At 65.7% G+C, this 451,716-nt stretch carries 445 protein-coding genes, 8 tRNA genes and 2 pseudogenes (2 of these 455 running past the window's edge); 245 read left to right on the top strand and 210 right to left on the bottom strand.

Features of this window, described 5'->3' with window-relative positions; all coding sequences use genetic code 11:
* Positions 1–452 carry the end of a glucose-6-phosphate isomerase gene (gene pgi / locus ASE90_RS03530; protein ID WP_235531636.1) on the top strand. The gene continues 1,057 nt to the left of window position 1, outside the view, so only the last 452 of its 1,509 coding nucleotides appear in the window; its start codon lies off the left edge, out of view; its stop codon occupies positions 450–452.
* Complete coding sequence (gorA, locus tag ASE90_RS03525) at positions 449–1,798, top strand: glutathione-disulfide reductase (protein ID WP_055995992.1); 1,350 nt, start codon at positions 449–451, stop codon at positions 1,796–1,798. The genes pgi and gorA overlap by 4 nt, the downstream gene beginning before the upstream one ends.
* A gap of 181 nt (positions 1,799–1,979) precedes the next feature.
* Here the strand turns inward: gorA and ASE90_RS03520 are convergent, their stop codons facing one another.
* A complete protein-coding gene (locus ASE90_RS03520; protein WP_055995991.1) occupies positions 1,980–3,245 on the bottom strand; it encodes a dicarboxylate/amino acid:cation symporter in 1,266 nt (421 codons plus the stop codon).
* Positions 3,246–3,316: 71 nt separating this feature from the next.
* Between ASE90_RS03520 and glmM the strand changes: the two genes are divergently transcribed.
* The 7 genes from glmM to ASE90_RS03490 all read left to right on the top strand — a co-directional run bounded on the left by glmM (position 3,317) and on the right by ASE90_RS03490 (position 11,515).
* A complete protein-coding gene (glmM, locus tag ASE90_RS03515; RefSeq protein ID WP_055995989.1) occupies positions 3,317–4,660 on the top strand; it encodes a phosphoglucosamine mutase in 1,344 nt (447 codons plus the stop codon).
* Positions 4,660–4,836: a DUF1272 domain-containing protein gene (locus ASE90_RS18910; RefSeq protein ID WP_082449364.1), complete on the top strand. Its 177-nt coding sequence runs from the start codon at positions 4,660–4,662 to the stop codon at positions 4,834–4,836. Before glmM ends, ASE90_RS18910 begins: the two co-directional genes overlap by 1 nt.
* Before the next feature lie 168 nt (positions 4,837–5,004).
* The gene (gene thiD, locus ASE90_RS03510; protein ID WP_055995986.1) at positions 5,005–6,159 is read left to right on the top strand and encodes a bifunctional hydroxymethylpyrimidine kinase/phosphomethylpyrimidine kinase; all 1,155 of its coding nucleotides are present in this window, start codon (positions 5,005–5,007) and stop codon (positions 6,157–6,159) included.
* Positions 6,152–6,745 carry a ribonuclease HII gene (locus tag ASE90_RS03505; protein ID WP_055995984.1) on the top strand — a complete coding sequence of 198 codons (594 nt, stop codon included), beginning with the start codon at positions 6,152–6,154 and terminating at the stop codon, positions 6,743–6,745. The genes thiD and ASE90_RS03505 overlap by 8 nt, the downstream gene beginning before the upstream one ends.
* 207 nt (positions 6,746–6,952) lie before the next feature.
* Entirely contained in the window at positions 6,953–8,068 is a 1,116-nt protein-coding gene (locus ASE90_RS03500) for a site-specific DNA-methyltransferase (RefSeq protein WP_055997209.1), read from the top strand.
* Positions 8,044–9,144, top strand: a complete 1,101-nt coding sequence (gene folP / locus ASE90_RS03495; protein WP_235531635.1) for a dihydropteroate synthase — start codon at positions 8,044–8,046, stop codon at positions 9,142–9,144. Before ASE90_RS03500 ends, folP begins: the two co-directional genes overlap by 25 nt.
* A gap of 22 nt (positions 9,145–9,166) precedes the next feature.
* Positions 9,167–11,515 carry a hypothetical protein gene (locus ASE90_RS03490; RefSeq protein ID WP_055995978.1) on the top strand — a complete coding sequence of 783 codons (2,349 nt, stop codon included), beginning with the start codon at positions 9,167–9,169 and terminating at the stop codon, positions 11,513–11,515.
* 31 nt (positions 11,516–11,546) lie between these two features.
* Here ASE90_RS03490 and ASE90_RS03485 read toward each other — a convergent pair.
* A tRNA-Pro gene (locus tag ASE90_RS03485) sits at positions 11,547–11,623 on the bottom strand.
* Positions 11,624–11,782: 159 nt separating this feature from the next.
* Here ASE90_RS03485 and yajC point away from each other — a divergent pair.
* The 4 genes from yajC to ASE90_RS03465 are packed head-to-tail and all read left to right on the top strand — an operon-like array spanning position 11,783 to position 15,056.
* Positions 11,783–12,127, top strand: coding sequence for a preprotein translocase subunit YajC (yajC, locus tag ASE90_RS03480; RefSeq protein ID WP_055995974.1), 345 nt, complete (start codon positions 11,783–11,785; stop codon positions 12,125–12,127).
* A complete protein-coding gene (gene secD, locus ASE90_RS03475) occupies positions 12,127–13,719 on the top strand; it encodes a protein translocase subunit SecD (protein WP_055995971.1) in 1,593 nt (530 codons plus the stop codon). Before yajC ends, secD begins: the two co-directional genes overlap by 1 nt.
* A gap of 12 nt (positions 13,720–13,731) precedes the next feature.
* Positions 13,732–14,688, top strand: coding sequence for a protein translocase subunit SecF (secF, locus tag ASE90_RS03470; protein WP_055995968.1), 957 nt, complete (start codon positions 13,732–13,734; stop codon positions 14,686–14,688).
* Positions 14,685–15,056: an MTH938/NDUFAF3 family protein gene (locus tag ASE90_RS03465; RefSeq protein ID WP_055995964.1), complete on the top strand. Its 372-nt coding sequence runs from the start codon at positions 14,685–14,687 to the stop codon at positions 15,054–15,056. The genes secF and ASE90_RS03465 overlap by 4 nt, the downstream gene beginning before the upstream one ends.
* Here ASE90_RS03465 and ASE90_RS03460 read toward each other — a convergent pair.
* The 4 genes from ASE90_RS03460 to thpR all read right to left on the bottom strand — a co-directional run bounded on the left by ASE90_RS03460 (position 15,044) and on the right by thpR (position 17,809).
* Complete coding sequence (locus tag ASE90_RS03460; RefSeq protein WP_055995960.1) at positions 15,044–16,213, bottom strand: glycosyltransferase; 1,170 nt, start codon at positions 16,211–16,213, stop codon at positions 15,044–15,046. The two genes, ASE90_RS03465 and ASE90_RS03460, sit on opposite strands and share 13 nt — an antisense overlap.
* 94 nt (positions 16,214–16,307) lie before the next feature.
* Positions 16,308–16,733 carry an OsmC family protein gene (locus ASE90_RS03455; RefSeq protein WP_055995957.1) on the bottom strand — a complete coding sequence of 142 codons (426 nt, stop codon included), beginning with the start codon at positions 16,731–16,733 and terminating at the stop codon, positions 16,308–16,310.
* An 80-nt stretch (positions 16,734–16,813) separates the two neighbouring features.
* Positions 16,814–17,146: a glycine zipper 2TM domain-containing protein gene (locus ASE90_RS03450; protein ID WP_055995954.1), complete on the bottom strand. Its 333-nt coding sequence runs from the start codon at positions 17,144–17,146 to the stop codon at positions 16,814–16,816.
* 111 nt (positions 17,147–17,257) lie between these two features.
* A complete protein-coding gene (gene thpR / locus ASE90_RS03445; RefSeq protein WP_055995951.1) occupies positions 17,258–17,809 on the bottom strand; it encodes an RNA 2',3'-cyclic phosphodiesterase in 552 nt (183 codons plus the stop codon).
* Positions 17,810–17,925: 116 nt separating this feature from the next.
* Here thpR and ASE90_RS03440 point away from each other — a divergent pair, with 116 nt between their 5' ends.
* The 6 genes from ASE90_RS03440 (at position 17,926) to ASE90_RS03415 (ending at position 23,356) form a co-directional block, all read left to right on the top strand.
* Entirely contained in the window at positions 17,926–18,666 is a 741-nt protein-coding gene (locus ASE90_RS03440) for a Bax inhibitor-1/YccA family protein (protein ID WP_055995948.1), read from the top strand.
* Between the two features lie 111 nt (positions 18,667–18,777).
* A complete protein-coding gene (locus tag ASE90_RS03435) occupies positions 18,778–19,089 on the top strand; it encodes a hypothetical protein (RefSeq protein WP_055995946.1) in 312 nt (103 codons plus the stop codon).
* A gap of 74 nt (positions 19,090–19,163) precedes the next feature.
* On the top strand, positions 19,164–19,775 hold the full coding sequence (locus tag ASE90_RS03430) for a hypothetical protein (RefSeq protein WP_055995943.1): 612 nt from the start codon (positions 19,164–19,166) through the stop codon (positions 19,773–19,775).
* Between the two features lie 63 nt (positions 19,776–19,838).
* Positions 19,839–20,723, top strand: coding sequence for a hypothetical protein (locus ASE90_RS03425; protein ID WP_055995940.1), 885 nt, complete (start codon positions 19,839–19,841; stop codon positions 20,721–20,723).
* Positions 20,693–21,142, top strand: coding sequence for a GNAT family acetyltransferase (locus tag ASE90_RS03420; protein WP_055995937.1), 450 nt, complete (start codon positions 20,693–20,695; stop codon positions 21,140–21,142). Before ASE90_RS03425 ends, ASE90_RS03420 begins: the two co-directional genes overlap by 31 nt.
* A 78-nt stretch (positions 21,143–21,220) precedes the next feature.
* Positions 21,221–23,356 (top strand): TonB-dependent siderophore receptor, encoded by a 2,136-nt coding sequence (locus ASE90_RS03415; RefSeq protein ID WP_055995934.1) that lies wholly within the window; start codon positions 21,221–21,223, stop codon positions 23,354–23,356.
* A 190-nt stretch (positions 23,357–23,546) separates the two neighbouring features.
* Here ASE90_RS03415 and ASE90_RS03410 read toward each other — a convergent pair whose 3' ends face one another.
* The gene (locus ASE90_RS03410) at positions 23,547–24,365 is read right to left on the bottom strand and encodes a ferredoxin--NADP reductase (protein WP_055995931.1); all 819 of its coding nucleotides are present in this window, start codon (positions 24,363–24,365) and stop codon (positions 23,547–23,549) included.
* Between the two features lie 9 nt (positions 24,366–24,374).
* The gene (locus ASE90_RS03405; RefSeq protein WP_055995928.1) at positions 24,375–24,803 is read right to left on the bottom strand and encodes a hypothetical protein; all 429 of its coding nucleotides are present in this window, start codon (positions 24,801–24,803) and stop codon (positions 24,375–24,377) included.
* Positions 24,804–24,995: 192 nt separating this feature from the next.
* Between ASE90_RS03405 and ASE90_RS03400 the strand changes: the two genes are divergently transcribed.
* Positions 24,996–26,744, top strand: coding sequence for a methyl-accepting chemotaxis protein (locus ASE90_RS03400; protein WP_055995924.1), 1,749 nt, complete (start codon positions 24,996–24,998; stop codon positions 26,742–26,744).
* A 22-nt stretch (positions 26,745–26,766) separates the two neighbouring features.
* Here the strand turns inward: ASE90_RS03400 and ASE90_RS20105 are convergent, their stop codons facing one another.
* On the bottom strand, positions 26,767–27,096 hold the full coding sequence (locus ASE90_RS20105; RefSeq protein ID WP_162235040.1) for a hypothetical protein: 330 nt from the start codon (positions 27,094–27,096) through the stop codon (positions 26,767–26,769).
* 94 nt (positions 27,097–27,190) lie between these two features.
* On the opposite strand from ASE90_RS20105, the gene ASE90_RS03395 reads away from it, so the two are divergent.
* The 7 genes from ASE90_RS03395 to ASE90_RS03365 all read left to right on the top strand — a co-directional run bounded on the left by ASE90_RS03395 (position 27,191) and on the right by ASE90_RS03365 (position 33,038).
* Positions 27,191–27,547, top strand: a complete 357-nt coding sequence (locus ASE90_RS03395; protein WP_055995921.1) for an ArsC family reductase — start codon at positions 27,191–27,193, stop codon at positions 27,545–27,547.
* A gap of 67 nt (positions 27,548–27,614) precedes the next feature.
* On the top strand, positions 27,615–28,055 hold the full coding sequence (locus ASE90_RS03390; protein WP_055995918.1) for a hypothetical protein: 441 nt from the start codon (positions 27,615–27,617) through the stop codon (positions 28,053–28,055).
* A gap of 24 nt (positions 28,056–28,079) precedes the next feature.
* Positions 28,080–28,940, top strand: a complete 861-nt coding sequence (gene panB, locus ASE90_RS03385; protein ID WP_055995914.1) for a 3-methyl-2-oxobutanoate hydroxymethyltransferase — start codon at positions 28,080–28,082, stop codon at positions 28,938–28,940.
* Between the two features lie 264 nt (positions 28,941–29,204).
* Positions 29,205–29,909 (top strand): tetratricopeptide repeat protein, encoded by a 705-nt coding sequence (locus ASE90_RS03380; RefSeq protein ID WP_055995911.1) that lies wholly within the window; start codon positions 29,205–29,207, stop codon positions 29,907–29,909.
* Positions 29,910–29,937: 28 nt separating this feature from the next.
* Positions 29,938–31,269, top strand: a complete 1,332-nt coding sequence (locus ASE90_RS03375) for a PQQ-like beta-propeller repeat protein (RefSeq protein WP_055995908.1) — start codon at positions 29,938–29,940, stop codon at positions 31,267–31,269.
* 201 nt (positions 31,270–31,470) lie between these two features.
* On the top strand, positions 31,471–32,844 hold the full coding sequence (der, locus tag ASE90_RS03370; RefSeq protein WP_055995905.1) for a ribosome biogenesis GTPase Der: 1,374 nt from the start codon (positions 31,471–31,473) through the stop codon (positions 32,842–32,844).
* Between the two features lie 20 nt (positions 32,845–32,864).
* Entirely contained in the window at positions 32,865–33,038 is a 174-nt protein-coding gene (locus ASE90_RS03365) for a hypothetical protein (protein ID WP_082449524.1), read from the top strand.
* 275 nt (positions 33,039–33,313) lie between these two features.
* Here the strand turns inward: ASE90_RS03365 and ASE90_RS03360 are convergent, their stop codons facing one another.
* Positions 33,314–34,084, bottom strand: a complete 771-nt coding sequence (locus ASE90_RS03360; protein ID WP_055995899.1) for a glycosyltransferase family 2 protein — start codon at positions 34,082–34,084, stop codon at positions 33,314–33,316.
* Positions 34,081–35,136, bottom strand: a complete 1,056-nt coding sequence (locus tag ASE90_RS03355) for a glycosyltransferase (protein ID WP_055995896.1) — start codon at positions 35,134–35,136, stop codon at positions 34,081–34,083. Before ASE90_RS03355 ends, ASE90_RS03360 begins: the two co-directional genes overlap by 4 nt.
* A 77-nt stretch (positions 35,137–35,213) precedes the next feature.
* Here ASE90_RS03355 and ASE90_RS03350 point away from each other — a divergent pair, with 77 nt between their 5' ends.
* Both ASE90_RS03350 and ASE90_RS03345 read left to right on the top strand, forming a co-directional pair.
* Positions 35,214–35,990, top strand: a complete 777-nt coding sequence (locus ASE90_RS03350; protein WP_055995893.1) for a glycosyltransferase family A protein — start codon at positions 35,214–35,216, stop codon at positions 35,988–35,990.
* Entirely contained in the window at positions 35,987–36,985 is a 999-nt protein-coding gene (locus tag ASE90_RS03345) for a hypothetical protein (RefSeq protein ID WP_055995890.1), read from the top strand. The genes ASE90_RS03350 and ASE90_RS03345 overlap by 4 nt, the downstream gene beginning before the upstream one ends.
* A gap of 3 nt (positions 36,986–36,988) precedes the next feature.
* Here ASE90_RS03345 and ASE90_RS03340 read toward each other — a convergent pair whose 3' ends face one another.
* Positions 36,989–37,444, bottom strand: a complete 456-nt coding sequence (locus tag ASE90_RS03340; protein ID WP_156361399.1) for a hypothetical protein — start codon at positions 37,442–37,444, stop codon at positions 36,989–36,991.
* Positions 37,445–37,522: 78 nt separating this feature from the next.
* Positions 37,523–37,678: a hypothetical protein gene (locus ASE90_RS19500; protein WP_156361398.1), complete on the bottom strand. Its 156-nt coding sequence runs from the start codon at positions 37,676–37,678 to the stop codon at positions 37,523–37,525.
* A gap of 185 nt (positions 37,679–37,863) precedes the next feature.
* Here ASE90_RS19500 and ASE90_RS03335 point away from each other — a divergent pair, with 185 nt between their 5' ends.
* Complete coding sequence (locus ASE90_RS03335; RefSeq protein WP_055995883.1) at positions 37,864–40,728, top strand: M16 family metallopeptidase; 2,865 nt, start codon at positions 37,864–37,866, stop codon at positions 40,726–40,728.
* An 11-nt stretch (positions 40,729–40,739) separates the two neighbouring features.
* Positions 40,740–41,042 carry a hypothetical protein gene (locus tag ASE90_RS03330; RefSeq protein ID WP_055995881.1) on the top strand — a complete coding sequence of 101 codons (303 nt, stop codon included), beginning with the start codon at positions 40,740–40,742 and terminating at the stop codon, positions 41,040–41,042.
* A 299-nt stretch (positions 41,043–41,341) separates the two neighbouring features.
* On the opposite strand, the gene ASE90_RS03325 is transcribed toward ASE90_RS03330, so the two are convergent.
* Entirely contained in the window at positions 41,342–42,652 is a 1,311-nt protein-coding gene (locus tag ASE90_RS03325) for an NAD(P)/FAD-dependent oxidoreductase (RefSeq protein WP_082449520.1), read from the bottom strand.
* Positions 42,653–42,968: 316 nt separating this feature from the next.
* Here ASE90_RS03325 and ASE90_RS03320 point away from each other — a divergent pair, with 316 nt between their 5' ends.
* On the top strand, positions 42,969–43,607 hold the full coding sequence (locus ASE90_RS03320) for an outer membrane protein (RefSeq protein ID WP_055995878.1): 639 nt from the start codon (positions 42,969–42,971) through the stop codon (positions 43,605–43,607).
* Positions 43,608–43,756: 149 nt separating this feature from the next.
* Entirely contained in the window at positions 43,757–44,347 is a 591-nt protein-coding gene (locus tag ASE90_RS19495) for a hypothetical protein (RefSeq protein WP_156361397.1), read from the top strand.
* Between the two features lie 56 nt (positions 44,348–44,403).
* Here ASE90_RS19495 and ASE90_RS03310 read toward each other — a convergent pair whose 3' ends face one another.
* Positions 44,404–44,712, bottom strand: a complete 309-nt coding sequence (locus ASE90_RS03310) for a hypothetical protein (RefSeq protein ID WP_055995871.1) — start codon at positions 44,710–44,712, stop codon at positions 44,404–44,406.
* Between the two features lie 249 nt (positions 44,713–44,961).
* On the opposite strand from ASE90_RS03310, the gene ASE90_RS03305 reads away from it, so the two are divergent.
* Positions 44,962–45,225, top strand: coding sequence for an HNH endonuclease (locus tag ASE90_RS03305; protein ID WP_055997206.1), 264 nt, complete (start codon positions 44,962–44,964; stop codon positions 45,223–45,225).
* Positions 45,226–45,613: 388 nt separating this feature from the next.
* Here the strand turns inward: ASE90_RS03305 and ASE90_RS03300 are convergent, their stop codons facing one another.
* Positions 45,614–46,663, bottom strand: coding sequence for a ribonucleotide-diphosphate reductase subunit beta (locus tag ASE90_RS03300; protein WP_055995868.1), 1,050 nt, complete (start codon positions 46,661–46,663; stop codon positions 45,614–45,616).
* A 131-nt stretch (positions 46,664–46,794) separates the two neighbouring features.
* Positions 46,795–46,995: a hypothetical protein gene (locus ASE90_RS03295; RefSeq protein ID WP_055995865.1), complete on the bottom strand. Its 201-nt coding sequence runs from the start codon at positions 46,993–46,995 to the stop codon at positions 46,795–46,797.
* A gap of 53 nt (positions 46,996–47,048) precedes the next feature.
* Between ASE90_RS03295 and ASE90_RS03290 the strand changes: the two genes are divergently transcribed.
* Positions 47,049–47,324, top strand: coding sequence for a DUF2171 domain-containing protein (locus ASE90_RS03290; protein ID WP_055995862.1), 276 nt, complete (start codon positions 47,049–47,051; stop codon positions 47,322–47,324).
* A 148-nt stretch (positions 47,325–47,472) separates the two neighbouring features.
* Here the strand turns inward: ASE90_RS03290 and ASE90_RS03285 are convergent, their stop codons facing one another.
* The 3 genes from ASE90_RS03285 to ASE90_RS03275 form a co-directional block, all read right to left on the bottom strand.
* Positions 47,473–49,371 (bottom strand): ribonucleoside-diphosphate reductase subunit alpha, encoded by a 1,899-nt coding sequence (locus ASE90_RS03285; protein WP_055995859.1) that lies wholly within the window; start codon positions 49,369–49,371, stop codon positions 47,473–47,475.
* Between the two features lie 336 nt (positions 49,372–49,707).
* Entirely contained in the window at positions 49,708–50,115 is a 408-nt protein-coding gene (locus ASE90_RS03280; protein ID WP_055995856.1) for a DUF4345 domain-containing protein, read from the bottom strand.
* Positions 50,112–50,573: a DUF2721 domain-containing protein gene (locus tag ASE90_RS03275; protein WP_055997203.1), complete on the bottom strand. Its 462-nt coding sequence runs from the start codon at positions 50,571–50,573 to the stop codon at positions 50,112–50,114. The genes ASE90_RS03280 and ASE90_RS03275 overlap by 4 nt, the downstream gene beginning before the upstream one ends.
* A gap of 90 nt (positions 50,574–50,663) precedes the next feature.
* On the opposite strand from ASE90_RS03275, the gene ASE90_RS03270 reads away from it, so the two are divergent.
* The gene (locus tag ASE90_RS03270; RefSeq protein WP_055997201.1) at positions 50,664–51,755 is read left to right on the top strand and encodes a GNAT family N-acetyltransferase; all 1,092 of its coding nucleotides are present in this window, start codon (positions 50,664–50,666) and stop codon (positions 51,753–51,755) included.
* A gap of 84 nt (positions 51,756–51,839) precedes the next feature.
* Positions 51,840–55,097, top strand: coding sequence for a PAS domain-containing protein (locus tag ASE90_RS03265; RefSeq protein ID WP_055995853.1), 3,258 nt, complete (start codon positions 51,840–51,842; stop codon positions 55,095–55,097).
* Between the two features lie 241 nt (positions 55,098–55,338).
* On the opposite strand, the gene ASE90_RS03260 is transcribed toward ASE90_RS03265, so the two are convergent.
* Entirely contained in the window at positions 55,339–55,962 is a 624-nt protein-coding gene (locus tag ASE90_RS03260; protein WP_055995850.1) for a response regulator, read from the bottom strand.
* 56 nt (positions 55,963–56,018) lie between these two features.
* Entirely contained in the window at positions 56,019–56,651 is a 633-nt protein-coding gene (locus tag ASE90_RS03255) for an isochorismatase family protein (RefSeq protein WP_055995847.1), read from the bottom strand.
* Positions 56,652–56,708: 57 nt separating this feature from the next.
* On the opposite strand from ASE90_RS03255, the gene ASE90_RS03250 reads away from it, so the two are divergent.
* Both ASE90_RS03250 and pncB read left to right on the top strand, forming a co-directional pair.
* Positions 56,709–57,398: an NrtR DNA-binding winged helix domain-containing protein gene (locus ASE90_RS03250; protein ID WP_055995844.1), complete on the top strand. Its 690-nt coding sequence runs from the start codon at positions 56,709–56,711 to the stop codon at positions 57,396–57,398.
* 3 nt (positions 57,399–57,401) lie between these two features.
* Complete coding sequence (gene pncB / locus ASE90_RS03245; RefSeq protein ID WP_055995842.1) at positions 57,402–58,706, top strand: nicotinate phosphoribosyltransferase; 1,305 nt, start codon at positions 57,402–57,404, stop codon at positions 58,704–58,706.
* Here pncB and trmB read toward each other — a convergent pair.
* Positions 58,703–59,383, bottom strand: coding sequence for a tRNA (guanosine(46)-N7)-methyltransferase TrmB (trmB, locus tag ASE90_RS03240; RefSeq protein ID WP_055995839.1), 681 nt, complete (start codon positions 59,381–59,383; stop codon positions 58,703–58,705). The genes pncB and trmB overlap by 4 nt on opposite strands.
* Before the next feature lie 71 nt (positions 59,384–59,454).
* Here trmB and ASE90_RS03235 point away from each other — a divergent pair, with 71 nt between their 5' ends.
* The gene (locus ASE90_RS03235; protein ID WP_055995837.1) at positions 59,455–60,036 is read left to right on the top strand and encodes a phosphatase PAP2 family protein; all 582 of its coding nucleotides are present in this window, start codon (positions 59,455–59,457) and stop codon (positions 60,034–60,036) included.
* A 593-nt stretch (positions 60,037–60,629) separates the two neighbouring features.
* Here ASE90_RS03235 and ASE90_RS03230 read toward each other — a convergent pair.
* The 3 genes from ASE90_RS03230 to lnt all read right to left on the bottom strand — a co-directional run bounded on the left by ASE90_RS03230 (position 60,630) and on the right by lnt (position 64,687).
* On the bottom strand, positions 60,630–61,727 hold the full coding sequence (locus ASE90_RS03230) for a hypothetical protein (RefSeq protein ID WP_055995833.1): 1,098 nt from the start codon (positions 61,725–61,727) through the stop codon (positions 60,630–60,632).
* Positions 61,728–61,828: 101 nt separating this feature from the next.
* The gene (gene metK / locus ASE90_RS03225) at positions 61,829–63,040 is read right to left on the bottom strand and encodes a methionine adenosyltransferase (protein WP_055995830.1); all 1,212 of its coding nucleotides are present in this window, start codon (positions 63,038–63,040) and stop codon (positions 61,829–61,831) included.
* A 75-nt stretch (positions 63,041–63,115) separates the two neighbouring features.
* Positions 63,116–64,687, bottom strand: a complete 1,572-nt coding sequence (gene lnt, locus ASE90_RS03220) for an apolipoprotein N-acyltransferase (protein WP_055997198.1) — start codon at positions 64,685–64,687, stop codon at positions 63,116–63,118.
* 218 nt (positions 64,688–64,905) lie between these two features.
* On the opposite strand from lnt, the gene ASE90_RS03215 reads away from it, so the two are divergent.
* Both ASE90_RS03215 and ASE90_RS03210 read left to right on the top strand, forming a co-directional pair.
* The gene (locus ASE90_RS03215; RefSeq protein WP_055995827.1) at positions 64,906–65,238 is read left to right on the top strand and encodes an SMR family transporter; all 333 of its coding nucleotides are present in this window, start codon (positions 64,906–64,908) and stop codon (positions 65,236–65,238) included.
* Between the two features lie 24 nt (positions 65,239–65,262).
* Positions 65,263–65,565, top strand: coding sequence for a polyhydroxyalkanoic acid system family protein (locus ASE90_RS03210; protein ID WP_055995825.1), 303 nt, complete (start codon positions 65,263–65,265; stop codon positions 65,563–65,565).
* 14 nt (positions 65,566–65,579) lie between these two features.
* Here the strand turns inward: ASE90_RS03210 and ASE90_RS03205 are convergent, their stop codons facing one another.
* The 15 genes from ASE90_RS03205 to ASE90_RS03140 form a co-directional block, all read right to left on the bottom strand.
* A complete protein-coding gene (locus ASE90_RS03205) occupies positions 65,580–66,920 on the bottom strand; it encodes a PQQ-dependent sugar dehydrogenase (RefSeq protein WP_055995822.1) in 1,341 nt (446 codons plus the stop codon).
* 262 nt (positions 66,921–67,182) lie between these two features.
* Positions 67,183–68,091 (bottom strand): hemolysin family protein, encoded by a 909-nt coding sequence (locus tag ASE90_RS03200; RefSeq protein ID WP_055995820.1) that lies wholly within the window; start codon positions 68,089–68,091, stop codon positions 67,183–67,185.
* 10 nt (positions 68,092–68,101) lie between these two features.
* Complete coding sequence (ybeY, locus tag ASE90_RS03195) at positions 68,102–68,614, bottom strand: rRNA maturation RNase YbeY (protein WP_055995817.1); 513 nt, start codon at positions 68,612–68,614, stop codon at positions 68,102–68,104.
* Positions 68,611–69,006, bottom strand: coding sequence for a type II toxin-antitoxin system VapC family toxin (locus ASE90_RS03190; protein WP_055995814.1), 396 nt, complete (start codon positions 69,004–69,006; stop codon positions 68,611–68,613). Before ASE90_RS03190 ends, ybeY begins: the two co-directional genes overlap by 4 nt.
* On the bottom strand, positions 69,003–69,260 hold the full coding sequence (locus ASE90_RS18905; protein ID WP_082449356.1) for a type II toxin-antitoxin system VapB family antitoxin: 258 nt from the start codon (positions 69,258–69,260) through the stop codon (positions 69,003–69,005). The genes ASE90_RS03190 and ASE90_RS18905 overlap by 4 nt, the downstream gene beginning before the upstream one ends.
* Positions 69,261–69,311: 51 nt before the next feature.
* On the bottom strand, positions 69,312–70,313 hold the full coding sequence (locus ASE90_RS03185) for a PhoH family protein (RefSeq protein WP_055995811.1): 1,002 nt from the start codon (positions 70,311–70,313) through the stop codon (positions 69,312–69,314).
* A 255-nt stretch (positions 70,314–70,568) separates the two neighbouring features.
* Positions 70,569–71,627 carry an NAD(P)-dependent alcohol dehydrogenase gene (locus ASE90_RS03180; protein ID WP_055995808.1) on the bottom strand — a complete coding sequence of 353 codons (1,059 nt, stop codon included), beginning with the start codon at positions 71,625–71,627 and terminating at the stop codon, positions 70,569–70,571.
* 88 nt (positions 71,628–71,715) lie between these two features.
* A complete protein-coding gene (locus ASE90_RS03175; RefSeq protein ID WP_235531634.1) occupies positions 71,716–72,279 on the bottom strand; it encodes a hemerythrin domain-containing protein in 564 nt (187 codons plus the stop codon).
* Positions 72,276–73,586 carry a tRNA (N6-isopentenyl adenosine(37)-C2)-methylthiotransferase MiaB gene (miaB, locus tag ASE90_RS03170; RefSeq protein WP_082449353.1) on the bottom strand — a complete coding sequence of 437 codons (1,311 nt, stop codon included), beginning with the start codon at positions 73,584–73,586 and terminating at the stop codon, positions 72,276–72,278. Before miaB ends, ASE90_RS03175 begins: the two co-directional genes overlap by 4 nt.
* Positions 73,587–73,860: 274 nt before the next feature.
* On the bottom strand, positions 73,861–75,555 hold the full coding sequence (locus tag ASE90_RS03165; protein ID WP_055995802.1) for a long-chain-fatty-acid--CoA ligase: 1,695 nt from the start codon (positions 75,553–75,555) through the stop codon (positions 73,861–73,863).
* Between the two features lie 65 nt (positions 75,556–75,620).
* Positions 75,621–77,306 carry a sensor domain-containing diguanylate cyclase gene (locus tag ASE90_RS03160; protein WP_055995799.1) on the bottom strand — a complete coding sequence of 562 codons (1,686 nt, stop codon included), beginning with the start codon at positions 77,304–77,306 and terminating at the stop codon, positions 75,621–75,623.
* A gap of 66 nt (positions 77,307–77,372) precedes the next feature.
* Positions 77,373–77,669, bottom strand: a complete 297-nt coding sequence (locus ASE90_RS03155; protein WP_055995796.1) for a hypothetical protein — start codon at positions 77,667–77,669, stop codon at positions 77,373–77,375.
* Between the two features lie 95 nt (positions 77,670–77,764).
* A complete protein-coding gene (locus ASE90_RS03150) occupies positions 77,765–78,607 on the bottom strand; it encodes a S1/P1 nuclease (protein ID WP_055995794.1) in 843 nt (280 codons plus the stop codon).
* A 43-nt stretch (positions 78,608–78,650) separates the two neighbouring features.
* On the bottom strand, positions 78,651–79,589 hold the full coding sequence (locus tag ASE90_RS03145) for an isoaspartyl peptidase/L-asparaginase family protein (RefSeq protein ID WP_055995791.1): 939 nt from the start codon (positions 79,587–79,589) through the stop codon (positions 78,651–78,653).
* 33 nt (positions 79,590–79,622) lie between these two features.
* The gene (locus ASE90_RS03140; RefSeq protein WP_055995788.1) at positions 79,623–80,789 is read right to left on the bottom strand and encodes an acyltransferase family protein; all 1,167 of its coding nucleotides are present in this window, start codon (positions 80,787–80,789) and stop codon (positions 79,623–79,625) included.
* Between the two features lie 103 nt (positions 80,790–80,892).
* On the opposite strand from ASE90_RS03140, the gene ispG reads away from it, so the two are divergent.
* Complete coding sequence (ispG, locus tag ASE90_RS03135; RefSeq protein ID WP_055995785.1) at positions 80,893–82,017, top strand: flavodoxin-dependent (E)-4-hydroxy-3-methylbut-2-enyl-diphosphate synthase; 1,125 nt, start codon at positions 80,893–80,895, stop codon at positions 82,015–82,017.
* A 155-nt stretch (positions 82,018–82,172) separates the two neighbouring features.
* Here ispG and ASE90_RS03130 read toward each other — a convergent pair whose 3' ends face one another.
* Both ASE90_RS03130 and ASE90_RS19490 read right to left on the bottom strand, forming a co-directional pair.
* Positions 82,173–82,811, bottom strand: a complete 639-nt coding sequence (locus tag ASE90_RS03130) for a DUF1345 domain-containing protein (RefSeq protein ID WP_055995781.1) — start codon at positions 82,809–82,811, stop codon at positions 82,173–82,175.
* 81 nt (positions 82,812–82,892) lie between these two features.
* Positions 82,893–83,033 (bottom strand): hypothetical protein, encoded by a 141-nt coding sequence (locus ASE90_RS19490; RefSeq protein ID WP_156361396.1) that lies wholly within the window; start codon positions 83,031–83,033, stop codon positions 82,893–82,895.
* A 106-nt stretch (positions 83,034–83,139) separates the two neighbouring features.
* On the opposite strand from ASE90_RS19490, the gene ASE90_RS03125 reads away from it, so the two are divergent.
* Entirely contained in the window at positions 83,140–84,033 is an 894-nt protein-coding gene (locus tag ASE90_RS03125; RefSeq protein WP_055995778.1) for a DMT family transporter, read from the top strand.
* A complete protein-coding gene (locus ASE90_RS03120; RefSeq protein ID WP_055995776.1) occupies positions 84,030–84,398 on the top strand; it encodes a TfoX/Sxy family protein in 369 nt (122 codons plus the stop codon). Before ASE90_RS03125 ends, ASE90_RS03120 begins: the two co-directional genes overlap by 4 nt.
* Positions 84,399–84,458: 60 nt before the next feature.
* Here ASE90_RS03120 and ppa read toward each other — a convergent pair whose 3' ends face one another.
* A complete protein-coding gene (gene ppa / locus ASE90_RS03115; protein ID WP_055995774.1) occupies positions 84,459–85,034 on the bottom strand; it encodes an inorganic diphosphatase in 576 nt (191 codons plus the stop codon).
* 139 nt (positions 85,035–85,173) lie between these two features.
* Entirely contained in the window at positions 85,174–87,105 is a 1,932-nt protein-coding gene (locus ASE90_RS03110) for a M61 family metallopeptidase (RefSeq protein WP_082449351.1), read from the bottom strand.
* 72 nt (positions 87,106–87,177) lie between these two features.
* Here ASE90_RS03110 and ASE90_RS03105 point away from each other — a divergent pair, with 72 nt between their 5' ends.
* Positions 87,178–88,509, top strand: a complete 1,332-nt coding sequence (locus tag ASE90_RS03105) for a methyltransferase family protein (RefSeq protein WP_055997192.1) — start codon at positions 87,178–87,180, stop codon at positions 88,507–88,509.
* On the opposite strand, the gene ASE90_RS03100 is transcribed toward ASE90_RS03105, so the two are convergent.
* The 5 genes from ASE90_RS03100 to ASE90_RS03080 all read right to left on the bottom strand — a co-directional run bounded on the left by ASE90_RS03100 (position 88,487) and on the right by ASE90_RS03080 (position 93,792).
* Complete coding sequence (locus ASE90_RS03100) at positions 88,487–90,883, bottom strand: TonB-dependent receptor (RefSeq protein WP_055995768.1); 2,397 nt, start codon at positions 90,881–90,883, stop codon at positions 88,487–88,489. The genes ASE90_RS03105 and ASE90_RS03100 overlap by 23 nt on opposite strands.
* Before the next feature lie 125 nt (positions 90,884–91,008).
* Entirely contained in the window at positions 91,009–92,382 is a 1,374-nt protein-coding gene (locus tag ASE90_RS03095) for a glutamate--cysteine ligase (RefSeq protein ID WP_055997189.1), read from the bottom strand.
* A 67-nt stretch (positions 92,383–92,449) separates the two neighbouring features.
* Complete coding sequence (locus ASE90_RS03090) at positions 92,450–93,193, bottom strand: 16S rRNA (uracil(1498)-N(3))-methyltransferase (protein ID WP_055995765.1); 744 nt, start codon at positions 93,191–93,193, stop codon at positions 92,450–92,452.
* 9 nt (positions 93,194–93,202) lie between these two features.
* Positions 93,203–93,517 (bottom strand): DMT family transporter, encoded by a 315-nt coding sequence (locus tag ASE90_RS03085; protein ID WP_055995762.1) that lies wholly within the window; start codon positions 93,515–93,517, stop codon positions 93,203–93,205.
* Entirely contained in the window at positions 93,517–93,792 is a 276-nt protein-coding gene (locus tag ASE90_RS03080; RefSeq protein ID WP_055995758.1) for a hypothetical protein, read from the bottom strand. Before ASE90_RS03080 ends, ASE90_RS03085 begins: the two co-directional genes overlap by 1 nt.
* Positions 93,793–93,926: 134 nt before the next feature.
* On the opposite strand from ASE90_RS03080, the gene ASE90_RS03075 reads away from it, so the two are divergent.
* From ASE90_RS03075 to ASE90_RS03050, 6 genes are all read left to right on the top strand, one after another.
* On the top strand, positions 93,927–94,133 hold the full coding sequence (locus tag ASE90_RS03075; RefSeq protein WP_055995755.1) for a hypothetical protein: 207 nt from the start codon (positions 93,927–93,929) through the stop codon (positions 94,131–94,133).
* A gap of 96 nt (positions 94,134–94,229) precedes the next feature.
* Entirely contained in the window at positions 94,230–95,159 is a 930-nt protein-coding gene (ubiA, locus tag ASE90_RS03070; RefSeq protein ID WP_055995752.1) for a 4-hydroxybenzoate octaprenyltransferase, read from the top strand.
* Positions 95,160–95,197: 38 nt separating this feature from the next.
* Positions 95,198–96,544, top strand: a complete 1,347-nt coding sequence (locus ASE90_RS03065; RefSeq protein WP_055995749.1) for a TldD/PmbA family protein — start codon at positions 95,198–95,200, stop codon at positions 96,542–96,544.
* The gene (locus ASE90_RS03060; RefSeq protein WP_055995746.1) at positions 96,537–97,322 is read left to right on the top strand and encodes a 3'(2'),5'-bisphosphate nucleotidase CysQ; all 786 of its coding nucleotides are present in this window, start codon (positions 96,537–96,539) and stop codon (positions 97,320–97,322) included. The genes ASE90_RS03065 and ASE90_RS03060 overlap by 8 nt, the downstream gene beginning before the upstream one ends.
* A 50-nt stretch (positions 97,323–97,372) precedes the next feature.
* The gene (locus ASE90_RS03055; protein ID WP_055997188.1) at positions 97,373–98,107 is read left to right on the top strand and encodes a TonB family protein; all 735 of its coding nucleotides are present in this window, start codon (positions 97,373–97,375) and stop codon (positions 98,105–98,107) included.
* Between the two features lie 247 nt (positions 98,108–98,354).
* Entirely contained in the window at positions 98,355–98,816 is a 462-nt protein-coding gene (locus ASE90_RS03050; protein ID WP_156361394.1) for a hypothetical protein, read from the top strand.
* A gap of 27 nt (positions 98,817–98,843) precedes the next feature.
* Here ASE90_RS03050 and ASE90_RS03045 read toward each other — a convergent pair whose 3' ends face one another.
* The gene (locus ASE90_RS03045) at positions 98,844–99,545 is read right to left on the bottom strand and encodes a hypothetical protein (protein ID WP_055995740.1); all 702 of its coding nucleotides are present in this window, start codon (positions 99,543–99,545) and stop codon (positions 98,844–98,846) included.
* A gap of 4 nt (positions 99,546–99,549) precedes the next feature.
* A complete protein-coding gene (locus ASE90_RS03040; protein ID WP_055995737.1) occupies positions 99,550–100,743 on the bottom strand; it encodes a toxic anion resistance protein in 1,194 nt (397 codons plus the stop codon).
* 141 nt (positions 100,744–100,884) lie between these two features.
* On the opposite strand from ASE90_RS03040, the gene ASE90_RS03035 reads away from it, so the two are divergent.
* Positions 100,885–102,123 (top strand): alpha-galactosidase, encoded by a 1,239-nt coding sequence (locus tag ASE90_RS03035; protein ID WP_235530453.1) that lies wholly within the window; start codon positions 100,885–100,887, stop codon positions 102,121–102,123.
* 393 nt (positions 102,124–102,516) lie between these two features.
* Complete coding sequence (gene typA, locus ASE90_RS03030; RefSeq protein ID WP_055995729.1) at positions 102,517–104,361, top strand: translational GTPase TypA; 1,845 nt, start codon at positions 102,517–102,519, stop codon at positions 104,359–104,361.
* Positions 104,362–104,526: 165 nt separating this feature from the next.
* On the opposite strand, the gene ASE90_RS03025 is transcribed toward typA, so the two are convergent.
* Together ASE90_RS03025 and chrA are read right to left on the bottom strand one after the other, a co-directional pair.
* Positions 104,527–105,291 carry a hypothetical protein gene (locus ASE90_RS03025; RefSeq protein ID WP_235531633.1) on the bottom strand — a complete coding sequence of 255 codons (765 nt, stop codon included), beginning with the start codon at positions 105,289–105,291 and terminating at the stop codon, positions 104,527–104,529.
* Between the two features lie 86 nt (positions 105,292–105,377).
* Complete coding sequence (gene chrA / locus ASE90_RS03020; RefSeq protein ID WP_055995726.1) at positions 105,378–106,556, bottom strand: chromate efflux transporter; 1,179 nt, start codon at positions 106,554–106,556, stop codon at positions 105,378–105,380.
* 256 nt (positions 106,557–106,812) lie between these two features.
* Here chrA and polA point away from each other — a divergent pair, with 256 nt between their 5' ends.
* A complete protein-coding gene (polA, locus tag ASE90_RS03015) occupies positions 106,813–109,572 on the top strand; it encodes a DNA polymerase I (protein ID WP_055995723.1) in 2,760 nt (919 codons plus the stop codon).
* A 129-nt stretch (positions 109,573–109,701) separates the two neighbouring features.
* Complete coding sequence (locus tag ASE90_RS03010) at positions 109,702–111,228, top strand: lipopolysaccharide biosynthesis protein (protein WP_055995720.1); 1,527 nt, start codon at positions 109,702–109,704, stop codon at positions 111,226–111,228.
* A gap of 250 nt (positions 111,229–111,478) precedes the next feature.
* On the opposite strand, the gene ASE90_RS03005 is transcribed toward ASE90_RS03010, so the two are convergent.
* The 3 genes from ASE90_RS03005 to ASE90_RS02995 form a co-directional block, all read right to left on the bottom strand.
* On the bottom strand, positions 111,479–112,930 hold the full coding sequence (locus tag ASE90_RS03005; RefSeq protein WP_055995717.1) for an AMP nucleosidase: 1,452 nt from the start codon (positions 112,928–112,930) through the stop codon (positions 111,479–111,481).
* 71 nt (positions 112,931–113,001) lie between these two features.
* Positions 113,002–113,316 carry a hypothetical protein gene (locus ASE90_RS03000; protein ID WP_055995714.1) on the bottom strand — a complete coding sequence of 105 codons (315 nt, stop codon included), beginning with the start codon at positions 113,314–113,316 and terminating at the stop codon, positions 113,002–113,004.
* A 256-nt stretch (positions 113,317–113,572) separates the two neighbouring features.
* Entirely contained in the window at positions 113,573–114,055 is a 483-nt protein-coding gene (locus tag ASE90_RS02995) for a peroxiredoxin (protein ID WP_055997183.1), read from the bottom strand.
* A gap of 114 nt (positions 114,056–114,169) precedes the next feature.
* On the opposite strand from ASE90_RS02995, the gene ASE90_RS02990 reads away from it, so the two are divergent.
* From ASE90_RS02990 to ASE90_RS02940, 11 genes are all read left to right on the top strand, one after another.
* Positions 114,170–114,730 (top strand): YqgE/AlgH family protein, encoded by a 561-nt coding sequence (locus ASE90_RS02990; protein ID WP_055995711.1) that lies wholly within the window; start codon positions 114,170–114,172, stop codon positions 114,728–114,730.
* Positions 114,731–114,919: 189 nt separating this feature from the next.
* A complete protein-coding gene (ahcY, locus tag ASE90_RS02985; protein ID WP_055995708.1) occupies positions 114,920–116,329 on the top strand; it encodes an adenosylhomocysteinase in 1,410 nt (469 codons plus the stop codon).
* Positions 116,330–116,537: 208 nt separating this feature from the next.
* Positions 116,538–119,537: a TonB-dependent receptor plug domain-containing protein gene (locus tag ASE90_RS02980; protein ID WP_235531632.1), complete on the top strand. Its 3,000-nt coding sequence runs from the start codon at positions 116,538–116,540 to the stop codon at positions 119,535–119,537.
* 156 nt (positions 119,538–119,693) lie between these two features.
* The gene (locus ASE90_RS02975; protein WP_055995705.1) at positions 119,694–122,027 is read left to right on the top strand and encodes a sensor histidine kinase; all 2,334 of its coding nucleotides are present in this window, start codon (positions 119,694–119,696) and stop codon (positions 122,025–122,027) included.
* Positions 122,027–122,470, top strand: coding sequence for a tRNA (adenosine(37)-N6)-threonylcarbamoyltransferase complex ATPase subunit type 1 TsaE (tsaE, locus tag ASE90_RS02970; protein WP_082449509.1), 444 nt, complete (start codon positions 122,027–122,029; stop codon positions 122,468–122,470). The genes ASE90_RS02975 and tsaE overlap by 1 nt, the downstream gene beginning before the upstream one ends.
* A complete protein-coding gene (locus ASE90_RS02965) occupies positions 122,467–123,426 on the top strand; it encodes an aminoglycoside phosphotransferase family protein (protein WP_055997175.1) in 960 nt (319 codons plus the stop codon). The genes tsaE and ASE90_RS02965 overlap by 4 nt, the downstream gene beginning before the upstream one ends.
* The gene (locus tag ASE90_RS02960; protein ID WP_055995702.1) at positions 123,423–124,178 is read left to right on the top strand and encodes a nucleotidyltransferase family protein; all 756 of its coding nucleotides are present in this window, start codon (positions 123,423–123,425) and stop codon (positions 124,176–124,178) included. Before ASE90_RS02965 ends, ASE90_RS02960 begins: the two co-directional genes overlap by 4 nt.
* On the top strand, positions 124,171–127,257 hold the full coding sequence (gene addB / locus ASE90_RS02955; protein ID WP_082449347.1) for a double-strand break repair protein AddB: 3,087 nt from the start codon (positions 124,171–124,173) through the stop codon (positions 127,255–127,257). Before ASE90_RS02960 ends, addB begins: the two co-directional genes overlap by 8 nt.
* A complete protein-coding gene (gene addA, locus ASE90_RS02950; RefSeq protein WP_055995699.1) occupies positions 127,244–130,669 on the top strand; it encodes a double-strand break repair helicase AddA in 3,426 nt (1,141 codons plus the stop codon). Before addB ends, addA begins: the two co-directional genes overlap by 14 nt.
* A 46-nt stretch (positions 130,670–130,715) precedes the next feature.
* Positions 130,716–131,039, top strand: coding sequence for a thioredoxin (gene trxA, locus ASE90_RS02945; RefSeq protein ID WP_055995696.1), 324 nt, complete (start codon positions 130,716–130,718; stop codon positions 131,037–131,039).
* Between the two features lie 106 nt (positions 131,040–131,145).
* Positions 131,146–131,469, top strand: a complete 324-nt coding sequence (locus ASE90_RS02940) for a hypothetical protein (RefSeq protein WP_156361393.1) — start codon at positions 131,146–131,148, stop codon at positions 131,467–131,469.
* A 15-nt stretch (positions 131,470–131,484) separates the two neighbouring features.
* Here the strand turns inward: ASE90_RS02940 and argJ are convergent, their stop codons facing one another.
* Positions 131,485–132,711 carry a bifunctional glutamate N-acetyltransferase/amino-acid acetyltransferase ArgJ gene (argJ, locus tag ASE90_RS02935; RefSeq protein ID WP_055995690.1) on the bottom strand — a complete coding sequence of 409 codons (1,227 nt, stop codon included), beginning with the start codon at positions 132,709–132,711 and terminating at the stop codon, positions 131,485–131,487.
* Between the two features lie 110 nt (positions 132,712–132,821).
* On the opposite strand from argJ, the gene ASE90_RS02930 reads away from it, so the two are divergent.
* The 3 genes from ASE90_RS02930 to secA all read left to right on the top strand — a co-directional run bounded on the left by ASE90_RS02930 (position 132,822) and on the right by secA (position 136,763).
* Positions 132,822–133,574, top strand: coding sequence for an energy transducer TonB (locus ASE90_RS02930; RefSeq protein ID WP_055995686.1), 753 nt, complete (start codon positions 132,822–132,824; stop codon positions 133,572–133,574).
* A 102-nt stretch (positions 133,575–133,676) separates the two neighbouring features.
* Positions 133,677–133,925 (top strand): hypothetical protein, encoded by a 249-nt coding sequence (locus ASE90_RS02925; protein ID WP_055995683.1) that lies wholly within the window; start codon positions 133,677–133,679, stop codon positions 133,923–133,925.
* A 90-nt stretch (positions 133,926–134,015) separates the two neighbouring features.
* Positions 134,016–136,763: a preprotein translocase subunit SecA gene (gene secA, locus ASE90_RS02920; RefSeq protein WP_055995680.1), complete on the top strand. Its 2,748-nt coding sequence runs from the start codon at positions 134,016–134,018 to the stop codon at positions 136,761–136,763.
* 197 nt (positions 136,764–136,960) lie between these two features.
* Here secA and ASE90_RS02915 read toward each other — a convergent pair whose 3' ends face one another.
* The 4 genes from ASE90_RS02915 to moaA all read right to left on the bottom strand — a co-directional run bounded on the left by ASE90_RS02915 (position 136,961) and on the right by moaA (position 140,039).
* A complete protein-coding gene (locus tag ASE90_RS02915) occupies positions 136,961–137,620 on the bottom strand; it encodes a CC0125/CC1285 family lipoprotein (protein WP_055995677.1) in 660 nt (219 codons plus the stop codon).
* A gap of 223 nt (positions 137,621–137,843) precedes the next feature.
* Positions 137,844–137,918, bottom strand: a tRNA-Asn gene (locus ASE90_RS02910).
* Between the two features lie 358 nt (positions 137,919–138,276).
* A complete protein-coding gene (locus tag ASE90_RS02905; protein ID WP_055995674.1) occupies positions 138,277–139,044 on the bottom strand; it encodes an NAD kinase in 768 nt (255 codons plus the stop codon).
* Complete coding sequence (moaA, locus tag ASE90_RS02900; RefSeq protein WP_055995671.1) at positions 139,041–140,039, bottom strand: GTP 3',8-cyclase MoaA; 999 nt, start codon at positions 140,037–140,039, stop codon at positions 139,041–139,043. The genes ASE90_RS02905 and moaA overlap by 4 nt, the downstream gene beginning before the upstream one ends.
* A 228-nt stretch (positions 140,040–140,267) precedes the next feature.
* Between moaA and ASE90_RS02895 the strand changes: the two genes are divergently transcribed.
* Positions 140,268–142,241: an EAL domain-containing protein gene (locus ASE90_RS02895; protein ID WP_200910768.1), complete on the top strand. Its 1,974-nt coding sequence runs from the start codon at positions 140,268–140,270 to the stop codon at positions 142,239–142,241.
* On the opposite strand, the gene ASE90_RS02890 is transcribed toward ASE90_RS02895, so the two are convergent.
* Both ASE90_RS02890 and alr read right to left on the bottom strand, forming a co-directional pair.
* Positions 142,235–143,485, bottom strand: coding sequence for a D-amino acid dehydrogenase (locus ASE90_RS02890; RefSeq protein ID WP_055995665.1), 1,251 nt, complete (start codon positions 143,483–143,485; stop codon positions 142,235–142,237). The genes ASE90_RS02895 and ASE90_RS02890 overlap by 7 nt on opposite strands.
* On the bottom strand, positions 143,473–144,585 hold the full coding sequence (gene alr, locus ASE90_RS02885) for an alanine racemase (protein ID WP_055995662.1): 1,113 nt from the start codon (positions 144,583–144,585) through the stop codon (positions 143,473–143,475). Before alr ends, ASE90_RS02890 begins: the two co-directional genes overlap by 13 nt.
* A 121-nt stretch (positions 144,586–144,706) precedes the next feature.
* Between alr and ASE90_RS02880 the strand changes: the two genes are divergently transcribed.
* Positions 144,707–145,159: an Lrp/AsnC family transcriptional regulator gene (locus tag ASE90_RS02880; RefSeq protein ID WP_055995659.1), complete on the top strand. Its 453-nt coding sequence runs from the start codon at positions 144,707–144,709 to the stop codon at positions 145,157–145,159.
* A 347-nt stretch (positions 145,160–145,506) separates the two neighbouring features.
* Here ASE90_RS02880 and ASE90_RS02875 read toward each other — a convergent pair whose 3' ends face one another.
* Positions 145,507–146,037, bottom strand: a complete 531-nt coding sequence (locus tag ASE90_RS02875) for an alpha/beta hydrolase (RefSeq protein WP_055995656.1) — start codon at positions 146,035–146,037, stop codon at positions 145,507–145,509.
* Positions 146,038–146,184: 147 nt separating this feature from the next.
* A complete protein-coding gene (locus ASE90_RS02870) occupies positions 146,185–146,664 on the bottom strand; it encodes an Lrp/AsnC ligand binding domain-containing protein (protein WP_055997169.1) in 480 nt (159 codons plus the stop codon).
* A 232-nt stretch (positions 146,665–146,896) separates the two neighbouring features.
* Between ASE90_RS02870 and putA the strand changes: the two genes are divergently transcribed.
* The gene (putA, locus tag ASE90_RS02865) at positions 146,897–149,992 is read left to right on the top strand and encodes a bifunctional proline dehydrogenase/L-glutamate gamma-semialdehyde dehydrogenase PutA (RefSeq protein ID WP_055995653.1); all 3,096 of its coding nucleotides are present in this window, start codon (positions 146,897–146,899) and stop codon (positions 149,990–149,992) included.
* Here the strand turns inward: putA and ASE90_RS02860 are convergent.
* Positions 149,978–151,783 (bottom strand): aminopeptidase P family protein, encoded by a 1,806-nt coding sequence (locus tag ASE90_RS02860; RefSeq protein WP_055995650.1) that lies wholly within the window; start codon positions 151,781–151,783, stop codon positions 149,978–149,980. The genes putA and ASE90_RS02860 overlap by 15 nt on opposite strands.
* An 85-nt stretch (positions 151,784–151,868) precedes the next feature.
* Between ASE90_RS02860 and ASE90_RS02855 the strand changes: the two genes are divergently transcribed.
* Entirely contained in the window at positions 151,869–153,926 is a 2,058-nt protein-coding gene (locus tag ASE90_RS02855; RefSeq protein WP_055995647.1) for a S9 family peptidase, read from the top strand.
* A gap of 77 nt (positions 153,927–154,003) precedes the next feature.
* On the opposite strand, the gene ASE90_RS02850 is transcribed toward ASE90_RS02855, so the two are convergent.
* The 6 genes from ASE90_RS02850 to ASE90_RS02825 form a co-directional block, all read right to left on the bottom strand.
* Entirely contained in the window at positions 154,004–155,062 is a 1,059-nt protein-coding gene (locus tag ASE90_RS02850) for a 5-(carboxyamino)imidazole ribonucleotide synthase (protein WP_055995644.1), read from the bottom strand.
* Entirely contained in the window at positions 155,059–155,544 is a 486-nt protein-coding gene (purE, locus tag ASE90_RS02845) for a 5-(carboxyamino)imidazole ribonucleotide mutase (RefSeq protein ID WP_055995641.1), read from the bottom strand. The genes ASE90_RS02850 and purE overlap by 4 nt, the downstream gene beginning before the upstream one ends.
* A gap of 388 nt (positions 155,545–155,932) precedes the next feature.
* A complete protein-coding gene (gene gpmA / locus ASE90_RS02840) occupies positions 155,933–156,619 on the bottom strand; it encodes a 2,3-diphosphoglycerate-dependent phosphoglycerate mutase (protein ID WP_055995638.1) in 687 nt (228 codons plus the stop codon).
* A 36-nt stretch (positions 156,620–156,655) separates the two neighbouring features.
* Positions 156,656–157,111, bottom strand: a complete 456-nt coding sequence (locus tag ASE90_RS02835; RefSeq protein WP_055995635.1) for a GNAT family N-acetyltransferase — start codon at positions 157,109–157,111, stop codon at positions 156,656–156,658.
* A complete protein-coding gene (locus tag ASE90_RS02830) occupies positions 157,108–158,220 on the bottom strand; it encodes a M14-type cytosolic carboxypeptidase (RefSeq protein ID WP_055995632.1) in 1,113 nt (370 codons plus the stop codon). The genes ASE90_RS02835 and ASE90_RS02830 overlap by 4 nt, the downstream gene beginning before the upstream one ends.
* The gene (locus ASE90_RS02825) at positions 158,217–158,831 is read right to left on the bottom strand and encodes a DUF4136 domain-containing protein (RefSeq protein WP_055995629.1); all 615 of its coding nucleotides are present in this window, start codon (positions 158,829–158,831) and stop codon (positions 158,217–158,219) included. The genes ASE90_RS02830 and ASE90_RS02825 overlap by 4 nt, the downstream gene beginning before the upstream one ends.
* Positions 158,832–159,021: 190 nt before the next feature.
* On the opposite strand from ASE90_RS02825, the gene ykgO reads away from it, so the two are divergent.
* Positions 159,022–159,147 (top strand): type B 50S ribosomal protein L36, encoded by a 126-nt coding sequence (gene ykgO / locus ASE90_RS02820; protein WP_055755695.1) that lies wholly within the window; start codon positions 159,022–159,024, stop codon positions 159,145–159,147.
* 241 nt (positions 159,148–159,388) lie between these two features.
* Here the strand turns inward: ykgO and ASE90_RS02815 are convergent, their stop codons facing one another.
* From ASE90_RS02815 to ASE90_RS02805, 3 genes are all read right to left on the bottom strand, one after another.
* On the bottom strand, positions 159,389–159,805 hold the full coding sequence (locus ASE90_RS02815; RefSeq protein WP_055995626.1) for a hypothetical protein: 417 nt from the start codon (positions 159,803–159,805) through the stop codon (positions 159,389–159,391).
* The gene (locus ASE90_RS02810) at positions 159,802–160,590 is read right to left on the bottom strand and encodes an arginyltransferase (RefSeq protein WP_055995623.1); all 789 of its coding nucleotides are present in this window, start codon (positions 160,588–160,590) and stop codon (positions 159,802–159,804) included. Before ASE90_RS02810 ends, ASE90_RS02815 begins: the two co-directional genes overlap by 4 nt.
* 128 nt (positions 160,591–160,718) lie before the next feature.
* Positions 160,719–161,960 carry a threonine ammonia-lyase gene (locus ASE90_RS02805; protein WP_055995620.1) on the bottom strand — a complete coding sequence of 414 codons (1,242 nt, stop codon included), beginning with the start codon at positions 161,958–161,960 and terminating at the stop codon, positions 160,719–160,721.
* Positions 161,961–162,053: 93 nt separating this feature from the next.
* Between ASE90_RS02805 and ASE90_RS02800 the strand changes: the two genes are divergently transcribed.
* The 4 genes from ASE90_RS02800 to ASE90_RS02785 all read left to right on the top strand — a co-directional run bounded on the left by ASE90_RS02800 (position 162,054) and on the right by ASE90_RS02785 (position 166,586).
* Positions 162,054–163,028 (top strand): SDR family oxidoreductase, encoded by a 975-nt coding sequence (locus ASE90_RS02800; RefSeq protein ID WP_055995617.1) that lies wholly within the window; start codon positions 162,054–162,056, stop codon positions 163,026–163,028.
* 215 nt (positions 163,029–163,243) lie between these two features.
* Entirely contained in the window at positions 163,244–164,110 is an 867-nt protein-coding gene (locus ASE90_RS02795; RefSeq protein WP_055995614.1) for an NAD(P)-dependent oxidoreductase, read from the top strand.
* Positions 164,107–165,780, top strand: a complete 1,674-nt coding sequence (locus tag ASE90_RS02790; RefSeq protein WP_055995611.1) for an amidohydrolase — start codon at positions 164,107–164,109, stop codon at positions 165,778–165,780. Before ASE90_RS02795 ends, ASE90_RS02790 begins: the two co-directional genes overlap by 4 nt.
* A gap of 152 nt (positions 165,781–165,932) precedes the next feature.
* Positions 165,933–166,586 carry a L,D-transpeptidase family protein gene (locus ASE90_RS02785; RefSeq protein ID WP_235531631.1) on the top strand — a complete coding sequence of 218 codons (654 nt, stop codon included), beginning with the start codon at positions 165,933–165,935 and terminating at the stop codon, positions 166,584–166,586.
* 289 nt (positions 166,587–166,875) lie between these two features.
* Here ASE90_RS02785 and ctrA read toward each other — a convergent pair whose 3' ends face one another.
* Entirely contained in the window at positions 166,876–167,577 is a 702-nt protein-coding gene (ctrA, locus tag ASE90_RS02780; protein ID WP_055995608.1) for a response regulator transcription factor CtrA, read from the bottom strand.
* Between the two features lie 152 nt (positions 167,578–167,729).
* Positions 167,730–168,632, bottom strand: a complete 903-nt coding sequence (locus ASE90_RS02775; protein WP_055995605.1) for a LysR family transcriptional regulator — start codon at positions 168,630–168,632, stop codon at positions 167,730–167,732.
* 92 nt (positions 168,633–168,724) lie between these two features.
* Between ASE90_RS02775 and ASE90_RS02770 the strand changes: the two genes are divergently transcribed.
* From ASE90_RS02770 to ASE90_RS02760, 3 genes are all read left to right on the top strand, one after another.
* A complete protein-coding gene (locus ASE90_RS02770) occupies positions 168,725–169,423 on the top strand; it encodes a pirin family protein (protein ID WP_055995602.1) in 699 nt (232 codons plus the stop codon).
* A gap of 28 nt (positions 169,424–169,451) precedes the next feature.
* On the top strand, positions 169,452–170,054 hold the full coding sequence (gene wrbA, locus ASE90_RS02765) for an NAD(P)H:quinone oxidoreductase (RefSeq protein WP_055995599.1): 603 nt from the start codon (positions 169,452–169,454) through the stop codon (positions 170,052–170,054).
* A 141-nt stretch (positions 170,055–170,195) separates the two neighbouring features.
* Positions 170,196–171,191: a glycoside hydrolase family 43 protein gene (locus tag ASE90_RS02760; protein WP_235531630.1), complete on the top strand. Its 996-nt coding sequence runs from the start codon at positions 170,196–170,198 to the stop codon at positions 171,189–171,191.
* A gap of 138 nt (positions 171,192–171,329) precedes the next feature.
* Here the strand turns inward: ASE90_RS02760 and ASE90_RS02755 are convergent, their stop codons facing one another.
* The gene (locus tag ASE90_RS02755; protein WP_162235039.1) at positions 171,330–172,109 is read right to left on the bottom strand and encodes a M15 family metallopeptidase; all 780 of its coding nucleotides are present in this window, start codon (positions 172,107–172,109) and stop codon (positions 171,330–171,332) included.
* Positions 172,110–172,183: 74 nt separating this feature from the next.
* Between ASE90_RS02755 and ASE90_RS02750 the strand changes: the two genes are divergently transcribed.
* From ASE90_RS02750 to ASE90_RS02735, 4 genes are all read left to right on the top strand, one after another.
* Positions 172,184–172,837, top strand: a complete 654-nt coding sequence (locus tag ASE90_RS02750) for an RluA family pseudouridine synthase (RefSeq protein WP_055995590.1) — start codon at positions 172,184–172,186, stop codon at positions 172,835–172,837.
* The gene (arfB, locus tag ASE90_RS02745) at positions 172,838–173,263 is read left to right on the top strand and encodes an alternative ribosome rescue aminoacyl-tRNA hydrolase ArfB (RefSeq protein WP_055995587.1); all 426 of its coding nucleotides are present in this window, start codon (positions 172,838–172,840) and stop codon (positions 173,261–173,263) included.
* Positions 173,264–173,440: 177 nt separating this feature from the next.
* Positions 173,441–173,923 (top strand): GAF domain-containing protein, encoded by a 483-nt coding sequence (locus ASE90_RS02740; protein ID WP_055995584.1) that lies wholly within the window; start codon positions 173,441–173,443, stop codon positions 173,921–173,923.
* A gap of 103 nt (positions 173,924–174,026) precedes the next feature.
* The gene (locus tag ASE90_RS02735; RefSeq protein ID WP_055995580.1) at positions 174,027–175,103 is read left to right on the top strand and encodes an RcnB family protein; all 1,077 of its coding nucleotides are present in this window, start codon (positions 174,027–174,029) and stop codon (positions 175,101–175,103) included.
* Between the two features lie 7 nt (positions 175,104–175,110).
* Here ASE90_RS02735 and ASE90_RS02730 read toward each other — a convergent pair whose 3' ends face one another.
* Complete coding sequence (locus tag ASE90_RS02730) at positions 175,111–176,400, bottom strand: M20/M25/M40 family metallo-hydrolase (protein WP_156361392.1); 1,290 nt, start codon at positions 176,398–176,400, stop codon at positions 175,111–175,113.
* A gap of 408 nt (positions 176,401–176,808) precedes the next feature.
* Positions 176,809–177,264 carry a universal stress protein gene (locus ASE90_RS02725; protein ID WP_055997160.1) on the bottom strand — a complete coding sequence of 152 codons (456 nt, stop codon included), beginning with the start codon at positions 177,262–177,264 and terminating at the stop codon, positions 176,809–176,811.
* Positions 177,265–177,392: 128 nt separating this feature from the next.
* On the opposite strand from ASE90_RS02725, the gene ASE90_RS02720 reads away from it, so the two are divergent.
* The 5 genes from ASE90_RS02720 (at position 177,393) to ASE90_RS02700 (ending at position 182,280) form a co-directional block, all read left to right on the top strand.
* Positions 177,393–178,751: a pyruvate dehydrogenase complex dihydrolipoamide acetyltransferase gene (locus ASE90_RS02720; protein ID WP_055995577.1), complete on the top strand. Its 1,359-nt coding sequence runs from the start codon at positions 177,393–177,395 to the stop codon at positions 178,749–178,751.
* Positions 178,752–178,976, top strand: a complete 225-nt coding sequence (locus ASE90_RS02715) for a hypothetical protein (protein ID WP_055995574.1) — start codon at positions 178,752–178,754, stop codon at positions 178,974–178,976. It begins immediately after the preceding gene.
* Entirely contained in the window at positions 178,963–179,352 is a 390-nt protein-coding gene (locus ASE90_RS02710; RefSeq protein ID WP_055995571.1) for an acyl-CoA thioesterase, read from the top strand. The genes ASE90_RS02715 and ASE90_RS02710 overlap by 14 nt, the downstream gene beginning before the upstream one ends.
* Before the next feature lie 66 nt (positions 179,353–179,418).
* Positions 179,419–180,831: a dihydrolipoyl dehydrogenase gene (gene lpdA, locus ASE90_RS02705; protein WP_055995569.1), complete on the top strand. Its 1,413-nt coding sequence runs from the start codon at positions 179,419–179,421 to the stop codon at positions 180,829–180,831.
* Positions 180,832–180,897: 66 nt separating this feature from the next.
* Entirely contained in the window at positions 180,898–182,280 is a 1,383-nt protein-coding gene (locus ASE90_RS02700; protein WP_055995566.1) for a porin, read from the top strand.
* A gap of 229 nt (positions 182,281–182,509) precedes the next feature.
* On the opposite strand, the gene ASE90_RS02695 is transcribed toward ASE90_RS02700, so the two are convergent.
* The 3 genes from ASE90_RS02695 to ASE90_RS02685 form a co-directional block, all read right to left on the bottom strand.
* Positions 182,510–183,028: a DUF5946 family protein gene (locus ASE90_RS02695; RefSeq protein ID WP_156361391.1), complete on the bottom strand. Its 519-nt coding sequence runs from the start codon at positions 183,026–183,028 to the stop codon at positions 182,510–182,512.
* A 178-nt stretch (positions 183,029–183,206) separates the two neighbouring features.
* Positions 183,207–186,665, bottom strand: a complete 3,459-nt coding sequence (mfd, locus tag ASE90_RS02690; protein WP_055995560.1) for a transcription-repair coupling factor — start codon at positions 186,663–186,665, stop codon at positions 183,207–183,209.
* 124 nt (positions 186,666–186,789) lie between these two features.
* Positions 186,790–187,056: a succinate dehydrogenase assembly factor 2 gene (locus tag ASE90_RS02685; RefSeq protein ID WP_055995557.1), complete on the bottom strand. Its 267-nt coding sequence runs from the start codon at positions 187,054–187,056 to the stop codon at positions 186,790–186,792.
* A gap of 70 nt (positions 187,057–187,126) precedes the next feature.
* On the opposite strand from ASE90_RS02685, the gene recG reads away from it, so the two are divergent.
* A complete protein-coding gene (gene recG / locus ASE90_RS02680; RefSeq protein ID WP_055995554.1) occupies positions 187,127–189,187 on the top strand; it encodes an ATP-dependent DNA helicase RecG in 2,061 nt (686 codons plus the stop codon).
* Between the two features lie 288 nt (positions 189,188–189,475).
* Positions 189,476–189,916, top strand: a complete 441-nt coding sequence (locus tag ASE90_RS02675; RefSeq protein ID WP_055995551.1) for a DMT family transporter — start codon at positions 189,476–189,478, stop codon at positions 189,914–189,916.
* Between the two features lie 60 nt (positions 189,917–189,976).
* Here the strand turns inward: ASE90_RS02675 and tyrS are convergent, their stop codons facing one another.
* Positions 189,977–191,203 carry a tyrosine--tRNA ligase gene (gene tyrS / locus ASE90_RS02670; RefSeq protein ID WP_055997157.1) on the bottom strand — a complete coding sequence of 409 codons (1,227 nt, stop codon included), beginning with the start codon at positions 191,201–191,203 and terminating at the stop codon, positions 189,977–189,979.
* Positions 191,204–191,316: 113 nt separating this feature from the next.
* On the opposite strand from tyrS, the gene ASE90_RS02665 reads away from it, so the two are divergent.
* The 5 genes from ASE90_RS02665 to ASE90_RS02645 all read left to right on the top strand — a co-directional run bounded on the left by ASE90_RS02665 (position 191,317) and on the right by ASE90_RS02645 (position 196,949).
* Positions 191,317–192,438, top strand: a complete 1,122-nt coding sequence (locus ASE90_RS02665) for an anhydro-N-acetylmuramic acid kinase (RefSeq protein ID WP_082449507.1) — start codon at positions 191,317–191,319, stop codon at positions 192,436–192,438.
* Between the two features lie 9 nt (positions 192,439–192,447).
* Positions 192,448–193,620, top strand: a complete 1,173-nt coding sequence (locus tag ASE90_RS02660) for a hypothetical protein (protein WP_055995548.1) — start codon at positions 192,448–192,450, stop codon at positions 193,618–193,620.
* Positions 193,621–193,655: 35 nt separating this feature from the next.
* Positions 193,656–194,750, top strand: a complete 1,095-nt coding sequence (locus ASE90_RS02655; protein WP_055995545.1) for a DUF2336 domain-containing protein — start codon at positions 193,656–193,658, stop codon at positions 194,748–194,750.
* Positions 194,751–194,755: 5 nt separating this feature from the next.
* The gene (locus ASE90_RS02650) at positions 194,756–196,141 is read left to right on the top strand and encodes a sensor histidine kinase (RefSeq protein WP_055997151.1); all 1,386 of its coding nucleotides are present in this window, start codon (positions 194,756–194,758) and stop codon (positions 196,139–196,141) included.
* A 199-nt stretch (positions 196,142–196,340) separates the two neighbouring features.
* Positions 196,341–196,949, top strand: a complete 609-nt coding sequence (locus tag ASE90_RS02645) for a TetR/AcrR family transcriptional regulator (RefSeq protein ID WP_055995542.1) — start codon at positions 196,341–196,343, stop codon at positions 196,947–196,949.
* On the opposite strand, the gene ASE90_RS02640 is transcribed toward ASE90_RS02645, so the two are convergent.
* The 14 genes and pseudogenes from ASE90_RS02640 to gltX form a co-directional block, all read right to left on the bottom strand.
* On the bottom strand, positions 196,926–197,504 hold the full coding sequence (locus tag ASE90_RS02640) for a biliverdin-producing heme oxygenase (RefSeq protein WP_055995539.1): 579 nt from the start codon (positions 197,502–197,504) through the stop codon (positions 196,926–196,928). The genes ASE90_RS02645 and ASE90_RS02640 overlap by 24 nt on opposite strands.
* A gap of 82 nt (positions 197,505–197,586) precedes the next feature.
* Positions 197,587–199,278: a hypothetical protein gene (locus tag ASE90_RS02635; protein ID WP_055995536.1), complete on the bottom strand. Its 1,692-nt coding sequence runs from the start codon at positions 199,276–199,278 to the stop codon at positions 197,587–197,589.
* Between the two features lie 45 nt (positions 199,279–199,323).
* Positions 199,324–200,400 carry a protein-glutamate methylesterase/protein-glutamine glutaminase gene (locus ASE90_RS02630; protein ID WP_055995533.1) on the bottom strand — a complete coding sequence of 359 codons (1,077 nt, stop codon included), beginning with the start codon at positions 200,398–200,400 and terminating at the stop codon, positions 199,324–199,326.
* Positions 200,401–200,402: 2 nt separating this feature from the next.
* Positions 200,403–201,251, bottom strand: a complete 849-nt coding sequence (locus tag ASE90_RS02625) for a CheR family methyltransferase (RefSeq protein WP_055995530.1) — start codon at positions 201,249–201,251, stop codon at positions 200,403–200,405.
* Positions 201,252–201,330: 79 nt separating this feature from the next.
* Complete coding sequence (locus tag ASE90_RS02620; RefSeq protein ID WP_235531629.1) at positions 201,331–203,262, bottom strand: methyl-accepting chemotaxis protein; 1,932 nt, start codon at positions 203,260–203,262, stop codon at positions 201,331–201,333.
* An 88-nt stretch (positions 203,263–203,350) separates the two neighbouring features.
* On the bottom strand, positions 203,351–203,830 hold the full coding sequence (locus tag ASE90_RS02615) for a chemotaxis protein CheW (protein WP_055995527.1): 480 nt from the start codon (positions 203,828–203,830) through the stop codon (positions 203,351–203,353).
* Positions 203,827–205,681, bottom strand: a pseudogene (locus ASE90_RS02610) (methyl-accepting chemotaxis protein). Before ASE90_RS02610 ends, ASE90_RS02615 begins: the two are co-directional and overlap by 4 nt.
* Before the next feature lie 37 nt (positions 205,682–205,718).
* Entirely contained in the window at positions 205,719–206,243 is a 525-nt protein-coding gene (locus ASE90_RS02605; RefSeq protein ID WP_055995524.1) for a chemotaxis protein CheW, read from the bottom strand.
* A complete protein-coding gene (locus ASE90_RS02600) occupies positions 206,230–208,218 on the bottom strand; it encodes a chemotaxis protein CheA (RefSeq protein WP_055995521.1) in 1,989 nt (662 codons plus the stop codon). The genes ASE90_RS02605 and ASE90_RS02600 overlap by 14 nt, the downstream gene beginning before the upstream one ends.
* On the bottom strand, positions 208,215–208,583 hold the full coding sequence (locus ASE90_RS02595) for a response regulator (RefSeq protein ID WP_055995518.1): 369 nt from the start codon (positions 208,581–208,583) through the stop codon (positions 208,215–208,217). Before ASE90_RS02595 ends, ASE90_RS02600 begins: the two co-directional genes overlap by 4 nt.
* Positions 208,580–208,924: an STAS domain-containing protein gene (locus tag ASE90_RS02590; protein ID WP_235531628.1), complete on the bottom strand. Its 345-nt coding sequence runs from the start codon at positions 208,922–208,924 to the stop codon at positions 208,580–208,582. The genes ASE90_RS02595 and ASE90_RS02590 overlap by 4 nt, the downstream gene beginning before the upstream one ends.
* A gap of 238 nt (positions 208,925–209,162) precedes the next feature.
* Positions 209,163–209,369: a hypothetical protein gene (locus tag ASE90_RS02585; RefSeq protein ID WP_235530463.1), complete on the bottom strand. Its 207-nt coding sequence runs from the start codon at positions 209,367–209,369 to the stop codon at positions 209,163–209,165.
* A gap of 1 nt (position 209,370) precedes the next feature.
* On the bottom strand, positions 209,371–210,654 hold the full coding sequence (locus ASE90_RS02580) for a citrate synthase (protein ID WP_055995513.1): 1,284 nt from the start codon (positions 210,652–210,654) through the stop codon (positions 209,371–209,373).
* An 18-nt stretch (positions 210,655–210,672) separates the two neighbouring features.
* Positions 210,673–212,103 carry a glutamate--tRNA ligase gene (gltX, locus tag ASE90_RS02575; protein ID WP_055995510.1) on the bottom strand — a complete coding sequence of 477 codons (1,431 nt, stop codon included), beginning with the start codon at positions 212,101–212,103 and terminating at the stop codon, positions 210,673–210,675.
* Between the two features lie 64 nt (positions 212,104–212,167).
* On the opposite strand from gltX, the gene ASE90_RS02570 reads away from it, so the two are divergent.
* Positions 212,168–214,333: a ComEC/Rec2 family competence protein gene (locus tag ASE90_RS02570; protein WP_235531627.1), complete on the top strand. Its 2,166-nt coding sequence runs from the start codon at positions 212,168–212,170 to the stop codon at positions 214,331–214,333.
* On the opposite strand, the gene ASE90_RS02565 is transcribed toward ASE90_RS02570, so the two are convergent.
* From ASE90_RS02565 to ASE90_RS02545, 5 genes are all read right to left on the bottom strand, one after another.
* Positions 214,279–214,464, bottom strand: a complete 186-nt coding sequence (locus tag ASE90_RS02565; protein WP_156361390.1) for a hypothetical protein — start codon at positions 214,462–214,464, stop codon at positions 214,279–214,281. The genes ASE90_RS02570 and ASE90_RS02565 overlap by 55 nt on opposite strands.
* A 38-nt stretch (positions 214,465–214,502) precedes the next feature.
* Positions 214,503–215,057: a dCTP deaminase gene (dcd, locus tag ASE90_RS02560; RefSeq protein ID WP_055995505.1), complete on the bottom strand. Its 555-nt coding sequence runs from the start codon at positions 215,055–215,057 to the stop codon at positions 214,503–214,505.
* Positions 215,058–215,141: 84 nt separating this feature from the next.
* On the bottom strand, positions 215,142–215,588 hold the full coding sequence (locus ASE90_RS02555) for a cytidine deaminase (protein WP_055995501.1): 447 nt from the start codon (positions 215,586–215,588) through the stop codon (positions 215,142–215,144).
* Positions 215,585–216,253 (bottom strand): GH25 family lysozyme, encoded by a 669-nt coding sequence (locus tag ASE90_RS02550; RefSeq protein ID WP_055995498.1) that lies wholly within the window; start codon positions 216,251–216,253, stop codon positions 215,585–215,587. The genes ASE90_RS02555 and ASE90_RS02550 overlap by 4 nt, the downstream gene beginning before the upstream one ends.
* A complete protein-coding gene (locus ASE90_RS02545; RefSeq protein ID WP_055995495.1) occupies positions 216,253–216,735 on the bottom strand; it encodes a UPF0262 family protein in 483 nt (160 codons plus the stop codon). The genes ASE90_RS02550 and ASE90_RS02545 overlap by 1 nt, the downstream gene beginning before the upstream one ends.
* Before the next feature lie 91 nt (positions 216,736–216,826).
* On the opposite strand from ASE90_RS02545, the gene ASE90_RS02540 reads away from it, so the two are divergent.
* The gene (locus ASE90_RS02540) at positions 216,827–218,338 is read left to right on the top strand and encodes a replicative DNA helicase (protein WP_055995492.1); all 1,512 of its coding nucleotides are present in this window, start codon (positions 216,827–216,829) and stop codon (positions 218,336–218,338) included.
* 74 nt (positions 218,339–218,412) lie between these two features.
* On the opposite strand, the gene ASE90_RS02535 is transcribed toward ASE90_RS02540, so the two are convergent.
* Positions 218,413–221,814 carry a TonB-dependent receptor gene (locus ASE90_RS02535; RefSeq protein ID WP_055995488.1) on the bottom strand — a complete coding sequence of 1,134 codons (3,402 nt, stop codon included), beginning with the start codon at positions 221,812–221,814 and terminating at the stop codon, positions 218,413–218,415.
* A 357-nt stretch (positions 221,815–222,171) separates the two neighbouring features.
* On the opposite strand from ASE90_RS02535, the gene ASE90_RS02530 reads away from it, so the two are divergent.
* The 4 genes from ASE90_RS02530 to ASE90_RS02515 are packed head-to-tail and all read left to right on the top strand — an operon-like array spanning position 222,172 to position 228,151.
* The gene (locus tag ASE90_RS02530) at positions 222,172–223,692 is read left to right on the top strand and encodes a tryptophan halogenase family protein (RefSeq protein ID WP_268794999.1); all 1,521 of its coding nucleotides are present in this window, start codon (positions 222,172–222,174) and stop codon (positions 223,690–223,692) included.
* A 45-nt stretch (positions 223,693–223,737) separates the two neighbouring features.
* On the top strand, positions 223,738–225,132 hold the full coding sequence (locus ASE90_RS02525; RefSeq protein WP_055995485.1) for a tryptophan 7-halogenase: 1,395 nt from the start codon (positions 223,738–223,740) through the stop codon (positions 225,130–225,132).
* Positions 225,129–226,643: a tryptophan halogenase family protein gene (locus tag ASE90_RS02520; RefSeq protein WP_055995482.1), complete on the top strand. Its 1,515-nt coding sequence runs from the start codon at positions 225,129–225,131 to the stop codon at positions 226,641–226,643. The genes ASE90_RS02525 and ASE90_RS02520 overlap by 4 nt, the downstream gene beginning before the upstream one ends.
* Positions 226,640–228,151: a tryptophan halogenase family protein gene (locus tag ASE90_RS02515; protein ID WP_055995480.1), complete on the top strand. Its 1,512-nt coding sequence runs from the start codon at positions 226,640–226,642 to the stop codon at positions 228,149–228,151. The genes ASE90_RS02520 and ASE90_RS02515 overlap by 4 nt, the downstream gene beginning before the upstream one ends.
* Here the strand turns inward: ASE90_RS02515 and ASE90_RS02510 are convergent.
* The gene (locus tag ASE90_RS02510) at positions 228,148–229,164 is read right to left on the bottom strand and encodes a cupin-like domain-containing protein (RefSeq protein WP_055995477.1); all 1,017 of its coding nucleotides are present in this window, start codon (positions 229,162–229,164) and stop codon (positions 228,148–228,150) included. The genes ASE90_RS02515 and ASE90_RS02510 overlap by 4 nt on opposite strands.
* Before the next feature lie 187 nt (positions 229,165–229,351).
* Here ASE90_RS02510 and ASE90_RS02505 point away from each other — a divergent pair, with 187 nt between their 5' ends.
* The 9 genes from ASE90_RS02505 to ASE90_RS02465 are packed head-to-tail and all read left to right on the top strand — an operon-like array spanning position 229,352 to position 238,009.
* Positions 229,352–230,575 carry an MFS transporter gene (locus tag ASE90_RS02505; protein ID WP_235530465.1) on the top strand — a complete coding sequence of 408 codons (1,224 nt, stop codon included), beginning with the start codon at positions 229,352–229,354 and terminating at the stop codon, positions 230,573–230,575.
* Positions 230,572–231,630: a sugar phosphate isomerase/epimerase family protein gene (locus ASE90_RS02500; protein WP_055995474.1), complete on the top strand. Its 1,059-nt coding sequence runs from the start codon at positions 230,572–230,574 to the stop codon at positions 231,628–231,630. Before ASE90_RS02505 ends, ASE90_RS02500 begins: the two co-directional genes overlap by 4 nt.
* The gene (locus tag ASE90_RS02495) at positions 231,627–232,769 is read left to right on the top strand and encodes a Gfo/Idh/MocA family protein (protein WP_055995471.1); all 1,143 of its coding nucleotides are present in this window, start codon (positions 231,627–231,629) and stop codon (positions 232,767–232,769) included. Before ASE90_RS02500 ends, ASE90_RS02495 begins: the two co-directional genes overlap by 4 nt.
* Before the next feature lie 2 nt (positions 232,770–232,771).
* Positions 232,772–233,149 (top strand): c-type cytochrome, encoded by a 378-nt coding sequence (locus tag ASE90_RS02490; RefSeq protein ID WP_156347510.1) that lies wholly within the window; start codon positions 232,772–232,774, stop codon positions 233,147–233,149.
* The gene (locus ASE90_RS02485; RefSeq protein WP_235531626.1) at positions 233,146–234,069 is read left to right on the top strand and encodes a hydroxypyruvate isomerase family protein; all 924 of its coding nucleotides are present in this window, start codon (positions 233,146–233,148) and stop codon (positions 234,067–234,069) included. Before ASE90_RS02490 ends, ASE90_RS02485 begins: the two co-directional genes overlap by 4 nt.
* A 13-nt stretch (positions 234,070–234,082) precedes the next feature.
* A complete protein-coding gene (locus ASE90_RS02480; protein ID WP_055997128.1) occupies positions 234,083–234,913 on the top strand; it encodes a DUF1080 domain-containing protein in 831 nt (276 codons plus the stop codon).
* Positions 234,910–235,479, top strand: a complete 570-nt coding sequence (locus tag ASE90_RS02475; protein WP_055995468.1) for a gluconate 2-dehydrogenase subunit 3 family protein — start codon at positions 234,910–234,912, stop codon at positions 235,477–235,479. Before ASE90_RS02480 ends, ASE90_RS02475 begins: the two co-directional genes overlap by 4 nt.
* Positions 235,476–236,309, top strand: coding sequence for a sugar phosphate isomerase/epimerase family protein (locus ASE90_RS02470; RefSeq protein WP_055995465.1), 834 nt, complete (start codon positions 235,476–235,478; stop codon positions 236,307–236,309). The genes ASE90_RS02475 and ASE90_RS02470 overlap by 4 nt, the downstream gene beginning before the upstream one ends.
* Positions 236,310–236,332: 23 nt before the next feature.
* A complete protein-coding gene (locus ASE90_RS02465; RefSeq protein ID WP_055995462.1) occupies positions 236,333–238,009 on the top strand; it encodes a GMC family oxidoreductase in 1,677 nt (558 codons plus the stop codon).
* Positions 238,010–238,232: 223 nt separating this feature from the next.
* Here the strand turns inward: ASE90_RS02465 and ASE90_RS02460 are convergent, their stop codons facing one another.
* The 9 genes from ASE90_RS02460 to ASE90_RS02420 all read right to left on the bottom strand — a co-directional run bounded on the left by ASE90_RS02460 (position 238,233) and on the right by ASE90_RS02420 (position 246,248).
* The gene (locus tag ASE90_RS02460) at positions 238,233–238,706 is read right to left on the bottom strand and encodes a hypothetical protein (protein ID WP_055995459.1); all 474 of its coding nucleotides are present in this window, start codon (positions 238,704–238,706) and stop codon (positions 238,233–238,235) included.
* A 42-nt stretch (positions 238,707–238,748) separates the two neighbouring features.
* Entirely contained in the window at positions 238,749–239,534 is a 786-nt protein-coding gene (locus tag ASE90_RS02455) for a phosphoadenylyl-sulfate reductase (protein ID WP_055995456.1), read from the bottom strand.
* Positions 239,527–239,952 carry a DUF934 domain-containing protein gene (locus tag ASE90_RS02450; RefSeq protein ID WP_055995453.1) on the bottom strand — a complete coding sequence of 142 codons (426 nt, stop codon included), beginning with the start codon at positions 239,950–239,952 and terminating at the stop codon, positions 239,527–239,529. Before ASE90_RS02450 ends, ASE90_RS02455 begins: the two co-directional genes overlap by 8 nt.
* The gene (locus ASE90_RS02445; RefSeq protein ID WP_055995450.1) at positions 239,949–240,356 is read right to left on the bottom strand and encodes a Rid family hydrolase; all 408 of its coding nucleotides are present in this window, start codon (positions 240,354–240,356) and stop codon (positions 239,949–239,951) included. The genes ASE90_RS02450 and ASE90_RS02445 overlap by 4 nt, the downstream gene beginning before the upstream one ends.
* Positions 240,349–241,983: a nitrite/sulfite reductase gene (locus tag ASE90_RS02440; protein WP_055995447.1), complete on the bottom strand. Its 1,635-nt coding sequence runs from the start codon at positions 241,981–241,983 to the stop codon at positions 240,349–240,351. The genes ASE90_RS02445 and ASE90_RS02440 overlap by 8 nt, the downstream gene beginning before the upstream one ends.
* Before the next feature lie 206 nt (positions 241,984–242,189).
* Positions 242,190–242,486, bottom strand: coding sequence for a DUF2849 domain-containing protein (locus ASE90_RS02435; protein WP_055995444.1), 297 nt, complete (start codon positions 242,484–242,486; stop codon positions 242,190–242,192).
* Entirely contained in the window at positions 242,483–243,271 is a 789-nt protein-coding gene (cobA, locus tag ASE90_RS02430; RefSeq protein WP_055995441.1) for a uroporphyrinogen-III C-methyltransferase, read from the bottom strand. Before cobA ends, ASE90_RS02435 begins: the two co-directional genes overlap by 4 nt.
* 77 nt (positions 243,272–243,348) lie before the next feature.
* Entirely contained in the window at positions 243,349–244,758 is a 1,410-nt protein-coding gene (gene astD, locus ASE90_RS02425) for a succinylglutamate-semialdehyde dehydrogenase (protein WP_055995439.1), read from the bottom strand.
* A gap of 86 nt (positions 244,759–244,844) precedes the next feature.
* A complete protein-coding gene (locus ASE90_RS02420) occupies positions 244,845–246,248 on the bottom strand; it encodes a protein adenylyltransferase SelO family protein (protein WP_055995436.1) in 1,404 nt (467 codons plus the stop codon).
* Between the two features lie 18 nt (positions 246,249–246,266).
* Between ASE90_RS02420 and ASE90_RS02415 the strand changes: the two genes are divergently transcribed.
* The 5 genes from ASE90_RS02415 (at position 246,267) to ASE90_RS02395 (ending at position 250,647) form a co-directional block, all read left to right on the top strand.
* A complete protein-coding gene (locus tag ASE90_RS02415) occupies positions 246,267–247,145 on the top strand; it encodes an alpha/beta fold hydrolase (RefSeq protein ID WP_055995434.1) in 879 nt (292 codons plus the stop codon).
* The gene (locus ASE90_RS02410; protein WP_055995431.1) at positions 247,142–248,278 is read left to right on the top strand and encodes a glycosyltransferase; all 1,137 of its coding nucleotides are present in this window, start codon (positions 247,142–247,144) and stop codon (positions 248,276–248,278) included. The genes ASE90_RS02415 and ASE90_RS02410 overlap by 4 nt, the downstream gene beginning before the upstream one ends.
* A 176-nt stretch (positions 248,279–248,454) precedes the next feature.
* The gene (locus ASE90_RS19485) at positions 248,455–248,655 is read left to right on the top strand and encodes a hypothetical protein (RefSeq protein WP_156361388.1); all 201 of its coding nucleotides are present in this window, start codon (positions 248,455–248,457) and stop codon (positions 248,653–248,655) included.
* 127 nt (positions 248,656–248,782) lie between these two features.
* The gene (locus tag ASE90_RS02400) at positions 248,783–250,186 is read left to right on the top strand and encodes an NAD(P)H-dependent flavin oxidoreductase (protein ID WP_055997125.1); all 1,404 of its coding nucleotides are present in this window, start codon (positions 248,783–248,785) and stop codon (positions 250,184–250,186) included.
* Positions 250,186–250,647: a hypothetical protein gene (locus ASE90_RS02395; protein ID WP_055995425.1), complete on the top strand. Its 462-nt coding sequence runs from the start codon at positions 250,186–250,188 to the stop codon at positions 250,645–250,647. Before ASE90_RS02400 ends, ASE90_RS02395 begins: the two co-directional genes overlap by 1 nt.
* A 35-nt stretch (positions 250,648–250,682) precedes the next feature.
* On the opposite strand, the gene ASE90_RS02390 is transcribed toward ASE90_RS02395, so the two are convergent.
* Positions 250,683–250,877: a hypothetical protein gene (locus ASE90_RS02390; protein WP_055995422.1), complete on the bottom strand. Its 195-nt coding sequence runs from the start codon at positions 250,875–250,877 to the stop codon at positions 250,683–250,685.
* Between the two features lie 127 nt (positions 250,878–251,004).
* On the opposite strand from ASE90_RS02390, the gene ASE90_RS02385 reads away from it, so the two are divergent.
* Positions 251,005–251,685 carry a glutamine amidotransferase-related protein gene (locus tag ASE90_RS02385; protein WP_055995419.1) on the top strand — a complete coding sequence of 227 codons (681 nt, stop codon included), beginning with the start codon at positions 251,005–251,007 and terminating at the stop codon, positions 251,683–251,685.
* A 183-nt stretch (positions 251,686–251,868) separates the two neighbouring features.
* On the opposite strand, the gene ASE90_RS19480 is transcribed toward ASE90_RS02385, so the two are convergent.
* The 3 genes from ASE90_RS19480 to ASE90_RS02375 form a co-directional block, all read right to left on the bottom strand.
* The gene (locus ASE90_RS19480; protein WP_156361387.1) at positions 251,869–252,606 is read right to left on the bottom strand and encodes a hypothetical protein; all 738 of its coding nucleotides are present in this window, start codon (positions 252,604–252,606) and stop codon (positions 251,869–251,871) included.
* Between the two features lie 333 nt (positions 252,607–252,939).
* A complete protein-coding gene (locus ASE90_RS02380) occupies positions 252,940–253,170 on the bottom strand; it encodes a hypothetical protein (RefSeq protein ID WP_055995416.1) in 231 nt (76 codons plus the stop codon).
* Between the two features lie 64 nt (positions 253,171–253,234).
* Positions 253,235–254,236 (bottom strand): 2-hydroxyacid dehydrogenase, encoded by a 1,002-nt coding sequence (locus ASE90_RS02375; protein WP_055995413.1) that lies wholly within the window; start codon positions 254,234–254,236, stop codon positions 253,235–253,237.
* A 98-nt stretch (positions 254,237–254,334) separates the two neighbouring features.
* Here ASE90_RS02375 and ASE90_RS02370 point away from each other — a divergent pair, with 98 nt between their 5' ends.
* The 5 genes from ASE90_RS02370 to ASE90_RS20910 all read left to right on the top strand — a co-directional run bounded on the left by ASE90_RS02370 (position 254,335) and on the right by ASE90_RS20910 (position 260,560).
* A complete protein-coding gene (locus ASE90_RS02370; RefSeq protein ID WP_055995410.1) occupies positions 254,335–254,817 on the top strand; it encodes an SH3 domain-containing protein in 483 nt (160 codons plus the stop codon).
* Between the two features lie 221 nt (positions 254,818–255,038).
* Complete coding sequence (locus tag ASE90_RS02365; protein WP_055995407.1) at positions 255,039–257,258, top strand: DPP IV N-terminal domain-containing protein; 2,220 nt, start codon at positions 255,039–255,041, stop codon at positions 257,256–257,258.
* Between the two features lie 75 nt (positions 257,259–257,333).
* Positions 257,334–258,695 (top strand): DUF418 domain-containing protein, encoded by a 1,362-nt coding sequence (locus ASE90_RS02360; protein ID WP_055995404.1) that lies wholly within the window; start codon positions 257,334–257,336, stop codon positions 258,693–258,695.
* Positions 258,696–258,754: 59 nt separating this feature from the next.
* The gene (locus tag ASE90_RS02355; protein WP_055995401.1) at positions 258,755–259,780 is read left to right on the top strand and encodes an aspartate-semialdehyde dehydrogenase; all 1,026 of its coding nucleotides are present in this window, start codon (positions 258,755–258,757) and stop codon (positions 259,778–259,780) included.
* Positions 259,781–259,861: 81 nt separating this feature from the next.
* Complete coding sequence (locus ASE90_RS20910; RefSeq protein ID WP_055995398.1) at positions 259,862–260,560, top strand: methyl-accepting chemotaxis protein; 699 nt, start codon at positions 259,862–259,864, stop codon at positions 260,558–260,560.
* A gap of 24 nt (positions 260,561–260,584) precedes the next feature.
* On the opposite strand, the gene ASE90_RS02345 is transcribed toward ASE90_RS20910, so the two are convergent.
* Positions 260,585–261,190 carry a YitT family protein gene (locus ASE90_RS02345; RefSeq protein WP_055995395.1) on the bottom strand — a complete coding sequence of 202 codons (606 nt, stop codon included), beginning with the start codon at positions 261,188–261,190 and terminating at the stop codon, positions 260,585–260,587.
* Between the two features lie 178 nt (positions 261,191–261,368).
* Here ASE90_RS02345 and ASE90_RS02340 point away from each other — a divergent pair, with 178 nt between their 5' ends.
* Both ASE90_RS02340 and ASE90_RS02335 read left to right on the top strand, forming a co-directional pair.
* Positions 261,369–261,806, top strand: coding sequence for a GFA family protein (locus ASE90_RS02340; protein WP_055995393.1), 438 nt, complete (start codon positions 261,369–261,371; stop codon positions 261,804–261,806).
* Entirely contained in the window at positions 261,793–262,551 is a 759-nt protein-coding gene (locus tag ASE90_RS02335; RefSeq protein ID WP_235531625.1) for an alpha/beta fold hydrolase, read from the top strand. The genes ASE90_RS02340 and ASE90_RS02335 overlap by 14 nt, the downstream gene beginning before the upstream one ends.
* 136 nt (positions 262,552–262,687) lie before the next feature.
* Here ASE90_RS02335 and ASE90_RS02330 read toward each other — a convergent pair whose 3' ends face one another.
* The gene (locus ASE90_RS02330) at positions 262,688–263,356 is read right to left on the bottom strand and encodes a glutathione S-transferase family protein (RefSeq protein ID WP_200910766.1); all 669 of its coding nucleotides are present in this window, start codon (positions 263,354–263,356) and stop codon (positions 262,688–262,690) included.
* A 76-nt stretch (positions 263,357–263,432) separates the two neighbouring features.
* Here ASE90_RS02330 and ASE90_RS02325 point away from each other — a divergent pair, with 76 nt between their 5' ends.
* Positions 263,433–264,050 (top strand): exopolysaccharide biosynthesis protein, encoded by a 618-nt coding sequence (locus ASE90_RS02325; RefSeq protein ID WP_055995387.1) that lies wholly within the window; start codon positions 263,433–263,435, stop codon positions 264,048–264,050.
* Between the two features lie 40 nt (positions 264,051–264,090).
* Here the strand turns inward: ASE90_RS02325 and yihA are convergent, their stop codons facing one another.
* The 6 genes from yihA to ASE90_RS02295 form a co-directional block, all read right to left on the bottom strand.
* Positions 264,091–264,759 (bottom strand): ribosome biogenesis GTP-binding protein YihA/YsxC, encoded by a 669-nt coding sequence (gene yihA / locus ASE90_RS02320; RefSeq protein WP_055995385.1) that lies wholly within the window; start codon positions 264,757–264,759, stop codon positions 264,091–264,093.
* Positions 264,756–266,453 (bottom strand): membrane protein insertase YidC, encoded by a 1,698-nt coding sequence (gene yidC, locus ASE90_RS02315; RefSeq protein ID WP_055995382.1) that lies wholly within the window; start codon positions 266,451–266,453, stop codon positions 264,756–264,758. The genes yihA and yidC overlap by 4 nt, the downstream gene beginning before the upstream one ends.
* Positions 266,454–266,469: 16 nt before the next feature.
* Positions 266,470–266,682, bottom strand: coding sequence for a membrane protein insertion efficiency factor YidD (yidD, locus tag ASE90_RS02310; protein ID WP_055997119.1), 213 nt, complete (start codon positions 266,680–266,682; stop codon positions 266,470–266,472).
* 29 nt (positions 266,683–266,711) lie between these two features.
* The gene (rnpA, locus tag ASE90_RS02305; protein ID WP_055995379.1) at positions 266,712–267,044 is read right to left on the bottom strand and encodes a ribonuclease P protein component; all 333 of its coding nucleotides are present in this window, start codon (positions 267,042–267,044) and stop codon (positions 266,712–266,714) included.
* A gap of 5 nt (positions 267,045–267,049) precedes the next feature.
* Positions 267,050–267,184 (bottom strand): 50S ribosomal protein L34, encoded by a 135-nt coding sequence (rpmH, locus tag ASE90_RS02300; protein ID WP_055760361.1) that lies wholly within the window; start codon positions 267,182–267,184, stop codon positions 267,050–267,052.
* A gap of 73 nt (positions 267,185–267,257) precedes the next feature.
* Complete coding sequence (locus ASE90_RS02295) at positions 267,258–267,539, bottom strand: hypothetical protein (RefSeq protein WP_055995376.1); 282 nt, start codon at positions 267,537–267,539, stop codon at positions 267,258–267,260.
* A 113-nt stretch (positions 267,540–267,652) separates the two neighbouring features.
* Between ASE90_RS02295 and ASE90_RS02290 the strand changes: the two genes are divergently transcribed.
* From ASE90_RS02290 to ASE90_RS02275, 4 genes are all read left to right on the top strand, one after another.
* Entirely contained in the window at positions 267,653–269,158 is a 1,506-nt protein-coding gene (locus ASE90_RS02290; protein ID WP_055995373.1) for a YifB family Mg chelatase-like AAA ATPase, read from the top strand.
* A gap of 58 nt (positions 269,159–269,216) precedes the next feature.
* Positions 269,217–269,609: a DUF805 domain-containing protein gene (locus ASE90_RS02285; protein WP_055995369.1), complete on the top strand. Its 393-nt coding sequence runs from the start codon at positions 269,217–269,219 to the stop codon at positions 269,607–269,609.
* A 42-nt stretch (positions 269,610–269,651) separates the two neighbouring features.
* Positions 269,652–269,736: transfer RNA gene (locus ASE90_RS02280), tRNA-Leu, on the top strand.
* A 62-nt stretch (positions 269,737–269,798) separates the two neighbouring features.
* On the top strand, positions 269,799–270,161 hold the full coding sequence (locus tag ASE90_RS02275; RefSeq protein ID WP_162233663.1) for a PilZ domain-containing protein: 363 nt from the start codon (positions 269,799–269,801) through the stop codon (positions 270,159–270,161).
* A gap of 22 nt (positions 270,162–270,183) precedes the next feature.
* Here the strand turns inward: ASE90_RS02275 and ASE90_RS02270 are convergent, their stop codons facing one another.
* The 4 genes from ASE90_RS02270 to ASE90_RS02255 all read right to left on the bottom strand — a co-directional run bounded on the left by ASE90_RS02270 (position 270,184) and on the right by ASE90_RS02255 (position 276,622).
* The gene (locus tag ASE90_RS02270) at positions 270,184–271,659 is read right to left on the bottom strand and encodes a tryptophan halogenase family protein (RefSeq protein WP_055995363.1); all 1,476 of its coding nucleotides are present in this window, start codon (positions 271,657–271,659) and stop codon (positions 270,184–270,186) included.
* Positions 271,656–272,675, bottom strand: coding sequence for a cupin-like domain-containing protein (locus ASE90_RS02265; protein WP_055995360.1), 1,020 nt, complete (start codon positions 272,673–272,675; stop codon positions 271,656–271,658). Before ASE90_RS02265 ends, ASE90_RS02270 begins: the two co-directional genes overlap by 4 nt.
* Positions 272,672–273,373 (bottom strand): SapC family protein, encoded by a 702-nt coding sequence (locus ASE90_RS02260; protein ID WP_055995357.1) that lies wholly within the window; start codon positions 273,371–273,373, stop codon positions 272,672–272,674. Before ASE90_RS02260 ends, ASE90_RS02265 begins: the two co-directional genes overlap by 4 nt.
* Before the next feature lie 102 nt (positions 273,374–273,475).
* On the bottom strand, positions 273,476–276,622 hold the full coding sequence (locus ASE90_RS02255) for a TonB-dependent receptor (protein WP_055995355.1): 3,147 nt from the start codon (positions 276,620–276,622) through the stop codon (positions 273,476–273,478).
* A gap of 293 nt (positions 276,623–276,915) precedes the next feature.
* Between ASE90_RS02255 and ASE90_RS02250 the strand changes: the two genes are divergently transcribed.
* From ASE90_RS02250 to ASE90_RS02205, 10 genes are read left to right on the top strand one after another with little or no spacing between them, the layout of a single operon-like run.
* Positions 276,916–278,391 (top strand): methyl-accepting chemotaxis protein, encoded by a 1,476-nt coding sequence (locus ASE90_RS02250; protein WP_055995352.1) that lies wholly within the window; start codon positions 276,916–276,918, stop codon positions 278,389–278,391.
* A 41-nt stretch (positions 278,392–278,432) separates the two neighbouring features.
* Positions 278,433–278,696: an STAS domain-containing protein gene (locus tag ASE90_RS02245; RefSeq protein WP_235531624.1), complete on the top strand. Its 264-nt coding sequence runs from the start codon at positions 278,433–278,435 to the stop codon at positions 278,694–278,696.
* Between the two features lie 15 nt (positions 278,697–278,711).
* The gene (locus ASE90_RS02240; RefSeq protein WP_055995346.1) at positions 278,712–280,895 is read left to right on the top strand and encodes a chemotaxis protein CheA; all 2,184 of its coding nucleotides are present in this window, start codon (positions 278,712–278,714) and stop codon (positions 280,893–280,895) included.
* Positions 280,892–281,755 (top strand): CheR family methyltransferase, encoded by an 864-nt coding sequence (locus tag ASE90_RS02235; RefSeq protein ID WP_055995343.1) that lies wholly within the window; start codon positions 280,892–280,894, stop codon positions 281,753–281,755. Before ASE90_RS02240 ends, ASE90_RS02235 begins: the two co-directional genes overlap by 4 nt.
* Positions 281,752–282,780, top strand: a complete 1,029-nt coding sequence (locus tag ASE90_RS02230; protein ID WP_055995340.1) for a protein-glutamate methylesterase/protein-glutamine glutaminase — start codon at positions 281,752–281,754, stop codon at positions 282,778–282,780. The genes ASE90_RS02235 and ASE90_RS02230 overlap by 4 nt, the downstream gene beginning before the upstream one ends.
* Positions 282,777–283,325, top strand: coding sequence for a chemotaxis protein CheD (locus ASE90_RS02225; RefSeq protein ID WP_414888775.1), 549 nt, complete (start codon positions 282,777–282,779; stop codon positions 283,323–283,325). The genes ASE90_RS02230 and ASE90_RS02225 overlap by 4 nt, the downstream gene beginning before the upstream one ends.
* Before the next feature lie 29 nt (positions 283,326–283,354).
* Entirely contained in the window at positions 283,355–283,717 is a 363-nt protein-coding gene (locus ASE90_RS02220) for a response regulator (protein WP_055995337.1), read from the top strand.
* A 26-nt stretch (positions 283,718–283,743) separates the two neighbouring features.
* Complete coding sequence (locus tag ASE90_RS02215) at positions 283,744–284,181, top strand: chemotaxis protein CheW (RefSeq protein ID WP_055995334.1); 438 nt, start codon at positions 283,744–283,746, stop codon at positions 284,179–284,181.
* 33 nt (positions 284,182–284,214) lie between these two features.
* A complete protein-coding gene (locus tag ASE90_RS02210) occupies positions 284,215–285,219 on the top strand; it encodes a chemotaxis protein CheB (RefSeq protein ID WP_235531623.1) in 1,005 nt (334 codons plus the stop codon).
* A gap of 8 nt (positions 285,220–285,227) precedes the next feature.
* Complete coding sequence (locus ASE90_RS02205) at positions 285,228–285,494, top strand: hypothetical protein (RefSeq protein WP_156357825.1); 267 nt, start codon at positions 285,228–285,230, stop codon at positions 285,492–285,494.
* A gap of 22 nt (positions 285,495–285,516) precedes the next feature.
* On the opposite strand, the gene ASE90_RS02200 is transcribed toward ASE90_RS02205, so the two are convergent.
* Positions 285,517–285,720: a hypothetical protein gene (locus ASE90_RS02200; RefSeq protein WP_235531622.1), complete on the bottom strand. Its 204-nt coding sequence runs from the start codon at positions 285,718–285,720 to the stop codon at positions 285,517–285,519.
* A gap of 2 nt (positions 285,721–285,722) precedes the next feature.
* Positions 285,723–285,878, bottom strand: a complete 156-nt coding sequence (locus ASE90_RS19475; protein ID WP_156361384.1) for a hypothetical protein — start codon at positions 285,876–285,878, stop codon at positions 285,723–285,725.
* 228 nt (positions 285,879–286,106) lie between these two features.
* Between ASE90_RS19475 and ASE90_RS02195 the strand changes: the two genes are divergently transcribed.
* Entirely contained in the window at positions 286,107–287,618 is a 1,512-nt protein-coding gene (locus ASE90_RS02195) for a sensor histidine kinase (protein ID WP_055995324.1), read from the top strand.
* Entirely contained in the window at positions 287,615–288,295 is a 681-nt protein-coding gene (locus ASE90_RS02190; RefSeq protein WP_055995321.1) for a response regulator transcription factor, read from the top strand. Before ASE90_RS02195 ends, ASE90_RS02190 begins: the two co-directional genes overlap by 4 nt.
* Before the next feature lie 32 nt (positions 288,296–288,327).
* On the opposite strand, the gene ASE90_RS02185 is transcribed toward ASE90_RS02190, so the two are convergent.
* The 4 genes from ASE90_RS02185 to ASE90_RS02170 form a co-directional block, all read right to left on the bottom strand.
* Positions 288,328–288,401 (bottom strand) — tRNA-Thr (locus tag ASE90_RS02185).
* A 90-nt stretch (positions 288,402–288,491) separates the two neighbouring features.
* A complete protein-coding gene (locus tag ASE90_RS02180; RefSeq protein ID WP_235531621.1) occupies positions 288,492–289,373 on the bottom strand; it encodes a hypothetical protein in 882 nt (293 codons plus the stop codon).
* Positions 289,355–289,699 carry a hypothetical protein gene (locus ASE90_RS02175; RefSeq protein ID WP_055995315.1) on the bottom strand — a complete coding sequence of 115 codons (345 nt, stop codon included), beginning with the start codon at positions 289,697–289,699 and terminating at the stop codon, positions 289,355–289,357. Before ASE90_RS02175 ends, ASE90_RS02180 begins: the two co-directional genes overlap by 19 nt.
* Positions 289,696–291,000, bottom strand: coding sequence for a replication-associated recombination protein A (locus tag ASE90_RS02170; RefSeq protein ID WP_055995311.1), 1,305 nt, complete (start codon positions 290,998–291,000; stop codon positions 289,696–289,698). The genes ASE90_RS02175 and ASE90_RS02170 overlap by 4 nt, the downstream gene beginning before the upstream one ends.
* A 97-nt stretch (positions 291,001–291,097) precedes the next feature.
* Here ASE90_RS02170 and ASE90_RS02165 point away from each other — a divergent pair, with 97 nt between their 5' ends.
* The 7 genes from ASE90_RS02165 (at position 291,098) to ASE90_RS02135 (ending at position 295,682) form a co-directional block, all read left to right on the top strand.
* Positions 291,098–291,640 carry a PadR family transcriptional regulator gene (locus ASE90_RS02165; protein ID WP_055997113.1) on the top strand — a complete coding sequence of 181 codons (543 nt, stop codon included), beginning with the start codon at positions 291,098–291,100 and terminating at the stop codon, positions 291,638–291,640.
* A complete protein-coding gene (locus ASE90_RS02160; protein ID WP_055995308.1) occupies positions 291,637–291,954 on the top strand; it encodes a DUF2218 domain-containing protein in 318 nt (105 codons plus the stop codon). Before ASE90_RS02165 ends, ASE90_RS02160 begins: the two co-directional genes overlap by 4 nt.
* 31 nt (positions 291,955–291,985) lie before the next feature.
* Positions 291,986–292,252, top strand: coding sequence for a UvrB/UvrC motif-containing protein (locus tag ASE90_RS02155; RefSeq protein ID WP_055995305.1), 267 nt, complete (start codon positions 291,986–291,988; stop codon positions 292,250–292,252).
* A 101-nt stretch (positions 292,253–292,353) separates the two neighbouring features.
* Positions 292,354–292,734 carry a MerC domain-containing protein gene (locus tag ASE90_RS02150; RefSeq protein ID WP_055997110.1) on the top strand — a complete coding sequence of 127 codons (381 nt, stop codon included), beginning with the start codon at positions 292,354–292,356 and terminating at the stop codon, positions 292,732–292,734.
* Between the two features lie 40 nt (positions 292,735–292,774).
* Positions 292,775–293,245 carry a Fur family transcriptional regulator gene (locus ASE90_RS02145; RefSeq protein WP_055995302.1) on the top strand — a complete coding sequence of 157 codons (471 nt, stop codon included), beginning with the start codon at positions 292,775–292,777 and terminating at the stop codon, positions 293,243–293,245.
* Between the two features lie 86 nt (positions 293,246–293,331).
* Positions 293,332–295,254 carry a 1-deoxy-D-xylulose-5-phosphate synthase gene (gene dxs, locus ASE90_RS02140; protein ID WP_055997107.1) on the top strand — a complete coding sequence of 641 codons (1,923 nt, stop codon included), beginning with the start codon at positions 293,332–293,334 and terminating at the stop codon, positions 295,252–295,254.
* Positions 295,251–295,682 (top strand): hypothetical protein, encoded by a 432-nt coding sequence (locus tag ASE90_RS02135; RefSeq protein WP_055995299.1) that lies wholly within the window; start codon positions 295,251–295,253, stop codon positions 295,680–295,682. The genes dxs and ASE90_RS02135 overlap by 4 nt, the downstream gene beginning before the upstream one ends.
* 64 nt (positions 295,683–295,746) lie before the next feature.
* Here ASE90_RS02135 and ASE90_RS02130 read toward each other — a convergent pair whose 3' ends face one another.
* A complete protein-coding gene (locus ASE90_RS02130; RefSeq protein WP_055995296.1) occupies positions 295,747–296,415 on the bottom strand; it encodes an RBBP9/YdeN family alpha/beta hydrolase in 669 nt (222 codons plus the stop codon).
* Between the two features lie 177 nt (positions 296,416–296,592).
* Between ASE90_RS02130 and ASE90_RS02125 the strand changes: the two genes are divergently transcribed.
* The 6 genes from ASE90_RS02125 to bla all read left to right on the top strand — a co-directional run bounded on the left by ASE90_RS02125 (position 296,593) and on the right by bla (position 300,527).
* On the top strand, positions 296,593–297,381 hold the full coding sequence (locus ASE90_RS02125) for a TlyA family RNA methyltransferase (protein WP_055995293.1): 789 nt from the start codon (positions 296,593–296,595) through the stop codon (positions 297,379–297,381).
* A gap of 39 nt (positions 297,382–297,420) precedes the next feature.
* Positions 297,421–297,975 carry a TspO/MBR family protein gene (locus ASE90_RS02120; protein ID WP_055995290.1) on the top strand — a complete coding sequence of 185 codons (555 nt, stop codon included), beginning with the start codon at positions 297,421–297,423 and terminating at the stop codon, positions 297,973–297,975.
* 42 nt (positions 297,976–298,017) lie between these two features.
* The gene (locus tag ASE90_RS02115) at positions 298,018–298,314 is read left to right on the top strand and encodes an accessory factor UbiK family protein (RefSeq protein ID WP_055995287.1); all 297 of its coding nucleotides are present in this window, start codon (positions 298,018–298,020) and stop codon (positions 298,312–298,314) included.
* Positions 298,315–298,375: 61 nt separating this feature from the next.
* The gene (locus ASE90_RS02110; protein WP_055995284.1) at positions 298,376–298,876 is read left to right on the top strand and encodes a YbjN domain-containing protein; all 501 of its coding nucleotides are present in this window, start codon (positions 298,376–298,378) and stop codon (positions 298,874–298,876) included.
* Complete coding sequence (gene proC, locus ASE90_RS02105) at positions 298,873–299,676, top strand: pyrroline-5-carboxylate reductase (protein WP_055995282.1); 804 nt, start codon at positions 298,873–298,875, stop codon at positions 299,674–299,676. The genes ASE90_RS02110 and proC overlap by 4 nt, the downstream gene beginning before the upstream one ends.
* Positions 299,673–300,527, top strand: coding sequence for a subclass B3 metallo-beta-lactamase (bla, locus tag ASE90_RS02100; protein WP_055995279.1), 855 nt, complete (start codon positions 299,673–299,675; stop codon positions 300,525–300,527). Before proC ends, bla begins: the two co-directional genes overlap by 4 nt.
* Before the next feature lies 1 nt (position 300,528).
* Here bla and ASE90_RS02095 read toward each other — a convergent pair whose 3' ends face one another.
* Positions 300,529–301,032 carry a MarR family winged helix-turn-helix transcriptional regulator gene (locus tag ASE90_RS02095; RefSeq protein ID WP_055997103.1) on the bottom strand — a complete coding sequence of 168 codons (504 nt, stop codon included), beginning with the start codon at positions 301,030–301,032 and terminating at the stop codon, positions 300,529–300,531.
* A gap of 58 nt (positions 301,033–301,090) precedes the next feature.
* Between ASE90_RS02095 and ASE90_RS02090 the strand changes: the two genes are divergently transcribed.
* Positions 301,091–302,179 (top strand): branched-chain amino acid aminotransferase, encoded by a 1,089-nt coding sequence (locus ASE90_RS02090; protein ID WP_055995276.1) that lies wholly within the window; start codon positions 301,091–301,093, stop codon positions 302,177–302,179.
* 149 nt (positions 302,180–302,328) lie between these two features.
* Here ASE90_RS02090 and ASE90_RS02085 read toward each other — a convergent pair whose 3' ends face one another.
* The 4 genes from ASE90_RS02085 to ASE90_RS02070 form a co-directional block, all read right to left on the bottom strand.
* Positions 302,329–303,507: an acetyl-CoA C-acyltransferase gene (locus ASE90_RS02085; protein ID WP_055995273.1), complete on the bottom strand. Its 1,179-nt coding sequence runs from the start codon at positions 303,505–303,507 to the stop codon at positions 302,329–302,331.
* A gap of 13 nt (positions 303,508–303,520) precedes the next feature.
* Positions 303,521–303,976, bottom strand: a complete 456-nt coding sequence (locus ASE90_RS02080; protein ID WP_082449503.1) for a MaoC family dehydratase — start codon at positions 303,974–303,976, stop codon at positions 303,521–303,523.
* A gap of 122 nt (positions 303,977–304,098) precedes the next feature.
* Entirely contained in the window at positions 304,099–305,250 is a 1,152-nt protein-coding gene (locus ASE90_RS02075; protein ID WP_082449313.1) for a mechanosensitive ion channel family protein, read from the bottom strand.
* Between the two features lie 9 nt (positions 305,251–305,259).
* Positions 305,260–306,288, bottom strand: coding sequence for a DNA topoisomerase IB (locus tag ASE90_RS02070; RefSeq protein WP_055995267.1), 1,029 nt, complete (start codon positions 306,286–306,288; stop codon positions 305,260–305,262).
* 105 nt (positions 306,289–306,393) lie between these two features.
* Between ASE90_RS02070 and ASE90_RS02065 the strand changes: the two genes are divergently transcribed.
* A complete protein-coding gene (locus tag ASE90_RS02065) occupies positions 306,394–306,948 on the top strand; it encodes a type 1 glutamine amidotransferase domain-containing protein (protein ID WP_055995264.1) in 555 nt (184 codons plus the stop codon).
* 189 nt (positions 306,949–307,137) lie between these two features.
* Here the strand turns inward: ASE90_RS02065 and ASE90_RS02060 are convergent, their stop codons facing one another.
* The 7 genes from ASE90_RS02060 to ASE90_RS02035 all read right to left on the bottom strand — a co-directional run bounded on the left by ASE90_RS02060 (position 307,138) and on the right by ASE90_RS02035 (position 313,723).
* A complete protein-coding gene (locus ASE90_RS02060; protein ID WP_055995261.1) occupies positions 307,138–308,196 on the bottom strand; it encodes an acyltransferase family protein in 1,059 nt (352 codons plus the stop codon).
* Positions 308,193–309,548 (bottom strand): DUF5935 domain-containing protein, encoded by a 1,356-nt coding sequence (locus ASE90_RS02055; protein WP_055995259.1) that lies wholly within the window; start codon positions 309,546–309,548, stop codon positions 308,193–308,195. Before ASE90_RS02055 ends, ASE90_RS02060 begins: the two co-directional genes overlap by 4 nt.
* Positions 309,541–309,681, bottom strand: coding sequence for a hypothetical protein (locus ASE90_RS20250; RefSeq protein ID WP_200910765.1), 141 nt, complete (start codon positions 309,679–309,681; stop codon positions 309,541–309,543). Before ASE90_RS20250 ends, ASE90_RS02055 begins: the two co-directional genes overlap by 8 nt.
* Positions 309,682–309,817: 136 nt before the next feature.
* On the bottom strand, positions 309,818–311,602 hold the full coding sequence (locus ASE90_RS02050) for a cation:proton antiporter (protein ID WP_055995256.1): 1,785 nt from the start codon (positions 311,600–311,602) through the stop codon (positions 309,818–309,820).
* A complete protein-coding gene (locus ASE90_RS02045; RefSeq protein WP_055995253.1) occupies positions 311,602–312,036 on the bottom strand; it encodes an iron-sulfur cluster assembly scaffold protein in 435 nt (144 codons plus the stop codon). Before ASE90_RS02045 ends, ASE90_RS02050 begins: the two co-directional genes overlap by 1 nt.
* Positions 312,037–312,085: 49 nt before the next feature.
* Positions 312,086–312,607, bottom strand: a complete 522-nt coding sequence (locus ASE90_RS02040) for a CvpA family protein (protein WP_055995251.1) — start codon at positions 312,605–312,607, stop codon at positions 312,086–312,088.
* A 648-nt stretch (positions 312,608–313,255) separates the two neighbouring features.
* Positions 313,256–313,723, bottom strand: a complete 468-nt coding sequence (locus tag ASE90_RS02035) for an Lrp/AsnC family transcriptional regulator (RefSeq protein WP_055995248.1) — start codon at positions 313,721–313,723, stop codon at positions 313,256–313,258.
* A gap of 178 nt (positions 313,724–313,901) precedes the next feature.
* Here ASE90_RS02035 and ASE90_RS02030 point away from each other — a divergent pair, with 178 nt between their 5' ends.
* Genes ASE90_RS02030 through ASE90_RS02020 form a run of 3 tightly spaced genes read left to right on the top strand, consistent with a single transcriptional unit; the run spans position 313,902 to position 317,108 of the window.
* Positions 313,902–315,581, top strand: coding sequence for a sensor histidine kinase (locus ASE90_RS02030; RefSeq protein WP_055995245.1), 1,680 nt, complete (start codon positions 313,902–313,904; stop codon positions 315,579–315,581).
* A complete protein-coding gene (locus ASE90_RS02025; RefSeq protein ID WP_055995242.1) occupies positions 315,581–316,567 on the top strand; it encodes a polysaccharide deacetylase family protein in 987 nt (328 codons plus the stop codon). The genes ASE90_RS02030 and ASE90_RS02025 overlap by 1 nt, the downstream gene beginning before the upstream one ends.
* A 46-nt stretch (positions 316,568–316,613) precedes the next feature.
* Entirely contained in the window at positions 316,614–317,108 is a 495-nt protein-coding gene (locus tag ASE90_RS02020; RefSeq protein ID WP_055997097.1) for a nucleoside deaminase, read from the top strand.
* Between the two features lie 244 nt (positions 317,109–317,352).
* Here the strand turns inward: ASE90_RS02020 and rplA are convergent, their stop codons facing one another.
* Both rplA and rplK read right to left on the bottom strand, forming a co-directional pair.
* Positions 317,353–318,051: a 50S ribosomal protein L1 gene (rplA, locus tag ASE90_RS02015; RefSeq protein ID WP_055995239.1), complete on the bottom strand. Its 699-nt coding sequence runs from the start codon at positions 318,049–318,051 to the stop codon at positions 317,353–317,355.
* A gap of 4 nt (positions 318,052–318,055) precedes the next feature.
* On the bottom strand, positions 318,056–318,493 hold the full coding sequence (rplK, locus tag ASE90_RS02010) for a 50S ribosomal protein L11 (protein ID WP_055995235.1): 438 nt from the start codon (positions 318,491–318,493) through the stop codon (positions 318,056–318,058).
* 157 nt (positions 318,494–318,650) lie between these two features.
* Between rplK and ASE90_RS02005 the strand changes: the two genes are divergently transcribed.
* A complete protein-coding gene (locus tag ASE90_RS02005; protein ID WP_055995232.1) occupies positions 318,651–319,490 on the top strand; it encodes a hypothetical protein in 840 nt (279 codons plus the stop codon).
* 203 nt (positions 319,491–319,693) lie between these two features.
* A complete protein-coding gene (locus ASE90_RS02000; RefSeq protein WP_055995229.1) occupies positions 319,694–320,185 on the top strand; it encodes a hypothetical protein in 492 nt (163 codons plus the stop codon).
* Between the two features lie 39 nt (positions 320,186–320,224).
* Here the strand turns inward: ASE90_RS02000 and ASE90_RS18900 are convergent, their stop codons facing one another.
* The 7 genes from ASE90_RS18900 to ASE90_RS01970 form a co-directional block, all read right to left on the bottom strand.
* Complete coding sequence (locus ASE90_RS18900) at positions 320,225–321,709, bottom strand: ATP-dependent nuclease (RefSeq protein ID WP_156361382.1); 1,485 nt, start codon at positions 321,707–321,709, stop codon at positions 320,225–320,227.
* A 205-nt stretch (positions 321,710–321,914) separates the two neighbouring features.
* Positions 321,915–322,454 (bottom strand): transcription termination/antitermination protein NusG, encoded by a 540-nt coding sequence (gene nusG / locus ASE90_RS01995; RefSeq protein WP_055995227.1) that lies wholly within the window; start codon positions 322,452–322,454, stop codon positions 321,915–321,917.
* A gap of 44 nt (positions 322,455–322,498) precedes the next feature.
* Positions 322,499–322,696 (bottom strand): preprotein translocase subunit SecE, encoded by a 198-nt coding sequence (secE, locus tag ASE90_RS01990; protein ID WP_055995225.1) that lies wholly within the window; start codon positions 322,694–322,696, stop codon positions 322,499–322,501.
* A gap of 333 nt (positions 322,697–323,029) precedes the next feature.
* Positions 323,030–323,692, bottom strand: coding sequence for an outer membrane beta-barrel protein (locus ASE90_RS01985; RefSeq protein ID WP_055995222.1), 663 nt, complete (start codon positions 323,690–323,692; stop codon positions 323,030–323,032).
* Between the two features lie 91 nt (positions 323,693–323,783).
* Positions 323,784–324,371, bottom strand: coding sequence for a YqaA family protein (locus ASE90_RS01980; RefSeq protein WP_235531620.1), 588 nt, complete (start codon positions 324,369–324,371; stop codon positions 323,784–323,786).
* Positions 324,372–324,398: 27 nt separating this feature from the next.
* Positions 324,399–324,474: transfer RNA gene (locus ASE90_RS01975), tRNA-Trp, on the bottom strand.
* Between the two features lie 103 nt (positions 324,475–324,577).
* Positions 324,578–326,332, bottom strand: coding sequence for a fatty acyl-AMP ligase (locus ASE90_RS01970; RefSeq protein WP_055995221.1), 1,755 nt, complete (start codon positions 326,330–326,332; stop codon positions 324,578–324,580).
* Between the two features lie 126 nt (positions 326,333–326,458).
* Between ASE90_RS01970 and ASE90_RS01965 the strand changes: the two genes are divergently transcribed.
* The 5 genes and pseudogenes from ASE90_RS01965 to ASE90_RS19470 form a co-directional block, all read left to right on the top strand.
* A complete protein-coding gene (locus tag ASE90_RS01965; protein ID WP_156361381.1) occupies positions 326,459–326,989 on the top strand; it encodes a regulatory protein RecX in 531 nt (176 codons plus the stop codon).
* 130 nt (positions 326,990–327,119) lie between these two features.
* The gene (locus ASE90_RS01960) at positions 327,120–327,641 is read left to right on the top strand and encodes a cold-shock protein (RefSeq protein ID WP_055995215.1); all 522 of its coding nucleotides are present in this window, start codon (positions 327,120–327,122) and stop codon (positions 327,639–327,641) included.
* A 4-nt stretch (positions 327,642–327,645) separates the two neighbouring features.
* On the top strand, positions 327,646–328,137 hold the full coding sequence (locus ASE90_RS01955) for a DUF192 domain-containing protein (protein WP_235531619.1): 492 nt from the start codon (positions 327,646–327,648) through the stop codon (positions 328,135–328,137).
* A gap of 45 nt (positions 328,138–328,182) precedes the next feature.
* Positions 328,183–328,575, top strand: a complete 393-nt coding sequence (locus ASE90_RS01950; protein ID WP_055995212.1) for an NADH:ubiquinone oxidoreductase subunit NDUFA12 — start codon at positions 328,183–328,185, stop codon at positions 328,573–328,575.
* Between the two features lie 215 nt (positions 328,576–328,790).
* Positions 328,791–329,024 (top strand): annotated as a pseudogene (locus ASE90_RS19470) (DUF2155 domain-containing protein); the annotation flags it as partial.
* A 35-nt stretch (positions 329,025–329,059) separates the two neighbouring features.
* Here ASE90_RS19470 and aat read toward each other — a convergent pair.
* The 10 genes from aat to ASE90_RS01900 form a co-directional block, all read right to left on the bottom strand.
* A complete protein-coding gene (gene aat / locus ASE90_RS01940) occupies positions 329,060–329,800 on the bottom strand; it encodes a leucyl/phenylalanyl-tRNA--protein transferase (protein WP_055995207.1) in 741 nt (246 codons plus the stop codon).
* Between the two features lie 48 nt (positions 329,801–329,848).
* Positions 329,849–330,898, bottom strand: a complete 1,050-nt coding sequence (locus tag ASE90_RS01935) for a c-type cytochrome (RefSeq protein ID WP_055995203.1) — start codon at positions 330,896–330,898, stop codon at positions 329,849–329,851.
* The gene (locus ASE90_RS01930; RefSeq protein ID WP_055995200.1) at positions 330,895–331,488 is read right to left on the bottom strand and encodes a cytochrome c oxidase assembly protein; all 594 of its coding nucleotides are present in this window, start codon (positions 331,486–331,488) and stop codon (positions 330,895–330,897) included. Before ASE90_RS01930 ends, ASE90_RS01935 begins: the two co-directional genes overlap by 4 nt.
* Positions 331,485–331,865: a hypothetical protein gene (locus tag ASE90_RS01925; protein ID WP_055995197.1), complete on the bottom strand. Its 381-nt coding sequence runs from the start codon at positions 331,863–331,865 to the stop codon at positions 331,485–331,487. The genes ASE90_RS01930 and ASE90_RS01925 overlap by 4 nt, the downstream gene beginning before the upstream one ends.
* Positions 331,862–334,387: a cytochrome c oxidase subunit I gene (gene ctaD / locus ASE90_RS01920; protein WP_055995194.1), complete on the bottom strand. Its 2,526-nt coding sequence runs from the start codon at positions 334,385–334,387 to the stop codon at positions 331,862–331,864. The genes ASE90_RS01925 and ctaD overlap by 4 nt, the downstream gene beginning before the upstream one ends.
* Positions 334,384–335,358 carry a cytochrome c oxidase subunit II gene (gene coxB / locus ASE90_RS01915; RefSeq protein WP_055995191.1) on the bottom strand — a complete coding sequence of 325 codons (975 nt, stop codon included), beginning with the start codon at positions 335,356–335,358 and terminating at the stop codon, positions 334,384–334,386. The genes ctaD and coxB overlap by 4 nt, the downstream gene beginning before the upstream one ends.
* 147 nt (positions 335,359–335,505) lie before the next feature.
* Complete coding sequence (locus ASE90_RS20820; protein WP_268794998.1) at positions 335,506–335,628, bottom strand: hypothetical protein; 123 nt, start codon at positions 335,626–335,628, stop codon at positions 335,506–335,508.
* A 69-nt stretch (positions 335,629–335,697) separates the two neighbouring features.
* Positions 335,698–337,095 carry a glucoamylase family protein gene (locus ASE90_RS01910; protein WP_055995188.1) on the bottom strand — a complete coding sequence of 466 codons (1,398 nt, stop codon included), beginning with the start codon at positions 337,093–337,095 and terminating at the stop codon, positions 335,698–335,700.
* Positions 337,096–337,165: 70 nt separating this feature from the next.
* Entirely contained in the window at positions 337,166–340,129 is a 2,964-nt protein-coding gene (locus ASE90_RS01905) for a TonB-dependent receptor domain-containing protein (protein WP_055995185.1), read from the bottom strand.
* The gene (locus ASE90_RS01900) at positions 340,126–341,154 is read right to left on the bottom strand and encodes a LacI family DNA-binding transcriptional regulator (protein ID WP_055995182.1); all 1,029 of its coding nucleotides are present in this window, start codon (positions 341,152–341,154) and stop codon (positions 340,126–340,128) included. The genes ASE90_RS01905 and ASE90_RS01900 overlap by 4 nt, the downstream gene beginning before the upstream one ends.
* Before the next feature lie 169 nt (positions 341,155–341,323).
* On the opposite strand from ASE90_RS01900, the gene ASE90_RS01895 reads away from it, so the two are divergent.
* Positions 341,324–343,609: a glycoside hydrolase family 3 N-terminal domain-containing protein gene (locus ASE90_RS01895; protein WP_055995179.1), complete on the top strand. Its 2,286-nt coding sequence runs from the start codon at positions 341,324–341,326 to the stop codon at positions 343,607–343,609.
* A gap of 176 nt (positions 343,610–343,785) precedes the next feature.
* Positions 343,786–344,025, top strand: coding sequence for a hypothetical protein (locus ASE90_RS01890; RefSeq protein WP_055995176.1), 240 nt, complete (start codon positions 343,786–343,788; stop codon positions 344,023–344,025).
* Here ASE90_RS01890 and ASE90_RS01885 read toward each other — a convergent pair.
* Together ASE90_RS01885 and ASE90_RS01880 are read right to left on the bottom strand one after the other, a co-directional pair.
* A complete protein-coding gene (locus tag ASE90_RS01885) occupies positions 343,962–344,780 on the bottom strand; it encodes an IclR family transcriptional regulator (protein WP_055995173.1) in 819 nt (272 codons plus the stop codon). The genes ASE90_RS01890 and ASE90_RS01885 overlap by 64 nt on opposite strands.
* A gap of 28 nt (positions 344,781–344,808) precedes the next feature.
* On the bottom strand, positions 344,809–345,684 hold the full coding sequence (locus tag ASE90_RS01880) for an ROK family protein (RefSeq protein ID WP_156361380.1): 876 nt from the start codon (positions 345,682–345,684) through the stop codon (positions 344,809–344,811).
* Between the two features lie 168 nt (positions 345,685–345,852).
* Here ASE90_RS01880 and ASE90_RS01875 point away from each other — a divergent pair, with 168 nt between their 5' ends.
* From ASE90_RS01875 to ASE90_RS01865, 3 genes are all read left to right on the top strand, one after another.
* Positions 345,853–346,878, top strand: coding sequence for a LacI family DNA-binding transcriptional regulator (locus tag ASE90_RS01875; protein WP_055995170.1), 1,026 nt, complete (start codon positions 345,853–345,855; stop codon positions 346,876–346,878).
* 65 nt (positions 346,879–346,943) lie between these two features.
* Positions 346,944–347,019, top strand: a tRNA-Ile gene (locus tag ASE90_RS01870).
* 49 nt (positions 347,020–347,068) lie between these two features.
* A tRNA-Pro gene (locus tag ASE90_RS01865) sits at positions 347,069–347,145 on the top strand.
* A 49-nt stretch (positions 347,146–347,194) separates the two neighbouring features.
* Here ASE90_RS01865 and xerC read toward each other — a convergent pair.
* The 8 genes from xerC to ASE90_RS01830 form a co-directional block, all read right to left on the bottom strand.
* Positions 347,195–348,274, bottom strand: a complete 1,080-nt coding sequence (xerC, locus tag ASE90_RS01860; RefSeq protein WP_055995167.1) for a tyrosine recombinase XerC — start codon at positions 348,272–348,274, stop codon at positions 347,195–347,197.
* Between the two features lie 2 nt (positions 348,275–348,276).
* Entirely contained in the window at positions 348,277–348,540 is a 264-nt protein-coding gene (locus ASE90_RS01855; RefSeq protein ID WP_055995164.1) for a hypothetical protein, read from the bottom strand.
* Complete coding sequence (locus tag ASE90_RS01850; protein ID WP_055995161.1) at positions 348,537–349,007, bottom strand: hypothetical protein; 471 nt, start codon at positions 349,005–349,007, stop codon at positions 348,537–348,539. The genes ASE90_RS01855 and ASE90_RS01850 overlap by 4 nt, the downstream gene beginning before the upstream one ends.
* Positions 349,004–350,245, bottom strand: coding sequence for a phosphoadenosine phosphosulfate reductase family protein (locus tag ASE90_RS01845; protein WP_055995157.1), 1,242 nt, complete (start codon positions 350,243–350,245; stop codon positions 349,004–349,006). Before ASE90_RS01845 ends, ASE90_RS01850 begins: the two co-directional genes overlap by 4 nt.
* Positions 350,246–350,360: 115 nt before the next feature.
* Positions 350,361–350,720, bottom strand: a complete 360-nt coding sequence (locus tag ASE90_RS01840; protein WP_156361379.1) for a hypothetical protein — start codon at positions 350,718–350,720, stop codon at positions 350,361–350,363.
* Positions 350,713–350,856: a hypothetical protein gene (locus tag ASE90_RS19465; RefSeq protein ID WP_156361378.1), complete on the bottom strand. Its 144-nt coding sequence runs from the start codon at positions 350,854–350,856 to the stop codon at positions 350,713–350,715. The genes ASE90_RS01840 and ASE90_RS19465 overlap by 8 nt, the downstream gene beginning before the upstream one ends.
* The gene (locus ASE90_RS01835; protein WP_156361377.1) at positions 350,853–351,131 is read right to left on the bottom strand and encodes a hypothetical protein; all 279 of its coding nucleotides are present in this window, start codon (positions 351,129–351,131) and stop codon (positions 350,853–350,855) included. Before ASE90_RS01835 ends, ASE90_RS19465 begins: the two co-directional genes overlap by 4 nt.
* Positions 351,132–351,484: 353 nt before the next feature.
* Positions 351,485–352,066 carry a LexA family protein gene (locus tag ASE90_RS01830; protein WP_055995147.1) on the bottom strand — a complete coding sequence of 194 codons (582 nt, stop codon included), beginning with the start codon at positions 352,064–352,066 and terminating at the stop codon, positions 351,485–351,487.
* A 6-nt stretch (positions 352,067–352,072) separates the two neighbouring features.
* Here ASE90_RS01830 and ASE90_RS20100 point away from each other — a divergent pair, with 6 nt between their 5' ends.
* The 34 genes from ASE90_RS20100 (at position 352,073) to ASE90_RS01660 (ending at position 384,077) form a co-directional block, all read left to right on the top strand.
* Positions 352,073–352,381 carry a hypothetical protein gene (locus ASE90_RS20100; protein WP_162235038.1) on the top strand — a complete coding sequence of 103 codons (309 nt, stop codon included), beginning with the start codon at positions 352,073–352,075 and terminating at the stop codon, positions 352,379–352,381.
* Positions 352,378–352,767 (top strand): hypothetical protein, encoded by a 390-nt coding sequence (locus ASE90_RS01820; protein ID WP_055995143.1) that lies wholly within the window; start codon positions 352,378–352,380, stop codon positions 352,765–352,767. The genes ASE90_RS20100 and ASE90_RS01820 overlap by 4 nt, the downstream gene beginning before the upstream one ends.
* Positions 352,764–353,240, top strand: a complete 477-nt coding sequence (locus ASE90_RS01815) for a hypothetical protein (protein WP_055995140.1) — start codon at positions 352,764–352,766, stop codon at positions 353,238–353,240. Before ASE90_RS01820 ends, ASE90_RS01815 begins: the two co-directional genes overlap by 4 nt.
* A complete protein-coding gene (locus tag ASE90_RS01810; protein WP_055995137.1) occupies positions 353,240–353,530 on the top strand; it encodes a hypothetical protein in 291 nt (96 codons plus the stop codon). Before ASE90_RS01815 ends, ASE90_RS01810 begins: the two co-directional genes overlap by 1 nt.
* Complete coding sequence (locus tag ASE90_RS01805; RefSeq protein ID WP_055995134.1) at positions 353,527–354,084, top strand: hypothetical protein; 558 nt, start codon at positions 353,527–353,529, stop codon at positions 354,082–354,084. The genes ASE90_RS01810 and ASE90_RS01805 overlap by 4 nt, the downstream gene beginning before the upstream one ends.
* Positions 354,069–354,548, top strand: coding sequence for a hypothetical protein (locus ASE90_RS01800; RefSeq protein ID WP_055995132.1), 480 nt, complete (start codon positions 354,069–354,071; stop codon positions 354,546–354,548). The genes ASE90_RS01805 and ASE90_RS01800 overlap by 16 nt, the downstream gene beginning before the upstream one ends.
* A gap of 311 nt (positions 354,549–354,859) precedes the next feature.
* Positions 354,860–357,877, top strand: a complete 3,018-nt coding sequence (locus ASE90_RS01795) for a phage/plasmid primase, P4 family (protein WP_156361376.1) — start codon at positions 354,860–354,862, stop codon at positions 357,875–357,877.
* A 260-nt stretch (positions 357,878–358,137) separates the two neighbouring features.
* Positions 358,138–358,617 (top strand): DUF6362 family protein, encoded by a 480-nt coding sequence (locus ASE90_RS01790; RefSeq protein ID WP_156361375.1) that lies wholly within the window; start codon positions 358,138–358,140, stop codon positions 358,615–358,617.
* Positions 358,618–358,892: 275 nt separating this feature from the next.
* Positions 358,893–359,504, top strand: a complete 612-nt coding sequence (locus ASE90_RS01785; RefSeq protein ID WP_055995127.1) for a hypothetical protein — start codon at positions 358,893–358,895, stop codon at positions 359,502–359,504.
* A 2-nt stretch (positions 359,505–359,506) separates the two neighbouring features.
* A complete protein-coding gene (locus ASE90_RS01780; protein ID WP_235531618.1) occupies positions 359,507–361,648 on the top strand; it encodes a phage terminase large subunit family protein in 2,142 nt (713 codons plus the stop codon).
* A 3-nt stretch (positions 361,649–361,651) separates the two neighbouring features.
* Complete coding sequence (locus ASE90_RS01775; protein WP_055995123.1) at positions 361,652–361,867, top strand: phage head-tail joining protein; 216 nt, start codon at positions 361,652–361,654, stop codon at positions 361,865–361,867.
* 5 nt (positions 361,868–361,872) lie between these two features.
* Positions 361,873–363,390, top strand: coding sequence for a phage portal protein (locus ASE90_RS01770; protein WP_082449301.1), 1,518 nt, complete (start codon positions 361,873–361,875; stop codon positions 363,388–363,390).
* A gap of 1 nt (position 363,391) precedes the next feature.
* Positions 363,392–365,578 (top strand): ClpP-like prohead protease/major capsid protein fusion protein, encoded by a 2,187-nt coding sequence (locus ASE90_RS01765; protein ID WP_055995120.1) that lies wholly within the window; start codon positions 363,392–363,394, stop codon positions 365,576–365,578.
* A 71-nt stretch (positions 365,579–365,649) separates the two neighbouring features.
* Positions 365,650–365,961 (top strand): hypothetical protein, encoded by a 312-nt coding sequence (locus tag ASE90_RS01760; protein WP_055995117.1) that lies wholly within the window; start codon positions 365,650–365,652, stop codon positions 365,959–365,961.
* A gap of 6 nt (positions 365,962–365,967) precedes the next feature.
* Entirely contained in the window at positions 365,968–366,306 is a 339-nt protein-coding gene (locus ASE90_RS01755) for a DUF2190 family protein (RefSeq protein ID WP_055995114.1), read from the top strand.
* Between the two features lie 16 nt (positions 366,307–366,322).
* Complete coding sequence (locus tag ASE90_RS01750) at positions 366,323–366,625, top strand: hypothetical protein (protein WP_156361374.1); 303 nt, start codon at positions 366,323–366,325, stop codon at positions 366,623–366,625.
* Complete coding sequence (locus tag ASE90_RS01745) at positions 366,622–367,041, top strand: HK97-gp10 family putative phage morphogenesis protein (protein ID WP_055995108.1); 420 nt, start codon at positions 366,622–366,624, stop codon at positions 367,039–367,041. The genes ASE90_RS01750 and ASE90_RS01745 overlap by 4 nt, the downstream gene beginning before the upstream one ends.
* Positions 367,038–367,442, top strand: a complete 405-nt coding sequence (locus tag ASE90_RS01740) for a hypothetical protein (protein ID WP_055995105.1) — start codon at positions 367,038–367,040, stop codon at positions 367,440–367,442. Before ASE90_RS01745 ends, ASE90_RS01740 begins: the two co-directional genes overlap by 4 nt.
* Before the next feature lie 15 nt (positions 367,443–367,457).
* Entirely contained in the window at positions 367,458–367,976 is a 519-nt protein-coding gene (locus tag ASE90_RS01735; RefSeq protein ID WP_055995102.1) for a phage tail tube protein, read from the top strand.
* Complete coding sequence (locus tag ASE90_RS01730; RefSeq protein ID WP_055995099.1) at positions 367,976–368,389, top strand: hypothetical protein; 414 nt, start codon at positions 367,976–367,978, stop codon at positions 368,387–368,389. Before ASE90_RS01735 ends, ASE90_RS01730 begins: the two co-directional genes overlap by 1 nt.
* Positions 368,390–368,463: 74 nt before the next feature.
* On the top strand, positions 368,464–368,718 hold the full coding sequence (locus ASE90_RS01725; protein WP_156361373.1) for a hypothetical protein: 255 nt from the start codon (positions 368,464–368,466) through the stop codon (positions 368,716–368,718).
* A 60-nt stretch (positions 368,719–368,778) separates the two neighbouring features.
* Positions 368,779–372,048: a phage tail tape measure protein gene (locus ASE90_RS01720; RefSeq protein WP_055995093.1), complete on the top strand. Its 3,270-nt coding sequence runs from the start codon at positions 368,779–368,781 to the stop codon at positions 372,046–372,048.
* Positions 372,048–372,641: a hypothetical protein gene (locus ASE90_RS01715; RefSeq protein WP_055995090.1), complete on the top strand. Its 594-nt coding sequence runs from the start codon at positions 372,048–372,050 to the stop codon at positions 372,639–372,641. Before ASE90_RS01720 ends, ASE90_RS01715 begins: the two co-directional genes overlap by 1 nt.
* Complete coding sequence (locus ASE90_RS01710; RefSeq protein ID WP_055995087.1) at positions 372,638–372,823, top strand: hypothetical protein; 186 nt, start codon at positions 372,638–372,640, stop codon at positions 372,821–372,823. The genes ASE90_RS01715 and ASE90_RS01710 overlap by 4 nt, the downstream gene beginning before the upstream one ends.
* Positions 372,823–373,380 carry a hypothetical protein gene (locus tag ASE90_RS01705; protein WP_055995084.1) on the top strand — a complete coding sequence of 186 codons (558 nt, stop codon included), beginning with the start codon at positions 372,823–372,825 and terminating at the stop codon, positions 373,378–373,380. Before ASE90_RS01710 ends, ASE90_RS01705 begins: the two co-directional genes overlap by 1 nt.
* Positions 373,380–373,826, top strand: a complete 447-nt coding sequence (locus ASE90_RS01700; protein WP_235531617.1) for a DUF6950 family protein — start codon at positions 373,380–373,382, stop codon at positions 373,824–373,826. Before ASE90_RS01705 ends, ASE90_RS01700 begins: the two co-directional genes overlap by 1 nt.
* Entirely contained in the window at positions 373,814–378,394 is a 4,581-nt protein-coding gene (locus ASE90_RS01695) for a hypothetical protein (protein ID WP_156361372.1), read from the top strand. Before ASE90_RS01700 ends, ASE90_RS01695 begins: the two co-directional genes overlap by 13 nt.
* On the top strand, positions 378,394–378,996 hold the full coding sequence (locus tag ASE90_RS01690) for a hypothetical protein (RefSeq protein ID WP_055995078.1): 603 nt from the start codon (positions 378,394–378,396) through the stop codon (positions 378,994–378,996). Before ASE90_RS01695 ends, ASE90_RS01690 begins: the two co-directional genes overlap by 1 nt.
* Before the next feature lie 77 nt (positions 378,997–379,073).
* Positions 379,074–379,619: a hypothetical protein gene (locus tag ASE90_RS01685; protein WP_235531616.1), complete on the top strand. Its 546-nt coding sequence runs from the start codon at positions 379,074–379,076 to the stop codon at positions 379,617–379,619.
* A gap of 74 nt (positions 379,620–379,693) precedes the next feature.
* A complete protein-coding gene (locus ASE90_RS01680) occupies positions 379,694–380,023 on the top strand; it encodes a hypothetical protein (RefSeq protein WP_235531615.1) in 330 nt (109 codons plus the stop codon).
* Between the two features lie 40 nt (positions 380,024–380,063).
* Positions 380,064–380,576 carry a TIGR02594 family protein gene (locus tag ASE90_RS01675; RefSeq protein WP_055995072.1) on the top strand — a complete coding sequence of 171 codons (513 nt, stop codon included), beginning with the start codon at positions 380,064–380,066 and terminating at the stop codon, positions 380,574–380,576.
* A complete protein-coding gene (locus ASE90_RS01670) occupies positions 380,573–380,767 on the top strand; it encodes a hypothetical protein (RefSeq protein WP_055995069.1) in 195 nt (64 codons plus the stop codon). Before ASE90_RS01675 ends, ASE90_RS01670 begins: the two co-directional genes overlap by 4 nt.
* Positions 380,767–381,207 carry a hypothetical protein gene (locus ASE90_RS01665; protein ID WP_055995066.1) on the top strand — a complete coding sequence of 147 codons (441 nt, stop codon included), beginning with the start codon at positions 380,767–380,769 and terminating at the stop codon, positions 381,205–381,207. Before ASE90_RS01670 ends, ASE90_RS01665 begins: the two co-directional genes overlap by 1 nt.
* Before the next feature lie 116 nt (positions 381,208–381,323).
* Positions 381,324–384,077, top strand: a complete 2,754-nt coding sequence (locus ASE90_RS01660; RefSeq protein ID WP_156361371.1) for a hypothetical protein — start codon at positions 381,324–381,326, stop codon at positions 384,075–384,077.
* A gap of 393 nt (positions 384,078–384,470) precedes the next feature.
* On the opposite strand, the gene ASE90_RS01655 is transcribed toward ASE90_RS01660, so the two are convergent.
* Entirely contained in the window at positions 384,471–386,438 is a 1,968-nt protein-coding gene (locus ASE90_RS01655) for an acyltransferase family protein (protein ID WP_055995060.1), read from the bottom strand.
* A 528-nt stretch (positions 386,439–386,966) separates the two neighbouring features.
* Here ASE90_RS01655 and ASE90_RS01650 point away from each other — a divergent pair.
* Both ASE90_RS01650 and ASE90_RS01645 read left to right on the top strand, forming a co-directional pair.
* Positions 386,967–388,082: a hypothetical protein gene (locus ASE90_RS01650; RefSeq protein WP_055995057.1), complete on the top strand. Its 1,116-nt coding sequence runs from the start codon at positions 386,967–386,969 to the stop codon at positions 388,080–388,082.
* 116 nt (positions 388,083–388,198) lie between these two features.
* Positions 388,199–389,131: an SOS response-associated peptidase gene (locus ASE90_RS01645; RefSeq protein ID WP_055995055.1), complete on the top strand. Its 933-nt coding sequence runs from the start codon at positions 388,199–388,201 to the stop codon at positions 389,129–389,131.
* Positions 389,132–389,151: 20 nt separating this feature from the next.
* Here ASE90_RS01645 and ASE90_RS01640 read toward each other — a convergent pair whose 3' ends face one another.
* Entirely contained in the window at positions 389,152–389,385 is a 234-nt protein-coding gene (locus ASE90_RS01640) for a hypothetical protein (protein WP_055995051.1), read from the bottom strand.
* Positions 389,386–389,682: 297 nt separating this feature from the next.
* Here ASE90_RS01640 and ASE90_RS01635 point away from each other — a divergent pair, with 297 nt between their 5' ends.
* The gene (locus tag ASE90_RS01635) at positions 389,683–389,883 is read left to right on the top strand and encodes a hypothetical protein (RefSeq protein WP_156361370.1); all 201 of its coding nucleotides are present in this window, start codon (positions 389,683–389,685) and stop codon (positions 389,881–389,883) included.
* A gap of 79 nt (positions 389,884–389,962) precedes the next feature.
* Here ASE90_RS01635 and ASE90_RS18890 read toward each other — a convergent pair whose 3' ends face one another.
* Complete coding sequence (locus ASE90_RS18890) at positions 389,963–390,943, bottom strand: P63C domain-containing protein (protein WP_082449295.1); 981 nt, start codon at positions 390,941–390,943, stop codon at positions 389,963–389,965.
* Positions 390,944–391,272: 329 nt separating this feature from the next.
* On the opposite strand from ASE90_RS18890, the gene ASE90_RS18885 reads away from it, so the two are divergent.
* From ASE90_RS18885 to ASE90_RS01600, 7 genes are all read left to right on the top strand, one after another.
* Positions 391,273–392,127 (top strand): DUF4747 family protein, encoded by an 855-nt coding sequence (locus ASE90_RS18885; protein ID WP_082449293.1) that lies wholly within the window; start codon positions 391,273–391,275, stop codon positions 392,125–392,127.
* On the top strand, positions 392,096–392,611 hold the full coding sequence (locus ASE90_RS01625; RefSeq protein WP_156361369.1) for a hypothetical protein: 516 nt from the start codon (positions 392,096–392,098) through the stop codon (positions 392,609–392,611). The genes ASE90_RS18885 and ASE90_RS01625 overlap by 32 nt, the downstream gene beginning before the upstream one ends.
* A 580-nt stretch (positions 392,612–393,191) precedes the next feature.
* Positions 393,192–393,575 (top strand): hypothetical protein, encoded by a 384-nt coding sequence (locus ASE90_RS01620; protein WP_055995035.1) that lies wholly within the window; start codon positions 393,192–393,194, stop codon positions 393,573–393,575.
* A 98-nt stretch (positions 393,576–393,673) separates the two neighbouring features.
* Positions 393,674–393,898 carry a hypothetical protein gene (locus ASE90_RS01615; protein WP_055995031.1) on the top strand — a complete coding sequence of 75 codons (225 nt, stop codon included), beginning with the start codon at positions 393,674–393,676 and terminating at the stop codon, positions 393,896–393,898.
* A gap of 89 nt (positions 393,899–393,987) precedes the next feature.
* On the top strand, positions 393,988–394,647 hold the full coding sequence (locus ASE90_RS01610; protein WP_235531614.1) for an NAD(P)H-dependent oxidoreductase: 660 nt from the start codon (positions 393,988–393,990) through the stop codon (positions 394,645–394,647).
* A 118-nt stretch (positions 394,648–394,765) separates the two neighbouring features.
* Positions 394,766–395,005: a hypothetical protein gene (locus ASE90_RS01605; protein ID WP_055995028.1), complete on the top strand. Its 240-nt coding sequence runs from the start codon at positions 394,766–394,768 to the stop codon at positions 395,003–395,005.
* A gap of 85 nt (positions 395,006–395,090) precedes the next feature.
* Positions 395,091–395,360, top strand: a complete 270-nt coding sequence (locus ASE90_RS01600) for a hypothetical protein (RefSeq protein ID WP_055995025.1) — start codon at positions 395,091–395,093, stop codon at positions 395,358–395,360.
* 18 nt (positions 395,361–395,378) lie between these two features.
* Here ASE90_RS01600 and ASE90_RS01595 read toward each other — a convergent pair whose 3' ends face one another.
* The 5 genes from ASE90_RS01595 to ASE90_RS19460 all read right to left on the bottom strand — a co-directional run bounded on the left by ASE90_RS01595 (position 395,379) and on the right by ASE90_RS19460 (position 398,751).
* Positions 395,379–395,789, bottom strand: a complete 411-nt coding sequence (locus tag ASE90_RS01595) for a low affinity iron permease family protein (protein ID WP_055995022.1) — start codon at positions 395,787–395,789, stop codon at positions 395,379–395,381.
* Positions 395,782–396,225: a response regulator gene (locus tag ASE90_RS01590; RefSeq protein ID WP_055995019.1), complete on the bottom strand. Its 444-nt coding sequence runs from the start codon at positions 396,223–396,225 to the stop codon at positions 395,782–395,784. The genes ASE90_RS01595 and ASE90_RS01590 overlap by 8 nt, the downstream gene beginning before the upstream one ends.
* A gap of 78 nt (positions 396,226–396,303) precedes the next feature.
* On the bottom strand, positions 396,304–396,936 hold the full coding sequence (locus tag ASE90_RS01585) for a response regulator transcription factor (RefSeq protein WP_055995016.1): 633 nt from the start codon (positions 396,934–396,936) through the stop codon (positions 396,304–396,306).
* A complete protein-coding gene (locus ASE90_RS01580; protein ID WP_235531613.1) occupies positions 396,929–398,482 on the bottom strand; it encodes a PAS domain-containing sensor histidine kinase in 1,554 nt (517 codons plus the stop codon). Before ASE90_RS01580 ends, ASE90_RS01585 begins: the two co-directional genes overlap by 8 nt.
* A 128-nt stretch (positions 398,483–398,610) precedes the next feature.
* Positions 398,611–398,751, bottom strand: coding sequence for a hypothetical protein (locus tag ASE90_RS19460; RefSeq protein ID WP_156361368.1), 141 nt, complete (start codon positions 398,749–398,751; stop codon positions 398,611–398,613).
* A 237-nt stretch (positions 398,752–398,988) separates the two neighbouring features.
* Between ASE90_RS19460 and ASE90_RS01575 the strand changes: the two genes are divergently transcribed.
* The 3 genes from ASE90_RS01575 (at position 398,989) to ASE90_RS01565 (ending at position 401,503) form a co-directional block, all read left to right on the top strand.
* The gene (locus tag ASE90_RS01575) at positions 398,989–399,687 is read left to right on the top strand and encodes a VIT family protein (protein WP_055995013.1); all 699 of its coding nucleotides are present in this window, start codon (positions 398,989–398,991) and stop codon (positions 399,685–399,687) included.
* A gap of 158 nt (positions 399,688–399,845) precedes the next feature.
* A complete protein-coding gene (locus ASE90_RS20950) occupies positions 399,846–400,547 on the top strand; it encodes a hypothetical protein (RefSeq protein WP_414888749.1) in 702 nt (233 codons plus the stop codon).
* A complete protein-coding gene (locus tag ASE90_RS01565; RefSeq protein ID WP_055995007.1) occupies positions 400,544–401,503 on the top strand; it encodes an L-lactate dehydrogenase in 960 nt (319 codons plus the stop codon). The genes ASE90_RS20950 and ASE90_RS01565 overlap by 4 nt, the downstream gene beginning before the upstream one ends.
* Positions 401,504–402,042: 539 nt before the next feature.
* Here ASE90_RS01565 and ASE90_RS01560 read toward each other — a convergent pair.
* The 4 genes from ASE90_RS01560 to rpsF all read right to left on the bottom strand — a co-directional run bounded on the left by ASE90_RS01560 (position 402,043) and on the right by rpsF (position 403,701).
* Positions 402,043–402,117 (bottom strand) — tRNA-Glu (locus ASE90_RS01560).
* A gap of 327 nt (positions 402,118–402,444) precedes the next feature.
* Positions 402,445–403,035 carry a 50S ribosomal protein L9 gene (rplI, locus tag ASE90_RS01555; protein ID WP_055995004.1) on the bottom strand — a complete coding sequence of 197 codons (591 nt, stop codon included), beginning with the start codon at positions 403,033–403,035 and terminating at the stop codon, positions 402,445–402,447.
* Between the two features lie 12 nt (positions 403,036–403,047).
* Positions 403,048–403,272 (bottom strand): 30S ribosomal protein S18, encoded by a 225-nt coding sequence (gene rpsR, locus ASE90_RS01550; RefSeq protein ID WP_010543816.1) that lies wholly within the window; start codon positions 403,270–403,272, stop codon positions 403,048–403,050.
* A gap of 12 nt (positions 403,273–403,284) precedes the next feature.
* A complete protein-coding gene (gene rpsF, locus ASE90_RS01545) occupies positions 403,285–403,701 on the bottom strand; it encodes a 30S ribosomal protein S6 (protein ID WP_055997064.1) in 417 nt (138 codons plus the stop codon).
* A gap of 207 nt (positions 403,702–403,908) precedes the next feature.
* Between rpsF and fabD the strand changes: the two genes are divergently transcribed.
* From fabD to mltG, 7 genes are all read left to right on the top strand, one after another.
* Positions 403,909–404,844, top strand: coding sequence for an ACP S-malonyltransferase (gene fabD, locus ASE90_RS01540; protein ID WP_055997061.1), 936 nt, complete (start codon positions 403,909–403,911; stop codon positions 404,842–404,844).
* 41 nt (positions 404,845–404,885) lie between these two features.
* Positions 404,886–405,314: a GxxExxY protein gene (locus tag ASE90_RS01535; RefSeq protein ID WP_055995001.1), complete on the top strand. Its 429-nt coding sequence runs from the start codon at positions 404,886–404,888 to the stop codon at positions 405,312–405,314.
* A 3-nt stretch (positions 405,315–405,317) separates the two neighbouring features.
* On the top strand, positions 405,318–406,055 hold the full coding sequence (gene fabG, locus ASE90_RS01530) for a 3-oxoacyl-[acyl-carrier-protein] reductase (protein WP_055994998.1): 738 nt from the start codon (positions 405,318–405,320) through the stop codon (positions 406,053–406,055).
* Entirely contained in the window at positions 406,052–406,561 is a 510-nt protein-coding gene (locus ASE90_RS01525; protein WP_156361367.1) for a hypothetical protein, read from the top strand. Before fabG ends, ASE90_RS01525 begins: the two co-directional genes overlap by 4 nt.
* 80 nt (positions 406,562–406,641) lie before the next feature.
* Positions 406,642–406,878 (top strand): acyl carrier protein, encoded by a 237-nt coding sequence (locus ASE90_RS01520; protein ID WP_055760552.1) that lies wholly within the window; start codon positions 406,642–406,644, stop codon positions 406,876–406,878.
* 117 nt (positions 406,879–406,995) lie between these two features.
* Positions 406,996–408,252, top strand: a complete 1,257-nt coding sequence (gene fabF, locus ASE90_RS01515; RefSeq protein WP_055994992.1) for a beta-ketoacyl-ACP synthase II — start codon at positions 406,996–406,998, stop codon at positions 408,250–408,252.
* 4 nt (positions 408,253–408,256) lie between these two features.
* Positions 408,257–409,225 (top strand): endolytic transglycosylase MltG, encoded by a 969-nt coding sequence (gene mltG, locus ASE90_RS01510; RefSeq protein WP_055994989.1) that lies wholly within the window; start codon positions 408,257–408,259, stop codon positions 409,223–409,225.
* Between the two features lie 142 nt (positions 409,226–409,367).
* Here mltG and eda read toward each other — a convergent pair whose 3' ends face one another.
* From eda to ASE90_RS01470, 8 genes are all read right to left on the bottom strand, one after another.
* Entirely contained in the window at positions 409,368–409,976 is a 609-nt protein-coding gene (eda, locus tag ASE90_RS01505; protein ID WP_055994986.1) for a bifunctional 4-hydroxy-2-oxoglutarate aldolase/2-dehydro-3-deoxy-phosphogluconate aldolase, read from the bottom strand.
* Positions 409,973–410,941 carry a glucokinase gene (locus ASE90_RS01500; protein ID WP_055994983.1) on the bottom strand — a complete coding sequence of 323 codons (969 nt, stop codon included), beginning with the start codon at positions 410,939–410,941 and terminating at the stop codon, positions 409,973–409,975. The genes eda and ASE90_RS01500 overlap by 4 nt, the downstream gene beginning before the upstream one ends.
* A 117-nt stretch (positions 410,942–411,058) precedes the next feature.
* Positions 411,059–412,879, bottom strand: a complete 1,821-nt coding sequence (gene edd / locus ASE90_RS01495) for a phosphogluconate dehydratase (protein ID WP_055994980.1) — start codon at positions 412,877–412,879, stop codon at positions 411,059–411,061.
* Entirely contained in the window at positions 412,879–413,583 is a 705-nt protein-coding gene (gene pgl / locus ASE90_RS01490; RefSeq protein ID WP_055994977.1) for a 6-phosphogluconolactonase, read from the bottom strand. The genes edd and pgl overlap by 1 nt, the downstream gene beginning before the upstream one ends.
* Positions 413,584–413,719: 136 nt before the next feature.
* Positions 413,720–415,180: a glucose-6-phosphate dehydrogenase gene (zwf, locus tag ASE90_RS01485; RefSeq protein WP_055994974.1), complete on the bottom strand. Its 1,461-nt coding sequence runs from the start codon at positions 415,178–415,180 to the stop codon at positions 413,720–413,722.
* 131 nt (positions 415,181–415,311) lie between these two features.
* Positions 415,312–416,241: an N-acetyl-gamma-glutamyl-phosphate reductase gene (gene argC, locus ASE90_RS01480; RefSeq protein ID WP_055994971.1), complete on the bottom strand. Its 930-nt coding sequence runs from the start codon at positions 416,239–416,241 to the stop codon at positions 415,312–415,314.
* Entirely contained in the window at positions 416,238–417,107 is an 870-nt protein-coding gene (locus tag ASE90_RS01475) for an NlpC/P60 family protein (RefSeq protein ID WP_055994968.1), read from the bottom strand. The genes argC and ASE90_RS01475 overlap by 4 nt, the downstream gene beginning before the upstream one ends.
* Entirely contained in the window at positions 417,064–417,387 is a 324-nt protein-coding gene (locus tag ASE90_RS01470; RefSeq protein ID WP_055994965.1) for a MarR family transcriptional regulator, read from the bottom strand. The genes ASE90_RS01475 and ASE90_RS01470 overlap by 44 nt, the downstream gene beginning before the upstream one ends.
* 223 nt (positions 417,388–417,610) lie before the next feature.
* On the opposite strand from ASE90_RS01470, the gene secG reads away from it, so the two are divergent.
* Positions 417,611–417,970: a preprotein translocase subunit SecG gene (gene secG / locus ASE90_RS01465; protein WP_055994962.1), complete on the top strand. Its 360-nt coding sequence runs from the start codon at positions 417,611–417,613 to the stop codon at positions 417,968–417,970.
* A 93-nt stretch (positions 417,971–418,063) separates the two neighbouring features.
* Positions 418,064–419,713, top strand: a complete 1,650-nt coding sequence (locus ASE90_RS01460; protein WP_055994959.1) for a CTP synthase — start codon at positions 418,064–418,066, stop codon at positions 419,711–419,713.
* Positions 419,714–419,913: 200 nt separating this feature from the next.
* On the opposite strand, the gene ASE90_RS01455 is transcribed toward ASE90_RS01460, so the two are convergent.
* On the bottom strand, positions 419,914–420,402 hold the full coding sequence (locus tag ASE90_RS01455; RefSeq protein ID WP_055994956.1) for an Hsp20 family protein: 489 nt from the start codon (positions 420,400–420,402) through the stop codon (positions 419,914–419,916).
* Between the two features lie 978 nt (positions 420,403–421,380).
* On the opposite strand from ASE90_RS01455, the gene ASE90_RS01450 reads away from it, so the two are divergent.
* From ASE90_RS01450 to ASE90_RS01440, 3 genes are read left to right on the top strand one after another with little or no spacing between them, the layout of a single operon-like run.
* Positions 421,381–422,631, top strand: coding sequence for a lipoprotein-releasing ABC transporter permease subunit (locus tag ASE90_RS01450; RefSeq protein ID WP_055994953.1), 1,251 nt, complete (start codon positions 421,381–421,383; stop codon positions 422,629–422,631).
* Positions 422,624–423,298 carry an ABC transporter ATP-binding protein gene (locus tag ASE90_RS01445; protein ID WP_055994950.1) on the top strand — a complete coding sequence of 225 codons (675 nt, stop codon included), beginning with the start codon at positions 422,624–422,626 and terminating at the stop codon, positions 423,296–423,298. Before ASE90_RS01450 ends, ASE90_RS01445 begins: the two co-directional genes overlap by 8 nt.
* The gene (locus ASE90_RS01440) at positions 423,295–423,774 is read left to right on the top strand and encodes a glutathione peroxidase (protein ID WP_055994947.1); all 480 of its coding nucleotides are present in this window, start codon (positions 423,295–423,297) and stop codon (positions 423,772–423,774) included. The genes ASE90_RS01445 and ASE90_RS01440 overlap by 4 nt, the downstream gene beginning before the upstream one ends.
* Positions 423,775–423,800: 26 nt before the next feature.
* Here the strand turns inward: ASE90_RS01440 and ASE90_RS01435 are convergent, their stop codons facing one another.
* Positions 423,801–424,343, bottom strand: coding sequence for an HdeD family acid-resistance protein (locus ASE90_RS01435; RefSeq protein WP_055994945.1), 543 nt, complete (start codon positions 424,341–424,343; stop codon positions 423,801–423,803).
* A gap of 96 nt (positions 424,344–424,439) precedes the next feature.
* Between ASE90_RS01435 and dnaE the strand changes: the two genes are divergently transcribed.
* Complete coding sequence (gene dnaE / locus ASE90_RS01430; protein WP_055994943.1) at positions 424,440–428,027, top strand: DNA polymerase III subunit alpha; 3,588 nt, start codon at positions 424,440–424,442, stop codon at positions 428,025–428,027.
* A 47-nt stretch (positions 428,028–428,074) separates the two neighbouring features.
* Positions 428,075–429,655: a long-chain fatty acid--CoA ligase gene (locus ASE90_RS01425; RefSeq protein WP_055994940.1), complete on the top strand. Its 1,581-nt coding sequence runs from the start codon at positions 428,075–428,077 to the stop codon at positions 429,653–429,655.
* Positions 429,656–429,692: 37 nt separating this feature from the next.
* Here ASE90_RS01425 and ASE90_RS01420 read toward each other — a convergent pair whose 3' ends face one another.
* Both ASE90_RS01420 and ASE90_RS01415 read right to left on the bottom strand, forming a co-directional pair.
* A complete protein-coding gene (locus ASE90_RS01420) occupies positions 429,693–430,397 on the bottom strand; it encodes a DMP19 family protein (RefSeq protein ID WP_235531612.1) in 705 nt (234 codons plus the stop codon).
* A gap of 181 nt (positions 430,398–430,578) precedes the next feature.
* A complete protein-coding gene (locus ASE90_RS01415) occupies positions 430,579–431,796 on the bottom strand; it encodes a TetR/AcrR family transcriptional regulator (protein WP_055994934.1) in 1,218 nt (405 codons plus the stop codon).
* Positions 431,797–431,928: 132 nt separating this feature from the next.
* On the opposite strand from ASE90_RS01415, the gene ASE90_RS01410 reads away from it, so the two are divergent.
* The 4 genes from ASE90_RS01410 (at position 431,929) to ASE90_RS01395 (ending at position 436,117) form a co-directional block, all read left to right on the top strand.
* On the top strand, positions 431,929–433,173 hold the full coding sequence (locus tag ASE90_RS01410; protein WP_055997058.1) for an acyl-CoA dehydrogenase family protein: 1,245 nt from the start codon (positions 431,929–431,931) through the stop codon (positions 433,171–433,173).
* Positions 433,163–434,182, top strand: coding sequence for a phosphotransferase family protein (locus ASE90_RS01405; protein ID WP_055994931.1), 1,020 nt, complete (start codon positions 433,163–433,165; stop codon positions 434,180–434,182). The genes ASE90_RS01410 and ASE90_RS01405 overlap by 11 nt, the downstream gene beginning before the upstream one ends.
* A complete protein-coding gene (locus ASE90_RS01400; RefSeq protein ID WP_055994928.1) occupies positions 434,179–434,976 on the top strand; it encodes an SDR family NAD(P)-dependent oxidoreductase in 798 nt (265 codons plus the stop codon). Before ASE90_RS01405 ends, ASE90_RS01400 begins: the two co-directional genes overlap by 4 nt.
* A 61-nt stretch (positions 434,977–435,037) precedes the next feature.
* Complete coding sequence (locus ASE90_RS01395) at positions 435,038–436,117, top strand: catalase family protein (protein ID WP_321163764.1); 1,080 nt, start codon at positions 435,038–435,040, stop codon at positions 436,115–436,117.
* A 63-nt stretch (positions 436,118–436,180) separates the two neighbouring features.
* Here ASE90_RS01395 and ASE90_RS01390 read toward each other — a convergent pair whose 3' ends face one another.
* Genes ASE90_RS01390 through ASE90_RS01375 form a run of 4 tightly spaced genes read right to left on the bottom strand, consistent with a single transcriptional unit; the run spans position 436,181 to position 441,398 of the window.
* Entirely contained in the window at positions 436,181–437,053 is an 873-nt protein-coding gene (locus ASE90_RS01390) for an acyl-CoA thioesterase (RefSeq protein WP_200910764.1), read from the bottom strand.
* Positions 437,053–438,180, bottom strand: a complete 1,128-nt coding sequence (locus ASE90_RS01385) for an acyl-CoA dehydrogenase family protein (protein WP_055994922.1) — start codon at positions 438,178–438,180, stop codon at positions 437,053–437,055. Before ASE90_RS01385 ends, ASE90_RS01390 begins: the two co-directional genes overlap by 1 nt.
* A gap of 18 nt (positions 438,181–438,198) precedes the next feature.
* Positions 438,199–439,377: an acyl-CoA dehydrogenase family protein gene (locus ASE90_RS01380; protein WP_055994919.1), complete on the bottom strand. Its 1,179-nt coding sequence runs from the start codon at positions 439,375–439,377 to the stop codon at positions 438,199–438,201.
* Entirely contained in the window at positions 439,374–441,398 is a 2,025-nt protein-coding gene (locus ASE90_RS01375) for a 3-hydroxyacyl-CoA dehydrogenase NAD-binding domain-containing protein (protein ID WP_156361364.1), read from the bottom strand. Before ASE90_RS01375 ends, ASE90_RS01380 begins: the two co-directional genes overlap by 4 nt.
* 209 nt (positions 441,399–441,607) lie before the next feature.
* Between ASE90_RS01375 and ASE90_RS01370 the strand changes: the two genes are divergently transcribed.
* From ASE90_RS01370 to ASE90_RS01350, 5 genes are all read left to right on the top strand, one after another.
* A complete protein-coding gene (locus ASE90_RS01370; RefSeq protein ID WP_055997052.1) occupies positions 441,608–443,302 on the top strand; it encodes a class I adenylate-forming enzyme family protein in 1,695 nt (564 codons plus the stop codon).
* A gap of 234 nt (positions 443,303–443,536) precedes the next feature.
* Complete coding sequence (locus tag ASE90_RS01365) at positions 443,537–445,393, top strand: ABC-F family ATP-binding cassette domain-containing protein (RefSeq protein ID WP_055994913.1); 1,857 nt, start codon at positions 443,537–443,539, stop codon at positions 445,391–445,393.
* Positions 445,394–445,851: 458 nt separating this feature from the next.
* Positions 445,852–447,492: a DNA polymerase III subunit gamma/tau gene (locus tag ASE90_RS01360; RefSeq protein ID WP_055994910.1), complete on the top strand. Its 1,641-nt coding sequence runs from the start codon at positions 445,852–445,854 to the stop codon at positions 447,490–447,492.
* Positions 447,489–447,812, top strand: coding sequence for a YbaB/EbfC family nucleoid-associated protein (locus ASE90_RS01355; RefSeq protein WP_055994907.1), 324 nt, complete (start codon positions 447,489–447,491; stop codon positions 447,810–447,812). The genes ASE90_RS01360 and ASE90_RS01355 overlap by 4 nt, the downstream gene beginning before the upstream one ends.
* Before the next feature lie 73 nt (positions 447,813–447,885).
* Positions 447,886–448,134 carry a hypothetical protein gene (locus ASE90_RS01350; RefSeq protein ID WP_055994903.1) on the top strand — a complete coding sequence of 83 codons (249 nt, stop codon included), beginning with the start codon at positions 447,886–447,888 and terminating at the stop codon, positions 448,132–448,134.
* 59 nt (positions 448,135–448,193) lie between these two features.
* On the opposite strand, the gene mtgA is transcribed toward ASE90_RS01350, so the two are convergent.
* From mtgA to ASE90_RS01330, 3 genes are all read right to left on the bottom strand, one after another.
* A complete protein-coding gene (gene mtgA, locus ASE90_RS01345; RefSeq protein WP_082449287.1) occupies positions 448,194–448,928 on the bottom strand; it encodes a monofunctional biosynthetic peptidoglycan transglycosylase in 735 nt (244 codons plus the stop codon).
* 339 nt (positions 448,929–449,267) lie between these two features.
* Complete coding sequence (rpoH, locus tag ASE90_RS01335) at positions 449,268–450,173, bottom strand: RNA polymerase sigma factor RpoH (protein ID WP_055994898.1); 906 nt, start codon at positions 450,171–450,173, stop codon at positions 449,268–449,270.
* 52 nt (positions 450,174–450,225) lie between these two features.
* On the bottom strand, positions 450,226–451,179 hold the full coding sequence (locus ASE90_RS01330) for an RluA family pseudouridine synthase (protein WP_055994894.1): 954 nt from the start codon (positions 451,177–451,179) through the stop codon (positions 450,226–450,228).
* Positions 451,180–451,196: 17 nt separating this feature from the next.
* Here ASE90_RS01330 and ASE90_RS01325 point away from each other — a divergent pair, with 17 nt between their 5' ends.
* Both ASE90_RS01325 and ASE90_RS01320 read left to right on the top strand, forming a co-directional pair.
* Positions 451,197–451,691 (top strand): M67 family metallopeptidase, encoded by a 495-nt coding sequence (locus ASE90_RS01325; RefSeq protein WP_082449499.1) that lies wholly within the window; start codon positions 451,197–451,199, stop codon positions 451,689–451,691.
* Positions 451,688–451,716: the 5' portion of a histidine phosphotransferase family protein gene (locus ASE90_RS01320; RefSeq protein WP_055994890.1), read on the top strand. It continues 610 nt past the right edge of the window; 29 of the gene's 639 nt are visible here — the first part of the coding sequence; it begins with the start codon at positions 451,688–451,690; its stop codon lies beyond the right edge, outside the window. The genes ASE90_RS01325 and ASE90_RS01320 overlap by 4 nt, the downstream gene beginning before the upstream one ends.

The raw sequence follows: 451,716 nt of genomic DNA, 5'->3' as shown, positions 1-451,716 counted from the left end.
CGATCACCTGGGGCGGGGTCGGCACCGATGCACAGCATGCGGTGTTCCAGCTGCTGCATCAGGGGACGCGGATCGTCCCCCTCGAATTCGTCGCGGTGGTCGAGGCGGGCGACACGCTCGACCCCGGCCATCACCGGCAGTTGCTGCTGAATGCCTTCGCACAGGGTGCGGCGTTGATGGCGGGCAAGCATAACGACGATCCGGCGCGCGCCTATGCCGGCGACCGGCCGTCGTCGACGATCCTGTTGCAGGATCTCGACGCCCGCACGCTGGGGGCGCTGATCGCGTTCTACGAAGCGCGGACCTTCGTGAACGCGGCGCTGCTCGGCATCAATCCGTTCGACCAGTTCGGCGTCGAGCTGGGCAAGGAAATGGCGAAGGCAGCCGATCGCGGTGGTCAGACGTTCGATGCGTCGACCAACGACCTTCTGGCACGGGCAGGACTTGCATGAGCGATTACGAGTACGATCTTTTCGTCATCGGCGCGGGATCGGGCGGCACCCGCGCCGCCCGCGTGTCGGCGGCGCATGGCGCGAAGGTGGCGGTGGCCGAGGAATATCGCGTCGGCGGCACCTGCGTCATCCGCGGCTGCGTGCCCAAGAAGCTGCTGGTGTACGGCGCGCATTTCGCCGAGGATCTGCGCGATGCGAACGCGTTCGGATGGGACGTGCCGGCGCAGTGCAACTTCAGCTGGCAACGGCTGCGCGACAATGTGCTGAGCGAAGTCGACCGGATCAACGGCGCCTATACGGCCACGCTGGAAAATCACGGCGTCGAGATCATCCATGAGCGCGCGACCGTCACCGGCCCGCATTCGGTGAAGCTGGCGAGCGGGCGCGAAGTGACCGCCGAACGCATCCTGATCGCGGTCGGTGCGCGGCCGGCGGTGCCCGATTGCCCGGGTGCCGAACACGGCATCACGTCGAACGAAGCCTTTCATCTCGACGCGATTCCCAAGCGCATCCTGATCGCGGGCGCGGGCTATATCGCCAACGAATTTGCCGGCGTGTTCCACCAGTTCGGCGCACACGTGACCCTGATCAACCGCACCGACGTGATCCTGCGCGGTTACGACGAATCGATCCGCGACCGGTTGCTGCAAATCTCGATGACCAAGGGGATCGAGTTTCGCTTCCACGCCGCGTTCGAGGGGATCGAGAAGGGCGAGGATGGCTGCCTGACGGTCAGGATGTCGGGCCATGAGCCGGTGACGGTCGACATGGTGATGTTCGCGACCGGGCGCGTGCCCAATACCGACGGGTTGGGGCTGGAGTCGGCGGGCGTCACGCTGGACGACAAGGGCGCGGTGCAGGTCGACGATCATGCGCAATCGACCTGTCCGTCGATCTATGCGGTCGGCGACGTGACCAACCGCGTACAGCTGACCCCGGTCGCCATTCGCGAGGGACAGGCGTTCGCCGACCGGACCTATGGCGGCAAGGACGTGACGATCGACTATGACTGCATCCCGGCGGCGGTGTTCAGTCATCCGCCGATGGCGGGCGTCGGCATGACCGAAGGCGAGGCGAAGTCGAAGCTGGGATCGGTCAAGGTCTATCTATCCGACTTCCGTCCGATGAAGAACGTGCTGGCCGGGCGCAACGAACGCGCGCTGTACAAGATGATCTGCGACGACGTGACCGGGCGGATCGTCGGGCTGCACATGATCGGGCCGGATGCGCCGGAGATCTTGCAGGCGGCGGCAATCGCGGTGAAGGCCGGGCTGACCAAGGATCAGTTCGACCAGACCGTGGCGCTGCACCCGACCATGGCCGAAGAACTGGTGCTGATGAAGTAGGGTAGTGGTGGGCCGTTCCGGCTCGCTGGCGCGAGCGGAACGCCAAATCCTCCCGGCAAGGGGGAGGGGGACCAGCGAAGCTGGTGGAGGGGGGCGTCCACGTAACGCTACCGTTCCGTATGCGGACAACCCCCTCCACCGTCCTGCGGACGGTCCCCCTCCCCGCGGAGCGGGGAGGAACTTAGCCTTCCGCCAGAATCGCATCGGCCTCGGTCATTCGCTCATCCCCGACGCGCTCGCCGATCACCGTCGTCACCGCGACGTTCATCGTGACATTCCCCAGCGTCCGCACGATATCCGGCAATGTCTCCACCGCGACCAGCAGCGCCAGTGGTTCGACCGGCACGCCCATCGCCACCGCGATCGGCGCGATCGAGGAGACGAAGCTGATTTGCCCCGGCAAACTCGCCGCGCCCATCGTGGTGATCGCCCCCGCCGCGATCCCCGCTGCGATCTGTCCGGCGCCCAGCGGTACGCCGAACACATGCGCGACATAGAGCGCGACGCCGAGGTTCATCGCCGGCCCCGTCGCGCGAAACAGTGCCACCGCCATCGGCAGCACCACGCCCGAGGTCGCAACGGGTACGCCGAGGTCGCCCGACCCCTTGAGCATCGCCGGCAATGACGCGAGCGAGCTTTGCGTCGAGATCGCGACGGCCTGTGCCGGGGCGGTGCCTTTCAGGAAACGGCCGATCGACACCCGTCCGCCGAACCGCGCGAGCGGATAGGCAAGCAGCCAGATCGACAGGCCGACCGCCATCAGCACCAGCACATAATGGACCAGCGCCCCGAACGCGGCGGTGCCGGCGCGCGCGCCGACGACATACCCCAGCGCGAACACGCCGATCGGTCCCAGCCACAATACCCAGTTGATGACGATCAGCATCGTGTCGGCGATCGCCTGGAACAACCGGACCAGCACATGGCGATTGTCCTGCGGCAACCGGGTCATCGCGAAGCCGAACACCAGCGTGAACAGGATCAGCGGCAGGAACTGGTCGTTCGCCGCTGCCGATACCGGATTGGTCGGCACGATCGCGACGAGGAAATCGGTGAAGGGCGGGACCTTCGCCGCCGGGGCGGCGGTGCCGAAGGTCGCCCGCAGCGCCTGCGCCGCGGTTTCGCCGAGCGGGAAGAAATAGAGCAGCGACAGCGTGACCAGCGCCCCCAGCGCCGACGATGTCCACAGGATGACGATGAACAGCAGCAACGACCGCGTCGCGATCCGCCCGGCCCGCGCCGCCTCCGCCGTCTGTGCGATGCCGGTGATGAGCAGCGCCACCACCAGCGGCACGATCGTCATGCGCAGCGCGTTCAGCCATGCGGTCCCGATCGGTTCGGCGATGGCGATGCCCGACAGCGCGGTGTCGGGCGATTGCCCGGCCAGTACGATGCCCAGCGCCAGCCCGGCACCCAATCCCGCCAAAATTCGTGTCGCCTGCGACATGCTCGCCCTTTTAACAAAGTGGCGGTAATAGCCGCGCCACGCAAAGGCTCAACCTGAAGGCGTATGGGACGATGGCAAGGAAATATTTCGGTACCGACGGCATACGTGGCCTGACCAACACCAAGCCGATGACCGCCGAGATGGCGATGCGGATCGGCATGGCCGCCGGCGCGCATTTCCGGCGCGGCGATCACCGCCACCGCGTGGTGATCGGCAAGGACACGCGGCTGTCGGGCTATATGCTCGAAAACGCGATGGTCGCGGGCTTCACCTCGGTCGGCATGGACGTGGTGCTGGTCGGGCCGATGCCGACCCCGGCGGTCGCGATGCTGACCCATTCGATGCGCGCCGACATGGGCGTCATGATCTCCGCCAGCCACAACCCGTTCCACGACAATGGCATCAAGCTGTTCGGGCCGGACGGGTACAAGCTGTCGGATGCCGACGAACTGGCGATCGAGGCGTTGATCGACAGCGACGAGATCGAGCTGTCGGCGCCGGGCGATATCGGCCGCGCCAAGCGGATCGAGGACGCGCGCGGCCGCTACATCCACTTCGCCAAGGCGACGTTCCCCGAAAACCTCCGGCTCGACGGGATGAAGCTGGTGCTCGATTGCGCCAATGGTGCGGCGTACAACGTCGCACCTGCTGCCCTGTGGGAATTGGGGGCGGAGGTGATCGCGATCGGCGTGATGCCGGATGGCAAGAACATCAACGACCGCGTCGGATCAACCGCGCCGCAACTGCTTTCCGAAACGGTCGTGGCATCGGGTGCGCAGATCGGCATCGCGCTGGACGGGGATGCCGACCGTCTTATCGTTGTCGATGAAGCGGGCCGAGTGATCGATGGCGACCAGTTGATGGCGACGATCGCCGCCAGCTGGGCACGCGCCGGGCGGCTGAAGGGCGGCGGGCTGGTCGCGACGGTCATGTCGAATCTGGGGCTGGAGCGGCATCTGTCGGCGCAGGGGCTGGGGCTGGTCCGCACCGCGGTCGGCGACCGGCACGTCCTCGAAAAGATGCGGACGTCGGGCTATAATGTCGGCGGCGAACAGTCGGGGCATATCATCCTGTCCGACTATGCGACGACCGGCGACGGGCTGGTCGCGGCGTTGCAGGTGCTGGCCGAAGTGCAACGCGCCGGGGCGCCGGCCAGCGAAGTGCTGCACCGGTTCGACCCGTTGCCGCAATTGCTCAAGAATGTCCGCTTTGCCGGCGGCAAGCCGCTCGACGATCCGCGCGTCAGGGATGTCGTGGCGGGGGTCGAGGCCGAACTGGCCGGGCGCGGGCGGCTGGTGCTGCGGGCTTCGGGGACCGAGCCGGTGATCCGGGTCATGGCCGAGGGTGACGATGCCGGGCATGTCGAACAGGTCGTCGATCGCATCTGCGACGCGGTGCGGCAGGCGGCGGCCTGATGCTGGACATGAAGCCCGCGTGCGAACGCTGCGCCGCGCCGTTGCCGGCCGCAGCGCACGGCGCGTTCATCTGTTCGCGCGAATGCACCTTTTGCGCCGATTGCGCGGACGAACTGGATGAGGTGTGCCCGAACTGCAAAGGCGAGTTGGTCGACCGACCGACGCGCCGCAAATAATCCTCCCCGGCACGGGGAGGGGGACCGTCCGCAGGACGGTGGAGGGGGACGTCGGCACACGGGCCGGTAGCGTTGCGTGGCACGCCCCCTCCACCAGCTTCGCTGGTCCCCCTCCCCGCAGGCGGGGAGGACTTTTAACGGCTCCTTACCGCTGCTAACGCCAACCCCATGACCACACCCCGCATTCTGATCGTCGCCGGCTCCGACTCCGGCGGGGGCGCCGGTATCCAGGCGGATATCAAGACCGCGACGATGCTCGGCTGCCACGCCATGACCGCGATCACTGCGATCACCGCGCAGAACACGCTGGGCGTCGATGCCGTCCATGCCGTCCCGACCGACATGGTCATGGCGCAGATCGATGCGGTGGTCCGCGATATCGGGGTCGATGCGATCAAGATCGGCATGATCGGATCGGCGCGCACTGCCCATGCGCTGGCCGACCGGTTGCGTGACCTGCCCGGCATTCCCGTCGTCTTCGACCCGGTGATGATCGCGACCAGCGGCGCGCGGCTGGCCGACGAAGCCACGGTCGCGGCGTTCGAACGGCTGATGGCGGTGGCGACGGTAGCGACGCCCAACCTGCCCGAACTGAAGGCGCTGGGCGGGGCCGATGCGGTGCAGGGTCACGGCTGCGCGCTGCTGGAAAAGGGCGGGCATGGCGAGGGCGAAGTCGTGATCGACCGCCTGCACCAGCGCAAACCCGGCACCGCGCCGCTGGTCGAATGGTCGGCACCGCGCGTCGACGGCATGGCGACGCACGGCACCGGCTGTACGCTGTCGACCGCCATCGCGTGCGAACTCGCGAAGGAATGGACGCTGGCCGAAGCGATCGGCCGCGCGCGCAGCTTCGTGCGCATCGCCATGCTGGGGGCCGACGAACTGGGGCGCGGGGCGGGGCCGATGGCGCAGCAGGGCGTTCGGCTCGACCTCAACCAGTCGCGCTGGTCGCCGATGCTGAACCAGGTGACGGTGCCCGCCAACGACGTGCCGGTCAGCGAGCATTTCTATCGCCTGCTCGGCCTGAAACCCATCGTTCGCTCCAGCCGCCGCTATGCCCGGTTCGAGACCGAGGGCGGGGCGACCTTCTCCATCGAGATGACCGAGGAACGCAAGGTGCCGGCGGTCTATTTCGAGGTCGGCGATCTCGACGTGATCGTCCATTATCTGCGCGGGCAGGGCGTATCGTTCGCGCAGGAGCCGATCGACCGGCCATGGGGTTGGCGCGAGGCGCGGCTGTTCGATCCGGCGGGTAACGAGGTCTGCCTGTATCAGGCGGGTGAGATGCGGCGTTTTCCGCCATGGCGCATCGCCGATGCCTGACTGGAGCCACGAGGCGCGCCATGTCGGGCCGGTGGCGGGGGTGGACGAAGCGGGTCGCGGCCCGCTGGCCGGACCGGTGGTCGCGGCGGCGGTGGTGCTCGACCGCGATTGCATCCCCGACGGCCTCAACGATTCGAAGCAGTTGAGCGCGAAGCGCCGTGCCGACCTTCACGCCCGGCTGCTCGACTGCGCGACGATCGGCGTCGGCATCGCGACCGTCGAGGAAATCGACCGGTTGAACATCCTGTGGGCAACGATGCTCGCCATGGAACGCGCCGTCGATGCGCTCGGCATGGCGTGTGGTATGGTGCTGGTCGATGGCAATCGCTGTCCCAACTGGTCGCACCCGAGCGTCGCGGTGATCGGCGGCGATGCGATCAGCCTGTCGATCGCGGCGGCGTCGATCGTCGCCAAACAGACCCGCGATGCGGTGATGATAGAGGCGGACGTGCGGCATCCGGGGTACGGATGGGCGTCGAACAAGGGGTACGGGGCGAAGGTGCATCTGGAGGCGCTCCGGACGCTCGGCCCGACGCCGCTGCACCGCCGGAGCTTCGCGCCGGTCGCGCAGGCGATGCTGCTTTAATTCCTCCCGGTGCCGGGGAGGATTTGCGACGAACCGTTTCCTACCACATCTTGAGTCCTGCCGACTCCGGCAGACTCAACATCTGCTCTTCCGCGACTCGATTCGTCGCCGGAACGAATCCGGCACGGGACGAGAGTCAAGCATTCCCTCTTGACCGCGACTCGCCGATTCCCCGAAATGGAGCCGATTCAAGGGGGACTGGCGACGATGGTAGCGACAAAAATCCGGGCAAAGGCCCCCGCGACGGTCACGCTGCCGCTCGACCGTATTCTGATGGACGATTGCATCGACGCGATGCGCTCGCTCCCGGCGAACTCGATCGACTGCATCTTCGCCGATCCGCCCTACAATCTGCAACTGGGCGGCGACCTGCTGCGGCCCGATGGCAGCCAGGTCGATGCGGTCGACGACGATTGGGACAAGTTCGACAGCTTCGCCGCCTATGACAAGTTCAGCCGCGACTGGCTGACCGAGGCGCGTCGTATCCTGAAGCCCGCGGGTACGATCTGGGTCATCGGCAGCTATCATAATATCTACCGCGTCGGATCGATCGTACAGGATCAGGGCTTCTGGATCCTGAACGACATCGTGTGGCGCAAATCGAACCCGATGCCCAATTTCAAGGGCACGCGCTTCACCAACGCGCATGAGACGATGATCTGGGCATCGATGGGTGAGAAGGCGCGCTACACCTTCAACTATCGCCAGATGAAGACGCTGAACGACGAACTGCAGATGCGGTCCGACTGGGAATTTCCGATCTGCGGCGGGCCGGAGCGGCTGCGCAAGGACGGGACCAAGGTCCATCCGACCCAGAAGCCCGAGGCTTTGCTGTACCGCGTGCTGCTGGCATCGACCAATCCCGGCGACGTCGTGCTCGACCCGTTCTTCGGCACCGGCACGACCGGTGCGGTCGCCAAGCGGCTGGGACGGCATTTCATCGGTATCGAGCGCGACGCGACCTATGTCGAGGCGGCGACGGCGCGGATCGAGGCGGCGCTGCCACTCGACGAATCGGCGATCCGGGCAATGCGCGCGCCGACCAGGCCGCCGCGCGTGGCGTTCGGGGTGCTGGTCGAAAACGGCCTGCTGCCCGCCGGGTCGATCGTGACCGATGCGAAGCGCCGGTTCCGCGCGACGGTGCTGGCCGATGGCTCGTTGCTGTCCGATTGCGGTGCGGCCGGGTCGATCCACAAGCTCGGTTCGACGTTGCAACATGCGCCGACGTGCAATGGCTGGACCTTCTGGCATAGCGAGGGGCCGAACGGGCTGACCCCGGTCGATGCGCTGCGCCAGCAATGGCTGCTCGCGACGCAGCCCTGATGTATCTCCGCCCGGTCCGTTTCGTCGACACGCCGGTCGGGTTGCCCGATGGTGGCGCGCTGCGGCTGGCGGGCGGGATGCTGTGGTTCGCCGCCTATGAGGTGCGCGAACGTGGAGGCGCGCGGTCGGTCGTCCCGGTCGAGGCGTTCGAACCATGGGTGGCCAGCCTGTCGCCGGCCAAGGCCGAACGGGCGCGGCTGCTGCACCGACGGATCACCTCGCCCCGTACGCCGCTGATGCTCGGCGACCGCGTGCTGCGCTTCGATCAGCCGCAGGTCATGGTGATCCTGAACGTTACCCCGGACAGTTTTTCCGATGGCGGACGCCATGTCGACGATCCCGCCGGCGCGGCGGCGGTCGGCGTCGCGATGGCGGCGGCGGGGGCGGCGCTGATCGATCTGGGCGGCGAATCGACCCGGCCGGGGGCGGCGACGGTTTGGGAGGGCGATGAGATCGCCCGCGTCGTGCCGGTCGTCGAACGGCTGGCGGCGGCGGGGGTCGCGATCTCGGTCGACACGCGCAAGGCGGCGGTGATGGCGGCGACGCTGGCGGCGGGCGCGCATCTGGTCAACGATGTCGCCGCGCTCGCCTATGATCCGCGCGCGCTGGACGTAGTAGCGGCGAGCGGCTGCCCGGTGGTGCTGATGCATTCGCCCGCCCCGGCACAGGGCCCGCATGGCTGCGGCGGCTATCGCGACCCGCTGCTCGACGTGTTCGACTGGCTGGAGGCGCGGGTCGAGGCGGTCGTCGCCGCCGGAGTCGACCGGGCGAAGATCGTGGTCGATCCCGGCATCGGTTTCGGCAAGGCGCTGTCGGACAATCTGGCGCTGGTGAACGGGCTGGCGCTGTTCCATGGCCTTGGCTGTCCGGTGATGCTGGGTGCCAGTCGCAAGCGGATCATCGGTGCGCTGTCGAACGAGGCACCGGCCGACCAGCGGCTGGGCGGATCGGTCGCGCTGGCGCTGGCCGGGGTCGAGCGCGGCGCGCAGATCGTGCGGGTCCACGACGTGGCGGAAACGGTGCAGGCGATCCGGGTATGGCGCGGCTTGCGCGATGCGGCCTTGGTCGCGCCATAGGGCGTCCGCTATAGGGGCGGGCATGGTTCGCGTTCTCCTGTTGCTCGCCGCGCTCTCGGCGCTGTTCGCCGATACGGCCCATGCCCAGCAGAACGGCTTCGATCTGGCCGGTCCCGACGTGTCGGTCATGGTCCGGCGGGGCGACGTCGAGCTGCCGGTCGCGGCGGTTCCGGCGCTGCGCGGGGGCGATACGCTGACGGCGAAGGCGTTGCTGCCTGCCGATCAATCGGCGCGCTATCTGCTGGTCGTCGCTTTCCTGCGCGGGGCGACCAATCCGCCGCCCAAGGACTGGTTCACGTCGGTCGAGACGTGGAACAAGAAGAAGAACGTCCTGACCGTGACGGTGCCCGAGGGTGCCGAGCAGGTGCTGTTGTTCCTCGCCCCCGAAGCGGGCGGCGGCTTTTCGGCGGTGCGTGGCGCGGTGCGCGGGCGGCCGGGCGTGTTCGTACGCGCGGCGCAGGATCTGTATCAGGCGTCGCTCGACCGGCAGCGGCTGGATGCGTTCGTCGGCGCGATCGGCCGGATCGGTGAGCGTGCGCCCGAACGGCTCGCCACCGCCGCGCCGGTGCTGGCCGATGCGCTGCGGATCAAGCTGAACGCCGATTGCCTGCTGCGCCAGCGCGCGTTGCAGGCGGCGTGCCTGACCCAGCAGCGCGACTCGCTCGTGTTGCAGGCGCAACGCGGCGCGACCCTGACCGAAACGCTGACCGGCACCCCGGTCGACCTTGCGTATCGCGTGGCGGCGACGCGGGAGGGTGGGGCGGGCTATTACAGCCCCTATATCGGGCTGGCGCGCGATCTGGCGCGGCTGTTCGGGGCGTTTCGTACCGCGCAATATCAATATCTTCCCGCATTGGCGCTGGGGCAGGGGCAGGCGATCCACCTGCAATTGAACAGCGCCCCGTCTTTCCAGAATCCGCGATCGGTGCTGGTCGCGCCATTGCCGCCGATCGGCGCCGCACCGCCGCCTTTGTGGCGGTCGAGTGCGCCGGGGGCGCTCTGTCTGGCGAAGCCCGATCTGGTGCTGCCGATCGATGACGCGTCGCTGCTGTTCGCCACCGATTATGCGCGCGATCTGGTGCTGCGCGTCACCGCCGTCGATGGCCGGGTGTCGACACTGCCGCTGACCGCCGATGCCGAGCGTGGCGGGCTGGTGCTGGCCAATGGCGGGTCGCAGGTGGCGGGGCCGGTGACCGAGGCGGTGGTACAGGGACGCTGGGGCTTCGACGCGTTCAGCGGTCCGCGCGTGCCGGCGCAGCTCGACGGTCCCGGTGCGTGGACCGCGCAGCCCGATGCGACAGTGATCGTCGGGCGCGACCATCCGCTGGTGCTGCGCGGCGGGGCGGCGGCATGCGTCGCCGGGCTGACGCTGCGCGATGCGGGTGGGCTCAGTCGCTCGCTGACGTGGAAGTCGGCCGCGCCCGACGTGCTCGACGTGACGCTGCCCCTCGTCAAGACCCGGCCGGGGACGCTGACGCTGACCGTCGTTCGATTCGGCGCGGTCGCCCCCGATCAGATTGCGCTGACCGGTCGCGCCGAGCCGAGCCGGCTCGATCGGTTCACCATCCATGCCGGCGACCGGGACGGCGTGCTGGAGGGGGCACGGCTCGATCAGGTGACGGGACTGACGCTGGGCGGTACGCGCTTCGCGGCGGGTGCGCTGACGCGGGTCGGGGAGGGCGATCGGCTGACGCTGACCGCCGGGCAGGCGGTGACCGAACCGGCGGACGGCGCGGCGGTGCAACTACGCGATGGTCGTACCGCAACGGTGGCCGTAACGGTCGCGCCGGCACGGCCGGTCGCGACGTTGCTCGACCGGCGTGTCGTCTATGCGCCGCCCGCTGGAGCGTTGCCGATCGACCTGCCCGACGGGCTGGTGCCGACCGGTGCGACGCTGACCTTCTCGACCCGCATCGCCGGTGGTCTGAGCGGCGGCGAGGACGGGATCGAGATCGCGAACGGTGACGTCGCCAGGCGGCTGACCATCGCGTCCGGCGCGGTACAGCGGATCGGCGACGATATCGCGGTGGCGACGATCGCGCCGCAAGCGGCGTTCGGCGCGGGCGCGGCGGGATCGCTGCGCTTCCGGGCATGGCGCGGCGGTGCGGCGGGGGCGTGGCAGCCGCTGGGGACGCTGGTCCGCCTGCCGGTGCTGACCGGCATCGCCTGTCGCGAGCGCTGTACGGTGAGCGGGCGCGACCTGTTCGTCGTCGCCGCGATCGGGACGACCCCGGACATGAAGGATGCAACGCCGCTGCCCGCCGGGTTCGTCGGCGGATCGGTCGATGTGCCGGGCACGCAGGACATGCTGACCCTGCGGCTGCACGACGCGCCGGACGCGGTGCTGCGGGTAAAAGTGCCGGCGAAATAAGGGGGAGGGCGAGTGATTCGCCCGAACTCTCTGGTCGGGGCGACAGGATTCGAACCTGCGACCCCCACACCCCCAGTGTGATGCGCTACCAGGCTGCGCTACGCCCCGATCAGAGAGGGCGTGCCTTTAGGCCTGCTTTTCGGCCCATGCAAGCCCGAAGCGTGCGAGCGGGCAAATGTTGCGTGCGACCCGTGCAGATGATAGCTGCCCGCAATTGACAGGATGCCGTGTTCGCGGCGTCCGCTATCTCGGACATTCAGGCCAGCAATGCTCGTACCTTCCGCTTTCGCCCAGTCCGCCGCCGCGCCCGCGGCATCGGGTGGTATCTTCGGCACGCTGATCGGCGTCGCGCCGCTGCTGCTGATCTTCGTCGCCTTCTACTTCCTGTTGATCCGTCCGCAGTCGAAGCGGATGAAGACGCTGCAGGCGTCGATTGCCGCCGTGAAGCGCGGCGACAGCATCGTCACCGCCGGCGGCATCATCGGCAAGGTGACCAAGGTCGAGGACACGTTCGTCGAGGTCGAGATCGCCGCCAACACCCGCGTCCGCGTGGTCAAGGCGACCATCGCCGAAGTCACGCCGCCCGCCGGCGCCAAACCCGCGAACGACTGATGCTCGACTTTCCGCGCTGGAAACGGATCGCCATCTGGGCATCCGTCATCCTGTTGTCGCTGTTCGCCATCCCGAGTCTGCTGCCCGAATCCATGCGGGCGAAGCTGCCTTCATGGTATGCGTCGCAGACGATCAATCTTGGCCTCGATCTGGCGGGAGGCAGCTACATCCTGCTCGAAGCGAAGACCGAAGACGTCGCCGCGACCCAGATCGAGGCGATGCGCGAACGCATTTCGACCGAGATGCGCCGCCAGCCGCGCGTCGCGATCGGCGATATCTCGACGCGGGGCGGGCAGATCAGCTTCATGGTCCGCGACGCGAGCCAGGTCGATGCCGCACGCGAAAAGCTGCTCAGCCTGACCGGCGGCGGCGCGGGCATGACCGGCCAGCGCGAATGGGATATCGAAGTACGCGACACCACGCGCTTCGTGCTGACCCCGACCCAGCCCGGCCTGCGCCTGACCGTCGAGAATGCGATGAAGGACGCGACCGAGGTCGTGCGTCGCCGTATCGACGAACTGGGCACCCGCGAGCCGACGATCATCCAGCAGGGCACCAACCGCATCGTCGTGCAGGTCCCCGGCCTGTCCGATCCGAAGGCGCTGAAGGACCTGCTCGGCAAGACCGCGCGGCTCGAATTCAAGCTGGTCGACCTGACCGCCGATCCGCAGGCGGTTGCCCGTGGACAGGCACCGGCCGGCAGCCAGATCCTGCCCTATCCGGCGCAGGGCGGCGGCATTGCGGTCAAGCGGTCGACGATCATCTCGGGCGATCAGCTCGCCGATGCGCGGCAGACCTATGACCAGAACGGCCAGCCCAACGTCACGATCAATTTCAATTCCGAAGGCGGTCGCCGCTTCGCGAAAGTGACGCAGGAAAATACCGGCAAGCCGTTTGCGATCATCGTCGACAATTCGGTCATTTCCGCGCCCAACATCAACGAACCGATCCTTGGCGGCAGCGCGACGATCAGCGGTGGTTTCACCGTCGACAGCGCCAACCAGCTGTCGATCGCGCTGCGTTCGGGCAAGCTGCCGGTCGACCTGACTGTCGTGCAGGAAAGCACCGTCAGCCCCGAACTGGGGGCCGATTCGATCAAGGCAGGCGTCACCGCCGCGATCATCGCCACCGTCGCGGTCATCGCGTTCATGGTCATGACCTATGGCCGGTTCGGCATCTATTCGACGATCGCCGTCGTGCTGAACATCCTGATGATCCTTGCGGTGATGGCGTTCCTGAAAGCGACGCTCACGCTGCCCGGCATCGCCGGCTTCGTGCTGACCATCGGTACCGCGGTCGACGCGAACGTGCTCATCAACGAACGCATCCGCGAGGAACGGCGGCGCGGGCGTTCGGTGCTCCAGTCGCTCGAACTGGGGTACAAGGAAGCGAGCCGCACGATCTTCGAGGCGAACGTGACCCACGCGATCGCCGGGGGGATCATGCTGATCCTCGGCTCCGGCCCGATTCGCGGCTTCGCGGTCGTGCTGCTGCTCGGCATCGCCAGTTCGGTGTTCACCGCCGTCACCTTCACGCGGATGCTGGTCGCCGGATGGATGCGCCGCAACCGTCCGACCGACATCCATATCTAAGGCCCGGCCGTCATGCGTCTCATCAAGCTGGTCCCCGACAACACCAACATCCGCTTCGTCGCGGTGCGGAAGATCGCGTTCACCGTGACGCTGATCCTCAGCATCCTCGCGGTCGGGCTTGTGTTCGTCCGTGGCCTCAATTTCGGCGTCGACTTCATGGGCGGCGTCGCGATCGAAGAGAAATTCGCCACCCCGCCGGCGATCGACCGGGTACGCGCGACGATCGAACGGCTGGGGGTGGGTGAACCCGCGATCCAGCAATTCGGCGATCCGACGCTCGTGTCGATCCGCCTGCCGGTACCCGAAGGCGACGCGGGCGCGACCGACCGGCTGGTCGAACGCGTGAAGACCGCGCTGTCGACCGAATTCCCCGGCGCGACGTTCAGCAACTACTCGACCGTGTCGGGCAAGGTGTCCGACGAGCTGGTGACCAACGGCGTGCTGGCCGTGTTGCTGGCCATCGTCGGCATCGCGATCTTTTCGTGGTTCCGGTACGAATGGCAGTTCGGCGTGTCGACCGCGGTCGCGATCATTCACGACGTGCTGATGACGCTCGGTTTTTTCGCGCTGACGCAGATGCCGTTCGACCTGACCATCGTCGCGGCGGTGCTGACCATCATCGGCTATTCGATCAACGACAAGATGGTGATCGACGACCGTATCCGCGAAAACATGCGTAAATACCGCAAGATGGGGATGCGCGAGCTGATCGATCTGTCGGTCAACGAAACGTTGCCGCGGACGGTCATGACCTCGCTGACCATCCTGTTGGCGCTGACCGCGCTGATCGTGTTCGGCGGCCATGTGCTGCGTGGCTTCACCGCCGCGATGATCCTCGGCGTGATCGTCGGTACCTATTCGTCGATCTACGTGTCGTCGTCGCTGCTGATCTCGCTGGGGCTACAGCCCGGTGCGCCGGTGGGGGAGGGGACGGTCAAGGAACCGGTCCCGCAAAAGGGCGCGCGGTGAAGCTCGACCGGACCCGCAAGGGCGACGGTCCGGTCGTTTCGGGCCTGACCACCGGCGGGTTCCGGGTCGATGACGGCATCTACCCCGCGCTGCTGATGACGCCGCAGCGCGCCGATCTGTGGGAGCCGCCCGCGTTCGAGGTGCTGAATGCCGATGCGCTGGCGGCGATACTGGCGATCGATCCGGTCCCGGAGTTCCTGCTGCTCGGCACCGGCGCTACCCTGCGCCAGCCGCCGCGCGCGCTGGTTCGCGCGCTCGATGCGCGGGGGTTGGGGATCGAGGCGATGGACAGCCGGGCGGCGGCACGCGCATGGGGCGTGTTGCGCGACGAAGGTCGCTGGATCGCGGCGGCCTTCTACCCCTTCTGATCGACCAGTCCGGCCAGATGGTCGCGTAGCTCCGACGCATTGCGCTCCCAGCTATAGGCATCGACGGTCGCCCGCGTCGTCGCCGGATCAGTGGCCTGCGACAAGATCGCCGCAATCCCTTGCGCGAAAGACGCCGCATCGCGCGCTACGATTCGCCCCGCAGTGGAACGGGTGACCACTTCGCGCGCCGCCCCGGCATCGGGAATAACGATCGGCGTCCCGCTGGCAAGCGCTTCGACCCAGGCATTGGCCAGCCCTTCCGACGACGACGCCAGCGCCATGACGTCCGCTGCCGCCAGCAGGTCGGGCAGCGCGTCGTGCGGCATGGCCCCGCATAGCCGGACCCGGTCGCCGATACCCAGTTCAGCGATACGCGCCGTCAGCGACGCCTGATCGGGACCACCGCCTACGATCCACAAGGCGACGCCGGGTAATGCCGCCACCGCCTCCAGCACGATGCGGTGGCCTTTCCGCGGGATCAGCGCGCCGAGCGATACGACTAGCGCGCCGGTGACCCCCAGTCGCGCCCTCGCCGCCGCCCGATCGAGCGCACCGAACCGGCTGCGGTCGATCCCGGTGCGATGGACCCGAACCGGACGGTCGATCCCGGCGGCGGCGATATCGTCGGCCATCGACTGCGAGACGGCCAGCAAGCCATCGGCACGCTCGCCGGCCGCACGGACCTGCGCCGCGGTCGCCGGGGCATGGCCCCAATGATGGATATCCGCCCCGCGCGCCTTGATCGACACCGGCACGCCATAGCGCCGCCCCAGCGCCACCGCCGCCGGTCCGTCGGGAAAGAAAAACTCGGCATCGATCACATCGAAGCGAAACGTCTCGCGCAGCGCGTCGAGATGCGGGGTCAGGCACCGGACCAGCGCGCCGACATGGAACCGCCCCCGTGTCGCGGGCAGGTTCACAAAACGCGGACGATCGACTGCCAGACCTTTCCAGTCCTCGCGCAACGGCAGGCGCGCGAGCGAACGGTAGCCCGGGTGGAGCGAGAGGGGGAAGGGGGGGATGCCGATCGGGGCGACGACCCGAACCTCGACGTCACCCAGTGCGGCCAGGCCCCGTGTCTGCCGTTCGACGAACACCCCGAAATTGGGCCGGGTGGCATCGGGGAACAGCGTGGCCAGGGTCAGAACGCGCAGCATGTGGCAGCGTCATAGCCGAAAAGGATGAAGGCTTTGCCGCAAATCGGGGCGGCAAGAAAAAGGGCCGGAGCAGCTTGCCCCGGCCCGGTTCGCATCATGCGTTCAGCGTGTGGTCCAGCGTGATCTCGGCATTCAGCAGCTTCGAGATCGGGCAGCCTGCCTTGGCACCGGCCGCGATTTCCTCGAACTTCGCCTGATCGATGCCAGGGACGCTGGCGATCAGGGTCAGTGCCGACTTGGTCACCTTGAACCCGTCGCCATCCTTGTCCAGCGTGACCTTTGCCGTGGTTTCCAGCGTGCCGTCGCTATAGCCGGCACCGGCGAGCGCGAAGCTCAGCGCCATGGTGAAGCAGCTGGCATGGGCGGCAGCGATCAGTTCTTCCGGATTGGTGCCCTTGCCGTCCTCGAACCGGGTGTTGAAGCTATATTGCTGATTGTCGAGTACGCCGGACTGGGTCGAGACATGGCCTTTGCCGTCCTTGCCAAGACCTTCGTAACGGGCGGATGCACTGCGGATCATGCGGGAACCTTTGCGATGGGAAAAGGGGGCAGGCCCGTTGCCGGACCCGCCCCCTCAGAATTCCTCACGCCCGATAAGGTTCAACGGCAGCGGCCACGGCTGCCGCTCCGCTCGATCTCGCGGCCGGCAAGTGCGCCTGCGCCAGCGCCGAGCAGGGTGCCGAGCGTACGGTCGCCACGGCTGTCGATCGTCCGTCCGACCAGCGCGCCGGCCACACCACCGACGACCAGACCGGTGGTGCCATTGGGCTTGCGGCAATAGCGGCGACCGTCACGACCGCGCCATTCGCGATACTTGCCGCGACGCTGCGCCTCGGCCTCGGACTTGCCGACCGAGATGCCATGCTTCGAATAGGTCGCGCCGACGGGAGCCATCAGCGATGCAGCGGCGAGAGCCAACATGATATTGCGCATGGGGGAATGTCCTTTCGTCCATGTCGTTGTCGGCCAGTTTAACGCACCCTTCGCCTGACGGTTTCATGAACGAAACGACAGCTTGCGCCCGTCCCGCGACGGGACGATCCGTCAGCCGCTTGTCACGGGCGGATCAAGTGGATAGCGCGCCACCGCCTCGTACCATGCTCCAGCATTGCCGAGGTGGCTTTCGTACAGGATGAAGTGATCGAACCGCATCGCCGGTGACGCCAGTCCTGCATTCGCGCCGAGGAACGGTTCGGTCGGCCCGCTCGATTTGTTGAGCCGCGCCAGCGTGATGTGGGGCAGGAACGCCCGACTCTCGGGCGACAGGCCGAGACGGACGAGGGCGTGATCGACCTTGCGATGCAGCGCCGTCACCGCGTCGTGCGGCGTCACTCCCGCCCATAGCGCCCGGCCGCGCCGGCCCGCATCGAACTGTCCGACACCCGACAGCGCCAGATCGAACGCCGGTGCGCGAACCGCCTGTAATGCCAGTGCGATATCCTCCGCCACCGGCCGTTCGACGTCGCCGATATAGCGCAGCGTCAGGTGCAGTTGCTCGTCGTTCTGCCACCGCGCCGCCTCGACCCCGTCCTGGATGTCGAACAGCGCGTCGCGCATCTTGGCGGGCGGGCGAAGGGCGATAAACAGACGGTGCATGGCGGATTCTCCCGGTAGCGTAACAAAATGTTGCTCTCCGCGTTTGGCTTGAAATCGCCACGCTGGCGGACGATATTTCGAACAGCCGGCATGAGTGCCGGAAAGAGGAGTTTACAATGGCGAACTGGTCCGATCCCCGGACGTCGGCCGCACCGATCACCCGTACGCGCGACCGTGACATGGCGCGCGACGAAGGGCTGCGGTCCTACATGCTTTCGGTGTATAATTACATGGCGTCGGGCGTGCTGTTGACCGGCATCGTCGCGCTGTTGTTTTCGTGGGGTGGCGACACCTCGCCGGCGGCGGCGGTGTTCTACCAGCCCGGTATCCTGAAATATGCGATCATCTTCTCGCCGCTGATCTTCGTGATGGTGTTGAGCTTCGGCATCAACCGTCTGTCGACCGGTGCGGCACAGGGTCTGTTCTGGGCATTCGCGGCGATCATGGGTCTGTCGATGTCGACGATCTTCCTGCGCTACACCGGAGCGTCGATCGCGCTGACCTTCTTCGCGACCACGGTCTCGTTCCTGTCGCTCAGCCTTTACGGCTATACGACGAAGCGCGACCTGACCGGGTTCGGTACGTTCCTGATCATGGGTCTGGTCGGCCTGATCGTGGCGTCGCTGCTGAACCTGTTCTTCCAGTCGGGCATGATGAGCATGATCATCAGCGCGATTGGCGTGCTGCTGTTCGCGGGGCTGACCGCCTATGATACGCAGCGGATCAAGGGGCTGTATTATCAGGTCGCCGGCACCGATTTCGCTGGCAAGGCCGTGATCATGGGGGCGCTGTCGCTGTACCTCGACTTCGTGAACATGTTCCAGTTCCTGCTGTCGTTCATGGGCAACCGCGACTGATCCGGTCATCGATGACGGCATGAAGGGCCCGGCGGGAAACCGCCGGGTCTTTTCATATGCGGGGAACGCGTCGGGCGATCGTTTCGTTTTTGTCCCGAAGGAGTGAGGGATATGACCAACGACACCATGGGAATCGACGACAAGGCGCTTTCGTCGCTGTCGGTCGCCCCCGACGGCGACGAAAGCGAAGCGCACACCCCGCGGGGTCAGGGCGACGCGGGGGGCGATCACAGCATCGCCGGGCGGATGGAAAGCGATCCCGGCGATAGCGAGGCGCGGCTCGACCGCGGTCTCGACGAATCGATGGACGCGTCGGACCCGCCCGCCTCGACCCAGCCGATCCACAACAACCGCCCCGCACCCTCGTCGGGATACGATCCCGAACAGGAAGCGAAGCTGGCCCGCGACGGCAAGGCCGACTGACCGTACGGTACCGACTGTAAACGACGCGGCGTGTCGGCTGGTGCCGGCACGCCGCGTTCGGTATGCAAGGGGGCATGACGACCAATCGGTGGTTCCGACCCGTGCTGCGGGTCATCGCGGCGCTGCTGCTGGCGGTGCAGGCCGTCGTCCCGGCGCAGGCGGCGGTGACGATCACCTTCTGGTCGCAGGAATTCGGGCAGAGCTTTCCGCATGCGTTCTTTAGCTTTTCGGGCACCCCCGATGCCGGCGGGCCGGCAGCCGATGGCACCTATGGCTTTACTGCCAAGGCGATTACTCCCGCATTGCTGACCGGATCGGTCGGCGGACGGATCGACCGCCCCAAACCATCCTATATCGACCGCAGTAACGCGCATTTCTCGGTCGTGCTGAGCGATGCGCAATATGCCGCCGTCCGGTCGTTGATCGACGAATGGGGCGAAAACGGCGATTCGCACTATAACCTGAACCGCCGCAACTGCGTTCATTTCGTTGCCGAGGCCGCGCGTCGATCGGGGCTGACCGTGATCGAGGACAGGAAACTGATGAAGAAGCCGCGCTCCTTCACCCAATCCCTCGAACGCGCCAATGCCGGACGAGTGACGGTCATCGAATTGCCGGCCAAGGCCTATTTTGCATCGTTCAGGCCGCCGGTCGTGGCGGTCGGATCGGTGCCGTCGCCGCGCTGACCCCTTTCGTCGCAGCGTCAAATACGGCAGTCCTGCCGAACCACGGGTAACGGGAGTAGAGCGATGCGGCGGTGGACCATCGGGATATTGGCGTTGCTGGCGGGATGCGGACAGGCCGATGAACCCGATGCGTCGGTCAATCTGACGCAGGACGACTCGATCCTGCCGATGCCGTCGCCCACCCCCGAAACGCTGGTGACGATCCCGACCCGGTTCGTCGGGATATGGGACAGCGACGGTGCCGCCTGTGCCGCCGATCCCGCCGGGACTAACCGGCTGGTCGTCGCGGCGAACGCGATCACGATGGGCGACCGCGAGCTGCCGGTGCGCGGCATCACCCTCGCCGATGCCGGGGCGGTCGATATCGATATCGTCGGCGACCGTGGTGGCATCACCGAACAGCGCCGCTACCGGCTGGCGCTGGGCAAGGGGGGTACGCTCGACATGATGGCGGACGGTGGACCGGTCCGCCGAGTCCGCTGCGATGCGCCGGCCGGGGCGGAGGCAGCGGCGCGCAACGCGATCGCGCTAAACCTCGCCCCCGACGGCCTGCAAACCGTCGCCGGGGCCAGCAGCCGCGCGCTCCCCTTCGGCAGCCCCAGCGAGATCGTGTTGCGTGTGGTCGAAGCGGCGACCCAGAGCCTGCCCGAACGATCGCGCAACGAGACATGCGGCGAAGGCCCGCTCGACATCGCCACCTATCCGAAGATCGCCGTCTATTTTCAGGAAGGTCGCTTCGTGGGTTGGTCGGCGCGCGGGCGTGGGCTGACGACAATGAGCGGCGTCGGCATCGGCGCGAAGCGGGCGACGGTCGATTCGTCGATCGACGCGCCGGTCGAGGAAACCAGCCTTGGCCGCGAATTCACCAGCGGCGGCCTGTCGGGCACCTATGACGACAGGGACAATGTTAACGCTTTATGGGCGGGCAGCACCTGCACCGCCCGGTGATCGCGCCCGCCATCGCCGACGATGCCGACCGGGTGGTCGCATTGTGGCAGTCGTGCGGGCTGACCCGGCCATGGAACGACCCCCATGCCGATGTCGCGCGGGCGCTGTCGGGTGCGACGTCGACGATCCTGCTCGCCCGCGAGGAAGGCCACACGATCGGGAGCGTCATGGTCGGCCACGACGGGCATCGTGGCTGGCTCTATTATCTCGCGGTCGCGCCCGATCGTCAGGGGCAGGGCATCGGCCGCGCGTTGTTCACCGCTGCGGAGGACTGGCTGCGCGACGCGGGCGCGCCGAAGCTCCAGTTGATGGTCCGCAGCGACAACGACGCGGCGCTCGGCTTTTACCGTGCGATCGGGCTGACGCGGCAGGACGTCGTCGTGCTCGGCCGCTTCCTGACGGCGGACGGACCGACCTGATCGCCAGCTACTGATAGTCACTTGCAAAAGCAGTAGTGGCGGCGTACCCGGCGCGAAACATTCAGGGAATCGCTTCGTATGTCCGCTTTCGCCATCCTCCTCGCCGCCGCCACCGCCGTTCCGGAAGTGCCGCCGACCGAGGAGCCGCAGCGGGGCGACGATATCATCGTCACTGGCACCCGGACCGAGGGCGGCGCCGACTATGCGGTCAAGGCGCAGACCACCGCCACCCGCCTGCCGCTCAGCCAGCGCGGGACGCCGCAATCGGTCAGCGTGGTGACCCGCGCGCAGATCGAGGATTTCCAGCTCAACGATATCAACCAGTTGCTGGCAACGGTTCCCGGCGTGAACGTGCAGGCGCAGGAAACCGACCGCTTCTATTATTCGGCCCGCGGTTTCGACATTCAGACCTTCCAGATCGATGGCGTCGGGCTGCCCTTTGCCTTCGGCATCCAGAACGGCTCGATCGACACCGCGATGTACGACCGGATCGAGGTCGTGCGCGGCGCGCCGGGCCTGTTGTCGTCGACCGGCAATCCGTCGGCGGTCATCAACTTCATCCGCAAGCGCCCGACCCGCGATTTCGCCGCCTCGGCCAGCGCGCAATATGGTTCGTTCGACCATCTGCGGCTCGACGGCGATGTCAGCGTGCCGCTCACCAGCAGCGGCTCGGTCCGGGCGCGGGTGGTCGGCTCTTATTTCGACACCGACAGCCATCTCGACCGCTACGGCCTCCAGCGCTGGACCGGCTATGGCATCGTCGAGGCCGATCTCGGCCCCGACACCGTCATCAGCGCCGGCTACGGCCATCAGAACCACAAGAGCCGCGCGGCGATGTGGGGCGCGTTGCCGCTCTATTACAGCGACGGCAGCCGGATCGATTATGCCCGCTCGACCAACAGCTCGCCCGACTGGTCCAGCTTCAATGTCACCGATCGCCAGATCTTCGGAGACGTGACCCACCGGTTCGGCGACTGGACCGCGAAGCTGTCCGTACAGCGTCGCGCGATCGACGAGGATGACAAGCTGTTCTACGTCTATGGTGCCAATACGGACAACGACATCAATACCGCGCCCGATCGCACCACCGGCCTCGGCATCGTCAGCTATCCCGGCGCCTTCCAGTCCTTTGCGCGCAACCTGACGATCGACGCCAATATCGGCGGCACCGTCTCACTGTTCGGGCGTACCCATGACGTGATGTTCGGCGTGAACCGCTCGGCGCAGCGCTACACGCAGGATTCTGCCTATGACGGCGCGACGATCGGTATCTCGCTGCCGTTGTTCAGCGGCTTCGACGGGTCGTTCCCGGAACCGAACTTCCCAGCGTTCGACCGTAGCCTCGACACGCATACCCGGCGCGAGACCGTCTACGGCCTCGTCCGCCTGAACCCCACCGATGCGCTGAAGGTCATGGTCGGCGGCAATGCCACCCGCGCGTTCAGCGAGGGCGTGTCCTATACCACGCCAACCAATTTCGATCGTGCCCGCTTCCTGCCGTTCGTCGGTGCGACCTATGACCTGACGGGCAATATCAGCGCCTATGCGAGCTTCGCGACGATCTTCAATCCGCAGACGCAGGCGAACGAGCAGCGCCGCCTGATCGACCCGATCGAAGGCGACAATCTGGAGGCTGGTGTGAAGGGCGAATGGTTCGACGGCCGCCTGAATGCCAGCGTAGCCCTGTTCCAGGCACGGCAGAAGAATACGGCGGAGTCCGCAGGTTTCGACGCGACGATCGGTCAGACGCTGTATCGCGGCGTCGATGCCACGTCGCAGGGGATCGAACTGGAGGTCAGCGGACAGGTCGCGCCCGGGCTGCAAGCGACCGGCGGCTTCACCGCCATGCGGGTACGCGGTGAGAATGACGAACCGGTCCGCACCTTCGTGCCGCGCAACACCGCGCGCCTGAACGTCGTGTGGTCGCCGACGATGCTGCCGGCATTGAAGATCGGCGCGTCGGGCCAGTATCAGAGCCGTATGTATCTGGAGCCGGACGGTGTCACCGCCACTACCGGACAACAGGTGCGGATCACGCAGGACGGTTATGCGACGCTCGACCTGATGGCACGCTACGAACTGACCCCGCGCGTGGCACTGAGTGCCAATGTCCGCAACATCAACGATGCGAAGGCGTTGAGCGCGATCAACTTCGATCAGGGCTATTTCATCGCGCCGCGCACGGTGCTCGGCACGGTGCGGATCAGCTACTGAAGCGAGAAGGGGGCGGTGGTGCCGCCCCCTTCTCCTCACCCCGGCTTCCCCGACTACGAACCGTTCGTACCGAGTAGGGGCTGAGCTTGCCGAAGACCCGTATCGAAGTACCTTTGGCGGTCCTTCGATACGCCCCTTCGACCGGCTTAGCGGCTACTCAGGACAAACGGGGTTGCCGGGTAACCCGGCGCTACCCCACGAACGCGCGTTCGATCACATAGTCGCCGGGCTTGGCGTTCGACCCTTCCTCGAACCCGAGACCTTCCAGATATTCCGAAAAGTCGCGGATCATCTCGGTCGATCCGCACAGCATGATGCGGTCCGTCGCCGGGTCGAACGCCTGCGCCCCCCCGATGCGGGCGCTGAACAGCGTGCCATTCTCGACCAGCGCGTCGATGCGGCCCGTGGTGTGGAATTCCTCGCGCGTCACCGTCGGAACATAGGTGAACTGCTGCGCCGCCTGATCCTCGACCAGCGGATCGCCGGCAAGGTTCGCCTCCATCGTCGTGCGGAAGGCGAGGTCGGACACGCGGCGCACCGAATGGACGACGACGATCGACGAATACATCTCATATACGTCGGGGTCGCGGATCAGCGACAGGAACGGGGCAAGGCCGGTACCGGTCGACAGCATGAACAGGCGGCTGCCGGGCTTCAGCGCGTCGGTGACCAGCGTGCCGGTCGGCTTCTTGCCCAGATAGACTTCGTCGCCGGGTACGATCTGTTGCAGCCTGCTGGTCAGCGGGCCGTCCTGCACCTTGATCGACAGGAACTCCAGCTCTTCGGCATAGGCCGGGCTGGCGATCGAATAGGCACGCAGCAACGGCTTGCCGTTGTCGCCGGGCAGGCCGATCATCACGAACTCGCCCGAACGGAAGCGGAAGCTCGGCGGGCGGGTGATCGTGAAGCTGAAGAGATGCTCGTTCCAGTGACGCACCGAACGCACGCGCTCGACGCTGAGCGCGTTGGTGGGTTCGAGGCCGTGGACGACGGCGGTGCGGTCGGTCATCGATAATCCTTACGTCTTGACGCTGGTCCCCGGCGGCAGCCCGATCTGGCCGAGCATCGCCGCTGTCCGGGCCAGCGCGCAAAAGGTTGGTGCGATCGCCCCGTCGGCGACCAGCAGCGAAAGCGTGGTCCGTGCCTTCGCATCGCGACCCGTTACGAGATCGCGCGCCAAGGTCAAGAGAACCGATTCATCATCGGTCACAAGCCCGCATTTACAGTTGATCTGGATCGGTACGCGGGCATGGCCCGACAACTGCGTCATCCACGCGTCGAAATCGCCCAGCGCGTCGAGCGCGCCCGCCTGTGCAAAGCGTGCCGCCAGCAGTGCGGACGGGTTCTGGCACGCACTGCGCGCCGCCACCCAAAGCCGGATCGCTTCGAGCAGGAAGCGGTCGCCGTTCGACAATATCGATACCGGCCGGTCGATCAGATCGTACATAGAGCCTCGCTATTGATACTCATTCGCAGACGCTATCGGCAGGGTTTGCGATCGTCAATGGCTGTCGTGCAGCGGACCGGCACTTTGTCGCAACCGGCCGAAGGGGCGACGCGCGAACGGGATCGGTGACCTGTAAAGAAGATATTCAGCAATTCGGCGCATCGTGCCCCGACGAGGGAAAAGGGCGGTGCAATGAAGTTGAAGGTCCGGGGTCGCGTCAACTTGATCGGTGCAATGGCGGCGATCGGACTTGTCGCGCTGCTGTGTATCAGTCTGTTTCGCATGTCGGCGATCATGCACGCCGATATCGAGCGCAATACACGACAGGTCGTCGAAACCGCGCGGTCGGTCGTCGCCTATTATCATAACGCCGAACTGGCCGGGCGGATGAGCCGTGCCGAGGCACAGCGGGCCGCGCTGTCGACGCTGAAGGACATGCGCTACGAAGGGAAAGAGTATTTCTGGGTCAACGATCTGCATCCGACGATGCTGATGCACCCGACCAAGCCCGAACTCGACAATACCGACCTGACCAACAACCGCGACGCCACCGGCAAGGCACATTTCGTCGAGATGGCGAATGTCGTGAAGGCCCAGGGTGAGGGCTTCGTCCGCTATATGTGGAAGACCCCCGACAAGTCGCATGACGAACCGAAGCTGTCCTATGTCGCCGGGTTCAAGCCATGGGGCTGGGTGATCGGCTCGGGTGTGTATCTCGACAGCGTCAATGCGGCGGTGTGGAGCGCGGCGCTGTATCAGAGCGCCCTTGCGCTGGCCGTGCTGCTGGTCGTCGCCTTCGTCGCCTTCCGCATCGGCCGCTCGATCTCGCAACCGGTCGAGGCACTGTCGGCCCGGATGCGCGCGCTTGCGGCCGGCGACACCGCGACTCCGATTCCCGGCCGCGACCGCATCGATGAGGTGGGCGAAATGGCCGCCGCGCTCGAAACCTTCCGTGACGCGGCGATCGTCGCCGCCGATCGCGAGGCCGAGCAGCAGCGCGTGGTCGCGACGGTCGGATCGGGGCTCGACGCGCTGGCCCATGGCCGGCTCGACACCCGGATCGGCGGCAAATTGTCGGGTACCTTCGCCAAGATCGGCGGCGATTTCGACTCGGCGATGGCGGCGGTTGCCGACGCGATGCGCTCGGTCACGCGCTCGGCGGGCGGCATCCGCACCGGCGCGACCGAGATCAGCAGCGCGTCTGACGACCTGTCGCGCCGCACCGAACAACAGGCGGCAAGCCTTGAGGAAACCGCCGCCGCGCTCGACCAGATCACGGCCACGGTCCGGCGCACGGCAGCGGGGGCGGCACAGGCCAATACGACCATGAGCGCGACTCGCGGCGATGCCGAGGACGGCGTTCGCATCGTGCGCGAGGCGGTGACGGCGATGAGCGGCATCAAGCGCGCGTCGGACGAGATTTCGGAGATCATTTCGGTCATCGACGGCATCGCCTTCCAGACCAATCTGCTCGCCCTCAACGCCGGGGTCGAGGCCGCGCGCGCCGGCGATGCGGGCAAGGGCTTCGCGGTCGTCGCCTCCGAAGTCCGCGCGCTGGCCCAGCGGTCGGCCGACGCCGCCAACGACGTCAAGTCGCGCATCCACGCCAGCGGCAGCCAGGTCGAGATCGGCGTCACGCTGGTCGGGCAGACCGGCAGCGCGCTCGAACGCATCGTCGCGCGCATCGCCGAGATCGCCGATCTGGTCGCGACGATCGCCCGCGGTGCCGACGAACAATCGTCCGGGCTGCAACAGGTCAACATCGCCGTCAGCGAGATGGACGCGGTCACGCAGCAGAACGCCGCCATGGTCGAGGAAGCCACCGCCGCCGCGCGCAGCCTCGCCAGCGAAGCCGAAGCGCTGACCCGCCACGTCGCCCGGTTCAGCGTCGCGGAAACCGCCGGCCGCGACCAGCCCCGCACCCTACGCGCAGTGGCATGATCGACCGCGGCGCGTCGCCAAGCTAGACGCGAACGTCCACCCTTCGAAGAGGCGACCCGTGACCCTGACGCTGTACGGCATCCCCAATTGCGAGCAACCCGGCACGGTTGTAAGCAAAAGCTCGAATGGGTCGAACTACTGAAAGCGACGATTTTTGGTAGTCAGCCGCCTTTCCGCTTCCGGTAGGATTGCGATCTACGCTCGGCGCTGTTGCTTGCGTGAAGGCGCGCACCTTGTCGTTTAATTCGGCGAGCGCCGCTTGGAATGCTTCAGGGCTGTCGTCCGCGGCCGTCACGGAGAACCGGTGTCGCTTGCCGTGGTGATAGACGCCTTGAGACACCGTTGCTGCCATACGGCGACGATAGCACTTTCACGCGAACTTCAGCTATTGGGCAGATGCGAACGTGCTGTCTTTTTCATGTGCGGCTCTAGCAGAGGGATTGCCAGTGGCGTTGACGATATATGGAATTCCGGCCTGCGACACGATGAAGAAGGCGCGCGTCTGGCTCGACGGGCAAGGCATCGCGCATCGGTTCCACGACTATAAGAAGGCCGGCATCGACCGCGCGACGCTCGAAGTCTGGGTCGCGGCGCTGGGGTGGGAAGCGCTGCTCAACCGGTCGGGCACGACGTTCCGCAAGCTGCCCGATGCCGACAAGGCCGATCTGACCGCCGACTGCGCCATCGACCTGATGCTGGCGCAACCGTCGATGATCCGCCGGCCGGTGCTGGTCGCCGACGACTGGATCGAGGTCGGTTTCAAACCCGATCGCTACGCCGGACGATTGCTCTCGGCGGACTGATTGCGCTACGATTGCAGCTGCTCGGGGGCCGATGGCGATACCGCAGCGATTTGCCTGTGGGAGAGACATGGCTGAAACCCTTTTTCGTTTGCCGCCGCTCTGGTTCCGCGTCGTCGCCTTGCTGATGACGTTGTGGGGTGCGGCGGGTGTTTTCGCCTTTTACGGCCATGCGACGACCGGGCCGGCGCAGCTGGCGGCGTTACCCGACTATGAGCGCGGCTTTTTCCTCGCGCTGCCCGACTGGTTCGTCTGGATCTATGCCATCGCCACCTGGGGCGGGTTGCTCGGCGGGATCGCGCTGATGCTCCGGCGGCGGATTGCGAGCCTCTTCCTCGCGCTGTCGCTGCTGGCGGTCGCGGTGCAGTTCGGCTGGGTCTTTGCCGCGACCGACCTGATCGCGGTCAAGGGCGCGGCGGCGGTCGTGCCGTTTCCGCTGGTGATCTTCGCCATCGCGCTGGGCCAGTTGGCGGTTGCGCGCCATGCCGACGCCCGTGGGTGGCTTCGCTAGGGGCGTTCCGCTAGGACGCTGACCATGTCCACGACCTTCACCATCGACACCGCGACCAGCCGCGCGACGCCGACCCCCGCGCCGATGAAGCGGCTGACCATCCCCGCGATCCGCGCCGCCAAGGGCAAGACCCCGCTGGTGATGCTGACCGCCTATACCGTCCGCATGGCGCAGCTGATGGACGCGGGGTGCGACATGCTGCTGGTCGGCGACAGTCTGGGGCAGGTGATCTACGGCCTGCCGTCGACCGTGCCGGTCACGCTCGACATGATGGCGGCGCATGGCGCGGCGGTCGTGCGCGGCAGCTATCACGCGCTGGTCGTGATCGATCTCCCCTTCGGCAGCTATGAAGCCAGTCCGCAACAGGCGTTCGAAAGCGCGGCGATGCTGCTCAAGGCGACCGGCGCGGCGGCGGTGAAGCTGGAAGGCGGCACAGCGATGGCCGACACCGTCGCCTTCCTGTCGCAGCGCGGGATTCCGGTGATGGGCCATGTCGGCCTGACGCCACAGGCGGTGAACCAGCTCGGCGGCTATGGCGCACGCGGCCGCAGTCCGGAGGAAGCGGCGAAGATCGTCGCCGATGCCGTCGCCGTTGCCGAAGCGGGAGCCTTCGCGGTGGTGATCGAGGGGGTGGTCGAACCGATCGCGATCGATATCACCCGCCGCATCGCGGTACCGACGATCGGTATCGGTGCGTCGGCGCAGTGCGACGGGCAGGTGCTGGTTGCCGAGGATATGCTCGGCTTCTTCGAACGCACCCCGCGCTTCGTGAAGACGTTCGACGACATCGCCGGTCGCATCTCGGCGGCGGTGCAGACCTATGCCGCCGACGTCCGCTCGCGCGTCTTTCCGGGACCGGACCAGCTCTACGCGCCGAAGGATTGAGGTCGTCCGCCCGCGTCATCCCCGCGAAGGCGGGGATCCATAGACGCGACGCCAGCGGCTCCTGCCCGGAGGTCGGCGCATATGCATTCCCGCCTGCGCGGGAATGACGATGGTGAAAGCCAACTCCGAACGCCCCGTTCATCCTGCGAACACCCGCCCTCCGCCATGGTCTCCGCCCGGCACGCCCCCTACGACCATTCGCTTTCGTTTCCGCCGACGCTCGGCTAAAGGAGCGCGCTTGACCCATCCCCTGGAGCTGTTCCCTTGGCGTTGACCCCGCAGAACAACGATGCCTTCATCCGCGAAGTCGATGACGAAATGCGTCGCGAGCAGATGAGCGCGATCGGTCGCCGCTACGGCCTGTGGATCATCGTCGCGGTGCTGGCGGCGCTGGCGGCGTTCGGCGGCTGGACCTGGTGGCAGCATCATCAGAACACCCTCGCCGCCGAACAGGGGGAGAAGCTGGCCACCGCGCTCGACGAGATCGCACAGGGCCGCGTTGCGCAAGGGACCGCCGAGGTCGCGAAGCTGACGACGTCCGATCGCGACGCCGTCCGCGCCACCGCGCTGCTGACGCAGGCCGATCTGCTGCTGTCGAAGAACGACCTGAAGGGGGCCGCCGCCGCCTTTGGCAAGGTCGCCGCCGACGACTCGCTGGCACAGCCGTTCCGCGACATGGCGCTGGTCCGCCAGACTGCCGTCGAATATGACAGCCTGCAACCGCAACAGGTCATCGACCGGCTGCGCGGCCTCGCCGACAAGGGCAGCCCGTGGCTCGGCAGCGCGGGCGAAATGGTGGCGGTCGCCTATCTCCGTCAGAACAAGCTGCAACAGGCTGGCCAGACCTTTGCCCTGATCGCGCAGACCGACGGCGTGCCGCAATCGGTGCGCGGGCGGGCGGTGCAGATGGCCGGGTCGCTGGGTGTCGACGCGGTCGATGCGTCGGCCAACCAGACCGCCGCGCAATAACGCTTCTCCAGTTTCCGGAACCCCTTCGATGAAGACCCATCTCAAACTCTCGGCGGCGGTCGCGGCGTTGGCGCTGCTGGGCGGTTGCGGCGCCCTGAAGGGCAAGGGCCCGGCGCGCACCCCGATCGTCGGCCAGCGCGTGCCGATCCTTGCATCGGAAAATCTGGCGGAGGTCGATCCGGCGCTCGCCAATCTTCAGGTCGTGTTGCCGCTCGCCGAAACCAACGCCAACTGGGCACAGCCCGGCGGCAATCCGTCGAAGTCGATGGGCCATGTCGCGCTGGCCGATACGCTCAGCCAACGCTGGTCGGTCCGGATCGAGGGCGGCGATACCCGTACGCGGCTTGCCGCCGCGCCGGTCGTCGCCGATGGCCGGCTGTACGTGATCGACGTCAACGGCCTCGTAACGGCGATGGCCGCCGATACCGGCGCGACCGTGTGGACCGCCCCCACCGTCAAGGGCGACGAAAATCGCCGCGCGCGCTTCGGCGGCGGCGTGTCGGTCGACGGCAACCGCGCCTTCGCCACCGATGGCCTTGGCGATGTCGTCGCCTTCGACACCGCCGATGGCAAGGAAGTGTGGCGCGCCAAGCCCGGCGGCCCGCTGCGCGGCGCACCGACCGTCACCAACGGACAGGTCTATGTCGTCAGTCAGGACAACCAGTTGTTCGCGCTCGACCAGACCGATGGCAAGGTCGTCTGGACCCAGTCGGGCAGCCTTGAGTCGCAGGGCGTGTTCGGCGTCGCCGCCCCGGCCTCGGCGCAGGGCACGGTCGTCGCCGGCTTCTCGTCGGGCGAACTGAACGCCTATCGCTATGAAAACGGCCGGTCGGTCTGGGGTGACAGCCTGTCGCGCACCTCGGCCTCGACCTCGGTGTCGGCGCTGGCCGATATCGATGCCGAACCGGTGATCGACAATGGCCGCGTCTATGCGGTCGGGCAGGGCGGGCGCATGGTCGCGCTCGAACTGACGTCCGGTCAGCGGTTGTGGGAACAGAATCTCGCCGGCATCTCGACGCCATGGGTCGCGGGCGAATGGATTTTCGTCGTCACCGACGATGCCCGCCTGCTGTGCATCTCGCGCGGCAGCGGCAAGCTGCGCTGGGTCCAGCAGCTGCCCGGTTTCCGCAACCTCAAGAAGCGCAAGAACCCGATCGGCTGGGTCGGCCCGATCCTGGCGGGCAACCGCCTGATCCTCGCCAATACGCAGGGGCAGCTGGTGTCGGTCTCGACCGCCGATGGCAGCATCACGACGACGCAGGATACCCGGTCGAAGGCCGGTTATTCGCTGTCGCCGATCGTCGCCAACGGCACGCTCTACCTGCTCGACGATGCGGGGCAGCTGACCGCCTGGAAGTAGCCTACCTGCCTCACCCCCTTCGTCATTCCGGCGCAGGCCGGAATCCATGGATGGGGTGAGGTCGCGGCCCCATCGCGAGCACCCGACACAATGGATTCCGGCCTGCGCCGGAATGACGGCTGTGCGGGTGCAAGCGCGCACCCTCGACCCCCCGACCCAATTTCCCTACTATCGCGGCAACCCCGCACCCCAGGAATTCCCATGCCTTTACCCGTCGTCGCCATCATCGGCCGTCCCAATGTCGGCAAGTCGACGCTGTTCAACCGGCTGGTCGGCAAGCGGCTGGCGCTGGTCGACGATCAGCCGGGCGTGACCCGCGACAGGCGCGAGGGGGAGGCGTCGTTGCTCGGCCTCGACTTCACCATCGTCGACACGGCGGGGTTCGAGGATGAGGACGCCGCGACCCTGCCGGGGCGGATGCGGATGCAGACGCAGGCGGCGGTCGAAATGGCCGATGTCGCGCTGTTCATGATCGACGCCCGCGCCGGCATCACGCCGCTGGACGAGGAAATCGCCCGCTGGCTGCGCTCCGCCGACGGCACCGTCGTGCTGGTCGCCAACAAGGCGGAGGGTCGCGCGGGCGAGAACGGCGTGCTCGAATCGCTGGCGCTGGGCTTTGGCGATCCGGTGCAGATGTCGGCCGAACATGGCGAGGGCGTCGCCGACCTGTTCGACGCGCTGCGCCCTTATGTCGAGCGTGAGGACGAGCCGGAGCCCGAGGACGAAGGCGAGTTCGACCCTGAAACCGCGGTTCTCAAGCTCGCGATCGTCGGTCGCCCGAATGCGGGCAAGTCGACGCTCATCAACCGTTTCGTCGGCGAAGACCGCCTGATTACCGGTCCCGAAGCCGGCATCACCCGCGATTCGATCGCGGTCGACTGGGAATGGACCGCCCCCGATGGTCGCGTCCGGCCGGTCCGGCTGATCGACACGGCGGGGATGCGCAAGAAGGCGCGAGTTCAGGAAAAGCTCGAAAAGCTCTCCGTCGCCGACGCGCTGCACGCGATCGACTTTGCCGAGGTCGTCGTGCTGCTTTTGGACGGTACCCGCGGCCTCGAACTGCAGGACATCAAGATCGCCGACCGCGTGCTGCAAGAGGGCCGCGCGCTGGTGATCGCGCTCAACAAATGGGACATCGCCGAACATGCCTCGTCGCTGTTCAACGGCGTGAAGGGCGCGCTTGACGAAGGATTGGCGCAGGCACGCGGCGTGCCACTGCTGACCGTCTCGGCCGCGACCGGCAAGGGGCTGGACGTGCTGATGCAGGCCGCGTTCGAAACGCGCGAGGCATGGGGCCGCCGCGTCTCGACCGGCCAGCTCAACCGCTGGTTCGACCGCGCGCTGGAGGCGAACCCGCCGCCCGCCCCCGGCGGGAAGCGCATCAAGATGCGCTACATCACGCAGAACAACATCCGTCCGCCCAGCTTCGTCCTGTTCGGCACCCGCGTCGATCAGCTGCCCGAAAGCTACAAACGCTATCTTATCAATGGCATCCGCAAGGAATTCGGCTTCGGCGCGGTGCCCGTGCGTCTGAACATGCGGGCACCCAAAAACCCCTTCGACCACAGCAAGTGACGCATATCGACGCCCGCGGCATGCGCTGCCCCTGGCCCGCCATCCGGCTGGCCAGGGCGCTGCGCGACGGGGCGACGATGGTGGAGATCGAGGCCGACGACCCAAGGGCAGCCGGTGAACTGACCAGCGCGGCGAGCGCGGTCGGGGCGCGGCTGGAGGTCGTGCGCGAAGGCTTGTTCCGAATAGAGCGATAGGGCCTGCGGCTCATCACGCCCACCGACCCGTCACCCTGACCCTTGCGCGGCTTCCTCCCTCTCCCACCGGGAGAGAGAAGGGGCCCGTCCGGCGCAGCCGGGTGGGAAGGGTGAGGGCGATCTCGGGTGACGAGAAACGACTCTGTCCTACAACCGCCCGACCATGCCATACCCTTCGGCGTTCTTTCTTCCCGCCGAACCTGCCGCCCGCAAAGCCACGATCTCACGACACCACAAAACGCCCGCGAGTGTGACCTTTGTGACCTTTGAAACCGCTACGGCTGCGCTTCCCAGGGTTTATCCCGCAAATTCAGATGCGTAATCCCCCGCGCCTTCAACCGCGGCCCAAGGAACCGGTAGAAATACCAGTCCTTCGCCGCGAACGGCGTCGCATGGTACAAGAGCCGCTCGGCCAGCGTCCACCGCACCCGCCGCCGGTCCGCCCTGCGCGGCGACGGCGTTGCCCAGAAGCGGAAGGGATAGACCACCCGTCCGAGCTTCGCGACGCGCTGCATGACCTCATGGTCGAGCAGGACATAGGGCCAGAGCGCTTCCGAAAAGCCGCCCGCCTTCACCAGCGCCTGCGTCCGAAACGCCTGCCCATAACCGCCGGTATGCGTCTGCTTCGAGAGCAGTCGCGTCACGATCCCCGAATAGAGCGCCCGCCGCAACGGTTGCCCCAACGCATCGACGCCCAGCGCCATCACCGCCACGACGCGCCGGTCGGCATCGAACGCTCGCTGCGCCTCGGCCAGATAGTGCGGCGGGTACCACGTATCGGCATCGCCGAACGCACAGAATTCGGTGGTCAATTCGGCCATCGCCGTTTCCAGCGCATGGATCTTGCCCGGCCGCGCTTCGGACCGATGGATGACCTCGATCCCCGCCGCGGCGAACCCGCGCGCGACCGCATCCGACCCGTCGGTCGACCCGTTATCGACCAGCACCAGCCGGAACGGCACCGTCTGCCCGGCAAGCGCCGCCAGCGTCGCCGGCAGGAAATCGACTTCGTTGTAATAGGCGATGACGAAGGTCCAGCGCGTCACGCCGCGACCTCGATCAGCGTCCGACACGCCGCCTCCGACGATCGCGGCCCATGCGTCGCGACCGCATGCGCCCGCGCCGCCGTACCCATTGCCTCGACCGCCGCCGGATCGGCCAGCAGGGCGGCCACCTTGTCGCGATAGTCATTGTCCCGGACCAGCAGCCCGCACGTATCGGGGATGACATCCGCCCCGATCCGGTCGTCGAACGCCACTACCGGCAGACCGCACGCCATCGCCTCCGGAATGGCGCGCGGGAAATAGTCGCGGCGTCCGGCATGGAAGAACAGCCGCGCCTGCGCCAGCATCGCCGGCACCTGCCCGTTGGGAACGTGCCCCAGCCATGCGACCTTCGGAAAGCGTGCGCGCAGTTCCGCCGCCTGCGGTCCGTCGCCGATCACCGCCACCCGCAGCGTCTCGGCCAGCGCCGCGATCTCGTCGAACTTCTTGTACGGGCTCAACCGGCTGGTGGCGATCACGTCGAACCGCTTCCCGGCCGCCATGGGCGCGAAGCGATCGGTGTCGATCGTCTTGGGCAGCCGCTGCATCCGTGCCGCCGGCACCGACCGCCGCCAGAAACGCCAGCCGGGATGGGTCAGCTTCGCCTCCTGTACCGATGTTTCGGGAAAGACGAACGCGGCATCCGGCACGATCCGGCTCCAGTAATCGCCGCCGATGATGACCGCGAACCGCCGCCGATCGGGCCGAAGCACCCGGGCGAACAGGTCGAACCCCGCACCGCCATTGCTGCCGACCAGCACGAACAGATCGGCCGGATCGGCGCGCGCCGCCGCGATCATCGCGTCGCTTACTTGATCGCGCGTCCTGGCCGTCGGGTTCGACGGCGCGAACAGCCGGATCGGGTAGGGCGCGACCCCGCCCAGCGCCGCAACGGTAGTGAGGGATGCGGGGGCCAGTGCCCATAGCTCGCTCTCGACGCCCAGTTCGGTCAGGATGCCCGGCATCCGCTTGTCGCGATTGTCCCAGCGGAGCCATTCGGCGGTATCCGCGACGCCGTGATGGCTGGGATAGGTCAGGACGAAGATGATCCGCATCGCCGTTCGGCTACCAGTGCGGGGTCGACAGCGCCACCCGATTGTCGAGTGCGCATGCTGCGGCTAAGGCGCTGGCGATGAACTGGTCGGATGACGGCGCGCGGGTGAGCTGCGTGATGGTGACCGCGAACCGTGCCGCGCTGGCACGGCGGGCGGTCGACTGTTTCCTGCGGCAACGCTGGGCGAACCGCGAACTGGTCGTCGTCGATGACGGCGATCAGGATTATACGCCGCTGTTCGCCGACATCCCCGCCGACCGGCTGATCTACGACCGCGTCGCCAAGACGCCGGAGACGACGCTCGGACGTCTGCGCAACCGCACGCTCGACCTCGCGCGCGGGTTGATCGTCGCACAGTGGGACGATGACGACTGGTATCACCCCGACCGGCTCGCGCGTCAGGTCGCGGTGCTCGAACAGGGCAAGGATGCCTGCGTCCTGCGCGGCACGTTGATGCATCTCGACGCGCCCGGCTGGTTCGATCACCCCTATGTCGGCACGCTGGAGCCGGGCGTCCCCGGCAGCATCGTCCACCGCGCCGATCCGCTGGCACGCTATCCCGAAAAACGGCGCGGCGAGGATACCGACTTTCTTGGGGCTTGGCCGATCGACCGTATCGGCGTGCTCGACGCGCCCGGCCTGTTCGTCCGCGCCTTCCACGGATCGAACACCTGGGAGCGGACCCATTTCGAACGCCGGGTCCGCAACACGCCCGCCGCCGCGATCGAATATGCGCTGCGCTCGCTGCTTCCCGGCGGCACGTGGCGTCATTCGCGCTTCCGGCTCGATCCCGAGACCCGCGCCGCGTTCGAGACGTTCGTCGCCGATTCGCGGGCGGCGGGAGTGTTCGCTTGACCCTCGCCGAACACGGACAGCGGCTGCACCTATGGTCGCAGACCCCGGCCGCCGCCTGGGCAGGCAAGGTGTTCCGCGCGCTGTTCTTCGTTGGCGTGCTGTTGTGGCTGGTGCTGAAGGTCCGCGCGATCGGGTGGAGCAACGTCGCCGCCGCCCTGCCGCGCACACCGTGGTTCTACATCCTGTTCGTCGTGATGTTCATGGCGCTGCCGGTGTCGGAGGTCGGGATCTTCCGCCGCCTGCTCGGACGACCCCTGCCGGGCGCGTTGCCGGTATTCGTGCGCAAGCGGGTCTTCAACTCGGCGTTCGTCGGCTATTCGGGTGAACTCTATTTGTTCGTCTGGGCACGCCAGCGGCTCGGCATCGCGTCGAGGACGCTGCTGCTGGCGATCAAGGACAATGCGATCCTGTCCGCGCTGGCATCGGCGGCGATCACCTCGGGATTGCTCATCATCTTCATGGCGACCGGTCGCGCCAAATGGATCGCCGACTGGCTCCATTCGGCGGGGGGGATGATCCTCGCCGGCCTGCTGGTCGCGGCGTTCCTGACGCCGTTGCTGCTGCGGTTGCGGAGCCAGATCCTGTCGGTGTCATGGCGTGTCGCCGGAACCGTGCTGGCGATCCACGTCGCCCGGATCCTGATCGTCGTGCTGCTACAGGCGACGCAATGGGCGGTGGTGCTGCCCGATCAGTCGTGGGGCGTGTGGATCACCTTCCTGACCGTACAGATGGTCATCAGCCGCCTGCCGATCGTGCCCAATCGCGACCTGCTGTTCCTGTCGGCGGCACTGGAAATGAGCCACATCATCGACGGTCCGCGCGCGGCGATGGCGGGATTGTTGCTGGCGGGTGGCGCGCTGACGCAGGGCAGCAACCTGCTGTTCTTCCTGCTGACCAGCTTCGAACGCCGGCGCGGGACCTTGCCCGTGGCCGATCCCGATCCGGCGTTCGAAGCGGAGATCGCCACGCCGGCGGTGCCGCCGGCGGGCGAATAGCCGTTATGCCTGCGCCCGCTGGCAGATGAAGCGCGACAGTTCCTGCCGCAGCGGTAGCCCGGCGGTCGGGCGCAGCGGCCCGTCATGGGCGACGTTGGTTTCGACATGGGCGCGCGTGTCGGCGACCCCGACGACGTGGAACAGGTTGCGTTCGCAGTCGACTTCGGTGCGGGCATAGACGAAGCGGTCGCCGCGCTGCTGGCGCAGGATCGCGATCGTCGTGCCGCCGGCGGTCTTGCGCTGACGCAACAGCTCATAGCGCGACTGTTTATCCGATGGCGTCGGGATCACCGTGCCCTCCAGCGGATAGCGTTCGATCCCGTTGCCGGCGATCTCGGTCTCGACCAGATGCCGCAGGTCGACCTGCTCCGTCGCGTTCGTCGACGGCACGCTGTTCCCCGACGTTCCGCACGCGGCCAGCAGCGTCCCGCCCAGCAGGGCCGTCATCGCTCGGATCATGAAGCACTTACCTTTCTACCGGGACCAAGACATGTCCGCCAAAATGTCGCGACGCGCCGGCAATTGCCGCGCGAAGGGTCACCGTGATCGCAACGCTCCGACCGCAGTAAGAAAGGCGATGCCCCCCATGGCCAGGACGAGCCCGCCGATATCTTCCCAACCGATCGCCAGCAGGCGGTCGACCTTGTCGGCCCATGGCAGCGTCGTGCGAAGCGTTTCGAATGGAGTGGTCATTGCGCGTTGCAACATAATCACGGATCGCGGGATGAGAACCGCCAAACCGCGCGATCGCTCCCAAGACATCATAAGTTACATGCGCGTAAAAATGGAGAGGGCGACCGGCAACGTGATGCCGCTTGCACGACACAAAACCACCCCATACACCGTCATTCCGTTTATCGATAATGTCTGGGGGTTTCATGTTTCGTACCGTCGCGTCCGTCCTGCTCGCGTCCACGGCGCTTGTCGGGTCCAGTGCGTTTGCCCAGTCCACCGCCGCCGCCGCGCCCGCGCCGATCAAGGCCGCGCCGCTGTCCGCGCTGGTCGCGCCGGTGAACATTCCGTACGAAAAATTCACGCTGGCCAACGGCCTGACCGTCATCACCCACACCGATCGCAAGGCACCGATCGTCGCGGTGTCGGTATGGTACGACGTCGGGTCGAAGCATGAGCCGGCGGGGAAGACCGGGTTCGCGCATCTGTTCGAACATCTCATGTTCAACGGTTCGGAAAACGCGCCGGGTGACTTCTTCGACCCGCTGCGCTCGATCGGCGCGACCGACCTGAACGGTACCACCAGCTACGACCGCACCAATTATTTCGAAACGGTGCCGAAGCCTGCGCTCGACCGCGCGCTGTTCCTCGAATCCGATCGTATGGGCTATCTGCTCGGCGCGGTGACGCAGGGCGTGCTCGATGAACAGCGCGGCGTGGTGCAGAACGAAAAGCGGCAGGGCGACAACCAGCCCTACGGCCTCGTCCGCTACAAGATGACCGAGGGTATCTTCCCGGTCGGCCACCCCTATCGTCATTCGGTGATCGGTTCGATGGCCGATCTCGACGCCGCCAGCCTCGACGACGTGAAGAACTGGTTCCGTGGCCATTACGGTCCGAACAATGCGGTGCTGGTGCTGGCGGGCGATATCGACGCCAGGACGGCCCGTCCGCTGGTCGAGAAATATTTCGGTGCGATTCCGAAGGGGCCGGAATCGGTCCTGCCCAGGATCGACGTGCCGACGCTGGCCGCGCCGGTGCGCGAAGAAATGAAGGACCGCGTCGCCGCGACGATGATCATGAAGGTCTGGCCGGTGCCGGGCCTGAACGATCCCGAAGCGCCCGCGCTCGACGTGGCGATGACCGCGCTCGGCGGGCTTGCCTCGTCGCGGCTCGACAATGAACTGGTCAAGCGCGACAAGCTGGCGGTGCAGGTGTCGGCCGGTGTCCAGTCGCTGTCGCAGGCCGGGATGATCGTCGTCCGCGCGGTGGTCCGCCCCGGCGTCGATGCGAAGCTGGTCGAGGCGAAGCTGGACCAGATCATCGCCGACTATCTGCGCACCGGCCCGACCGCCGACGAGGTGGCGCGCGTCGCCACCACCAACGTGTCGAGCACCATTTCCGGTCTCGAGTCGGTCGGCGGCTTCGGGGGCAAGGCGGTCGCGCTGGCGCAGGGGCAGCTCTACTCGAACGATCCGGGCTTCTATAAGAAGGAACTGACCGCGCTGGCGACGATGACGCCGGACCGTGCTCGTGCCGCCGCGCAGAAGTGGATGTCGCGCCCGGCTTATACGCTGGTCGTCGTTCCCGGTGCCCGCGAAGGCTATGAAGAGGCGAAGGCGGTCCCCAAGGTCGCCGATAACGGCGTACCCGCTCCGGCCGAAGGTCCGGCAAAGGGCACGCGCGGCGCGATGCCCGCCGTGCCCGATGCCGGCGGCCAGTTGCAATTCCCCACGGTGACGCGCAGCCGCCTCGCCAACGGTATGGAACTGGTCTACGCCCAGCGCACCGCCGTTCCGGTCACACAGGTGTCGTTGGCCTTCGACGCCGGGATCGCCGCCGACGTGCCGGGCAAACTCGGCACTGCCGGCATGACGATGGCGGTGCTCGACGAAGGCACCACCACCCGCAATTCGATCGCGCTGGCCGAGGTAAAGGAAACGCTCGGCATGTCGATCTATGGCGGCAATTCGGCCGACCAGACGACGATCGGCTTCTCGACGCCCAGCGCCAATCTGAACAGTTCGGCGCTGCTGTTCGCCGATGTGCTGCGCAATCCGGCGTTCGATCCGGCGGAAATCGAGCGGGTGCGCGGTCAGGTGCTGGCGCAGATCGGCCAGCAGCGGACCAATCCGCAGGGGCTGGCCGACATGACCCTGCCGCCGCTGCTCTACGGCGCGGACTCGCCCTATGCGAAGCTGGCGGCGGGCGTCGGTGATCCGGCGGCGGTCGCGTCGCTGACCCGCGGCGATCTGATGGCATGGCGCGGTGCGTGGCTGCGGCCGGACAAGGCGAAGGTCTTCGTCGTGTCCGACCGTCCGCTGACCGAGGTGCAGGCCGCGCTCAACGCCGGTCTTGGCGACTGGCGCGCGACCGGCCCGGCGGGGACCAAGGCCTTCCCGCCGCTGCGAGCGGTGACGACGCCCAAGATCGTGCTGATCGACCGCCCCGATTCGCCGCAATCGCTGATCGTCGCGGCGCAGATGACGCCCCTTGAGGCAAAGACCGACACGCTGGCGGCCACCACCGCCAACACCGTGCTCGGTTCGGGCTTCCTCAGTCGGATCAACATGGACCTGCGTGAAGCGAAGCACTGGTCCTATGGCGCGGGCGGTGGCTATCGCCTGATGCAGAACGCCGTCCCCTATGTCATCACCGCACCGGTGCAGGCCGACAAGACCGGTCCGGCGATCGCGTCGCTGCGTGAACAGATCAGCGGCTTCCTCGGCAAGCAGGGCGTTACCCGGGTCGAGTTCCAGCGGTCGATCGACGGCGAAACCCGTCAGCTGGCCGGCACGTACGAAACGGCAGGTGCGGTGCTCGGGGCGATGCAGTCCAACGACTTCCTCGGCCGACCCGACAATTATCAGGCGACCCTGCCGCAAAAATATCGTGCGCTCACCATCCCGCAGCTTGACGCTGCGGCACGGCGGGCACTCGATCCCAATCGCTTCGTTTACGTGGTCGTCGGCAATGCGGCGACCGTCCGGCCGCAGCTTGACGCGCTCGGTCTGCCGGTGGAGGTGGTAGCGGCAACGCCGCCGTCCGCTCCGGCCGCCGCGGCAAAGTAGGGAGAGCGAAGATGGCGAATGTCGATGGCAGCTGGAACACGATCACCAAGTCGCCGATGGGCGACCAGCAGGCGACGCTGACCGTCAAGAGCGACGGTGGCAGCTTCACCGGCAGCTATTCCGGGGCGATGGGATCGACCGAGATCACCGATGGCAAGGTCGATGGCGACAAGCTGTCGTGGAAGGTCGCGATCGTCGTGCCGATGCCGATGACGCTCGACTGCGAGGCGACCGTCGAGGGTGACACCATTTCGGGGACGGTCGGCGCAGGCGCGTTCGGCAGCTTCCCGATGGCGGGCAATCGCGCCGGCTGATCCGCTGCGCCGAACCGGAAACGGCCCGTCCGCAGTCGATGCGGGCGGGCCGTTTGCGTTTGGTGGTGCCTGCGCCGGAAACCGTATCCCCGCGCAGGTACCGCGGGCAGGCAGTTTGCGATTGGTTGTGCCCTCAGCCCGGACCGTATCCCCGCGCAGGCGGGGACCCAGGGTGACGGATCGGAACGCCCTTGGCTCTGGACCCCCGCCTCCGCCGAGGGTACGGCTGATCCGCCATTCATGCGACCGGCCACGGTATCTGGACCCTTGCCCGCGCAGGGGTACGACCAGCGGCTCGGTTACTCCGCCGCCCGCGCTTCCGCCTCGATCTCCGGCAACCCCGCCGTGCGCGGGCGCTCCCCCGGATCGGGCGCATAGCCGGTCAGCAGCCGCGCCCCCCGGCCATAGGTGAACCACGACCACGCCCAGTGGACATAGACCGACACGCGGCTGCGGAAATCGACCAGCAGCATCAGGTGGACCAGCGACCATGCCAGCCACGCGATGAAGCCGTTCAGTTTCAGCCCGGCAATCTCCGCCACCGCGCGCGACCGGCCGATCACCGCCATCGTCCCGTAATCGCGATACCGGAACGTGTCGCTCGGCGTACGTCCGGCAATCTTCGCCGCCAGCAACGCGCCGACGAACTGCCCCTGCTGCTTGGCGACGGGCGCGAGGCCGGGCAGGGGGCCGTCACCGGTATCGAAGCTGGCGACATCGCCGATCGCGAAGATGTTGGGATGGCCCGGCACCGAACAGTCCGGCCGCACCTTCACCGCGCCGTTGCGCGCGGCATCGGCCGACAGCCATGCGGCCGCCGGGCGTGCTTCCGTTCCCGCTGCCCATAGCACCGCCGCCGCATCGATCCGCTGGTCGCCGACCGTCAGCCCGCGTTCGTCGATCGCCTGCACTTTCTCGCCGGTCCGCACCTCGACGCCGAGCGATTCGAGCATCGCGCGGGCCGCCTGCGACAGTTTCGGGTCGAAAGCACCGAGGATATGATCGCCCATCTCGCACAACACCACCCGCGTCGCGCGCGGATCGACCCGGCTGAAATCGCGTGCCAGCGTCGTGCGCGCCAGTTCGGCAATGGTGCCGGCCAGTTCGACCCCGGTCGGCCCGCCACCGACGACGGCAAAGGTCAGCAGGCGTCGTAGTTCGGCCGGGTCGTCGCATTGCTCGGCCCGCTCGAACGCACCCAGCAATGCTGCCCGGATCGCCAGCGCATCATCGATCGATTTGAGGACGAAGGCATGGTCGCGCCAGCCATCGTTCCCGAAGAAGCTGTAGCCCGCACCGGTTGCCAGGATCAGGTAGTCGAAGCGAATTCGCCGTCCATCGGCAAGGCAGAGTTCGTTGGCGGCAGCGTCGACCCCGCACGCCTCCGCCATCAATATGCGCGTGTTTGTATTGCGACGCAGCAGAGCGCGATTGGCGGTCGCGATGTCCGCCGGCGACAGCGCCGCGCCCGCCACCTGATACAGCAACGGCTGGAACAGATGGTGGTTGGTCCGGTCGATCAGCGTCACATCGGTGTCGGTTCCTCGCAGCGCCTGTGCTGCGGCGATCCCGCCAAAGCCGGCACCCAAGATGATGATCTGGGGTCGCATACCGCCTCCATCCGCCATTTTTGCGGGTCCGGCCGCACCCTGCGACCGGATCACCAATCCGTCAGGTCCGCGATCGTTGCGGGTGTTGCCGCGACGTCGCACCATCCTCGCCATATTGCCACCATGGTCCGGGCAGTGCCGCCATGGTTCGTTCATCGCTCTGAAAGATACCGTGGCCGTTATACCACACATCCCAGTTTCATGACGCCAGTGTTGCGATGCAATGCAACCTCGCCGGTGCTGCCGGGTTCAGAGGGGCCACGGACAAACCGGCACAGCTTCGATGCCGGGACCGTAAACGCTGATGAGGTTTTGTATGCGTAAGCTTTTCACCGTCGCTGCAGCCGCTGCCGCTTTCGTGGCTGTCCCTGCCTTCGCGCAGGACATGTCGACCACGACGCAGGACACGACGACGACGACCACCACCGAACCCGCCCCCGCCGTGACCGCACCGGACGGCACCAGCGGCATCGGTTTCGAACCCTATGTCGCCGTCATGGGCGGCTGGGAGCAGTTCGACTCCGAGCGTACCGATGCCGGCATCCCGCAGGTTCCGCGTAACGACAAGCTGAACGGCGCACTGGTCGAAGGTATCGTCGGCTTCAACGTGCCGCTGGGCCCGGTGTTCGTCGGTGCCGAAGGTAGCGTTTCGAAGGGCGTGTCGGGCGACATCGATTGGGATTACGGCGCAGCCGGCCGTTTCGGCTTCCGCGCCGGTGACTCGGGCCTGATCTACGGCAAGGTCGGCTATCGCTGGGTCAATTTCGACCGGTTCGGCACCGCCAGCCGCGACTATCACGAAATGACCTACGGCGCCGGTTTCGAAGTCGGTCCGAAGGACATCGGTCTGGGCGGCATCACCGGCAACTCGGGTGTCCGCCTGCGCGGCGAAGTGTCGACCTTCGGCTCGGCACACAGCTTCCGTCCGATGCTGGGTCTGACGACCCACTTCTAAGTATCGGCCGTGTTCGGGCGGGTCCGGCGTATCGGGACCCGCCCCGGTATCTGCGTACGGAATGAGGCTCCGGGCGATGGCTCGGGGCCTTTTTCTTTGAGGTATCTGCTGGCTAGGTGCATGATCGACCTGACCGGTAAGGATCGACGATGCTGACTGCATTGCTGTTCATGATTGCGGTGCAAACGGATTATTTCACAAGCCAATGTGAGCGACGGGCGTTCGGTTGCGCTTCGGGGCATGCAGGAACAGGCATCACCCAGCCCCACGCGGACAGGTATCAGCAGCCGTTCAGCGTAGCCGGTGAGCCTTCGCTGTACCAGCGGTCGCGTTTAGGCGACGGCGACGCCCTGCGGTTTACATGGCTCCCGACATTCCATCCGGCCGTGACGGTTCGAATCGAGGGGCTGACCTCGCCACGACCGCGCTTGATCGCGCATCGGCTGGAGGGGAGGGCCGGATTCGCCGCGAACGCCGTCGCCGATCGCGTTGATCGCTTTTTGACACCGCGTGAAATCACCGATCTAGGCACGCACTTGGCTTCGAACGATCCGTTTATGCAGGACGAGGTGCGGGATACAGGCGTACGAATGTTGGATGGGTCGCGATGGTTGGTCGAACGCGTTACCGGGCACGACTATAAGATTGTCGAACGCGCAAACCCGAATGAAGGGCCGATCTATACCACCGGCATGGCCATGTTGCGGCTGACCGGCTGGAAATTCGGCAAGATTTATTGAAAAAGGCCGCCGGGCGCGAACCCGACGGCCTGTTTCCCGCAGGACAACGGGAACGCTTATTCCTCGACGGTCACCCGACCGCGACGGACGATCATGCCACGCTCCGCCATTTCCTTGCGGAAATCATGCTCGGCGTCGGCGACCTCGCGGCGATATTCGTGCCACGCATCTTCCCGCGACGATGCGTCCTTGGCGCGGCGCAGATCGCTGCGCAACTCGCGTTTCGCTTCGGAGATGTCGGTCTTATAATCGAGATAATAGGGATTATAGTCCGAATAGACCGGTACCGAACGATCTTTTGCCAGCGATGGCGTAGCGATACAGGCAGTCGCGGCGGCGGCGATCAACAATGGAAAGCGGTTCATGGGTCTTCTCCCTTTTCCTGAACTTGCCGCGATACAACCCGCACGGTTCGATGACGGTTCCTTCATCTGCGGTTCATCTGACGGGCGCGGATCGGTAACTTGGCGGCACACCCATGCGCTTGCCGAAGCTGGTGGCAATACCGATTTCCATAGCATTCGCAGCAGGGGAAGAAGACGATGGCCGGACGCGTGAAGCGCAAGGCAGGACTGGCCGCAGCCGAGGCGCTGGTCGCGCGCACGCTCGATCCGATGGCCTGCGCGCTCTGCCGCCGCCCGATCGGCACGCAGGTCGAATGGCATCACCGCGTGCCCAAGAGCGAGGGCGGCCGCGAGACGATCCCCGTCCACCCGATCTGCCACCGCACCATCCACGCCAGCGCGACCAACACCGAACTCGCCGGCCCGCTCGCCGATCTCGACACGCTACGCGACATACCCGCAGTCGCAAAGTTCGTGAAATGGGTCGCCGACAAGCCCGTCGACTTCCGGGTACCGGTGCGTCGCGGGCGGTAAGGCGAGCGCCGGTCTGTCGTAACGAGGGGAAGCTTCGACCTTGCCAGTTCGTCGTCCCCGCGCAGGCGGGGACCCATACACGCCGCCCCGGCAACTCCGGCACGAACGCCAGCGCCGACGGATTCCTATCTGCGCAGGAAGGATGCAAGGGCTCGCCGCCACGCCCTTGGCAACCAGCATCATTTCAACTGTCCTACATGATCGGCCTTGGCCATCATGCCGCCGCTCCGGCCAGCACCCGCGCTTTTCGACATCGCAGATCGAATGCCACGCCAATAGCGTGCGAGTGTGACCTTTGTGACCTTTGGCGCAGCGGCCACGGGCGAAGGCCATGCCGCCGGTCGCGTCTACCGGCTCGGGGCAGCTTGCGCTGCCCCTTGCCCCGCGCTTATTCCGCCGCCACGCCCCCGAACATGTCGCCCATGCCGCTGGCTTCCTCGTTCGCAGGTGCCACGACCTTCGCCTTCTGCCGCTTGTCGAAGCCGTCCCAGACCTCGTTCCAGTTGCCGCGCGTCGCCGCCTTCGAATATTCGGTCGCGCGCTGTTCGAAGAAGTTCGCATGTTCGACGCCGTTCAGCAGCGGGGCCAGCCACGGCAGGGGATGTTCGTCGATCAGATAGATCGGCTTCATACCCAGTTGCCCGAGCCGCCAGTCGGCGATGTAGCGGATATATTTCTTGATCTCCTTCGCGGTCATGCCGTGGACCGGCCCCATTTCGAAGGCGAGATCGATGAAATTGTCCTCCAGCCGCACCGTCGTCTGGCACATGTCGGCGATGTCGTCGCGCACGGCGCGCGTCATGCAGTCGCGTTCCTTGCAGAAGGCGTGGAACAGCTTGATGATCCCTTCGCAGTGCAGGCTCTCGTCGCGGACCGACCACGACACGATCTGCCCCATGCCCTTCATCTTGTTGAAGCGCGGAAAGTTCATCAGCATTGCGAACGACGCGAACAGCTGCAATCCTTCGGTAAAGCCGCCGAACATCGCCAGCGTCTTGGCGATATCCTCATCGGTATCGACGCCGAAATTCTGCAGATAATCGTGCTTGTCCTTCATCTCGCTATATTCGAGGAAGGCGCCATATTCGCTCTCGGGCATCCCGATCGTGTCGAGCAGGTGGCTGTACGCCGCGATATGCACCGTCTCCATGTTGGAGAAGGCGGCGAGCATCATCTTGACCTCGGTCGGCTTGAAGATGCGACCATATTTTTCGTGGTAGCAGTCCTGCACCTCGACATCCGCCTGGGTGAAGAAGCGGAAGATCTGCGTCAGCAGGTTGCGCTCGTGCGGCGTCAGCTTCTGCGCCCAGTCGCGGCAATCCTCGCCCAACGGCACCTCTTCGGGCATCCAGTGGATCTGCTGCTGACGCTTCCAGAAATCGAACGCCCAGGGGTATTCGAACGGCTTGTACTGCTTGCGGGCTTCGGTGAGCGACATGGGGTTACTCCGGGGAAACTTTGGTTTGCTTTGAAATTTTGGTGCTCCCGCGCAGGCGGGAGCCTAGGGTCGCGAACGTCGTCGCTTGTGGCTCTGCACCCCCGCCTCCGCGGGGGTGCGGTCAGGTCTTTTCATGGCGTGCTGTTCCAAGACCACTGCGCGATCCCGAAGATCGCAAGGATGATCCCGAGCGCCAACGCCATCATCCCTGTCATGCCATGGGCATAGCGGCTCTGCTGCGTCCCCCGCGACCGGAGGCGAAGCAGCAGCCACAGGCCGATGCCACCCGCGACCAGCGCCACGGCCAGCATGATGATGACGTTCGCGGTCATGCGACCAACTGCGGGGACGTGCGTTTGACCGCCGCCCCCAATGGAGAAATAGCATGGCCGATCTCAGCAACATCAACGAACACGCCGAAGTCATCGGTGCCGATGGCGTCCATGTCGGCACCGTCGACCGCGTCGAAGGCGACCGCATCAAGCTGACCAAGAAGGACAGCGGCGCACAGGTCGAAGGGGCGGACAGCTCGCATGAAGGGCATCACCATTATATCGACGGCGGCCTCGTCGCCGAGGTCGAAGGCAACACCGTCCGGCTGTCCGCAAATGCCGATGTCGCGGTTACGTTCGAAACCGAAGAGGATGGTGCCGCCATCTGATCGATCGCGAACATCGCGACGGGGAAGGGGGCCGCGTGCCCCCTTTTTCATGGCCCGAACCGCCACGCCGTCAGACGGGACGGGTGCGCCGCCCCGCTGCCCGACGTGGCGAGTCAGCGATTTGCTTGAGCAAATCGCTGCCGCCCGCTTACTGACAGGCCAGGCACTCGTCATAATCGGTCGTCTCGCCCAGATCGAACTTGGCCAGCTCGGACGTATTGTCCGCCTCGACACCACCGGCGAACCCGGCGCGCTGCACCGACTTGGACCGCAGATAATAGAGCGATTTGATGCCCAGTTCCCATGCGCGGTAGTGGAGCATCAGCAGGTCCCACTTCTCGACATCGGCCGGGATGAACAGGTTCAGCGACTGCGCCTGATCGATGAACGGCGCACGGTCGCCGGCCAGTTCGAGCAGCCAGCGCTGATCGATCTCGAAGCTGGTCTTGTACGTGTCCTTTTCTTCCTGGCTCAGGAAATCGAGGTGCTGCACCGAACCGCCGCGCTCGAGGATCGTGTTCCACACCGCATCGCTGTTCTTCGACTTCGCGATCAGCAGCTTTTCGAGATACGGGTTCTTCACCGACCACGACCCCGACAGCGTCTTGTGGGTGTAGATGTTCGCCGGGATCGGTTCGATGCAGGCGCTGGTACCGCCGCAGATGATGCTGATCGACGCGGTCGGCGCGATCGCCATCTTGCAGCTGAACCGCTCCATCACGCCCATGTCGGCGGCGTCGGGGCAGGGCCCGCGCTCGGTGGCGAGGTGCATCGACGCCTCGTTCACCTGCGCGTTGACGTGGCGGAAAATCTTGAGGTTCCATGCCTTCGCCATCGCCCCTTCGAACGGCAAGCTGCGCGCCTGCAGGAACGAGTGGAAGCCCATGACGCCCAGACCGACCGACCGCTCACGGCTGGCCGAATAGCGGGCACGCGCCATCTCGTCGGGTGCGCGCTCGATATAGTCGGTCAGGACGTTGTCGAGGAAACGCATCACGTCCTCGATGAACCGCTTGTCGCCGTTCCATTCGTCCCAGGTTTCGAGGTTCAGCGACGACAGGCAGCACACGGCGGTGCGGTCGTTGCCGAGGTGATCCTTGCCGGTCGGCAGCGTGATCTCGCTGCACAGGTTCGACGTCGAGACCTTCAGGCCCAGATCGCGGTGATGCTTGGGCATCGTGTTGTTCACATGGTCGCTGAACACGATGTACGGTTCGCCGGTCGCCAGCCGCGTCTCGACCAGCTTCTGGAACAGCGAACGCGCATCGACGACCGCGCGCTGCGATCCGTCCTTGGGGCTTTTCAGCGCCCATTCGGTACCGTCGCGGACCGCTTCCATGAACGCGTCGGGGATCAGCACGCCATGGTGCAGGTTCAACGCCTTGCGGTTGAAATCGCCGCTGGGCTTGCGGATTTCGAGGAACTCCTCGATTTCCGGATGGCTGACGTCGAGATAGCAGGCGGCCGACCCGCGACGCAGCGACCCTTGCGAAATCGCGAGGGTCAGCGAATCCATGACGCGGACGAACGGGATGATGCCGCTGGTCTTGCCGTTCAGTCCGACCGGCTCGCCGATGCCGCGCACGCTGCCCCAATAGGTGCCGATGCCGCCGCCGCGCGACGCCAGCCACACATTCTCGTTCCACGTCTCGACGATGCCTTCGAGGCTGTCGGGAACCGAGTTGAGATAGCAGCTGATCGGCAGGCCGCGCCCGGTGCCGCCGTTCGACAGGACCGGCGTGGCCGGCATGAACCACAGCTTCGAGATATAGTCGTACAGCCGCTGGGCATGCGCGGCATCATCGGCATAGGCCGACGCGACTCGCACGAACAGATCCTGATACGATTCGCCCGGCAGCAGATAGCGGTCCTTCAGTGTGTCCTTGCCGAAATCGGTCAGCAGTGCGTCGCGCGAATGGTCGACCTCGACCGCGTGCAGCTGCGCGTCGACGGTGTGGCTGGTGCGTTCCGGGGCCGGGGCGGCGGGGGCCGGATCGGCGAATTGCAGTTCGTTCATCTGGGCATCCTGACTATCCTGGAAGGTCATCGTCCCGTTCCTCTTGTGTTCTAGCACGGAGCGATGCCCCTGTCGATTTCTACGGAACGTCCGCGCATGCCATCGCCCTTGACAAGTATCGGCGGCATTGGAGGTTCCAGCAGGCGTGACACAATACATAGCGCCCGTCCTGCGTCCGGAACCACTAATTGTAGGAAAGCGGCCGACGCGCAAGTCGGCAATTACAACCTTTGCCGCGCGGCTCGACCGGCTCGACCGCCGCTCCCGACGCGACGCGCGGCGATCCGCCGGGTTCGCGAAATGCAAGCGAACTTTTCGGGAACGCAGAAAAATTGCTATCGCCGGACGGGGCCTCCTGGCGGAACTTTATGCGGTTATCGCCTGCCGATATCGATGCGCGATACGGGTCTGCCACAACAGCAGCAGCGGCACGACGGCAAGCTCGATACCAAGCCCGACGACATGTCCTGTCGATGGCATGCCGATCGTCAGCAGCGACACGAGTCGCGCGAGGCCGCCGCCGACCACCATCGCGCCTAGCAGCCGGAACCGGCCGGTTTTACCCTCGATCGCCGGAATGCAGCTGGCAAAGGCGAGGCCGAGGACGAGGAAGATGCCCGAGAGATAGCGGAAATGACTGTCGAGATCGATCGCGGGAGCCGGTTGCAGCCACGCCGCGCCGCGCACGATGCTCAGCGTCGCCACCGACAGTGGGACGAGACAGGCGATCGCCACTGCCACCTGCAGCAGCGTTCGCTCACGGCGCGGCGTCACGTCCGCTCGCGCTCCAGCAGTTCGGCGCGGACGCGAATCGCATGGACCGACATGCGCACCTCGAACAGGAACCAGACCAGCCCGCCGATCAGCAACACCATCGACAGGACGAAGGCAATCGCCACCGCCTTGCCGAGGCCGAGGTCGAGCAGTTCGGCGATGAACAGCATGGCGACGACGGTGCAGTTGGCGACGGCCGACAGCACGACCAGGAATACCGCATTGTTGATGACGCGGATGCGCCGGTCGAGCAGCCGCAGTTCGAACACGTGCCGCGCATGTTCCGGCCCGATCGAGGACGGGTGCAGCTTTTCGAGGTCGCGGGCACGATCGACGATCCGCGCCAGTCGCCCGACCATGACGTTCAGGATCGCGCCGATCCCCGCCAACAGGAAGACCGGCGCGATGGCGGTCTGGATCGTCTTGGCGACGGTCGACAGGACAGGTTCGAATTCCACGCGCTTGCTATGCAGCGGCGGACCGGACCGGGCAAGGTCGTGTGGCGTGCGCAACCCGGGATCGCTACCCAATCGTAACCGGTTATGGGCATGATGCCGCCCATGTTGTCGCCCGCTTCCCCCTCCATTGCCCGGATGATCGCCGGATTGCCCGATGCGATCGATGCCGTCACCGCGTCGGCCGCGCCAACCCACCGCTTCCTGCGCCGCCGATGGTATGCGGCGGCGATCGACGCCTATGGCGGTACGGCGCGGACGCTGCTGGTCGAACGTGGCGGGCAGGCGATGGCGGCGCTGCCGCTGATCGGACTGGGACCGGCGCCGTTGCGGATGGCGCAGGTGCCCGGCAGCTACTGGCCGTTCCGCAGCGGCCCCGTCGCGCAGGATGCCGGGCCGGGCGATTTCGCCGCGCTGCTGGACGAAGCGGGGCGGCAGGTGCGCGGGTTCCGGCTGGGACCGGTCTATGACGGTGATCCGATGCTCGCCGGGCTGCTGGACGCGGCGCGCGCCGGTGGCTGGCGCGCCCTGCCGCGCTTCATCGCCGACAGCTATCTGCTCGACATCGCTGCGCAGCAGGCCGAAGGCGTCTGGCCGCGGCTGTCGACGCTGCGCAAGAATCGCTTCAACGAAAAGCATCTGGCGGCGCTCGGCACTCCCGACTGGTCGTTCGCCAGCGGCGCGGACTGGCAGTCCGGTCTGTTCGACGATCTCGCCACGATCGAGACAGCGAGCTGGCTTGCCGACCGCACCGATGGTCGCGACGCCAAATTTACCGAGACCGGCCATGGTCGATTCTGGCGGGCGGCGGCGACCGATCCGGTGCTGGCGGGCATGATGTGGATCGCGCTGCTCCGGATGGACGGAAAGCCCGCCGCCTTCTCGTTCGATATCAATGCCGGCCAGCACAAATATGCGGTCGCCAACAGCTATGACGCGACCTACGGCCAGCGCTCGCCGGGGCGGCTGCTTTATTACCGCAACCTCGTCCGCGCCGTCGCCGACGGCGTCACCCATGTCGACTGGGGTGCCGGCGACAGCGGGTATAAGGGGCTGATCGGTGCCGAACGGGGGCCGGCGATCCGCGACTGGCTGTTCCTGCGGCCCGGCCTGCCGGCCCTTGCCGGACGCGTGCTGGCGCGACGCTGGGCGCGATCCGGATCGGCGCGGTCCGGGAATGGCTAGGATCAGCGGCTTCGTACCTACGTTGCCGTGGGGCCACGGATCGGTCAACATCGGGACCTTCCGCAAACGGACAGATGATCTAGCATGACCGGCCAATCGCCAACCCCATCGCCCGACGCGCCGGTTCGGCCCGGTGCGCCGCAGCGGCCGGTCGACGACCATTGGCCGCGGCGTGATATGCGCCGCCCGGTGGTCCAGCCGCCGATCGACATGCCCCGCTACGTGGCGATCCTGTTCCTCGTGACCGCACTGACCCTGGGGGTCGTGCCGCTGTTGCAAGGGGCGTTGCTGATCTGGCCGGCCACGCCGATCGCGGTCGCCACGCTGACGCGACGTCCGGTCAGGCGTTGGCCGAGCATTACGGTCATCACCGTTGTCACGCTGGTCGCCGCGGGAGTGTTCGTCGGGCTGCCGCTGCTGCCGCTGATCGTCTATGCGTCGATCGACGCCGTGGTCATCCTGCTGGTCGCCGGACTGTTGCGGCGGTTCGATCCCGATCCCCGGTCGTTGCGCGGCTATGGGCTGGTGATCGTGACCGCGTTCATCGGTGCTACGGTCAGCACCCTGCTGGCCGAGGTGTTCGGCTGGTTCCTGCACGGCGTGGTCGTCCCCTACCATGCGGTCCAGTGGTTTGCGGCCATCGCCATGGGGCTGATCGTCCTCCTGCCGGCGCTGAAGGCGACGCGACGCGCGCTGGCGGAGGAACTCAGCATCCTGTCGCCGACGCTCGCGCTGCCGGTCGCGATGTCGACGATCGCCGCGCTGGTGGTCTTTTGCACCAGCGGCAACCCCTCGCTGTTCCTGTTGCTACCCTGCGGCGTGTTCGCCGCGCTGCTGTCGCGCTTCGTCGGCGTGTCGGCCTCGATCCTGATTATCGGCACCATCGCGACCATCGGTACGCTTAACGGGATCGGGCCGATCGTCGCCGCGTTCGACTCGGTCGCCGACCGGGTCCTCTTCCTGCAGCTGCTCATCGGCATCATCGCGATGACCAGCTTTCCGGTTGCCTCGCTCCTCTACGAACAGTCGCTGGCGATGAACGAGATCCGCGACAATGAACGACAATTGCGGATGCTGACCGACTATTCGACCGACCTGATCGTCCGCGTCGGTCGCGACGGCATCCGCCGCTACGCTTCCCCGGCGTCGCTGCGCCTGCTGGGCTATACGCCGGAGGAGATGATCGCGCGCACGCCCTATGCACCGATCCATCCCGACGATCGCAACCGCGTCCGCCGCCAGACCTATGCGCTGGTCCCCGGCGGCGAAAGCACTGTCTTTCGCTACCGCATGCAGCACCGCGACGGTCACTATGTCTGGCTGGAGGGGGCGTTCCGCCTGATCGGCGACAGCCGCCATAATTGCGAGCTGATCGGCTCGATCCGCGACATCGGCGAGCGGCGGGCGGCCGAGAGCAGGGCGATCGAATCGGTCACCCAGCTGGAGGAGCAGCAACGGTTGCTCGCCATGGCCGAAAGCGCGGCTCGGCTCGGCCACTGGCGACTGAATCTGACGGACAGGCGTAACCTGTGGTCGCCGGAGATATTTCGCATTCATGGTCTGCCGCCGGGCGAGGAACCGTCGCTGGATGAGTCGCTCGACTTGTACCATCCCGACGACCGGGAACGGGTCCGGGCCCAGATCGACCGGGCGATCACGACCGGCGGATCGTTCGCCTTCGACGCCCGGCTGATCCGGCCCGATGGCGCGATCCGCTGGGTGGCGTCGCGCGGACAGGCCGAACGGGGGCAGGGGGCGGAATTGGTCGGCCTGTTCGGCGTGTTGCAGGATACGACCGAACAGGTCGCGGTGATGACCGATCTTCGCGCGGCGCGCGAGGATGCCGAACGCGCGCTCGCCGCCAAGGCGACGTTCACCGCGACGATCAGCCACGAGATCCGCACCCCGCTGACCTCGATCCTCGCCGCTGCACAGCTGTTGCGCGACACACCCGACCGGGTCCAGCGGATGCGGCATCTCGACTCGCTCGAACAGGCGGGCCGGACCTTGTCCGATATCGTCGACGACGTTCTGACCTTCTCGAAACTGGAAGGGGGGCATAGCCAGCCCGAGGCGATCATGTTCGAACCGCGCGAACTGCTCGCGACGGTGACTGGCATGTTCGCGGCCGAAGCCAAGCATCACGCCGTGTCGCTCGACTTCGACGTACCCGATGCGCGGGTCATCGGCGATCCGGCGCGGCTGCAACGCGTGCTGACCAATCTGGTCGGCAATGCGATAAAATTCACCCGGCACGGATCGGTCCGCATCACTGCGACGCGCGAAGCCGGCGATTGCTGGCGGTTCGAGGTAGCCGATACCGGGGTCGGTATCCGCGACGACCGACTGGATGCGATCTTCGAACCCTTCGTCCAGGCCGACGCCTCGACCACCCGCAGCTATGGCGGCACCGGACTGGGCCTCAGCATCAGCCGGATGCTGGTCGAATCGATGAACGGCACCATCGGCGTCGTCAGCCGCCCCGGCACCGGCTCACGCTTCTGGTTCCACCTGCCACTGCCGGCCGCCGGACAGGTCGGACTGTCGGTGGATGCGCCCGTACCCGGATCGGACGCAACGCCGGCGGGGGGGCGGATGACGGCATCGACCGTCCTCGTTGCCGAGGATAACGATACCAATCGCTATCTGATCGCGGAAATCGTGCGGAGGCTGGGGCATCACGTCATTGCCGTCGAAAATGGCGCACGCGCGGTCGAGTATGTCACGGCGGCGGCGGGCAATCCGGTCGATGTCGTGTTGATGGACGTACAGATGCCGGTGATGGACGGGATCGCCGCGACGCGCGCGATCCGGGCGTGGAGCGGCGCGGGGGCCGGCGTGCCGATCCATGCGTTGACCGCCGATCTTTCGACCGAACGCCGCGCCGAGATCCTTCGCGCCGGGATGAATGGTATCCTCGCCAAGCCGGTCGACGTACCGCAACTACGCGCCGTGCTCGACCAGGTGGCGATGCCTGCCAAACGTCCGATCATCCCCTCGCCCGGTGCCATCGACCCCCACCGCATTCAATCGATCACCAGCGCACTCGGAACGGCGCAGCGCGACACGTTGCTGACGCTGTTGATCGAGGATGCGGCGCGGACCCCGGCGCGGCTGCGCACGCTGGTCGGACATGACCGCATCCACCTCGCCCGGCGGGAAGCCCATGCGCTGCGCGGAGCCGCAGCCAACATGGGGGCGATCGAACTGGTCGCGGCGTTGCAGGCGATCGAGGACGCGCAGGACGACGCAACGATCGATCCGGCGGCGCTGGACGAGATCGATCGTTGTGCGACCGCGGTGATCGAGGCGGCCCAGCGTGCGATGGCCGAACCGGTCTGACCGCCGGTGCTTTGGGCGGAGTGCGCGAAGGACCTGTCGACCTTGAACCACGACGGCGATGGTCGTTCCGGACGGGATTGGGGTGCCGCTTTTCCTTACGAGCAGGACCGGGTCGCCTCCGCAGGCACGCTCGGATTGACGAGAAGAACAGGTGGCCCGGCCGTTTCCGATCGAAAACGGACCCCGCGTCAGTGCTCATCCACGGGGCGATACCGATGCCCCAGCGTGGCCGGAAGCGGCTTCAGGCGTCGAACGCCTGTAGCGCCAGAACCGCCTGCGTCCGGTTCGTCACGCCCAGTTTGCGAAAAATCGCTGACAGGTGCGATTTGACGGTCGGTTCGGCCAGTTGCAGGTCATAGGCGATCTGCTTGTTCTGGTGGCCGTTGGCGATCGCGCGCAGCACGCGCAACTGGGCGATCGAAAGCGTCCCCATCCGTTCGGCCAGATCGATACGCGGATCGGCGTGCGGCATGTCCTCGACACCGGCCGGAACCCAGTGCTTGCCGGACAGCAGACTGCGGATGGCATCCATCATCTGGTCGATCGAGGATGATTTGGGAATGAAACCCTGCGCGCCGAGGGCGCGCGCCTGTGCGATCACGGTCGGCTCCTCCCGGCCGGATACGATCGCGATCGTCGCCGATGGCCGCACTGCACGCAGCAGGGCAAGTCCGGCGAACCCCTGCACGTCCGGCAGCATGAGATCGAGCAGGACGAGATCGTAATTCTTTTGCCGAACAAGGCTTTCCGCTTCGGCAAGGGTCGTCGCGCAATCCTTGGTCACGGTCGGATCGACCGCGCGTGCCGCCATGCCGAGCGCGGTGGCGCACATCGGATGGTCGTCAGCGACAAGAATATGCGTCATCGATCAACCCTTGTTCCCACTGTCGTTCGATAGCGGCGCATTCCACCTAACATGCATCAAATATTATTACCAAGTGATTGAGGAAGCTGGACTTGGAACGCTGCTTGCGTCGAAACCGGTCGTCCCGTGAAATACTGGTCCACGACATGTTCGATCGTACGCTCGATACCGCGCGTCAACGCTGACGGCACGGAAACCGTAAACCCGCGCGCGACAAAGCCGTCGATCGCCCAGCGGACGCAGTAATCGGCGGCGACGCCGACGACGATCGCCTGGTCGATGCCACGGTCAAGCAGGGCCGCGAAGAAGGCGTCACGGTCGATCGGTGGCGCGGCAGCGCGCGGATCGAACAGCGGCAGGTTGGCTTCCGCCCACATGTCGAACACGCCCTTCTCCAGCGTCCGGCACGGGATCGCGGGATCGATCGCCAACGGATCCAGCAGGTTACGCCAGCCTGCGCCTCCCCGGACGCAATGGATCGGGAATTGTTCGGCCTCCGCGCTCGTCGGATAGGTTTCGACGAAATGGGTGTCGTAGGTGAAGACGACCGCGGCCGTGTCGCGTGCGGTCCGCGTTTGCAACCATGCGGCCAGCGGCGCGACGATCGCTTCTGCGTCGGGGACCGGCAACGCTCCGTCCGGCAGGATGAAATCCGCCTGCGTATCCACGACGATGATGACCGCGACCATTGCCCGTCTCCTTCGGCTTCGCCTTGCATATATCCTATATGCATATATGCAAGGCGGATGGAAGAGCCTTCGCTCCTGACCGGCGATGATCCGGCGGCCTATGCCCGGCCGTCGATCACCGTCGATTGCGTCCTGTTGGGCGTTGCGGGTGGCTGCCCCTGCGTATTGCTGACGCGGCGAACCCGGCCGCCTTTCGTCGGACGCTGGGCATTGCCCGGCGGTTTCGTCGCGATCGATGAATCGCTCGAAGCGGCGGCGGTGCGGGTGCTGGGGCAAAAGGCGGGGCTGGCGGACATCGCGGTTGAACAAGTGCATGCCTTCGGCACCATCAACCGCGACCCCCGCATGCGGATCATCGCGATCGCGCATCGCGCGCTGCTGACGCCGGCGCGACTGGCCACGGTACCGCGCCATGCCGACCAGTGTCTGGCGACGATCGGCGCCGATGGCTCGATCACGGTCGATGGCGGTGCGGTCATGCTGGCGTTCGACCATGACGACATCATCGCGATGACGATCGCCAAGTTGCGCCGGACGATCGATGACGACGCCTTTGCGCTGGTTCCGGAGCACTTCACCCTGCGCGAATTGCAGGTGGTCCATGAGGCGGTGCTGGGACGGCCGCTCAACAAGCCGGCCTTTCGCCGCCGGATGCTCGAACGCGGCGCGTTGCGGGCGACCGGCGCGTTCGAGGCGGGGCGCGCCTTCCGCCCGGCCGAACTCTATGTCCATGTTCCGAAAGGCTGAACGATGGTGATGACCGATATCGCGACCCGGGTATGGAACCATGGCTGGCGGCTGGACCCGGTGGTGCGCAGCCTGCTCGACACCGATTTCTACAAGCTGTTGATGGTGCAGATGATCCGGGAGGTTCATCCGGACGTCCACGCGACCTTTGCCGTCATCAATCGGAGCAGATCGGTGCGGCTGGCCGAGGTGATCGATGAAGCCGAATTGCGCGCGCAGCTCGACCATGCCCGGACGGTCGGCTTCACCAAACAGGAACTGATCTGGCTGGCCGGCAACAGCTTTTACGGCGTGCGGCGGATGTTTTCACCCGATTTCGTCGACTGGTTGAGCCGGTTTCGCCTGCCCGCCTATGATCTGTCGGTGCGCGACGGACAGTATGAACTACATTTCGAAGGCGCCTGGGCCGAAACCTCGCTCTGGGAAATCCCGGCGCTGACGATCATCAACGGATTGCGGGCGCGGGCGGCGCTGCGCGATCATGGCCGGTTCGCGCTGGACGTCACCTATGCGCGGGCAAAGGCGCGGTTGTGGGACAAGGTCGAGCGGCTGCGCGTCCTGCCCGATCTGGTCCTGTCCGACTTCGGCACGCGGCGGCGGCACGGCTTTCTGTGGCAGCGCTGGTGCGTCGAGGCTTTGCAGGAGGGGTTGGGCGCGCGGTTCGTCGGCACCTCGAACGTGCTGCTGGCGATGCAGGCCGGGGTTGAGGCGATCGGCACCAACGCCCACGAACTGCCGATGGTCGAAGCGGCGCTGGCCGACGACGATGCCGGTATCGCTGCCGCGCCGTATCGCGTGCTGGCGGAATGGCAACGCCATTATGGCGGCAACCTGCTGATCGCCTTGCCCGACGCCTATGGCACCGCCGCGTTCCTGCGCGATGCCCCGGACTGGCTGGCCGACTGGACCGGCTTCCGCCCCGACAGCATGCCGCCGATCGAGGGCGGGGAGCAGATCCTGCGCTGGTGGCAGGAACGCGGCGTCGATCCCGCCTCGAAATTGCTGATCTTTTCCGACGGCATGGACGTCGACAGCATCATCGCGACCTATGAACATTTTCACGGACGCGTGCGCATGAGCTTCGGCTGGGGCACCAACCTCACCAACGACTTTCGCGGCTGCGATCCGCTGGGCGGTGAGGGGCTGGAGCCGATCTCGCTGGTGTGCAAGGTCGTCAGCGCCGATGGCCGCCCGGCGGTCAAGCTGTCCGACAACCCCGCCAAGGCGACCGGCGATCCCGCCGATATCGCCCGCTACCTGCGCATCTTCGGCGGGAATGGCCGGGTGGCCAGCCCTGTCGCGGTCTAGAGGCGGATGTACCGGAAATACCAGACTTCGTGACCCTGCCGCCGTGCCTTGCGCTCGTAGCGGGTTTCCGGCCAGTCGGCGGGGCGGGTCAAAAAGTCGGCGGCGGTCTGCGCCTGCCATGCGAAGTCGCGGCGCTGGTCCATGATCATCATTGCCCAGCGGCAATAGGTCGGATCGTCGGTGCCGAGCCGGAACTCGCCGTCCGGCCGCAGTTTCGCGGCGATCAGGTCCATCGGGCCGTGGTTCATCATGCGTCGCTTGGCGTGGCGCGCCTTGCGCCAGGGATCGGGGTGCAGCAGGTAGACGCGTTCGAGCGAAGCGTCGGGAAAGCGTTCAATCACCTCCAGCGCGTCGCCCATGTGCAGGCGGACATTGGCCAATTCGCCGTCGCGAATGTGGTTGAGCGCGCCGACGACGCCGTTGAGGAACGGTTCGCAGCCGACAAAACCGTGGTCCGGCCGCGCCGATGCCTGACCCGCCAGATGTTCGCCGGCACCGAAACCGATCTCGACCTCGACCGGGCGATCGTCGCCGAACAGGGTGCGCGAGTCGAGCGGACCGGTTTCGGGTACCGATACGCGGGGCAGCAGTTGCTCGACCAGCGAAGCCTGCCCCTCGCGCAGCTTGTGCCCCTGTCGACGGCCATAGAGGCGGCGGATGGTAGTCGGATCGTTCATCGCCGCGCTCCTACCCGGCGGGGTGGTGATCCGACAAGGGAGCTTCCGCGTCCGCCGGTGGTTCGGTTACCATGGGCAAGAAGCGCAAGGCGAAACAACAGGCGAAGCGGCTGGTCGATGCCGATATCGATGCGGGTCGCGGTGTGGCGGGCGAACTGCACGATCACCCGATGGTGAAGTTCGCCGGAATGCTCAGTGAGGTGGCCGACCAGCCGCCGATGGTCGCGATCAACCTGACCACGATCGCGGTAGGATTGTGGCGGAGCGATGCCCGGCTGACGCGGACTGGGGTTCGGATGCTGGCCGCCCACGGCCTTGCGACGCTGGCGAAGGCGGTCATCAAGGCCAATGTCGACCGGGCGCGGCCGAAGCTGTTCAGCGACCGGGAGGATCACCGGCCCAAGCCCGGCGATACCGACGAGGGGCCGCAGAACTCGTTTCCGTCGGGGCATACAGCGGGTGCGGTCGCGGTCGCGCGGGCCGTGGCGCGGGAATATCCGGATGCGGCCGGGCCAGCCTATGCCGGGGCGGCGGCGGTGGCGGCGATTCAGGTGCCGCGGGGGACGCACTTTCCGATCGACGTGGCGGTCGGGGCGGTGATCGGGCTAATTGCCGAGGCGGTGGTCACCCAGGTGTTGCCGGAGGCGGCGTAGGGTGGCCGGCGCGAAGGTCAAAGGTCACAAAAGTCACACTCGTGCGCAGTTGGCGCGTTCGTGACGTCGGGCCGATCGACCAGTCGATTCAAATACCTGTCAAAGATCTTTCGAACTCGATCGACATTGCCTGCAATCGGGTTTGCACTTCTGCTCCGGATATACCGGAGCGGTAGCGTGTAGGAAATCCTGCGCTGCGGCCGGAAGGGAGCAGCGCTCCGGATCGGGTCGCAAACTTTGCGACGGCAGTCCGACCCGCCCAACTTGCGACGTTGTCCCGGCGAAGAATTGGGATTTCCCGATGAATACGGGCGGCAGGCGCCGCGCAAGACCTAGGACCGAGCGACATTCAGCGATAACCACGGAACTTCATCATTCGCGCGCAGGCGGGAATCCATAGACGCCGACGGTTTGGCTGAATCCGCGACGCTGGCGTCTATGGACGCTCGCCTGCGCGGGAGTGACGAAAGGGGACGGACCACTATTTCTGCGCCCAGCGAACTGAATGTCGATCCCGCCTTAGGCCGTCGCTGGGGCGACGGATGATGTCGTGAGACAAACTCCGAACGCCGATCCGTCCATTGCCCGTCCGTTCAATGTCTTCCCGTCATTGCGCCGCCGTTGATGGTAATCGTCTTGTTGCCCCACGTACGCGTGGTGGAGATGGCGGGCTGCTGGACCAGCGCCAGCACTTCCGCCGGACGGGGCAGGGCGGTCAGCGGCGGGTAGTTCGAGGTCTCCGCCATGTCGACCAAGGCGACCGACCAGCGCTTGCCCCCCTTCTTGCCAAGCAGCAGGCCCGACATATCGGGCGCGACCCAAGCCCCGCGACCCGCATCGCTGAACGCCAGCAGATAGGAATCAAGGGCAGCGTCCCTGCGATAGACGGCACCGACCGGGCTGGGGCCGGGATCGCGGCACCATGTCGCCGGCTTCTGCGCGTCGGCGTCGGGTGTGTCCTTTTCCGCCAGCTTGTCCGAAGCCATCGACTGCAACATCCCGCCCAGCAGCCCCGACATCATGTTCGATTTCTCATCGCGAACCAGCTTCGCCTTTTTCGGGAAGTCGAGCGGAGTCGTACAATCCGCAATCGGCTGGGCGGGAGCCGCCGCGGCAAGGCCGGTCGGCCAGGTCAGCGCTGACAGGATGGCCGGCAACCGTGCGGCAATCCCCGCGCCGTCGAGCGTCGCCGAACTGTAGCGGACCTTCACCAGCCAGTCGCCCATCGGCAGGAGCGCCAGCCCGGTGCCACGATAGGGCGGCTTCGAGACCGACCACGCGCCCATCAGGCCGCTGGCGACGCTTTGCCCCGGCGGGGCGAATGCGGTCGCGGGACCGGCGGCGGTGGCGATGCCGTACATGTCCCGCCGCGTTTCGATCGAGGCACTGGCGCGGTCGAACCAGACGGGTACCGCGCCGCTGACGTTGCGATAGACATAGAGGGTGATCGCGTCCGACCCGCGCTCATAATTGGCGAATACGTCGAGTTCGTCGGTGCCGAATTGTTCGATTCGCCCGCGCGGCATTCCCTCCAGCATCGCCGGGATGGTCAGCCCGCTATGCCTGAAGCGATAGGGCTGGTCGGCAGGCGCGGCTATCGCATTCCTCTGCAGTTGCGCCACCGCCGGCGGAGCCGATGCCGCCGTCATCAACAGACCGATCGCCCACAGTCCCATGCCAAACCGCCGCATCACGTCCCCCTTGGCGGGCGGACATGAAAACGGGAGGTCCGCCCTGTCGGCGAACCTCCCGCAATTTCTTGTCCGTGTCGAGCCGTCTGGCCCGGACCGGATCAGGCGGCCAGTGCGGCCTTCAGATCGTCGACCAGATCAGTCTTTTCCCATGGGAACAGATCGCCCTCGGGCTTGCGGCCGAAATGGCCATAGGCGGCGGTCGGCTGGTAGATCGGCTTGTTGAGCGACAGGTGCGTGCGGATGCCGCGCGGCGTCAGGCCGCCGAGCTTGGCGATGCCGGCGATCGCGGTTTCGATCGCGTCGTCGGCGACGGTACCGGTACCGTGCGTGTTCACGTACAGCGACAGCGGCTTCGACACGCCGATCGCATAGGCGAGCTGGATCGTGCAGCGCTTGGCGAGGCCGGCGGCGACGATGTTCTTCGCAAGATAGCGGGTGATGTACGCCGCTGACCGGTCGACCTTGGTCGGGTCCTTGCCGCTGAACGCGCCGCCGCCGTGCGGAGCCGCGCCGCCATAGGTGTCGACGATGATCTTGCGGCCGGTCAGGCCGGCGTCACCGTCCGGGCCGCCGATTTCGAAGCTGCCGGTCGGGTTGATGTGATATTCGGTCGCATCCGACAGCAGGTCGGCGGGCAGGATATCGGCGATCACCGACTTCACATACTTGTGCAGTTCGGCTTCCTTGTCGCCCTCGTCATAGCCCGGCGCATGCTGGGTCGAGACGACGATCGCGGTCGCGGCGACCGGCTTGCCGTTTTCGAAGCGCAGCGTGACCTGGCTCTTGGCATCGGGTTCGAGGAACGGCGCGGCGCGCGAATGGCGGTCGGCGGCCATCCGGGCGAGGATCTTGTGGCTGTAATCGAGCGTCGCCGGCATCAGGTCGGGCGTTTCGTCGCAGGCGAAGCCGAACATGATGCCCTGATCGCCGGCACCTTCGTCCTTGTTGCCCGACGCGTCGACGCCCTGCGCGATATGCGCCGACTGCGCATGCAGGTTGTTTTCGAAGCGGAAGGTTTCCCAGTGGAAGCCCGACTGTTCATAGCCGATCTTCTTCACGGTTTCGCGGACGGTGCGCTCGATCTCTTCCTGTGCGCCATCGGCCCACTGGTCGTTTTCAAACACGCCCTTGCAGCGGATTTCACCGGCGAGGACGACGAGCTGGGTCGTGGTCAGCGTTTCGCAGGCGATGCGCGCTTCGGGGTCCTTCGACAGGAACAGGTCGACGATCGAATCGGAAATCTGGTCCGCGACCTTGTCAGGATGACCTTCGGAAACCGATTCCGAGGTGAAGAGATAATTGGAACGCATGGACTTCCTCTAGGCTAGAGGGAAAGCGCGCGGCCGTTGCCATGCCGCATATAAAGCTTTCCTTATATCGTCGCCCTAGCGCGCGCGACGGCGGATGGCAATCGCGAGGCCGCACAGCAAAACTATCGCCAGCAATGCCATCCAGTTGCCGACCCGCGCGAACAGGGTCGGGGGGTGTGGGGCGGGGATCGGGACTTCGATCGCGCCCGCCTGACCCGGGGGGATGGATGCGACGAGGCCACCGGTGGCGTCGATCACCGCCGAAATACCCGTCGGGGTCGACCGGAGGATGGGTAGCCCCTCCTCCGCAGCGCGCAGGCGGGCCTGCGCCAGATGCTGCGGCGGTCCCCAGCGGCCGAACCACGCATCGTTCGATGGATTGAAGAGCAGCGCGGGACGGTGGGCGCGGTCGACAACTTGGCCGGAAAAGATGATCTCGTAGCAGATCTGCATGCCGACCGGGCCGAAGCCGGGCAGCGCCAGCGTCGCCGGACCGGGGCCGGGGCGGAAGTCGACATCGCCCATGACGAGGCGCGAGAGGCCGAGCGGCTGGAGGATCGAGCGCATCGGCAAATACTCGCCGCCGGGCACCAGATGCGCCTTGTCATAGCGGCCTACGATGCGGGTATCGGGGGTGATAGCGAACACCGAATTGCCGGCGTCGGTCACCTGCCGTTCGCGCGAAAAGAACAGCGCGGTGCCGCCGACCAGCGCCGCATCGCGCGGCCCCAGCGTGCTGGCAATGCGCGCGCGCAGCAGCGCGGGGGATTGCTGATACCATTCGGGCGGATAGCCGTCCTCAAGGTAGAAATTGACGGTGCCTTCGGGCCAGACGATCAGGCGCGGGGCGGGGCCGGGGGTGCCGGACAGCTCGATCTGCCGGTTGAGCAGGCGCTGGTCATAGCCTTCGCTGCGGACGACCTCTTGCGGGAAATTGGGCTGGACGACGCGGACGCGCGGAGCGGTGGTGGCGACCGTCGCGGGGGTTCGGGCGATGTCGCCGGGGACCAGCATAAGCAGGGTGAGGGCGACGATGACACCGGCACGTACTTTCGGGCGAGGCAGGAGCAGCAGCGCGCTGGCGACGACGGTCAGGCCGGACAGGGCGTAGGTGCCGGTATAGGCGGCGAGGGCGCGGAGCGGGGTGGGCACCCAGATCACCGCGATCGGATTCCACGCATAGCCGGTGAAGACGATCGCGCGCAGATATTCGGTGGCGATCCAGCCTGCGCCGGCGATCAGCGCGAAGCCGAGATCGGGGCGTTCGCCGCGCCTGCCGACGCGCCACGCGATGCCGCCGGCGAGCATCGGGTAGATGGCGAGGTAGAGCGCCAGCCCGACTACCGCGACATAGCCGAGCGCGGGGGGCATCCGGTCCTGAAAGTCGAAGGCGTGCTGGATCCAGTTGTTGCCGATGGTGAAATGGGCGACGCCGAACAGCCACGAGCGCCACAGCGCCGCCTTCAGCGTCGGTGCGCGGTGGACCAGCCATAGCCACAGCGCGAACGCGGCCAGCGTGACCGGCCACCATTGAAGCGGCGCGAAGCCGAGGGCCGAGGTCAGGCCGGCGAGCAGGGCGAGGAGAGCGGACACGCGGCGTCTATCCGGCTTGTGGCGGGTGGGTGCAAGGGGGGAGCGCGGAGTCATCATCCTTGGAAAAAACCTCCGCAAGAGTCGCACACCTAACCCCGAGTCCGCCGTACCCCCGCGCAGGCGGGGGTCCAGAGCCAAGCAAACAACGGTTTGCGCTTGAGACCCTGGACCCCCGCCTGCGCGGGGGTACGCGAACGGTATGTTCGCAGGGGTTCGCTGCGAGGGGGCGGACGGCGCTTCAATCCCTCACCTCCAAACCCTATCTCGTGCGCATGAACCCGTATCTCTGGCTCGCCAGCGCGATCGTCGCCGAGGTTGTCGCCACGTCCACCATGCGCGCGACCGCCGGGTTCACGCGGATCGGGCCGTCGCTGGTGACGGTGATCGGCTATGCGATCGCGTTCTACTGCCTGTCGCGGACGCTGGAGAGCGTGCCGACCGGCATCGCCTATGCGATCTGGTCGGGGGTCGGCATCGTGCTGGTCGCGGGCATCGCGTGGGTCTGGCAGGGGCAGCGGCTCGACCTGCCGGCGATGCTCGGCATGGCGCTCATCATCGCGGGCGTGATCGTGATGAACCTGTTTTCGAACAGCACCGCGCACTAGATCGGCGCGCGAAGGAGTTTCCCAATGAACCAACCGGTGACCGTCGATATTCCCCATCAACTCGGACGCGCGGGCGTGCGGCAGCGGATCGACAGCGGTATCGACAAGCTGGCGGGCATGATCCCCGGCGGCACGCTGCACGGCAAGAGCTGGGACGGCGACACGCTGCACTTCACGGTCAGCGGCATGGGGCAGACGGTGCAGGCGCGCTGCGAGATGCACGACGCGCATGTCCACGCGGTACTCGACCTGCCGCCGATGCTCGCCATGTTCGCGAACAAGATCAAGGAGAAGCTGGGCAGGGATGGGCCGGCGCTGTTGAAGTAGCCGGCCCGACCGGGTCAGCGGGCCGCGAGCGGCTGGCTGACCCGCCAGATGGTGTTGCCGACATCGTCGGCGACGAGCATCGCGCCGGCCCGGTCGGCGATCACCGCGACCGGGCGGCCGTGGACGTCCTTGCCATCGGCGGTCAGGAAGCCGGTCAGCAGGTCGACCGGCTTGGCGTTGGCGACGGGGAAGCCGTTGGCGGCGAAGGGCACGTACACGACCTTGTAGCCCGAGGGCGGCACCCGGTTCCACGACCCGTGCAGCCCGATCGCCGCGCCGTTGCCGAACCGCTCGCCCAGCCGCATGTCGACGGTGAAGGCGAGGCCGAGCGGGGCGACGTGCGCGCCGAGCGCATAGTCGGGGCGGGCGACATATTGGCGCAGGTCGGGGCGCTGCGGCTGGACCCGCTCGTCGATATAGCCGCCCCAGTAATGCCACGGCCAACCATAGTTGCCGCCGAATTCGACCTTGGTCAGATAATCGGGCGGCATGTCGGAGCCGAGCATGTCGCGTTCGTTGACGACGGTCCACAGATCCTTGCTGCGCGGTTCGAACGCCATGCCGTTGGCGTTGCGCAGGCCCGAGGCGTAGATGCGGAACGTCTTCTTCACCGGATCGACCTGCCAGATCGCGGCGCGGTTCTTCTCGATGTCGAGGCCGTTTTCGGCGATGTTCGATGCCGAACCGACGCTGACGTACAGCGACTTGCCATCGGGATCGGCGACGACGTTGCGCGCCCAGTGATTGCCGCCGCCGGGCAGGTCGACGATCTTCTCGGGTGCCGCCGTGATGCGGGTCTGGCCGATGCGGAAGGGATAGCGGACCAGCGAGTCGGTATTGGCGACGTAGAGCCAGTCGCCGACCACCGCCATGCCCGATGGCGAGTTCAGCCCGGTGAGGAACACCGAACGCGCCTCCGCCGTGCCGTCGCCATTGGCGTCACGCAACAGGGTGATGCGGTTGGCCGACGGGGTGCCGGCCCCGGCCTGCTTCATGAACAGCCGCATGAACCAGCCGGTGATGCCGCCGCCCTCGCGCGGGGGGCTGTTGCTTTCGGCCACCAGCACGTCGCCATTGGCAAGGCGGTACAGCCAGCGCGGATGGTCGAGGCCCTTGGCGAAGGGCTGCACCTGCAATCCGGCGGGGGCGGTCGGGGTCTGGCCGTCCTTCCAGCCGATCGGATCGGCGACGCGGACGGTCGGGAACCACTGGTCGCGGACCTGGGTCAGCTGCGGCGTGCGCCCCGCCACCGCATTCTCGCTCAACTGCGCCCGGTCGGGCCGGGTGATGTAGAAGACCAGCCCGGCGATCAGGACCAGCAGCACGAGGCCGAAGCGGATGACGTGTTTGCGCATGGCCGATGAATAGGGCGGTGCAGGCGACGGGGGAAGGGGGCGCGGACGTTCCGATGTAAAGGGGCCGCCGGTGACAAGGGAGGAGCGCCGGCGGCCCGTCGGACCGGTTCGAAGGGGGCTTACGAACCGGTCCGCGACTGTTCGAATATCGAAATCGGATCGTACTGTAAAACCGATTGAATCGTTGTTGGTGATCGGTTTTGGCACTTAGCGGTATTGCCGCTGCTGCGACCTCCCTCTGAGCCCAACATTTGGGGCGGCCTTACTCCTCCTCGGTCGCTACCGGGGGGTGGAGTCGCAGGCGGAGGACGCGGCGGGTGTCGGCGGCGATGATTTCGATGCGCCAGCCCGACGGATGGTCAAGGCAGGTGCCTTCCTTGGGCACCTCTCCCGCCAGCACGAAGGCGAGGCCGCCCAGCGTCTCGACGTCCTCCTCGATCTCGCCGAGGCGCGGGTCGATCAGTTCGGCGGCGTCCTCCAGCTCGGCGCGGGCATCCGCCTCCCATGCGCCGCCCTCCAGCGGCACGAACAGGTCGGTCGGGGCATCGTCATGCTCGTCCTCGATCTCGCCGACGATCTCCTCGACCAGATCCTCGATGGTGATGAGGCCGTCGGTGCCCGAATATTCGTCGAGCACGATGGCGAGGTGGGTGCGGCTGGCCTGCATCTGTGCGAGCAGGTCGAGAGTCCCCATCGATTGCGGGACGTAGAGCGGTTGCCGCAACAGGCCGATCGCGGTCGGCGGATGCTCCTCGCCCTTCGCCAGTATCGCGAAGACGTCCTTCACATGGACCATGCCGACGATCGTATCGAGCTTTTCGCGATAGACCGGCAGGCGGCTATGGCCCGCTTCGGCGAACAGTTTCACCACATCGGCGAAGGGGGTGTTTTCCTCGAGCGCGACGATGTCGGCGCGCGGTACGCCCATGTCGCCCGCATCGCGTTCCCCGAAATGCAGGATGTTGCGCAACATCTTGCGCTCGATCGGCGAAAGATCGCCCGCGACCGGCGCGTCGTTCTCGTCCTCATGCGCTGCGATCACTTCCTCGATCCGTTCGCGCAGCGTCTCGCTGGCATCGGTACCGAAGATCAGCGAGCGCAGCCCCCGCCATATGCCCCCTTCGGAGCTGCTACTGTCGCCGGGCGGGGTGCTGGTCGAAACGTCGGCCATGATGGTCGTGTCAGTCCTCTGTAACGGGATAGGGATCGTGCAGACCGAGTTGGGCGAGCGTCGAACGCTCGATCGCCTCCATGGCTTCCGCCTCCGCATCATTCTGATGATCATGACCTAGCAAATGCAGGCAGCCATGGACAATCAGGTGCGTGGCATGATCGGCAACCGAAATGCCGCGTTCGGCTGCCTCGGCAGCACACACCCCGTGCGCGAGGACGATATCGCCGAGCAATACCTCGCCATCGTCGCTGTTCTGGGTGACGGTGTCGAGCAGATCGGGCTGGATCATCGGGAAGGACAGGACGTTGGTCGGCTTGTCCTTCTGCCGATATTGGCGGTTGAGCGTCTGCACCTCGTCATCGGAGGTCAAGCGCACCGCGATCTCGATCAGTGCCGGATCGGTCAGCCACACCCCCTGCGGCGTACGGCCGATCGCGGCGGTCGCGGCGCGGGTGGCGAGGGCCTCCCAATCCTGATCCTGCGGCCATTCGGCCTCTGCCTGTACGGCGATATCGATCATCTAAGGTCGGTCCTTGCGAAGTCGTCGCCCTTGTAGAGCAGCGTAGCATTGTTGGTACGGGCGCAGGCATAGGCGAAGCAATCGCCCATGTTGAGTTTCGCTTCGTGGCGACCCTTGCCGTAGCGATGGTAGGCTTCGACGGCGATCGAGGACTCGGACGGACCAATCGGAGCCAAGGCAATATCCAAGTCCCGACAGAACAGCTCGACGAGCGCCAATGCTTCCAATGGCTGGCATTTTCGATTGCGCGCAACCGCCATCGTCGTTTCCCACACCGCGATTGCCGACGACAGCAGATGCCCGTCATCCGCCATCCGGTCGATCAGCGACGCCGCATCCGGTTCGTCCGTCAGTACGGATACCAAGGCCGACGCATCTACAAAGAGGGTCAAACTTCCTCCTCGCCGCTCAGCCAGTCATAAAACGCTTTATCCGCTTTTAGCCCCGTGAGAGGCGGCAGGGGATTCTCGGCACGCCATTTCGCAATCCGATCGCGAAAGGCGCGGCGTCGTTCGTCAGGAGACAGTTGGTTTTCCAGCGCCATCAGTCCACGGCGAACGACATCCGTTTTGCTGATACCAAGCCGCTCGGCCAAGCGAGCAGCTTGATCGGCAGTTGCCGAGTCCTTGATATATAGCGACGCCATCGCGACCTCCGAACAGGATATCCCGCAACCTAATGCGGGATATCCCTCGACTCAAGCGTCCTTGCCTTCATAGGCCTCGACGATGCGGCCGACGATCGGGTGGCGCACCACGTCGCCGGCGCCGAAACGGGCGAAGGCGATGCCCTCGATCCCCTCCAGCCGGCGAGTGGCGTCGGCGAGGCCGGATGCCTGGACGCCGCCGGGAAGGTCGGTCTGGTTGGGATCGCCGCACACCACCATCCGGCTGTTCTGGCCGAACCGGGTCAGGAACATCTTCATCTGGGCGGGCGTCGTGTTCTGCGCTTCATCGAGGATCACGAAGGCATCGGCCAGCGTCCGGCCGCGCATGAACGCGATCGGCGCGATCTCGATCTCGCCCGACAGGATGCGGCGTTCGACCTGTTCTGCTGGCAGACAGTCGTTCAGCGCGTCGTAGAGCGGACGGAGATAGGGATCGACCTTCTCCTTCATGTCACCGGGCAGGAAGCCGAGCTTCTCCCCCGCCTCGACGGCCGGACGCGAGAGAATCAGGCGCTGGACGCTGCCGGTGATCAGCTGCGCCACCGCCTGCGCAACAGCGATATAGGTCTTGCCGGTGCCCGCCGGCCCCAGTGCGAAGATGATGTCGTTGCCGAGCAGCTGGTGCATGTAGCTGGCCTGCGCGACAGTGCGCGGGACGATCGTCTTCTTGCGCGTCCGGATCATGATCGAGGGCGCGCCCTGACCGCTTTCGGCGCGGAAGATGCCGTCGAGCGCGGGTTGCGACGACATGGCGATCACCGCGTCGATAAGGCCGGGATCGACCTCCTCACCGCGCAGAATGCGGCGATGCAGTTCGTTCAGCACTTCGCGGGCATGGGCCACCGCCTCTGCCGATCCTTCGATCCCCACCCGGTCGCCGCGGGCGGTGATGTAGACGCCCAGCCGTTCCTCAAGCGCCAGCAGGTTCGCGTCGAATTCGCCGAACAGGCGGGCGAGAAGTTGCGGCTTGTCGAAGCTGATTTCGGCGCGGGCGCGCTGACCGGCCTGGGCGGGAACGGGCTTTCGGCTCATGCGATCCTTTCGAAAAGCGGCCGGAACGCGGGATGCGTCCGGCCGACAGGAGCATAACAAAGGTGGGAACAGCGCATTACGCCTGCAACGTACGAAGGCGGACGGAGGGGCGAAAGGCGGCGCGGTGCTGCTGCATCGCCGGCGAGTGTGGCAGAGCGGAGGGCGGTGGGACAGCCCAAAACGAAGTGGCCAAAACGAAGGGGCCAAAACGAAGGGGCCAAAACGAAGGGGGACGTGGCCGTCCCCCGTTCGCGCTTACTTCAGCGTCGCCATGTCGATGACGAAGCGATATTTCACGTCGCTCTTCTGCATCCGGTCATAGCCGGTTTCGATTTCGTCCATTGCGATCGTTTCGATATCGGCGGTCAGGCCGTGCTGATGGCAGAAATCGAGCATTTCCTGCGTTTCGGCGATGCCGCCGATCAGCGAGCCGGCAAGCGACCGGCGGCCGAAGACGAGGTTGCCGACCGATGGCGACGGATGCGGCGTTTCCGGCACGCCGACCAGCGTCATCGTCCCGTCGCGTTTCAGCAGGGCGAGGAACTGATCGAGATCGTGCGATGCCGCAACGGTGTTCAGAATGAAGTCGAAGCTTCCGGCATGTTCGCCCATCGCGTCGGCATCCTTCGACACGATCAGGTCCTTGGCACCCAGTCGGATCGCGTCGTCGCGTTTGTTGGGCGAGGTCGAGAAGACATAGACCTCGGCACCCATCGCGGCAGCGATCTTCACGCCCATATGGCCGAGGCCGCCGAGCCCGACGATGCCGACCTTCTGCCCCGGACCGACCTTCCAGTGCCTGAGCGGCGAATAGGTGGTGATGCCGGCGCACAGCAACGGCGCGACGGCAGCAAGGTCCTTCTCGTCGTGCCGAACGTTCAATACGAAGTCCTGATCGACGACGATGTGGTCCGAATAGCCGCCAAAGGTATGGCCGCCGAGCACGGGGTCGGGGCCGTTATAGGTCCCGACGAAGCCGGTGCCGGTGCAATATTGCTCCTCGCCCTCATGGCAGGACGGGCATTCACCGCAGCTGTCGACCATGCAGCCCACGCCGACGGTGTCGCCGACGGTGAACTTGGTGACGTCGGAGCCGACGGCGGTAATCTTGCCGACGATCTCGTGTCCGGGAACGCAGGGGTAGAGGGTGCCGGGCCATTCGCCGCGCGCGGTGTGCAGGTCGCTATGGCAGACGCCGCAATACTGGATGTCGATCGCGACGTCGTTCGGCTGCGGATCGCGGCGTTCGAACGAGAAGGGAGCGAGCTTGCTGTCGGCCGACTGCGCGGCATAGCCCTGTGCGGGGGTCGTCATGCTGGGTTTCCATTGATGAAAGGGGTCGCCAGCACAATGCAACGCCGGAGCATTCGTTGCTGATACAAAGTATCAACAGGTTGATTTTTCAGGTGACGCGACGCTCGCCATGTTCGAGCATCGCCGGGATCACAAGATCCTCTTCATCGGTGAGATGGCGGCCGAGCATCGTCAGCAGCGTTCGCGATCGCTCTGCATAATCGGCGGCGGCGCGGTCGAGCGCACCCGCTCCGCCGAGCGCCGCCAGCAAGGTCCGGGCGCCCTCTACATTCCGGTCCAGCGCATCGTGGATCGCATGGTGATCGGCGTCGAGCAGGTCGAAGCCGCGCGCCATGCGCGGATCGAGCGCGCGGAATTTGGGGAAATAGGCGCTGTCCTCGATCTGGTGATGCGCGTTCAGATGCTGGAGGAAACGGTTGAGGTCGGGGACGAACCGCCGCTGGAACGCCGGTGCGTCGAGCCTGCCGTCGCGAAAGGCGGCGAGCGAGGTTTCGACCGCCGCCGCCTCCGCGCGCAGCGAAGCGTGGATGTGCAGCCAGAAATCGGCGAGCTGGCCGAAATTGGCATGGGTGCGCCAGTCGGGCTGCGGATAGGTGGCGCGGAGATAGGCGAGGTCGTCGCCGATGCCCCCGCGCGTCGCGAGGTCGCTCACGCTGCCGCCCGCACGCGCTCCACGCCCGACAATGAAACCGCACCCGATGCGACGATCTCGACCTCGACCATGTCGCCGATCTTCGTGTCGGTCATGAAATGGACCGATTGTAGCCACGGCGACTTGCCGAGCATCTGACCCGGCTGACGGCCCTGCCGTTCGACCAGCACCTGACAGGTCCGGCCGATCGTCGCGTCGTTGAACGTCTTCTGATCGCGCAACAGCGCCGCCTGCAGTCGTTGCAGCCGTTCGTCCATCACCGCCAGCGGGACTTCGCCGGCCATGTCGGCGGCGGGGGTGCCGGGGCGGGGTGAGTATTTGAAGCTGAACGCCTGCGCATAGCCGACCGCGTCGACCAGACGCAGCGTATCCTCGAACTCGGCATCGGTTTCACCGGGGAAGCCGACGATGAAGTCGCCCGACAAGGCGATATCGGGGCGGGCGACGCGAACCCGGTCGAGCAGGCGCAGATAGCTGTCGGCGGTGTGGCTGCGATTCATCGCCTTCAGCACGCGGTCGTTGCCGGCCTGAACCGGCAGGTGCAGGAACGGCATCAGCTTCTCGACGTCGCGGTGCGCGTCGATCAACCCTTGCGTCATGTCGTTGGGGTGGCTCGTCGTATACCGGATGCGCTCCAGCGCCGGGATGCGGTCGAGTTCGCGGATCAGCGCGTCGAGACCGCGACCGTCGCCGTCGACCCACGCATTCACATTCTGTCCCAGCAGCGTGATCTCGCGCGCGCCGGCATCGACCAGCGCCTTCGCCTCGTCGACGACGCGCGCGAAGGGGCGGCTGATTTCCGCGCCGCGGGTATAGGGCACGACGCAATAGGTGCAGAATTTGTCGCACCCTTCCTGCACGGTCAGGAACGCGCTCGGGCCGCTGCGGCGACGCGCCGGCAGGTGGCCGAATTTCGATTCGGGCGGCATGTCGGTGTCGAGTGCGGGCTTGCCGGCGGCGGCGTCGGCGACCAGCTTCGGCAGGTTGTGATAGGCCTGCGGGCCGACGACGACGTCGACCTTCGCCCGTCGGACGATTTCGGCGCCCTCCGCCTGCGCGACGCAGCCGGCGATGGCGATCATCGGGTCGGCACCGTGCTTGCGCAGGCGGCCGATGTCCGAATAGACTTTTTCGGTCGCCTTTTCGCGGATGTGGCAGGTGTTGAGCACGACCAGATCGGCGGCATTGGCATCGTCGGTCGCGGTCATGCCCTGCGCCGCCATCAATTCGGCCATGCGCTCGCCATCATAGACGTTCATCTGGCAGCCGAACGACTTGACGTGAAAGGTCCTGGGGGTGGTAGTCATCGGCGGCCCTGTACCGGATTTCGACCGCGGTAGGAAGGATTCGGGTTCACGCGAAGGCGCGAAGGCGCGGAGATAAGAAGGGAGTGGTTCGTGCAGAGCCGCGGAGACGCGGAGAGGTGGCGCTTGCCGCGACAGCAGCCCTCTATCTTTCGTGTAGCAAGAGAGGGGCTTCGCCGGACGGGATCCAAGCGCCCGCGCAACGCCTCCTCCGCGTCTCCGCGGCTCTGCGCGAACCACTCACTTCTTTGTGCCCTCGCGCCTTCGCGTGAACCAACTATCCCTGCCGTTCTGCCATCACTTCGGCGATCAGGTCCTTGCGGCTCAACTTGCCGATCATCGTCTTGGGCAGGGTCAGGCGGACGACGACCTCGTCGACGCGTTCGTGCTTGCCCAACTGGGGGTTGAGCCATGCCTTCAGCGCGTCACCGTCGACATCGGCGTCGTCGGCCAGCGTGACATAGGCATGCGGGCTTTCGCCCCGATAGTCGCTGGGCAGGCCGACGACCAGCGCCTCGCGGACGGCGGGGTGGTGGTACAGGACACGCTCGATCTCGCTCGGGAACACCTTGAACCCGCCGACCGCGATCATGTCCTTCAACCGGTCGACGATGCGGATGAAGCCGTCGTCGTCGATCGTGCCGACATCACCGGTCCGCAGCCAGTGAACGCCGTCGGCATCGGTAACGAAGGTCGCGTCGTCGGCGTCGTGACGGCCCCAATAGCCGGTCATGATCTGTGGGCCGGCAACGACGATCTCACCCGGTTCGCCGACGGGCGGGTCGAGGGTCGGATCTTCCTTGTCGACCAGCCGGACGCGGGTGCCGGCGATCGGTTGTCCGATGCTGCCGGCCTGTTGCGGCCCGGCATAGGGATTGCACGACACCACGCCCGAGCTTTCCGACAGGCCGTACCCCTCGACAAGGGTCGCGCCGGTCGCCGCTTCGAACCGTTGCTTGAGTTCGGGCGGCATCGGCGCACCGCCCGAGACGCAATAGCGCAGCGACGAGAAATCGGTCTGCTTGAGGCGCGGATGGTCGAGCAGGGCGCGGTACATGGTCGGGACGCCGGGCAGGGCAGTCGCCCTGGTCCGATCGAGCGCGGCCAACACCTGTCCGGCGTCGAACCGGGGCAGCATCACGATCTCGCCGCCGGTCACGACGGTGCGGTTGAGGACGCAGGTGTTGGCGAAGACATGGAACATCGGCAGCACGCCGAGGATGCGGTCGAGCCGGCTGTTACCGTCGGGGTCGAGCCAAGCGACCTGTCGGGCATTGGCCGACAGATTGGCATGGGTCAGCATCGCGCCCTTGGGACTGCCGGTCGTGCCACCGGTATACTGGATGAGGGCGAGGTCGCGTTCGGGATCGATCGCCGGCATGCTGCAACCACCGTCATTGGCGATCAGCGCCGAAAAGGCGCTGACCCGGTGGTCGTCGGGACGTGGCGTCACCTCCTGCGACCGGAACCAGCGGTAGAAGAGCGACTTGGCGGCGGGCAGCGCCCCCGCGATCGATCCGACGACCAGCCGTTCGAGCGAACTGCGCGCGAGCACCTCCAGCGCGGTCGGCAACAGTGCCGAGGCGGACAGGGTGAACAGCAGCTTCGTCCCCGAATCCTCGACCTGCGCCGCCAGTTCGTGCGCGGTGTAGAGCGGCGAGAAGTTGACGACCGTCGCGCCGAGTTTGAGGATGCCGTAATAGGCGGCGACGTAATGCGGGACATTGGGCAGGAACAGCCCGATCCGGTCGCCCGGGCCATAGCCGAGCTTGGCCAAGCCACACGCGACGCGGTCCGCGCCGTTCCTGGTTTCGGCATAGCTGTAATGGCGGCCGAGAAAGTCGATCAGCGGCGCGGTGCCGCGACGGGCGGCCGCTTCCTCGAACAGCGTCACCATCGACATCGGTGGTATCGGTTCGTCCCAGCGAACCGGATGGGCGTAGCGGTCGAGGATCGGTGCGGCGCTGCTCATTTACAATTGTGTAAGCAGCGCTTTCGCTACATGCAAGCCGGGTTGCGTCGCGCGTAATCGGGGTGTCAGGCCGCCATCGACAACGGTGCGCGTCCGGCGCGGTCGCGACCGGCAGCCTTGGCCTGGAACAGTGCCTTGTCGGCAAGGCGATAGAGCCGTTTCCAGTCATTCTCGTCCGACAGCGGGCCGTGGCAGATGCCGATGCTGCTGGTCACGCGCAGGTCGAACGGCAGGCGCTGCGCGCGGACATTGGCGAGCAGCACGTCGGGATCGGGCATCGCCGATTCTTCGCCCAACAACGCGAATTCTTCCCCGCCCATGCGGGCGACCAATACGCCCGGCGGTGCGTGTAACCGCAGCGTACGGGCGAACTGGCGCAACACCTCGTCGCCGCCGTCGTGACCGATCGTATCGTTGACCTGTTTGAAATGGTCGATGTCGAACAGCATCAGCGTACGCGAACCCGGTGCCGTAATCGCTCGCGACAGGAAGGCGCGGCGGTTGAGCAGGCCGGTCAGCGGATCGGTATCCGCCAACTCGCGCGAGATCGCTTCTTGCCGCACCGCTTCGTCGCGTTCGTGGCTGAGCACGCGGATGCGATAGGCGATGGCGGCGCTGGCGGTCAGCGTCTCGACGCTCATCGCCACCATCGTCGAATTGTCGATCCAGAAGTTCCATGACAGCAGATTGATATTGTAGAGCGAGCGAACGACCAGCATTCCCACCGGTGCCGCCCAACTGAGCGCGAACAGCCAGAGATAGTCGCTGCGCCGCCGCCACGCGCGCCACACCACGAGGCCGACAGCGACCGGCGCGAAGCACATCGTCAGCGAGAAGATGCGGTCGAGCGGGTTGATGGCGATCGGCCCGACCGCCATCAGCAGCACGCCGAGCAGTCCGAAGATGACGGTGACCATCTGGATCAGCCGGAGTGGCCAGCCGTCGAGGATCCGGCGTTCGAAGAAACAGGCGCAAAATGCCAGCGCCGAGGCCATGCCCCATGACAGCGCCAGATAGCTGGTCAGGATGCGACGATTATTGGCGAGGCCGGGCAACAGCCACGCCAGCGCGCCCGACGAAGACAACGCATAGATCACCAGGCAGGCAAGCAGCCCGCAATAGGCGATCTGAAAGTCGTGCTGCAGTACCCGCCACAGCGCGAAATTGTAGAAGAGCAGGCCGGCGCACAGCCCGATAAAGCCGGCATAGAATGCGGCGAGCAGCATGTTCGAACGCTGGCTTTCGATGTCGTCGGTCACGCGGGCACCAACCACGATGCCACGCATATTGGCGGCCCCGCCGACCCGCCACAGGACCCGTTCGACGGGCGCGCCATCGGGCGTGAAACGATGTTCGACGATCGCGCCAAGCTGGATATGGCGGTCGATGCCGACATTGTCGTCGAGCGAGCCGGTGATGCGGCCATCGGCGGCGATCGCATAGACGGCCAGACTGTCCTGCCACAGGCTGACCTGTCGCACGCGTACCGCCGCCGCCGGATCGGCGGGCGCGGGAAGACGACCGGACAGGATCCAGTAATCGCCGCGTCCGAACGCGATCTGCCGCGTGGTACAGTCGAACCGGCCGGTATTGGCCAACACGCCGCGGACGGTGTCGCCGGGCTGGACCCGGCTGACACAGGTCGTCAGCGGCGTGCCGCCGATCCCTGCCTGCGCACGCGCCGGCGTGGCGCACAACGCACCGAACGCGACGAGCAACGTGATCCACAGGGTTCGACAGGTCGATACCATGCACCGGACCTGCCAGCCGACCCCCAAGATTCGGTTAACGCGGCGTTCGTTTTTTCGGTCGGCGGGTCAGTGCGCGGCGACGATCGCCGCGCTTAGTCCGGCCAGCGTCGCCTGTCGCGCGATCTGGCGGAGGGTGTCGGCACCGGTGCCGGCGGGGGTCAGTACGCGCGCGCTGGACCGGCCAGCACCGGCCGGCTGGGGAAAGGTCGTGGCACGGCTGGGTTTCTGCGCACCTTGTTGCCGGACGAAGGCGGCGACCGCCTCGCTCGGGCCGCTGACCACCAGTTCGGGGCCACCCTGCGCCGGGCTCAGCCCACATCCGGCCAGCAGCGTCGCCGCCGCAATCGTCATGAAAATCCGCATCCTCACCCCTATCGCTCGCCGCGTGGTCGCGGTCGTTGGCAGGCGGCAAGCTGACATGCGCGGGCGTGCGGCGCAATGGGGCAGGATCGGTCGCGTCAGCCCAGTGCCTCGTCGAGCAGCCGGGCGAGGCGCAGGCCGCCCTTCCTGACCTGACCCTGCGCGATGGGGATCAGCCGGGCGACGGTGGCGTCGTCGAGCCTGACCCGGCCAGCGGGTCTGGGGCCGCAGCCATCGCCGCCCAGTGCCGGGGCATAGACATATTCGCGGCTGACCTCCCAGCTGTCGCGGCTCCAGTCGACGACGGTGCCGGCCTGTACCGGCGCGCGTTCGGCGGGGGTGTAGACCCGCAGGATCGAGGGCGGGGTACTGATCGCACGTTCGGCGAGCGGACCGTCCCAGATCGAATGGAGATTGAACCGGTCGGGGTGATAGATGCCGTAATCGGCCCGTACCCAGTTGCCGCCCAGATCGCCGCGATCGCCGGCATGAAGCGGCATATGCAGGTCGCCGACGAAGTGGACGAGAAAGGCGAGCGCCATCACCCGTTCGCGCATCGGGACGTCGCGGTCCTTCAGCAGCTTCAGGTTGCGGGTTATCTGCGCCGAGACGCAGTTGCCGTCCTTGCACGGTCCCTTCAGGTCGAACGGTTTGCACACGTCGACATTCTGGTAATGCCACGAATAGGCGTAGCTGAACCGCTCGCCGAGTGGCTTGATGCAATCGGCCCACACGCTCGCTTCCTCGATGGTGCGAGCCGGGCAGGTCGGCGTTTCGAGCAGCCCCTGATGCCGCAGGATCCGGTCGATCGCGGCGCGGGTATCGGGCCGGACGTTCAGCCGCGCGATCGTCGCGACGCTCTGGTGGCCATATTCCCAATAGGCATAGGCGGGCGAGGTCGCGAACAGGCAGGCGAGCGAGAGGAACAGGCGGCGAATCATCGGGTTGCCCCTTAAAGCCTGTCGTACGGCATGAAAACCGGGACTATCCCTCCTCGCCATAGATGGCGACGCGGCGGGTGCCGTCGCTGCCGGCGCGACCGCGATACATGCCGGGGGTGGTGAAGCTCCACGCGACGTCACCGTCGGGGCCGGCGACGATGACGCCGCCGGTGCCGGCCAGCGCCTGCGTTTCGGCCAGCACCACGTCGGCGGCGGTTTGCAAGTCTTCGCCGGTAAAGCGGATTCGCGCCGAAATCTCGTGCGCGACACCGATGCGGATGAAGAATTCGCCGGCCCCGGTCGCCGAAACGGCGCAGGCGCGGTCGTCGGCATGGGTGCCGGCGCCGATCAGCGGCGAATCGCCGATACGGCCCCAACGCTTGCCGGTGACGCCGCCGGTCGAGGTCGCGGCGGCGACATGGCCGGCGGCATCGACCGCGACCGCGCCGACCGTGCCGTATTTCATGTCGACATCGAACCAGCCATCGGGATTGGCCTTCATCGCATCGAGCTGCGCGCGGCGTTCGGGTGTGACGAACCAGTCGGGATCGACCTGTTCGATGCCCTGTTCAGTGGCGAAGGTATCGGCACCCTTGCCGGCGAGCAGGACGTGGGGGCTGTGTTCCATCACGGCGCGCGCGAGACTGACGGGGTGACGGGTGCGGGTGACGCCGGCGACCGCACCGGCGGCGCGGGTCGCGCCGTCCATGATCGCGGCGTCGAGTTCGATCGCGCCGTCGAAGGTGAAGACCGCGCCACGCCCCGAATTGAAGGTCGGATCGTCCTCCAGCACCCCGACCGCCGCCTCGACCGCATCGAGCGCGCTGCCGCCCGAGGCGAGCACCGCTTCGCCGGCGGCCAGTGCGGCGTCGAGGCCGGCACGGGCGGCGGCGTCGGTCGCGGCGCTGACGGTGTCGCGGGTCAGGATGCCGGCACCGCCATGCACCAACAGGGTCCAGCGGGGGGCGGGGGCACTCGACATGGCTTCATCCTGCTACGGTTACACGCCTGCCTGCTAGCAGATCGCGGGTCGGCTGCCACCCTGTCGTACCGGGCGTGGGGCGACGCCGACGAGGATTCCGAACGTCGACACCAGCCGGGCCAGCGCGACGGTCGCGGCGCAGACGGCGATCGTCGCGGTCAGGATCGCCGCCGCCTGTACCGGCGGGGCCAGCGCCAACGGCAGGGTGAACCACGTCGCCAGCACGATCGCGGGATGATGGATGAGATAAGCGGGCAACACCGCCTGTCCCAGCGTCCGCCGCCAGCGATGGTCGCGATTGGCATGGGCGTCGGCGAGGTGGAACAGCGTGACGACCATCCCCCATGCCATGACCGATCGGGCCGCGCGGCTGGCAGCCATTACCGCGTGCGGTGGTATGGCGGTGCCGGGATAGGTGACTTCCACGCTCATCGCGACGCCGCCCGCCAGCAGCGCGAGCAGCGCGGCGAGGGGCCAGCACCGGTGGAGCGAGCGCCACAGCGGCGGATGGCGGGCGATCAGAAAGCCGAGGACGAACAGCGTCAGGAACTGCGAATGGCCCGCCCAGTCGCGAAACAGCCCCTGCCGTTCGGGGATCAGGAACAGCAATGCCAGTCGCGCCGCCGCCGTCGCCGCCATCGGCGCCCACAACAGGCGCATGCCGGGCAACAACCACGCCGCCACCCGGTCGAGCCATGCCAGCGCCGGGCGCGATGCCGTGACGCCGGCCACGATCATCGTGTAGGCCCAGAGATAGACGAGGAACCAGAGATGCTCCCAACTGGGAAACTCGACGCCCCACCGCGTGCCGACCGCCCACGCATCGAACAGCCAGAAATGCAGATAGCCATCGGGATAGCTGCTTTCGCGCACGCGCACCCACATTTCGAGCGGCACGATCGCGACCATGCCGAACGCGAGCGGGACCAGCAGCCGCCGCGATCGATCGCGGGCAAATGCCAACCAGCCGCCGGCCCGCGCGAACAGCATCGCGCTGGCATAGCCCGAAACGGCGAACAACAGGCCCAGCCGCCACGGCGTCAGCGCCGCCATCGGCACGACCAGCGCGGGATAGGCGTGGCCGGTCGACACGATCCAGTGCCACGGGCTGAACGCCAGTGCGATGTGATAGGGGATCAGCATGGCGAATGCGGCGATGCGCAGCCAGTCCAGCCCGTAATGGCGGCCCGCCGGTGTCATGCGTTGCTGAAGTCCCCTGCGGCATTGCGTCACGCGACTTTCGCCTGACGCAATGCCGCCCTATACTGGGAACAAATAACCGAAGCGTTAGCGAGAATTTACCATGTCGATCCGCCCATGGCGCGATATCCACCGCCGGCAAAGCCGCCAGATCATGGTCGGCAACGTCCCCGTCGGCGGCGACGCGCCGGTCACGGTGCAGACCATGACCAATACCGACACCTCCGATGCGGTGGCGACGATCGACCAGATCCGCCGTTGCGAAGAGGCGGGCGCGGACATCATCCGCGTGTCATGCCCCGACGTGCCGAGCACCGCCGCGCTTCGGCAGATCACCCGCGCCGCGCGTGTGCCGATCGTCGCCGACATCCATTTCCACTATAAGCGCGCGCTGGAAGCCGCCGATGCGGGTGCGGCGTGCCTGCGCATCAATCCGGGCAATATCGGGTCGAACGAGCGCGTCGCCGAAGTTGTTCGCGCGGCCAAGGCCAATGGCTGCGCGATCCGCATCGGCGTGAACGGTGGCTCCCTCGAAAAGCATCTGCTCGAAAAATATGGCGAGCCATGCCCCGACGCGCTGGTCGAGTCGGCGATGGACCATATCAAGCTGTTACAGGACCACGACTTCCACGAGTTCAAGGTCGCGGTGAAGGCATCCGACCTGTTCATGGCGGTCGCGGCGTATCAGCAACTGGCCGAGATGGTCGACTGCCCGCTGCATCTGGGCATTACCGAGGCCGGCGGGTTCGTCGGCGGCACGGTCAAGTCTTCGATCGGCATCGGGTCGCTGCTGTGGTTCGGGATCGGCGACACGATCCGCGTATCGCTGTCGGCCGAGCCGGAAGAGGAAATCCGCGTCGGCTTCGAAATCCTGAAGGCGCTGGGCATCCGCAATCGCGGGGTGCGCGTCGTGTCGTGCCCGTCCTGCGCGCGGCAGGGATTCGACGTGATCCGCACCGTGCAGGCGCTGGAGGAGCGGTTGCAGCATATCCGCACGCCGATGTCGCTGTCGGTGCTGGGCTGCGTCGTCAACGGCCCCGGCGAGGCGCGCGAGACCGATATCGGCATCACCGGCGGTGGCAATGGCAGGCACATGGTCTATCTGTCGGGGGTCACCGACCACCATGTGCAGGACCCCGACATGATCGAGCATATCGTCAGGCTGGTCGAGGCCAAGGCGGCGGAAATCGATGCGGCGAGTGCGGGGATGCCGCAGGCCGCGGAGTAGGCGGCGGCCCAATCCCGCCGGACCGTTCGTGCCGAGTAGCGCCCGAGCGGAGTCGAAGGCTCGTATCGAACTACCCTGGGCGGTCCTTCGATACGCCATTTCGACGTCGCCCGATGGCTACGCAGGACGAACGGAGTGGCCTGCGTGGCTAACGCCTATGACCCGCCCAGCACGTTCACGCTGAACGCGACCACGCCCAGATTGAAGACGAACGCGATCAGGCAATGGCCGGTCACCGTGCGGCGCATGATGCGCGAGGTGATCGATACGTCCGAGGTCTGGAACGTCATGCCGAGCGTGAAGGCGAAATAGACGAAGTCCCAGTAATCGGGTTCGTCGGTGCCGGGCATGTCGATGCCGCCGCTGTCCTTGCCGGTGGCATCGGCGGTGTAGAAAAGATGCGCATAGTGCATCGCGTAGATGGTGTTGGCGAATGCCCATGCCAGCAGCAGCGTCGCCACGACCAGCACCACGACGCCCGCGCCCGGACTGCCGCGCTGTCCCAGTTCGACACCGATCGCCGCCAGCACCACAATCGCGATCGCCCCGGATAGCAGCAGCAGCAGCGGGCGGTTGGCGTCGTTGCGGATCGCAGCGGCCCGCATCGCATCGGTCGATGCGCCGAGGAGCGGGATGCACGACAGCAGGAACACGACCGCCCCGGCATCGAACGCCAGCGGAACCCCGCTGCGCCAGCCGAACGTAGGGATGCTCCACCCCCCGATCGCACCCGCGACCAGCGCGAAGACGAGGAAGCGGGGCGGCGCGATGCGTTGGCCGAGATTGAGCGACATGCGGTTCCTGTATCGTACCGCCGCGCCGTTCGGAAGCGGTCCGGCCGTCCGGTGATGGGGACGGCCGGGCGCCGGACCCGTTCAGTTCTTGATCGTCACCATGCCGACCGGCTTGTCCTTGGTAGATGCGTTGGCGGCGATGGTCTTCACCTTGGCCGCCTTGGGCTTGCGGAGTTCCTTGTTCGACTTCTGCTGGCTCTTGGCCATGACGTTGTCCTTCACGGGCGAGGCGCCCGGTGACGAGCCTATACCATCCGCATCCCCGCCCTTGCATCAAATCGGCGCGCACGCGACAGCGATCCCGTCCGCCGTTCGCAAAGGTCCGCCGATGTCTGCCGCCCCGTCCAGCTTGCGCGCCTTGCTCGTCGCCGGAGGCGGGATCATGGTCTATACGGTGATGGACGCGCTGATGAAGCAGTTGTCGATCGACAGCGGCGCCTACAACGCCGTCCTGTGGCGATCGATCGGCGGTGCGATCCTGTGCGGCGTGTTGTTCGTTGCGGTCAGGCGACCCTGGCCGGTGCGGGCGACGCTGGCGCTGCATATCGGGCGTGGCGTCGCGGCCGGATCGTCGGTGGTGCTGTTCTTCTGGGGCCTTGCCCGCGTTCCGATGGCGCAGGGGGTGGCGCTGACCTTCCTCGCGCCGCTGATCGCGCTGTATCTGGCCGCGCTGTTTCTGGGTGAGACGATCCGCCGCGCGGCCATCGTCGGGTCGGTGGTCGCGTCGGCGGGCGTGCTGGTGATCGCGGCGGGGGAGGTGCAGGCCGATGCCTCGACGCAGGCAGTCCTCGGCAGTCTCGCCTGCGTCGCTGCGTCGATACTCTATGCCGGCAGCCTGATCCTGCTGCGGCGACAGGCGCAGGTCGCCGACCCGGTCGAGGTCGCCTTCTTCGCCAATCTCGTCATCGGCGGAATGCTGTTGCCGGCCGCGCCGTGGCTGGGCGCGATGCCGGCAGGATCGCAACTGCCGCCGCTGTTCGGAGCGATCCTGCTGAACATCGCGTCGGTGATGGCGCTCGCGTGGGCCTATGCGCGGGCGGAGGCGCAGGTGCTGGCCCCGGTCGAATATAGCGCGTTCCTCTGGGCCGCGCTGGCCGGCTGGATCGTGTTCGGCGAAACGGTGTCGCCCTACACCGTCATCGGTGCGCTGCTGATCGTCGCCGGGTGCGTGGTCGCGGTGCGGCGGCGGGTGCCGGCGATGCAGAGCGAAGCGGGGGCATGAGCGCCGACGAAGGCTTGCTGCTTTGGGTCGAGGAGGCGCTGGCACCCGTCGGGCGCGTCACCTGGCGGCGGATGATGGGCGGTGCGACGCTGTATCTCGACGGCATGGTCTTCGCGATCGTCCTCGACGATGCGCTGTGGTTCAAATCGGATGCAGTGGCCGATCCGGTCTGGGACGCCGCCGGGTGCACGCGATTCACCTATCAGCGGAAGGACGGAAGCGTTGCGACGATGAACTATCGCCGGGTGCCCGATGGCGTGTTCGACGATGCCGACCTGCTGGCCGAATGGGCGGCGCTGGCGGTCGAGGCGGGGCGCCGGGCGCCGGTCAAGCGGCGGCGGACGAAGCGGCGGGATACGGCATAGCGGGATCGTGTCCCTTTGCCGCAAACAAAACGGGCGGGGAAAATCCCCGCCCGCATAAGCTCAACGACCCGGTACGTCGTAGTCGTGCGGTTCTTCGCCCTGCGCCTTGGCTGCGTTGTAGCGTTCGATCGCTTCCAACGTGATGCGCTTGGCTTCCTCGGCACCGCCCCAGGTGCCGATCCGGACCCACTTCTTCTTTTCGAGGTCCTTATAGTGGGTGAAGAAGTGTTCGATCTGTTCGAACACGATTTCGGGCAGATCGGCGCGTTCGCCGACGTTGCTGTAATAGGGAAAGGTCGAATCGACCGGCACGCACACCAGCTTTTCGTCGCCGCCGGCTTCGTCCTCGAGGTTGAGCACCGCGATCGGGCGGGCGCGGACGACGCAGCCGGGAATGAAGGGCGAGCGCGACACGACCAGCGCGTCGAGCGGATCGCCATCGGGCGACAGGGTGTGCGGCACGAAGCCGTAATTCGCCGGATAGCGCATCGGCGTGTGCAGGATGCGGTCGACGAACAGCGCGCCCGAAGCCTTGTCGAATTCATACTTTACCGGTTCGCCACCGGTCGGAACTTCGATGATGACGTTCAGGCTGCTCGGCGGATTGTCGCCGGTCGGCACCATGTCGATGCGCATTGATAGTCTCCCTTGTCTGGCACGGACGCGCGTACGACGCGCCCTTTAGCCGCATTTACGAACGGTTGAAGCAGGTTTTGTTTAGAATCGTCAAAGGTGACAACCGGATGGTCCCGGATCGGGATCATCCGGCCGAACATCATTTCGCGGTAAGCAGGCGATCGAGGCCATTGTCGCCCGAACCGACCTTTTCGAACCGGGGATACCGGTGCCCGTCGTGATAGGGGATCGCGACCTCGCGCACCGCTTCGTTCAGGTTGACGGTCAGGCGGATCGGTTCCTTTGCGCCCCTGGCCGCGCCGACCGCATCGCGCAGGCGATCGGGGGTATAGGCGCTGCCGTTGACCGCGAGGATCGTCGTGCCGATCTCGAACCCGGCCTTGAACGCCGGGCTGCCCCAGATCACGCTGGTGACCTTGCCGTCCTTGTTCGCGCCGAGACCCAGCGAATAGGTCAGCGCTACGCCGCCCGCGCTCTTCTCGCGCCCCTTCAGATACGGGGTCGGGGTGTCGGTATAGGTCAGGCGATAGCCGTTGGCGGCGAAACCGTCGATCGGGGCACGGTCCGTCCGGGCGTTCAGCCGCCTGTCGAGGAAGCCGGCCCAGTCATAGGGCTGGATGCCGTTCAGCGTCTTTGCGACATCGGCCAGCGTATAGGGCAGCACGCCCCAGTCGCCGTCGCGCATCCCGAAAAAGGCGCGGGCGAAATCGTCCATCGACCTGGTGCCACCCGACTGCTTGCGCAGCATCGAGTCGACCTCCATCCACACCAGCAGGCCTTCGTTGTAATAATCCTCCGAACGCTGCCAGCTGGGCCAGCCCTTGGGACGACGGGCGGTGATGACCGGATCGTTGGTGGTGTCGATCAGCGGCCGCCACTGCCGCCCCTCGCGCGCGTCCAGTGCGGCGGCGATGTCGGCATAGGCGTCGAGCGTATCCTGCTTCGACACCAGCCCCGAGCGCGCCTGCAACACATAGCCCCAGAACTGGGTCTGCCCCTCATACACCCACAGCAGCGAGTTGCGCATCGGCATACGGAAATCGGGCGTGAACAAATCCGCCCCACGACGGTACTTGCCGTCCCAGCTATGGGTGAATTCGTGCGGCAACAGGTTGCGTTCGCCCGGCCCCGCAGTCCAGTCGGTGAAATAGCCGGGGTCGACGCCGTTTTCGGACGAACGATGATGTTCAAGGCCGATCGAACCCATCTTGTCGGTGATCGACAGCAGGAATTCGTATTTGTCGTAATGCTGCGCGCCGAACAGCTTCACCGCCTGTTCGACCAGCCGGGTATGCGCCGCGACCTGATCGGGGGTGGCGGCCAGTTCGGAGGGCTTGTCGGCGACGATGTTCAACCCGACCCGGTCGGTCAGTGCGAACCGCTTGAAATATTTGCCGGCGAAGACCGGTGAATCGATCAGCGTTTCGTAGCTGGTCCGGTCATATTTATAGACGCCGTTCTGCACCTTCGACGGCAGGCCCGATGCGGCGGTCCAGCCGGCGGGATAGCGCACCGACGCCTCTACGGGCAAGCGGCGGGTGTAATAGCCGGCAGGGTACAGGCTCACCGCTTCGAATTGCAGGTTCAGCATTTCGGGGGTGACGACGATGCGGCCCTGATCGCCTTGCTGAGCCGACAGGAACTGGAACTGTACGTCGAGATTCTTCGCGCCGGCGGGCACGTCGATATGGAAGGAGAACATGTCGAGCACGTCGCGGGTCCATGGCAGCTCGCGGCCATTGGCGCGGACGACGAGGCCGGCCAGCTTCTCGATCTCGCCGCGGGGGCCGTGTTTGCCGGGCAGCCATTTCGGCATCATCAGCACCATGTGACCGCTGCGGGCGACCGGGATCGTTTCCTTCACGCGGAAGATGCCCTGCACGGTGTCGGTCGCGTCGACGTCGAGCTTGATCGTGCCGGGATAGTCAATGTCGCGCGCGGCGGGGACGGTGTCGACGATCGGGGTCGGTTGCGGCAGCGTGTTGCCCGGCGGGTTGATCTGGGCGGTGGCGGGCAGGGCGGTGGTCAGCAGCAATACGCTCAGCGGGACAGGCAGCAAATGGGTACGCAAGGGCGGGGACTTCCTTCGGACGCGGATATGCTTCACCGGATGCTTACCATGTCGGTGATAGCGGATGACGCCATGTATCACGCCAACCCGTTGCCTGTGCAAGCCGAACCCGAATCGCGGCCCGCATCGGCGGTGTCGGCGGGCGTCGGGCTGGCCGGGCTGGCTGGATTGTGCGGCTGGATCGCGGTCGCGTGGCATTACGGGATGGACGGTCCGTATGCGGCGCTGGTCAACGTCGTCGCCTGTGCGGTGCCGATGGTGTTGTGGTCGCTGCTGGTCGACAAGGTGCACCGCAACCCGTCGACCGGCATCGATTGGGACCATGTCCGGCCGTGGCGCGAGACGGTCGAGATCAGCCTGACGAAGCTGGCGGGGCTGTGGCTGACCTGGGGCGTGATCGCCGGCATCTATGCGACCGGGCGATTTTATTGGGAGGGCGGGTTCGCCTTTTCGATGTGGGTGTTCGAATGGGCGGCCGTGCCGCTGTTCGTGCTGTCGATCCCGTACATGCTGTGGATCGACCGGCGGTTGGTCGAACCAAAGGACGGGTGCTGGGCATTGGGGGCGTGGATGATGCACCTGCCCGAGCCGATCGACCACGCGGCGATATACAACCATCTGCGCGGCTGGGCGGTGAAGGCGTTCTTCCTCGCGTTCATGCTCGCCATCGTGCCGCCGGGGTTCGGCGAACTGATCCGCACCCAGCGCGCCGACATCGTGACCGGACCGGTGCCGTTGGCCAACTGGCTGATCACCTTCATGTTCGTGATCGACGTGGGCGTGGCGACCGCCGGATACATCCTCGCGATGCGGCCGCTCGACAGCCATATTCGCAGCGCCACGCCCTATGCCGCCGGATGGGCGGCGGCGCTGATCTGCTATCCGCCGTTCATCCTGATGGCCGATGGCGGGCCGCTGGATTATCATCCGGGGACGTCGGACTGGACCCACTGGTTCGCCGGGCAGCCGGTGGCGTTGTGGTTGGTCGGCGCGGTGCTGGTCGGGCTGACCGCGATCTATGCGTGGGCGACACTGGCGTTCGGGTTGCGGTTCTCGAACCTGACGCATCGCGGCATCCTGACGCACGGACCCTATGCCTTTAGCCGGCACCCGGCCTATCTGTCGAAGAACCTGTTCTGGTGGATTTCGACGATCCCCGTCCTGACGACCGCCGATAACTGTACCGAAGCGGCGCGCAATACCGCGATCATGGCGGCGGTCAGCAGCGTCTATTACTGGCGTGCCCGGACCGAGGAACGGCATCTCGGCCTCGATCCGGTCTATCGCGCCTATAGCGGCTGGATGACGCGCCATGGCGCTATCCCGCGCGCCTTTGCCCGTATCGGGATCGGGCGGGGCCGTAACCCCCCGCCCGATGCGATCAGAACCCGCCCGACAGGGTGAAGAACGCCATGCGCGGCGGCTGGGCATAGGTGTTGAAGGTCCGCGCGGCGGCACCGACGACGATCTCGTAAATGCCCTTGCGGTCGGTCAGGTTGGTGATGTTGACCGACAGCCGCGTGTTGCGCAGCCCCAGCCCGAGCGTTTCGGGCAGCGCATAGCTCGCCTGAAGGCTGATCAGGTAGCGACCCGAAATCGATTGGTCGTTGGTATAGGTCGCGAAGCGGCGGCCGACGAAATCGCCGATCGCCTGCACCTCGAACGGACCCGACGCGGCGGTGACGACGGTCTTGTTCAGCCAGCGCGCGACGTTGGGCACGTCCTTGCCCGCGGTCGCGATGGTGGTGGTGCCGCTGACATAGTCGTCGTCGTAACGCGAGCGGTTGTACGACAGCGCGTTGTAGATCGAGAAGCCCGGTCCGAACCGCACCGTCGCCGCCGCATCGATGCCGTTGGTGGTGACGCCGCCGACATTCTGGAGGATCGACACGCCGCCGATGACCGAGGCGATGACCGGCGTCGCGCTGATCTGCAGCAGGCGGTTGCTGAAATCGACGTGATAGGCACTCAACTGCCCCTCGATCGCGGTGACCGGGCCGAGGTCGACATTGTGGCGCGATCGGACGCCGGCTTCGTAGGTCCATGACGATTCGGGCTGGGTATCGGCCTTGATCTGGTCGAACGCCTGCTGGCTGCCGACGTTGAACGGCGACAGGCCGGCGGCGACCGATGCCTGGAACTGGCGAACATTCTTCTGGATGTGGCCGAAGACCTGATCGTTCGGCGTCACGTCCCACACCGCACCGATTGCCGGCAGGAACCATTTGCGGGTGTTGAGCTGACCCTCCGGGAAACCGGTCGACGATCCGGGCAGTGCGCCGGGCCGCGGCTGGACCGGGATGCGCCCTTCGGCGAATTGCAGGCTGGATTTGAACCCGCCCTCGATCGCGAGGGCCGGGGTTACCTGCCACCGGTCCTGTACGTGCAGCTGGATCAGGTCATATTCGGTGATGCTGGCATATTGGGTCAGGCGGCGCAGCGACGGATCGGCATATTCGTATGGCGAGGGCGGGCTGCCGACCGGCACCGCATACCAGCGGCGGAAGATGGTGTTGCGATTATGTTCGTACCAGCCGCCGATGTCGAACACATGGTCGCCGCTGGTGACGGTCAATGCCGCGAGCGAACCGACGCGGTTGATGCCATATTCGGTGGTGCGCAGCGCATAACCCGAATTGCCGAAGACCTGCTTCAGATTCTGACCCGGATAATAGATGCGGAACAGCCCCGGCAGGCCCGCGACCGAAATCGGCCCGACGATCTGCCCCTGACCATCGTCATCGTGATAATAGGGCTGGAGTTTGAAGACGATGCCGTCGCCCAGCTTCTGTTCGAGCTTGAGATAGGCGAGATAATCGGTGCGCTGCGCATCGCCATAATAGTTGAGATAGTTGGCCGGATTGTTCGACGGCGGTGCGCCGTTCGCGTCGAGATAGGCGAGCGCGCCCTGCCAGTTCGGATACAGGACGGTGCGGTAATAGGGTTCGAAGCTGCCGGTGTTGCGCGCGACCGAATCCTGGTTCGGTTCGTCCTTCTGGCTGTACGCGAAATAGCCGGTCAGCGTGGTGGTCGGCGTCGAGTGGACGAACTTGGCGTTGGCCTGCCACCCCTTTTGCCGGGCGTCGAATTCCCACGCGCGGGCGTTCTGGCGGATGCCCGAGATGTAGAGCGCGTTGCTGCCACCCAGCGCGTCGAACCGGCCGGTGTCGAAGCGCAGATAGCTGCGGCTGGCGTCGTAGCTGCCGAAGGTCTGGCCGAAGCGGCCGCCCATGTCGGCCGCCGGATCGCTGGTATAGGTTTCCAGACCGCCGCCCAGATTGCTGGCCGAGGCGGTGGCGAGGTCGGCGGCGCCGGCGGTCAGGCGGACGCGCGCCACGTTTTCGCTGATCACGGCGCGCTGCGGCGACAGGCTGTTGAAATTGCCATAGGACTGATCGCCGAGCGGCACGCCGTCGAGGGTGAAGCCCAGCTGGTTCTGATTGAAGCCATGGACGGACAGCGCGATATTCTGTTCGTTATTGCCCCATGGATCGGCGGTTTCGAACTGGACGCCGGGCAGCGTCTGGATCGCCTTGACCGGATTGACGCCGGGCAGGAGTTTCTGGATCTCGGCGGCTTCGAGCACGACGGCTGAGCGGGTCGTGCGCTTGCCGGTGACGACGACGGTGCCGTCCGCCTGATCGGTCGTATCGGCATCGGCCGCAGCGTCCAGCGCGATCTGCTGCGCGGTGGCGGGGGCGGCGAGGATCAACGACGCGAGCGACGCGGCAAGCAACAGGCGTGCGCGGCGGCGCACTGCCGTGATAACGGACAACATGGAATTCCCTCCCGGAAACGCGAAAGCGCGGACCGGGGTCGCCTATGCGTCGTCGATGACAGCTATGCGCCGAAACGATGGCAGTTCGGTGAATATCGAAAATTGGTATCGGAATTAGTGGAGCGTTAAAAGCTGTAGTCGTCGTACACCTTCGACAGGTCGCCGGCCCATTGGCCAGCGAATTTGTCGAGCAGCACCTGCGCTGGCACCTTGCCCGAGCGGACGACCTCGCGCAGCGGTTCGAGGAAGCCGCTCTCGTCCTCGCCCGATGGCCCGAGGCGACGGCGGGCGGAAAGGCCGCGTCCGGCGATGTCGAGCACGTCACCCGCCACGTCGCGCAGGCGACCGCCGCCGGGCAGCGGCGCATCGAGGCCCAGCGTCGGCACCGCATCGCGCAGCGTCTGGCGGTCGTCGATCGACCAGCCCTTGACCAGATCCCATGCCGCATCGAGCGCCTGCCCGTCGTACAGCAATCCGACCCAGAAGGCGGGCAGCGCGCAGATGCGCCCCCAAGGCCCGCCATCGGCGCCGCGCATTTCGAGGAAGGTCTTCAGCCGCACTTCGGGGAAGGCGGTCGACAGATGGTCGGCCCAGTCGTCGATCGTCGGCTTCTCGCCCGGCAGGACCGACAGGTTCCCTTTCAGGAAGTCGCGGAACGACAGGCCAGCGGCGTCGATATACCGGCCGTCACGATAGACGAAGTACATCGGCACATCGAGCGCATAGTCGGCATAGCGTTCATAGCCGAACCCGTCCTCGAACACGAAGGGCAGCATGCCGGTGCGCGCCGGATCGGTGTCCGACCAGATGTGCGAGCGATAGGATAGCTGCCCATTGGGCAGGCCGTCGGTGAAGGGCGAATTGGCGAACAGCGCGGTCGCGAGCGGTTGCAGCGCGAGGCCGACGCGGAATTTCTGCACCATGTCCGCCTCGCTCGCATAGTCGAGGTTCACCTGAATGGTGCAGGTGCGCAGCATCATGTCGAGGCCCATCGTGCCGACGCGCGGCATATGGTTCAGCATGATGCCATAGCGGCCCTTGGGCATGATCGGCAGTTCGTCGCGGCGCTTGTCGGGCCACATGCCCAGACCCAGGAAGCCGAGGCCCAGTTCGTCGCCGACCGCCTTCACCTGATCGAGATGCCGGCCGGTTTCGGCGCAGGTCTGGTGCAGGGTTTCGAGCGGCGCGCCCGACAGTTCGAACTGTCCGGCGGGTTCGAGGCTGACCGAACCGTCCCTGCCGGTGAGCGCAATGACCTTGCCGCCTTCCTCGACCGGACGCCAGCCGAAGCGTTCGAGCCCGGCAAGCAGGTCGCGGATGCCGCCCGGTTCGTCATAGGAGGGGGCGGCGTGATCGCTGGTGCGATACACGAACTTCTCGTGTTCGGTGCCGATCCGCCAGCGCTCGGCCGGCTTCTCGCCCCCGGCGAAATAGGCGATCAGTTGCGAGCGGTCCTCGATAACCGCTGCGCTGGTGTCCGAAACGGTCTTCGTGCTCATGGTCGCGCCCATAAACGGCGGGACGGTGCGACGCTAGGGGGCTGTCGTTGATAGGGGTATAGCGCGGCTACCAGTCGCCGGCGGCGGCCATCCACAAGGCGGTCGCGGCGGCGGCCGCCGTTTCGGCGCGCAGGATGCGCGGGCCGAGCGCGATGCCGACCGCCTGGGGCAGCGCGCGGACGGCGTCGCGTTCCTCCGGATCGAAGCCCCCTTCGGGACCGATCAGGATCGCGGCGGGGCCGGGATGCGCCCGCATCGCCGCGACCGCCGGTACGCCGCCGGTTTCGTCGGCGAAGAACAGGGTGCGCTCCGCCGGCCAGTCGCGCAGCAGCGCGGGCAGCTTCACCGGTTCGGCGAGCGCGGGCAGGGCGGTGCGGCCGCATTGCTCGGCGGCCTCGATCGCATGCGCGCGCAACCGGTCGAGGTTCAGACGGTCGACGACGGTGCGACGGGTCAGCACCGGCACGATGCGATCGACGCCCAGTTCGCACGCCTTCTCGATCACCCAGTCGATGCGGCCCTTCTTGGTCGGGGCGATGCACAGCCAGAGATCGGGCACGACCTCCCGATCGCGGAGATGGTCGGTCGCCTCTAGGACCAGATCGCGCTTGCGGACCTGCGACGCGACTCCGCGCCATTCGCCGGTCGCGTCGTCGAACAGGCGGACGGTGTCGCCGTCCTTCACCCGCATCACCGACAGCAGATAATGCGCTTGCGCGCCGTCCAGCCGGACCTGCACGCCCGGGCCGAGCGGTTGTTCGACGAACAGGCGGGGCGACGAATCGGTCGGCCAGGCGGGGGTGGCGGGCATGGCGCGGGGTTAGGACGCCAGCTTCATGAGTACCAGCCCGCCGAGCAGCATCGCCGCGGCGATCAGGCGCAGCGGGGTCACCGCTTCGCCGAGCAGGACGATACCCACGACGAACGCGCCCAGTGCACCGATGCCGGTCCACACCATATAGCTGGTGCCGAGCGGCAGCTGCTTCATCGCCAGCGACAGCAGCCCGAAACTGGCGAACATCGCGACGAAGGTGGCAAGGGTCGGCAGCGGCTTCGAAAAGCCGTCCGACAGTTTCATGTAATAGGCCCAGACGATCTCGAGCAGTCCGGCGACGGCCAGCATGACCCACGGCATCAAGGCGTCTCCGCGTCGCGTTCGATCCGGTAGGCGGCGTCGAGATAGCGGTCCGCCGCTGCCCGCAGCGCCGGTTCCTTCTCGAACGCTTCGGCCGGGGGTGGCGCTTCGCCGATCGCGTCCATCAGCGTCCACAGCGCGAAGCGGCGTGACGGATCACGTTCGATGCCGAAATCGATCGCCATCCGTTCGCGCGCGGCATCGATCGTCGCCGGATCGGCGGTTTCGGGGTCGGTCGTGCCGAAATAGTGGCTGAGCAACTGGTCGAGGTCCATGGGTCGTCTGTAGCCGCGATCCGGCAGCCGCGCGACCGCTTCGTGACCGCAAGGTGACGAAGGTTTAACGCAACAAATCCGCTATTTCAGGCACTGTATCCGGCATCGGACATGGTGTTCGACGGAGGTGCAACATGCGTTCCTTTTCACTGATCGTCCTGCCGCTGGCGATGCTGGCGGCGCAACCGGCGCTGGCCAAGGGCTGTGTCCGCGGCGCTGCCGCCGGCGCGGTCGCGGGGCATTTCGTCGGCAAGGGCCACGGGTTGCTGGGCGCGGCGGCGGGCTGCGTCGCGATGCACCATCATTATGCCAAGCAGGCCAAGGCGCAGGCCAAGCACTGATCGACCGCCCCGCCGTCCCGCCGGACGACGGGGCCATCGGCGCGTCGCGGCGCATTCCCCCTGTCGCTTCGCGCACGGTCGTGGCAGCAGGGCGGGATGCCGTCCCCGAACCCCGCCGCCGCGTCCGAACAGGTTGCCGATACCGAACATCGCGGGCTGATCGCGATCCTGCCGCGCGCCGCACGCCCGTTCGCCTTGCTGGCGCGCTTCGACCGGCCGATCGGCTGGTGGCTGCTCTATTGGCCCGGCGCATGGGCGATGGCGTTGTCGGGGCGGGCGGTCGAGCGGTGGGACATGCTGCTGTGGTTCCTGCTGGGCAGCATCGCCATGCGCGGGGCGGGATGCGTCTATAACGACATCGTCGACCGCGATCTCGACCGGCAGGTGGCGCGCACCGCCAACCGCCCGCTGGCGAGCGGTGCGGTGTCGGTGAAGGCGGCGTGGGTGTGGCTGCTGGTCCTCAGCCTGATCGGGCTGGTCGTGCTGCTGCAACTGAACCTGACCGCCGCGATCGTGGCGCTGGCGAGCCTCGCGCTGGTTGCCGCCTATCCGTTCATGAAGCGGATCACGTGGTGGCCGCAGGCGTGGCTCGGCATGGTGTTTTCGTGGGCGGCGCCGGTCGCATGGGCGCAGATGGGCACCGACGACTGGCTGCCGCTGGCGCTGCTCTATGCCGGGTCGATCGCGTGGGTGATCGGATACGACACCATCTATGCGTGTCAGGATATCGAGGACGACGCGATGGTCGGGGTACGGTCCTCGGCACGGGCGATGGGCAGCCGGGTGCGGCCCGGCGTGACGCTGTTGTATGTCGTCGCCATTGCGTGCTGGGCAGGGGCGGTGTGGCGGGTGTTCCCGACCCCGCTGGCGCTTGCGGCCTTGCTGCCGGGGGCGCTGCACCTGCTGTGGCAGGTCGCGACGCTCAAACCGGAGGAGGGGGCGAACACGCTGCGGCGGTTCCGCTCGAACCGCGATGCCGGGTTGCTGATCTTCCTCGGGCTGGTGGTGGTGGGGCAGGCGGCATGAGCGTTGCCGTGCGCGCTTCGGCTTCCCATCTGCCCCCCATGCTGACTCCGTCCCAAGCCGTCGACCGGGCGCACGCCGCCATGGACCTTGCCAAGCGTCATGGCGCGGATGCCGCCGATGCGATCCTCGTCGCCGATACCGCGCTGTCGGTGTCGGTGCGGCTGGGGCAGCTGGAGGATGTCGGCCGGTCGGAAGGCAGCGAACTGGGCCTGCGCGTGTTCGTGGGCCAGCGGTCGGCGAGCGTATCGACGTCCGATCTGTCCGATGCCGGGCTGGACGCGCTGGCCGAACGCGTGGTGGCGATGGCCCGCGCCGCGCCCGAGGATCGCTGGGCGGGCCTCGCTCCGGCCGAGCGGTTGCTGCACGGCGCGGCCCCGCTCCTCGACCTCGACGATGGCGGCGACGTTCCCCCGCAGGTGCTGCGCGAGGCGGCGCTGGCGGTCGAGGATGCGGCGCGGGCGGTATCGGGCGTCAGCAATTCGGAAGGCGGTTCGGCCGGCTATAACCGCGCGGTCGTCGCCTTCGCCACCAGTCACGGCTTTGCGCAGGGCTATGCGGTCACCAGCCACGGCATTTCGGCCAGCGTGCTGGCGGGCGAAGGCGCGGCGATGCAGCGCGACTATGCGCATCATTCGGCGCGGCACCGCGCGATGCTGGAGGAGCCGGAGAGCGTGGGTCGTCGTGCCGGCGAACGCGCCGTCGCGCGGCTGAACCCGGTGCGGATCGATGGCGGCGCGATGCCGGTGGTGTTCGATCCGCGCGTCGGCGGCAGCCTGATCGGGCATATCCTCGGCGCGATCTCGGGCCCGTCGATCGCGCGCGGCACCAGCTTCCTGCGCGACTGTCTGGGCCATGCGATCCTGCCGCCGAACCTGTCGATCCTTGACGATCCGCACCGCCCGCATGGGCTGCGCGCGCGGCCGTTCGATGGCGAGGGATTGCCGGTGTCGCCGATGGCGCTGGTCGATCATGGCGTGCTGGAAACATGGCTGCTCGACAGCGCATCGGCGCGGCAGCTGGGGCTGGAGCCGACCGGCCATGCCTCACGGGGGTTGAGCGGGCCGCCGGGGGTGACGACCGGCAACGTCCATCTGGCGGGCGGCACCGGGACGCGCGAGGCGCTGATCGCCAATATCGAGCACGGCGTGCTGGTCACCGAACTGATCGGGCAGGGGGTGAACGGCGTCACCGGTGATTACAGTCGGGGGGCGTCGGGTTTCCTGATCGAACGTGGCGAGATCACGCGGCCGGTATCGGGCATCACCATCGCCGGCAATCTGCGCCCGATGCTGGCGTCGCTGACCGCGGCGGGCGATCTGGAGCATCGGCAGGGCGTCAACGTGCCGACGCTGCGCGTCGATGGCATGACGGTGGCGGGTGGCTGACGCAGCGCTGCTCGAACCGGTAACGGCGATCGTCGCCGAAGCGGCGGCGCTCGCGCACGATCGCTGGCACGGTGATTTCGCGACATGGGAAAAGGCGCCGGGCAATCCGGTGTGCGAGGTCGACCTGTCCGTCGACCGGTTGCTGCGCGACCGGCTGAGCGCGTTGCTTCCGCAAGCGGGGTGGCTGTCGGAGGAGACCGCCGACGACGCCATCCGGCTGGCGAAGCGGCAAGTGTGGATCGTCGATCCGATCGACGGGACGCGCGACTATATCCGCCGGCGCGACGGCTGGGCGGTATCGGTGGCGCTGGTCGAGGATGGTCAGCCGGTGCTGGGCGTCCTCGACGCGCCGGCGCGGCGGCAGCGCTGGACGGCGCGCACCGGCGGCGGGGCGTGGCTGAACGGCGCGCGGCTGGCGGTCAGCACCCGCAGCGACTTTGCCGGCAGTCGCACCCCGGTCGACGCGCTGGCAAAGGCGGATCGCGACCTGTTGATGGTCGCCAAGCCCAATTCGATCGCGCTGCGCATGGCGATGGTCGCGGCGGGCGAGGCCGATTTCCTCGCCACCATCCGCTGGGGCAATGAGTGGGACGTGGCGGCGAGCATCCTGCTGGCCCGCGAGGCGGGGGCGACGGTGACCGACGCGATCGGACGCAAGCTACGCTTCAACCAGCCACGCCCGCAGTTTTTCGGGGTGATGGCGGCGGCGCCGGGCATCCATGCGGCGGCGGTGGAACGGCTGCGCGAGCGGGCGATTGTGGCGTTGGGGAAGCGGTAGGCGCGCGCGGATCAGCCGCCATTCATCGGCGTTGTGCCAGGGCGATGGCGATGCAGGCGACACTTCCCGAACGGACGCGGATCGGTGCGATGGGGGTGACCATCGCACTGCATGTCCTGCTCGGCTGGGCCCTGATCGTCGGGCTGGGCGTCGATGTGCCGCGGGTGGCGCAGCGTGCGCTGGCGACGTTCGACATTCTGCGGCCGCCGCCCGATCCGCCACCCCCGCCGCCGGTGCCGCAGGTCGTGCGGCAGGGGCGGCCGGAGGGACGCGCCGCGCCGCCCAATCTCCGGTCGAAGGCGACCGAGATCGTCGCCACGCCGCCGGTCGTCCCGCTGCCGGTGCCGCCGCCGGTCGTGACCGCGCCGGTCGCCGGACCGGGCAGCGACGCGTCGTCGGGCGCGACCGATCGGGTGGGGCCGGGGACCGGTGCGGGCGGCGTCGGCGATGGCCTTGGCAGTGGCGGTGCGGGGGATGGCGATGGCGGCGGCGGGGGCGACACCCCGCCCGAGCAGATCGGTGGATCGTTGCAGGGCGCGCGATTGCCGCCCGAACTGGCGGAGGATGGTTTCGTGGGGACCGTCGAGGTCGATTACGTCGTCGAGCCCAATGGCCGGGCGACCGACTGTCGCATCCGTCGGTCGAGCGGTAATCGGGCGATCGATATCGCGACCTGTCGCCAGATCGAACGGGCTTTCCGGTTCCGGCCGTCGTTGGACGGACGGGGGCGGGCGGTACCTGCGGTGATGGTACAGCGGCACGACTGGGACGTGGAGCGGGACTGAAAAGATTGGGGTTTTCAGCCAAAGGTCACAAAGGTCACACTTGCGCGGTGTTTGTGCAGCGGCGCGTTCCGGACGGGATCGGGTGCGGAAGGATCGACGGTTAGAAAGAGCCGGCCGGATGGTAGGCGCGACGTGGCGCTGTAGGAAAGTGGTTCCTTGCCCGTTCGCGATCCCGCGAAGGCAAATACGAAGTCGAAAACGGGCGCCCTAGGTTCTACTCGTGCAGCAGGCGGGCTAACGTAGTGTCGTGGACGACGATCAACGCCGGATGAGACGCGGAGGCTGCTGCGGACTAATGGTCCTTGGGCTAGCTTTCGGATTTTGCCTGTTGCTCGATTCTTGTGTTTCGCGGGTGGAGGTAGCACGCGTCGTTAACGCTGATGGCGGGCTGGTCGCAACGGTGACGGAAACAAACGGCGGGGCAACTACCGATTTTGGATATCAGGTCGACATCCGGCGGAATTGGCCGGTCGGATGGTCGGAAAGGGTGGCCTATTTCTACGGGGCACGGCGTAGTGATTGCGCGTATGGCGTGAACGTCCGCTGGATCAAGAATGACACCCTTTTGATCGGATACATGCAGGCGAAAAGCGCCGATGTGGTCAACCGAACCGGGATTTTTGGACGTTCCGTCAACGTCGTGTTTAAGTCTGGCATCAATGACCCGTCTGCCCCGTGCGGCGGTGTCGAGTATAATCTTAGCCGGTAAGGTCGATCCACCTATCGGCAGAACGTCCTATTCCTCCCCCTGATACTTGATCTGCAGATACCGTTCCCGCGTGGCCAGACTGTCCAGATTCCCCTGCGCCAGTTGCTGGGTCATCGCGGCGATTTCGCCGTCGATGATGCGCAGGCCGTCGACGAGTTGCTGATCCGGGGTGCGGCCGTTGCGTTCGACGCGGCGGAGCGGTTCGGGGACGCGTTGGTAGCCGCGGATGAGTTCGGGGAGTTGTTCGCCGACCAGCTTGCGGACTTCGGATGCCGCCATCGGTTCGTCGTCGCCGAGCGTGGCCAGTTGCGCCGACAGCGTGTCGAGCTTCACCCCGATCGAGTCGGCGATGCCGATCGCCGGCGCGGGCAGGGCCGGGCGCTGCGTCGCGAGCCAGCGTTCGGTCTGCGCCGGCAACGACTTGATCGGGGCCTGCACCAGTTGCTCGACGGCGACCGGTCGCGTGACCGGCAGCGCCGCGAACAGCACCGTGGCGGCGATCAGCAGCGCCACGACCAGCAGCGCGCCGCCGACGCCCAGCGGCACGAACCAGCCCAGCACCAGCGCGGCGAGGAGGATCGCGCCATCCGCGAGCGCGATGCGGCCGACGCGGCGCAGCACCTCCGCCTCACGCCGCCGCCGGGCGCGCGGGGCGACAACGCCGTGGCGTTCGCGCGCGCGTTCCAGCGTCAGGCTGGCGCGTTCCAATACCTCGTCGCTGCGCGACATGGGACTACATCGCCTCCAGCTTGAACGTCTCGCCCTGGCCCGATGCGTTCTGCGACGCGCCCTCGGCACGGGCGATATAGCCCTTCGACCGTTCGACCTCGCTGCCGAGCGTGTTGATGGTGGTCTTCATCGAATCGAGCGCCTTCAGCTTGAACGTGTCGATCGCGTCCATGGTGTCATAGACGTTCTGGAACGCGCGTTGCAGCACTTCGACCGGAATCGTCGAGGCGGCGGCCTGTTCATGGATCGTCGCGGTTTGCGAGCGGAGCAGCTTGCCGGTCGAATCGATGATGTTGGCGGTGGTGGTGTTGAGCGCGGTGATCTGTTCGAGGACCAGCTTCTGGTTGGTCAGCGCCTGCGCGACGGTCACCGCGGTGCGCAGCGCGCCGACGGTGGTGGTGCTGGCGCGATCGACACCCTTCACCAGCTCGACATTGTTCTTCTTGACCAGATCGAGCGCGAGATAGCCCTGCACCGTCACCGCCATCTGCGTCAGCAGGTCCTGGCTGCGTTGCCGGACATAGAAGAGCGCGGTTTCGCGGATCGCCTTGGCCTTGGCCGGGTCGGTGTGATCCAGCTCGTTGGCCTTGTCCTCCAGCTTCCGGTCCATCTCGCGCGAAAGATAGATCATCTGTTCGAGCCGCCCCATCGCGGTCCACAGGTTCGCGCGTTCGGTGTCGATGGCGGCATTGTCCATCAACAGCTCGTCCTTGCCCGATTGCAGCCGCTTCAGGATCGAGGCGATATGGCTCTGCGCGGATTTATAGCCGTCGAAATAATCGCGGACCTTGCTGCCGAACGGGATCATGCCGAACAGCTTTTTCGGTTCGAGCAGATTGCCCTGACGGCCCGGATCGAGATCCTCGATCGTGCGGCGCAACTGCGCCAGATCGGCCCCGACGCCCGATTCCTGATCCATCGCCCGCACCGGCCGGTCGAGGAAGCGGTTCGACTGGCCCGCCGCCTCGCGAATCTCGCGCGCGCCCAGATTGCTGATCGCGTCGACCCGCTTGCCGAATTCGGGGGAATTCACGTCCTGCGCGACCAGCTGGTCGATGAAATCGTCGACGCGGGTCTGCAATTCGGTCTTCTTGACGTCGTCGACCGGGACCAGCCCGGCCGCCTTGGCGGCGGGAACCGTCGGCACCGGATCGGGCGGCGTCAGCACCAGCGCGGGTTCTTCAGTCTGCGTCGCCATAGTTCCTCCACGTCGTCCGCCGGGTGATGCCATGCGAACGCGGTATCATTCAACTGTGGTATTTAGGTAATACACCAAGCGGGCGCAACCTCTTGTCTCACGCTGTCATCCACGATAGCCAGCACGGCAGAGGGGATTGATATGACAAAGCGTTTTCAAGGCCTGTTGCGGACCGCCGCCCTGTCGATCGCGTTGATGACGCAGACGGCACGGGCGCAGGATCAGTTCGTCGATCCCAATACGCTGCGCCCGTCGCTCGATCCGGCGCGGATGGCCAATGGCCTCGCGCTCACCCCGCCGATGGGGTGGAACAGCTGGAACAAATATGGCTGCAACATCACCGAAAAGATCGTGCGCGACATGGCCGACGCCATGGCCGGCAACGGGATGAAGGCGGCGGGCTATTCCTATATCGTCATCGACGATTGCTGGCACGGGCAACGTGACGCGAACGGCTTCATCACCGCCAATGCCGAGAAGTTCCCGAGCGGGATCAAGGCGCTGGCCGACTATATCCATGGAAAGGGGCTGAAGTTCGGTATCTATTCCGATGCCGGCGCCAAGACGTGCGGCGGCAAGCCCGGCAGCCAGGGCCATGAATATCAGGACGCGCTGACCTATGCCCGCTGGGGCGTCGATTATCTGAAATACGACTGGTGCTCGACCGGGGTCCGCAATGCCGAGGAAGCCTATGCATTGATGGCCGATGCGCTGAAGGCCAGCGGGCGGCCGATCGTGCTGGCGATCTGCGAATGGGGCAACAACCGGCCGTGGGAATGGGCGAAGAAGATCGGCAATCTGTGGCGCACGTCCGCCGACATCCGCGACGGGTGGAAGGGGCGTGAGAAATGGTCGATCGGCATGACCGACATCGTCGACATCAACGAACCGCTCTATGCCCATGCCGGCCCCGGCCACTGGAACGATCCCGACATGCTCGAAGTCGGCAATGGCGGGATGAGCGACACCGAATATCGCGCGCATTTCAGCCTGTGGGCGATGATGGCCGCGCCGCTGATCGCCGGCAACGACATCGCGACGATGAGCGACGCGACGAAGGCGATCCTGCTCAACCACGACGTCATCGCGGTCGATCAGGATGCGCTGGGCGCGCAGGGCCGCCGCGTCCGCGACGACGGCGATCAGGAAGTGTGGTCGCGCACGCTGGTCGACGGATCGCGCGCCGTCGTCCTGTTCAACCGGGGCGAGGCACCGGCGCAGATCACGGCGACGTGGCCGGAGATCGGCTATCCGGCAGGCGTAAGGGCCGAGGTTCGCGACCTGTGGGCGCACAAGTCGCTCGGCCGGATGGCGGGCCGGTTTGCGGCGACCGTTCCGGCGCATGGCGTCGTCATGGTCCGCGTCACGCCGGGCAAGTAGCGGCGGTTTTCGCGCAGAGGCGCTGAGGGTGGGTGCGGTCGGGAGACGCTACGACGGCGTCGAACGCACCTTCTCCGCGCCTCCGCGCCCCTGCGCGAACATCTTTCGCCTGCGATCAGGAAGAAGGAAGGTTGCTTCATGCGAAGGCGCGAAGACGCGGAGGAGACTCGTTCGGGGCATTTGTTACCCGCGCCACCAGCCTCTAGCTTGCGTCTCCGATAGCGCTGTGTCTCCCGAACGCGAGCCGGCCGCCGGTCGCGCAACCGCTTCACGCCTTCGCGTGAACCAATCTAAGGCCCCCACGCTGCACCGCAAAAACGTCCCCTTTGCGGAATCGCGATAAATACGCTAAGCGCGCGCCCAACTGCACTCCCGCACGATCCAGGAAATAGTATGAGCCTTCGCAACGTGGCAATCATCGCCCACGTCGATCACGGCAAAACCACGCTCGTCGATCAGTTGTTCCGTCAGTCCGGCACGTTCCGCGACAACCAGCGCGTCGAGGAACGCGCCATGGATTCGAACGACCTCGAAAAGGAGCGCGGGATCACCATTCTCGCCAAGCCGACCTCGGTCGACTGGACCCCGCCGGGCAGCGATGAATCGATCCGCATCAACATCGTCGACACCCCCGGCCACGCCGATTTCGGCGGCGAGGTCGAACGCATCCTGTCGATGGTCGACGGCGTCGTCCTGCTGGTCGATTCGTCGGAAGGCGCGATGCCGCAGACGAAGTTCGTGACCGGCAAGGCGCTGGCGCTGGGCCTCAAGCCCATCGTCGTCGTCAACAAGGTCGACCGCAGCGACGCGCGCATCCAGGAAGTGCTGGACGAAGTGTTCGACCTGTTCGTGTCGCTGGACGCCAACGACGAACAGCTCGATTTCCCGGTGCTCTATGCCTCGGGCCGCAACGGCTATGCCTCGACCGACATGGACGCGCGCGAAGGCACGCTGATCCCGATGTTCGAGACGATCGTGTCGCACGTCCCCGCGCCGAAGGTGGAAGTGGAGGACGTTCCGTTCACCTTCCTCGTCACGCTGCTCGACCGCGACAACTTCCTCGGCCGTATCCTGACCGGCCGCGTCAATTCGGGCACGGTGAAGCTGAACCAGCCGATCCACGCGCTCGACAACGACGGCAACATCGTCGAGACGGGTCGCGCATCGAAGATCATGTCGTTCCGCGGCCTCGACCGCGTGCCGGTCGACGAAGCCAAGGCGGGCGACATCATCTCGCTGGCCGGCCTGACCGTTGCCACCGTGTCGAACACGATCTGCGACCCGCAGGTCACCGAGCCGCTGCACGCGCAGCCGATCGATCCGCCGACGCTGTCGATGCGCTTCGCCGTCAACGATTCGCCGATGGCGGGTCGCGAAGGCACGAAGGTCACGTCGCGGATGATCCGCGACCGCCTGTTCCGCGAAGCCGAATCGAACGTCGCCGTGAAGGTGACCGAAGCGGCCGATCGCGACAGCTATGAAGTCGCGGGCCGCGGCGAATTGCAGTTGGGCGTGCTGATCGAAACGATGCGCCGCGAAGGGTTCGAACTGGGCATCTCGCGTCCGCGCGTGCTGTTCGGCGAGGACGAGAACGGCAAGAAGACCGAGCCGTACGAAACCGTCATCATCGACGTGGACGAGGAATATTCGGGCACGGTCGTCGAGAAGATGAACCTGCGCAAGGCCGAGATGACCGACATGCGTCCGTCGGGCGGCGGCAAGACCCGCATCACCTTCTCCGCCCCGTCGCGCGGCATGATCGGCTATCATGGCGAGTTCCTGTCGGACACGCGTGGCACCGGCATCATGAACCGGCTGTTCGAGAAGTACGGCCCGCACAAGGGCCAAATCGACGGCCGCAAGAACGGCGTGTTGATCTCGAACGGTGCCGGCGAAGCGCAGGGCTATGCACTGGGTCCGCTCGAAGAGCGCGGCATCCTGTTCGTCGGGCACGGCGAGGCGCTGTACGAAGGCATGATCATCGGCGAGAACGCCAAGACGGATGACCTTGAGGTCAATCCGATGAAGGCGAAGCAGCTGACCAACTTCCGCGCATCGGGCGGCAAGGACGACGCGATCCGCTTGACCCCGCCGAAGAAGATGACGCTGGAACAGGCGATTGCGTATATCGACGACGACGAGATGGTCGAAGTGACGCCGAAGAACATCCGTCTGCGCAAACGCCACCTCGATCCGAACGAACGGAAGAAGGCATCGCGCGCGAAGGCAGCAGCCTGAGCGAGCGGGCCGGGCAGGCGGACCGGGCAACGGCGTAGCGTCAGCTACGCCGAGCCGCACAGGGTCCGCCCGACCGGCCTTGCCCAAGGCGAGGACCGACGACGTGGCTTCGCCATGTCGGGCCAGAGAAAAGAACGGCCCCGGAAGCGATTCCGGGGCCGTTCGCTATCCCGGAAAGAACGCCGCCATCGGCCGCGCCGCGCCGGGCGTACCCGCCACCACCGCCTGGGTCAGTGCGATGCCCCATGGGCTGAAGGCGAAGGCTTCCGCCAGCAGGAAGCAGGCCACGAACGCACCCCATCCCCACCGCCATGCCGGGTGAATCCGTCCGGTGCGGCGGCGCTCGGCAACCATCGCGATCACCGGAAAGATGGACGGCGCGATCAGTGCCGCGGCCCACCATCCCCACGGGATCAGGAACGGCATGGGCAGCAATCGTCCGAAGCCGGGACCGGTAATTGCCGCCATGCCGCAGAACATCAGCCGACGGTGCCAGTCGGTCCGCCGCCGCAGGGCGATCGCGACGCTGCTGACCGAAACGAAGTACAGGATGCCGACCGGATTGCCGATTAGGAAGGAATTGAGATCGAGGATCGGTGGCCCGCCATGATGCCGCGCCGACAGGATCGTGATGCCGATACCGAGCACCGTCATCAGCGGCAGCAACGCCAGCGCGAGCCAGCCGAGTTGCCGGTGACCACGTACCGTCCCGCCATAGATCAGGACGTTCTGCGCGACGTACAGGATGATCCAGCTGAGAAAGACCGCGCCGTGCAGATGATAGATGATCGGAAGCGAAAGGCTGGAGCGACCCGCGAAAAAATTCAGTGAAAAGCCGGCGATGTCGACCGTCGCCATGGCGATCGCCGAAAACAGGAAGAAGCGATGTTCCGGCGTTCTTGCCGTCGATGCCGTTGCCAATGTTGCCATGTGTCACCCCCCCGATGAACGAAGCGGTTTGACTCTACCATGGGTCGGGGAGTTAGGCGAGACGACCTGTCGACGACGCCGTTCGGTCAGAGCAACGCCCACCCCGTCACCGCCCCTACGCCCACGATCACAGGCGTCACCCAGCCACCCTTCAGCCGCCACGCCAACCCCAGCGCGACCGCGAACAGGATTCCGCCGATGGCGACCGCATCGATTCGCGCGCCGGTCGCCACCGCCAGTTGCACGAAGGTCGCCGCGATGATGCCGACCACCGCCGCCGCCACGCCGGTCAGTGCGTGGCGGAGCGAGGGCGCGTCGACAATTCGCTCCAGCCGTTCGAAGAACAGCAGCGAAAAGGCGAAGGCCGGCAGAAACATGCCGAGCGTGATCGCCAGCGCGCCGGTGAGGCCGCCCGCGACGAACCCGACAAAGGTCGCAAAGATCACCAGTGGCGCGGGGATGACATTGGCGAAGGCGACCCCGTCGAGGAACGCCGCATCGCCGATCCAGCCCCGCCCGACGGTATCGGCGCGGACATAGGGGATGGCGGTATAGGCCCCGCCAAAGGTCAGCAGCCCGCCCTTCAAGCCGGCGACGAACAACGCGAGGATGGTCAGCGGTTGCGTTATCGATCCGGCCGGGGCGGGGGTGGCGATGCTTATCGCCCCGATGGCAGCAACAAGGCCAACCATGCCGATCGCGATCATCATCGCCGGCCGGGCCATCGCCGCATAGACACCGCCGCCGACCAGCAAGGGTATCCAGAACGGTACGCCGATCAGCGTCGCGATCGCCGCCGCCACCGCGATCGCCGCCAGCAATCGGTCCTCGATCACATGCTGGCCGATCCGCACCACCGCGCGCAGAATCACCGCAAGGATCGCGACCTGAATGCCGAGCAGGATGCCGCCGAAGCCCACGCTGCCCTGCACGACCGAGACATAGAGCCAGCCGACCAGCAGCATCAGGCAGAAGCCGGGCAGCATGAAGCCCAGTCCGGCGAGCAGCCCGCCGATCCGGCCGCGCGCCAGCACGCCGAAATGGACGCAGAGTTCATGCGCCTCGGGGCCGGGCAGGATCTGCAACACCGCGAGCAGGCGATTGAACCGCCCGCGATCGATCCAGCCCTCTTCCTCGACCAGTGCCTGCCGCAACATCGCGATCTGCGCGACCGGCCCGCCAAAGGCGAGACAGCCGAACCGCAGGAATTTGAGGAACAGCGCGATCAGGCCGATGGCCGGGGGGCGGGAGGGGGCAATCTGCATAAAGCAACGCTCCTACAGGCCGCGAACGCGACCGATGGAGCGGAACTTGGACGGCACCCGTCTGAACGGGCGTCCGCAGCGGCCCGTGACGGCAATCCGCCACAATGGCGGGGATGTGTCAATCGGTCGCGCGGGGAGGGGGGCTTCCAGATTCTTCCCGGTACGGGGAGGAGCCTGCCTCCGCACCAAGCCGGGGGTAGCGAAGGAAGGCGCTACCCCCTCGCAAGCGCTCCCCCGCGCTGCTATCTCCCCGGCCATGCCCCATCTCTATCTCGTCGACGGCTCCGGCTATATCTTTCGCGCCTATCACCGGCTGCCGCCGCTGACGAACCAGCATGGCGAGCCGGTCGGGGCGGTCTATGGCTATACGACGATGCTGTGGCGGCTGGCCGATGCACTGCACAAGGCGGACGGACCGACGCATATGGCGGTGATCCTCGACAAGTCGTCCAAGACGTTCCGCAACGACCTGTACGACCAGTACAAGGCGCATCGCCCGCCACCGCCCGAGGATCTGGTCCCGCAGTTCCCGATGATCCGCGACGCGACGCGGGCCTTTTCGATTCCCTGCATCGAGGAAGAGGGGCTGGAGGCCGACGACATCATCGCCTGCTATACGCAGGCGGCACTGGCGCAGGGGTGGGCGGTGACGATCGTCAGTTCCGACAAGGACCTGATGCAGCTGATGACCGATCCGTCGGTCGACATGCTCGACACGATGAACAACCGCACGCTCGGCCCCGATCATGTCCGCGAGAAATTCGGGGTGGGGCCGGAGCAGCTGGGCGACGTGCTGGCGCTGATGGGCGACGCGGTCGACAACGTGCCGGGCGTGCCCGGCGTCGGGCCGAAGACCGCTGCCAAGCTGATCGCCGAGCATGGCAATCTCGAAGCCGTCCTCGCCGCCGCGCCGGACATGAAAAAGGGCAAGCTGCGCGACAATCTGATCGACCATGCCGACAATGCGCGGCTGTCGAAGGTGCTGGTGACGCTGAAATGCGATGGCGGCCTGCCCGAACCGCTCGACGCGCTGGCGATGCAGGGCATACCCGACGCGCCGCTGCGTGCGTTCCTCGAACATCACGGGTTTCGCACGCTGCTGACCAAGCTGTCGAGCGTCGCCGACGAGCCGGTCGCACCGGCCACGGCACCGGGGGGCGAAGAGGACGAACCGGCCTGCAACCATGACGGCTATGAGACGGTCGTGACGCAGGAGGCGCTCGACCGCTGGGTACAGGTGGCGCGGCATCAGGGCTGGGTCGCGATCGATACCGAGACGACCGGTCTGGACGCGACCCGCGCCGAACTGGTCGGGATCAGCATGGCGCTGCATCCCAATCTCGCCTGCTACGTGCCGATCGGCCATGGCGGGACCGACATGTTCGCCGAGCGCCCCGAGCAATTGTCGCGCGAGCTCGTGCTGGCGACGCTGAAGCCGTTGTTCGAAGACCCCAGCGTCCTGAAGATCGGGCATAACCTGAAATACGACATGATCGTCCTGTCGCGCGCCGGGGTCGCTGTCGCGCCTTATGACGACACGATCGTGATGAGTTTCGACCTAGACGCCGGGCTGCATGGGCACGGCATGGACGAACTGGCAGCGACGCACCTCCAGCATAGCTGCATCGCGTACAAGGACGTGGTGGGGACGGGGAAGAAGCAGGTCGGTTTCGGCGAAATCGATCTGAAGACCGCGACCCGCTATGCCGCCGAGGACGCCGACGTGACATTGCGGTTGTGGCGGCGGTTCAAGCCGCGCCTGCCATATGAACAGGCGACGCGCGTCTACGAGATGGTCGACCGCCCGCTGGTCCGCGTGATCGCCGAGATGGAGATTGCGGGGATCAAGGTCGATGCGCAGGTGCTGGCGCGGCTGTCCGACGATTTCTCGACCCGGATCGCCGCGCTGGAGACCGAGATCCACGACTTGGCGGCCGTGAAATTCACCATCGGATCGCCGAAACAGCTGGGCGACGTGCTGTTCGTCACGCTGGGGATCAAGGGCGGCCGCAAGGGCAAGTCCGGCGTCTATTCGACCGACGTCACCGAATTGGAGCGGATCGCCGCCGACAAGGATTCGCCGGGCGCGGTGATCGCGGCGAAGGTGCTCGACTGGCGACAACTGACCAAGCTCAAGAACACCTATACCGACGCGTTGCAGGCGCAGATCAATCCGGCGACCGGGCGGGTGCATACGTCGTACAGCCTGACCGGCGCGCAGACCGGGCGGCTGTCGTCGACCGATCCCAACCTGCAGAACATTCCGATCCGTACCGAGGTTGGGCGGCAGATCCGCGATGCGTTCGTGGCGGAACCGGGCAACGTCATCCTCGCGGCCGACTATTCGCAGATCGAGCTGCGGCTGGCGGCGCATATCGCCGACGTGCCGCAGTTGCGCGACGCGTTCGCGCGCGGCGACGATATTCACAGCATCACCGCGCAGGAGCTGTTCGGCGAGGTCAACCGCGACACGCGCGGGCGGGCCAAGACGATCAACTTCGCCATCCTCTACGGCATCAGTCGCTGGGGGCTGGCTGGGCGGCTGGACGTGAGTGCCGAGGAGGCACAGGCGATGATCGATCGCTATTTCGACCGCTTCCCCGGCATCAACCGCTATATCGCCGAGACGACGCAGAGTGTCAGAACGGCGGGTTTCACCACCACGCTGTTCGGCCGCAAGACGCATTTTCCGCGCATCAAGTCGAAGGTGCAGCATGAACGCCAGGGGGCCGAACGCGCCGCGATCAACGCCCCGATCCAGGGGACCAGCGCCGACATCATCAAGCGCGCGATGGTGCGGATGGGGCCGGCACTGGCCGAGGCGGGCCTGGGCGAGGTGCGGATGCTGTTGCAGGTCCATGACGAACTGGTGTTCGAACTGCCCGAGGGTCTGGTCGAGGCGGCGACACCGGTGATCCGCCGGGTGATGGAGACCGCCGCCGAACCGGTGGTGCAGCTGTCGGTGCCGCTGGGCGTGGAGATCGGGACGGGGGCGAGCTGGGGCGCGGCGCATTAAGCGCCAGCGCGGCGATCGGGACCCGACCGTTGCCCCCAAGCCGCACCTCGTCGCCAAAGCGCAACGGGGGCTATGGCGGGTCGCCCCCCTCGCGTATGACGCCGCGATGATCCAGCCTTCGCGCGACGTATGACCGACGCGCCGACCCAGCCCACCGACGACATCGCCGCACTTGCCAAAGGCGGGCGGACCAACGTGTTCGGATTCGTCCTGCGGCTGGTCGCGCGGCTGCCGTTCCTGTTCATCGCCGGGCGCATCTATGGGCCGGCGATCGTCGGGCGGTTCGCGCTGGCGGTCCTGGTGGTGGAACTGGCCGCGCTGGTCGCGACGCTGGGGCTGAAACGGGGGCTGGCGCAGGCGCTGTCGTCGACCGATCGGCCCCATGCGCATGTCGTGTGGGACGCGCTGGCGGTCGCCTTCATCCTGTCGGTCGCGGCCAGCGCGGTGTTGTTCGTGTTTCCGCAGATCATGTATCCGAACAGTCAGGTGATCGGGTTCGAACGGCTGTTGCCGCTGATCGTCTTTGCCATCGCATGGTCCGACGTCAGTCTGGCGGCGCTCGCCTATCGATTGAACGTCAAGGCGGCGGTGACGGCGCGCGCGGTCATCGAACCGTGGACGATCTCGATCGCGGCGTGGGGCCTGAGCTATTATTCGACCCGCGACGGCCTCATCATGAGCTATGTGCTGTCGATGGCGGCGGCGCTGGTTGCATCGATCGTGCCGTTCGTCCGCAGCTATGGCCTGCCGATCGGGTGGTCGCCGCATCTGCGGCCGATGCTGGCGCTGGTGAAGCGCAACATGCCGCTGGCAGGTGCCGATGCGATCGAATGGGGCACGCGCAACGTCGATCGCTTCATCTTGGGGCTGTTGTTCGGGCCGGCGATCGTCGGCATCTATTACATGGCGCAGCAGGTCGCGTCGTTGCCGCAGAAGCTGAAGACCAGCTTCGATCCGGTATTGGGGCCGGTCATCACCCACAGCCTTGCCGCCGGTGACAAGCCGGCGGTCGCGCGACAGGTGCGTCAAGTCGGCTTCTGGATCATCACCGCGCAGGCGGCGCTGGCGCTGGCCGGCAGCATTCCGGCGTCGGGCGTGATGGGCGTGGTCGGTCGCGAGTTCGTGAGCGGCGCGGGCGCGTTGTCGTTCCTGCTGTTCGCCGAAGTCTTCGCGGCCAAGGGCGCGGTGTCCGAAGCGGCGCTGGTCTATATCGCGCGCCACCGTAACCTGATGATTTCGCTGGGGCTGCTGACGTTTCAGGTGTTGCTGAGTTTCGCGCTGGTTGCGTTGATGCGTACGCTGGGCCTGCCGCAGAATTACGCGGCGGTCGGGCCGGCGATGGCACTGACGCTGTCGGTCGCGCTGGGATCGGTGATCAAGTCGGGGCTGTTGTCGAAGCTGCTCGGCGTCAGTGTCCGCGATTTCCGGCCGGCGTTCGTGTGGGCGGTGCTGGCGGCGGCGGTGGCCGGATCGCTGATCATGCGGCTGCCGAAGCACTATGAATGGGCGGAACTGCTGTTCGGCATTCCGGTGATGCTCGCCATCTACTTCGCGGTGCTGTGGCGCTGGGCGTTCCGGCCCGAGGACAAGGCGCTGTTCCACAAGAGCGCGGCAGCGACGGAGGCGCAGATCCCCACGGATCGGTACAAGGTGTAGGGTCAGGCGACATTCGACCCGTTGCGGACCGCCGTGCCCGACCGCGGCCCCATCGTCACGCCCGCGCAGGCGGGAGTCCCTATACGCCGAAGTCGCCGAACCAGCCAAAAGCGTAGCGGCTATGGGTCCCCGCCTGCGCGGGAATGACGAAAATCCGTTGTAATCGCTGAATGTCAATCCGCCACAGGTTAGCAGGCGGTCGGTGTGGCTGTCGGGAACGGAGATGTCGTGCCGCCCTCCCGCACATCCTTTACCGGAACGGCGGCTCGTTGAATGCGCGCAGCTTGCGGCTGTGGAGGCGGGCACCCTCTTGCCGCAATTGCTCGCACGCTTCGATGCCGATGCGCATATGTTCGTTGATCGCGCGTTCGTAGAAGCGGTTGGCCTGTCCGGGTAGCTTCAGTTCGCCGTGGAGCGGTTTGTCGGAAACGCACAGCAGCGTTCCATAGGGGACGCGGAAGCGATATCCCTGTGCGGCGATCGTAGCCGATTCCATGTCGATGCCGACCGCGCGCGACAGCGAGAAGCGCAGCGCCGAGCGGCTGAAGCGCAATTCCCAGTTACGGTCGTCGGTGGTGACGATGGTGCCGGTACGTAGCCGCTTCTTCAGTTCGTCGCCCGACTGGCCCGACACGATCTCTGCCGCGCGTGCCATCGCCACCTGAACCTCGGCGATCGCCGGCACCGGGATTTCGGGCGGTAGCACGTCGTCGAGGACATGATCGTCGCGCAGATAAGCGTGCGCCAGCACGTAATCGCCGATCCGCTGGCTGGGGCGCAGGCCGCCGCAATGACCGATCATCAGCCACGCTTCGGGCCGCATGACCGCCAGATGGTCGCAGATCGTCTTCGCGTTGGACGGACCGACGCCGATATTCACCAGCGTGATGCCGCTGCCGTCGGGCGCGACGAGGTGATAGGCGGGCATCTGATGCCGCCGCCACGCGCTGTCGCTGACCATGCGTTCGGCATCGTCCTCGGCGGTCGCCAGCACGCCGCCGGCCCCCGACAGCGCGGTATAGCGGCTGGGCATGCCATCAGCGGCGGGCTTCAACTGTTCGCCGGCCCAGCGCACGAATTCGTCGACATAGCGGTGATAGTTGGTGAACAGCACATATTGCTGGATATGTTCGGGCGGGGTGCCGGTATAATGGCGCAACCGGGCCAGCGAAAAGTCGGTGCGCAACCCGTCGAACAGCGCCAGCGGACGGCTGTCGTCGTGCGCGGTCCACAGGCCGTCGGCGATCTCGTCGCCGATATGCGCCAGTTCGGTCGCGGGGAAGAACCGCGCGAGTTCGGACGCCGACACCGCATCGAGACTGAGCGCATGCCCGGCGTCGAGGACGTAGGGGAAAGGAATTTCCTGCCGACCGCCGACCGCCTCGACCGTGACGTCGTGGTTGGCGATCAGCAGTTCGAGCTGTTCGGTCAGATAGGCGGCGAACATCGCGGGCTTGGTCACGCTGATCCGGTATTCACCGGGGGTGGTCAGCCGGCCATAGGCGCGCGAGGGCATCGGCCGTTCGCTGCCACCACGATAGGTTAGGCGGATTTCGGGATAGGCGAACGTGCCGTCGACCCGCGCGGAAGACGGCGGGGGCATGCCGTCGGTCAGGTAGCGGTCGAGCGCAGCGCGTAACCGCGCCACCGAGGCAGTGTAGAGCCGATCGAGTTCGGCAACGATATCGGAAGCCTGCGTCATCGATCGTGGCTAAGTCGATCCCGTAACGCAGGTCAAGACCCGGCGCAGTGCGGTGCGCCGGGTCAGGAGGATCAGGTCGCCGACGAAGGAACCTTCGGCGTGGCGTCGGCTTCGCGCTTCTTGTCGATCAGCTTCGATGCGCCGAAGGCGGCTCCGGCGATCGCGGCGGCAGCGCCGGCGACGATTGCGGCGGTGGCACCCGGATGCGCCTTCACCGTCTCGGCGGTCGATTTGGCGGCATCCGCCACCGCATCGCGCGACTTGGCGGCGGCGTCGCTTACGGTTTCCTTGGCCGATGTGTAGGTCGCCGATGCCTTTTCGGCAAAGCTGCCCGAAGCTTCGGCGACGTCGTTGGCGACATCCTTGGTGGTGGTCGAATTGGTCATGACGCGTCCCTTTCCCGTTCGATATGGTTGCGTAACCACTGATCAACCCGGGACCGACCGGCCGGTTCCGACACGCGCGTATCGAAACCGGTCGTGCGTCAGAGTTCGTTTGGAAATGCGTCGAGACGCATTTCGCGGCACCGGCCCGCTCCCCCACCCCACCACCCATGCAATGATACTGATTTGGGTGGTGGGGTGGGGGAGCGGGCCGGTGCCGCCTCGAAGCTCGCTATCGCGCGAGCTTCCAAACAGACTCTCAGATCGAGGCGAGCAGGTTTTCGGCCGAGCTGACCTTGAACTCGCCTGGTGCCTCGACGTGCAGTGCTTCGACCACGCCGTCATTGACCAGCATCGCGTAACGCTGCGACCGGGTGCCCATGCCATAGGCGGAGCTGTCCATGTCGAGGCCGGTCGCCTTCGCGAAATCGGCATTGCCGTCGGCCAGCATCGTCACCGTGTCGGTCGCGTTGCCGGCCTTTGCCCAGGCGTCGAGCACGAAGGCGTCGTTGACCGCGGTGCAGGCGATTTCGTCGACGCCCTTGTCATGGAACGCCTGCGCCTGTTCGACGAAGCCCGGCAGATGCTTGGCCGAGCAGGTCGGGGTAAAGGCACCGGGTACCGAGAACAGCGCGACGCGGCGGCCGGCGAAGAAGTCGCCGGTCGACACCTGATCGGGGCCGTCGGGCGTAACCTTGACTAGTTTGGCGTCGGGCAGGCGGTCGCCGATCTTTATCGTCATCATTTTCCTCCGGGAGTATCCGCGCATTCGTTGCGCACGGGCGAAGCGTGGGAGCGCTGGCGGCCCTTTTCAAGCATGGCGCCGCAGCCGCCGGACGATTAGCGTCGTCCGATCATGGACCAGACCCGATTCCTGACCGGACAGATGTTGCTGGCGATGCCCGGCATTGGCGACCGCCGGTTCGACCATGCCGTCATCGCGATGTGCAGCCACGACGCCGATGGCGCGATGGGGATCGGCGTGGGCGATACGATCGAGGGGCTGACGCTGCATACGTTGCTGGCGCAACTGGAGATCGAACCCGGCGCGGCACCCGACGTGCCGATCCATCAAGGTGGACCGGTCGAGACGCGGCGCGGCTTCGTGCTGCACGATGCCGGCTGGGGTGGGCAGGATACGATCGACGTCGCCGGCAAATGGGCGTTGTCGGGGTCGGTCGACGTGCTGCGCGCGATCGCCGGTGGCAGCGGGCCGGAACGGTTTCTGATCGCGCTGGGCTATGCCGGCTGGGAGGGCGGGCAGTTGGATGCCGAAATGTCGCGCCATGGCTGGATGAACGTCGATGGCGATGCCGCGCTGCTGTTCGACGTGCCGACCGCGCAGCGCTGGCGGGCGGGATACGACCGGGCCGGCATCGATACGCGCCTGTTGTCGCCGGGTGCCGGCACCGCCTGACAATGGTTTGTTAGGGGCGGTTCGCTAGTCGCCCATGACCGGGCGGTTGCCGCCTACCCCTCGCATTCCAGCGTCACGAACCAGATATAAAGAAATCTTTATATTCGCATTTGCGTTTCGACCGACGGGTCGGTAGAGGCGCAGTCATCCGCCATGGGCGTGCCCATGGCCCAAGCTCCAGGAGTATCCATGGCCACCGCCATTGCCGACAAGCAGACCGATTACGTCATCGCCGACATCGGCCTCGCCGATTTCGGTCGCAAGGAAATCGAGATCGCCGAAACCGAGATGCCGGGCCTGATGGCGCTGCGCGAGGAATTCGGGGCGTCGCAGCCGCTGAAGGGCGCGCGGATCACCGGTTCGCTGCACATGACGATCCAGACCGCGGTGCTGATCGAAACGCTGACCGCGCTGGGTGCCGACGTCCGCTGGGCGACGTGCAACATCTTCTCGACGCAGGACCATGCCGCCGCCGCAATCGCGGCCAAGGGCATTCCGGTCTTCGCGATCAAGGGCGAGAGCCTCGCCGATTACTGGGACTATGTCGGCGACATCTTCAACTGGGGCGACCAGACCGCCAACATCATCCTCGACGATGGCGGCGACGCCACCATGTTCGCGCTGTGGGGCGCGAAGCTCGAAGCCGGCGCAACGCTGGGCGAGCCCGAGAATGAGGAAGAGGTCGAGTTCCAGCGCGCATTGAAGGCGTTCATCGCCAAGCGTCCGGGATACCTGACCGAGACCGTCAAGAACCTGAAGGGCGTGTCGGAAGAAACGACGACCGGCGTCCACCGGCTGTATGAAATCGCCAAGAAGGGCGAGCTGCCGTTCCCGGCGATCAACGTCAACGACAGCGTCACCAAGTCGAAGTTCGACAATCTGTACGGCTGCAAGGAATCGCTGGTCGACGCGATCCGTCGCGCGACCGACGTGATGCTCGCCGGCAAGGTCGCCTGCGTCGCCGGCTTCGGTGACGTCGGCAAGGGTTCGGCGCAGTCGCTCCGCAACGGCGGCGCGCGCGTGATGGTCACCGAAGTCGATCCGATCTGCGCCCTGCAGGCGGCGATGGAAGGGTTCGAGGTCGTGACGATGGACGAAGCGGTGACCCGCGCCGACATCTTCTGCACCGCGACCGGCAATGCCGACGTCATCACCGCCGATCACATGAAGGCGATGAAGCCGATGTCGATCGTCTGCAACATCGGCCACTTCGACAGCGAGATCCAGATCGCCGCCCTGTCGAACTATGAGTGGGACGAAGTGAAGCCGGGCACCGACCTGGTGAAGTTCCCCGACGGCAAGCAGATCATCGTGCTCGCCAAGGGCCGCCTCGTGAACCTCGGCTGCGCCACCGGGCACCCGTCGTTCGTGATGTCGTCGTCCTTCACCAACCAGGTGCTGGCGCAGATCGAACTGTGGACGAAGGGTGAGAACTACAAGAACGAAGTATACGTCCTCCCCAAGCACCTCGACGAAAAGGTCGCGGCGCTGCATCTCGAAAAGCTGGGCGTGAAGCTGTCGAAGCTGACCCCGAAGCAGGCGAGCTATATCGGTGTGCCGGTCGAAGGGCCGTTCAAGCCGGACCATTACCGCTACTGATTCGATCGGATCGCAAGCGTCAAAGGGGCGGGCATCCGGTTGGATGTCCGCCCTTTTTGTTGCTGGTAGATGGCGGCGTGTTGCGATCGTACAACACGCAGACGCAAAACGCAGCGCGCGGGAGCCAGTCGCGGTTCCGGCGGTTGATGCCGACGATGAAAGCGTATCGATGAAGAATACGCAAACATCGGAAAAAGGGGTCCGAACCATGCAACAACCGATTTCGCGCTGGCGCCTCGGGGCAGCCCGCAGCGTCCTTGCCATTACCGCACTGCTCGCCGCTGCATCGGCTACGGCACAGGACGCGGCTCCTGTCGCCGATGACCAGCAGAGTACGGTCGATACCAGCGAGGAAATCGTCGTTACCGGTTCGCGTATCGCACGTCCTGAGTTGGAGGTCGCCAACCCGATCGTATCGGTGAACGCCGCTGCGATCGAGGCAACCGGTCTGAACAACATCACCGACGTACTGATCCGAAATCCCGCACTTACGGCATCGGTTGGCGGCGCAAGGTCGGGCGGGGGCAGTCCGACGGAACTGAACGGCACGGGCGCCAATTTCCTGAACCTCCGTAATCTGGGCGTGGATCGCACGCTCGTCCTCGTAAACGGTCGTCGCCACGTTGCCGGCATCCCGAACACAGCGGCGGTCGATACCAATTCGATCCCGCAGGACCTGATCGAAAAGGTCGACGTGCTGACCGGCGGCGCGTCGGCGATCTACGGTGCCGATGGCGTGTCCGGCGTGGTCAATTTCGTGCTGCGGCGTGATTTCGAAGGGGTTTCGGCCCGCCTGCAGGGCGGCATCTCGGATGATGGCGATGCCGGCAACCAGCTGGCATCGATCGTCGCGGGCAAGAATTTCGCCAACGGACGCGGCAACATCACCGCAGCCTATGAATACAGCAACACCGAACGGCTGAGCAGCTTTGCGCGGCCATTTTCGGGCGATCCCAGCCGCTATCGGGAACTGTGGCAGAACATCAACGATTTCCGCCCGGGTCCCGATGGTAACCCGTTCGATAATCCCAATTTGCCCGATCGGATCGTCTATACCAACCTCGGCTGGGCCGACAGCGCGCCGGACGGTGCGGTCGACCTGAATCTGGATGGCGTTCCCGATTTCACGGGCAGCGGTCGCATCTATGACGGCGGCACCTTCCTGCCGGGGTCGAGCGGTCGTGCGCAGGGCGGTTCGTCCAATACGCCGACCGCGGGCTATTTCGGCGATCTGTATCCGGCAATCGAGCGCCACGCCGTCAATCTGCTGACCAGCTTTGAATTTTCGGACAAGGTGCGGTTCTTCGCAGAGGGCAAGTTCGTCCGGACCCGTGCCTATTCGGTCGGACAGCCGAGCTTCGATTTCTTCACGTATCTGAACGGCGACAACGCGTTCCTCGCGGATCGCTTCGGCGCGAACGCAGCGCCGGATGGCGCCTATATTTCGCGCGACAATTTCGACTTCGGCATCCGCGGTGAGCGGGTACGGCGCGATACGTGGCGTGGTGTCGTCGGGTTCGATGGCGAGATCGCCGAGAACACGCGCTACGAAGTATCCTACGTGTATGGCCGTACCAACGCCCGGTCGACGCAGACGTCCAACCTGATCGGTGACCGCTATGCGGCGGCGATCGACGCGGTCCGGGCACCCGACGGTTCGATCGTCTGCCGTTCGACGCTGGATGCGACGGCGCTCGACCAGCCTGCCACGACCTTTACGCCGGGGGCCGGCAGCGCCTGTCGTCCGCTCAACCTGCTGGGCAATGGCGTCGCGTCGCAGGCAGCACTCGATTTCGTCCTTGCCAATAACGTCAACCGTGCGGCGGTCGACCAGCATGTCGTATCGGGATCGATCTCGGGCGACAGCCGCGCCATCTTCGAATTGCCGGGCGGCCCAATCGGCTTCGCGTTCGGCGGTGAATATCGGCGCGAGGGCAGCCGGTCGGACCCCGATGCGCTGATCGTCAACGGTGAATTGCGCGACTTCGCCGCGCTCCCGCCGAGCGCGGGCAGCTTCGACGTCAAGGAAGTGTTCGGCGAATTGAACATTCCGTTGCTGGCGGACATGCCGTTCGCCGAGCTGCTGTCGTTCGGCGCGGCGGCGCGCCTGTCCGACTATTCGACGGTCGGCTCGACGCGCACGTGGAAGTTCGACGGCATCTATGCCCCGATCCCCGATATTCGTTTCCGCGGTTCCTATTCGCAGGCGGTGCGCGCGCCGAACATCGGCGAACTGTTCCTGCCCGCGACCGGCACGTTCGGTTTCGTCACCGATCCATGCGATCTCGCGAACCGGAACCAGGGAACGCAGTTCCGGGCGGCGAATTGCCAGACGCTGCTCGCCGGGCTCGGTCTGACGCCGGGACAGATCGCCAGCTTCAGCCCGTCGCAGGTTCCTTCGGCCACGACCTCGCGTCGGGGTACGCAGGGCGGCAATCGTAACCTGACCGAGGAGACGGCGACGACGTGGACCGCAGGCGTCGTGCTGCGTCCGCGGTTCATCCCCGGACTGACGATCACGGCCGACTGGTACGACATCCGCATCAGCGATGCGATCAACACGCCGACCCCGACCGAACTGGCGCAGCTGTGCGTCGATCAACCGACGATCGACAACCCGTTCTGCGCGAACGTCTTCCGCTCGACCCAGACTGGTTACGTGCTTGGCGACGGTGACGATCCCCAGCGTCGCATCGGCTTCAACGTAACGCCGGCCAACGTTGCCGCCTTCCGCACGTCGGGGGCCGACATCGGGGTCAATTATACGTTCCAGCCGGGCAATCTGGGTCGCTTCGACGTCAGTGTGAATGCAGGCTATCTCGACAATCTCTCGTTCGTGCCCACGGTGGGTGCCGACGTCGATATTGATACGCTCGAAGCCTATAATCCCCGCTGGCGCGGGTCGAGCAACGTGACGTGGACCATCGACGCGCTGTCGCTGAACTATGGCCTCGTCTATTTCAGCAAGACCCGTCGCTTCACGACCGAGGAGCTGGCAAACAACCCGGACCTGTCCGACCCGCGTTACTTCTACTACCCCGAACTTTTCCAGCATGACATTCGGGCAGAAGTGCGGATCAACGACAGCTTCCGCTTCTACGGGGGCGTCAACAATCTGTTCGAACAGACGCCGAACCTCGGATCGCTGAACTATCCGATTTCGGGCGTTGGGCGCTTCATCTACGCCGGTGCGAGCTTCCGTATGTGATCGGATACCGCCGAGGTTTCGGTTGAACGATTCCGGGCGGCACCATGCGGTGTCGCCCCTTTTTTATATGACGGCGAAGGACTAGGCAGGAGCGGTGTTCATGCTTGCCTTTCTGTTGCCGCCCGCCGGAGATCGCCCGTGATTACCGTCACGACCATGGCCGCGGTGATCTGCGGCGCGGTGTTGGCGGTGCTGATCGTCGGCAGCGTCTGGGCGCTCTATGCCGGGGTGTCTGCACGGCGGCGGGCGCTCGCCGACCGGGTGCTGTTCGATTCGCTGCGGTCGACGCTGGCGGCATCGCCGGCGCTGGCGATGGTGGTGCGGGCCGACGGGCGGCTGTCGATCGATCGGCCACTCGCCGACCGGCTGGGACAAAGCGAGCTGCCCGGGACCGTCGCCGATCTCGGCAATCCCGACAACGGCCTCGAACCCGGCAGCGCCGACCGGCTGCTCGATGCGATCAATGCCGCGCTGCGCGGGGGCAAGCCGTTCCGCACCGTCATCCGCGCCACGGGATCGGCGCGCTCGCTGTTCGCGATCGGCGACCGCGCGCCGCCCGAACTCAATACGCCGGGCGGGGTACTGGTCTGGTTCTTCGATGCGACCGAATTCCATGACGAGATCGCGACGCTGGGCGCGGAGGCGGAGGAATATCGCGCCGCGTTCGATGCGCTTTCCAGCCTGATCGAGGCCGCGCCGATGCCGATGTGGTATCGCGACGATTCGCTGCGGCTGGCGATGGTCAACACCGCCTATGTCCGGGCCGTCGATGCGCTGGACGCGGGTGAGGTGATCGCGCGACAGGTCGAGCTGGTCGAAGGAGTCGGCATGGGCGGGCCGCTGGCCAGCGCGTCGATCGCGCGCGATACCGGACAGCCGCAACAGGCGGCGATGCCGGCGACGATCAACGGCGAACGGCGGATGCTGCGCGTCCACGACATGCCGCTGCGCGATGGCGGTACCGGCGGCTTCGCGATCGACGTGCACGAGATCGAGGAAGCGCGCGGCACGCTGAAGCGCAGTCGCGATGCGCAGCGGGCAATGCTCGACCGGTTGTCGGCGGGGGTGGCGCAATTCGAACCCGACCGGACGCTGGTGTTCTACAACCAGCCCTTCCTGCGCGCCTTTGCGATGAAGCCCGAATGGCTGGCCGACCGGCCCGAATTCGACCGTGTTCTGGACCGGATGCGCGAGGCCAAGCGCCTGCCCGAAGTCCGCGACTTTCCGGGGTGGAAGGCCGAGCGTCGCGACTGGTTCCGCGCGGCGGAAGGCGCGATCGAGGAGCAATGGCATGTGCCCGGCGGCACCCATCTGCGCGTCGTCGCCCAGCCGCTGCCCGAGGGCGGATTGCTGCTGATCTTCGAGGATCGTACCGAGGAAGTGCAACTGGCCAGTGCGCGCGACACGCTGCTGCGCGTCCGCACCGCGACGTTTGACAATCTGTTTGAGGCCTTGGGCGTGTTCGCCGCCGATGGTCGCCTGCAGATCTGGAACGCGAAGTTCCGGCAGGTCTGGGGGTTGGACGACGCGTTCCTCGATGGGCATCCGCGCGTCGATGCGCTGGCCGAGCGGGTCGCCGACAGCCTTGCCAACCCCGGCCGTGCCGCGCTGATCCCGGAACTGGTCCGCTTCGCCACGCAGCAGCGGATGCAGCGTTCGGGCCGGTTCGCGATGGCCGACGGGCGGCATTATGAATTCGGCGCGGTGCCGCTGCCCGATGGCAATGCGCTGCTGACGATGCTCGACATTTCCGACAGCCGCCGCATGGAACAGGCGCTGCGCGACCGGAACGAGGCGCTGGAGGCGGCCGACCGGGTCAAGAACGCCTTCGTCGCATCGATGAGCTATGAACTGCGCACCCCGCTGACGTCGATCAAGGGTTTTGCCGAGATGTTGCAGGCGGGCTATGCCGGCAAGCTGACCGAAGATGGCGGACGCTATACCGACGCGATCCTCGAATCGGTCGAACGGTTGAGCGGGCTGATCGACGACACGCTCGACCTGACCGCCAACGAAACGCTGCCGGTTGCGCGGGCCACGGTTGCGCTGAAGATGATCGCCAACGAAGCGGCTGAAGCGGCGCGTCCGACCGCGACGGCGCGCGGCATCGAACTGGCGGTCGAGATTCTGCCATCGGCGGGCGTGATGCTGGGCGATGCGCGACGGTTGCGGCAGGCGATCAGCCATCTGCTTGACCATGCGCTGGGTGGCTTGCGGCAGGGGGGGCGCGTGCTGCTGCACGTCGATGGCGATGCGCAACAGGCGCGGATCGTCGTGTCCGACGACGGGCCGGGCCTGTCGAAGGACGCCGTCGCCCGCGCATTCGACCGGTTCGCGCAGGCAGGGGCGGCACGGGTCGGCGAACGCGCGCTGAGCCTCGACCTGCCCCTCGCGCGGCAGGCGGTCGAGGCGCATGGCGGCACGATCGAGCTGGTGTCGGAAAAGGGGCTGGGGACGCTGGTCACGATCGACCTGCCGCGTGAGCCGTGATCCACCTGTCCGACGAAGCGTCCGCGCACGCGTTCGGCGCGCGGATGGCGTCCGTATTGCGGCCGGGCGATGTCGTCGCGCTGTCGGGGCCGCTGGGCGCCGGCAAGACCAGTATCGCGCGCGGGCTGCTGGCCGCATTGGGGCTGGAGGGGGAGGCACCGTCGCCGAGTTTCGCGATCGTCCAGCCCTATGACCCGCCCGAGGTGCGGATGCGCGTGCTGCACGTCGATCTCTACCGCATTGAGGACCCCGAAGAGGCGTTGGAACTGGGGCTGGACGAGGCGCGGAACGATGCTGCGCTGGTGGTCGAATGGCCCGAACGGCTGGGCGACGATCCGTGGCCCGACGCGCTATGGCTGACGCTCGCGTTCGACGACGCCGGCGGGCGGCGCTTGACAGCGCGGGTGCCGGACGCTTGGGAACGCCGATGGCCGCTGACCTGAACCCGCGCGATGCGGCACCTGCATTCCTGACCCAGGCCGGCTGGGGCGATGCGCAGATCCTGCCGCTGGCGGTCGATGCGTCGTTCCGCCGCTACTATCGGGTGATCGGGACCGGGCGGACCGCGGTGCTGATGGACGCGCCGCCGCCCGAGGATACGCGCAAGTTCGCGCGGATGGCGGCGTGGCTGGCCGAACGGGGCTTTGCCGCGCCCGCGATCCTTGCCGACGATGCTGCCGCAGGATTCATGCTGCTGGAGGATTTCGGCGACATGCGGATGCGCGAGACGGTCGACGCCGCGCCCGAGAGCGAGGGGCGGCTCTATGCGGCGGCGGTCGACCAGTTGCTGCGGTTGCAACGCCACGAAGCCGCGCCCGTGCCGCCCTATGACCGTGCGTTCATCCTGCGCGAAGCCCTTCTGCTGATCGAATGGTATTGCGACGCGTTGGGGCTGGCCGTCGACATTAATGGCTATACGGCGGCATGGAACGCGGCGTTCGACGCGCTGCCGGACATGCCGGTAGTGACCGTCCTGCGCGACTATCATGCCGAAAACCTGATGCTGCTCGACGATACGCGGCTGGGTCTCCTCGATTTTCAGGACGCGTTGGCCGGGCACCCGGCCTATGACCTCGTGTCGCTGTTGCAGGATGCGCGCCGCGACGTGCCGGCGGTGGTCGAGGCGTCGATGATCGCCCGCTACCGCGAATCGACCGGCGTGAGCGAGGGGTTCGACGCCGCCTATCACCTGTTCGGCGCGCAGCGGAATGCGAAGATCCTCGGCATCTTCACCCGGCTGTGGCAGCGTGACGGCAAGCCGCGCTATGGCGCGCTGTGCCCGCGCGTGTGGCGCTATCTGGAACGCGATCTCGCCCATCCGGCGCTGGCCGGCGTCGCGCGCTGGTTCGATCTCAACATCCCGCCGCACCAGCGCGGCGATCCGCAGGAACTCGCATGACCACGCTCCGTTCGATCCGCCCCCATCCGCAGGCACAGGTGCCCGAAACCGCGATGGTGCTGGCGGCGGGGCTGGGCAAGCGGATGCGCCCGTTGACCGCGATGCGCCCGAAACCACTGGTCGAGGTCGCGGGCAAGCCGTTGATCGACCATGTGTTCGACCGGCTGCGTGGGGCGGGGGTCAAGCGCGCGGTGGTCAACGTCCATTACCTTGCCGATGCGATGGAAGCGCATCTCAAGCACCGGGTGAAGGGCATCGACGTCGCCGTGTCCGACGAACGCGCGCAGTTGCTGGAGACCGGCGGCGGGCTGGTGCAGGCGCGCGACCTGATCGGCGACCAGCCGTTCGTCTGCGTCAATTCGGACAATCTGTGGGTCGATGGTCCGGTCGATTCGATTCGGTTGCTGAGCGCGCTGTGGGACGATGCGAAGATGGACGCGCTGTTGCTGCTGGTGCCACAGGCACTGGCGCATGGTCATCGCGGGCAGGGCGATTTCCATATCGACGCGATGGGCCGCATCACCGGCCGCCGCAAGCCCGGCCGGCTTGCGCCGTTCGTGTTCACCGGCGTGCAGATATTGTCGCCGCGGGTCATTGCGGACTGGCCCGAAGGCGCGTTTTCGACCAACCTGTTCTGGAACCGCGCGATCGAGGCGGGCCGGGCATTCGGGGCGGTGCATCAGGGGCTGTGGTTCGACGTCGGCACGCCCGGCGCGATCCCGATGACCGAAGCCTTCCTCGCCGATGGCTGAGGGGGCTTTTGAAAACTCGCGGGAGAGCGAGTTTTCAGGCGGTGCCGGCCCGCTCCCCCACCCGGCCACCCATCAGGATACTGCCGTTGGTGGCCGGGCGGGGGAGCGAGCCACCACCATAAGGCGCCTCGGCCTCTATACCATTCCGATCCACCGCGCGTTCGCCGATGCGCTGGCGGTGGGGCTGATCCGCCGGTTCGGCGGCGACTCCGTCGGCCTCGCGCAGGGCATGGTGTTGGTCCCGACCAACCGTGCCAAGCGGACGGTGCAGGAGGCGTTCGTGCGCGCCAGCGGCGGCGGGTTGCTGCTGCCCCGGCTGGTCGCGATCGGCGATCCGGAGCTTGACGAAGGGGCCGGCAGTTTCGCCGACCCGGCCGATGCCGCGCCGATTCCACCCGCGATCGATCCGCTCGCGCGGCGGATGATCCTCGCCCGGCTGGTGGCCGAGGAGCGGCAGCGCGCCGGTCGCCCGGTCGACGGGGCGGAGGCGGTGCGGCTGGCGGGCGATCTGGCCGCGACGCTCGACCAGTTGCTGGTCGAGGAGGTCGACCCGGCGGCGCTGCGGACGCTCGACCTCGACGAAACGCTGTCGGCGCACTGGGAGCGCTCGCTCGAACTGTTCCGCATCGTGCTCGATCGCTGGCCGGGAGAACTGGCGGCGCTGGGGCGGATCGACCTTGCCGATCGGCGGACCCGGTTGCTCAAGCGGCTGGCCGCGCGCTGGACGGCCGTCCCGCCCAAGGGGTTCGTCTGCGCGGCCGGGATCGCGACCAACGCGCCCGCGCTCGCCCGCATCCAGCGCTGCGTCGCCGGCCTGCCGAGCGGGATGGTGGTTCTGCCGGGCCTCGACCTTGCAATGGACGACGACGAATGGGCGTCGCTGGGGCCGCATGATCCCGATCCGGTGACCGGCCGTCGCAAGCGATCGATCGAGACGCATCCGCAATTTCATCTGAAGCTGTTGCTCGACCGGATGGGCGTCAACCGCCGCGAATTCGTCCGCTGGCAGGCGGCGAGCGAGCATGACGCGACCCCGACGCGCAGCCGCGCCATCGCCACCGCGCTCAGCCCCGCCGACCGGACCCATCACTGGATCGACGTGCCCGCCGCCGACCGCCGCCTGTCGGGCGTGAAGATGGTCGAACTGGCGACCCCGGCCGAGGAAGCGCAGGCGATCGCCATCGCGCTGCGCGAGGCATTGGAAAGGCCGGGTCGTACCGCCGCGCTGGTCACCCCCGATCGGATGCTCGCGCGTCGGGTTGCGGCGCATATGGCGCGTTGGGACGTGGCGGTCGACGATTCCGCCGGGCAGCCGCTGTCGCTGCTGGCCCCCGGCACGTTGCTGCTGGCAGTGGTCGAGGCGGCGGCACAGGGCTTCGCGCCGGTCGCGCTGCTGGCGCTGCTCAAACATCCGCTGGTGCGCAGCGGCGAGGCCGAACAGCGCGTCACATGGCTCGACGGGGTGCGCCGGCTCGACCGGGCGTTGCGCGGGCCGCGCCCCGCGCCGGGGCTGGCGGGGATCGACCGCCATCTGCGCGAGGGCGAGCCGCGCGATGCCGCGATCCGGTCCGCCGCGCAGCCCTTCTGGGACATGGCGTGCCCGTTGCTGACGCCGCTGGCGACCGCCTTTGCCGCCGGAGCGCAACCGCTGGCCGACCTGCTGGTGCTGCTGCGCGAGACCGCGAGCGAACTGGCGGGCGATGCGGCATGGAGCCGGCCCGAAGGGCGCGCCGCCGCCGAACTGATCGCCGCGCTGGAGCAACAGGCACCGATTGGACCGCCGACGATCGACCCGCGCACGCTGCCGGCGCTGTTGCGCACCCTGCTCGATGAAGTTGCGGTGCGTCCGCCGCAGGGGGCGCATCCCCGGCTCGCCATTCTCGGTCTGCTTGAAGCGCGTTTGCAGACCGCCGACCTGATGATCCTCGGCGGCCTGAACGAAGGGGTCTGGCCGCAATTGCCGTCGCCCGATCCGTGGCTTGCCCCTCGCATCCGCGCCGATCTGAAGCTGCCCGGCCTCGAACGCCGGATCGGCCTTGCCGCGCACGACTTTGCCGGTGCGCTGGGGGCGCGCGACGTGATCCTGACCCGCGCCGCGCGCGATGCGACCGCGCCGACCATCGCCTCACGGCTGTGGTTGCGGTTGCAGGCGCTGGATGACGGGCTCGAGCGTGCCGGGCATTTGCGCGATTGGGCGCGGGCGATCGATACGCCCGATCGCTATGCCGCCGCGTCGCGTCCGGCACCGCGTCCGCCGGTGGGGCTGCGCCCGCGTCGGATTTCGGTGACCGAGGTCGACCGGCTGAAGGCCGACCCTTACGCCTTTTACGCGCGGCGGATGCTGCGGCTGTCGCCGCTGGATGCGGTCGATGCCGATCCGACCGCCGCGTGGCGGGGTACGGCGGTGCATGGCGTCCTCGAACGCTGGGCGCGCGAGGACGGGTTGGACCCGGGGAAGCTGCACCGCCGGTTGCAGGCGCTGTCCGACGATCCGCGCACCCACCCGTTGCTGCGCGCATTGTGGGTGCCGCGCCTGCGCGAGGCGATCGATTGGGTCGCGGCCTTCACCCATGAGAAGCTCGCCGAGGGGCGGATCGTCGCCGGCGTCGAATGCGGCGGGACGCTGGAAATCGCCGGCGTCGAACTCTCGGGCAAGGCCGACCGTATCGATCGCGCCAGCGACGGCGGCCTCGCCATCATCGATTACAAGACCGGCAAGGCCCCGAGCGCGAAGGCGGTCGCAGCTGGCTACAGCCTGCAACTGGGGCTGTTGGGGTTGATGGCGGAGCGCGGCTGCTTCGGCGGGGTGCGCGGTACCGCCACCGCGTTCGAATACTGGTCGCTGACCAAGGACGGCGACCGGTTCGGCAAGATGACCTCACCGGTCAATGCCGACGGGTCGAAGGGGCGGGTGGTCGCCGGCGATTTCGTGCGCGTAGCGAAGGGGCATTTCGAAGACGCCGTCGCCCGCTTCCTGACCGGCGACGAGGCGTTCGTCGCCAAGCTCGTCCCCGAATATGCCCCCTATGCCGAGTATGACCAGTTGATGCGCCGCGACGAATGGTATGGCCGTGAGTGAAGTCCGCGCGCTTCAGCGGCTGAAGAACGATCAGGCGGCGGCCAGCGACCCGCATCGCCATGTGTGGCTTTCAGCGTCGGCGGGCACCGGCAAGACGCACGTCCTGTCGGCGCGGGTGTTCCGGCTGCTGTTGCGCGGGGTCGATCCGGCGGCGATCCTGTGCCTGACCTTTACCAAGGCCGGGGCGGCGGAGATGGCCGAACGCGTGGCGAGTCGGCTCGCGCGCTGGGTGCGGTTGCCCACCGCCGATCTGAAGGCCGATCTGTTCGCGCTGGGCGAGGATGTGAACGATCCGGCGCTGCTCGCCCGCGCCCGTACCCTCTTCGCCCGCGTGCTCGACGCACCGGGCGGCGGGGTGCGGATCCAGACGATCCACGGCTTCTGCCAGAGCCTGCTCGCCGGTTTCCCGGTCGAGGCGGGGCTGGTCCCTGGTTTCCGCCCGCTGGAGGCGCGCGAGGAAGCGGGGATGGCACGCGAGGCGCTGGCCGAATTGCTGGTCGAGGAACAGCGGAGCGGTTCGACCCGGATCGGCGACGCCATCGCCGCGATGTCGCTGCGGATGGGCGAGGGGGCGGCAGAGGGATTCCTGCGCGAATGTGCGCGCAATCCGCAGGCGATGGCGGAGTTGCCGAGCGGTATCCAGCCGTTCCTGCGCCGCGCCTTTCACCTGCCGTCGGGGGACGTGGACGAGGTGATCGCACGGGCGTGCAGCGACGACGAGTTCGACTGCGACGCGCTCGAACGGCTGGCCGAGGCCAATCGCGCCTGGGGCACCGCCACCGGGCTGAAGCTGCATGGCGCGATCCTCGACTGGCTGGCGCAGCCCCCCGCCGAACGCGCACTGCGGCTGGGCGATGTGCGCGGCATGTTCTTTACCCAGAAGGATACGCTGAAAAAGGCATCGGCCAAGCTGATCGCCGCCGATCCCGACTATGACGAGCTCGCCGATGCGGTCGGCACCCGCGCCGCCGAACTGCTGTCGATCCGCGCGCAGGCTGCTTACGCCGATGCGCTGGCCGGCGCGCTGGAGGCCGGGCGCGCCTATGCCGATGCCTATGTCCGTGCCAAGCGGCGGGCGGGGACGGTCGATTTCGACGATCTGATCCGCGAGACGCTCAAGCTGCTCGCCCAGCCGGGCATCGGCGACTGGGTCCGCTTCAAGCTCGACCAGACCACCGAGCATGTCCTGATCGACGAGGCGCAGGACACCAATCCGCAGCAATGGGCGATCGTCCGCTCGCTGGTCGAGGAATATTTCAGCGGCGACGCGGTGCGCGCGGCGGGGATGCGGACGCTGTTCGTCGTCGGCGATTACAAACAGGCGATCTTCGGCTTTCAGGGTACCGACCCGATCTATTTCCGCGCGGCGCACAGTGATTTTACCCGCCGCGCGACGCTGCCCGACGATTATCGCGGCGACGCGCGCGAGCTCGACACGCTGTCGCTGACCCATAGTTTTCGGACGACGCGGCCGGTGCTGGAGTTCGTCGACGCCGCCATCGCCGCCTTGCCCGATCCCGGTATGGGCATCGATACGCCCGAAACGCATGACAGCGAAGTGCCGGGGCCCGGCACCGTGACCCTGTGGGCACCGACCGTGGTCGAGGCGGCGGGCGAGGACGAGGAAGGCTGGATCGACGATTCGACCCGGGTCATCGCGCGCGATATCGCCCGCGCGATCAAGGGCTGGATCGGCACACTTCCGCTCGAATCGAAGGGACGGACGCTCCAGCCCGGCGACATCATGGTGCTGGTCAAGCGGCGCGGCGACCTCGCCTCGCTGATCGTCGCGCGGCTGTATGCGGAGGGGGTGCCGGTCGCGGGCGTCGACCGGTTGCGGCTCGACGCGCCGCTCGCCGTGCAGGATCTGCTGGCGGCGATCCGCTTCGCGCTCCAGCCCGAGGATGATCTCAGCCTCGCCAACCTGCTGGTATCGCCGCTGATCGGCTGGACGCAGGAACAGTTGCTGGCCGGGGCCTTGCGCGAGGGCGGCAGCCTCTGGCGGCAGCTGCGCCAGAGCGGCAGCGACGCGGTCGAGCCATTGTCGCGGATCCTGCGCCGCGCCGATTTCGCCACCCCCTATCGGTTCCTGGAGGAATTGCTGTCGGGCGAACTCGATGGGCGGCGCAAGCTGATCGCGCGGCTGGGCGAAGAGGCACGCGATCCGATCGACGAATTGCTGGGTGCCGCGCTGTCGTTCGAGACCGTCGCCACCTCCTCGCTGCAACGCTTCGTCGAGTGGTTCGACCGGGGCGAGGTGGAGATCAAGCGCGACGCCGGTGCCGCCGGCGGCGCGGTGCGGGTGATGACCGCGCACGGGTCGAAGGGATTGCAGGCCCCGCTGGTCCTGCTGGCCGACGCGGCGATCGATCCCGCCAACAGCCGCCGCGACGTCGTGGCGTGGACGCCTGAAGGCCATGACGGCGCGGCCTTCCCCGTGTTCCGCCCGCGCAGTGGCGAGCGGGGTACGCCGGTCGATGATGCGGTCGCCGCGATCGACAAACGCGAACTGGAGGAACATTGGCGGCTGTTCTACGTCGCCGCGACCCGTGCCGAGGAACGGCTGGTCATCGCCGGTGCGCCGTCCGCCCGTTGTCAGGGCGTGCCGCCAGCGCTCAGCTGGTACAGCGCCGCCGCCGCCGCGTTCGACGCGCTGGGCGTGGGCGAGGGGGAGGGCGAACGCGTCTTCACCGGCCTGACCCGGCAAACCCCGGTCGTCGCCCGCACCCGTCGCGGTACGACCGCCCCCGCGCCGACCGCCGCCCCCGCGTGGCTCCGCGCCCCGGCCCCGGCCGAAGCACGCCCGCCGCGCCCGCTGGCACCCTCCGCGCTGGGTGAGGACGAAGTGTCCGATCCACCCCCGACCGCGACGATGCGCGCCGCCGCCGAGCGTGGCCGGTTGCTGCACCAGCTGTTCGAACGCCTGCCCGACCTGCCCCGCGATCAGCGCGCCGCCGCCGCCGAACGCTGGCTGGCCGGGGCGGCCGGCGTGGACGACGCGACCTTACGCGATCGGGTGACGCGCGACGCAATGGCGATCCTCGACGATCCGGTCTTCACCGATCTGTTCGGCCCCGACGCACTCGCCGAAGCGCCGATCGCCGCCGTGGTCGGCACGCAGGTCGTGGCCGGTACCGTCGACCGCCTGTGCATCGGCGAGACGGTCGTCCGCGTCGTCGATTTCAAGACCGGTCGCCGCGTACCGCCCGCGATCGACGACGTTCCGGTCTATCATCTCAAACAGATGGCCGCCTATGCCGCCGCGCTCGCCGTGATCTTTCCCGACCGGTCGATCGAGGCGGCGCTGCTCTATACCGCCGGGCCGAAGCTGTTCGTCCTGCCCGCCGACCTGCTGGCGGCGCACAAGCCGGGCTTGGTGCCAACGGAACAAAGCTTGCCACGCGAAGCTTGAGGTGCCGCCCCGCCGTTCATAGATGTTGGTCCAGAAGGAGACTCCCATGCCGACGAAGACCGTAACCGACGCCAGCTTTTCCGCCGATGTCCTGCAATCCGACAAGCCGGTGCTGGTCGATTTCTGGGCGGACTGGTGCGGCCCGTGCAAGATGATCGCCCCGGCGCTCGAGGAAATCGCCGAAGAACTGGGCGACAAGGTGACGATCGCCAAGGTCGACATCATGGCCAACCCCGACACCGCCGGTTCGATGGGCGTCCAGTCGATCCCGTTGCTCAAGCTGTTCAAGAACGGCCAGCCGGTCGCCGACCTGCTCGGCGCGCGGCCGAAGAGCCAGTTGAAGGCATGGTTAGAGGGTGAGCTGGGCTAAAGGATAGCAAGTTGGGGCGGGCGGTTGGCCCGCCCCAACTTGGCTGTTCAGGATCGACCGTTGCAACGCATCCGATATACGATACGTTCGTGGGTGCGAACAGCGGATGGAGCGCCCGATGTACAAACGAATAATCGTTGCGATGGTCGGTTTGGGTTTGGCCGGTCCGGCCTTTGCGCAATATTCGAATCCGGTGAATGATCGGTACGCCGGGTCATTTCCCGCGCTGTCGTCGGGTCAACTGGATCATTTGATCTATTATCCTGGATACGGCGGTATGACGCCGACCATGAAGCGGCAACGTACCGCCCAAGTCCTTCGGCTGCGCGATTTCGTAGAACAACGTACCGCAGAAAATGGCGGCGCGCTGACCCAGGCCGATCATCAGGAAATATCGCGTCGGTACAGGCGGATCATCGGCGTACGGTGATCTGCCGACGTTCGATCAACTCCGGTAATCGGCGTTGATCGAAATATAGCCGTGCGTCAGGTCGCAGGTCCACACCGTCGCGCGACCTTCGCCGAGATTCAAGTCCACCCCGATCTCGACCTCCTGTCCCCGCAGATGCGCCGCTACTGGCGCTTCGTCATAGCCCGCGACCGCCACACCGCCCTCGGCAACCTGTGTCGTGCCGAAGCGGATCGCCAGCTTGTCGCGCTCGGCCGGTTCGCCGGCCTTGCCGACCGCCATCACCACCCGACCCCAATTCGCGTCCTCGCCGGCAATCGCGGTCTTGACCAGCGGCGAGTTGGCGATGCTCATCGCAATGCGGTGCGCGCTGCCGTCGCTGTCCGCACCCTCGACGGTGACGGCGATGAACTTCGACGCGCCTTCGCCGTCGCGCACCACCAGATGCGCCAGCTGCCGGCACAGGTCGTGCAGCGCCGCCGCGAACGCATCCGCGCCGTCATCGTCGAACGACGTAATCGGCTCGCCCCCCGCCGCACCGGTCGCGAACGCCAGCACCGTGTCGCTGGTCGAGGTATCGCCATCGACCGTGATGCACGAAAAGGTCTGGCGATTGGCGGCCTCCAGCACGCTTTGCAGGAACGCCGGATCGACCGCCGCGTCGGTGAAGACGAAGCCGAGCATCGTCGCCATGTCGGGCGCGATCATGCCCGACCCCTTGATGATCCCGGCCAGCTTGACCGTGCGATCGCCGACCCGCGCGGTCGTGAACGCGCCCTTGGTAAAGGTGTCGGTGGTGCCGATCGTCTCCGCTGCCGCCTCCCAGCCACAGGGTTCGGCGACGAAGGCGGCATCCAGCCCGGCCTCGGCCTTGTCGATCGGCAGCGGCACGCCGATCACCCCGGTCGAGGCGACGAACACGTCGGACGGCTGGCACGCCATCGCCTGCGCGGTGCGCGCAGCGATCGCCTCGACCGCCGCACGGCCCCGGTCGCCGGTGAAGGCGTTCGAGTTGCCGGCATTCACCACCAGCGCCCGCGCCCGGCCGAGCACCAGCGCGCGGCGGCACCATTCGACCTCGGGCGACGGGCATTTGCTGTTGGTCAGCACGCCCGCGACCGCCGTCCCCTCGGCCAGCGTCGCGAAGGTCAGGTCGCACCGGTCCCAATTCTTGTACTGCGCCCGCGCCACCCGCAGCGTCACGCCCCCGATCGGCGGCAGCGCGGGGAAGGGCGTGGCGAGCGGCGATACGGCAGTCGACATGGGCGCGGTGTCCGGTCTAGCCTGCGCCCGATACGGGGCAGGGGGTGGAGATGCGACGGTTCCTACGCATGGGCGCGGCGGTTGCAACGCTTTGTTGTGGGGGCGGGGCCATGGGGCAAACCGATCCGAAGCCGATCGATCCGGCCACCTGGGTGACGCAGGACGATTATCCGGCGGAAGCGCTGAACGCGAATGAATCGGGTACCGTCGTGATGCGCATGGCGATCGATGCGAAGGGTGCGGTCACCGGTTGCACCATCGTGCAGTCGAGCGGTTCGGCGTCGCTCGATACCACCAGTTGCAACGTCATGCGGGAACGCGCCCGGTTCACGCCGGCGACCGACGCCAACGGCCAGCCGACGACGTCGACATTCCAGCGCCGCATCCAGTGGAGCAGCCCGAATGACGTAGCGTCGCCCCTGTCGCCCTTCGCCATGGTCATCCGCTTGACACTGGGCGAGAAGGGAGCCGTTCTGGCGTGCGAGACGACTGGCAGCGGCATGAACGGCGAAAGTTTCCATGCCTGTCAGCAGAAGGACGGGCAGTATACCGGTTTCGCCAATATGGGACTGTCGGGCTTTCGTCCCGGCATCCTGACCCTGTCCAACGTGTTCGAAGTGGACGGGGTACCGTTCAGGCCCGCTCCAGCACGCGGCGCGACCAGCGACATTCCGCCCTATTTCACGCAGATTGAGCGACTGACCGTGGATGCTACGGGCAAGGTTTCGCGCTGTGAACGTCGATCGTCTCGGCGCGATACCATCGAGCCCTGTTCATACCCCGTCGGGTACGAACCGAAACCGGGCCAGCCGGCGCGACACGCGACCATGACCACGAGCATGGCCTTCCAGCCGAAGCAATGACGCGCGCCGGGTGGACGCAGGGCCGCCCATTCCCTATGTCTCAACAACACGCGACCGGGCGACCCGTCGCGAAACCATAACGTTCGGACGTATCGCTTGCGTTTGCTGCTGTTCCTTTCCGCGCTGCTGACGGGCCTGACCGGCCTGCTCCCCGGCGTGGGAGTCGCGAATGCGCGGCAGGTGGCTCAGGCGCAGGTCGTAGCCGCACATGTTGCGGTTGCGGTGGTCGAGGCCGGATCGGCCACGACCGTCCGACCCGTCCAGCCGCTGCTGCGAGACCCACAGCCGCTGTTCCTGACGCCCGCGCCCCATGTCGCGGTCCGCGCACGCACGCTGCGCACCCACGAATAGCGCGCACCCGCGCTTTTCCGACCTTTTCATTCTGCGCAGCCGCCGATTTCCGGCGCGGCGCGCACCGCCTGTATCCAAGGAATTTCGCCCATGTTCGGTGGCCTCGCCAAATCGTTGTTCGGGTCGTCCAACGACCGCTACGTCAAGTCGCTCGGTTCGATCGTCAACAAGATCAACGAGTTCGAACCCGTATTGACCGCCATGTCCGACGCGGACCTCGCCGCGCAGACGCCGAAGTTCCGCGAGCAACTCGCGAATGGCGCGAAGCTCGACTCGCTGCTCCCCGAAGCGTTCGCAACGGTGCGCGAGGCGGCGCGCCGCGTGCTGGGCATGCGCCACTTCGACGTGCAGATGGTCGGTGGCATCGTTCTCCACCGTGGCGAGATCGCCGAGATGCGCACCGGCGAAGGCAAGACGCTGGTCGCGACCCTCGCCTGCTATCTCAACGCGCTGCCGGGGGACGGCGTCCATGTCGTCACCGTCAACGACTATCTGGCACGGCGCGACGCGGCGCAGATGGGGCAGGTCTACGGCTTTCTCGGCCTGACCACCGGCGTGATCGTGCCGAACATCCCCGATCACGAACGCCGCGCCGCCTATGCCGCCGACATCACTTACGGCACCAACAACGAATTCGGTTTCGATTACCTGCGCGACAATATGAAGTTCGACCGCGCGTCGATGACGCAGCGGCCGTTCAACTTCGCCATCGTCGACGAGGTCGATTCGATCCTGATCGACGAGGCGCGCACCCCGCTCATCATCTCCGGCCCGACCGACGACAAGTCCGACCTGTACCGGTCGGTGAACGAGGTCGTGCAGCGGCTGAGCGCGGACGATTACGAAAAGGACGAGAAGCAGAAGTCGATCGTGCTGACCGAGGACGGCACCGAAAAGGTCGAGCGGATGCTGGAGGATGCCGGGCTGCTGTTCGGCGCCAACCTCTACGACTTCGAAAACACGCAGGTCGTGCACCATGTGAATCAGGCGCTGCGCGCGAACATCATGTTCAAGCGCGACACCGATTATATCGTGAAGGACGGCAAGGTCGTCATCATCGACGAATTCACCGGCCGCATGATGGACGGTCGCCGCTGGTCGGATGGCCTGCACCAGGCCGCCGAGGCCAAGGAAGGCGTGAACATCGAGCCGGAGAACCAGACGCTCGCCTCGATCACCTTCCAGAATTATTTCCGCATGTACCCGAAACTGTCGGGCATGACCGGCACGGCGGCGACCGAAGCCCCCGAATTCTTCGACATCTACAAGATGAACGTCGTGTCGATCCCGACCAACGTGCCGGTCCGCCGCGTCGATGAAGAGGACGAATTCTACAAGACGCTCGACGACAAGTTCCGCGCGATCGCCAAGAAGATCCGCGACCATGCGTCGCAGGGGCAGCCGGTGCTGGTCGGCACGGTCTCGATCGAAAAATCGGAACTGCTGTCCGAATTCCTCACCCAGGAAGCCGTCGATCACAAGGTCCTGAACGCCCGCTATCATGAATCCGAAGCGCATATCGTGGCGCAGGCGGGGCGGCTGGGCGCGGTGACCATCGCCACCAACATGGCCGGGCGCGGCACCGACATTCAGCTGGGCGGTAACCTCGAATTCCGGATGCTCGACGAACATCCCGATCTGGTCGAGGGGACGGGCGAATATGACGCCGCCGCCGCGCGCATCCGCGCCGAGATCATCGAGGAAAAGCAGCAGGTGCTGGCGGCCGGCGGGCTGTTCGTGCTCGGCACCGAGCGCCACGAAAGCCGCCGTATCGACAACCAGCTGCGCGGCCGTTCGGGGCGGCAGGGCGATCCGGGCCTGTCGCGATTCTACCTTTGCCTCGACGACGATCTGCTGCGGATTTTCGGGCCGGACACGCTGTTCGCCAAGATGATGCGCAACAATATCGAGGATGGCGAGGCGATCGGCAGCAAGTGGCTGAGCCGCGCGATCGAAACCGCGCAGAAGAAGGTCGAGGCGCGCAATTACGACGTCCGCAAGCAGGTCGTCGAATATGACGACGTGATGAACGACCAGCGCAAGGTCATCTACGAACAGCGCGCCGACGTGATGGATGCCGAGACGGTCGGTGACGTCGTGGTCGACATGCGCCATGCGACGGTCAACACCGTCGTCGGCGACGCCGTCCCGCCCGACAGCTATCCCGAGCAGTGGAATGTCGAAGGGCTGCGCGAACGCGCACAGGAGCTGCTCGGCGTCGATGCGCCGGTCGCCGACTGGATCGCGCACGAGGACGGTCTCGACGCGGAGACGCTCGAGGAACGCATCCGTACCCAAGCCGACGCGCTGGTCGATGCCAAGTCGGCCGAACTCGATGCCGACAGCTGGACGCAGATCGAGAAGTCGATCCTGCTCCAGACGCTCGACCATCACTGGAAGGAGCATCTGGCGATGCTCGACGCGCTGCGGGCGGTGATCCACCTGCGCGCCTATGCGCAGAAGACGCCGATCAACGAGTATAAGCAGGAAGCGTTCGCGCTGTTCGAACGGATGCTCGCCAGTATCCGCGAGGACGTGACCCGGACGATGGCGCACGCCAATTTCAATTTCCAGGCGCCGCCCGAGCTTCCCGAGCTGCCAGATTTTCTGACGATTCATATCGACCCGCTGACCGGCGAGGACGACAGCTGGGGCGGGGAGGGCGCGCAGGGCCTGATCACCACCCGCGTGCCGATGCTGCAGATGGCGGCACCGGTGCCCGACGAGGAACTGGGCGACGATCCTGCCAGCTGGGAAGGCCGCGTCAGCCGCAACGCACCCTGCCCGTGCGGGTCGGGCCGCAAGTACAAGCACTGCCACGGCGCGCTGGTCGCTTAGGCCCCCGGCCGGTCCCGCACCCTACCGTATCCCCGCGGAGGCGGGGATCCAGGCCCAAGAGCGTCCCGGTTCGTAACCCTGGATTCCCGGCTGCGCGGGGATACGATGGATCGCTTGGCGTAATTCGTCAGCGCCATAGAAAAGGCCGCCGTCCCCATGGGAACGGCGGCCTTCCTGTTTCTACCCCTGTCGCAGCTTCATCGCCGTGGTTCGGGCTCCATCACGCTCGGCCCGAGGCTCTGCAACACTGCCCGCGCGTCGAAGGCGCGGATGTTGTTGGCGGGCTTGGGACCCTTGCCCAGCACGATTTCCGCCATCGCCTCATATTTGTCGACGGTGCGGATATCGACCGAGCGGTCGAAGAACGGATCGCCCCAGAACGGGTCCCATGCGCGCCAGCCGAATGCCGGGCTGCGATAGCGCCATGCCGGACCCCAACCGCCCCATCCAAAGCCACCGCCCCAGCCACCGAACCCGCCGACGCCCGGCGTCGAAAAGGTCCGGCTGCGCAAATTGGTGTCGCGGTCGGCCATCAGGAAATAATCATAGCCACGCTCCAGCGTCAGCTGCGCGGCGCGATACAGCAGATACCGCTCGACCGTCTCGCGCGAGGTTAGGCTGTTGCCGGAAAAGCTCACCTGATAGCGGTTCGGCTCGACCTGCTGGTCGCTATAACCGTTGCGATAGAAGCCGGAGCCGGATGCCGGCTGATAGGGAGTCGGCGTCGCGCAGGCGGCGAGTGCCAGCGCTCCGACAAGAGTCGTGCCGATCGCGCGAAGGCGGACACGGTGGGGAGGGTGCAGCAACATCAGTTTCTCCAATGCCGCCATGGCTACCGACCCATGGCGATCGTCCATTGCCGGAACAACGATCTGCCACGGGTTCGGGTCCGTGGACGCAGCACGACGGACCGTGCCGTATCGGAGATTACCCGATGCTGAACGCCGGTTCAGCTGTATATGACGAAGCATTTCCGGGTTCGATCGATCGTCGATCGCAGACGCCGCAAATCGGAAAAAAGGTCACCGCGAGATCGCGGTACCCCTGGCGGGGAAAATCCAAATTTTCCGGTGGTGTCGCTGGCTCCCTGAGTAGGATTCGAACCTACGGCCGCTCGATTAACAGTCGAGAGCTCTACCGCTGAGCTATCAGGGAACAACTGCGAGGCCGCGTCTCTACCAGCGGATTCGGGGTTTGCAAGCGGTTATTTCCGAATTTTCGGAAGAATGCCGGGAGGGTACGGTTTTCCGGGCATTTTGGTCACGGAAGAAGGTGGGGTTCACGCGAAGGCGCGAGGGGCGCGAAGAAGTCAGGTAGATTTTCGCAGAGGCGCGGAGGCGCAGAGAGGGGTAGCACCGAGCGGGTCGCGCGCGAGCGGAAGACCTTGAGCGTTCTGAAAGCATGGAACTCGGCCGCCGGCGCAGGTGCGGGCTGCGTAGATCGCAACCTCTCCGCGCCTCCGCGTCTCTGCGCAAACCAATTTCTTCTTCGTGCCCTTCGGGCAACCCGAACGCTACCCGGCGAATTGCTCCATCGTGATCCGGTCATCGAGCGCGTGTTCGGGGTCGAACAACAGCGTCAGGTCGCGCACCCGGTCGATGACGACATCGACCCGCGCCACGTCGCGCACTTCGCGCTGGTCGGCAACCGCCGATACCGGACGCTTTTCAGGTTCGAGCACCTTCAACGTGATCCGCGCCTTGTCGGGCAGGATCGCCCCGCGCCAGCGCCGCGGCCGGAACGGGCTGATCGGGGTCAGTGCCAGCATCGCCGATCCCATCGGCAGGATCGGGCCGTTGGCCGACAGGTTATATGCCGTCGACCCGGCCGGTGTGGCGGCAAGGATGCCGTCGCATACCAGTTCGGGCATCACCACCCGGTCGTTGACCGACACTTCCAGCTTCGCCGTCTGCCGCGTCTCGCGCAGCAGCGACACCTCGTTGATCGCGGGCAGCACGCGGACATCGCCGTCCATCGTCGTCGCGGTCATGGTCAGCGGCGATACGCGAAACGGCTTGGCGCGGCCCAGCCGCCGGTCCAGCTCGTCCATCCGCCATTCGTTCATCAGGAACCCGACCGTGCCGAGGTTCATGCCGAACACCGGCACCGTCCGCCGCCGTTCCAGCAGCATGTGCAGCACCTGCAACAGGAAGCCGTCGCCCCCCAGTGCGACGATCAGGTCGGCATCCTCGACCCCGCGAAAGTCGTAGCGGGCGCGCAGCGTCTCTTCGGCCGCGCGCGACTGCGCCGTCGGCGATGCGAGCAGGGCAAGGCGCGTCATCCGCCGGTCACGCTCATGTGACGGGCGACGGCCGGGGCGGCCCCGGCTTCGATCCGGAAATCATGCGCGGCGGGCTTGCGCGGCAACGCGGCGTCGAGGGCGGCATCGACCGCATCCAGCCCGCCGGTGCGCAACGCATCCTTCAGATCGACATGATCGTCATGACCGAGGCACAGATACAGCTTGCCCTCGGTCGTCAGCCGGATGCGATTGCACCCGCCGCAGAAATTGTCGGTCAGCGGCGAGATCAGCCCCAGCCGGTTGCCATGTTCGCCCACCCGCCAATAGCGCGCCGGCCCGCCGGTGCGATGCGCGTCACGGGTCAGCGTAAAGCGCTGCGCCAGCGTGTCGAACACCCGCGTCAGCGGCACGAACCGGTCGGTCCGATCCTCGTCGATCGCGCCCAGCGGCATCGTTTCGATCAGCGACAGGTCGTGCCCCTCGCGGCCGCACCAGTCGAGCATCTCGCCGACCTGATCCTCGTTCAGCCCCTTCAGGACCACCATGTTAATCTTCACCGCGATGCCTGCCTCGCGCGCGGCGGCGATGCCGTCGACCACCTGCGCGACGTCGCCGTGCCGTGTCACATAGCGGAAGGTATCGGGGTCGAGACTGTCGAGGCTGACGTTGATCCGCCGGATACCGGCATCGGCCAGCGCGGGAGCATGATCGCGCAGCCGCGTGGCGTTGGTGGTCATGGTCAGTTCGTCGAGTGCGCCGCCGACCATCCCCCCCAGCCGCTGGCACAATTCGGTGACGCCGCGCCGCATCAGCGGTTCGCCGCCCGACAGGCGGATCTTGTCGATACCGCGCGCCACGAACCGCTCGGCGATCAGCGCGATCTCTTCGAGGCTGAGGACCTTGGCACGCGGCAGGAACGTCATCGCCTCCGCCATGCAATATCGGCAACGCAGGTCGCAGCGATCGGTCACCGATATTCGCAGGTACCGGATGGTGCGGCCATGCGCATCGATGAGATTGGGGGCGCAGGACATTGTGGGCCAAGTTAGGGGTGGATGCGGGGCAGGGCAAGGCGCGGGTGCATGGCGCACCGCCAGGATGGCAGCGGGAAGGGGGCTGGCGGCGCATGGCGGGTCTGCGCTTCGCGGACGGGGTGGCTTGCAGGGCACTACCCGGCGACATCGCCATCGTCCGGTGGCGGACCGCAAGTGTCCATTGCCGCCACGCCGGTCGCCTCATACAGTCGGACGATGACGGGGGGCATGACCGGTTGGCAAGGCCACGATGCGACGCGCGAGCGGACGCTGTTCGTGCTGTCATTCCGGCAACGCGACGAACTGGCCGCGATCCTGTCGCGCGGCGGCTGGCACGTCGTCGCCGCCCGCCGGGCCGAGGGTTTGCGCCAGCGCGTCGCCGCCAGCGGTGCGGCGATCGTCATCATCGATGCGCGCGGCGCGGTGCAGGAGGCGATCGCCGCCACCGCCGAACTGGCGCAGGTCGCCGGCCATGGCGACGCATTGCTGGTGTTGGTCGCGCGCGGCGATTCGCCGCAACTGGGCGCGTTGCACGATGCCGGAGCCACCCATTTCCTCGTCAGCCCGATCGCGGCCGACATGTTGTTGCAGGCGGTGCGATCGGCCGAGCGCTACGTCATCCGCATGGGCGGCGGCTGGCACGATCCGCAGGCCGGCGGCGGGGCGGCGCTCGGCTGGCGGCATGACGGCGAACGCGGCACGCTGCAACTGACGCCGGCGCTGGCGGAGGCGCTCGGCCTGCGCGAACTCGGTTCGTCGCGGACCGCGCTGCGCTCGATCGGCCGGGCGGGGCGACGGACGGCGTTGACGGCGATCCGGCGGCTGGGCGACGCACTGCCCGCGACCGCCTTCGCGCACGACCTGCCGGGGCTGGGGCGCGTCGTGCAGCATGTCGCGCGCGACCCGCATACCCATCGGCTGCACGCGCTGGTCGAGCCGCTGACCCGCGTCGGCGATATCGGCGCGGCGGTGCGCGAGGCATTGGGATCGGTGCGCGACCTCGCTGGCGCACGCAGCTGGCTCGACCGCCGGATCAAGGGGGGCGAACTGCCCGGCGCACGGGTGCTCACGATCCGCGGCATCGACGCGATCAACCGGCAACAGGGGCGCGGCGTCGGCGATGCGTTGCTGCGCGCGGTCGAGCGCCGGATCGAGCGCGCGGTGCGCGACGCCGGGGTCGCACGCGCGGCGCTGGCCCGGCTGGGCGGTACCGAATTCGCCGTCCTCCTGCCGCACGGTGCGGACGCCGGCCTGGAAACGGCACTGGCACAGGCACTGGCCCGCCCGTTCGTCGCGGGCAGCACGATGGTGACGTTGCTCCTCGAACAGGCGTTCGGCATCGCCCGCCCCGGCGAGGACGGCGCGGCGCTGCTCGACCGGATGCGCGACGCGCTGCCCGGCGTTCCTGCCGACGACGTGGCGGAGCGCTGGGCGTCCGACGACGACCGCTCGCTGTCCGCCGGCATCCGCCGCGCGATCGACCGGGGTGAGATCGGCATCCGGTTCCAGCCGCAGGTCCATCTGCTGTCGGGTGCCATCGTCGGCGTCGAGGCGCTGGCGCGGTGGGAGCATCCCGATCGCGGCGAACTGGGGGCCGAACTGCTGTTCGCCGCTGCGGCCCATGCCGGGCTGGCGGGGGCGTTGTCGGGGCATGTCCAGCAACTGGCGCTGCGCATCGCCGCCGCGTGGGCACCGCCGCTCGCCCGACTGCGCCTGTCGATCAACGTCACGGCAGAGGATATCGCCCGGCCCGATTTCGCCGAAACGCTGCTCGCCTGCGCCGATGCCAGCGGGTTCCCGCGCGACCGGCTGACCGTCGAGGTGACCGAAAGCGGCCTGATCGCCGAACTGGGCGAGGCCGCCGGGCTGCTCGCGACGCTGCGCGCGGCGGGGTGCCGGGTGGCGATCGACGATTTCGGCACCGGCTATTCCAGCCTCGCCTATCTGAAGGCGCTACCGCTCGATTATCTCAAGCTCGACCGGCGGATGACGCAGGACATCGTCGGGTCGCACCGCGACCGGGTGGTGGTGCGCGGCGTGATCGACATGGCCCGCTCGCTCGACCTGACGATCATCGCCGAGGGGGTCGAGACGGTCGAACAGCGCGACGCGCTCGCGACCGAGGGGTGCCAGCTGTATCAGGGGTTCCTGTGCGCCGAACCGCTGACCGGCCCGGCGCTGGCCGCGCTGCTGGATCAGTAGCGCGCGATCGACAGGTCGGCCGTCTCGATCGCGGCGCGCCTGCCCGACATCAGGTCGGCGATCACCGCCGCCGATCCGCATGCCATCGTCCACCCGAGCGTCCCGTGCCCGGTGTTCAGGAACAGGTTGCCGAACTTCGTCGGTCCGACCACCGGCGTGCTGTCGGGCGTCATGGGCCTGAGGCCGCTCCAGAAACTCGCCCGCGACGTGTCCCCGGCACCGGGGAACAGGCTGCCCAGCGAATATTCCAGCGTTGCCCGCCGCGCTTCGGGCAGGTCGTTGTTGAACCCCGAAATCTCCGCCATGCCGCCCACCCGGATGCGGTCGCCCAGCCGGGTGATCGCGACCTTGTAACTCTCGTCCAGCAGCGTCGACACCGGCGCGCGGCCCGCGTCGACGATCGGCACGGTGATCGAATAGCCCTTCACCGGATACACCGGCACCCGCAACCCCACCGGACCCAGCAGCTGCGGCGAGAAGCTGCCCATCGCCACCAGATACGCGTCGCCGGTCACCGGTCCGGCATCGGTTTCGACGCCGGTGATCCGGTCGCCCTGCCGCACCAGCCGCGTGATCGTCGTCCCCATGCGGAACTCGACCCCGGCATCCGCTGCCATCTTCGCCAGTGCATTGGTGAACTTGAAGCAATCGCCCGTCTCGTCGCCCGGCAGGCGCAGCCCGCCCGCCAGCGGCTGGTTGCTGCCCGCCAGTCCCGGTTCGGCGGCGATGCACCCGGCGCGGTCGAGCACCTCATAGGCGACGCCATCGGCCTTCAGCACCGCGATATCCTTGTCGATCCCCGCCAGCTGCTTTTCCTCGCGGAACAGCTGCAACGTGCCTTGCGACCGCTCGTCATAGGAAATGCCCGTCGCGCCGCGCAGCTCGATCAGCTGGTCGCGGCTGTACTCGGCCAGCCGCACCATCCGCGCCTTGTTCACCGCATAGTCGCGCGCATTGCAGTTGCCGAGCATCGCCACCAGCCAGCGCAACATCGCCAGGTCGAACTGCGGCCGCAGGATCAGCGGGGCGTGTTCCATGAACAGCCACTTCACCGCCTTGGCCGGAATGCCCGGCGCGGCCCATGGTGAGGCATAGCCCGGCGAAATCTCCCCGGCATTGGCGAAGCTGGTCTCCAGCGCCGGCCCCGCCTGCCGGTCGATCACCACGACCTCATGGCCCGCCTGTGCCAGATACCATGCGGAGGTGACCCCGATCACCCCCGCGCCCAGGATCACGACGCGCATTGCACTGCCCCCTCTTGCCGAACGCCCAGAATGCGGCGCGCATGGCGGTGGCGCAGCCCGGTCAGAATTTCATAGGCGATCGTGCCGGCATCGGCGGCGACGCGATCGATCGTCTGGTTCGGTCCGATCAGCTCGGCCCGGCCCGCCGCCGCCAGCACGTCGCCGGGCACGTCGGTCACGTCGATGCAGATGCTGTCCATCGACACCCGCCCGGCGATCGGCGCGCGATAGCCACCGACATAGGCCGCGCCCCGGTTGCTGAGCGATCGCGGCCAGCCATCGGCATAGCCATAGGACAGGGTCGCGATCCGCCGGTCGTGCGCCGCGACCGACGTCAGGCCATAGCCGACCCCGGTCCCCGCCGGAACGTCGCGCCACTGCACGATCCGCGCGTCGAGCGCGACCACCGGCCGCATCGGATTGTCGCGCCCCATCTGCGGTGCCGCGCCGTACAGCGCGATCCCCGGCCGCACCAGATCGCCATGAAATCCGGCACCCAGAAACGCACCGCCCGAATTGGCGAGCGAGCGCGGCGCGGGGGGCAGCATCGCCGCCAGTTCGGCAAACCGCGCCCGCTGCGCCGCGTTCGCAGCCGAATCGGGTTCGTCGCCGCACGCCAGATGGCTCATCACCAGCACGATTTCGAGATCGGCGAGCGGCCCGCCATCCGCCGCCAGCGCCGCCACGTCGCCGGGGGCAAGGCCCAGCCGCGACATGCCGCTGTCGACCTGCACCGCCGCCGGCAATCGCCGCCCGACGATCCGCGCCGCCGCCGCCCAGCGCGCGATGTCCGCCGGGCAGTTGAGCACCGGCACCGCCTCCGCCGCGATCAGCGCCGCTTCCTCGCCCGGCGCGATTCCGTTCAGCACGAACAATTGCGTATCGGCGGGTAGCGACGGCCGCAGCGCGCTCGCCTCCGCCGTCAGCGCGACGAAGAAATCGCGACACCCCGCGCCATACAGCGCCCCCGCGACCAGCGCCGCACCCAGCCCATAGCCATCGGCCTTCACCACCCCTGCGACCCGCGCCGGCGCGGCGGTGCGCGCGACGATCCGGTAATTGGCGGCAAGGGCGTCGAGGTCGATGGTCAACAACGTCATGGCGGCATGATCTCCGATTCCGATCCTAATACCAAATCACGTGCAGAGGATGCGTTTGTCGTGCAGGATCGGTCATATTCGGCCGATTGCGCAACATCCTGCGGCAGGAAAGCAAGATTCGATGAACCTCGACGCGATCGATCGCAAATTGCTGAACCTGCTCCGCCTCGACGCGCGGCGCACCAACAACGCTCTCGCCGCGGAGGTCGGCCTGTCGCCTTCCGCCTGCCTGCGCCGCGTTCGCCTGCTCGAAGAGGCCGGCGTCATTCGCGGCTACACCGTCGTCACCCGCACCGACCCCAACGACCATGGTGCGACCGTGATCGTACAGGTCACGCTGGAGCGCCAGACCGAGGAATATCTCTCCCGTTTCGAAGCCGCGGTGCGCCGCCATGCGGAGATTCAGGAATGCTGGCTGATGACCGGCCAGTCCGATTACTGGCTACGCGTCGCGGTCGATTCGGCGGCGGCCTATGAGGCGCTGCACACCGACATCCTGTCGCGCCTGCCCGGCGTGACGCGGATCAATTCGAGCTTCGCGATGCGGAACGCGCTGATGCCGCGGCGGCGGTAGGCGTTACGCCAAGCCTTGCCGATTATCCGAGCGGCCGTTCGTCCTGAGTAGCCATTGAGCTGTCGAAATGGCGTATCGAAGGACCGTTCGTGGCAGGTGCTTCGATACGGGTCTTCGAGTTCGCCCAGCCTCTACTCAGCACGAACGGCTGCGGAGTAACACTCGAATCCCCAACAACCCCGTTCGGTTCGAGCAGCTTCGAGCGAAGTCGAGAAGTGTCCGTCGAGAACTTGGTCGTTCGGGACAACCCCTTCTCGACTACGGTTCTCGACAAGCTCGAACCTTCGCTCGAAGCAAACGGAAGGGGCAAGGGGCAGCATGAAAGCCCAGGCCCCGAAAACCCAACCCTATCGCAACCGCGCCAGCTTCTCCGCGGTCCGCACGTCATGCGCAACCACCGCACCGCTCAACCGCTCGATCAACCCGATCAGCCCGCCGCCGCGCACCGCGCTCTCCGGTGCCAGCAACTCGCTGCCCCATTCGCGGGCCAGTGCCTCGATCTGCCCGGTCCGGTCGACCGTCACCGATCGGAACGGCAGCAGCGTCGCGGGGGAGGCAAAGCGATCCGCCCCCGCCTCCATCGTCGGGTTGACCAGAATCGCCCCCGCCACCCGTTCGACATAATGGGCGGGCGACAGCCGCGCCCACCACGCCGCCGCACGGCATCCGGCGCCGTGCGCCAGCAGGATCACCTGCCGATCGGCCTCCCCGACGAACCGGTCGATCCGCGCACCCAGCAGGTTGCGATCCCCATCGGTCTGTCGCCCCAGCGGCAACAGGGTCGCGCGCAACCGGTCCACCGCCTCGCGCAGCACGGGCGGCGGTGCCCCGTCGGACAGGGCAAGAACCGAACAGCGGGCAGCAGCAATCGCGACCATGGTTTCGTCTCCCGTTCAGGATATCGACAGGAAAGCTACCACAGCGGTGAACCGGCGCAACCGTGTTGGGGGCTGCAAGGCGGTCAAGCGATCCTTCGCCACCACGAACCGCGCGGCGGCCGCGGTTCACACGCCGCCACCGGCCGATCACAGCGGCAGCGCCGTCGTCGATTTGACCTCCTCCAGCACCGCATAGGTCCGCGTTTCGCGCACCCCCGGCACGGTCGTCAGCGTCCGGCCGAGGAACGCGCGATAGGCCGCCATGTCAGCCATGCGAACCTTCAACAGATAGTCGAAACCGCCCGCAACCATATGACATTCCAGCACTTCGGGCAGGTCGCGAACGTGATGACCGAATGCGGTGAACACGTCGTCGGTCGTCCGGTCGAGCAGCACTTCGATGAATACCAGCAGCGACCGGTCGAGTTTCTCCGGGTCGAGCAGCGCGGCATAACCGCGAATGACGCCGCTTTCCCGCAACCGTCGCACCCGTTCGAAACAGGCAGCGGGGGAGATGCCGCACTGCGCCGCCAGCGCCTGATTGGTGATGCGCCCGTCACCCTGTAGCACGCGCAGCAGCTTGCGGTCGGTCTGGTCCATCGGGCTTCCCTTGTTTGGCCCAAGCATGATCTCCCCCTCGTCATCCCGGCGCAGGCCGGGATCCACCGATCCGCAACATCGACGGCGTCGGCACCTGCGGAACCATGGATCCCGGCCTGCCCCGGGATGACGATGGATAATGAATATTCTGGCGGCGAACGTCCGGAATGGGCAAGGAATATCGCCAAACCCGGCAATCATACGAAACACCTTCGCTACAAACCGCGATATACCGAGGAACCGCCACACGGAGAGACGAATGCCCGCGATCGACTGGGATGCCCTGGACGCCGACAAGTTCACCGACGAAAGCGTCCTGCTGCCGCAGTTGCTGGCACAGGTGCCGCTGACCCAGTCCGACCGCAGCGAGATCGTCGCCAAGGCCGCGACGCTGGTCGAGCGCACCCGTGCCGCCGCCGCCAAGCCCGGCGTGGTCGAAGGCTTCCTCCAGCAATTCTCGCTGGGCACGCAGGAAGGGCTGGCGCTGATGTGCCTCGCCGAGGCGCTGTTGCGCACGCCCGATGCCGCGACCCGCGACCGGCTGATCGCCGAAAAGGTCGGGACCGCCGACTGGGCGGCGCATCTTGGGCAATCGTCCAGCCTGTTCGTCAACGCCTCGACCATCGGCCTGACGCTTACCGGCAAGCTGGTCGGCGACGAAGGTCCGGCGGGGGTCGGCGAAACGATCCGGCGGCTGGCCGGGCGGTTGGGCGAACCGGTCATCCGTCGCGCGCTGGCGGCGGCGGTCGGCATCATGGGCGACCAGTTCGTGCTGGGCGCGACGATCGAGGCGGCGCTGAAGCGTGCCGCCAAGGAAGGCTATCTCTGCTCGTTCGACATGCTGGGGGAGGGGGCACGGACCGCCGCCGATGCCGATCGCTACGAACATATCTATGCCGCCGCGATCGATGCCGTCGGTCGTGCCCGCGCGCCCGGCAGTACCCCCGAACAGGGGCATGGCGTCTCCGTCAAACTCTCGGCGCTGTGTCCGCGCTATGAAGCGGTGCGCGAGGAGGACGTCTTCGCCGACCTCTATCCGCGGATGAAGCGGCTCGCGCTGATCGGTGCCCGCCACAACCTGAACCTCGCGATCGATGCCGAGGAGGCCGACCGGCTGGCGCTGTCGCTCAAGCTGATCGACCGGCTGGCGCGTGAGGCCGAGCTTGGCGACTGGACCGGTCTCGGCGTCGTCGTGCAGGCCTATGGCAAGCGTGCGCGTGGCGTGATCGACGGGCTGGAACGGCTGGCGCGCGACACCGGGCGGCGGATCATGGTCCGGCTGGTCAAGGGCGCGTACTGGGACAGCGAGGTCAAGCGCGCCCAAATCGCCGGGCATCCCGGCTATCCGGTGTTCACGTCGAAGGCCGCGACCGACCTGTCCTATCTGGTCTGCGCGCACAAGTTGATCGCCGCCGCGCCCGCGCTCTACCCACAGTTTGCGACGCATAACGCCCACAGCCTGATGGCGGTGCGGCACATGGCGACGCGCGCGGGCGTGGCGATCGAGCACCAGCGCCTGCACGGCATGGGTGAGGGGCTGTACCGCGCCGCGTCAGGAACCGGCGATAACCAGCTGATCCTGCGGGCCTATGCGCCGGTCGGCGGGCATCAGGAACTGCTCCCCTATCTGGTCCGCCGCCTGCTCGAAAACGGTGCGAACAGCAGCTTCGTCAACGCCCTCCTCGACGAGGAAGTCCCCGCGGCGCAACTGGTCGCCGACCCGGTCGCGGCGGTGGCGGCCTCCCCGCGCCAACATCCGCGCCTTCCGTCCCCATCCGACATCTATCCCGGCCGCGCCAACCCCCTTGGCCGCGACTATTCGATCGCCTCGGTCCGGTCCGGGGCGGCATCGGTACGTGACACCTTCGCCAACATCCACGCCACCCCCCTGATCGGCGGCAAATCGACCCTTGGTGTGGGTGCCGCAACCATGGTCAGCCCCGTCGACCACAGCCGCACCATCGGCTCGGTAAGCCCCGCTACCCCCAGCGAAATCGACCAGGCCGCAGCACTCGCCCGCACCGCCCAACCCCGCTGGAACGCCCTTGGCGGCGTCGGTCGCGGCAAGGTGCTGCGCACGATGGCCGACGCCCTAGACGCGCAGATGGACCGCTTCATTGCCATCCTCTCCGCCGAAGCCGGCAAGACGCTGAACGATGCCGTGGCCGAGGTCCGCGAAGCGATCGATTTCTGCCGCTATTACGCACTGTTGGCCGAAACCCGCTTCGCCGGCCCGACCGTGCTGCCGGGTCCGGTGGGCGAGGTGAACCAGATCGAACTCCACGGTCGCGGCGTCTTCGTCTGCATTTCCCCATGGAATTTCCCCCTCGCGATCTTCACCGGACAGGTCGCCGCCGCACTTGCCGCCGGCAACGCCGTTCTCGCCAAACCCGCCGAGCAAACCCCGCTGGTCGCCCATGAAGCGGTCCGCCTGTTCCACGCCGCCGGCCTCGATCCCGACCTGCTCGCGCTACTCCCCGGCGATGGCGCACAGGTCGGCGCGGCGCTGGTCACGCATCCCGCGATCGCCGGCGTCGCCTTCACCGGCGGCACCGATACCGCGTGGGCGATCAACCGCACGCTGGCCAACCGCAACGGCCCGATCCTGCCGTTCATCGCCGAAACCGGCGGCCTGAATGGCCTGTTCGTCGACACCAGTGCGCTGCGCGAACAGGTCGTCGACGACGTCCTGTTGTCGGCCTTCGGCTCGGCCGGACAGCGCTGTTCGGCGCTGCGCCTGCTGTACCTGCCCAGGGATACCGCCGATGCGGTGATCGAGACGCTGGTCGGCGCGGCGGGTTGCATGGTGTTGGGCGATCCGTCCGATCCGGCGACCGATATCGGCCCGGTCATCGACGCCGATGCCCGTGGCGCGCTGAACGCCCATGTCGAACGGCTGGAGCGCGAGGCGAAGATCCTGTTCCGCGCCGATGTGCGCGGTTGGGACGAACGCGGCACCTATTTCGCGCTGGTCATCGCCGAAGTGCCCAACCCCGACTTCCTCGAACGCGAGGTATTCGGCCCGATCCTGCACATCTATCGCTATGATCCGGCTGATCTCCCCGATGTTGCGGGCAAGCTGGCGGCGCGCGGCTATGGCCTGACGCTCGGCATCCATAGTCGCATCGACCGCTTTGCCGAGGAAGTCGCGGCGCTGGTTCCGGCGGGCAACGTCTATGTCAATCGCTCGATCATCGGCGCGGTCGTCGGCGTGCAGCCGTTCGGCGGCGAAGGACTGTCGGGCACCGGCCCGAAGGCGGGCGGTCCCGACGCGCTGCTGCGCTATGCCGCCGAGCGATCGACCTCGATCAACATCATGGCGAAGGGCGGCGACCCGGCGCTACTCAACCTGTAACGGCGCGCACTTCGCAGCGACCCACGCCGCTGTCTCGAGGTCGAGCAGCGGCGTCAGCAGGTCGGCGACGCGAGCGTGATAGGCATCGACCCACGCCCGCTCGGTCGGCGTCAGCAGCGCCGGTACGATCAGCGTCCGCTCGATCGGCACGAAGGTCAGTGTCTCGAATCCCAGCATCGGCAGGTCGCCGCCGGGGATGTCGCGTTCGACTACCAGCAGCAGGTTTTCGATGCGGATGCCGTATTCGCCCGCCTTGTAATAGCCCGGCTCGTTCGACAGCATCATGCCGGCGCGCAGCGGCTCCATCGGTCCGCCGCCCGGATAATTGGGCGCACCGATCCGCTGCGGTCCTTCATGCACCGACAGATAGCTGCCGATGCCGTGGCCGGTGCCATGCGCGTAATCGAGCCCTGCTTCCCACAAGGGCCGTCGCGCGAAGCCGTCGATGTGCCCGCCCAGCGTTCCGTCGGGGAAGATGGCGGTGTCGATCGCGATATGCCCCTTCAGCACGCGCGTGAAGCGGTCGCGCATTTCGTCGGACACGGCCCCGACCGGCATGACGCGGGTGATGTCGGTAGTGCCATCGGCATACTGCCCGCCTGAATCGATCAGATAGAGCTGGCCGGGCAGGATCGCCGCGTCGCTCTCGACCGTCGCCTTGTAGTGTGGGCTGGCGGCGTGCGCGCCGGTGGCGCTGATCGTGTCGAACGATAGGTCGCGTAAGCATCGGGTTTCGGCGCGCATCGCCTCCAGCCGGTCGGATGCCGACAATTCCGTCAGCGTGCCCGACGGTGCGGTTTCCTCGAACCATTTCAGGAAGCGGACCATCGCCGCACCGTCACGTGCCTGCGCTGCGGCGTGGCCGGCGATCTCGACGGGGTTCTTGATCGCCTTGGCAAGAACGGTCGGATCGCGTTCGGCGACGATCGTCGCGCCGCCCAGTCGCAGCGTTTCGTGGATCGCCGCGACGGCACGATCGGGGTCGGCAGCGACGCGCTTGCCGGCGAACTGGCCGAGCGCGTCCTTGAACGCCGTCATCGGCCGGACCGTCACCGCGTTGCCGAGATGGCGGACGACATCGTCGCCGACCTTGCCGGGCGCGGCGAAGAGATCGGCGGTGCCGTCGGCATGAACGATCGCATAGCTGAGCGCGACCGGGGTATGCGCCACGTCCGTCCCGCGCACGTTGAATGTCCATGCGATCGAATCGAGCGCCGACAGGATCACCGCGTCCGCCCTTCGTTCGGTCAGCCATTCGCCGATCGCCGCACGCTTTTCGGCAGAGGTGCGACCGGTCAGCGCATCGTCTTGCACACCCATCGGCGCGGGCGAGGGGGCGGCGCGATCGCGCCAGAGCGCGTCGATCGGGTTGGTGTCGATCGCCGCCAGCTCCGCGCCGGCATCGGCCAGCGCCTCCCGTGCGGACGCGACCCAATCGACCGTCGCCAGCCATGGATCATAGCCGATCCTATCACCGGCCTGCACGGCACCCCGCAGCCAGTCGGTCATCGACGTCGCGGGCACCTGCACGAACTGCCAGTCGGCGGCGTCGACCTGTTCGCGGACCTGCAGCGTGTAGCGGCCGTCGGTGAACATCACCGCCGTGTCGCGCAGCACGACCGCGCTGCCCGCCGACCCCTTGAACCCGGTCAGCCAGGCGAGGCGCTGGGCATAGTCGCCGACATATTCGCTCATATGTTCGTCGGTCAGCGGCACGACGAACCCGGTGAGGTTCAGCGTGGCGAGGCGGGTGCGCAGGGCGACAAGGCGTTCGTGGTAGTTGTTGGTCATGGCCGCGTGGTTACCAGCCACGACCGCGTCACAAAAGCACAACCGAACTCGACGTCGGCAACGGCGCGTCCCATATGGGCGTCCTATGACCAGACCCATTCCGCCGATCGCCGAACAACGTGCCCACACCTTCGAACGCCATGGCATCGTCGTCGACGATCCATGGGCATGGCTGCGTGACCCGAATTATCCGAAGGTCGAGGACGAAGACGTGCTCGCCTATCTGAAGGCGGAGAACGACTATTTCGATGCGGTGATGCGCCCGCATCAACCGTTGATCGATACGCTGTTCACCGAGATGCGGGCACGGATCAAGGAAGATGACGCGACCGTGCCGCAACGCGACGGCGACTGGTGGTACTGGTCCGATTTCGAAACCGGCGGCGAGTATCGCCGCTGGTGGCGCAAGCCGGTGGCGGGCGGTGCCGACGAACTGATCCTCGACGAACCGGCGCTGGCCGAGGGCAAGGAATATTTCCGGCTGGGCGCGCTGTCGGTCAGCCCCGACGGGCGGCTGCTCGCCTATGCGATCGACGATGACGGCGGCGAGCGGTTCGAGGCGCAGGTCAAGGATCTGGCGACCGGCGAATTGCTGGCCGACGTGATCCCGGGAACGCTGTCCGAACTGGTGTGGACGGCCGACTCCACCGGCTTTCTCTACGGTCTGGCCAACGAACAATGGCGCACCGACAATGCCCGGCTGCACCGCATCGGCACTCTCATCGAGCAGGACATCGAACTGTATCACGAGGCCGATGAGGGCTGGCGGGTATCGGTCGGCGAGACCCAGTCGCGGCGCTTCCTTGTCATCTCGGCGGGCGACCACGTCACCAGCGAGGTACGGCTGATCCCGGCCGACGATCCGACCGCCGAACCGATCCTCGTCCGGGCGCGCGAGGAACATGTCGAATATGATGTCGAGGAGCATGACGGCACGCTGTTCATCCACACCAACGACACCCATCCGAACTTCCGACTTGCGACCGCGCCGCTGGAACGGCCCGGCGACTGGCAGGAGTTGATCGCGGCCGACCCGCATTTCTACATGACCGGGATCACGACCTTCGCGAAGCTGTTCGTCGTCGAAGGGCGGCTCGACGGGCTCGATCAGATCCGGCTGCATGACTATGCGGGCGGGGCGGCGCGGCCGATCGCGTTTCCGGAGGCGAGCTTTGTTGTCGGGCTGGGCGACAATCCGGAATATGACGTCGATACCCTGCGGCTTGGTTATGAATCGATGGTCACGCCGGGCACCGTCTACGACTATGACGTCGCAAGCGGCGGTCTGACCGTCCGCAAGGTGCAGACGATCCCGTCGGGCTACGACTCCGCCCGCTATGCGACCGAGCGGCTGCACATCACTGCGCGCGACGGCACCGCGATCCCGTGTTCGGTGGTGTACCCGAAGGACTTCCCGCGCGACGGGACGGGCAAGCTCTATCTCTACAGCTATGGCGCGTATGGCTATGCGATCCCGCCGGGTTTCTCGACCAGCCGCATGTCGTTCCTCGACCGCGGCATGGCGTTCGCCATCGCCCATATCCGGGGTGGCGACGACCTTGGCCAGCAATGGTATCTGGACGGCAAGCTGGAGAAGCGGACCAACACGTTCAACGACTTCGTCGATGTGGCGAAGGGGCTGATCGACCTCGGCTTCACCGGGAAAGGGCGGATCGCGATTGCCGGCGGATCGGCGGGTGGCGAGTTGATGGGGGCGGTAATGAACTCCGACCCCGAGCTATGGGGCGCGGTGGTGGCGAGCGTACCGTTCGTCGATGTGCTGAACACCATGCTCGACGACAGCCTGCCGCTGACGCCCGGCGAATGGCCCGAATGGGGCAATCCGATCGAGGACAAGGCGGCGTTCGAACTGATCCGGTCGTACAGCCCGTATGACAATGTGACCGCACAGGCCTATCCGCCGGTGTTCATTTCGGGAGGACTGAACGATCCGCGCGTTACCTATTGGGAGCCGGCCAAGTGGGCGGCGCGGCTCCGCGCAACCAAGACCGACGATAATGTGCTGCTGCTCAAGACCAATATGGGCGCGGGCCATGGCGGCAAGTCGGGGCGGTGGGAGAGTTTGCGCGAGGCGGCCGAGGAGATGGCGTTCGTGCTGTGGCAGTTGGGGGTCGAAGCGTAAGTCGTTGCCGGGAGGGAGGGGGGAAGTCCGCGAGTGATCCGGTCGGGGAAGCCCCCTCCCCGCAGAGCGGGGAGGATTTAGCGTTTGACCCGCGTCACATGGCCCATCTTGCGGCCGGGGCGGGCTTCGTTCTTGCCGTAGAGGTGTAGATGCGCGCTGGGTTCGGTCAGCAGTGCCTGCCACTGGTCGACATCGTCGCCGATCAGGTTGGTCATCTCGACCCGCGTCCCGGTGAGGCCGGTGCCGCCGAGCGGCAGGCCCAACACCGCGCGGACATGGTTCTCGAACTGCGACGTCTCCGCACCCTCGATCGTCCAGTGGCCCGAGTTGTGGACGCGCGGGGCCATTTCGTTGAACACCGCGCCGTCGGCCCCGCAGAAGAATTCAAGCGTCAGCACGCCGACATGGTCGAGCGCGTCAGCCACCTTGCAGGCCAGCGCCTCGGCCTCGGCCCGCCACGGTTCGATCGACGGGGCGGGGACGGTCGAGGTGTCGAGGATGCCGTCCTTGTGGACATTCACCGGTGACGGATACAGCGCGACCGTACCATCGACACCGCGTGCCAGCACGACCGAGAATTCCTGTTCGAAGTCGACGAACGCTTCGAGGATCGCTGGTCCGCCGCCGATCGCCAGCCATGCCGCGCTGGCGTCGTTGGGCGACAGCAGCCGGGCCTGCCCCTTGCCATCATAGCCGAAGCGGGTGGTCTTGAGCACCGCCGGGCAGCCGACGGTGTCGATCGCCGCATCGAGCGCGGCGCGGTCGGCGACCTCGGCCCAGCGGGCGGGACGGCCGCCCAATGCCTCGACGAAGCGCTTTTCGCGGACCCGGTCCTGCGCGACCGCGAGCGAGCGGGCCGACGGGCGGACCTTGTCGCCCAGCGTCTCGATCGGGGCGGCGGCGATATTCTCGAATTCGTAGGTGACGACGTCGACCTGCCGGGCGAAGGCGCGCAACGCGTCGATATCGTCATAGTCGCCGCGGCTATGCGCGAAGGCGATGTCGTTGGCCGGGCCGCTGTCGGGTGCATAGACATGGATGCGGTAGCCGAGCTGCGCGGCGGCGACGCCGATCATCCGGCCGAGCTGGCCCGATCCGATGATGCCGATCGTCGATCCGGGGGGCAGCGGTGTCATTGCGGATCGATCGCCACGCCATCGGTCTGCGCGGACCGCCACGCGTCGAGCCGTTCGGCCAGCGCATCGTCGGCGGTGGCGAGGATCGAGGCGGCGAGCAGGCCGGCGTTGATCGCCCCCGCCTTGCCGATCGCCAGCGTGCCGACCGGAACGCCGCCGGGCATCTGCACGATCGACAGCAGGCTATCCATGCCCTTCAGCGCGTGCGATTCGACTGGCACGCCCAGCACGGGCAGGCGGGTCATCGACGCGACCATGCCCGGCAGGTGGGCCGCGCCGCCGGCACCGGCGATCACGACCTTCAGCCCGCGCTGCACCGCGGTCGTCGCATAGTCGACCAGCCGGGCGGGGGTGCGGTGCGCGGAGACGACCTTCGTCTCATGCGGAACGCCGAGTTTGGTCAGGGTTTCGGCGGCGTGGCGCATCGTCTCCCAATCGGAAGTGCTGCCCATGATGATGCCGACCAACGGTGCGTCGTTCATTGTCTGCCCGTAACGCTTGGGGGAGGGCGCTGCTTAGGCAAGGGGCCGAAACAGGGCAAGCGGAAGGATGCCGCGGCGGCGTATTCAAATGCCCAAAGGTCACAAAGGTCACACTCGTGAGCAGTTTGTGCGGTGGATGTTTTGCGAGGTCAAAGAGCGGCGGCCGGGGTCTGGGGCCAGAGGGGAGTTTGGCGGGGGTGGGGCGTGTAGGAAAGGGGTTTGCGGCCCTGACCTTATGCCCTCCGTTTGCTTCGAGCAGAGGTTCGAGCTTGTCGAGAGCCGTCGCCGAAAGGGTTTCCCCAAACGGGGCGTTCTCGACGGACGCTTCTCGACTTCGCTCGAAGCTGCTCGAACCAAACGGTAATCTGTATGGGTACGTTAGACGCGCTTACCGCTCGCTGAGATAGTAGCGGTCGGTCGGCGTCAAATCGTCGGTCAGTTCGTACACGATCGGCTGACCGGTCGGGATTTCGAGGCCGGTAATCTCGTCATCGGGAATGCCCGACAGATGCTTGACCAGCGCGCGCAGCGAGTTGCCGTGTGCCGAGATCAGGACGCGCTTGCTGGCCTTCAGTTCGGGGGCGATGCGGCTTTCCCAATAGGGGAGGACGCGGTCGATCGTGTCCTTCAGGCTTTCGGTCTGCGGAATGTCGATCCCGGCATAGCGGCGGTCGGCCGACAGGTCCCATGGGCTGTCCGCTTCGGGCAGCGGCGGCGGCACGTCGAAGCTGCGACGCCAGATCTTGACCTGTTCATCGCCATGCTTGGCCGCGGTCTCCGCCTTGTCGAGCCCGGTCAGGCCGCCATAATGCCGCTCGTTCAGGCGCCAGTCCTTTTCGACCGGGAGCCACAGGCGGCCCATCGCCTCCAGCGCGAGGTTCAGCGTCTTGATCGCGCGCGTCTGATAGCTGGTGAAGCAGACGTCGAAATCATGCCCCTTTTCGGCGAGCAACTCGCCCGCTGCCTTGGCTTCGCCCTCGCCCTTCTCGGTCAGGTTGACGTCCCACCAGCCGGTGAAGCGGTTTTCGAGATTCCAGGCGGACTGGCCGTGGCGGATCAGGACGAGCGTGGGCATGTGGCCTCCATTGCGGTTGTCGGGGTCGCGACTAGCCTAAAGCGGGCGGGAGAGGAACCGGTTGAAGGCGGTCGCAACGTAGCCACCGAAGGGCGGGCAGGGCACGAAGCCGTTGCGGGCGTACAGCCGGTGGGCCGCATCGAACATCGTGCCGGTGCCGGTTTCGAGCAGCAGGCCGGTCAGGCCCGCCGCCCGCGCATGGCCGACGATGTGGTCGAGGATCGCCTGCCCGGTGCCACGACCGCGTGCCGCGGGATCGGTACGCATCGATTTCACCTCGCCCGTACCGTCGCCGAGCGTGCGCAACGCGCCGCAGCCGAGCAGGCCTTCGCCGTCCCATGCAGTGAAGAACGCGATGTCGGGCGTCGCCAGCCTTGACAGGTCGAGCGCGTAGACGCTGCCCGGCGGCGAACTGGCGTGCATATCGACGAGATGCGCCGCCAGCAGCGCTGCGGTGGCCGGATGATCGAGGCCGCCCGGACGGACGATCACCGCGTGATGTCCGCCAGCACCTCCAGCCAGCTATGCGCCAGCCGTTTCGACCGTTCGGGCGACCAGCCGAATTCGGGATCGGGATTGGGATCGTGATCCTTGAACGGCATTTCCAGCGTCATGCCGAGCGCGCCGAAGCGGTTGGCGATCTGGTTGGTCGACATCGACAGGTTCGCCCGTCCGGCGGCCGATATGGGATAGCCGAGCCTGGTCTGGAAATCGGGCGTAGCCGCCGCCCATGCCGCGCCGAACGCGGTGAAGCGCGCGCCATGCTCGTCGGTCCAGTTGGGGATGCCTTCGTAGCCGGCGATGAAGTTGGCGGGAATCGCTTCGTCGCCGTGCACGTCGATGGCGATGTCGACGCCGGTCTCGTCCATGCGGCCGAGGACGCACAGCACTTCGGGGCTGCGCTCCGCCGACGGGGCGTGCCATTCGCGGTTGAGGTTCACGCCCGCGGCGTTGGTGCGCAGATGGCCGCGATACGACCCGTCGGGGTTCATGTTGGGGACGCAGTGGAAGGCCATGCGCTGCCGCAGATCGGTAGCGACCGCGTCGGCCGGATCGGTCAGACGTTCGAGCAGCCCCTCCATGAACCATTCGCACATCGATTCGCCGGGATGCTGGCGGGCATAGGCCCAGACCTGCAACGGGCCATCGCCGAGCGTCAGATAATCGATCGCGCGACCGTCGAGGCTCTGGCCCAGTTCGCGGTGGACGACCCCCGGCCGCACCGCGATGCGCGCGATCAGGTCGTCGTGGCGATCCATGGTGTAGGGCGCGAAATAGGCGAACCACGCGAGATCGGTGTCGTAGGTCGCGCTGAAGGTGAGGACGCCGTCGGCATAGCCGGTATCGACCTGTCGCCATGCCGTGCGGTCGGTGCTCATCCGCGTGGCGTAACCGGGCCAGCCGAACGCATAGGCCGATCCGCCGGCGTTGACGATGCGGAACGTCAGCGTTCGGCCGCGTGCGCCGGCGACGCGGAAATGGAACCATTGGTAGAAGTCGGACGCGCGGTCGGCGACGATCTCCAGATCGATCACGTCGCCCTGAATGGCGACCAAGCGGATATTGCCGCTGTCGAACGCGGCGTTGATGGTGATGCTCATTTCACCGTCGTAGTGATTCCCGACTCGCCTGGGAAGTTGCGGAACATCGCGTTTGCCAGACGATCCGCCTGGAACACCGGCTGCGCACCCGGCGTGTTTTCCAGCGAATCGGTGAGCGCGCGCGCTTCCCAGATGGTCGTCGAATCGCTGCGGCGGCGGATCTGGACCATCATTTCCGTCCCGACCACCTCTCGCTGCCCGCCGCCGATGCCGAAGCCGACTCCGCCGCCCAGACCGACGCCACCGCCGCGCCAGCCACCGCCGCCACCGCCCGCGCCGATGCCGATCGACACCGGAGGGCGCTTCTCGACGAAACCTCGGGTGGCGCGGGTAAAGCCGACCGAGACGATCAGGTCGGACGGGCCGGTGCCGGCACGGACAAAGCCGATCTTTTCCATCTCGCGACCGACGGCATTGGCATAGTTCTGAAATTCGGGGCTGACGCTGCCGTTGGTCGACAGCGGTTCGAGCGAAAAGCTGCCCCGCGCGACCGGCTGGCTCAGGTGGAAGCGGGTGACATCGACCGGGCGGACGCGCGATCCGGTGGTGGTACAGCCCGATGCCAGAACCGCCGCTACGGCCATCACCCCGAATCCGAACGCCTTGTTCATACGACTCACCTTCGTTTACGACACGACCGATTGCTGAAATGCCCAACGCGTATCGGCGGCGGAAGGGTTCATTGCGATGGTGTTTCGATCGGCACGCCGTTCCGCTCTTGACGAATGGCCCGGCCGGCGATAGCTGGACGCCTCTTTTCCGGCCGTGCGAGCGGCCCTTTTGCCGTTTGAGAGCCGTGACATGAAGATCGTCAATTCGCTGAAGTCGCTCAAGGATCGCCACCGGGACAACCGCGTGATCCGCCGTCGCGGCCGTATCTACGTCATCAACAAGACCAACCGCCGCTTCAAGGCCCGCCAGGGTTGATTCGCGGTCGGTGCGGCCCGATCGGGCTGTGCCGGTGGGTGATTCGGACAGGCATCCGACCCTTGGTGGGTCGGGTGCCTTTTCGTGTTGTGGGTTTGGCGAATTTCATTCTTGGCGCGTAGGCGGGAAGCCATAGACGCTGCTGCTTCGGTCAGACCAGCGACGTCGGCGTGTTTGGACCCCCGCCTGGGCGAGGGTGACGAGAGGAAGTACATCGTCCGGAAGACCCACGGACGGGGCCTTAGATCGTCCCTTGCGACGCGGCGTTTCGCGGCAGTTTCGGTTCGGAACAGGCGATCAGGACGCGCAACTCCTTGCCCGATCCGAACGGGCGGGTCGCGCGGCCGGTCGGTACCTTCGCCAGTTCGATCCGGAGCGGCGCGGGCAATACGGCATAGGGGACGTTCGGGCGCGAGGTCAGCGTGCCGGAGAAAATCCGGTCCTTCCTGTAGCGCGCGGCGATGCGGGCGGCGTCGGGGCAGGCGCGGATCGTGCGGGTGTCGGCGGTGAAGGTCGCGACGGCCCGGGTCCGCTCGGCAGTGCTCAGCGTATCGGGCAGGCGGACTTCGAATTGCAACAGGTCGATGCGACGCTGGTCGAGAAGGGGTGGCCTCGCCGACTGCGCGACGAACGCCAGTGCGACCAGCGCTGAGATCATGCGGGAACCGCCGTGCCCGCCGATCCTACCGCTGCCGCCGCGGCCGCCGTCGCGTCGTCGAGTACCGTCCAGCCCGCCGGTCCGAGGATTTCGAGCGGACGGAACTTGGTCTTGTACGTCATGCGTGGCGACCCTTGCACCCAATAGCCGAGATAGACATAGGGCAGGCCGGTGGCGCGTGCGCGGCGGATATGGTCGAGGATGATGAACGTGCCGAGGCCGGCGCGCGCCTCGGGATCGGTTTCGAAGAAGCTGTAGACCATCGACAGCCCGTCGGCCTGTTCATCGGTGATGCACGCGCCAACCAGCCGGCCGGGTACGCCGTCGACCGATGGCTCGCGATATTCGATCACCCACGAACTCACCGGCGAATGTTCGACCATGTCGGCGAAGTCGGTTTCGTCCATTGCGGTCATGCCGCCGCCGGGATGCCGCACCGACAGATAGCGCCGCAGCAGGCGGAATTGTTCGTCGGTCGCCCATGGCTTGCACGCGCGAATGTCGAGATCGGCGTGGCGGCGCATCAGCTTGCGCTGGGTTGCGTTCATCGTGAAGTCGCTGGCGACGACCCGCACCGAGACACAGGCGCTGCACCCGACGCAACTGGGGCGATAGGCGACCGACTGGCTGCGGCGAAACCCGATTCGGCCGAGCGCTTCGTTCAGTTCGTCGGCATGGGGGCCGTTGAGTTCGGTAAAGACCTTTCGTTCCTGCCGCCCCGGCAGATAGGGGCAGGGCGCGGGAGAGGTGACGAAGAAGCGGGGGAAACGAAACGGCGCGGTCACCCAGGGTTCCTTCGATCAGACATGCCGAACGGGATTAGCGCCGAAGATATGGCGATTATCCTAACCGACGGAAAGCGGGTCGCGATTGTTTATCCGCGCGATCGCTTCCCGTTCCGGAACATGGAGCGCTAGGCCAGCTCGACCGTGCTCACCTCATAGCCGCCCGCGCGCAGGCCGTCGATCAGCCGGTCGAGATGGTCGCGGTCGCGTGTCTCGCATTCGATGTCGGTGATGAGACCCTTGGCCGGCAACGTCGTGAAGACGCGCTGATGATAGACCTCGATGATGTTGACCGCGTGTTCGTGAAAGATTTTCGCGACGTGGAACAGCGCGCCGGGGCGGTCCTGCAACCGGATGCGCAACCGCGCGAGACGACCCGACCGGGCGAGATCGCGAAGCAGGACGTTGGCGAGCAGGCGCGTGTCGATATTGCCACCGCACAGCACGATGCCGACAGTCTTGCCCTTGAACCGCTGTCCATGACCCAGCAGCGCGGCGAGCCCGGCGGCGCCGGCCCCCTCGACCACGGTCTTCTCGATCTGGACCAGCAGGCTGACGGCTTCTTCCAGCTGGCGTTCGCTGACGAGCACGATGTCGTCGACCAGCGCCGCCACGACCTGCGCAGTCAGCCCACCGGGCTGTTTGACCGCAATCCCCTCCGCCAGCGTATCGCCCGCGCACTCCATCGTGGTGCCGTGCAGGCGGTTGTACATCGACGGGAACAGCTCGGCCTGCACCCCGACGACCTCGATCTTGCGATCGGCCGCACGGGCTACGGTCGCCATGCCGCTGATGAGGCCGCCGCCGCCGATCGGCACGACCAGCATGTCGATGTCGGGCACGTCCGCGAGCATTTCGAGCGCGACGGTGCCTTGCCCCGCCATGATCCGGGCGTCGTCGAACGGGTGGACGAAGGTCAGTCCCTGTTCGGCCTCCAGCTTCAGCGCATGGGCATAGGCTGCGTCGAAGGTTTCACCCTCCAGTACGACGGTCGCGCCGTGGCTCTGCGTCTGCATGACCTTCACGGTCGGAGTCGGGCGCGGCATCACGATGGTGACGGGCACGCCCAGCCGGTTGCCGTGATAGGCAAGGCCCTGCGCATGGTTGCCGGCGGAGGCGGCGATGACGCCCTTCGCACGGGTGGCCTCGTCGAGTTGCAGCAGGGTGTTGAGCGCGCCGCGTTCCTTGTAAGCGGCGGTGAACTGAAGGTTTTCGAATTTCAGATAAACGGTCGCGCCGGTCATGTCGGACAGGGTCCGGCTGATGAGCGTCGGCGTGCGCACGATCGAGCCGCCGATCCGCATCGCCGCGGTACGAACATCGTCGACGGTTAGGGGCAGGGCGGACGGAGCGATCGGGTTGGTAGACATCGCGGGCGGGTAGCCGATTTGGCGGAAAAGGGGAACCCGTCGACCCGGCGCGCGTCTGCTTGGGTGAAATCGCTCCAGCCGGAAAGCCGAACCATGACCGATACCGATCGCCGCACCTTCGTGGCCGGCGCCGCCCTTGCCGGCGTCGCCGCCAGCGCCGCGCCTGCCGTCGCGCAGGGTACGCAGCCGACCACCGCCGCACCCGCCGCCTATCCCAAACCGCCGTTTCCGGTGCAGCGTCAGCCATGGCCAGGTCTCGCGTCCAAAATGAATCCCCGGCCCGATCATGGCGAGCAAAGCTACAAGGGGTCGGGGCGACTGTCGGGCAAGAAGGCGCTGATTACCGGCGGGGACAGCGGCATCGGTCGCGCCGCCGCCATCGCATACGCCCGCGAAGGCGCGGATGTCGCGATCAACTACTTGCCCGCCGAAGAACCCGATGCGCGCGAAGTCGTCGCGCTGATCCGTGCGGCGGGGCGCAAGGCGGTGGCGATTCCCGGCGACCTGCGCAACGAAGGCTTTTGCCGGCAACTGGTCCAGCAGGCGGCGGCGCAACTGGGCGGGCTCGACATCCTCGTCAACAATGCCGCGCGGCAACAGACCCGGCCGGATATCGCGTCGATCTCTTCGCAGGATTTCGACGATACGATGAAGACCAACGTCTATGCCCCGTTCTGGCTGACCAAGGCGGCGGTCGAGCGGATGGGGGCGGGGTCGGTGATCGTGAATACCTCGTCCGAGCAGGCGGGCGATCCGTCGCCCGATATCGTCGATTACGCGCTGACCCGTGCGGCGGTGCTGAACTTTACCAAGGCGATGGCCAAGCAACTGGCGGCGAAGGGGATTCGCGTGAATGCGGTCGCGCCGGGGCCGTTCTGGACCCCGTTGCAGGTAAGCGGTGGTGCGACGCCGGAGAAACAACAGACGTTCGGCAAGAGCAGCCCGCTGGGGCGGCCGGGGCAGCCCGCCGAGATCGCCGGGCTGTATGTGGCGGCGGCGGACCCGTCGAACAGCTTTTCGACCGGGCAGATCTTCGGCGCGACCGGCGGGGGTGGGCAGCCGGCGTAACGGAACGTCACAGCTGCCATTTGGCGTCACTCCCGCGGAGGCGGGAGTCCATATGCGCTGACGTTTGGTATGGAGCCGAACCGGTAGCGTTTATGGATTCCCGCCTGCACGGGAAGGACGGTGGAGATCGGGAGTGACGACGGGCGCGCGGGAAGCGTGCGCCCGATCACATCGCCTCTTTCCCGCGCCGCGCGAAGTCCATAGACCGCAGCCCCATGGCAAAACTCGCATTCATCGGCACCGGCGTCATGGGCGCACCCATGGCCGGTCACCTCGTTTCCGCCGGCCATCAGGTCACCGTCTACAACCGCACTCGCGCCAAGGCGGAGGCGTGGAGCGAAAAATATGGCGGCGACGTCGCCGACACTCCGGCGGCGGCCGCCGCGGGGGCGGACGCGGTGTTCGCCTGTGTCGGCAATGACGACGATCTGCGGCAGGTGACGCTAGGCGCCGATGGCGCGTTCGGCGCGATGCAAACCGGCGCGCTGTTTGCCGATCATACCACGGTGTCGGCGGCGATCGCGCGCGAACTCGCCGAGGCGGGCGGAGCGCGGGGGCTGCTGGTCCTCGATGCGCCGGTGTCGGGCGGACAGGCCGGGGCCGAGAATGGCAAGCTGTCGATCATGTGCGGCGGCACGCCGCAAGTGTTCGCGGCGGCCGAACCGCTGATGCAGGCCTATGCGCAGCGGATCGTGCATGTCGGCGACGCGGGCGCGGGGCAGACGACCAAGATGGTCAACCAGATCTGCATCGCGGGTGTGCTGGGCGGCCTGTCCGAAGCATTGCGGTTCGCGCAGACGTCCGACCTTGATCTCGACAAGGTGCTGGAAGCGGTGTCGGGCGGTGCGGCGCAGAGCTGGCAGATGGTCAATCGCTGGCCCACCATGGCGCAGGATCAGTTCGATTTCGGCTTTGCGATCGACTGGATGCGCAAGGATCTGGGGCTCGCGCTCGACGAATCGCGGCGCAACGGCGCGACGCTGCCGGTGACGGCGCTGGTCGACCAATTCTATGCCGAGGTGCAGGCCATGGGTGGCGGGCGGCAGGATACCAGCGCGCTGGTGCGAAGGATCGCGAAATGATTCGCCATGCCCTGACCGTCGCCGCGCTGCTCTTGGCCGGGACCGCGCAGGCTGACGGACTGGTCGACAACATCAACGGCGTTGCGCTGGATTCGCAGGGGAAGGTGGTGCGGTTCGGCGGCATCCTGATCGACCGCGAGGGCAAGGTCGTGCGGCTGGTGCCCAAGGGCGAGAAGGCACCGAAAAAGCTCGACTGGCGCAGCGACATGGGCGGGCGGGTCGTGATGCCGGGTATGATCGACGCGCACGGCCATGTGATGTCGCTGGGCTATCGCGCCCTCGAACTCGACCTGTCGAACACCAAGTCGCTGGCCGATGCGCAGGCGGCGATCCAGTCCTATGCGCGGAGCAACGGCAACCGGCAGTGGATCGTCGGCGGTGGCTGGAACCAGGAGGCATGGGGGCTGGGGCGGTTCCCGACCGCTGCCGAACTGGATGCGGCGGCCGGGGACAAGCCGGTGTTGCTCGAACGTGCCGATGGCCATGCGGTATGGGCGAACGGCGCGGCGATGAAGGCGGCGGGGATCACCGCCAAGACCGTTGCCCCGGCGGGCGGGCGCATCGAATTGCTGCCGAATGGACAGCCATCGGGCGTGTTCGTCGACAATGCCGCCAGCCTGTTCGACGCCGCCAAACCCAAACCGTCGCCGCGCGAACGCAATGCCGCGTTCCTGAAGGCGCAGGAGATGCTGCTGTCGAACGGTATTACCGCGACGGCGGACATGGGAACGTCGGTCGACGACTGGCTGGTATTCCGGCGGATGGGCGATATCGGCCAGTTGCGCGTGCGGATCATGAGCTATGCCGCCGGGCTCGAACCGGCGCTCACGATCGCCGGCGCGGGGCCGACGCCGTGGCTGTATGGCGACCGGCTGCGCATGGGCGGGATCAAGCTGTATGCCGATGGCGCGCTGGGGTCGCGCGGGGCGTGGCTGAAGGCGCCCTATGCCGATGCGCCCAAGCAGAGCGGGCTGTCGTTCATCAACGATACGACGCTGCTGAACCTGTTGAGCCGGGGCACGATGGACGGGTTTCAATTCGCCATCCATGCGATCGGCGACCGTGCCAACGGCCAAGTGCTCGACGCGATCGACGAACTGGCGGCGTCGTACAAGGACGATCGCCGCTGGCGGATCGAACATGCACAGGTGCTCGATCCCGCAGACCTGCCGCGGCTGGGCCGGAACGGGATCATCGCGTCGATGCAGCCGGTCCATGCCACCGGCGACCGGACGATGGCCGAGGCCCGGCTGGGGCCGGCGCGACTGACCGGGGCCTATGCGTGGGCGACGGTGCTGCGGGATGGCGGGCGGCTGGCGTTCGGATCGGACTATCCGGTCGAACATCCGAACCCGTTCATCGGCTGGGCGGCGGCGTTCACGCGCGAGGATGCCAGTGGCCAGCCGCCGGGCGGGTGGCGTCCCGAGGAAAAGGTGACGCGCGAGCAGGCGTGGAAGGCGTTCACGCAGGATGCGGCGTTCGCCGGGTTCGCCGAACAGCGCTTCGGATCGCTGCTGCCGGGACAGAAGGCCGATTTCCTGGTCGTCGATCGCGATCCAGTCGCGGCGAGCGCGGCGGACCTGCGCGCGACCAAGGTCATCGAGACATGGGTCGGCGGGTACAAGGCGTGGCCGATCGTCGAGAAGGTAAAGGCCGAGGCCGGGCGGTAATATTCTCCAGGTCCGGGGGTACGGGGAGTGTGGCAAACGCAACCGTCCTGCGTGTGGAGGCTCCCCTCCACCAGCTGCGCTGGTCCCCCTCCCCGTGCCGGGGAGGAATTGGTAAGTCCGGCGGTGTAGATCGATCGTGAACAGGAGAATCGATGCAGGTGGCGTGGCGGACCGGTTTGGGGATGGCGTTGCTGATCGGCGTCGCGGGGGCGACTGCGGGCGGGGCGTCGCTGTTGCTGCGCGCCAGCCCGCCTGTCGTGAAGGCCGCGCCGGTGGTCGCTGCGACGGCGGTTGCTCTGTCGGTGCCGACCCCGACGCCTTCCCCGTCGCCGCTTGCCGCACCCGAAGCGATGGTCGTTCGCCGGGTGCTGCCGATCGAGGGGCCGTTCACCCATGGCCGCTGGGTGTGGGATGAGGACGGTGCGCCCGCCACCGGGCGGTTGGTCGTGACCATCGACCTCGATGCGCAGGTGCTGTCGGTGTTCCGCGATGGCTATGAAATCGGTGCGGCGGTCGTGCTGTACGGGGCGGACTGGAAACCGACGCCGCTCGGCGCGCTGAAGATCACCGAGAAGGATGCCGACCATGTCAGCAACCTGTACGACGCGCCGATGCCGTACATGTTGCGGCTGACCAATGACGGCATTTCGATCCATGGCAGCGATGTACAGGAAGGAGGGGCGACGCATGGCTGCATCGGCGTGCCCACCGCTTTTGCGAAAAAGCTGTTTGCGGTGACGCGGCTCGGAGATCGGGTCATTATCACCAACGGCAAACGGTTGGCGATGGGTGGTGCGATTACCTAGGGTTTTGCGCTGACGGCGATGGTTTCGCCGCCGCGAGCGTAATTTGGACCTCGGCAGGGTCGCTGGTACAAGCCGTTGTTTTGCTTGGCTCTTGGACCCCCGCCTGCGCGGGGGTACGGTCACCCTGTGGTTGAGCGCGCGACGTTCGTAGCGGACCCGACTTGATCCGGGGTCCCGCTTTCGATTGCGGTTGAAGTCATTTCGTCGGTTTTTTCACCCGGCCCGCAACGCCATCACCCCGGCTTTCGCCGGGGTGATGTCGCGCGCGGGGGAGGTGGAAACCAGTTCGTCAGGCGACGGCGGCTTCGCCCACTTCATCGGGTTCGCGCAGCACATAGCCACGGCCCCAGACGGTCTCGATATAGTTCTCGCCTTCGCAGGCCATGCTGAGCTTCTTGCGCAACTTGCAGATGAAGACGTCGATGATCTTGAGTTCCGGTTCGTCCATCCCGCCATAGAGATGGTTGAGGAACATTTCCTTGGTCAGCGTGGTGCCCTTGCGCAGCGACAGCAGCTCGAGCATCGCATATTCCTTGCCGGTCAGGTGGACCCGCGCGCCGTCGACGTCGACCGTCTTGGCATCGAGGTTCACCGCCAGCTTGCCGGTGCGGATCACCGACTGGGAATGCCCCTTCGACCGGCGGACGACGGCGTGGATGCGCGCGATCAGTTCCTCGCGGTGGAACGGCTTGGTCACGTAATCGTCGGCGCCGAAGCCGAACGAGCGGACCTTCGAATCCATCTCGTCGATGCCCGACAGGATCAGGACCGGCGTCTGCACGCGCGCGACCCGCAGCTTCTTTAGCACGTCATAGCCGTGCATGTCGGGCAGGTTCAGGTCGAGCAGAATGATGTCGTAATCATACAGCTTGCCCAGATCGAGGCCTTCCTCGCCCAGATCGGTCGTGTAGATATTGAACCCTTCGGTCGTCAGCATGAGCTCGATCGCCTTGGCGGTATTCGGCTCGTCCTCGATCAGTAGCACGCGCATCGGCAGTCCCCCGTTTCGCGGCACGCGTTCCAAAACCCTGCGCGCGACCAAAACATTAACGTAAACACCTCTGAACGCAAAAGGTTAATTTCCCACTAATGCGAAATGTTCCATGAAATCTGTTGGTTAAGGTAGCGGGCATGATTTCCTTCCTAACCGCGGGGGCAAAGGGTCCGGAAGCGGCTGGAAAAAAAGTCGATCAGCACCCCGACGCGGGCCGGACGCAGCGTGCCGGGCGGGGTCAACAGGTGCAACGCGACCGCCCCGTTCGACCAGTCGGGCAACACCGGTTCGAGCGTACCGGCGGCGATATCGGCATCGACCAGAAAGTCGGGCAGGCGCGCGACACCGAGACCGAGGCGGAGCGCGGGCAGCATCGCCTCGCCATTGTTCACCGCCAGCGGGCCGCCGGGCCGGACGCTCACTTCTTCCTCGCCGCGCCGGAAATGCCAGAGCGGATTGGGCATGTTGGTGTAGCGGAAACAGGCATGACCGCCGAGATCGGCGGGATGGGTCGGGCGGCCCCGCTCCTGCCAATAGCACGGCGAGGCGACGATCCGCACCGCGACCGGACCCAGCCGCCTCGCGCGCAGCGAACTGTCGGGCAGTTCGGCGATTCGCAGCGCGATGTCGATGCCGTCGGCGACGATGTCGACCTTGGCGTCGGACAGGGTCAGGTCGATCTCGACGCCCGGATGCGCTTTCAGAAAGTCGGCGACGGCCGGCGCGACATGGGTCTGGCCGAACGACATCGGTGCGGCGACCCGCACCAGCCCGGTCGGGGCGGCAGCGGCGTCGCGCGCCTGTTCCTCCGCCGCCTGCGCCTCCGCCAGGATGCGGCCGGCACGCTCCGCCAGCGATTGACCGGCGTCGCTTAGCGTCAGCCGGCGCGACGTGCGGTGGAACAGGGTGGTGCCGAGCGACACTTCCAGCCGGGCGACGGCTTTCGACACCGTCGCCTTCGATACGCCGATCGACTGGGCGGCAGCGCTGAACGAGCGATGCTCGACCACGCAGGCGAACATCGCCCATGCTTCGAAATCGGGAAGCCGCATATATCCTCCATCGCGAAACGATCGGTTTCCGACGTTTCCATTTACGTCATGATCGGGCTGCTTATCTTGGGGGTCAAGCAAGGAGATCGACGATGATCGACAAACGTGATTTCACCAGCCTGGGCCATGCCGATCACGGTTGGCTGAACGCCCGCCATCATTTCAGCTTCGCCAACTATTACGACCCGCAGCGGATGGGCTGGGGTGCGATCCGGGTGTGGAACGACGACGAGATCGCCGCCAACAGCGGTTTTCCCGCGCATCCGCACAAGGATATGGAAATCATCACCTATGTCCGCTCGGGTGCGATCACCCATCAGGATTCGCTGGGGAACAAGGGCCGTACGGCGGCGGGCGACGTACAGGTGATGAGCGCCGGGACCGGGGTGCGCCATGCCGAATATAATCTGGAGCCGGAGACGACCCGAATCTTCCAGATCTGGATCGAACCACGGCAAAAGGGCGGCGCGCCGACCTGGGGCGCCAAGCCGTTTCCCAAGGGCGAGCGCTCCGGCAAGTTCGTCGTGATGGCCAGCGGTTTCGACGATGACGGCGATGCGCTGCGCATTCGTGCCGACGCCCGCGTGCTGGGCGCGACGCTGAAGGCCGGGGAAAGCGTGGAACATAGCGTGGGGGCAGGGCGTCACGCCTATCTGGTCGCGGCAACCGGCGCGATCACCATCGACGGAGTCGCCTTCGAGGCGCGCGACGGTGCCGCGCTGGTCGGCGGGCAGACCGTCACCATCACCGCGACCAGGGACGCCGAAATCGTCCTGGTCGATTCCGAATAACCGAACAATCGAACGGGAGTATCGCCACATGGCCAAGGTTCTGGTGCTGTATTATTCGTCCTATGGACATATCGCGAAGATGGCCGACGCCGTCGCCGAAGGCGTCCGTTCAGGCGGAGCGGACGTCGATGTCCGCCGCGTCCGCGAGACGGCTCCCGATGAGGTCGCCAAGTCCGCGGGCTTCGTCGTCGCCGATCATCACGACCTGCTGACCGACCCCAACGAACTGACCAACTATGACGCGATCGTCGTCGGCACCGGCACGCGCTATGGCCGGATGTCGAGCCAGATGGCCGCGTTCTGGGACACGACCGGCGGCGTGTGGGCGAAGGGCGGACTGGTCGGCAAGATCGGCGGTGCCTTCACCTCGACCGCGACCCAGCATGGCGGACAGGAAACCACGCTGTTCTCGATCATCACCAACCTGATGCATCACGGCATGACCATCGTCGGGCTCGATTATGCCTATGAAGGCCATACCGGGCTGGACGAAGTGAACGGCAGCACGCCCTATGGCGCGTCGACGATCGCCGGCGGCGACGGCAGCCGTCAGCCGACCGAGATCGAACTGGGCGGTGCCAGGCATCAGGGCAAGCGGATCGCCGAACTGGCCGCCAAGGTGTTCGGATAAGAAGGAACGGGGCGGCCCACGGGTCGCCCCTTTTCCATCGACGGTGCAGCGGGTCGGAAATCAGCCCGGCCATGACCGTAGATGGTTGGAATGGTAGCGCTATCGGTTATCATCCCGTCAAAACAAGGACGGGAGAGGCGCGTGCGCATTTTGGGATGGATGGCCGTGGCGTTGGCGGCGGTTGCGGGAGCAGCGCCGGCGCAGCAGGGGGCGGCACCGGTAGCGGGCAGCAACCCGATCATCCGCGACAAGTTCACTGCCGATCCCGCGCCTTTGGTCGTCGGCGACCGGCTGTACCTGTATGTCGGCCATGATCAGGCGGAACGCGATCAGATGTTCAACATGCGCGAATGGCTGGTCTATTCGACCACTGACATGCACCACTGGACCGATCACGGCCCGATCCTGAAGGTCGCCGACTTCAAATGGGCGAAGGCCGATGCCTGGGCATCGCAGACGATCCACAAGAACGGCAAATACTGGTTCTACGCCGCGGTCGAACATGACGACACCCATCCGGGCAAGGCGATCGCGGTGGCGGTGTCGGACAAGCCGACCGGCCCGTTCGTCGATGCCAAGGGGTCGGCGCTGATCACCAACCAGATGACGCCGAAGGGCACGCATAGCTGGGAGGATATCGATCCGACCGTCTTCACCGACCGCGACGGGACGACGTGGATCGCATGGGGCAACCGGCAATGCTATATCGCCAGGCTAAAGCCCAACATGATCGAGATCGACGGGCCGATCACCGACATCACCCCGCCGCATTTCGAGGAAGGGCCGTGGCTGCATGAGCGGAACGGCACCTATTACCTGACCTACGCCTCGCTCGACCGGTCGAAGCATCGCGACGAACGCGTATCCTATGCGACTGCGCCGTCGATCAAGGGGCCATGGACCTATCGCGGCGAGCTGACCGGGTCGGGGAAATACAGCTTCACCATCCATCCGGGTATCGAGCAGTTCAAGGGCGACTGGTATCTGTTCCTGCATAACGCCACGCTGGCGATCGGCGATCTGAACGGCGCGATCGGGCGGCGTACGGTGACGGTCGAGCGGCTCCATTACAACCCCGACGGGACGATGAAGCCGGTGGTGCAGACCGATGCTGGGGTTACGGCGGCGAGGAAGTAGCGGCGCGGTCCTCCGGGATCGTCATTCCCGCGCAGGCGGGAATCCATAATCGCCGACGTCTGCGATCGATCCGAAACGTCAGCGGCTATGGGTTCCCGCCTGCGCGGGAACGACGATGTGCGCGCCGTGAGACCGGCCTCAATCGACCTTCGGCTCGGCCGGGAACCTCGTTCGTGCAGTTGCGAACATCGTCCGGGCGGGGGCCGCGCCGGCTTCGCTTGCCGCCGTGCCGACCCAGCGCCAGTGCCACGGTTCCCATTTCACCTGCTGTTTGTTGCCCGCCGGGAACGACATTTCGAAACCAAATCGGGCGGCGTTGGCGCGGAGCCAGCGGCCGGTAGGGGTGGCGCCGAAACAGGCGTCGGCATCGCACGCAGGCGCGCTCGCACTGCCGAAGTCGATGACATAGCCGGTCGAATGCTCGCTGAACCCCGGTGGGGCGGAGGCCCAGGCGCGTTCGGCGAAGCTGCCCGACCCGTCCGGACCGATGCCGCCGCAAAAGGTCAGCTGCTGGAGCGCGACCGAACGATGGCACGATACCGCGCGCACCGTGCCCGCGACCGCCGGATCGGCATCGGCGGCGGCGAGCAGGCGGGTGAGGTCGGGCAGCATCGCCGGATGGACCTTGCACGACGCGCCCAACGCCGGGGGGGCGTCGATCAGCGTGCTTGCCGGTGTGTCGGGATAGGGAAAATGATGGAAGAGGCGACCGTCGGCGGTGCGCTGGACGGTGCCGCGTCCGCACAGCGCGACCGGGCCGGTGACCGGAGCAGACGGGGTCGGTATCGCTGCCGGTGGCGGTGCGGCCGGCGTGGCGACCGGGGAGGGCGCAGCGACCGGCGCGGGGGCCTGCTGCGTCGCCGGCGCGCAGCCAGCGAACGGGGTCATGATACAGGCAAGGACGAAGGATCGACGCACGATGGTCTCCGGCTGGGGCGGTTGACCGCGCGAGCGCACTGGCACGGCGTCGCCAACGATGGCAAGGGAGGCAAATGCTCGACGACCTAGTCCTGTTCATCGACGGCGAAGCGATCGTCCTCGACAAGCCCGCCGGCCTGCCGGTCGATCCGCCACGCGACGGATCGCCCAGCATCGTCAGCCGCGCCGACGAACTGCGCTTCACCTTCCAGCGCGAACCGACGCCGGTGCACCGGCTGGATCGCGATACCAGCGGCTGCCTGTTGCTGGCCCGCAATCCCAAGGCGCACGCCCGGTTCCAGCAGGCGTTCGAACAGGGGCGGGTGACCAAACGCTATCTGGCGATCCTCGACGGTATCCCCGCCGGGGAATCGGGCGAGATCGACATGGCGCTGGCCAAGGTCAGCAGCGTCGAGGACGGCTGGCGGATGGTCGGCGATGCGAAGGGCAAGCCGGCACGGACCAACTGGCGCGTCCTGCGGACGGTCGGCGACCGCGCGCTGGTCGCATTGTTCCCGGAAACGGGCCGCACTCACCAGATCCGCGTACACATGGCCGAGGGGCTGGGCTGTCCGGTGGCGGGCGATCCGGTCTATGGTCAGGGCGGGCGGAGCGGCATGTTGCTCCACGCCGTCGGCCTGATGGTGCCGCGCGACAACAAGCCTGCGATCGACGTGACCGCGCCGTGGCCGCACAGCTTCGTCGCGGCGGGGTTCGACGAAATCTAGGTGCCGCGCATCCCGATCACCCGGTCGATCTCGATCGATAGCGGCGAGCTGGTCGAAAGCTTTACCCGCGCGTCGGGTCCGGGCGGACAGCATGTCAACACGACCGACAGCGCGGTCCTGTTGCGGTTCGACGTGGGTGCGTCGCCGGGACTGCCCGATGCGGTCAAGAACCGGTTGGCGGTGCTGGCAGGATCGCGACTCACCAAGGAAGGGGTGCTGACGCTGCGCGCCGATGGGTCGCGATCGCAGGAGATGAACCGGCGCGAGGTGCGCGAGCGGCTGTTCGACCTGATCCGCGAGGCGACGATCGTGCCGAAGAAGCGCCGCGCGACCAAACCGACCAAGGCGTCGCAGGTGCGCCGGGTCGATGCCAAGAAGGGCCGGTCGCAGGTCAAGGCCGGGCGGGGGCGGGTGCGCGAGGACTGAGTGCGCACATCCTCTTCTGATAGCAGCAGGAGGGGGGGCGCCGTGTAGTGGTGGTGGAAGGGCGTATCCACCGATGGGTCCGTTTGCGGCGATCCCCCTCCACCAGCCTGCGGCTGGTCCCCCTCCCCGTGCCGGGGAGGATTGGAACGGCGCGGCCTTCCGCCTACATCGCCCCCCATGTACCAGTTCGATATTGCCACCGGCGCCAAGGGCGACCTGTACCGCGACCTGCTCGGCGCGCTCGATGCACTGACGGCGGACGAGAACGACGCGATCGCCAACATGGCCAATGCGTCGGCATTGCTGATGCAATATTTGCCCGATCTCAATTGGGCAGGATTCTACCGGCTGGTCGGTGACGAACTGGTGCTCGGCCCGTTTCAGGGCAAGGCGGCGTGCATCCGCATCGCGATGGGGCGCGGGGTGTGCGGAACGGCTGCTGCTTCGCGCGAAAGCCAGCTGGTGGCCGACGTCCATGCGTTTCCCGGTCACATCGCCTGCGACGCCGATAGCCGCAGCGAACTGGTGGTGCCGGTCGTGGTCGGCGAGCGGCTGATCGGGGTGCTCGACCTCGACAGTCCGTTGCCGGGACGCTTCGATGATGCGGATCGGGCGGGATGTGAGGCACTGGTCGCGGTGCTGGGGCCACGGATCGCCTGACCCGGCGCGGGACGGGCGGCACACCGGCACCGGATTGGCCGGGAACCGGGCGGCGTGATAGGGCGTCGAACCGTTGTTTCGCCGTTCAGGGAGTTTTCGGCCGATGCAAACGTCGTCCTTCGCCGCCGCTATCGCGCTGCTTGCCACCTCCGGCCTGACCATCGGTGTCGCACAGGCGCAGCGCGTGGGGCAGGCACCTGCGGCGCTGCCCCGCGGGCCGGCGGTTCAGGCCGGTGCGCCGCGCGTGAACCTGCCCGGACCGCGTTGGGGCGGGAAAGTGCGCGGGCGCTGGGTCGGCGGCACCTATGCGCCGGGCGGATGGGCGGCGTATCGCCCGCCGGTGCGCGGCTGGGTGTTGCCTCGCTACTGGGTCGCGCCGAGCTTCTTCATCCAGGACTGGTCGGGCTATGGACTGGCCCGGCCGCAGGCGGGCTATGGCTGGTATCGGTACTATGACGATGCCGTGCTCGCCGATCGCGACGGGCGGGTCTATGACGTTCGCAGCGGGCTCGATTGGGACGCGCGCGATACCGGGCGCTATGTCCGCGACGATCGCGACTATGAACGCTATGCGGCCGAACGGCGCGATGACGGGGTCGGCGGGGCCGTGATCGGCGGCGTCGCGGGCGCAGTGGCCGGGAACGTGATCGCCGGGCGCGGCAACCGGCTGGGGGGTACGGTGCTCGGAGCCGGGGCCGGCGCGCTGGCCGGCACCGCGATCGACCGGGCCGAGGATCGCCGCGCTCCGGCTCCGCCGCCACCGCCGCAGCCGGGTTACGGGGCGGAGTATCCGCTGCCGTATGAAGACGTGCCGATCGCGCCCGACGATCGCTATGACGACGGCTTCGACGACATGCCCGTCGCACCGGAGGTCGTGTTCGGCCCGATGCGCGAACAGGTGCAGCCGATCGGACCGCCTCCGCCGCCCCGTACGCGCTATGTCGAGCGGCATGTCGGTGCGGCACCCGTCGCGCGCAGCTACACCACGACGACTACCACCACCGAGGGGCCGGCGGCGGGCTATATCGCCGATGGCTATTACTATCCGCCCCGCACGGTCACGACGGTAACGGTCGAGCATCCGACGGTGGTCACGACGACGACCGAGGACGTCGTGATTTATGAACCGCGGCGGGCTGCGCCGCGGCGGGTGTATCGGTCGAAGATGTTGCGGCGGTAGACGGGTTTCAGCGTGGCGGGCGGCCGGCGAAAGTCGGTACGCTCTCCGCGCCGTTCGCCGACAGCGACGACACCGCGACGAAGTGATCGTCGACGATGACGCCCTTCAGCACCGCTTCGACGCCGGTCACGTCGCGCTGGTCGGTCCATGCCTGCGCATCGTTGCGCCGCCATCGGATGCGATAGCCGGCCGCGTTCGCGACCGGCGACCAGCGGACCGTGGTGTCGGTCGACAGCGCGCCGTCGATCGATGCGGTCACGGGGGCGGCCGGTGCCGTAGCCAGTCGGGCGATCGTCGCGACGTTCAGTGCGGTGACCTTCGCCAAATAGGGAAAGTCCATCCGGTCGATCGTGTCGCCATAGATTCGCGTTCCGTCGCGGCGCAGGTCCTGATGTTGCGCATCGTAATTCTCGACGCCGACCGAAAACCGGATCGCGGGATAGCCCAGCTTCAGAAAGGGTTCGTGGTCGCCGCCCCGGCCGAAGCGGTCGGGCCGCCGGTCGAGAAACGCGTCGACGCCACCGGGCAGGGTCGTCGCCACGACATCGACGGTCTTGGCCAGCGCGCGAGACGGGCCGTCATCCTCGCCACCCGCAGCGCGGCGGGCGATCTGTTGATCGATCGATTCGGACGCGCGAATGCCTTCCGAAAAGACGCGCACCCGGTCGGCGACGCGGCGACCATCCTGTCCGATGGTGTTGCCGACGATGTCGTTGTTCAGGACGGCAGTCACCACCCAGCCCTTTTCGCGGGCGGTGTCGGCCAGGAGTTGCGCCCCCCACAGCCCCTGTTCCTCGCCCGATAGCGCGGCATAGACGATGGTAGCGTCGAATTTCTCCTTCGACAGGATGCGTGCCGCCTCCAGCACCAGCGCCACGCCCGACGCATCGTCGTTCGCGCCCGGCGCGTCGCTGGTCGCGTCCATCACGTCGCTGACCCGGCTGTCGATATGGCCCATGACGACGACGACTCGGCGGGGATCGCGCCCCTGCTGGAAGCCGAGCACGTCGACGACGTTCACACCCTGCGGCGCGCGGGGACCGGTAAAGCCGCGCGCGATGTTCGCGACGGTGATGCAATCACCGCAATCGCGTCCGATCCGGGTCAGTTCGTCGGCGAACCACCGCCGCGCCGCGCCGATGCCGCGCGTCGGATGATCCGGGTCGGACGCGGTATGGCGCGTGCCGAAGCCGACCAATCTGGCGACGTCGGCGCGCAGCCGATCGGGCTTGGGGGCGTCACGGGCCGGGGCGGCGATGGCGAGCAACATGGCGGGCAGGAGCAGAATCTGGCGCATTTGCGGGAGGATGCAACCTTATCCGCAGCGGCTCAACCGGTTTCGGCAGATACCCGTTGCGCGCGAAAACCCACCGGCCGGATCGTTAAATTGTCTAAATAGAATGTTTGGTTTCGTTTTTTGCAATTGCTAACGGACCGGGTGCGGTGCACAACGACTGTGCCTTTCAGGCATCCTCTCCTAAAACTTTACAGGGTCGGCTTTGCCGGCCCTTTTTTTTGTGCCGCTTCCGCGCTAACGGCCCCTCACCAGCGCTGCGCTGAATAATAAGAGAGGACGCTGCCGGACATCCGGCGAACAGCAGCAGCCCGCGGGGGATCGAGCGCGACTCGCAAGCGACGCTCTCCCCCGCACGGTATTCCCCAGCATTGCATGGTCTTGCCAAGCTGAACGCCGGCTGTCCGGTGGTCAGCTCAGGCGGTCGATCCCGGCGCGATCGAGGCTGCCGGGGATGATCATCAACGGGACCGGCAGGGCGCCGGCGTCGGTTCCGGCGAAATGGGTGACCAGCGGTCCGGGTGATCCGGTCGCGGCGGCACCCAGCACCAGCGCGGCGATATTGGGATTGGCGGCGATCATCTCGCGCACGATTCGCGGGCCGTCGCCGGTGCGGACCGTCAGATGCGGTTGCAGTCCCGACTCGGCGATCAGCGTGCCTGCCGCCGCCTGTACCAAGGCTTCGGCGCGTTCGGTCGCTTCCTCCTCGATCGTCGCCTGCACGCCGCCCCATGGGGCGAATTCCTGCGGCTCGACCAGCGCCAATACTTCGACGCCACCATTGGTTTTGACCGCGCGACGGGCAGCAAAACGGAGCGCAACGGCGCTTTCGGGGCTTTCGTCGACGACGACCAGATATGTCCGCACGATGTCCTCCGCTCCGGAACGGCGTTCATGCGCCGGTTCGGCGGCGTCGTGCAAGCTGTACCGGGGCTTGACCCGGACGCGCCCGACAGCGAAGAGGCGCGACGAGCCTGAGAGGACCAATCTGCCCCATGCCGATCGAGATCAAGATGCCCGCCCTGTCCCCGACCATGGAAGAGGGGACGCTGGCCAAATGGCTGGTGAAGGAAGGTGACACCGTCAAATCCGGTGACATCATGGCGGAAATCGAAACCGACAAGGCGACGATGGAATTCGAAGCCGTTGATGAGGGCACCATCGGCAAGGTCCTGATCGCCGAGGGTACCGACAATGTGAAGGTCGGCGCGGTCATCGCGATCCTGCTCGAAGAGGGCGAGGATGCGTCGGCGATCGACGCCGCGCCCACGAAGGCGGAAACGCCCGAGCCCGCCGACGACCAGTTCAAGGGCAAGCCCGACCCGACCGATCCGAACAAGACCGGCAGCGAAGCCGCGCCGGCGCCTGCGGGTACGTCGGACCACGGCCGTCCGGCCGGTGCCGGCGCCGCGCAGAGCGGTGGTGGTCGTGTGAAGGCCAGCCCGCTGGCGCGCCGGATCGCCGCCGACAAGGGTCTCGAACTGTCGGGCATCGCCGGCAGCGGGCCGAACGGCCGCATCGTCAAGGCCGATGTCGAGCATGCCAAGCCGGGTGCGGCGAGCGCGCCCGAGGTCGAATCGGCTGCGTCCGCACCGAGCGCCGCTGCTGCGCCCGCTCCGGTTGCGGAAGCGCCCAAGCCCGCGGCGGTGTGGTTCGACGATTCGATTCCGCACACGGTCGAGAAGCTGTCGAACATCCGCAAGACGATCGCGCGTCGCCTGACCGAATCGAAGCAGCAGGTTCCGCACATCTATCTGACGGTCGATATCCGTCTCGATGCGCTGCTGAAGCTGCGTGGCGATTTGAACAAGTCGCTCGACGCGCGGGGCGTGAAGCTGTCGGTCAACGACCTGCTGATCAAGGCGCTGGGCGTCGCGCTGGAAAACAGCCCGAAGTGCAACGTCACCTTCCTCGGTAACGAGATGGTGCAGTACAGCCGTGCCGACGTGTCGGTGGCGGTGTCGACGCCGACCGGTCTCATCACCCCGATCATCCGCGACGCCGCCAACAAGGGCGTGGCGAAGATCAGCAGCGAGATGAAGGACCTGGCCGGCCGCGCCAAGGAGAACAAGCTGAAGCCCGAGGAATATCAAGGCGGTACCGCGTCGCTCAGCAACATGGGCATGTTTGGCATCAAGCAGTTCGAAGCGGTCATCAACCCGCCGCAGGGCATGATCCTCGCGGTAGGTGCCGGTGAAAAGCGCCCGTACATCGTCGACGATGCGCTGGGTGTGGCGACGGTCATGACGGCCACCGGCAGCTTCGACCACCGCGCGATCGACGGCGCGGACGGGGCGGAAATGCTCAAGCTCTTCAAGGCGCTGGTGGAGTCGCCGCTCGGCCTGATCGCGTAAATGCGCACCCGGCTGCTGACCGAGATCGTGCATGTCGTCGCCGGGGTGGTGGCGGCATGGGGGATCGGCTGGCTGTCGGCATGGTCCTATCCGCTGGGGCGGCGCGATATCTGGACCGTGACGTGGGTAGCGATGGCGATCGTCATCGTGCTGGGTATTCGGCAGGTGCAGCGCGCCATGGCCGAGGAACGCGCCAAGGGGGCTGTGCTGGATGGTCGAGAATAACGCCGTGCCGCCGGTCGGCCAGCCCGCGCTGCGCGTGACGGCGATGCCCGCCGATACCAATCCGTACGGCGATATCTTCGGCGGCTGGATCATGTCGCAGATGGACATGGCGGCGGGACTGGTCGCGGCGCGTCATTCCAAGGGGCGTGCGGTGACCATCGCCGTCGATGCGATGCAATTCTATGCGCCGGTCGCGGTCGGCGACGAGGTGTCGGTCTATACCGATCTGGTCAAGGTCGGGCGCACGTCGATGACGATCGAGGTCGAGGCATGGCGTCGCGACCGGTTCGGCGAGGCGGTCGACCGCGTGACGCAGGCGCGTTTCGTGTTCGTCGCGATCGACGAGGATCGCAAGCCGCGGGTGATCGCCGCCTGATCCTGATATCTTCCTGCAATCATTACGGCTGCTCGACCGGGCAGCATCGAGCGAAAAGGTAAAGTGATGGCTGAATCTTACGACCTGATCGTGCTCGGCTCCGGCCCCGGCGGCTATGTCGCGGCGATCCGCGCGAGCCAGCTTGGCCTGAAGGTCGCGATCGTCGAGCGCGAGCGGCTGGGCGGGATCTGCCTCAACTGGGGCTGCATTCCGACCAAGGCGCTGCTGCGCTCAGCCGAAATCTACCACTACATGATGCACGCCGCGCAATACGGTCTGTCGAACGAGAAGCCGGCGTTCGACCTCGCCAAGGTCGTCGATCGCAGCCGCAAGGTCGCCGGGCAGCTGAATGCCGGCGTCAAGGGGCTGATGAAGAAGAACAAGGTCGTCGTCCATGAAGGCGTCGGCACCATCACTGCCAAGGGCAAGCTGAGCGTCAAGCAGGGCGACAAGACCTCCGACCTCGAAGCCAAGCATATCATCATCGCGACCGGTGCGCGTGCCCGCGACCTGCCGTTTGCCAAGGCGGATGGTTCGAAGATCTGGACCTATCGCCATGCGATGGTGCCGCCCGAAATGCCGACCAAGCTGCTGGTCATCGGGTCGGGCGCGATTGGTGTCGAGTTCGCCAGCTTCTACAACGACATGGGCGCCGACGTGACGATCGTCGAGATGCTCGACCGGATCATGCCGGTCGAGGATGCCGAGGTCAGCGAGTTCATGCACAAGGCGCTGACCAAGCAGGGCATGACGATCAAGACCAAGTCGGGCCTCGAAAAGCTCGAAGCGAGCCCGGCAGGGGTGAAGGCCGCCATCAAGGGGCCGGACGGCAAGGTTGAACAGGTCGAGTTCAGCCACGCGATCGTCGCGATCGGCATCGTGCCCAACACCGAGAATATCGGCATGGAAGCACTGAAGATCGAAGCCGAGCGCGGTCACATCAAGACCGATGGCTATGGCAAGACCAATGTCGAGGGCATCTGGGCGATCGGCGACGTGACCGGCGCACCGTGGCTGGCGCACAAGGCGAGCCATGAAGGCGTCATCGCTGCCGAAGCCATCGCCAAGGCGCTGGGCAACAAGGACGTCCATCCGCACGCGATGGACAAGAACAACATCCCCGGTTGCACCTATGCCCGGCCGCAGGTCGCCAGCGTCGGCTTCACCGAGGCGAAGGCCAAGGAAGCGGGCTATAGCGTCAAGGTCGGCAAGTTCCCGTTTATCGGCAATGGCAAGGCGATCGCGCTGGGCGAGGCCGAAGGCTTTGTGAAGACGGTGTTCGACGCCAAGACCGGCGAGCTGCTGGGCGCGCACATGGTCGGCGCGGAAGTGACCGAGATGATCCAGGGCTATGTCATCGCCCGCCAGCTCGAGACGACCGAGAAGGAGCTGACCGAGACGGTGTTCGCGCATCCGACGATCTCCGAGTCGATGCACGAGTCGGTGCTCGCGGCGTACGGTCGTACGTTGCATATGTAGGACGTCATCGAAGCGTCATAATCACCGCTTGACCCGCGTCGTGCCGCAGCGGCATGGCGCGGGTCCATGAAGCCCTTCCTGCCCGCGGCGCTTGTCGCATCCTTCATGGTCCCACCGCCCGCTGCGGCGCAGACGGTGCAGGAGCTTCAGCGCCAGATCGACGAGCTGAAGGCGGTCATCGCCGAGATGAAGGCGGCGCAGACGGCGGCCAAACCGCCCGTCATGGCCGCTGCGCCCGCGACGACGCCGGCTCCGGTCGCGGCCGAGCCTGCCGCCCCGATGCAGGTCGCCGCCGCCCCGGCCAGACCGTCGCGCGAGAAATGGTACGACCGCATCCGGCTGCGCGGCTATACCCAGTTGCGGCTGAACGAGATCATCTCCGGCGATCGCACGGCACCGGACGGGATCGCCCGGCTGCGCTCGGTCCACGACAGCGGCATCGGCGACGATACCGGCTTCACCTTTCGCCGGATCCGGTTGGTGTTGCAGGGCGATCTGGGTGATCGGGTGTCCTTCTATCTTCAGCCCGATTTCGCGACCGCCGTATCGAACCAGTCGGTCGGCGAGCGGCGCGAGGGGTTCCTGCAACTGCGCGATGCCTATTTCGATGCGTTCCTCGACACCGACAAGCGGTTCCGCCTGCGCTTCGGCCAGTCGAAGGTGCCGTTCGGGTGGGAGAATATGCAGTCGTCGTCGAACCGGCTGACGCTCGACCGCAGCGACGCGATCAACAGCGGGGTGCCGAGCGAGCGCGATATCGGTGTCGTCGCCTATTATACGCCGCAGCGGGTCGACGATATCTGGGAACGATTGACCAAGGACGGGCAGAAGCTGTTCGGCAATTACGGCGCATTCGGGATCGGTGTGTATAACGGACAGGGTGTCAATCGCGAGGAAGCGAACGATGCGGTGATGGCGGTGGCCCTTGCGACGTGGCCGTTCGAGATCGGCGGCAAGCAGGTGCTGGAGGTCGGGGCGAGCGGCTACACCAATCGCGTCCAGCCCGAAATCCGCACCGGCGGGGTCAGCCCGGTCGCCTTTGCCGACGATCGCATCGGGCTGCACGCGATCCTGTATCCGCAGCCCTTCGGGTTGCAGGCCGAATGGAACTGGGGACGCGGGCCGGAATATGACCCGGTGCTGCGCGGCATCACGACCAAGGCGCTGTACGGTGGCTATGTACAGGGCACCGCGCGAGTGCGGCAGTCGGCGGTCGGGCCGTTCATGCCTTATGTTCGCTGGCAGACCTATCGCGGCGGCTGGAAAGCGGCGGTCAACGCGCCGCGGCTGGAGACCGACGAGATCGAACTGGGCATCGAGTTCCAGCCTGTGCCGGCGCTGGAACTGACGCTGGCCTATGCGCGGATGGAACGCGCCGAGGCGGACGAGCGGCGATCGGGACGGGCCGAAGGCGATGTGTTCCGGACGCAGTTGCAGTTGAATTATTAGGCTTTTTTGGGCGGGCGCGCGCCAAAGGTCACAAAGGTCACACTTGCGCGCTATTTGCGCGACTTGGGGAGCGGCGGGGTCAAAGAGCGTGGCCAAATACGGCGTGCCGCAGAAGCTGGCAGCCTATTGTGATGTAGGAAAGTCGGGAAAAGGCATCGGTCGTGGGTCGATGCGCTGCCCGGCCTTCGTGAAAGGGATCGAGAAATGGCAATATTGCGCGGTTCCCCGATCAGAGCCCTATTCGATTGAGAAGGTCCTTGGTTGGCTGATGCAAAGCGTTCCAGGCGTGGTAGGCGCATTGCGCCCAATCACGCACCAGAACGGCATGGCTAGCGACCGGCCCGGCGATGACGTCGGCGTGCGTTACCTCGAAGAGCGCCGGGATTGTCGGCAACGGGAGGAAACTACCGCCAGCCAACTTCTGCATGACCGGCGGGATATCTGCGAGCGGACGTTTCTGCTCGAAGGCTAGATATAAGGCAGCATAATGCACCCACACCGACTGGATTGCTCGGCGATCACCAATGTCGCCGGGGTGCTGTAGCGCATAAGCGTCAACCGTCAGTCTATAAACAGCCCCGAAAAGAACCGGGCTTTCATATTCCCGTGCCAGCAGATCGCCGTAGGAAGACCAGCAACCTGCGGTTGAAAGCATGTATTTATGCGTCGGGCCCGATTCTTCAGGAAAAAGCCCCCCGCAGCCGAAGCACTTCTGGAGCGGAATGTTGCCAAAGCTGTCCGGTATCACATCGACACTCCGCAGGATGAGTTGACGGATACCCTCTATTACGGCCTATCGCAATCAACCTTGTATCGGCTTCCCGATTGGGCTGACGGACGCCTGCGGGGTTCGCCTTCCCTAACCTGTTCCCGATCGAACATCTTCGAAATGGCCGATCTTGACGGAAAAACGGGAACTGCGGCCACTACCCAGCCGCCTTCGCCAGCCCCCGCGAAATCTGTAGCGCTGCGTTCAGGCGGGCTTGCGGGTCGCCGAAGCTGCGGCTGATGACCAGTTTCATGTCGGGGCGCAGCTTGGCGGTGCCGGCCAGCTTGTCGACATAGGCGAGCAGCCCTTCGACGCTCGGGAACTTGTCTTCGTGGAAGCTGACGATCGCACCCTTGGCGCCGATGTCGATCTTGGCGACGCAGGCCTTCTTCGCGTTCAGCTTCGCCTCGATCAGTTGCAGCAGGTTGGCGGTGGCGAGCGGCAGTTTGCCGAAACGGTCGATCAGTTCGGTGGCGAAGGCGTCGATGCCGGCGCGGTCCTCGACGTCGTTGAGGCGGCGGTACAGGCCCATGCGCAGGTCGAGGTCGGGGACATAGTCCTCCGGGATCAGGATCGGCGCGTCGACGGTGATCGCGGGGGAGAAGTCCTTGGGCTTGTCGTCGCGGATGCCGCCGGCCTTGGCGTCGAGGATAGCCTCCTCAAGCATCGACTGGTAGAGTTCGAAGCCGACTTCCTTGATATGGCCCGATTGTTCGTCGCCGAGCATGTTGCCGGCACCGCGAATGTCGAGGTCATGGCTGGCAAGCTGGAAGCCGGCGCCGAGCGATTCGAGGTCGGACAGGACCTTTAGCCGCTTTTCCGCCGCCTCGCTGACCAGCCGTTCGGGGGGCGTGGTCATGTACGCATAGGCGCGGGTCTTCGACCGGCCGACGCGGCCGCGCAGCTGATAGAGTTGCGCCAGGCCGAACTTGTCGGCGCGGTTGATGATGAGGGTGTTGGCCGACGGAATGTCGAGGCCGGATTCGACGATGGTGGTCGAGACGAGCAGGTCGTACCGCTTGTCGTAAAAGGCCGACATGCGTTCCTCGACCTCGGTCGGGGCCATCTGGCCGTGGGCGACGACGTAGCGGATTTCGGGAATTTCTTCCGTCAGGAATTTCTCGATATCGGGCAGGTCTGCGATGCGCGGGGTGACGAAATAGGCTTGGCCGCCGCGATAATGTTCGCGCAGCAACGCCTCGCGCAGGACGACCGGGTCCCATGGCATGATGTAGGTGCGGACCGCGAGGCGATCGACCGGCGGGGTCTGGATCACCGAGAGTTCGCGCAGGCCCGACATCGCCATCTGCAACGTGCGCGGGATCGGGGTGGCGGTCAGCGTCAGGACGTGGACGTCGGCCTTCATCGCCTTCAGCCGTTCCTTGTGCGTCACGCCGAAGCGCTGTTCCTCATCGACGATGACGAGGCCGAGACGTTTGAAATCGACCTGTTTCGACAGTACGGCATGGGTGCCGACGACGACGTCGATCGTACCGTCGGTCAGGCCGTCGCGGACCTTCTTCGCCTCGGTCGCGGTGACGAGGCGGGAGAGGCGGCCGATTTCGATCGGGAAGCCTTCGAAGCGCGCCTTGAAGTTGTTGTAATGCTGGCGGGCGAGGAGGGTCGTGGGACACACGATCGCGACCTGCATTCCGGCCATGGCGGCGACGAAGGCGGCGCGCAGTGCGACCTCGGTCTTGCCGAAACCGACATCGCCGACGACCAAGCGGTCCATCGGCCGGCCGGCGCCGAGGTCTTCGAGAACGTCGGCGATGGCGCGTTCCTGATCGTCGGTTTCCTGATAGGGGAAACGGTCGACGAAGGCGGGGTAGCCGCCGCTGTCGGGTTCGGCTATGTCGGCAGGGCGCATCGCGCGCTTGGCGGCGGTGGCGATGAGGTCACCCGCGATCTCGCGGATGCGATCCTTCATCCGTGCCTTGCGCCGCTGCCATGCCTCGCCGCCCAGGCGGTCGAGCGATGCGCCTTCCTCGCCCGCGCCGTAGCGGCTGAGGACTTCGAGGTTTTCGACCGGCACGTAGAGCTTGTCGCCGCCGGCATATTCGAGCTGGACGCAGTCGTGCGGGGCCTTGGCCACCGGCACCTGCGTCAGTCCGACATAGCGGCCGATGCCGTGATCGGCATGGACGACAAGGTCGCCGGGGGAGAGGGTGGCGAGCTCCTGGAGAAAGGCGTCGGTATTCTTGCGGCGCTTGGCGCGGCGGACGAGGCGGTCGCCGAGCATGTCCTGTTCAGTCAGGACTGCGACGTCGGCGGCGGTGAAGCCATGGTCGAGCGGCAGGACGACGAACGACACGGTCGACTTCGCACCGCCCAGCGCCTGCTGCCACGTCTCGACGGTCGAGACGCCGGTCAGGTCGTGATCGGCGAGCAGGCCCATCAACCGCTCACGCGCACCCTCCGAATAGCTGGCGAGGATCGGTTTGCGGCCCTGTTTGCGAAGCGCCGCGATGTGATCGACGACCGCTTCGTAGATGTTCGCCTGTTGCGTGCGTTCGGGGGTGAAGTCGCGGGGGCCGTCGACCTCGAAATCGACCGAGGTCGCGCTGTCGGGGGCGTGGAAGGGCGTGACCTGATGCGCGGCGGTGTCCGACAGGCGCTCGACCCATTCGTCGGCCGATAGATAGAGCGCCGCGGGGAGCAGCGGGCGGTAGCTGCCGGGATCGCTGGTCTGCGCGCGGACGCGGTTGGTGTGATAGTCGGCGATCGATTCGAACCGCTGTTCGGCGGCGGCCGGCACGCCCGCGTCGCGGACGATGACCGCTTCGGGGGAGAGGTGGTCGAAGAAGGTTTCGAGCCGCTCTTCGAAAAAGGGCAGCCAGTGTTCCATGCCCGACAGGCGGCGGCCGTCGCTGATCGCCTGATAGATCGGGTCGCCGGTCGCGGTCGCGCCGAATTTCTCGCGGTAGCGGGTGCGGAAGCGCTTGATCGACTCTTCGTCGAGCAAGGCTTCGGAGGCGGGGAGCAGGGTGAAGCCGTCGACGCGGCCGGTGGTGCGCTGGTCCTCGGGGCTGAAAGTGCGGACGGTTTCGATCTCGTCGCCGAAGAAGTCGAGGCGGAGACCCGAATCGGAGCCGGAGGGCCACAGGTCGACTAGACCGCCGCGCACCGCGAACTCGCCGGCGTCGTGGACGGTGTCGACGCGGTTGTAGCCGTTGGCTTGCAGCAGCGTGGAGAGACGGGGGAGCGAGATGCGCTCGCCGGGCGCGAGGCGCGCGACGAGCTGACGGATGCGGAACGGGGTCAGCGTCCGCTGGGTCGCGGCGTTGACGGTGGTGACGATCAGGCGGGGGCCCTTCGCCTTAGACTGGAGCGTGTGGAGTGCCGACAGCCGCTCGGCCATCGACCGCAGCGTCGGGCTAGCGCGGTCATAGGGCAGGCAGTCCCATGCCGGGAATTGCAGGACCGAGAGGTCGGGGGCGAAGAAGGGGGCGGTGGTAGCGATGGCGCGCATCGTCGCTTCATCGGGCGCGATGTAGACGAGGTCGCCCTTGCTGCCACGGGCAAGGTCGGCGAGCAGGGCGGGCAGGAAGCCTGCGGGCACGCCCGAGAGGGTCAGCGAGCGGGGGGCGGACAGGATCTTGGAGAGGTCGGGCATCGGCTACCTAATAGCCCTCTCCCCGATGGGGGAGAGGGTTGGGAGAGGGGGAGTGCGCGGCGCTTCGTTACTGCCCCTCTCCCCGGCCCTCTCCCCGCGAGCGGGGAGAGGGAGATCGTTCAGTTCACCGCGATACCGGCACGAAATCCATTTTCCGCATCGCGTGCAGGACCGGGTGGTCGAACTGCGCCGGCGCGGGCTGTACGCCCATCGCCCATGCCATGATGTCGACGTCCTGTTCCTCGAGAAAGACCTCGAACCAGTCCATGTCCGCGTCGCTCCATGTCGCGGCGTGCGCATCGAAATAGCCGCCGATCATCAGGTCGGCTTCGCGGGTGCCGCGATGCCAGCTGCGGAATTTCAGGCGCTTGAGGCGGGTCTCGCGGTCCATGGGACTCCAATGGCGATTGACCGACGGACGCTGGCAGCGGCCGCCGGTTCGGATATAGGACCAGATAGTCATGCGTCCCGATCTGCTCAACCCGCTGTTTGCCGAAGTCATCACGCTGAAAGGCGTGGGGCCGGCGCTGGCCAAGCCGCTCGACCGGTTGAAGCTGCGGCGCGTGGTCGATGTCGCGTTCCACCTGCCGACCGGGTGGGTCGACCGGCTGCGGCGCGACGAGTTGATGGTGCAGGATGCCGGGCGGGTGATCGCGATTTCGCTGACCGCGACCGATTACCGGGTCAGTGCCGGGCGCGGGCCGACCCGGGTCCATGCGGCGGACAAGCATGGCAACATCGTCAACCTGACCTATTTCGGCGGATCGTCGGGCTGGGTGAAGAAGCTGTTCCCGCTGGGCGAGACGCGGCTGGTGTCGGGCAAGCTGGAGTCGTATGGCCAGGAATTGCAGATGGTCCATCCCGACCATGTGCTGCCCGTCGATGAAGCGGATTCGTTGCCCGAGCGTGAAGCGATCTATCCGCTGTCCGAGGGGCTGACCTCGCGCCGGGTCGGGCTGCTGGCGGCGCAGGCGATCGAGCATGCGCCCGACCTGCCCGAATGGATCGAGCCGAGTTTGCTGGCCAAGCATGGCTGGCCGGCGTGGAAGGAGGCACTGGCACGCATTCATGCCGATCCGGCCGATGCCAAGGCGCGCGCGCGGCTGGCCTATGACGAGGTGTTCGCCAACCAGCTGGCGCTGTTGCTGGTGCGCGGCGAGGCGCGGGCGCGCAAGGGGCGGTCGCTGACCGGCGACTGGCGGCTGCGGGCAAAGCTCGACCTGCCGTACAAACCGACCGGTGCGCAGTCGCGGACGATCGGTGAGATCGAGGGCGATATGGCGCAGACCCAGCCGATGCTGCGGCTGCTGCAGGGCGATGTCGGGTCGGGCAAGACGCTGGTCGCGCTGATGGCGTTGCTGATCGCGGTCGAGGGCGGGGCGCAAGGCGCACTGCTGGCCCCGACCGAAATTCTTGCGCGGCAACATTATGCGACGTTGCAGCGGCAGTTGGCGGGGACGGGCGTCACCGTCGCCGCGCTGACGGGCCGTGACAAGGGGCGGGTGCGCGAGGGCGTGCTGATGGGGTTGGCCGACGGGTCGATCGACATATTGGTCGGCACGCACGCGATCTTTCAGGAGGCGGTGGCGTATCGCGATCTGGGGCTGGTGGTGGTCGACGAACAGCATCGTTTCGGCGTGGCGCAGCGGATGATGTTGCAGGCGAAGGCGGTGCGGCCGCCGCATCTGCTGGTGATGACCGCGACGCCGATCCCGCGCACGCTGACGCTGGCGCAATATGGCGAGATGGACGTCAGCCGCCTCGACGAGATGCCGCCGGGGCGCGAGCCGATCGAGACGGTGGTGATGTCGGAGGACAAGCTCGACGCGGTGATCGACGGCCTTGCGCGGCATCTGTCGGCGGGGAAGCAGGCCTATTGGGTATGCCCGCTGGTCGAGGAGAGCGAGAAGTCCGACCTTGCCGCCGCCGAAGCGCGCGCGGAGGCGCTGCGGCAGCGGTTCGGCGACAAGGTCGCGCTAGTCCATGGACGGATGAAGCCGCTCGAAAAGGACGCGGTGATGGCCGAGTTCTCGGCGGCCCGCGCCGGCGTGCTGGTGGCGACGACCGTGATCGAGGTCGGTGTCGATGTGCCCAATGCGACGCTGATCGTGATCGAGGCGGCGGACCGGTTCGGCCTCGCGCAGTTGCACCAGTTGCGTGGGCGCGTCGGGCGGGGCGGCGGCAAGTCGGTGTGCCTGTTGTTGCGGGGCAATGCGCTGTCGGAAACGTCGCGCGCGCGGCTGGCGCTGATGCGCGAGAGCAATGACGGCTTTCGCATCGCCGAGGAGGATTTGCGGCTGCGCGGTGGCGGCGAGTTGCTGGGCACGCGGCAATCGGGGGAGGCTATGTTCCGGCTGGCCAGCCCTGAGATGCTGGGCGAGTTGCTGCCGGTCGCCAATGCCGATGCGCGCTTGCTGGTCGATCGGGATGGCGGGCTGGAGGGGCCAAGGGGGCAGGCGGCGCGGGTGGCGCTGTATCTGTTCGAGCGGGATGCGGGGGTCGGGCGGTTGCGGTCGGGGTGATGGCTACCCGCACATTCGTCACGCCCGCGCAGGCGGGAGTCCATATGCGCTGACGTTGCGAGTGAAGCCGGGCCGTTGGCGCGTATGGATTCCCGCCTTCGCGGGAATGACGATTGGGGGGCGGGCGGTGTGCATCTACACATTCGTCATTCCGGCGCAGGCCAGAATTTATTGTGTCGGGTGGTCACGATGGGGACGGAACGGCACCGCGGCCGTGGATTCCGGCTTTCGCCGGAATGACGGGAGGTTTGGTTGCGTCGGCAGCTTCCACTCGATAGCGCAGCAGCCATGAACGCCCTTGCTCCCCTGATCGTTGCCCTGCTCGGCGGTATCGGCCTTGCCGTGCAGCCGTCGACCAATGCTGCGCTGGGGCGGAGCATCGGGTCGGTGTTGCTGGCGGCGCTGGTGTCGTTCGCGGTCGGGACGGTGATCCTGACGGGCGTGTGGTTGATGGCCGACCGGACGCCGCTGGCGAACCTGCGCGATGCGCGGCCGTGGATGTTTCTGGGCGGAGCCTATGGCGCGTTCTTCGTCGCGGCGGCGGCGTTCGCCGCGCCGCGGCTGGGCCTGGCGTCGATGCTGACGATCATGATCGCGGCGCAGGTGGTCGCGGCGGTCGTCATCGATCGCTTCGGATTGATTGGTCTGCCGCGAACGCCGATCAGCGCGGTACGGCTGGCCGGAGTCGGGCTGGTGCTGGTGGGGGCGATGCTGATCCGGCGGGGATAGGGGGTCTTTGCAATCCGGTCCCCATCCGTTTGCTTCGAGCACGGAATGGGTGGGGAGAAGTCAGGCCGCCGGGGTCAGCAGGCCGTGGTTCTTCTTCCCCGCCGATACGCGCACCGGTGCGTCGACGGCGATGACCTGCGCTTCGTCGACGACCCGCTCGCCATCGACGCGCGCGCCGCCGCCCTTGATCAGGCGGCGTGCCTCGCCCTTCGACGCGGCGAGGTGCAGCGCGACCAGCGCATCGACGACGTTGATCGCGCCGCTGACGCCGAAGGTCGGGAGCGTGTCGCCCGCTAAGCCTTCTTCGAACGTCCGGCGCGCGGTTTCGGCGGCACCGGCCGCGGCATCGGCACCGCGACACATGGCGGTCGCTTCGTTGGCGAGGATCTTCTTCGCCTCGTTGATCTCGGCACCCTGCAACGCTTCCAGCCGGGCGATCTCGTCAAGGGGCAGGTCGGTGAACAGGCGCAGGAAGCGGCCGACATCGCGGTCGTCGGTGTTGCGCCAGAATTGCCAGTAATCGAAATGCGGCAGCTGGTCCTCGTGCAGCCAGACCGCACCCGACATGGTCTTGCCCATCTTGCCACCGTCGGCCGTGGTGATCAGCGGGGTCGTGACGCCATAGACCTCGGTGCCGTCCATCCGCCGGGCAAGTTCGATGCCGTTGACGATGTTCCCCCACTGATCGCTGCCGCCCATTTGCAGGCGACAGCCATGACGCTGCGACAATTCGCGGAAGTCGTAGGCTTGCAGGATCATGTAGTTGAATTCGAGGAACGACAGCGACTGTTCGCGATCGAGCCGCAACTTCACCGAATCGAACGACAGCATCCGGTTGACCGAGAAATGCTGCCCGACCTCGCGCAGGAACGGGATATATTCGAGCGCGTCGAGCCAGTCGGCATTGTCGACCATCATCGCATCCGACGCGCCGTCGCCGAAGGTCAGGAAGCGTTCGAAGATGCGCTTGATCGACGCGACGTTGGCCGAGATGCCGTCCTCGGCCAACAGCTTGCGCGCTTCGTCCTTGAAGCTGGGATCACCGATCTTGCCGGTGCCGCCGCCCATCAGCACGATCGGCTTGTGCCCGGCCTGCTGCATCCGGCGCAAGAGCATGATCTGCACGAGGCTGCCGACGTGCAGCGACGGCGCGGTCGGATCGAAGCCGATATAGCCCGGCACGACCTGCCGGTTCGCCAGCGCGTCGAGGCCGGCGGCATCGGTCAGCTGATGGATATAGCCCCGTTCGGACAGGGTGCGCAGCAGGTCGGACGTGTATGCGGTCATGCGGTCGTGTAGCGTCGGCACCGCACCAAAGTCCACGGATCTCGACTTCGCGCTTGCCGGGATGGTGGTATGAAGCGTGTATGGGGCGGGATGAACGCCTGGCGGAGAAGTCCATGCTTGCGATCGGTCTGATGTCTGGAACCTCGCTCGACGGGATCGACGCGGCGCTGCTCGAAACCGATGGTGAGAGCGATGTGCGACCGGTGGCGTTCGTCGGGTCGCCGTACAGCGATGAGGACCGCGCTGCCTTGTCCGCTGCGACCGAGCTGGCGCTGCTGTTCAACGATCCGGGCGAGCATCCGTTGATCGAGCGGGCGGAGACGTTGCTGACGCGTACCCACGCCGCCGCCGTCGCCGCGCTGCTGGAGCGGGCGGGGATCGAGGCGCGGGCGGTCGATGTGATCGGTTTCCATGGCCAGACGGTTGCCCATCGTCCCGACAAGGGCTGGACGTGGCAGCTGGGCGACGGCGCGGCGCTGGCGGCGGCGACCGGGATCGATGTCGTCGCCGATCTGCGCGTCGACGATGTGCGGGCTGGCGGACAAGGGGCGCCGTTGCTGCCGGTCTATCATGCCGCGCGGGCGGCGGGGATGGCGCGGCCGGTCGCGGTGCTGAACCTCGGCGGAGTCGGCAACATCACCTATGTCGGCGACGGCGACGACCTGGTCGCGTTCGACACCGGTCCGGCCAATGGTCTGGTCGATAGCTGGGTCGAGGCGGAAAGCGGCGCACGCTTTGACGAAGGCGGTGCGCTGGCCGCGTCGGGACAGGTCGATGCGGCGGTGCTGACCGCCATGCTCGACCATCCGTTCTTCGACTTGGCCGTCCCGAAATCGCTCGACCGGCATGACTTCACGATCCAGCCCGCGCGGGGACTATCGGCGGCGGACGGGGCGGCGACGCTGACCGCGTTCACCGCCGCCTGCGTCGCCGAGGCGATCGACCGGCTGCCGGCACGACCGACGCGGCTGATCGTCGGCGGGGGCGGACGCCATAATCCGGTGATGCTGCGGATGATCGCCGAGCGCGCCGGTGTCGTCGTCGAGCCGAGCGACGCCCATGGCTGGGACGGCGACGCACTGGAGGCCGAGGGGTTCGCGTATCTGGCGGTGCGGTCGCTCAGAGGATTGCCGATCACCTTTCCGGGGACGACGGGGGTTCCCGCGCCGCTGACCGGCGGCACCCTGTACCGGGCAACGCGGGCGGGGCTGGCGTTGCGGGTCGTGACCGCCTAACCGGACGCGATGCTCACCGGCCTGATTTTCGCGACCGAAGAAGCCGAACACCAGCCGGGCGTGCTGGCGGCAACCCTGCCGTTCGGCGGTATGAGCCTGATCGAATATCAGGCACGGCTGTTGATCGCGGCGGGCGCGGCGCAATTGCTGGTCGCGGTCGGGCGGATGACACCCGCGCTGGCGGCGGCGGTCAATCGCATCGGGCGGCGCGGGACGACCGTCGATATTGTGCGATCGGCCGAGGAAGCGAAGGCGAAGGCGCATCCGCTGGCCGTCATCGTCGCGCTGGCCGACGGGCTGGTCACGACCGATGCGGTCGTCGCCAACATGGCGCTCGAACCGGTCGACACGCTGCTGGTCACCCCGACCGGCGATGCGACATCGGTCGAGCGGGTTGATTCGGGGCATTGCTGGGCCGGGGTCGCGACGCTGTCGGTCGATCGGCTGGAGGACGCCGCTCGGCTGCCGCGCGAATATGATTTCCAGTCGACGTTGCTGCGCGTCGCGACCCAGGCGCGCGCGAAGCACGTCCTGCTGCCGGCCAAGGCTGCGCGGTCGGGGCATGGCGTCGAGCGCGATGCCGGCACGCTGGAGGTGCGCAGCAAGGACGTGCTGGCGTCGCTGGCCGAACAGCGCACCGGATGGATCGACCGGTTCGTCTTCACGCCAGTCACGCGGCTGGTCCTGCCGTTGCTGGTCCGGCGCAAGGTGCCCGATGTCGCGGTCGGTATCGCCGGCGGCGTGCTCGGACTTTTCGGATTGGCCGCGATCCCATTTTGGGACGTCGGCGGCGCGGCGGTCCTTCTGTTCATGGCGATGGTGCTGCTGTCGGCGGGTTCGCTGCTCGGCTGGCTGCGCGGCGAGGACGGTCATGCCGCCCTGCAGGAACGTGGGCTGGAAGTGCTTGGAGTAGCGGGAATCCTTGGGATAGGGATGGTCCAGTCGCTGATCGTGTCGGCGGGGACGGCGGCGGTCCTCGCGCTGACGGGGGTCGTCGTGACGATCCTGACACGGCGGATTCCGGCATCGCGACCGCCCTGGGCGGCGACGGCGGCGACGGCTTTGGTACTGGTCGCGCCGTTCGCACTGGCTGGAATCGTGACGGCGGGGCTGGCATTGGTCGCCGTTCATGCAGGCGTCACGCTTGCCAGTGCTATCGAACATTTGCGGCGTCGGGCTTAGGATCGCCTTAACCGCCATTGGTTAATGCGAGTACCATGTCCGACGATCTGCTCGATACCCGCGATGCCGATGCTTCCGCTGCTTATCTGCTCGACCATGTCGCGGCGGCAGAGCGCGCCGGCCATCGCCGATTGCGCGCGGCCGCCGATCATTTTCACCTGCCCGTCGACGCCCGGATCGACGATCGCACGGCGGCGCGGCTCGACGCGACGATGCGCGCGACCGTCGCCAGCGTCGAGGCAGAGATCCGCGACCATGCCGCGAGGCTGCTCATCTCACGCGGGCAGGCGGAGGTGGCGCAGGGGCTGCGGATGGTGCCGTCGACCTTCGGCCGCGTCCGGCGGGCCGGGCTGTTCCGCGATCCGGCACTGTTCGGCGAGTTGTTCGCCCGCGTCCGGCTCGACACGATCGCCCGCGCGCTGCCGACGATGGTGATCGAGGTCGGGGACCGGCCGACGATGATCGCACGGCTGGCACAGGCGAGCGACCGGCTGGTCTCCGCCGCCGCGATCGCGATGCTGGCGGCGCAGGCGCGGCGCGGGTCGGTGATCGATGGCGGCGTCGCGGCAGTCGATCTGGTCCGGCCGCTCCATGCCCGGATCGCATGGTGGGTCGCGGCGGCGCTGCGCGAATCGGTGCCGGCGGGCGAGGCGATCGGTGCGCTCGACGCCGCGCTGGCCGAAGCGGTGCGCCGCGCGATCGACATGCAGGGCGAACTGGTGCCGCTGGAGATCGCGGCGATGCGGCTGGCGCAGGCGATCGATGCACAGGGTGAGGAAGTGCCCGCGCTGTTGACCGAGGCGATCGGCGACGGGCGGCTGGTGCTGTTCGTCGCGTTCATCGCGCGGGCGAGCGGGCTGGCATTCGACCGGGTCCGCGATCTGGTGATCGACACCGACGGCGCGCGGCTGTGGGTCGTGCTGCGGGCGCTGGCCACCGATCGGGCGACGATCGCGCGGATCGGCTTTGCCCTGACCGAGGCCGAGCCGCTGCGCGATATCGAACAATTCGCCGACCGGATCGACAGTATCATGGCGGTAACGCCCGAAGCGGCGCGTGTGGCACTTGCCCCGATGGCACTGGATGCGGAATATCATGCCGCGATGTTGGCGTTGGGATCTGCTGAGTGATCGATATGCGGTTAGGCGCGGCGCCCGCCATCGGGCGGCTGTCGGCGGACGGGCTGTTGCTCGACGCCGAACCGCGGCTGGCCGATCTGAACCGCCGGGCCGGCGGCGGACAGGGACGGGCGGTCGCGGTACCGCAGATCGCCGCGCTGGTGCGGCTGGTCCGGCGGCTGGGCATTCCGCTGACCCGGGCGATCGTCGCTGCCGATGGCGATGACGACGTTACGCTGACGGTGCGCGCCGAACCCGACGAGCTCGGCATCCGGCTGGAGGTCAGCGGCTGGCAGGCGGGCGCGCCGTGGGAAGCGGTCCATGCCCCGCGCCGGGCCGCAGATTTCCTGCGCGCCGATGCCGACTGGATGTGGACGACCGATGCGGCGCTGCACCTGACCCATGTATCGGATCAGGCCGGGGATCGGTTCGGGTTCGATTCGCAGACGGTGCTGGGGCAACCGATCACGCGCCTGTTTTCGCTGAGTGACGATGGCGAGGGCGGGTTTCCGATTCTGGGGGCGCTGGCGTCGCAGGCGCGGTTCGAGGGGCAGGAAGCGGGTATTCGCGGCACCCGGCACCGGGTCCGGCTGTCGGCGGTGCCGCGGATCGACGCGCGCGGTCAGTTCGCCGGGTTCGACGGCGCGGTCCATGCGATCGATCCGCCGCCACCGGCCCCCTTCACGACGCCCGCGGACGAGCCGAACACCGACCTGCCCGACGGGTTCAGCCGGCGGATCGGGCGGGCGCTGCGCCATCCGCTGGGGCGGATCATCGCCAATGCCGACAGCATGTCGGCGCAGGCCGATGGTCCGTTGCGCGACGACTATGTCGCCTATGCCGCCGATATCGCCAGTGCCGGCCGCCACCTGATGGGGTTGGTCGACGATCTGGAGGATCTGTCGGCGATCGAGCGGACCGATTTCGAGGTCGCGGACGAGGCGATCGACCTCGCCGATGTCGCGCGACGGGCGGCGGGATTGCTGGCGGTGCGGGCGGTGCAGGGCAATGTCCGCATCGACCGGCCCTCGTTCGACGATTCGCTGCCCGCGCATGGTGAGTTCCGTCGGGTGTTGCAGGTGATGGTCAACCTGATCGGCAATGCGGTGCGGTATTCGCCGCCGACCGGTACGGTGTGGATCCGGCTGGAGCGCGATGGCGACAATGCCTGCGTAATCGTCGCCGATCAGGGCAAGGGCATCGCCGCCGCCGATCACGAGCGCATCTTCGCCAAGTTCGGCCGGGTCGACCCGACCGAGGCGGGGGGCAGCGGCCTTGGCCTGTATATCGCGCGGCGGCTGGCACGGGCGATGGGCGGCGACATCCTGGTCGACAGTGCGCCGGGACAGGGTGCGCGGTTCGTGCTGGTGCTGCCGGGGCGGTTCGACGCGCCGGCGGCGTAAGAATGCGTTTGGAAACTCGTGAAAGGGCGAGTTGCATAGCGGTGCCGGCCCGCTCCCCCACCCGACCACCCATCGAGTGTACCCTGTGGGTGGTCGGGTGGGGGAGCGGGCCGGCACCGCAATACGCGCAACCGCGCGTTTCCAAACAGCCGCCACTTTCGCGGTCGCTTCGCCCGCGTTCGATGCTATCACCCGCGCCATGGGACGCAGGTCGGATCACAGCCGCGCGGAGATCGAACGCATGCTGCTGGTCGAGGGGCACCGGCATCTGGCCGAGGTCGGGTTCGCACGGTTTTCGGCGCGTGAGGTCGCCAAACGGATCGGCTATTCGATCGGTACGCTCTACAACGTCTTCGGCAGTTACGACCGGTTCGTCGTCGCGCTGAACACGCGGACCTTCGGCATCTGGGCCAGGGATCTGGAGGCGATGCTGGCGGCGAGCGGCGGCGACCGCATCCGCTGTCTGGTCGAAAGCTATTTCGCGTTCGCGCGCACGAACCGCAATCTGTGGCTGGCGATCTACGACCATCATCTGCCCGACGATTTCGTATTGCCGGACGAGGATCACCGGCAGCGCGGCGAACTTACCCGGATCGTCATACGGGAGATCGCGGCGGTGCTGCCGGCGGAAACGGCACCGGAAGTGCCGCACCTCGCCCGCTCGCTGGTGGCGACGGTCCACGGCCATTGCATGTTCGACCTGACCGGCAGTTTCGCGCTGATGGGCGAGGCGCAGCCGGTCGAGATGGCGCTGGCCCGCGTGCGCGAGACGCTGGCCATCGCGTCAGGCGAAGGCCGCCTCGGTTAGCGCACGGAACCGTGCGAAGGCGGCACGGGCGGCATCGATCATCCGCGCCTCCTCCGCATCGGTCATCGCCGCATCGTCGATCACGGCGGTGAAGCGTCGCCAGTGCGCGGCGCGACCATCGGGATGGCCGGCAAGATGGCGCGCGCCATGGTCGGAGTCGAAGCCTATACGCTGCGCCGCCTTGATCAGGAACGCCGCGCCCAGCGACGATCCTTCGGCGACGTAGAGCCAGCCGAGCGCGGCGGGCAGGTCGGCCGGCACCGGATCGGCATCGGGCAGCGCGGGTGGCGGGAGTGCGACGTCGCGCAGATCGGCGGCGATCGCGGCGGAGCGATCATGCTCGGCCAGATCGGGGATCAGCGCCCGCAGCGCCGGTTCGGTGTGGAGCGGGGCGAGCGCGTCATGAAACGCCTGCTGCACCCGCAGGAACCGGATATAGCGTTCGGGCGCGGCGAAGGGATCGAGCGCCATGATCCGCGCATCGAGCCGGTCGTGCAGGTCGGTGGTCGCAGCCTTCAGACGCTGCGATCGGGTGGGGGGCACGGGGGTGGACACGCGGGCGCTCTAGCGGTTTCCCCGCGCCGGGGATAGCGACCCGCTTCGGTACGAAGCGGGCCGTGTCCGGTCGGACGGTCCCTTAGAACAGCCCGTCGTCGTCCTCGTCTTCCTCGATGACCGCGCTTGCGACGGCGAAGCCGGGGGGGACGTTGGCGGCGTGGATGTCGCGTTCCTGCGCCATGGTGTAGAGCGTGGCGATCTGCGGCAGCAGCGTGCCGAGCGTGGCCAGCGTGTCGTCGGACAGGTCGGGAGACAGCGTGCTGGCCGACAGCACGATCGCCGCCTGTCGCATCGTAGCGCCAAGCGCCAGTTCGGCACCGATTTCGTCGCCGGTGATGGTCAACAGCTCGATCAACTGCCGGGCATCGTCGCCGCCTTCGCGGACCGCCATGTCGGTGCGCTGGCACCCCTCGCGAATGACGGTCAGCGCCTGGGCCAGCTTGGCGCCCATGTCGCCCCCGATGCTATTGTCGCGCTTGGTGGCGAGCGCGGCGTTGACCTCGGCCAGTTCGTGGATCGGCTGGCCGATGCCGCGCATCGCGTTGCCGAGCGAATGGGCATAGATGTCCACCTCCCCCGCGACGACCGACACCGCCTTGCCCAGATCACCATGGCGGCGGCACAGCAGGCGGGTGTTGGTGGCGATGTCCTGTACGTTGAACTGGACGCGCTGAAGATGTTCGAGGCGACCGGTCAGTTCGTCGACCGTTTCGGTGATGAGGCCCAGCATCGATGCCGAACGCTGGTCGGCCTCCTGCAACTGTCCGGTGAGGATCGCGATCTCGCCGACCGCCTGGTCGATCTGCATCAGGAACGGGCGGCCGTTGCTGCCGCCATCGTCCTCGATCAGGGTCAGCAGCCCGTGGGTGTCGGGCTGCAATGCCTTGAGCGACGCGACCAGCAGCGATGCGTCGCGGTCGAAATCGACCGAACTCGCCTCCAGCAGCGCGGCGAGCAGATGGTGGACGACGCCGGTGACTTCCTCCTGCACCGGTTCGGCAAGCGTCAGCCCGTCGAGCAGTTGCAGCGCCGAGACGACATGTTCCACCCGCTGGCGGGTGCTGTCGCCGACCTGCAACGCGCCCAGCATGGTCGCAACGCGGCCCTGCACGGTGCGGGCGATCGACGCCACTTCGCGCGCCATGGCGGCGACATTGCCCAGATGGCCGTGCAGTGCGTCGGCGTCGTGGGTCAACCGCTTGGGCACGGCCGGCAGGATCTTCTTCGCCTCGGTCGCGAGCAGGCGGCCGGCCTGCTGCACGCTGCCGACGCTGCCCGACAATTCCTTGAGCTTGGCGAGGAAGCCTTCGAGGTGTTCCTCGCCCGCCGCCAGCCGCTGGCCCATGTCGTTGACGAAGCCGACGAACGCGGGCTCGCCCGAGGCGGCGATCTTGATGTTCATGCCATAGATGTGCAGCACGCGCAGCGCCTGCCGCATGTCCATCACATGGTCGCGCAGCACGCGCGAGGCGGTGCCGATGCGCGCCATGTCCGCTTCGCGTTCGGCCTGTACCGCCGGCAGCGCGTCGAGCCGTGCGGCGACGTCCTTCAGGCTGGTGACGGCGATACCCGCGACGCTTTCGTCGAGCGCCCCGGTTACCCCCTCGATCGAGGTGATGATGCGATCGATCGTGTCGATCGCGGTCGCGAGCGTCGTGCCGGCGCGAACGAAGCGCGCGTCCATGCTCGCCGCCATCAGGGCGAGCATCCGCTTCAGATCGGCTGCCTCGATCGTCATCGCCTGAGCCGTGTCGATCCGTAAATGCTGCATCACGTGGGTCCTAGGCGAGAGGGCGGCTGGGGGCGGTGGCAGCGATCATCGCGCCGTGGCCATCAGCAATTCGCGGGCAATATTATGAAGCGGTACGACCCGATCGGCGGCACCGCGCGCGATCGCTTCCTTGGGCATGCCGAACACGATCGAGGTCGCTTCGTCCTGTGCGAAAGTGCGGGCACCGGCCTGCTTCATTTCGAGCAGGCCGCGCGCGCCGTCGTCGCCCATGCCGGTCATGATGATCCCGACCGCGTTCGACCCGGCGTTGCGCGCGGCCGACCGGAACAGCACGTCGACCGACGGGCGATGGCGCGAGACCAGCGGCCCTTCGCGGACCGCCACGACATAGCGTGCGCCCTGCCGTTCGAGCAGGGTATGGCGCAGGCCGCCGGGCGCGATCAGCACATGGCCGCGCATCACCGTATCGCCGTCCTCGGCCTCCTTCACATCGACCTGGCACAGGCCGTTCAGCCGTTTCGCAAAGGCGCGGGTGAAGCTTTCGGGCATATGCTGGACGATGACGATACCGGGCGAGTTGGCGGGCAGCGCCTCCAGCACCTCGCGCAGCGCCTCGGTCCCGCCGGTCGACGCGCCGATGCACACCACCATTTCGGTCGTACGGCTCATCGCGCGGCCGGTGGGCGGCGGCAGGACGGCATCGGCGGTCAGCTTTTCGGGGGGCGAGCTGATGCGGCCCGATGCGCTGCGTGACCGCAGCCGGGCGCGGGCGGCACCCTTCACCGTGTCGCGGATGCGCATCTTGGAATCGTTCAGATGGTCGGCGACGCCCAGGCGCGGTTTCAGGATCACGTCGACCGCACCTGCTTCCAGCGCGTGCAGCAGCGTTTCCGACCCTTCCTCGACCAGCGACGAACACATCACCACCGGGATCGGCTTCTGGCTCATCAGCTTGCGCAGGAACGTCACGCCGTCCATGCGCGGCATTTCGACGTCGAGGGTGATGACGTCGGGTATCTCTTCCTGGATATACCGTGCGGCGGCAAAGGGATCGGCGGCAGCGGCGATCACCTCGATCTCGGGGTCTTCGTTCAGAATGGCGGTCATCGCCTGGCGCACGCTGGCGCTGTCGTCGATCACAAGGACGCGGATCTTGGCCATGCTCAGTCCTTCATGAAAACGGTGTAGGAAACGGTCGAGACCGGCAGGTCCATGCCGGCGATCGATTCCGAATGGCCAAGGAACAGGTAGCCGCCGGGACGCAGGCAGTCGCACAGCCGACGCACCACCTTTTCCTGCGTCTCCTTGTCGAAATAGATCAGCACGTTGCGACAGAAGATGATGTCCATCGGCGCACCGACCGGGTAGCTGGCATCCATCAGGTTCAGCCGGGCGAAACCGATCGCGGAGCGCAGCGCAGGGACGATCCGTGCCTGGTTCGAGCGACGGTCGCGCGACGTGGCGACATAGCGTTGCCGCAGGGCCGCCGGCACCGGTTCGATGAGCTCCGCCGGATAGATGCCGCGCCGCGCGGTTTCGAGCACGGCCGTATCGATGTCGGTGGCGAGGATGCCGTAATCCACCCCGCTCTTCTGCGCGAACTGGTCCAGCACCATTGCCATCGTGTACGGTTCGGCCCCGGTCGAACAGGCGGCGCTCCACGCCCGGATGCGGCGCTGGCCAGTATCGGCCAGCGCCGGCAGCGCGGTTTGCGCCATAAAGTCGAAATGCCCCGGTTCGCGGAAGAAGTCGGTCTTGTTCGTCGTCACCGCGTTGATGAGGTGGGTCATCTCGTCGGGGTGCGCGCTGCCGTCGAACAAATGATCGCAATAGGCATCCAGCGTGTCGATAGCGACCTCGCGCATCCGCCGTTGCAACCGGCCCTGCAACATGGTCGCCTTGCTAGGGGGCATCTTGATCCCCGTCTTATCGAAGATCAGCGCCGACAGCCGCGCGAATTTAAGCGGGCTCAGTCGATCCTGATCGGGAGACAGGGCGGGCAGTGCGGACATCGGGCAGGTTCCAATCGATCGACGTGGCGGCGACGGTCACGTCGTCAGCTCCGGGGGCGGGCAAGGCGCAGGGCGGCGGTTATGCGGCCCGGCTGAAATCGGCGTCTTCGGCATCGCTGCCGCCCTGCGACAGATCGAGTGCGAAGCCACGAACGCGGGACTGCTGCTCGGCGATGTTGCCGGCACGCGCCTTGACCGGTGCCTTGGGCGCCTTCGCCTTGCCCTTGGCCGGTGCGCGGCGTGCGGGCGCGCTCGCCACGGTCGCCGGTGCCTTCGCCGGGCCATCGGCCCGTTGGAAGAAGGCGATGCTGGTCTGCAGTTCCTCCGCCTCGCCCGCCAGTTCGTCGGCGGTCGACGAAATCTGGTCGGATGCCGATGCGTTCTGCTGCGTCACCTGATCGAGCTGTTGCAGCGCCTGGTTGATCTGCGACGCGCCGATGTCCTGTTCGCGGCACGCCGCGCTGATCTCGGACACCAGTTCGGCGGTGCGACGGATGTCGGGGACCAGCTTGGTCAGCATCTCGCCCGCCTGGCCGGCGGCCTTGACCGTGTCGGACGAGACGGCGTTGATCTCGGCGGCGGCACTCTGGCTGCGTTCGGCGAGCTTGCGGACTTCGGAGGCGACGACCGCGAACCCGCGACCATGTTCGCCGGCCCGTGCCGCCTCGACCGCGGCGTTCAGCGCCAGCAGGTCGGTCTGCCGAGCGATTTCCTGCACGATGCCGATCTTTTCGGCGATGGTGCGCATCGCGGAGACGGCGCGGTCGACGGCAAGGCCGCTGGCCTCGGCATCCTTCGACGACTGGCGCGCGATCTTCTCGGTCTGGGCGGCATTGTCGGCATTCTGTTTGATGTTCGCGGCCATCTCTTCCATCGCCGCCGATGCTTCCTCGGCCGCCGCCGCCTGTTCGGTCGCGCCCTGGCTCACCTGCTCCGACGATGCCGAAAGCTGCTGGCTGCCCGCCGCGACCTGATCGGAGGCGGATGCCACCTCGTTCGCGAATTTCGACAGATTGTCGACCAGACGGTTGATGGCGTCCTTCATCCGCTGATGATCGCCCTCGCACGCGATCTCGACCCGGCCGGTCAGGTCGCCGGTGCTGACCCGGTCCAGCACGCGATTGCCCTCGGCGATCGGCAGGATGATCGCGTCGAGCATCCCGTTGATGCCGGCGATGATGGCGGCATAGTCCCCGGCAAACCGCGCGGCGTCGCCGCGTTCGTTCAGCCGGCCGGCGGTTGCCGCACCGATCAGGCGACGGATTTCACCGGAAATTTCCTTGAAATTGCTGCGCAGCGTTTCGATGGTTTCGTTGATGAAGGCTTTCTTGCCGGGGAAGGGTTCGAGCGTCGCTTCGAAATCGCCCTCGCCGAATGCCTTGAGGCAGGCCATCGCCTTTTTCTTCACCGCGATATGGCCGGCGACCATGGTATTGATGCCGATCGCCATCGTGCGGAAGTCGCCGGGGAATTTTTCGGCAGCGACCTGCACGTCGATGTCGCCGCGATCATGTTCGGCCGACATGTGGTTCATTTCGGTGATCAGCATGCGCAGATTGCCACGCAACGTTTCGATCGTGTCGTGGATGAACGCCTTCTTGCCTGGCAGGCGATCGAACGGCGCATCGAAATGGCCGTTCGCCAGCTCCCGAACGCAGCCCAGCGCCGCCTTCTTCGTATCGATATGCGCACCGACCAGCCGGTTCACCTGGCTCGCGATGTGGCCGACATCGCCGGGAAAGGCATCGGTCATCAGCATCACGTCGATGTCGCCGCGATCATGCTCCGCCAGAACATGCGTCACCGCCGCATCGAGCCGGGAAACGGGGGCGAGCGCGGCGTCGAGCAACGCGTTGACCGCCGCCAGCATGTCGCGCGCCTCGTCCGTCGCCGCATCCTCGCGCAGCCGTTGCGACAGGTCGCCGGCGGCGATGGAACGGGTCAGGGCGTGGATCTCGGCAATCGCCGTGGCGGGCCGGGCGGAACGCTTGAACTGCGCGAACATCGACATGATGGGCATCCTCTGATCTGTTTTCGGGTTTATGGGTAGATCGCCGGCCGTGTCGCATCCCGCCTTCGGATGCGACACGGTGCCGGGGTCAGGCTGCGGCGGCGAGGGTCGCGATCGCAGGGTCGTCGTTGGAAAAAATTTCCGCCGTGTCGACGATGACGACGAAGCCATCGGCTTCGCGAACCACCCCTTGGATATAGTCGGACCGCCAGCGCATCCCGACATCGGGTGCGGATTCCAGTCGGTCGCGTTCGAAGGTCGCGACCGCGATCACCCGGTCGACCACCAGACCGAGCGCCAGCGTCCGGTCGGGCAGAGCGACGTCGACGATCAACACGCGGGTGGCCAGCGTCGGTTCGACCGGCGACAGGCCGAGCCGGGTGCGCAGGTCGACCATCGGCACCCCCTGACCCCGCACATCGGTCAGGCCCAGCATCCAAGCCGGTCCGCCGGGTACGCGAAAGGCGGGCGTATAGTCGAGAATTTCGCGGACCATGGTCACGGAGACCGCGAACACCTCTTCCCCCAGGCCGAAGGTAACGACCTGCACCGGTGCCGCGCCGGTCATGCCGCGCGTCCGAAGGCGGCGTCGTCCCCGTCCGGCCCGCCCTGCATCAGGTCGAGCGCGAAGCCACGGGCGCGGGCCTGCTGGTCGGCGACCGAGTTCGCCTTGGCCTTTGCCTTGGCTTTCGGTGCGGGTGCCGTCTTGGCCTTTGCGGATTTGGCCGGGGCGGGGCGTTTCGTCGCCGCGACCGAACCATCGTCGATCCGGAAGAAGGCGATGCTCGACTGCAGTTCCTCCGCCTGTCCGGCGAGTTCCTCGGAGGTCGAGGTGATCTGTTCGGAGGCCGATGCGTTCTGCTGCGTCACCTGATCGAGCTGTTGCAGCGCCTGGTTGATCTGCGACGCACCGATATCCTGTTCGCGGCACGCCGCGCTGATTTCCGACACCAGTTCGGCGGTCCGGCGGATGTCGGGGACCAGCCTGGTCAGCATCTCGCCGGCCTGCGCCGCTGCCTGCACCGTGTCGCCCGATACCGCGCTGATCTCGGCCGCCGCGGTCTGGCTGCGTTCGGCCAGCTTGCGGACTTCCGAAGCGACGACCGCGAAGCCGCGACCATGCTCGCCGGCCCGGGCTGCTTCGACCGCCGCGTTCAGCGCCAGCAGGTCGGTCTGGCGGGCGATTTCCTGCACGATGCCGATCTTCTGGGCGATGGTCCGCATCGCGCCGACGGCGCGTTCGACCGCGACACCGCTGGCCTCGGCGTCCTTCGACGACTGGCGCGCGATCTTTTCGGTCTGGGCGGCATTGTCGGCATTCTGTTTGATGTTGGCCGCCATCTGCTCCATCGACGCCGATGCTTCCTCGGCCGCCGCCGCCTGTTCGGTCGCGCCCTGGCTCACCTGTTCCGACGATGCCGAAAGCTGCTGGCTGCCCGCCGCGACATTGTCGGCGGCACCGCTCGCATCGCCGACCACGCCGCGCAGCCGCTCGACCATCGACACCATCGCATGGCCCAGCTGGTCCTCCGCTCGCATCGCCGACCACGCCGCGCAGCCGCTCGACCATCGACACCATCGCATGGCCCAGCTGGTCCTTGTCGGACAGCGGCGTGTGATCGACGGTCAGGTCGCCCTTGGCGATCGTGTCGGCCAGCGTCGCCGACTTGCGCAGGGCAACCGTCATGCGATTGACGGTATCGACCAGATCCTTGATCTCGTCGTTGCTGGTAACGGTCACTTCATTGTCGAGGTCGCCGGTAGCAACCGCGTCCAGCGCGACACTGACCCGCTTCAGACCACGCGACACGATCATGCTGATCCACAGCGCGCCACCGATGGCGATCAGGACGGCAATCACCGCCGCGGTCAGCAGCATCGTGCGCGCGCCGCTGTAGGCCGCTTCGGTCTCAGCCCGCGATTCGGCCATCTTCTCAGTGCTGCGCTGAATGAGAACGTCCAGCGACGCCGACATCTTCTTCATCAGTTCGCGCGACGTCGTCAGCGTTATACGGGCCGCGTCGGCATCGTTGTTGGCCAGTGCGAGCGTCCGGATTTGAGCATTGAAGCCCTTAAATTCCTGCCAATTCGCGTCGACCTTTGCCCAGTCCGGCTTGGATCGTTCGGCAGTATTCTGGATCGCGACCGCAATCATCTGATCGAGCTGGGCGACCTTCGCGAGCGATTCCTGATCCAGCTGACGGACGAGTGTCATGTCGTCGCTCAGCACCATGTTCTTTTCGAGGCGCAGCAGTTCGTTGAGCGTAACCTTGATCGTCAGGTTGCGGTTCTGGCGCGATACCGGACCTTCGATGAGTTCGACGAAGCTCTGGTTCATCGTCGCCATCTTGGTAATGCCGATGGTAACCACCGCCAGCAGCAAGGCGATCATCACCCCGAAGGTGACGCCGAGCTTCATTTTTAACGTTGCACGCATAATTCTATCCCCCCCGGGATCAGTGAATGGAGGAAGCGACGGCGTTGTCGCGGGTGATCGACTGGAAAATCGCTGCGAGGTCGGGCAGCACGACGATATCGTCGTCGCCATGCCGGACCAGCGCCCGGACATGTTCGCGCCGCCAGCGCAGGCCGACGACCGGCGCAGTCTCGCTGCTGGTTGCCGCGAAGGTCGCGACCTCGTGCACCTTATCGGTGCGCAGGCCGATGATCGTCGGTACGCCGTCGAGTTCGATCTCGATGACGACGATCCGGCTGTCCTTGGTCGAGGCCGATACTTCCATGCCGAATGCGGGATGCAGGTCGGCCAGCGGGATAATCCGCCCGCGGAAGTTGATGACGTTGCCGACCAGCTTCGGCGCACCCGGCACCCGCGTTTCGGGCATCATGTCGAGGATTTCGCGGACCAGCACCGCTTCGAGGGCGAAGCTCTGCCCGCCGAGGTCGAAGACCAGCACTTCGAGCTGATCGTCGCTGTTCCATGGGACCAGGCCGCCGGCCTGATGGTTCTCAACCGGCTGCACGCAGCGTCTCCTCACGAGGCTGGCCGAGCGCGATGAGCTGGGCGATGTCGAGGATCAGCGCGACCTCGCCATCGCCGAGGATCGTCGCGCCGGCAAAGGTGGCGGCGTCGCGGTGGAGCGCCGACATCGGTTTGATGACCGTCTGATGGTTGCCGATGATCTGGTCGACGACGAGGCCGACCCGGCCCTGCGGCGTCGATACGACCACGATCTTCTGAAACGGATCGGGGCGGGTGTCGGTGGCGAACATCTCGCGCAGGCGCAGGAACGGGACCAGCTTTTCGCGCAGGGTGATGAGGCTGCGACCACGATGGCGCAGGTCGTCCTCCAGCGACAGTTCGATACATTCCTCGACCGCGGTCAGCGGAATGACGTAGCGACCGGTGCCGACGCGCACGAGCAGCCCGTCGATGATCGCCAGCGTCAGCGGAATGCGCAGCGCGATCAGCGATCCCTCGCCCTCGGTCGACTGCACGTCGATCGACCCGCGTAAGCCTTCGATCGTCCGCTTCACCACGTCCATGCCGACGCCGCGACCCGACAGGCTGGTAACGGTCGCGGCGGTCGAGAAACCGGGCGCGAAGATCATCTGGAGCAGGTCGTGGTCGCTCAGCGCCTGATCGGGCTGGATCAGGCCATTCGCCTCCGCCTTGGCACGGACGCGGGCACGGTTGATGCCGCGGCCGTCGTCGCGGATGGTGATGACGACCTCGCCCCCCGCCTGATGCGCGGCGAGCTTGACCGAACCGGCGGCGGGCTTCCCGGCGGCGATCCGGTCGTCGGGCGTTTCGAGGCCGTGGTCGCAGCTGTTGCGGACCAGATGGACCATCGGGTCGAACAGGCGTTCGATCACGGTCTTGTCGACCTCGGTCGCTTCGCCGGCGGTGTCGAATTCGATCGTCTTGCCGGTGTCGCGCGCCAGATCGTGGATCAGGCGGCGGAAGCGCGAGAACAGCGATCCGACCGGTACCATGCGCATCACCATCATCGTGTCGCGCAATTCGCCGGCAAGCCGTTCGATTTCTTCGGAAACCGAGCGCAGCACCAGATCCTGACCCCGGTTGGCGCATTGCGACAGGCGGCTCTGGGCGATGACCAGTTCGCCGACCCGGTCCATCAGCGCATCGAGACGCCCGGCGGGGACGCGCACACTTTCCTCCGCCTTTGCGGTCGATCGGGCGGCGGGGCTGTCGGCGGTCGGTGCGGTGGCGACCATGGAGGCGATAGCGACGATCTCCTCGGCGACCGGCGCTTCGTCGATTGCGGCCGCTTCGGCCGGCGCGTCGTCGGCGTCGTCTACGGCGAGCGGCTCGATCGACAATTCCATGTCGTCCATCACGAAGATGAAGACATCCTCGATATCGTCGCGCTTGACGTCGCCGACCAGCGTGACGTTCCAGCCGACATGGCACTCGGTCGGAACCAGCGTCGACAGCGGCGGGACCTTGTCGGTCATGGCGACGATGGTGCAGTCGCCCAGTTCGCGCAGTTCGTCGAGCAGCATCAGGGGATTGGTGCCGTTGGCCATCGCATCGACCGGCAGGCGGAACGCGATCTGCCATCCGGTTCTGGCGGGTGTCTTTGCGGGGGCGGGGGCGGTGCCCGACGCTTCGTCGATCGCCTGTTGCAGGCGGGCGAGGATCGCGTCGCCCTCGGCAGCGGGCGCATCGCCTTCGACCAGCGCGCGCATATGGTCCTGCGCCGACAGGATGACCGAGACGAGTCCGGCGGTGGCGGGGACCTGTCCCTTGCGGACGCGGTCGAACGCGGTTTCGCAGTGGTGGGTGAAGCCGGCGAGCGCGTCGAAGCCGAACATCGCGCCCGAGCCCTTCAGCGTGTGCAGCCCGCGAAACACGGCGTTGACGAGGTCCATGTCGTCCAGCCGGTGGCCGAGGTCGAGCAACCCCTGTTCCACCTGGTCGAGCACCTCGCCGGCCTCCACGCGGAAGGCGGCGATCGGATCGTCGGCCATCACCGGCCCAGCACCTTGCGGGCAATCTTGACCAGCTGATCGGGGACGAACGGCTTGACCAACCAGCCGGTGGCACCGGCGGCCTTGGCCTGGTTCTTCATCTCCGGATCGGATTCGGTGGTCAGGAAGATGATCGGCACCCCGGCCTGTGCCGGCTGCTTGCGCAGTTCGCGGATCATCGACAGCCCGTCCATGTTCGGCATGTTCAGATCGGTGACGATCATGTCGAACTTGGTCGCGGTCGCCTTGGCCAGGCCTTCCACACCGTCGCCGGCCTCGGTGACGGTGTAGCCGGCGCCGGACAGGGCGATGCGGATCGCCATGCGCAGGCTGGCGGAATCATCGACGGCGAGGATCGAGGCGGTCATTGCAGGGATACTCCGTGAAACCAGAAATCATGGTCGGCAGCCGGCATCGGTGCGTCGGCGAAGCCGGCACGGCGCAGCAGGGCGGTGAGCGTGTCGTTGGCGGGCGCGGCAAGGCGGACGGTGCCGCCATGCAGCCGGGCCTCCGCACGCAGGCTTTCGATCAGCTGCAGGACGCTGAGGTCCGGGGCAGCCAGATCGGCAACATCGAGGACGATGTCCCCATCCGGCGGAAGAACGCGCAGTTCATCGGCGACGGCACCGATATTGGCCATCGACAAGTTGGCGGGTACGCAAAAAGCAGAAGTCATTCGATCTTGCCCCCAGTAGAGCTGCCGATTCATCTGGCAGACGGGGATTAAGATCGATTTAAGTACCCGAGCGGACGGTAACTTTTGCGGTTAACCAACGGTAACGTTTGCGCGGTCGTCGAAATCGGAATTGTAAGGTTGTCCGTGACTTGCCGTTTCGGGCCCGTCGCGGGCAACGATCATCGATCCACGAAAAAATACGCACATGCCGATTTTTTCGGATTCGGCGCGGATCGATCGGATGCCGCGCATCGCGCCGAGTCGATGCGGCCTATCGGCCGGGCAACCGCCGTGCGATCAGGACCAGCAGGAAGCCGAGCGCGGCGACGACCGATCCGGTGACGACCCAGAGATACTGGTCGATCATGAACGAGCTGGCGGGCCAGCGGATGATGCCCATCCCCTGACCCAGCCAGAATAGTCCGACGAACGCGAGGATCGCACCAACGATCATCACCACGCGCCGGACGATACGCATCTCAGCGCTGCCCCACCGGCACGTAATCGCGCTGGGCGGGACCGGTGTAGAGCTGGCGCGGACGGCCGATCTTCTGTTCGGGGTCCGAAATCATCTCGTTCCACTGCGCGACCCAGCCGACGGTGCGGGCGAGCGCAAACAGCGCGGTGAACATGGTGGTCGGGAAGCCGATTGCCGAGAGGATGACACCCGAATAGAAGTCGACGTTCGGGAACAGCTTCTTTTCGATGAAGTAATCGTCCGACAGCGCCAGTTCTTCGAGCCGCAGCGCGGTTTCGAAGACCGGATCGTTGACTCCGAGCGATTCGAACACTTCGCGCACCGTCTTCTGCATCACGGTCGCACGCGGATCGTAATTCTTGTAGACGCGGTGACCGAAGCCCATCAGGCGGAATGGATCGTCCTTGTTCTTGGCCCGGGCGATATATTCCGGAATGCGTTCCGGCGTGCCGATCTCGCGCAGCATGTTGAGCGCAGCTTCGTTGGCTCCGCCATGCGCCGGGCCCCACAGGCAGGCGATACCGGCGGCCATGCAGGCGAACGGGTTGGCCCCCGACGAACCGGCCAGACGCACGGTCGAGGTCGACGCATTCTGTTCGTGATCGGCATGCAGGATGAAGATGCGGTCCAGCGCCTTTTCGACGACCGGGTTCACTTCATACTTCTCGGCCGGCACGCCGAAGGTCATCTTCAGGAAGTTGCCGGTATAGCTGAGCGAATTGTCGGGATACTGGAACGGCTGCCCGACGCTGTACTTGTACGCCATCGCCGCGATCGTCGGCATCTTGGCGATCAGACGATGCGACGCGATCGTCCGCTGGGTCGGGTCGGTGATGTCGGTCGAATCATGGTAGAATGCCGACAGCGCGCCGACGACGCCGCACATGATCGCCATCGGGTGCGCGTCCCGACGGAACCCGCGATAGAAGGTCGCGAGCTGTTCGTGCAGCATCGTGTGGCGAGTGATCGTGTTGGTGAAGTTACCCAGTTCGTCGCCCGACGGCAGTTCGCCGTTCAGCAGCAGATAGGCGACTTCCATGAACGACGATTCTTCGGCCAGCTGCCCGATCGGATAGCCGCGGTGCAGCAGCACGCCTTCGTCGCCATCGATATAGGTCAGTGCCGAATCGCAGCTGGCGGTCGACGTGAAGCCCGGATCGTAGGTGAACGCGCCGGTCTGCGCATACAGCTTGCGGATATCGACGACGTCGGGGCCGATGGTGCCCGATCGCACCGGAAATGCGACGTCCTTGCCCGCGACCTGCAGTTTAGCGTTATCGGCCATCTGGCGTCTCCTGTTAGGTTATGCGGCCGGTTTGGCCATCTGGTCTTCGATGCGGCCGAGGCTCTCTTCGCGGCCCAGCAGGGCGAGCACGTCGAAAATCCCCGGTGAGGTGCGCGAACCCGTCAGCGCGGCGCGAAGCGGTTGCGCGGCGGCACCCAGCTTCAACCCCGCTGCCTCCGCCACTTCGCGTACCGCAGCTTCGATCGTCTCCGTATCCCATGCTGCGAGTGCGTCAAGCTTGGCGTGCAACTGCGTCAGGATCGCCAGTGCCTCGGGCGTCAGCAGCGTGATGGCACCGTCATCCATCGCCAGCGGGCGCGACCTGAAGAAGAAAGCGGCATTGGCGGCCAGTTCGTTGATCTCGGCGGCGCGGACCTTCAACACCGGCATGGCGCGCTGCAACAGGTCGCGGTCGATTCCGTCGGGCAACCGCTCCGCGACCAGCGCGGTCAGGCGGGCATCGTCGGCCTCGCGGATGTAATGGCCGTTCAGGTTCAACAGCTTCTTCGTATCGAAACGGGACGGCGATCGGCCGACGCCCGACAGGTCGAACACCTCGGTCGCACGCTCGCGGCTGATGATCTCCTCGTCGCCATGGCCCCAGCCGAGACGCAGCAGATAGTTGTTCAGCGCCTCGGGCAGGACGCCAAGTTCGTCGCGATAGGCCTCCACGCCCAGCGCACCGTGCCGCTTCGACAGCTTGGCACCGTCCGCACCGTGGATCAGCGGCACATGGGCATAGACCGGATCGGGCCAGCCGCCCTCGACTGCGTCCATCGCGCGGATCAGCGCGAGCTGGCGGAAGGCGTTGTTAAGGTGATCGTCGCCACGAATGACGTGCGTCACGCCCATGTCGTGATCGTCGACGACGACCGCGAGCATATAGGTCGGCGTACCGTCCGATCGAAGCAGCACGAAATCGTCGAGTTCGGCATTGGCGACGGTGACGTCGCCCTGCACCTGATCGGCGATCGTGACCGACCCCTCCTTGGGTGCCTTCAGCCGGACGACGAACGGCGCGCCTGCGGGGGCGTCCTCGGGCGCACGGTCGCGCCAACGGCCGTCGTAGCGGATCGGCCTGCCGGCGGCGCGCTGTTCCTCGCGCAGCGCCGTCAGTTCCTCGGGGGTGGCATAGCAGCGATAGGCATGGCCGGCGTCGAGCAACTGGTGTGCGACGGCGGCATGGCGATCGGCGCGTGCAAACTGGAACACGGCGTCGCCGTCCCAGTCGAGGCCGAGCCAGCGCATCCCCTCAAGGATCGCGTCGATCGCCGGCTGGGTCGACCGCGCGCGATCGGTATCCTCGATCCGCAGCAGGAAACGACCGCCATGGCGACGGGCATAGAGCCAGTTGAACAGCGCGGTGCGTGCGCCGCCGATGTGGAGAAAGCCGGTCGGTGACGGCGCGAAACGGGTGACGACAGGCGTCGCGGAAGTGGTTGCGCCCAAGCGCGGATGCTCCCAGAAATCGGGTGGAACAGATATGGCAAGCTCAGCCGCGAACGCCCCTAGCATGGCACCCCGCCTGCTTCAAACCACGCACGTCGGGGCTCGGTTCCTCGGCGCGCTGGAACGCTTTGCCGAGGCCGAGCGGGGGCAATTGCCGCTGTGGATGCCGGTCGCACTGGGGGCGGGGATCGCGGCGTGGTTCGTGCTGCCGGGGCCGGCGGGGTGGGCGGCGGTGCTGTTGGCCGGGCTGGCGGTGGCGCTCGCCGGACTGGTCCTGCCATGGGGGATGCGGACGGCGCGGGCGATTACCATCGGCGGATTGCTGGTGATGCTCGGCTGCGGATTGATCTGGTGGCGCGCGGAACGGGTCGCGGCACCGGTACTGGCCCGGCCGGTCGTCGCGGCGTTCGAGGCGCGGGTCGAGCGGGTCGAGCCGCTCCCGGCGCGCGAACTGGTGCGGCTGACGCTGCGTCCGGACGTAGCCGCGCGACTGCCGCCGGTGGTGCGGGTGAATATCGCCGAGGATGATCTACCCCCCGGGGTCGTACCGGGGAGCCGGCTATCGCTCCGCGCCCGTCTGATGCCGCCACCGACTGCGGCACTGCCCGGTGCCTATGACTTTGCGCGGACCGCGTGGTTTCAGGGGATCGGCGCGACCGGGCGCGGCTTCACGCCGATCCGCGTCGTCGCGCCGGGCGATCCGGGCAATGCCGCGCTGCGTTCGACGCTGACCGGCCATATCGTCGCGCGCGTCGATGGCAGCGAGGGCGGGATCGCCGCCGCGTTCGTGACCGGCGACCGCGGCTCGATCGCCGAAGCCGATGCCGAAGCGATGCGGCGCTCGGGCCTTGCCCATCTGCTGTCGATCAGCGGACTGCACGTGACGGCGGTGGTCGTCGGTACGATGACGCTGGTACTGAAGCTGTTTGCGTTGTTCCCGCCGATCGCGCTGCGGTGTCGGCTGCCGGTCGTGGCGGCGGGGGCGGGGGCCATGGCCGCGCTGGCCTATACCTGGCTGTCGGGCGCGGACGTACCGACGGTGCGATCGTGTATCGCCGCGCTGCTGGTGCTGGCCGCGCTGTCGCTGGGGCGGGAGGCGATCACGTTGCGGCTGATCGCGACGGGCGCGTTGCTGGTGCTGCTGGTCCTTCCCGAATCGCTGGCGGGTCCGAGTTTCCAGCTGAGTTTCGCCGCCGTCACCGCGATCGTCGCGCTGCACGAACATCCCCGCGTCCGTCGCTGGTTCCTGCAACGCGACGAAGCGGTCTGGCGGCGGTTCGCGCGCAGTCTCGGATCGCTGCTGCTGACCGGCCTGCTGGTCGAGGCGGCGTTGATGCCGATCGGCCTGTATCATTTCCACAAGGCCGGGCTGTACGGCGCGCTCGCCAATATCGTGGCGATCCCGCTGACGACCTTCGTCACCATGCCGTTGGAGGCGCTGGCGCTGCTGCTCGATCTCGGCGGACTGGGCGCGCCGGCATGGTGGGCGGTCGAGCAGTCGCTGGCGCTGCTGCTGTGGATCGCCCGGACGGTGGCGGCGGCGCCGGGGTCGGTCGCCGCATTGCCGGCGATGCCCGACGGTGCGTTCGCGCTGATGGTGGCAGGCGGCCTGTGGATCGCATTGTGGCGCACGGCCATCCGGCGCTGGGGTCTGGTGCCGCTGGTGATTGGCGCGCTCTGGGCGTTGGCGACGCCCGCACCCGACCTGCTGGTGACCGGCGACGGACGGCATTTGGCGCTGGCGACGCCGGCTGGCGGCATGGCGATCCTGCGCGACCGGGCGGGCGACTATGTCCGATCGACGCTGGGCGAAGGCGGCGGTGTCGAGGGTGAATTGCCGCCGCTATCGGATCAGCCGGGCGTCAAATGCAGCGCCGACCTGTGCATCGCCACCCGGCAGGCGGGCGACCGGCGCTGGACGATCGTGGCCACCCGCAGCGGCTATTCAGTGCCCTGGGCGGAACTGGTCGCCGCCTGTCGCCACGCCGACATCGCCGTCAGCGACCGGCGTCTGCCCGCCGGCTGTACCCCGCGCTGGCTGAAGCTCGACCGGACGACGCTCGCCCGCACCGGCGGGGTGGCGATATCGCTGGCCGACGCACGGGTGACGACGGTGCGGGGCGGCGGGCAGCATCCATGGGAGGTGCCGCAGACGATCGCCCCGCCACGTCCGCCCTATCGCGAGCGGCGGAACGGGCGGAAGGGCGGGGTTTCGGACGCCTTGCGATGATCGTTGATCGCGACGCGCGCGCAGACGAAGGCGAACCACGCGATCAGCATTCCGCCAAGCACGAACGCCCATGGCATCGGCAGCTTCGGGCCGAACAGCGCGAGGATCGGCAGCAATGCAGCCGATCGCACGACGGCGCTCCGCCCGGTCCAGTTCCGCCCGATCATCGTTAGAGCCGGGGCAGCGTCACGCCGCGCTGGCCCATATATTTGCCCGCACGGTCGGCATAGCTGGTCCCGCACGGCTGGTCGCCCTTCAGGAACAGGAACTGGCACGCGCCTTCATTGGCGTAGATCTTGGCGGGCAGCGGCGTCGTGTTCGAAAATTCCAGCGTGACATGCCCCTCCCATTCCGGCTCCAGCGGGGTCACGTTGACGATGATGCCGCAGCGGGCATAGGTCGATTTGCCGAGACAGATGACCAGCACGTCGCGCGGCACCCGGAAATATTCGACGGTCCGAGCCAGCGCAAAGCTGTTGGGCGGAATGATGCAGACGTCGGTCTTGCGATCGACGAAGCTGTTCTGCGCAAAGTCCTTCGGGTCGACGACCGCCGAGTCGACGTTCGTGAAGATCTTGAACTCGTCCGACACGCGCGCGTCATAGCCATAGGACGACAGGCCGTAGCTGATGCAGCCCTCGCGCCGCTGCGATTCGACGAAGGGTTCGATCATCCCCGTCGCCAGCGCGGTTTCGCGAATCCAGTGATCCGACAGGATCGTCATATCATACCCTCTTGCTGCCGGCTGCTCCATCGCCGGATCGCGGGGGCAGGGCAAGCGGCTTCATACCCGACGTGGTGACCGCGTTTAGTCGATCCCGAGATCGGCCGGTCCGAAGGCGTCGGGCAATAGCTCCGATAGGCGGTAGGTCCGCATCGCATCGCCCTCCGCCGCGCCGCAATGGACCGGCAGGTCGCGGCCGGCCATTTGCGCCGCTTCGTTGATGACCTGTCGGCAGCGGCCGCACGGGCTGACCGGCGTGGTGCCGGTGGCGCGGCCGTCCGCGTCCATCGCCCCGCCGATCACGCCGATCGCGACGATCTGGCGCAGGCGGCCGGCGGCGGAGGCGGTTGCGATCGCGACGGTCTCGGCGCAGAGCGACAGGCCGTAGCTGGCATTTTCGAAATTGGCGCCCGTGACGATCGATCCGTCGTCCATCAACAGCGCTGCCCCCACCGCAAAGCGCGAATAGGGTGCGTGCGCGTTGGCGGCGGCAGCGCGCGCGGCGTCGATCAGGGCGGCGGGATCGGTCATTGGGCGGCTACACTCCACGCGACGGGACGCGCGACGCCATCGAACCGCCGTGCCGGGTTCGCCTGCCACATCCGCCACGGCTGCGCCAGATATGCGGGTTCGAAGAAGCGCCGCTGCGCCCAGAGCGGACGGACGATCGCCGCGCTGATGCGATATTCGTCCTCGAACGCCGGCGAAATGCGCAGCATCATCGGCCGGCCGTCATGATATTCGGCGGGGGCCAGAAAGCCACGGATCGCGGTCAACACCTGCGCCCGCGTCGGGCGGGTGGCGCAGTCCTCGGAGAAGTCGAGCGCCAGCGTCGCGGGCAGGGCGTCGGCGGCGCGCGGCACGGTGGTCAGATAGGCGGTGACCTGATCGGCGGTCGGCTCGCACAGCGAAAAGACGTGCAGCGCGCCCTGTCGCAGCCCGGCAGAATGCGCGCCGTTCCAGTTCGTCTCGAACGCCGCATCGCGCTGCGTCCCCTGCGATGCCGTGACATAGGCGAAGTCCGCCCCGCGCGCGCGGGCGGTCGGCCAGTCGACCGTGCCGTCCGCCGCCGAGACCGTCAGGCCCTGCACCGGAAACCGGGCGCGTTCGGGCGTCCAGCCGAACGACCATCGCCACGCGAACAGCGCGACGAGCGCCAGCACCGCCAGCGCGACGAGAATCGACTTGAACCGCATCAGCCCTTGATATGCAGCACGCAGATCAGGGTGAAGAGCCGGCGGGCGGTGTCGAAATCGATCTCGACCTTGCCGTCCAGCCGCTCGCGCAGCGCCTCGGCCGCTTCGTTGTGGATGCCGCGCCGGGCCATGTCGATCGTCTCGATCTCGTGCGGGGTCGCCTGTCGAATGGCTTTGTAATAGCTGTCGCAGATCGCGAAATAATCGCGGATCGGGCGGCGCAGGCGCGCCATGCCCAGCACCAGCGTCTCGAGCAGGCTGCCGTCCTCGCGTGCGATATCGATCGCCAGTCGCCCTTCGGGCACCGATAGTGCGATGCGATACGGACCGGCATAATTGTCGGGCGACACACGGGCCGGGGCGAAGTGATTCGCCTCCAGCAGATCGAAGATCGCGATCCGTCGTTCCTGCTCGATATCGGCGCTGCGCCACAGGATCGTGCGCTCGTCGAGGGTGACGTCGATGATCCGGGGATCGGCCATGGCCTCCTGTCGCCGCTTCGTGGCGTGGCGTCCACCGCAAAATGCGCTGTCAACCGGTTGAGCGTAAGCCTCAGGTCTGGGAGAAGGGGCGATGGCCACTGTTCACAGCATCGGCGGGGGTACTCCCCCGCAACCACCACGCGTGCCCCACAATGTCGACGCGGAGGCGGCGTTGCTCGGCGCGATGCTGATCGACAATGGCCTTGCCGACGACATGGTCGAGCGGCTGGACACCGAACATTTCTATGATCCCGCCCATGCGCGCATCTTCGAACGCGTCCGCGATGTGCGCCGCACCGGCATGATCGCCAGCCCCGTGACGCTGCGTCCGATGTTCGACAATGACGAATTGCTCGCGGCGCGCGGCGGCACCCAATATCTGGTCGAGATCACCGGCAGCAATGCCAGCCTGATCGGTGCGCGCCAGTTTGCGCAGCAGATCTACGACCTTGCCCAGTTGCGCGCGCTGATCACCGTCGGGCGGACGCTGGTCGAAAACGCCACCGACACCTCGACCGAGGTCGATCCCAAGAAGCAGATCGAGGCTGCCGAGGAAGCGCTGTTCAAGGTCGCGGCCGAGGGAAATACGACCAATGCGGTGAAGTCGTTCGCGCAGGCGACGACGATGGCGGTCCGCATGGCCGAACGCGCGATGAATTCGGGCGGCGGTCTGTCGGGTGTTACGACCGGGCTCGATTCGATCAACGGCCGGATCGGCGGCATGCATCACAGCGATCTCATCATCCTTGCCGGCCGCCCCGGCATGGGCAAGACGTCGCTCGCCACCAACATCGCCTTCAACGCAGCGCAGCGCTACATGGACGATCAGCGCGCCGGCATGGAAAAGGGCAAGTCGGTCGGGGCCAAGGTCGCGTTCTTCTCGCTAGAAATGTCCGCCGATCAGCTGGCGACGCGTATCATGGCGGAGCAGGCGTCGATCAGTTCCGAAGCGCTGCGCATGGGCAAGATCCGCAAGGAGGATTTCACCCGCCTCGCCAACGCCGCCGCCGATCTCGAACAGCTGCCGCTCTATATCGACGACACCGCTGGCCTGACGATTTCAGGGCTACACACCCGCGTCCGCCGGTTGCAGCGCAAGCTGGACGGCGAACTGGGGCTGGTCGTGGTCGACTATCTTCAGCTGTTGCAGGGATCGGGCAAGGGCAGCGACAACCGCGTGCAGGAAATCTCGGAGATTTCGCGCGGATTGAAGACACTGGCCAAGGATATCGGCGTGCCGGTGATGGCATTGTCGCAGTTGTCGCGCGCCGTCGAGCAGCGAGAAGACAAGCGGCCACAATTGTCCGATCTTCGTGAATCCGGCTCGATCGAGCAGGACGCCGACATGGTCTGGTTCGTGTACCGCGAAGACTATTACGTCGCGGCCAAGGAACCGAAGCGCCCGCGCGACGGCGACGATGCGAAGGTGTTTGAGGACCATGCCAAATGGGCGATGGATATGGAACGGGTCTATGGCCTCGCCGAGCTCATCATCGCCAAGCAGCGCCACGGTGCGACGGGCAAGGTCACGCTGAAGTTCGAGCCGCAGATAACCAAGTTCAGCGACTATGCCGGCAGCGGGTTCAGCGGCCTCGACGAATGACCGGCCGGTCCTGACGCGGCAAAAAAAGGGGAAGGGCCGGTGGCACCTCCCCCGATTTGTTGATGGCGTTCGCGTCAGATGCGGAACAGGGCGCCCACCACGATACGGCGATCGTTCAGGAAGCTGAACCGGTCGTACCTCTGGCCATCGGTGTCGATGATGCCATATGCCTTGCTCTTCGTGTCGAGGATATTGGCGATCGATCCGCGGATCTGAAGGTTGCCGATATTGAACTTCAGCGACGCGTCGAGGAAGCCGGCGTCCTCCGCGTAGATCGGGTTGCCCGTCACATAGTCGCGATACGTCAGCAGATACGACGAGCGCCAGTTATAGGCGAGACGCGCCTCGACCACCTTGTCCTGATAGATCGCGACCGCGTTGGCGATGTGCTTGGACTGGCCGAGCAGGTCGCTGACGCCCCAGCGGAACACCTGCGTCACATCGTCCGGCACCCCGTCGCCATTGGCGTCGGCACCGTTGCCCGGCGGTGTCGTGGTCGCATCGATGAAGGTGTAGTTCGCCTGTACGCCGAGATGCTTCAACGGCCCCGGCAGGAAGTCGAAGAACTGCTGATACCCGACCTCGACGCCCTTCACCTTGGCTTTCGCCTGATTGACCGCGCCGTTGTAGACGATGTTCAGGGTCTTGCCGTCGAGGGTCGTCGTTCCCAGCGACAGGTCGCCGTTGGTGATGATGTTCGACAGGCTCTTGTAGAAGCCCGCGACCGACAGATAGCCGCCCTTGAAATACCATTCGTACGAAAGGTCGAAGCTGTCGGCGGTCGTCGGCTTCAGGAACGGGTTGCCGCGGCTGACGCGGATTTCGCTGGCCGAGACGTCCTGCGCACCGCGATCCACGCCGAATAGCGGGTCGTTCCGGTCGGTGATCTGGTCGTACCGGGTGGTGGTGGTGGTGACCACATATTCCTGCGACGCGCGCAGATCCTGCACGTTCGGTCGGCTCAGCCCCTTGCTGTAGCCGAAGCGGAACAGCATCTCGCGGTTGAGGTTGAACTTCATGTTGAACGACGGCAGCCACCGTTCGTCGACGAGGTTGAGCGTGGTCGGGATCGCGGCCTGCTCTGCATAGGCAACTGCCTGCGGCGCGAAGTCGCGAATGTCGTCGCGGCTTTCGGCGTCGTCGGTGCGCAGCCGCTTACCGGTGTCCGGGTCGAACGTGTATTGGCAATTCTGCTGCCCCGGACCGCCGGTAAGGCTGCAGGACGGCAGATCGGGATTGAACGGCCGGAAGGCCTGGAAGCCTGACGATTGCAGTTCGGTACGAACGTACCGCACGCCGATATTGCCGTCGATCGACATGCCGCCGTCGAAATCATGTTTGAAGTCGACGCGGACATAGGCGTTCTTCGTCCGCTCCGTGATGTCCGACGTATCCTCCGGACGATAGACGCCCTGGCCGAAGCGCGTGCCGTTATCGATGCCGCGCGGGACCCAGCTACCCAGTGTCGCCAGCTGTGGTTCGCTGGCGATATATTTGCGAAACGCGGAATAGTCGTTGAGGATATTCTGGTTCACGAAGACGAAGTCGGTGTTGCTGCCCTGTATGACGCCGTCGCCACGGAAGAAGTCCTTGAAGCTGACCGCTTCAAAACCCTTGTTCGGGTTCTGGAACGTGCCGGCGATGCCATAGCCGCCGGCCCATGCCGGCGCGATCGCACCCCAGTTCAGCGCCATTTCCGAATTGACCTGGCTGCGTTCGGCGAAACGGGCACCGAACTTCACGCTGTCGAACCAGCCGGCAAGGCCGTCCGCGCCCGACACGTCGTAGCTCAGGTCGCCACGCAGCGAGTACAGGTCGCCTTCGCCGTTCTGGAACTGGTCGGCGGCGAACTGGAAATTGGCACCGTTAAAGTCGCTTGAACTGGTCGGCGTCGGAATGAACACGCCCGGCGTGGTGATGACGCCGTTTGTGGTCACCGGATCACGGTCGCCAGAAAAGCGCGTATTGCCGGGATTGAAGCGGTGCGTGGGATCGATGAAGAATTCGACGCGCGGGTGATCGAGGTCCGGCTTCACCGAATAGTTGAAGTAGCTGTTCATGCCACCCCAGATCTGCCGTTGCCGGGCGTCGGCCTTCGTATATTGACCGTCCACGGTCACGAACAGCCGCTCGCTCGCGGTCCATTTCAGGTTCAGGCTGAAGTCTTCGGTGGTCGCTTCTTCCTGCTTGCCGACGCCGAGCATGCCGATGTCGCGGCCGCGCGCACCGGTCCATGAATCGTTGTTGCTGGTGACGAGGCCCGATTCCATCAGGCCGCCCTGTACCGGATACAGGGTTTCGCAATCGCCGGGGGCGACCGGACGACCGCCGGGGCCGCTGCACATGGGCAGCCCGCTGGAACCCCAGTTCTTGTTCAGCTGCATGTTCTGGACGCCGATCTGGACGCCGCCATTATGGTCGGGGAACCATTCCAGCGTCCGTTCGGTGCTGTTGATCTTGGTTTCGACGCGAATATACTTGAACGTCGCCTGGAGGCTGTCGTTGCGCCACTGCACTGCGCCGTAATAGCTGATGCGGTCGCGATCGAAGTCGGTGTTGCGCAGCTGGAAGCCGGGCGTGATGCCGACGATGCGCGACGGATCGGCACCGATGAATTCGTTGGTCCGGTTGTCGTCGTTAAAGTTGCCGGTTTCGGGGACGTTGCCGTTGGCGTCGAGGACGCGCGGGATCGGCGGGCTCTGCTGCCAGCCGTTGATCCGCGAATCGAGCCGCGAGCGCGAATAGGAACCGAGGATGCCGATTTCACCGATGCCGGTTTTCCAGCGCTTGCCCGCGGTGATGCTCCCCTGCGGCGACCATTTTTCGCGAAGGTCGGAAAACGTGCCGTCGAACGCGACGACGAACAGGTCCTTCTTGCTGTCAAAGGGTTCTAGCGTGCGCAGGTTGATCGTGCCGCCGATGCCGCCTTCGATCAGGTCGGCGCTCTGGTTCTTGTAGACGTCGACGCCGCCGACCAGCTCGGGCGGAATGCTGGAGAAGTCGAGCGAGCGACCGCCATTGGCGGAGAAGGCGTCCCGACCATTGAATTCCGAACGCACGAAGCCGAGGCCGCGCACAAGGTTGCCGCGGCCTTCGGGGGATGGAAAGTCGGGGCTGCCGCCATTGGTCGGGAACCGCGAGATGGTCACGCCCGGAATACGACCGATCGCTTCGGCGACCGAAAGGTCGGGCAGCGTCGCAATGTCCGATGCGGTGATCGAATCGACGAAGGTCGATGAGCGGCGCTTGATTTCCTTGGCTGATTCGAGCGCGGCGCGGATGCCGGTAACAACGATTTCACCCTCGGGCGTCGCATCCTGCGCATTTGCCAGCGGCGAGGGAACCTTCTCTTCGGGCGGCGTGATCGCCGTCTGGGCGAAGCCAGCCGCCGGTGTCAGCGCCAATGTCAGCGCCGAGGTGGCCATCAGCAACCGTTTAGCCGAGCGCGACGGATACGCGAGTACCTGCATCTTCATCAATCAATCCCCTCCCTGTGCGGCGTCTTTGCGCGCCGCCTGGTGTCCCCTGTGCCCAATCCTTGCTGCTCGTTGTCGTTTCTTGATACGACGCGGCTGGCAATGGTGGGGCAACGATCGGACGCATAAAGGATTCGATTTACCCCGGCAAGATAGCGGTAACATATTTAGCCGACATCGTTGACAATTGTCCGCCAGCGACGCTTTCTTTGTCGATAAGAATAACATTACGTATACAATGCGTGCTGCATCGCAGCGAAATACAGTGGTAACTGTGCGAAATCTTGTGCGGCGTGTCGTGACTGTTGAAGAGGACGGTAGAATGGCGGATTTCGGGGAAACCAGGTCAGGCGCAGCGTGAGCGGACGGGAGGAGATCGAACGGGTCTGTATCGTCGGTGGCGGTACCGCCGGGTGGATGACCGCCGCTGCGCTTGCGAACAGGCTGCAGGGGCTGGGCGTACGGGTACAGTTGATCGAATCGGACGAAATCGGAACGGTCGGCGTCGGCGAAGCGACGCTGCCGCACATCCGGGCGTTCAATACGACGCTCGGTATCGCGGAAGCGGACCTGATGCGGGCGACCGAGGCGACGTACAAGCTGGGCATCGAGTTTTGCGACTGGGGTCGAATCGGCGACCGCTACATCCATCCGTTCGGCAATTACGGACCGACCGACGACAGTATCCCGTTCTACCATCAATGGCTGCGACTGCGCGAACTGGGCGATGCGACCCGGTTGGACGAATATTCGTTCCCGGTGATCGCCGCCGAACACAACCGCTTCCGCCATCCGGGCAGCGACGTACGGCAGGTCGAATCGAGCTTCGGCTATGCCTATCAGTTCGACGCCTCGCTCTATGCCCGCTTCCTGCGCCGCTATGCCGAGACACGCGGCGTCGAGCGGATCGAGGGCAAGGTGGTCGACGTCGCGCTGCACGGCGAGAGTGGTCACGTCCGCAACGTGACGCTGGCCGATGGGCGGGTGCTGGAAGCCGATCTGTTCGTCGACTGTTCGGGGTTTCGCGGGCTGCTGATCGAAGGGGCGCTCCAGTCGGGCTATGACGACTGGAGCAACTGGCTGCCGTGCAACCGGGCGGTCGCGGTACCGACCGACAGTTGCTCGCCGCTCGGCCCCTATACCCGCGCGACGGCGCGAACGGCGGGGTGGCAGTGGCGGATTCCGTTGCAGCACCGGGTCGGCAACGGTCATGTCTATTGCAGCAGCTTCATTTCCGAAGACGACGCACAGGACCAGCTGATCGCCAATCTCGACGCGCCGATGCAGGCCGAGCCGCGACGGCTGCGCTTTACGACGGGGCGACGGCGCGATTTCTGGAAGCGCAACGTCGTCGCGATCGGGCTGGCCAGCGGGTTCCTCGAACCGCTTGAATCGACGTCGATCCATCTGATCCAGGATGGCATCACCGAATTGCTGGCGCTGTTCCCGACACGCCGCTTCGATGCGGGCGATATCGCCGAATATAACCGGCGGATGGCGCTGCATTTCGAACGGGTGCGCGACTTCCTGTTGCTCCACTATGTCGCGACCGAGCGCGAGGACAGCGAGATGTGGCGGCATTTCCGCGCGTTGACCCTGCCCGACAGCTTGCAGGCGAAGATCGATGCGTGGCTGACGCGCGGCTATGTCGTACCCTATCAGTTCGGATTGTTCCTGCCGCCCAGCTGGGTGGCGGTGATGCTGGGGCAGAGGCTGATGCCAAAGGGATATGATCCGCGCGTGCTGGCGCAGGGCGATGCGACGATCGCGGCGCGGGCGGCGGCGCTGCGGCGTGCGGTGGCGCAGGCGGTGCAGGCCACGCCCGATCATGCCGACTATATCCGCCGATCGCCGGCCGCGGCCGGTCTGGCGGCCTGACGCACGATGCAGGCGTTGGAAACCTCTGCAGCGGTCGGACGCATAATGGTGTGCGGCAGCGGGCTGGCCGCCGAGATGACCGTGGCGGCGCTGGCGATGCAATTGCCGCCGCAGGTCGCGATCGTGCGCGTCGATGCAGGCGACCAGCGGGGGAGCGACCTGTTCTATGGCAGCGTGACCGCGCCATCGGCCTATGCCTTCAACCTGTCGGCCGGGGTCGATGAGCGGCGACTGATCGTGACGAGCGATACGAGCTTTTCCTGGGGGACGCGCTATGCCGATTGGGGCGGGCGCGGCTGGATGCAGGGATTTGCGCTGCCGTTTCCGGTGATCGACGGGATTCAGCTGCATCAGTATCTGGCGTTGGTCGGAACGGACGCGATCACGCCCTATGTCGCCGGGATACAGGCGGCGCGGCGCGGCGTATTCGTGCATCCGCCGCGCGAGGGCGACGGCCAGCACCCGCTGGCGCGCGCCGAATATGGCTATCAATTCGACCCGGTCGACTATGCCGCGCTGTTCGTCGCGGCGGTGCCGGCGGGGCGGGTCGAGCGGGTCGGCGGTACGGTCGTCGGTGTCGAGGTTGCGGACGGTGCGATCGCGGGCGTGCTGCTGGATGATGGCCGGCTGCTGACTGCCGACCTGTATGTCGATGGCAGCGGCCCGCCGGCGGTATTGCTGTCGGCACTTGCGCCGGACTGGCAGGGGACGCGACGGATCGCGCTGGCGGTCGAGGACGATGCCGGCACCGACGAAACGCCGCTGCGGACGGTGCGGGCGACGCCCGATGGCTGGCAGAGCGAGACCCCGTTGAAAGGGCGCGTCCGGCGGATGCGGGTGTCGGCGGCGGGTACCGGTGACGTCGCGGCGACGATCGGTCGACGGTCGCACGGCTGGGTCGGCAATTGCGTCGGCATCGGACAGGCGGCGGCGGTGGTGGAACCGCTGACGCCGGCACCGATGCTGCTGCTGGAACGCGATATCGAACGGCTGCTGACGCTGATCCCGACGCGGGCTGACATGGGTGTAGAAGCTCGCGAATATGATCGCCGGTTCGCCGACGATCACGACCACGCCGACCTGTTCCAGCGGGCGTTCTTCACCGCTGAAGGACTGCCCGACGGCCCCTATTGGCAGGCGGCGACGGCGGAACCGGTGCCGGAGAAGCTGGCGCGCAAGCTGACGATGTTCGCCGATCGCGGGGTGCTGGTTGCCTATGACCTCGAACCCTTTCACCCGGAGGACTGGACGATCCTGCATCTCGGGCTGGGATCGCGGCCCCGGCGGCACGACCGGCTGGCCGATCGTGCCGATCCGGGTCGCGTGCGGCAATATCTGTCGACCATGGAGCGCGACATCGAACAGGCGGTGGCGAAGCTGCCGCCCGCGCGCATCTATCGCGCGCAACTCGAACAATATCTGAAGCGGGGAATGGTATGAGCGCGCCGCTGTTGCGCCGGATCGTGATCGTCGGCGGCGGATCGGCGGGGTGGATGACCGCCGCCGCGCTGTCGAGCCTGCTCGATCCGAAGGACGTCGCGATCACGCTGGTCGAATCCGACGCGATCGGCACGGTCGGGGTGGGCGAGGCGACGATCCCCGACATCCTCGCCTTCAACCAGATGCTGGGCGTCGACGAGGCCGAGTTCATGGCCGCAACGCAGGCGACGTTCAAACTGGGCATCGAATTCGTCGACTGGGGTACCAGGGGCGATCGCTATGTCCATCCCTTCGGCCAGCATGGCGTCGACATGCAGGGGATCGACTTCCACCAATATTGGCTGCGCGCCCGCGAGCATGGCGCGCCGCAACCGATCGAGGAATACAGCCTGTGCGCGGTAGCGGCACGGGCTGGCAGGTTCGCGCTGCCCGACCCGAACCCCCGATCGGTGCTGTCGCAGATCCGCTATGCCTATCATTTCGACGCGACGCTCTATGCGCGGTTCCTGCGCCGCTATGCCGAGAAGCGCGGGGTCGTTCGTATCGAGGGGATCGTCGGTGCGGTCGGGCAGGGGGCGGATGGCGCGATCACCCGCCTGACCCTCGCCGACGGACGCGTGGTCGCGGGCGATTTCTTCTTCGACTGCACCGGGTTCCGGGCGCTGCTCGCGGGCGAGGCGCTGGGCAGCGGGTTCGTCGACTGGAGCCACTGGCTGCCGTGCGATACCGCGCTGGCGGTGCCGAGCGAACATGCCGGGCCGCCGACCCCCTATACCCGCGCGACCGCGCGCGATGCCGGCTGGCAATGGCGCATCCCGACGCAGCGACGGGTCGGCAACGGTCATATCTTTGCCAGCGCCTTCACGACCGAGGAAGCGGCGAGCGCGACGCTGCTGGCCGGTCTCGATGCGCCCGCGCTTGCCGATCCGCGTCGCATTCGGTTCAGGGCGGGATGTCGCGAGACCTTCTGGTCGGGCAACTGCATCGCGATCGGGCTGGCGGCGGGGTTTCTCGAACCGCTCGAATCGACGTCGATCTATCTGATTCAGGAGGGGATCAGCCGGTTCATCTCGCTGTTCCCGCGCGGCGACATTCCGGAAATCCTGCGCACCGAATATAACCGCCATATGCGCACCGAGTTCGAACAGGTACGCGACTTCATCATCCTGCATTATGCAGCGACCACGCGCGACGATACGCCGTTCTGGAACCATTGCCGCACCATGCGACTGCCCGATACGCTGCTTCACAAGATCGAACTGTTCCGCGAAACCGGACGCGTGTTCCGTTACAATGACGAGCTGTTCACCCGGCCGAGCTGGGTCGCCGTGATGCTGGGGCAGGGGATCGTGCCGACGTCGTCCGATCCGATCGTCGCGACGCTGCCCGAACGCGATGTCGCGCGCAGTCTCGCATCGATGCGAGACGCGATGGCGGCGGCGGTGGCGCGGATGCCGACGCATGGCGACTTCCTCGCCCGCTACTGCCCGGCACCGGCGATGGCGGCATGAGCGAGGCGAACATCCGCGGCATCGTGATCGTCGGCGGCGGCACGGCGGGATGGATGGCGGCGGCGGCGCTGTCGCATATGCTGGCCGGCAGCGGCATGGCGATCCGCGTCGTCGAATCCGAAGCGATCGGCACGGTCGGCGTCGGCGAGGCGACGATCCCGCACATCCAGTATTTCAATCGCCTGCTCGGCATCGACGAGGATGAATTCGTCCGCCGGACCTGCGCGACGTTCAAGCTGGGCATCGAATTCGTCGATTGGGGGCAGATCGGCGAGCGCTATATCCACCCCTTCGGCACCTATGGGCAGGAGATGGAGGGCATCCATTTCCACCATTTCTGGTATCGCCATGCCCAGGCGGGGGGCACATTGCCGCTCGATCGCTTCAGCATCGGCGTCGGTGCGGCGCGGGCGGGCAAGTTCATGCGGCCCGATCCGTCGCGCCGCGGATCGCCGCTGGCCGGCATCAGCTACGCGTTTCAGTTCGATGCCGCGCTCTACGCCAAATATTTGCGCGAACGTGCCGAAGCGGCGGGCGTGGTGCGGACCGAGGGGCGGATCGTCGACGTCACGCTGAACGGTGCGAACGGCCATGTCGATCATGTCGTGCTCGACGATGGCAGCAGCGTCGCGGGTGACATGTTCATCGACTGCTCGGGCTTTCGCGGGCTGTTGATCGAAGGCGCGTTGAACGCGGGCTATGACGACTGGCGCGAATGGCTGCCGTGCGACCGGGCGGTGGCGCGGCCCTGCGCCCGCGTCGGCGATCCGACGCCATATACCCGCGCGACTGCGACCAGCGTCGGCTGGCGCTGGCGCATCCCGCTCCAGTCACGCACCGGCAATGGCCATGTCTATTGTTCCGACTATGTCGACGACGACACGGCGTTGGCGATGCTGAACGACGGTCTCGACGGGGCACCGCTGTCGGACCCGAACTTCCTGCGCTTCACGGCGGGGGTGCGACGCAAGGCGTGGGATCGGAATGTCGTCGCGCTCGGGCTGGCGGCGGGGTTTCTCGAACCGCTCGAATCGACGTCGATTCATCTGATCCAGACCGGGATTGCGCGGCTGCTGACCAACTTCCCCGATCGGTCGTTCAATCAGCCGGATATCGATTATTACAATCGGCGCACGCGGTTGGAGTATGAACAGGTCCGCGACTTCTTGATACTGCATTACAAGGCGACGGCCCGCAACGACAGCCCACTCTGGCGTCGCTGCCGTGATATGGCGATCCCCGCTTCGCTGGAAGAACGCATCGCCATCTTCCGCGAAAATGCGCGGCTGTACCGGCACGACAACGAACTGTTCAGCGAGACGAGCTGGCTGGCGGTGCTGCACGGGCAGAATGTCCACCCCAAGCGGCATCACCCGATCGCCGACATCTTGTCGGCGGAGGAGCTCGATCGCCGCATGACCCATATCGCCGGGGCGATGGACGCGGGGGTGCGGGCGATGCCCGACCATATGGCGTTCATCGACCGCTTCTGCCGCAGCCCGTCCTAACGGCGCAAATCGTCGATCAGGTAATGCTTCACCTGCTGCGCCCTGTCGGGCGTCATCTCGCCCAGCGCGCCGCGACCGGCGGCCGGAAGGTGGGTGACCGCGTCATGGCCCGCACCGAAGACATAATGGTCGAACCACGTCCGCCATATGTCGCGCTCGCGCTCGGGCAGGTCGCGGATGCTCATCACCGCGTGCATCAGCGTGCGGAAGGGAGACCCCTGCCAATCGCGCGGTGTCAGGGCCCACCAATAGTTGGTGAGGACGTTGATCGGCGACAGTCCCTCGACCTGATGCCACCACATATAGGGGATGTAGATCGCATCGCCGGGTTCGAGTTCGGCCTCCAGTGCGGTTTCCAGCGCCTCGGCATAGCGCGGATAGCGTTCGAGGTCGGGATTGCGCAGGTCGACCATGCTGACCGGCGGCCCGGCAAAGGTGAAGTCGAACGGCCCGACATACAGGTTGCGGACTTGTTCGGGCGGGAACAGCGTGAAGCGCCGCCGTCCGCCGACCACCACCGCGACGTTTTCCGACATGTCGAAATGGGTCGACACGGTGACGCGGTTGCCGACCCATAGCCGCGCGACCGCGCCCGGACCGGTAATGCCCAGCACATTGTCGCGGGCGAAATCGGGGCAGTTTTCGGCGATCGGCACCGCGCCTGCATAGAAGGCCGGCGGCTGTTCCTCGTCCCGCACGCTCATCAGCGCGCGCAGCAATTCGCCGATCGGGGCGATCCGCTGCTGATAGTTCAGCCCGCGCAGGTCGTTGCTGTACCAGAATCTGCCGTTGATCTGTGGCGGCCCCAGAAAGGCGGGGACCGGTTTGCCGAGATCGGTCGCCTCGATATAGTCGCGCAACGCTTCGTCCGACTGCCGGGCGGCCCGAACCGCCGGCCACGACGCGGCGATGCCGCGAAGGACCGCGGGCTGGCGCAGCGGCACGATCTCCGTCTCGAACCAAAGTCGATCGACGTCGTGCCATTCACGGATCGGCTGAAAACTGCGCGTCATATGGAAATGCCTGCCAAAACCGTGGCGCGCCCACGCGCCGGATGTAACAGCCTGTAAATCGACGGTTTGCGGAAGTCGATGATATCGCGTCTTTACAGGGCGCGTCGACCTACCTAGCGTTGCAAACGAATTAGCAGACAATACTGCGGAGGGGTGGCTGATGGCCATAGCGGAGGGTGTCGGGCCCGTGACCGATCGATCGGTCGACGGAAGTCTGACCGCGCGGCTAAGCGCGTTGATGTTCATGCAGTTCTTCATCTGGGGAGCGTGGCAGGTCACGCTCGGCCTGGTGATGCAGACGGTCGGAATCGGCAATCTGATCGGCAACGCGTTTTCGATGGGGCCGATCGCGTCGATCGTCGGGTCGCTGCTGCTCGGCATGGTCGCGGTGCGCTATGTCGCGCCGCGCATGTTGATGGTCATCCTGCATCTGGTCGGCGGCGTGCTGCTGTACCTGCTGCCGACGCTGCTGACCCCGGAAAAGGGCGGGACGTTCGTGTGGCTGCTGCTCGGCTACATGATCCTGTATATGCCGACCGTCGGCCTTGCGAACACGATCGCGCTCAAGAGCTTCGGCGATCGGACCGACAATTTCCCGTTCGTCCGCGCGTTCGGCACGATCGGCTGGATCGCCGCCGGCCTCATCATCGGCTGGGCGGGACTGTCCGCCAGCCCGAAGATCTTCTGGGTCGCGGCGGTCGTGTCGATCGCGCTGGGCGTCTACAGCTTCACCCTGCCGGCGGTCGAGGCCGACAAGCCGCAGGGCGGCAGCGTGCTGGCGCAGGTCTTCTGCGTCGAGGCATTCGGGCTGATGCGGCAGAAGTCGTTCCTGATCTTCATCCTCTGTGCGACGCTGATCTCGGTGCCGCTGGCGATGTATTACGCCTATGCCTCGCCCTATGTCGGCGCGGCGGGGATCGAGAATGTCAGCGGGACGCTGGCGATCGGGCAGATGTCCGAACTGGTCTTCATGTTCTCGATGCCTTGGCTCTATCGCCGCTTCGGCGTGAAGCCGCTGCTGCTGGTCGGCATGGCCGCGTGGGCGCTGCGCTATGCGCTGTTCGCGATCGGTGACGGCGGGTCGGGGCTGTGGGCGATCTATCTCGGTGTCGCGCTGCACGGCGTGTGCTACGACTTCTTCTTCGTCGCCGGGGCGATCTATGTCGGCACCATCGCCACGCCGAAGGGCGTCAATGCGCAGGCGCAGGGCATGCTGACGCTGTTCACCTATGGCGTCGGGATGCTGCTCGGCTCGCAGATCGGCGCGATGATCTATGCGCAGTTGCCGGCCACGCCGACCATCGCCGACTGGCAGGGCATGTGGATCTATCCGGCGGTCGCCGCCGCAGCGATCGCGCTGCTGTTCCAATTCACGTTCCGCGACGATCGTCGCAAGGAGACGCTGGCATGACGGGAATGAAGGGGCCGGGCATTTTCCTCGCGCAGTTCATGGGCGACAAGGCACCGTTCGACACGCTGGAGAACATGGCCGAATGGGCCGCGGGCTTGGGCTATGTCGGCGTGCAGATCCCGTGCGACACGCGGCTGATCGACCTGAAGACCGCGTCGGAGAGCAAGGACTATTGCGACGATCTGCGCGGCAAGCTGGCGCAGCACGGTATCGAAGTGACCGAGCTGTCGACCCATTTGCAGGGGCAGCTGGTCGCGGTCCACCCCGCCTATGACACGCTGTTCGACGGCTTCGCACCGCCCGAAGTGCATGGCAAGCCCGCAGAGCGGCAGGTCTGGGCGGTCGAGCAGGTCAAGATGGCGGCGAAGGCCAGCGCGAACCTCGGGCTGAAGGCGCATGCGACCTTCTCCGGTGCGCTGGCATGGCCCTATGTCTATCCGTGGCCGCAGCGGCCCGCCGGGCTGGTCGAGGAAGCATTTGCCGAACTGGCGCGGCGCTGGACCCCGATACTCGACGTGTTCGAGGACAATGGCGTGCATTGCGCGTTCGAGGTCCATGCCGGCGAAGACCTGCACGACGGGGCGACATGGGAACGTTTCCTCGAGGCGGTGAAGGGGCACAATGCCGCGCGGCTGCTGTTCGATCCGTCGCATTACGTGCTGCAACAGCTCGACTATCTCGACTTCATCGATCGCTATCACGACCGGATTTCGTGCTTTCACGTCAAGGATGCCGAATATAACCCGACCGGACGCTCGGGCGTCTATGGCGGCTATCAGGATTGGGTCGATCGCCCGGGGCGGTTCCGCTCGCTGGGGGATGGGCAGGTCGATTTTTCGGGCGTGTTCAGCCGCATGGCACAATATGGCTATGACGGCTGGGCGGTGCTCGAATGGGAGTGCGCGCTCAAGAATTCCGACGACGGTGCCAGCGAAGGTGCTCCGTTCATCGAGGCGCATATGATCAAGCTGACCGATCACGCCTTCGACGACTTCGCCAGGAGCGGCGTCGACCGCGCGGCGATCCGCAAGCTGATGGGATTGTCGGCGGAATGAGCGGCAAGGCGTTGAAGCTGGGCATGGCCGGCGGTGGCGAGGGCGCGTTCATCGGCGCAATCCACCGCAAGGCGGCGGCGCTGGACGGCGACTGGCAGTTGGTGGCCGGCGCGTTCAGCAGCGACGCCGCGCGCAACGAACGTAGCGGCGTGTCGCTCGGGCTCGATCCGCAGCGCGTCCATGGCGATCTGAATGCGCTGATCGCCGCCGAACGCGCGCTCCCGGAGGGCGAGCGGATCGACGCGCTGGCGATCGTCACGCCGAACCACCTGCATGCGCCGATGGCGATCGCCGCACTGGAAGCGGGCATCAACGTCTTCTGCGAAAAACCGATGGCGATGAGCAGCGACGAAGCCCGCGCCATCGCCGCCGCGGCGCGCAAGAGCGGGGCGAAATTCGCGCTGGCCTTCACGTACAGCGGTTACCCGCTGGTCGAAGAGGCGCGCACCCGCGTCGCGCGCGGCGATCTGGGAAAAATCCGGCTCGTTCAGGTCGAGTATCTGCAAGGGTGGCTAAGTTCCCCGATCGATGGCCAAGGCAACAAACAAGCAGAATGGCGCACCGATCCGGCGAAGGCCGGGCTGGGCGGCTGTCTGGGCGATATCGGCACCCATGCCTTTCACCTTGCCGAGCACGTCTCGGGCGTGCGGGTGAGCGAGGTGTCGGCCGACCTGACCGCGCATGTCGCCGGGCGGCGGCTCGACGACGATGTCAGCGCGCTGCTGCGCTTCGATGGCGGCGCACGCGGTACGCTGAAGGCCAGTCAGGTCGCGGCGGGTGAGGAGAATGGCCTGAAACTGCGTGTGTCGGGCGAGCTCGGCACGCTCGAATGGGCGCAGATGGAGCCGAACACGCTGACGCTGCGCTGGCTCGACCGGCCGGCCGAAGTGGTGCGGGCGGGCGGGCCGGGGCTGGCCGGATCGACCCAGGCAATGCTGCGTACGCCTTCGGGCCATCCCGAGGGCTATATCGAAGCCTTTGCCAATCTGTATCAAGGGTTTGCGGCGGCGATTCGCGGGCAGGACGAACGCTTCGTCCCCGGCCTGACCGATGGTCTGCGGACGATGAATTTTATCGAGGCGGTGATCGCGAATGCGAGCTCCGACCGAAAATGGACCCCAGTGGAAGCGGGAGAGTAAAGATGAAACTGCTGACGGGTATGGCAATCGTGGGTGCGGCCGGTGCGACCGCGCTGCTCGCCACGGCGACGCCAACCACCGCCCAGACCGCGGCACCGCCCGCGTTCAACGCCTGCAAGGCGTGCCACACGGTCAACAAGGGTGGCCGCAATGGCATCGGCCCCAATCTGTTCGGCGTGGTCGGGCGGCCTGCGGCGTCGGTGCCGGGCTTCAACTATTCGCCGGCGATGAAGGCGTCGAAGCTGCGCTGGGACGCCAAGACGCTCGACGCGTATCTGACGGCACCGGCCAAGAAGGTGCCGGGTACGCGGATGCCGATCTCGACGCCCGATCCGGCGAAGCGTGCCGCCATCATCGCCTATCTGACGTCGGCCAAGTGAGCGGCGTGTCGCGGCGCACGGTCATCGCAGGGGCCGCCGCCGCGACGCTGGCCACCGGCGTACGTGCGTCGCAACGCCGCGAAGGCGGTGGCAGCAACGCTGCTCGCTTCTCGCTGAAATTCGCGCCGCACGAAGGCAGCTTCGCCAGCCGTGGCGACCGGATCGAACAGATCGCCTATGCCGCCGATCAGGGCTTCATGGCGTGGGAAGATAATGAGGCGGCCGGGCGCAGTATCGCCGAACAGACGGCGATGGCGAAGGCGCTGCAACAGCGCGGCATGACGATGGGCGTGTTCGTCGCCAGCATGCCGAAATGGGCGCAGTCGCGGCCCCTGCTGGGGGCGAACGACGGTGCCGAGCGCGAAGCGTTCCTGAACGACATCCGCGCGTCGATCGAGGTCGCCAAGCGGCTGTCGGCGACGCGGATGACGGTGGTGACCGGGTTCATGGACCCGAAGGTGCCGCAGGACATCCAGACGGCACGGGTCATCGACGTGATGCGCCGCGCGGGCGATATCGTCGCGCCGCACGACATCGCCGTGGTCATGGAACCGCTGAATACGCGGACCAACCATCCCGGCGTCTATATGCAGACCGTAGCGCAGGGCTATGCCGTCGCGCGCGGTGCGAACAGTCCGGGGGTCAAGGTCCTTGCCGATCTGTATCACGAACAGATCCAGTCGGGGAATCTGATCCCGACGCTCGACAGCTGCTGGGACGAGATCGGTTATATCCAGTTCGGCGACAATCCCGGCCGCAACGAGCCGGGTACCGGCGAAATCAACTATGCCACCGTCGTCAAATGGCTGCGGAACAAGCGCTATGCCGGCGTGATCGGCATGGAACATGGCAATTCGATCAAGGGTCGGCCGGGGGAGGATGCGCTGGTCGCAGCCTATCGCCGGATCGATCACGCATGAAGGGGAGGGGATGATGAGGCTCCGTACGATAACGGTGCTCGGATCGGTGCTGACGGCGCTGGCGGGCTCGGCCGGCGCGCAGGACAAGCCGGGTTTCAGGGATACGCCGGTACTGCCGGGCGGACAGTGGAAGGTGCACGACGCCGACCGGCCGACGCCGACGGTGGTGACGCCGGCGGCACAGCCGGGCGGTGCGCCGTCCGATGCGATCGTGCTGTTCGACGGGCGCTCGACCGACGCGTGGTCCCCGAAGGGTACGCCATGGCCGGTGAAGGACGGTGTGATGACCGTACCGCCGCGGGGGCCGGGTGGCAAAGGTGGCGGCGATTTGGTGTCGAAGCAGAGCTTCGGCGACGTGCAGCTCCACCTCGAATTCCGCAGCCCCAATCCGCCGACCAAGACGTCGCAGGATCGCGGCAACAGCGGCATCTGGTTCATGCAGCGCTACGAGGTTCAGATCCTCGATGGCTATCAGAACCCGACCTATGCCGATGGCACGGTCGGCGCGGTCTATGGCTTCAAGCCGCCGCTGGTGAATGCGTCGCGCAAACCCGGCGAATGGCAGACCTATGACGTCGTGTTCGAACGGCCGCGCTTCGCCGCCGACGGGTCGCTGGTGCGACCGGCCTATGTCACCGCGATCCTGAACGGGGTGGTGGTACAAAATCATCAGGCGATGCTCGGCACGACGATCTGGCGGCAGATCGCGAAGTACGAGGCGCATGGCGACGCCGCGCCGATCCAGTTGCAGGATCATGATTCGCCGGTGTCGTTCCGCAACATCTGGGTACGACCGCTGCCCGAGAGCGCGATCGCGCAGGACCTGAAGGAGAACAGCAAATGATCGATCGCAGGACGGCCCTGGCCGGTGTCGCGGCGATGTTCGGCACCGCGCTGTACGCGCCGCTCGCGCGCGCTGTCGGTGCGCAAGGACCGGTAAGCGTGCCGACGATCAGCGATGGTCCGCCGAGCGCCGCCGTGTTCACCGCGCCGCAACGCGCGCTGATGACGGGCTTGAGCGAACGCGTCATCCCGACCACCGATACGCCGGGCGCGATCGCCGCGGGCGTGCCGGCCTATATCGAGAAGCTGCTGGCCGACTGGTCCTATCCGGCCGAGCGGGTGCCGATCGTCGCCGGGCTGGATGCGATTGAGAAGCGCAGCATGGCGGATTACAAGGTCACGGGTGCCAAGGCGACGCCGGCGCAGCAGGACGCGTTGCTGACGCTGGCGATGAAGGACCAGATTCCGGGCGGCAAGACCTTCTTCGAAGCATTCCGCCAGCTGGTCATCGCCGGCTATTATACGTCGGAAATTGGCATGACGCAGGAGCGCGAATATCTGCCGGTACCGGGCGAATATAACGGTGCCTTTCCCTATTCGCAGGTCAACAAGGTGTACAGCGCATGATCGTCAATCGCAGGCACGTCCTGGCCGGTGCAGGCGGCATCGCCGCACTCGGCGTCACCGGCATCGCACAGGCAGCCCAGATCAAGGCCGTCGGGATCCAGCTCTATACGGTGCGCGAGCTGTTCCAGAAGGACCCGGTCAAGACGCTCGGCGACCTTGCCCGTATCGGCTATAAGGAAGTCGAATATGGCGGTGGCGGCTATGATGCCATGGATCATAAACTGCTGCGGCGGACGATGGACCGGCTGGGCCTCAAGGCCCCGTCGATCCATGTGCCGTACGAAGCGTTGCTCGGCGCGTTCGACAAGCAGGTCGAAATGGCCAAGACGCTGGGTGCCGATACGGTCGTTCTGCCGTACATGGTCGACCAGCATCGCGACGAAGCCGGCTGGAATGCGGCGATGCCGAACTTCAACCGCTTCGCGCGCGACCTGCGCAAGGCCGGGCTGGGTTTCGCCTATCATAACCACGACTTCGAATTCACGGTGAAGCCGGGCGGGGTCAGCCTGTACGAGCGGTTGCTGAAGGCGACCGATCCGGCGCTGGTGAAGATCGAACTCGACCTGTACTGGGTCGGCCATGCCGGCGAAGATGTCGGCGCATGGATCGACCGGCTCGGGCCGCGGCTATACGCGTATCACGTCAAGGACGCGCGCGCCGATGGCAGCATGACCGCGGTCGGCGCCGGCAAGACCGATTTCGCCGCGCTGTTCCGCCGTCGCGGCAGTGCCGGCGTCCGCCACTTCTATGTCGAGAATGATCAGGCGCCCGCGCCCTATCTGCCCGACGTCACCACCAGTTTCCGGACGCTCAAGGCGCTGCGTTACTAAACCAATACCCTGGGAGGGGATTTATGGCAGTCACCAACAGGTTCGACGCGATCGTCATCGGATCGGGCGTCAGCGGCGGGTTCGCCGCCAAGGAATTGACCGAAAAGGGCCTGCGCGTCCTGATGCTCGACCGTGGCCACATGGTCGAGCATATCGAAGGCTATCCGTATGACGGCAAGCCGGCCTATGAGGTGCCGGCGCGCAATCAAATGCCCAAGCCGCTGATGGAGAGCGACTATTTCATCGCCAAACATGGGTATGTATCACCGAGCAACCAATCCTTCTACAACGACGATCGGTTGAACCCCTATGCGTTCGACGAAGGCGAGAAATTCTACTGGATTCGCCCGGCGGCAGTCGGCGGAAAGTCACTGATCTGGGGGCGCTGGACGTTCCGCTGGAGCGCCGACGATTTCGAGGCGAACAGGCGCGAGGGTGTCGATGGCACGTGGCCGATCGGCTATGACGACGTCGCGCCGTGGTACAGCTATGTCGAAAAGTACATCGGCGTATCGGGATCACGTGAGAATCTGCCGTACCTGCCGGACAGCGAATTCCAGCCGGCGATGCCAATGAACGTCGCGGAAAAGTGGTTGAAGCAGGAGCTGGAAACCAAGTTTCCGGGTCGCAAGCTGATCAATAGCCGCCTGTCCAACATGACCGAGGACAAGCCGGATCAGAACCGCAGCAAGTGCCAGTTCCGTAACCAGTGCGGCAATGGCTGTTCGTTCGGTGCCTATTTCTCGACGCAGGCGGTGACGCTGCCGGCGGCACGGGCGACGGGGCGGCTGACGCTGCGGTCGGATGCGGTGGTCACGAATCTTGAATATGACGCTGCACGCAAGAAGGTAACCGGCGTCCGCTTTATCGATGCCAAGACGGGGCAGGCGGAGACGGTGCAGGCGAACTTGGTGTTCCTGTGCGCGTCGGCGATGGCTTCGACGCAGATCCTGATGAACTCGCGGATGGGCGGCGGCGGTCGCAGCCATTTCGACGCCAGCGGCACGCTGGGCCGCTATGTCATGGACCATATCTTCCGCGTCGGGGTCGAGGGCGAAATTCCCGGCATGACCGACCTGATCGAATATGGCCGGCGGCCGGGCGGAGTCTATGTCCCGCGTTTCCGCAACCTGAAGGGGGAGGAAGGCGTCGGCTTCCGTCGGGGCTATGGCTATCAGGGAAGCGCCCGGCGCGAACCGATGGCACCCGTCGGCTTCGGCAAGGACATGAAGCACGGCATGCGGCAATATGGCCCGTGGAAGTTCGGAATGGGCGCGTTCGGCGAATGCCTTCCCTATGCCGACAACCGCGTGTCGCTGCATACGGACAAGGTCGACCGGTTCGGCGTGCCGTTGATGAAGTTCGACGTGAAGTTCCGCGACAACGAGCTGAAGATGATGGCCGATTCCCGCATCGAGGGCGAGAAGATGCTGAAGGCGGCGGGCCTGACCAATGTCCGCAGCTATGAAGGCGAGCATGTCCCCGGCGACGCGATCCACGAAATGGGCGGTGCCCGCATGGGTGCCGATCCGCGCAAGTCGGTGCTGAACGGCTGGAGCCAGGCACATGACGCGTCGAACCTGTACGTGACCGACGGCGCGCAGATGGCGTCGGTATCGTGCGTCAATCCGTCGCTCACGTTCATGGCCTTGACTGCTCGTGCGGCAGACCATGCGGTGCGGACCAAGCCCTGGGCATAAGGTGGCGGTAAGCGGTGGCCCTTTGTTCGGGTGACGTTGGAGTGTTTTGGCACGTCCGTGCCGCCAACGTTACCCATACACGCTCGTGCCCTCGCGCAGGCGGGGGCCTAGGGTTTACACGCTACCGCTTGCTTTGCATGGCACCGTACCCCCGCCGGCGCAGGGGTACGGTGTGGATGTCGGATGTTCCTGCAGCTATCGCGGCGGCCGTAGCGGCGCGCATTCAGTCCACGTCGCCTGCCACTGATGTGCCGCCATCCGGCCGCAGTCCGAGCAGGATCAGCAACGTCCCCGCTACGCCTTCGATATCGTCCGCCGCGACGTTGCGCGCTTCGATCTCGCGCGCTTCGAAGCCATTGTTCGCCCCGAGATTGTCGAACGGGATCAGCGTCAGCGTCTCGCCGGTCCGCTCGATGTCGACGCGCTTGGCCTCGCGCATGAACGTCTTGAAGTTCTTGACCGCGGCCGCGTCCTGAAACGGAATGAACTGTCGCTTCCATTGTTCGGGGGTCGGATCGGTTACACGCGCGCTCGATGCCGTCAGCGCTTCGCCGATGGCTTGGGCGATGATCGCCTTCTTGGCCGACTTGCCGAACCATTTGGGGTCGGTGGCGATCGTATCGCCCGACCCGGTGCGCGAAACCGGCGCGACGATGATCCGGCCGTTGGTGAAATAGGCGACTGCCGATTGCTGCATCGCGCCGCTTTGCGCCGGAAACCGGGGCGGGGCAAGCGCGGGTCAGAAGCTCGGGAGGTTCGGATCCCCATCGGGCAGGGGCGTATGGATGCCGCATTCCACCTTCTCCCAGCCGGCCCAGCGGCCCGAACGCGGGTCTTCGCCCGGCTTCACGCGATTGGTGCAGGGTTGGCAGCCGATTGAGGGAAAACCTTGTTCAACCAGCGGGTGGCGCGGCAGGTCGTGTTCGGCGAAGTATGCGTCGATATCGGCCGGGGTCCAGGTGATGAGCGGATTGACCTTCAACCGGCCGACCGTGTCCGACGTGTCGAGTTCGAAGCGCGGCAAGGCGGTACGCGTCGCCGACTGGAACGCCTTGCGTCCGGTGAAGCTGGCATCGAACCCGGCAAGACCACGCGCAAGCGGTTCGACCTTGCGGATGTCGCAGCAGCCATCGGGGTCATAGGACCAGCGCAACCCGGTCGCGTCCTTTGCCGCCAGCAGCGCCGGATCAGGACGCAGGTTGCGGAAATCGGTCAGGCCCAGCCGGTCGACCAGCAAGTCGCGGTACGCGAGCGTTTCGGGGAAATGCTTGCCGGTTTCGAGGAACAGCACGGGGACCGAGCGATCGACGGAGGCGATCAGGTGCAGCAGCACCGCGGATTCCGCGCCGAACGACGACACCGCCGTGACATTACCGAGCAACCGCTCACCCAAGGCGACGGTCAGCATGTCGTGCGTCGATACGCCCTGAAAGCGTTCGTTCAGCGCCTGCGCATCGGCGGCGGTGAAGCGGGGGGCGATGTCCAGCCGGTCGCGGACGCGAATATCGGGGTCGGCATCAGCCATGACGTAATTTCCACACCGGCACCTGCCCATCGGCCGCCGATTGATAGACATGGTCATAGCGTTCCAGCGCGCGTTCGAGCGCGGCAGGATCGACCGGCGCGGCGGGCGCGAAGCTGTCGAAGCCGCAGCGACGCATCAGCGGGATTTGGTCGACCAGTACGTCGCCTTCGGCGCGCAGTTCGCCGGTATAGCCTGCTTCACGCAGGATACGTCCGGCGGAATAGCCACGGCCGTCGCGAAACTTGGGAAAGCTGACCTCGATCAGCGCCAGCCGGTCGATATGCGGCAGCAGCAGCCGGGCATCGTCGCCCGCCTCGATCCGGACGGCGGTCGCGTTCGACTGGCCGAGAAAGGCGTCGAGCGTGACGGCGGGTTCGTCATGCGCGGCGTCGTCGCGCAGGCGTAGCGGCTCGCTCATGCGGCGGCTCCTTCGTGGGGAATGCGCGCGACGACCTTGATCTCGAACCGGAAGCCGGCGAGCCAAGTGACGCCGGCGGCGGTCAGCGCGGGCAGGGGACCTTCGCCCCAATAAGCGGGGTGATGGGCGAACAGCAGCGGGAAGACTGCTTCGGGATCGGTCGTGAACAACTGTACGTCGATCACGTCCGCCGGGGTGCAGCCTGCGCCCGCCAGCACGACAGTCAGGTTGGTAAAGGCGAGCGCGATCTCGTCCGCCAGATCGGGTTCGGGCGTGCCATCGATCCGCGCGCCGACCTGTCCCGAGACGAACAGCAGCTCGCCGGCCCGGACGGCGGGTGAATAGCCATGTTCGGCATAAAGCGCGTGCGGTGCGGCCGGGAAAACGGCAGAACGCTTACCCATAAATGGCCTCCTTGAACGGTTCCATGCCGATCCGGCGGTAGGTGTCGACGAAACGCTCGCCGGTCGCACGTTCGGCGAGATAGCGGTCGGTCACCCGCTCGATCGCGTCGACTACGCCGTCCTCCGAGAAGCCGGGGCCGGTGATCTTGGCGAGCGAAACGTCCTCCGCACCCGATCCCCCGAGCAACAGCTGGAAATTCTCGGTACCCTTCCGGTCGACGCCGAGGATGCCGATATGGCCGGCGTGATGATGGCCGCAGGCGTTGATGCAGCCACTGATCTTCAGCTTCAATTCGCCCAGATCGCGCTGGCGCACCGGATCGGCGAAGCGGTCGGCGATCTTCTGCGCGAGCGGGATCGACCGGGCGTTGGCGAGGCTGCAATAATCGAGACCGGGGCAGGCGATGATGTCGGTGATGAGGTCGAGATTGGCTTCGGCCAGTCCGATCGCGACCAGCCGGTCATAGACCGTGCGCAGATCGACCGAACGGACGTGCGGCAGGACGATGTTCTGCGCATGGGTGACGCGCAGTTCGGCAAAGCTGTGCGCCTCGGCCAGATCGGCCATCGCGTCGATCTGATCGGCCGATGCGTCACCGGGGATGCCGCCGGTCGGCTTCAGGCTGATCGTGACGATCGTATAGCCGGCACGCTTGTGGGCATGCGTATTCTGGTCCAGCCATGCCGCGAAGCCGGCGTCGCTCCGATCGACCGGCGCATCGCCGGACGTGTCGGCGAAGGCCGGATCGGCGAAGAAGGCGGCGATGCGGTCGAATTCGGCCTGCGGCGGGTCGATGCCCAGCGTCTTGATATGCGCGAATTCGTCGGCGACTTCGGCACGATATTTGTCGACGCCGATCTCGTGGATCAGGATCTTGATCCGCGCCTTGTACATATTGTCGCGGCGGCCGTAGCGATTGTAGACGCGCAGGCACGCTTCCAGATAGCTCATCAGGTCCGACAGCGGCACGAAGTCGTTGACCAGCGGCGCGATCATCGGGGTGCGGCCCATGCCACCGCCGACATAGACCTGCGCACCGGCCACGCCGTCGCGTTCGACGATGCGCAGGCCAATGTCGTGCAGCCGCATCGCGGCGCGGTCTTCGTCCGCCGCGATCACCGCTATCTTGAACTTGCGCGGCAGGTAGCTGAATTCTGGGTGGAAGGTGCTCCATTGGCGCAGCAATTCCGCCCATGGACGCGGGTCGGTCGTCTCGTCGGCGGCGGCACCGGCGAACTGGTCGGAACTGATGTTGCGGATGCAGTTGCCGCTGGTCTGGATGGCGTGCATCTCGAACTTCGCCAGCTTTTCCAGAATGTCGGGCGTGTCGGCCAGCTTGATCCAGTTGAACTGGAGATTCTGACGCGTGGTGAAGTGCCCGTAACCGCGATCATAGGTACGGGCGATGTCGGCCAGCACGCGCATCTGCGCCGACGACAGCGTGCCGTAAGGGATGGCGACGCGCAGCATATAGGCGTGAAGCTGGAGATAAAGGCCGTTCATCAGCCGCAGCGGCTTGAACTGGTCCTCGGTCAGATGGCCCGACAGACGGCGTTCGACCTGATCGCGGAATTCGGCGACGCGGGCATCGACGATGGACTGGTCATAGGTATCGTACTGGTACATCGCTTCTTCCTGTTTCCTCCCCGGCACGGAGTATCGGGTTGACCATGCCCCGCATGGTCAAGGATCGTTCGGGGAACGATCCGACCCGATACTGGGGACCATCGCGTCAGCGATGGTAGGGGGTTCTCCACCAGCGCGGCGCTTGGGGACACCCCCCTCCACCAGCCTGCGGCTGGTCCCCCTCCCCATGCTGGGGAGGAGCTTGATTAGATGACCCACGCCCCGGCGTTCGGATCGGCAGGCTTGAGCGTCAGGTCGGTTCGCACCGTCGGACCCAGCGCCCGGATGCGGTCCTTGATATGCGCCGGACGGGGGCCTCCGGGCGTCGCCACCGCGTCGATCACATAGGGCACGTTGACCCGCCGTGCCGCTTCCTCGACCGAGGCGATGCGTTCGCCGTCCTCGCCGACATCGGCGGCATCCTCGACATGGCGCGACCAGTCGCGGCCGGTCCACCACGTCACATCGCCGCTGGCGAGGTCGTTTCCAGTCAGCAGCTTCATGTTAGCGCCTCCGCCGCTTTCGCCCAGTTGCCGAGCTTGTCCTCGGCATCGGCCAGTTGCACGACTTCCCCGACGACGATCACCGCCGGGCTCTTCACGTCCTCCCGCGCGACCATCGGGCCGAGATCGGCGAGGAGGGTGCGCAGTGCGCGGGCGTCGGCATAGGTGCCGCGTTCCAGCACCGCGACGGGCATGTCGGGGGCGACGCCATCGGCCATCAGCTTGTCGGCAATGGCTTCGGCGGTCGCGACGCCCATGTAGATCACCAGCGTGCGGCCCTGTCCGGCGAGGCCCGACCAGTCCTGCTCGCTCAACCCCTTGCACTGGCCGGCGACGAAGCTGACCGCCGACGACCAGTCACGATGGGTCAGCGGCAACATCGCGCCGGCCGCACAGCCGAGCGCGGCCGAGACGCCGGGAATGACCTCTACGGGCAGACCGGCGGCGCGTACCGCCTCCACCTCCTCACCGCCGCGGCCGAATATGAACGGGTCGCCGCCCTTCAACCGGATCACGATCGCGCCCGTTTTCACATGGGCGACGATCAGCGCGTTGATCGCTTCCTGTGGCAGGGTGTGGCGCGCGCGCTGCTTGGCGACCGAGATGCGCTGCGCGGTGGGTGGCACCAAGTCGAGCACGCGCGGGTCGATCAGTCCGTCATGGACGACGACGTCGGCGGTCTTGAGCGCCTCCACCGCGCGGACGGTCAGCAGGCCGGGATCGCCCGGACCCGCCCCGACAAGAATGACGCGCCCGCGCGCGGTCGGATCGAGTAGCGTTGCCATGATAGCGTAGATGCGGCCGACGCCGTTCCCAGGCAACCGACGCTTGCTTGGGAGCGGGGAAGGGATTGTTTAGCGGGCTATTGGTTGCGCAGCCCGATGCCGATCGACGCGCGCGCCTGCTCGGCTTCGGCCGAGACGACCGGATAGGCGCAATAGTCGGCGGCATAATAGGCGGAGGGACGGTGATTGCCCGACCAGCCGATACCGCCGAACGGCGCGGCCGAGGAAGCGCCGTTGGTCGGGCGGTTCCAGTTGACGATGCCGGCACGGATATTGGCCCAGAAGCCGTCATACAGCTGCGGATCGGAGGAGATCAGCGAGGCCGACAGGCCGTAGCGGGTGTTGTTCGCCTCGGCGATGGCGGCTTCGAAGCTGTCGACGCGGAACACTTGCAGCAACGGCCCGAACAGTTCGACGTCGCTGCGTTCGGCGGTATCCGACATGTCGATGATGCCGGGGGTCAGGAATGGACGCCCGTCGACCAGCCGCTGCATGAAGCGAAGCGGACGCCCGCCGCGCGAGGTCAGCGACAGGAAGCTCTCCGTCAGCTGATCGGCGGCTTCGTTGTCGATGACCGGCCCCATGAACGGTGCGGGATCGGCATGGGGTTCGCCAACGATCAGGCGTTCGCACAGCCGGTTGATCTCGACCAGCAGCGGTTCGGCCAGCCGCCGTTCGACGATCAGGCGACGCGCGGCGGTGCATCGCTGTCCGGCGGAGGTGAACGCCGACTGCACGACCAGCACGGCGGCGGCATACAGGTCGGGCGTGCTCCAGACGATGATCGGGTTGTTGCCGCCCATTTCCAGCGCCAGAATTTTCTCCGGCGTTTCGGCGAACTGGCGGTTGAGCGCGATGCCGGTGCGGGCCGATCCGGTAAAGAGCAGGCCGTCGATATCGGGATGGCTGGCCAGGGCACGGCCCTGTTCGGGACCGCCGATCAACAGCCGGACGCAATCCTCGGGCACGCCGCCCGCGCGGTAGCAGTCGACGAGGAAGGCGCCGCTCGCCGGGGTTTTCTCCGACGGTTTGAACACGACCGCATTGCCGGCGATCAGCGCCGGGATGATGTGGCCGTTGGGCAGGTGCGCCGGGAAATTATACGGCCCCAATACCGCCAGCACGCCATGTGGTTTGTGGCGCAGCGCCATGCGGGAACTGGACTGTGCCTCCAGCCGCCGCTGGCTGGTACGTTCGCCGTATGCGGTGATCGAGATCTCGACCTTCGCGATGACCGTTTCGACCTCGGTCCGCGCTTCCCATAGCGGCTTGCCGGTTTCGCGGGCGATCACATCGGCAAACGCCTCCGACCGGCTGCGCACGACATTGGCGAAGCGGCGCATCGCCTCGATCCGGTAGGCGAGCGAACGCGAAGCCCAGCCGGCCCATCCGGCACGGGCGGCGGCGACTTCGGTATCGGCATCGCCGATCGGGGCACGCCACAGGGTCGCGCCGGTTGCGGGTTCGGTCGAGACGAGTTCGGCCATGCGTAGTTGTATCCGCCTCCTGTTTGCCGCGCATCCTTGGACCAGATCGCGCGACGATGCCAGTTATGTGCTACGATCGACCGGCGTCAGGCAAGCGCCTGCCCCATGCGGCGGATCGCGGCGACCTTTTCATGAAACGGTGTCCAATCGTCCCGTTCGGCGATGGCGGCCCAGATCGCCTCGACCTCGTCGATCAGCATCGAACAGGGTGTGCCATCGGACCAATAGGAATGGCTGCGGTCGCGGCGCGGACGATACTCCGACAGCCGCGCGCGGACTTCCTCGAACGTGGTCCCGTCGTCGCCTTCAGGAAGGCAGCCGCCGAACGCTTCGAAAAAGAAATCGTCGATCGGCATGTGGGAGGTGGCGAGCGCCGTCGTTACCGCATCGGCGAGCGCGCGGTCGCTGGCCGGATCGATGGGACGGACGCCCAGCCGCCACAGCAGCGCCTCCGCCGCTGCCGTCGCATGGCGTTCGGGGAAGGTTTCCAGCACCTCGATCAGCGGCGGTGCGTCGACCACGGTACGCAGCGCCACCGCCAGTTGCATGACGTTCCAGTGCATCGCGTCTGGCTGACGACCAAAGGCGTAAAGGCCGTGATGGTCGAAATAGGCGGCGGTGAACCCGACGTCCCATGTAGGCGCGAACCGCCACGGGCCATAGTCGAAGCTCTCGCCGGTGACGTTGATGTTGTCGGTGTTGAGCACGCCGTGCACGAACCCGGCCGCCATCAACCGCCCGGCGAGCGTGGCGACGCGACCGACGACTTCGTCGAACAGGTCGATCGCGGGCGTGCTGCCCGGTGTGCGACCATGCAGGCGGGTCAGGACATAGTCGACCAGCCGGCGCATCGCGTCGGCATCCCGTTCGTAGGCGAGACGCTGGAACGTGCCGATACGGACATGGCTGTGGTTCAGCCGGACCAGCACCGCCGAACGGGTCGGCGACGGTTCGTCGCCGCGGACCAGCTCCTCTCCGGTCTCGATCAGCGAGAAGCTGCGCGAGGTCGGGACGTTCAGCGCCTCCAGCATCTCGGTCGCCAGCACTTCGCGCACGCCCCCTTTCAGCGTCAGGCGCCCGTCGCCGAACCGGCTGTACGGTGTCTGGCCCGACCCCTTGGTGCCGAGGTCGAGCAGACGGTCGCGGTCGTCGGTCGCCTGCGCGAACAGGAAGCCGCGTCCGTCGCCGATATCGGGGTTGTACGACTGAAACTGATGGCCGTGATAGCGCAACGCCAGCGGTTGCGGGATGCTGCCGGGCAGAGGGGTGAAGCGGCCGAAATGGTCGAGCCATGCTTCGTCGGTCAGGGGCAGGGTGTCGGCGGTGCCGTCGCCCGACCCGATGCCGATCTGCGCCGCCGCGTGGTCGTTGCGAAAGCGCAGGATGTGCGCCGGGAACGACGCCGGGGCCACGGCGTCGTAGAACGGATCGCCCAGACCCAGAATATCGGTGCGGGGGCGATAGCGAGCGGGTTGCGGGTTTTCGGCCATGCGGCGATATGGGGGGCGATGGCGCTATCCGACAAGCAACGCTTCACCGATGGCTATTGGTGGTCGAACGACGGCCTCCGGCTGCATTATCGCGACTATGGCGGACGGGTCGACCGGCCGGCGATCCTGTGCCTGCACGGGCTGACCCGCAATGCGCGCGACTGGGAGGATGTCGCCGACCGGCTGGCGGGCGAATGGCGGCTGATCGTGCCCGAGATGCGCGGGCGCGGCGAGAGCGGCTATGCCCGCGATCCGATGACCTATGTGCCGCTGGTGTATCTGCAGGATGTCGAGGCGCTGCTCAACCAGCTCGAGTTGCCGCAGGTCGTGGCGTTCGGCACCTCGCTCGGCGGCATCCTGACGATGCTGCTGGCCGCGACCGATCGGGACCGGATCGCGGCGGCGCTGCTCAACGATGTCGGGCCGGAACTCGATCCGGTCGGTCTGGGGCGTATCCGCGGCTATGTCGGCCGGCAGGTCAGCCATCCGACATGGATGCACGCGGCGCGCGCGGTCGCCGAACATAATGGCGATGCCTATCCGGGCTATGAGGTGCGGGACTGGCTGCATATGGCCAAGCGGCTGCACCGGCTCAATTCGGCGGGCCGCATCATCCTCGACTACGACATGAAGATCGCCGAGCCGTTCCGCGTGCCGGGCAACGAGGCGGGGCCGGACATGTGGCGCGCCTATGCGGCATTGGCGGGCAAGCCGGTGTCGATCGTTCGCGGCGAATTGTCCGATATCCTGCCCGCGCAGGTCGGGGCGGCGATGGCCGAGCGGATCGACGGCGCCGAACTGACCATCGTTGAGCGGGTCGGCCATGCCCCGACGCTGACCGAACCGGCGGCGGCGGCGGCGATCGACCGGTTGCTGGCGCGGGTGGCGGGGGCGTGAGCGCACCGGTCCGCATTCTCCACCTCCATTCCTCCTTCGCCTATGGCGGGAAGGAGGCGCGGGCGGTGCGGCTGATGCACGCGTGGGGATCGAACGCGGTCCACACGATCGTGTCGGGCGTACCCGAGCGGACCGAGGCACAGGCCGCGATCGGTAGCCATATCCGGTACGAAATCGCGCAGAACCCGCCGCCGCTGACCGGCAAACCGTCGGTCGCGCGGTTCGAGGCGATCGCGAAGTTCATGCGCCGCTTCGATCTGGTGCTGACCTATAACTGGGGCGCGATCGACGGGGTGATGGCCAGGCGCGTGTTCGCCAAGGGTGCGCCGCCGGTGATCCATCACGAGGACGGCTTCAACGAGGATGAGGCGACCCGGCTTAATCCGGTGCGCAACCTGTATCGGCGCTTCGCGCTGGGTGCGGCCGACGCGCTGGTCGTGCCGTCGCAGCGGTTGTTGCAGGTTGCGCAGACGGCGTGGAAACAGCCCGATGGACGGCTGCACCTGATCGGTAACGGCGTGCCCGTCGCGCGGTTCGCGCACGGACCGGCACCCGATGCGATCCCCGGCTTTCGTCGCAAACCGGGTGAGATCGTGATCGGCTGCGTCGCCGGGTTGCGCGACGTGAAGGATCTGCCGCTGCTGGTACGGTCGGTCGGCGGGATTTCGGTCAAGGTACGGCTGGTGATCGTCGGCGAAGGGCCGGAGCGGCAGGCGATCCTCGACGCGGCCGAGGCGATGGGGATCGACGACCGGGTCCACCTGCCCGGATTCCTGCCCGAGGCGTGGCGCTATATGGGGCTGTTCGATATCTTCGCGCTGTCGTCGAAGAGCGAGCAGCAGCCGATTTCGGTGATGGAGGCGATGGCGGCGGGGCTGCCGGTCGTCGCGCCCCCGGTCGGCGATATCGCGCGGATGGTGTCCGAACCGAACCGGCCGTATCTGGGCAACGACCGGATGGAGGTGCATCTGCGCGACCGGTTGCAGATGCTGGCGGTCGATGCCGCGGCCCGCCATTATGTCGGCGAGAGCAACCGCGCCAAGGCCTATGCCGAGTTCGACGAGGCGAAGATGATCGCGGCGTACAAGGCGTTGTATGAGCGGGCGCTGGGGCGGCCGGGGGCGTTGGGGTAGCGATGCGGGGCAAGGGGCGTCTGATCGGCGGCGCTGGCTTCGCTCTGAGCATATTTCTCGTGGCTTCATGGTTCCTCGGCCTGTGCACCGGGGGGACGATGATGACGTGGCCGCGCCCGTTTTCGTCGGTTGCGTGGAAGCAGGTTGACACCAGTTTCAGCGAAGACCGCTGCCGCATGATCCTTGACCTGCGCTACCGGGTCGGTTTGGAGGGGCGGACTCCTTCGGAGGTCATTGCGCTGCTGGGCGATGAGCGCGAGGGGCGGGCCGGACCACCGACCCACTACGTCCTGTGCCCGACCCTTGCCGATTATCTGGTGCTGGAATTACGCTGGCGGGACGGACGTGTCGGGTCGAGCCGCATCTATCAAAGCTGAACGAAACCGGACGCGCCAGACGTCCGCACGCAATTTGCTCGCGTTCGGGCGCGGCTGGCAGTAATGACGGCGCGATGCGGTGGCGCGATGCGCCTGTCCCGCTGCGAAGTTCCCGCTGGAGGTCATGTTGTTCAAAGGTCTGTCGCCCATCGTCTATAACGGCCGCGAAGTCTGGCCGCTGATCGAGGGGGGCAAGGGGGTTGCCGCGACCAATCACGCCTCGGCCGGCGCGTGGGCGGCGGCGGGTGGCATCGGCACCGTGTCCGCGGTCAACGCCGACAGCTATGATGCCGAGGGCAAGATCATCCCGCAGGTGTACAAGGCGCTGACCCGCCGCGAACGCCATGAGGAACTGATCGACTATGCGATCGAGGGCGCGGTGCAGCAGGTTCGGCGCGCGTGGGAGATCGCCGGCGGCAACGGCGCGATCAACATCAACGTCCTGTGGGAAATGGGCGGGGCGCAGCGCATCCTGCACGGCGTGCTGGAGCGGACGCGCGGGCTGGTGTCGGGCGTCACCTGCGGCGCGGGGATGCCGTACAAGCTGTCCGAGATCACCGCGTCCTACGGCGTCAGCTATCTGCCGATCGTGTCGTCGGGCCGTGCGTTCCGCGCGCTGTGGAAGCGCGCCTATTCGAAGGCGGCGGAATGGCTGGCGGCGGTGGTGTATGAGGACCCGTGGCTGGCCGGCGGGCATAACGGCCTGTCGAACGCCGAGAACCCGCTGGAGCCGCAGGACCCCTATCCCCGCGTGAAGGAATTGCGCGCGACGATGCGCGAGGGCGGCATTTCCGACGATGTGCCGATCGTGATGGCCGGCGGCGTCTGGTACCTGCGCGACTGGAACGACTGGATCGACAATCCCGAACTGGGCAAGATCGCCTTCCAGTTCGGCACCCGTCCGCTGCTGACGCAGGAAAGCCCCATCCCGCCCGAGTGGAAGGCGAAGCTGATGGAGATCGAGCAGGGCGAGGTGCTGCTGCACCGGTTCAGTCCGACCGGCTTCTATTCGTCGGCGGTCCGCAACCCGTTCCTCCGCAGCCTCGAAGCGCGGTCGGAGCGGCAGATCGCCTTTTCGACGCAGGAAGCGGGCGACCATGTCTTCCAGCTCGACGTCGGGGTGAAGGGCAGGAATTTCTGGGTGACGCAGGGCGATCTGCTTCGCGCGCGCGAATGGTTCGGCCTCGGCTTCACCGATGCGCTCAAGACGCCGGACAATACGCTGGTCTTCGTCACGCCCGAGGAGAAGGGCGTCATTCGCAAGGATCAGGCGGATTGCATGGGCTGCTTGTCACAGTGCAGCTTTTCGAGCTGGGCCGACAGCGAGACCAACTCGACCGGACGACTGGCCGATCCGCGCAGCTTCTGTATCCAGAAGACGTTGCAGGACATCGCACATGGCGGGCCGACCGACCGGAATTTGATGTTCGCGGGGCACGCGGCCTACAACTTCAAGCGCGATCCCTTCTATTCGAACGGGTTCGTGCCGAATGTGAAGCAGCTGGTCGACCGCATCCTGACCGGGAATTGATGACCGGGCTTTCGGTGGCCCTTTGCGATGCGCTGGCGAGGATGGCCGGCGTGTTGCGGGCCGCGACGAAGCCGTGGTGGGTGATCGCCGGGGCGGCGGTCGCGTTGCATGCCCGGCGGCCGGTCGCGGTGGGCGACATCGATATCCTGATCGGGATCGAGGATGCCGCGCTGATCCGCGAACTGCCCGGCGTCCGGGTCCGCGCACCAGACGATAACGGCCTGTTTCGGTCGCGCTTCTATGCAGCGTTGGAAGCGAATGGCGTCGAGATCGAATGCATGGCGGGCTTCGAACTCCATCGGGCGGGCCGCTGGGAGCCGGTTCAGCCCCGATCGCGGGTAATGATGGACGTCAACGACGGGCTGACGGTGCCGGTGCCCGACAGGGACGAGATGGTGGCAATGCTCATGCGGTTCGGGCGGGAAAAGGACCTCGCCCGGATCGCGCTGCTGAACGGTTGACCGGAGCGGCGTCGTGCCGCCCCGGTCGATCCGCATCAATCGTCGGCGACGGTGCCGACCACCGCGCCGCCGACGCCACCGACTGCTGCGCCCTTTTCGACATTGCCGCCGGTCGCCGCTGCGATGCCGGCACCGCCCGCCGCGCCGATCGCGCCGCCGCGCAACGTCGAACAGGCGGTGAGCGAGCTGCCGGCGGCGAGGGCGAGGGCAATAGTTACGATCTTTTTCATCGGGTTACTCCTGTTTACGCTACGTCCGGCCAATGATTTTGCGCCGCAGGGGTTCCAAACCCGTCCCATTGCAACACAAAGAAACATTACAGGTGCCATTAACCTGCGGCGCGATAGACTGTGCCGCATGAAGTCCGCGCTGATCGTTCGCCACGTTCCCTATGAAGGCTGTGCCGGATACCGTGCCCCGGTGGAGGCGGCGGGATATGCGATCGACCGGATCGACGTGACCGATCCGGCCTTCGCCACCGCCGACCTGACCGCACCCGACCTCTTGATCGTCATGGGTGGGCCGATGGGCGTGTACGATGTCGACGAACATCCATGGATTCCGGGCGAGATCGCATCGCTGTCGCGGCGGCTGGTGGCGGACCGGCCGACGCTGGGCATCTGCCTCGGCGCGCAGATGATGGCGGCGGCGCTCGGGTCCGCTGTGTACAAGGGCAGCGGGTGCGAGATCGGTTTCGCGCCGGTCGACCTGACACCGGACCTGACGAGTCCGCTGCGCCATCTCGCGGGGGTGCCGGTGCTGCACTGGCATGGCGATACGTTCGACCTGCCCGACGGAACCGAGTTGTTGGCGACGACGCCGCGTTATCGGCAGGGGTTCCGGCGGGGACGCAACCTGCTGGCGCTGCAATTCCATGCCGAGATGGGCGAGGATGCGCGGTTTGAGGCGTGGCTCGATTATCTCGATTGCCCAAAGCATCGCGGCAGCCTGACCGAGGAATATCGGACGCTGGGACCGGCGGCGGTGCGGGCGGGGCAGGCGATGATCGGCGAGTGGCTGGCGGGGCTGGAAGGGTAGGTTTTCCGCCAAAGGTCACGAAAGTCACACTTGCGCGGTGTTTGTGTGTTGCATGGCGGCGGTGTCAAAGAGCGGGGGTCTGGCAGGACCGTGAGCGATGTTGGCAGGCATGGGCTTCGTAGGAAAGTATGGAATGGCCCGCTTTGGTGGATAACGGACGTTCTCAGCTAAGGAAGTCGGCTGCTACAGCGCTACACCAAGTATACTCATGTCGGTCATGAAGTAGCTAGGAACTGGCGTCCCGTTTGAGTCGAGTGCGCCTTCGAAACGCGCGTTATCCTGATATGCTTTGCAGAGCGCCGCTGCTTCCGGCGTTCCTTTCGCGGCTCCTAAAACTTGGCAGGATGTCATCGTTCCGTCACCTTCCACCATGAAGCGAACTCGGAAGTGAGACGACTTTAATACCGTCAAGAAGGACTGTATTTTGGGCCAAGTTGGATCTGGTGAGGAAAATGTTTTCATTGCAACGCGACGAGACAGGTTCTTTTCAATCTTGGCATCAAGTCCCCAACCGGTGATTAGATCATCAAGGCATTTGTCCATTGCCGCCATCGGAGAGGTCATCGAGCCAATGAGAACAGTAAGGTCTTGCGCAAAAGCCTTCTTCAAAACCAAGCCGGTGATTTCTCGGAAGCGGCCGTTCCGATCTTCCGCTGGCCATATTGGTAACCGCTGGAACTCTTTATTCCCATCAGGCGTGTTCATCTGAAGGTAAAATTTATTGGTATCTGAAATTGTTCTTAGCGAGGCCGTGGTGAAGCGGGTTAACGTCCCTCCCTCACTAAGTCTGGCATGCGCCGGTGGACCCATCTCGCGGAGCGCCGGATCAGGCAGAAACGCATAGCGAAAGCCACTTTCTCGCGGACGAAGAGGGCCTGTCAGGGATACGACCATTAAACCATCTGGTTCGTATTGCTTCAACTCGAGGCGAACCTTGTTGTCAGCATCGTTAAAGATCCGAACAAGCGCACAGCTTTCCTCGGTATAATCGATCGTCCACGGGCTGCTCGGCTTGACTACGACTGCGCTAGCCGCGCTCGCGGCTGACAGTGACAAAAAGCCGTAAGCAAGTAGAAGTATTGTGGATGCGATTGATCGACTAAGCATAGCTATTGCCCCGCTCAAAAGGTCGTTCGAGTGCCATCCGGCTCGATCGCAGCCTGCGGTAGGTCGCGTTCGGCCGCTCATGATGGGCCATTGTTAGAGGCAGTGGAGGAGTAAGTCGAATATTTGTAATTGGTCGGAAACGGCGCGTTAGCGCCCCTTGCGTCCGCTAATTGCCCGGACAACCGCGAACGTCGCGATCACTACGACGATCGTCGACATCGTGAACGGAATGTAGCGCCACCACGAATTCTCAGTGCCGGGTACCGGATCACCCATAAATCGGCCGAAATCGACAATCAGGGCGACGACACCGGTTAGCGCAGCAAGGATGCAACCCTTCTTATCGTGATCCCCCAGACCGTTGTAACCGTCGCTCATCCGTCGACGATAGCGAACCGTCCAATGTCTGCAAACGAGCGAAAGCGGCCTCTCTACATTCGCCTTACCGCAACCCCTCCAACACCTGATCCGGCGGCCGGTGCCCGTCCGCCCAGACGCGGATATTGGTAATCACCTTTTCCCCCATCGCCACACGGCCTTCCAGCGTCGCCGAACCCATATGCGGGGTCATCACCACATTGGGCAGCGCCAGCAGGCGCGGGTCGATCGCCGGTTCATGTGCCCAGACGTCCAGCCCGGCACCGGCGAGGCGTGCGCCCTCCAGCGCGTCGATCAGCGCCTCTTCGTCGACGATGCCGCCGCGCGAGGCGTTGATGAGATAGGCGTGGCGGCGCAGGCGGGCGATGCGGCGGGCGTCGAGCAGGTTTTCGCTGTCGGCATTGCGCGGGGTGTGGATCGTCAGCAGGTCGATGACGCCCAGCATCTCGTCGAGATCGGCATGCCAGATCGCGCCCAGTTCGGCCTCAGCCACGTCGGGCAGGCGGTGGCGGTTGTGGTAATGGATCGACAGGCCGAAGGCGCGGGCGCGCCGCGCGACCGCCTGACCGATCCGGCCCATGCCGATGATGCCCAGCGCCTTGCCGCCAATGCGGTGGCCGAGCATCCCGCCGGGGCTCCACCCCTTCCACTCGCCCGACCGGACCAGTTTCTCGCCCTCGGCCAGCCGGCGCGGTACGGCGAGGATCAGCGCCATGACCATGTCGGCGGTATCCTCGGTCAGGACACCGGGGGTGTTGGTAACGATGATCCGGCGGGCGCGGGCGGCCTTCAGGTCGATATGGTTCACGCCCGCGCCGTAATTGGCGATCAGGCGCAGGCGATCGGGCGCGGCATCGATCAGCGCGGCGTCGATCGCGTCGGTGACGGCGGGGACCAGCACGTCGCAATCGGCCATCGCGTCGGCGAGTTCGTCGCGGGTAAAGGCATGGTCGTCGGGGCTGAACACCGTGTCGAACAGCGTCGCCATCCGCCCCTCGGTCGCCGCCGGCAGACGCCGCGTCACCTGGACTCGCGGATGGCGGGGCGGGGGAGCGGATACGGTCATGGGTACCGGATTGGCGACTGGGCGAACCTGCGTCAACGGCTTGCGGGCACGGTGCGGTTGCCGATAGAGGCGGGGTTCGGACAAAAGGGGACGATAACATGCGCTTCGCAAGGCGATCGATCGCGGTCGCGTCGATGCTGGTGGTGCTGGCGACCGGATCGGCGGAGGCGCAGCGCCGCAAGCCGCCTTATTACGCGTCGATCGCGGCGGGCGAGGCGCGGATGCGCAGCGGTCCCGGCAAGAATTACCCAACGCAATGGGTGTATCGCCGGGCCGACTTGCCGATCAAGGTCGTCGATATCTATCAGGACTGGCGCCGGGTCGAAGACCCCGACGGTACGCGCGGGTGGTTGCAGGTCGGGTTGCTGAGCGACCGCCGCACCGCCTTTGTAGGGCGCGAGGTGATCGAACTGCGCGCATCGCCGCAATCGGGCGCGGCGGTGGTGTGGCGCGCGGCCCCGGGCGTGGTCGGGCGGCTGTCGCGGTGCAACGGCGCGTGGTGCTTCTTCGACGTGCGCGGGCGCGGCGGCTATGTCGAGCAGGCGCGGCTGTGGGGCGTCGATCCGGGCGAGGCGATGTAAGGAAATCCCTCCGTCGTTCCCGCGCAGGCGGGAATCCATAGACGCTGGCGGTCGGGCAGGAAGCGCGACGTCGGCGTCTATAGGCTCCCGCCTGCGCGGGAGCGACGAAGGGATGGCACGAGGTCCCACTCGGTCAAATTCCGCCATTTACCTACGCCCCCGGGGAAGCGATAACCGTTGATACGATCGACGCGGTTGGATCGCAGGACATACGGGGCAATATGGTCAAATGGTTGATGGGTGCGGCGTTGCTGGCAATGGGTCAGGCCGGCATGGCGAGTGAACCGGCGAAGCCGGGCGACCTGACGCTCGAACGGGTCTTTGCCAGCCCCGACCTGAACGGCGCGGCCCCGCAGAATCTGCGCCTGTCGCCCGACGGCAAATATGTGACGCTGCTGCGCAACCGGGCCGATGAGCGCGAGCGGTTCGATCTGTGGGCGATGGACACGACCACCCGCGAATGGCGGATGCTGGTCGATTCGAAGAAGGTCGGCACTGGTGCCGCCCTGTCCGAGGCCGAAAAGATGCAGCGCGAGCGCGACCGTTCGCTGACCGGCAAGCGCGGTATCCTCGCCTATGACTGGGCACCCGATGGCAAGTCGATCCTCGTGCCGCTCGACGGCGACCTGTATCTCGCATCGATCGACGGTAGCGTCCGCCGGCTGACCAATAGCGAGAGCGGCGAACTGAACCCGGTGGTCAGCCCCGAGGGACGCTATGTCAGCTTCGTGCGCGACCAGAATCTGGTGACGCTCGACCTGAAGACCGGGCGCGAGACGCCGGTCACGACCGAGGGCAAAGATACGGTCCATTTCGGCGAGGCGGAGTTCGTCGCGCAGGAGGAAATGAACCGCCGCACCGGATATTGGTGGTCGCCCGACGACCGGCTGGTCGCGGTCGAACGTTTCGACGAGGCACCGGTCGGCATCGTTACCCGCTCCGCGATCGGGGCGGAGGGCACCAGCATCTATCAGCAGCGCTATCCCAAGGCAGGGACGCCCAATGTGCTGGTCGAGCTCTATGTCATGAAGCCGGACGGGTCGGGCAAGGTGAAGGTCGATCTCGGCCCCGATCCCGATATCTATCTGGCGCGGGTCGACTGGACCCCCGATGGCAAGGCGCTGTTGGTCCAGCGGCAGAACCGGACGCAGACGAAGCTCGACATGCTGCGCGTCGACCCGGCGACGGGGGCGGCGACGATCCTGTTCACCGAGGAAACCGGGCCGAAAAGCTGGGTCAACCTGTCCGACGCCTATCACCTGATGAAGGACGGCAGCCTGATCTGGTCGTCGGAACGCGACGGCTATGCGCATCTGTACCGTTGGAAGGGCGGCAAATGGGCGCAGCTGACCAGCGGCAAGTGGATGGTGTCCGACCTGGCGGGGGTCGACGAAGCGAAGGGCCGCGTCTATTTCCTCGCCAACAAGGACGATGTGCTCGAACGGCAGCTATACCGCGTCGACCTGAAGAAGCCGGGCGTGGTCACGCGGATGACCGAGCCGGGCTGGTCGTACAGCGCGTCGATGGATGGAAAGGCGTTGCGGCTGATCGTGTCGCGCTCCAACCCCGATCAGCCGTCGCAGACCTATCTGGCCGACACCGCCGCCAAGCGGATCGCGTGGATCAACGAAAATGCGCTGACCGGCGATCACCCCTATGCGCCCTATGTCGCCAGCCATCGTCCGACCGAGTTCGGAACGATCAAGGCCGCCGACGGGTCGACGCTGTACTGGAACATGATCACGCCCAGGCTGGAGCCGGGCAAGCGCTATCCGGTGTTCTTCTCGCATTATGGCGGGCCGGGTAGCCAGGTCGTGCGCCGGGCATGGGGCGGAGCGCTGCGCCAGTATCTGGTCGATCGCGGCTGGATCTGGTTCGAGATCGACAATCGCGGATCGCCCGAACGCGGCAAGGCGTTCGAAGACCAGATCCATCAGGCGATGGGCACGGTCGAAGTCGACGACCAGATCGCCGGTGCCGAGTATCTGAAGACGCTGCCGTTCGTCGCGCCGGACAAGATCGCGACCTATGGCTGGTCCTATGGTGGCTATATGACGCTGAAGATGCTCGAAAAGGCGCCGGGTGTGTTCGCGGCGGGGGTATCGGGCGCGCCGGTGTCGCGCTGGGAACTGTACGACACCCATTATACCGAACGCTATATGGGCGATCCGCGTACGGTGCCCGAAGCCTATGCCGCATCGGCGACGGTGGGTGACGCGGCGAAGATCAGCGACCCGCTGCTGCTGATTCACGGCATGGCCGACGACAACGTCGTGCTCGAACATTCGACAGCGATGATGGCGGCGATGCAGAAGTCGGCGACGCCGTTCGAACTGATGCTGTATCCGGGACAGACCCACCGCGTCGGCGGGCCGGGGATCAGCGAACATCTGTGGAAGACGATCCTGAACTTCCTCGACCGGCAAGTCGTCGAGAAGTAACCTCCAAACAGTGTATTGACGCCCGACTTTCCCCACGCCTAGCGTTTCGGCGCATAGGCTTGGGGGAGTCGGGCGATGGGGGAAGTTGCGGGCGGAATCGCACCGGTCACGGGCCGTGCGCGGATCGAGGTGCTGGACGTCCTGCGGGGTCTGGCGATCCTTGCCATCTATTATATGAACGTGACGACGCAGGCGTCGCCGGTCACGATGCTGTTTACCGACTTCCGCTGGATCGGGTGGATGCCGATCGACCGGTTCGCGTGGGGCTTCGTCTCGATCTTCCTCGAAGGGACGCAGCGCGGCGTGCTCGAATTGCTGTTCGGCGCAGGCTTTATGGTGCTGACCGCGCGGGCGATGCGGCCCGACGGGCCGGTGGCGGTCGCCGACCTGTTCTATCGCCGGACGCTGTGGCTGTTGTTCTTCGGGCTGATCAACGTGTTCGTCGTGCTGTGGGTCGGCGATATTCTGACCGTGTATGCGATCGCGTCGCTGTTCCTGTTTCCATTCCGTCTGTTGGGGCCGAAGGCGCTGATGGCGCTCGGCAGCCTGTTCGCGCTGGTCATGGCGGTGGGCGGCGTAACCGAATATGTGCCGCGACTGGCCATGCAGGCGAAGGTCGAACAGGCGCGAGCGGCGCAGGCTGCCGGACGGCCGGTCGCCGCGGAAGACGCCGAGGCGCTGACCGAATGGAACCGGAAGATCGCAAAGCGCGCGCCGAACGAGAAGATGGCCAGGGATCTGATCAAGGAGCGCAAGGCCCATGCCGGGGGCTGGTTGCCCTATGCCCGCTATTACTGGGACGGCTGGATGAAGTTCATGATCGGCAAGGGATTGCTGGCGATGGTCGTCATCGAAGCGTTCTGCACGATGCTGATCGGCGTGGCGCTGTGGAAGTGGCGGATCATCCAGGGCGAACGGACGTCGCGCTTCTATCTGGGGCTGATGCTCGCCACCTATGGATTCGGGCTGACGGCACGGGCGATCGGGGTGGTCGAGATGATGCCGCTGCTGCCGACGGCCAAGACGATCTGGTTCACGCAGGAGGCGGCGCGGATCGCGGTCAGCATCGGCCATGTCGCGGCGGTCAACCTTGCGATGAAGACCGTTGGCGGTACGCGGTTGCTCCATCCGTTCCGCGCGGTCGGGCGGATGGCGTTCTCGGTCTATTTCCTCGAACAGATTATCGGGCTGCATATCCTGTTCGCGCCCTATGGCCTGAACCTGTGGGCGAAGTACGGGCATGCCGGGCAGTTCGCGATCGCGACGGGGGTGATCGTGGTGAGTGCGGTCGCCGCCAATCTATGGGCGCGATGGTTCGCGATCGGACCGCTCGAATGGGCATGGCGCAGCCTTGCCTACTGGCAGCGACAGCCGTTCAGGCGTCGTCCCGATCTGGTCCCGGAGGTGCTGCCGGGGCCGACGCTGGTCCCCGCGTGACTTTACAAAAGGTGCAAAACCGGTATGCCGCGCGCAAGATTTGATCGCGGAGAAGTCAAGTGGGTTATCGGGTAGTCGTCGCCGGGGCGACCGGCAATGTCGGTCGCGAAATGCTCAACATCCTGGCGGAGCGCGAATTTCCGATCGACGATCTGGCAGTATTGGCATCGTCGCGCTCGGCCGGCGACATGGCCGATTTCGGTGAGACCGGTAAGCAGTACAAGATCCAGAATATCGAGCATTTCGATCCGGCCGGCTGGGACATGGCGCTGTTCGCGATCGGCAGCGAAGCGACCGCCGTCTATGCGCCGAAGTTCGCCGCCGCCGGCTGCACCGTGATCGACAATTCGTCGCTGTACCGCATGGACCCCGACGTGCCGCTGATCGTGCCCGAAGTGAACCCGGAGGCGATCGACGGCTATCGCGTCAAGAACATCATCGCCAACCCCAATTGCTCGACCGCGCAGATGGTCGTGGCGCTCAAGCCAATCCACGATGCGGCAAAGATCACGCGCGTGGTCGTCGCCACCTATCAATCGGTGTCGGGCGCGGGCAAGGCCGGCATGGACGAGCTGTTCGAACAGAGCCGCAACATCTTCGTCGGCGACAGCGCCGAGCCCAAGAAGTTCACCAAGCAGATCGCGTTCAACGTGATCCCGCACATCGACAGCTTCCTCGACGACGGTTCGACCAAGGAAGAGTGGAAGATGGTGGTCGAGACCAAGAAGATCCTCGATCCCAAGATCAAGGTCGTCGCGACCTGTGTCCGCGTGCCGGTGTTCGTCGGTCACTCCGAAGCCATCAACATCGAGATGGAAAACGAGTTGTCGGCCGAAGATGCGCAGAAGATCCTGCGCGAGGCACCGGGCGTCATGCTGGTCGACAAGCGCGAGGACGGCGGATACGTCACGCCGATCGAATGCGTCGGCGAATTCGCGACCTATGTCAGCCGCGTACGCGAGGATTCGACCGTCGAGAACGGTCTGGCGCTGTGGTGTGTCTCGGACAATCTGCGCAAGGGTGCGGCGCTGAACGCGGTGCAGATCGCCGAACTGCTGGGACGTCGCCACTTGCGAAAGGACTGACCGTCCGCGCGCGGACACAGTTCGTTACGAAGTACGTGCATATCCTAAAGGGTCGTTAACCGATCGGCGTTAGGATTGCGCATGGATATGGGAAGCGTCCGCGACGATGCCGTGCACCGGGGTGCATGGGAAGCGATCTGCCGGTCGCAGGCGGTGATCGAGTTCGCGCTCGACGGCACGGTATTGTGGGCCAATGACGCGTTCCTCGGCATCATGGGCTATGCCCTGGCCGAGGTTCGCGGACGGCATCACCGCATCTTCTGTCCGTCGGCCGACGCCATATCTCCGGCCTATACCGCATTCTGGCGCAAGCTGTCCGGGGGGGCGTTCGAGGGCGGACTATACCGCCGGGTCGATCGACAGGGTCGGGATGTGTGGCTGCAGGCGACCTATAATCCGGTGCTCGACCGGCAGGGGCGCCCGTCGAAGATCGTCAAGATCGGCACCGACGTGACCCGGCAGATCATATTGGAGCGCGAAGTGCAGGCACGGCTGGACGAGGGCAATCGCTTCCGCACGGCACTGGAGAAACAGACGAACGCGTTGCAGTCAGCGATGACGCAATTGGCGGGGATCGTCGCATCGATCGGCGATATCACTGCCCAGACCCGGCTTGTCGCGCTGAATGCCGCGATCGAGGCGGCGCGGGCGGGCGAGGCCGGCTCCGGTTTCGCGGTCGTGGCGCGCGAGGTGAGATCGCTGGCCGACGACATTCGCGCCGCGACCGAACGCGCGGCAACGATGCTGCGCGACCATGACGGGGCCGTATTGGCGGCTTGAGCGTAAACGCCATGGCATCAGGCGTTAATAGCCCGTGTAGCGTCCGGGCCGGTGCCATGCGATCAGGATGCCGCTGATCGCCGCTGCGCTGAGCGCCGACCATGCGACCTGCACCGGCGCCACCACCGCGAACGACGTCGCGAGAATGCCGAGATCGATCGCGATCTGCGTCCGTCCCGCATTCCAGCCGCGCGTGCGTTGCAGCCACAGCGTCACGACGCCCGTTCCCCCGACCCCGGCATCGTGCCGGGCAAGCGCAAGGATGCCCATGCCGATGACGGTACCGCCGGCGATCGCGGCAAAGGCCGGATGCACCTCGACGATCCGGAACCCATAGCGCGCCATCGTGGAGAACAGCGCGATGCCGGCATTGACCGCGATCGTGCGCACCATGAACCGCGTGCCCATCGCCCGTTTGGCGAACAGAAAGAACGGGATGTTGATGAGTGTGAACAGCACGCCGGTCGGCAGCGGCACCAGATAGGATACGAGCAACGCGATGCCGGCAATGCCGCCCGTGACCAGTCCGGCGGCACGCAGTAATGCCAGCCCGAGCGCGATCATCACGCATCCGACGACGATGGCATAGACGTCTTCGGACCGGCTGTGCGGTACCGCTTCATGGGGCAGGGCAGGGGCGATGGCGTCGATCTCCGGTCAGGCCGGCATCCTCCCCCTGTTGTTCTTTTGTTGCGCCGACACCTATCGCGGATCGGGCAGCAGGTGAAGCGGCTAATTCGGACGCGGGCCATGATCGGAACCCGTGCAGGGTCCATCCTGTTGTGGGGTGGTAACGGAAGGATGTCGCATGGCCGAGATCATGTCGGGCGGATGCCAGTGCGGGCGGATCCGCTATACGGTGACGATCCGCGACGATGACGCCTATCTCTGCCATTGTCGCATGTGCCAGCGCGCGACCGGCGGCGTATCGATCGCGTTCAAGAATGTGGCCAAGCACGACGTGGCGTGGGATCGACGGCCCGATCTGTACGCGTCGTCGCCGATCGCCAAGCGCGGTTTCTGTCGCGACTGCGGGACGCCGATCAGCTTCGAATTTCCCGATGGCGACAACATCGATTTGACGATCGGCAGCTTCGACGAACCGGCACGGTTCCAACCGCACCATCATTTCGGGGTCGAAAGCTGGCATCCGCAATGGCTCGACACACGCGGCCTGCCCGAATATCGCGCGGATGAACATGGCCCCAACGTCGAACGCTGGAAGAACGCACTTGGCACATCCTGAACCCACGACGCATCGCTTCGCCAGTTTCGACGGGGTCGAGATCGCATGGAGCGAACTGGGCGAGGGGCGGCCGGTTGTGCTTATCCACGGCTATTTCAGCGATGCGCAGACCAACTGGATCAAATACGGCCATGCCGCGAAGGTCGCGGCGCTCGGCCGCCGGGTCATCATGCCCGACCTGCGGGCGCACGGGCTGAGTGCGCGGCCGCACGACGCCGCCGCCTATCCACCCGATGCGCTGGCCCGCGACGGCATGGCGCTGATCGAGCATCTCGGGCTGACAGACTATGATCTGGGTGGCTATTCGCTCGGTGCGCGGACAGCGGTGCGGATGGTGACGATGGGGGCGAGCCCAAGCAAACTGGTGCTGAGCGGTATGGGGCTGGAGGGGTTGCTCGATACCGGCCGGCGCGCGGCGCATTTCCGGCGCATCCTGACCAACCTCGGCAGTTTCGAGCGCGGGTCGAATGAATGGATGGCGGAGGCGTTCCTGAAGACCACCGGCGGCGATCCGGTGGCGCTGCTCGGCATCCTCGACACCTTCGTCGATACCTCGCGTGAGCAACTGGCGGCGATCGGTCAGCCGGTGCTGGTGCTGGCCGGCGAAGAGGATGACGACAATGGCAGCCACCGGTCGCTGGCCGACCTGCTGCCCGATGCGCGGCTGGTCGAGACGCCTGGGAATCACATGAGCGCGGTGGTGAAGCGCGAACTGGGCGACGCGATCGCGGCGTTTCTCGCGTAAGTCCTCCCCGGCACGGGGAGGGGGACCAGCGAAGCTGGTGGGAGGGGGTGTCCTGCTCCACCACAGTTGCGTTGCGGGAAGACCTCCTCCACCACCGCTGCGCGGCGGTCCCCCTCCCCGCGAGCGGGGAGGAGTTTTACTTCACCGCTTGCTCATATTGCTCGAGCACCCATTCCTCTTCCTGCGCACTGGCGATCCAGTCCTGCATCCACGGATGGTTGATGAGGGTGATGATGTACCCCATCGCAAAGCGCGGGCAGGGCAGCGAATAGGTGACGATCCGCGTCGCGACCGGTGCGAACATGATGTCCGCCGCGCCGAATTCACCGAACAGGAAGTCGCCGCCATGTCCGAACCGCGCGCGTGCCTGCGCCCATAGTTCGTAGATGCGCGACAGGTCGGCGGCGACATCGTCGTCGGGCTGGGTCGGTTCATAGACCTGGCGGACGTTCATGCTGTGCTTGCGGCGCAGCGGCGCGAAGCCCGAATGCATTTCCGCCGCCATCGACCGCGCCATCGCGCGTGCGGCGGGATCGCCCGGCCAGAATTTGTCGCCGCCCGATTTCTCGTTCAGATACTCGACGATCGCGAGGCTGTCCCACACGACGATCTCGTCACCGTCCCACAGGATCGGGACCTTGCCCGACGACGGCGCGAATTCGTCGCCTTCGCGACGTTTGTCCCAGTCGGCGTCGTACAGCGGCACGACGACTTCCTCGAACGACAGGCCCGACAGCTTGGCCGCCAGCCAGCCGCGCAGCGACCAGGAGGAATAGGCCTTGTTCCCGATGATGAGCTTCAGCATGGAGCCGCTCGTGCCACGTCGCCCGGAGCGTGTCGAGCCATCGGAACTGCGCCCGAAACGATCCGTTGCCGATCGTATGGCGGATAACGACAAAAGCGGGGACCCGCACAATGTCGGCGATGTGCTCGACCGGTTGCAGAAGCTCGGCGAGCACGCCGGCGGGGAGCGGGTTCGGCTGGGCGATATGCTCGAAGCGATGGGCCACCGTGCCTATGGACCGTTCCTGATCGTGTTGCCGATGATCGAGATTTCGCCGGTGGGAGGCATTCCGGGGCTGCCGACTGCGCTGGCGGCGGTGTTGGCGCTGCTCGCGGTCCAGCTGGTGCTGGGCCGCGAGCATTTGTGGTTGCCCGGTTTTCTCGCCGATCGCGGGATGACGGGCAGGAAGCTGTTGATGGTCGTCGACAAGGGGCGACCGATCGCCAAACGCCTCGACCAATGGTTTCATAACCGGCTGCCGGCGCTGACCAAGGGGCCAATGGTGAAGGTCGCCGGGGTCGCGGTGATCCTGTTATGCCTGACCGTGCCGCCGCTGGAATTGCTGCCCTTTGCCAGCACTGCGCCCATGGCGGCGATTATGGCGTTCGGCATCGCGCTGCTGGTGCGCGACGGGGTGCTGATGATCGTGGCCTGTGCGCTGTCGGTCGGCGCGGTGGCGCTGGGGGCGGGGTTGTTCGCGTCGAAGCAGGGGTAGCTGACCCGTCATCCGGGCAAAGGCCGGAATGACGGGAGGGTTAGCCGATCGACTCGATGACTGCCGCGCGCAGTTCGGCGATGCCCATGCCCTTTTCGCTCGACGTCGAGATGACGTCGGGATGCGCGGCGGGGCGCTTGCGGACTTCGTCGCCGACCGCTTCGTATACCGCTTCCAGTTCGGTCGCCTTGATCTTGTCGGTCTTGGTCAGGACGATGCGATAGCTGGTCGCTGCCTTGTCGAGCATTTCGAACACGTCGCGGTCGACATCCTTGATGCCGTGGCGCGAGTCGATCAGCACCAGCGTCCGCTTCAACACCTGCCGCCCGCGCAGATAGTCGTTCACCAGATAGCGCCACTTGCGGACCATGTCCTTGGGCGCCTTGGCAAAACCATAGCCGGGCATGTCGACCAGCCGCAGTTTCAGCGGCGTGCCGATGTCGAAGAAGTTCAGCTCCTGCGTCCGCCCCGGCGTGACCGAGGTCCGCGCCAGCGAGGTGCGGCCGGTCAGCGCGTTAAGCAGAGACGATTTGCCGACGTTCGACCGGCCGGCAAAGGCGATCTCGGGCACGTCGGGGCTGGGCAGATGCTCCAGCGCCGGCGCGGACTTCAGGAACTGGATCGGTCCGGCAAAGATCTTGCGCGCCGCTTCGATCTGGTCGGGATCGAAGCGGTCGTCGCCCGGCGGCGGGGGTGGCAGGTCGTTCACTTCGCGGCCGCCTGCTTGAGCGCCGGATGCCGCGCATAGAGCAGTTGCTGTTGCGCGATGGTCAGCAGGTTCGACGTGATCCAGTAGACCTGCAGCCCGACCGCGAACGGGGCCATGATGAACATCAGCACCCATGGCATCAGACCGAAGACCTGCTTTTGCATATCGTCCATCGGTGCCGGGTTCAGCTTGAACTGGAAATACATCGAGATACCGAGCAGCACCGGCACGACGCCGATCGCGAGGAAGTGCGGCAGGGTGAAATCGAGATAGCCGAACAGGTTCAGGATCGTCGCCGGATCGGGAGCCGACAGATCCTTGATCCAGCCGACGAACGGCTGGTGCCGCATCTCGATGGTCAGCAACAGCACCTTGTACAGCGCGTAGAAGATCGGAATCTGGATCAGCGTCGGCAGACAGCCGGCGACCGGATTGACCTTTTCCTCCTTGTACAGCTGCATCATCTTTTGCTGCAGCTGCGGCTTGTCGTCCTTGTACCGCTCCTGCAACGCCTTAAGCTTCGGCTGGATGGCGCGCATCGCCGCCATCGACGCGAACTGGCGCTGGGCGATCGGGAACATCAGCCCTCGGATCGTAACCGTCAGGAGGATGATCGCGACGCCGAAATTGCCCACCAGACGGAACAGCCAGTCGAGATAGACGAAGATCGGCTCCTCGACGATGCGGAACCAGCCCCAGTCGATCGAGCGCGAGAAATAGGGCACACCCTGCGCCTCGTAGGCGTTGAGCAGCTTGTTTTCCTTGGCACCTGCAAAGAAGCGGACGCTCTGTGTCAGCGCCTGCCCCGGCGCGAGCGTCGCCAGCGTCGGCGAACGATAGTCGGCCTGATGCCGCTGGTCGCCGCCCTTGAGCGTCAGCGTGTGCTGTACGCCCTGATCGGGGATCAGTGCGGTCATCCAGTAATGGTCGGTGAAGCCGATCCAGCCGCCCTTGGTGGCGAATGTTTCGGGCTTCTCGTCGATATCCTTGTAGTTGACGTCGAACTTCACGCCGTTGCCTGCTTCGTAGACCGGGCCGACCTGGATCGTCATCGTATCCTTGTCGACCGGCGCGCCGCGGCGGCTGAGCAGGCCGTAGGTCGCGACCTGGATCGGCTGCGGTCCGGCATTGGCGACGCTCTGGCGTACGGTGAACATATAGCCGTCATCGACCGAAATTTGCATCTGGTACCGCTGCGTGCCGACCGTAGTCGACAGCGTGACCGGGGTCTGCGGGGTCAGCTTGGTACCGCTGGCGGTCCATTGCGCGTCGGCGGGCGGGGCCGACACGCCGGTGCCGCTCCAGCCGAACTGCGCGAAATAGGCGTCGACGGTGCCCGACGGCGACAGCAGCCGGACCGGAGGCGAGTTCGCGTCGATCGTTTCCTTGTGCTTCACCAGCACCAGATCGTCGATCCGCCCGCCGCGCAGGTTGATCGATCCGCGCACGGCGGGCGTTTCGATCGGAATGCGCGGGGTTTCGCGCAGCACGAGCGCCCGGTCGCGAATCGCGTTCGCGGTGTCGGCGGCCGGGTCGGTCGCCGGATTGGCGACGGGCTTGCTCTTCCCGTCCTCCAGCTTCGTCACCGGCGGATTGGCAGCCGGAAAGAAGTGGTTGGCGATATACGGCCAGCCGAACAGCACCAGCGCAGCCAGTACCGCGAACAGCAGGAAATTCTTCTGGTCGTTCTTCACGCGAAATCCTCAGGCTCTAAGGCACCGGGTCGTGGCCGTGCCCGCCCCAGGGATGGCAGCGCGCGATGCGTTTCGCGGCCAGCCAGCCCCCCTTTGCCGCGCCATAGCGGGCAATGGCGGTGATTGCATAGGCCGAACAGGAAGGTTGATAGCGGCAGGAGGGCGGCAGGATCAGCGACGGCCCCAATTGCCACGCGCGCGCGCCCAGCATCAGCAGGCGCGCGGCGATGCCCGGCGGGGGCGATTCGCCGTCGCCGGTCACCGCCGTACCTTGCGCAATGCCTTGGTCAGATCAGCCTTCAGATCGTCGAAGGGGCGTTCGATGCCGCTTGCCCGCCCGATCAGCACGTGATCGGCACCGGCGACGCCCATGTCGGGCAGCATTTCGGCGGCAAGCGCGCGAAAACGCCGTTTCATCCGGTTGCGGACGACGGCGTTTCCGACCTTCTTCGATACGGTGATGCCGATTCGCATCGCATTGGGCGATTCGACCAGTTCGTCCGCACGGCGCTGTCGCACCAACAGGACGAAGCCGGGCATGGGCGCCCGGCGTCCTGCATTCGCCGCCAGATAATCCCGGCGGCGAAGCATCTTGGTTAGGCCGACAGCTTCTTCCGACCGCGCGAGCGGCGGGCGCGGATCACGTTGCGGCCGCCCGGCGTCGCCATGCGCGAGCGGAAGCCGTGACGACGGGCCCGTACCAGGTTGCTCGGCTGAAAAGTCCGCTTCATCACTCATTCCCCGGGTATTCAAACTGCTAGAACGTAAAAAGCCGCCAGTGACGGCGGCCGCGTGACGAGCCCCTTAGCGATGCACCGCCTCCAAGTCAACGGAGGACAGGACAGTCTCCGCGCGCAGTCGCCGCCGTTTGGCACTGGGACGGCGCAGCGCCCGGTCCGACATCGCGCGCAGTCGCGGGAAGCGGCGCATGGTCCGCGCGAAGCGGCGGCGCGCCCGGCGGGAGTTGCGCAGGATCAGCGCCAGCCCGGCCGCGAAGGTGAAGATCCCGACCGGTCCCGGCAGCACCGCGACGACCGGCGTCGCGAGGATCAGCAAGGCACCGAGCGCCAGGAGGAGGATCTGCATGATAGGTTGCCATGCCACCCGTGTGTTGCCGGTTCAAGACGCCTGCGATGTCCTGTCGCTTGACCGGGCCGACCTGATGCGGGACACGCCGTGCAAGGGGAACAGGGGCATTCATGGTCGCGATCGTATCGACGGCGGCGTATCTCGGGCTGGAGGCGCGGCGGGTGGAGGTGCAGGTGCAATTGGCACCGGGCGTCCCCGCGTTCGTCGTGGTCGGGCTGGCCGACAAGGCGGTGGGCGAAAGCCGCGAACGGGTGCGCGCCGCGATCGCCGCGATCGGGCTGGCGCTGCCGCCCAAACGCATCACCGTCAATCTGTCGCCGGCGGACCTGCCCAAGGAAGGATCGCATTACGACCTGCCGATCGCGCTCGGCCTGCTGGCGGCGATGGGCGTGGTCGATGCCGAGGGGCTGGCCGACTTTGTCGTCGTCGGTGAGTTGAGCCTCGACGGGCGGATCGCGGGATCGCCCGGCGTGCTGCTGGCGGCGATGCTGGCAAGCGGCGAGGGGCGTTCGCTGATCTGCCCGGCCGAACAGGGGGCGGAGGCGGCATGGGCCGGCACGCCGGTGATCGCGGCACCCGATCTGCTGTCGCTGCTGAACCATCTGAAGGGCGAACAACTGCTCGGCAATCCGCAGCCCGGCGGCGCGGAGGACGCATGGAGCGGCAACGACCTGCGCCAGGTGAAGGGGCAGGAGACGGCCAAGCGGGCGCTGGAGATCGCGGCGGCGGGCGGTCACAACCTGCTGATGGTCGGCCCGCCGGGCGCGGGCAAGTCGCTGCTGGCGTCCTGTCTGCCGGGCATCCTGCCGCCGCTCGATGCGGCCGAGGCGCTGGAAGTGTCGATGGTCGCGTCGGTCGCGGGGTCGCTGACCGGCGGGCGGATGACGCGGGTGCGGCCGTTCCGAACGCCGCACCACTCGGCGTCGATGGCGGCGCTGACCGGGGGCGGGCTGCGGGTGAAGCCGGGGGAGATCAGCATGGCGCATCTGGGCGTGCTGTTCCTCGATGAGCTGCCCGAGTTTCAGCGCGCGGTGCTCGATTCGCTGCGCCAGCCATTGGAGACGGGGCAGGTCAGCGTCGCGCGCGCCAACGCGCATGTGACCTTTCCGGCGCGGGTGCAGCTGATCGCGGCGATGAACCCGTGCCGTTGCGGGCATCTGGGCGATCCGGCGCTCGCCTGTGCTCGGGCGCCGCGCTGTGCCGCCGATTATCAGGCGAAGGTCTCTGGACCGCTGCTCGACCGGATCGATCTGGCGATCGAAATGGCAGCGGTGAGCGCCGCCGATCTGGTCCTGCCGCCGCCGGCCGAAGGATCGGCGGAGGTCGCGGCGCGCGTCGCACGGGCGCGGTCGGTGCAGCGCGAACGCTATGCCGCAACCAGCGTGCGGACCAATGCCGAGGCGGACGGCGGCGTGCTGGAACAGGCAGCGGTGCTCGACGTGGCGGCGCGGGCATTGCTGGCGCAGGCGGCGGAAACGATGCGGCTGTCGGCGCGCGGGTTTCACCGCGTGTTGCGGGTCAGCCGGACGATCGCCGATCTGGCAGGCGCGGACGGCGTGGGTCGGGCGCATGTCGCGGAAGCGCTGAGTTACCGGCGGCGGGCACCGGTCAATTGAAGCATTGCGCCAGCGCCGCGTTGCGACGCTTGCTACATCGTAACGAAGGGGAATTGTGATGGAATGGATGCTGCTGCCCTTGAAACGGTATTTCGAGGTGCGCGGGCGATCGCGCCGGATGGAATATTGGATGTTCTCCCTGTTTTCGGCGCTGGTCGGCGTGGTAGCGACGATCATCGATTCTGTGTTTGGTTTTGACATGGAGTCCACCGGACCGGTCGGCGGCATCAGCAGCATCGCACTATTCATTCCGGGGCTCACGGTCGCGTTTCGTCGGCTGCACGATACAGATCGTTCGGCATGGTGGATGTTGCTGGTGTTTCTGCCAATCATCGGCTGGATCTGGCTGTTCGTCCTGTTCGTCACCGACGGGACGCCCGGACCGAACCGCTTCGGCGCGGATCCCAAAGACCCTTACGGAAGCGTCGATATCGATCAGGTCTTTTCCTGACGGTTGCAGGGGCGTTTCGCTTGCGCTAACGGACCGCTGCGTGCCCCTGTGGTGAAATTGGTAGACGCGTCCGACTCAAAATCGGATTCCGAGAGGAGTGCTGGTTCGAGCCCGGCCAGGGGCACCAATTTCGCGAGTGCCGGGTACCTCGCCCGGCATCGACGGACGATCTGCCAGGATATGGTCGTCATGAACGAAGATGAATCGTCCGTCGAACGACCGCGCCGCCACAGCGTGATCCTGAACGCTCGGATCGAAACCCACGGTCAGGTCGTCGAATGTCGCGTCCGCAACCTGTCCGAAACGGGCACATGCATCGACAACCTTGCCGATCTCGCCGCCGGCGACCGGGTATTGATCACCATGGGTACGGTCCACCATGTCGAGGCGACCGTACGCTGGGTCGATAACGGCCGCGCCGGGCTGCATTTCGAGGGCGTGACGGTCGACATCGCCGCTGCCCGTCGTCCGCGCGGAACGGTGGTGCCGGCGTCGCGCACGGTCGCGGGCTGGCTGGACAATATCCACAGCCCCTATCGGCGCGGCGAATAGCGCCCGTCCACCGACGCCCGGGTCACGCGCCGCTGCGGCAATACAGATCGAGAAACTGCTGATGCGTCGGCAACGCCGCCACCCGGGCCGCGATCCCGTCGTTCAGGTCGCGCAGCACGGCGGCCAGTTGCCCCGGCGGCATCATTTTTGCCAGCGGGTGATGGGCCGCCGGTTCCAGCCGCTGGCCCAACATCACCTGCAGCCATGATCCGACGCGGAACAGGTCGTCGGCCGACTGATAGGCATGCGCCCCTTGCGCAAACAGCGCGATGCGTTCTGCCAGCGTGTCGGGCGGCGCGATCTCGCGCCGTTCGCGCCAGAAGGGTTCGGGCCGCTGGTTCAGATGATAGTGCAGCAGCACGAAATCGCGCACCGCCTCGATCTCGCGGCGCGACTGTTCGTTGAAGCGCGCCCGTGCCGCTTCGCCCGGATGGCCGAACGGCAGCAACTGGACGAGGCGGGTGAGCGCGATCATCACCATATGGATACTGGTCGATTCGAGCGGTTCGACGAATCCGCTCGACAGGCTGATCGCCACGCAATTGCGTTCCCATGTCGTCAGCCGCCGCCCGGTGCGGAACCGGATCAGCCGCGGCTCGATCAACGTCTGCCCCTCGACCGACGCCAGCAGCCGGTCGCGGGCGGCATCGTCGCTCAAATGGCGCGAACTGTAGACCAGCCCGTTGCCGACCCGGTGCTGGAGCGGGATCTGCCAGCGCCAGCCGGCGTCGTGCGCGATGGCGCGGGTATAGGGCGGGGCGGGGCCGGTCGCGACCGTCTGCACCGCCAGTGCGCGATCGGTCGGCAGCCAATGGCCCCAATCCTCGAACCCTACGCCCAGCGTCTGTTCGATCAGCAGCGCGTGGAACCCGGTGCAATCGAGGAACAGGTCGCCCGCGACGCGCCGTCCGTCGGCCAGCACCAGCGCGGCGATGTCGCCGCTCTCGCCCGCGCGTTCGACGCGGGCGATCTTGCCCTCGACCCGGGTAAGCCCCTGCGCTTCGCTGCGGGTGCGCAGATAGGCGGCATAGCGTCCGGCATCGAAATGATAGGCATAGTTGAGCGGCGCGTCGGGCCCGGTCGCGAATCGACCCGCCTCGGCAGCCTCGTGTTCGAGGCAATAGGCGCCGATCGGTCCCGCCGCGCCCTGCGCCCGTGCCTCCAGCCAGAAATGCTGGAAATCGCCCATCCAGGTCGATCGACCGACCTCACCGAACGAATGGATGTAGCAGTCGCCCGCCCGCGCCCAGTTTTCGAACGCGATGCCCAGTTTGAAGCTGGCCCCGGTCGCGCCCATGAATTCGGCTTCGTCGAGACCGAGCAGCGCGTGAAACGAACGGATGGTCGGGATCGTCGCTTCGCCGACCCCGACCGTGCCGATCGCTTCGGATTCGACCAGCGTCACCTCGACCAGCGACGACAGCTGCCGGGTCAGCAGCGCGGCGGCCAGCCACCCCGCTGTGCCGCCGCCCGCGATCACGATCCGCATGCGCGTCATCGGTTCAGCCTTTGCAACAGGCGCGCGCGCAACCGGCGGGCGGCGGGTTCGTCGAGCGGGGCGAGGTCGCCCTGGATCGCGGCGGGCAGATGCGCGCGCGCTTCCTCCCCGCCGCTCCACACATAATGGTCGAACATCGCCGCCCACGCCGCCCGCTCCGCCGCCGGGCGCTCACGCAGCGACAGCAGCGCGTGGAGCAGGGTGGTCATCGGGCTGTCGGCAAAGGCGGGAGCGTCGTTCCACCAATAGTTGATCATGGCGTTGAACGGCGACAGTGCCTCGACATTGTGCCACCACAAAGCCGGGTAGAAGAGCACGTCGCCCGGCTCCAGCTCCGCAACCTGCGCATGCGCCAGCGCCTCGGCAAAGCGCGGGAAACGGTCGTGATCGGGCGCGCGCAGATCGACCATGCTGACCACCTGTCCGCCGGGCGTCGGTTCGAGCGGCCCGGGATAGAGGTTGGCGACCTGATCGGGCGGGAACAGGGTGAAGCGCCGCCGCCCGACCATGCACGCGGCCAGATTGTTCGACATGTCGTAATGCGTCGCGGCGGTCGTGCGGTTGCCGATCCAGATGCTGACCATCGGCGTGGGCGTCCCGGCGGGCCATGGCAGGTCGTTCTCGCCGCGCAGTCCGGGCAGATACAGGTCGAGGTCGGTCGACCCGACATAGATGGCGGGGGCGGCGGGATCGTTCCGTCCACCGACGATGCGGTCGAGACAGGCGGTCAGCCCGACCCGGTTCGCATCGAAATTGAACCCGCTGCAATCGTCGCGGTAGAAGAACCGCCCGCCCATCGCCGCATCGCCGGTAAAGGCGACGACCGGCCGCCCGCCATCGAACCGCTTGAGATAGGCGATGGCGGCATCCGGGCCGTCGCGCCCCGCTGCGACCAGCGGCCAGCCGGCGGCAAGGCCGCGCAGCACCACCGGCTCGTTCGCCGCGACCAGCGCCGCCGGCGACCAGTCGCCCGTGCGCGCCGCCTCGATCGACCGGACGACGCGCGGGTGGGTCATGCGGCGTACCGCCGTTGCCGCCGCTCGATCAGCCGCGGGATATTGTCGAGCGACGCCGACGCCATGAACGCGGCGCGCAGCGCACCGCTACGATGCAGCGTCGCCAGCGTTTCGGCATCCAGCGTATCGAGCCGGTCGTCAGCGACGACGAGGATCTCGGCGATGGCACAGGTCTGGCCGTCGCCCAGATCGACGTCGATCGCGGTCGGGCGCAGCAATCCGGCTGCCTCCCATGCGGCGAAGAGGGGGGCGTTGATCGCCTGCCCCTCGCGAATGACGCCCAGCACTGCTTCGACATGCGCGAGATAGGGCGCAGTGCCGCCATGGCGCAGATAGAGCGACTCGCCCGAACCGTCGCGCCGCACGCGCGGATCGTCGAGGTCGATGCGCACACCCGTTCCCGACGGATCGGCGACGAACGGTCCGCGCTGGCGGACGGCGGGAATATAGCTTGCCGACCAGCCGCCGTCGGAACCGAGAAACAGATTGTCGTCAGGGTCGAGCCCGAGCAGCGCGACGGCATAGATGCCGCCACGATCGTCGCGCCTGAACAGGATCGGATAGTCGCGCTGCGCCGCCTCGAACTCGTTGGGGAACAGGAGCACCTGATTCACCGCATCGCCATGCGCGGCGTCGTGCACCACCGTGACGGTCAGGTCATGATGGTCGACATTGTTGAGCAGCACGGGGTTGGGCATCGCGATCCTCGGGGCAGGGTGCCGCCACGTTATGAAGAAGCGGTGGCAAGGGAAAGAGCCGTTCGGCAGTCCGAACGGCCCTTTCCAGTAACTTGACCGCGATCAGAAGCGGTAGCGGGCGCCGAGCAGGAAGCGGGGCTTCAGTTCCTGCGCGAACACTAGCGCGTTGCGATCGCGTCCGTACTGCACCAGCGGTTCGCTGGTCAGGTTCACGCCCTCGATCGACAGCGCCATGCGGTCGTTCAGGTCGTAGCTGATGTTGAAGTCGAGCGTGCCGAACGGCGCGACGAACAACGGGTTGCGGCTGTCGCCCTGGTTGGTTGCGGCAAGGAACTTGTCGCGCCAGTTGTACGACACGCGCGCCGACAGCCCGCTCTTGTCATAGATGATCGAGCCATTGGCGCTGTCGCCAAGCCCCGTCAACGCGAACACGTTGACGCTGGGGTCGGCGGCGATGTCGGCATTCACGTCGCCATACACTTTGGTATACGACGCCTGCACGCCGAACCCGGTGTTGCCAAAGAAGTGCTGCCCGGCCAGTTCGAAGCCATAGATATGGCCGTCGCGGTTATTGACCGGCTGCGACACCGCGAAGTCGTAGAGCGGGTCTTGTCCATTGGCGAAGATGTCGACCGATTGCAGGATGCTGTTGACGTAATCCTGGTTCAGCGCGCCCGCTGCGTTCCGGTTCGCCTGGAAATTGGCGTCGGCCTGGGCGGTATTGCCGCCGTTCTGGCTGAGCAGCGCGGTGTAGGTGAACAGGTTGACGTCGCTGAGGTCGGCACCCAGCGCGCGCAGCCGGTCGGCCGCCGTGCCCGATCGCGTGCCCGCTGCCCCCGACGACGGATCGCGCAGGTCGAACAGGCTGCGGTTGAAGACGCCGGTGCCGATGAAGTTGCGCACTCGCTTGTCGAAGAAACCGAGCGAGACATAGCTCGACGGCTTGTAATACCATTCGACCGACACGTCGAAGTTATCGGAAACCAGCGGCAGCAGCCCGGCATTGCCGGAGGTGCCGGTCGGACGACCGCCCAGCGCCACCGGCCGGGTCGGCGCACCTGCCGTGGTCGATGCGAACAGGTTGCCGTAATCGGCGCGGGCGAGGGTGCGGCTGGCGGACGCACGGGCGATGAAGTTGTCGAACACCTCGATATTGAAATCGACCGCCGGCAGCAGGTTGGTGTAGCTGCCACGCTGCGTCACCGTCGACGCGGACGACGAGATGACCGACGAGAAGTCGTTGTCGGCATCCCATTTGATCGCCGACGGGATCGCCTGCAACGCGGTCGAGCGGACCTTGGTCTCTTCGTACCGGGTGCCGAACACCAGGTTGGCGGTGCGCCCGGCGATCTCGCCCTTCCACGTGATCTGGCCGTACACGCCCCAGATCTTTTCGCCGACGCTATCGAAATCATTGGCGGTCGTGTTGATCGGGTTGGCGGCATAGAAGTTCGAGAACAGGTCGTTCAGCACGACCGCATTGCCGCGGAACGCCGTCCGCTTCACGTCCGCCGGGCTGAACGTGTCGAATTTGCAGTCGAGGCAGAAAGTCTTGACGACGTTCGACGCCAGCCGTTGCACGATGCCCGGATCGGTAATGCCCCAGTCGCCGAGCTGCTGCTGCGTCTGCACCCGCGCGCTGGTCATCTGCGCATCGGTATAGGTGCCGCCGAAATCGAACCGGCTACCGCCGCCCAGATCCCAGCCGAGATCGGCGCGACCGCCATTGATCCGCTGCCGCTGGGTCGCGGTGTTGGTGCGCGCGATCTGCGTGCCGAGGTCGCCGATGTCGAGGACGCCGTTGCCGTTGCCGTTGATCGTGTCGTTGATCGTCTGCGTCACCTGCGGGAAGCCGGTGCTATAGTCGATCGCCTGGCTGCTGATGACCGGCGCGCCGAGCGACACCAGCGTCACCGACGTGCCGTTGGCGGCATCCGGCGTCGACTTCGACACGGCATGATAGCCATCGAGGTTCAGCGTCAGATTGTCGGTCATCTCCCACTTGCCGTTCAGGCCGTAGGATTGCAGCTGGGTCTTGGTCGCGCGGAATTGCTGTTCGAACCCCTGATCCTTTACGCCGTTGATCGATTCCGCGATGAAGTCGGGCGTTGCGATCACGTCGTTGCCGTTGAAGCGGATCTGGCCGAACGGGCGGTTGAACCAGTTGGTCTGCTCGCTGCGCTGCTCCTCCAGCCGGTTCTGCGCGAACAGCGCGTCGGCGGTGAAGGTCAGCCGGTCGGTCGGGGCGAGTTGCAGCACCGCCTGCCCGTTGATGCGCTCGCGCTTGTTCTCGGAGAACTGGTAGCGGCTGTCGTTCGGGATCAGCGCGAAAGGGGTGGTCGGCCGGTTCTCGATCTGCGTCTGCCCGTTCACATACGGGCCGGCGGGGTTGAGGACGTTGGCGGTCGGTACCACGGTGAAATAATTGGGCGCGCTCTGTGCCGAGGTGCTGTCGCGCCGTTGATAGCTGCCGAACACCGACAGGCCGATGCTGCGCGAGTCGTTGCGCCAGCTGAGCAGCCCAGACACTTCGGGCAGGACGCGGGCGCCTTCGCCGGCATTGGTGCTGACGTCGTGCAGCGCCTTCACGCCGAACGACCCGGTGACGCCGGTTTCGCGCGAATCGAGCGGCTTGCGGGTGACGACGTTGATCGCCGCGCCGATGCCGCCCGACGGGATCGCGGCGCGGCCGGTCTTGTAGACCTCCAGCGCCGATACGCCTTCGGACGCGAGATTCTGGAAATCGAACGAGCGGCCGGTGCCGCGTGCGAAGTCGCCCGCGCCGCTGGTGTCGACGTTGGAGGCGGGCAACTGACGCCCGTTCAGCGTGACGAGGTTGAACCCGCCCGAGAAGCCGCGGACCGAGACCTGCGAGCCTTCGCCGTTGACGCGGTTGATCGATACGCCGGTGATGCGCTGCAGCGACTCGGCAAGGTTGGTGTCGGGGAACTTGCCGATATCCTCGGCCGAGATCGCATCGACGACGCCCGCCGAGTTGCGCTTGATATCGATCGCGCGGTTCAGCGACGCGCGGATGCCAGTGACGACGATCTCGCCGCCATCTTCCTGCACGGGGTCCTGACCGGTCGGCTGGGCGATGCTTCCCGCCGTGCCTTCGGTCGCGCCCGGCTGGGCATTGGTGGCGGTATCGGTGGTCTGTGCGGCGGCGATGCCCGGTGCGACGGACAATGCGGCGAGCGCAATGGTCGAGGACGTGCGCGCGAGCGTGCGAAGAAGGTGGCCCTTCATACGGAATCTCCCCTAAGTGGTTCTGACGGTTCAATCCGTCCATCATTCTCGCCGGATGATCCGGCTGTGGTAACGCTACCAATCTGTCCAGCGTTGTCAATGCGCGAACGGTGTGATTCGCCGCTGCTAAGATATTATCTTGTATTCTTTTTTGGTCGGGATTGATGTCCTGTGTGCGGCGGGAACGGCGCATTCCCGACGTTAACCGTAAGTTATCGCCTCACCGCTACTACCCGTGGATCGATACGACAGCGCGTCCGTGCGGAAGCGTTTCGGGGGGGAGCAGGTTGACGATGAGATGGTTCAGCAAGGACGCACCGATCCGCACGAAATTCCTCGTCATGGGGATCGTGTATGTCGCGTTGATGTGCGTCCCGTTCGTCACGACGGTGCTGGCCGTCAACGAGACGCTGTCCGAACCGGTGTTGCTGGGCATCACCAGCGCGACCGTCATCGTTGCCATCGTGCTCGGCGTTCTTTTCCGTAACATCGTCTGCGGACCTTATGTCGGCACGGTCGAACGGATGGAGGGGCTCGCGCAAGGCGACCTGACCACGCCGATCGGCTTCGCCGACCATAAGGACTGTGTCGGTCGCATGTCGCGGGCGATGGAAGTATTCCGCGAGAACGGCCGGGTGGTGAAGGAAGCGGCGGCCGCGCAGCAGCAGGTGGTCGGTTCGCTGGGGCAGGGGCTGTCGCGTCTAGCCGCCAGCGACGTTACCTATCGCATCGAACAGAGTTTCCCGTCGGATTACGAACGCCTCCGCATCGATTTCAACGCGGCGATGGACGCGGTGTCCGAAGTATTGTCGGCCGTGCGCGATGCGACCAGCGGTATCAACAACGGAGCCAACGACATTCGTCAGGCATCCGACGACCTGTCGCAGCGCACCGAGCAACAGGCCGCCAGCCTTGAAGAGACCGCCGCGGCGATGGACCAGATCACCAGCACGGTGAAGGAAACCGCCACCGGTGCCAGCCGCGCCAACATGGTGGTCATCGAAACCCGCGACGAAGCCGAACAGTCGGGGGACGTCGTCCGCCGCGCGGTGGAGGCGATGAACGGCATCGAGCGCGCCTCGGGCGAAATCGGCGACATCATCAGCGTGATCGACGGGATCGCGTTCCAGACGAACCTGCTGGCGCTGAACGCCGGTGTCGAAGCGGCGCGGGCCGGCGATGCGGGCAAGGGCTTTGCCGTCGTCGCCAGCGAAGTCCGGGCACTCGCCCAGCGGTCGGCCGATGCGGCCAAGGACGTGAAGTCCAAGATCACCGCTTCTTCCGAACAGGTCGCCATGGGCGTCGAACTGGTCAGCGAGACCGGCAAGGCACTGCAACGGATCATCAACCGCATCGGTGAGATCAGCACGCTGGTCGGCACCATCGCCACCTCGGCCGATCAGCAAGCGACCGGCCTCCAGCAGGTCAACACCGCCGTCGGCGAGATGGACGGGGTGACGCAACAGAATGCGGCGATGGTCGAACAGGCGAACGCTGCTGCCCGGACCCTTGCCGAAGAGGCACAGGAGCTCGCGCGACAGGTCGCCCGCTTCACGGTCGACAGCGGCAGCTACCGCGGCGGCATGAGCATGGGCGGGGGCGGCCATGTCCAGCAGATGCCGAGCGCGGTGCACCGCCTGCAAGCCCGCGCCGCGCAGGTCGGCCGTGAGATCGCCCGCGGATCGCGCAAGAAGGTCGCTGTTGGCGGCGGTGGCGGAGCCGCTGCGGCTGCACCGGTCGTCAACGAAGACGACTGGTCCGAATTCTGATCGCTCCGGCGACCCACGTCTTTTCCGAACAGGAATTTCCGATGCCTATCGTACTCGCTCCCGTGCTCGACACCGCCGCCGCCGCTCCGCTTCGGCTGACGCTGCGCGCCGCGATCGACACCGGTCAGTCGATCATCCTCGACGCATCCGCGGTCGAGCGGATCGGGCAGGCCTGCCTGCAGATCCTTGCCGCCACCGAAGCGGCGGCGGACCTTGCCGGCCTCGATTTCCGCGTCGTCGGTGCCAGCCCCGCCTTTGCCGACATGGCCACGCTGGCCGCGCTCGACACCCTTCTCGCCGCCTGATTCCGGAGCGAACCCATGGACCTCGACGCAATCCAGCAGATCTTCTTTCAGGAGTGCGAGGAAGGTCTCGCCGCGATGGAAGGCAATTTCGCGTTGCTGCGCGACGGCGACCGCGATTCGGAAACGATCAACGCCGTCTTCCGCTGCGTACATTCGATCAAGGGCGGGGCAGGGGCGTTCGGTCACGAACGTCTGCAGGCCTATACCCATCAATATGAAACGCTGCTCGACCTGATCCGCAACGGCACGCTGGAACTCACCTCACCGCTGCTCGACGTGGTCATGGGCGCGTTCGACATGCTGGCCGACCATGTCGCCGCCGCCCGCGATGGTGGCACGCCGCCGTCCGACGCGGCGATGCTCGACCGGCTGTCGGCGGCGGCGGGCGGCGATACCGCCCATGGCAGCTCGGCTAAAGCGGTGGCGGCCCCGGCTGCGGCGGAACCGGCCCCGGCCATCTCCGACGACTTCGACGATCTGATGTCGATGCTGGGCGATGTCGCCCCGTCCGAAGAGGGCGCCGATGCCGATGACGGCTGGCGGCTGCGCTACGAACCGGGTGCCAAGGCGTTCGAACATGGTGCCGAACCGCTGCTGCTGCTGCGCGAACTGACGCTGCTGGGTGGCAAGGTGACGCAGTGCGATCGCAGCGCGCTGCCGGGTCTCGACGCGCTCGATCCCGAAACCGGCTATCTGGCATGGGACGTGGCGTTGCCCGCCAGCGTTGCCGAGGATGATATCCGTGCGGTCTTCGAATTTTCGGACAGCAACGCGATCACGCTCGGCAAGGGCGCGCCGGAAGCGTCGATCATGGACGATGTCGATTCGCTGTTCGACTTGCTCGACACGGTCGCCGCACCGGTAGCGGCGGTCGAGGAACCGGTCGCTCCGCCGCCACCCCCGCCGCCCGCGGCTGCGCCAGTGCCGGCTGCGGTTGCGCCGGCACCGGCGGCTCCGGCTCCGGCTCCGGCGGACGAGAAGGCCGCGCCGCGCGCCGCGGCGGCTGTCGCCCCGGCGGCGCAGACGATCCGCGTCGACCTCGACAAGCTCGACCGTCTGGTCAACCTGGTCGGCGAACTGGTCATCACCCAGGCGATGCTCGCCCAGCGTCTTGCGGAAAATGCGATGGGCGGGATTTCCGAGCTCAACGACCTCGAACATCTGACGCGCGAATTGCAGGAATCGACGATGGCGATCCGCGCGCAGCCGATGAAGACGGTGTTCAGCCGCGTACCGCGGATCGTCCGCGAACTGGAGGGCGAGACCGGCAAGCGTGTCCGCCTCGAAGTCGACGGCGAGATGACCGAGGTCGACAAGACCGTCGTTGAACGCATCGGCGAGCCGCTGACCCACCTGATCCGCAATGCCGTCGACCACGGCCTCGAAATGCCCGACGTGCGCGTCGCCGCCGGCAAGCCGGCCGAGGGCGTCGTCCGCCTGTCGGCCGCGCACCAGTCGGGCCGCATCGTCATCACCGTCGCCGACGACGGACAGGGTATCAACCGGGCGCGGGTGAAGGCCAAGGCGATCGAGAAGGGCATCATCCTGCCTGATGCGGTCCTGAGCGATGAAGAGATCGACAACCTGATTTTTGCGCCGGGCTTTTCGACTGCGGCGGCGATCACCAACGTCTCCGGCCGCGGCGTCGGCATGGACGTGGTGCGCAAGAACATCCAGGCCCTGGGCGGACGCATCGGCATCCAGTCGCGCGAAGGCTTCGGGTCGAGCTTCTCGCTCAGCCTGCCGCTGACGCTGGCGGTGCTGGACGGCATGATCGTGACGGTCGGCGAACAGACGTTCGTCATTCCGCTCGGCCACATCGTCGAAAGCCTGCGACCGACCGAGCTGACGCTCAACCGGCTGGGGCCGGAGGGGACGCTGCTCGACGTGCGCGGTTCCTATGTGCCGGTGCTGCGTATCGCCGATCATCTCGGCATCGCCGGCGCGCAGCGCAACGCCACCGACGCGGTGCTGATCGTGGTCGAGGGCGATCATGGACAGGCCGCGCTGCTGGTCGACTCGATCCAGGATCAGCGGCAGGTCGTCGTAAAGAGCCTTGAGGCCAATTATCAGGCGATCGACGGCGTGGCCGGGGCGACGATCCTCGGCGACGGGCGCGTCGCGCTGATCGCCGACGTCGACGCGCTGACGTCGCGCAGCCGCTTCGCCAACCGCGCGCCGGCGGCCATCGCGGCATGAGCGCCACCGCCGCCCTCGACAACGGCCGGACACGGGAGTTCGACTTCCAGACGGCCGACCACCGCGCGATCGCCGCGCTGGTGTATCAGGAGGTCGGCATCCTGTTGCCCGACGGCAAGGCGCAGCTCGTCTATGGCCGGATCGCGCCGCGGGTCCGCGCCTGCGGCCTGTCGAGCTTCGCCGATTATGTCGCGTTCATCGGCCGCGATGCCGAAGAGCGCGCTCGTACGGTTGATGCACTGACCACCAACCACACCAGTTTCTTTCGCGAAAACCATCATTTCGAGGATTTCGTCGGGCGCATCTGGCCGGGGCTGGTCGACCGGCTGAACAAGGGGGGCCGCGTCCGCCTGTGGTCGGCGGCGTGTTCGAGCGGCGAGGAACCCTATTCGTGGCTGATGGCGGCGTTCGGTGCCGACCGCAGCCTCGCGCAGCGACTGCTCAAGGCCGATCTGCGGATGCTGGCGACCGACGTGTCGCCCAGCGTCCTCGAAAAGGCACGGGCCGGGCAATATTCGAAGGAAACGATGCGGACCGTGCCTGCCGCGCTGCGCAGCGCATGGACCCGGGGGGAGGGCAACGATCTGATCGTCGACCCGCTATTGCGCGACGCGATCGCGTTCCGGCCGCTCAACCTGCTCGGCGACTGGCCGATCAAGGGGCGGTTCGACACGATCTTCTGTCGCAACGTGATGATCTATTTCGACGAACCGACGAAGGAAAAGCTCCTGGCCCGGCTCGCCGACCGACTGGAGGTGGGGGGGATGCTGTACATTGGTCATTCGGAGCGGTTGCTCGGCGCAGTAATTGATAAATTCCGTCCGATCGGTCGCACCGCCTATCAGAAGGTGTCGGCATGACCGTCCGCGCGCTGATCGTCGACGATTCCTATTCGATGCAGGCGATCATCCGTCGCAAGCTGCAGGCCGATCCGACGATCGAAGTCGTCGGCACCGCCGCCAGCGCGGACGAGGCACGGGCCCAGATCAAGGCGCTCGACCCCGATGTCGTGACGCTCGACATCGAGATGCCGGGGATGAGCGGACTCGACTTTCTCGACCGGTTGATGCGGCTGCGCCCGACGCCGGTCGTGATGTTGTCGACGCTGACCGCGCAAGGCGCGGAGGCCAGCCTGACTGCGCTGGAGCGGGGGGCGTTCGACTGTTTCGACAAGAACCGGCTGATGGCGCACAACGACCATAGCGGACTGGACCTTGCCGATCTGGTCCGCGCGGCGTCGCAGACGCGGCCCGCCGCGCGGGTCGTGCCGGCGGCCCCGGTCGTCCACGAACGTGCGACCTATACGCCGCGTCCCGGATCGATGATCGCGATCGGCGCGTCGACCGGCGGCGTCGAGGCGCTGATCGAACTGCTGTCGGCGTTTCCCGCCAACTGCCCGCCGACGATGATCGTTCAGCATATGCCCGCGACCTTCACGCCCAGCTTCGCCGCCCGGCTCAACCGGCTGTGCGCGCCGAGCGTCGAGGAAGCGCGCCCCGGCGCGGTGCTGGGCGTCGGCAAGATCTATCTCGCGCCGGGTGGCGAGCGTCACATGGAACTGGCGGGTACCGGCGACCGGCGGCATTGCCGCCTGCTCGAAGGCGACAAGGTCAACGGCCACCGCCCGTCGGTCGACCGGCTGTTCCATTCGGTTGCGCGTCTGGCCGGACGCGATGCCACCGCCGCGATCCTGACCGGCATGGGCAGCGATGGCGCGGAGGGGATGAAGGCGATGCGTACCGCCGGTGCGATGACCTTCGGTCAGGACAAGGCGACCAGCGTCGTGTACGGCATGCCCGCCATCGCGTGGCAGATCGGCGGCGTTGCCGAACAATTGCCGCTGCGCCGCATCGCCGGCCGGCTGCTCGCCGAATGTGCGCTGTGAACGCCCTGTCCGCGCGGGACGGTCTGCGCCGGGTCACCGTGGCGCAGGGCGAGACTCAGGTCAGCCGCGAACCCGATGTCGTGCTGACCACCGTGCTGGGCAGCTGCGTCGCCGCCTGCTTCTACGATCCTGTCGCGCAGATCGGCGGCATCAACCATTACCTGCTGGCGGACGGCACGGCATCGGACCAGGCATCGATGCAACGCTACGGCGTTTACGCGATGGAAGTACTTATCAACGCAATGTTGACCATGGGTGCCGCAAGATCGCGTTTGCGCGCACGAATCTTCGGCGGTGCAACGATGCGGGAAGGATTTCGTGATATCGGAGGTGCCAACATCGCCTTTGCCCGCACCTTCCTGCGCAACGAGCGGATCGCGCTGGTCGGCGAGGACGTCGGGGGGACGCGGGCACGCCGCGTCGAGTTTCGCGCGGCGGTCGGGCTTGCCCGGTGCCGGTCGGTCGTCGATGCGGCACCGCCGGTGATCGTGGTCCGCAAACCACCACCGCCACCCGCCGCCGTCGGCGACGTGGAATTTTTTTGATGACTGATTTCGTACCGAGGGAGCCTACCGTGGCAAAGACGATCCTGACCGTCGATGATTCGCCCAGCATGCGGATGTTGCTGCGGGTGGCGTTGACCGACCTGGGCTATAGCGTGATCGAGGCGGAGGACGGCGTCCATGCGCTCGAAAAGCTCGACGGCGTGCAGCCCGACCTGCTCATCACCGACATCAACATGCCGCGCATGGACGGGTTCGGCCTGATCGCCGAAGTGCGCGGGCAAGGGCGTCGCAGCCTGCCGATCCTGGTGCTGACCACCGAAAGCTCGGACGAAAAGAAGCAGCGCGCCCGCGATGCCGGCGCAACCGGCTGGATCGTCAAGCCGTTCCACCCCGAAAAGCTCGCGGCCGCCATTCGCCGCGTGCTGCACTGACCCGTTTCCCGCCCGAGGATTAGAGCATGTCCCGCCAACTTATCACCTTTCAGCTGGGCGACCAGATTCTGGGCGTCGACATCATGGCGATCCGCGAGATCCGCGCATGGTCGCCGGCGACGCCGCTGCCCAACGTGCCGCCCTATGTCCGCGGTGTCGTGAACCTGCGCGGCGTCGTGTTGCCGGTGTTCGACCTGCGCCACCGGCTGAACTGGGGCATGACCGATCCGTCGGCCCGCCACGTCATCATCGTCGTGCGCATCGGTGAACAGTTGCAGGGCATCATCGTCGATGCGGTCAACGACATCGTATCGATCCATCCGGATGCGATGCAGCCGATCCCCGACATGGGCGACACCGAAGCCTCGCGCTTCCTCGAAGGGTTGGCGACGATCGACAATCGCATGATCCTGGTGCTGGCGCTCGACCGTCTGGTCGACCAGCCGGTCGCCGAAGCCGCCTGAAGTACCGCGTAATCTTTTTGGGACACTGACATCATGGCTGCAAGCACCAAGGTTCTCGTCGTCGACGACTCGTTGACCATGCGGGCGCTCATTTCGGGAGCGCTGGAACGGATTCCGGGTGTGGAGGTCGTCGGCCTTGCGGATGGTGCTGCGGAAGCACGTTCGATGGTCGCGTCGCTGAAACCGCACGTCATCACGCTCGACGTCGAAATGCCGGGAATGAGCGGCATCGAATATCTGGCCGAGATCATGGAATCGAAGCCGATGCCGGTCATCATGTTCTCCACCCGCACCACCGACGGCGCGGGCGAGACGATCGAGGCACTGCGGCTTGGGGCGATCGATTGCCTGCCCAAGCCGCGCGTCGCGGCCCCGGCCGAACTGAACGCGATCATCGCCAAGCTGGGCAAGCGCATCAAGTCGGCCCGCAACGCGCCGATGAAGAGCAAGGGGCCGGCGGCAAAGGCCGCGGCACCGATCGACTGGAACGGTCGCCTGATCGTGCTGGGCGGCGATGCGTCGAGCACCGCGTCGATGTTCGGCATGTTCGGTGCGTTTCCCGCCAACTGCCCGCCGACGATCGTCGTGCAGCATCTCGGGCCGGGTCTGGTCGAGGGCATGGTCGAAAAGCTCGGGACGCAGGTCGCGCCGAAGGTCGTCGTTGCGCAGGACGGGATGAAGATCGAGCAGGGCACGATCTATTTCGCGCCGCAGGGCGACCATCACGTCGTCGTCGACGCCTGGCCGTCGGGCAAGCTGCGGTTGCTGGCGCGCGATCCGGTCGCGGGCGAGCGTCCGTCGATCTCGCTGCTGTTCGCCGCTGCGGCCAAGGCGGCGGGGGCCAATGCGGTCGGCGTGCTGATGATCGACGGCAGCGAAGACGGCGGCGGCGGTCTGAAGGCGATGCTGGGCGCGGGCAGCTATGCTTTTTCCCCGGCGGAGGGCGGCGGCGGCCACACGCTGGCGCGGGGTATGGTCACGCAGCCGGTCGGGCCCGACGCGCTGACCGCCAGCGTCCTGAAACTGTGCTCGAAATGAACGCGCCCGTGACCTTTCCGCAGCCGATCCCGATGGGCGGCGCACTGGCCGAAGAACTGGTGCGTGCCTCGCGGATGCTGGGCGACCTCGCCTTCGAACTCGGCAGCGACGAAGCGACGCTGCGCCGGCATCTGACCGGGTTGCAGTCGATCGATCACGTCACGCAGATCCTGCTCAACCTCGCCAGCGTGCTGCGCGGTGGCGACGGGCAGGATCAGCTGTCGGAAGTGACGCTGGAGGACATGCTGGCGCGGCTACGCTGCCACGCCGCCTGACCCGCCCGCCCGGCGACCGACGCTATCCCGGATAGCGCAGCGCCAGCGGCAGGAAACACAGCGCCGCCCCGGCCGCGACCCATGCCAGACCCGGCAGGTTCCGCGTCGCGCGGCCCCCGCCGGCATAGGCGAACGCCCCGTCCGATACCCAGATCAGCTTGAGGAAGCCGATCGTCATCACGATGTTGCCGATCGGAATCGCGACGAAGGCGGCGATGTCGACCATCATCAATGCGGATAATTGCTGACCGCGGACAATGCCGCCTTCAGCCGGTCACGTTCGTCGCGATAGGTCCGCGCCGCGCGGTCGATCTGATTGAATCGACGATCGGCGTCGAGCAACGCGTCCGTCAGACGCTGACGATGAATAAACGGCCACTGCATAGGTCCTCTCCCGATACGACGTCGATATGGGGGGCAGCGAAAGGTGCCGGACGGGACACTGGTCCCGCGCAGTCAGCCGTGGCGATGCCCGAACGGATCGCTAGGCCAAAGACCCGTTAAGCCGTTACTATAGCTTTCTTATGTATGGACGGTGTTCAGTGCTCGGCTACGCGTGGTCCGGGCGCACGGGCCGTGCCGCGGCGCGTTCGTGGGAGTGAGCCTTTCGCTATGCCGTCCTATCCGATCACCGCCGACCTTGCCTCGCGTGGACTGAAACTGTCCCTGAACCGGCACGAGCTCGCCTCGACCGCGACCGTCATCCTCGTCCTCGCGCTGGTCGGCAATCTGGTCGCCGCGCATTATGACGAGGTCACTGCCGCGCTGGTGTTCATGCTGGGCGTCACTGTCGCCGGGGCGGTCGGCGGCCTGTCCAGCGCGCTGATTGCGGCGGTAGCGGCGTTCCTGATCTTCAATTTCTTCATTACCCAGCCTGCTTTCTCGTTCCGGCTGGGCACCGAACGCGATCTGGCACCGCTGTTCATCTTCAACCTGTGTGCGATCGTGACCGGCATCCTTGCCGGGCGGTTGCGCGACCGGTCGGAACTGGCGCGGCTCGGCAACGCCCGGTTGACCAACCTGTTGCGCCTCAGTCGGGCGCTGCAATCGGCCGGGCGGGTCGTCGATATCACCGCCGCGCTGGCCCGCGTCGCCGAACCGATCCTGAACGCACGCCTGACGATCTTCCGGCTGCGGCCGGGCGGTCTCGACCGCGTCGGTCCGGACGAGACCCTGTGCGCGATCGACGATATGATCGCCGCGTTGCTTGCCAGCGACGAAGGGATATTGGTCGAGCGTCCGCTGGTGGCGATCCGGCTGGACGGCAGCGAAGGCGCGATCGGTGTCCTGCTGCTGGAGGAAACCGGCGTCGGCCCGATGGACCTGACCCTGCTCAAGACGTTTGGCGGCAGCGTCTCGGTCGCCTTCGAACGCGCCATCCTGTCGGAACAGAATGCCGAACGTCGCGCAACGGTGAAGGCCGAGGAACTGAAGACCGCGCTGCTCAATTCGGTCAGCCACGATTTCCGCACGCCGCTGACCGCGATCAGCGCCTCGGCGTCGAGTTTGCTGATCTATCGCGACAAGCTGGACGGCGTCACGTTCGAACAATTTTTGCGTCAGATCGTCGACGATTGCGAACGGCTCAATCGCTATACGGCGAACCTGCTCGAAATGAGCAAGCTGGAGGTCGGCGACGACCCGGCATCGTTGCAGACGCTCGGCGTTGCCGAGATGATCGGCGTCGCCATCCAGCGCGTGCGTCCGCGCGCCGGCAACCGCCGGTTCGAAACGGTCGGCATGGACCCGCGACTGGTCGTGTCGGCGAACCCGGCATTGTTCGAACTGGTGCTCATCAACGTGCTCGACAACGCGATCCTCTATGGTCCCGACGGCACCCGCATCGTGCTGAGCGCCGAGGATCTAGGCGATCGCTGTCGCATCGGCATCGCCGACGAGGGTTGCGGTATTCCGGAGGACGACCTAGTCCGCGTGTTCGAGCGCTTCTACCGGGTGCGCCGGAGCGAGGCATCGCCCCGCGGCAGCGGCCTGGGACTGGCGATCGCCAAGGGCTTCGTCGAGGCGCTGGGCGGATCGATCGCGGCGCAGACGCCGGGCGTGGCGAACGGAGGCACGAAGATCGTTATCGAACTGCCGATCGCCAGCGGAATGCCCGCGACATGACCCGCATCCTGATCGTCGACGACGAACCGTCGCTGGTCGCGGTGCTGGAGCCGACATTGCGTGCGGCGGGCTATGACGTGGCGACCGCCTGCGACGGCGATTCCGCTGTCGAGGCGGTACGACGGACCGACCCCGAACTGATCCTCCTCGACCTCGGCCTGCCTGACATGGACGGGAAAGACGTGATCGGCGCGGTGCGCGCGATCAGCGCGGCATCGGTCATCGTGATTTCGGCGCGCCATCAGGAAAGCGAAAAGATCGCGGCGCTCGACGGGGGGGCCGACGACTATGTCAACAAACCCTTCGAGATCGGCGAACTGACCGCCCGCATCCGCGCGGCGGTGCGGCGGCGTGCCAGCGTGCGGGTGAAGCCGCGGACCTATCACAGCGGCCCGCTGGCGATCGACTTCGATGCCCGGTCGGTCCGGATCGAAGACGAACCGATCCGCTTGTCGCGCAAGGAATTCGACCTGTTGCAGGCGCTGGCGATGAGCGCCGGACAGGTCGTCACGCACAAACGGCTGCTCGAGGTCGGCTGGGGATCGCCATCGGCGGACAGTCAGTATCTGCGCGTCTATATCGGCTATCTGCGGCAGAAGCTGGAGGAGGATTCGACCGATCCCCGGCTGATCCTGACCGAACCGGGCGTCGGGTACCGGCTCGCGCCACCGCGCTAAGCTTGTCCGCCCGAGCGGGAAATAAGGGATGGTGGTGCCCCGTGCAGGAATCGAACCCGCGTCTCTTCGTTACAAAGGAAGCCGTTTACCATTAACGTAACGGGGCACTTCCTCGCGCTCTGTACCAAGCGGCGTGCCTCAGCACAACGGCGGGTGAGGCGGGATATTCGACCCGCTCGTCGCGACGGTCTCCGCCTCACCGCACCCCGAACGTCCACCCTTCCGTCCGAGCGACCTGTGGCGTCAGCCCGACCGGTGCCCACAGCGCGCCATCACCCGCGACCTGCCGCAACCAAGCCGCGCTCAACAGCGCGTCGGTGGCATGATCGTCGTAACGGGCGATCGGGACGTGCGCGGCGCTGCCCAGCACCGCCAGCGCCGCATCCAGCGACGCAGCATCGCGCAACTTGCTCAATCCCTTGCGCACCCCCGCCGCCCGCGCGGCGATGGTCGTGTAGATTTCGACGATCACCGGCCCGGCATCGGGCAGCGGATCGAACGGCCAGACCGGGATCGCCCCGCGCAGCCGGTGCAGCACGCGCATACCGGTCAGGCTCGACTTCCCGACCTGCGCCGCGCCGACCAGATTGAAACAGCTGGTCGGCGACAGCCCGGCCAGCAACTGCCGTTCCTCGCACACCCGCAACCGCCCGCGCCCGGCACCGAACAGGTCGCCGCACGCGCGCTGCCGCCGGAAATGTCGCGACAATTCCGCATCGGCGACCACCGACGATGCCGCCAGAAACGGATCGTCCGCCGCCATCGTGTCGACCATCGCCCAGAGTGCCCGCGCATCGGGCGGCGACGCGTCCCAGCCCGGAAAATAGCGGTCTAGGTCGACAAACGGCAGCGCCGGCGACAGGTCCAGCCCGATCACGATGTCCGCTCGCGCTGCCGCCAACCCGACCAGCCAGTCGAGTACCGCCGCACGCGACCATCCGCCTTCGCGCTCGATCAGTTCCGGACCGGCGTCCCCGACCGCGGCGACGGCCAGCCCCTTCGGGTGCGCAACCGCCTGTCCCGACCAGTCGATCGCCGCGAACCGCGTGAAGCGACGGGTCAGGGCCGCTCGCCCCACGCCTTGCGCTGGGTGACCGTCGCCCGGTCCCACCATGCCCGGTGCAGCAGCGTCGCGATCCGATCGCTGGCATCGGTCCCGTAGCGCACCAGCACCACCGGCCAGCCGCGATAATGGTCGGTCTGCCAGAAAGTCGCCGGATCGGTCTCGATCAGCATGTCCTTCTCACCTTCCGCGACATGAAGCACGAAGCTGTCGGACCCGGGCGCGGTCGTGCCCGCAAGCGTCCTGTTCCTGAAACGCAGCGCCGGCTGGCCATAGCTGCTGCCCGGCTCGACGCCTGGCAAAGTGCAGCCGATCGCCACGACCTCGGTCCAGTCCTTCATGACTGACGCCGTTCGTCCCACCACGCCATGCGTTCGGCGATCCGCTGTTCGAAGCCACGCCCGGTCGGTTCGTAGAACCGCTTCGGCGTCATCTCCTCCGGCCAGTAATTCGCGCCCGAAAACCCGTCCTGATGATCATGGTCATAGGCATAGTCCTTGCCATAGCCGATATCCTTCATCAGCCGGGTCGGGGCGTTCAGGATCGACTGCGGCGGCATCAGCGACCCCGTCTCGCGCGCGCTGGCGAAGGCCGCCTTCTGCGCCTTGTACGCCGCGTTCGATTTGGGCGCGGTGGCGAGATACAGGCACGCCTGGACGATCGCCAGTTCGCCCTCGGGACTGCCGAGAAAGTCATAGGCATCCTTGGCGGCGAGGCATTGCACCAGCGCCTGCGGATCGGCGAGGCCGATATCCTCGCTGGCGAACCGCGTCAGCCGGCGCAGGACATAGAGCGGTTCCTCACCCGCCGTCAGCATCCGCGCCATGTAATAGAGGGCGGCCTGCGGGTCCGATCCGCGCAGCGACTTGTGCAGCGCCGAGATAAGATTGTAATGCCCTTCCCGGTCCTTGTCGTAGACCGCGACGCGCCGTTGCAGCAGCGCCGACAGCCCGGCAGGGTCGAGCGGTTCGGGCAGTTGGATCGAAAACAATGTCTCCGCCTGATTGAGCAGGAAGCGCCCATCGCCATCGGCGCTCGCCACCAGTGCCGCCCGCGCGGCATCGGTCAGGGGCAGGGGGCGTTCCTCCGTCGCCTCGGCACGGATCAGCAATTCGTTGAGTGCGGCGGCGTCGAGCCGGTGCAGGATCAGCACCTGTGCCCGGCTGAGCAATGCCGCGTTCAGTTCGAACGACGGATTCTCGGTCGTCGCCCCGACCAGCGTGACGGTGCCATCCTCGACATAGGGCAGAAAACCGTCCTGCTGCGCGCGGTTGAAGCGATGGATCTCGTCCACGAACAGCAGCGTGCGTTTGCCGATCCGGCCATGGTCGCGCGCCTCGGCGAACACCTTCTTCAGGTCGGCGACCCCTGAGAACACCGCCGAAATCTGGGAATAGCGCAGGCCTACCGCATCGGCCAGCAGGCGGGCGATCGTCGTCTTGCCGGTGCCGGGCGGACCCCACAGGATCATCGACGACAGCTTGCCGGCCGCGACCATGCGCCCGATCGCGCCATCCGCGCCGGTCAGATGATCCTGTCCGACCACCTCCGCCAGCGTTGTCGGGCGCAACCGGTCGGCGAGCGGCCCGCCGGTCGGCGTCTCGGGCGGGGGCGGGGCGAAGTCGGCGAAAAGGTCGGCCATGCCGGCAATATAGGGTGCGCGAAAAAACCCGAAAGCCGATCTTGCATACGATCGGTTCAGATATATCTTACCGCTCAAGATATATCGGAGAATGAAGATGCGATTTGGAATTGGATATGATTCATGGACCGGCGGGCCGGGCATGGGCGGGCGTGGCCGACACGGTGGTCCGCGCGGACCGCGCGGGCGGGTGCTGGGCGGTGACGAACTGAAGCTGGTCCTGCTGGCCTTGATCGCCGAGACGCCGCGCCACGGATATGACCTGATCCGCGCGATCGAGGGGAAGACCGGCGGTGCCTATGCGCCAAGCCCCGGCGTCGTCTATCCGACGTTGACGCTGCTGACCGACATGGGACTGATCGATGAGCAGGCGAGCGAGGGGACGCGCAAGCGGTTCGCGGTGACTGAGTCAGGCACGGCGCAATTGACGACCGATGCGGCGCAGGTCGGCGAACTATTCGATCGGCTTGCGGCACTGGGCGAACATCGCGCCCGCACCGATGCCGGTCCGATCCACCGCGCCCGTGCAAACCTGCGCACCGCGATCCATCATCGGCTGGCGGCGGACGTCGACACCGAAACCCTCCACCGGGTCGCCGCCATCCTCGACGAAGCCGCGCAAAAGGTAGAACGCCTGTGACCGACCATACCGCTACCGCAATCGTCGCGACCGCCCATGCCAGCCGGTACCTGCAACAGCTTTGCAAACATTGGCAGCATAACCTGACCGTTGCGTTCGACGCGAACCACGGCACGGTCGTGTTCCCCCGCGACGCGCGCGGGGCCGACCATCCCGGCGATGCGCTGGTGACATTCGACGCCGCCGACGACGCCCTGACCGTCCGCATCGATGCGACCTCGACCGAACAATTGACCGCGCTCGAGGGTGCCGTAGCCCGCCACCTCGATCGCTTCGCCTTTCGCGAAGCGCCGCTCGCGTTCGACTGGGGATGAGGCGCGGCGCGGCTTCGTGCGTTCGGGTCCGATGACCGATTCGATCGACACCCTGCGCCAGCAGATGGAGGCCGCCGCCGCCGCGATGGATTTTGAAACCGCATCGCGGCTGCGCGACCGGATCAACCTGCTGCGCGGCGGTGCGCAGGCGGAGGCGGCGATCGCTGCGGACACCGCTGGCCTGACCCGCCAGCAACCGGGCGCAATGGGACTGGGCACCAGCCGCCAGCGGGTTGAACCGCCCGCCGGCTGGAAACCGCCGAAAAAGCCCGATCCGATGGTGACGCGGAAACGATAGCGTTCGTAGCGATTTGCATCGAACCAAAGCACCGACACGGCGTTGGAACCGCGATGAAGCGATATGTTGTATCTTCGCGCGATCGGGAGCATAAGGCGGCGATGCGCAGTTCCACCGCCCGATCCTGGTTGCACGAAGGTCGCCTCGACCGCGCCGGCATCGTGCTGTCGGCGCTGTGTGCGGTGCATTGCGTCACGACGATCGCGATCATGGCGTTGCTCGCCTCGGTCGGCGGTGCGTTGCTGCATCCCGCGATCCACGAACTCGGCCTCGCCTTCGCGGTGCTGCTCGGCATCGTCGCGCTGGGAGCCGGTTATCTCCGCCACGGCCAGCGTCTGCCGACCGCAATCGGCGGCGTCGGGCTCGCCGTGATGGCGCTGGCCCTGACCCTGCCGCACGGGGTGCCCGAAGCGATCGCGACCCTGAGCGGCGTCGCGCTGCTGGCGTACGGTCATCATCTGAACCGCCGCGCCGGCTGCTGACCGGCTTGCCGCCAACGGTGCAGGCGCTTATCTCATTGCGATGGCGCATGAGCATCACGATCATCACGGCCCCGCGTGGAGCAAGGCTGCCGAAGTCGCGCTGACCCGCGCCGGTGAACAATGGACCGCGATGCGCGCGAGCATTTTCGATGTGCTCACCTCGTTCGACAAACCGGCTTCCGCCTATGACATCGCCGATGCCGTGTCGAAGGCGCAGGGGCGGCGGGTGGCCCCCAACAGCGTCTATCGCATCCTCGACCTGTTCGTGAACGCGAACCTCGCCCGCCGGGTCGAAAGCGCCAATGCCTATCTGGCGAACAGTCATCCCGACTGCATCCACGACTGCATCTTCCTCGTCTGCGACCGCTGCGGACAGACGACGCATATCGACGACGACCGGATCACCGGCAGCGTCCGCTCCGCCGCCAGCGGGGCCGGCTTCACGCCCGTCCGCCCGGTGATCGAGGTTCGGGGTACGTGCGCGGACTGTGCAGGAACGGTGCACGACTGACGCTTTCCCGAAGCATCGTCGCGCTTTGTCCGAACGGCGTGCCACGGACAATCGACACTGTGGCTGACCTGCGATAAGCAAGGATGATGGCCGATCCAATTAGCACGCCGCTGCTCGATACCGTTCAGACGCCCGCCGACCTTCGCAAGCTCTCCGCCGGCGATCTTCGGCAACTCGCCGACGAATTGCGACAGGAAACCATCAGCGCGGTCGGGACGACCGGCGGTCATCTTGGATCGGGTCTGGGCGTCGTCGAACTGACCGTCGCGATCCATTATGTTTTCAATACCCCGGCCGACCGCCTCGTCTGGGACGTCGGCCATCAATGCTATCCGCACAAGATCCTGACCGGCCGTCGCGACCGGATCCGCACGCTGCGACAGGGCGGGGGGCTGTCGGGCTTCACCAAGCGCTCGGAAAGCGAATACGATCCGTTCGGCGCGGCGCACAGCTCGACCTCGATCTCGGCCGCGCTCGGCTTTGCCGTCGCGAACAAGATCGCGGGCACGCCGGGCAAGGGCATCGCCGTGATCGGGGACGGCGCGATGTCGGCGGGCATGGCCTATGAGGCGATGAACAACGCCGAGCAGGCGGGCAACCGGCTGGTCGTGATCCTCAACGACAACGATATGTCGATCGCCCCGCCGGTCGGTGGCCTGTCGGCCTATCTGTCGCGCATCGTGTCGAGCCGGGAGTTTCTGGGCATTCGCGAGACGTTCAAGAAGATCGCCCGCCGCCTGCCGCGCCCGCTGCATACTGCCGCGCGCAAGACCGATGAGTTCGCTCGCGGCATGGCGACCGGCGGTACGTTGTTCGAGGAATTGGGCTTTTACTATGTCGGTCCGATCGACGGTCACAATCTCGACCATCTGATCCCGGTCCTCGAAAATGTCCGCGATGCCGCCGAAGGGCCGATCCTGATCCATGTCGTGACCAAGAAGGGCAAGGGCTATGGCCCGGCCGAGGCGGCGGCCGACAAATATCACGGCGTGCAGAAGTTCGATGTCATCACCGGTACGCAGGTGAAAGCCCCGGCCGGCCCGCCGCAATATCAGAACGTGTTCGGCGAAACGCTGAGCAAGCTGGCCGAGACCGATGACCGCATCTGCGCGATCACCGCCGCGATGCCGTCGGGTACCGGCCTCGACAAGTTCGCGAAGGCGCATTCGGGTCGGTTCTTTGACGTCGGTATCGCCGAACAACATGCGGTGACCTTCGCCGCCGGGCTGGCGGCGCAGGGGATGCGGCCGTTCTGCGCGATCTACTCGACGTTCCTGCAACGCGCCTACGATCAGGTCGTGCATGATGTCTGTATCCAGAACCTGCCGGTCCGCTTCGCGATCGACCGCGCCGGGCTGGTCGGGGCGGACGGCGCGACCCATGCCGGCAGCTTCGACGTGACCTATCTCGCGACCCTGCCCAACATGGTGGTGATGGCGGCGGCCGACGAAGCCGAACTGGTCCACATGACCTATACCGCCGCCGAATATGACGCGGGCCCGATCGCGGTTCGCTATCCGCGCGGCAACGGCGTGGGCGTCGCGCTGCCCGAAACGCCGCAGAAGCTGGAGATCGGCAAGGGGCGGCTGGTCCGCGAAGGGCACAAGGTCGCGATCCTGTCGCTCGGCACCCGGCTGGAAGAAGCGCTCAAGGCCGCCGACGCGTTGGAGGCGAAGGGATTGTCGACCACCGTCGCCGACCTGCGCTTCGCCAAGCCGCTCGACGAGGCGATGATCCGCCGCCTGCTGACCACGCACGAGGTCGCGGTGACGGTCGAGGAGGGCGCGGTCGGCGGACTCGGTGCGCATGTGCTGACCTTCGCCAGCGACGCCGGCCTGATCGACGGCGGCCTGAAGCTGCGCACGATGCGCCTGCCCGATACATTCCAGGACCAGAACGCCCCGCAGAAGCAATATGACGAGGCCGGCCTCAACGCGCCGCAGATCGTCGACACCGTGCTGCAGGCGCTCCGCTGGAACGAAAGCGGGGCCACCGAAGTCCGCGCATGACCGGCCCGCAAAAGGCGGTCGCGATCATCGCGCTGGCGGTGATCGCGGTCGGCTGGTTCAACTGGCGGATGTGGCGGCGGTTTCGCGCGGCAAAGGCCGAGCGGGCTGGGTGGAGCGAGGCGGATTTCGACGCGATGGTCGGCGACAACGGCGTCTCGGCGTCGGTCGCGGCGCTGACCCGCGAACTGGTCGCGCCTTATTATGGCGGTGGTGTCGTTCCGCACCCCGATGACGACTTCGCCCGGTTCCTGCTGATCGATGAGGAAGAGGTCGCCGATCTGGTCGCCGCCGCTTGGGAAAGGCTCGGATTGGCGATGCCGATGCCGGCCGATCCCGTCGAACTGCCACCGATGAAAGACGTGGGCGACCTTGCAAGCCATCTGCAATCGGTCGCGCCGACCGCAACGCCGGCGTCGACCCATAGCTGATCGAGGGTGACGCCGGACAGGATCGTCGCGAACCCAGTAGGGAGCGCGTTCCAATCGATCGCGCTTACCGCAAAAACTGCCCCTGCGCCGCATCGGTCGCGTTGATCGCCAGCACCGACCGCGCGTCGCTGGGCAGGCGGACATGGCCATGCCCGTCGCCCGATGCCGAAATGACCCGTTCGAGCAATTCCTGACCCTCTTCCCACCAGCCGATGCCGCTGGCGGCGTTCAGATGCCCTTGCGGGCCGGCATCGATGAAATGACTGCCCCAATCGGCCGCCATCGAATGCGCGCGTTCGATCGACACCCACGGGTCGTCGGTCGACGCCACGACGATCGACGGGAATGGAAGCGAGAAGCGCGGCGTCGGCGCGAAACCCTGCAATTCCATCGGTGCGCCGTGCCGGTCGACATCCGCCGGCGCGACCAGCAACGCGCCCGCGACCGGCCAGCCATAAGGCTGCCCCGACAGTTGCGCCCACCACGCGACCGCGAGGCAACCGAGCGAATGTGCCGCCAACACCACCGGCGCCTGCGCCTGCCGGATGGCCTGATCCAGTTTCGTCACCCACGCATTGCGCAACGGGCGCGACCATAATCCCAGCTCGACGCGCGCCGTGTCCGGCCGCGACTGTTCCCACAGGGTCTGCCAGTGCGACGGTCCGGAGCCATTCAATCCCGGCACGGTCAGCACCGTCGGCAAGGCGGTCGGGGGTGTCGAAAACTGCGCCATCGTCACGCTCCTGTACGGTTCGCTGTCGATGAAGGCCGACCCGTCAGCTTTAGGGGAGGGATCGGGGCCGGGTCGGCCTTCACCGGCAAACATATTCCTACTGCAATGATAGGCAATAGCCAATCGGCGAGTGGATCGAGGGTTGCGACAAACCGAAAGCCGCGCCATGCGCCGTCCATGGCAAAGCAACGCGCGGACCAGATGCTCGTCGATCGCGGCCTCGCCGAGAGCCGCACCCGGGCGCAGGCGCTCATCATGGCCGGACTAGTCTTCGTCGGCGACCGCAAGGTCGACAAGCCGGGACAGCAGCTTCCCGACGCCGCCGTGCTCGACGTGCGCGGGCGTGATCATCCCTGGGTATCGCGTGGCGGGGTCAAGCTGGCGCACGGCCTCGACCATTTCGGCTGGAACGTGACCGGTGCGATCGCTGTCGATGTCGGGTCGTCTACCGGCGGCTTTACCGACGTGCTGCTGACCAATGGTGCGACCCGCGTCTATGCCGTCGACAGCGGCACCAACCAGCTCGCATGGAAGCTGCGACAGGACCCGCGCGTCGTCGTCCTCGAACAGTTGAGTGCACGACTGCTGACGCCCGCGCATATTCCCGAACCCGTCGATCTGGTCGTCTGCGACGCCAGCTTCATCGCCCTGTCGAAGGTGCTGGCCGTCCCGCTCGGCTTCGTAAAGCCCGGCGGGCGGTTGCTCGCCCTCATCAAGCCGCAGTTCGAGGCGGGGCGCGAAGAGGTCGGCAAGGGCGGCGTGGTCCGCGATCCCGCCATCCACACCCGCGTCTGTGACGAGGTCGCGGCATGGCTGACCGACAGCGGTTGGCAGGTGATTGGCATTGATCGCAGCCCGATTACCGGGCCCGAGGGCAATATCGAGTTCCTGATCGCCGCCACCGCCCCCGAATCCACTACGGACACTTGCAATGACGCAGCGCACACAGCAAGCAATGCCGCCTGAACGGCTGCGCACGGCGTGTGGCCGGCACCGGGGTACGGGATGAACGAGATCGCGTCGAAGTGGCAGTTGCGTTCGGAATTCCTGCGACGGGCCGTGATATGCGTGCCGCTGATCCTGCTGCTGGGTTTCACGTCGGGCCAGCTGGTCGTCGCCGGCGACGATAACGGCTGGTACCGGATGCTCGACCTGCCGGCGCTGCGGCCGCCGAACTGGGCCTTCCCGGTCGTCTGGACGATCCTGTACGTGGCGATGGGCTTCTCGCTGGCGATCATCCTCAGCGCGCGCGGCGCGCGGGGGCGGGGCATCGCCATCGCGCTGTTCGTCGTGCAACTGGTGATGAACCTCGTCTGGTCGCCGCTGTTCTTTGGCGCGCATCAGGTGAGCCTTGCGCTGATCCTGATCGTCGCGCTGTTCTTCACCGCGCTTGCCACGACCTTCGCCTTTGGCCGCATCCGTCCGCTCGCGGCGTGGCTGTTGGTGCCGTATCTGGCGTGGCTGGTGGTCGCATCGGCGCTGAACTGGCAGATCGACCGGCGCAATCCCGATGCGGAAACCCTTGTGCCGCCGGCCCATTCCACCCAAATCGCACTTTGACGGCAGGCGGCGTCCCGCCTTTGCCAACGAAAAGGATTTCCCATGCAGTCCGACAACCGCCTGTTCGACGATTTCGCCAAGTTCGTGAACGGCGCCGCCGGCACCATCGCCGGCATGGCCCGCGAGGGCGAGGCGGCAGCGCGCGAGCGGGCCAAGACGTTTCTCGGCGGCATGGATTTCGTCAGCCGCGACGAATTCGAAGTGGTGAAGGCCATGGCCGTCGCCGCCCGTGACGAAGCCGATGCGCTGCGCGCCCGGCTCGATGCATTGGAAGGCAAGCAGGCTGTCGCACAGCCGCTGACGGCCGACACGTCGGGTGCCGGCGAAGGCGCGCTTTGATTCGTGCCGCACGTCCGCCGTGGCGCGTGACGGGGGCAACGCGCGCGGCTAAGGCGTGGGGATGATGTTGGACGAAGTGGAAGAGGACGGCGACGACGCCGCTCCGATCGATACGCTGGAGCGCTATTTCGCGGCGCACGGCTGGAAGCATGAACGGGACGGCGACGAGATCGTCGCGAACGTGAAGGGTAGCTGGACCGAATTCGAACTCCGCGCGATCTGGCGCGGAGAGGACGGCGTCCTGCAATTCCTCGCGCTGCCCGATATTCGCGTAGCGGATGAACGGCGCAGTGCGATCTACGAAACCATCGGCCTGATCAACGAACAGCTGTGGATCGGGCATTTCGAACTTTGGTCGTCGAGCGGCATCCTGCTGTATCGCCATGCCGCGATGCTGGGCGACGAGCCGGCGCTGACCATCGATCAGGCCGAATTGATCATCGACGCCGCGATCGACGAATGCGAACGCTTCTACCCGGTGTTCCAGTTCGTGCTGTGGGGCGGCAAGACGCCGAAGGAAGCCATCGCCGCGTCGATGATCGAGACGCAGGGCGAGGCATGACCGCACTGCCCGGACCGCTGTGGCTGGTCGGCTGCGGCAATATGGGCGGGGCGATGCTCGACCGCTGGATCGCCGACGGCGTCGATCCGGCGGCGATCACCGTCGTTACCCGCAGCCCGCGCGAGGTTCCGGCGGGCGTTACCCATGCGATCACGCTGCCCGAAACCCGTCCGGCGATCGTCGTCCTGGCGGTCAAGCCGCAGCAACTCGATGTGATCGCGCCCGATCTGGCCCCCCGCCTCGCCGGCGTGCCGCTGTTGATCTCGATCCTCGCCGGTGTCGAGGAAGCCGCGCTCGCCCGCCGGTTCGACGCAGCGACGATCGTGCGCGCCATGCCCAATTTGCCGGTCGCGATCGGGCAGGGGGTGGTTGCGCTCCACTCGCACGGATCGGATGGCAATGCCCGGTCGACTGCCGAAGCGCTGATGCAGCCGCTCGGACTGGTCGAATGGATCGACGATGCCACGCTGTTCGATGCCGTAACCGCCTTGTCGGGCTGCGGGCCGGGATTCGTGTTCTGCTTCATCGACGCGCTGGCGGCGGCGGGCGCGGCGCTTGGTCTGCCCTCTGATCAGGCGCAACGCCTCGCCATCGCCACGGTGCAGGGTTCGGCGACGATGGCGGCAGGAAGCGATGCCTCGCCCGCAACGCTCGCCGATCGCGTCGCCAGCCCCGGCGGCTCGACGCGGCAGGGGCTGAACGTCCTCGACGAAGGCGACGCGCTGAAACGCCTGCTCGCCGCGACCCTCGCTGCGTCCGAACGGCGCAATGCGGAGATGGCGGCGGCGGCGAGAGGATGATCGGCGCGATCCTGCTCGCGGCGATGCCGGCCGCAACCCCGCCCGCCGACGTCGCCGCCCGCGCGCGACAATGCGCCGGCAAGGACGGCTGGAGCGATCCCGCGCCGCCGGTCCGCATCTTCGGCAACGTCTACGACATCGGCACCTGTGGCATTACCGTGCTGCTGATTGCCGGGCCGCACGGCCATATCGTCATCGACGCCGCGACGGCCGAAGCGGTGCCGTCTATCGTCGGCAACATCCGAAGGCTGGGTTTCCGACCGCAGGATGTGAAGCTGCTGCTGATGAGCCACAGTCATATCGACCATGCCGGCGGCCTCGCCGCGCTGCGTCGCGCGACTGGTGCGAAACTGCTCGCAAGTGCCGCGGCGCGTGAGGTGATCGAACGCGGCCGGTTCGCGGGCGACGATCCGCAGCGCGACATCCTGTCTCCGGTCGATCGCGTTCCGGTCGCCGGCGTCCTGACCGACGGCCAGCCGGTTACGCTCGGCCCGATCCGACTGACCGCGCATCTGACCCCCGGTCACTCGCCCGACGGCATGAGCTGGTCGTGGCGTTCGTGTGCGGGAAAGATCTGCCGCACCGTCGTCTTTGCCGACAGCCTGTCCGCCGTATCGTCGGATGCCTACCGCTTTGGCGATCACCCGGCCTATGTCGCACGGCTACGCGCGACGATCGCCAAGGTGGCGGCGCTGCCGTGTGACATTGTCCTGACCCCGCATCCGGCGGCAAGCGACATGGCGGAACGACTGGCAGGCCAAAAGCCGCTGGTCGACCGGAATGGCTGCCGCACCTATGCTGCCGCCGCGACCCGGCGGCTCGACAAGAGACTGATCGACGAAGCGCGCTGACCTACCGCCCCAGCGCCGCCACCGCCGCCTTGTCGCCCGCCGGGATCAGACCCTCCAGCACCGCCCAGAAGCCGCTGACCGCGTCCTGCCCGGCACCCGAATAGGCACGCGACAGCTTCGCGTTGAGCATTTCGTACAGTCGCGCCTCCAGCGCCTGTCCGTCGGGCGTCAGTTTCAGCAACCGTTGCCGCGCATCGCGGTCGCCTGCCCGACTCTCGACCAGGCCGCGCGACGACAGGTCGTTCAGCACCCGCCCCAACGACTGTTTCGTGATCGCCAGCAACCGCAGCAATTCGCTGACCGACAGGTCGGGCCGGCGGGCGATGAAATACAGCGCGCGGTGATGGGCACGCCCCAGATTCTGCGCGGCCAGTTCCTCATCGATCGTCCGCGTCAGATGGCTATAGCCGAAATACAGCAGTTCGATCCCGCGCCGTACCTCCGCTTCGCGCAGGAACAATGCCGATGCGGCCATCGGCTGGGCGGGCGATATTGGGGCAGTCATGTTGACCATTTCTGCCATCCGGCCTACGCCACCGCAAGCATTCATCCATGAGGACGCCATGACGCAGCCGACCTTCGCCTTCGAATCCCATGCGACGCCGGTCGCGGCGAGCGAGCGGGCGGCACGGATCGTCAATCCGGGGTTCGGGCGCGTCTTCACCGACCATATGGCGACGATGCGCTGGTCGGAGGACAAGGGCTGGTATGACGCCAGAATCAGCGCACGCGCGCCGATCGTCATGGACCCGGCCGCCGCTGTCCTCCACTACGCGCAGGAGATTTTCGAGGGGTTGAAGGCCTATACGCTGCCCGATGGCGGCGTCGCGCTGTTCCGCGCCGAACAGAATGCCGCCCGCTTTCGCCGCTCGGCAAACCGCCTTGCCATGGCCGAATTGCCCGAGGACCTGTTCGTCGCGTCGTGCCGCGAACTGACGCTGGCCGAGCGCGACTGGATTCCGGCCGGGGAGGGCAGCGCGCTCTATCTGCGCCCGTTCATGATCGCGAGCGAGACGTTTCTCGGCGTGAAGCCGTCCGCCGAGTATCTCTATTGCGTCATCGCCTCGGCGGTCGGCAACTACTGGCCGGGCGGTGCCAAGAGCGTGTCGCTATGGGTTTCGAAGGAATTCACCCGCGCAGCGCCGGGCGGCACCGGCGATGCGAAGTGCGGCGGCAATTACGCCGCCAGCCTGCTCGCCCAGTCGGAAGCGATCCGGCAGGGCTGCGATCAGGTCGTGTTCCTCGACGCGGTCGAACGCCGCTGGGTCGAGGAACTGGGCGGCATGAACATCTTCTTCGTGTTCGACGACGGCACGATGCTCACCCCGCCGCTGACCGGCACGATCCTGCCCGGCATCACCCGCGATTCGATCCTGACGCTGGCCCGCGATGCCGGGATCGACGTGCGCGAGGAACGTTATTCGATCGACCAGTGGCAGGCCGACGCCGCCAGCGGCCGTCTGGTCGAGGCGTTCGCCTGCGGCACCGCCGCTGTCGTCACCCCGATCGGCAAGGTGTCGTCGGCGGACTTCAGCTTCCAGATCGGCGACGGCCAACCCGGTGCGCGGACGCAGGCGCTGCTCAAGCAACTGACCGACATCCAGCGCGGCCGCAGCAACGACCCGCACGGCTGGATGCAACGCATCGGCTGACCCACGGCCCTCTCCCCTTCAAGGGCGTTTCGGGTGAACAGTGCCCCGCACTGTTCAGCCCATGCCGGGACCAAGGTTCGACCTGCGAGTTTCGCCTGCAGGCAGCGCGCTCAACCGAACCGCTTTCGCCCGGTTGAACGCGGAACGCCTCAAAGCACCTCGAACAGCCCCGCAGCGCCCATGCCGCCGCCGACGCACATCGTCACAACGACATACTTCACGCCGCGCCGCTTACCCTCGATCAGCGCATGGCCCGTCATCCGTGCGCCCGACATGCCGTACGGATGCCCGATCGAGATCGCGCCGCCATTGACGTTTAGCCGGTCGTTGGGAATGCCCAGCACGTCCTGGCAATACAGCACCTGCACCGCGAACGCCTCGTTCAATTCCCACAGCCCGATATCGTCGACCGACAGGTCGAAGCGTTCGAGCAGCTTGGGCACGGCATAGACCGGGCCGATCCCCATTTCGTCGGGCTTGGTGCCCGCCACCGCCATGCCGACATAGCGGCCCAGTGGCTGCAACCCGCGTGCCGCGGCCACCGACTCTTCCATCAGTACGCACGACGACGACCCGTCCGACAACTGGCTGGCGTTGCCGGCGGTGATGACCGCCTGTTCGCCCATCACTGGTTTGAGCGACTGCAACCCTTCCAGCGTCGTGTCGGCGCGATTGCCTTCGTCCCTGGTCAACGTGACGTCGTGGGTCGATACTTCCTTGGTCGCCTTGTCGACGACGTTCATCGTCGCGGTCACCGGCACCAGTTCGGCATCGAACAGTCCGTTCGCCTGCGCGGCGGCGGTGCGCTGTTGCGACTGGAGCGCATAGGCGTCCTGCCGATCGCGCGAGATGCCATAGCGTTTGGCGACGATCTCTGCGGTCTGGAGCATTGGCATATAGATGTCGCCGTGCATCGCCAGCAATTCGGGATCGGCGGCGATCCGCATCTGCGGCGTCTGGACGAGGCTGATCGATTCGACGCCGCCGGCGACGCAAATGTCCATGCGGTCGTGCACGATCTGCTTGGCGGCGGTGGCAATCGCCATCAGCCCGCTGGCGCATTGCCGGTCGATCGACATGCCCGACACCGTCGTCGGCAGGCCGGCGCGCAGAGCCGCCTGACGCGCGATATTGCCGGCCTGATGCCCCTGTTGCAGCGCCGCGCCGAACAGCACGTCGTCGACCTCGCCCCCCTCGATCCCGGCGCGTTCGACCGCCGTCCGGATCGAATGCGCGGCCAGCGTCGGCGCGGGCAGGTTGTTGAACGCCCCGCGATATGCGCGCCCGATCGGGGTACGGGCGGTCGAAACGATGACGGCTGAGCGCATGGCGGGTCCTTGTTCAGGTGAAGATCTGGCTGATCCATTCGGCGATCAGCGCGGGTTGATCGCTGCCGTCGACCTCGACGGCATAGCTGATGGTCTGCTGCCACTGACCGGGGCGTTTCTGTTCGAGCGCCACCAGCGTGAAGCGCCCGCGGATGCGCGCCCCCGACCGGACCGGTCGGACGAAACGCACGCGGTTGCCACCGTAATTCACACCCATCCGCGTGCCGACGATCGCCGGCATCTCGCTGCTCGCGGCCAGCTTCGGCATCAGCGACAGCAGCAGGAAACCGTGCGCGATCGTGCCGCCGAACGGCGTCGCGGCGGCAGCCTCCGGGTCGATATGGATAAACTGATGGTCGTCGGTCGCATCGGCAAAGGCGGTGATCCGCGACTGGTCGAGCGTCATCCAGTCGGACAGCCATTCGCTGCCGATCCGTTCCGCCATCGCCTCCGCCGTGATCGCCGTCACCGACCTCTCCTTATCCGGCCGGAGCATAGCCGCACGACCGGGACTCGCAAGCGGAAACACACCGAAAACTGCAAATCGGCCCGGTCAAAGCAGCGGCAATCCAAACCCTATCTTCGAAAAGATTAGCTTGCCGCAGGGGCAGGGTCGATGATCGAGCCGTCGGCCCGTGCCGTCATGTTGACCTGCGTCGGATAGGCGATCTCGATCCCCTCGGCATTGAACCGCCGCAGGATCGCAATGCCGACCGCGGTCCGCCCGTCATAGAAGGCTGCATAGTCGACGCCGGGCGAATCGAAGATGACCTCGAAATCGAGGCTCGACGCGCCGAAGCCGATAAAGCCGCAGCGAACGAACACGCGTTGCTCGGCCTCGACGATCTCGCGCAGCATCATGGGCAAGCGCGCACAGGTGTCGGCATCGGTCTGATAGGTCACACCGATCACGAACGACGCGCGGCGATGCTCGCGCCGGCTGTTGTTGGTGATTTCCTTGTCGAGCAGGTTCTTGTTCGAAATGATCCGCTCTTCGCCGGTGATCGACCGGATCCGCGTCGATTTCAGCCCGATCTCGGCGATGGCACCATTGGTCTGGTCGTAACTGACATTGTCGCCGCGCCGGAACGGCTTGTCGAAGATGATCGACAGCGCGGCGAACAGATCGGCGAAAATGCCCTGCGCGGCCAGACCGATGGCGATGCCGCCGACGCCCAGTCCCGCGACCAGCCCGGTGACGTTCACCCCCAGATTGTCGAGCACGACGATCAGCGCGATGGCGAACAGCGCGAAAGTGACGAGCAACCGGATCAGCCCCATTGCCGATGCCAGCGCCTCACCATGATTATGGTCGCTCGCCGTCCGCCGCTCGACCACGCCCAAGATCACTTCGCGCGCCCAGATCGCCGCCTGGAACACCGCGGCGACGGTGAACAGGAACTCGATCGTCGCGGTCACCATCGGCGGCGCGCTGGCATAGCCGTCGACCAGCTTGGCGGCGAGCGTTACCATGAAGAACAGGCCGGTCCGCGCGACCGCCCGCCCGGCGACGGTACCCCATCCGGCGCGATCGTTGCGACACAGCCGCATGCCCCAGCGCCGCACGACCAGCAGCGCGACGACGATCGCCGCCCCGACGCCCAGCGCGACCAGCACCTGCAACCAGTTGTCGGCGATCCACCGCGCGCTGTCCTGCAACAACAGCTGCGCCTGCGCTTGCGCCTGATCGGCGCTGAAACTCTTGTCGACCGTCGCGGCGGCCGAACTATTCTGGGCGGTCATGCAATCCTTTCAGGCGGCTTCGGCGACCTTCGCCTGTTCTTCGAGCAGCGCGATCAGCCCGCGTTCGTGCCGGTTGAGATGCTTGGCACTGCGCGGCAGGCGCAGCGTCTCGCGAAATGCGGTCTGCCCGTCCTTGACCAGATCGATCAGCAGCGGATGGACATAGGATTTGCGGGCGATCGCCGGGGTATTGCCCAGCGCGTCGACCACCGGCCCCAGCATCGTCTTCAGGCTGATGTCCTGCTCCGCCTCGGCCAGCGAGGTGAAGGCCAGCACGCTCGCCCCCCACGTCCGGAAATGCTTGGCGGTGAAATCCCCGCCCATCGCCTCGCGGATATAGGCGTTGACGTCGCCCGACGTGACCGGATGCGTCTCGCCCTCGGCATCGACCCAGCGGAACAGATGCTGTCCCGGCAGATCCTGACACTTGCGTACGAAACTGGCCAACGAGCGGTCGGTGATCGTCAGGATTCGCAGCTTGCCCGACTTCGCCTTATATTGCAGCTTCAGCGAGGTGCCCGACAGCCTGGCGTGGCGCTTGCGCAGCGTCGTCGCGCCGAAACTCTTGTTGACCCGTGCATAGCCTTCGTTGCCGACACGGACCCGGCCGAGATCGAGTAGCCGCACCACGGCCGCCACCGCCCGCTCGCGCGACAGCGCCCGCTTGGCCAGATCGCGTTCGACCTGCGCCCGCAATTTGGGCAGGGCATGGCCGAACGCGGCACAGCGATCATATTTCGCCGTTTCCTGCGCTTCGCGGAAGTCGGGGTGATAGCGATACTGCTTGCGGCCCTTGTCGTCCCATCCGATCGCCTGAATATGCCCCGACCGATCGGTGCAGAACCATGCGTCGTGATAGGCGGGCGGCAGGCCGATGGCGTTCAGCCGGTCGATCTCGTCGCGGTCGGTGATGCGTTCGCCGTCCGCGTCGTAATAGCCCCAGCCGTGCGTCAGTTTCTTGCGGGTAATGCCGGTTGCCGCGCAGTCCGAAAACGTACAGCCGGCGGGGCAGGGGAGGTTGTCTTCGGCTGGTTCCATCGGGCTTTCCCTGCAGGTGATCCGATCAATGTTCGGCTCGTCGCTTCGTTCCGGAACCCCGCCGGTGCCGACCGGTTAGGGGCGGACCGTAACAGGAGATTACCGATGGCCGACCTCGCCAATGCCCGCGTGCTGATCCTCGCCGCCGACGGGTTCGAGGAATCCGAACTGTTCGATCCGCGTCAGGCGCTGCTCGACGCCGGGGCGCAGGTGACGCTCGCCTCGATCAGGACCGATCCTATCCAGGGCGTCGTCAACGACAGTGAAAAGGCGCGGACGATCACGCCCGACCTGACGCTCGAGGATGTCGATACCGAACAGTTCGATGCGCTGCTGCTGCCCGGCGGCGTCGGCAATCCCGACAAGATGCGCATGGAGGAACGCGCGGTCGAAATCGTCAGCGAATTCATGGACGACGACAAGATCGTCGCCGCGATCTGCCACGCCCCGTGGCTGCTGGTCGAAGCCGATGTGGTCGACGGCCGCCGCGTCACCAGCTGGCCGTCGGTGCGCACCGACCTCGAAAATGCCGGTGCGGAAGTGGTCGATCAGGAGGTCGTTATCGACGGCAACCTCATCACCAGCCGCATGCCCGACGACATTCCGGCCTTTTCGAAGGCGATGATCGACGCGCTGGAAAGCGAACTGGCGGAGGCGTGAACGGGGCGGGGCGGAGCGGAGCAACCTCCGCCCCGTGTCCGCTGTAACCGACGTTCGTCATTCCCGCGAAGGCGGGAACCCTGATGCGCCAACGTTCGCGCTCGGATCGGAAGTGTTGCGCCTATAGGTCCCCGCCTTCGCGGGGACGGCGACTCGTACCTGCAACGGTAAGAGCCTGCCGTCAGCCCCTCAAACCCCGACCGCAACCCTCCGCCGATCCCACAACCGGTTCAGCCAGCCCTGTGCCGGCCGCTCGACATAGCGATACAGCAGTTCCGACGACCCGATCACCGCGACCCCATACAGCGCCAGCACCCATGGCGGCGCGGTCGCGGCGTCGGCGACGAACACCAGCTTGAATACGAACCACAGCAGGAAATGGCCGAGATAGGTCGCATAGCTGATCTCGCCCAGCCGATGGATCGGCCACCATTCGAGCGGATTGCCCCGCCGGTTCGACAGGATCGCCAACGCCAGCAACAGACACGCCAGCGCCGGCGGAAACGCATAGGGCTCGGGCAACAGCTTCAGCCCCCATCCGACCACCAGCATCCCCGCGAGCAGCACCGCAATCGCCGCGATCCCGTCGCGCCGCTGCCACCGGACCCATAGCGCGCCGATCGCCGTCCCCGCCGCGAACTGGATCACGCACCGCGCCACGGCGAAGCGCCGAAGGTCAGCGCCCAGCCCATCCTGCCCGGCATACGGCAGCAGCCCGAACAGTAGCACCGCGACCACCGCCATCAGCGTCCAGCTCGGCACCCGCCGCCAGTCGACCGTCACCGCCAGCACCGGGAACAGCAGATACGCCGCCGACTCCGCCGAAATCGACCACGCCGGATCATTCCACGCCAACGGCTCGACGAAACCCCAGCTTTGCAGCAGCACCAGATGCAGCGGCAATTCGGCAAAGGGGAAGCGGTCGATATTGCGCCCGCTCGCGGCCAGCACGATCGCGAGGGCGACGGCGCAGGCGAGCACGAACAGATGCAGCGGCCAGATGCGTGCCATCCGCTTCCAAAGGAATCGCCCCGCCTCGCCGAACCCGCGTTCGCGAAACCGCGATCCCCATGACAGCCAGATCACGAAGCCCGACAACAGAAAGAAGAAATCGACCGCCAGATACCCCTTGGCGATCGCGGATTCGATCGCCGGGTGCAGCGCGCCCATCGATCCGCGCAGGTGGAACAACACCACCCACCATGCGGCGATCCCGCGCGCGCCGGTCAGTGCCTTCAACTCGTTCATGCCGCCATCGTCTCCGTCTTGCGCCGCTGGAGCGGTTGCCACGCCGCCTCGGTCCGTTTGCGCGCCAGATAGGTGTCGAGGCCGATCTGCGCGCCGATCAGCATGAAGACGAAGGGTTGAAAAGCGATGGCGATGAAGTTCGCGCCGAACAGATAGATGATGTGCCCGTTCTGCAGCGCGGCGGCGAGCGGCACCACCCACGCCTCATTTTCGCCCGCCTTGGCATAGCGCCGCCGCAGCACTTCCATGCGGAACAGCCCGCCCAGATTGATCGCCAGCCACAGCATCAGCCCCGGCCAACCCTGTTCGCCCAGCATCTCGAAATAGGCCGAGTGGTAGGCGCGGGCCTTGTCGACTTCCAGACTGCGCTCGACCGTGCGGTTGCCGGCGTCGCCGACCACCGCGACCTTTTCATAGCGGATGCGGTTCTGCAGGAACGCGTTGAACCCGCCGCCGAACGGGTTCTGCTTCACATAGTCCAGCGTCCATGCCCACACCGCCAGCCGCGTCGATGCCGATGCGTCGGCCTGATAGGTGCCGATCGTCTCCATCCGCTGGGTAAAGGCGGAGGGGAGGAATGGCAGCGCCAGCAGTCCCGCCGCACCCGCCACCGCCAGATAGGTCAGCCGCCGCTTCACGTCGCGCAGGCTCAGCACGCCCAGCAGCACGATGCACAGCAACCCGGTGCGCGTCGACGTGCCGACCGGGATCAACAGGCAGGAAAAGGCCAGCGCATAACAGAAGGTCCGCACCCGCCAGTCGGGCGCGAACACCGTGCCGAACCGGGTGAACCACAGGATCAGCGGGATGATCGCGATCGCGACGGTCGAGATCGTCGATCCTTCGTACAGGCCGGCATTGTTCGACACCATCAGATTGAGCTCGCCATAGCCGCCGCCCGATCCCAGCGTCTTGATTCCGCCGACGATGATGATCGACGCCGCCGACAGCACCATGAACAGCAACAGCGATTCGATCCGCAATTTCGTCCGCAGCGTCAGCGGCAGGAAGATCGCGAACGCCAGCGCCTTCCACACCCATTCCCATTTATACTGCGCGTCGACCGGAAAATCGGCGGTCTTCGTGGTCCACAGGCAATAAAAGAGCAGCGCCAGCATCAGCAATTGTCGCGGCGCGATCCGCGTATCGCGCTTGTCGTCGACCGCGATCCACGCGACCACCGACATGCCGGCGGCGATCAGCGAAATCGGGACCGAATTGAGCAGGATATAGGTCAGCCGCTGCGGCGCGACGATGTCGATATAGACATAGGTCAGCACGAATACGAACGGCCGCCGCAACCCGGCGGCGAACAACGCGCACAGGAACGCAACGAAGACGAGGTCACGCACCCGGGCGTTTGCCCCGCTTCACGCCCACCCTGACCGGCTCGCCCTCGCGATCCAGATCATCGCGCCGCAACAGGTGCCACACCGCCAGCAGCATCAGGAAATGGGTAAGGCCCAGCGAGAAATTGTCGATCATCAGCCGGCCCCTTCGCGTTGCCCGCCGGTATCGCACGGGCGGGTTGACGCGACGTTAAGCGCGATAGGGAGCGGGGGCCAGCCGGACTGGAAAGCGTCGGTGCCAAAGGGCGTATCCCCCGGCACGAACGCACCCTTCATCCGGCGTCGTCGGGGACCGTCCCCGTCGCGGCGCTGACCCGCGCATGGGTGAAGATCATCTCGCGGCCCTGGCGGATGTCGCCGGTTTCGGACTGCTGCAGCAACCGTTTGGCATCGGTCTTGCGGTACAGATCCTCGGTCCGGTCGATCTCGCCATCGTCGACGCCGACCGAGACCATTGCCGCACGCGCCATCGTCACCGCCGAATCGAGCACTTCGCGGAACACGCCCTCGATCGGCGCACCGGCCAGCTTCATGACCGCGCGCCGGTCGAACGCGCGCACGAAGATGCCCGGCGTCGGAAACGCCTGATGGATCGCCGCGACCGAATCACCGTCCAGCGGATCGCCATCGACGCAGAACAGCAGCAATGCCGCATCCTGCGCCCCGGCCAGCCGCAACAGGTCGATGCGGGTGCCGTCGCCATAATAGACCTTCATGCCGAAACTGCCGGCAATCTCGATCATCTCGACGTCGCGGTCGATCACGGTGACGCTGATCCCCTGCGCCAGCAGCATCTGCGCGACGGTCTGCCCGAACCGGCCATAGCCGACCACGACCGCGCTCGCCCCGTCATGGCGCGGGCCTTCGGGGGTGTCGCCGCGCTTCTTGTCGGGGTCGGCGCGGAAGCGGCGCGTCGCCATCATCAGGAACGGGGTGGTCGCCATCGACAGGGTGACGATCGCGCCGAAGACGCTGGCCGCTTCGGGCGCGATCAGCAGCGCGTTCTGCGCTTGCGCGAACAGCACGAAACCGAATTCGCCGCCCTGGCTCAACAACAGGCCGAGCGCCAGCGCCCCGCGCCACGGCATTCCGAACAACCGCCCGATGCCGAAAATTACCAACCCTTTGGTTGCGATCAGCGCGATCGCCATGCCGACCACGAATACCGGCCGCTCGACGATCGCGCCAAGATCGAGCATCATGCCGACCGCGAGGAAGAACAGCCCGAGCAGGATCGAGCGGAACGGCTCGACATCGGCCTCCAGCTCGTGGCGATACGGGCTGTCGGCCAGCATCACGCCGGCGATGAACGCACCGAGCGCGGTCGACAGCCCCAGCGCCTGCATCACCGCCGCGCTGGCGATGACGGTGAACAGTCCGGCGAACACGAACATCTCACGCTCGCCCATATTGCCGATCAGCCGGAACATCGGCCTGAGCAGGAACCGCCCGGCAAGGATCAGCCCCGCGACCGCGCCGATCGTCCACAGCCCCAATTGCCACCCCGGCGGCCCGGCGGCATCGGCCGGGTTACGCGACAGCGCGGCGACGATGGTGATCAGCGGCACGATCGACAGGTCCTGGAACAACAGGATCGCGAACGCCCGCTCGCCGAACGGCGTCTTCATCCGCCCCGCCGATTGCAGCATCGGCAGCACCTGTGCCGTCGACGACAGCGCCAGCGGCAGGCCGAGCGCCAGCGCCGCCGCCCAGCTGAAATGCGTCGCCAGCCACACGACGCCGGTGATCGCAACGCCGCACAGCACGACCTGCATCAGCCCCAGCCCGAAGATATCGCGCTTCATCTGCCACAGCCGCGACGGGCTGAGTTCCAGCCCGACGAGGAACAGCAGCAGGGTGATGCCGAGTTCGGCGATGGCCAGCTTGGATTCGGCGTTGCCGACCAGCCCCAGCACTTCCGGCCCGACCACCGACCCGGCGACCAGATAGCCGAGCGTCGCACCCAGTCCCAGTTTACGGAAGATCAGGACGAAGATCAGCGCCGCGCCCAGCAGCGGCGCGAAATCCCGTAACAGCGACGCGGTGCCGTGCTCCATCAGGCCGCCGCCCGCCGGCCGGCGATCGCCGCCGCTTCCGCCGCCGCCTCGAACGCGAGCCGGATCGAGGCATGGCGCGCGCTGTGCGGCCGCGCCGGTTCGAACAGCGTCAACCCCGGCCACTCGGGCGCGACGCCTTCCCCCGCCAGCCAGGTGGCCAGCGCATCGCGAGCGGCGGCCAGTTCCGCCGCATTCCGCCCGACGATCCCGCGCGCCAGCAATGCCGAAGACGCCTGCCCCAGCGCACACGCACGCACCAGCATGCCCACCGCCGCGACGCGACCGTCTTCGTCCAGCGCGACATCGACCGTCACCCGGCTGCCGCAGATCGGCGATCGTTTCTCGACGCTGGCATGGGGGTCGGGCAGGCGGACGGCCTGCGCGGTCTCGGCGGCAAGGCGGAGGATTTCGGTATTGTACAGATTGGCGGTCACGCGACCGAATGTAGGGCGCGATCGTGACGCTGGCGAGTCGGTCGCACGATTATTCGCCGAACACCGGCTCGCCCCGGCGGCGGCGATCGATGAAATCGACCACGCTGGTGCTGGTGGCGTTGAGCAGCGGATAGGTCCGCGCGTCCTTGATCCACACCGGCCGCCGCGTCGGTCCGCCGCCGATGAAGTCGGCCGCCAGCAACAGCAGCAGAAAGGCGAGACTGGTCAGGATCAAACCCTTGAGCGCACCGAAACCGAACCCCAATGCCCGATCGACCGGCCCCAGCACCGACGCCCGCGTCCGCGCACCGATCGCATTGGCGACCAGCCGCCCGGCAAAATAGCCGACCCCCGCGATCAGCGCGAAGGCGAGCGTCGCTGCCCCCCCGGCGGTGCCGGTCGGCCCGACCAGTGCGGCGGCGACCGGCGTATGGAACAGCTTGAGCGCCAGCACGACCAGCACCCATGCGCCGAGCGACAGGATCTCCGTCACGAACCCGCGCAGGAAGCCGAGCACCGCCGCACCGCCAACGGTGAGCAGAACGGCGATATCGAGCGAGGTCAGACCCATGGCCGGGCTATGCCGGGCGTGGCGGGGATTGTCGAGCGCTCCCGATCCTGTCCGGTCTGCGAGGTCGCTGCGAACGTCTCGCGCGCGGCTTCCTTCTTCCGTACCCCGGCGAAGGCCGGGGTCCAGTTGGGGAACGTCGGTGATCTGTGGGAAAGCCTTCCCAACTGGCCTCCGGCTCCGGCGAAACCTTGGGACCGATCGACATTCAGCGATAATCACGGAATTTCGTCATTCCCGCGCAGGCGGGAATCCATAAACGCCGACGGTTTGGCTCGATCCGCGACGTTGGCGTATAGGGGCTCCCGCCTGCGCGGGAGTGATGAGAGGGGATGGAACACTATTCCTTCGTCCAGCGAACTGACTGTCGATCCCGCTCAGCGAAAGCGCCGATCACCGACCCGCTGACGTACCCTCGCGCAGGCGGGGGTCCAGAGCCCTGAGCAAGGGCGGTTGTTTGCTTGGCGTCGGACGCCCGCCTGCGCAGAGGGTTCCGCGGATATGCGGCTAGATGCCGTGTTTAGATCGAAGGGCGCGGCCCGCGCACCGGACCTTCCCTGCAGAAGCAGGTAGAAGTGCGCCCGTCAGCAGTCCCACATTCACAGAAGCCCAGCGCCGGTACGGTTCCGGACCGCCGACCACCAAACGAACCTACTCAGTAACCACCGGTATCCCCGGCAACGCCTTCGACGTCCGGACGGTCGGCGACGTCTTCACGCTCGCGACGTTCGGCGCGGTAATCAACTGCGTCGTCAGCATCGACTGAAAATTTTCCAGATCGGCGGCGACGATCTTCAGGATGAAATCGATCTCGCCGTTCAGCATATGGCATTCCCGGACTTCGGGAATCGTCGCGATATGCGCCTCGAACGCCGCCAGATCGCTACCCGCCTGGCTTTTCAGGCTGACCAGCGCGAACACGGTGATCGTGAAACCCAGCAGTCGCGGGTCGAGTGCGGCGTGATACCCCTTGATCGCGCCGGCCTCCTCCAGCGCCCGCACGCGGCGCAGACAGGGGGGGGCGGTCAGCCCGACGCGCTCGGCCAGTTCGACGTTCGTCATTCGCCCGTCCTCCTGCAACAGCGACAGGATCTGCCGGTCGATACGATCGAAAGCCATATAGTGCGGTCCGTGGGTTTGTTCGAATGAAAGCGCAACCTACAGCATCACAAAATTGCGCGGAAGCGTAATTGTCCCACATTGCGACGTACCGAAATTGAGCGGTTCCGGAATGCGCTTCTCCTCGTTAAGGGTTCCTTAGCGCGGCGGCTTCGCGTGGCGCTTTCATGGGTGGCTGGTGCACTTCGACGACACTCTCGAAACGGTTCTCGCTGCCGATTTGTCGGGCGAGGGCGCGCGCGCGTCGGTGTGGCGGCAACTGGTCGACCTGATCGGCCGGGGACGGGTGTCCGCCGACCCCCGCGCCATCGCCTTGCTCCATGATCTGCGCGACCATGTCCCGCGAACGGTTCGCGTGGCCAGTGCCCGCGACCTCGAATATGCCCGTCCGCCGGTCGAACTGGTCGGATTGCTGGCGACCGATGTGATCGAAGCGGCCTTGCCGGTACTGCGCGGCGCTACCCTGTCGGTCGATCAGTGGCAGGCGCTGTTGCCCCGCCTGTCGCCACCGGCGCGCGGCGTGGTGCGCAACCGCCGCGACATCGACCCCGCCGTCCATCGCGCACTCGACAGCTTCGGATCGGTCGATCTGGTGCTGTCCGACGAACGCCCGGTCGAACCGATCGCGCCGCAGCCGGTCGCCGCGCCGGTTCTCGCCGTCGTCCCGCCGCTCGCTGCCGTTCCGGTGACTGCGCCGGCGATCGATCCGGAACCGCTGTTCCTCGATCCCGCGACCGAGCCCGATCCCGCCGGTCCGTTCCGCATCGCCGACGTCATGGCGCGGATCGAGGCGTTCGAACGCATCCATGACGGCGCGCCGCCGCCCCCGCCGCAAATCGCGCCGCAGGACAGCTTCCGCTTCGAAGCCGACGCCGCTGGTCAGATCCGTTGGGTCGACGGGGTCAGCCGTGCGCCGCTGATCGGCATGTCGCTGGATTTCTGCGCGACGCCCGGCCATGCCCGGTTCGATGCGATCGCCGCCGGCGCGCTGCGCAAGCGCGCGCCGTTCCGCGATGCCCGTCTGACCATCGGCGGCGACAGCGATGCGACCGGCGAATGGTTCGTGTCGGGCGTGCCCGCGTTCGACCATGCCACCGGCCGGTTCATCGGCTATCGCGGGACCGCGCGGCGGCCCTATCACGGCGAACGCGCCGAACCGTATCTCAACCGCGATGCCGGCATCGCCCAGCTGCGCCAGCTCGTCCACGAACTGCGCACCCCGGCGGGCGCGATCGCGGGCTTTGCCGAAATGATCCAGCAGGAATTGCTGGGGCCGGTGCTGCCCGTCTATCGCGACCGTGCCGGTGCGATCCTCAACCATTCGCGTGATCTGGTCGCGGTGATCGACGATCTCGATCTTGCCGCGCGGATCGACGGCGACGCGCTCGACCTGCGCGACGATCGCGTCGCGCTCGGGCCGTTGTTCGACGTGATCGCCGCCGATCTCGTGTCGCTGTGCGAATTGCGCGGCACGCTGCTGGAGGTCGATCCGACCGACATCGCCGTCGCCGGGGATCGCCGCGCCGTCGAACGGCTTCTCGCCCGGCTGCTCGCGACCCTCGTCTCGGCGGGCGGGCGGGACGAATCGATCCATGTCCGGGTCGGTCTCGAAGGCGATGGCTATGTCTCGATCGTGCTCGACCGGCCGCAGGCGCTCGACGCATGGCCCGGCAACAGCGTGTTCGACGTCGATGACGGCGAAGAGGATATGTCGCTGCTCGGCACCGGCTTCGCGCTGCGCCTCGCCCGCAACCTTGCGCGCGAACTCGACGGGACGCTGGCGTTCGGTTCCGCGACGCTGACCCTGCGCCTGCCGGCCGCCCATGCGGTGGAGATCGAACGGGCGCAGCGTCGCTGATGCAGCCGTTCCGGCCCGCCGATGGCCGACCGGTCGTCTGGCGCGAAGGGTTCGGCACACGCTTCACCGTCTTCGTCGATACCGAGGAAGAGTTCGACTGGCGCGCGCCGTTTCGTCACGACGGCTGGGGTGTCGGCGCGGTCGCCGCGCTGCCCGACGCGCATCGCCGTTTCGCCGACCATCGCGTCGAAACCTGCTATCTGGTCGACTATCCGGTCGCGACCGATCCCGCCGCCCTCGACGCGCTGCGCGCGGTCGTCGCGCATGGCCGCGCCACGATCGGTGCGCAGCTGCACCCATGGGTCAATCCGCCGTTCGACGAAACCCTGTCGGCGCACAGCAGCTTTGCCGGCAACCTCCCGCGCGCGCTGGAGGCCGCAAAGCTCGACCGCCTGACCGACGCCCTGACCAGGGGTTTCGGGACTCGCCCGATCGTCTATCGGGCCGGGCGCTATGGCCTGGGGCCGGCGACGCTGGGGTTGCTGGCGGCGCGCGGCTATGCGCTCGATAGCTCGATGCGCGCCCGCTATGACTATCGGGCACAGGGCGGGCCGGACTATCGCGGCATCGGCAACGATGCGTTCCACACCGGCCCCGACGAGCGCATCGTCGAACTGCCGCTGACGACCGTCTTCACCGGGCGGCTGCGGCGCGGCGATGCGCGGCTGTACGAAAGTGCAGGCCGGTTTCCCCGCGGCCGGGGTCTGCTCGCCCGGCTCGGCCTGCTCCACCGCGTCGCGCTGACGCCCGAGGACATGCCGCTGGCCGACGCGCTGGAGGCGATCCGGGTGGCGGTGGGCGAGGGGGTGCGTGTCCTCAACTTCGCCTATCATTCGCCGAGCCTCATACCTGGCCACACCCCCTATGTCCGCGATGCCGCCGATCTGGCCGCCTTCTGGCGCTGGTGGGATGCCGTGCTGGCGCTGCTCGCCACCTTGCACGTCCATCCCGCGTCCAGCGACGACATCCTCGCCGCCGCCACCTGATTCTTTCGGCTTGCCCATGCGTTGGGCCGCGCGAAAGGAATTGCCGATGCTCACCGCGCAAGACGAACACTGGATGCGCGAGGCGATCGCCATCGCCCGGACCAAGGGCGACGACCCGTCCTGCTCCCCCCTCGGCTCGATCATCGTTCGCGACGGCCGCGTGTTGTCGGCGCAGCCGAACCAGACGCAGGAACTCCCCGACGCCACCGCCCACGCCGAGATGATGGCGATCCGCCGCGCCTGCGAAAGCGAGGGCAACATGGAGCTGCGCGGCGCGACGCTCTATTCGACGCTGCAACCCTGCGGCATGTGCACCATGGCCTCGATCTGGTCGAAGGTCGGCCGCGTCGTCTACGGCGCCGGTCGCGACGATGTGCACGCCATGTATTTCGAGGACCGGCACATCGATACGCTGGCGTTTATCAGCGACGCTTACCGCGACGATATCGTCATCGAGGGCGGCTGCCTGCGCGCCGAATGTGCGAAGCTCTATTACGGCCCGGACGACGACGTGCCGGAGGAAGAGCAGGGGAATATCTGAGCGGTAACGCCATCCCCAATCCCGCCGTCATCCCGGCGAAGGCCGGGATCCATTGTGTCGGGTGCTCACGACAGAAACGCCGCGCAAGAAAAAGGGCCGGAAGCGCAAAGCCTCCGACCCCTATTCTATGTGTCAGCCGACGCGGGACTACATCCCGCGTCGTCGGTCGGGGAGCTTGCGCCCCCGCCGGCCGGCCTGTCGCCGTCTCCGTTTTAGCTCACGCTAAAGCGGTGCGGCCCGGAGCTTACGCTCCGGCTACTTCCGTAGTGTCGACCTTGATCCCCGGGCCCATCGACGACGAAACCGCGACCTTGCGGACATACTTGCCCTTGGCGCCCGTCGGCTTGGCCTTGACCACCGCATCGACCAGTGCGTCGAAGTTTTCGCGCAGATCGGCCGCCGAGAACGACGCCTTGCCGATGCCCGAATGGATGATACCGGCCTTTTCGACGCGATATTCGACCTGGCCGCCCTTGGCCGCTTCGACCGCAGCCGCGACGTTCATGGTGACGGTGCCGAGCTTCGGGTTCGGCATCAGGCCCTTCGGACCCAGGATCTTGCCGAGACGACCGACCAGACCCATCATGTCCGGGGTCGCGATGCAGCGATCGAAATCGATCTTGCCGCCCTGGATGGCGTCCATCAGGTCTTCGGCACCGACGACATCGGCACCCGCCGCGGTGGCTTCGTCCGCCTTCGCGCCGCGCGCGAACACGCCGACGCGCACGGTCTTGCCGGTGCCCTTGGGCAGGGTCACGACGCCGCGGACCATCTGGTCGGCGTGACGCGGATCGACGCCGAGGTTCAGCGCGACTTCGATCGTCTCGTCGAACTTGGCGGTCGCATGGGTCTTCGCCAGCGCGATCGCTTCATCGATGCCGTGCAGCTTCAGCGCGTCGACGGCGGTGGCGAGGGTCTTCGCCTTCTTGGTCAGCTTGGCCACAGTCTTAACCCTCCACCACTTCGAGGCCCATCGCGCGGGCCGAACCTTCGATGATCTTCGTCGCCGCGTCGATGTCGTTGGCGTTCAGATCCTTCATCTTGATCGTCGCGATCTCGCTCAGCTGCGAACGCTTGATCTTGCCGGCAACCGACTTGCCCGGTTCCTTCGAACCCGACTTCAGGTTGATCGCCTGCTTGATGAGATAGGTCGCCGGCGGCGTCTTCGTCTCGAAGCTGAACGAACGGTCGGCATAGACGGTGATGATCGTCGGCAGCGGCGTGCCCTTGGCGATATCGCCGCTGGAAGTCTGCGCGTTGAACGTCTTGCAGAATTCCATGATGTTCACGCCGCGCTGACCCAGTGCGGGGCCGATCGGCGGCGACGGCTTGGCTTCGCCTGCCGGCACCTGCAGCTTGATATAGCCGGTAATCTTTTTGGCCATGAGTCTCACTCTCTTTCAAGTTTAGCGGTACGTGCGGCGCGATCCTGCCGGACCGGCCTCCCGCCATGGTTTCCAAAACTGTCGTTTGGGAAGCGGCGCGCTTAGCCGAAACACCGCGCGCTTGCAATGTAGGATTCCGTCTGATCCGTTCGGGACCATGCCCCAGCCGAAACCACGCCCCTATACCCGCAAGCAGGCGCTGCAAAACGCTGCCTTCCTGACCGAACTGGCCCGCACCGGCAATGCGCGGGAGGCGGCACGCACGCTCGCGCTCAACCGCTCGATGCTGACCAAGCGGAGGAACGCCGACCCCGACTTCGCCCAGCGGTGGGAAGCGGCGCTGGTCCTCGCCGCCGCCGCGCTGTCCGATCCGCAAACCCCGCCCGGCGAGGCGCACGTCGTCCGCACGCGCGGCCGCCTGCAACTGCGCACGCCCGGCAAGCGTCGCCAGATCGATCGCGACGCCGAACAACGCTTCCTCGCCGCCGTCAGCGCCACCGCCAATATCCGCCTGTCCGCGCAGGCCGCCGGCTTCGCGCACAGCAGCTTCTACGCCCGCGCCCGCCGCCACCCCGGCTTCGCCCGCGAACTGCGCATCGCGCTCGCCATCGGGGCCGAGCGGCTGGAGGCGGCATTGCTCGAAAGCAGCCTGCCCGAAAGCAACGCCCACGATCACTGGCGGCACAACGATCCACCCGCCATCCCGCCGATGACGGTAGCGCAGGCGATGCAGATGATCGGGCAAAAGGCGCGCCGCGAACGCGAACTCGCCGACCCGCAGGCCCTCCCCAAACGTGGCGAGAGCAACGCCGCATGGATCGAACGCCGCACGCTGGCCAATGGCGTCCGGGCGATGCTGGAAGAGGAGGAAGCGCGGATGGTCGAATATGCGCAGGAGGAATGGCGCAAGGGCGGCCGGCGCACCCAATGGGAACCGGGCGGCTGGGACTTGCTGCTCGAACAGGCGTTGCGGGTGAAGGGGAGGGCGGGCAGCTGACGCAACCGCCCCCGCCCGACAGTATCGCCTCGGCCCGGATCGGCAGCGCCCCCGCATCGTCCCGCCAGCGCAGGCCGGCGTCACCCGGCGATCGAGCGCAACGCCCGCCCGAAACCCCCGAAACGCACCCATCGCCCCTTGCTGTCTTCCACAATCCGGCGCAATTTCCATCCCGGAGAGGTACAAGAAGAGGCAGCAAGACGATGCGAAGCGCGTTCCTGATTCTGACCCTGATCGCCACCACCGGCCCGGCCATCGCCGCCACACGCCCACCGACCACCACCTGGGGCAAGCCCGGCGTGTCGTTCGACGCCTATCGCCGCGACGCCCGCGAATGCGCGGTGCAGGGTGCGAAGGCGGATATCCGGGACTGGAAGTCGACGAAGGAAGTCGTCGCCGCCACCCGCGATCAGGACCGCATCCTCGAAAACCAGACGCTCAGTCCGAACAATCCGATGATCGACTACGCCATGGTCTATCACCGCCGCATCCGCGGGAATGTCGAGGAAGTGCAGCAGACGATGGTCGGCGCGGTCGAGGAATGCCTGATCGGTCGCGGCTATCGCGAGGTCGTGCTCGACCGGGCGCAGGAGCGGCAGTTGCGGAAGTTGAAATGGGGGACCGAGGAGCGGGCGCGGTATTTGCATGCGCTGGCGACGCGGGAGCCGGGGGTGGGGAATAGTGCGCCGGTTTGAATAGTCCAGCTAAAATATCAATTCTGGCGAATTTTATTACTATATATTTTTGGTATTATCTATAATTTGGTCAACTAATGATTTCACCGAGCTTTCATTATTTTGAGCCCAAAGTGTCGTGAACGCTAGGGCAACAGTACTCTCGGGAACGAGCCCAAGTTTTTCGCCAAGTTGAGCAAATAGCAAATGCCTGTCTTTATTTGTGGTTCGGACTTCCCTGCATATTGCTAGTATCTTGTCGCTATCCTCAAATTTCTGAAGAAGTGCCACCGATAGTTTGCCGCCTATTATGCTCCACTGATTAATGCACTCGTCGAATACGAAGGATTCAGGTGCATCTCCTGGTAAGCGGAAAACGCTCTGCGCTGGATCGTCGATTTGCCTCGAATCACCATCCAACACGCAAGCGGATGGTGTCGTAACTGACGGGTTTGCATTATGATACCGATTCATAGCGACGGCAGCTCCGTCGCCGGACATTGCGTGTACTTGGAAATGATCCATTACAGGTTTATCGCTCTGCCGGAGAATAGCCTCCATCCAGATCTTAGCAAATGCATCTTCAACGAACAGAACGGCTGATGTTTCGATCTGACCAGTTATTGCGCGCAGCGAGGATACGTCGAGCTTTCCTTGGAAAAGTTTGTCTTTAGTTGCCGACCAAACGGCCTTGCTTGGCAAAGGGCGTAGCGCTTCATTAGAATGAGTTGTGAAAATAACTTGTATTTTCTTTCTTTCAGCAGCCCATATTAAATATTCGACAAGGCGTATCGTTGCTACCGGATGAAGGCCGTTTTCTATTTCCTCTATTAAAACTAACGTGTGGTCATCCGCCGCCTCGATTGATGCGACCATGCGAATAATACTCGATTCCCCTGCCCCAAAGTGGAACTCCGAGTAGCCAACCCCATCTAAGGTTTGCCCGGTCAGCAAAGTCACATTGCCGTTCGCATGAACCTGTATTTGCTTGAACCCTGAAACATCTTTGCCAAGTATGCGGGAAACAGCATCGTTAATTTCCGGCGAAAACGGGGCTACACGACTTTCAGGGACAGAAAACTTTCGCGAGGTGCAGCTAAGTAACTCTTTTCGTTCACTTGCGGGCACCGTGCGGGACACGCCGAAAAGCAAAGTTTGGCGTGTGAGCGCGTCACGGTTCCATTTCAAATTTTTGAAGCTAGCCGTTCGTTGTACGGACGACTTTGCAGATAAGTCACGATCGATTATCTCATATTCAATAGGCCAATCCTGCATTCCACTATCATACTTCCCGCTTTTAGAAAAAAATGCACGGGGCGGTATATCTCGATATATTATGCCCGCAGAACCTAATACGGTCGTCTTTCCACCGCCATTTGGTCCAATTATGGCTGTTACAGGAAAATCGAAAGAAATTGGCTCATCGACAAATCCGCGAACTTTCTTTAGATTTAGTTTTGCAAGATATTGCTTGTAGCTTCGATCTTGAGCTTTCTCGAGTAGTGCATTGATTGTGCTATCTCTGACTTCGCTCTTGAATGTCATCCGACGATCCCTTTGAGGCAGCTCTCGTTGCCTCGAATGTTTGGAGTAAGATGCACATCATGAAGTACGCTGTATAGCAAAAAACGGCGCAGGGCTTGTCGCCCTACGCCGCTAACGTCGGTCGGGTTGTACCCGCCGGCCGGTGTCCGCCGTCTCACGAATAGCCTTCGCTATTCGTGTGCGGACAGCAAGTCAGGCTTTCGCCTTACTTGCTTCGTTCCACCTGCTCGAAATCCAGTTCGACCGGCGTAGCACGCCCAAAGATCGACACCGAAACCTTCACCTTCGACTTGTCGAAGTCCAGCTCCTCGACCAGACCGTTGAAGCTCGCGAACGGGCCGTCCAGCACCTTGACCGAATCGCCGATCTCGAAATCGACCTTGATCTTTTGCTTGGTGGGCGAGGCGGCGGCCTCTTCCTTGCTGTTCAGCATCCGCGTGGCTTCCGCCTCGCTGATCGCCTGCGGCTTGCCCGACGATCCCAGGAAGCCGGTGACCTTCGGCGTGTTCTTGACGAGGTGATAGACCTGATCGCTCAGGTCCAGCTTCGCGAGCACATATCCGGGCATGAACTTGCGTTCGGACTGCACCTTCTTGCCGCGACGGACTTCGGTCACATTCTCGGTCGGGACCTCGATCGCTTCGACCGCATGATCGAGGCCGAGGCGCGTCGCCTCGCTCAGGATCGAATCGCGGACCTTGCCCTCGAAACCCGAATAGGCGTGAATGATGTACCAGCGCGACATGCGTATCCTTTGAACTTTTCGAAGGGGTGCGGGAGACCGATCGGTTACTGTGCGAGCTTCAGCAGGCCCTTGACGATCGCGTCGAACGCTGAATCCACGCCGAGGAAGAAGATCGCCAGCAACGTCGTCATGATGACGACCATCACCGCGGTCATCACGGTTTCGCGGCGCGTCGGCCACGTCACCTTGGCGGTTTCGGCCCGGACCTGCCGCATGAATTCGACTGGGGTAACCTTCGCCACGTGCCTGACCTTCGTTATCGGTTTGACCGACGGCGGGACACAAGGCCCCGTCCGGTTCCTGTCAGGAAACCGGCGCTGCCCATCCACGCTGTCGGATTGGGCATGGTATCTAGCGATCTAGGGCGGAGGAAGCAAGCGCGCGGGGCAACGGGGCGGCACACCCGCCGCCCGTGCGAACTTACGATTGGTTTGGAACCGCGCGAAGGGCGATTTTTGAAGGCGGTGCCGGCCCGCCGCTTCGCCCGACCACCCACGAGGCGCGCGGAATAGCTGGTCGGTAGAGGATTGGGCTGGCACCGCAAACCGCGCAACCGCGCGGTTCCAAACCGCCTCTCAGAAGCGGAAGCCGATGCCGGCCGTCGCCTGCACGCGTTCGAAATTGACGCCGTCATACAGCGTCTTGTTGGTCGAATATTGGGTGACGGCCACGTCGCCCTTCAGATAGGCGCGCCCGCCAATGCCATATTCTGCGCCCGCGCCGATATGATAGCCGCTATAGCTTTCGTCGGTCGAAAAGTCGTCCGAGGTGCCCACGGCATCGTAATCGAGCTTCAGCTTGGCGTGCGAATAGCCGCCCCGCAGATAGGCGACCGACCGCGCTCCGATCGGGAAGCCGACGCGGACACCGGCATATTGGGCGACGCCGGCCTTCTGGCACAGTTCGTCATCGCCAAAGATTTCGTCGCACTGCTTCTGCGTCGACTTGCCGATCCCGGCATAGGCGCCGAGCAGCACCTTCGCGCTGACCGCGACGTCATAGCCGATCTCGCCGCCGAAACCGATGCCGTCATAGCCATCGTAATATTTCGTATCGTCTTCGTAATAATTGCCTTCCAGCCGGTCGTACCCGACCAGTGCCTCGACGCGCAGCCCCTGCAGTGGATCGCGCGCGACCCGCTCCTTCATTTCGGGATAGGGCTGCGGCGCGTCCTGCGCGGCGGCGGGTTGTGCGAACGCGATGGTTGCGGCCACGATGGCCGCTGCCTGAAACTTCATGAAAACCCCCTTTGGTCCGCGCGGTTGTCGCGTCGGACGGCGGGGCCGTTAGCGGATACGTGCGGCTTTGTCGCCGGTACTTTGGTCCGGTTCAGAGCAGACTGACCGCCGCGAACCCGCCGACCAGCGCCACGACCAGCAACGTCCCGATCAGCGTCAGCCGCTTCTCGATGAACGTCTGCACCGGCTGGCCATATTTCTTCAGCAGGAACGCGATCAGGAAAAAGCGGAAGGCGCGGGTGATCGCGGCCGTCAGTACGAACAGGCCGAAATTGAACTTGGCGAGCCCCGACGCGATCGTCACCAGCTTGAACGGGATCGGCGTCAGCCCCTTGAGCAGGATGATCGCCGCGCCGTACTGCGCAAACCCCGCCTGAAATTTCGCGGCCTTGTCCTGCAAACCGTACAGGTTGATGACCCACGCCCCGACCGTATCCCACAGGAAATAGCCGATCGCATACCCGACCATACCGCCCAATACCGACGCAATCGTGCAAATCGCCGCGATCTGATAGGCGCGGCTGCGGTGCTGCAGGATGACCGGCACCAGCACGACATCGGGCGGAATCGGAAAAAAAGAGCTTTCACAGAAGCTTACGACGGCGAGGCTACGCACGGCATGCCGATGATTGGCAAGGCGGAGCGTCCAGTCGTACAGCGCACGGAACATCGTCGGCATCCATATCGGGGTCGGCGCGGGGTGCGCTGGCACGAGTGGAGGGATTCGAACCCCCGGCCCTCGGTTTTGGAGACCGATGCTCTACCAGCTGAGCTACACTCGTGTGCGGACGCGGCCTCTATCCCGGTCGAACCGGAAGGGCAAGGCCGATTTGTGGTTAGGGGAGCGGGGGGCTGTAGGAAAGCGAAAAATGCCTCCCCGGATGATCAGGCTGCGATCGCGTAGGGCTTGATCTCGCCTTCCAGATACAGCTTGCGCGCCTTAGCGCGGCTCAGCTTGCCCGACGATGTGCGGGGCAGGGTGCGCGGCGGGACCAGTTCGATGACGCAGTTCATGCCGGTAACCGACCGGACGCGCTCGCGAATTTCCTCCCGCAGCCGCTGGCGCTCCCCCTCGTCCGATGCGCGGCACTGGACGAGGACTGCGGGCGTTTCCTCGCCGCCGGGGGTGGTGATGGCGAAGGCGGCGATGTCGCCGGCCTTGAAACCGGGAAGTTGTTCCACCGCCCATTCAATGTCCTGCGGCCAGTGGTTTTTGCCGTTGACGATGATCATGTCCTTTGCCCGGCCAACGATATAGACATACCCGTCAGACAGATAGCCCATGTCACCGGTGTCGAGCCAGCCATCGACCATGCATGCGGCGGTCGCTTCGGGATCGCGGAAATAGCCGCTCATCAGCGACGGCCCCTTGCACCAAACCTTGCCGATCGCGCGCTCGGGAAGCGGCGTGCCGTCCTCTTCGCGGATCTCGATCGCCATATCGCGGACGGGTTTCCCGCAATTCACGATCGCGCGGTAGCGCTGCGGACGGTCGGCGCGGCCGGCATGGCCCGAAAGCTCGGTCTCTTCGACCAGCTCCACAATGATCCCTTCGCCCGGCGGCATGATCGCCACTGCCAGCGTCGCTTCGGCAAGGCCGTAGGACGGCAGGAAAGCCGACGCCTTGAACCCGGCATCGGCGAACGCGTCGACGAATGATTGCATCACATCGGGACGGATCATGTCCGCGCCATTGCCCGCCAGCCGCCAGCGCGACAGGTCGAACCGGTCCGCCGCCTTGGTCTGGCTCGACATGCGCCGCGCGCAGATGTCGTAGCCGAAGGTCGGTGAATAGCTGATCGAATTCCCCTGATTGCGGCTGATCAGGTCGAGCCATGCGAGCGGACGCCGCGCGAAATCCTCGGTCTTCAGATAGTCGGTCGATACCTGATTGGCGACCACCGACAGGAAACAGCCGACCAGCCCCATGTCGTGATACCAAGGCAGCCACGAGATGCAGCGATCCTCCGCGGCCAGCTGCATGCCGTGGCTGTGCGCGGCAAGGTTGTTGAGCAGCGCGGCATGGGTAATTTCGGTCCCGTGCGGAAAGCGCGTCGAGCCGCTGGAATATTGCAGATAGCAGATGTCGTCGGTCGACGCCGTCGGCAGATCGACGACCGGGGCATCGATCGCCGAGAAGCTTTCCCAATCAATGCCTTCGACCCCGGCGATGCGCGCGGCCTCGCCAGCCATCGCTTCGAGTTCGGCGGGGTAGAACAAGGTCTTGGGATCGCAGCTGTCCAACTGGACGCGCAATTGTTCGACATAGGCCTCGCGCCCGCCGAACGAGGTGGGCAGCGGCAGCGGCACCGGCCATGCGCCGGCATAGACCACCCCGAAGAACAAGGCGGCGAACTCGGCACCGGTTTCGGCGACCAGCGCGATACGGTCGTTGGGCTGCACGCCCTTCGCGATCAGGCGATAGGCCTGTTGCAACGCGTCTTTGCGCATGTCGCGGAACGGGTAGGGGTGTTTCAGCGTGCCGCGCGCGTCGTAGAAGTTCAGCCCGCGCGTGCCCTGCGCGGCGTAATCCATCGCCTCGCCCAGCGTCGCGAAATCTGCGAGCCGGCGCGGCAATGTGTCGCCGGTCGGGGTCGCTTCCAGCGTGATTGCAACACTTCCTTCAAGTTTTGTCGTCATTCTTGTCCAACTCTCGGCACCGTTCGCACGCGTTCGCGGCGTTCGAAGCGTGTCGCCATAGCGGCAAAGAGCCGCACGGCACAGTTGATTTCAAAATCGCGGCGTAGTGTGGCACAAACATGGCGCATGCCGCGTGACCCCCGCCGCCCCCTTCCGCCCATCGACCAGCCCGCGCTGGAGCGGATGGCGTTGCGCTATGTCGAACGCTTTGCCACGACCCGGGCAAAGCTGGCCACCTATCTGACGCGCAAACTGCGCGAACGGGGTGGAGAGGGGGCGATCGATATTGAGTCGCTGGCCGACCGGATGGCGGAACTGCGCTACGTCGATGATCGGGCTTTCGCAGAGGCGCACGCGGCATCGATGACCCGGCGCGGGCTGGGCGCGCGGCGGGTGCGCGACGCGCTTCGCCACGCCGGGGTCGGGACCGACGATAGCGAGGCGGTCGTCGACACGCTGGACGATGGCGCGGAAGCGTCGGCCATGGCCTTTGCCAGACGCAAGCGGATCGGTCCCTTCGCCACCGAACCGGTCGAGCGCGACCGCCGCGAAAAGCAGATCGGTGCCATGGTTCGCGCCGGCCATTCGCCTGCGCTGGCAAGACGGATCGCCGCGATGGCACCGGGCGACGGGGAGGACGCTGTTCATGATCGGTAAAGCGCAAAGAAACCGTCGCGTTCATGAAACATCGTGGTACAAAGGGCGGCAGGGGGAGTAAGCAATCATGCGTCTAGAAGCGCGAACGATTGTCGATGATTGCGCGGTCCAGCCGGCCGTCGCTGCGGCAATGTCCAACAGTCGGGACGATGACGTCGTGTCGGTGCGCGGTATCATCAAATGGTTCGACATTACCCGCGGCTTCGGTTTCGCGGTAGCCGACGACACCAGTCTCGGCGATGTGCTGATCCATTTTTCGGTGCTGGAGCCGCATGGTCGCCGCACCCTGCCCGAAGGGGCGATCGTCACCTGCAATGCCGCGCGGCGCAGCCGGGGGATGCAGGCGGTCGAGATCCTCGACATCGACCTGTCGCTGGCGGTCGAGCCGGTGCGTCGCACCGTCGACCGCCCCGACCGGACGGCGATGGCCGAACAGGCTGGACCGTTCGAACCGGTGACGGTGAAGTGGTTCAATCGCCTGAAAGGCTATGGGTTTCTGGTCCGCGACAGCAAGGCCGGCGACGTGTTCGTCCATATGGAAACGCTGCGCCGGGGCGGTATCGAGGAGGTCGAGCCCGAACAGCGGCTTGTCGCCCGCATCGTCGAGGGGCAAAAAGGGCCGATGGCCGTTGCGGTCGAAACGGGCGAGTGACAGCGTGACGGGATTGCGATTTTCGGCACTGGCGGCGGTGGCGTTGCTGGCGGCACTGAACGGCTGCAAGGGGGAAGCCCCCGGCAACGATCCGGTTTCGGAACACGGCATGTCCGTCCGGCCGGTGACGATCACCACCGCCGATGGCAAGGCGCATATCTTCAAATCAGAAGTCGCCGCGAACGAGGCGCAGCAACAGCAAGGGTTGATGTATCGCCCGCGGCTGGCACCCGATGCCGGCATGTTGTTCGCGCCCTATCCCCCCGATGGCGGACCGCCCAGGGCGGCGAGCTTCTGGATGGAAAATACGCCGAACGCGCTCGACATCATCTTCATTCGCGCCGACGGGACCATCGCGACGATCGGCGAAAATGCCGTGCCGCTGTCGCGCGCGCGGGTTGAATCGGGCGAGCCGATCGCGGCAGTGCTGGAGATCGCCGGCGGACGTGCCGCCGAACTGGGGATCGCGGCGGGCGACAAGGTGACGTGGAAATGATCCGCCCCATTGTCGCGGGCGTGGGCAGGCGCTAAGCGGTCGCTTATGGGTATCCTCGCGAACGTCTTCACCTGGTGGAACGGTGCCACCTTCGGCACGTGGCTCGGCTTGCGCGGCAAGACGCAGGTCGGGACCGACCATCTCGGCAACGCCTATTATGAGGGTGGTCGCGACACGATGGGCAATCCGCGGCGCTGGGTGATCTATTCGGGATCGAACGACGCGAGCCGCGTGCCGCCCGAATGGTTCAGCTGGCTGCACCATCAGATCGATCGCACGCCCGACGAATCGCTGCCGCCGGTCCGCCAGTGGCAGAAGCCGCCGATCGAGAACCAGACCGGCACTGCGCTCGCCTATCGCCCGCCGGGTGTGCTCGACAAGGGTGGCGCACGCGTCCGGGCGACCGGTGATTACGAGGCGTGGAGCCCCGACGCGTGAACCCACGCCGCTGGCTGGCCGGGCTGGCGATTGCGATAGTGTTGGCGGTCGGGGGCTGGTTCGGCTGGCAGCGGCTGCATCGGCAGTCGGCAAGGACCCGGCCCGCCACCGCCGAGGTCGCCGTGCCCGAATCGGTGCGTCCCAATCCCAATGCGCCCGAGGTGGTGAGCGTCGATGCCGGGCTGGACAGCAGCCTGCTGGCGGGAGCGACGCCGATGGCCGAGCGGGTCGCGGTGGTCGGCCTGCTCAACAAGCGCAACGGCGAAACCCGCGACCTGACGCTCAAGCCCGGTCAGGCGACGCGCGTCGGTGATGTGATCGTCCGCCTGCGTGCCTGCGAGCGCACCGCGCCGTGGGAGCAGGAGCAATATACCGGCGCGTTCGTGCAGATGGACGTGCGCGGCACGGATTCGAAATGGCGGCGACCGTTTTCGGGGTGGTTGTTCAAGGAGCGTCCGGCGCTGAACGTCGTGCTCCACCCGATTTACGACGTGTGGCCCAAGAGCTGCACGATGTCCTTCCCCGACAGGGGGCCGGACACGGTATCGGCCGGGGCGGGAGCCGCGTCGCCGGGCGCACCCGCGCGGCGATCGAGTGCGTCGAACGCAGCCGAGGCCAGCCCGGAAGCGCCCGCCGAATCCAGCCCGAGCGCGCCTGCCAACAGCACGGAATAGGTTTTCTTGGGCACCTCGATCACGCCCATCGTCGCGAGGTGATCGGTCAGGAACTGGCAGTCGAGCAACCGGAAGCCGCCGACCCGCAATCGCGCGACCAGCCACGCCAGCGCGACCTTTGATCCGCTGGGCGCGCGGCTGACCATCGATTCGCCGAAAAACGCCTGCCCCAGCGCGAGGCCATATAATCCGCCAACCAGACGCTCGCCGTCCCAGACCTCGACCGAATGGGCCAGCCCCATTTCGTGCAGCCGGTTGAAGGCCTGTTCGATCGTACCGTTGATCCACGTCTCCGGCCGGTCGGACGCGCTTTCGGCGCACAGTCGGATGATATCCTCGAACGCCTGATCGGCGGTGACCCGGTAGCGGTCCGACGCGATCAGCTTGCGCAGCGAGCGCGACAGGTGAAATCCGTCCAACGGCAATATGCCGCGCAGCTTGGGTTCGACCCAGTAGATGCCGGGCGCATCGCGATCGTCGGCCATCGGAAAGATGCCGCTGGCATAGGCGCGCAGCAGCGTTTGCGGGTCGAGCTCGAACAGGGGCGCCATCGGCCGCACCCTATCGCGGCCGGCGGCGCAGGCAATGGCCGCCCGCCATCATTCGCCGGCGAGGTAGCGCGCGACCGGTTCGATCATGTCCTCCGGGATGCGACGGGCGATGACCGGCATCGTCGCCTGATCCTTGCGCGCATCGACCACCTCCTTTTCGCCGCGCCAATGGCGGAGCCTCCCGGCGATATAGACGGCGCGCTGGCCATCGATCACCGGGAAGCGCTTGGCTCCGGCGGCGTCATGGCAGCTGCGACAGGCGGGAAGCTGCTTGTCGGGCAGGCCGCGCTCGACGATCTGGCGCGCCGCCGCGTCGCCATTGCCGGCGCGACCCGGCACGATGCCGGGCATCGCCGCGAACCTGCGGGCGAGGGCGACGCGTTCTTCCGGGGTCAGCTGAGCGGCGGCATTGGCCATGACCGCGCTCTGGCGGGTGCCGGTGGCATAGGCTTCGAGCGCGGCGGCAAGATAGGCCGGGTCCTGTCCGGCGAGGATCGGAATGTCGCGCTGACCCCGGCCCAGCCCGTCGTTGCCATGGCAACCGGCGCAGCTGTCGAACCGGCCATTGGCGGCACCGAAGCCCTGCGCATTGCTGCCTGCCAGCACACGATATTGCTGCGGCGTCATCGTCGGCAGCAGGCGGACGAACGCGACCATGCGCTTCACTTCGTCGGGCCGGTCCTTGGCGGCCCAGGCGGGCATCCCGCTGAACTTCACGCCGTGTTCGAGGATCCAGAACAGCTGGCGGTCGGTCCACTCCTTCGCGTTTTTCGACAGGTCGGGGGCAGGCGGCGTCGCCTTCTGCATCAACGGCAGTGGGCGCACGCCCGGCGCGCCGTGGCACGAGGCGCAGGACGCGGCATAATAGCCTGCCGCGCTGACGAGGCCGCTATCGTCCTTTGCGTCCTTCGGCGTGGAAAAGGCGGCATGGGTCTGCACCGAATTGCGCATCACCCAGTGCAGGAACCAGTCGCTGATCGCCCAATGCCCCGACGACGCGGCGACGTTGAACAACCCGGACCAAGCAAAGGCCATGCCCAGCGCGAACAGCCCGAGCAGCGTGACGATGACGCGCTTCCACGTCAGGCGGATGGTCATGGCTGCGGCTCCGGTTGGCGCAATAGCGTGGCGAGCAGCGCAAGGCCGCCGAGGAAATAGCTGGCCGCGCCGACCAGCAGCATCACGACCCCGCCGAGTTGCTGGTCGGCAAGCGCGTCGTGCATCCCGTGCGCCATCGCCGGATAAAGCGGGCGGGGGGCAAGGCCGATCAGCGCGCCGAGCAGGGTCATGTGCATCGAGGTGAGCAGCAGCGCGCCGACGCCCGCCGCGCGGCGATCGGGTCCGGTGCCGAGCACGGCGGCCCAGAGCAGCCATCCGGCGGCGAGGAACATCGCCTGTTCGACGATCATCGCCGCCATATTGCTGTCCGCCAGCATCCGCAGTGCGGGCAGGTGCCAGCCCCATACCGTTGCCAGCTCGACCAGCGACATCGCGAGCGGGGTGACGACGTGCGGCCAGCGCCGGGCCGGGTCACAGGCACTGTCGGTCAGCCCGAACGCAACCAGCGGTGCGGCCACCGCAACCGCGATCATGTGTCCGGCCATATGCCCGACCATGCCCGCCTGTGCCGCCGCCAGCCAGCCGAGCGGCAACAGCACCAATCCGGCGATCAGGCTGACGCGCTTCATCGGCAGTCCGTCAGGAAGACGACCGGTGCGGCGGTGAAGATGACGCCGACGAAGCTCAACGCGGCGAGCAATACCGTCGAGAAGGCGAGGAACCGGACGCGGTCGGTGTCGGTGCTCTCCTCATGCGGCGGCGTGTCGCCGGGTACGCGTGACTGGATATGCGCGACGATGCCGGCGGCGGCGATCAGCAACAGTGCCAGGACGGTGCCGACCGTATAGAGGATCGGCAGCCGCGGAAATCCGCCGACCTTTGCACAGTGGATCGCCGCCCACAGATACGAAAACAGAAAATGCACCGCCCAGACGGTCGGCGGCACGATCAGCGTCCAGAGCGTTACCTTCAGCCGGGTGACCATGCCGTGCAGCCCGCGTTTCATGCGACCCCCGGGAACAGGCCGATCGTCGCGTAGGTGACGATGGCGGTCAGTGCCATGAAATGCTGATAGACGGTGATGTTCCGCAGGTCGGCGTCATGGCGGGGCGTCATCCGCCCGGCAATGCTGCGCGCCAGCGTATAGCCCTGCATGATCGCGCCGATCCCGGCATGGGCGGTGGTCCAGATCACCAGCACCCACACGATCGCGGGATAGCTGTGTAGTTCGGGATCCAGCCCGGTGGTCAGCGGCCCCTGCAAACCCGCCCAGATGCCCGCAAGGCTGGCGGCGATGCCGACGACCAGCAACAGCCGCGCCGCGCCGACGATGCCGCGCCGGTTGGTCCCGCGCGCAGCGACCGTCGCGCCCCAGCTGAGCGCCGCCAACGTCAGCGCGACCATCGGCCAGAAGGTGCCGGGGCCATCCATGCCCGGTCCCGACGGGGGAAATTCGGGATGGACCGTCCAGAAGAAATAATAGCCGAAGACCAGCCCCGAAAACGCGGTCGCATCCGCCATCATCGTGATGAACATCGCCCACCACCCCGGCGCCGCCGAACCGGAAACGTACAGCGGCAGTTCGATGCCGTGGCCGATCGGCTTGGAAGGCTTTTCCGGAATCTCGGCGGTGCCCGTCCACAGCCAGTAGAGCACGAACGCGAGCGTCGCGATCGCGCCGGCCAGCGACCACCAATACAGGTGGTAGGTGGTTAGAATGAACACGCTGCCTAGCGCGATCGCGGTCAGCATCGGCACCCAGCTGGGCGTACCCAGCCGAACGACATAGAGCGGGCGCGCGTCGAGCACGCTGGTCACGATCGTCTCGCGCCGACCTTCCTCGGCATCGGGCAGGAAGAAGCGGCCCTCGTCGACCTTCTTCACGAAATCCTTCTGGTCCCAGATCGGGTAGCGGCTTTCGATCAGCGGCACCGAACGGATGCCCCAATCCTCGTCATCGGGATGAGCCAGCCATTCGAGCGTGCCGGCGTTCCACGGATTGCGCTGCGCCTTTTGCCGCCATGGCGAGCGGGCGAGATCGAAGCAGATGATCGCGGTGCCGGTCGCGAACAGATACGCCCCCATCGTCGAGGCGAGGTTGAGATAATCGATGCCAAGTTCGCTCGGATAGGTGAAGACCCGGCGCGGCATGCCGTACAAGCCGCTGAAGTGCATCGGAAAGAAGGTCAGGTTCGCGCCGACGAACAACGTCCAGAAGGCGATGCGCCCCAACCGGTCCGACAGTTTCTTGCCGGTAATCAACGGCCAGTAATAATATAGCCCGCCGAACAACGGCAGCAACGTACCGCCGATCAACACGTAATGGAGGTGCGCCACGATGAAATAAGTGTCGTGCGCCTGCCAGTCGAACGGCGCGATCGCGACCATCACCCCGGTCAGGCCACCGATGACGAAGATGGCGAGGCTGCCGGTCGCATAGAGCAGCGGCGTCGACCATTTCACCTTGCCCGCCCACAGCGTCGCGATGAACGCGAAAATCTGGATGCCGGTCGGAATCGCGACGGCTTCGGACGCGGCCGAGAAGAAGGCGAGGCTGATCTTGGGCAGGCCGGTCGCGAACATGTGATGAACCCACAGGCCGAACGACAGGAATGCGGTGCCGACGGCCGCCAGCACGATCCACGGATACCCCAGCAGATGCCGCTGCGCGAAGGTCGGGATCATCATCGCGAACAGCGCGATCGACGGCAGGAACACGATGTAGACCTCCGGATGGCCGAAGATCCAGAACAGGTGCTGCCACAAGAGCGGATCGCCGCCGCGCGCCGCATCGAAGAACGGCCAGTTGAGCAGCCGCTCCATTTCGAACAGCACGTCCCCCGCGATCAGCGGCGGGAAGGCGAACAGGATCATCACCGCGACGACGAGGATGTACCACGCATACAGCGGCATCAGGTTCAGCCGCATCCCCGGCGGGCGACATTTTAGCACGCCGACGATCAGCTCGACCGCCGCCGCCACCGACGACACCTCGATGAAGGACAGGCCGAGCATCCAGATATCAGCACCCAGCCCCGACAGGTCGGTGCGGGTGGTCAGCGGCGGATACATGAACCAGCCGCCATCGGGCGCGGCGTTGAAGAAGATCGATCCCCCGACGAACACCCCGCCCAGCAGGAACGACCAGTAACCAAAGGCGGATAGCCGCGGAAACGGCAAGTCGCGCGCGCCCAGCAGCTGCGGCAACAGGATGATCGACACCGCTTCGAACATCGGCACGGCGAACAGGAACATCATCATCGAGCCGTGCAGCGTGAACAGCTGATTGAAAGTATTCGCCGAGACGAGGTCGTTGTCAGGCACCGCCAGCTGCGTGCGCATGATCAGCGCCAGCACACCGGCAAACAGCATGAAGGCGAATGCGGTCAGCGTGTACCACACGCCGACGCGGTTGTTGTTGCAGTCGGTCCAGCGCAGGAAGAGGCCCTGCGGTGGTGCCCATACCTTGCGTAGGCGTTCCTCCTGCGCGGCGCGGAGCGCGGGATCGTCTTGCGCGTGCAGGCTCATTTCATGCTTTCCAGATAGGCGGCGATCGCCTGCGCATCCTGGCGCGGCATTTGCGGGTAGGCGGGCATGCGCGCACCGGGTTTGACCGCGGGCGCATCCGTGATGAAGCGGACCAGCGCGGCACGGGTCATCGGCTGCGTGCCCGCGCCGAGCGAGCTGCGACTGCCGAGATGGGTCAGATCGGGCCCAATCGCGCCGGCGGCGTCGGTTCCGGCGATGGCATGGCAACCGGCACAGCCATTGGCGGCAAAGGCACGTGCGCCCGCGGCAGTATCGGCGGCGGGAGCGGCAGGGCGGCGCTCGTTCGCCAGCCATGCGTCGAACGCCGCCGGCTTCATCGCCACGACATCGAACGCCATCAGCGCGTGGCTGAGGCCGCAAAATTCGGTGCAGACGCCGCGGAACGTGCCGGGCTTGGTCGCGCGGACGATCAGCCGGTTTGTTCGGCCGGGAATCATGTCCATCTTGCCCGCAAGGCCCGGGATCCAGAAGCTGTGGATCACGTCCCCGGCCGTGAGGTCGAATTGTACGGTGCGACCGACGGGCACGCGGATTTCGTTGGCGGTGACGACCGGTGCGGCACCCGGCGGCTGATACTGGACGCGCCACCAGAATTGCTCGCCCTCGACCGCGATGCGCAGATCGTTCTGCGCCACCGGCAACGGCCGCATCGCGGGCAGGCTGTAGAGCAGCAGTCCGAGCAGCACGACCACGGGTACCACGCCACCGACCCATCCGATCAGCCGCATCCCGCCCGACAAGGTCAATCGACCCTCCGGCGCGCGGACGGCGGCGATCATCAGCGCTGCGACGCCGCAGGCGATTACGATCGCGCCGATCAGCATGACGATGGTCAGGTGACGGACGGTCGCCGCCTCTTCGCCAAAAACGGTCAGCGCCGATTGATGTCGATTACAGCCCCCCAGAACGAGCAGCGCGGCTATCCCGCCACTGGCCTTTACGCCCCGCATAATCCCCCTTCGCCCCGCATCGCGGTATACGACACGCAAACGAAACGAGATGTCGGCAGTTGCGTTCCATCGTGATTCGGATCGGTCCGGTGGGGGCCGGGACGTGCGGACCGGCAGCAGCGATTTGCACCGGCTGGTCATCGATCGTCACGATACCCTGTCGCCCTTCGCCCGGATCAGCAGATCGACGCTGCCACCGGGCTTACGCAATCTACGCCCGACCGCCGCGCCGACACGCAGTACGTCGTCATTCAGCCCACCAGCCGGCATGCCGCATCTAAACTGGGAACGGTTCGATCGGCTGCGCGCGAACCGCTGCCGCGAGCAACGCGCGGCTACTCAGCCCAGCCAGCCGCCGGTAAAGCCGGCCCGTTCCAGCCCGCGCCGGATATGCGGATTGCGCCGCATTACTTCCCAGATCATGCCGCTGCGCTGATTCTCGATCATCAGCACGATCGGTCCCTGATCGATGCCCAGATAGTCGCCATCGACCCAGCCGACGCCCGGCACGATCTTGCCGTGTTTCAGCGGTTCGTCGGTGCGGGTCAGCGTCGGATTGAACGCGTCGAGAAAGCCGTATTTGTCATAGATGCCGGTACCATAGCGCGCATGCATCCTGCCGATCATCGGCGTGACGATGTCGGGTGCGAAGGCGATCGATCCCAGCGCCGCGGTCGGGGCCAGCGTGCCGTCGTCGCGTTCGCCCGGGCCACGTGCCGAATAGCTGAAGAACTCGCGCTGCCTGCCATCGATCGTCACGGTGAAGTCGCCGGGACCGTCGCAGGCGGTCAGCCCCCAGCAATCGTCGCCATATCCGACCTTGCCGCCCGGATTTTCATTGGCATAGGCGCGCTGTGCATAGGTCGCACGGCGGCTGTTCTCGAAATAATCGATGCCCTTGGACGCGATATAGGGGTCGCGAATGCCGCGAAAATCGACCCAGATATGGCTGTACTGATGACCGAACATCGGCGCGAATTGCAGATGCGGCTCGCCCCAGCGATTGCCCCAGCTTTTCTCGAACTTCTGCGTCAGCGCAGCCCAGGTCGCGGGCGGCAGCGGATGCGTCGGGCTGGCCAATGCCAGCACGTACAGGATCATGCCTTCGTTATACGTATCCCAGTCGGATCGGATAAAGCCGCTTTCGGGATGCCAGCCCATCGAAACGAAGGGCGCGCGCGGCACGATCCAGTCCCATTCGACCGCGCGGTAAAGTCGCTCAGCCAGATCGCGGATGCGCGCTTCCTGCGGGTCGGCGCGATCGAACCAGCTCTGCGCGAACAGCACGCCGCCCAGCAGCAGCGACGTGTCGATCGTCGACAATTCGCACCGGGCGAACCGCTGTCCCTTCGTCACGCCGAGAAAGTGGTAGAAAAAGCCCTTATACCCGCTGAACCCGGTTTCGCCGTCGCCCTGCGGCGCAGCAGCAAGGAATTCGAGCGTGGCGAGCGTGCGGGCGCGATGCTGTACGCGGGTGATCCAGCCATGTTTTTCGCCGACGCCGTAGGCCGTCAGCGCAAACCCGATCGCCGCGATCGACGCGAAGCTGGGGGTAGGCCAGCGATCCGGCGCAAGGCCGGTTTCCGCGTCGGTGGTTTCCCAGAAAAACCGGAATGCCCGCTGCTGCACATCCGAAATCAGGTCGGGCGCGGTCCCGGAGCCGATCCCGGTCCGTGCAGTGCACCCGGCGACGAGCGCGGCGGTGCTGGCGGCAAGGAAATGGCGGCGATCGATCACAGGCAAGCCCCTTGCGGAATACGGAAATGCCGGGACAGGCGTGACGCCTGTCCCGGCAGGGGAGGGAGGGTTAGAAGCGGTAGCCGACGCGGAACTGGATGCGCCGCGGCAGGGTCAGCAGGTTGCTGCCGATCCGACCGGGAATGAATGCATCCCGTGGCTGACCCGTCTCCGGATCGATCTGATTGTTGAACGCACCATCGAAGCTGGAGAAGTTATTGTTGTTGAAGGCGTTGAGCAGATCGACCGCGATCTCGGTCTGGCCGCCGAGGATTTTCAGCTTGTTGGCCAGCGTCAGGTTGACTTCGCAGAAGGCAAAGACGCCCTTGATGCAGTTCTTTTCGGGATATGCAGCGAGGAAGCGCCGCTGACCCGGATCGGCACCGTTGGTGAAGTCGACGACCTGATAGGCCTGGCCCGACCCGAATGTGCTGAGCGTCGAGAACTGGAAGCCGAGCGGTAGATCAACGATGCCCGATACGACGACCCGATGCCGTTCGTCGCCATCGCGCGGACGCCAACCGTAATCGTCCGGCGTCACTTCATCGAGACTGAATAGGTCGCCGCCGTTCTTCTCACCCTTCGACAGCGTATAAGCAACGTTCACGCCCCAGCCCGATACTTCCGTGTATGGTTTGTCTGCCGTGAAATAGAGCGCCTTGTACCGGGTATCGAGGCCGTCGAACCCGATCAGGGCGTTCGAATAACCGAATGGGACAACCGGTGCCGTATTGCAGCACCCGCCGAGCCCGCCGTTGTTACGGGTGGCGAACAGGTTGGTGTAGCCGTTGCGGCCCCGCTGGTACGAACCGGTCGCAGAGAACTGCCACGGGCCGACCTGTTGGCGGATGCCGAGGCTGACCTGGTCGTTCACCGGCGGCTTCGTATTGTTCTGAACCGCAAACAGTTCGGGCAGGCCGCTGGTCGAGTTCGCGCGGAGGGCGAGCAGGCCTTCTCGGGTCAGGTAGGACGGGTTCCACGCCACGGTCGGCAGTCCGTTGCGCGGCTGGCCGTCGCGCGAGAAACGGAACACGCCGACCGGGTTGATCGTCCGCGACAGTTCGTCGACTGTGTTGCTAAAATTGTTACGATCGTAATAGCGGCCGAACCCACCGAAGATGACCGTGCTGGCGTTGTCGAAAATGTCGTAGGAGAAGCCGAAGCGCGGCGCGATTGCCCCTGCGAACGGCTTGCGGTTGTTGCCGGTGCTGATGTAATTTTCCGGGTTGAAGTAGCTTGTAGTGGGCAAAGCGCGCAGAGCGGCGGCTGCGTTGGCCGGCGTTACGTAGTCGTTGTTACTACCGTTGGTTTCATAGTCCCAACGCACCCCGACGTTAAGTTGCAGCCGATCGGTAACGTCCCAATCGTCCTGCGCGTACAGGCCGATCTGTGTATTTGAGCCGCGAACGGTCCCGTTGCCCAACCCCAGTCGGGCCTCTGCGGGGAACGTGAAGTCGGTGTTGTTCTGTGTATCCAGCCGGAAGACGAAACCGGGTTGCAGGAACGCCAGGTTCGAGAACTCGATATCGGTAATCTCGACCCGTGCGCCGACCTTGATCGCGTGGTCGTCGAGACCGGTATAGGTAATATCGTCACGCAACGTGTAGCCCTGCTGCACTTCACGCCGGGTCGAATCACGACCACCGAACAGGATCGTGTTTTCGTAATTGAAACTCGGGCTGCCCGGGTTCAACGATGTCGGGTTGAACACGTAATTCAGGTAGTTCAGATTGACTTCGTTGATGAAGTTATCGCCTCGATAGGTCCATTTCAGCAGGTACGTATCAACCGTATTGATCTTGTTTTCGGCGAACTCATACGCGGTCGTGCCGCCAAAACCTTGAATGTCGGTTTCTTCGCGCCGGCTGTACGACAGGTCGAACGTCTGGCGGTCGTCCGGCGTGAAAGTCAGTTTCCCAAAATAGAAATCGGCGCGGAACGGACTGACGAAATTACCTTCGAATTCGCTGACGCTCCGACCGGTCGCGCGTTCGAAAGCGGCAAGGTTTGCTGGGTTGGCGTTGGTCGTCGCATCGACGATGAAGGCACGGTTCTGGTCGTTGCCTTCATAGGTGCCGAAGAAGAACAGCTTGTCCTTGATGATCGGGCCGCCGAGCGAGACGCCATATTGCTTGCGCTCGAACTCGGGCTTTTCGCGACCGGCCTGACGATCGAAGAAGTTGCGCTCCGTCAGGCTGCGGTCGGTATACTGACCGAACGCCTCGCCATGAAATTCGTTGGTGCCCGACTTGGTGATAGCGGTAATGATCGCCGAGCCGGCCTGTTCATACTCGGCCTTGTAGTTTTGGGTCAGGACGCGGAATTCCTGCACCGCCAACTGGCCGAACGGGTTGCCGCGGCTGTTCTGCTGGCCGGCGACGCCACCTTCGCGCAGCTTGTTCTTCAGACTGACGCCGTCGATGAACACGTTCACCTGGGACGCGGTCGACGCACCTGCCTGAATGCCCTTGTCGGTTTCGCTGTCATTGTAGCGCACGCCAGGAGCGAGTGCGGCGAACGACAGGAAGTTGCGATCGGTCTGCGGCAGGGTGCGGAGCTGTTCCTGCGTCACGTTGGTCGCGATTTCGCTGGTCCGGCTTTCGATCAGGCGGCGACCGGTTACAACGATCGTATCGTCGCCGGGGGCCGCGACCGTCTCGTCGGGGGTTCCCGGCGCGGCAGCCGCGCCCAGCGTCACGTCGAGGCTTGCCGCCTGCGCGATGCCGACAGTGACTTCGCTGGTTGCGGTTTCGCCACCGGGACCGGTCACCGTGATCGAATAGCCACCGGCACGGATGCCGTTGAGCGTGTAGCGACCGGTCGTATCGGTCGTCGCACGATAGGACTGGTTCGTACCGGTCGAGGTGGCGACGACGGTCGCGCCGCCAACGGCGGCACCGGCGGCGTCGCGGACGGTGCCGCGCACCGAAGCCGTCGTGGTCTGCGCCGAAGCGGGTGCCATCGGCACAACCACCGCACCCGTCGCCAGCGTCGTAGCAGCGGCAAGTGCCGCGCGTAACATCGTATTCCTCATGCGTAAATTCCCCTTGTTTCCCGGTTTTCCGGGTCTTCCCTTGGTGAAGTCGTCTCGCGCACGATCAGGGTCGGTGCACGAAGTTCGATGCTGCGGTCGTCGGAACCACCGATCCGGTCGGTCAGCCGGGCAATCGCGCGCGCGCCGAGGTCGGCGATGTCGATGCGCAGCGTGGTGAGCGATGGCGAGATCAGGCGGGCGAGCGGTACGTCGTCGAACCCGGCGACCGCGACCCGGTCGGGCACCGCGACCCCGGCGCGTTGCAATCCCATCAGGACGCCGATCGCCATCATGTCGTTCGCGGCGAAGACCGCATCGACGTCGTTCCCCTCCCGAACGATCTTTTCAGCGAGGAAAACGCCCGACTCTTCGAGAAAGGTTCCGCGTTCGATCATGGGTTGCAGCCCGGCAGCGGCGATGCCGTCGCGGTAGCCGCCGACCCGTTCCTCCGCATCGATATTGCCGATCGGACCGGCGAGATGGAGGATGCGGCGTCGCCCGGTCGCGACCAGATGATCGACCATCGCCCGCGCCCCGCGCACATTGTCGATGCGCAGTTCGGGGCGGGGCTGATGATGCGGCGCACAGTTGACCAGCACCACCGGCACCCCGGTGGGCAGATGCGCGAACAGTTGATCGGGGTCGATGTGCGGCGCCATTACCACCATGCCGTCGACCCGCCCGCGCATCGTCCGCAGCGCCTCCACGCCGCGCGCCGGTTCGGCATGCATGTTCGACAGCAAGAGTTGCAGGCCCTGCGCCGACGCCTCGCGGTCCATGCCGCGCAGCAGTTCGGAAAAGAATTCGCCGTGCAGGTCGGGCAGGACGACACCGATCGCATTCGACCGGGCGAGACTGAGCGAACGCGCACCGGCGTGCGGAATATAGCCGAGCCTGGCTGCCGCCGCCTCGACCCGTTCGCGCAGTTCGGCGCGGACATTGTCATGGCCGTTCAGCACGCGCGACACCGAAGCGACGGACACGTCCGCCGCACGAGCCACATCGCGGATGGTGGCGTTCGCCATGCCTGTTCAGTTCCACTCCCACATCGTCGCGCCCTTCGCGGCGAATCCGTCGGCTTGCGGCCGATCGCTCTTGATGTAACCGGTTACATGATCTTAAAACACGCTTCAACTAAAGATTCGAAACACAAGCGCGCCGGTTTCGTTGCGCCAACGACACAGAGGGGATCGCATGGAAGACATTCGCATTTCGCGACGGGCCATTATGATGGGTGCCGGCGCGATCGCCGCATGGAGCGCCTCTCCGGCGCGCGCCTTGCTGGCGCAGGCGGGCGATCGGCTGCCGGCATCGGTCGAGGCGCTCGTCGGCCAGATGACCGTCGAGGAGAAGGCCGGACAGCTGACGCTGATGGCGGCGGCATGGGCGGGCGGTGCAGCGAATGCGCTCAATCCGATCGGTGCGACGGCGACGTTCGACGAACAGCTGGCGCAGGTCCGCGCCGGGCGGCTGACCGGCGTGTTCAACGGCAACGGTGCCGACATGGCGCGCCGGATGCAGACTGTTGCGATGAAGGAACAGCGGCTGAAGGTGCCGCTGCTGTTCGCCGCCGACATCATTCACGGGTTCCGCACCGTCTTCCCGATGCCGCTGGCCGAGGCGGGGACGTTCGACGCCGATCTGGCCGAACGTACCGCGCGCGCGGCGGCGGTCGAGGCGTCGGCTGCCGGCATCGACTGGACCTTCGCGCCGATGGTCGACATCGCCCGCGACCAGCGCTGGGGCCGGGGGATCGAGGGGGCGGGCGAGGACCTGCTGCTCGGCAAGACTATGGCCGATGCACGCGTGCGTGGTTTTCAGGGCCGGCGCGGCCTGATGGCCGACGATGCGGTCGCGGCCTGCGCCAAGCATTTCGCCGCCTATGGCGCGGGCGAGGCGGGGCTGGACTACAACACCGTCGACGTATCCGAACGGACGCTGCGCGAAACCTATTTCCCCCCGTTTCAGACGGCGTTCGCCGCCGGGGCACCCACGACGATGGCGTCGTTCAACGAATTGTCGGGGGTGCCGGCGACCGCCAATCCGTGGCTGCTCGACACGATCCTGCGCAAGGAATGGGGGTTTGGCGGGCTGGTCGTGTCCGACTATACCGGCGACGAGGAACTGATCGCGCACGGGTTCGCCGCCGATGCCCGCGAAGCGACGAAGCTAGCCTTCCTCGCCGGTGTCGACATGTCGATGCAGTCGGGTTTCTATCTCAAACACCTCCCCGATCTGGTCGCGAAGGGCGAGGTCCCGATGGAGCGGCTCGATCAGGCGGTCCGCCGCGTGCTTGCGCTGAAGGTACAACTCGGCCTGTTCGACAATCCGTTCCGCCGCATCGATCCGCGCCGCGAAAAGCAGCGCGTGCGCACGGCCGCCCATCTGAAGCTGGCGCGTGAGGCGGGGGCGCGGTCGATCGTCATGCTCAAGAATGACGGCGACCTGCTGCCCCTGCCCAAATCGGGCAAGCGCATCGCGCTGATCGGACCGTTCGTGCAGGGGCAGCGCGAACTGATCGGAACGTGGAACGTCTATGGTTCTGATGCGGAGGCGGTCGACCTGCTGACCGGCGTCCGTGCCGCCGTCACCGATCCCAGAATGGTCACCGCCGTCGACGGATCGGGCATCACCGATCCGATCCCCGGCGGGATCGAGGCGGCGGTGATCGCGGCGTCACAGGCCGATATCGTCCTGCTCGCGATCGGTGAATCGCAACGCATGTCGGGCGAGGCGCAGTCGCGGGTCGATATCGGCATTCCCAGGGCGCAACTCGATCTGGCGGAGGCGGTGCTGGCGACCGGCAAGCCGACCGTCCTCCTGCTGCGCAACGGCCGGGCGATGGTGCTCGACAAGCCGGTCCTCGACGCGCGCGCCATTCTGGTGACGTGGTTCCTCGGATCGGAAAGCGGTCCGGCGACCGCCGACATTCTGTTCGGCGATGTCGGTCCGTCGGCCCGCCTGCCGGTCAGCTTTCCCTATGCGACCGGCCAGCAGCCCTATTATTATGCCCACAAGGCCACCGGTCGCCCCAACCCGCCGGGGCCGCTCGCCGAATACAAGGCGCGCTATCGCGAGGGGCCGAATGCGGCGCGCTTTCCGTTCGGGCACGGGCTGACCTACGGCCGGATCGCCTATAGCGACCTCGACCTCGGCGACGGGCGGCTGAACAGCGACGGCGCGCTCAAGGTTCGGGCACGGGTGACGAATAGCGGAACCCGGGCGGCGACCGAAGTGGTGCAGCTCTATATCCACGACGTCGCCGCCAGCATCACCCGTCCGGTGCGCGAACTGAAGGCATTCCAGCGCGTAACATTGGCACCAGGTGAATCGAAGGTCGTCGAATTTACGCTTCGCGCCAACGATCTGCGCTTCATCGGGGTGGAGAACCGGCCGGTGGTCGAGCCGGGTAGCTTCCATGTATGGGTCGCGCCATCGGCCGAGGCGGATGGCGTGAACGGCAGCTTCGTGCTGGCGTAACCCTGCTCCCTCTCCCCTTCAGGGGAGAGGGCCGGGGAGAGGGGGCGCAATCAGCGACAGGGCTCATGACTGCCCCTCTCCCAACCCTCTCCCCGCAAGCGGGGAGAGGGCTTTTATAGCGCACCCACATCGCCCACCGACGCGTTAACCCCTTCCCGAAGAAGGAGAAGCGCGCGATGACCGACGACGGAAAGCAACCCAACCAGGCCGTGGGAAACGGCTCCGACACCGCGAAGCCCGACGGCGTCAACACGCCACCCGGCGGCGGTCAGTCAGGCGGTGGTGCCTATCCCAACCCGCACGACGACAGCAATGCCGGACGGTTCGACGGCGGACAGAGCCTGAAGGACTATCATGGCAGCGAAGGCGCCAAGGAAAATGAAGCCGCCGGTACCGAAGGATCGGGGTCGGCATAGCCCAGATCGCGACTGATCGCCCGCGCTGTCGCCGCGACCTGCGGGCCGATCGCTGCGACCTTGTCCGGGGTCAGATATTGCGCGGCGGTGGCGATGCCGATCGCTGCGACGATATCCCCGGATACGTCACGGATCGGCGCCGCGATCGATCGGATGCCGTCATTGCCGACGCTATCGTGGATCACGTGGCCGCGCGCAATATCGGCGCGCATGTCGGCAACCCACCGGTCGATCGCGGCCGCATCGTCGGCTCCGGTCGCACGGCACAGCCGCGCAAGGCCATCGTCACGCTCGTCGAACAGCAATGCCTTGCCCAGCCCGGTTCTCGCTACCGGCCGCCGGTCGCCGGGGCGGGTCGACACTTCCAGCCGCTGTCGCCCCGCCGCCCGGTCGAGGTGGAGCGAATGATCGCCGTCGCGCCGCCCCAGAAAGACGCAAAGTCCGGTATCGGCCGACAGCGCCTCCATGCGCGACCGCGCCACGCGCACCAGGTCGATGCGCCGGTGCGCGGTGAACCCCAGTTGCAGCAGCGTCGGCCCCAGCGTCAGCAAGCCGCGCTCGGCCTGCGCGACATAGCCGCGCTCGACCAGCGCAGCCGCCAGCCGGTGCGTCGTCGTCCGGCTAAGGCCCAGCGTGCGTGCCAGTTCGGCCACGCGCAACGGTTCGTCGCGCAGTGCCTCGACCAGATCGAGTCCGCGCATCAGCGTTTGCGTGCCGCGCGATGCGCCGGACGGTTCTTCGGTGCTGTCGTTCATCGCCCGAACTGTGGATCACTGCGCGGCGTTACGCCAGCGCGTCCTGCGCCATGACCAGCGTACCCAGCGGACCGGCCTCGTCGCCCAGCGCCGCGGAAACAATCCGCGCGTCGATCGATCCGGCATCGACGAAGCCCAGATAGCCGCCCAGCGCGGCGACGACCCGTTCGCGCACCATCGGCAGCACCTGCGGCTGGCCCAGCCCGACCCCGCCGCCGACGATGATACGGGCAGGGGACAGCGTCAGGAACAGTGTCGCGAATGCCTCACCCAATGCATCGGCGATGTTGCGCCACGCCGGATCGTCGGCCGACAGCAGATGCGCCGGCCCGCCGGTCCGCGCCGCGATCGCTGGCCCGCTGACCAGCCCTTCCAGACAGTCGCCGTGAAACGGGCACGCGCCGGCAAAGGAATCGTCCGCGCGACGGCGAACACGGATATGTCCCGCTTCGGGATGCATCATGCCGGTCACCGGTCGCCCCCCGGCGATGATCCCCATACCGACGCCGGTGCCGACCGTGACGTACAGAAAATCGGACAGGCCGGCCCCGGCCCCGAACGCGCCTTCGCCCAGTGCCGCGCCGGTAACGTCGGTATGGAACGCGATCTTGTCGAAGCCCTGCGCCAGCGGGCCGACGATGTCGGCACCCGCCCAATGCGGTTTCGGGGTTGGGAGCATGATGCCATCGGCGACCGAGATCGGCCCGAAACTGGCGATGCCGATCGCGGCGGGGCGATGCTCCTGCCGCCACTGCGCCAGTTTCGCCGCGATGATGCCCAGCGTTTCGTCGGGGGTGGTCGTTGGCACGCGGAACCGGTCGATGATCTCCCGTCCGCGTCCGACCACCGCGATCGATTTGGTGCCGCCCAATTCTACGCCAGCCACGATGGTGTCGGAATGCATTCGGTCCTCTCCTTCAACTGGCCGGCGTTGTGCCGCACCACCGCGCGACATCGCAAGTAAAGCGCGCCACCGGAACCGGCTAACGTCTTTCACAATCGTTTGCAACGTTTGAATATGCGCGGATATTTTGCTGGCGGACCGCAAGATTTTGTTCGTACAAGCAGCCGCATGGAGCAAGATGCACAGATATCGCGGGTGCGAACCATTGCCGATCTGGCGCGGCTGGCGGGCGTGTCGCCGGGCACCGTATCGCGCGCGCTCGCGGGCAAATCGTTGGTGAATGCGGAAACACGGGACCGGATACAGGCGCTTGCCGCCGAACACAGCTTCCGCCCCAACCAGATGGCCAGCAGGTTGCGGACCCAGCGTACCGGGGTGATCGGCGTGGTCGTGCCGCTCGGGCATGAGCGGCGTCAACATCTGTCGGACCCGTTCTTCATGACGATGCTGGGCTTTCTGGCCGACCGGCTGACCGAGGACGGTTATGACCTGATGCTGTCGCGGATCATTCCCGATGCGACCGACTGGCTGGAGCGGATCGTCGATTCGGGCATGATGGACGGCGTCCTGCTGATCGGTCAGTCGGATCAGGTCGATACGATCGAACGCGTTGCCCGCCGCTATCGCCCGCTCGTCGCTTGGGGCAGCAGCGATCTGCCGGGGCAGGTGCATTGTGCGGTCGGCTCCGACAATATCGCCGGCGGCAAATTGGCCGGCGAGCGCCTGATCGCGCGCGGCGCGCGGCGCATCGCGTTCCTTGGCGAACTCCGCGCACCGGAAATACGTCAGCGTTATGAAGGCGTTGCCTCAGCTATGGCGACTGCGGGCATTGAACATCCGCCGCTCCAACTCGACACCCACCTAGCCTCCGACATCATGGTGCAGGAAGTAACCGCGCATCTTGACCGCGTCGGTGGCGAGATCGACGGCATCGCGGCGGCGTCCGACGTGATTGCGCTGACGACGCTGCGGGTGCTGGCCGATCGCGGCATCCGCGTGCCCGACGACATGCCGGTCGTGGGCTATGACGATCTGCCGCTGGCGCTCAGCGCGATGCCGCGCATCACGACCGTGCGACAGGATATTGCCCGCGGTGCCGATGCCATGGTGTCCGCGCTGTTCCGCCGCATCGCCGGTGAGGATGCGCCGTCGGTGATGATGCAGCCGGTTCTGGTCGAACGCGATTCCGCGTAAAGGGCACAAGCATCAACGCCCTTGCGCCGGCGTGGCCGGCGACGCTATCGCTGCGCCCGCAGGTGGGGCCTGTAGCTCAATGGTTAGAGCTGGCCGCTCATAACGGCTAGGTTGCGGGTTCGAGTCCTGCCGGGCCCACCAAATGCCTGCTTGCATCGCGGCCGATACCGGCCTAGGCGCAACTCCTCGTCGGGGAGTGGCGCAGTCTGGTAGCGCGCCTGCTTTGGGAGCAGGATGTCGCAGGTTCGAATCCTGTCTCCCCGACCATAAAAACAAGCACTTAGCGATAGCCCGGCAGACCCGGTTTACAGGCGGTTTACACCGCCGCCGTTTTGGTCGCCGCGATCCGCTTCCCAATCTCGATCACAACGCGATGCTGCGACACGTACTTCGAGCGAATTTTCGATACGTCTTTCGTCGTCCAGCCAAGGATATCGGCGATCTCCTGATCGGTCAGACCGGCGATCATGCACCGCGTCGCGAACGTGCCGCGCAGGTCGTGCAGGTGGACGGTGATGCCGGCGGCGATCTTGGCGTCACGGAACCGCGATCCCAACCCCATCGCCGTCCATGGCCGCCAGTAGCTATTCGACAGTACGGTCTCGGGCAGCGGCTTTTGCCGGTCCGGCCGCTTCGCTGCCATCTCGGCAGCGTGACGCGCGCGAATCCGGGCGAGGATCGCCTTTGTCTCGGGCAGGATCGGGACGGTCACCATCGTCCGGCCCCGACTCTTGCCGGTGTGCCAGACGATCGCGTGATCGCCGATCGCGCTCCATGGCAGGCGGACCAGATCGCCCCGGCGTAGACCGGTGGCGGCGGCGAGGTCGATCGCCTCCTGCACCTCCACCGATGCTTCCTTCGCGAAGGCCGCAAAGTGTTCGGCTTCCCAGATGATGTCGGAGCGGTCCTGTTCGTACAGCCGGTCGGTGTCGAACAGGACATTGAACGGCAGCATCCCGCGATCGACGGCCCAGCTTAGCAGCGCCGAAAAGGCGGTGATCGCGGCGTCGGCACTGCGCGGCTGCTCGGCCCAGCGGTCGCGCCAGTCTAGCACGTCGCCACGGACGCGGCGATCGGCGAACACTTTCAGGGGTGCCTTGCCGAACTCGGTGCTGATGCGCGCGTGCCACGTGCCGTAGTTGACCCGCGTCGAGGCGGCCAGCTTCTTCCAAGCCGCCGATTCGGTGTAGCGCGTGATCAGGCCGTCGATCGTGTCGGACGGCGTTGCGGATGCCGGGCGCGTGGCGGCGGCGGCGTCGGTCAGCGCGGCGGTGATGGCCGGCTTGGGTCCGCCTTCCTTGCGATGAATGAGCGGCCCGCCCCGCCATGCATAGACGTAGTGAATGACCGGTTTGCCCGGTCGGCGCTTCGTGACGATATGCAGGCCAGCGGCCACGGCTATTTCCCTCGCTGCGCTTTCCATGCAGCGTATGCATCGTCGCCGCCAACGGCAACGGCCGGCGATGACAGGTTGAACTGGTCGGCGATGATCCGGTCCAGCTGGGCACGCGCCCACAAGGTGTTGCCGCCTTCCTTCACGCCGACCGCACCGAAGCGGGTCAGGAACGTGTTCTGCGATATGCCCATGTAGGCGGCAGCGACCGGCGCGGTCATGCGCGCGGGCCAGTCGGGCAAGCCCTCAAGGCGCGACAGTGCGGTCATGCGGCGGCACGCCCTTCTGTCCTGCTCGCACGCCACGCGGCGTTGGCATGGGCCACGTCGAGGATGTGGCTGATATGGTCGCGCGGGCGGGCGTGCCATGCGAGAGCGGCGACGGCTTCGGCGAAGTGCGCGGCGTCGGCATCCTCGCCGTGGCGATCGGCCAGCGTGCGCGCGCGATCGGCGGCGGCGTTCAGGTCGGTCCGCAGTTCGTGCGGATAGGTGCCTTCGGTGCCGTTGCTGACGATCCATGCCGTCTCGGCGTCATAGGGTGGTCGGCCAGCGGCGATGCTGTCCCATTGCGCGACCAGCGCCGTGGCGATGCGCAGGCGGGCGGTGGCGTCGGCTGCGGTTAGGCGGCCTTTTTCGACCTGTTGCGGGTCGAGGGTCCGGCGCTGGTCGAGGATGCGGCGGGCGGCGCGCGCGAGCGCGGGCCAATCCGAAGCCAAGGCTGGGCCGGGCATCTTCATGATCCGACCATATCGCGAAAGAGAATGGGTTGGGTCGAGCCGTCCGAATAGACGCTGTCGAGCCACGCCGCAGCGCTGGGTTCGTCGCCGCCCCATTTGTCAGGGAAGGTTCGTGCGGCGATTAGGCCCCGGATCAGCGCCTCTTCTTCGGCGTTGATCAGGTCGATGCCACGTTCTGGCCTGCCGGCGCTCGCCGCGCCGACACAGACCCGGCGCTGAATATCCAGAATTTGTTCGAGCGCCATGCTACGCGCGGCCAACGTCAGCGGCCCCATGCGTTGGGGGTTCTTCGCGATCGCGCCGGACTTCAGGCGTTCGACACCGCTCTTGCGGTGCCGCTGCTCTGGTTCGCGCATCCACCGGTAGATCGGTCGCAGTTCTTGCAACGGATGGACGTGCTGCCATCCGTTGATTCTGCAGATGACCCGCAATGCGGTATCTTCGGCGGCGAGCGGACAGGCGACACATCCCGTGCGGGCGTTAATTTCTGTCGCATCATCGCCGCCATACGCGTCGGCAAGGATCGCGGTCGGCCATCCGCCGAAAGCGGTCTGAGGGGCGAAAACCTTGAGCCAGTCCCAGACGATGCAAACGCGCCAGTGCAGGATCGGCGCGAGGGTCGCGGTGCGACCCCGGATGCCCTTCGCATTCGGCAGCACCTGTTGATACCAGCCCTGTCCACATTCTGCTCCGTCTTTGGAGCAGGACATAGCAATGCGACCGTCGCGCTGGGCACTCTCGCCCTCGCGAACGCCGGTGATGGTCAGCAGAGTGCCCGGCAAGCTCTCGAGCACGACCGCCATAGCGGCCGCCATCGGATCAACCTTGATCTGTCGCGTGCACCAGCGAAGCGTGTTGTTGTTCGGCGGCGGCACGCCCCGGCCGAGAATGTACGGCATGAACCGCTTTTCAATTGGGGCGCGAACGACGATCACCTCGATCCAATCGATCCGTCGAAGCATTGCCATGATGAGTTCGGCGGACGCTTGGATGGGAGGCAGTTCCTGCCGGGTGTCGGCGTACAGCACATAGAGTCGCTTCGGTCGGCGCAGCATACCTGCGTCGATCATGTGCACGATCAGGGTCAGGACGGCCGTGCTGTCCTTCCCGCCCGACCACGCGATGGCGACGTGTTCGTGCCGATCCCAGTAGGCGAGCAGCGACGCCAGCGTCAGTTCGATTGCCTCTTCGTGAAGCATCCGAACGCCGCGTGCGAAGAGGTTATCGACGGCGGCCATTACCGAACGCCTCGCATGATAGATGCGGTCGCGTTTGCAGCGGTGAGCAGGGCCAGCCACAGGGTTGCGAGCAGGATGCTGCCCAGACTGGGGCGGCGCAGGGTCGGGCGACGGATCATCGGGCGCGTGCCTTATCGATCGCGGCAGTCGCGAGGGCGTCGGCTGCGGCCTCGGCTTCGTCGCACAGTTTCGTGATGTTCGCCGCGATGCCGCGCGCGGTTTCGACGGTCATGTTGTGGCCCATGCCGACCGCTTCGTCCTGGGGATCGTCGTCGTACGTCGGGGAATAAAGGAAAATGGTCAGGAGCTTTGCGCCGCTTTCCATTTCGCTGGTCGCCACGGCGATGCCGGGTGCTGCGACGACCAGCACGTCTTCGCCGTTGTGGAGCGGGACATAGGTCGGGGCGAACATGGGCGCTTCCACGCTCTCGGTCGGAGGGCTGGCGATGAGGCGGCAGCGGGGAAACTCATCCATGGTCCACGCTCCATTCCGGGCCGCGCCGAAGGATGCGGGTGATGCGGTGGCGCTGGGGGATGATGGTCGCGGCGATCGAGCCGACCGCGACGACGAAGGCGCTGGCGAACAGCGCGTAACAGCCGGCGGCGATCACGCCGCTTCCACCACGCGAACGTCGCGCATGATGGGGAAGTGATGGTGCGGCGGCTTCACGGCACCGTCAGCGCCGACGGCGTGAAGCATCGCAGCTTCGGCCATCGCGAGCAGGGCGCGCGCCTGTTCAGCCAGTTCGGTGGCGGACATGACCGAGTTGCCGATGTGGCGACCCGTTTCGTCGAAATAGCGGAGCGAGACGGCAGCGGCCGGACCCTTCGGTCCGGTCAGCGGCACCGTTACCGCACGCAAATCAGTGATGAATGGGGTTTGCATATGGCACCTTCGACCGGCTTATCCGGCAAGTGCCACAATGCGATAATCGCAATTAAAAGGTCAACGGTAAAAAGTGCGATTATAGCAATTCACGTTTCGAGGGTTGATTGTGTTCGTCATTTGTTCCTATTTTGCATCATAGATTGGGGATTGGCAGGCAGCGATGTTCGTTGTGTTTTGGTACCGAGCTAGGTGTTTTGATCGGCCGGTTGGGCCGTGGCGCGAACGATACAGCGAGGCGTGCCGCGATCTTGAAGGGGAAGGGCTGGCTTCACGCGACGAACGTGGGCAGCTATTCATAACTGTTCCCGGCGACGTTCAGGTCAGGCGCGATTTCGATGCAGTAGTAGACGCTACATCCGCGAGGCGCGCCATATGACGCGGCCGACGATCGAGAATGCCGTACCGTCCCCGATCGTTATGTCGACATGAACGGGGTTGCTCGAACAGGGCACTAAACGGGCAGGTTCGTTTGCGAACTGCTTGAACGTCGTTTCTCCACTGTCGTTTAGGACTACGTAAAACCGACCGGGGAATAGCGCCCGGTCATTGGGGTCAACGACCACAGTTCCGCCGTCCTCAACGTATTGATCCATCGAATCGCCTACGACCCGCAAGGCAAACGTACCCTTCGGGATCGTTGGGTCCGGTGTCGGAAGATGGCCAATGGGGTGCTGGATAGCTTCACGCCAATTCCCGCCACTGACCTGTCCTATGATCGGGATGGCGGTGTTTATTGGCGCGTCAACTGTGACCTCCGGGCCAAGCCAGTCGAGGATTGCCGATGCTTCATGAGCTTTTAATAACCGCTTACCGGTCAGTATCTTCGACACTGCTGTCGGGTCGATATTGAGAAGGTTAGCTAGGTCGATTTGACGCTTACCATTGCGCTTCAGAAGGTCACGCAGGTCATCAGGTAAGTGGATGTTTGCCATGCGTTTATGAAGCGGACGCTTGCGAATATCGCAAATGCCATTATCGCAAAATTCTGCTTGCGACGAAATTGCGATTATCGCATTACCGGCGCTATGGACACGGTTCCCCCTGACATCACTTGCCGCGTACTCGCGGGATTGGACGGCACAACAGCCGTCGCCAAGCTGTTGAAGCTGCCGATTTCGACCGTCCATAGCTGGCGGCGTATCGGTATGCCCCCGTCTCGCGCGGATCATCTGAGGCTTGCTGCGGAAGCCGTAGGAAAGATGGTCGATTTCGAGACCGGGCAGGTCGCAGAAACAGTGCCAGCATGAACACCGCGCTGTTGCTTTGCGCAGCGTCGGTTGCGCTCCCCTTCGCTGCGATGAAAGCGCGCCGTAGATGGCGAGACTTCCATCGTGTCCCCAATCTCCACGGAGCCTCCCTGAAGGTCGACGCCGCCAGCGTCCTGAACGGCCACCCTGTCCGCGCGTCGCGGGCCAACCCGTCCGTGGAGCGGAACGAAACGGGCAAGGATGGCAATGGCGGCATTCTGGTTTTGACGACACCAGACGGTGTCGAGGCAAGCTGGATTGCCGAGCGCATCGCCGCGTTCCCGCTCACGCCCGGTCCGGTCTGGATCGGTGTCGATCTGCGGAGTGAGGACTCTTGCGGCGGGCATGACGACGGGGTCGGGCATACGAAAGGGCCTAGCCAATGAGCGGCGGAATGGTCTCTCCGGCTTTTATCCCGATAACGGAAGACGACGCCCGCGAATTAACGCGGGCAATGCTCGTGCCGCTTTGCCAGAGCCTCGGGCCGACCCGTGTAGGCAAGGCGCTGGGCTGCGACGAAAAGACCGTGCGGAACGCGCGGGACGAAACGTCGACGCTACGCATCGACTTTCTCGCGAATGCCCTTGGTCTTAATCCCTTGGCACTCGACGGTTTTCTAGCGCGGGCCGGGCGGCGTTCGGTGCCGGCCGAGTGCGTGGGTGCGGCGGACGGTGACGCGCTCTGCAATTTGCTGAAGGTGTCGCACCTTTTGAGCATGGCCCTTTCGGACCGGCAATCGCCCGGTTCGCTCGATGACGCTGAATTAATGGCGATCCCACCGGACGCGCTGGACGCCTGCGCCAGTGCGATCAGCGCCATGCAAACACGACAGAGCGCGGTTCGCGCGGGGAGGAAGTGATGTCGAAGCTGTACCTGCCGGCGCAGGTGCCGAACGAAGGCGCGCGGCGTCTTTCGGCGTGGTTTCTGTCGCGGTCGTCTATTTCGGCGCGGGGAGCATTAGCCTCCGTCGGTGTGGACTTCGGCAAGCTCGACCGGATGGTCGCGGGTGAACTGATCCCCGGCGCAGACGAACGGTTCGCGATTGCCCTAGCGACCGGTCATGCGGTGCTGGTGCGCGACTGGTCTTCGCCGGCACGTGGCCACTGGGGTGATCCGGTGCCTGCGCGGACGATGCGGCGGGCGGCATGATGCACCAGACTGTCGCGTCGCATCGGCCGATCGATGTACTTGAACCGCTGGCTGAACTGGGTGGCGCGTTCGCCTGTTCGCCGAATGCCCTGTCCAGTTGGGCGATAACGGCCGCTACGAACCGGCGGTGCGTCTATGCGCGCGTTCCTCGCATTGGTGCCGCGCTGGGGGAACGAGCGCGGCTACTGGCTCGAACCGGCGCGGTGCAGATCAATCAGGTACGCAGCAAGGTCGATCCGGAATTGTTCGAATACATCGCGACCCGGACGAACAAGCCGTTCGCGGCGGACCCGGTCGTCCTCGACAAACTGCCGCAGGCGGCGGTCGACGTGCTGGACCTGCTGGAACGCTGCGCGGCGCGCGGCCTGTCGTGTCCGACGAACGCCCAGATATCGGCAACGCTGATCGGCATGACGCCGCAGCGGGTCAGCGACACAATCTGCAAGCTGCGCGACTTCGGGCTGTTGCGGGTTTCCGCACCGAATATCGGCGGCGTCGCGCGGCGGACGATCACCATCGTTAGCACCGGAGAGACGCTATGCCCGGCCGGGTGAACGGCGCTACCCTTAGCGGTGAAGTCGATCGCTATTGCCTGCGACTGGGCATCACCAAAGCCGCCTTGTCGCGGGCCAGCGGTGTGCCTGCGCAGACGCTTTCTCATCTGCTGCGGTCGCGGATCGCGAAGCCCGAGACGGTTCTTGCCGTCCGCAGTTTCATCGCTGCGAATCCCGACCGGTTGCCGGACACAATGCCGTCTGCCCCGGAGCGGGTGATAGCGCCGGTGCCGGTCAAAACGACGGCGAAGGCGGTCAATATCATGGTCAAGGCGACGCCGGCTGAACTGGTGGCCTCGGCCCTGCTCGAAACGCCCAGCGACCTCGTGCGGCACGTCGCCGTTCGCTGGCCGCAAGTCTGGCAGGCGGTGCTGTTGCGAGCGCGCGCGGACGGTAAATTGCCCGGCGTCACGCTGTTGGCGGTCATTGAGCGTGGTCTTGGTATCGAGATCACTTGTGACTGAAGCTGGCATCCTGCGCGACCGGGCGGCGACGGTTTGTCCTGCCTGCGGTCTGCCAAAGCATGGCTGGGAAGTCGTTTGTCGACGATGCCGTCCCGCTGTGCCGGGCCGACTGTGGCAGAGGCTTGGAAGCGCGAAGCGCGAACTGCGGTGCCACCTGATCGCTGGAATCGAACGGGAGATCATCGCGGCCGCGTCCACTGAAACTGGCGCAGCCGGGCCATGATCGATCAGCGTCGGGCAGTCGCCCGTCGCGCTTTGGTGGGCCGCGTTGTGAAAGCGCCCGCCGGTAAGTCTTCGGGGGAATCATCGTCGTGAATACGGTGTCGGCGTTGTCGCCCATGGGGCAGGCAGCGATTGCTTTTGCGCGCCGGGGCTGGGCGGTATTCCCCTGCAACGTCCAGAACGGGCGACCGCTGGTCAGCGGCGATCGGGACGAAAACGACAAGGTCATTCCGAACACGGGTGGACTGCACAAGGCGACCTGTGACGAAGTCCAGATCGAGGCGTGGTGGCGCAGGTGGCCGGTCGCCCAGATCGGGCTGAACGCCGGTGCCAGCGGGCTGCTGCATATCGATTTCGATCCGCGCGTCGACGAGCTGGTCGACGAAGAAACCGGGGAGGTCACGCGCGACGAATGGAGCGTTGATCGGCTCAAGGCCGCTCTGACCGTGCAGATGGGTCAACCGTTGCCGGCGACGCTGGTGTCGTCAACGCCTAGCGGTGGCGAGCATCATTGGTACCGGATGCCGGCCGGTGAGCCGATCGGCAACCGGGGCAATTTGCCGCAGCACGTCGATGTTCGTGGGCATGGCGGCTACGTGATCGCGCCGCCCTCCGAACGCGTCGGGGATCTGAAGCAAGGCGGCAAAAAGGGGCCAGGTGCCTATCGCTGGATCACGGGTGATTGGGCCGATCCGGCCGCCGTAGCGCCACTGCCGGCGGCGCTGGAACGGGTGTTGCGCGAGCGTGCGGCAAAGGTTGGTAGCGGTAAGGCGAAGCCTGCCGCCCGCGCCCGGCCGGGCGTCGCTGTGGCAGCGATCGACGTGTCGGACGATGTTCGCAAATATGCGATGGTGGCGGTTGAGGCGGAATGTCGCGACATCCGCACTGCCGGTAGCGGCAACCGCAACGCCCAGTTGAATACCAGCGCGTTCAAGGTGGCGACTCTGGTCGCGGCCGGCGCGATCGATAGCGGCTTTGCGCGGACCTGTGTCGAGGCGGCAGCGCGGGACAATCCGGGCAACGACGACGATCGGCAACTGGCAGCGACGATCGAAAGCGGATGGATAGCCGGACTTCAGCAACCTCGCGACCTCGAAGAGGTCGCGGCATCATCGCGTTCCCGCCGGGAACGCGGGAACAGGGCGCGGTCCGCGCCTGCCGCCGCGCCGGCCCCTTCCGCCGCCGGGCGGGTAAAAAACGAACCCTTCCGGGTTGGAAGTGTCGATGACCAGCAATCGCTGGGGGAGGTCGACCGGGCGCGGCTGCGCACAATCTCTGCCGCGTGGATGCTGCGGCGTCTCCAACATATTGACCGCACCAAGGATGCTGCCACGCGGCTTGCCTTCTCGGTCGGGCGGCGCGTCGGTGCCGGGCTGATCGACGAATCCGAAGCGGCCGAGACGCTATGGGAAGGATGCGAGACGATCGCGGATGTTCAGCCCGACGATATCGATCAGGCGTTGGGCGATGGCATTGCGCGTGGGTTCGATCCGGGGCCGATCCTGCTGTCGCTCAAGTGCGCCGGGTTCCCGATGACCGATTTCGGCATCGCGGAACGGTTCTTCGCCCGATACGGTGCCGATTACCGGTTCACGACCGCCAAAGGCTGGCTGGGCTGGGACGGGCGGCGCTGGAAGGTGCTGGATCAGGAAAAGGATATCGCGCCGGCCGAGGTGGTCGCGGCGGTGTTCGAGACGGTCCGCGCGATCCAGACCGAAGGGCAACTGGTGCACGACACGGGCGTCCAGTACCAATTGACTGGCAGCGAAAAGCAACAGACGCTCGCGCTGGAAACCGACAATCCTCACGGCCTCGACCACTGGCGGGTCAAGGGGAAGACGTGGGAATTGCATTCCACGATGATGCGGGTGTTCGGTCGGCAGAGCGAGGTTGCCGGCAAGCCGCAGGCCATCGCCAATCTGTCGCGGCGGTGGCTGACGGTGCCGATCGAGGCGTTCGACGTCGACCCCTATGCCATCAACGTCCTGAACGGGACGCTGCGGTTCGCGCGTGAGCGGTTGCCGGATGGGTCGCGATCGTCGAGCGTCGAACTGTGCCCGCATCGTCGCGACGATCTGAACACCAAGTTGGCACCGGTCGACTATGACCCGGACGCGACCAGCCCGGTCTATGACGGGTTCTTTGTGTGGGCGCAGCCGGAGGCCGAAATGCGGCGCTACCTGCACCAGTGCGCCGGCTATGGCGCGAGCGGCGATACCAGCGAGCAAAAGCTGTGGTTCTGGTACGGGCTGGGCGCGAACGGGAAGTCGACGACGATTGACCTGTGGGCGTACGCGCTGGGCGATTATTCGGGGACGATCGGGATTGAGACGTTCCTCGATCAGGGCATCAAGAAACGCGGCGAGCAGGCATCGCCCGATCTGGCGCGACTGGGCGGCGTGCGGATGTTGCGCGCGTCGGAGCCGGAGCGCGGGGCGAAGCTGAACGAAGCGCTGATCAAGGCAGCAACGGGCGGCGAGCCGATGGCGGTGCGTGCGCTGCATCGTGGGTTCTTCGATCTGGTGCCGCTGTTCAAGCTGTTCATCGGCGGCAATTACCGACCCGACGTCCCCGGCACCGACGAAGGGATCTGGCGGCGGCTTAAGCTGGTGATGTGGGACGCCCATGTCGAGGACAACGACCGCGACGAGCAGTTGCCGGCTAAGCTGCGGGCGGAAGCGCCGGGCGTGCTGAACCACATCGTGCGCGGGATGCTCGACTGGCTGGCGAACGGCCTGATCGAACCGCAGGCGGTGTCGGCCGCGACGCAACAGTATCGCGAGGATAGCGACCCGCTGTCCCGGTTCCTGAAGCTATGCACCGAAGCCGTGGTCGGGAGCCGCATCCAGTCGTCGGTGCTGTACGAAGTATTCGTCGCATGGTCGAAGGCGGCCGGCGAGACCGAGTGGAAGCAAAAGGGCTTTTCCAAAGCGATGACCGACAAGGGCCACAAGAAGAAGGCGTCCGACGGCATCCAATGGCTGGACCTGAAGCTGGTTAGAGCCGTATCGGACTTCGTTGACGATCAGGGTCGAGTAATCGAGCATGATACGGATGCCCGGCGATTGCACCCGCCGGATGATGACGATGACTATCTTGCCCCCTGATGCTTCCGGTTCGGAAGGGTGGCGGAAGGTTCCCGGAACGGGAAAAGCGCGGATTTGTGCGGGTTCGGAAGGGTTGGAAGGGTGCGTGCGATATTCTGATGCGGGTGCGGATGCGCGCGCATATGCGCAAGCGAATATACTCATAAACCCTTCCAATCCTTCCAATCCTTCCATTGTCTTTAGAAAATGGTGTCATTTCAATGACTAGACTGTTTGACGGACCCGGAAGGGTCGAAACCGATCCTTCCGCTGTCGGAAGCTTGCTGTCGTTTGCCGAGGTTGAGGCCCGTCTGGTCGAGGCGGTGCGGGTGTCGTGGCGTCTGCCCGACCGTGAAGCGGGGTGGCAGCGGGTGCGGTCGGCATGGCCGGAGATCATGCGCGAAGCGTCAGCGGGCGACTATGACGCACGCGGTGGTGACCTATCCAGTTCGGATGTGAAGCTGCGCACGGTGGCGGCGACGCGGGGCGAGGTGGTGGAGATGGAGCAGGCGTTCGGGTGGCTGGCGGCGGTTGCCGATGACGACCGGCGGTTGGTGGCGCTGGCGATCGGGTGCCTCGCGCGCGGCGACAAGCAGGTGCCGTGGCTGCGGCTGCGCAAGCCGATGGGGGTCACGCGTGGGGCGGAAGGGCTGCGCAAGCGATATGCCCGTGCAGTCGGTCGGGCCTGTGTGTGTGCAAACCAAGGACTTCTGCGGGTGGACGGCGGTCAAGCCGGTATAATGTCGGAACCGAAAATATAGGGTGTCCACATTGGCCGTTGTTTTCGGCTATTTCCCGTCATGCTGGGACGGGCCTTCGGGTACGGCACGGCAATCCCCCTCTCCCCGAGCCTTGCAACGCCCCGTCTGACTTCGGTCCGGCGGGGCGTTGCGCGTTTTAGGGGGGGGCCTTGGGTCCTTCCCGGTCTTTCCGCTTCGGGCGGTGTGGCTTAGCGCGCGGGTTCGGTGTTCAGGGCCGTTTTTGCATTATGAACTTCGTGAACTGAACTGGTTCACGCGTTTGAACGGGACCGATCATGAAGCTGCTAACGAAAGGCGAGTTCGCCTCGCATCGTGGCGTCGGCAAGTCGGCCGTTTCGAACTGGGCGAAAAAGGGTCTGCTGGTGATGGGCGAGTGCCCGGAGACCGGTGCTATCAAAGTCGACGTCGAACGGACCGACGCGCGGATCAATGCTCGCGTTGATCCTATGCGTGGTCGACCAACCGGCGGACTGCCATTGGCTGCGGCAGTTGTCGAGCCAGTAGAGGAAGGGGGTGATCCTCGTCTATCGGTGCGGAGTGCCGCACTGGTGCGTACCGAACTTGCCGAGGAACAGTTGGTCGAGCGGCGCATGAAGAATGCCCGCGATGCCGGTGATCTGGCACCTCGCGTAGAGTTGGAGCGGCGCGCAGCCGAAATGGGCCGGGTCGCCCGTGAACGAATGCACGCCATGTGGCGGGCAATCTCCGAACGGTTGGCCGCCGAGCGTGACGTCCGCGCAGTCATGGCCCTTGGCATCACGGAAATCGACCGTGTGTTTGCTCAGTTGGCGGATGACGTCGAGCGCGGTGCGCTGGTTGCCGATGATGCCACTGATGAAGAGGCGGCCCTTGAAGCCGAGGTTGCGGAACAATTGGCGCAGGAGTGAGCGTGTTCGACTATCAACGCTTCGGCAGCACTGCTGGCGATGCGTTGCAGGGGAACGTGAAGGCGCTCGACCGGGCAATGGCCGCCGGTCTCCGGCCGCCCCGGCGCATGAAGGTTTCGGAGTGGGCCAGTTCCAACCGGCGTTTCGCCGACGACGATCCGATTCCTGGGCCTTGGCGGCATGAAACGGCCCCCGAACTGGTTGAAATTATGGATGCTCTCACGCCGGAGGACCCGTGCGAGGAAGCGTCCATCATCAAGTGCGCCCAGTCGGGCGGTTCGGCTTCGGCTGAAAACTGGATAGGCTTCGTGTCCGATCTCGCGCCGGGGCCGATGCTGTTCGTGCAGGGCACGCTTACTGCCGCGCTGGCATGGGCGGCGGAAAAATTCTGGCCGATGGTCGAGGCTACGCCGAAACTCAATCCGGCGCGCGGAGGTACGATCCGGGCGCAGGGTACGGCGGACGGGGACGGGTCGACAAAAGGCAAAATTCGGTTCTCGCGGTCAAACGGGTTCGTCCTGCTGGCCGGTGCCACATCGGCGGCGTCACTTCGCCAGCGCACCGTTCGTTATGCTGTCGAAGACGATCTCGACCAGTATCCCGACGACGTCGAGGGGCAAGGCTCCCCAGAGACGATGGTCGACCAGCGATTGAAGGTCTGGAAGCGACAGGGTTTATCAAAGCGGCTCAAGATCAGCACGCCGCTGATCAAAGGCACAAGCAAGATTGGCCGGGCCTATGCTGCGTCCGATCGTCGCCGCTTCTATCTGAAATGCCCGGAGTGCGGCAGCAGGTTCGTTCCCGAATGGGGTGACATTCACTGGCCGGACGGTGCGCCGGATCAGGCGCATCTGATCCCGCCGTGCTGCGGCTTCGATCATGTCGAACATTGGCAGAAGGGTGGCATGAAGCTGCCCGATGGCTGGCTGTCCGATGAAATCGCGGGGGAGAACATCGCCCGCGTATTGAGTGAGGAGGATTTTCAAGCTGCCCGTGGGCGGATGCCGGCCAGTGTGAAGCGAGGCTTCCACCTGACCGGCATCATTTCATCGTTCCAGACGTGGGCCGATATGGCGGTCGAATTCGTCGCATCGCTCGGCGACCTCAACAAGATGAAGGCGTGGACCAATCTGGTCCATGGGTTCGAGTTCGAGTTGAAGGGCGGCACCCCCGATTACGAAAAGCTCCGTGACTTGCGTGAGCAGGGATGGGGCGTGCGGCAAGCGGCGATGATGCCGGCCGGCGTACTGGTCGTGACCCTCGGCATCGACGTGCAGGGTGACGGCGTATACGTCGAACTGGTCGGGTGGGGACCCAACGCGGAAAGCTGGACGCTGGACGCGCGGTTCATACCCGGTCCGACCGACGTTCGCGGTGAGGGGGCATGGGTCGTACTGGACCGCTATGCCCGGCGTCCCATGACCTACCCCGGCGGTCGATCCTATCCGATCGATCAAATTTGCTGTGACGCAGGTTACAATACGGAAGCGGCGGAAGCATTCTGCCGCGCGCACCCCAACCGTTTAGCAGTCTTCGGCCGCGCTGGCTGGAACCTGCCAATCTTGGGACGTGGCGAAAATCTGCGGTACGAGCAACAAGGCAGAAACGCCGGGCGCGCCAGCAAACGGGCCGAAGATAAGGCGTACATCGTCGGCACGTTCGGCATCAAGCTGGCGTGGTATGGGTTCCTGCGGACGACGCTCAAGGCTGCTGAAGAGGAGGGCGACGGTGCGATCGTAGCGGCGCGCGGGCGCACGCATTTCAACGTCGACTTGCCTGATGATTATTTCGAGCAGGTCACGTCAGAAACCATCGTCACCGAAACCGTGAACGGCAATCCCCGGCGGACTTGGAAGCCGCTCGCTGGTCGGCAGAACCACTGGCTCGATTGCCGTGTGTACAATGTTGCCGCGCAAGAAAAGTTGATGCTCGACACGCTAAACGACGCCGATTGGGCGCGTCTGAAAGCCGAGAGATACGCACCGAAAGACGATCGGCAGGGGGACTTGCTGACGCCATCGGTTGCGCGGGCGATTGCCAATGCCGCCGACGCTGCTCGGCAGGTTGAGAGCCGCCCGGAACATCGACCCGCCGCGCCACGCGTGCCGGGTAAAAGCAACCCGTTTGGACCAAAGAGGAGATAGTAGATGGCATGGACGGAGGCTGACCTGACGGCGATCCGCGCTGCGATCTCCACGGGTATCCGTTCGGTTACGTTCGCCGATGGCCGCCGCACTGAATATCAGTCGGCTGACCATATGCTGAAAGCCGAGTCCGTGATTGCGGCGTCGCTGCGGATGCAGACCGATGCGCAGACCGGTGTCGTTCGCCGCCGCGTGCCCTATTACAAGAACGGGTTGTAAGGCGGATGGCGACCCCCGGTTTTCTTGCGCGCTTTTTCGGCCGCCCGCCGCAGGCCGCACCGGTTTCGGTGCCGAAGCGTATCGCTCGCGGCCGTGGCGCACGCGCCGAATATGACGGCGCGACCCATGGACGACGTTCGGCGGGCTGGCGGCGAACCCAGTTGGACGCCAATTCGGAACTGTCACCCGTCGTCGCGATGGCACTGCGCGGCATCGCTCGCGACCTCGTGCGGAACAACCCCTTCGCCGCGCGCGGTGTAGCGACCATCGCGAACAACATGATCGGGACGGGGATCACGTTTCAGGTCTATCGCAACGGCGTGGTCGACGATCGGCTGAATTCGGTCGCGCGTCGCCACTTCGACACCAACCAGTGCGATGCGACGGGCCGACACGACCTCTACGGAATGCAGTTGCAAGCGGCGCGGACGATCGTTGAAGGCGGGGGCGTTCTGCTGCGCCGACGTTGGCGGCGGGCGGCTGACCGGTTGCCGTTGCCGTTTCAGCTTCAGGTGCTTGAGACAGACTACCTCGACATGAGCAAGGATGGGCCGTTGCCCGCCGCGCCCGGTGTTGATGCTGGCTACACCATCCACGGCATTCAGTTCAGCCCGATCGGGCGGCGCGAGGGTTACTGGGTCTATGGTCGCCATCCCGGCGCACGGCGACGGGCGGCGTCGACGTCGGCTTCGACGTTCGTAGCGGCGGAGAACGTCGCGCACGTCTTTCGGGCCGACCGGCCGGAGATGGAGCATGGCGCGACATGGTTCGCGCCTGTTATCCTGCGGATGAAAGATTTCGCTGATTACGAAGATGCGGAATTAACCCGGCAGAAGATTTCGGCCGCGTTTGCCGGCTTCGTGTATGGCGGGGAGGACGGTGCGACTTCGCCCCTGATCGGTAGCGATGAACCCCAAGGCGATTTCCCGGCGCTCGATTTCGTCGAACCGGGTACGATCAGCCATCTCCCTAACGGGCAGAAAATCGAGTTTTCCGACCCGCCGAAAGTCGACGGTTATCTCGAATATTCGCGGGTTTCCTTGCGCGCCATCGCTGCAGGACTTGGCACGCCATACGAAGCGCTGACGGGCGACCTGTCGAACGTCAACTTTTCCAGTGGTCGCATGGGTTGGCTCGAATACCAGCGGTCACTGGCGAACTGGCAATGGCTGATGTTCATCCCGCAGTTCTGTGGTTCGGTGGGGCGTTGGATGATCGAAGCGCTCGCGATGGTCGGCGAGAACGTCGAGGGCGTCGAGGTGCGTTGGACGCCCCCCGGCCGCGAGATGATCAACCCGGCCGAAGAAGTGAAGGCGACCCGCGACGCTATTCGCTCGGGGCAGGACACCATTTCAGCCGCCGCGCGCCGTCGCGGCGAAGACCCGGATACCTTCCTGGCTGAATGGAAGGCCGACGCTGAGAAGCTCGATGAGATGGGCCTGATTTTCGACTGCGATCCCCGCCGCGTCACGGCGGTCGGCAACCCCGCTGAAAGCGACCCGACGGCACCACGAAAGGCGTAACATGGCAGAAATTCTGATCTACGGGATCGTCGGCGATAGTTGGGACGGTCTCGATGCGAATACGCTCGTCCCGTTGATCTCGGATGGCGACGACGCGCTCGACATCCGCATCAATTCGCCGGGCGGTTATGTCATGGAGGGGCTGGCGATCTTCAACGCGATCATTCGCGAAAAGAAGAAAGGCCGCGCCGTCACGACCCATATCGATGGTTTGGCGGCATCAATGGCTTCGGTGCTGGCGATGGCCGGCGATGACATCATCATGGCCGACAACGCGCTGGTGATGATTCACAACCCGTGGGATTGCGCCTGCGGCGACGCCAACGAACTGCGCCGGGCAGCGGACAAGCTGGACCGCATCCGCGACCAGTTGGTCGGCATCTACGCGGTGCAGACCGGGCTGGATGCCGAGCAACTCATCCCCATGCTCGACGAAGAGACGTGGCTGACCGCCACGGATGCGCTGGCGCAGAACTTCGTCACCTCGATCAGCAGCGCGGTGACGATCGCCGCCGCCGCCAATGTCACTGCATTCGGGTTCCGCAAGGTGCCCGAGAACACCCCGCTGATTTCCGCGAAGGCGGTGTTGCGGACCCCCCGGACGGCTCCCGCCGATTCACTACGTCCACAGGAGAACACGATGGACCTCTACAAGACCCGGGCGGCGCTGGTAGCCGCCATTTCCAAGTTCCAGCAGGAAGGCGGCACGCAAGCGGAAATCGACCGTATTTCGGCTTCGGCTATCGCACTCGACGCGTACGACGTTCTGCCGAAGTCTGGCGCTTTGGCGCTGTCCAGTTCCAACACGACCGAAACGTCGACCATCGCCCTGACCACGGCCGACGTGCAGAATGCGGTGACCGCCGAGCGTACCCGAGTCGGTACGATCCGGGCACTCGGCACCAAGCATCGGCTGTCGAGCGAATTCATCGACGGGCTGGTCGACGCCGGCACGCCGCTGGCGGAAGCGCGTACGAAGATTCTCGACAAGCTCGCCGAATCCGACGACGCGCAGAACATCGGCCACAGTGCCCCTGCGCGCGTGACGGTCGACCAGCGGGAGAAGTTTCGGGAAGGTGCGACCAACTGGCTGCTGGTGAAGTCCGGCGTTGACAAGCTGGTCGAGCGCGCGGCCGCTCTGAAGGGGGAAAAGGTCAAGATCGATCCGGGCGAGTTCCGCGGCGTTCGCAATGTCGATCTGGCGCGTGAGTCGCTCGGCAACCTTGGGGTGAACATCACCACCCGCGATCCAAGCGAAATCGTCAAACAGGCGATGACTTCGCAAGGTGCCGTCATCACCCAGACCGGAAGCGATTTCCCGGTCCTGTTCGAGAATGCCGTACATCGCATCCTTCAGGCGGCTTACGCCACCACGCCGGATACGTGGTCGCGGTTCTGCGGCACTGGCACGGTCACCGACTTCCGGCCACATAGCCGGTATCTACGTGGTTCGTTCGGTGCGCTCGACAACGTCAACGAGGCGGGTGAATTCAAGAACAAGGCAATCCCCGATCTGGCGAAGGAAGCCATCACCGCCTCGACCAAGGGCAACATCATCAACCTGTCGCGGCAGGCGATCGTCAATGACGATATGGAGGTGTTCTCGGGACTGGCCGTTGATTTGGGCCGGGCGGCCAAGCTGACGATCGAAATCGACGTGTTTGCGTTGCTCAACAGCAACCCCCTCATGAACGACGGGATTCCGCTGTTCGATGCCCGGCACGGCAATCTGGCGTCTTCTGGCGCTGCGCCATCCGTCGCCGCGTTCGATGCGATGCGCGTCGCCATGGCGTCGCAGAAGGATGTCAGCGGCAACGAGTTCCTCGACATTCGTCCGGCGGTCCTGCTGCTGGCTTTGGCGCTGTCCGGCGCGGCCAAGGTGCTGAACGGCAGCCAGTACGATCCCGATGCGGTCAACAAGCTGCAACGCCCAAACATCGTCGCCGGTCTGTTCGAGGACATCGTGGATTCGCCACGTCTGACCGGCAACGCCTACTATGGCTTCGCCGACCCCGATGTCGCTCCCGCGATCGAGGTCGTGTTCCTCAACGGCGAAACCGAACCGTTCACCGACAGCAAGGACGGATGGCGCACGGACGGTGTCGAGTGGAAGGTGCGCCACGATTACGGCGTCGGCGCGGTCAACTGGCGGTCGGCATACAAGCAGCCGGGCGCCGCTGCCGGCTGATACCACCGATCATCATCGTATCCCGACCGGGCGGCCTTAGTGCCGCCCGTGTCGTTTCAGGAGAACACGCCATGAAATTCGTTTCTCTGCTGACGGCGGCGCATGTCGCCGGGCAGCTTCGTCATCCGCATGAAGGGGTGTTGCACGTCGAGGATGACGCCGCCGCTCGCCTGATCGCGGACAACGCTGCCGTCGACGTTACCGAGGACTTCACCGCGAAGGCGAACAAGACGGTGCCGGTCGACAAGATCGAAAGCGGCGATGCCGCGTCCGAAGCGGCCCCGCCGGAAAACCCCCACCAGTCCGAGATCGCGCCGCAGACCGGCGCGCCGGCAGTGGAAGATGCCCCCAAGCCGCGCCGTCGCGCGGCGTCGCAGGAGTAAGCGCCCATGGCACGTAACTTCATTCAGCCCGGCGAGACGATCACGGTTCTTGCCCCATACCCTGTCGCCAGCGGTGCCGGTCTATTGAGCGGCGTTATCTTCGCCGTTGCGCTCGCCAATGCCGCGCAGAGCGCCCCCGTCGAAGCACGGCGCGTTGGGGTCTGGGACCTCGCCAAGGCGACCGGACAGGCATGGGTCGCAGATACGACCAAGCTGTACTGGGACAATACCGCCCGCAACGTCACCACCGCTGCCAGCGGCAACACGTTCATCGGCGTGGCGCGGCAGTCGCAAGCGGCCGGTGACGTTGTCGGTCGCGTGCTGCTGACCGGTCAGGTGGCGTAGTATGGACCCGTTCGCCATGGCGATCGACGCGCAGTACCGTGCACCGGGGTCCGTGGCGGCGGACTATTGGGCCGGCGGCGGTACGCTGCCGCCGGTTCCTGTCAGGATAATTCGAAGCCGTCCGGATCGGATCGAACGGTTCGCGGGGTTCCAGATCGACGTTCGAACGGAAACGTTCGAGGTGCGGCGGAGTGAGGTTGCGCAGCCGGTAATTGGTGACCTTATTGCCGTTGGCGATGAACGCTTCGAAGTGCTGATAGAGCCGCAAATCGATGTCGAGGGTTTGTCGTGGATCATGCTCGCGGAACCGCGAGCATGACTGTCAAAGTCACCGGCTTCCGCGACCTGAACCGCAAGCTGGAGCGGTTGGCCAAGGGGCTGCCGGCGTCGGTTGTGCGCCAAGCGTTGCGCGAGGGTGCACAGGTCATCGCCGATGAGGCGAAGCGTCTGGCACCTGTCGATACCGGTGCGTTGCGCGACAGTATCGCAGTGACAGATGACCGTGACGGGAAATTGTATGGTCGTCCCGGCGTGGAGGGCGGCGTTTCCGTCTACGTTGGTCCGGTTGGATCGACCGACGACGGTGATGTCTATTACGCCAAATTTGTCGAATTCGGTACCGCCCGGCACGTCGCACAGCCGTTCATGCGACCGGCTATTCAGGGTCGCCGGGACGAAGCTGGCCGGGTCACCATAGCAGCTCTGGCGGCCGCAGTACGCAAGGCTGCCGAATGACCTTTGAGGACGCGGTTGAGGCGCGGGCGCGCAGCGTCGCCCTCGTAGCGGAATTGGTCGGCAATCAGATCGCGTGGGGCCGGCGGTTGTCCGGTGTGCCAGCCATCTCGCTGCAGGTGATCGCCGACCCGCGACCGGCCCATTTCAAAGGTTTCCAGTCACCCCGGCCGACGCTGGTCCAGATCGACATAATGTCGCGGTCGGCGACCGAAGCGCGGATGGTGCGCGAGGCGCTGATCGTCGCGCTCGTCACTCCGGCAACTGTCGGAGCAGTTCGGTTTCAGCGGGCGGAGATTTCGAACGTGCGCAGCGGAGCGGCTGACCAGCAGGGGGCGGACCTACGTGTTCGTCCGGAAATCTTTCGCGAAAGCGTCGACATCAATTTTTGGCACAACGGCTAAGGCAGGAGCAAAATAATGGCGGACGACAACGGCAACAGTGAAGCCTTAACCGGCTACGGCACCGAATTCTGGCTGGGTGACGCAGCCATGGTCTTGGAAGAACTGGACGAGGTGACGGAAATTCCGTTCGCGGAGGAAACCGCTGACGATGTCGAGGTCACCCACTTCAAGTCGCCCAAGAAGCGCAAGGAATATAAGGCGGGTATGATCGAGCCGGGTGAAGGCACGATCACGCTCAACTACATTCCTGGCTCCGATACCGACAAGCTGATCCGCGCCGCGCACAATGACGGGAAGGTTCGCCCGTATCGCGCAATCGTGCCGGCTTCGGCGGACACGTCGTGGGTCATCGACGGCTTCCTGATCGTCAAGAGCCGGGGTCGCGCGGTCCCGATCGGGGACCGCATGACACAGTCGGTCAACGTCCGCTTTACCGGCGCAACCGAGGAGAAGGCGGGTGGCAAGCTCCCCGCGCTGACCGACGACACGGCATCCGCCGCATCGGTCCCCGCTGAGGAAGGGGCGGGCGCGTAATGCGTGGTGAAGTCCCGTTCGACGCCATCGGCGCGCGCTGGACGCTGTTCATCGGAACGGCGGCCCAGTGCGCGTTGGAGGAAGAGCACGACAAGGGGTTCTTTGCGATCCTTCAGGACGCAATGCCGTCTGTCGGTCTGAGCGATGTTGAGGATAAGGCGAAGATGGCGGCAGCGGCGCGCGATCTGCGCATCGGTACGCTGCGGTCGTTCGCCCTTCATGGCCTCGCGAAGCATCATCCGGGGATCGGCATGGCGGAGGTGAACGACATCATCGACGATCTGAGCTTCAAACGGTTCGGCGAGATTATCGGCACCGCTATTGCCGCCGCTGCCGATCGCGTCGTCGAGGAGGGCGGCGCTGCCCCAAAAAAGCCGGCGCCCCGTACGCGCGGACGGACTGGGAGGCCCTAGAACGGGCGTGGGCGGCGGCGGGGTTTCCGCCGTCGTCGTTCTGGGACCAATGTCAGGCGACGTACGGGGCAGCCATGCGGGGCGCGGCTGATGCGCTCCGCCGCGATCGAGAGCGGGTTTTGTATGGCGCTTGGTCGACCGAGCGGTTCGCCCGTGAGGACAACCTGCGGGCTTTCCCGCACTATGCCAAGACGATGCTCGGTCGCGAAAAGCGGGGCCGGCAGACGCCGATGGAACAGCTTGCCGTGTTCGAGACCATGCGTTCCGCAGGTGTCCCGATGACCATCAAAATGGTGAAGCGAGCGCGGAAGCCCAGCCTTCCGAACTGAATGACAGCCGAAGGGCGTCGCGATCGCGGCGCCCTTTTCAATCGTACCAAGGGGCACGGAATGCAGCAGCTTCTCGCATCGCTCGTCACGACGATGAGCGTTAAGGATGCTGCGTTCGAGTCCGGCATGAAGGCCGCCAGCGCGCGCGCCAAAAAGACCGAACAGGATCTCGAACGCTCGACCGACAGCATGGGGAACGCGGTTGAGCGCGCGGCGGACAGGATCAACACCGCGATGGCGAAAGCCGGCGAAGCCGTCGCGTCGGTCGGGCAGAAGGTGACCCGCGCGGGTGTCGCGCTGACCGCCGGCATCACCGTACCGTTGGCGTTGGTCGGCAAGCGCAGCAAGGATACGGCGGGCGATTTCGAAACGGCGATGAACCGGGTGCAGGCGGCGATGCTCGACGCCTCGCCAGCCCAGCTACAGCAGCTATCCGATACGGCCATGAAGCTGGGACCTGCGATGGGTCGTAGTTCGATCGAGGCGGCCGGCGCGATCGAAATGCTGGCGAAGAACGGCATGTCGGCGGCGGCGATCCTGAATGGCGGCCTGACGGCGGCGATGCGGCTCGCGGTCGTCGGGCAGACGGAACTGGCGGGTGCATCGGACCTGACCACGGATATTCTTGCCCAATTTACGAAGACGAGCAGCGATCTGCCGGACATCGTCAACAAGGTGTCGGGGGCGCTGGATGCGTCCAAGATGGGGTTCGACGATTATCGTCTCGCTATCGGTCAGGCCGGTGGTGTTGCGGGCGGTCTGGGTGTGCCGTTCGAGGATTTGAACGTTGCGCTGGCGGCGACCGCGTCGACCTTCGCCAGCGGGTCGGACGCCGGCACCAGCTTCAAGACTTTCCTGACCAGCCTGAATCCGGTGTCGAAGGAAGCGGCCGGGATGATGAAGCAACTCGGGATCGAGTTCTTCGACGCCACCGGCAAGGCAAAGCCGCTGACCGAGGTCGCGGAAATCCTGCGACAAAAGTTGAGCGGGCTGTCGGACAAGGGCCGTCGTGATGCTCTCACGACGATGTTCGGTTCGGACGGCATGCGGACTGCCATCGCACTGATGAACCAAGGTGCCGCCGGGATCGAACGCTATCGCGGTGCTATCGACAAGGTGACCGCCGATCAGAAAATGGCGGTTCTGCTTGAAGGTGATGCAGCCGCGAGCGCGCGACTGGCAACCGCTGCCGAGAACCTTTCGATCAAGCTGGGGCAAGTCCTGCTGCCTGTTTTCGCGGCGGTCAAGAACGCCGCCGCCGCCGGGATGCAGTGGCTGGCCGATTTGCCGCCCGCGTTTCATTATGCGTGGATCGCGGCGGGCTTGTTCGCCGCCTCGCTTGGCCCGGTGCTGATCGCCATGGTCACACTGTCGAAAATGGCGCTGCCGCTGCTGGCGCTTCGTCTGGGTGCCATCCCTGTTGCCCTCGCCGCGATCGTCAACCCCATGGGACTGGTTGTAAGCCTGATGGGGCGATTGGCGTTGCAGGCCGGTGCCGCGACCATGGTGGGGATGCTGGGAACGCGTCTGATCGCGCTTGCCGGGCCGCTTGGGGTTGCCATCTCGCTGCTGACGCTGCTGTGGCCGCTCTTGTTCCGCACGGCGACGGCGTCCGACGCGGTGCGCAAGGCGCAGGATGCCGCCAGCGCTGCAATGGACCGCGCGCGCGAACGGTCGCTGCAACTCGCGACCGCGACGGGGCAGTTGCGCAAGGAACTGATTGCGAAGGCCAAGGCGGACGGACAGGCGGCGCTTCAGGCGCTGAACAAGGCGCGCGCCGATATGGTCGCAGCCCGTGCCGCCCTCTCGCGTGCGAAGTCCGAGCGTGCCTCGATCGAGTCGATCGCGGCGGCACAGGGCGGTACAGCACCGGGGGCGGTCGGTTCGTCCATGCGTCAGCGCGCGGATGACCGGATCGCGCAGGCGGAAGCTGATCTGCGCGGCCAAATGGAGGTCGTGAAGACGTGGAATGACGGCGTGCGCGGGATCATCACCGATATCCGCAACGCGACCGCACAGGACACGGGCACGTCGAATCCCACGTTCGGCGGCGCGGATGGCCCGAAGCCCGACCGTTCCAGCGGACCGAAGGGTAAGACTGCCGAGGACCGTGCGCGCGAGCAGGCGCAGTATCAGGACGAACTCGGCCGCATTCGCGTGGCGACGTTGGAAGCAACCGCCGACCTGACCGGCGCGATCACCGCGCGCTATGACGCGGAGATGGCGGCGATCGAGGAAGAGCGCGCCTCCTATGCGCGGTCGGTGGCGCTTGACGATGGTCTGAACGAGGCGAAGCGTGCGGCGCTGATTGCGGCCAAGGAAGGCGAACTGGCGCAGAAAGAGGGGTTGGCCGAACAGCGGCGGTCGGCGGCACTGGCGCAGGAACGGTACGATTTGGGCAAGGCGTCGAACGAGGCGGCGCAGGAAACCGTCCGGGCCGAAATGGACCTTGCCGACAGCGCGTCCGCGCGCCGCGCGGCAGCGTTGCGACTGCTCGATCTGCAACGCCGGCAGGAGGAAGCGGACCTTGATCTGATCCTCGCGACGGAAGCCACGTCCAGCACAGCATGGTCGAACGCACGGGCGCGTAAGGACCAACTCGATGCGATCTACGGTCAGCGGCGGCAGCAAGCCGAGCGCGATAATGAAGGTCCGCTCGACGCCTATCGGCGTGATCTCGACCGGTCCGCCGCCTCCATCAACGAATCGATCCAAGCCATACAGGTCAGCGGGTTCGAGCAACTGAACGACTGGATGGCGGATGCGGTTACGGGGGCAGGCAACCTAGCCAAATCGTTCCGCGATATGGCTTCCTCGATCATCCGCGATCTTGTGCGGATCGCCGTTCAACAGCAGCTTATCAAACCGCTGGCCGATCGCGTGTCCGGCGGTGGCGGCAGTGGCGGCGGTATAGTCGGCTTCCTTGGCGGTCTATTGCGGGGCGCGTCCAGTGTATCGGCTGCCGCACGTGGCGTTACTGCGAGCGGTGCTGACCTAGGGCTTGGCAATGACCTAAAGCCGATGGACTTTTCCGGATCACTTGCGGGGCTTTCCTATGGCGGCGGCAAGGCTTCGGGCGGCCGAATTGGCCCCGGCAACTGGTATATGGTCGGTGAGCATGGTCCGGAACCGTTCGTGCCCGATAGCGCCGGCACCATCCATCCGAACAGTGCTTTGCGCGGTGGCCGTAACGCTCCGGCGACGGTCAGGATCGAAGAAGCACCCGGTTTCGCTTCACGTGTCGTCGGGATTTCCAGCGACGTGAATGTCCAGTCCCAGCGGACGACAAGCCGCCGGGCGGCAATGCAGAATAGGCAGCGGCTCGCATAATGCTCGAATTTCCGCCGAACATCGTGCCGAACGGTGCCGTTGCCTCGATCGTCGATAGAGGGGGCGTCCAGCGCGGTGCCAGCGCCCTCCGGGTCGACCGGTTGGGTAACCACTACCGCATCGCCATGACGCTGCCTCCACTCGACGATGAGGACGGTGCGCGGGTGGTCGTGTCGCGGCTGATCCGGGCCAAGCGCAAGGGGCTGCGCGTGCCGTATCCGCTGTTGTCCGTCGACCAGTCGGGTTGCGGGACGGGCGTTGTGGTAGATGGTGCAGGACAGACCGGCGGGTCGATCCGCATCCGTGGACTGCCGCCGTACGCGATCGTTCGCGAGGGATTCTGGTTCTCGATCGAGTCGAGCAATGGTCAGCATTACCTGCACAACAACGGTGCCGATGCCGGTGCCGGGATCGACGGACGGGCAACGCTCTCTGTCGACGACACCATGCTTCGCCGATCCTTCGCTGACGGGGCGCGCGTGTATCTGGCGCGGCCTATGATCGAAGGGCTGATCGACGGAAGCGAGCAGGATTGGGAACTCGCGGTCGATCACAACACCCGTATCGAATTTACGATTGAGGAAGCGGCATGACGGTGCTTGATGTATCCGATGCGATCCAATCGGCGATGAAATCGCTTAGTTTGGTCGGCTCCTACGATGTCCGTTGGGACGGATCGCGATCCACGGGTTGGGTCGGCCGGCCGGGCGACGGTGAAGACGTTGCCGTCACCGTATCGGTCGCGAAGCTGCCCCCGATGAAGACTTCCGCCTGATGGATCGCGTGACGCTGGTCGGGCTGCTGAAGCTCGAACTGCCCGGCCGGGACGTGTTGCTGTGTGACGGCGGCATGGTGCCCTATGCCGGGCAGCTATATCAGTCGATCGACGACGTGTTCGGGACGGTCGACGCGTTCGAAGCGCTGACCGAGGGGACCGGCGACGAACTGCCCGCCGGCACCATCACGTTCCTGCCGCGCAACGTCGCGGCTGCGGTCGAACTGTCGCAGCCAGCCTATCAAAATTCCCGTTTGCGAATGTGGATTGGAGAGGTCGATGAAGCCACCGGACGGTTGATCGGTGAACCCGATCTGATGGCCGATTGGCAGACCGACAAGACGGTCATCCGCCGGCAGACTGGCACGCGCGCGCTCGACATCGGGTGCGTCACCCGGTCGCAACGGCTGCTGATCCGCAACGACGGCAACGCGCTGACCTCGCCCGCGCACCAACGCGTGTTCGCGGGCGAGCGTGGGTTCGACAATGCGGTCGGCATGGATGTCGAGATACCGTGGGGCGTCGTGTCGCCGCCGCGCGGGGTGCAGCGGGTATGATGAACCTTCATGCTCGGGCAGAGCAGACGGCAGCGGTCGTCGCGCGCTTCCGCGCCCGGCCGTTCGGATGGGATAGCGGGGGAACCTGCATTCACCTCGCCCGCGCCCAGATGCGGGCACTGGGGCACAGGGTGCCGTCGATCCCCCGGTTCTATTCGGCAGTCGGTGCGATGAAGGCGCTGCGCGCGACCGGGCATGACGATCTGGCCGGGCTGCTCGATTCGATGCTGCCGCGTATCGCGCCGGCCGCGATGTGGGTCGGTGATTTGGCGCTGATGGACAGCGGCAGCGACGACCCGTTCGACGCGATCGTCGTGTCGACCGGGCAGACGGGTTCCGGTTCGATCGGCGGTGGCCAGATGGTCGCCGGTTACCATGCCGAACATCTGGGCAGTGGTATCGTCAATATCATTCCACAGGCATTCAAGGGGGCGTGGCGACTGTGAGCGGCGTTGCGAAATTCATTGGCACCGTTGCTGGCATCGCCGCCCTCATTCCGGGGCCGCACCAGCCTATCGCCGCCGCCATCGCCGTCGCGGCCAACGTCACTGCGCAGCTTACCGCGAAGAAGCCGCCCGCCATGTCGGGGAGCGTCAACAGGATCACGCTGGGGGCAAACCAGCCCAAGCCATATCTGATCGGCGAGACCTATTACGGCGGCAACCGGATCAACCAAGAGGGGTTCGGCGGCAAGGTATCGAAGGTCAACAACCCATACATGGTGCTGGTCGATGTCTATTCAGGCGCTGGGCCGGTCGCCGGCTTCGTCGCGCCCTATCTCGACTTCGTGCCGGTCACCCTGAACGGCAACGCCGCGACCGGCTATGCGGCCAAACACCTGTACGTCTATCACCAGCTTGGTCGGACGCCCGAACCGGCGGCGCTGTCGACGCATTGGGTCGGGTCGCAGACCTGGGGGCCGCAGCACAAGCTGTCCAGCTATGCGGCAATATCGTGGTGCCTCCGTTTTGATGAGGACGGCAAGCGGTTCGCGGCAGGGGTTCCCCAGACCGGTGCCGTGTGGCGGGGCGTGCTGTGCTACGATCCGCGCAAGGATAGCACCTATCCCGGCGGCAGCGGTCCGCACCGCTGGGCCGACCCGACCGACACGGCGGCATTCGCCGCCGCAAAGGCGACATGGGAATGGTCGCGCTGTCCCGGCCTCCATGGGCTTCGCTATGCGCTTGGCACGTGGGAGCGTGACGAGGCGAACCCCGACGCCCGCTACCGCAAGACGTTCGGTCCCGGCATCCCGATCGATGGGATTCGCGTCGCCGACTTCGCGGCGCTGGCTAACGTGTGCGATGCCAATGGCTGGAAGGTCGACGGGGTCATTCACGAGCCGGGCAACCGCGACGACAACATGAAGAACATCCTTGCGGCCGGCGGCGCGGAGCGTTGCTGGATCGGGGGCAAGCTCGGACTGAAGCTGTCGGCGCCGCGCGTCGCTCTCGATACGATCACTGAATATGATCTGGCGACCGACGAAGTCGAAGTCGGAGCGATGCAGGGCTGGGAAAGCCGGCTGAATACGATTGTGCCGAAATATCGGTCGGCGGACCACAAGTGGGAATATGTGCCCTCGACGGCGGTGACGATTGCCACCTATCTGACCGAGGACGGCGAAGAGAAGGCCGAAGAACGGCAGTACAACCTTGTCCAGTCGAAGGATCAGGCGGCGCAGCTTGCAGCGTATGAACTCCTTGACGCCCGGGAACTGGGCGAAATCGTTGTGACCTGCAAGCCGCGCCTGCGACGATACGGAGCCGGCGATCTGCTGATCGTGCATCTGCCGGATGACGGCTTGGTTAATCAGCCCTGCGTCGTGCTGAAACGCACCGTTGATCCGGTCAACATGACCGTCGAACTGATCCTTCGGGGTGAGACGGCGGCGAAGCATGACTTCGCGCTAGGCCGGACTGGGACGGCACCGCCGACGCCAAGGCTGGTGGCGGGTGACGTTCTCGACGATGTCGCTATCGATGTGCCGTTGCCATGGGGTGCCGTTGTCGGCGATGGCCGCCCGGTCGATTACGCCGATGTGACCGGCGAAAACACGTCGAAGGATACGAACGCTGTCGGTGGGCGGCCGGCAGATGCGTTGCTGGCTCGTGTCGATCAGATCAACGATGTCACCATTCCAGCGGTCAACCTTGCTGTGGCGACCGCCAATCAGCGGATTGATGCGGCCCGACAGGAGTCCAATCAAGCGGCGGCGGACGCCAATGCGCGTATTGATGCTGCCGATCGAGTGCTCGACCACGCCGTGCGCGACTTCGCTGCCGAGGTCGACCGCGCGCAGGGGGCAGATGAAGCCCTTTCCCGGCGGATCGATTCGATCGTGGCCGAAAGCGGCGGCTATGACGACCGCGACATCCGCGCGATCATCGCCACCGAGCAGACGGTCCGGGCGGATGACGATCGTGCGCTCGGCCGCCGGGTCGATATTGTTTCCGCCAGTGTAATCGACGGGGACGATGCCGTGCGTGCGGGCGTGAAGATCACGACCGACGCGCTGGCCCGCTCCGACGAAGCATTCGCCCAGCGAGCGGAGGTGATCGAGGCCAGCCTCGGCACGGTCGACAATCGTATTTTGGCAAAGGCGCAGGAGATCACCACCGCCTATGTCGATGCTGACCGCGCGCTGACGCAGCGGATCGACAGCATCGTCGCGGAAGGCGGCTACGACGATACGAACCTGCGAGCAGAGATCAGCCGCGTCGATACGACGGCGATCGATCGCGATGCGGCAGTTGGGCGGCGTGTCGACACGGTGGAGGCGACGTTCTCGACCGGCGGCGGCAACATGGTGCCGAACAGTGACCTCGACACCACGGATGGCTGGGCGACCGGCATTCATGCCCCCGGTGGTCCGCTCGATCCTGCGCCGTATATGGGTCTTAATGCCGCTGGCGACCCATACCATCCGCCCGGTGAAAACGTGTTGTCGTTCGTCCAATATGGGCCGCCAAATACGGCGGACGAATCGGCATATCTTGATTGGGGAAGCCGAACGTTTCCGATCACTGCGGGTGAGTATGTTCAATTCTCCGCGCTGGTGAATTGCCATCGCGCGCGGGTGATGGTGATCCTCGCATTTCGGAATGCGGCCGGCAATTTTCTGTCGGCAATTCACTCGCCTTTCACCGGTCCGGTCAACGCCGGCGGGACCGCATTGTCGGACTATGCGCGCGCCGGCATCGTTGCGGCGCGCGTGCCGGATGGGGCAGTCAGCGCCTATCTGATTTTGCGGAAATACGATACGCAAGCGGGGCAGACCGACAGTTACGCTTGGTTTCTGCGTCCGTATGTTGGAGCCGCCCGTGAGGGTCAGACGGCATGGAACCCGTACAGCGTCGGTCGCGCCTCGCCTGTGTTGCTGGGCACCGTCGCGCGGGTCAAAGAAACGACCGACGCACTCGCTCGGGCCGATACCGCGTTTGCCGAGCGGGCACTGCTGATCGAGGCCAGCCTCGGCACAGTCGACGCCCGGATCGGGGCGAAAGCTGAAGAGGTGACCCGTGCATATGCCGACGCCGACCGCGCACTGGCGTCCCGCGCGACGACATTGGAGGCGGCTGCATCGGCGGTCAGCACCAGCATCGTCTTCAACGACAATTTTAACTACTGGCCCGATGGTGCGATCCTGCCGGCCCGTTGGAGCGTGTGGATCGCAGGTGGTAACTTCAGGACGAACCGGCTCTCGCCGGGCCGTGGTGGCGGCCAGTACTGCGTCCAGACCCTGAACGACAACGCAGATGTCGAAAGCGGTTTCGTCCAGACGGTCTACTCCGCAGGGGCCGGCAAATGGGTGATCGAGGTAACCGCGGACTTCGACGGGTCCGGTGCGCGCGGTGCCGGCGTTACGATCAGCGGCGGGTGGAATATCGATTTCTGTTCGGACCCGGACGTGAATGGCGTCGTCGGCGACCGCGCCAACGTGGTCCGGTCGTGGACGAAGATGGTCGACCTTGACGGGTCGGACCAGTTCAATGTCCATGCCATGCACGGGTGGTCGGGCTTTGGTCGCGGCATGGCTCCGAAGTATATGGTCTGGCACCGCGTTGCACTGCGTCCGGCCACCGATGGTGAGATCAAGGCGGGCAAGGCAGACGCCACGTTGAACGCGCCCGGCGGCGTGCTGGCGCGGATCGCAACGACCGAGAACACACTCGCCGATCTGCCGAACCGGTATGCAGCGGCAACCCGAACGGCGACGCTCGAAGCGCAGCTGCGCGGGGAAGCGGCGAGCAGCCTCGGCAATACGATCGGCGCGGTCAACGGCCGAATTGATGAGACCAGCAACATCCTGTCCGCCCGGATTGAGGACCGGGCGACAGCTATCGCCGATGCGAAGGCTGGGGCTGTCGCGCAGACCGTGCAGACGCTGCGTAGCGAGTATAACGGCACCGCCGCCACGGTGCAGCAGCAGGCAGCTACACTCGCCGCCGCCGATGGCCGCACGTCGGTCTATTGGGAGGTTGTCGGTGCCACCGGTGACGGATCGACTAGGGTCCGCCTGTCGAAGTCGGATGGTCAGCGCGGCGTCTTCTACGTCGATGCCGATATGATTGTGGATGGCACCCTGCTGGTCAACGGCAGCATCATCACGGACAAGATCGCAAATCAGGCGGTGACCTCCAGCGTGGCCGTGTCGGGCGGCAGCGAGGAGGCCAGCAACGGCGAGGTCCGGATCGCCCAGTCCGCCGCTCTGAATGCCTCTGGCCTCGGGTACACGCGCGTCGACATCCAGTACGAGACATCCGTTTCCGCCGGCACAAGCGCGGGCGGGGCTGAAATGTATCTCAACCGCACCCAGAACGGGCAAACGGTGAGGGTCGGGAACCCGATCACGGTCAGCACGGCAAGCGCCCGTGCGCCTTACTCGTTCTGGTTTCTCGATAACCCGGCGGCAGGCCCCGTCACCTATGACTTGGTACTGAGCACGTCGAGCGGGACCCGCATTTACTACGTGTTCCGGGCGTCCATCGCGGTTTCGGAGTTCAAGAAGTGATGCGGTACGCGATCGTTCGCCAGTCCGATTCTGTCGTGCGCAGTATCGTCAGCGCCGAGGATCTGGACACGCTGATGATGAACTGCCCGCAGGGTTGCGATCCGGTGTCGTGTCCTGACATGTCCGTCACGCCCGGTGATTGGCAACTGGGGCCTAGTGGCTTCGCGCCGCGCACGATGCCGGAGCCGTCGCCTGCTCTCCTACGTGCCGACCTGATCGCGAAGGTGAAGCAGGACGCCGAGGATTGGCGGATGCGCTATATGTCGCCCGGTGGTGCCAAGAAAGCGGTCTATTCGATGAAACAGGCCGAGGTCGAAGCGTACAACGCCTTGGCGACCACGGCGGCCGGACGGCTCACGGCGTTGCTTGGACTGGCACCGGTTGCTCGCGGCCGACGCTTTCGGTTCGCGCTGGCCGAGGCGGCTGCGCGGGGTGAGGCCGACATCGTCAAGACGATCGAGCGGTATGCAGCCGGCGCCGACACGTCGAACGCCGGAACTGCACGGATCGAAGCGGTTGAACAGGTGACCGTTGAGAAGCTGACGGCCGCGACGACCGTGGCGCAGATGCGTGCGATCTACGCCGCGGTGAAGTGGCAATAGCGCGCTCCGCCTGACCTGACACACGAAAGGACTGTTCGTATGATGACGCTCGCACGGGCGCGCTGGGGCGCGTCCGCATGACCCGGCTCGCCTATGCCAAAAGCTATGCCGCGCAGGCGGTGGCGGATGGTCCCGCAACCGTCGCGCCGCCCAGTTTCGACGGGCAAGGCTGGCTGGTCGTCATCAACCTTGCGGTGATGACCGCCGCGCTGGTGCTGGCGACGATGATGGCGGTCGACCTGATCGGCCATATCTGGCGGCGGCGGAACCTCGATAAGCTGCGGCACCCGGTGACCGTCTGGCGCGGCATGGTGCTGTGCTTCGCCACCGGCATCGCGCTTCGATCGGGTGCGGCGGCGCTGGTGCTTTGGGGCTGGAACCCGCTGCGCCCGGCGGACACCGGCGCGCTGCTGATGCTGCAACGGCTGATCGACCCGGTCGCGGTCACCTTCGGATTAAGCGGCCTTGCGCTCGCCTACATGGCCGCGCCGGGCATGGTGATGCAGCTTCGGCGGCGACCGCATCCTGTCGATTTCTGGACCGCGCTGCCGCTCCTGAAGCGGCCGGCGTGGATCGTCCTCTTGAGCCTGCTCGCGGCGCTGGGCGTGGTGGCGACGCGATGATGGGACGAGCGGGGGCAACCGTTGGCGCGCTGGTGCCGGTGGCGGCGGCAATGGGACAGGATAGGGGGGCGACGATGGCTGTTTCGGTTCCGACCGTCTGGCATTTCCTCGGCTATCCCTTCGAGGCGGGCAGCATGATCGCCGCGATCTGCGCGTGTGTCGCGGTGCGGTTCTATGTCGTTCAGACCGATCGCAAGGCGCATCGATGGACGGTCGACGTGCCGGTGTCGGTGCTGACGCTGCTGTTCACGGCCGGGCTGGTCATCTCGCAGCGGCCGGAGCCGCTGTGGGCGCTGATGACCGGGACCGGGATCGGCGCGCTGGGTGCCGGCATCATCTCGATCGCGCTGACGTGGGTGCAGCGCGCGACCGGGCCGTTTGCGCCGGGTCCGAAGGCCGACTGATCTTCCGCCGCCGGGTGCGGCATTCCTGAAAGGCAACACTATGACGACGGTAGAACCGGCGTGGCTCGCGGCCGCGCGGGCGAAGCTTGGCACGCGCGAAGCGCCCGGCCCAGCAAACAGCCCGACGATCATGGGCTGGGCGAAGCGTCTCGGCACGAAGGCGCTGGGCATCCTCTACAACGCCGACAGCGTGCCGTGGTGCGGCCTGTTCGTCGCCGCCTGTATGCAGGAAGCCGGCCTGCCGACCGCGCCGATCGCGGTTCGGGCATCCGCCTGGGCGAATTACGGTCAGCGCCTGCGGTTCGAACGGCTCGCCCCCGGTGCGATCCTTGTGTTCCAGCGGCCGGGTGGCGGGCATGTCGGCTTCTATGTCGGCGAGGATGCCGACGCCTATCGCGTGCTTGGGGGCAATCAGGGTGACGCGGTGACGATCGCCCGGATCGACAAGGAACGATGTATCGCCGCGCGCTGGCCGGTCGGCGTCGATGTCATCGGCGGCCCGGTCCGCATGGCGGCGCGCGCAGGGCAGGCCCTGTCGAGGAATGAAGCGTGACGTGGGTCGCGTTCTACCTGCTGGTCGCGGTGGCCGTCGCTCTGTGGTTGCAGAGCGATCGGTCGGCTGACGGATCGTTCGCCGCCGTCGTCTTGATCGCGATGTGCTGGCCGCTGCCACTGGGATTCGTCCTGTTCATGGTCGCCGTCTCGCTGCTGATCGCATTGTGGCATCGCGTGGGGTGCCGGTGATGGTCCCCGCACTCGCCTTGTTCCGCCGCGTCTGGTGGCTGGTGCCGATCGCGGCGCTGGCGGCCGGGTGGTGGTGGACCGATCGCCGGCTCGCCGACGTCCGTCTGACCCTCGCCAACGAACGGCAGGTCCGTGCGCAGGATCTGGCCGACGCAAATGCCGCCAAACTGAAGGCGGAGCGGGACGCCGCCGATCGCGTCGCTGCGGCGGCGATATCCTACGCCGATCGGCTCGCCAACCGGCAGCCGCTCATACTCGAAAGCACGAACACCGTGAGGGAATATGCCCAGACTGATGCTGGTCGCGTGCGCTGTCGCGCTGCTGACCGGGTGCAAGCAATCGATCTGCTCGACGCCCGCCTTGCCGAAGCTGCCGCCGCCCCCGGTCGCCGCGACCGACCCGTGCCGGCCGACGCCGCAGCACCGCCAAGCGGACGGTAGCGCCACGGCGGCCGACGACGACGCCACCATTCGCGACGGCCGGTTCGATCTGGCCGCCTGCGACGACAAACGCCGCCTCGCGATCGACGCGTGGCCGCGCTGAACTGGAGAAGTACATGAAAACGATAATCTTCTTTCCGCCAGCATACTTGCAAATCGAGCCTTATCCGATGGTCGTGCCGGATGGTTTGGCAGATGCGATGATTAGTTCCGGCGCGGCGGCGTGGCCGGCAATCAACCTAAATTCTGGTTCGTCTATCGTTCCGCCATCAATTGGCACCTTCGTCCCTGTGCTGGGCGCGGCTCCGTCGTCGGTGATCGAAAGCAACACCGTCACCCTGTCGGGGCTGGTCGGGTCGCCCGCGCTGACGATCAACGGCGGGCAGTATTCGAAGAACGGTGCGGCCTATTCGAGCGCAGCGACGACCGTCACGAATGGTGATACGCTACGGTTGCGGGTAACGTCGCCTTCGAGTGCCGGCGCGACCGCCAGCGTCGTGGCGACGATCGACGGCGGACCGCGAACGTTCAGCGTTTCGACTGCGGCAGCGGTCGTTACGCCTACCCCTACGCCGAGCGGAAGTATCGGCGGCGTCACGATCGGCACGGTGGCGACCTCCGGTCCGGAGGCGGGCATGACGCTGGTCTACGGTGATGACTTCGACGGTCCGCTTGATATCATGGGGCCAGCACCTTCGCAGCGGTTTGGCCGCTATGCGACCACTCGCGGCAACTACCTGATCTTCGATAGCGGCCAGCAGCCGCGCGCATCGGGCGGTTTGGGTGGTGTTGACGCTGATCCGTACTGGACTGGTCACCTCGATAGCAATCGTGGCGAGCCTATCGCCTCCCTGTCCGACATCATCGTGCAGACCGGCGGCAGGATTTCGCTACGTCAGCGCGACATGGTGGCCGGTGAAGCGGCGCACGTTCCGATAAATAACCAGAACGTCATGTCGAGCATGATTCACGGCGCATTCGACGTGATGATCACCCCACCGTTTGTAGCAAAGGCTCGTGAACAAAGGTTCTGCAATTATCGAGACCATCCGACGTGGTGGTGGATGGACTTCATGGGCTTCACACGGGGCGACACCGAAGTCGATTACGAAGGCGGTTCGCACAAGGACGGTACCGGCGATGGTCGTCAGCTTGAGCATAACATCAACGCATGGAACGGCGTGACACGCTCCGCTGCGGATTCGGCAGGCAGTGATCCAATTACCGTCGATTGGTCGACGCCAAAAACTCACGCTCTGCATATTGATGCGCAAGGCGTCGTGAACTTCTATCTCGAAGGTGTGCTGATGTATCAGTACAGCAAGAGATCGGCAGAATTGCTCGCCAATCCGAAGCATCCTGTCGCCAGCCATCACATGTACAATGTCTCGCGGCCCGCTGGCGTGAGTCGGTTGGAATACGAAAACATGCAGTACTATATTCCCGGTAAGTTTTACCGGCCATCGGTTGCACCAACTCTGATCCAAGTTGCAGCTGGTGAAAGCAAGACGGTCGTACTGCCAAGCCAGATGGCGCTTTGGGGGGAAACGGGGCTTACCGAAAAGCTCGAAGCTTGCATGGTAGAACCGAACGAACCCGGCGGTACGACTGACGGCAAATTCTATGTAGATCTGCCGGCGGGCTTCACTTATAATCTATCGACTCGTGAATTGACGGTAAATGCCACGACACCGGGCCGTCTGAATATTGGTCTGTACGGCATCAAGTCGGGTTGCGCGTTCAAGGTGTACCGGATCGCGGTCGAAATCGGGCCGATCATCACGGTGCCGTCCACAATCACCATCGCGCAGGGCACGGCGTTCAAGCTGGACTTGTACCCGCTGGTGAACTGCGGCGTGTTGGTGACGGGCGATGATGGCAAGCGGGCGAAGCAGGTGACCGTATCCGGGCTGCCGTCTGATCTGCCGTATAGCGGCACGTCCTATCTGATCGACGGCACCCCGGCCACGGCCGGTACGCGCACCCTGACGATCACCGGGACGAATAGCGTCGGGCAGTCGGTCACCAAGCAGGTCACGTTGAACGTCACTGCGCCGCCGGCTGCTGGCGCCTATGCCTTCGAGTCGTGGCCTTCCCTTGTCGGCAACTTCGACTTCAGCCGCGACGCCTCGTATGCGGGCGTTGCATCCGGCGATTTCACGACGTTCAGCAACACGTTGGCGAACGCTGGCGATCTTGCCAAGGCCCCAACCGTCACGCCCAGCCCGTCGCGGGTGCTGAACGCGCTTAACGGCAAGTCTGTCGCCCGTTTCAACAAGAACGGCACGGACGGAGCTGGCACGACGGTGCTGGAATCCGCTCAGAACGCGTCCGGAGCGACGGTGCCTGTTGCTGCGGTTCTGACGGGAGGCAATACCGCCTTCACGCAGGTCTGGCTGGTGCGGTTCGACGCCGGGTCGGGGACTTGTATCATCGGTGGCCCATCCGAGCAGGTCAGCAACACGGCGACGCGTAACGCGACCCTCGTCAAGCGTGATCCGGCAACGGCGGATTCTTCGTTCCGTTACGGGGCCAATACGTCCAGCACTGCGGATATTAGCCTCGGGCGGATCACCGAAGGCGTCTGGCACTTGATCGTACTCCGTCACAACGGTGACGGGACGAGCGATGCTTGGGTCGATGATACCCGCGTGGCGACCGCTGTGCCGCATACCTCTGCGTCGCCTTGGACTGGGACTGCCCGGTATTCGATCGGCAACGCTCAAGGCACCACGAGTGCCGCGAGCCGCTATCCGACGACGGGCCTTGCCGGTGAGGTTGCGCAGAACCTGTTCTCGGCGGCTGCGCAAACCGATGCAGAGATCACGCAGATGCGCGCCGACATGAAAACGAAGTGGGCCTATTCCTGATACGGTCAGATCGAGTCACAATATCGGCACATATCTTCGCCATCGAATTGATCGGTGCCTCCACATCCGGGGCACCGATCATGCTTTACCGGCGGGTCGAAGAAGTGCGCCACCAATCGAGCATCCACGATCTTAATCCCACGCCATAGCATGCGAACTAAATCACGTATAATCTGGTAAACGCTCAAAACGGTACCGTGAACGATGGGCGCTCACCCCCGTTCCGGTAGAATTTCGCCACTTCCCACCCGCACATCCCAAGCTGGCAGGCGAAGATCAGCACGCCGAGGACTGCGCCCGCAGCACGGTACCGCGCGGCTTTCTTGAAGTCGGTGGGTTGGGTCCATTTGACAGGTTTCATACGATTCTCCGATCGCTGCGTCGGCACTTGGCTCATCGCTCGCTGCGGTTTAGCTTAGCCATGATGACTGGGCCAGCGACTCTGGACCCTGCAACGGACAGGTGATCGTCGTCGTAGTAGAGGATATGACCGTTTAGTCGCGTGTGGCACATCACGCCTTGGCAGAACGCTCTACGCGGAAGGGCGACGGTAACACCTTCCCGAGAAAGTGCTTCAATGACGCGATCTGCGACCGGACCCCATTGCGCGTCAGTGGGGATGCGATCTGCACATTCGGTATCGTCTATTCCCAACTTCCCGTCTCGCGCGAAGCATTTCGGCGGGACAATGTCGAACTCGGGTGTTGTGCCGACAACAATGATCCGTGCGGCAGGAACCGCCTTGTGGACCTCGGCTACAATCGAGCGCAGCGCACCAGCGAATAGCCGCTCCGTCTCTACGGCGTCGTGATGCGCGACCTTTTCATAGATTTTCGGCAGTACGGCGGACCAGCTCGAACTGATGACGATCGCATCTAGGTCTTTCTGGGATGCCGCTTCTGCAAGCGCTGTCTGATAGATTTTGGCGCAGGCGGCAGGATGTTCAACGTAAGCGACATACTGCGAGACGGGGCTGCACCGGGAAACGGTGGCTTGCCGCACTTCCAAATTGCGCGCGTTCGCTATCGCTTCGATCCCGGGCATCAGGTGATCGGCGTGTGAGTCCCCCCAAAGCAGGACATCATAGCCGGGTGTAGCGTCCGGCTTTCCGGATACACACTTGGCAAGATCGCCGAGCTTGCCGCTCGCGCCTGCCTGCTCCGCGTGGCAGGCGCGACGTCGCGGATTGTAGTCGTCATTTGCGATTTCGGCGGCCTGTACAGCGGGGCTGACGTATTCGAACAAACCATTCGTGCTAACCAGCACGATGCCGATTGCCGCGAGTACGGTTGCCGTGCCAGCGCTCGTCCGAAGCACTTGCTTACGCGTCATCTGCCACGTCCCACGACCTCGGAACCGGGACTCGACGTACTTTGTCGATAGCGCTGCCAGCACGAACGCGGCAACAATCGCCGCGATTGCCTCAACGGTCGTAAGCGGTCGGTTCATCGCAAGACGCGGCAGCACCAGTACCGGCCAATGCCAGAGGTAGAAGCTGTACGAGACAAGGCCAACGTAGAGAATCGGTCCCAGCGACAGAAAGCGCCCGATCAGTGTTTGCGCCTTATCGCCCGCATGGATAAGCAGCACTGCACCTAGACATGGTGGCAAGGCAAAGGGTCCGGGGAACGGCACTGCCTCGGTATAAAAAACCATCGGCACTAGGATGAGGAGAACGCCGAGCAAGGCAGCAGCCTCGCGGTACGCCTGTTTCCGAATGGCAGGGACCGCACCAACCGCGAGCATCGCGCCAAGACCCAGTTCCCAAGCCCGCGTCGGCAGCATGTAGAATGTCAGGTCTTTGTAGAATTTGACGCCGACAGTCGACAGTGCGAGCGACACGAGCACGGTCAGGATTACGAAAATGCGGAGCGGTCGCTGATTTTTCTTCCGCGCAAAGTAAGCCGCAACGAACGGCCATAAGATGTAGAATTGTTCTTCAACGGCAAGGGACCATGTGTGAAGGAGCGGCATATCTCCCGCGTCTGGCGCGAAATAACCGGTATCTTCCCAAAACACGATGTTAGCGGTGAATGTAGCAACGCCGACTAAGGCCTTGCCATAATCTATCAGCCCTCTGGGTGAAAGTATGATGATCGATGCGATCGTCGTCGCAACAGCCATGAGAACCAGCGCCGGCATGATCCGGCGGAACCGCCGCTCGTAGAAACGTCCTATCGAGAACTCTCCACGCCTCGCCTCGCCGCAAATGATCGCGGTGATCAGGTAGCCCGACAGGACAAAGAACACGTCGACGCCGACAAAGCCACCCGTAAGTGACCAAGGCAACGCGTGAAACAGGACTACGCCGCCAACCGCGATTGCGCGTAACCCGTCAATGTCTGAACGGTACTTAATCATTTAGCCCCCGCTTGCTGCAGTGCGGCAGTAAACGAAATTACTATAGGAATCCTATATGATTCTGCCGGACCGGTCCCGCCTTGAGCCGAATTGATGGCTGCAAGCCGCGACTGCGCCGTGCCGGCCGACGCGCAAACTTAACGCAATAGTGGTTCAAATTCCCATAAGAGACCAGCGGTCACGGCGATCATAACCAGACTCGCCGTGACGACTCGAATCCGCGCGCTCGTGGACCGCATATTGATTCCCCCCTAGGTCCAGACTGGATCGAAAAAGCTGAACAAAGCAACTGGATAGAGTCTGGCGCTTCAACGGTGATAAACCCCGTCGGGCCATGCGCGACGCGAAACGCGTACCGCTGAACGATGACTTTTCGGAATTTCGATAGCGCTCCGTTGCGAACCGGAGCGGAGCACTATCGCGCGTCTGCGGACACCTAGAATGCTACGTCAGGATCGGCCGTTCGTCGCCTGACCCCGCATCGGAGACGCATCTGCGTCGCCGCTTCCTCCACTGGAGAAAACAGAAATGCGTAAAATCGCCTTCCCGGCGCGGCTGTTTGCCGCGCTGCTGATGCTGTGCGCCTGCGTCCTGCCGCCCGCCGCGCTGGCCCAGACCGGCACCGGCAGCATCGTCACCATTCCGACGCGCATCCCCGACACGAACGCAGATGGCCTGATTAAGTTGGACGGTTGGGCGCTGAAGGTCAGCCCCAAGCTGCCGCGCAAGACGACCGTCTATGGGCCGTGCCCCGGCCTGCCGGATTTCAGCTATCGCGTGCGGCAGGCGTGCGAGGCGGTCACCGTGCCCCCGGTCACCGTGGAGCCGCCGATCGTCGAGCCGGAGAAGCCACTCGTCGCGCCCGCACCCGCCTATACCGTCGTGACCAGCGGCAAGGAGCGCATCCTGCTGGGCACGGACATCGTGGTCGGCCTGAATGAATGGGGCGGCATCGGCACGGGCTATAATGCGCCCAAGGGCGTGGATACGGCGGCGTCCTATGGCTTCCTGCGCGTCGGCATCTATCGCCCGTCGACCAATCTGGAGGTTAGTCTGAACGGCCGCGCGATCGAGGGTTTCAACGTCGGCTATACCTTCAACGGCGCGCGCGTGCGTTACAGCAACCAGTGGCTGACCGGATATTATCAGATCCCGGGTGCCTTCGACGCTGGCACCCGCTGGACCGGCGTGACACCGACCGGCCTTGCGATCATCCAGGACGCGGAGTTGATCGGCAGCACGCTGCGCTTCACCGCCAAGCTGACCAATACCACCGGCTCGGTGATGACTGGTCTGCGCTACATGCGGACGGCCGATTTCGACACCAACAACATCAACAACAGCTTCAGCCAGAAGGACAGCTTCGCGACCGATAACAGGATCGTCACGCGCGGCACCGTCTCCGCAGGTCTGCGCGGGTTCGGCAAAGGCGCGACCGCCATCCTGTCGTCGCCGGAAGCGAGCGCGGTCGCGACGTTCTTCGGGTTTGTGAACACCGATCCGTTCGTCGCTGCGGCCTATGATTCGCCGCAAGCGGTGGGGTCGACAGCGACCAGCGACGCGACCAGCAACGTCCTGATCGACAAAGGGACGCTGCTGCCGGGCGCTTCGACGACGGTCGTGACCGAGATCGGGCTGATGTGATCGTAATTGGCGGGGTGGTGTGCCACCCCGCCGGCCGGTCTGCTGACTGCGGGCGAGACTGGACATCGCTACGTTTGTTCGCGAAACGTTCTCATATGTGGGGCGACGGAGAATCAATGATGGCGCATCTGGCGCTGGCCATTGCCCGGTCGGCGGCGTGGCAACAGCCGGACGATCTGGCACCGTTGCGCCTTGCGTTGCGGGTATTGGCGCGGTGTGGGGTCAGTCCTGCGGCGCTTGCCGCATTTTGGGAGTGTGCTGCGTTTCCCAGTGACAACGATTACATGCACCGGGGGCCGATGTACGATCGGCTCGTACAGCTCGCGCGAGAGGCGGGATATGATGTGGCCGGCGAATATGTGCCGTGCAATGGTTGGCTGATGTGCAATCATTACCGCATGACCGCGTCGCGCGCGGCGCTGTTGGAGCGATATGGCATCCAGCCCGGCTACATGACCTATGGCGATCTGCCGGCGGCCGATGTGTTTCCGAAGCGACCGGCGACCGTCATTCATCGCAACCGCACAAGCGGCTTTCGCCACGCGATGAAGCCCGACTGGGGGTTTCCCCGCAAAATGCGCGGGGCGAGCGGCAAGGTAATTACCAGCCATGTCACGAACGTCCGGAATCTGGACAGCCAGTTTTGGCGAGAGTCGTTGGAACAACCTCATCACCGGTGCCTCGTGCCCGTCACCTCCTTCAGCGAGTACGGACCGGGGGAGAAGGGGAAGCGGCCGCTATTCTGGTTCGACGTGCCGTCGCGGCCGATCTTTTCGTTTGCAGGTATCTGGCGAATGACGCCGGCCGGGGCGGTGTTCGCATTCGTGACGACCGAGCCGAACGAAATAGTCCGGCCTGTGCATCCGAAGGCAATGCCGGTCATCCTTCATGATGAGGATGAGGCGCGCTGGCTTGCCGCACCGACCGCAGAAGCGCTCGACATGATCGCGCCGTACCCATCGCAGCTGATGTCAGTCGAACAGGCCACGCAGACCGGAGAGAAGCGAGGCGGCGGAGAGAAGGACGATGAAGGTCGCCTCGACCTGTAGCACGGTCACGCGCGGCCGCTTCATTCTGTATCGCTTCTGCCGATATCGTCCGGAACCAACTCGGTGCGGCCAATCCCTGTAATTTCGACGACGTTGGCCCCGCGCTTGGCCGCCTCGATCACCAAGCGGACATCGTCGACAGTCAACTCCATGTCGCCGTCGATCTGTTCGCCGTCTGGGTACGTATCGGCAAAATCGGCCAACCGCGCGATAGCGGTGTTCACGCGTATGGTCTCCTCGAGATGATCGTCCATGGTTCGTTTCTCCGGTCAGCCCTGACGCTTGGGATTGTAGTGGCAGGTACAACGCTCCGGGAATAGTTCGGGACTCTGATGTCGCCGCGTTTCCTCTCCGTTCGTCTGACCTCCGCTGAAATCCCTATTGCAACACGCGAAAACCACGGTATCCCGGCCGTTCCCCGAGAGGGGGCGCTTAGCTCAGTTGGTAGAGCATCTCGTTTACACCGAGAGAGCCGATCATACTTTCATCCCGAACATACTGGCCCTAGCTTTGTCGTGAACATCCGGCGGGGGCGTATGGAAACCGAGAAAATGATCAACCGCGGTGCCATTGCGGTCGGGACGTTCTATGGTTTCGTGAACCGCGATCCTTTTGCGGCCGAGGCGTTCAACGCTCCGCAAGCTGTCGGTACGGCGAAGACCAGCGACGTGACGAGCAACGTCACGATCGACCTTGGGACATTGCTTCCCGGCGCATCGACCAACGTGACGATCGACATCGGGTTGATGTGAGTGCTGGCGGGGTGGCGCGCCACCCCGCCTTGCAGAGAAATATCGGCTGCGTCTTCCAGCTTCATTGAAGCAAACCCTGCTACTTTGCTGAAGGCTTAGGTAGCGATAGGGTAAGCTGTATCATTGTCTTTCCATAATGTTCCGCGACCTTTTCACGTAACTCCCTCATGTCGTTACAGGTTTTTGCCATCCCTATGATTTCGTAGCATCGTGATACTAGCTGCCTTACACCTACGTTGTCAGTCAACTGACGATGCCAGTGAACGCCCTTTTCAGGCTTATTCTCTTTTAGATATTCTGCAACATCCGGATCGAGCGTATCGTATATTAACTCAATTACTAACTTTCCCCACCACTTTGGCCTAGAATGCAATGCGCCCTGCCACTTGGTAAGGCGCCCAAATTCTTGCCACAGTTCGTCCGGGAATGTCTTTTCCCACGCTCGCAACTCCTCTGCTATGAACGCCCGAAGTTTAACCTGCAGCGCATCTTCCGCTCGTTCGTACTGGTAGCCTGTTGCTTCATCGATGAGTGCATCGAGGCCGGTACGGGTAAGGCCGGCAGTTAAGACCGCACATTTTATCGCGATCTCTTTCTGACGATCCGTCAGGGGCGCGCCTTCGTATAGAGCTTGCACGTAGCCCCGGCAGATCAATTCGAAATGCTCGGTTGTGATCCCTCTTCCCGCAAACTGCGTTCCGGGAATGGAGAAATGCAAAGATTGCTCCAGGATTAAATCCTTGTTTAAATACGATTTTAGCGACGACGCCCCTATATATGTCGCCAGGTCTCCGCCGTCCGTTTGCGTGATAGAACGGACAGCGCTTCGCATCGCAACGACGCGTTCTCCGGTGCTGAGGACGTATACGTCCAGTTCATCGCCACCGAGGTCAAGTTTGCCGCGCCACTGGGCAACAGGCAGACTTTCGTCTGCTACCGTTCTGTTGCCTTTGCCCGGCCGTTCTGGGTCTGGACCTCCAGCAACTGGCTCGAGCGTTGCGCGGCCGTCTTCCCGTGCAACGTTATCGGTGAGGTGATCCTGTTCCTTGTCGTCCGCCATTCGATCCGCCCCTCGCGTGCAATCGGTCATTTGCCGATTGGAAGCACGGATGGAAGGTGACCGATTTAGATGAGTCGGGGAAACGCTTTTGGCGTCAATGTGGGTCTACATATCCGCCGCCAGCGACCGGATGACTATTCGGACTGTTCAAGAGCCAAGCTGACCAAGCGGCGGATTGCCTCGGCCCTGGACGGTAAATCCGGCTGCTGTCGGCGGAATGCTAGCTGTTGACGCCAATCCGTTATGTTTGAATTGGCCCTGTACATTTCGCATACGTGATTGACCGGCTACCACGATTCGCTCAATCTTCCCCGTAATTAGGGGGCGGCATGGCAGACGAACGGACGATCTCGGTTGGCTTTGTTAACATTGTTGCAACGCCCCACCCAAAGGGCATTTATGAGAGCGCGCTAGCGGCGGTGGCTAATAAGCCGGTCAATATTCGAGGTAGAGACTGGGGAATCATAACCAAGCCGATAGCGGTCAAGGGATACGATAATTTACGGGAAGGCATTGTTTCTGTCTGGACAGATATAGATTCCTCCGAGCCATCGATTGATAAAGCCACCTTTAAGAAGGTCGACGTTGAAGCCGCATTACGAGAGATATTTGCCAAACGTGGCTTCAATAACCGATCGTTTCATTACGTATTGAATATTGAGCGACACAAGGTTGCTGTAGAGCTTAAAAACGATTTAGGTAAGACGATATCTGTAAGGCAGGCTGGCAAGCTTTTTGAAATGCTTTTAAGTTCCCTCAATAAGGATAAACAAACCTATGCGGTGACAGTGGTGCCTGACGAGGACGCTATTGATAGGGTGTTGGGTTTTGAGAGATTGGATCGAGTGTACATCTTGCTCAAGCGGCCAAATCCGGGTGACCATGACGGCGGCGACGCAGACGAAGTATTACGAGAACTAGACGAACAAAATTTGAAGCAAGCTGAGTATGCGTTTGCACGGCAACCTGGAACAGATGGCATCCATCTGAATGACGAAAACGAAACCCGGGCGGAAGTTGCGGCTGAAAATGGTTACGTCAGAAGTTCCGGCGTGACTGCCGACGGCAAGCGGGAAAAGCGCTCAACGAAGGAGTATCCCCGGATTGTTACACTTGCCCTTGAAGCTGGCACAGCAGCCCTCTCACTCATCCGTGACCAAGCCCAGCGCCTCCGTGCCGGGTGAGAACGCCTTTCAGGGCTACTGGCGCGTCTTTGGCGGCACGTGGCAGATCTTACGGTCAACGTACTTTTGGATTTCGGGCATTCTTACTCTAACGTTGCCGAAAGTTTGGCAGACCAAAGATGGCAGCGAGCGGGTATGGACCGGCATCACTCTTGACGTAACCCCAAGCTTGCTTGGGTTTGCCTTGGGGGGCATGGCTATTATGCTTGCGTTCTCCAGCGGGAAATTTCTTGAAGCTATACGGCAGAAGGGAAAGGACAACTCATACTTACGAAAGATAATGGCTAGCTTTTTTCACTTTTGCGTGGTGCTTACGGCGTCAATTCTAACTGCTTACATTAGCAGGTTTTACGATAACGACTATCTCTCTGCCGTTGGGGTATTTCTCTCATACTACGGAATCCTTCTAGTTTTAGCCACGGCAAGCCGCATTTGGCATACCGCACGGATATTCAACGCGGTAAGCGACGCCGAAAAACCTTAACCAAGGGCATCAAAAAAGACCGCGTTTCTGATGCCGAATTGGTACCTATTTGAGGCCGGGTCGGCTTTGTGTGGATTCTGCGGGTAGCTAGCATGACGTCCGGCAGTTTACACTGCGCCGGTAAGCGATTGATATGCCTAGGGCGAAATGCGGCGCGGTTTACAACGGGACGCTTGGTAAATCGCGCATATCCTCGGCTTTGGGAGCAGGATGTCGCAGGTTCGAATCCTGTCTCCCCGACCAACTCACACTAAGTTATTGATTTCACGTAGCCAACCCGGCGATCGGGAGCCGTAGTACCCACGGTTGTACCCCTCGTTGTACCCATTGGGGGCGATGACGTGGGATTGCCGAACCTGAAACTGCGCGGCGGCAGCTATTATTGGCGGCGGAAAATCATGGTGGCCGGCCAGCCCCTTCCGCTCTCGATTTCGTTACGCACCGGGAATTTTTACCGCACCCGCCTTATATCTGACCGACTAAGCGTCGCAGTCGAGGGTTTGCGCACGCCTATGGTCAGTTCAGCGGCATGAGCCGCGAGCAGATGAAGCAGGTGTCCAGCGATGCCCTGCGCTAGCAGTTGCAGCTGATCGAACAGGATCAGACCGGCAGCCTGGCGGACCCGGGCGATCACGCCACGGCCAATTCGCTTCATGCCGAGGCGTGGGAGTTCCTCGCCCGCGGCGGGGGCGCGGCACGCTGGACGCTCGACGAGCATCAGCGCCTCGTTGCGAACGGCTGGAACCCCGCGCAGGCCAAGACCGTCGCGAACATCATCTTCGATCTCCAGAATGGCGGCACCATCTCCGGTGAACAGCTGGCGGACTATAGCGCGGCCTTCGGCTTCCCCGTCACGGCGGACAATGTTTGGCGCATTCAACGCCTGATCTGTAAGGCCAAGGCCGCGGCGTGCCGCGAGGCGACAGCGCGGCTATCCTGGCGCGAGGACGAAAGCGAGGCGTGAATCGACGAAGCACTCGGCGACGACGCCCCTTCGCTTTCGGACGATCTGGGCCCGCCGCCGCGCCAGAGGTCGTCACGCCTGTCCCGTCTGCCCCGGCCGTGGAAGACGAACCGACGCCGCCCCCGATCCGTCCGAAGCAGGATCTGGGCGAAGCCAGCGAGGACGCGATCGCCGAGCACCAGAAGGCCGGCGATTGGGACACCGACACGGTCAAGCAGGTGCGGACCGCGATCCGTCTGTTCGATTACCTGCTTCTGACGGAGCTGCCACCCCTCTACGTCGGGAATTGCGTAGTTTCCGAGGCTCGGCCCTCAAGCCTGTAGCGGCTATCCCAAGGTTTCCTTAGCGGGAGTCCGGCAAGTGCCCGAGCGGCTCATGCCGTCCGCCGCTGCTCCGAAAATGATCGGACACTATGAAGCACATGCAGGAGCCGGCCGTAGCCCAGGGCGGGCGGCATGCCGTCATTCTTTGTCATCCCGATCCGCACAGTTTCAACCGTGCGATCGCCAATTGCTATTGCAAGGAAGTTCGCGCGGCCGGGCAGGAAACGGTGCTGCGCGATCTGTATGCCATGCAATTCGACCCCGTACTGTATGCGAACGAGCGACCGACCCTTGCAACACCGGTGCTGGCAAAGGATGTGATCGCAGAAAGAAATATCCTGTGGGACTGTGACGTCTTCGTCCTGATTTATCCGATCTGGTTTGGTTCGGCCCCTGCCATGATGAAGGGGTATGTCGAGCGCGTATTCGGCGCTGGTGTATCGCCGGAAGACGTACGGCGTCAGGACCGCGGCGTCCTGCTCGGCGGGAAAAGGTTGCTGAGCTTCACAACCTCGGCCTTGTCGCAGTACTGGCTCAGCGAAGCAGGGCAGGAAACTGCACTGACGACGATTTTCGACGACTATATTGTGCATGCGTTCGGCATGCATGCGAAGGAACATATGCGGTTCGCGCAGGTCACGGGCGAAATGAGGCAACCGTCGGCAGAGCAGCATCTGGCGAGGGTTGCAAGACAGGCCAGGCGAACCTGCGGGCAGGTTGCATCCGCCGCGAGGAGGCCGACGTCCTAGGTGCGTCGAAGCAGCAGAGAACGTCGGTACTGCGTTATCGCCAACGTCCCGGCACTCCGGACTGTCACCCCTATGTAGATCCCGACTGTCGCGGTTCGCCCCGCCAAGGCGTATCGCGATGGACAGCCGGTCGAGGACGATCATTCCGATCATCTGGCGCACCGATCAGGAGATCGCGATGTACACGGACCCGGACGAAGCCGCCTATTGCATCACGCGCATCGCCCGTTATCGGGCGCTGGCGGCGGCGTCGATCGACAGCGGCGCGCGCGCTTCGCATGCCGGTATTGCCGATGCGTATAGCGATCGACTGACGTCGCTGACCCGAACACCGGTCCGGATCACGCCCGATGTGTAAATCTGGCGTCCAGCCGACGGCTGCCGCGTTTCGCGCCGAAGCGCTTGCGCGTTGGGATAATTAGGGCGGGGCATTGTCTTACGGCGTGACGGTCGTACCGCCCGTCGTCGACGCCAGGCATCACTTGTCCGATGATGAACTGGTCCATTTACGAAGTCAGGTGATCGCGCTGGAACAGACAATGATCGCAATGATGGCCGGCGGCTCCGACGACCAGCGCGCGTTGATCCACGATATGGCTGCGTTCGTTCGACCGCCGATGGATGCCGTGCAGGACCCGCTGATGATGCACGCTGGCGATCTGATGGATCATATGGCCGATCGGGCGACGCTCCTTGCCCGCGTTCTCGGCTGAACGGGCTTTAGGCGGTCGTCACAGGCGGCGCGTGAGATTGGCGAGACTGGCGACCGGCGAAACCTTGCCTGCGATATCGCCGCATTCCTGCTCCAGGTCGGATCGCACTTTTTCTATCTCACGATCGGTCAGGTGTTCAATCCCGATGAACTGCGATCGAGCCGCGTCGACAGCCCGGATCAGTTCATCCAGTTTGGCCTGCATCGCCGCTGCGTCCCGGTTTTGCGAGTTCTGGATCAGGAAGACCATCAGGAACGTGACGATGGTCGTCGCTGTATTCACGACCAGCTGCCATGTGTCCGAATAACCGAATAGTGGCCCGGTAAAAGACCAAAGGAGGATGATCCCGACCGCTGTCGCGAAGGCACCGGGTTGGCCTGCGAACCCGGCGATCCGCGTAGCGGCGACTGTGAAGAGGCGGTCAAGCATCGTCGGCACTCGAAGGCGAACCGGCGGGCCTGCGCGCAGGGGCGTCGCCATTGATCGACGCGGCGATCGCGACCAGCAGCGCGCGATCGCCGATGCCGCGCTGGAGCACGGTGTCGCCGTAACGTTCGGCCTCGGTCAGCATCGGGCTGCCGGGGGCAAGACCGTCGAGCAACAACGCCCTGCCGCGCCAGCCACTGGTCCGCATTTCGCGGAGGAGGGCAAGGCCGTCGATAGCCTCCATTTCCATGTCGAGAATGATGCAGGGATAGTCCCGTGCGCGTGGATCGGCGAGCAGGGCGGCACAGGTTGCGTACGACCGAACCGCATAGTCTTCGGAACGGAGCATCAGCTGTCGGGCGTGACGAACCGCAGTGTCCCCATCGACGAGCGAAACGCCGATCGCACCCGGCGACGCGGCGCTGGTTTCATTCTGCATGCAAATATCCTTGGGTTTCTGGATGGATCGCATGCCGGCAAGGTCATGTCTGTACGTAGAAGACGAGGGCGCGGCCGGTTATCGCTCGGGTCCGTCGTCGCCGAGGCCCGCCGCGAACGCGATCCGCAGGACATCGGACAGACTATGCGCGGAGAGCTTGTCCATCAGGTTGGCGCGATGTACCTCGACCGTCCGCGTGGCGATGCCAAGCTCGAACGCGATCAGCTTGTTTGGTCGTCCCAGTACCATGCCATCCAGAACATCGCGCTCGCGCGGCGTCAACGCGGCCAGTCGAACGGTCGCTTCGGCGGCGGCGATCCGGCTGCGGTCAGTCCGTCCGGCGAGTCCCAGTGCTTCGTCGATCGCCGCCAGCAGCGCAGTCCGTTCGAACGGTTTTTCCAGAAACTCTACCGCGCCCGCCTTTACCGCGCGTACGGCAAGCGTCACGTCGCCATGGCCGGTCAGCATGATGACCGGCAGCGCGATACTCTGCCGGGCAAGCCTTGCCTGTACCTCCAGCCCGTCGATCTCCGGCATGCGGACGTCGAGCAGCGCGCAGCCGCCGGTTTCGCGGGTAACAGAGGCAAGGAATTCCAGGCCGGACACATAGCTCTTAACGCTATATCCAGCCTTGCGGAGCAGGAAGCCGACCGACTGCCGGATCGCTTCGTCGTCGTCGACGATGTGGACGGTGCGGGCGCGATCAGACATCGTCGCCGCCCGCCAGCGGAACGCAGAAATGGAAGGCGGTTCCGGACAAAGCGCCGGCTTCCGCCCAGATCCGGCCGCCATGCGCTTCGACGATCGTCCGGCAGATCGACAGGCCGAGGCCCATGCCATCCTCCTTGGTCGTCGCGAAGGCTTCGAACAACCGGTCGCGAATGTCCGGGGACAGGCCGGTGCCCGTATCGGTCACGGTCACCCGCATCCAGCCATTGCGATCGGCCGCGGTCGCGATGATCAGTTCCTTGTCGGGCGACGACGCCATCGACTGAATCGCGTTGCGGATGAGGTTGACCAGCACCTGCTGGATCTGGACGCGGTCGACCAGCACCGTGTCGAGCCCCGCCGCGATCGTCATCGTGACATGGACCCCCGCTTCATGCGCGCCAAGCAGGGCAAGGCTGGTGGCTTCTTCCACCAGCATGTCGAGCCGTTCCGCCTTGAACCCGGTGTCGCCACCATCGACGAATGCGCGCAGCCGGTGCACGATCGTGCCGGCACGAAGCGATTGCGCCGCGGCGTGGTCGAGGGCTTCGGCGATCTCGCCGAGCAGGACATCGCTGGTATCGCCGATCATAGAGCGCATCGTTTCGAGATAAGCGGCGATGGCGGTCAGCGGCTGATTGATTTCGTGCGCCAGTGTCGAGGCCATCGTCCCCATCGCACTGACGCGAGAGACATGGATCAGTTCCGACTGAAGTTCCTGCATCCGCCGTGCGGTTTCGTGGCGGTGGGTCAGATCGCGAACGAAGCCGGTGAAGATCCGCTCGCCCGCGATCACGGCCTCGCCAACGGCCAGTTCGATCGGGAAGTTTTCGCCATCGGCGCGTTGTGCCGTCGCGAGGCGGACATTGCCGATATTGTGGGGAATGCCGGTCCGCAGATAGGTTCGTAGATGGCCGTCATGCTGGCGTCTGTCGGCAGGCGGCATCAGCATGCTGACGTTGCGTCCGATCACGTCGGCCTTGGCATAGCCGAACAGCCGTTCGGCAGTCGTGCTGAACGAGGATACGATGCCGCGTTCGTCCATCACGATCATGGCATCGGGAACGGTCGCGAGGATCGACCGCAGATGATGTTCGCGCCGGACGACTGCCGCTTCCGACGCCTTCTGGTCGGTGACGTCGCGAATGACCTTGCCGAAGCCGCGTAATGCGCCCGCATCGTTGCGAAGCGCGGTGATCGTCACGCTGGCAAGAAACTCCGACCCGTCCTTGCGAAGCCGCCAGCTATCCTCCTCGATGCGGCCCAACGTCGCCGCCCGGATCAGGTCATCGGCCGGTTTTCCGACGGCGACATCGTCGGGGGTGTAGAAGATCGCGGCATCGACACCGATGATTTCCGCCTCGGTCCACCCCTTCATTCGCTCGGCACCACGGTTCCAGATCGTCACCCGCCCGTGCGTGTCCAGCATGTAGATCGCATAGCCCATCGCCCCGTCGATCAGCAGGCCCAGTTCCTCGGCCACGACCGCATTCCGGCGGGCGACGGCGTCGGCATCCAGTACGCTGCCGCAGGGCAGGGCGTCGTTCACGACGGCGGCGCGGTCTGTTTGCGGGTACGAAGATCGATCACGGGACGGGACGCCTCCGGCCGGGTCGTAACCCGAACCATCGGCAACCCATGCCGGCTCAACGCATCGCGACGCGATCGGGCGCAATATCAGGCCAGCGGCCGGAGCAGCGTCATGGTGATCTCGCCAGCAACGAGCAGCGAGAGCACGCTACCTCCGATCGAAACCCGTCGGTTGATATTGGCAATTGGCTGGAGAAGGGCGTGGAATGCGTGGATCATGATCGTCATCCTCGATGTCTGACGGTGGCCTGCTCCCTATTGCCGAGCGATCCTATTGTGGTTTCACACATTGCCGGATGGACGCGAAGGCAAGCACGGCGCGGGGATTTGCGCGGTCCATGTAGTTCCCGATGCTGGCGTCACACTCATAACCCGCTATGTCCGGCGTGTCGCCGTGTCGGCTCGTATCCAGATCGGGGTGGCAACCCATGTCGATGAACACGCCTATTTTGACAGAGATATTCCATGTCCGCTGACCCGCATCGCGAGGGGCATGTCGTCAACCGCATCGGATGGCTGCGTGCGGCGGTTCTGGGTGCCAATGACGGGATCGTTTCCACCGCAAGTCTGGTGCTCGGCGTCGCAGCCGCGAACGCCCGGACAACCGACATCGTGATCGCCGGCACTGCCGGACTGGTGGCGGGGGCGATGTCGATGGCCGCGGGCGAATATGTCTCGGTCAGTGCCCAGGCCGATACCGAACACGCGGAGATCGGGCGGGAGCGGCGCGAGCTTGCCGTCGATCCGGTCGGTGAACTGGCCGAGCTCGCCGGGATCTATGTCGAAAGAGGCGTCGACCACGCGACGGCGGTCGCGGTCGCTACGCAATTGATGGCGCACGATGCATTGGGTGCGCATGCCCGCGACGAGCTGGACCTGACGGTGGGCGCCCGCGCCCCGCCGGTACAGGCAGCGCTGGCGTCGGCCGCGAGTTTCACGGTAGGCGCGGCGATGCCGTTGCTGGCAGTCTTTGTGATGCCGGCCAATCGGTTGATCGCGGGGGTGGCAGGTTCGTCGCTGCTGTTCCTGGCGGTTCTGGGGGCGCTGGGGGCGAGGGCGGGGGACGCCGCGGTATGGCGCGGCACCTGCCGCGTCACCTTCTGGGGGGCGTTCGCAATGGCCGTTACCGCCTTGATCGGTCATCTGATCGGCGGAACGATGTGATCGCATCTTTCGGCGGAGGTGGTCGTCACCAGCCCGGATCGCAGCTGCGTAATTGCCGATGCTGATACCGGCTCGTTCCGGTCGATAGGGTCCCTTCGTCGCTTGCGCCCGACCCGCCGGGATCGCGCAGGGTCAGCCGTCAGCATCGGATACGACTTATGATGACCATCACCCGCGCGACCGACGTGCGGAGCCGCGACCGGTCCGGCGTCATCGCCAGGCAGGCGTTCGGACTGTTGCTCGCCTTGCTGGCGCCAACCACCGCGTCTGCGCAGACCCCGCCGGTCATCGTCGCCGATGGCCGGATCGAGGCGCTGAAGCCGGGGGAATATCTTTGGGCACCCGGCATTTCGCCCGAGGGTCCGGTCACGATCATCGTCAGCCTCAAGACCCAGAAGGCCTATGCCTATCGCAACGGCGTAGCGATCGGCATGTCGACGGTTTTCCACGGGCGCGAAGGGGTTCGCGACGCCGACAGAGGCGTTCGCTGTCCTTCAGAAGGACGCGGGTCACGTGTCCAACCTGTACAAGGACGTTGCGATGCCGTTCATGCAACGGCTTGGCCGGGGCAGGGGCGCCCTGCACGCCGGCGAACTGCCGGGTTATCCCGCGTCGCATGGTTGCATCCGAATGCCGATCGCTTTTGGAAAACTGCCGTTCGGAATCACCCGAATGGGCATCACCGTCGTTATCCCAAACGACCCGCTGGTTCCGGTGACCGTTCAGGCCGGGACCCCCGATCGGCCCTGTTCTTCCATTTTAAGGAAATGACGATGAGAAACTACATTCCGGTTGCTGCCGCAGCTTTGCTGGGGACAGGACACGAACAAGCCCAGCTTCTGCAATCGGTAATGCTGTGACTACCCGCGCGGCAGCGCCATCTTCGAACAGGATCGCATTTATCGGCGCCGGCCATGTCGGTGCGACTGCGGCCTACGCAACGATGCTTCGTGCTCTGTTTCACGAAATCGTTCTGATCGACAGCAATGGAGCCCTGGCCGAAGCCGAAGCTGCCGATATCACCGATGCGAATGCACTGGCGAGACCGGCGCGGATCTGGGCTGGATCCTACGCGGACGCTGCAACGGCCGGGATTGCGGTCATCACCGCCGGGGCGGCGTCGCATGGCGGCGAAAGCCGCCTGTCCTTGGCTTCTGCCAGTGCGGGGATCGTAATCGAGTGCGTACAGCGTCTGGCGCATGCCGGGTTCTCCGGGGTTCTCGTCATCGCTTCAAACCCCGTCGACATCATGACCACGCTGGCGATCCGCCATGCTGGACTTCCCCGGCATCGGGTGATCGGGACCGGAACGCTTCTCGACACCAGTCGCCTCAAGCAGGTTCTGTCCGCGGCGCTTGATGTATCGGCCAGCGCCATCGAAGGGTATGTTCTCGGCGAGCACGGCGATAGCGAGGTTGCCGTATTTTCAAGCGTTCGGATCGGCGGGCAATCGCTCCACGACTTTGATGACGCTGCCAAAGCGTTGGATCTACCGGCGATCGGAGCGCAGGTCCGTGACGCGGCATACGGGATCGTCCGAGGCAAAGGCTTCACATCATTCGGTGTCGCAACCGCCATCGTGCGCATTTGCGAAGCCGTTGTTCGCAACGAGCGATGCGTGCTGCCGGTCAGCGCATGGATCGATCAGCATTTTGGTCATAACGAACTATGTTCGAGCTTGCCGTGTATCATCGGTTCCGGCGGTATCGAACGCGTTATCGTACCGGCGTTGGATGCAAATGAAGAAGATGCGTTGTCATCTTCAGCTCGAAAGCTTGGGGAGGCACTTGATGCATTGGACGATGCGACAAGTTAGTAACTAGTAAAGAAAACGAATATTTTCAAATTCTACCTGCAGGTGCCGTGTCATTGCATCCGATAGATCGAATCCGACGACAATTATGTTTACCTGACTCAGGTAACTTCGGCGTGGCTGGTACGTCGGGTCTATCTATCCGAGACAGAGCGTGCGTCTTTGAACGTCGAAATGCATCGACGATCCACCCCCGATGCAAAGGAGATTTCAGCATGTCCGTAAGGGGGCGGTTCAAGCGGGAGGCCGTCCCCCTGCTGGTGCCGGATGTCTGCCGGAAGGCGCATGGTTGAGGGGACAGCGATGCGGGTCGTGCAGGTCGCGAGATGGTCGGCTTCGATCAGCCTGGACCGGTCCATTTCGCATTCCCCGGATCTGTCACCCGAGAATTTTGGAAAGGAGGTTGGTCCCTGGGCGGCTTCAGCATCTGGCAAAGCGCCGGTCGTCCAGAACTGTCCGTGAACATATTGGAGCGTATGACAACTGACATCTACCCAGATCGCTAGGGCAATGGCAGGATGCTGCTAAGTACTTGTAATCGCTGGTGACCCCTACGAGAATCGAACTCGTGTTTTCGCCGTGAGAGGGCGACGTCCTAACCGCTAGACGAAGGGGCCGCTTGCGGGGAGGGGCGCTCGTACGCCGCAATGCGGACGGCGTCAAGCAGTGCCGCGTTGGTTTCACGACGGTTGCCGACGTTCATCGCAGCGAAACCTTTTGCCCGTTGCGGAATTGAACCGACAACCTCTTCGAACAAAGGCATTCGTCATGGCCAAGGCTGTCCCACTGTTCCTGTCGCTCATCCCGCTGGCTGCCGTGATCGGAACATGCGTAGTATGCCCGTGATGGGGCACCGATGACCAGCGTCGTCCAACAATCAGCGCAAACGAAAAGGCCGCCGGATCGCTCCGGCGGCCTTTCGCTGTTGGTCGACGCGAAGGGGATCAGCCCTGCGCTTCTTCCGACGCTTCGTCGCGGGCGATTTCGCCCGGCTCGGCGTTGGGGTCATAGTCTTCGGTGAAGCCGGCGTCGTCACGCTCGAACATCGACGCCATGACGTCGACGCCCTGCGACTGCATCTCGGCTTCTTCCGGCGAACGGGCGACGTTCACCTTCACGATGGTGACGACTTCCGGGTGCAGCGCGACCTTGACGTCGTACAGGCCGATGGCCTTGATCGGACGGTCGAGGACGACCTGCGACTTGTCGACCTTGTGGCCGTCGGCGACGAGCGCTTCGACCAGATCGCGAACCGCGACCGAACCGTAGAGCTGGCCGGTGTTCGACGACTGACGGATCAGCGTGACCGAAACGCCTTCCAGCGTCTTGGCTTCGGCTTCCGCGTCGGTGCGACGGGCGGCGTTGTCGGCAACGATCCGCTCGCGGTTCGCCTCGAACACCTTCTTGTTGGCTTCGTTGGCGCGCAGCGCCTTCTTGCGCGGCAACAGGAAATTACGGGCAAACCCGTCCTTTACCTTCACCACGTCGCCGATGGCGCCGAGCTTCTCGACGCGTTCCAGCAGAATGACGTCCATGTCGGGCGCTCCTTACTTAACGATGTAGGGCAGCAGGCCCAGATGGCGGGCGCGCTTGATGGCCTGGGCCAGTTCGCGCTGCTTCTTCGCGCTCACCGAAGTGATGCGCGACGGGACGATCTTGCCGCGTTCGGACACGAAGCCCTGCAGCAGACGAACATCCTTATAGTCGATCCGGGGAGCGTCCTTGGCGGAGAAAGGGCAGCTCTTGCGGCGGCGGAAAAACGGACGTGCCATGGGTGCTGTTCCTTACGCTTCGACTTCGGCCGACGGCTCGCGCTCACGGCGCGGACCACGGTCGTCACGATCACGGCCACCGCGACGGTCGCCACGCTCCGAGCGCTCGCTCTTGCGCATCATCACGGTCGGACCTTCTTCATGGGTGTCGACCTTGACGGTCATGAAGCGGATCACGTCTTCGTTGATCTGGGTCTGGCGCTCCAGCTCGGCCACGACGTCGCCCGGCGCGTCGATTTCGAGCATGACGTAATGCGCCTTGCGGTTCTTCGCGATGCGATAGGCGAGGCTGCGCAAGCCCCAGGTTTCGGTCTTGACGACCTTGCCGTTCATGTCCTGAACGATCTTGGTGGCGGTTTCCGCCAGCGCGTCCACCTGCGCTTGTGCCAGATCCTGGCGCGCAAGGAACACGTGCTCATACAGAGCCATATTCTTTTCCGTCTGTTGGCCGATCGCTGACGTCGCGCCAATCGCGAACGCCCCTCCGGCTGTCGTCTTCAAATGCAGTCCGGGGCGGCGGTCGCCCGTCACCCCGAGGCAGACGCCCTTAGCCGATCGGCCGTGAAACGCAAGCAGTCTTGCGCCCGATCACCCGGAGCGACTAGGCCGCGCGAAAGATTTCGGCAGGAGCATATGATGCGCGCATTCATCTTTCCAGGGCAGGGTAGCCAGTCGGTCGGCATGGGTGCGGCGCTCGCCGCCGCCAGCCCGTTTGCCCGCGAGGTGTTTCAGGAGGTCGACGAGGCGCTCGGCCAGCATCTGTTCCGCCTGATGGCCGATGGTCCCGATGCCGAACTGATGCTGACCGAAAATGCGCAGCCCGCGATCATGGCCAATGCCATCGCCACGCTGCGGGTGCTGGAGCGCGAGGGCGGGATGCGACTGGCCGACAAGGCGGATTTCGTCGCGGGCCACTCGCTGGGCGAATATACGGCGCTGTGTGCGGCCGGTGCGCTCGACCTGTCGACGACGGCGCGGTTGCTGAAGCTGCGCGGACAGGCGATGCAGGCAGCGGTCCCGGTGGGCGAGGGGGGCATGGCCGCGCTGCTGGGGGCCGATCTGGCCAAGGCGCAGGCATTGGCCGAGGCGGCGGCCGAAGGCGAAATCTGCACCGTCGCCAACGACAATGATCCGTCGCAGGTCGTGATTTCGGGTGCCAAGGCCGCGATCGAACGCGCCGTGCCGCTGGCGAAGGAAATGGGGATCAAGCGCGCGGTGGTCCTGCCGGTGTCGGCACCGTTCCACTGCCCGCTGATGCAGCCGGCGGCCGACGCGATGGCGGCGGCGCTGGCCGATGTTGCGTTGTCGGCACCGGTCGTGCCGGTCTACGCCAACGTCACCGCCGCCCCGGTCGCCGATCCGGAAGCGATCCGCAAATTGCTCGTCGAACAGGTCACCGGCATGGTTCGCTGGCGGGAATCGATCCTCGCGATGCAGGAAGCGGGTGTCAGCGACTTCGTCGAACTGGGCGGCAAGGTGCTGGGCGCAATGGTCAAGCGCATTGCCCCGGACGCGACGGCGACCAGCGTGGTGGCGATGGCCGATATCGAGGCGCTGGTCGGGCGGTTGTAAGTTTAGGATTCAGTTTCACGCGAAGGCGCCAAGGCACGAAGATGAGGGATCGGGAGGATATCTGCCGCGACATCGTCGACGTCGCACTTCGCCTGCACCGCGAGTTGGGACCCGGGTTGCTGGAAAGCGTCTATGAAATGCTGCTTGCCGGTCGATTGGCGGCGATGGGATATGACGTCGTCCGGCAACATCCGGTCGACGTCATGTTCGATGGCATTCGGTTTGAGGCGGCATTTCGGATCGACCTGATCGTCGACGGATCGATACTGGTCGAGATCAAGTCGGTTGAACGGCTGAGCGCCGTTCACGCGAAGCAATTGCTGACGTATCTCCGCCTCACCAAGCAGCCCATCGGGCTGCTTCTCAACTTCGGCGGCGAAACGCTCAAGGAGGGGCTGCGCCGGATCGTCAATGACTATCGCCCCTCCGCGTTTTCGCGCCTTCGCGTGAATCAAAATCAGGAAGACTGACCAATGTTCGACCTATCGGGAATGACCGCCCTCGTAACCGGTGCCAGCGGCGGGATCGGTTCCGCCATTGCCAAGGCACTCGCGGCGCAGGGGGCGCGGCTTGCGGTGTCGGGTTCGAATGCCGACAAGCTGGACGCGTTCCGTGACGAACTGGGCGGCGACCATGTCGCGATCGCCTGCAACCTGTCCGATGGCGCTGCTGTCGACGGCCTCGTGCCGCAGGCGGTCGCCGCGCTCGGCAAGCTCGACATCCTCGTCAACAATGCCGGCGTCACCCGCGACAATCTCGCCATGCGGATGAAGGACGACGAATGGGATCAGGTGATCCGCGTCAACCTCGAAGCGGCATTCCGTCTGTGCCGTGCTGCCGCCAAACCGATGATGAAGGCCCGGTTCGGCCGCATCGTTTCGATCACCTCGGTCGTCGGACAGACCGGCAATCCGGGGCAGGCGAACTATGCCGCGTCGAAGGCCGGCCTGGTCGGCATGTCGAAGGCGATGGCCGCCGAACTGGCCAGCCGCGGCATCACCGTCAACTGCGTCGCGCCGGGCTTCATTGCGTCGGCAATGACCGAAGTGCTGCCCGACGCGCAAAAAACCGCCCTGCTGACCAGGATTCCGGCCGGGGCGTTGGGCACGGGCGATGACGTTGCTGCGGCGGTTGCCTATCTTGCCAGCCGGGAGGCCGGGTATGTGACCGGCCAGACGATCCATGTGAACGGCGGGATGGCGATGATATGAGCATGATGCTGATGGCGGCGATGCTGGCGACCGGCGATGCGAATGTCGTCCGCTGCGTCGCGACCAAGATGCCGAAGGCCGACATGGCGCGTCTGCAACAGGGCATGATCGTCGGCGTGCTGGAGGGCAAGAAGCCAGCGCCCGCGACGGAAGCCTTGGTCAAGAAGGTGCGCGCCCATGCCGCTGCCTGCCAGCCCGGCACCGGCAAGCCCGATGCCCGTGCGGGCGAGATCGTCGTCACCAGTATCGCAGTCGAAGCGCTGGCGTCGGGGCTGACTGCCAAGGGTGTCGATCCGATCGCCGTCAACCGACAATTGAGCCAGACGCCGCCCGCCGTTCTGAATGCGTTTCTTGCGCGCATGCAAACTGCGCAGGTCGACAGCTTCATGAGCGGCATGATGAATCTGGCCGGCGCGCAAAAGGGTGATACGCGAGTGCAGCGGCTGATGGGCGGCTATGCCTACAACGCCGCGACTCTGGCGCGATTGTTCGCTGCGAAGGCATAAGCCACGGACTTGCGCCGGAGCCGGACGGGCTTTAGGGGCGTTCAGGTACGATACACCCCGGATGTGAAGAGGGAATGAATATGAGCGAGACCGCCGAACGCGTGAAGAAGATCGTCGTCGAGCATCTCGGCGTCGAAGCGGAAAAGGTCACCGAAGACGCGAGCTTCATCGATGATCTGGGCGCGGACAGCCTCGACATCGTCGAGCTGGTCATGGCGTTCGAGGAAGAGTTCGGCGTCGAGATCCCCGACGATGCCGCCGAGAAGATCACGACCGTCAAGGACGCGATCACCTATATCGACGAGCACAAGGGCTGATCCGGCGGGGACGGCCCCGCCGTCCCGCTGCCTGGCCACAGTTTCACGGCCCCCCGTCCCGGCGAACAGCCATGGGCGGGGGGTCGTTCGTTAAGTATCTGAACGGAGAGTAATGCCATGCGCCGCGTAGTCGTGACCGGCCTCGGCCTCGTGACCCCGCTGGGTGCCGAGGTCGAAACCGCCTGGAAGAACCTGATCGCCGGCAAGTCCGGTGCCGGTCCGATCACGCATTTCGATGCGTCGAACCAGAAGTGCCGGATCGCGTGCGAGGTAAAGCCGGCCGACCATGAATATGGCTTCGATCCGAACAAGCGCGTCGATCACAAGGTTCAGCGGCAGGTCGATCCGTTCATCATCTATGGCATCGACGCCGCCGGGCAGGCGCTGGAAGATGCCGGTCTGACCGAGATGGACGAAGCGACGAAGCTGCGCGCCGGTGTCTCGATCGGGTCGGGGATCGGTGGCCTGCCCGGCATAGAGATCGAATCGGTCAACCTGCACGAGCGTGGCCCGGGACGCGTCAGCCCGCACTTCGTCCATGGTCGCCTCATCAACCTGATCTCCGGTCAGGTCTCGATCAAGTACGGGCTGATGGGTCCGAACCATTCGGTCGTCACCGCCTGTTCGACCGGGGCGCATTCGATCGGCGACGCGGCGCGGATGATCCGCGACGACGATGCCGATATCATGCTGGCCGGCGGTGCCGAAAGCACGGTCAACCCGCTCGGCGTCGCCGGCTTCGCGCAGGCACGCGCGCTCAACATGAGCATGAACGACCGCCCGACCGAGGCTAGCCGACCCTATGACAAGGGCCGTGACGGCTTCGTGATGGGTGAGGGCGCGGGCGTCGTCGTGCTCGAGGAATATGAGCACGCCAAGGCGCGCGGCGCGAAAATCTATGCCGAGGTCGTCGGCTACGGCCTGTCGGGCGACGCCTATCACGTCACCGCCCCGCATCCGGAGGGCAAGGGCGCAGAAATCTCGATGCGCATGGCGCTGCGCAAGGCGGGGATGGAGCCGTCGGACATCGATTACATCAATGCCCATGGCACCTCGACCATGGCCGACACGATCGAATTGGCCGCCGCCAAGCGCGTGTTCGGCGACGACTTGTCGGGTGCGTCGATGTCGAGCACCAAGTCGGCGATCGGCCATCTGCTGGGCGGGGCCGGCGCGGTGGAAAGCATCTTCTGCATCCTCGCGCTGCGCGACCAGATCGTTCCGCCCACGCTGAATCTCGACGATCCGGACGAGGGGACCGAGGGGGTCGACCTCGTGCCACATGTCGCCAAGAAGCGGCAGGTCCGCGCGGTGCTGAACAATTCGTTCGGTTTCGGCGGCACCAACGCGTCGCTGGTGATGAAGGCGATCTGACGCGATGCGCCGGATCGGTTGTCTTGGCCTGATCGTCGGATTGCTCGCCATCGGCGCGCTGTTCCTCGTGATACAGAGCTGGGGCGGGGCCGGTCCGGCGCAGCGCACGCTGACCGTGACCGTACCGCAGGGCGCGAGCCTTGCGGCGGCGGCGGAGGAACTGGAGGCGGCGGGCGCGATCCGCTCGGCGGGGCGTTTCCGCCTGTTCGCACGGTTTCTCGGCGGCGACGAACCGATCCGCGCCGGCGAGTATCGGATTCCGAAGGGGTTGAGCCAAGCCGACGTCCTGAAGCTGTTGCAGGGCGGTCGCACGCTGCAACGCTTCGTCATGGTGCCTGAAGGCTGGCCATCGGTGCTGGTGCAGGAGGCGGTCGCCAAGGCACCCCAGATGGAAGGCACCGCGCCACTGCCGGGTGAGGGCAGCATCCTGCCCGACAGCTACAGCTATGCGCGCGACGGCGACCGTGCCGATCTGGTCGAGCGGATGCAGGCGGCGATGGATCGCTATCTCGCCGCCGCCTGGAAGAAGCGCAAGCCGACGACCGTCGTCAAGTCGCCGCGCGAGGCGGTGATCCTGGCCTCGATCGTCGAGAAGGAAACCGGCAAGCCGTCCGAACGCCGGATGGTCGCCGCAGTCTATTCCAACCGCCTGCGCGCGGGCATGCGGCTACAGGCCGACCCGACCGTCATCTATCCGATCACCAGGGGCAAGCCGCTCGGCCGCCGCATTCGCAAGTCGGAATTGCAGGCGAAGAACGGCTACAACACCTATGCCTCGGCGGGCCTGCCGGTCGGGCCGATCGCCAATCCGGGCAAGGCGTCGATCGACGCGGTGCTCGATCCGGCGGAAACGAAGGCGCTGTATTTCGTCGCGGACGGCACCGGCGGGCACGTGTTCGCCGATACGCTGGCCGAGCACAATGCCAATGTGAAAAAGTGGTACGACATCCGCCGCGCGCGGGGCGAGATGTAGTACCCGAATCCTCCCCATTCATGGGGAGGGGAACCATCCGAAGGATGGTGGAGGGGGTGGTCCGCGCACGCTGACGTTGCGAGTGTGGACGCCCCCCTCCACCAGCTGCGCTGGTCCCCCTCCCCGCGGAGCGGGGAGGATTTCAGGCGCGCAGGCCCGCCGCCGCGTGCGCGCGGGTTTCGGTTTCGGCATGGGTCGCGCCGACGATCCAGCTGCCACCGACACACAGCACCGGATCGAACGCCAGCCATTCGGGCGCGGTCGCTTCGGTGATGCCGCCGGTCGGGCAGAACTTCGCCTGATAGAAGGGCGCGGCGAGCGCCTTCAGCGCCTTCAGTCCACCCGATGCTTCTGCCGGGAAGAACTTGAAATGCGTGAGGCCGAGGTCGAGACCGCGCATGATGTCGCCGGCATTGGCGATCCCCGGCAGGAACGGGACGCGGCTGTCGATGATCGGGCGGCCGATGGTTTCGGTCAGGCCCGGCGAGACGATGAACTCGCTGCCGGCGTCCATCGCCTGCTTGAATTGATCGGCGCTGACGACGGTGCCGGCACCGACGATCGCGCCGTCGACCTTCTTCATCTCGGCAATGGCTTCCAGCGCGGCCGGGGTGCGCAGCGTCACTTCGAGAACGCGCAGCCCGCCCTTGACCAGCGCCTCCGCCATCGGGCGAGCGTCGGCGGCGTCGTGAATGACCAGGACCGGGATGACCGGGCTGGTCTGCATGATGTCGGCGATGGTGACGGTCATCGAGCGTGCTCCTGTGCAAAGGCGGCAGCGGCCCCGAACAGGCCGGGCTGGGGATGGGTGATGAGCTTGACGGGGATACCCGCCATCAGCGTCTGGAAACGGCCTTTCGAGGTGAAGCGCGTGCCGAATCCCGATTCGAGCAGGTGATCCTTCAGGCGCAGGCCAAGGCCGCCGGCGATGACCACCGCTTTCGCACCCTGCGCCAGCGCCAGATCGCCGGCAACGGCACCAAGCGTCAGGCAGAAGCGGTCGAGCGCGGCGACAGCGATGCTGTCCGTGCCGTCGAGCGCGGCGGCCCAGATGGTCTTGTCGTCGCTGTGGGGCACCGACACGCCCTCGATCTCCGCCAGCGTCTCATACCATGCGACGATCGACGGCCCGGCACAGGCGCGCTCGTTCGATCCGCGGCCATGCGCCTGGCGCAACCGCTTGAGCAGCGCATCCTCGATACCGTCGAGCGGGGCGAAATCCTGATGCCCGCCTTCGGTTTCGAGGACATGATACCGCTCGGGCGTCCGCAGCAGTTGCGCGACACCCAGACCGGTGCCCGGACCGCAGATCGTGACGACGCCGCGCGTCGGCAGCGGACCTTCGGGACCACAGAGATGGATGAAGTCGTCCTGGTCGACCTGCGCCACGGCGTGCCCGACCGCGCCGAAATCGTTGATGATCGTCCACGTTTCGACGCCGAGCCGTTCCTGCATCAATGGCGGACGGATGATCCACGGATTGTTGGTGAACTTGATCAGCGTGTCGTTGACCGGCGAGGCGACCGCGAGGCTGGCGGCGGTGGGCAGCGGGCGGCCGAGCGTGCGCTCGAACGCACGCCATGCGAGTTGCAGGCTGCCATGTTCGGCAACCTTCTGCGTGATCGGTTCGCCCAGATGGACCACCCGGCCGTCCTCGACCTCGGCGATCGCGAAGCGGGCGTGCGTGCCGCCGATATCTACCGCAACGACTTCCATGACCTCTCCCCTATATTCCTTTTGCGTATCCCCGCGCAGGCAGGGATCCAGAGTTGCGCAGGTCGACGCTGGTGGCTCTGGACCCCCGCCTGCGCGGGGGTACGTTTACCTGTCGTCCTACAGCCCCGCCGCCGCGAGCATCGCCGAACCGCCGGCTTCCGCCTCGCTCGCGCCCTGTCGCATCATCGCAAAGAGTTCGCGACCGGTGCCGTCCGCTGCGGGGGGGGTGGGCGCGTGGTCGCGCGCGGCCCATTCCTCCGCCGGAACCAGCGCCGCCAGCGTATTGGCATTCGCGTCGAGGCGGATGACGTCGCCGTCGCGCAGCTTGCCGATCGGCCCGCCGCCCAATGCTTCGGGTGAGAGGTGGATCGCCGCCGGCACCTTGCCCGACGCCCCCGACATGCGCCCGTCGGTGACCAGCGCCACGCGGAAGCCGCGATTCTGAAGCACGCCCAGCGGCGGGGTCAGCTTGTGCAGCTCCGGCATGCCGTTGGCGCGCGGCCCCTGATGGCGGACCACGACGACCACGTCGCGGTCGAGTTCGCCAGCCTTGAACGCCGCCTGCACCGATGCCTGGTCGCTGAACACGCGGCAGGGCGCTTCGATGACCCAGCGATCGGGGTCGACCGCCGACACCTTGATACAGGCGCGGCCGGTATTCCCCTCGAGGATGCGGAAGCCGCCCTCGGGCGCGAACGGGGCGTCGACGGTCCTGACGATGGTGTCGTCGCCGCTGACCGAGGCATGGTCCTTCCAGACCAGCTTGTCGTCCTCGATTCCCGACTGGCGGCCATAGGCGGCCATGCCGTCCTTCGCGATCGTCAGCACGTCGCCGTGGAGCAGCCCGCCGCGCAGCAGTTCGCGAATGACGAACGACGGCCCGCCGGCATCCTCGAACCCGTTCACATCGGCCGACCCGTTGGGATAGACGCGGGTGAGCAGCGGCACGACTTCGGACAGACGGTTGAAGTCGTCCCAGTCGATGACGATCCCCGCGCAGCGCGCGATGGCGGGCAGGTGGATCAGATGGTTGGTCGACCCGCCGGTCGCCAGCAGCACGATCGCGGCGTTCACGATCGCCTTTTCATCGACCACCCGGCCGATCGGGCGATAATCGTCGCCGTCCCAGCCGATTTCGGCGAGGCGGTGGACGGCGTAGCGGGTCAGTTCCTGCCGACGCTTGGTACCCGGATTGGCGAAGGCGGCATCGGGAACGTGCAGGCCCATCGCCTCGACCATCATCTGGTTCGAATTGGCGGTGCCATAGAAGGTGCAGGTGCCCTTGCCATGATAGGCGGCGATTTCGGCGTCGAGCAGTTCCTCGCGCCCGACCTTGCCCTCGGCATAGGCTTCGCGGACCGCCGCCTTCTGCTTGTTGGGGATGCCCGATCGCATCGGACCGCCGGGGATCAGCACCATCGGCAGATGCCCGAAACGCAGCGCGCCCATCAACAGCCCGGGCACGATCTTGTCGCAGATGCCGAGCAGCGCCGCGCCTTCGAACGCTCCGTGGCTCAATGCCACCGCCGTCGACAGCGCGATCGTGTCGCGGCTGAACAACGACAATTCCATGCCGGGAAAGCCCTGCGTCACGCCGTCGCACATCGCCGGCACCCCGCCCGCGACCTGCGCGGTCACGCCCGCTTCGCGCGCCCAGACCTTCATCTGTTCGGGATAGCGATAATAGGGGGCGTGCGCCGACAGCATGTCGTTGTACGCGGTAACGATGCCGATGTTCATCCGGTTGGCCGGACGCATCGCATCGCGATCCTCGTCTGTGCCGGCATAGGCATGGGCGAGGTTCGCACAGCCGAGCATCGGCCGGTCGACGCCGCTTTCGCGCTCCCGGTCGATCAACGCGAGATAGGCGGCACGCTTGGTCCGCGACGCTTCGATGATGCGGTCGGTAACGGCGGCGATCGTGGCGTTGAGGGCCATTAGCGGCTCCAATGAATATCGACGGGAAGTTCGACTTCGGCCAGCACGCGGCCGATCGGATAGGCCGACGACGCGCCCTGATCGATTGCTCGTTCGAGCACCGATTTCTTTTCATCGCCGGTGATCGCGATCATCAGCGCGCGCGCCGAGGCGATCGCGGCGTGGCTCAACGTCACGCGGGCGACGGGTGCTTCGGGCGGCAGCGGGTCGGGCATGACACCCAGCGCGCGGCGTTCCTTCGGACCGGTCAGCGCCTCGGTCAGGTCGGGGCCGGGGAAGATCGACGCGGTATGGCCATCGGCACCCATGCCGAGCAGACAGAGGTCGAGCGGCCAGTGCAGGTCCTGCAACCGCGCATCGGCGGCGCGGCCGGCGGCTTTGTAATCGGGGGCCTTTTCGGCGGTCAGCGGAATGACCCGCGCGCCCTTGGGCAGGAAGACCTTGGCAAGGCCGGTGACGTTCGACATCGCGTCGCCCATCGGCACGATCCGGTCGTCGGTGGGGACGATCGTCACACGCTTCCAGTCGAGCTTCGCCTTGATCAGCCGTTCATAGATCGGGGCAGGGGTGCGACCGCCCGCCAGCGCGATCACCGCCGCGCCGCGCGCGTCGATCGCCGATTCGATGATGAACTGGATATCGCCGGCAAGCGCGTCGGCGAACTCGGCGGGTTCGTCATATTCCCACCATTCGATCTCGGTCATTCTATCATCCCGTGTATTTTTCCGTTCTGTTCGAACTCGTCGAGAACCGGTTCTCGACGGACGCATCTCGGCTTCGCTCGATGCTGCTCGAACTAAACGGCATAACTATGGTGCGGAAGAGGAGCGCGTCAGCCGCTCACTCGTTCCACGTCACCCCGTCGCGTTCGGTCAGCGCGACGCTGGCATTCGGTCCCCAGCTTCCCGACGGATAGCCCTTCGGGCTGGTCGCATTCGCTTTCCACCCCTCGCGGATCGCGTCGATCCATTGCCACTGCGCCTCCACCTCGTCGCGACGGACGAACAGCGTTGGATCGCCTTCGATCAGGTCGAGGAGCAGCCGTTCGTATGCGATCCGGCGGCGGGTGCCGGCAAAGGCGGTGGTCAGCGACAGGTCGAGCGGCACTTCGCGCAGGCGGATGCCGTCGCGGTCGAGGCCGGGTTCCTTGGCCATCACCAGCAGGCGGACATATTCCTCGGGCTGCAGGCGGATGACCAGCGTGTTGGGCTGCAACCGGCCGCCGCGATCGGCGAAGATCGAATGCGGTACCGGCTTGAACTGGATCGAGATTTCCGAATGGCGATCCTGCATCCGCTTGCCGGTGCGCAGGTAGAAGGGCACGCCCTGCCAGCGCCAGTTGTCGATATGCGCCTTCACCGAGACGAAGGTTTCGGTGTCCGAATCCTTGCCCAGTTCCTCGTCATATCCCCGGACGATCTCGCCCTTCACCGCGCCGGCGTCATATTGGCCGGTGACGGTGTGGGTGTTGACCTCGGCCGCACCGATCGGGCGCAGCGACCGCAGGACCTTGACCTTTTCGTCGCGGATCGAGGTGCCGTCGAACTTGGCCGGCGGCTCCATCGCGATCAGCGCGACCAGTTGCATGACGTGGTTCTGGACCATGTCGCGCAGCGCGCCGACCTCGTCATAATAGCCCGCGCGGCCTTCGAGCCCGACCGTCTCCGAAATGGTGATCTGGACATGGTCGATGCCGCGCGCATTCCACACGGGTTCGAACATCGCATTGCCGAAGCGCAGCGCCAGAATGTTCTGGACGGTTTCCTTGCCCAGATAATGGTCGATCCGGAAGGTCCGCTCCTCCGGAAAGGCGGCGGCGACCAGATCGTTGATCTCACGGCTCGATTCGAGGTCCTTGCCGAGCGGCTTTTCGAGGCTGATGCGGACTTCGGGGCCGGTCAGGCCGGCGCTCTTCAGGCCGGTGATGGTCGGGCCGAACAGCCACGGCGCGGTCGACAGGAAGATCGCGAGGCCGCCCGAAATATCGCCGAGCTTGCGGGCAAGAGCGGCGAAACCGTCGACGTTCGATGCGTCGAGCGGCTGATATTGCAGCCGCGCGAGAAAGCCGTCGATTGCCGCCTCGTCCTTGCGATCGTCGGGCAGGAACTCGTCGAGCGCATGCTTGGCGAAGGCGCGGAAGCCGTCATCGTCATGCTCGTGGCGCGCGGTGCCGGTGATGGTCAGGCCGTTGGGCAACAGGCCATCGGCATGGAGGCCGTAGAGCGAGGGGAGCAGCATCCGTTGCGACAAATCCCCGGTCGCGCCGAACAACAGCAGCTTCCCTACCGCTTGCCTCGTCATGCGTGCTCCTATCTTCAAACTCGGTCCCGCGCGCTCCTAGCAGCCTATTTCGCAAACGCGAAGGCGGCATGGGCATGCGACGCGAAACGATTGCGTGAAACGTCCGAATATTAGGTGCGGAGGACGGGCGCTCAGAGCGTCAGGCCCTCCGTCTGGTCGAAACCGGCCATCAGGTTGAAGTTCTGAACCGCCGCACCGGCTGCGCCCTTGCCCAGATTGTCGAGCGTCGCGATCAGCCGGGCTTGCCCCGTCTCCATATTGCCGAACACGCGCAGCGACAGGCGGTCGGTTCCCGCATCGGCCTCGATCGGGATCGCGCTGTCGTCGCCGTCGAGGACACGGACCACCGGCGATTCACGATAGGCCTCGCGCAGCGTCTGTTCGATCGCCGACAGGCTGGGGCGACGGTGGAACGCGAACAGCGGCAACGGGACCTCGACCACCATCCCGCGATAGGTCCGCGCGACCGACGGCTGGAACAGCGGCGGATGGGCGAGGCGGGCGTGACGCTGCATCTCGGGCACGTGCTTGTGCGCGAGCGACAGGCCATAGCCGAGCCATGCGGTATCGGTTTCGCCGTTCTCGAACGCCGCGATCATCGCCTTGCCGCCACCCGAATAGCCTGAGACCGCGTTGACGCTGACCGGCCATTCGTGCGGGATCAGCCCGGCCCGGACCAGCGGCCGCACCAGCGCGAGGAAGCCGGTCGGATAACAGCCCGGATTCGACACGCGCATCGCCGTCGCGATCGTGCCCGGCTGCGATGGCTCCAACTCGGCCATGCCATAGGTCCAGCCATCGGCGACGCGGTGTGCGGTCGACGCGTCTATCACGCGGGTGCGATCGTTGTCGATCAGCGACACCGCCTCGCGTGCCGCGTCGTCGGGCAGGCACAGGATGACGAAATCGGCATCGTTCAGCGCCTCGCGCCGCGCCGTCGCGTCCTTACGACGGGTGTCGTCGAGCGTGATGAAGTCGATCTCGGTCCGGCCCGACAGCCGGTCGGCGATTTCGAGGCCGGTGGTGCCGGCGGCACCGTCGATGAAGACGCGAACGGTCATGCGGAGCGCCTCCGGGCGCGAATGGGGCCGAACCGGTCGAGCGCGGCGACGGGTTCGCACCGCACGACGTCGTCGGCATGGATGACGGTATCGGTATCGACCAGCATTGCGACATGGTCATTAAAGAAGATCAGGTCGCCGCGCTGCAATGGATCGCCGGCCGCCAACGGCGTGCCGATCGTCTCCGCCTGCAAGTCGACGAACCGTGCCGGCGGCGATCCGGCGAGCGACAACGCCAGAAAGATCAGGCCGGCCGCATCGACCCCGTCGCCCGATCGACCGCCGGGCAGGACGGGCACCCCCTTCAGACGCAGTGCATAGGCAACGGCATCACCCGTTTCGTCCGACAGCGGCAACAGCGTCGTCGCGAGCAGATATCCGCCGTCAACCTCCGCCCATTCGTCGTTCGCAGGAACGGCTGCGACGCGACTGCCCATCGGCAGCGACAGCGGAAGCGGGCGATCGAGCGAACGATCGGCGTATAGGACGGAATTGGCGGTACTGACGACATGCGATGTGTCGTAGGCGTCGACCAGTGCGGCACGCGCCACGAATCCGACGCTACCGTCGATCGGCGAACGTCCCCAGCCATGGGTCGAGGTGAATTCGAGGACGTCGAACGGCTCGCCGGCTAATGCCTGTGATACGACATGTCCCCCGGGAGCGGCGAGAATGGCAGTCACATGGCCGATGCTGCGTCGTGCCGGTACGGCGTAATGCGGCGCAAAGACCCGATCGGCGAGGCGGATATCGGCCAGATCGCGGCGGACCGCGTCGATTCGGGAGTCGAGCGCGACCGAACGTTCGCGGAGCGCGAAGCGGCTACGCGCTGACCCGTCGTTGGAAGTCGCCGACGCCGTCGCCACCCATGAACTGCCCGAACTCTGCAAGAAAATTGGCCCCTTCGCTGGTCTGCGCAACGAAGATGTTCCGCTTGTCGGCATCGTCGCGTTGGCGGCGGAGATAGCCGAGCGTACCCAGACGATTCAAGGCGCGCGTTACGACGGGCTTCGATACGTTCAGCGCACGGGCAAGACCGCGTACGGTATGCGGGCCGGGTTGCAGATAGACGATCATCATCAGCGCCATCTGTCGGTTGGTCAGGTCCGGCTCGCCCGAACGGACATAGTCGACCAGGCCGTCCATCCATTTTTTCAGTGGAATAGTTGGAAACATCGCAGCAACCTAACGTCGATACAGGCCGTGAGGCGGGGTCGAAACATGAACGTCGCAGTTGCGCGCTTGGTTTCCCGGTCGATACGATAATGTGACGATCGGGTCGGAGGCGCTCGGTTGATTGGCGGGCCGCGCTCGCCTATGTGGCGCGCTTCGAACCCGCACTCCTTTCTTTCGGAAATGTTCCCCGACCATGTTCACCTTCCTGCTTGTCGTCCATGCGATCATCGCCGCACTGCTCGTGACGGTGATCCTCATGCAGAAGTCGGAAGGCGGCGGGCTGACCACCGGCGGCAGCCCGTCGGGACTGATGTCGGCACGGGGTGCCGCCGATTTCCTGACGCGGGCGACCGCGGTCCTCGCCGGGCTGTTCATCGCGATGAGCATCGCGCTGGCGGTGATCGCGGCGAATCGGGGGGCCAATTCCATCGATACCTCACTGGCACGGCCGACGACTCCGCCGCCCGCCGCCAGCGCACCGGCCAATCCGGCGGCCGATCCGATCGGCAACCTGACGGGTGCCGACAACGGTGCGGTCCCGCTGGCCCGCTAAACCACTTTCATCAACCGGTCCGTCGTATTTCGCGGGCGTGGGAGCAATCCCGCGCTTGGCGGCGATGGCGTTCGACGCTAGGCGATATCTCCCATGGCGCGGTATATCTTCATCACCGGCGGCGTGGTCTCGTCGCTCGGCAAGGGCCTCATGGCGGCCTCTCTCGCAGCACTCTTGCAGGCGCGGGGCTACAAGGTCCGCATCCGCAAGTTCGATCCGTATCTGAACGTCGATCCGGGCACGATGTCGCCCTATCAGCATGGCGAAGTCTATGTGACCGACGACGGGGCGGAAACCGACCTCGACCTCGGTCACTATGAACGCTTCACCGGCGTGTCGGCGCATCAGTCGGACAACGTCACCTCGGGGCGGATCTACCAGACGATCATCCAGCGCGAACGGCGTGGCGATTATCTGGGCGCGACGGTGCAGGTCGTCCCGCACGTGACCGACGCGATCAAGGCGTTCGCACAGGCCGATACCGTCGACGACGACGGTCAGGATCTGGATTTCGTATTGTGCGAGATCGGCGGGACGGTCGGCGACATCGAATCGCTGCCGTTCATCGAGGCGATTCGCCAGCTCAAGAACGAGCTCGGCCGCGGCCGCTCGATCAGCATCCACGTCACGCTGGTGCCCTACATCGCGGCGGCGGGCGAGCTGAAGACCAAGCCGACACAGCATTCGGTGCGCGAACTGGCGGCGCTGGGCGTACAGCCCGACGTGCTGGTCTGCCGCTGCGAAAAGCCGCTGCCGGCGAGCGAACGGGCGAAGATCGCGTTGTTCTGCAACGTGCCGGCCGCTGCGGTCATTCCCGCCCTCGACGCGTCGAGCATCTATGCGGTGCCCGAGCAATATCATGCCGAGGGGCTCGACGCCGAGGTGCTGCGTGCCTTCGGGATCGAACCGGGCGACGCGCCCGACCTGTCGCGCTGGAGCGACATCATGGATCGCCTCCAGAATCCCGAAGGCGAAGTCACGATCGGCGTGGTCGGCAAATATGTCGGCCTGCAGGATGCGTACAAGTCGCTGAACGAGGCGCTGGTGCACGGCGGCATCGCCAACCGGGTGAAGGTCAACATCCGCTGGATCGACGCCGAGCTGTTCGAGGGCGATCACGACATGGTCGCCGCCGAGCTGGAGCCGTGCCACGCGATCCTCGTTCCCGGCGCGTTCGGCGAGCGGGGGGCCGAAGGCAAGATCGCCAGCGTCCGCTTCGCACGCGAGCGCAAGGTGCCGTACTTCGGGATTTGCTTCGGGATGCAGATGGCCTGTATTGAGGGCGTTCGCACCACCGGTAAGATTCCGGACGCGTCGTCGACCGAATTCGGCCCGACCGATCAGCCGGTCGTCGGCATGATCACCGAATGGATGAGCCCCGAGGGCATCCAGAAGCGCGAATCGGACGGCGATCTGGGCGGCACGATGCGGCTGGGCGCCTATGAAGCGACGCTGACGGGCAATTCGGTCGTTGCGTCGATCTATGGCGGGACGTCGATCAGCGAGCGGCATCGCCATCGCTATGAGGTCAACACCGGCTATCGCAAGATGCTGGAATCTGGCGGGCTGGTGTTCTCCGGCATGTCGCCCGACGGGATGCTGCCCGAAATCGTCGAGCGGCCCGACCATCCATGGTTCGTCGGCGTGCAGTTCCACCCGGAGCTGAAGTCCAAGCCGTTCGATCCGCACCCGCTGTTCGCGAGCTTCGTCGCCGCGGCGGTGAAGCAGTCGCGGCTGGTTTAATTCCACTCGTCCTTCCCGCGAAGGCGGAAATCCATATACGCTGACGTTTGGACGTCGATCGCAAGCGTTGCGTTTGTGAATTCCCGCCTGCTCGAGAAGGACGACGTGGCAAGGGGCGTCTCACAAACGCGAACGGGCGCCCGAACCCATCCGGTTCGGACGCCCGCCTCCCGGCGCGCCAGCAAACAGCGCGCCGCAGGTCAGGCGGCGTGTGCCGATTCGTCGCTCCCGGCCGCGTCATTGGCGATGACCGGCTGTTCGGTCGTGCCGCCGATCGCGATGCGGCGCGGCTTCATCGCGTCGGGGATTTCGCGACGCAGGTCGATGGTCAGCAAGCCATCGGCAAGGTCGGCGTTTTCGACGACGATAAAATCGGCCAGTTCGAACCGGCGTTCGAAGCTGCGGTTGGCGATGCCCAGATGCAGGACCGCGCTCTTCTGTGCGTCGGTCTGCTCGGCCTTGCGACCCGACACCACCAGCAGGTTCTGCTGGGCGGTGATGTCCACCTCTTTGCGCTTGAAACCGGCGATCGCCAGCGTGATGCGATAGCGGTCTTCGGCCAGACGTTCGAGATTGAAGGGCGGATAGTTTTCGCCCGTCGTCGCGCGCGCGTTGTTTTCGAGCATGTCGAACAGACGATCGAAGCCGATGGTCGAGCGGCGATACGGGGTGAAGTCGAAGCTACGCATGTCAAATCCTCCAACAGAAGCGAGTTGAACCGAGCGGCATCCACGAAGCGATGCCGGTTCGCGAACGGCCCGACAGGCACCGTTCGTGAACCGATATGGTTCGTTGTTTGGGTGCTTCAAGAGGGTTTTCGGGACGATCTTTTGGGATGGTCGCGGGGGGGGGGTAAGGCTCTGGCGTGCGGGTATCCATGCCTGTGTCGGCGAACCGCTGTCCTACAGCGCCTGCGCCTGGCATCATTACGGTCTGGCGGTCTTCCGCCCCGCTATTTGACACCGTCCGCACGTCGATCGACGTAACCCCCGTAATCGGGACCTCTGCGAAACTCCAATGACCGTACCCCGGCGAAGGCCGGAGCCCAGTTGGGGGACGTTCGCAACGTACGAAAAAACTTTCCAACTGGACCCCGGCCTTTGCCGGGGTACCGCTCGGTTTGGTTTAGTGCGCGACTTTCGCAGAGGTCTCGGTAACCCGGGTAACCCGCCAAAACGTGGCAAGTGTGACTTTCGTGACCTTTGGCGCGCGGCTGCCCACCAATTTGTCAGTTCTGTTACAAATAACAACAGCTTACAGGCAAAGCGTTCGCCGAGAAGGGAAGCGCGACAGGGTCCGGCAACCAGCGCCCAACCACGAATCCAAAGCACTGAAACAGCAAACGGCCGGGCTGTTGCCAGCCCGGCCGCCTGCGTGACGATCGCTCGTCAGCCCCCTTGGTTGCCACCGCTTCTACGCCCCTTCCCCCCTTCCAGGGCGGAGCCGGTTGGCCTCCCCGAACCGTGGCCTTGCTTGCCTGCGCTTCGTAAGATCTTCGATACGGAACCGGACCGAGTCTGTCACCGGCCTTGCGGCAGCTTTGCTACGGTTTTCGTAACCATGTGTCGATTTGGCAACAGCATGGATTGAAGTCGGACCAGCGCCTACCTACAGCCCCTGCAACGCCCCGTTCGAGGGGGCTCCGTTCGAGGACACCGACCGCCCTTATGCTGCTATCGCGTTACGAGCGGATGATCGCCCGCCGCTATCTGTTGCCCGGACGGGGTGAGGCGTTCATCGCGCTGGTCGCATCGATCAGCCTCGTCGCGGTGATGCTGGGCGTCGCGGCGCTGGTCATCGTGATGAGCGTGATGAACGGGTTCCGTGCCGAGCTGTTCGACAAGATCGTCGGGCTGAACGGCCATGCCATCATCCAGGGGTACAACAACCAGCTGCCCGACTGGCGCCGCATCGCCGAGGAGGCACGGCGCACGCCCGGAGTCACCAGCGCGACGCCGCTGATCGAACAGCCGCTGTTCGCGACCTATAACGGGCGGTCGGAGTTCATCCTGACGCGCGGCATGCGGGTCGGCGACATCCGCGCGACCCCGACGATCCGCGACAATGTGAAGCAGGGGTCGCTCGCTCCCGTGACGGCGGGCAGCGGCAATGTGGTCATCGGGTCGCGGCTTGCCATGTCGCTCGGCGTGACCGTCGGCAGCGAGATCACGATCATCAGCCCGCAGGGGCCGACGACTCCGTTCGGCACGATGATCCGGCAGGTGCCGTACCGCGTCGCCGCGATCGTCGAGGTCGGGGTCTACGATTATGACAAGGCGTTCGTCATCATGCCGATCGAGGACGCGCAGCAACTGCTGCTCACCGGTGATTCGGTCGGCATGATCGAGATCGAGACGACCGATCCCGACGACATCGACCGGATCATGAAGCCGCTCCGCGAGAAGTTCGTGGCACAGGCGCAGATATCCGACTGGCGGCAGCTCAATTCGGAGCTGTTCCAGGCGCTGTCGGTCGACCGGATCGTGACCTTCACCGTGCTGTCGATCATCATCCTGATCGCGGTATTCAACATCCTGTCGTCGCTCATCATGCTGGTCCGCGCCAAGACGCGCGACATCGCGATCCTGCGCACGATGGGGGCGACGCGCGGCGGGCTGCTGCGCATCTTCATGACGGTCGGCACCACCATCGGCGCGCTGGGCGTGGGGGCGGGGCTGGTGCTCGGCTTCGTCTTCCTCGCGTTCCGGCAGCAGGTGATCGGCGGGATCGGCCGGCTGACGGGGATCGAGATATGGGACCCGACGATGCGCTACCTGACCGAACTGCCGTCTGACCCCGATACGGTCGAAATCGTCACCATCGCGTTGACCGCGCTGCTCTTCTCGTTCCTCGCCACGCTGTACCCGGCGTTCAAGGCGGCCAATACCGATCCCGTGCAGGTGCTGCGCTATGACTGATGCCGTCCTCCAGACCCGCGACCTGCGGCGCAGCTTCACGCAGGGGGAAGCGACGATCCACGTCCTGCGCGGCGTGAACCTGACCGTGGGGCAGGGGGAGATCGTGGCGCTGCTGGGGCCGTCGGGGTCGGGCAAGTCGACGCTGCTCCAGGCGGTCGGCCTGCTCGAAGGGGGGTTCGAGGGCGAGATCTTCATCGGCGGCGAGGAAGTCGCCGGGTTCGGATCGAACGCGCGGACGGTGGTGCGGCGCGACCGGATGGGCTTCATCTATCAGTTCCACCATCTGCTGCCCGATTTCAACGCGCTGGAGAATGTCGTGCTGCCGCAGATGGTGCGTGGCGGGCACCGCAAGGAGGCGGATGCGCGTGCGACCGAACTGCTGACCGCACTGGGGCTGGGGGGAAGGCTCGGTCATCGTCCCAGCCAGTTGTCGGGCGGCGAGCAGCAACGGGTCGCGGTGGCGCGCGCGCTGGCCAATCGTCCGGCGCTAGTGCTGGCGGACGAGCCGACCGGCAATCTGGACGAGGCGACCGCCGATGTGGTGTTCGCCGAATTCCTCCGGCTGGTGCGCGGACAGGGGTCGGCGGCGCTGGTCGCGACGCACAACGAACGGCTGGCCAGCCGAATGGACCGGGTGGTGCGGCTGCGGGACGGGGTGCTGGTGTGAGCGACCTGTACGATCTACCGGTGTGGACCGCCGATGGTGCCGAGACGACGCTGGCGGCGAATCGCGGCCAGGCGCTGTTGATCGTCAACGTCGCATCGAAATGTGGGTTCACCCCGCAATATGCCGGGTTGGAGGCGTTGCACCGCACGCTCGGCAAGCAGGGCTTTGCGGTGCTGGGCTTCCCGTGCAACCAGTTTGGCGGGCAGGAGCCGGGCGATGCAGCGGAGATCGCGCAATTCTGTTCGTTGACCTATGACGTCAGCTTTCCGGTGTTCGCGAAGGTCGATGTGAACGGAGCCAACGCCGCGCCGCTGTTCCGCGCGCTAAAACAGGCTGCCCCCGGCGTGCTGGGCAGCGAAACGGTGAAGTGGAACTTCACCAAATTCCTGGTCGGGCGCGACGGGCAGGTCACCCGGTTCGCGCCGACGACCAGACCGGAGGATTTGGAAGGCGCGGTGCTGGCGGCGTTGGCGTAACGCTATCCGACGAGCAGGGGTTCGCCTTACGCCGCCTGCTCCCGACGGTCGTGCAACGCCCCCATGATCGCGACGATGCCGCCGAACAGGAAGCTGGCACCGAGGATATAGCCCGGCAGGGTCAGCGCCGACCATGGCACGGTCGTGTAGAGCAGGATCGCCAGCACGATGTTGAGCACGCCCAGCAGCAGCATTGGAACCCTAAGCCGCTTGAAGCGGAAGCCGACGAACAACTCCATAATGCCGCGCGCGCCAAGCCAGAGGATGATCATCAGCGTCAGCGACAATGCGCCCCCGACCGGCACCAGCACCATATAGCCGCCCGCGACCACGGACAGCAGCCCGAACAGCAGCGCATAGCCGCGCCCGTTACGCCCGCGAACCACGGCGATCAGCGACGCCACACCGCCGGCGAGGAACAGGAAGCCGACGATCATCGTCGCAGCCAGCGTCGCGGGGAAGGGGGCGGCAAAGGCGAGGATGCCGACCACGACCGACACGATGCCATAGGCGAGCGACGAGCCCCAGCCGGGGGCGGTGATACGGGGTTCGCGGGCGTGGTCGATCATGTGGTCCTCCTGTCGCCGCAGCGAACGGGCGCGGTTCGTCGTGGTTCCGTGTCCGCTCCACTGGTCGAATCAGCCGGCGATGGTTAGGTGCATCGGATGACGCATTCCGGGTTCGTGCCGCTTCGTATCTTTTCGTCCTACACCATGCTGGAGGGCGCGATCGAACCGAAGGCGATTGCCAAGGTCGCGCGCAAGCTGGGCTTTCCCGCCGCCGGGCTGTCCGATCGCAACGGACTCTATGCCGCGATGGCGTTTTCGGACGCATGCAGGGATCAGGGCGTCCAGCCGGTGGTCGGCACGCTGCTGGCGGTCGCGCGGCCGGGCGGGCCGGAGCTGCAGGAGCCGGAAATCGACTGGCTGCCGCTCTATGCACAGGACGCGCGCGGCTATGACAATCTGTGCGCGCTGGTGTCGATGGCGCATCTCGACCGGCCGGTCGAGGTTCCCGCGCATGTGCCGATCGATGCGCTGATCGGGCGCAGCGACGGGCTGGTCGCGCTGACCGGGGCGGGTGACGGGGCGCTGGCGCGGCTGTTCGCGGCCGGGCGCGACGACGAAGCGACCGCCTATGTCGACCGGTTGCAGGCACTGTTCGGCGACCGGCTGTATGTCGAGATCGCACGGCGCGACGATCCGGTCGAGGCGAGGGCCGAGGCGCAGTTGCTCGACCTCGCCTATGCCCGCGATCTGCCGCTGGTCGCGACCAATCCGTGCTGCTTCGCCGACGCCGATTTCCACGACGCGCACGACGCCATGCTGTGCATCGCCTCGTCCAGCTACGTCGCGAGCGAGGATCGGCAGCGGTCGTCGCCCCAAGCATGGCTGAAGCCCGCAGCGGTGATGCAGGAAATGTTCGCCGACCTGCCCGAGGCGCTGGCCAATACCCTGGTCGTGGCGCAGCGTTGCGCGGTGGCGGCGCCGAAGCGCAAGCCGATCCTGCCCAGCCTTGCCGGCGACCGCGAGGGCGAGGCGCTGAAGCTGCGCGTCGATTCGCGCGCCGGGCTGGTCGATCGGTTGCGCAAGATCGTCGCGCTGGAAGCGGGCATGGTCCAGGCCGAAGTCGCGGTCGACGCGCCCGCGCCGTGGGAAGATGCCCCGACGCCGGCGGCGACGGGCACCATCCCCGAACTGTCCGAGGCCGAGCTGCAAGCGAAGTTTCCGGACTATTTCGAGCGGCTGGACTTCGAACTCGACGTCATCTGTCAGATGGGGTTTCCGGGCTATTTCCTGATCGTCGCCGATTTCATCAAATGGGCAAAGGATCACGACATTCCGGTCGGGCCGGGGCGTGGTTCGGGCGCGGGTTCGGCGGTGGCGTGGGCGCTCACCATCACCGACCTCGACCCGATCAAGCTGGGGTTGCTGTTCGAACGCTTCCTGAACCCCGAACGCGTGTCGATGCCCGACTTCGACATCGATTTCTGCGAAACACGGCGCGGCGAGGTAATCCGCTACGTCCAGCAGAAATATGGCCGCGATCAGGTGGCGCAGATCATCACCTTCGGTAAGCTGAAGGCGCGCGCGGTGCTCAAGGACACCGGCCGCGTGTTGCAGATGAGCTATGGGCAGGTCGATCGCCTCGCCAAGCTGGTGCCGAACCACCCGACCGATCCGTGGACGCTGGACCGGGCGATCAACGGCGTATCGGAACTGCACCAGCAATATACCGGCGAGAAGGACGTCCGGCGGCTGCTCGACCTCGCCATGAAGCTTGAGGGATTGCCGCGGCACAGCTCGACCCACGCGGCGGGCGTGGTGATCGGCGACCGACCGCTCAGCGAGCTGGTGCCGCTGTACCGCGATCCGCGGTCCGACATGCCGGTCACGCAGTTCGACATGAAATATGTCGAGGGCGCGGGGCTGGTGAAGTTCGACTTTCTGGGCCTCAAAACCCTGTCGGTGCTCAAATTCGCGGTGGAATTGCTGGCGCGGCGGGGGATCGTCGTCGATCTCGACAGCCTGTTGTGGGACGATGTCGCCACATATGACCTGCTGAAGCGCGGCGACACAGTCGGCGTGTTCCAGCTGGAATCGGAAGGGATGCGACGGACGCTGACCGCGGTGCGGCCCAGCAATTTCGGGGACATCATCGCGCTGGTGTCGCTGTACCGGCCGGGACCGATGGACAACATTCCGTCATTCGGCGCGCGCAAGGCCGGGCGCGAGGAGCTGATCTATCCGCACGACCTGCTCGAACCGATCCTGAAGGAGACCTACGGGATCTTCGTCTATCAGGAGCAGGTGATGCAGGCCGCGCAGATTCTTGCCGGCTATTCGCTTGGCGGCGCCGACATGCTGCGGCGCGCGATGGGCAAGAAGGTCAAGGCGGAGATGGACGCGCAGCGTTCGATCTTCGTGAAGGGCTGTGCCGAGATGAACGGTATCCCGGCGGCCAAAGCCAACGAGCTGTTCGACCTGATCGACAAGTTCGCCGGCTATGGGTTCAACAAGAGTCACGCGGCGGCCTATGCGTTGCTCGCCTATCAGACGGCGTGGCTGAAGGCGCATCACCCGCACGAATTCTATGCGGCGTCGATGGCGTTCGATTATGCGCAGACCGACAAGCTGGCGATCTTCGTCGACGATATGAAGCGGCTGCGCATCGAATGCCTGCCACCCTGCATCAACGCCAGCGACGCGACCTTCGGCGTCGAGGAAACCGGTGGCGACCTTGCGGTGCGCTATGCGCTGTCGGCGCTGAAGGGCGTCGGTGAGCGGGCGATGGAGCTGATGGTCGAGGAGCGGGCGGCGAAGGGGCCGTACAAGTCGCTCGACGATTTCGCGACGCGGGTCGACCCCAAGCTGCTGAACAAGCGGCAGATCGAGACGCTGGCGGCGGCCGGTGCGTTCGACTGTATCGCGCTCGACCGGGCCGGGGTCCATGCGCTGGCCGACACGCTGATGGCGACGGCGCAGCGGACCGAGGCGAACCGGTCGAGCGGGCAGGGCGGCCTGTTCGGCGAAGCAAGCGGCGCGACCGAGGCGGCGATCCGGATGCCCGACGTCCACTGGTCGCTGACGCAGGCGATCGCGGCGGAGAAGGACGCGTTCGGCTTCTATTTCTCGGCGCATCCGCTCGATCGCTACGCCCATCTCGCCAGTGCACATGGCGCGCGGAAAATCGCCGATCTGGCCGATACGCCCGTACCGGAGGGTGGCCGGGTCGGTGCGACCGTCGCGGCACTGGTCGAGGATGCGCGCTGGCGGACCTCGGCGCGGGGCAAGCGGTACATGATGGCGACGCTTTCCGACGCGACGGGGCAGGTGCCGGTGACGTGCTTCGATGAGGGGCCGGCGAACGATCTGGAAGCCGCCGGCAAGGTGGGCGGATGCGGCCTGTTTACGCTCGAACTCGATCGCCGTGCAGGGGATGAAAGCGCGCGGGCGACGGTCAAGTCGCTCAAACCGTTCGACCTGATCGCCCGCGACGTCCGGCTGCGGCTGGACCTGACCATCGACGATGCTGCGGCCTATCCGGCACTGGCGGGACTGGTCCTGGACGAGCGCGGCGGCCGTGGCGAAATCTGGGTGTCTATCCCTGCCGCCGATGGAATCGAAGCTCGGGTATGCCTGGGCCGTGATTTCCAGCTGGATGGCGAGCTTGCCGAACGGGTCGGCAGGCTGCAAGGTGTCGCCAGCGCGGCGTTCGATACGGTTAAGCCATCGATCGCTGCCGTCGGATAGGGGCGGTACGGCCCCGTTCGCGAAGGAGAGTGCGCGTGCTGGGCGGAATGCAGGATTTCGAACTTCGAGTACCCCGGCTGCTCGACCATGCCGAGCGTGAGCATGGGGGTCGCGAGATCGTCACCCGCTGGGCGAACGGCAGCGAGACGCGGACGAACTGGGCGGGCATCGCGTACGATGCGCGGCGGTTGGCGCAGGCGCTGGAGCGGCTGGGGATCGAGCCGGGAGACCGCGTGGCGACGATGGCGATGAACCACGCCCATCACCTGATCGCGTGGTATGGCGTGATCGGCATGGGCGGCATCATCCACACCATCAACCCGCGGCTATTCGACGACCAACTGGCCTATATCGCCGACCATGCCGGGGATCGGGTGCTGCTCTATGACGCGGCCTTTGCGCCGATCATCGAGCGGATGAAGCCGCGTCTGCCCGGTATCGAGCATTTCATCGTGATGGACGGCGACGGGCCGGACTCCTTCGCCGCGCTGATCGCGCCCGAGACCGGCGACTACGCCTGGGTCGAGGGGGACGAGCGCGACCATTGCATGATCTGCTATACCAGCGGCACGACCGGCGATCCGAAGGGCGTGATCTATTCGCACCGCTCGAACGTGCTCCACGCCATCGCCGAGTTGCAGCCCGACGAATTTGATCTGTCGCAGCGGGCGGTGTGCCTGCCGGTGGTGCCGATGTTCCATGCGGTCGGCTGGGGCCTGCCCTTTGCCGCGCCTGCGGTGGGGGCGAAGGTCGTGTTCTCGGCGGTCAACGAACCCGCCGTGCTGTGCGACCTGATGAACCGCGAGCGGATAACGCATTCGGCGGGCGTGCCGACCGTCTGGTTCGCGATGTTCCAGTATATGGACGCGACCGGCGCCGCGCCCGAACATCTGCAGGTCGTGACGATCGGCGGATCGGCGGCCCCGCGCGCGATGATCGAACGGATCATGCGGATGGGCGTCCGCGTCAACCACGCATGGGGCATGACCGAAACCTCGCCGATCGGCACGATGGGCGCGGCCGGCGCGGACTGGGACGACCTCAGCTTCGACCAGCGGGTCGATCAGGTATGCCGACAGGGCAAGGTGCCGTTCGGCGTCGAACTGCGCACGGTCGATGAAGCGGGCGCGGTGCTGCCGCGCGATGGCGAGACGTCGGGCCAGTTGCAGGTGCGCGGCCCATGGGTGCTCAAACGCTATTTTCGCGACGAAAGCGGCGATGCGCTGACCCCCGATGGCTGGTTCGACACCGGCGACGTGGCGATGCTTCACCCCGACGGCACGATGCAGATTACCGACCGTGCAAAGGACGTTATTAAATCCGGCGGCGAATGGATCAGCTCGGTCGATCTGGAAAATGCCGCGGTCGGATGCCCCGGCGTGGCGGAGGCGGCGGCGATCGGCGTGCTGCATCCGCGCTGGGACGAACGGCCGGTGCTGCTCGTGGTCACGCGCCCGGGCGCGGAGGTGAAGGCGGAAGCGGTGCTGGCGCATCTGGCGACGAAGGTTGCAAAATGGTGGCTGCCCGACCGCGTGATCTTCGTCGACGCGCTACCGCACAGTGCGACGGGGAAGTTGAGGAAGACGGCGTTGCGCGAGCAATATCGCGGGGTGTTGGTCGGTACGTGAGCTGATCTACATAACGTGCCGTCGATCGGTATTCAATCTAGGCCGTCCGATACAATTGATCGCGGTATTCCATGATAAAACGGTTAACGTAGATAATGGATGTTGCCTTAGTATTGTCGGTATAAAACCAGTCGTCAAACGCGTCTGCCTCGACAGTTGGCGGATCGATGAAATCAAAAAAGCGTTCTCCGCCACTTGGTAATTCTCCTGACGCTACCGCTATCTGATATTTAAGTTCGATTTGCCATTCTGCGTCATGGCGTGCTTCGACAATCGCAATATCCCTCGCCGTTGTCGGTTGCCACCACCGCTTATGTTTGCGTGCGAGGTGACGGATCAATCGCTTGCGACTTGCGCGCCATTTTTCAGGATCATCGCTGAACGGAACCGGTTGCTGCCGCTCGGGTTCGGTTGCGTCACCGGCCTGTTCCGTCATTGCACGGCGAAACCGCTTGCGTAGATCCGGCCACTCCAGAGCGTCGACCGCAGCGACGCCCAAGGCAAGGTCCTGAGCGTAGCTATCGCAAAACTGAACGAAGCCGCCGTTACTTACCTGCCCCACGATATCGGACCACATTATGAATGTGCGCTGTGCTGGCGTAAGCAAAAGGTTTCCGGGATGGCCGTAGGTGTTCCATCCTTCGATGGTCATGACGGCCGGGACATGGATCAGTCCTTCCCCTGTCATCCACCATCGTTCGTCTGCATAGGATGCAGATTGTTCGAATTCAGCATCGGTCATTACGGGGCGGCTGTCGGTCATGTTTGCTCGAAACTGACTGGTTGTAAGCTGTCGACATATCTGCGGCCTATTAGAAGTCTTCCCAGGATTTGGACTGCCCACTTACGAGTGTCCCTGTTTGAAAACATCACCGACCGATGGGTAATCAAGTCCCGGTCTGGCGCTACACAGAACGTGTCGTTCAAACCACCGGATCGTCGAACAACCCCGTCATCACCGTCGACGCATAAAACCCGACCGCCCGCTCGCGTGGCATCGTCGCCGCCCAGTTCCGCATATCGAACGCGGCGTTCTGCAACGCCATCAGCGCCTGCGCTGCGATCAGCGGGTCGACTGCGCGAAGCGAGCCTTCGGCGATGCCGTCGCTGATCGTGCCGGCGAAGCGGCGGGCGATGCGGTTGGAGCGGTCGACCATCGCCTGTCGTACGGTCAGCGGCAGTCCGGACAGGGCGGTGGTGCGCAACAACGGCCCCTGGTCCGTGAACTGTGCGTCGACCAGCAGCGCAAGCGTGCTCGACAAGCGCTGCCAATGGCTGCCGCCGGCGCGATCGGCGGCACGCTGAGCCGCGCTGATCGTGTCGAAGCTGCGGCGATAGCAGGAGATAACCAGATCGTCCTTGGCATCGAGATGGTGGTAGAACGACCCCTTGGTCACGTTCAGCTCGGACGCGATCCGCTGGACCGATGCGCCGCGATAGCCGAGTTCGTTGATGAGCCGGGTGGCCGCGCGCAGAAAGGCGTCGCGCGCCGGTTCGGCATCGGCCTGTTCGGGGGCGAGCGGTCGCGGTGTCCAGTGCTGGCCGGGGCCGGCCATGCCGTGCAGGAACACGTCCATCAATCGCGCCTCGACCCGGTCATATTGGTCGGGTTCGTAGCGATCGAGCCAGACGGTCAGCCAGAAACAGTTTTCGAGCAGGACGTGGGCGCGGGCGCTGAAGATGTCCTTGGCGGTGCGGTCGGCGGGGTCGCCCCACAGGGTGCGGGTCTTGCGAAACACGTCGCGCCAGCCGGACAGGAGGCGTGCCTTGAACGGGTCCTCCATCGCGCGCAGGTCGGATAGCATCGCGACGGGGCGTTCCTCGCCCGCCTCGATCCGACGCTGCCGGTCGAAATGGACGCTCAAAAACTTTGCGACGCGGGCCTGCGGGGTGGGTTCGCGGAGTGCTTCGTCGAGCGTCGCCTGTAGCCAGTCGAGCGTATGGTCGAAGGCGGCGGCGGCAAGGTCTTCCTTGCGCTTGAAATAATAGGTGACGCTGGTGGTGTTGAGCCCGACGCGCCGGGCGACGTCGGCAAAGGTCATGCCCTTCGCACTGGCTTCGTTGATCGCCTCCGCCGCCGCCGCAAGAATGGCGTCGCGCTTGGCGCGGTAGCGTTTGGTGGCCCCGTTGGTCGTCGTCATGGACGCGACCCTAGCAGAACGGGTGTGGAGCCCAAGCCTATTTTTCGCTCTGCTATGCGACGTCATCGGCGCTTTACCGAATATGCGGTATGGCCTAGATCGCTAAAAACAGGTTGCAGCGGGAGACGGATGTTGGACTTTTCGCTAAGCGAGCGCGAAACCCATTGGCGCGACCGTGTCACCGCGTTTCTGGCCGAGCATGTCGCGCCTGCCGACCATGACTATCATGCGGAAGTGGCGAGCGGCGATCGCTGGGCACCGGTGGCGATGCTGGAACCGCTGAAGGAACGGGCGCGGGCGGCGGGGCTGTGGAACCTGTTCATGCCGCCGCATTCGGGCGCGCCGATGGTCGATGATAGTTTCGCGTTCGAGGGTACGCAGTTGTCCAACCTCGAATATGCGCTGTGTGCCGAGGCGATGGGGCGGTGGCACTGGGCGAGCGAGGTGTTCAACTGTTCGGCCCCCGACACCGGCAATATGGAGGTGCTGCATCGCTACGGCACGCGCGAGCAGAAGGAGGCATGGCTGCGGCCGTTGATGGACGGCACGATCCGGTCGGCATTCCTGATGACCGAACCGGCGGTGGCGTCGTCGGATGCGACCAATATCGAGACGCGGATCGTGCGCGACGGCGACGACTATGTGATCGACGGGCGCAAATGGTGGTCGTCGGGGACCGGCGATCCGCGCTGCAAGGTCGCGATCGTGATGGGCAAGACCGACCCGGACGCGCCGCGCCACCGGCAACAGAGCATGATCCTGGTGCCGATGGATATGCCCGGCGTGCGGATCGAGCGGATGCTGCCGGTCTATGGCTATGACCATGCCCCGCACGGCCATGGCGAGGTGGTGCTCGACCAAGTGCGGGTACCGGCGAGCAACCTGATGCTGGGCGAGGGACGTGGGTTCGAAATCGCGCAGGGACGACTGGGTCCGGGGCGTATTCACCATTGTATGCGGACGATCGGGGTGGCCGAAATGGCGCTGGAGGCGATGGCGAAGCGGCTGCAATCGCGCGTCGCGTTCGGCAAGAAGATCGGCGATCATTCGATCTGGGAACAGCGGGTCGCGCGGGCGCGGATCGATATCGAGATGACGCGGCTGCTGTGCCTGAAGGCTGCCGACATGATGGACCGCGCCGGGAACAAGGCCGCGCAGGGCGAGATCGCGATGATCAAGGTGCAGGCACCGACCATGGCGCTGGCGATCCTCGACGATGCGATCCAGGCGCATGGCGGCGGCGGCGTGTCGGAGGACTTTCCGCTGGCAGCGGCATGGGCCGGGGTGCGGACGCTGCGCTTTGCCGACGGGCCGGACGAGGTGCACAACCGCGCGATCGCCCGCGCCGAGTTCGCGAGGGTGTCCGGTGGGCGGTGACGTCGACCTCGATCTCGACCGGCTGACGCCGTGGCTGGCGGCGACGGTCGGGGACGGGCCGGTCGCGGTGACGCGCTATCCGGGCGGGCAGAGCAATCCGACCTACCGGGTCGATGCGGCGCGCGGGTCCTATGTCCTGCGCCGCAAGCCGTTCGGGGTGTTGTTGCCCAGCGCGCATGCGATCGAGCGCGAATATCGATTGATCGCGGCACTGCACCCCACCGGCTATCCGGTGCCGCGGCCGATCGCGCTGTGCGAGGATGCGGGGGTGATCGGCGCGCCCTTCTATCTGATGGAGCGGGTCGCGGGGCGGACGATCTGGAATGGTGCGATGCCCGACCTGTCGCCCGACGAACGGCGCGCGCATTACTGGGCGATGGTTGATGCGCTGGCGGCGCTGCACGCGATCGATCCGGTAACGGTCGGCCTTGGCGATTACGGCAAGCCGGGCAATTATTTCGAGCGGCAGGTGGCGCGCTGGACCCGGCAATATCGGGCGAGCCAGACCGACGATCTGCCCGACGTCGAGCGGCTGATCGAATGGCTGCCGCGTACGGTACCGGCGCAGGAGCGGGTGGCGATCGTTCATGGCGATTACCGGATCGACAATCTGATCTTTGCCGAAGACAGCGCACGCGTCGCGGCGGTGCTCGACTGGGAGTTGTCGACGCTGGGCGATGCGCTGGCCGATTTCACCTATCTGCTGATGAACTGGATGACGCCGCCCGATGGTCGGTCGGGCATTGCTGGATTGAGCGGCGGCGACAGCGGCATTCCGGCGATGGAGGAGGTCGTGACGCGCTATTGCGCGGCGACCGGGCGGGACGGGGTGCCGGGGCTGGACTGGTATTTCGCCTATAACCTCTTTCGCCTGACCGGGATCGTGCAGGGGATCAAGCAACGGGTGCGCGACGGCAATGCGTCGAGCGCGCAGGCGGCGCGGATGGCCGAGCGGGTACCCGAACTGGCGGCGGCGGCATGGCGGTTCGCGCAACAGGCGGGGGCATGATGCGGTTTGCGGGCAGGTCGGCGCTGGTCACGGGTGCCGGATCGGGGATCGGGCGGGCCTGTGCGCTGGCTTTCGCGCGGGAAGGCGCGGGGGTGGTTTGTGGCGACCGGTCCGATGCCGGGGCGACGGTGGCGCTGATCGAGGCGGCGGGCGGTCGGGCGGTGGCCTGTACGATGGATGCAGGCGCGGACGAGGATGTCGCAGGTGCGGTGGCGTTGGCGGTCGAACGCTTCGGCGGGATCGATGTCGTCCATGCCAATGCCGGGATTTCGGGCGGTCTGGCCAGTCTGTTCGAACAATCCGCCGACGACTGGGCGGAGATATTGCGGGTCAACCTGATCGGCCCGTTCCTAGCGATCCGGCACGCCGCGCCGGTGATGGCGGCGGCCGGCGGCGGGGCGATCGTGTGTACCGCCAGCGTCGCCGGGCTGCGATCGGGGGCGGGCGGCGCGGCTTATTCCGCGTCGAAGGCGGGCGTCATCAATCTGGTCCAGACCGCCGCGCAGCAATTGTCGGGCTCGGGGGTACGCGTGAATGCGGTATGTCCGGGCCTGATCGAAACCGGCATGACGGCAATGGTCTATGACCAAGCCCGCCAGTCGGGGAAGGAAGGGCGGATCGGTCGGCTGAACCCGCTGCGGCGCGGCGGCGAGGCCGAGGAGGTCGCCAAGGTCGTCCTGTTCCTCGCATCCGCCGAGGCCAGCTACATCAACGGACAGGCGTGGGCGGTCGATGGCGGACTGTCGTCGAGCCACCCGTTCACCCGGCAGGACTATGGGCGTACCGCCGTATAAGTCCCCGGAACGAATAACCTCCCCCGCACTTGTCGACATGAAGACGAGGGAGTTCCTGCAGATGACCGACATGCTGAAACCGCCGGTGCGCTACACCGCCGCACTCGAAGCACCGGAGGCGGACGAGGCCGAGACGATCGCCGAGATGGAGCAGGCGTTCGACACGATCCTGACGACCACCTCGGCGGATTACGGCAAAGCGGTGCGCGCGGTCCATGCCAAAGCGCATGGCATCCTGAAGGCCGAACTGAGCGTCCACGACGACCTGCCGCCCGAACTGGCGCAGGGGCTGTTCGCAAAGCCCGGCGTTTATCCGGTGTGGATGCGGTTTTCGACCAATCCCGGCGACATCCTTGACGACGCGATCGGTTTGCCGCGCGGGCTGGCGTGGAAGGTGATGGAGGTCGAGGGCGAACGTCTGGCCGGAACCGGCGGGCGGACACAGGACTTCGTGATGGTCAACGCGCCCGCCTTTGCCGCGCCGACGCCCGCGAAGTTCGCCAGCAACCTGAAGCTGCTCGCCAGGACGACCGACAAGGCGGAATGGGCGAAGAAGGCGTTGTCCTATGTCTTGCGCGGGGCCGAGGCGGCGTTGGAGGCGGTCGGGACCGAGAGTACGTTGTTGAAGACGATGGGCGGGTCGAAGAACGTGCATCCGCTGGGCGAGACTTATTTCTCGGCGACGCCGTTCCGGCACGGTTCCTATGTCGCCAAATATCAGGTGGTGCCGGTGTCGCCCGATCTGACTGCGCTGACCAATGTCGTGGTCGATATCAGCGGGCGTCCGAATGCGATCCGCGAAGATTTGCAGGCGTCAGCGGCGAAGGTGCGCGGCGAATGGGAAGTGCGGGTGCAGCTGCTGCGCGATCCCGAAACCCAGCCGATCGAGGATGCGGCAACGCCATGGCCGGAGGATGTCAGCCCGTATCTGACCGTCGCGACGTTGCGCTGCGAGCCGCAGGATAGCTGGTCGGCGGACAAGGTTGCCGAAGTCGATGAGGGGCTGCGGTTCAGCGTATGGACCGGGCTGGCCGCACATCAGCCACTGGGTGGGGTGAACCGGGTGCGCAAGCCGGTCTACGACCATTCGGCGCAGTATCGCGAGCGGTTCAACGGATGTCCGTTGCACGAGCCGGGGTGAGGTCTTCCGTAGCCAACTATACCCCCGCCTTCGTACGGGAATGCCGGGGAAGGTGGAGGACGCCTATCCCCGTACCCGAACCAGCCCTTCCTGCGCCACGCTCGCCACCAGTCGCCCGTCGCGGGCAAAGATGCGGCCACGGTTGAAGCCACGGGCGTGTCCGGCCCATGGGCTGTCGGTGACGTAGAGCAGCCAGTCGTCGGCACGGAACGGTTCGTGCAGCCACAGTGCGTGGTCGAGGCTTGCGGTATGGACCCGATCCATCATCCAGTGAATGCCGTGCGGCAGCATACAGGTGCCGAGCAGCATCATGTCGCTGGCATAGGCGAGGACTGCACGGTGGAGCGTCGCGTCGTCGCCGAGCGGCGCGACCGCGCGGAACCAGCCATGCTGGATCGGTGCACGCGGCGTCGGGTCGGTCAGGTGATCGGCCTCGACCGGACGGATTTCGATCGGGCGGGCGCGCAGGAACAGCCGGTGGAACTTGTCGGGGATACGGTCCTGCATCGCCAGCCGCAGGTCGCGATCGGAGCGTAATGCCTCGGGCGGGGGAACGTCGGGCATCGCGTCCTGATGCATCATGCCGTCCCCGGGCAGTTGGAACGACGCCGCCATGTTCAGGATCGCCTGTCCGCGCTGCATCGCGATCACGCGGGCATTGGCAAAACTGCGCCCGGCGAAGTCCCGGACGACGCGGTAGAGGATCGGATGCTCCTCATCACCCGCCCGCAGGAAATAGGCGTGTAGCGAGTGCGCGATCTTCGCCCCGCCGATCGAGCGTTGCGCCGCTTGCAAGGCCTGCCCGATCACCTGTCCGCCGAACACCCGGCCGACACCGCCAGGATTGCGCGCGCCGCGATACAGGTCGGTGTCGATCTCTTCGATATCGAGCAGCGCGACCAGTCCCGCGACCAGATCGGCGGGCGTCGGCTCCATCAATAGCCGCCGATCCGGGCGATGCGATCGCTGTGATAGCCGATATCGCCGAACATTTCGGTCAGGACGCGGGCGCGCTTCATGAAGAAACCGATATCGGCATCGTCGGTCATGCCGATGCCGCCATGCATCTGCACCGCTTCCTGCACCGCCAGCGTCGACGCCATGCCTGCCATCGCCTTTGCGACCGAAACGGCAACGTCGGCATCCGCCGCGCCTTCGTCGAGCCGTTGTTGTGCCTTCAGCACTGCCGCACGGGCGACCTCGAGTTCGGAATAGAGGTGCGCGGCACGGTGTTGCAGCGCCTGAAAACTGCCGATGGTTTGGCCGAACTGCTTGCGCTGTCGCAGATAGTCGAGCGTCCGCGTCGCCGCGCCGTCGCCGACGCCGAGCGATTCCGCCGCCGCCCCGGTCCGCGCGGCGGCGAGCAGGCGGTCGAGTGCGCGGCGACCATCGTCGACCGTGCCGACCACCGCGTTGCCATCGATTTCGACATGGTCGAAGGTCAGGCGGGCGGCGATGCTGCTGTCGGTCAGGCGGCGGGGATTGGCGGAGAGGCCGGGGGTATCGGCGGGAAGGGCGAACAGCGTCAGCCCCTCCGCATCGCGATCGCTGCCAGCGGTGCGGGCGATGACGAGGATCAGGTCGGCGACATGGCCGTGGGCGATGAACTGCTTGGTGCCGACCAGGCGAAAGCCGTTGCCCGATCGCTCGGCGCGCACTGCAACGGCATCGCCATGCTTCGCGCGTTCGTCGATCGCCAGCGCGGCAACGGTTTCGCCCGCGGCGATACGCGGCAGCCAGCGTTCGCCGGCGCTCGTCCCCGACAGCGCGGCGACGGCGGCGACCGACGTGGAGAGGAAGGGCGAGGGCGACAGGTTGCGGCCGATCTCCTCCAGCACGATGCCGGCCTCGACATGGCCGAGGCCGAGGCCGCCCGCGCTTTCGGGCACCATCATGCCGGTAAAGCCCATCTCGGCAAACTTCGCCCACAGGCCGCGATCGAAGCCGGTCGGGTCGTCGGCGTCGCGCAGCGCACGCAAATGCGCGACCGGCGCGGCTTCACCCAGAAATTCGCGGGCGGTGTCGGCCAGCATCGTCTGATCGTCGTTCAGAAACATGGGCATGGAGGGTGTTCCTGACAGTTATCGCAGCGGCAGGTCGAGGATACGACGCGCGATGATGTTGAGCTGGATTTCGGACGTACCGCCCTCGATCGAGTTCGCCTTGGTCCGCAGCCAGGCGCGCGCCGCCGCGCCGTTGTCGCTGTCGGCGCTTTCCCATTCGAGCACGTCCGATCCGCCCGATGCCATCAGCAGTTCGTGGCGCGTCTTGTTCAACTCGGTGCCGACATATTTCATCATGCTCGGCTGCGCGGGATGCGCGCGACCGGCCTTCAACTCGTCGCGGAAACGTTCCGACATGGCGGTAAACGCGCGGGCGCGGACGTCGAAGGTCGCGATGGCGGACCGCAGCATCGGGTCGGCCAAACGGCCGGCATCGTCGGTGCCGATCGTCTCGATCGCCTTCGCAATCAATGGGCCGTTGCCAGTGCCGCCCATGCCCGAAATCATCTCCCGCTCATGGCCGAGCAGATATTTGGCCACGTCCCAACCCTTGTTCAGGTCGCCGACCAGATTGGTCTTCGGCACGCGGACATCGTCGAAGAAGGTTTCGCAGAAGGGCGAGTTGCCCGAGATCAGCTTGATCGGGCGGGTGGTGATGCCAGGCGATGCCATGTCGAACAGCAGGAAGCTGATTCCACCCTGCTTGGTTGAACGGTCAGTGCGGACGAGGCAGAAGATCCAGTCGGCCTTGTCGGCGTAGCTGGTCCACACCTTTTGCCCGTTGACGATGAAGTCGTCGCCGTCGGGAACTGCGCTGGTTTGCAGCCCGGCGAGGTCGGAACCGGCGCCGGGTTCGCTATAGCCCTGACACCAGCGGATTTCGCCGCGCGCGATCTTCGGCAGATGCGCCTGCTTCTGTTCCTCGGTCCCGTATTTCAGCAGCGCGGGGCCAAGCATCGAAATGCCGAACGAATAGAGCGGATTGCGTGCGCCTATTGCCGTCATTTCTTCGCGCAATATCTTGGCCTCGGCCGGCGACAGGCCGCCGCCGCCATGGGCGGTCGTCCAGTCAGGTACCGTCCAGCCGCGCTCCGCCATCCGGTCCAGCCACAGCTTCTGATCGGGATTGGCATAGGTCGGATTGCGGCCACCCCATGTCACGTCGTTGTCGGAACGGACCGGTTCACGCATCGATGGCGGACAATTCGCCTCCAGCCATGCGCGGGTGTCGGCGCGGAACGCGGCGAGGTCGGTCACTTGTTGAACCGCCCGCCGGTCTCCGCCTTTTCGCGCAGCAGCGGCGCGACGTCGAAGCCGTGCTTTTCGAGGCCCGCGACGATCTTCTTCGCGCCCTCGATATCGGCCCAGAACATCGGCCCGCCGCGATAGGGCGGCCAGCCATAGCCATAGATCCAGACCACATCGATATCGGACGCGCGCTGCGCCTTGCCTTCCGACAGGATCTTCGCGCCTTCGTTGACGATCGGGTAGAGGGTCCGTTCGACGATCTCTTCGTCGGTGATCTCGCGCTGCGGGGTGTCGGTCTTGGTACGGAAATCATCGATGATCTCGGCGACGCGGGCGCTGTTCGATGCCTGCCGCTTGTCGTCGTAATCGTAGAAGCCCGCGCCCTTTTTCTGGCCCCAGCGACCTTCGGCGGCGAGCGCATCGCGGATATTCTCGATCCGGCTCGGATCGCGGTGCCAGCCGATATCGACGCCGGCCAGGTCGGCCATCTGGAACGGGCCCATCGGCATCCCGAACTCGACATGGACGCGGTCGACCTGTTCGGGGGTCGCGCCCTCCATCAGCAGCTTCATCGCCTCGACCTGCCGCGGTTCCAGCATCCGGTTGCCGATGAAACCGTGGCAGACGCCGGCCACCACCGCGACCTTGCGGATCTTCTTCGACAGCGCCATCGCCGTTGCCAGCACGTCGTCGGCGGTCGCGTCGCCACGCACGATTTCCAGCAGCTTCATGATGTTGGCGGGCGAGAAGAAGTGGAGGCCGAGCACGTCCTGCGGCCGCTTGGTCGCGGCGGCGATGACGTTGACGTCGAGATAGCTGGTGTTCGACGCGAGGATCGCGCCGGGTTTGCAAATGGCGTCGAGCTTGCCGAAAATGTCCTGCTTGACCGACATTTCCTCATACACCGCCTCGATCACCAGATCGACCTCGGCAAGGTCGTCCATCGACAGCGTGGGGGTCAGCAGGCCCATCGCCTGCTCGACCTGTTCGGGCTTCATTCGGCCCTTGGCGGCGGTTGCCTCGTAATTCTTGCGGATGATGCCGACGCCGCGGTCGAGCGCGTCCTGCTGCATCTCGACGATGGTGACGGGCACGCCCGCCGACAGGAAGTTCATGGCGATGCCGCCGCCCATCGTGCCCGCGCCGATCACGCCGATGCGCTGGATCGGGCGGAGCGCAATGTCGTCGGCGATGCCGTCGATCTTCGATGCCTTGCGCTCGGCGAAGAAGATGTGCCGCTGTGCCGCCGACTGGACGGAGAACATCAGCTTCATAAACTGCTGCCGCTCAAACGCGATCCCCTCGGCGAAGGGCGTCTCGCTGGCCTTCACGACGCAGGCGATGTTGGCGGCGGGGGCTTCGTAGCCACGGAAGCGGCGGGCATTGGCCTTTTCGAAGGCGGCGACTGCTTCGGGGTCGGGCGATATCGATTTTTCGGAGGTGCGGGGCAGCGGGCGGATGTCGGCGACTTCGCAGGCGAAGGCGATGGCTTCCTCCAGCAGATTGCCTTCGGTGGCGAGGCGGTCGACGATGCCGGCGTCTTTCGCCTTGCTCGCGGAAATCGGCTCCCCCTTCGCCACCAGTTCGAGCGCGACCGCAACACCGGCGAGGCGCGGCAGGCGCTGCGTGCCGCCGGCACCGGGGAGCAGGCCGAGCTTCACTTCGGGCGTGCCGAGCTTCGCGCTGGGGACGGCGATCCGGTAATGGCTGCCGATCGCGACCTCGCACCCACCGCCCAGCGCCGTGCCGTGAATCGTGGCAACGACCGGCTTGTCCGACGCCTCGATCATGTCGACCAGTTGTGGCAGCAGCGGTTCGACCGGCGGCTTGGTGAATTCGGTGATGTCGGCCCCGGCGAAGAAGGTTCTGCCGGCGCACGCGATGACGATGGCACGGACCGAATCGTCGGCCGCCGCTTCCTCGATCGCGGCCTTCAGTCCCAGCCGGACCGAAGCCGACAATGCGTTGACCGGCGGGTTGTCGGCCATCGCCACCAGGATGTCGCCATGACGTTCGGTGTGTACGGACATGTTCGGCCCTTCTCCAGCTTCTGCCATACCGGTAATTCTAAACCGGCAAGCGTTTGCCGCATTCTATTGCCTTTGCGGAATGGATAATCAATAAGAACCTGCATGGAGGCGATCGATCGGGCAAACCCGATATTCTAGGGTCGGCGAACAGGAGCGGTGTCTTGCAGGCAGGCGAAGCGACGATTTCCATCGGGGCCGACTGGCCGCGCATGTCGATTGCGCAAGTACAGGCGGTGCTGACCGCGCCGGGTGCCCCGTTCGAAATGGCGACCGAGACGATCCGGGGCGTGCCGACGCGAATCTGGAAGAACGCTCCGGCAACCCTTGCGCAACTGATTGCTTTCTCACGCAGCCACGGCGAGCGGCTGGCGACGATCCATGAGGATCAGCGGGTAACGTTCGACGCGCAGTTTCGCGCGATCGCGACGCTGGCCAGGCATTTGCAGGACAGCGGGATCGGCAAGGGCGACCGGGTCGCGCTGGCGATGCGCAACATGCCCGAATGGCCGGTCGCGTTCTTTGCGATCGTCGCGATCGGCGCGATCTGCGTGCCGCTGAACGCATGGTGGACGCCGCAGGAACTGGCGTTCGGGATCGGCGATTCGGGGGCCAAGATGCTGATCGTCGATCGGCAGCGGCACGAACGGATCGGCAACGATTATGCGGCGATGCCGGGGCTGGAAACCGTCATCGTGGCACGGGCACGCACGCCGCTGATGGCACCGGCGCGGGCGCTGGAGGCCGTGATCGGCGGTTGCGCGGACTATGCGGCGTTGCCCGACGTCGCGCTGCCCAACGTCGCAATCGCACCCGACGACGATGCGACGATCTTCTATACCAGCGGCACGACGGGCAAGCCCAAGGGCGCGCTCGGTACGCATCGCAACCTTGCGACCAACGTTTATTCCAGCGCGTATATCGCCGCGCGGGCGCAGCTTCGCCGGGGCGAGATGCCGCCGCCCGTGCCCCGGCCCAAGGTCGGGTTGCTCGTCATCCCGTTCTTTCACGTCACCGCGTGCAGCGCGTCGCTGATGGGGGCGATGGCGAGCGGAACGACGCTGGTGCTGATGCGCAAATGGGACACTGCGCAGGCGCTGGCCCTGATCGAACGCGAGCGGGTACAGGTAACCGGCGGGGTGCCGACGATCGCGTGGCAATTGCTGGAGCATCCCGACCGGGAGCGATACGACCTGTCGTCGCTGGAGATCATCCAATATGGCGGCGCGCCGTCCGCACCCGATCTGGTGCGGCGTATCCATGAAGTGTTCGGCGCGATGCCCGGCAATGGCTGGGGCATGACCGAGACGATGGCGACGGTCACCCAGCATAGCGCCGAGGACTATCTAAACCGGCCGACCAGCTGCGGTCCGCCGGTGCCGGTCGCCGATCTGAAGATCATGGCACCCGACGCGCCAATCGAATTGCCGGTGGGCGAGGTCGGCGAGTTATGGGCGCGCGGGCCGATGATCGTGAAAGGCTATTGGAACTGTCCGGAGGCGACCGCAGAGACGTTCGTCGATGGCTGGGTGCGTACCGGTGATCTGGCGCGGCTGGACGACGAAGGCTTTTGCTTCATCGTCGACCGCACCAAGGATATCATCATCCGGGGCGGCGAGAACATCTATTCGATCGAGGTCGAGGATGTGCTGTACGCGCACCCGTCGGTCACCGACGCGGCGCTGATCGGCGTGCCCGACCGGGTGCTGGGCGAAGTGCCGGTGGCGGTCGTGCATCTGTGCTCCGGTTGTTTCGCAAGCGAGAGCGAGTTGCGGGTGTTCGTGCGAGCCCGGCTGGCGGCGTTCAAGGTGCCGGTAGCGGTGCGCTTTTCCGACACGATCCTGCCGCGCAATGCGAACGGGAAGATCGTAAAGAGCGAGTTGCGCGCACTGTTCGCGGCCGGTTGAGCGAGCCAAAGGTCACGAAAGTCACACTCGAGCGCAGTTTGTCGTTATTTTGCGATTCGTTTGCAACAGTCGCTGTCACAGGCGGACCGAGCTTGCGCTGTGGAAGGGCGATCGGACGTTTCAAAGAGCGGGTCGGGTTCAGGCGGGCAGTGATTCTGTCGGACGATGCGCGGGTAGGAAAGCCGTTTCGCGCCGCTCTTCGCAAACGCGGCAAAAAATGCTACGCGCCGCGCCATGCTCAATCTGAACGGTATTACGGTGCGCCTTGGCGGGCGGACGATCCTCGACAATGCCAGTGCGGCACTGCCGCCGGGTAGCCGGGTCGGGCTGATCGGTCGCAACGGTGCCGGCAAGTCGACGCTGGTGCGCGTGATCGCCGGGCAGCTGGAACCGGACAACGGCACGGCGGAAATGCCGCGCGGGTCGCGGCTCGGCTATGTCGCGCAGGAAGCGCCCGCCGGACAGGCGACGCCGTTCGATACGGTGCTGGAAGCCGATGTCGAGCGCGCGCGGCTGATGCACGATGCCGAGACGGTGACCGATCCCGACCGGCTGGGCGATATCCACGAACGGTTGCTGGCGATCGACGCCTATGGTGCGCCGGCGCGGGCGGCGCGGATTCTGGTCGGATTGGGATTCGACGAGGAGATGCAGCAGCGGCCGCTGGAAAGCTATTCAGGTGGCTGGCGGATGCGCGTCGCGCTGGCGGCGCTGCTGTTCAGCCAGCCCGACGTGCTGCTGCTCGACGAACCGTCGAACCACCTCGATCTCGAAGCGGTGATGTGGCTGGAGGATTTCCTCAAAGGATATAAGGCGACGATCGTCGTCGTCAGCCACGAACGCGATTTCCTGAACAACGTCGTCGACCACATCCTGCACCTGCAACAGGGCAAGATCACGCTGTATCCCGGCGGCTATGACGCGTTCGAAAAGCAGCGGGCCGAACGGCTGGCGCAGATCGAATCGGCCCGGGCAAACCAGGCGACGCAGCGCGCCAAGTTGCAGGAATATGTCGCCAAGAATTCGGCGCGGGCGTCGACCGCCAAACAGGCACAGTCGCGCATGAAGATCCTCGCCAAGATGAAGCCGATCGCGGCAGTGGCCGAGGATCCCAGCCTTACCTTCGATTTTCCAGATCCCAGCGAGCTGCGCCCGCCGCTCATCACGCTCGACATGGCGAGCGTGGGGTATAGCGAGACGCCGATCCTCAAGCGGCTGAACCTGCGCATCGATCCCGAGGATCGCATCGCGCTGCTGGGGCGTAACGGCAACGGCAAGACGACGCTGGCGCGGCTGCTGGCGGCGCAGCTGGCACCGATGGACGGCGACATGAACGCCGCGGGCAAGATGAAGGTCGGATACTTCACCCAGTATCAGGTCGAGGAACTGAGCACCGACGACACGCCGCTGGAGCATATGACGCGCCAGATGAAGGGCGCGTCGCCCGCCGCGGTGCGCGCACAGCTCGGCCGGTTCGGCTTTTCGGGCGACAAGGCGATCACGCTGGTCGGCAAGCTGTCGGGCGGTGAGCGCGCGCGGCTGGCGCTGGCGCTCATCACCCGCGATGCGCCGCACATGCTGATCCTCGACGAACCGACCAACCACTTGGACGTCGATGCGCGCGAGGCGTTGGTGCAGGCGCTCAACGCCTATACCGGCTGCGTCCTGCTGGTCAGCCACGACCGGCATATGCTGGAGGCGACCGCCGACCGGCTGGTGCTGGTCGACGAGGGGACGGCGAAGGAATTCGACGGGACGATCGACGATTATATCGCGCTGATCCTCGGCAATTCGGCGAAGGAAAAGGCAAAGAAGGCCAACAAGAAGGACGACCGCAAGGCCGCCGCCGAAGCGCGCGAAAAGGCGCAGGTGCTGAAGAAGGATGCGCAGGCGATCGAACGCGATCTGGCGCGGCTGACCGAACAGCGCGACGCGCTGGATGCGGCGATGGCGGGGAGGGCAACGCCGGCGCTGGCCAAGCTGACCATGGCGCAGTTGATGAAGCGGCGCGCGAGCCTCGACACCGAGATCGAGGTGGCGGAGATGAAGTGGATGGAGGCGAACGAGGCGTTGGAGGCTTTGGCGGCGTAGCGTAAGTTGCCAAAGCGCTAAGAGCACTGCCATCAATGTTCGGTATTTGGCTGGATGACGGGAACGCGTCGGTATGGTGCGTTACATCCGTCAACAGCAACCTAAAGTATTTGCGGTTTTCTGTAGCCAAGGAGATTTTATTTGAAGCGACTGTCGCCGCTCGTATTTATTGGGGTGGTGGCACTTACCTTATTTTGGTGGGTCATGACATGGTTTTTGATCGCGTTGCAGACTGGTGTATTTTTCGGCGCTCCGTTTTCCTTTTCATACATTGTCGGAAAAACACTGCTGTGTTCCCTTCTATCGTACGTTGCTGTCGTGATCGTGCTTTTCATTCCATCTCTACGTCGAAAATAATAGCGCCTATGCGCCGAGAAGGTTGAGGGCGAGTTGCGTGACGGCTGGGTGACCGCATCCAGCAGGCGACACTGCCGCCGCCACCCGCTAAGAAACCCGCAATGTCCGACTCCTTCCTCGCCCTCGACATCCCCGAACAGCCGCAGTCGGCGCAGCCTTACCGCGTGCTCGCGCGTAAATATCGGCCGCAGACGTTCAGCCAGCTGATCGGGCAGGATGCGATGGTCACGACGCTGGGCAATGCGATCAAGCGCGGCCGTCTTGCCCATGCGTTCCTGCTGACCGGCGTGCGCGGGGTCGGCAAGACGTCGACCGCGCGGCTGATCGCCAAGGCGCTCAATTGCATCGGGCCGGATGGTCAGGGCGGACCGACGATCGATCCGTGCGGGGTGTGCGAGCCGTGCCGGGCGATCGCCGAGGGACGACATATCGACGTGATCGAGATCGACGCCGCGTCGAACAATGGTGTCGATAGCGTGCGCGAAATGACCGAGGCGGTGCGCTATGCCGCGGTGTCGGCGCGCTTCAAGATCTACATCATCGACGAAGTGCACATGATGTCGACGCCGGCGTTCAACGCGCTGCTGAAGACGCTGGAAGAGCCACCCGCGCACGTCAAATTCCTGCTGGCGACGACCGAGGTGCACAAGGTGCCGGTGACGGTCCTGTCGCGCTGCCAGCGCTTCGACCTGCGGCGAATCCCGGCGGATCTGCTAGCCAGACATTTCGCGAAGGTCGTCGAGGCGGAGGGCGTCGAGGCCGAGCCGGAGGCGCTGCAACTGATCGCGCGCGCGGCGGAAGGGTCGGCGCGCGACGGGCTGTCGATCCTCGATCAGGCGATTGCGCATGGCGGGCTGGAGGGCGAGGGCGTGCGCGCCGATGCGGTGCGGCAGATGCTGGGCCTGTCCGATCGCGGGGCGATCCGGACGTTGTTCGACCTGTTGCTGAAGGCCGATGCGGCGGGGGCGCTCAAGGCGCTGCGGGCGCAATATGATCTGGGCGTTGATCCGGCGTCGGTGCTGCGGACGCTGCTCGAAACCGTCCATGCGGTGACGATCGTCAAGGTCGGCGGGGACCGTGGGCCGGGCCAGTCGGCCGAGGAACGCGCCGCGTTCGATGCGTGGAGCGCGTTGTCGTTTCCGATGCTGCATCGGTTGTGGCAGTTGTTGCTCAAGGGCCATGAGGAGGTTTCGCGCGCCGCCCTGCCGATCGAGGCGTGCGAGATGGCGTTGCTGCGCATCGTCCATGCCTCGTCGCTGCCCGATCCGGGGACGCTAGCCAAGCAACTGGCGGCGGGGCAGGTGCCGGCGATGACGCCTGCCACGGCTCCGTCTGCGCCGGCTGCGGCGGAAGTCGCGGTCGATCCGGTGCCCGAGACGATGGAGCAGGTCGCGAACCTGTTGTCGAAACATGGCCGCCATTCGCTGGAGGCGCAGTTCCGAAATTGTGCGCGGATGATCCGGCTGGAGCCGAACCTGATCGAGCTGAGCGGATCGCGACCGCTGCCCGCCGATTTTACCCGCGATGTCGAAGTCGCGCTGAAAGGGATCACCGGCAGCCATTGGCGCGTTCTGATCGGCGAGGGGGCGGGTGCGCCCACCTTGCGCGAGCAGGAAACGGCCAAGGCGGAATCGGAGCGCGAACAGGTTTTGCATTCGCCGCTGGTACAGGCGGCACTGGCGGCGTTTCCGGACGCCACCCTCGATCATTGGCAACGCAGCGACGGGAGTATCGCGCGATGAAGAATCTCGACGACATCATGGCTATGGCGCAGAACGTGCAAAGCGAACTGACCAAGGCACAGGCGAACCTAGACACGATCGAGGTCGACGGACAATCGGGCGGCGGGCTGGTCAAGGTTCGCGCATCGGCCAAGGGGCGCATTCTGGGCGTCGACATCGACGAGTCGTTGTTGCAGGCATCGGAAAAGCAGATGCTCGAAGACCTGATCGTCGCCGCGTTCAACGATGCGCGAGCAAAGGCGGATGCGGCGAGCTCGACCGAAATGTCGAAGCTGACCAGTGGCCTGCCGTTGCCGCCGGGGTTCAAGCTGCCGTTCTGATCGATCGGAACGCTGCTGGAACAAGCGCTTCGACGGGTGGTTCTTGGGCGATCGAACTTTTGGGAGATCGTCCATGGACCAGGATCGCATCGAAACCAGCACCAACGGGGCGCCGCATACCGTGATCGTGGAACGGCGTGGATCAGGCGGCGGGCTGCTCATCGGGTTGGCCGTGTTGATCGCGGTCATCGTCGGTGCCTATTTCCTGCTGAACAACGCCAATAACGACAATGCCCGAACTGGTGCGGTCACGTCGGCGGCGAAGAGCGTGGGTTCGGCAGCGGACAAGGCCGGGGACGCGGTCGAACGAGCGACGAAGTAACGTCGGTTGTTTTTCCGTCGCTCGGGATCCTGTTGGGGGTAACGAAACCGGCAACCGGTTCAGTTGAGGCAGCGATCCAGTCGCTCGCGGCGAACGATGCCAATGCGGCGTTCGATTGTGCGGGCGTAGCGGCCGGTAAAGCCGGTCGGCGCGATGCCGGCGCGCTTTTTGGGCAGGGGCAGCACGGCGGCGATCTGCGCGGCTTCGCGGCCGGAGAGTTTCGCCGCGCCGTGTTTGAAGTAACGCTGTGCGCCGGCCTCGATGCCGTAGGTGCCGATCCCGGTTTCGGCCACGTTGAGATAGACTTCCATGATGCGCCGCTTGCCCCACAGCGCCTCGATCAACACGGTGAAATAGGCTTCCATGGCCTTGCGGAAATAGCCGCCGCCCTGCCAGAGGAACACGTTCTTCGCGGTCTGCTGACTGATCGTCGAGCCACCGCGGATGCGGCCGCCCTGTGCATTGCGGCGGGCGGCGTTGGCGATGGCGGCATAATCGAACCCGTTATGACCGCAGAAGCGGCTGTCTTCGGCGGCGATCACCGCGCGGGGCATATCGGGGTCAATGCTCGACAGGCTGCGCCATGATTTGGTGACGCCGTGTCCGGTCGGCACGTCACCGAGCATGGTCAGCGTGATCGGCGGTGGGACGAAGCGCAGCAGCAGCACCCACAGCACCGATAATAGGATGAAGCCGAGCAGGGCCTTGATCGCCCAGCCGGTGAGGCGTCGGCCTACGCCGCGAGGGGCTGTAGCGGGTTTGGGGCGGGAGCGTTGGGTGGTGCGGGCGGCCATGGTGGCTCGCTACGATGGTGCGGCGGGGTTGGGCAAGGGGACGGGCGGTCTTCTGTTGTCGAAGGGGGCGTTATGCGATTGCGGGGTGATCTTGTATTTCGCGGCGGGATCGTCGCAGCTGATGCACCAGTCTTCGCCGCCGCGACGTTTGGGGCGGCCGAGCGTGACGTGTGCGTTGTGGCATGAGCCGTTGATGGCATGGGTTATGGATCCCGGCCTTCGCCGGGATGACGATTGGGGGTGCCGGAATGACGATTGGGGGCGCTGCGATGACGATTGGGGGTTGGGGCAGGGATGACGAGTAGGGGGACGGTTTGGCTCGCCCCCCCCCCTGTCGCGTCAGACTGCGGCCAGCATCCGGCGATCACCGGCGAGGCGCATCATCGCCTTTTGCAGTTTCTCAAAAGCGCGGACTTCGATCTGGCGGACGCGTTCGCGGCTGACACCGTATACCTGGCTCAGCTCTTCCAACGTCTTGGGATCGTCGGTCAGGCGGCGTTCGGTCAGGATGTGCTTTTCGCGGTCGTTGAGGTCGTCCATCGCCTCGACCAGCATACCGTGGCGGACATCGGCCTCCTGCGCCTCTGCGACGACCGAGTCCTGCAAGGGGCCGTCATCGGCCAGCCAGTCCTGCCACTGGCTTTCGCCATCCTCGCGCATGGGGACGTTGAGCGAAGTGTCGCCGCCCATCGCCATGCGGCGGTTCATCGACGTTACCTCGTCCTCGGTCACGCCGAGATCGGTCGCGATCTTGGCAAGATGCTCGGGGCTGAGATCGCCGTCCTCGAATGCGTCGAGCTTCGACTTCATCCGGCGCAGGTTGAAGAACAGTTTCTTCTGCGCGGCGGTGGTGCCCATCTTCACGAGGCTCCACGACCGCAGGATGAATTCCTGGATCGACGCGCGGATCCACCACATCGCATAGGTGGCGAGGCGGAAACCGCGATCGGGTTCGAATTTCTTCACACCCTGCATCAGCCCGATATTCCCTTCGGAAATCAGTTCGCTGACGGGGAGGCCATAGCCGCGATAGCCCATCGCGATCTTGGCGACGAGACGCAGGTGCGAGGTGACGAGCTGCGCCGCCGCTTCCGGATCGCCATGTTCCTGAAACCGTTTGGCGAGCATATATTCCTGCTCGGGCGCGAGGATCGGAAATTTGCGAATTTCGGAAAGATAGCGGTTGAGGCTCGCCTCGCCGCCGAGCGCCGGGATCGTCGCCGGGACGTTGCTGCCAGTTGCCATCGTCAAAACTCCCTTTGTCGTGGGCCACGCCGCATTGCGGCATCACCGTAATCTATACGTGAAGATGATCCAACAGTTCCTGCATGTCTGCCGGAACGTCGCTATCGAACGCCAAAGCGTTGCTTGTCACGGGATGGATGAACCCCAGGGTTGCCGCGTGCAACGCCTGTCGCCGGAAATCGAGCCGTTCGAGTTCGGCGCGCAACGCCGGCCGCCGCCCCGCATAGACCGGGTCGCCGAGCAGGGGATGGCCGATCGACGCCATATGCACCCGCACCTGATGCGTGCGGCCCGTTTCCAGCCGGCATTCGATCAACGACGCGTCGCGCAACTGGCGCAGCTTGCGCCAATGAGTCACCGCATGCTTGGCGAGGGGGGAGCGGACGATCGCCATCTTCTTGCGATCATTGGGGGATCGCGCGAGCGGCGCGTCGACGGTGCCCGCCGACGTCAGCACCCGTCCCGCCGCGATCGCCAGATAGCGGCGGTCGATGCTGTGATCCTTGAACTGCCGTGCCAGCCCCTCATGCGCGACGTCGTTCTTGGCGACGACCAGCAGTCCGGACGTATCCTTGTCGATGCGGTGGACGATGCCGGGCCGCGCGACGCCGCCGATGCCGGACAGATTGCCCGCGCAATGATGCAGCAGCGCGTTGACCAATGTTCCGTCGAGATTGCCGGCGGCCGGATGCACGACCAGCCCGGCGGGTTTGTCGATGACGATCAGATGGTCGTCCTCATAGGCGACGACCAACGGAATATCCTGCGCCACCGTATCGAGGGGGACCGCCGCCGGGAGGGTGATGACGAACTGCTGTCCCGCTGCAACCTTGCGCTTGCCATCGGAGACCGGACCGTCGGGACCGGCGACATGGCCCGCCGCCATCAGCGCCTTGACCCGTTCGCGCGACAGATCGGGCACGACCTCGGCCAGCGCCTTGTCGATCCGAAGCCCGTGCGCGGCATCGGTGATGCGCGCCTCTATCGTGGAAACCCCCCGGTCCATTGCCTACAAAGATGGGCATGAGGCCAAGTTTTACAAGCGAAACGATCCAGCGGTTGCTGATCGAGGCGGCGGCGAACCGGCATGAAATCTGCGGATTGCTGCGGGGCACGAGCGTTGCGATCGAGGCGGCCGAACCGGCCCGCAACGTCGCCGCCGATCCGGCACGCCATTTCGAGATCGATCCTGCGACCCTGCTCAAGGCCTATCGCGATGCCCGACAGGGCGGGGCGGCGGTGCTCGGCTGGTATCATTCGCATCCGGTCGGCAGCGCCGATCCGTCGCCGACCGATGCGGCGCAGGCGGCAGCGGACGGGCGGTTGTGGCTGATCCTCGGACGCGGTACCGCCCGGCTGTGGCGGGCGGTCGCGAACGGTGAACGCCATGGCCGATTCGACCCGGTTTCCTTCGATGTCCGCCATGCCGGCCACGTTGAAAAAAATTGCGGGGCGGTGCACATGGACGCCAGCAGCCGGACGATGACGTTCGTCGCTGCACAGGGATCGCCGCTTTGAACATCAGCCCAGCCGACTTCGCCAG

It is taken from the genome of Sphingomonas sp. Leaf67 (genome assembly GCF_001421965.1).
Taxonomy (GTDB): domain Bacteria; phylum Pseudomonadota; class Alphaproteobacteria; order Sphingomonadales; family Sphingomonadaceae; genus Sphingomonas.
Note: the sequence above shows the minus strand (reverse complement) of the source record. Positions and strands in the feature narration are given on the sequence as shown.

Bases quoted from the DNA above. Each gene is read 5' to 3' on its own strand.
- gorA (WP_055995992.1), top strand. From the start codon at position 449: ATGAGCGATTACGAGTACGATCTTTTCGTCATCGGCGCGGGATCGGGC.
- ASE90_RS03520 (WP_055995991.1), bottom strand. From the start codon at position 3,245: ATGTCGCAGGCGACACGAATTTTGGCGGGATTGGGTGCCGGGCTGGCG.
- glmM (WP_055995989.1), top strand. From the start codon at position 3,317: ATGGCAAGGAAATATTTCGGTACCGACGGCATACGTGGCCTGACCAAC.
- ASE90_RS18910 (WP_082449364.1), top strand. From the start codon at position 4,660: ATGCTGGACATGAAGCCCGCGTGCGAACGCTGCGCCGCGCCGTTGCCG.
- thiD (WP_055995986.1), top strand. From the start codon at position 5,005: ATGACCACACCCCGCATTCTGATCGTCGCCGGCTCCGACTCCGGCGGG.
- ASE90_RS03505 (WP_055995984.1), top strand. From the start codon at position 6,152: ATGCCTGACTGGAGCCACGAGGCGCGCCATGTCGGGCCGGTGGCGGGG.
- ASE90_RS03500 (WP_055997209.1), top strand. From the start codon at position 6,953: ATGGTAGCGACAAAAATCCGGGCAAAGGCCCCCGCGACGGTCACGCTG.
- folP (WP_235531635.1), top strand. From the start codon at position 8,044: ATGGCTGCTCGCGACGCAGCCCTGATGTATCTCCGCCCGGTCCGTTTC.
- ASE90_RS03490 (WP_055995978.1), top strand. From the start codon at position 9,167: ATGGTTCGCGTTCTCCTGTTGCTCGCCGCGCTCTCGGCGCTGTTCGCC.
- yajC (WP_055995974.1), top strand. From the start codon at position 11,783: ATGCTCGTACCTTCCGCTTTCGCCCAGTCCGCCGCCGCGCCCGCGGCA.
- secD (WP_055995971.1), top strand. From the start codon at position 12,127: ATGCTCGACTTTCCGCGCTGGAAACGGATCGCCATCTGGGCATCCGTC.
- secF (WP_055995968.1), top strand. From the start codon at position 13,732: ATGCGTCTCATCAAGCTGGTCCCCGACAACACCAACATCCGCTTCGTC.
- ASE90_RS03460 (WP_055995960.1), bottom strand. From the start codon at position 16,213: ATGCTGCGCGTTCTGACCCTGGCCACGCTGTTCCCCGATGCCACCCGG.
- ASE90_RS03455 (WP_055995957.1), bottom strand. From the start codon at position 16,733: ATGATCCGCAGTGCATCCGCCCGTTACGAAGGTCTTGGCAAGGACGGC.
- ASE90_RS03450 (WP_055995954.1), bottom strand. From the start codon at position 17,146: ATGCGCAATATCATGTTGGCTCTCGCCGCTGCATCGCTGATGGCTCCC.
- thpR (WP_055995951.1), bottom strand. From the start codon at position 17,809: ATGCACCGTCTGTTTATCGCCCTTCGCCCGCCCGCCAAGATGCGCGAC.
- ASE90_RS03440 (WP_055995948.1), top strand. From the start codon at position 17,926: ATGGCGAACTGGTCCGATCCCCGGACGTCGGCCGCACCGATCACCCGT.
- ASE90_RS03435 (WP_055995946.1), top strand. From the start codon at position 18,778: ATGACCAACGACACCATGGGAATCGACGACAAGGCGCTTTCGTCGCTG.
- ASE90_RS03430 (WP_055995943.1), top strand. From the start codon at position 19,164: ATGACGACCAATCGGTGGTTCCGACCCGTGCTGCGGGTCATCGCGGCG.
- ASE90_RS03425 (WP_055995940.1), top strand. From the start codon at position 19,839: ATGCGGCGGTGGACCATCGGGATATTGGCGTTGCTGGCGGGATGCGGA.
- ASE90_RS03420 (WP_055995937.1), top strand. From the start codon at position 20,693: ATGGGCGGGCAGCACCTGCACCGCCCGGTGATCGCGCCCGCCATCGCC.
- ASE90_RS03415 (WP_055995934.1), top strand. From the start codon at position 21,221: ATGTCCGCTTTCGCCATCCTCCTCGCCGCCGCCACCGCCGTTCCGGAA.
- ASE90_RS03410 (WP_055995931.1), bottom strand. From the start codon at position 24,365: ATGACCGACCGCACCGCCGTCGTCCACGGCCTCGAACCCACCAACGCG.
- ASE90_RS03405 (WP_055995928.1), bottom strand. From the start codon at position 24,803: ATGTACGATCTGATCGACCGGCCGGTATCGATATTGTCGAACGGCGAC.
- ASE90_RS03400 (WP_055995924.1), top strand. From the start codon at position 24,996: ATGAAGTTGAAGGTCCGGGGTCGCGTCAACTTGATCGGTGCAATGGCG.
- ASE90_RS20105 (WP_162235040.1), bottom strand. From the start codon at position 27,096: ATGGCAGCAACGGTGTCTCAAGGCGTCTATCACCACGGCAAGCGACAC.
- ASE90_RS03390 (WP_055995918.1), top strand. From the start codon at position 27,615: ATGGCTGAAACCCTTTTTCGTTTGCCGCCGCTCTGGTTCCGCGTCGTC.
- panB (WP_055995914.1), top strand. From the start codon at position 28,080: ATGTCCACGACCTTCACCATCGACACCGCGACCAGCCGCGCGACGCCG.
- ASE90_RS03375 (WP_055995908.1), top strand. From the start codon at position 29,938: ATGAAGACCCATCTCAAACTCTCGGCGGCGGTCGCGGCGTTGGCGCTG.
- der (WP_055995905.1), top strand. From the start codon at position 31,471: ATGCCTTTACCCGTCGTCGCCATCATCGGCCGTCCCAATGTCGGCAAG.
- ASE90_RS03365 (WP_082449524.1), top strand. From the start codon at position 32,865: ATGCGCTGCCCCTGGCCCGCCATCCGGCTGGCCAGGGCGCTGCGCGAC.
- ASE90_RS03355 (WP_055995896.1), bottom strand. From the start codon at position 35,136: ATGCGGATCATCTTCGTCCTGACCTATCCCAGCCATCACGGCGTCGCG.
- ASE90_RS03350 (WP_055995893.1), top strand. From the start codon at position 35,214: ATGAACTGGTCGGATGACGGCGCGCGGGTGAGCTGCGTGATGGTGACC.
- ASE90_RS03340 (WP_156361399.1), bottom strand. From the start codon at position 37,444: ATGATCCGAGCGATGACGGCCCTGCTGGGCGGGACGCTGCTGGCCGCG.
- ASE90_RS19500 (WP_156361398.1), bottom strand. From the start codon at position 37,678: ATGACCACTCCATTCGAAACGCTTCGCACGACGCTGCCATGGGCCGAC.
- ASE90_RS03335 (WP_055995883.1), top strand. From the start codon at position 37,864: ATGTTTCGTACCGTCGCGTCCGTCCTGCTCGCGTCCACGGCGCTTGTC.
- ASE90_RS03330 (WP_055995881.1), top strand. From the start codon at position 40,740: ATGGCGAATGTCGATGGCAGCTGGAACACGATCACCAAGTCGCCGATG.
- ASE90_RS03325 (WP_082449520.1), bottom strand. From the start codon at position 42,652: ATGCGACCCCAGATCATCATCTTGGGTGCCGGCTTTGGCGGGATCGCC.
- ASE90_RS03320 (WP_055995878.1), top strand. From the start codon at position 42,969: ATGCGTAAGCTTTTCACCGTCGCTGCAGCCGCTGCCGCTTTCGTGGCT.
- ASE90_RS19495 (WP_156361397.1), top strand. From the start codon at position 43,757: ATGCTGACTGCATTGCTGTTCATGATTGCGGTGCAAACGGATTATTTC.
- ASE90_RS03310 (WP_055995871.1), bottom strand. From the start codon at position 44,712: ATGAACCGCTTTCCATTGTTGATCGCCGCCGCCGCGACTGCCTGTATC.
- ASE90_RS03305 (WP_055997206.1), top strand. From the start codon at position 44,962: ATGGCCTGCGCGCTCTGCCGCCGCCCGATCGGCACGCAGGTCGAATGG.
- ASE90_RS03300 (WP_055995868.1), bottom strand. From the start codon at position 46,663: ATGTCGCTCACCGAAGCCCGCAAGCAGTACAAGCCGTTCGAATACCCC.
- ASE90_RS03295 (WP_055995865.1), bottom strand. From the start codon at position 46,995: ATGACCGCGAACGTCATCATCATGCTGGCCGTGGCGCTGGTCGCGGGT.
- ASE90_RS03290 (WP_055995862.1), top strand. From the start codon at position 47,049: ATGGCCGATCTCAGCAACATCAACGAACACGCCGAAGTCATCGGTGCC.
- ASE90_RS03285 (WP_055995859.1), bottom strand. From the start codon at position 49,371: ATGACCTTCCAGGATAGTCAGGATGCCCAGATGAACGAACTGCAATTC.
- ASE90_RS03270 (WP_055997201.1), top strand. From the start codon at position 50,664: ATGATGCCGCCCATGTTGTCGCCCGCTTCCCCCTCCATTGCCCGGATG.
- ASE90_RS03265 (WP_055995853.1), top strand. From the start codon at position 51,840: ATGACCGGCCAATCGCCAACCCCATCGCCCGACGCGCCGGTTCGGCCC.
- ASE90_RS03260 (WP_055995850.1), bottom strand. From the start codon at position 55,962: ATGACGCATATTCTTGTCGCTGACGACCATCCGATGTGCGCCACCGCG.
- ASE90_RS03255 (WP_055995847.1), bottom strand. From the start codon at position 56,651: ATGGTCGCGGTCATCATCGTCGTGGATACGCAGGCGGATTTCATCCTG.
- ASE90_RS03250 (WP_055995844.1), top strand. From the start codon at position 56,709: ATGGAAGAGCCTTCGCTCCTGACCGGCGATGATCCGGCGGCCTATGCC.
- pncB (WP_055995842.1), top strand. From the start codon at position 57,402: ATGGTGATGACCGATATCGCGACCCGGGTATGGAACCATGGCTGGCGG.
- trmB (WP_055995839.1), bottom strand. From the start codon at position 59,383: ATGAACGATCCGACTACCATCCGCCGCCTCTATGGCCGTCGACAGGGG.
- ASE90_RS03235 (WP_055995837.1), top strand. From the start codon at position 59,455: ATGGGCAAGAAGCGCAAGGCGAAACAACAGGCGAAGCGGCTGGTCGAT.
- ASE90_RS03230 (WP_055995833.1), bottom strand. From the start codon at position 61,727: ATGCGGCGGTTTGGCATGGGACTGTGGGCGATCGGTCTGTTGATGACG.
- metK (WP_055995830.1), bottom strand. From the start codon at position 63,040: ATGCGTTCCAATTATCTCTTCACCTCGGAATCGGTTTCCGAAGGTCAT.
- lnt (WP_055997198.1), bottom strand. From the start codon at position 64,687: ATGACTCCGCGCTCCCCCCTTGCACCCACCCGCCACAAGCCGGATAGA.
- ASE90_RS03215 (WP_055995827.1), top strand. From the start codon at position 64,906: ATGAACCCGTATCTCTGGCTCGCCAGCGCGATCGTCGCCGAGGTTGTC.
- ASE90_RS03210 (WP_055995825.1), top strand. From the start codon at position 65,263: ATGAACCAACCGGTGACCGTCGATATTCCCCATCAACTCGGACGCGCG.
- ASE90_RS03205 (WP_055995822.1), bottom strand. From the start codon at position 66,920: ATGCGCAAACACGTCATCCGCTTCGGCCTCGTGCTGCTGGTCCTGATC.
- ASE90_RS03200 (WP_055995820.1), bottom strand. From the start codon at position 68,091: ATGGCCGACGTTTCGACCAGCACCCCGCCCGGCGACAGTAGCAGCTCC.
- ybeY (WP_055995817.1), bottom strand. From the start codon at position 68,614: ATGATCGATATCGCCGTACAGGCAGAGGCCGAATGGCCGCAGGATCAG.
- ASE90_RS18905 (WP_082449356.1), bottom strand. From the start codon at position 69,260: ATGGCGTCGCTATATATCAAGGACTCGGCAACTGCCGATCAAGCTGCT.
- ASE90_RS03185 (WP_055995811.1), bottom strand. From the start codon at position 70,313: ATGAGCCGAAAGCCCGTTCCCGCCCAGGCCGGTCAGCGCGCCCGCGCC.
- ASE90_RS03180 (WP_055995808.1), bottom strand. From the start codon at position 71,627: ATGACGACCCCCGCACAGGGCTATGCCGCGCAGTCGGCCGACAGCAAG.
- miaB (WP_082449353.1), bottom strand. From the start codon at position 73,586: ATGACTACCACCCCCAGGACCTTTCACGTCAAGTCGTTCGGCTGCCAG.
- ASE90_RS03165 (WP_055995802.1), bottom strand. From the start codon at position 75,555: ATGAGCAGCGCCGCACCGATCCTCGACCGCTACGCCCATCCGGTTCGC.
- ASE90_RS03160 (WP_055995799.1), bottom strand. From the start codon at position 77,306: ATGGTATCGACCTGTCGAACCCTGTGGATCACGTTGCTCGTCGCGTTC.
- ASE90_RS03155 (WP_055995796.1), bottom strand. From the start codon at position 77,669: ATGCGGATTTTCATGACGATTGCGGCGGCGACGCTGCTGGCCGGATGT.
- ASE90_RS03150 (WP_055995794.1), bottom strand. From the start codon at position 78,607: ATGATTCGCCGCCTGTTCCTCTCGCTCGCCTGCCTGTTCGCGACCTCG.
- ASE90_RS03145 (WP_055995791.1), bottom strand. From the start codon at position 79,589: ATGTCGAGTGCCCCCGCCCCCCGCTGGACCCTGTTGGTGCATGGCGGT.
- ASE90_RS03140 (WP_055995788.1), bottom strand. From the start codon at position 80,789: ATGACACCGGCGGGCCGCCATTACGGGCTGGACTGGCTGCGCATCGCC.
- ispG (WP_055995785.1), top strand. From the start codon at position 80,893: ATGTCGATCCGCCCATGGCGCGATATCCACCGCCGGCAAAGCCGCCAG.
- ASE90_RS03130 (WP_055995781.1), bottom strand. From the start codon at position 82,811: ATGTCGCTCAATCTCGGCCAACGCATCGCGCCGCCCCGCTTCCTCGTC.
- ASE90_RS03125 (WP_055995778.1), top strand. From the start codon at position 83,140: ATGTCTGCCGCCCCGTCCAGCTTGCGCGCCTTGCTCGTCGCCGGAGGC.
- ASE90_RS03120 (WP_055995776.1), top strand. From the start codon at position 84,030: ATGAGCGCCGACGAAGGCTTGCTGCTTTGGGTCGAGGAGGCGCTGGCA.
- ppa (WP_055995774.1), bottom strand. From the start codon at position 85,034: ATGCGCATCGACATGGTGCCGACCGGCGACAATCCGCCGAGCAGCCTG.
- ASE90_RS03105 (WP_055997192.1), top strand. From the start codon at position 87,178: ATGTATCACGCCAACCCGTTGCCTGTGCAAGCCGAACCCGAATCGCGG.
- ASE90_RS03100 (WP_055995768.1), bottom strand. From the start codon at position 90,883: ATGTTGTCCGTTATCACGGCAGTGCGCCGCCGCGCACGCCTGTTGCTT.
- ASE90_RS03095 (WP_055997189.1), bottom strand. From the start codon at position 92,382: ATGAGCACGAAGACCGTTTCGGACACCAGCGCAGCGGTTATCGAGGAC.
- ASE90_RS03090 (WP_055995765.1), bottom strand. From the start codon at position 93,193: ATGCCCGCCACCCCCGCCTGGCCGACCGATTCGTCGCCCCGCCTGTTC.
- ASE90_RS03085 (WP_055995762.1), bottom strand. From the start codon at position 93,517: ATGCCGTGGGTCATGCTGGCCGTCGCCGGACTGCTCGAGATCGTCTGG.
- ASE90_RS03080 (WP_055995758.1), bottom strand. From the start codon at position 93,792: ATGGACCTCGACCAGTTGCTCAGCCACTATTTCGGCACGACCGACCCC.
- ASE90_RS03075 (WP_055995755.1), top strand. From the start codon at position 93,927: ATGCGTTCCTTTTCACTGATCGTCCTGCCGCTGGCGATGCTGGCGGCG.
- ubiA (WP_055995752.1), top strand. From the start codon at position 94,230: ATGCCGTCCCCGAACCCCGCCGCCGCGTCCGAACAGGTTGCCGATACC.
- ASE90_RS03065 (WP_055995749.1), top strand. From the start codon at position 95,198: ATGCTGACTCCGTCCCAAGCCGTCGACCGGGCGCACGCCGCCATGGAC.
- ASE90_RS03055 (WP_055997188.1), top strand. From the start codon at position 97,373: ATGCAGGCGACACTTCCCGAACGGACGCGGATCGGTGCGATGGGGGTG.
- ASE90_RS03045 (WP_055995740.1), bottom strand. From the start codon at position 99,545: ATGTCGCGCAGCGACGAGGTATTGGAACGCGCCAGCCTGACGCTGGAA.
- ASE90_RS03040 (WP_055995737.1), bottom strand. From the start codon at position 100,743: ATGGCGACGCAGACTGAAGAACCCGCGCTGGTGCTGACGCCGCCCGAT.
- ASE90_RS03035 (WP_235530453.1), top strand. From the start codon at position 100,885: ATGACAAAGCGTTTTCAAGGCCTGTTGCGGACCGCCGCCCTGTCGATC.
- typA (WP_055995729.1), top strand. From the start codon at position 102,517: ATGAGCCTTCGCAACGTGGCAATCATCGCCCACGTCGATCACGGCAAA.
- ASE90_RS03025 (WP_235531633.1), bottom strand. From the start codon at position 105,291: ATGGCAACATTGGCAACGGCATCGACGGCAAGAACGCCGGAACATCGC.
- chrA (WP_055995726.1), bottom strand. From the start codon at position 106,556: ATGCAGATTGCCCCCTCCCGCCCCCCGGCCATCGGCCTGATCGCGCTG.
- polA (WP_055995723.1), top strand. From the start codon at position 106,813: ATGCCCCATCTCTATCTCGTCGACGGCTCCGGCTATATCTTTCGCGCC.
- ASE90_RS03010 (WP_055995720.1), top strand. From the start codon at position 109,702: ATGACCGACGCGCCGACCCAGCCCACCGACGACATCGCCGCACTTGCC.
- ASE90_RS03005 (WP_055995717.1), bottom strand. From the start codon at position 112,930: ATGACGCAGGCTTCCGATATCGTTGCCGAACTCGATCGGCTCTACACT.
- ASE90_RS03000 (WP_055995714.1), bottom strand. From the start codon at position 113,316: ATGACCAATTCGACCACCACCAAGGATGTCGCCAACGACGTCGCCGAA.
- ASE90_RS02995 (WP_055997183.1), bottom strand. From the start codon at position 114,055: ATGACGATAAAGATCGGCGACCGCCTGCCCGACGCCAAACTAGTCAAG.
- ASE90_RS02990 (WP_055995711.1), top strand. From the start codon at position 114,170: ATGGACCAGACCCGATTCCTGACCGGACAGATGTTGCTGGCGATGCCC.
- ahcY (WP_055995708.1), top strand. From the start codon at position 114,920: ATGGCCACCGCCATTGCCGACAAGCAGACCGATTACGTCATCGCCGAC.
- ASE90_RS02980 (WP_235531632.1), top strand. From the start codon at position 116,538: ATGCAACAACCGATTTCGCGCTGGCGCCTCGGGGCAGCCCGCAGCGTC.
- ASE90_RS02975 (WP_055995705.1), top strand. From the start codon at position 119,694: ATGGCCGCGGTGATCTGCGGCGCGGTGTTGGCGGTGCTGATCGTCGGC.
- ASE90_RS02960 (WP_055995702.1), top strand. From the start codon at position 123,423: ATGACCACGCTCCGTTCGATCCGCCCCCATCCGCAGGCACAGGTGCCC.
- addB (WP_082449347.1), top strand. From the start codon at position 124,171: ATGGCTGAGGGGGCTTTTGAAAACTCGCGGGAGAGCGAGTTTTCAGGC.
- addA (WP_055995699.1), top strand. From the start codon at position 127,244: ATGGCCGTGAGTGAAGTCCGCGCGCTTCAGCGGCTGAAGAACGATCAG.
- trxA (WP_055995696.1), top strand. From the start codon at position 130,716: ATGCCGACGAAGACCGTAACCGACGCCAGCTTTTCCGCCGATGTCCTG.
- ASE90_RS02940 (WP_156361393.1), top strand. From the start codon at position 131,146: ATGGAGCGCCCGATGTACAAACGAATAATCGTTGCGATGGTCGGTTTG.
- argJ (WP_055995690.1), bottom strand. From the start codon at position 132,711: ATGTCGACTGCCGTATCGCCGCTCGCCACGCCCTTCCCCGCGCTGCCG.
- ASE90_RS02930 (WP_055995686.1), top strand. From the start codon at position 132,822: ATGGGGCAAACCGATCCGAAGCCGATCGATCCGGCCACCTGGGTGACG.
- secA (WP_055995680.1), top strand. From the start codon at position 134,016: ATGTTCGGTGGCCTCGCCAAATCGTTGTTCGGGTCGTCCAACGACCGC.
- ASE90_RS02915 (WP_055995677.1), bottom strand. From the start codon at position 137,620: ATGGACGATCGCCATGGGTCGGTAGCCATGGCGGCATTGGAGAAACTG.
- ASE90_RS02905 (WP_055995674.1), bottom strand. From the start codon at position 139,044: ATGACGCGCCTTGCCCTGCTCGCATCGCCGACGGCGCAGTCGCGCGCG.
- moaA (WP_055995671.1), bottom strand. From the start codon at position 140,039: ATGTCCTGCGCCCCCAATCTCATCGATGCGCATGGCCGCACCATCCGG.
- ASE90_RS02895 (WP_200910768.1), top strand. From the start codon at position 140,268: ATGACCGGTTGGCAAGGCCACGATGCGACGCGCGAGCGGACGCTGTTC.
- ASE90_RS02890 (WP_055995665.1), bottom strand. From the start codon at position 143,485: ATGCGCGTCGTGATCCTGGGCGCGGGGGTGATCGGGGTCACCTCCGCA.
- alr (WP_055995662.1), bottom strand. From the start codon at position 144,585: ATGACGTTGTTGACCATCGACCTCGACGCCCTTGCCGCCAATTACCGG.
- ASE90_RS02880 (WP_055995659.1), top strand. From the start codon at position 144,707: ATGAACCTCGACGCGATCGATCGCAAATTGCTGAACCTGCTCCGCCTC.
- ASE90_RS02875 (WP_055995656.1), bottom strand. From the start codon at position 146,037: ATGGTCGCGATTGCTGCTGCCCGCTGTTCGGTTCTTGCCCTGTCCGAC.
- ASE90_RS02870 (WP_055997169.1), bottom strand. From the start codon at position 146,664: ATGCTTGGGCCAAACAAGGGAAGCCCGATGGACCAGACCGACCGCAAG.
- putA (WP_055995653.1), top strand. From the start codon at position 146,897: ATGCCCGCGATCGACTGGGATGCCCTGGACGCCGACAAGTTCACCGAC.
- ASE90_RS02860 (WP_055995650.1), bottom strand. From the start codon at position 151,783: ATGACCAACAACTACCACGAACGCCTTGTCGCCCTGCGCACCCGCCTC.
- ASE90_RS02855 (WP_055995647.1), top strand. From the start codon at position 151,869: ATGACCAGACCCATTCCGCCGATCGCCGAACAACGTGCCCACACCTTC.
- ASE90_RS02850 (WP_055995644.1), bottom strand. From the start codon at position 155,062: ATGACACCGCTGCCCCCCGGATCGACGATCGGCATCATCGGATCGGGC.
- purE (WP_055995641.1), bottom strand. From the start codon at position 155,544: ATGAACGACGCACCGTTGGTCGGCATCATCATGGGCAGCACTTCCGAT.
- gpmA (WP_055995638.1), bottom strand. From the start codon at position 156,619: ATGCCCACGCTCGTCCTGATCCGCCACGGCCAGTCCGCCTGGAATCTC.
- ASE90_RS02830 (WP_055995632.1), bottom strand. From the start codon at position 158,220: ATGAGCATCACCATCAACGCCGCGTTCGACAGCGGCAATATCCGCTTG.
- ASE90_RS02825 (WP_055995629.1), bottom strand. From the start codon at position 158,831: ATGAACAAGGCGTTCGGATTCGGGGTGATGGCCGTAGCGGCGGTTCTG.
- ykgO (WP_055755695.1), top strand. From the start codon at position 159,022: ATGAAGATCGTCAATTCGCTGAAGTCGCTCAAGGATCGCCACCGGGAC.
- ASE90_RS02815 (WP_055995626.1), bottom strand. From the start codon at position 159,805: ATGATCTCAGCGCTGGTCGCACTGGCGTTCGTCGCGCAGTCGGCGAGG.
- ASE90_RS02805 (WP_055995620.1), bottom strand. From the start codon at position 161,960: ATGTCTACCAACCCGATCGCTCCGTCCGCCCTGCCCCTAACCGTCGAC.
- ASE90_RS02800 (WP_055995617.1), top strand. From the start codon at position 162,054: ATGACCGATACCGATCGCCGCACCTTCGTGGCCGGCGCCGCCCTTGCC.
- ASE90_RS02795 (WP_055995614.1), top strand. From the start codon at position 163,244: ATGGCAAAACTCGCATTCATCGGCACCGGCGTCATGGGCGCACCCATG.
- ASE90_RS02790 (WP_055995611.1), top strand. From the start codon at position 164,107: ATGATTCGCCATGCCCTGACCGTCGCCGCGCTGCTCTTGGCCGGGACC.
- ASE90_RS02785 (WP_235531631.1), top strand. From the start codon at position 165,933: ATGCAGGTGGCGTGGCGGACCGGTTTGGGGATGGCGTTGCTGATCGGC.
- ctrA (WP_055995608.1), bottom strand. From the start codon at position 167,577: ATGCGCGTGCTACTGATCGAGGACGAGCCGAATACCGCCAAGGCGATC.
- ASE90_RS02775 (WP_055995605.1), bottom strand. From the start codon at position 168,632: ATGCGGCTTCCCGATTTCGAAGCATGGGCGATGTTCGCCTGCGTGGTC.
- ASE90_RS02770 (WP_055995602.1), top strand. From the start codon at position 168,725: ATGATCGACAAACGTGATTTCACCAGCCTGGGCCATGCCGATCACGGT.
- wrbA (WP_055995599.1), top strand. From the start codon at position 169,452: ATGGCCAAGGTTCTGGTGCTGTATTATTCGTCCTATGGACATATCGCG.
- ASE90_RS02750 (WP_055995590.1), top strand. From the start codon at position 172,184: ATGCTCGACGACCTAGTCCTGTTCATCGACGGCGAAGCGATCGTCCTC.
- ASE90_RS02740 (WP_055995584.1), top strand. From the start codon at position 173,441: ATGTACCAGTTCGATATTGCCACCGGCGCCAAGGGCGACCTGTACCGC.
- ASE90_RS02735 (WP_055995580.1), top strand. From the start codon at position 174,027: ATGCAAACGTCGTCCTTCGCCGCCGCTATCGCGCTGCTTGCCACCTCC.
- ASE90_RS02730 (WP_156361392.1), bottom strand. From the start codon at position 176,400: ATGCGCCAGATTCTGCTCCTGCCCGCCATGTTGCTCGCCATCGCCGCC.
- ASE90_RS02720 (WP_055995577.1), top strand. From the start codon at position 177,393: ATGCCGATCGAGATCAAGATGCCCGCCCTGTCCCCGACCATGGAAGAG.
- ASE90_RS02715 (WP_055995574.1), top strand. From the start codon at position 178,752: ATGCGCACCCGGCTGCTGACCGAGATCGTGCATGTCGTCGCCGGGGTG.
- ASE90_RS02710 (WP_055995571.1), top strand. From the start codon at position 178,963: ATGGTCGAGAATAACGCCGTGCCGCCGGTCGGCCAGCCCGCGCTGCGC.
- lpdA (WP_055995569.1), top strand. From the start codon at position 179,419: ATGGCTGAATCTTACGACCTGATCGTGCTCGGCTCCGGCCCCGGCGGC.
- ASE90_RS02700 (WP_055995566.1), top strand. From the start codon at position 180,898: ATGAAGCCCTTCCTGCCCGCGGCGCTTGTCGCATCCTTCATGGTCCCA.
- mfd (WP_055995560.1), bottom strand. From the start codon at position 186,665: ATGCCCGACCTCTCCAAGATCCTGTCCGCCCCCCGCTCGCTGACCCTC.
- ASE90_RS02685 (WP_055995557.1), bottom strand. From the start codon at position 187,056: ATGGACCGCGAGACCCGCCTCAAGCGCCTGAAATTCCGCAGCTGGCAT.
- recG (WP_055995554.1), top strand. From the start codon at position 187,127: ATGCGTCCCGATCTGCTCAACCCGCTGTTTGCCGAAGTCATCACGCTG.
- ASE90_RS02675 (WP_055995551.1), top strand. From the start codon at position 189,476: ATGAACGCCCTTGCTCCCCTGATCGTTGCCCTGCTCGGCGGTATCGGC.
- tyrS (WP_055997157.1), bottom strand. From the start codon at position 191,203: ATGACCGCATACACGTCCGACCTGCTGCGCACCCTGTCCGAACGGGGC.
- ASE90_RS02665 (WP_082449507.1), top strand. From the start codon at position 191,317: ATGCTTGCGATCGGTCTGATGTCTGGAACCTCGCTCGACGGGATCGAC.
- ASE90_RS02660 (WP_055995548.1), top strand. From the start codon at position 192,448: ATGCTCACCGGCCTGATTTTCGCGACCGAAGAAGCCGAACACCAGCCG.
- ASE90_RS02655 (WP_055995545.1), top strand. From the start codon at position 193,656: ATGTCCGACGATCTGCTCGATACCCGCGATGCCGATGCTTCCGCTGCT.
- ASE90_RS02650 (WP_055997151.1), top strand. From the start codon at position 194,756: ATGCGGTTAGGCGCGGCGCCCGCCATCGGGCGGCTGTCGGCGGACGGG.
- ASE90_RS02645 (WP_055995542.1), top strand. From the start codon at position 196,341: ATGGGACGCAGGTCGGATCACAGCCGCGCGGAGATCGAACGCATGCTG.
- ASE90_RS02635 (WP_055995536.1), bottom strand. From the start codon at position 199,278: ATGCAGCATTTACGGATCGACACGGCTCAGGCGATGACGATCGAGGCA.
- ASE90_RS02630 (WP_055995533.1), bottom strand. From the start codon at position 200,400: ATGGCCAAGATCCGCGTCCTTGTGATCGACGACAGCGCCAGCGTGCGC.
- ASE90_RS02625 (WP_055995530.1), bottom strand. From the start codon at position 201,251: ATGTCCGCACTGCCCGCCCTGTCTCCCGATCAGGATCGACTGAGCCCG.
- ASE90_RS02620 (WP_235531629.1), bottom strand. From the start codon at position 203,262: ATGTCGATGTTCGCGCAGTTCAAGCGTTCCGCCCGGCCCGCCACGGCG.
- ASE90_RS02615 (WP_055995527.1), bottom strand. From the start codon at position 203,830: ATGACCGGCGCGGCACCGGTGCAGGTCGTTACCTTCGGCCTGGGGGAA.
- ASE90_RS02595 (WP_055995518.1), bottom strand. From the start codon at position 208,583: ATGACCGCCTCGATCCTCGCCGTCGATGATTCCGCCAGCCTGCGCATG.
- ASE90_RS02590 (WP_235531628.1), bottom strand. From the start codon at position 208,924: ATGAATCGGCAGCTCTACTGGGGGCAAGATCGAATGACTTCTGCTTTT.
- ASE90_RS02585 (WP_235530463.1), bottom strand. From the start codon at position 209,369: ATGCGTATCGTCCGGCGCGTGGTGATGATCGTTGGTGCGATCCTCGCG.
- ASE90_RS02580 (WP_055995513.1), bottom strand. From the start codon at position 210,654: ATGGCCGATAACGCTAAACTGCAGGTCGCGGGCAAGGACGTCGCATTT.
- ASE90_RS02570 (WP_235531627.1), top strand. From the start codon at position 212,168: ATGGCACCCCGCCTGCTTCAAACCACGCACGTCGGGGCTCGGTTCCTC.
- dcd (WP_055995505.1), bottom strand. From the start codon at position 215,057: ATGACGATCCTGTCGGATCACTGGATTCGCGAAACCGCGCTGGCGACG.
- ASE90_RS02555 (WP_055995501.1), bottom strand. From the start codon at position 215,588: ATGACCGATCCCGCCGCCCTGATCGACGCCGCGCGCGCTGCCGCCGCC.
- ASE90_RS02550 (WP_055995498.1), bottom strand. From the start codon at position 216,253: ATGCGGTTCAAGTCGATTCTCGTCGCGCTGGCGGTGCTGGCGCTCGTC.
- ASE90_RS02545 (WP_055995495.1), bottom strand. From the start codon at position 216,735: ATGGCCGATCCCCGGATCATCGACGTCACCCTCGACGAGCGCACGATC.
- ASE90_RS02540 (WP_055995492.1), top strand. From the start codon at position 216,827: ATGGCCACTGTTCACAGCATCGGCGGGGGTACTCCCCCGCAACCACCA.
- ASE90_RS02535 (WP_055995488.1), bottom strand. From the start codon at position 221,814: ATGAAGATGCAGGTACTCGCGTATCCGTCGCGCTCGGCTAAACGGTTG.
- ASE90_RS02525 (WP_055995485.1), top strand. From the start codon at position 223,738: ATGGTGTGCGGCAGCGGGCTGGCCGCCGAGATGACCGTGGCGGCGCTG.
- ASE90_RS02520 (WP_055995482.1), top strand. From the start codon at position 225,129: ATGAGCGCGCCGCTGTTGCGCCGGATCGTGATCGTCGGCGGCGGATCG.
- ASE90_RS02515 (WP_055995480.1), top strand. From the start codon at position 226,640: ATGAGCGAGGCGAACATCCGCGGCATCGTGATCGTCGGCGGCGGCACG.
- ASE90_RS02510 (WP_055995477.1), bottom strand. From the start codon at position 229,164: ATGACGCGCAGTTTTCAGCCGATCCGTGAATGGCACGACGTCGATCGA.
- ASE90_RS02500 (WP_055995474.1), top strand. From the start codon at position 230,572: ATGACGGGAATGAAGGGGCCGGGCATTTTCCTCGCGCAGTTCATGGGC.
- ASE90_RS02495 (WP_055995471.1), top strand. From the start codon at position 231,627: ATGAGCGGCAAGGCGTTGAAGCTGGGCATGGCCGGCGGTGGCGAGGGC.
- ASE90_RS02490 (WP_156347510.1), top strand. From the start codon at position 232,772: ATGAAACTGCTGACGGGTATGGCAATCGTGGGTGCGGCCGGTGCGACC.
- ASE90_RS02480 (WP_055997128.1), top strand. From the start codon at position 234,083: ATGAGGCTCCGTACGATAACGGTGCTCGGATCGGTGCTGACGGCGCTG.
- ASE90_RS02475 (WP_055995468.1), top strand. From the start codon at position 234,910: ATGATCGATCGCAGGACGGCCCTGGCCGGTGTCGCGGCGATGTTCGGC.
- ASE90_RS02470 (WP_055995465.1), top strand. From the start codon at position 235,476: ATGATCGTCAATCGCAGGCACGTCCTGGCCGGTGCAGGCGGCATCGCC.
- ASE90_RS02465 (WP_055995462.1), top strand. From the start codon at position 236,333: ATGGCAGTCACCAACAGGTTCGACGCGATCGTCATCGGATCGGGCGTC.
- ASE90_RS02460 (WP_055995459.1), bottom strand. From the start codon at position 238,706: ATGCAGCAATCGGCAGTCGCCTATTTCACCAACGGCCGGATCATCGTC.
- ASE90_RS02455 (WP_055995456.1), bottom strand. From the start codon at position 239,534: ATGGCTGATGCCGACCCCGATATTCGCGTCCGCGACCGGCTGGACATC.
- ASE90_RS02450 (WP_055995453.1), bottom strand. From the start codon at position 239,952: ATGAGCGAGCCGCTACGCCTGCGCGACGACGCCGCGCATGACGAACCC.
- ASE90_RS02445 (WP_055995450.1), bottom strand. From the start codon at position 240,356: ATGGGTAAGCGTTCTGCCGTTTTCCCGGCCGCACCGCACGCGCTTTAT.
- ASE90_RS02440 (WP_055995447.1), bottom strand. From the start codon at position 241,983: ATGTACCAGTACGATACCTATGACCAGTCCATCGTCGATGCCCGCGTC.
- ASE90_RS02435 (WP_055995444.1), bottom strand. From the start codon at position 242,486: ATGAAGCTGCTGACTGGAAACGACCTCGCCAGCGGCGATGTGACGTGG.
- cobA (WP_055995441.1), bottom strand. From the start codon at position 243,271: ATGGCAACGCTACTCGATCCGACCGCGCGCGGGCGCGTCATTCTTGTC.
- astD (WP_055995439.1), bottom strand. From the start codon at position 244,758: ATGGCCGAACTCGTCTCGACCGAACCCGCAACCGGCGCGACCCTGTGG.
- ASE90_RS02420 (WP_055995436.1), bottom strand. From the start codon at position 246,248: ATGGCCGAAAACCCGCAACCCGCTCGCTATCGCCCCCGCACCGATATT.
- ASE90_RS02415 (WP_055995434.1), top strand. From the start codon at position 246,267: ATGGCGCTATCCGACAAGCAACGCTTCACCGATGGCTATTGGTGGTCG.
- ASE90_RS19485 (WP_156361388.1), top strand. From the start codon at position 248,455: ATGATCCTTGACCTGCGCTACCGGGTCGGTTTGGAGGGGCGGACTCCT.
- ASE90_RS02395 (WP_055995425.1), top strand. From the start codon at position 250,186: ATGACCGGGCTTTCGGTGGCCCTTTGCGATGCGCTGGCGAGGATGGCC.
- ASE90_RS02390 (WP_055995422.1), bottom strand. From the start codon at position 250,877: ATGAAAAAGATCGTAACTATTGCCCTCGCCCTCGCCGCCGGCAGCTCG.
- ASE90_RS02385 (WP_055995419.1), top strand. From the start codon at position 251,005: ATGAAGTCCGCGCTGATCGTTCGCCACGTTCCCTATGAAGGCTGTGCC.
- ASE90_RS02380 (WP_055995416.1), bottom strand. From the start codon at position 253,170: ATGAGCGACGGTTACAACGGTCTGGGGGATCACGATAAGAAGGGTTGC.
- ASE90_RS02375 (WP_055995413.1), bottom strand. From the start codon at position 254,236: ATGACCGTATCCGCTCCCCCGCCCCGCCATCCGCGAGTCCAGGTGACG.
- ASE90_RS02370 (WP_055995410.1), top strand. From the start codon at position 254,335: ATGCGCTTCGCAAGGCGATCGATCGCGGTCGCGTCGATGCTGGTGGTG.
- ASE90_RS02365 (WP_055995407.1), top strand. From the start codon at position 255,039: ATGGTCAAATGGTTGATGGGTGCGGCGTTGCTGGCAATGGGTCAGGCC.
- ASE90_RS02360 (WP_055995404.1), top strand. From the start codon at position 257,334: ATGGGGGAAGTTGCGGGCGGAATCGCACCGGTCACGGGCCGTGCGCGG.
- ASE90_RS20910 (WP_055995398.1), top strand. From the start codon at position 259,862: ATGGATATGGGAAGCGTCCGCGACGATGCCGTGCACCGGGGTGCATGG.
- ASE90_RS02340 (WP_055995393.1), top strand. From the start codon at position 261,369: ATGGCCGAGATCATGTCGGGCGGATGCCAGTGCGGGCGGATCCGCTAT.
- ASE90_RS02330 (WP_200910766.1), bottom strand. From the start codon at position 263,356: ATGCTGAAGCTCATCATCGGGAACAAGGCCTATTCCTCCTGGTCGCTG.
- ASE90_RS02325 (WP_055995387.1), top strand. From the start codon at position 263,433: ATGGCGGATAACGACAAAAGCGGGGACCCGCACAATGTCGGCGATGTG.
- rnpA (WP_055995379.1), bottom strand. From the start codon at position 267,044: ATGCTTCGCCGCCGGGATTATCTGGCGGCGAATGCAGGACGCCGGGCG.
- rpmH (WP_055760361.1), bottom strand. From the start codon at position 267,184: ATGAAGCGGACTTTTCAGCCGAGCAACCTGGTACGGGCCCGTCGTCAC.
- ASE90_RS02295 (WP_055995376.1), bottom strand. From the start codon at position 267,539: ATGCAGATCCTCCTCCTGGCGCTCGGTGCCTTGCTGATCCTCGCGACG.
- ASE90_RS02290 (WP_055995373.1), top strand. From the start codon at position 267,653: ATGGTCGCGATCGTATCGACGGCGGCGTATCTCGGGCTGGAGGCGCGG.
- ASE90_RS02285 (WP_055995369.1), top strand. From the start codon at position 269,217: ATGGAATGGATGCTGCTGCCCTTGAAACGGTATTTCGAGGTGCGCGGG.
- ASE90_RS02275 (WP_162233663.1), top strand. From the start codon at position 269,799: ATGAACGAAGATGAATCGTCCGTCGAACGACCGCGCCGCCACAGCGTG.
- ASE90_RS02270 (WP_055995363.1), bottom strand. From the start codon at position 271,659: ATGACGCGCATGCGGATCGTGATCGCGGGCGGCGGCACAGCGGGGTGG.
- ASE90_RS02265 (WP_055995360.1), bottom strand. From the start codon at position 272,675: ATGACCCACCCGCGCGTCGTCCGGTCGATCGAGGCGGCGCGCACGGGC.
- ASE90_RS02260 (WP_055995357.1), bottom strand. From the start codon at position 273,373: ATGCCCAACCCCGTGCTGCTCAACAATGTCGACCATCATGACCTGACC.
- ASE90_RS02255 (WP_055995355.1), bottom strand. From the start codon at position 276,622: ATGAAGGGCCACCTTCTTCGCACGCTCGCGCGCACGTCCTCGACCATT.
- ASE90_RS02250 (WP_055995352.1), top strand. From the start codon at position 276,916: ATGAGATGGTTCAGCAAGGACGCACCGATCCGCACGAAATTCCTCGTC.
- ASE90_RS02245 (WP_235531624.1), top strand. From the start codon at position 278,433: ATGCCTATCGTACTCGCTCCCGTGCTCGACACCGCCGCCGCCGCTCCG.
- ASE90_RS02240 (WP_055995346.1), top strand. From the start codon at position 278,712: ATGGACCTCGACGCAATCCAGCAGATCTTCTTTCAGGAGTGCGAGGAA.
- ASE90_RS02235 (WP_055995343.1), top strand. From the start codon at position 280,892: ATGAGCGCCACCGCCGCCCTCGACAACGGCCGGACACGGGAGTTCGAC.
- ASE90_RS02230 (WP_055995340.1), top strand. From the start codon at position 281,752: ATGACCGTCCGCGCGCTGATCGTCGACGATTCCTATTCGATGCAGGCG.
- ASE90_RS02215 (WP_055995334.1), top strand. From the start codon at position 283,744: ATGTCCCGCCAACTTATCACCTTTCAGCTGGGCGACCAGATTCTGGGC.
- ASE90_RS02210 (WP_235531623.1), top strand. From the start codon at position 284,215: ATGGCTGCAAGCACCAAGGTTCTCGTCGTCGACGACTCGTTGACCATG.
- ASE90_RS02200 (WP_235531622.1), bottom strand. From the start codon at position 285,720: ATGGTCGACATCGCCGCCTTCGTCGCGATTCCGATCGGCAACATCGTG.
- ASE90_RS19475 (WP_156361384.1), bottom strand. From the start codon at position 285,878: ATGCAGTGGCCGTTTATTCATCGTCAGCGTCTGACGGACGCGTTGCTC.
- ASE90_RS02195 (WP_055995324.1), top strand. From the start codon at position 286,107: ATGCCGTCCTATCCGATCACCGCCGACCTTGCCTCGCGTGGACTGAAA.
- ASE90_RS02190 (WP_055995321.1), top strand. From the start codon at position 287,615: ATGACCCGCATCCTGATCGTCGACGACGAACCGTCGCTGGTCGCGGTG.
- ASE90_RS02175 (WP_055995315.1), bottom strand. From the start codon at position 289,699: ATGAAGGACTGGACCGAGGTCGTGGCGATCGGCTGCACTTTGCCAGGC.
- ASE90_RS02170 (WP_055995311.1), bottom strand. From the start codon at position 291,000: ATGGCCGACCTTTTCGCCGACTTCGCCCCGCCCCCGCCCGAGACGCCG.
- ASE90_RS02165 (WP_055997113.1), top strand. From the start codon at position 291,098: ATGCGATTTGGAATTGGATATGATTCATGGACCGGCGGGCCGGGCATG.
- ASE90_RS02155 (WP_055995305.1), top strand. From the start codon at position 291,986: ATGACCGATTCGATCGACACCCTGCGCCAGCAGATGGAGGCCGCCGCC.
- ASE90_RS02150 (WP_055997110.1), top strand. From the start codon at position 292,354: ATGCGCAGTTCCACCGCCCGATCCTGGTTGCACGAAGGTCGCCTCGAC.
- ASE90_RS02145 (WP_055995302.1), top strand. From the start codon at position 292,775: ATGGCGCATGAGCATCACGATCATCACGGCCCCGCGTGGAGCAAGGCT.
- dxs (WP_055997107.1), top strand. From the start codon at position 293,332: ATGGCCGATCCAATTAGCACGCCGCTGCTCGATACCGTTCAGACGCCC.
- ASE90_RS02135 (WP_055995299.1), top strand. From the start codon at position 295,251: ATGACCGGCCCGCAAAAGGCGGTCGCGATCATCGCGCTGGCGGTGATC.
- ASE90_RS02130 (WP_055995296.1), bottom strand. From the start codon at position 296,415: ATGGCGCAGTTTTCGACACCCCCGACCGCCTTGCCGACGGTGCTGACC.
- ASE90_RS02125 (WP_055995293.1), top strand. From the start codon at position 296,593: ATGGCAAAGCAACGCGCGGACCAGATGCTCGTCGATCGCGGCCTCGCC.
- ASE90_RS02120 (WP_055995290.1), top strand. From the start codon at position 297,421: ATGAACGAGATCGCGTCGAAGTGGCAGTTGCGTTCGGAATTCCTGCGA.
- ASE90_RS02115 (WP_055995287.1), top strand. From the start codon at position 298,018: ATGCAGTCCGACAACCGCCTGTTCGACGATTTCGCCAAGTTCGTGAAC.
- ASE90_RS02110 (WP_055995284.1), top strand. From the start codon at position 298,376: ATGATGTTGGACGAAGTGGAAGAGGACGGCGACGACGCCGCTCCGATC.
- proC (WP_055995282.1), top strand. From the start codon at position 298,873: ATGACCGCACTGCCCGGACCGCTGTGGCTGGTCGGCTGCGGCAATATG.
- bla (WP_055995279.1), top strand. From the start codon at position 299,673: ATGATCGGCGCGATCCTGCTCGCGGCGATGCCGGCCGCAACCCCGCCC.
- ASE90_RS02095 (WP_055997103.1), bottom strand. From the start codon at position 301,032: ATGACTGCCCCAATATCGCCCGCCCAGCCGATGGCCGCATCGGCATTG.
- ASE90_RS02090 (WP_055995276.1), top strand. From the start codon at position 301,091: ATGACGCAGCCGACCTTCGCCTTCGAATCCCATGCGACGCCGGTCGCG.
- ASE90_RS02085 (WP_055995273.1), bottom strand. From the start codon at position 303,507: ATGCGCTCAGCCGTCATCGTTTCGACCGCCCGTACCCCGATCGGGCGC.
- ASE90_RS02075 (WP_082449313.1), bottom strand. From the start codon at position 305,250: ATGACCGCCCAGAATAGTTCGGCCGCCGCGACGGTCGACAAGAGTTTC.
- ASE90_RS02070 (WP_055995267.1), bottom strand. From the start codon at position 306,288: ATGGAACCAGCCGAAGACAACCTCCCCTGCCCCGCCGGCTGTACGTTT.
- ASE90_RS02065 (WP_055995264.1), top strand. From the start codon at position 306,394: ATGGCCGACCTCGCCAATGCCCGCGTGCTGATCCTCGCCGCCGACGGG.
- ASE90_RS02060 (WP_055995261.1), bottom strand. From the start codon at position 308,196: ATGAACGAGTTGAAGGCACTGACCGGCGCGCGCGGGATCGCCGCATGG.
- ASE90_RS20250 (WP_200910765.1), bottom strand. From the start codon at position 309,681: ATGATCGACAATTTCTCGCTGGGCCTTACCCATTTCCTGATGCTGCTG.
- ASE90_RS02050 (WP_055995256.1), bottom strand. From the start codon at position 311,602: ATGGAGCACGGCACCGCGTCGCTGTTACGGGATTTCGCGCCGCTGCTG.
- ASE90_RS02040 (WP_055995251.1), bottom strand. From the start codon at position 312,607: ATGGGTCTGACCTCGCTCGATATCGCCGTTCTGCTCACCGTTGGCGGT.
- ASE90_RS02035 (WP_055995248.1), bottom strand. From the start codon at position 313,723: ATGGCTTTCGATCGTATCGACCGGCAGATCCTGTCGCTGTTGCAGGAG.
- ASE90_RS02025 (WP_055995242.1), top strand. From the start codon at position 315,581: ATGCAGCCGTTCCGGCCCGCCGATGGCCGACCGGTCGTCTGGCGCGAA.
- ASE90_RS02020 (WP_055997097.1), top strand. From the start codon at position 316,614: ATGCTCACCGCGCAAGACGAACACTGGATGCGCGAGGCGATCGCCATC.
- rplK (WP_055995235.1), bottom strand. From the start codon at position 318,493: ATGGCCAAAAAGATTACCGGCTATATCAAGCTGCAGGTGCCGGCAGGC.
- ASE90_RS02005 (WP_055995232.1), top strand. From the start codon at position 318,651: ATGCCCCAGCCGAAACCACGCCCCTATACCCGCAAGCAGGCGCTGCAA.
- ASE90_RS02000 (WP_055995229.1), top strand. From the start codon at position 319,694: ATGCGAAGCGCGTTCCTGATTCTGACCCTGATCGCCACCACCGGCCCG.
- ASE90_RS18900 (WP_156361382.1), bottom strand. From the start codon at position 321,709: ATGACATTCAAGAGCGAAGTCAGAGATAGCACAATCAATGCACTACTC.
- nusG (WP_055995227.1), bottom strand. From the start codon at position 322,454: ATGTCGCGCTGGTACATCATTCACGCCTATTCGGGTTTCGAGGGCAAG.
- ASE90_RS01985 (WP_055995222.1), bottom strand. From the start codon at position 323,692: ATGAAGTTTCAGGCAGCGGCCATCGTGGCCGCAACCATCGCGTTCGCA.
- ASE90_RS01980 (WP_235531620.1), bottom strand. From the start codon at position 324,371: ATGCCGACGATGTTCCGTGCGCTGTACGACTGGACGCTCCGCCTTGCC.
- ASE90_RS01970 (WP_055995221.1), bottom strand. From the start codon at position 326,332: ATGACGACAAAACTTGAAGGAAGTGTTGCAATCACGCTGGAAGCGACC.
- ASE90_RS01965 (WP_156361381.1), top strand. From the start codon at position 326,459: ATGCCGCGTGACCCCCGCCGCCCCCTTCCGCCCATCGACCAGCCCGCG.
- ASE90_RS01960 (WP_055995215.1), top strand. From the start codon at position 327,120: ATGTCCAACAGTCGGGACGATGACGTCGTGTCGGTGCGCGGTATCATC.
- ASE90_RS01950 (WP_055995212.1), top strand. From the start codon at position 328,183: ATGGGTATCCTCGCGAACGTCTTCACCTGGTGGAACGGTGCCACCTTC.
- aat (WP_055995207.1), bottom strand. From the start codon at position 329,800: ATGGCGCCCCTGTTCGAGCTCGACCCGCAAACGCTGCTGCGCGCCTAT.
- ASE90_RS01935 (WP_055995203.1), bottom strand. From the start codon at position 330,898: ATGACCATCCGCCTGACGTGGAAGCGCGTCATCGTCACGCTGCTCGGG.
- ASE90_RS01930 (WP_055995200.1), bottom strand. From the start codon at position 331,488: ATGAAGCGCGTCAGCCTGATCGCCGGATTGGTGCTGTTGCCGCTCGGC.
- ASE90_RS01925 (WP_055995197.1), bottom strand. From the start codon at position 331,865: ATGAAACGCGGGCTGCACGGCATGGTCACCCGGCTGAAGGTAACGCTC.
- ctaD (WP_055995194.1), bottom strand. From the start codon at position 334,387: ATGAGCCTGCACGCGCAAGACGATCCCGCGCTCCGCGCCGCGCAGGAG.
- coxB (WP_055995191.1), bottom strand. From the start codon at position 335,358: ATGCGGGGCGTAAAGGCCAGTGGCGGGATAGCCGCGCTGCTCGTTCTG.
- ASE90_RS20820 (WP_268794998.1), bottom strand. From the start codon at position 335,628: ATGCCGGCTGGTGGGCTGAATGACGACGTACTGCGTGTCGGCGCGGCG.
- ASE90_RS01905 (WP_055995185.1), bottom strand. From the start codon at position 340,129: ATGAGGAATACGATGTTACGCGCGGCACTTGCCGCTGCTACGACGCTG.
- ASE90_RS01900 (WP_055995182.1), bottom strand. From the start codon at position 341,154: ATGGCGAACGCCACCATCCGCGATGTGGCTCGTGCGGCGGACGTGTCC.
- ASE90_RS01895 (WP_055995179.1), top strand. From the start codon at position 341,324: ATGGAAGACATTCGCATTTCGCGACGGGCCATTATGATGGGTGCCGGC.
- ASE90_RS01890 (WP_055995176.1), top strand. From the start codon at position 343,786: ATGACCGACGACGGAAAGCAACCCAACCAGGCCGTGGGAAACGGCTCC.
- ASE90_RS01885 (WP_055995173.1), bottom strand. From the start codon at position 344,780: ATGAACGACAGCACCGAAGAACCGTCCGGCGCATCGCGCGGCACGCAA.
- ASE90_RS01880 (WP_156361380.1), bottom strand. From the start codon at position 345,684: ATGCATTCCGACACCATCGTGGCTGGCGTAGAATTGGGCGGCACCAAA.
- ASE90_RS01875 (WP_055995170.1), top strand. From the start codon at position 345,853: ATGGAGCAAGATGCACAGATATCGCGGGTGCGAACCATTGCCGATCTG.
- ASE90_RS01855 (WP_055995164.1), bottom strand. From the start codon at position 348,540: ATGACCGCACTGTCGCGCCTTGAGGGCTTGCCCGACTGGCCCGCGCGC.
- ASE90_RS01850 (WP_055995161.1), bottom strand. From the start codon at position 349,007: ATGAAGATGCCCGGCCCAGCCTTGGCTTCGGATTGGCCCGCGCTCGCG.
- ASE90_RS01845 (WP_055995157.1), bottom strand. From the start codon at position 350,245: ATGGCCGCCGTCGATAACCTCTTCGCACGCGGCGTTCGGATGCTTCAC.
- ASE90_RS01840 (WP_156361379.1), bottom strand. From the start codon at position 350,720: ATGGATGAGTTTCCCCGCTGCCGCCTCATCGCCAGCCCTCCGACCGAG.
- ASE90_RS01835 (WP_156361377.1), bottom strand. From the start codon at position 351,131: ATGCAAACCCCATTCATCACTGATTTGCGTGCGGTAACGGTGCCGCTG.
- ASE90_RS01830 (WP_055995147.1), bottom strand. From the start codon at position 352,066: ATGGCAAACATCCACTTACCTGATGACCTGCGTGACCTTCTGAAGCGC.
- ASE90_RS20100 (WP_162235038.1), top strand. From the start codon at position 352,073: ATGAAGCGGACGCTTGCGAATATCGCAAATGCCATTATCGCAAAATTC.
- ASE90_RS01820 (WP_055995143.1), top strand. From the start codon at position 352,378: ATGAACACCGCGCTGTTGCTTTGCGCAGCGTCGGTTGCGCTCCCCTTC.
- ASE90_RS01815 (WP_055995140.1), top strand. From the start codon at position 352,764: ATGAGCGGCGGAATGGTCTCTCCGGCTTTTATCCCGATAACGGAAGAC.
- ASE90_RS01810 (WP_055995137.1), top strand. From the start codon at position 353,240: ATGTCGAAGCTGTACCTGCCGGCGCAGGTGCCGAACGAAGGCGCGCGG.
- ASE90_RS01805 (WP_055995134.1), top strand. From the start codon at position 353,527: ATGATGCACCAGACTGTCGCGTCGCATCGGCCGATCGATGTACTTGAA.
- ASE90_RS01800 (WP_055995132.1), top strand. From the start codon at position 354,069: ATGCCCGGCCGGGTGAACGGCGCTACCCTTAGCGGTGAAGTCGATCGC.
- ASE90_RS01785 (WP_055995127.1), top strand. From the start codon at position 358,893: ATGAAGCTGCTAACGAAAGGCGAGTTCGCCTCGCATCGTGGCGTCGGC.
- ASE90_RS01775 (WP_055995123.1), top strand. From the start codon at position 361,652: ATGGCATGGACGGAGGCTGACCTGACGGCGATCCGCGCTGCGATCTCC.
- ASE90_RS01770 (WP_082449301.1), top strand. From the start codon at position 361,873: ATGGCGACCCCCGGTTTTCTTGCGCGCTTTTTCGGCCGCCCGCCGCAG.
- ASE90_RS01765 (WP_055995120.1), top strand. From the start codon at position 363,392: ATGGCAGAAATTCTGATCTACGGGATCGTCGGCGATAGTTGGGACGGT.
- ASE90_RS01760 (WP_055995117.1), top strand. From the start codon at position 365,650: ATGAAATTCGTTTCTCTGCTGACGGCGGCGCATGTCGCCGGGCAGCTT.
- ASE90_RS01755 (WP_055995114.1), top strand. From the start codon at position 365,968: ATGGCACGTAACTTCATTCAGCCCGGCGAGACGATCACGGTTCTTGCC.
- ASE90_RS01750 (WP_156361374.1), top strand. From the start codon at position 366,323: ATGGCGATCGACGCGCAGTACCGTGCACCGGGGTCCGTGGCGGCGGAC.
- ASE90_RS01745 (WP_055995108.1), top strand. From the start codon at position 366,622: ATGACTGTCAAAGTCACCGGCTTCCGCGACCTGAACCGCAAGCTGGAG.
- ASE90_RS01740 (WP_055995105.1), top strand. From the start codon at position 367,038: ATGACCTTTGAGGACGCGGTTGAGGCGCGGGCGCGCAGCGTCGCCCTC.
- ASE90_RS01735 (WP_055995102.1), top strand. From the start codon at position 367,458: ATGGCGGACGACAACGGCAACAGTGAAGCCTTAACCGGCTACGGCACC.
- ASE90_RS01730 (WP_055995099.1), top strand. From the start codon at position 367,976: ATGCGTGGTGAAGTCCCGTTCGACGCCATCGGCGCGCGCTGGACGCTG.
- ASE90_RS01725 (WP_156361373.1), top strand. From the start codon at position 368,464: ATGCGGGGCGCGGCTGATGCGCTCCGCCGCGATCGAGAGCGGGTTTTG.
- ASE90_RS01720 (WP_055995093.1), top strand. From the start codon at position 368,779: ATGCAGCAGCTTCTCGCATCGCTCGTCACGACGATGAGCGTTAAGGAT.
- ASE90_RS01715 (WP_055995090.1), top strand. From the start codon at position 372,048: ATGCTCGAATTTCCGCCGAACATCGTGCCGAACGGTGCCGTTGCCTCG.
- ASE90_RS01710 (WP_055995087.1), top strand. From the start codon at position 372,638: ATGACGGTGCTTGATGTATCCGATGCGATCCAATCGGCGATGAAATCG.
- ASE90_RS01705 (WP_055995084.1), top strand. From the start codon at position 372,823: ATGGATCGCGTGACGCTGGTCGGGCTGCTGAAGCTCGAACTGCCCGGC.
- ASE90_RS01700 (WP_235531617.1), top strand. From the start codon at position 373,380: ATGAACCTTCATGCTCGGGCAGAGCAGACGGCAGCGGTCGTCGCGCGC.
- ASE90_RS01690 (WP_055995078.1), top strand. From the start codon at position 378,394: ATGCGGTACGCGATCGTTCGCCAGTCCGATTCTGTCGTGCGCAGTATC.
- ASE90_RS01685 (WP_235531616.1), top strand. From the start codon at position 379,074: ATGACCCGGCTCGCCTATGCCAAAAGCTATGCCGCGCAGGCGGTGGCG.
- ASE90_RS01680 (WP_235531615.1), top strand. From the start codon at position 379,694: ATGGCTGTTTCGGTTCCGACCGTCTGGCATTTCCTCGGCTATCCCTTC.
- ASE90_RS01675 (WP_055995072.1), top strand. From the start codon at position 380,064: ATGACGACGGTAGAACCGGCGTGGCTCGCGGCCGCGCGGGCGAAGCTT.
- ASE90_RS01665 (WP_055995066.1), top strand. From the start codon at position 380,767: ATGGTCCCCGCACTCGCCTTGTTCCGCCGCGTCTGGTGGCTGGTGCCG.
- ASE90_RS01660 (WP_156361371.1), top strand. From the start codon at position 381,324: ATGAAAACGATAATCTTCTTTCCGCCAGCATACTTGCAAATCGAGCCT.
- ASE90_RS01655 (WP_055995060.1), bottom strand. From the start codon at position 386,438: ATGATTAAGTACCGTTCAGACATTGACGGGTTACGCGCAATCGCGGTT.
- ASE90_RS01650 (WP_055995057.1), top strand. From the start codon at position 386,967: ATGCGTAAAATCGCCTTCCCGGCGCGGCTGTTTGCCGCGCTGCTGATG.
- ASE90_RS01645 (WP_055995055.1), top strand. From the start codon at position 388,199: ATGATGGCGCATCTGGCGCTGGCCATTGCCCGGTCGGCGGCGTGGCAA.
- ASE90_RS01640 (WP_055995051.1), bottom strand. From the start codon at position 389,385: ATGGACGATCATCTCGAGGAGACCATACGCGTGAACACCGCTATCGCG.
- ASE90_RS01635 (WP_156361370.1), top strand. From the start codon at position 389,683: ATGATCAACCGCGGTGCCATTGCGGTCGGGACGTTCTATGGTTTCGTG.
- ASE90_RS18890 (WP_082449295.1), bottom strand. From the start codon at position 390,943: ATGGCGGACGACAAGGAACAGGATCACCTCACCGATAACGTTGCACGG.
- ASE90_RS18885 (WP_082449293.1), top strand. From the start codon at position 391,273: ATGGCAGACGAACGGACGATCTCGGTTGGCTTTGTTAACATTGTTGCA.
- ASE90_RS01610 (WP_235531614.1), top strand. From the start codon at position 393,988: ATGAAGCACATGCAGGAGCCGGCCGTAGCCCAGGGCGGGCGGCATGCC.
- ASE90_RS01605 (WP_055995028.1), top strand. From the start codon at position 394,766: ATGGACAGCCGGTCGAGGACGATCATTCCGATCATCTGGCGCACCGAT.
- ASE90_RS01595 (WP_055995022.1), bottom strand. From the start codon at position 395,789: ATGCTTGACCGCCTCTTCACAGTCGCCGCTACGCGGATCGCCGGGTTC.
- ASE90_RS01590 (WP_055995019.1), bottom strand. From the start codon at position 396,225: ATGCAGAATGAAACCAGCGCCGCGTCGCCGGGTGCGATCGGCGTTTCG.
- ASE90_RS01585 (WP_055995016.1), bottom strand. From the start codon at position 396,936: ATGTCTGATCGCGCCCGCACCGTCCACATCGTCGACGACGACGAAGCG.
- ASE90_RS19460 (WP_156361368.1), bottom strand. From the start codon at position 398,751: ATGACGATCATGATCCACGCATTCCACGCCCTTCTCCAGCCAATTGCC.
- ASE90_RS01575 (WP_055995013.1), top strand. From the start codon at position 398,989: ATGTCCGCTGACCCGCATCGCGAGGGGCATGTCGTCAACCGCATCGGA.
- ASE90_RS20950 (WP_414888749.1), top strand. From the start codon at position 399,846: ATGATGACCATCACCCGCGCGACCGACGTGCGGAGCCGCGACCGGTCC.
- rplI (WP_055995004.1), bottom strand. From the start codon at position 403,035: ATGGACGTCATTCTGCTGGAACGCGTCGAGAAGCTCGGCGCCATCGGC.
- rpsR (WP_010543816.1), bottom strand. From the start codon at position 403,272: ATGGCACGTCCGTTTTTCCGCCGCCGCAAGAGCTGCCCTTTCTCCGCC.
- rpsF (WP_055997064.1), bottom strand. From the start codon at position 403,701: ATGGCTCTGTATGAGCACGTGTTCCTTGCGCGCCAGGATCTGGCACAA.
- fabD (WP_055997061.1), top strand. From the start codon at position 403,909: ATGCGCGCATTCATCTTTCCAGGGCAGGGTAGCCAGTCGGTCGGCATG.
- ASE90_RS01535 (WP_055995001.1), top strand. From the start codon at position 404,886: ATGAGGGATCGGGAGGATATCTGCCGCGACATCGTCGACGTCGCACTT.
- fabG (WP_055994998.1), top strand. From the start codon at position 405,318: ATGTTCGACCTATCGGGAATGACCGCCCTCGTAACCGGTGCCAGCGGC.
- ASE90_RS01525 (WP_156361367.1), top strand. From the start codon at position 406,052: ATGAGCATGATGCTGATGGCGGCGATGCTGGCGACCGGCGATGCGAAT.
- ASE90_RS01520 (WP_055760552.1), top strand. From the start codon at position 406,642: ATGAGCGAGACCGCCGAACGCGTGAAGAAGATCGTCGTCGAGCATCTC.
- fabF (WP_055994992.1), top strand. From the start codon at position 406,996: ATGCGCCGCGTAGTCGTGACCGGCCTCGGCCTCGTGACCCCGCTGGGT.
- mltG (WP_055994989.1), top strand. From the start codon at position 408,257: ATGCGCCGGATCGGTTGTCTTGGCCTGATCGTCGGATTGCTCGCCATC.
- eda (WP_055994986.1), bottom strand. From the start codon at position 409,976: ATGACCGTCACCATCGCCGACATCATGCAGACCAGCCCGGTCATCCCG.
- ASE90_RS01500 (WP_055994983.1), bottom strand. From the start codon at position 410,941: ATGGAAGTCGTTGCGGTAGATATCGGCGGCACGCACGCCCGCTTCGCG.
- edd (WP_055994980.1), bottom strand. From the start codon at position 412,879: ATGGCCCTCAACGCCACGATCGCCGCCGTTACCGACCGCATCATCGAA.
- pgl (WP_055994977.1), bottom strand. From the start codon at position 413,583: ATGACCGAGATCGAATGGTGGGAATATGACGAACCCGCCGAGTTCGCC.
- zwf (WP_055994974.1), bottom strand. From the start codon at position 415,180: ATGACGAGGCAAGCGGTAGGGAAGCTGCTGTTGTTCGGCGCGACCGGG.
- argC (WP_055994971.1), bottom strand. From the start codon at position 416,241: ATGACCGTTCGCGTCTTCATCGACGGTGCCGCCGGCACCACCGGCCTC.
- ASE90_RS01470 (WP_055994965.1), bottom strand. From the start codon at position 417,387: ATGGACGGCCTGGTCGACTATGTCCGTTCGGGCGAGCCGGACCTGACC.
- secG (WP_055994962.1), top strand. From the start codon at position 417,611: ATGTTCACCTTCCTGCTTGTCGTCCATGCGATCATCGCCGCACTGCTC.
- ASE90_RS01460 (WP_055994959.1), top strand. From the start codon at position 418,064: ATGGCGCGGTATATCTTCATCACCGGCGGCGTGGTCTCGTCGCTCGGC.
- ASE90_RS01455 (WP_055994956.1), bottom strand. From the start codon at position 420,402: ATGCGTAGCTTCGACTTCACCCCGTATCGCCGCTCGACCATCGGCTTC.
- ASE90_RS01450 (WP_055994953.1), top strand. From the start codon at position 421,381: ATGCTGCTATCGCGTTACGAGCGGATGATCGCCCGCCGCTATCTGTTG.
- ASE90_RS01445 (WP_055994950.1), top strand. From the start codon at position 422,624: ATGACTGATGCCGTCCTCCAGACCCGCGACCTGCGGCGCAGCTTCACG.
- ASE90_RS01435 (WP_055994945.1), bottom strand. From the start codon at position 424,343: ATGATCGACCACGCCCGCGAACCCCGTATCACCGCCCCCGGCTGGGGC.
- dnaE (WP_055994943.1), top strand. From the start codon at position 424,440: ATGACGCATTCCGGGTTCGTGCCGCTTCGTATCTTTTCGTCCTACACC.
- ASE90_RS01425 (WP_055994940.1), top strand. From the start codon at position 428,075: ATGCAGGATTTCGAACTTCGAGTACCCCGGCTGCTCGACCATGCCGAG.
- ASE90_RS01420 (WP_235531612.1), bottom strand. From the start codon at position 430,397: ATGACCGATGCTGAATTCGAACAATCTGCATCCTATGCAGACGAACGA.
- ASE90_RS01415 (WP_055994934.1), bottom strand. From the start codon at position 431,796: ATGACGACGACCAACGGGGCCACCAAACGCTACCGCGCCAAGCGCGAC.
- ASE90_RS01400 (WP_055994928.1), top strand. From the start codon at position 434,179: ATGATGCGGTTTGCGGGCAGGTCGGCGCTGGTCACGGGTGCCGGATCG.
- ASE90_RS01395 (WP_321163764.1), top strand. From the start codon at position 435,038: ATGACCGACATGCTGAAACCGCCGGTGCGCTACACCGCCGCACTCGAA.
- ASE90_RS01390 (WP_200910764.1), bottom strand. From the start codon at position 437,053: ATGGAGCCGACGCCCGCCGATCTGGTCGCGGGACTGGTCGCGCTGCTC.
- ASE90_RS01385 (WP_055994922.1), bottom strand. From the start codon at position 438,180: ATGCCCATGTTTCTGAACGACGATCAGACGATGCTGGCCGACACCGCC.
- ASE90_RS01375 (WP_156361364.1), bottom strand. From the start codon at position 441,398: ATGTCCGTACACACCGAACGTCATGGCGACATCCTGGTGGCGATGGCC.
- ASE90_RS01370 (WP_055997052.1), top strand. From the start codon at position 441,608: ATGTCGATTGCGCAAGTACAGGCGGTGCTGACCGCGCCGGGTGCCCCG.
- ASE90_RS01365 (WP_055994913.1), top strand. From the start codon at position 443,537: ATGCTCAATCTGAACGGTATTACGGTGCGCCTTGGCGGGCGGACGATC.
- ASE90_RS01360 (WP_055994910.1), top strand. From the start codon at position 445,852: ATGTCCGACTCCTTCCTCGCCCTCGACATCCCCGAACAGCCGCAGTCG.
- ASE90_RS01355 (WP_055994907.1), top strand. From the start codon at position 447,489: ATGAAGAATCTCGACGACATCATGGCTATGGCGCAGAACGTGCAAAGC.
- ASE90_RS01350 (WP_055994903.1), top strand. From the start codon at position 447,886: ATGGACCAGGATCGCATCGAAACCAGCACCAACGGGGCGCCGCATACC.
- mtgA (WP_082449287.1), bottom strand. From the start codon at position 448,928: ATGGCCGCCCGCACCACCCAACGCTCCCGCCCCAAACCCGCTACAGCC.
- rpoH (WP_055994898.1), bottom strand. From the start codon at position 450,173: ATGGCAACTGGCAGCAACGTCCCGGCGACGATCCCGGCGCTCGGCGGC.
- ASE90_RS01330 (WP_055994894.1), bottom strand. From the start codon at position 451,179: ATGGACCGGGGGGTTTCCACGATAGAGGCGCGCATCACCGATGCCGCG.
- ASE90_RS01325 (WP_082449499.1), top strand. From the start codon at position 451,197: ATGAGGCCAAGTTTTACAAGCGAAACGATCCAGCGGTTGCTGATCGAG.